This window comes from Filimonas effusa (genome assembly GCF_004118675.1).
GTDB lineage: Bacteria > Bacteroidota > Bacteroidia > Chitinophagales > Chitinophagaceae > Filimonas > Filimonas effusa.
Map to the genome: position 1 here is coordinate 461372 of NZ_SDHZ01000001.1, position 461373 is coordinate 922744.

General features: G+C 46.1%; 346 protein-coding genes, 2 tRNA genes and 1 pseudogene (2 of these 349 only partly in view). 215 read left to right on the top strand and 134 right to left on the bottom strand.

Annotation, left to right across the window (positions count from 1 at the left end):
• From hisD to ESB13_RS01690, 15 genes are all read left to right on the top strand, one after another.
• Window positions 1-17, top strand: partial view of a histidinol dehydrogenase gene (gene hisD, locus ESB13_RS01620; protein ID WP_129001292.1) — the end only. 1255 nt of this gene lie to the left of the window's left edge; only the last 17 of its 1272 coding nucleotides appear in the window; its start codon lies off the left edge, out of view; its stop codon occupies window positions 15-17.
• A gap of 32 nt (window positions 18-49) precedes the next feature.
• On the top strand, window positions 50-1096 hold the full coding sequence (hisC, locus tag ESB13_RS01625) for a histidinol-phosphate transaminase (RefSeq protein WP_129001293.1): 1047 nt from the start codon (window positions 50-52) through the stop codon (window positions 1094-1096).
• A gap of 30 nt (window positions 1097-1126) precedes the next feature.
• Complete coding sequence (gene hisB / locus ESB13_RS01630; protein WP_129001294.1) at window positions 1127-2275, top strand: bifunctional histidinol-phosphatase/imidazoleglycerol-phosphate dehydratase HisB; 1149 nt, start codon at window positions 1127-1129, stop codon at window positions 2273-2275.
• Window positions 2276-2491: 216 nt separating this feature from the next.
• Window positions 2492-3940, top strand: coding sequence for an anthranilate synthase component I family protein (locus ESB13_RS01635; RefSeq protein WP_129001295.1), 1449 nt, complete (start codon window positions 2492-2494; stop codon window positions 3938-3940).
• Between the two features lie 5 nt (window positions 3941-3945).
• Window positions 3946-4533: an anthranilate synthase component II gene (locus ESB13_RS01640; RefSeq protein ID WP_129001296.1), complete on the top strand. Its 588-nt coding sequence runs from the start codon at window positions 3946-3948 to the stop codon at window positions 4531-4533.
• 55 nt (window positions 4534-4588) lie between these two features.
• Entirely contained in the window at window positions 4589-5581 is a 993-nt protein-coding gene (gene trpD, locus ESB13_RS01645) for an anthranilate phosphoribosyltransferase (protein WP_129001297.1), read from the top strand.
• Between the two features lie 13 nt (window positions 5582-5594).
• Window positions 5595-6371 carry an indole-3-glycerol phosphate synthase TrpC gene (gene trpC, locus ESB13_RS01650; protein ID WP_129001298.1) on the top strand — a complete coding sequence of 259 codons (777 nt, stop codon included), beginning with the start codon at window positions 5595-5597 and terminating at the stop codon, window positions 6369-6371.
• Window positions 6372-6394: 23 nt separating this feature from the next.
• Window positions 6395-7093 carry a phosphoribosylanthranilate isomerase gene (locus ESB13_RS01655; protein WP_246022396.1) on the top strand — a complete coding sequence of 233 codons (699 nt, stop codon included), beginning with the start codon at window positions 6395-6397 and terminating at the stop codon, window positions 7091-7093.
• A 5-nt stretch (window positions 7094-7098) separates the two neighbouring features.
• Complete coding sequence (gene trpB, locus ESB13_RS01660) at window positions 7099-8295, top strand: tryptophan synthase subunit beta (RefSeq protein ID WP_129001299.1); 1197 nt, start codon at window positions 7099-7101, stop codon at window positions 8293-8295.
• Between the two features lie 22 nt (window positions 8296-8317).
• Window positions 8318-9088 carry a tryptophan synthase subunit alpha gene (trpA, locus tag ESB13_RS01665; RefSeq protein WP_129001300.1) on the top strand — a complete coding sequence of 257 codons (771 nt, stop codon included), beginning with the start codon at window positions 8318-8320 and terminating at the stop codon, window positions 9086-9088.
• 22 nt (window positions 9089-9110) lie between these two features.
• Window positions 9111-9701, top strand: coding sequence for an imidazole glycerol phosphate synthase subunit HisH (hisH, locus tag ESB13_RS01670; protein ID WP_129001301.1), 591 nt, complete (start codon window positions 9111-9113; stop codon window positions 9699-9701).
• 38 nt (window positions 9702-9739) lie between these two features.
• Window positions 9740-10459 carry a 1-(5-phosphoribosyl)-5-[(5-phosphoribosylamino)methylideneamino]imidazole-4-carboxamide isomerase gene (gene hisA / locus ESB13_RS01675; RefSeq protein ID WP_129001302.1) on the top strand — a complete coding sequence of 240 codons (720 nt, stop codon included), beginning with the start codon at window positions 9740-9742 and terminating at the stop codon, window positions 10457-10459.
• 41 nt (window positions 10460-10500) lie between these two features.
• A complete protein-coding gene (hisF, locus tag ESB13_RS01680; protein ID WP_129001303.1) occupies window positions 10501-11259 on the top strand; it encodes an imidazole glycerol phosphate synthase subunit HisF in 759 nt (252 codons plus the stop codon).
• A 14-nt stretch (window positions 11260-11273) separates the two neighbouring features.
• Window positions 11274-11888: a bifunctional phosphoribosyl-AMP cyclohydrolase/phosphoribosyl-ATP diphosphatase HisIE gene (gene hisIE / locus ESB13_RS01685; RefSeq protein ID WP_129001304.1), complete on the top strand. Its 615-nt coding sequence runs from the start codon at window positions 11274-11276 to the stop codon at window positions 11886-11888.
• Between the two features lie 109 nt (window positions 11889-11997).
• Window positions 11998-13098, top strand: coding sequence for a TlpA disulfide reductase family protein (locus ESB13_RS01690; protein WP_129001305.1), 1101 nt, complete (start codon window positions 11998-12000; stop codon window positions 13096-13098).
• Between the two features lie 79 nt (window positions 13099-13177).
• Here ESB13_RS01690 and ESB13_RS01695 read toward each other — a convergent pair whose 3' ends face one another.
• The 4 genes from ESB13_RS01695 to ESB13_RS01710 are packed head-to-tail and all read right to left on the bottom strand — an operon-like array spanning window position 13178 to window position 15311.
• Window positions 13178-13528: an ArsC family reductase gene (locus tag ESB13_RS01695; protein WP_129001306.1), complete on the bottom strand. Its 351-nt coding sequence runs from the start codon at window positions 13526-13528 to the stop codon at window positions 13178-13180.
• A gap of 17 nt (window positions 13529-13545) precedes the next feature.
• Window positions 13546-14067, bottom strand: coding sequence for a DUF2911 domain-containing protein (locus ESB13_RS01700; protein WP_129001307.1), 522 nt, complete (start codon window positions 14065-14067; stop codon window positions 13546-13548).
• A gap of 40 nt (window positions 14068-14107) precedes the next feature.
• Entirely contained in the window at window positions 14108-14833 is a 726-nt protein-coding gene (locus ESB13_RS01705; RefSeq protein WP_129001308.1) for a pyridoxine 5'-phosphate synthase, read from the bottom strand.
• Between the two features lie 22 nt (window positions 14834-14855).
• On the bottom strand, window positions 14856-15311 hold the full coding sequence (locus tag ESB13_RS01710) for a YhcH/YjgK/YiaL family protein (RefSeq protein WP_129001309.1): 456 nt from the start codon (window positions 15309-15311) through the stop codon (window positions 14856-14858).
• A 178-nt stretch (window positions 15312-15489) separates the two neighbouring features.
• Between ESB13_RS01710 and lepB the strand changes: the two genes are divergently transcribed.
• Window positions 15490-16986, top strand: a complete 1497-nt coding sequence (gene lepB / locus ESB13_RS01715) for a signal peptidase I (protein WP_129001310.1) — start codon at window positions 15490-15492, stop codon at window positions 16984-16986.
• A gap of 109 nt (window positions 16987-17095) precedes the next feature.
• On the top strand, window positions 17096-17578 hold the full coding sequence (locus tag ESB13_RS01720) for a cytidine deaminase (protein ID WP_129001311.1): 483 nt from the start codon (window positions 17096-17098) through the stop codon (window positions 17576-17578).
• On the opposite strand, the gene ESB13_RS01725 is transcribed toward ESB13_RS01720, so the two are convergent.
• Window positions 17575-18072, bottom strand: coding sequence for a methylated-DNA--[protein]-cysteine S-methyltransferase (locus ESB13_RS01725; protein ID WP_129001312.1), 498 nt, complete (start codon window positions 18070-18072; stop codon window positions 17575-17577). The genes ESB13_RS01720 and ESB13_RS01725 overlap by 4 nt on opposite strands.
• A gap of 93 nt (window positions 18073-18165) precedes the next feature.
• The gene (locus ESB13_RS01730) at window positions 18166-18498 is read right to left on the bottom strand and encodes a tRNA-binding protein (RefSeq protein WP_129001313.1); all 333 of its coding nucleotides are present in this window, start codon (window positions 18496-18498) and stop codon (window positions 18166-18168) included.
• A 41-nt stretch (window positions 18499-18539) separates the two neighbouring features.
• On the opposite strand from ESB13_RS01730, the gene ESB13_RS01735 reads away from it, so the two are divergent.
• Window positions 18540-18950 (top strand): OsmC family protein, encoded by a 411-nt coding sequence (locus tag ESB13_RS01735; RefSeq protein WP_129001314.1) that lies wholly within the window; start codon window positions 18540-18542, stop codon window positions 18948-18950.
• Between the two features lie 154 nt (window positions 18951-19104).
• Here ESB13_RS01735 and ESB13_RS01740 read toward each other — a convergent pair whose 3' ends face one another.
• A complete protein-coding gene (locus ESB13_RS01740; protein ID WP_129001315.1) occupies window positions 19105-19572 on the bottom strand; it encodes a Dps family protein in 468 nt (155 codons plus the stop codon).
• A 73-nt stretch (window positions 19573-19645) separates the two neighbouring features.
• Complete coding sequence (locus ESB13_RS01745) at window positions 19646-20515, bottom strand: transglutaminase-like domain-containing protein (RefSeq protein ID WP_129001316.1); 870 nt, start codon at window positions 20513-20515, stop codon at window positions 19646-19648.
• Window positions 20516-20829: 314 nt separating this feature from the next.
• Here ESB13_RS01745 and ESB13_RS01750 point away from each other — a divergent pair, with 314 nt between their 5' ends.
• Entirely contained in the window at window positions 20830-21393 is a 564-nt protein-coding gene (locus ESB13_RS01750; protein WP_129001317.1) for a hypothetical protein, read from the top strand.
• 100 nt (window positions 21394-21493) lie between these two features.
• Here ESB13_RS01750 and ESB13_RS01755 read toward each other — a convergent pair whose 3' ends face one another.
• Complete coding sequence (locus ESB13_RS01755) at window positions 21494-22138, bottom strand: J domain-containing protein (protein WP_129001318.1); 645 nt, start codon at window positions 22136-22138, stop codon at window positions 21494-21496.
• Window positions 22139-22197: 59 nt separating this feature from the next.
• On the opposite strand from ESB13_RS01755, the gene ESB13_RS01760 reads away from it, so the two are divergent.
• Together ESB13_RS01760 and ESB13_RS01765 are read left to right on the top strand one after the other, a co-directional pair.
• On the top strand, window positions 22198-22920 hold the full coding sequence (locus tag ESB13_RS01760) for an MbnP family protein (protein WP_129001319.1): 723 nt from the start codon (window positions 22198-22200) through the stop codon (window positions 22918-22920).
• Window position 22921: 1 nt separating this feature from the next.
• Window positions 22922-23995 carry a cytochrome-c peroxidase gene (locus ESB13_RS01765; protein ID WP_246022398.1) on the top strand — a complete coding sequence of 358 codons (1074 nt, stop codon included), beginning with the start codon at window positions 22922-22924 and terminating at the stop codon, window positions 23993-23995.
• Window positions 23996-24063: 68 nt separating this feature from the next.
• Here ESB13_RS01765 and ESB13_RS01770 read toward each other — a convergent pair whose 3' ends face one another.
• Together ESB13_RS01770 and ESB13_RS23895 are read right to left on the bottom strand one after the other, a co-directional pair.
• A complete protein-coding gene (locus ESB13_RS01770; protein ID WP_129001320.1) occupies window positions 24064-25035 on the bottom strand; it encodes an ROK family protein in 972 nt (323 codons plus the stop codon).
• 94 nt (window positions 25036-25129) lie between these two features.
• The gene (locus ESB13_RS23895) at window positions 25130-27034 is read right to left on the bottom strand and encodes an MFS transporter (RefSeq protein WP_220399531.1); all 1905 of its coding nucleotides are present in this window, start codon (window positions 27032-27034) and stop codon (window positions 25130-25132) included.
• Between the two features lie 122 nt (window positions 27035-27156).
• On the opposite strand from ESB13_RS23895, the gene ESB13_RS01780 reads away from it, so the two are divergent.
• From ESB13_RS01780 to ESB13_RS01805, 6 genes are all read left to right on the top strand, one after another.
• A complete protein-coding gene (locus ESB13_RS01780) occupies window positions 27157-28575 on the top strand; it encodes a glycogen synthase (protein WP_129001321.1) in 1419 nt (472 codons plus the stop codon).
• A gap of 9 nt (window positions 28576-28584) precedes the next feature.
• Window positions 28585-29871, top strand: a complete 1287-nt coding sequence (locus ESB13_RS01785; RefSeq protein ID WP_129001322.1) for a glucose-1-phosphate adenylyltransferase — start codon at window positions 28585-28587, stop codon at window positions 29869-29871.
• A 148-nt stretch (window positions 29872-30019) separates the two neighbouring features.
• Window positions 30020-30946, top strand: a complete 927-nt coding sequence (locus ESB13_RS01790) for an aspartate carbamoyltransferase catalytic subunit (RefSeq protein ID WP_129001323.1) — start codon at window positions 30020-30022, stop codon at window positions 30944-30946.
• Between the two features lie 214 nt (window positions 30947-31160).
• Complete coding sequence (gene coaD / locus ESB13_RS01795) at window positions 31161-31634, top strand: pantetheine-phosphate adenylyltransferase (RefSeq protein ID WP_129001324.1); 474 nt, start codon at window positions 31161-31163, stop codon at window positions 31632-31634.
• Window positions 31635-31638: 4 nt separating this feature from the next.
• Entirely contained in the window at window positions 31639-32070 is a 432-nt protein-coding gene (locus ESB13_RS01800; protein WP_129001325.1) for a hotdog fold thioesterase, read from the top strand.
• A gap of 11 nt (window positions 32071-32081) precedes the next feature.
• A complete protein-coding gene (locus ESB13_RS01805; protein ID WP_129001326.1) occupies window positions 32082-33920 on the top strand; it encodes a UbiD family decarboxylase in 1839 nt (612 codons plus the stop codon).
• 566 nt (window positions 33921-34486) lie between these two features.
• Here the strand turns inward: ESB13_RS01805 and ESB13_RS01810 are convergent.
• Entirely contained in the window at window positions 34487-34903 is a 417-nt protein-coding gene (locus ESB13_RS01810) for a nucleoside-diphosphate kinase (RefSeq protein ID WP_129001327.1), read from the bottom strand.
• 130 nt (window positions 34904-35033) lie between these two features.
• On the opposite strand from ESB13_RS01810, the gene ESB13_RS01815 reads away from it, so the two are divergent.
• The 3 genes from ESB13_RS01815 to ESB13_RS01825 all read left to right on the top strand — a co-directional run bounded on the left by ESB13_RS01815 (window position 35034) and on the right by ESB13_RS01825 (window position 39213).
• Window positions 35034-36041: a DHH family phosphoesterase gene (locus ESB13_RS01815; RefSeq protein WP_129001328.1), complete on the top strand. Its 1008-nt coding sequence runs from the start codon at window positions 35034-35036 to the stop codon at window positions 36039-36041.
• A 1-nt stretch (window position 36042) separates the two neighbouring features.
• On the top strand, window positions 36043-36975 hold the full coding sequence (locus tag ESB13_RS01820) for an FKBP-type peptidyl-prolyl cis-trans isomerase (protein WP_129001329.1): 933 nt from the start codon (window positions 36043-36045) through the stop codon (window positions 36973-36975).
• A gap of 273 nt (window positions 36976-37248) precedes the next feature.
• On the top strand, window positions 37249-39213 hold the full coding sequence (locus ESB13_RS01825; protein WP_129001330.1) for a M1 family metallopeptidase: 1965 nt from the start codon (window positions 37249-37251) through the stop codon (window positions 39211-39213).
• A gap of 113 nt (window positions 39214-39326) precedes the next feature.
• Here the strand turns inward: ESB13_RS01825 and folP are convergent, their stop codons facing one another.
• Window positions 39327-40178 carry a dihydropteroate synthase gene (gene folP, locus ESB13_RS01830; protein WP_246022403.1) on the bottom strand — a complete coding sequence of 284 codons (852 nt, stop codon included), beginning with the start codon at window positions 40176-40178 and terminating at the stop codon, window positions 39327-39329.
• A gap of 391 nt (window positions 40179-40569) precedes the next feature.
• On the opposite strand from folP, the gene ESB13_RS01835 reads away from it, so the two are divergent.
• The 5 genes from ESB13_RS01835 (at window position 40570) to ESB13_RS01855 (ending at window position 45583) form a co-directional block, all read left to right on the top strand.
• Window positions 40570-42075 (top strand): sialate O-acetylesterase, encoded by a 1506-nt coding sequence (locus ESB13_RS01835; protein WP_129001331.1) that lies wholly within the window; start codon window positions 40570-40572, stop codon window positions 42073-42075.
• A 137-nt stretch (window positions 42076-42212) separates the two neighbouring features.
• Complete coding sequence (locus ESB13_RS01840; protein ID WP_129001332.1) at window positions 42213-42755, top strand: DUF1599 domain-containing protein; 543 nt, start codon at window positions 42213-42215, stop codon at window positions 42753-42755.
• Between the two features lie 68 nt (window positions 42756-42823).
• Window positions 42824-43924, top strand: coding sequence for a BT_3928 family protein (locus ESB13_RS01845; RefSeq protein WP_129001333.1), 1101 nt, complete (start codon window positions 42824-42826; stop codon window positions 43922-43924).
• Between the two features lie 4 nt (window positions 43925-43928).
• Window positions 43929-44972 carry an ABC transporter permease gene (locus tag ESB13_RS01850; protein ID WP_129001334.1) on the top strand — a complete coding sequence of 348 codons (1044 nt, stop codon included), beginning with the start codon at window positions 43929-43931 and terminating at the stop codon, window positions 44970-44972.
• 143 nt (window positions 44973-45115) lie between these two features.
• Entirely contained in the window at window positions 45116-45583 is a 468-nt protein-coding gene (locus tag ESB13_RS01855; protein ID WP_129001335.1) for a CBS domain-containing protein, read from the top strand.
• A 39-nt stretch (window positions 45584-45622) separates the two neighbouring features.
• Here the strand turns inward: ESB13_RS01855 and ESB13_RS01860 are convergent, their stop codons facing one another.
• The 3 genes from ESB13_RS01860 to ESB13_RS01870 all read right to left on the bottom strand — a co-directional run bounded on the left by ESB13_RS01860 (window position 45623) and on the right by ESB13_RS01870 (window position 48078).
• Window positions 45623-45904, bottom strand: a complete 282-nt coding sequence (locus ESB13_RS01860; RefSeq protein ID WP_129001336.1) for a DUF721 domain-containing protein — start codon at window positions 45902-45904, stop codon at window positions 45623-45625.
• Between the two features lie 63 nt (window positions 45905-45967).
• Window positions 45968-47062, bottom strand: a complete 1095-nt coding sequence (gene recF / locus ESB13_RS01865; RefSeq protein ID WP_129001337.1) for a DNA replication/repair protein RecF — start codon at window positions 47060-47062, stop codon at window positions 45968-45970.
• A gap of 206 nt (window positions 47063-47268) precedes the next feature.
• Window positions 47269-48078 (bottom strand): SDR family NAD(P)-dependent oxidoreductase, encoded by an 810-nt coding sequence (locus ESB13_RS01870; RefSeq protein ID WP_164974065.1) that lies wholly within the window; start codon window positions 48076-48078, stop codon window positions 47269-47271.
• A 113-nt stretch (window positions 48079-48191) separates the two neighbouring features.
• Here ESB13_RS01870 and pdhA point away from each other — a divergent pair, with 113 nt between their 5' ends.
• From pdhA to ESB13_RS01910, 8 genes are all read left to right on the top strand, one after another.
• Window positions 48192-49193: a pyruvate dehydrogenase (acetyl-transferring) E1 component subunit alpha gene (gene pdhA, locus ESB13_RS01875; RefSeq protein WP_181955284.1), complete on the top strand. Its 1002-nt coding sequence runs from the start codon at window positions 48192-48194 to the stop codon at window positions 49191-49193.
• A 59-nt stretch (window positions 49194-49252) separates the two neighbouring features.
• The gene (locus ESB13_RS01880) at window positions 49253-49948 is read left to right on the top strand and encodes a tetratricopeptide repeat protein (protein WP_129001340.1); all 696 of its coding nucleotides are present in this window, start codon (window positions 49253-49255) and stop codon (window positions 49946-49948) included.
• Entirely contained in the window at window positions 49948-50430 is a 483-nt protein-coding gene (gene ribH / locus ESB13_RS01885) for a 6,7-dimethyl-8-ribityllumazine synthase (RefSeq protein ID WP_129001341.1), read from the top strand. The genes ESB13_RS01880 and ribH overlap by 1 nt, the downstream gene beginning before the upstream one ends.
• Before the next feature lie 143 nt (window positions 50431-50573).
• Window positions 50574-51005: a hypothetical protein gene (locus ESB13_RS01890; RefSeq protein WP_129001342.1), complete on the top strand. Its 432-nt coding sequence runs from the start codon at window positions 50574-50576 to the stop codon at window positions 51003-51005.
• Between the two features lie 72 nt (window positions 51006-51077).
• Window positions 51078-51497 carry a helix-turn-helix domain-containing protein gene (locus ESB13_RS01895; protein ID WP_129001343.1) on the top strand — a complete coding sequence of 140 codons (420 nt, stop codon included), beginning with the start codon at window positions 51078-51080 and terminating at the stop codon, window positions 51495-51497.
• Window positions 51498-51507: 10 nt separating this feature from the next.
• Window positions 51508-51936: a hypothetical protein gene (locus ESB13_RS01900; RefSeq protein WP_129001344.1), complete on the top strand. Its 429-nt coding sequence runs from the start codon at window positions 51508-51510 to the stop codon at window positions 51934-51936.
• Window positions 51937-52030: 94 nt separating this feature from the next.
• On the top strand, window positions 52031-52750 hold the full coding sequence (locus tag ESB13_RS01905; protein ID WP_129001345.1) for a (Fe-S)-binding protein: 720 nt from the start codon (window positions 52031-52033) through the stop codon (window positions 52748-52750).
• 28 nt (window positions 52751-52778) lie between these two features.
• Window positions 52779-53192, top strand: coding sequence for an EVE domain-containing protein (locus ESB13_RS01910; RefSeq protein WP_129001346.1), 414 nt, complete (start codon window positions 52779-52781; stop codon window positions 53190-53192).
• Between the two features lie 50 nt (window positions 53193-53242).
• Here ESB13_RS01910 and ESB13_RS01915 read toward each other — a convergent pair whose 3' ends face one another.
• Both ESB13_RS01915 and dnaE read right to left on the bottom strand, forming a co-directional pair.
• Window positions 53243-54295 (bottom strand): Gfo/Idh/MocA family oxidoreductase, encoded by a 1053-nt coding sequence (locus ESB13_RS01915; RefSeq protein ID WP_129001347.1) that lies wholly within the window; start codon window positions 54293-54295, stop codon window positions 53243-53245.
• An 11-nt stretch (window positions 54296-54306) separates the two neighbouring features.
• Window positions 54307-57975 (bottom strand): DNA polymerase III subunit alpha, encoded by a 3669-nt coding sequence (gene dnaE, locus ESB13_RS01920; RefSeq protein WP_129001348.1) that lies wholly within the window; start codon window positions 57973-57975, stop codon window positions 54307-54309.
• A 90-nt stretch (window positions 57976-58065) separates the two neighbouring features.
• Here dnaE and ESB13_RS01925 point away from each other — a divergent pair, with 90 nt between their 5' ends.
• Entirely contained in the window at window positions 58066-58773 is a 708-nt protein-coding gene (locus tag ESB13_RS01925; protein ID WP_129001349.1) for a C40 family peptidase, read from the top strand.
• A 12-nt stretch (window positions 58774-58785) separates the two neighbouring features.
• Here ESB13_RS01925 and ESB13_RS01930 read toward each other — a convergent pair whose 3' ends face one another.
• A complete protein-coding gene (locus ESB13_RS01930) occupies window positions 58786-60453 on the bottom strand; it encodes a M1 family metallopeptidase (protein ID WP_129001350.1) in 1668 nt (555 codons plus the stop codon).
• 170 nt (window positions 60454-60623) lie between these two features.
• Between ESB13_RS01930 and ESB13_RS01935 the strand changes: the two genes are divergently transcribed.
• From ESB13_RS01935 to ESB13_RS01960, 6 genes are all read left to right on the top strand, one after another.
• The gene (locus ESB13_RS01935; RefSeq protein WP_246022405.1) at window positions 60624-62141 is read left to right on the top strand and encodes an ABC transporter substrate-binding protein; all 1518 of its coding nucleotides are present in this window, start codon (window positions 60624-60626) and stop codon (window positions 62139-62141) included.
• 124 nt (window positions 62142-62265) lie between these two features.
• Window positions 62266-63162 (top strand): SDR family oxidoreductase, encoded by an 897-nt coding sequence (locus ESB13_RS01940; protein ID WP_129001352.1) that lies wholly within the window; start codon window positions 62266-62268, stop codon window positions 63160-63162.
• Window positions 63163-63296: 134 nt separating this feature from the next.
• On the top strand, window positions 63297-66818 hold the full coding sequence (locus tag ESB13_RS01945; RefSeq protein WP_220399532.1) for a SusC/RagA family TonB-linked outer membrane protein: 3522 nt from the start codon (window positions 63297-63299) through the stop codon (window positions 66816-66818).
• Window positions 66819-66829: 11 nt separating this feature from the next.
• Complete coding sequence (locus tag ESB13_RS01950; RefSeq protein ID WP_129001353.1) at window positions 66830-68296, top strand: SusD/RagB family nutrient-binding outer membrane lipoprotein; 1467 nt, start codon at window positions 66830-66832, stop codon at window positions 68294-68296.
• 25 nt (window positions 68297-68321) lie between these two features.
• On the top strand, window positions 68322-69587 hold the full coding sequence (locus ESB13_RS01955) for a DUF5689 domain-containing protein (protein WP_129001354.1): 1266 nt from the start codon (window positions 68322-68324) through the stop codon (window positions 69585-69587).
• Between the two features lie 77 nt (window positions 69588-69664).
• On the top strand, window positions 69665-71158 hold the full coding sequence (locus tag ESB13_RS01960) for a calcineurin-like phosphoesterase C-terminal domain-containing protein (RefSeq protein WP_129001355.1): 1494 nt from the start codon (window positions 69665-69667) through the stop codon (window positions 71156-71158).
• A 214-nt stretch (window positions 71159-71372) separates the two neighbouring features.
• Here the strand turns inward: ESB13_RS01960 and ESB13_RS01965 are convergent, their stop codons facing one another.
• On the bottom strand, window positions 71373-72518 hold the full coding sequence (locus ESB13_RS01965; protein ID WP_164974066.1) for a FecR family protein: 1146 nt from the start codon (window positions 72516-72518) through the stop codon (window positions 71373-71375).
• 185 nt (window positions 72519-72703) lie between these two features.
• Between ESB13_RS01965 and ESB13_RS01970 the strand changes: the two genes are divergently transcribed.
• Both ESB13_RS01970 and ESB13_RS01975 read left to right on the top strand, forming a co-directional pair.
• A complete protein-coding gene (locus ESB13_RS01970; protein WP_129001357.1) occupies window positions 72704-73237 on the top strand; it encodes an RNA polymerase sigma factor in 534 nt (177 codons plus the stop codon).
• Between the two features lie 136 nt (window positions 73238-73373).
• Complete coding sequence (locus tag ESB13_RS01975; RefSeq protein ID WP_129001358.1) at window positions 73374-74162, top strand: CHAD domain-containing protein; 789 nt, start codon at window positions 73374-73376, stop codon at window positions 74160-74162.
• Between the two features lie 96 nt (window positions 74163-74258).
• On the opposite strand, the gene ctlX is transcribed toward ESB13_RS01975, so the two are convergent.
• From ctlX to ESB13_RS01995, 4 genes are all read right to left on the bottom strand, one after another.
• Window positions 74259-75152 (bottom strand): citrulline utilization hydrolase CtlX, encoded by an 894-nt coding sequence (gene ctlX, locus ESB13_RS01980; RefSeq protein ID WP_246022407.1) that lies wholly within the window; start codon window positions 75150-75152, stop codon window positions 74259-74261.
• A 127-nt stretch (window positions 75153-75279) separates the two neighbouring features.
• A complete protein-coding gene (locus tag ESB13_RS01985; RefSeq protein WP_129001359.1) occupies window positions 75280-76797 on the bottom strand; it encodes an arginine deiminase family protein in 1518 nt (505 codons plus the stop codon).
• Between the two features lie 208 nt (window positions 76798-77005).
• A complete protein-coding gene (locus ESB13_RS01990; RefSeq protein WP_129001360.1) occupies window positions 77006-77191 on the bottom strand; it encodes a hypothetical protein in 186 nt (61 codons plus the stop codon).
• 107 nt (window positions 77192-77298) lie between these two features.
• Window positions 77299-79077, bottom strand: coding sequence for a chloride channel protein (locus ESB13_RS01995; protein ID WP_129001361.1), 1779 nt, complete (start codon window positions 79075-79077; stop codon window positions 77299-77301).
• Window positions 79078-79289: 212 nt separating this feature from the next.
• Here ESB13_RS01995 and ESB13_RS02000 point away from each other — a divergent pair, with 212 nt between their 5' ends.
• Window positions 79290-79871 (top strand): hypothetical protein, encoded by a 582-nt coding sequence (locus tag ESB13_RS02000; protein WP_129001362.1) that lies wholly within the window; start codon window positions 79290-79292, stop codon window positions 79869-79871.
• Between the two features lie 222 nt (window positions 79872-80093).
• Here the strand turns inward: ESB13_RS02000 and argS are convergent, their stop codons facing one another.
• Window positions 80094-81887 carry an arginine--tRNA ligase gene (gene argS, locus ESB13_RS02005; RefSeq protein WP_129001363.1) on the bottom strand — a complete coding sequence of 598 codons (1794 nt, stop codon included), beginning with the start codon at window positions 81885-81887 and terminating at the stop codon, window positions 80094-80096.
• Between the two features lie 49 nt (window positions 81888-81936).
• Between argS and ESB13_RS02010 the strand changes: the two genes are divergently transcribed.
• A complete protein-coding gene (locus tag ESB13_RS02010) occupies window positions 81937-82473 on the top strand; it encodes a GtrA family protein (protein ID WP_129001364.1) in 537 nt (178 codons plus the stop codon).
• A gap of 382 nt (window positions 82474-82855) precedes the next feature.
• On the opposite strand, the gene ESB13_RS02015 is transcribed toward ESB13_RS02010, so the two are convergent.
• Window positions 82856-84178, bottom strand: coding sequence for a PQQ-dependent sugar dehydrogenase (locus ESB13_RS02015; RefSeq protein WP_129001365.1), 1323 nt, complete (start codon window positions 84176-84178; stop codon window positions 82856-82858).
• A gap of 148 nt (window positions 84179-84326) precedes the next feature.
• On the opposite strand from ESB13_RS02015, the gene dnaK reads away from it, so the two are divergent.
• The gene (dnaK, locus tag ESB13_RS02020) at window positions 84327-86231 is read left to right on the top strand and encodes a molecular chaperone DnaK (protein ID WP_129001366.1); all 1905 of its coding nucleotides are present in this window, start codon (window positions 84327-84329) and stop codon (window positions 86229-86231) included.
• Between the two features lie 51 nt (window positions 86232-86282).
• Here the strand turns inward: dnaK and ESB13_RS02025 are convergent, their stop codons facing one another.
• The 6 genes from ESB13_RS02025 to ESB13_RS02050 form a co-directional block, all read right to left on the bottom strand.
• A complete protein-coding gene (locus ESB13_RS02025) occupies window positions 86283-86663 on the bottom strand; it encodes a hypothetical protein (protein WP_129001367.1) in 381 nt (126 codons plus the stop codon).
• A gap of 109 nt (window positions 86664-86772) precedes the next feature.
• Complete coding sequence (locus ESB13_RS02030) at window positions 86773-87585, bottom strand: 2,3,4,5-tetrahydropyridine-2,6-dicarboxylate N-succinyltransferase (protein WP_129001368.1); 813 nt, start codon at window positions 87583-87585, stop codon at window positions 86773-86775.
• Window positions 87586-87622: 37 nt separating this feature from the next.
• Window positions 87623-88366: a LytR/AlgR family response regulator transcription factor gene (locus ESB13_RS02035; RefSeq protein WP_129001369.1), complete on the bottom strand. Its 744-nt coding sequence runs from the start codon at window positions 88364-88366 to the stop codon at window positions 87623-87625.
• Window positions 88341-89420, bottom strand: coding sequence for a sensor histidine kinase (locus ESB13_RS02040; RefSeq protein ID WP_129001370.1), 1080 nt, complete (start codon window positions 89418-89420; stop codon window positions 88341-88343). Before ESB13_RS02040 ends, ESB13_RS02035 begins: the two co-directional genes overlap by 26 nt.
• Window positions 89421-89446: 26 nt before the next feature.
• Window positions 89447-89806: a DUF4288 domain-containing protein gene (locus tag ESB13_RS02045; RefSeq protein WP_129001371.1), complete on the bottom strand. Its 360-nt coding sequence runs from the start codon at window positions 89804-89806 to the stop codon at window positions 89447-89449.
• A 30-nt stretch (window positions 89807-89836) separates the two neighbouring features.
• Window positions 89837-90631, bottom strand: coding sequence for a LiaF transmembrane domain-containing protein (locus ESB13_RS02050; protein ID WP_129001372.1), 795 nt, complete (start codon window positions 90629-90631; stop codon window positions 89837-89839).
• A gap of 133 nt (window positions 90632-90764) precedes the next feature.
• On the opposite strand from ESB13_RS02050, the gene ESB13_RS02055 reads away from it, so the two are divergent.
• From ESB13_RS02055 to ESB13_RS02075, 5 genes are all read left to right on the top strand, one after another.
• A complete protein-coding gene (locus tag ESB13_RS02055; protein WP_129001373.1) occupies window positions 90765-91913 on the top strand; it encodes a glycosyltransferase family 4 protein in 1149 nt (382 codons plus the stop codon).
• Window positions 91910-92485 (top strand): L-threonylcarbamoyladenylate synthase, encoded by a 576-nt coding sequence (locus tag ESB13_RS02060; RefSeq protein WP_129001374.1) that lies wholly within the window; start codon window positions 91910-91912, stop codon window positions 92483-92485. The genes ESB13_RS02055 and ESB13_RS02060 overlap by 4 nt, the downstream gene beginning before the upstream one ends.
• Window positions 92486-92617: 132 nt before the next feature.
• Complete coding sequence (locus ESB13_RS02065) at window positions 92618-92836, top strand: hypothetical protein (RefSeq protein WP_129001375.1); 219 nt, start codon at window positions 92618-92620, stop codon at window positions 92834-92836.
• A 53-nt stretch (window positions 92837-92889) separates the two neighbouring features.
• Window positions 92890-94305: a CCA tRNA nucleotidyltransferase gene (locus tag ESB13_RS02070; RefSeq protein ID WP_129001376.1), complete on the top strand. Its 1416-nt coding sequence runs from the start codon at window positions 92890-92892 to the stop codon at window positions 94303-94305.
• 80 nt (window positions 94306-94385) lie between these two features.
• On the top strand, window positions 94386-94958 hold the full coding sequence (locus tag ESB13_RS02075; RefSeq protein WP_129001377.1) for an IS1096 element passenger TnpR family protein: 573 nt from the start codon (window positions 94386-94388) through the stop codon (window positions 94956-94958).
• Here the strand turns inward: ESB13_RS02075 and msrA are convergent.
• Entirely contained in the window at window positions 94955-95626 is a 672-nt protein-coding gene (gene msrA / locus ESB13_RS02080; protein ID WP_246022409.1) for a peptide-methionine (S)-S-oxide reductase MsrA, read from the bottom strand. The genes ESB13_RS02075 and msrA overlap by 4 nt on opposite strands.
• A gap of 138 nt (window positions 95627-95764) precedes the next feature.
• Between msrA and ESB13_RS02085 the strand changes: the two genes are divergently transcribed.
• From ESB13_RS02085 to ESB13_RS02150, 14 genes are all read left to right on the top strand, one after another.
• The gene (locus ESB13_RS02085) at window positions 95765-97867 is read left to right on the top strand and encodes an endonuclease MutS2 (protein WP_129001378.1); all 2103 of its coding nucleotides are present in this window, start codon (window positions 95765-95767) and stop codon (window positions 97865-97867) included.
• Between the two features lie 70 nt (window positions 97868-97937).
• The gene (locus ESB13_RS02090; RefSeq protein ID WP_129001379.1) at window positions 97938-98330 is read left to right on the top strand and encodes a response regulator; all 393 of its coding nucleotides are present in this window, start codon (window positions 97938-97940) and stop codon (window positions 98328-98330) included.
• A gap of 61 nt (window positions 98331-98391) precedes the next feature.
• Window positions 98392-101094, top strand: coding sequence for a 4-alpha-glucanotransferase (locus ESB13_RS02095; RefSeq protein WP_129001380.1), 2703 nt, complete (start codon window positions 98392-98394; stop codon window positions 101092-101094).
• Between the two features lie 33 nt (window positions 101095-101127).
• Window positions 101128-102141: a dipeptide epimerase gene (locus ESB13_RS02100; RefSeq protein ID WP_129001381.1), complete on the top strand. Its 1014-nt coding sequence runs from the start codon at window positions 101128-101130 to the stop codon at window positions 102139-102141.
• Window positions 102142-102256: 115 nt separating this feature from the next.
• Window positions 102257-105709, top strand: coding sequence for a response regulator (locus ESB13_RS02105; RefSeq protein ID WP_129001382.1), 3453 nt, complete (start codon window positions 102257-102259; stop codon window positions 105707-105709).
• Window position 105710: 1 nt separating this feature from the next.
• Complete coding sequence (locus tag ESB13_RS02110) at window positions 105711-106538, top strand: CheR family methyltransferase (RefSeq protein WP_129001383.1); 828 nt, start codon at window positions 105711-105713, stop codon at window positions 106536-106538.
• A gap of 12 nt (window positions 106539-106550) precedes the next feature.
• The gene (locus ESB13_RS02115) at window positions 106551-107126 is read left to right on the top strand and encodes a chemotaxis protein CheB (RefSeq protein WP_129001384.1); all 576 of its coding nucleotides are present in this window, start codon (window positions 106551-106553) and stop codon (window positions 107124-107126) included.
• Window positions 107127-107146: 20 nt separating this feature from the next.
• The gene (locus ESB13_RS02120; RefSeq protein ID WP_246022411.1) at window positions 107147-108244 is read left to right on the top strand and encodes a sensor histidine kinase; all 1098 of its coding nucleotides are present in this window, start codon (window positions 107147-107149) and stop codon (window positions 108242-108244) included.
• Between the two features lie 104 nt (window positions 108245-108348).
• Window positions 108349-108963, top strand: a complete 615-nt coding sequence (locus ESB13_RS02125) for an RNA polymerase sigma factor (RefSeq protein WP_129001385.1) — start codon at window positions 108349-108351, stop codon at window positions 108961-108963.
• 116 nt (window positions 108964-109079) lie between these two features.
• On the top strand, window positions 109080-110144 hold the full coding sequence (locus ESB13_RS02130) for a FecR family protein (RefSeq protein ID WP_164974067.1): 1065 nt from the start codon (window positions 109080-109082) through the stop codon (window positions 110142-110144).
• An 84-nt stretch (window positions 110145-110228) separates the two neighbouring features.
• A complete protein-coding gene (locus tag ESB13_RS02135) occupies window positions 110229-113339 on the top strand; it encodes a SusC/RagA family TonB-linked outer membrane protein (RefSeq protein WP_129001387.1) in 3111 nt (1036 codons plus the stop codon).
• Between the two features lie 43 nt (window positions 113340-113382).
• Window positions 113383-115116, top strand: a complete 1734-nt coding sequence (locus ESB13_RS02140; RefSeq protein WP_129001388.1) for a RagB/SusD family nutrient uptake outer membrane protein — start codon at window positions 113383-113385, stop codon at window positions 115114-115116.
• 120 nt (window positions 115117-115236) lie between these two features.
• Window positions 115237-116733 (top strand): calcineurin-like phosphoesterase C-terminal domain-containing protein, encoded by a 1497-nt coding sequence (locus ESB13_RS02145; RefSeq protein WP_129001389.1) that lies wholly within the window; start codon window positions 115237-115239, stop codon window positions 116731-116733.
• Between the two features lie 188 nt (window positions 116734-116921).
• On the top strand, window positions 116922-117797 hold the full coding sequence (locus tag ESB13_RS02150) for a PfkB family carbohydrate kinase (protein WP_129001390.1): 876 nt from the start codon (window positions 116922-116924) through the stop codon (window positions 117795-117797).
• 156 nt (window positions 117798-117953) lie between these two features.
• On the opposite strand, the gene ESB13_RS02155 is transcribed toward ESB13_RS02150, so the two are convergent.
• From ESB13_RS02155 to ESB13_RS02165, 3 genes are all read right to left on the bottom strand, one after another.
• Window positions 117954-118967, bottom strand: coding sequence for a cytochrome d ubiquinol oxidase subunit II (locus tag ESB13_RS02155; RefSeq protein ID WP_129001391.1), 1014 nt, complete (start codon window positions 118965-118967; stop codon window positions 117954-117956).
• Between the two features lie 4 nt (window positions 118968-118971).
• Window positions 118972-120309: a cytochrome ubiquinol oxidase subunit I gene (locus ESB13_RS02160; protein ID WP_129001392.1), complete on the bottom strand. Its 1338-nt coding sequence runs from the start codon at window positions 120307-120309 to the stop codon at window positions 118972-118974.
• Window positions 120310-120387: 78 nt separating this feature from the next.
• Complete coding sequence (locus ESB13_RS02165; RefSeq protein ID WP_129001393.1) at window positions 120388-121821, bottom strand: aminotransferase-like domain-containing protein; 1434 nt, start codon at window positions 121819-121821, stop codon at window positions 120388-120390.
• A 150-nt stretch (window positions 121822-121971) separates the two neighbouring features.
• Between ESB13_RS02165 and ESB13_RS02170 the strand changes: the two genes are divergently transcribed.
• From ESB13_RS02170 to ESB13_RS02215, 10 genes are all read left to right on the top strand, one after another.
• Entirely contained in the window at window positions 121972-122931 is a 960-nt protein-coding gene (locus ESB13_RS02170; protein WP_129001394.1) for an EamA family transporter, read from the top strand.
• Between the two features lie 78 nt (window positions 122932-123009).
• Window positions 123010-124113, top strand: a complete 1104-nt coding sequence (locus ESB13_RS02175; RefSeq protein ID WP_129001395.1) for a mechanosensitive ion channel family protein — start codon at window positions 123010-123012, stop codon at window positions 124111-124113.
• Window positions 124114-124141: 28 nt separating this feature from the next.
• Complete coding sequence (locus ESB13_RS02180; protein WP_129001396.1) at window positions 124142-124540, top strand: HYC_CC_PP family protein; 399 nt, start codon at window positions 124142-124144, stop codon at window positions 124538-124540.
• A gap of 163 nt (window positions 124541-124703) precedes the next feature.
• Window positions 124704-125027, top strand: coding sequence for a heavy-metal-associated domain-containing protein (locus tag ESB13_RS02185; protein WP_129001397.1), 324 nt, complete (start codon window positions 124704-124706; stop codon window positions 125025-125027).
• A 57-nt stretch (window positions 125028-125084) separates the two neighbouring features.
• Window positions 125085-126389, top strand: coding sequence for an efflux RND transporter permease subunit (locus ESB13_RS24150; protein ID WP_129001398.1), 1305 nt, complete (start codon window positions 125085-125087; stop codon window positions 126387-126389).
• 22 nt (window positions 126390-126411) lie between these two features.
• Window positions 126412-128340, top strand: a complete 1929-nt coding sequence (locus ESB13_RS24155; protein WP_129001399.1) for an efflux RND transporter permease subunit — start codon at window positions 126412-126414, stop codon at window positions 128338-128340.
• Window positions 128324-129601, top strand: a complete 1278-nt coding sequence (locus tag ESB13_RS02200; protein ID WP_220399533.1) for a TolC family protein — start codon at window positions 128324-128326, stop codon at window positions 129599-129601. The genes ESB13_RS24155 and ESB13_RS02200 overlap by 17 nt, the downstream gene beginning before the upstream one ends.
• Entirely contained in the window at window positions 129579-130784 is a 1206-nt protein-coding gene (locus ESB13_RS02205; protein ID WP_129001400.1) for an efflux RND transporter periplasmic adaptor subunit, read from the top strand. Before ESB13_RS02200 ends, ESB13_RS02205 begins: the two co-directional genes overlap by 23 nt.
• A 69-nt stretch (window positions 130785-130853) precedes the next feature.
• A complete protein-coding gene (locus ESB13_RS02210) occupies window positions 130854-132086 on the top strand; it encodes an efflux RND transporter periplasmic adaptor subunit (RefSeq protein WP_129001401.1) in 1233 nt (410 codons plus the stop codon).
• A gap of 16 nt (window positions 132087-132102) precedes the next feature.
• The gene (locus tag ESB13_RS02215; protein WP_129001402.1) at window positions 132103-132666 is read left to right on the top strand and encodes a DUF3347 domain-containing protein; all 564 of its coding nucleotides are present in this window, start codon (window positions 132103-132105) and stop codon (window positions 132664-132666) included.
• A gap of 78 nt (window positions 132667-132744) precedes the next feature.
• On the opposite strand, the gene ESB13_RS02220 is transcribed toward ESB13_RS02215, so the two are convergent.
• From ESB13_RS02220 to ESB13_RS02245, 6 genes are all read right to left on the bottom strand, one after another.
• The gene (locus ESB13_RS02220) at window positions 132745-133221 is read right to left on the bottom strand and encodes a DUF4920 domain-containing protein (RefSeq protein WP_129001403.1); all 477 of its coding nucleotides are present in this window, start codon (window positions 133219-133221) and stop codon (window positions 132745-132747) included.
• Between the two features lie 24 nt (window positions 133222-133245).
• Window positions 133246-134385, bottom strand: coding sequence for a cytochrome-c peroxidase (locus ESB13_RS02225; RefSeq protein WP_129001404.1), 1140 nt, complete (start codon window positions 134383-134385; stop codon window positions 133246-133248).
• 3 nt (window positions 134386-134388) lie between these two features.
• Window positions 134389-135924 (bottom strand): DUF6850 family outer membrane beta-barrel protein, encoded by a 1536-nt coding sequence (locus ESB13_RS02230; RefSeq protein ID WP_129001405.1) that lies wholly within the window; start codon window positions 135922-135924, stop codon window positions 134389-134391.
• Between the two features lie 19 nt (window positions 135925-135943).
• Window positions 135944-137290 carry a DUF4876 domain-containing protein gene (locus tag ESB13_RS02235; protein ID WP_164974068.1) on the bottom strand — a complete coding sequence of 449 codons (1347 nt, stop codon included), beginning with the start codon at window positions 137288-137290 and terminating at the stop codon, window positions 135944-135946.
• Between the two features lie 18 nt (window positions 137291-137308).
• Entirely contained in the window at window positions 137309-140038 is a 2730-nt protein-coding gene (locus tag ESB13_RS02240) for a TonB-dependent receptor (RefSeq protein WP_129001407.1), read from the bottom strand.
• 297 nt (window positions 140039-140335) lie between these two features.
• Complete coding sequence (locus tag ESB13_RS02245; RefSeq protein ID WP_129001408.1) at window positions 140336-141652, bottom strand: sensor histidine kinase; 1317 nt, start codon at window positions 141650-141652, stop codon at window positions 140336-140338.
• A gap of 268 nt (window positions 141653-141920) precedes the next feature.
• On the opposite strand from ESB13_RS02245, the gene ESB13_RS02250 reads away from it, so the two are divergent.
• Window positions 141921-142784 carry a sensor histidine kinase gene (locus tag ESB13_RS02250; protein WP_129001409.1) on the top strand — a complete coding sequence of 288 codons (864 nt, stop codon included), beginning with the start codon at window positions 141921-141923 and terminating at the stop codon, window positions 142782-142784.
• A 23-nt stretch (window positions 142785-142807) separates the two neighbouring features.
• On the opposite strand, the gene ESB13_RS02255 is transcribed toward ESB13_RS02250, so the two are convergent.
• The gene (locus ESB13_RS02255) at window positions 142808-143452 is read right to left on the bottom strand and encodes a response regulator transcription factor (protein WP_129001410.1); all 645 of its coding nucleotides are present in this window, start codon (window positions 143450-143452) and stop codon (window positions 142808-142810) included.
• A gap of 486 nt (window positions 143453-143938) precedes the next feature.
• Here ESB13_RS02255 and ESB13_RS02260 point away from each other — a divergent pair, with 486 nt between their 5' ends.
• The 6 genes from ESB13_RS02260 to ESB13_RS02285 all read left to right on the top strand — a co-directional run bounded on the left by ESB13_RS02260 (window position 143939) and on the right by ESB13_RS02285 (window position 154689).
• Window positions 143939-144592, top strand: a complete 654-nt coding sequence (locus ESB13_RS02260; RefSeq protein WP_129001411.1) for a LuxR C-terminal-related transcriptional regulator — start codon at window positions 143939-143941, stop codon at window positions 144590-144592.
• Window positions 144593-144690: 98 nt separating this feature from the next.
• The gene (locus ESB13_RS02265; protein ID WP_129001412.1) at window positions 144691-145371 is read left to right on the top strand and encodes a sensor histidine kinase; all 681 of its coding nucleotides are present in this window, start codon (window positions 144691-144693) and stop codon (window positions 145369-145371) included.
• Between the two features lie 81 nt (window positions 145372-145452).
• Entirely contained in the window at window positions 145453-152082 is a 6630-nt protein-coding gene (locus ESB13_RS02270) for an FG-GAP-like repeat-containing protein (protein WP_129001413.1), read from the top strand.
• Window positions 152083-152105: 23 nt separating this feature from the next.
• Window positions 152106-153122, top strand: coding sequence for a PorP/SprF family type IX secretion system membrane protein (locus ESB13_RS02275; protein WP_129001414.1), 1017 nt, complete (start codon window positions 152106-152108; stop codon window positions 153120-153122).
• A 49-nt stretch (window positions 153123-153171) separates the two neighbouring features.
• The gene (locus tag ESB13_RS02280) at window positions 153172-154227 is read left to right on the top strand and encodes a hypothetical protein (protein WP_129001415.1); all 1056 of its coding nucleotides are present in this window, start codon (window positions 153172-153174) and stop codon (window positions 154225-154227) included.
• A 93-nt stretch (window positions 154228-154320) separates the two neighbouring features.
• A complete protein-coding gene (locus ESB13_RS02285) occupies window positions 154321-154689 on the top strand; it encodes a hypothetical protein (RefSeq protein ID WP_129001416.1) in 369 nt (122 codons plus the stop codon).
• A gap of 47 nt (window positions 154690-154736) precedes the next feature.
• On the opposite strand, the gene ESB13_RS02290 is transcribed toward ESB13_RS02285, so the two are convergent.
• Window positions 154737-155117 carry a DUF6496 domain-containing protein gene (locus ESB13_RS02290; protein WP_129001417.1) on the bottom strand — a complete coding sequence of 127 codons (381 nt, stop codon included), beginning with the start codon at window positions 155115-155117 and terminating at the stop codon, window positions 154737-154739.
• A 178-nt stretch (window positions 155118-155295) separates the two neighbouring features.
• Here ESB13_RS02290 and ESB13_RS02295 point away from each other — a divergent pair, with 178 nt between their 5' ends.
• The 4 genes from ESB13_RS02295 (at window position 155296) to ESB13_RS02310 (ending at window position 158863) form a co-directional block, all read left to right on the top strand.
• Window positions 155296-155874, top strand: a complete 579-nt coding sequence (locus ESB13_RS02295; RefSeq protein WP_129001418.1) for a phosphatase PAP2 family protein — start codon at window positions 155296-155298, stop codon at window positions 155872-155874.
• Window positions 155871-157514 carry an ArnT family glycosyltransferase gene (locus ESB13_RS02300; RefSeq protein ID WP_129001419.1) on the top strand — a complete coding sequence of 548 codons (1644 nt, stop codon included), beginning with the start codon at window positions 155871-155873 and terminating at the stop codon, window positions 157512-157514. Before ESB13_RS02295 ends, ESB13_RS02300 begins: the two co-directional genes overlap by 4 nt.
• 302 nt (window positions 157515-157816) lie before the next feature.
• A complete protein-coding gene (locus ESB13_RS02305; RefSeq protein WP_129001420.1) occupies window positions 157817-158464 on the top strand; it encodes a response regulator transcription factor in 648 nt (215 codons plus the stop codon).
• Window positions 158465-158863: a LytTR family transcriptional regulator DNA-binding domain-containing protein gene (locus ESB13_RS02310; protein WP_129001421.1), complete on the top strand. Its 399-nt coding sequence runs from the start codon at window positions 158465-158467 to the stop codon at window positions 158861-158863. It abuts the gene before it with no gap.
• 6 nt (window positions 158864-158869) lie between these two features.
• Here the strand turns inward: ESB13_RS02310 and ESB13_RS02315 are convergent, their stop codons facing one another.
• Complete coding sequence (locus ESB13_RS02315; protein ID WP_129001422.1) at window positions 158870-159304, bottom strand: SET domain-containing protein; 435 nt, start codon at window positions 159302-159304, stop codon at window positions 158870-158872.
• Window positions 159305-159450: 146 nt separating this feature from the next.
• On the opposite strand from ESB13_RS02315, the gene ESB13_RS02320 reads away from it, so the two are divergent.
• Window positions 159451-160446 carry an EamA family transporter gene (locus tag ESB13_RS02320; protein WP_129001423.1) on the top strand — a complete coding sequence of 332 codons (996 nt, stop codon included), beginning with the start codon at window positions 159451-159453 and terminating at the stop codon, window positions 160444-160446.
• Here ESB13_RS02320 and pepE read toward each other — a convergent pair.
• Both pepE and ESB13_RS02330 read right to left on the bottom strand, forming a co-directional pair.
• The gene (gene pepE / locus ESB13_RS02325; RefSeq protein WP_129001424.1) at window positions 160439-161143 is read right to left on the bottom strand and encodes a dipeptidase PepE; all 705 of its coding nucleotides are present in this window, start codon (window positions 161141-161143) and stop codon (window positions 160439-160441) included. The two genes, ESB13_RS02320 and pepE, sit on opposite strands and share 8 nt — an antisense overlap.
• Window positions 161144-161200: 57 nt before the next feature.
• Window positions 161201-162169 (bottom strand): cation diffusion facilitator family transporter, encoded by a 969-nt coding sequence (locus ESB13_RS02330; protein WP_129001425.1) that lies wholly within the window; start codon window positions 162167-162169, stop codon window positions 161201-161203.
• Between the two features lie 301 nt (window positions 162170-162470).
• Here ESB13_RS02330 and ESB13_RS02335 point away from each other — a divergent pair, with 301 nt between their 5' ends.
• The 7 genes from ESB13_RS02335 (at window position 162471) to yiaA (ending at window position 171061) form a co-directional block, all read left to right on the top strand.
• Window positions 162471-164114, top strand: coding sequence for a DUF6377 domain-containing protein (locus ESB13_RS02335; protein ID WP_129001426.1), 1644 nt, complete (start codon window positions 162471-162473; stop codon window positions 164112-164114).
• 171 nt (window positions 164115-164285) lie between these two features.
• Window positions 164286-166499 (top strand): glycoside hydrolase family 3 C-terminal domain-containing protein, encoded by a 2214-nt coding sequence (locus tag ESB13_RS02340; protein WP_129001427.1) that lies wholly within the window; start codon window positions 164286-164288, stop codon window positions 166497-166499.
• 388 nt (window positions 166500-166887) lie between these two features.
• On the top strand, window positions 166888-168207 hold the full coding sequence (locus tag ESB13_RS02345) for a BamA/TamA family outer membrane protein (protein WP_129001428.1): 1320 nt from the start codon (window positions 166888-166890) through the stop codon (window positions 168205-168207).
• A gap of 51 nt (window positions 168208-168258) precedes the next feature.
• On the top strand, window positions 168259-169185 hold the full coding sequence (locus ESB13_RS02350) for a hypothetical protein (RefSeq protein ID WP_129001429.1): 927 nt from the start codon (window positions 168259-168261) through the stop codon (window positions 169183-169185).
• A 64-nt stretch (window positions 169186-169249) separates the two neighbouring features.
• Complete coding sequence (locus ESB13_RS02355; RefSeq protein ID WP_129001430.1) at window positions 169250-169918, top strand: NAD-dependent epimerase/dehydratase family protein; 669 nt, start codon at window positions 169250-169252, stop codon at window positions 169916-169918.
• A 48-nt stretch (window positions 169919-169966) separates the two neighbouring features.
• The gene (locus ESB13_RS02360; protein ID WP_129001431.1) at window positions 169967-170530 is read left to right on the top strand and encodes a Crp/Fnr family transcriptional regulator; all 564 of its coding nucleotides are present in this window, start codon (window positions 169967-169969) and stop codon (window positions 170528-170530) included.
• 81 nt (window positions 170531-170611) lie between these two features.
• Complete coding sequence (yiaA, locus tag ESB13_RS02365) at window positions 170612-171061, top strand: inner membrane protein YiaA (protein ID WP_181955285.1); 450 nt, start codon at window positions 170612-170614, stop codon at window positions 171059-171061.
• Window positions 171062-171084: 23 nt separating this feature from the next.
• Here yiaA and ESB13_RS02370 read toward each other — a convergent pair whose 3' ends face one another.
• On the bottom strand, window positions 171085-171936 hold the full coding sequence (locus ESB13_RS02370) for an NAD(P)-dependent oxidoreductase (protein WP_129001432.1): 852 nt from the start codon (window positions 171934-171936) through the stop codon (window positions 171085-171087).
• A gap of 169 nt (window positions 171937-172105) precedes the next feature.
• Here ESB13_RS02370 and ESB13_RS02375 point away from each other — a divergent pair, with 169 nt between their 5' ends.
• The 7 genes from ESB13_RS02375 (at window position 172106) to ESB13_RS02405 (ending at window position 179428) form a co-directional block, all read left to right on the top strand.
• A complete protein-coding gene (locus tag ESB13_RS02375; protein WP_129001433.1) occupies window positions 172106-173146 on the top strand; it encodes an SDR family oxidoreductase in 1041 nt (346 codons plus the stop codon).
• Between the two features lie 69 nt (window positions 173147-173215).
• Complete coding sequence (locus ESB13_RS02380; protein WP_129001434.1) at window positions 173216-173812, top strand: Crp/Fnr family transcriptional regulator; 597 nt, start codon at window positions 173216-173218, stop codon at window positions 173810-173812.
• Between the two features lie 148 nt (window positions 173813-173960).
• Complete coding sequence (gene ric / locus ESB13_RS02385) at window positions 173961-174710, top strand: iron-sulfur cluster repair di-iron protein (RefSeq protein ID WP_129001435.1); 750 nt, start codon at window positions 173961-173963, stop codon at window positions 174708-174710.
• 166 nt (window positions 174711-174876) lie between these two features.
• Entirely contained in the window at window positions 174877-176028 is a 1152-nt protein-coding gene (locus tag ESB13_RS02390) for a TlpA disulfide reductase family protein (protein ID WP_129001436.1), read from the top strand.
• A 25-nt stretch (window positions 176029-176053) separates the two neighbouring features.
• Complete coding sequence (locus tag ESB13_RS02395; protein WP_129001437.1) at window positions 176054-177187, top strand: acyltransferase family protein; 1134 nt, start codon at window positions 176054-176056, stop codon at window positions 177185-177187.
• A gap of 169 nt (window positions 177188-177356) precedes the next feature.
• Window positions 177357-178361, top strand: a complete 1005-nt coding sequence (locus tag ESB13_RS02400; RefSeq protein ID WP_129001438.1) for an SDR family oxidoreductase — start codon at window positions 177357-177359, stop codon at window positions 178359-178361.
• A 29-nt stretch (window positions 178362-178390) separates the two neighbouring features.
• On the top strand, window positions 178391-179428 hold the full coding sequence (locus ESB13_RS02405) for a Gfo/Idh/MocA family protein (RefSeq protein WP_129001439.1): 1038 nt from the start codon (window positions 178391-178393) through the stop codon (window positions 179426-179428).
• 20 nt (window positions 179429-179448) lie between these two features.
• Here ESB13_RS02405 and ESB13_RS02410 read toward each other — a convergent pair whose 3' ends face one another.
• Window positions 179449-182256: a sugar-binding domain-containing protein gene (locus ESB13_RS02410; RefSeq protein WP_129001440.1), complete on the bottom strand. Its 2808-nt coding sequence runs from the start codon at window positions 182254-182256 to the stop codon at window positions 179449-179451.
• Window positions 182257-182441: 185 nt separating this feature from the next.
• On the opposite strand from ESB13_RS02410, the gene ESB13_RS02415 reads away from it, so the two are divergent.
• The 9 genes from ESB13_RS02415 (at window position 182442) to ESB13_RS02455 (ending at window position 191196) form a co-directional block, all read left to right on the top strand.
• Window positions 182442-182816 carry a DUF2147 domain-containing protein gene (locus tag ESB13_RS02415; protein ID WP_129001441.1) on the top strand — a complete coding sequence of 125 codons (375 nt, stop codon included), beginning with the start codon at window positions 182442-182444 and terminating at the stop codon, window positions 182814-182816.
• Between the two features lie 16 nt (window positions 182817-182832).
• Complete coding sequence (locus ESB13_RS02420; RefSeq protein WP_129001442.1) at window positions 182833-184167, top strand: TolC family protein; 1335 nt, start codon at window positions 182833-182835, stop codon at window positions 184165-184167.
• Window positions 184154-185272 (top strand): efflux RND transporter periplasmic adaptor subunit, encoded by a 1119-nt coding sequence (locus tag ESB13_RS02425; RefSeq protein WP_164974069.1) that lies wholly within the window; start codon window positions 184154-184156, stop codon window positions 185270-185272. The genes ESB13_RS02420 and ESB13_RS02425 overlap by 14 nt, the downstream gene beginning before the upstream one ends.
• Before the next feature lie 5 nt (window positions 185273-185277).
• Window positions 185278-186519, top strand: coding sequence for an ABC transporter permease (locus ESB13_RS02430; protein WP_129001444.1), 1242 nt, complete (start codon window positions 185278-185280; stop codon window positions 186517-186519).
• A 23-nt stretch (window positions 186520-186542) separates the two neighbouring features.
• Window positions 186543-187223 (top strand): ABC transporter ATP-binding protein, encoded by a 681-nt coding sequence (locus ESB13_RS02435; protein ID WP_129001445.1) that lies wholly within the window; start codon window positions 186543-186545, stop codon window positions 187221-187223.
• Between the two features lie 44 nt (window positions 187224-187267).
• Window positions 187268-188146, top strand: a complete 879-nt coding sequence (locus tag ESB13_RS02440) for a DUF6268 family outer membrane beta-barrel protein (protein WP_129001446.1) — start codon at window positions 187268-187270, stop codon at window positions 188144-188146.
• A gap of 42 nt (window positions 188147-188188) precedes the next feature.
• Window positions 188189-189160 carry a sensor histidine kinase gene (locus ESB13_RS02445; RefSeq protein WP_129001447.1) on the top strand — a complete coding sequence of 324 codons (972 nt, stop codon included), beginning with the start codon at window positions 188189-188191 and terminating at the stop codon, window positions 189158-189160.
• The gene (locus ESB13_RS02450; RefSeq protein WP_129001448.1) at window positions 189157-189918 is read left to right on the top strand and encodes a LytR/AlgR family response regulator transcription factor; all 762 of its coding nucleotides are present in this window, start codon (window positions 189157-189159) and stop codon (window positions 189916-189918) included. Before ESB13_RS02445 ends, ESB13_RS02450 begins: the two co-directional genes overlap by 4 nt.
• Before the next feature lie 210 nt (window positions 189919-190128).
• The gene (locus tag ESB13_RS02455; RefSeq protein ID WP_129001449.1) at window positions 190129-191196 is read left to right on the top strand and encodes a 3-oxoacyl-ACP synthase III family protein; all 1068 of its coding nucleotides are present in this window, start codon (window positions 190129-190131) and stop codon (window positions 191194-191196) included.
• A 6-nt stretch (window positions 191197-191202) separates the two neighbouring features.
• Here the strand turns inward: ESB13_RS02455 and ESB13_RS02460 are convergent, their stop codons facing one another.
• Window positions 191203-191655, bottom strand: coding sequence for a cold-shock protein (locus ESB13_RS02460; protein ID WP_129001450.1), 453 nt, complete (start codon window positions 191653-191655; stop codon window positions 191203-191205).
• Window positions 191656-191932: 277 nt separating this feature from the next.
• Here ESB13_RS02460 and ESB13_RS02465 point away from each other — a divergent pair, with 277 nt between their 5' ends.
• Both ESB13_RS02465 and ESB13_RS02470 read left to right on the top strand, forming a co-directional pair.
• Window positions 191933-192607: a DUF6985 domain-containing protein gene (locus ESB13_RS02465; RefSeq protein WP_129001451.1), complete on the top strand. Its 675-nt coding sequence runs from the start codon at window positions 191933-191935 to the stop codon at window positions 192605-192607.
• A gap of 74 nt (window positions 192608-192681) precedes the next feature.
• Entirely contained in the window at window positions 192682-194394 is a 1713-nt protein-coding gene (locus ESB13_RS02470) for a UvrD-helicase domain-containing protein (RefSeq protein WP_129001452.1), read from the top strand.
• 1 nt (window position 194395) lies between these two features.
• Here ESB13_RS02470 and ESB13_RS02475 read toward each other — a convergent pair whose 3' ends face one another.
• Window positions 194396-194623, bottom strand: coding sequence for a hypothetical protein (locus tag ESB13_RS02475; RefSeq protein ID WP_129001453.1), 228 nt, complete (start codon window positions 194621-194623; stop codon window positions 194396-194398).
• A gap of 103 nt (window positions 194624-194726) precedes the next feature.
• The gene (locus ESB13_RS02480) at window positions 194727-195821 is read right to left on the bottom strand and encodes a pectate lyase family protein (protein ID WP_129001454.1); all 1095 of its coding nucleotides are present in this window, start codon (window positions 195819-195821) and stop codon (window positions 194727-194729) included.
• A gap of 246 nt (window positions 195822-196067) precedes the next feature.
• Here ESB13_RS02480 and ESB13_RS02485 point away from each other — a divergent pair, with 246 nt between their 5' ends.
• The 7 genes from ESB13_RS02485 to ESB13_RS02515 all read left to right on the top strand — a co-directional run bounded on the left by ESB13_RS02485 (window position 196068) and on the right by ESB13_RS02515 (window position 206461).
• The gene (locus tag ESB13_RS02485; RefSeq protein WP_164974070.1) at window positions 196068-196781 is read left to right on the top strand and encodes an SIMPL domain-containing protein; all 714 of its coding nucleotides are present in this window, start codon (window positions 196068-196070) and stop codon (window positions 196779-196781) included.
• A 59-nt stretch (window positions 196782-196840) separates the two neighbouring features.
• Window positions 196841-197242, top strand: a complete 402-nt coding sequence (locus ESB13_RS02490) for a hypothetical protein (protein ID WP_129001456.1) — start codon at window positions 196841-196843, stop codon at window positions 197240-197242.
• 94 nt (window positions 197243-197336) lie between these two features.
• Window positions 197337-197936: an RNA polymerase sigma factor gene (locus ESB13_RS02495; RefSeq protein WP_164974071.1), complete on the top strand. Its 600-nt coding sequence runs from the start codon at window positions 197337-197339 to the stop codon at window positions 197934-197936.
• A gap of 89 nt (window positions 197937-198025) precedes the next feature.
• Window positions 198026-199225 carry a FecR family protein gene (locus ESB13_RS02500; protein WP_129001458.1) on the top strand — a complete coding sequence of 400 codons (1200 nt, stop codon included), beginning with the start codon at window positions 198026-198028 and terminating at the stop codon, window positions 199223-199225.
• Between the two features lie 301 nt (window positions 199226-199526).
• Window positions 199527-202862 (top strand): SusC/RagA family TonB-linked outer membrane protein, encoded by a 3336-nt coding sequence (locus ESB13_RS02505; protein WP_164974072.1) that lies wholly within the window; start codon window positions 199527-199529, stop codon window positions 202860-202862.
• Window positions 202862-204265: a RagB/SusD family nutrient uptake outer membrane protein gene (locus ESB13_RS02510; RefSeq protein ID WP_129001460.1), complete on the top strand. Its 1404-nt coding sequence runs from the start codon at window positions 202862-202864 to the stop codon at window positions 204263-204265. Before ESB13_RS02505 ends, ESB13_RS02510 begins: the two co-directional genes overlap by 1 nt.
• Before the next feature lie 69 nt (window positions 204266-204334).
• Window positions 204335-206461, top strand: coding sequence for a TlpA family protein disulfide reductase (locus ESB13_RS02515; RefSeq protein ID WP_129001461.1), 2127 nt, complete (start codon window positions 204335-204337; stop codon window positions 206459-206461).
• Between the two features lie 528 nt (window positions 206462-206989).
• Here ESB13_RS02515 and ESB13_RS02520 read toward each other — a convergent pair.
• Window positions 206990-207205, bottom strand: coding sequence for a hypothetical protein (locus ESB13_RS02520; protein WP_129001462.1), 216 nt, complete (start codon window positions 207203-207205; stop codon window positions 206990-206992).
• A gap of 391 nt (window positions 207206-207596) precedes the next feature.
• Between ESB13_RS02520 and ESB13_RS02525 the strand changes: the two genes are divergently transcribed.
• The 3 genes from ESB13_RS02525 to ESB13_RS02535 all read left to right on the top strand — a co-directional run bounded on the left by ESB13_RS02525 (window position 207597) and on the right by ESB13_RS02535 (window position 211159).
• Window positions 207597-208694, top strand: a complete 1098-nt coding sequence (locus ESB13_RS02525; protein WP_129001463.1) for a slipin family protein — start codon at window positions 207597-207599, stop codon at window positions 208692-208694.
• A 287-nt stretch (window positions 208695-208981) separates the two neighbouring features.
• Window positions 208982-209743 (top strand): 4-hydroxy-tetrahydrodipicolinate reductase, encoded by a 762-nt coding sequence (locus ESB13_RS02530; RefSeq protein ID WP_129001464.1) that lies wholly within the window; start codon window positions 208982-208984, stop codon window positions 209741-209743.
• 168 nt (window positions 209744-209911) lie between these two features.
• Window positions 209912-211159 carry a PepSY-associated TM helix domain-containing protein gene (locus ESB13_RS02535; protein ID WP_129001465.1) on the top strand — a complete coding sequence of 416 codons (1248 nt, stop codon included), beginning with the start codon at window positions 209912-209914 and terminating at the stop codon, window positions 211157-211159.
• Between the two features lie 87 nt (window positions 211160-211246).
• On the opposite strand, the gene ESB13_RS02540 is transcribed toward ESB13_RS02535, so the two are convergent.
• The 5 genes from ESB13_RS02540 to ESB13_RS02570 form a co-directional block, all read right to left on the bottom strand.
• Window positions 211247-211465 (bottom strand): hypothetical protein, encoded by a 219-nt coding sequence (locus tag ESB13_RS02540; protein ID WP_129001466.1) that lies wholly within the window; start codon window positions 211463-211465, stop codon window positions 211247-211249.
• Between the two features lie 25 nt (window positions 211466-211490).
• On the bottom strand, window positions 211491-212483 hold the full coding sequence (locus ESB13_RS02545; protein WP_129001467.1) for a hypothetical protein: 993 nt from the start codon (window positions 212481-212483) through the stop codon (window positions 211491-211493).
• Window positions 212476-214482: a phospholipase D-like domain-containing protein gene (locus tag ESB13_RS02550; RefSeq protein ID WP_129001468.1), complete on the bottom strand. Its 2007-nt coding sequence runs from the start codon at window positions 214480-214482 to the stop codon at window positions 212476-212478. The genes ESB13_RS02545 and ESB13_RS02550 overlap by 8 nt, the downstream gene beginning before the upstream one ends.
• 582 nt (window positions 214483-215064) lie before the next feature.
• Window positions 215065-215730 carry a response regulator gene (locus tag ESB13_RS02565; RefSeq protein WP_129001471.1) on the bottom strand — a complete coding sequence of 222 codons (666 nt, stop codon included), beginning with the start codon at window positions 215728-215730 and terminating at the stop codon, window positions 215065-215067.
• Between the two features lie 6 nt (window positions 215731-215736).
• Entirely contained in the window at window positions 215737-217410 is a 1674-nt protein-coding gene (locus ESB13_RS02570) for a tetratricopeptide repeat-containing sensor histidine kinase (protein WP_129001472.1), read from the bottom strand.
• Window positions 217411-218056: 646 nt separating this feature from the next.
• On the opposite strand from ESB13_RS02570, the gene ESB13_RS02575 reads away from it, so the two are divergent.
• Window positions 218057-219142, top strand: a complete 1086-nt coding sequence (locus ESB13_RS02575; protein WP_129001473.1) for a hypothetical protein — start codon at window positions 218057-218059, stop codon at window positions 219140-219142.
• Window positions 219143-219349: 207 nt separating this feature from the next.
• Here the strand turns inward: ESB13_RS02575 and ESB13_RS02580 are convergent, their stop codons facing one another.
• Both ESB13_RS02580 and ESB13_RS02585 read right to left on the bottom strand, forming a co-directional pair.
• Complete coding sequence (locus ESB13_RS02580; RefSeq protein ID WP_129001474.1) at window positions 219350-220402, bottom strand: fatty acid desaturase; 1053 nt, start codon at window positions 220400-220402, stop codon at window positions 219350-219352.
• Window positions 220403-220566: 164 nt separating this feature from the next.
• On the bottom strand, window positions 220567-221286 hold the full coding sequence (locus ESB13_RS02585) for a transglutaminase-like domain-containing protein (RefSeq protein ID WP_246022415.1): 720 nt from the start codon (window positions 221284-221286) through the stop codon (window positions 220567-220569).
• 195 nt (window positions 221287-221481) lie between these two features.
• Here ESB13_RS02585 and ESB13_RS02590 point away from each other — a divergent pair, with 195 nt between their 5' ends.
• Both ESB13_RS02590 and ESB13_RS02595 read left to right on the top strand, forming a co-directional pair.
• Window positions 221482-222219: an SDR family oxidoreductase gene (locus tag ESB13_RS02590; RefSeq protein WP_129001476.1), complete on the top strand. Its 738-nt coding sequence runs from the start codon at window positions 221482-221484 to the stop codon at window positions 222217-222219.
• A 132-nt stretch (window positions 222220-222351) separates the two neighbouring features.
• On the top strand, window positions 222352-222927 hold the full coding sequence (locus ESB13_RS02595) for a Crp/Fnr family transcriptional regulator (protein ID WP_129001477.1): 576 nt from the start codon (window positions 222352-222354) through the stop codon (window positions 222925-222927).
• Between the two features lies 1 nt (window position 222928).
• Here ESB13_RS02595 and ESB13_RS02600 read toward each other — a convergent pair whose 3' ends face one another.
• The 5 genes from ESB13_RS02600 to ESB13_RS02620 all read right to left on the bottom strand — a co-directional run bounded on the left by ESB13_RS02600 (window position 222929) and on the right by ESB13_RS02620 (window position 226640).
• Window positions 222929-223453 carry a hypothetical protein gene (locus ESB13_RS02600; RefSeq protein WP_129001478.1) on the bottom strand — a complete coding sequence of 175 codons (525 nt, stop codon included), beginning with the start codon at window positions 223451-223453 and terminating at the stop codon, window positions 222929-222931.
• 202 nt (window positions 223454-223655) lie between these two features.
• Window positions 223656-224003, bottom strand: coding sequence for a hypothetical protein (locus tag ESB13_RS02605; RefSeq protein ID WP_129001479.1), 348 nt, complete (start codon window positions 224001-224003; stop codon window positions 223656-223658).
• Window positions 224004-224092: 89 nt separating this feature from the next.
• A complete protein-coding gene (gene metQ, locus ESB13_RS02610) occupies window positions 224093-224902 on the bottom strand; it encodes a methionine ABC transporter substrate-binding lipoprotein MetQ (RefSeq protein ID WP_129001480.1) in 810 nt (269 codons plus the stop codon).
• 60 nt (window positions 224903-224962) lie between these two features.
• Window positions 224963-225619 carry a methionine ABC transporter permease MetI gene (metI, locus tag ESB13_RS02615; RefSeq protein ID WP_129001481.1) on the bottom strand — a complete coding sequence of 219 codons (657 nt, stop codon included), beginning with the start codon at window positions 225617-225619 and terminating at the stop codon, window positions 224963-224965.
• Window positions 225612-226640, bottom strand: coding sequence for a methionine ABC transporter ATP-binding protein (locus ESB13_RS02620; RefSeq protein ID WP_129003222.1), 1029 nt, complete (start codon window positions 226638-226640; stop codon window positions 225612-225614). Before ESB13_RS02620 ends, metI begins: the two co-directional genes overlap by 8 nt.
• A 326-nt stretch (window positions 226641-226966) precedes the next feature.
• Here ESB13_RS02620 and ESB13_RS02625 point away from each other — a divergent pair, with 326 nt between their 5' ends.
• Window positions 226967-227410, top strand: a complete 444-nt coding sequence (locus tag ESB13_RS02625; RefSeq protein WP_129001482.1) for a hypothetical protein — start codon at window positions 226967-226969, stop codon at window positions 227408-227410.
• A gap of 128 nt (window positions 227411-227538) precedes the next feature.
• Here the strand turns inward: ESB13_RS02625 and ESB13_RS02630 are convergent, their stop codons facing one another.
• Entirely contained in the window at window positions 227539-228060 is a 522-nt protein-coding gene (locus ESB13_RS02630; protein WP_129001483.1) for a hypothetical protein, read from the bottom strand.
• Between the two features lie 163 nt (window positions 228061-228223).
• Between ESB13_RS02630 and ESB13_RS02635 the strand changes: the two genes are divergently transcribed.
• Together ESB13_RS02635 and ESB13_RS02640 are read left to right on the top strand one after the other, a co-directional pair.
• Complete coding sequence (locus tag ESB13_RS02635) at window positions 228224-229264, top strand: NAD(P)-dependent alcohol dehydrogenase (RefSeq protein ID WP_129001484.1); 1041 nt, start codon at window positions 228224-228226, stop codon at window positions 229262-229264.
• 206 nt (window positions 229265-229470) lie between these two features.
• A complete protein-coding gene (locus ESB13_RS02640) occupies window positions 229471-230865 on the top strand; it encodes a glycoside hydrolase family 28 protein (RefSeq protein ID WP_129001485.1) in 1395 nt (464 codons plus the stop codon).
• 95 nt (window positions 230866-230960) lie between these two features.
• Here ESB13_RS02640 and ESB13_RS02645 read toward each other — a convergent pair whose 3' ends face one another.
• From ESB13_RS02645 to ESB13_RS02655, 3 genes are all read right to left on the bottom strand, one after another.
• Window positions 230961-231485: a hypothetical protein gene (locus tag ESB13_RS02645; protein ID WP_220399534.1), complete on the bottom strand. Its 525-nt coding sequence runs from the start codon at window positions 231483-231485 to the stop codon at window positions 230961-230963.
• A 65-nt stretch (window positions 231486-231550) separates the two neighbouring features.
• A complete protein-coding gene (locus tag ESB13_RS02650; RefSeq protein WP_129001486.1) occupies window positions 231551-232411 on the bottom strand; it encodes a chromate resistance protein ChrB domain-containing protein in 861 nt (286 codons plus the stop codon).
• A 101-nt stretch (window positions 232412-232512) separates the two neighbouring features.
• Window positions 232513-232743 (bottom strand): hypothetical protein, encoded by a 231-nt coding sequence (locus ESB13_RS02655; protein WP_129001487.1) that lies wholly within the window; start codon window positions 232741-232743, stop codon window positions 232513-232515.
• A gap of 184 nt (window positions 232744-232927) precedes the next feature.
• Here ESB13_RS02655 and ESB13_RS02660 point away from each other — a divergent pair, with 184 nt between their 5' ends.
• Window positions 232928-235393: a glycosyl hydrolase 115 family protein gene (locus tag ESB13_RS02660; protein ID WP_220399535.1), complete on the top strand. Its 2466-nt coding sequence runs from the start codon at window positions 232928-232930 to the stop codon at window positions 235391-235393.
• A gap of 69 nt (window positions 235394-235462) precedes the next feature.
• Window positions 235463-236104, top strand: coding sequence for a DJ-1/PfpI family protein (locus ESB13_RS02665; protein ID WP_129001488.1), 642 nt, complete (start codon window positions 235463-235465; stop codon window positions 236102-236104).
• A gap of 74 nt (window positions 236105-236178) precedes the next feature.
• On the opposite strand, the gene ESB13_RS02670 is transcribed toward ESB13_RS02665, so the two are convergent.
• Window positions 236179-236252, bottom strand: a tRNA-Asp gene (locus ESB13_RS02670).
• 107 nt (window positions 236253-236359) lie between these two features.
• Window positions 236360-237259: a LysR family transcriptional regulator gene (locus tag ESB13_RS02675; protein ID WP_129001489.1), complete on the bottom strand. Its 900-nt coding sequence runs from the start codon at window positions 237257-237259 to the stop codon at window positions 236360-236362.
• A gap of 135 nt (window positions 237260-237394) precedes the next feature.
• On the opposite strand from ESB13_RS02675, the gene ESB13_RS02680 reads away from it, so the two are divergent.
• The 5 genes from ESB13_RS02680 to ESB13_RS02700 all read left to right on the top strand — a co-directional run bounded on the left by ESB13_RS02680 (window position 237395) and on the right by ESB13_RS02700 (window position 241261).
• Window positions 237395-238516, top strand: a complete 1122-nt coding sequence (locus ESB13_RS02680; RefSeq protein ID WP_129001490.1) for an alkene reductase — start codon at window positions 237395-237397, stop codon at window positions 238514-238516.
• A gap of 24 nt (window positions 238517-238540) precedes the next feature.
• Window positions 238541-239629 (top strand): alkene reductase, encoded by a 1089-nt coding sequence (locus tag ESB13_RS02685; RefSeq protein ID WP_129001491.1) that lies wholly within the window; start codon window positions 238541-238543, stop codon window positions 239627-239629.
• Window positions 239630-239740: 111 nt separating this feature from the next.
• Window positions 239741-240670 carry a glutamate--tRNA ligase family protein gene (locus ESB13_RS02690; protein WP_129001492.1) on the top strand — a complete coding sequence of 310 codons (930 nt, stop codon included), beginning with the start codon at window positions 239741-239743 and terminating at the stop codon, window positions 240668-240670.
• Between the two features lie 89 nt (window positions 240671-240759).
• A tRNA-Asp gene (locus ESB13_RS02695) sits at window positions 240760-240833 on the top strand.
• A gap of 167 nt (window positions 240834-241000) precedes the next feature.
• Window positions 241001-241261, top strand: a complete 261-nt coding sequence (locus tag ESB13_RS02700; RefSeq protein ID WP_164974073.1) for a hypothetical protein — start codon at window positions 241001-241003, stop codon at window positions 241259-241261.
• Window positions 241262-241597: 336 nt separating this feature from the next.
• Here the strand turns inward: ESB13_RS02700 and ESB13_RS23715 are convergent, their stop codons facing one another.
• The 3 genes from ESB13_RS23715 to ESB13_RS02710 are packed head-to-tail and all read right to left on the bottom strand — an operon-like array spanning window position 241598 to window position 243118.
• On the bottom strand, window positions 241598-241774 hold the full coding sequence (locus tag ESB13_RS23715) for a hypothetical protein (protein ID WP_164974074.1): 177 nt from the start codon (window positions 241772-241774) through the stop codon (window positions 241598-241600).
• 29 nt (window positions 241775-241803) lie between these two features.
• A complete protein-coding gene (locus ESB13_RS02705; RefSeq protein ID WP_129001494.1) occupies window positions 241804-242253 on the bottom strand; it encodes a DUF6934 family protein in 450 nt (149 codons plus the stop codon).
• Between the two features lie 25 nt (window positions 242254-242278).
• Complete coding sequence (locus ESB13_RS02710) at window positions 242279-243118, bottom strand: site-specific integrase (RefSeq protein WP_129001495.1); 840 nt, start codon at window positions 243116-243118, stop codon at window positions 242279-242281.
• A gap of 483 nt (window positions 243119-243601) precedes the next feature.
• Between ESB13_RS02710 and ESB13_RS02715 the strand changes: the two genes are divergently transcribed.
• Window positions 243602-244000 carry a response regulator gene (locus tag ESB13_RS02715; RefSeq protein WP_129001496.1) on the top strand — a complete coding sequence of 133 codons (399 nt, stop codon included), beginning with the start codon at window positions 243602-243604 and terminating at the stop codon, window positions 243998-244000.
• A 171-nt stretch (window positions 244001-244171) separates the two neighbouring features.
• Here ESB13_RS02715 and ESB13_RS02720 read toward each other — a convergent pair whose 3' ends face one another.
• On the bottom strand, window positions 244172-244990 hold the full coding sequence (locus ESB13_RS02720; RefSeq protein WP_129001497.1) for a hypothetical protein: 819 nt from the start codon (window positions 244988-244990) through the stop codon (window positions 244172-244174).
• Window positions 244991-245203: 213 nt separating this feature from the next.
• Here ESB13_RS02720 and ESB13_RS02725 point away from each other — a divergent pair, with 213 nt between their 5' ends.
• From ESB13_RS02725 to ESB13_RS02760, 8 genes are all read left to right on the top strand, one after another.
• Window positions 245204-245839: a hypothetical protein gene (locus ESB13_RS02725; RefSeq protein ID WP_129001498.1), complete on the top strand. Its 636-nt coding sequence runs from the start codon at window positions 245204-245206 to the stop codon at window positions 245837-245839.
• Window positions 245840-246345: 506 nt separating this feature from the next.
• Entirely contained in the window at window positions 246346-250353 is a 4008-nt protein-coding gene (locus ESB13_RS02730; RefSeq protein WP_164974075.1) for a hybrid sensor histidine kinase/response regulator, read from the top strand.
• A gap of 148 nt (window positions 250354-250501) precedes the next feature.
• Window positions 250502-251722, top strand: a complete 1221-nt coding sequence (locus ESB13_RS02735; RefSeq protein ID WP_129001500.1) for a fibronectin type III domain-containing protein — start codon at window positions 250502-250504, stop codon at window positions 251720-251722.
• A 144-nt stretch (window positions 251723-251866) separates the two neighbouring features.
• Entirely contained in the window at window positions 251867-255070 is a 3204-nt protein-coding gene (locus ESB13_RS02740) for a SusC/RagA family TonB-linked outer membrane protein (RefSeq protein WP_129001501.1), read from the top strand.
• A gap of 10 nt (window positions 255071-255080) precedes the next feature.
• Complete coding sequence (locus tag ESB13_RS02745; RefSeq protein WP_129001502.1) at window positions 255081-257003, top strand: RagB/SusD family nutrient uptake outer membrane protein; 1923 nt, start codon at window positions 255081-255083, stop codon at window positions 257001-257003.
• Window positions 257004-257027: 24 nt separating this feature from the next.
• The gene (locus tag ESB13_RS02750) at window positions 257028-258221 is read left to right on the top strand and encodes a DUF5000 domain-containing lipoprotein (RefSeq protein WP_129001503.1); all 1194 of its coding nucleotides are present in this window, start codon (window positions 257028-257030) and stop codon (window positions 258219-258221) included.
• Window positions 258222-258256: 35 nt separating this feature from the next.
• Window positions 258257-259489, top strand: a complete 1233-nt coding sequence (locus tag ESB13_RS02755; protein WP_164974076.1) for a DUF4998 domain-containing protein — start codon at window positions 258257-258259, stop codon at window positions 259487-259489.
• Window positions 259490-259755: 266 nt separating this feature from the next.
• Window positions 259756-262956, top strand: coding sequence for a glycoside hydrolase family 2 TIM barrel-domain containing protein (locus tag ESB13_RS02760; protein WP_220399536.1), 3201 nt, complete (start codon window positions 259756-259758; stop codon window positions 262954-262956).
• Between the two features lies 1 nt (window position 262957).
• Here the strand turns inward: ESB13_RS02760 and ESB13_RS02765 are convergent, their stop codons facing one another.
• Window positions 262958-263464, bottom strand: a complete 507-nt coding sequence (locus tag ESB13_RS02765) for an AAA family ATPase (RefSeq protein WP_129001505.1) — start codon at window positions 263462-263464, stop codon at window positions 262958-262960.
• Between the two features lie 27 nt (window positions 263465-263491).
• A complete protein-coding gene (locus ESB13_RS02770) occupies window positions 263492-265186 on the bottom strand; it encodes a GH39 family glycosyl hydrolase (protein WP_129001506.1) in 1695 nt (564 codons plus the stop codon).
• A gap of 137 nt (window positions 265187-265323) precedes the next feature.
• On the opposite strand from ESB13_RS02770, the gene ESB13_RS02775 reads away from it, so the two are divergent.
• Complete coding sequence (locus ESB13_RS02775; RefSeq protein ID WP_129001507.1) at window positions 265324-266307, top strand: aldo/keto reductase; 984 nt, start codon at window positions 265324-265326, stop codon at window positions 266305-266307.
• Between the two features lie 207 nt (window positions 266308-266514).
• On the opposite strand, the gene ESB13_RS02780 is transcribed toward ESB13_RS02775, so the two are convergent.
• Entirely contained in the window at window positions 266515-266895 is a 381-nt protein-coding gene (locus tag ESB13_RS02780; RefSeq protein ID WP_129001508.1) for a GreA/GreB family elongation factor, read from the bottom strand.
• A gap of 484 nt (window positions 266896-267379) precedes the next feature.
• On the opposite strand from ESB13_RS02780, the gene ESB13_RS02785 reads away from it, so the two are divergent.
• Window positions 267380-268246 (top strand): hypothetical protein, encoded by an 867-nt coding sequence (locus ESB13_RS02785; protein ID WP_129001509.1) that lies wholly within the window; start codon window positions 267380-267382, stop codon window positions 268244-268246.
• An 18-nt stretch (window positions 268247-268264) separates the two neighbouring features.
• Here the strand turns inward: ESB13_RS02785 and ESB13_RS02790 are convergent, their stop codons facing one another.
• Window positions 268265-269083 carry an AraC family transcriptional regulator gene (locus tag ESB13_RS02790; RefSeq protein ID WP_129001510.1) on the bottom strand — a complete coding sequence of 273 codons (819 nt, stop codon included), beginning with the start codon at window positions 269081-269083 and terminating at the stop codon, window positions 268265-268267.
• Window positions 269084-269155: 72 nt separating this feature from the next.
• Window positions 269156-270166 carry an SDR family NAD(P)-dependent oxidoreductase gene (locus ESB13_RS02795; RefSeq protein WP_129001511.1) on the bottom strand — a complete coding sequence of 337 codons (1011 nt, stop codon included), beginning with the start codon at window positions 270164-270166 and terminating at the stop codon, window positions 269156-269158.
• Between the two features lie 161 nt (window positions 270167-270327).
• On the opposite strand from ESB13_RS02795, the gene ESB13_RS02800 reads away from it, so the two are divergent.
• Both ESB13_RS02800 and ESB13_RS02805 read left to right on the top strand, forming a co-directional pair.
• Window positions 270328-271146 carry a helix-turn-helix domain-containing protein gene (locus ESB13_RS02800; RefSeq protein ID WP_129001512.1) on the top strand — a complete coding sequence of 273 codons (819 nt, stop codon included), beginning with the start codon at window positions 270328-270330 and terminating at the stop codon, window positions 271144-271146.
• Between the two features lie 268 nt (window positions 271147-271414).
• Window positions 271415-272593: an MFS transporter gene (locus ESB13_RS02805; RefSeq protein WP_129001513.1), complete on the top strand. Its 1179-nt coding sequence runs from the start codon at window positions 271415-271417 to the stop codon at window positions 272591-272593.
• A gap of 72 nt (window positions 272594-272665) precedes the next feature.
• Here the strand turns inward: ESB13_RS02805 and ESB13_RS02810 are convergent, their stop codons facing one another.
• From ESB13_RS02810 to ESB13_RS02825, 4 genes are all read right to left on the bottom strand, one after another.
• Window positions 272666-274324 carry an alpha-amylase family protein gene (locus ESB13_RS02810; protein ID WP_129001514.1) on the bottom strand — a complete coding sequence of 553 codons (1659 nt, stop codon included), beginning with the start codon at window positions 274322-274324 and terminating at the stop codon, window positions 272666-272668.
• Between the two features lie 98 nt (window positions 274325-274422).
• Window positions 274423-275079 (bottom strand): DUF6766 family protein, encoded by a 657-nt coding sequence (locus tag ESB13_RS02815; RefSeq protein WP_129001515.1) that lies wholly within the window; start codon window positions 275077-275079, stop codon window positions 274423-274425.
• Window positions 275080-275117: 38 nt separating this feature from the next.
• Window positions 275118-276338 carry a DUF2252 domain-containing protein gene (locus ESB13_RS02820; RefSeq protein WP_129001516.1) on the bottom strand — a complete coding sequence of 407 codons (1221 nt, stop codon included), beginning with the start codon at window positions 276336-276338 and terminating at the stop codon, window positions 275118-275120.
• A gap of 411 nt (window positions 276339-276749) precedes the next feature.
• Window positions 276750-277655 carry an SDR family NAD(P)-dependent oxidoreductase gene (locus tag ESB13_RS02825; RefSeq protein WP_129001517.1) on the bottom strand — a complete coding sequence of 302 codons (906 nt, stop codon included), beginning with the start codon at window positions 277653-277655 and terminating at the stop codon, window positions 276750-276752.
• 146 nt (window positions 277656-277801) lie between these two features.
• Between ESB13_RS02825 and ESB13_RS02830 the strand changes: the two genes are divergently transcribed.
• From ESB13_RS02830 to ESB13_RS02840, 3 genes are all read left to right on the top strand, one after another.
• Window positions 277802-278959: a zinc-dependent alcohol dehydrogenase gene (locus ESB13_RS02830; RefSeq protein WP_129001518.1), complete on the top strand. Its 1158-nt coding sequence runs from the start codon at window positions 277802-277804 to the stop codon at window positions 278957-278959.
• A 134-nt stretch (window positions 278960-279093) separates the two neighbouring features.
• On the top strand, window positions 279094-279417 hold the full coding sequence (locus ESB13_RS02835; protein WP_129001519.1) for a hypothetical protein: 324 nt from the start codon (window positions 279094-279096) through the stop codon (window positions 279415-279417).
• A complete protein-coding gene (locus tag ESB13_RS02840; protein ID WP_129001520.1) occupies window positions 279414-282527 on the top strand; it encodes a glycoside hydrolase family 2 TIM barrel-domain containing protein in 3114 nt (1037 codons plus the stop codon). The genes ESB13_RS02835 and ESB13_RS02840 overlap by 4 nt, the downstream gene beginning before the upstream one ends.
• 228 nt (window positions 282528-282755) lie before the next feature.
• Here ESB13_RS02840 and ESB13_RS02845 read toward each other — a convergent pair whose 3' ends face one another.
• Complete coding sequence (locus ESB13_RS02845) at window positions 282756-287084, bottom strand: T9SS type B sorting domain-containing protein (RefSeq protein WP_129001521.1); 4329 nt, start codon at window positions 287082-287084, stop codon at window positions 282756-282758.
• Window positions 287085-287119: 35 nt separating this feature from the next.
• On the bottom strand, window positions 287120-287611 hold the full coding sequence (locus tag ESB13_RS02850) for a DinB family protein (protein WP_129001522.1): 492 nt from the start codon (window positions 287609-287611) through the stop codon (window positions 287120-287122).
• Window positions 287612-288148: 537 nt separating this feature from the next.
• Here ESB13_RS02850 and ESB13_RS02855 point away from each other — a divergent pair.
• The 12 genes from ESB13_RS02855 (at window position 288149) to ESB13_RS02910 (ending at window position 312223) form a co-directional block, all read left to right on the top strand.
• Window positions 288149-288754, top strand: a complete 606-nt coding sequence (locus ESB13_RS02855; RefSeq protein ID WP_129001523.1) for an RNA polymerase sigma-70 factor — start codon at window positions 288149-288151, stop codon at window positions 288752-288754.
• A gap of 59 nt (window positions 288755-288813) precedes the next feature.
• A complete protein-coding gene (locus ESB13_RS02860; protein WP_129001524.1) occupies window positions 288814-290001 on the top strand; it encodes a FecR family protein in 1188 nt (395 codons plus the stop codon).
• A gap of 86 nt (window positions 290002-290087) precedes the next feature.
• The gene (locus tag ESB13_RS02865) at window positions 290088-293255 is read left to right on the top strand and encodes a SusC/RagA family TonB-linked outer membrane protein (RefSeq protein ID WP_129001525.1); all 3168 of its coding nucleotides are present in this window, start codon (window positions 290088-290090) and stop codon (window positions 293253-293255) included.
• 18 nt (window positions 293256-293273) lie between these two features.
• Window positions 293274-295241, top strand: a complete 1968-nt coding sequence (locus tag ESB13_RS02870; protein ID WP_129001526.1) for a RagB/SusD family nutrient uptake outer membrane protein — start codon at window positions 293274-293276, stop codon at window positions 295239-295241.
• Window positions 295242-295286: 45 nt separating this feature from the next.
• A complete protein-coding gene (locus tag ESB13_RS02875; protein WP_129001527.1) occupies window positions 295287-297206 on the top strand; it encodes a rhamnogalacturonan lyase in 1920 nt (639 codons plus the stop codon).
• 167 nt (window positions 297207-297373) lie between these two features.
• Window positions 297374-298729: a rhamnogalacturonan acetylesterase gene (locus tag ESB13_RS02880; protein WP_246022417.1), complete on the top strand. Its 1356-nt coding sequence runs from the start codon at window positions 297374-297376 to the stop codon at window positions 298727-298729.
• A gap of 53 nt (window positions 298730-298782) precedes the next feature.
• The gene (locus ESB13_RS02885; RefSeq protein WP_220399537.1) at window positions 298783-301554 is read left to right on the top strand and encodes a glycosyl hydrolase; all 2772 of its coding nucleotides are present in this window, start codon (window positions 298783-298785) and stop codon (window positions 301552-301554) included.
• Between the two features lie 64 nt (window positions 301555-301618).
• Window positions 301619-304483: a glycoside hydrolase family 2 TIM barrel-domain containing protein gene (locus tag ESB13_RS02890; RefSeq protein WP_129001529.1), complete on the top strand. Its 2865-nt coding sequence runs from the start codon at window positions 301619-301621 to the stop codon at window positions 304481-304483.
• Window positions 304484-304497: 14 nt separating this feature from the next.
• Window positions 304498-305265, top strand: a complete 768-nt coding sequence (locus ESB13_RS02895) for a rhamnogalacturonan acetylesterase (protein ID WP_129001530.1) — start codon at window positions 304498-304500, stop codon at window positions 305263-305265.
• Between the two features lie 36 nt (window positions 305266-305301).
• Window positions 305302-306429: a glycoside hydrolase family 88/105 protein gene (locus ESB13_RS02900; RefSeq protein ID WP_129001531.1), complete on the top strand. Its 1128-nt coding sequence runs from the start codon at window positions 305302-305304 to the stop codon at window positions 306427-306429.
• Between the two features lie 1051 nt (window positions 306430-307480).
• Entirely contained in the window at window positions 307481-310774 is a 3294-nt protein-coding gene (locus ESB13_RS02905) for a SusC/RagA family TonB-linked outer membrane protein (RefSeq protein WP_129001532.1), read from the top strand.
• A gap of 12 nt (window positions 310775-310786) precedes the next feature.
• Window positions 310787-312223, top strand: a complete 1437-nt coding sequence (locus tag ESB13_RS02910; RefSeq protein ID WP_129001533.1) for a SusD/RagB family nutrient-binding outer membrane lipoprotein — start codon at window positions 310787-310789, stop codon at window positions 312221-312223.
• A 79-nt stretch (window positions 312224-312302) separates the two neighbouring features.
• On the opposite strand, the gene ESB13_RS02915 is transcribed toward ESB13_RS02910, so the two are convergent.
• Complete coding sequence (locus ESB13_RS02915) at window positions 312303-313718, bottom strand: MDR family MFS transporter (protein WP_129001534.1); 1416 nt, start codon at window positions 313716-313718, stop codon at window positions 312303-312305.
• 196 nt (window positions 313719-313914) lie between these two features.
• Window positions 313915-314076, bottom strand: a pseudogene (locus ESB13_RS02920) (DUF3175 domain-containing protein); the annotation flags it as partial.
• 163 nt (window positions 314077-314239) lie between these two features.
• On the opposite strand from ESB13_RS02920, the gene ESB13_RS02925 reads away from it, so the two are divergent.
• Window positions 314240-315241 (top strand): SDR family oxidoreductase, encoded by a 1002-nt coding sequence (locus ESB13_RS02925; protein ID WP_129001535.1) that lies wholly within the window; start codon window positions 314240-314242, stop codon window positions 315239-315241.
• On the opposite strand, the gene ESB13_RS02930 is transcribed toward ESB13_RS02925, so the two are convergent.
• The 4 genes from ESB13_RS02930 to ESB13_RS02945 all read right to left on the bottom strand — a co-directional run bounded on the left by ESB13_RS02930 (window position 315195) and on the right by ESB13_RS02945 (window position 319298).
• The gene (locus ESB13_RS02930; RefSeq protein WP_129001536.1) at window positions 315195-316634 is read right to left on the bottom strand and encodes an alkaline phosphatase; all 1440 of its coding nucleotides are present in this window, start codon (window positions 316632-316634) and stop codon (window positions 315195-315197) included. The genes ESB13_RS02925 and ESB13_RS02930 overlap by 47 nt on opposite strands.
• A gap of 226 nt (window positions 316635-316860) precedes the next feature.
• On the bottom strand, window positions 316861-317595 hold the full coding sequence (locus ESB13_RS02935) for a YoaK family protein (protein WP_129001537.1): 735 nt from the start codon (window positions 317593-317595) through the stop codon (window positions 316861-316863).
• Window positions 317596-317604: 9 nt separating this feature from the next.
• Window positions 317605-318888 carry a cbb3-type cytochrome c oxidase subunit I gene (locus tag ESB13_RS02940; RefSeq protein WP_220399538.1) on the bottom strand — a complete coding sequence of 428 codons (1284 nt, stop codon included), beginning with the start codon at window positions 318886-318888 and terminating at the stop codon, window positions 317605-317607.
• An 8-nt stretch (window positions 318889-318896) separates the two neighbouring features.
• On the bottom strand, window positions 318897-319298 hold the full coding sequence (locus ESB13_RS02945; protein ID WP_164974077.1) for a c-type cytochrome: 402 nt from the start codon (window positions 319296-319298) through the stop codon (window positions 318897-318899).
• A gap of 585 nt (window positions 319299-319883) precedes the next feature.
• On the opposite strand from ESB13_RS02945, the gene pflB reads away from it, so the two are divergent.
• Entirely contained in the window at window positions 319884-322118 is a 2235-nt protein-coding gene (gene pflB, locus ESB13_RS02950) for a formate C-acetyltransferase (protein WP_129001538.1), read from the top strand.
• A 26-nt stretch (window positions 322119-322144) separates the two neighbouring features.
• Window positions 322145-324787: a bifunctional acetaldehyde-CoA/alcohol dehydrogenase gene (gene adhE / locus ESB13_RS02955; RefSeq protein ID WP_129001539.1), complete on the top strand. Its 2643-nt coding sequence runs from the start codon at window positions 322145-322147 to the stop codon at window positions 324785-324787.
• 166 nt (window positions 324788-324953) lie between these two features.
• Here the strand turns inward: adhE and ESB13_RS02960 are convergent, their stop codons facing one another.
• Complete coding sequence (locus tag ESB13_RS02960) at window positions 324954-325454, bottom strand: threonine/serine exporter family protein (RefSeq protein ID WP_129001540.1); 501 nt, start codon at window positions 325452-325454, stop codon at window positions 324954-324956.
• Between the two features lie 3 nt (window positions 325455-325457).
• Window positions 325458-326231: a threonine/serine exporter family protein gene (locus ESB13_RS02965; protein ID WP_129001541.1), complete on the bottom strand. Its 774-nt coding sequence runs from the start codon at window positions 326229-326231 to the stop codon at window positions 325458-325460.
• Between the two features lie 178 nt (window positions 326232-326409).
• On the opposite strand from ESB13_RS02965, the gene ESB13_RS02970 reads away from it, so the two are divergent.
• The 5 genes from ESB13_RS02970 (at window position 326410) to ESB13_RS02990 (ending at window position 332369) form a co-directional block, all read left to right on the top strand.
• Window positions 326410-327702 carry an L-lactate MFS transporter gene (locus ESB13_RS02970; protein WP_129001542.1) on the top strand — a complete coding sequence of 431 codons (1293 nt, stop codon included), beginning with the start codon at window positions 326410-326412 and terminating at the stop codon, window positions 327700-327702.
• Window positions 327703-328108: 406 nt separating this feature from the next.
• Window positions 328109-329053, top strand: a complete 945-nt coding sequence (locus ESB13_RS02975) for an acetyl-CoA carboxylase carboxyltransferase subunit alpha (RefSeq protein ID WP_246022420.1) — start codon at window positions 328109-328111, stop codon at window positions 329051-329053.
• A gap of 39 nt (window positions 329054-329092) precedes the next feature.
• Complete coding sequence (gene dapA, locus ESB13_RS02980) at window positions 329093-329974, top strand: 4-hydroxy-tetrahydrodipicolinate synthase (protein WP_129001544.1); 882 nt, start codon at window positions 329093-329095, stop codon at window positions 329972-329974.
• Window positions 329975-330024: 50 nt separating this feature from the next.
• Complete coding sequence (locus ESB13_RS02985; protein WP_129001545.1) at window positions 330025-331152, top strand: alpha/beta hydrolase-fold protein; 1128 nt, start codon at window positions 330025-330027, stop codon at window positions 331150-331152.
• Between the two features lie 41 nt (window positions 331153-331193).
• Complete coding sequence (locus ESB13_RS02990) at window positions 331194-332369, top strand: M28 family metallopeptidase (RefSeq protein ID WP_164974078.1); 1176 nt, start codon at window positions 331194-331196, stop codon at window positions 332367-332369.
• A gap of 137 nt (window positions 332370-332506) precedes the next feature.
• Here ESB13_RS02990 and ESB13_RS02995 read toward each other — a convergent pair whose 3' ends face one another.
• Window positions 332507-333424 (bottom strand): ribonuclease Z, encoded by a 918-nt coding sequence (locus ESB13_RS02995; protein WP_129001546.1) that lies wholly within the window; start codon window positions 333422-333424, stop codon window positions 332507-332509.
• A gap of 143 nt (window positions 333425-333567) precedes the next feature.
• On the opposite strand from ESB13_RS02995, the gene ESB13_RS03000 reads away from it, so the two are divergent.
• The 3 genes from ESB13_RS03000 (at window position 333568) to cmk (ending at window position 337931) form a co-directional block, all read left to right on the top strand.
• Window positions 333568-336264, top strand: coding sequence for an FtsK/SpoIIIE family DNA translocase (locus ESB13_RS03000; protein ID WP_129001547.1), 2697 nt, complete (start codon window positions 333568-333570; stop codon window positions 336262-336264).
• A 229-nt stretch (window positions 336265-336493) separates the two neighbouring features.
• Window positions 336494-337123 (top strand): LolA family protein, encoded by a 630-nt coding sequence (locus ESB13_RS03005; protein ID WP_129001548.1) that lies wholly within the window; start codon window positions 336494-336496, stop codon window positions 337121-337123.
• 118 nt (window positions 337124-337241) lie between these two features.
• Entirely contained in the window at window positions 337242-337931 is a 690-nt protein-coding gene (gene cmk, locus ESB13_RS03010) for a (d)CMP kinase (protein ID WP_129001549.1), read from the top strand.
• On the opposite strand, the gene ESB13_RS03015 is transcribed toward cmk, so the two are convergent.
• The 3 genes from ESB13_RS03015 to ESB13_RS03025 form a co-directional block, all read right to left on the bottom strand.
• Window positions 337915-339144 (bottom strand): 4-hydroxy-3-methylbut-2-enyl diphosphate reductase, encoded by a 1230-nt coding sequence (locus ESB13_RS03015; protein WP_129001550.1) that lies wholly within the window; start codon window positions 339142-339144, stop codon window positions 337915-337917. The genes cmk and ESB13_RS03015 overlap by 17 nt on opposite strands.
• 144 nt (window positions 339145-339288) lie before the next feature.
• Entirely contained in the window at window positions 339289-339939 is a 651-nt protein-coding gene (locus ESB13_RS03020; protein ID WP_129001551.1) for an NAD(P)-dependent oxidoreductase, read from the bottom strand.
• A gap of 58 nt (window positions 339940-339997) precedes the next feature.
• A complete protein-coding gene (locus tag ESB13_RS03025) occupies window positions 339998-340408 on the bottom strand; it encodes an Rrf2 family transcriptional regulator (RefSeq protein ID WP_129001552.1) in 411 nt (136 codons plus the stop codon).
• A gap of 96 nt (window positions 340409-340504) precedes the next feature.
• On the opposite strand from ESB13_RS03025, the gene ESB13_RS03030 reads away from it, so the two are divergent.
• Window positions 340505-342430 carry an ABC-F family ATP-binding cassette domain-containing protein gene (locus tag ESB13_RS03030; protein WP_129001553.1) on the top strand — a complete coding sequence of 642 codons (1926 nt, stop codon included), beginning with the start codon at window positions 340505-340507 and terminating at the stop codon, window positions 342428-342430.
• Between the two features lie 62 nt (window positions 342431-342492).
• Window positions 342493-344448, top strand: coding sequence for a 1,4-alpha-glucan branching protein GlgB (glgB, locus tag ESB13_RS03035; RefSeq protein WP_129001554.1), 1956 nt, complete (start codon window positions 342493-342495; stop codon window positions 344446-344448).
• Window positions 344449-344646: 198 nt separating this feature from the next.
• Here glgB and ESB13_RS03040 read toward each other — a convergent pair whose 3' ends face one another.
• From ESB13_RS03040 to ESB13_RS03050, 3 genes are all read right to left on the bottom strand, one after another.
• Window positions 344647-345936: a bifunctional folylpolyglutamate synthase/dihydrofolate synthase gene (locus ESB13_RS03040; protein WP_129001555.1), complete on the bottom strand. Its 1290-nt coding sequence runs from the start codon at window positions 345934-345936 to the stop codon at window positions 344647-344649.
• Window positions 345937-346077: 141 nt separating this feature from the next.
• Entirely contained in the window at window positions 346078-346926 is an 849-nt protein-coding gene (locus ESB13_RS03045) for a hypothetical protein (RefSeq protein ID WP_129001556.1), read from the bottom strand.
• A gap of 134 nt (window positions 346927-347060) precedes the next feature.
• A complete protein-coding gene (locus ESB13_RS03050; RefSeq protein ID WP_246022422.1) occupies window positions 347061-347813 on the bottom strand; it encodes a sulfite exporter TauE/SafE family protein in 753 nt (250 codons plus the stop codon).
• Between the two features lie 87 nt (window positions 347814-347900).
• Here ESB13_RS03050 and ESB13_RS03055 point away from each other — a divergent pair, with 87 nt between their 5' ends.
• On the top strand, window positions 347901-349646 hold the full coding sequence (locus ESB13_RS03055) for an ArnT family glycosyltransferase (protein ID WP_129001557.1): 1746 nt from the start codon (window positions 347901-347903) through the stop codon (window positions 349644-349646).
• A gap of 9 nt (window positions 349647-349655) precedes the next feature.
• On the opposite strand, the gene ESB13_RS03060 is transcribed toward ESB13_RS03055, so the two are convergent.
• From ESB13_RS03060 to ESB13_RS03070, 3 genes are all read right to left on the bottom strand, one after another.
• The gene (locus ESB13_RS03060) at window positions 349656-350948 is read right to left on the bottom strand and encodes a radical SAM protein (protein WP_246022424.1); all 1293 of its coding nucleotides are present in this window, start codon (window positions 350946-350948) and stop codon (window positions 349656-349658) included.
• Window positions 350949-351039: 91 nt separating this feature from the next.
• Complete coding sequence (locus tag ESB13_RS03065; RefSeq protein ID WP_129001559.1) at window positions 351040-351603, bottom strand: hypothetical protein; 564 nt, start codon at window positions 351601-351603, stop codon at window positions 351040-351042.
• Window positions 351585-352646 (bottom strand): arginase family protein, encoded by a 1062-nt coding sequence (locus ESB13_RS03070; protein WP_129001560.1) that lies wholly within the window; start codon window positions 352644-352646, stop codon window positions 351585-351587. Before ESB13_RS03070 ends, ESB13_RS03065 begins: the two co-directional genes overlap by 19 nt.
• A 203-nt stretch (window positions 352647-352849) precedes the next feature.
• Here ESB13_RS03070 and ESB13_RS03075 point away from each other — a divergent pair, with 203 nt between their 5' ends.
• The gene (locus tag ESB13_RS03075) at window positions 352850-353266 is read left to right on the top strand and encodes a cytochrome c maturation protein CcmE domain-containing protein (protein WP_129001561.1); all 417 of its coding nucleotides are present in this window, start codon (window positions 352850-352852) and stop codon (window positions 353264-353266) included.
• 47 nt (window positions 353267-353313) lie between these two features.
• Window positions 353314-355749 carry a cytochrome c biogenesis protein CcsA gene (ccsA, locus tag ESB13_RS03080; protein WP_129001562.1) on the top strand — a complete coding sequence of 812 codons (2436 nt, stop codon included), beginning with the start codon at window positions 353314-353316 and terminating at the stop codon, window positions 355747-355749.
• Window positions 355750-355764: 15 nt separating this feature from the next.
• Here ccsA and ESB13_RS03085 read toward each other — a convergent pair whose 3' ends face one another.
• Both ESB13_RS03085 and ESB13_RS03090 read right to left on the bottom strand, forming a co-directional pair.
• Window positions 355765-356007 (bottom strand): hypothetical protein, encoded by a 243-nt coding sequence (locus ESB13_RS03085; protein ID WP_129001563.1) that lies wholly within the window; start codon window positions 356005-356007, stop codon window positions 355765-355767.
• Complete coding sequence (locus ESB13_RS03090) at window positions 356004-356261, bottom strand: hypothetical protein (RefSeq protein ID WP_129001564.1); 258 nt, start codon at window positions 356259-356261, stop codon at window positions 356004-356006. Before ESB13_RS03090 ends, ESB13_RS03085 begins: the two co-directional genes overlap by 4 nt.
• 49 nt (window positions 356262-356310) lie before the next feature.
• Here ESB13_RS03090 and ESB13_RS03095 point away from each other — a divergent pair, with 49 nt between their 5' ends.
• From ESB13_RS03095 to ESB13_RS03130, 8 genes are all read left to right on the top strand, one after another.
• Window positions 356311-356943 (top strand): DUF4294 domain-containing protein, encoded by a 633-nt coding sequence (locus tag ESB13_RS03095; RefSeq protein ID WP_129001565.1) that lies wholly within the window; start codon window positions 356311-356313, stop codon window positions 356941-356943.
• Between the two features lie 32 nt (window positions 356944-356975).
• Window positions 356976-357722, top strand: a complete 747-nt coding sequence (gene bshB1, locus ESB13_RS03100; protein ID WP_246022425.1) for a bacillithiol biosynthesis deacetylase BshB1 — start codon at window positions 356976-356978, stop codon at window positions 357720-357722.
• 102 nt (window positions 357723-357824) lie between these two features.
• On the top strand, window positions 357825-358889 hold the full coding sequence (locus ESB13_RS03105; RefSeq protein ID WP_129001566.1) for a fatty acid desaturase family protein: 1065 nt from the start codon (window positions 357825-357827) through the stop codon (window positions 358887-358889).
• A 35-nt stretch (window positions 358890-358924) separates the two neighbouring features.
• On the top strand, window positions 358925-359803 hold the full coding sequence (locus ESB13_RS03110; protein ID WP_129001567.1) for a carbon-nitrogen hydrolase: 879 nt from the start codon (window positions 358925-358927) through the stop codon (window positions 359801-359803).
• 32 nt (window positions 359804-359835) lie between these two features.
• Window positions 359836-360873, top strand: coding sequence for an agmatine deiminase family protein (locus ESB13_RS03115; RefSeq protein WP_129001568.1), 1038 nt, complete (start codon window positions 359836-359838; stop codon window positions 360871-360873).
• A gap of 73 nt (window positions 360874-360946) precedes the next feature.
• Window positions 360947-361882: an RHS repeat domain-containing protein gene (locus ESB13_RS03120; RefSeq protein WP_129001569.1), complete on the top strand. Its 936-nt coding sequence runs from the start codon at window positions 360947-360949 to the stop codon at window positions 361880-361882.
• Between the two features lie 5 nt (window positions 361883-361887).
• Window positions 361888-362358 carry a DUF6843 domain-containing protein gene (locus ESB13_RS03125; protein WP_129001570.1) on the top strand — a complete coding sequence of 157 codons (471 nt, stop codon included), beginning with the start codon at window positions 361888-361890 and terminating at the stop codon, window positions 362356-362358.
• A gap of 876 nt (window positions 362359-363234) precedes the next feature.
• Window positions 363235-364389: an acyl-CoA dehydrogenase family protein gene (locus ESB13_RS03130; protein WP_129001571.1), complete on the top strand. Its 1155-nt coding sequence runs from the start codon at window positions 363235-363237 to the stop codon at window positions 364387-364389.
• Between the two features lie 146 nt (window positions 364390-364535).
• Here the strand turns inward: ESB13_RS03130 and ESB13_RS03135 are convergent, their stop codons facing one another.
• Entirely contained in the window at window positions 364536-365603 is a 1068-nt protein-coding gene (locus tag ESB13_RS03135) for an RICIN domain-containing protein (protein ID WP_129001572.1), read from the bottom strand.
• Between the two features lie 223 nt (window positions 365604-365826).
• On the opposite strand from ESB13_RS03135, the gene ESB13_RS03140 reads away from it, so the two are divergent.
• The 3 genes from ESB13_RS03140 to ESB13_RS03150 are packed head-to-tail and all read left to right on the top strand — an operon-like array spanning window position 365827 to window position 368377.
• The gene (locus ESB13_RS03140) at window positions 365827-367014 is read left to right on the top strand and encodes a hypothetical protein (RefSeq protein WP_129001573.1); all 1188 of its coding nucleotides are present in this window, start codon (window positions 365827-365829) and stop codon (window positions 367012-367014) included.
• 13 nt (window positions 367015-367027) lie between these two features.
• The gene (locus ESB13_RS03145) at window positions 367028-367702 is read left to right on the top strand and encodes a YggS family pyridoxal phosphate-dependent enzyme (protein WP_129001574.1); all 675 of its coding nucleotides are present in this window, start codon (window positions 367028-367030) and stop codon (window positions 367700-367702) included.
• Between the two features lie 54 nt (window positions 367703-367756).
• Entirely contained in the window at window positions 367757-368377 is a 621-nt protein-coding gene (locus tag ESB13_RS03150; protein WP_129001575.1) for an NUDIX hydrolase, read from the top strand.
• Window positions 368378-368622: 245 nt separating this feature from the next.
• Here ESB13_RS03150 and ESB13_RS03155 read toward each other — a convergent pair whose 3' ends face one another.
• The gene (locus ESB13_RS03155) at window positions 368623-370545 is read right to left on the bottom strand and encodes a S9 family peptidase (RefSeq protein WP_164974079.1); all 1923 of its coding nucleotides are present in this window, start codon (window positions 370543-370545) and stop codon (window positions 368623-368625) included.
• A gap of 172 nt (window positions 370546-370717) precedes the next feature.
• Here ESB13_RS03155 and ESB13_RS03160 point away from each other — a divergent pair, with 172 nt between their 5' ends.
• The 4 genes from ESB13_RS03160 (at window position 370718) to ESB13_RS03175 (ending at window position 377420) form a co-directional block, all read left to right on the top strand.
• Entirely contained in the window at window positions 370718-371341 is a 624-nt protein-coding gene (locus tag ESB13_RS03160) for a TetR/AcrR family transcriptional regulator (RefSeq protein ID WP_129001576.1), read from the top strand.
• 239 nt (window positions 371342-371580) lie between these two features.
• Complete coding sequence (locus ESB13_RS03165) at window positions 371581-372768, top strand: efflux RND transporter periplasmic adaptor subunit (protein WP_129001577.1); 1188 nt, start codon at window positions 371581-371583, stop codon at window positions 372766-372768.
• A 38-nt stretch (window positions 372769-372806) separates the two neighbouring features.
• Window positions 372807-375974, top strand: a complete 3168-nt coding sequence (locus ESB13_RS03170; RefSeq protein WP_129001578.1) for an efflux RND transporter permease subunit — start codon at window positions 372807-372809, stop codon at window positions 375972-375974.
• A 21-nt stretch (window positions 375975-375995) separates the two neighbouring features.
• A complete protein-coding gene (locus ESB13_RS03175; RefSeq protein ID WP_129001579.1) occupies window positions 375996-377420 on the top strand; it encodes an efflux transporter outer membrane subunit in 1425 nt (474 codons plus the stop codon).
• Window positions 377421-377731: 311 nt separating this feature from the next.
• Here the strand turns inward: ESB13_RS03175 and cysM are convergent, their stop codons facing one another.
• From cysM to ESB13_RS03195, 4 genes are all read right to left on the bottom strand, one after another.
• Entirely contained in the window at window positions 377732-378613 is an 882-nt protein-coding gene (cysM, locus tag ESB13_RS03180; RefSeq protein WP_129001580.1) for a cysteine synthase CysM, read from the bottom strand.
• Between the two features lie 110 nt (window positions 378614-378723).
• Window positions 378724-379095 carry a diacylglycerol kinase family protein gene (locus ESB13_RS03185; protein WP_129001581.1) on the bottom strand — a complete coding sequence of 124 codons (372 nt, stop codon included), beginning with the start codon at window positions 379093-379095 and terminating at the stop codon, window positions 378724-378726.
• A gap of 2 nt (window positions 379096-379097) precedes the next feature.
• Window positions 379098-379727: a response regulator gene (locus ESB13_RS03190; protein ID WP_246022426.1), complete on the bottom strand. Its 630-nt coding sequence runs from the start codon at window positions 379725-379727 to the stop codon at window positions 379098-379100.
• A gap of 8 nt (window positions 379728-379735) precedes the next feature.
• Window positions 379736-381787, bottom strand: coding sequence for a tetratricopeptide repeat-containing sensor histidine kinase (locus ESB13_RS03195; RefSeq protein ID WP_129001583.1), 2052 nt, complete (start codon window positions 381785-381787; stop codon window positions 379736-379738).
• A 612-nt stretch (window positions 381788-382399) separates the two neighbouring features.
• On the opposite strand from ESB13_RS03195, the gene ESB13_RS03200 reads away from it, so the two are divergent.
• The 5 genes from ESB13_RS03200 (at window position 382400) to ESB13_RS03220 (ending at window position 401913) form a co-directional block, all read left to right on the top strand.
• On the top strand, window positions 382400-393034 hold the full coding sequence (locus tag ESB13_RS03200) for an Ig-like domain-containing protein (protein WP_129001584.1): 10635 nt from the start codon (window positions 382400-382402) through the stop codon (window positions 393032-393034).
• Between the two features lie 100 nt (window positions 393035-393134).
• Window positions 393135-397784, top strand: coding sequence for a PKD domain-containing protein (locus ESB13_RS03205; RefSeq protein ID WP_164974080.1), 4650 nt, complete (start codon window positions 393135-393137; stop codon window positions 397782-397784).
• 26 nt (window positions 397785-397810) lie between these two features.
• Window positions 397811-398812 carry a PorP/SprF family type IX secretion system membrane protein gene (locus ESB13_RS03210; protein WP_129001586.1) on the top strand — a complete coding sequence of 334 codons (1002 nt, stop codon included), beginning with the start codon at window positions 397811-397813 and terminating at the stop codon, window positions 398810-398812.
• A 34-nt stretch (window positions 398813-398846) separates the two neighbouring features.
• Window positions 398847-400856, top strand: coding sequence for an OmpA family protein (locus ESB13_RS03215; RefSeq protein WP_246022427.1), 2010 nt, complete (start codon window positions 398847-398849; stop codon window positions 400854-400856).
• Between the two features lie 37 nt (window positions 400857-400893).
• Window positions 400894-401913, top strand: coding sequence for a PorP/SprF family type IX secretion system membrane protein (locus ESB13_RS03220; protein ID WP_129001587.1), 1020 nt, complete (start codon window positions 400894-400896; stop codon window positions 401911-401913).
• Window positions 401914-402004: 91 nt separating this feature from the next.
• Here the strand turns inward: ESB13_RS03220 and ESB13_RS03225 are convergent, their stop codons facing one another.
• On the bottom strand, window positions 402005-404050 hold the full coding sequence (locus ESB13_RS03225) for a tetratricopeptide repeat-containing sensor histidine kinase (RefSeq protein WP_129001588.1): 2046 nt from the start codon (window positions 404048-404050) through the stop codon (window positions 402005-402007).
• Between the two features lie 589 nt (window positions 404051-404639).
• Here ESB13_RS03225 and ESB13_RS03230 point away from each other — a divergent pair.
• From ESB13_RS03230 to ESB13_RS03250, 5 genes are all read left to right on the top strand, one after another.
• Entirely contained in the window at window positions 404640-417914 is a 13275-nt protein-coding gene (locus ESB13_RS03230) for a right-handed parallel beta-helix repeat-containing protein (protein WP_129001589.1), read from the top strand.
• 225 nt (window positions 417915-418139) lie between these two features.
• Complete coding sequence (locus tag ESB13_RS03235) at window positions 418140-422720, top strand: PKD domain-containing protein (RefSeq protein ID WP_164974081.1); 4581 nt, start codon at window positions 418140-418142, stop codon at window positions 422718-422720.
• A 34-nt stretch (window positions 422721-422754) separates the two neighbouring features.
• Window positions 422755-423777, top strand: coding sequence for a PorP/SprF family type IX secretion system membrane protein (locus ESB13_RS03240; protein WP_129001591.1), 1023 nt, complete (start codon window positions 422755-422757; stop codon window positions 423775-423777).
• Window positions 423778-423796: 19 nt separating this feature from the next.
• Window positions 423797-425824, top strand: a complete 2028-nt coding sequence (locus ESB13_RS03245; protein ID WP_246022428.1) for an OmpA family protein — start codon at window positions 423797-423799, stop codon at window positions 425822-425824.
• A gap of 41 nt (window positions 425825-425865) precedes the next feature.
• Window positions 425866-426885, top strand: a complete 1020-nt coding sequence (locus ESB13_RS03250) for a PorP/SprF family type IX secretion system membrane protein (RefSeq protein ID WP_246022429.1) — start codon at window positions 425866-425868, stop codon at window positions 426883-426885.
• A gap of 136 nt (window positions 426886-427021) precedes the next feature.
• Here the strand turns inward: ESB13_RS03250 and ESB13_RS03255 are convergent, their stop codons facing one another.
• From ESB13_RS03255 to ESB13_RS03295, 9 genes are all read right to left on the bottom strand, one after another.
• The gene (locus ESB13_RS03255; RefSeq protein ID WP_129001592.1) at window positions 427022-428188 is read right to left on the bottom strand and encodes an MFS transporter; all 1167 of its coding nucleotides are present in this window, start codon (window positions 428186-428188) and stop codon (window positions 427022-427024) included.
• 12 nt (window positions 428189-428200) lie between these two features.
• Complete coding sequence (locus ESB13_RS03260; RefSeq protein ID WP_129001593.1) at window positions 428201-429250, bottom strand: NAD(P)-dependent alcohol dehydrogenase; 1050 nt, start codon at window positions 429248-429250, stop codon at window positions 428201-428203.
• A gap of 27 nt (window positions 429251-429277) precedes the next feature.
• A complete protein-coding gene (locus ESB13_RS03265; protein ID WP_220399539.1) occupies window positions 429278-430411 on the bottom strand; it encodes an efflux RND transporter periplasmic adaptor subunit in 1134 nt (377 codons plus the stop codon).
• Window positions 430392-433679, bottom strand: coding sequence for an efflux RND transporter permease subunit (locus ESB13_RS03270; RefSeq protein WP_129001594.1), 3288 nt, complete (start codon window positions 433677-433679; stop codon window positions 430392-430394). Before ESB13_RS03270 ends, ESB13_RS03265 begins: the two co-directional genes overlap by 20 nt.
• A gap of 15 nt (window positions 433680-433694) precedes the next feature.
• The gene (locus ESB13_RS03275; protein ID WP_129001595.1) at window positions 433695-435092 is read right to left on the bottom strand and encodes a TolC family protein; all 1398 of its coding nucleotides are present in this window, start codon (window positions 435090-435092) and stop codon (window positions 433695-433697) included.
• A 137-nt stretch (window positions 435093-435229) separates the two neighbouring features.
• Window positions 435230-436144, bottom strand: coding sequence for a helix-turn-helix domain-containing protein (locus tag ESB13_RS03280; RefSeq protein ID WP_129001596.1), 915 nt, complete (start codon window positions 436142-436144; stop codon window positions 435230-435232).
• 18 nt (window positions 436145-436162) lie between these two features.
• A complete protein-coding gene (locus ESB13_RS03285; protein ID WP_129001597.1) occupies window positions 436163-437527 on the bottom strand; it encodes an acyl-CoA dehydrogenase family protein in 1365 nt (454 codons plus the stop codon).
• 67 nt (window positions 437528-437594) lie between these two features.
• Complete coding sequence (locus tag ESB13_RS03290) at window positions 437595-439211, bottom strand: acyl-CoA mutase large subunit family protein (RefSeq protein WP_129001598.1); 1617 nt, start codon at window positions 439209-439211, stop codon at window positions 437595-437597.
• Window positions 439212-439284: 73 nt separating this feature from the next.
• Window positions 439285-439788 (bottom strand): DUF7935 family protein, encoded by a 504-nt coding sequence (locus ESB13_RS03295; protein ID WP_129001599.1) that lies wholly within the window; start codon window positions 439786-439788, stop codon window positions 439285-439287.
• Between the two features lie 117 nt (window positions 439789-439905).
• On the opposite strand from ESB13_RS03295, the gene ESB13_RS03300 reads away from it, so the two are divergent.
• Window positions 439906-440244 (top strand): HesB/IscA family protein, encoded by a 339-nt coding sequence (locus ESB13_RS03300; RefSeq protein ID WP_129001600.1) that lies wholly within the window; start codon window positions 439906-439908, stop codon window positions 440242-440244.
• 54 nt (window positions 440245-440298) lie between these two features.
• On the opposite strand, the gene ESB13_RS03305 is transcribed toward ESB13_RS03300, so the two are convergent.
• From ESB13_RS03305 to ESB13_RS03340, 8 genes are all read right to left on the bottom strand, one after another.
• Window positions 440299-441246, bottom strand: a complete 948-nt coding sequence (locus ESB13_RS03305; protein WP_129001601.1) for a GlcNAc-transferase family protein — start codon at window positions 441244-441246, stop codon at window positions 440299-440301.
• A 9-nt stretch (window positions 441247-441255) separates the two neighbouring features.
• Window positions 441256-441735, bottom strand: a complete 480-nt coding sequence (locus ESB13_RS03310; protein ID WP_129001602.1) for a hypothetical protein — start codon at window positions 441733-441735, stop codon at window positions 441256-441258.
• 24 nt (window positions 441736-441759) lie between these two features.
• Window positions 441760-443973 (bottom strand): peptidase domain-containing ABC transporter, encoded by a 2214-nt coding sequence (locus tag ESB13_RS03315; RefSeq protein ID WP_129001603.1) that lies wholly within the window; start codon window positions 443971-443973, stop codon window positions 441760-441762.
• 2 nt (window positions 443974-443975) lie between these two features.
• A complete protein-coding gene (locus tag ESB13_RS03320) occupies window positions 443976-445346 on the bottom strand; it encodes a radical SAM protein (protein ID WP_129001604.1) in 1371 nt (456 codons plus the stop codon).
• A gap of 64 nt (window positions 445347-445410) precedes the next feature.
• Window positions 445411-445599 carry a hypothetical protein gene (locus ESB13_RS03325; RefSeq protein ID WP_129001605.1) on the bottom strand — a complete coding sequence of 63 codons (189 nt, stop codon included), beginning with the start codon at window positions 445597-445599 and terminating at the stop codon, window positions 445411-445413.
• 76 nt (window positions 445600-445675) lie between these two features.
• The gene (locus ESB13_RS03330) at window positions 445676-448054 is read right to left on the bottom strand and encodes an outer membrane beta-barrel protein (protein WP_129001606.1); all 2379 of its coding nucleotides are present in this window, start codon (window positions 448052-448054) and stop codon (window positions 445676-445678) included.
• A gap of 25 nt (window positions 448055-448079) precedes the next feature.
• Window positions 448080-449087 carry a prolyl hydroxylase family protein gene (locus tag ESB13_RS03335; protein WP_129001607.1) on the bottom strand — a complete coding sequence of 336 codons (1008 nt, stop codon included), beginning with the start codon at window positions 449085-449087 and terminating at the stop codon, window positions 448080-448082.
• Window positions 449088-449512: 425 nt separating this feature from the next.
• Window positions 449513-451093: a DUF6600 domain-containing protein gene (locus ESB13_RS03340; protein ID WP_129001608.1), complete on the bottom strand. Its 1581-nt coding sequence runs from the start codon at window positions 451091-451093 to the stop codon at window positions 449513-449515.
• A 191-nt stretch (window positions 451094-451284) separates the two neighbouring features.
• Between ESB13_RS03340 and ESB13_RS03345 the strand changes: the two genes are divergently transcribed.
• Window positions 451285-452172 (top strand): ROK family protein, encoded by an 888-nt coding sequence (locus ESB13_RS03345; protein WP_129001609.1) that lies wholly within the window; start codon window positions 451285-451287, stop codon window positions 452170-452172.
• Here the strand turns inward: ESB13_RS03345 and ESB13_RS03350 are convergent.
• The 4 genes from ESB13_RS03350 to ESB13_RS03365 all read right to left on the bottom strand — a co-directional run.
• Window positions 452169-454742, bottom strand: coding sequence for a BamA/TamA family outer membrane protein (locus ESB13_RS03350; RefSeq protein WP_129001610.1), 2574 nt, complete (start codon window positions 454740-454742; stop codon window positions 452169-452171). The genes ESB13_RS03345 and ESB13_RS03350 overlap by 4 nt on opposite strands.
• Window positions 454743-454763: 21 nt before the next feature.
• Window positions 454764-457148 (bottom strand): GAF domain-containing protein, encoded by a 2385-nt coding sequence (locus ESB13_RS03355; RefSeq protein WP_129001611.1) that lies wholly within the window; start codon window positions 457146-457148, stop codon window positions 454764-454766.
• A 34-nt stretch (window positions 457149-457182) separates the two neighbouring features.
• The gene (locus ESB13_RS03360; protein WP_129001612.1) at window positions 457183-460788 is read right to left on the bottom strand and encodes a BamA/TamA family outer membrane protein; all 3606 of its coding nucleotides are present in this window, start codon (window positions 460786-460788) and stop codon (window positions 457183-457185) included.
• Between the two features lie 99 nt (window positions 460789-460887).
• Window positions 460888-461373, bottom strand: the 3' portion of a protein-coding gene (locus tag ESB13_RS03365) for an SdiA-regulated family protein (protein ID WP_129001613.1). 363 nt of this gene lie beyond the right edge of the window; the window shows 486 of its 849 coding nt (coding positions 364-849); its start codon lies off the right edge, out of view; it ends in the stop codon at window positions 460888-460890.

Consider the following 461373-nt stretch of genomic DNA (forward strand, 5'->3'; position numbering starts at 1 on the left):
TAACCATCCGTTTATAATAAATTGATTCAGCAACCCGTAACGTTTATATATGTTCAACTTAGATGCGCTTACCCGCAACAACATAAAAACATTGGCGCCTTACTCCTCCGCAAGAGATGAATTCTCCGGCGAAGCAAAGGTATTCCTCGATGCTAATGAAAACAGCCTCGGCTCCCCACTGATGAAATGGTATAATAGATACCCCGATCCACACCAGGTAAAGCTGAAACAGGCCATCGCCAAAGTAAAATCGGCGCAAACAAACCAGATCTTCCTGGGCAATGGTAGCGATGAATGTATCGACCTGCTGTATCGCTGCTTCTGCGAACCCGGTAAAGACAATGTGATCATTTGCCCGCCTACCTACGGCATGTACGAGGTAAGCGCCAATATCAATAACGTCGAAGTCCGTAAAGCGCCGCTGCTCGACGATTTTCAGCTCGACCTGGTTCACCTCGAAAGCCTCGCCGATGCCAATACAAAACTCATCTGGATCTGCTCTCCCAATAATCCAACCGGCAACTCCCTGAATCGCACCGATATTGAAACCGTACTCAATAATTTCAACGGCCTGGTAGTGGTAGATGAAGCCTATATCAACTTCTCCCGCCAGCGCTCCTGGGTTGGGGAACTCGCAGAATATCCTAACCTGGTAGTATTGCAAACCTTCAGCAAAGCCTGGGGGCTTGCGGGCCTGCGCCTGGGCATGAGCTTCGCTTCCGATGCCATCATTGAAATAATGGATAGGGTGAAACCACCCTATAACATCAACCAGGTAACACAGGAACTCGCCTTGCAGGCCCTGGAAGAAGTAGGACAGGTGAACGATATGATCCGCCTGATCGTGGACATGCGCAACGCCCTGGCCGAAGTGCTGGTACAGATTCCCGGAGTGGAAAAAGTATATGAGTCCGATGCCAACTTCCTCCTTGTAAAGATCAGGGAAGCCAAAAAAGTGTATGAATACCTGCTCACCAAAGGTATCGTTGTACGCGACCGCAGCAACGTAAAGCTTTGCGACGACTGCCTCCGTATTACCATCGGTACTGAACAGGAAAACACGTTGCTGGTCGACGCACTCGGAAGTCTTTATTAACCTTATTTCAATTATTGTAGCTGATATATTATGAAAAGAGTATTGTTTATAGACAGGGACGGAACGATCATCAACGAAGCGCCGCCTACCTACCAGATCGATAGCTGGGATAAACTCGAATTTTATCCGGGGGTTTTCACTTACCTCTCACGCATTGCAGCAGAGCTGGACTATGAACTGGTAATGGTTAGCAATCAGGATGGACTTGGTACCGAAGGGTATCCCGAATCAAGCTTCCATCCCATCCAGGACTTTATCATGAAAAGCCTGGTCAATGAAGGCATCGAATTCAAAGCAGCCTTCTTCGATAAAACCTTCGCAAAGGATAATAGGCCTACCCGTAAACCCAATACAGGCATGTTAACCGCTTATATTGATAACCCGGAATACGACCTTGCTAATTCTTTCGTAATAGGCGACCGTATCACCGATGTTGTGCTGGCAAAGAACCTGGGTAGTAAAGCCATTTGGTTGAACAACGATCCGGAACTGGGTGCCGGTGAACTGGAAAAAATAGCGCCGCCCGAAGGTGGATGGAGTGCCTGCATTGCATTGGAATCTACTTCCTGGAAAGACATATATGAGTTCCTGAAACTCGGCCTGCGTAAAGTGACCCACGAACGTAATACGAACGAAACGAAGATCAGGGTAGAACTCAATCTTGATGGCAGCGGTAAGGCAAACATCGACACCGGCCTGGGTTTCTTCGATCATATGCTCGATCAGATCGCACGTCACGGTAAAATGGATCTCAACATTATCACCAAAGGCGATCTGCATATCGATGAACACCATACCATCGAAGATACCGGTCTGGCCCTCGGCGAAGCCTTTGCCCTGGCCCTGGCCGATAAAAGAGGGATGGAACGGTACGGCTTTGCCCTGCCTATGGACGAAGCGGAGGCCAAAGTGCTGATCGACTTCGGTGGCCGTAACTGGATCGTATGGGATGCGGAGTTTAAAAGGGAAAAGATAGGGGAGATGCCTACCGAAATGTTCTTCCACTTCTTTAAATCATTCAGCGACGCCGCTAAATGTAACCTCAATATTTCCTGCAAAGGCGACAATGAGCATCATAAAATAGAAGCCATTTTTAAAGCGTTTGCCAAGGCAATACGTATGGCGGTGAAACGCGATCCTTTGAGCAACCACCTTCCAAGTACCAAAGGTGTATTATAATGGCACTTTATAATTTTTTTTGTTCGTTTCGGTTTTCTGTCGCAAATTCGCAGTGTTATGAAAGTACAGTTAATAAACAAACATTGGTGGTGGCATACAAACTCCGGTCGGGGCTTGTAGCGGCATTGCCAATACTGAACAATATTCGAAGGCCTCGACTTTTATGTCGGGGCCTTTTTTTTATTTAACAAAGATTGCGCTAAGGAAACAATGGGTATGAAAAAAATAGAACTAATAACCCGCTCAAAAAAAATGCTGTCCGACGTTCATACGCCGGTAGGTATCTATCTCAGGATCAGGGACCGCTTCCGGGATACCATCTTGCTCGAAAGCGCAGATTATCATGCGGCAGATAACTGTTTCTCTATTATTGGCATCAACGCCATCGGCGGAATTGAAGTCTCCGATTTCAATTCGGTAGAGTTCAAATATCCCGGCCGCAAACCCGAGAAAACAGCTGTAAAGAACAAAGAAGCAGTGCCGCAGATGATCTGGGATTTTATGTCCGGATTCGACGTAAAAGAAGCGGATGAAGCGCCGGCAAAAGCAGCGCAGGGCCTCTTTGGTTATACCACTTTCGATGCGGTGCAGTTCTTCGATACCATTAGTTTCAACCAGCCAAAAACAGGTGATGACAAGTCCTCTACTTATTTGTTACCCCTTATGCGCTACCGCCTCTATCAATACGTGATCATCATAAACCATTTCAAAGACGAAATGTACCTCTGCGAAAACAGGGTAGATGGACTGGAAAGTGATCTGGGCCTGGTAGAATCGCTGATAAAAAGTAAAGACGTCCCAACTTATCCTTTCCAATCTCAGGGAGCAGAGTCCTCTAATATGACCGATGACGACTATACCAATATGGTACAGAAAGGCATCCAGAGCTGTCTGAGAGGTGATGTGTTCCAGATCGTATTGAGCCGCCGTTTTCAGCAATCATTTACCGGCGACGAATTCAACGTATATAGGGCGCTCCGTAACGTAAACCCATCTCCATACCTCTTCTTCTTCGACTACGGCGATTATAAACTCATTGGTTCCAGCCCCGAATCTCAATTGATCATCAGGGACGGTAAAGCAGTGGTGCACCCCATTGCAGGAACTTTCAAACGCACAGGCAATGCCGAACGCGATAAAGAACTGGCAGCGGCTTTACTCGAAGACGCAAAAGAAAATGCAGAACATACCATGCTGGTCGACCTCGCAAGGAATGACCTCAGCAGGCTTTGCGACCAGGTAGAAGTGAAACACTACCGCCAGGTGCAATACTATTCTCATGTTATTCACCTGGTAAGCGAAGTGAATGGAAGAGTACAGCCGGGTATGAATCCTTTCAACCTGTTGGCTACTACTTTCCCCGCAGGAACCCTCAGCGGCGCACCTAAATTCAAGGCCATGCAATTGATCGATCAGTACGAACCGACACAGCGTGGTTATTATGGTGGATGTATCGGTTTTATGGGCTTCGATGGTAGTTGCAATCATGCAATCATGATCCGTAGCTTCCTGAGCCGCAAAAATACACTGTATTACCAGGCCGGAGCCGGCGTGGTTGCCGCCTCCAAACCGGAAAGCGAACTCCAGGAAGTCAACAATAAACTCGGCGCTTTGAAAAAAGCAATCGAACTGGCCGATGAATTAAGCGCAAACAACTTATTCTAACGATTATGAAAGTATTGGTATTCGATAACTACGACTCTTTCACCTATAACCTGGTGCACCTGGTAGAAAAGATCCTGCACGAAAAGGTAGAAGTACACCGCAACGATAAGTTGCCACTCGAAAAAGTGAAAGATTATGATAAAATAATTCTTTCTCCCGGCCCCGGTATCCCTGAAGAAGCAGGATTACTGCTGCCGCTGATTAAAGAATACGCGGCAACAAAATCCATCCTCGGTGTTTGTCTTGGTCACCAGGCTATAGGACAGGCATTCGGTGGTACACTGGTGAATCTTTCTAATGTATATCACGGCATAGCTACACCCATTCAGTTACTGGATACACCCGCAGCAACAGCAGCGCCCAACGCGTTGTTCCGCGAGATGCCGCAGCAGTTCGAAGTAGGCAGGTATCATTCCTGGGTCATAGGTAAAGAAGGTTTCCCTGATACCCTTGAAATAACCGCGGAAGATGAAAATGGCTTCATCATGGCCCTTCGCCATAAAACATACGATGTGCAGGGTGTTCAATTTCATCCGGAAAGTGTGCTTACGCCAAAAGGAGAACAAATGATGCGTAATTGGCTTAGCCAGTAATAACAGCTAAAACAAAAAACGCAACAACTCCTTTTTAAAAATTAAAAAGATTCAAGTGAAAAAGATCTTACAATACCTCTTCGAACATAAAACTCTTTCAAGAGAACAGGCGAAAGAAATACTGACAAATATCTCCTCGGGCATGTACAGTGAATACGAGGTCACATCCTTTATCACAGTCTTCCTGATGCGCAGCATTACAGTCGAAGAATTGCAAGGCTTCAGGGAAGCGTTGCTCGACCTTTGCGTGAAAGTAGACCTCGGTGGTTATCCGCTGGTAGACATCGTAGGTACCGGCGGCGATGGTAAGAATACATTTAACGTGTCCACACTCGCCTGCTTCATTGTGGCGGGCGCCGGTCATAAAGTAGCCAAACATGGCAACTACGGCGCCACCAGCGTAAGCGGTGCATCAAATGTCATGGAACAGTTAGGGTACTCTTTTAAAAACGATGCCGCCAGGCTCCGGAAAGAAGTGGAAGAAGCAAATATCTGCTTCCTGCATGCCCCTGTATTCCACCCGGCATTGAAAGTGGTGGCACCCATTCGTAAGAATCTGGGATTGCGTACCTTCTTCAATATGCTCGGCCCTGTGGTAAACCCGGCGGCTCCCGAATACCAGCTGATAGGAGTGTACAGCCTGGAAATGGCAAGAATTTATAACTACCTGCTCCAGCAAACAGGCAAAGCTTTTACTATCATTCATAGCCTTGATGGTTACGACGAAATATCGCTTACCAACGATACCAAAGTCATCAATAACCAGGGCGAAGCCATCCTTACGCCGGAATACCTCGGCAAACGCCTGGTGTCGCCGCAGGACATCTATGGTGGTAATACTACAGAAGAAGCAGCCCGTATATTTAAGGCAGTGATCAAAGGCGAAGGCTCCTGGGCGCAAACAGCCGTAGTTCTTGCAAACGCCGCAATGGCGCTTAATTGTACCGGTAAATACGCTTCTTATAACGATGCATATGCCGCGGCAGTGGAAAGCCTCGAAAGCGGTAAAGCATACGCCAGCCTCCAGAAACTAATTTCATTGCAATAATAGCTCCTACCTCATGAATATTTTAGATACTATCGTCGCCAGGAAAAAAGAAGAGATCGCTGAACGTAAGGCTTTACGCACCGTAGCGGACCTGGAGAAAGAACCTTTCTTTGAAAGAACAACCCTGTCCCTTTCTCAGTCTCTTGTAAACCCCGAACGCACAGGTATTATCGCGGAGTTTAAAAGAAAGTCGCCTTCCAAAGGTATCATCAATGGCCAGGCTTCCGTAGAAGACGTAACCGCTACTTATGCCCGCCTGGGGGCTTCAGGGCTTTCTGTGCTTACCGATACTGATTTTTTCGGTGGCAGCAACGCCGATTTGTTGCTGGCCAGGCAACAACAGGTGCCCATTCTGCGTAAAGACTTTATGGTCGATGAATACCAGGTTGTGGAAGCCAAAGCAATTGGTGCAGATGTAATACTTTTGATCGCAGCTTGTCTCACACCCGAAAGGGTGCAGTCGCTGGCGGCATTTGCAAAAAGCCTGAAACTCGAAGTATTGCTCGAAATTCACGACGAATCCGAATTGGTGCATATTTGTAACGAAGTGGATATGGTCGGCGTGAACAACCGTAATCTTAAAACGTTTGAAGTAGATATCAATACTTCCCTCAGGCTGATCGGCAAAATGCCGGCACACAAACCAGCCGTGGCAGAAAGCGGTATCAGCGATCCGGAAACCATTAAAACGCTGAAACAAGCCGGCTTTAAAGGCTTCCTGATAGGGGAAAACTTTATGAAACAACCGGATCCTTCGATTGCCTTTGCTGATTTTGTGAAACATTTGTAAACCAGAACAAAACAAGCAGGGTTATGGAACACAGCGCTTATGACAGTCATTTACCCCCAAAACCGCTCGAAGCGGTGCGCGGTATCAGGGTTAAGGTTTGTGGTATGACCAGGGCCGACCAGGTACAGCAACTCGACGAATGGGGCGTGGAATTCGCAGGATTTATCTTCTATCCGCGCTCACCACGGTATGTATTGAACAGCATGACTGCCGCTGAAATTAAAAAGATCAAAGGCCATATCAACAAAGTAGGCGTTTTTGTAAACGCTCCCATGGAAGAAGTGCTGCGTATTGTCGACGAATGCGGGCTCTACCTCGTTCAGTTGCACGGTGATGAAAACCCGCGCTATTGCGAAAAGATCGCCGACTACGTTACTGTCATTAAAGCATTCAGGATTGCGGAAGACGATAACGTCGCCTGGAAAATAAAGAACTATTACGATGCCACCGATATGTTCCTCTTCGATACCGAAGGCGCAGGATACGGAGGCACCGGCAAAAAGTTTAACTGGGAGCTCATTAAAAACGAAAACATTCAAAAACCCTTTTTACTCAGCGGAGGAATAGAACCCGCCGACGCACGCCACCTGCTCGACTTCCAGCAGCAACCGGTGGCAAAAGACCTGTTCGCGGTCGACGTGAACAGCAAATTTGAAATAATGCCCGGACTGAAGGATATGTCTAAGATCAAGACCTTCCTCGACGAGCTTAAACCTTTTTAGATAAAATGGAACAAACAACTTACCAACGGCCCGATGAACACGGGTACTATGGCAGCTTCGGTGGAGCCTATATCCCCGAAATGCTGCACCCCAACGTGGAAGAACTGAAATCGCGTTACCTCGATATCATGTATGAGGAAAACTTTCAGAAAGAATTCCATGCCCTGCTGCGCGATTACGTTGGCAGGCCTACGCCGTTGTTCCTCGCCGAAAGGTTAAGCAAACAATACAATACCGCTATCTATCTTAAACGTGAAGACCTGAATCACACCGGTGCACACAAGATCAATAACGCGATTGGTCAGGTACTGTTGGCGCAGCGCCTTGGTAAAAAACGCATCATAGCCGAAACCGGTGCTGGTCAGCATGGCGTGGCAACCGCTACCGTTTGTGCCCTCAAAGGCATAGAATGTATCGTGTACATGGGCGAAAAAGATATAGAACGCCAGGCGCCCAACGTAGCCCGTATGCGTATGCTCGGCGCTACAGTCATCCCCGCAGTCAGTGGCAGCAAAACACTGAAGGATGCAACCAACGAAGCCATCCGCGACTGGATCAACAATCCTACCGATACACACTATGTGATTGGTTCGGTAGTTGGCCCACATCCTTACCCGGATATGGTTGCCCGCTTTCAGAGTGTCATCAGCGAAGAAATAAAAGCGCAGCTCAAAGTTACAACGGGTAAAGAATTGCCTTCACACGTCATCGCCTGCGTAGGTGGTGGTAGTAATGCCGCAGGAGCCTTCTATCATTTCCTCGACGAGCCTTCCGTACAGTTGGTGGCTGTAGAAGCAGCAGGCCATGGTGTTAACAGTGGTAGGAGTGCCGCTACCACCCAGCTTGGTAATCCCGGTGTTTTACACGGCAGCAAAAGCCTGGTGATGCAAACGGCAGACGGACAGGTGGTAGAGCCGCACAGCATATCAGCCGGCCTCGATTATCCCGGTATTGGCCCCATGCACGCCCACCTGTTTAAAAGCGGAAGAGGTACTTTCCTCAGTGCTACAGACGACGACGCGGTTGCCGCAGCATTTAATCTCTGCAAACTGGAAGGTATTATCCCGGCGCTGGAATCATCACACGCACTGGCCGCATTGAACCAGATGAAGCTCTCAGGTAAGGAAACCATCGTATTATGCCTGAGCGGCAGAGGCGATAAAGACCTTGCCACCTATATGAATAAAATGGACCGGATCTAAGTCAAAAAGTAAAACAAAAGGAATGAGTCGCATAGCTAAACTCTTCGGGAGCAAAAAACAAAATGTCTTAAACGTCTACTGTACCGCTGGTTTCCCGGAACTAAACAGTACGCTTGCCGTAATGAAAGCCCTGCAGCAACATGGTGCCGATATCGTTGAACTGGGGATGCCCTACAGCGATCCCCTGGCCGATGGCCCCGTGATACAGGATAGCAGCATGAAAGCCCTCGAAAATGGCATGTCCCTGTCGGTATTGTTCAGCCAGTTGAAAGATTGCCGCAAAGAGATAAGTCTGCCCATAGTACTCATGGGATATATGAACCCCGTGTTGCAATATGGCTTCGAAAAATTCTGCGCCGATGCAGCAGCGGCGGGCGTTGATGGACTGATTCTCCCCGACCTGCCACCTTATGAATTTGAAACGGAATATGGCGCCATCATCAATAAATATGGCCTCGACTTCATTTTCCTGGTAACACCTGAAACTTCCGAAGCCCGTATCAGGCAGCTCGATAACCTCACTTCAGGTTTTCTCTACGCCGTTTCTTCATCTTCCACCACCGGTAAAGACAAAGACCTGAAAGCGCAGGAAGGGTATTTCAGAAAATTACAGGAAATGGAACTGAAGAACCCGGTTTTAATAGGTTTCGGTATAAAAGATAAAGCTAGCTTTGAAGCGGCAGCAGGATATGCCAATGGCGCTATTATCGGATCAGCTTATATTAAAGCGCTTAACAACGCCGCAGATATCGATAAAGCCACCTCGGATTTCCTTGCATCAGTTTTGAAATAATACAGAATACGGATCATAACTCATGAATACGGTTATAGTAAAATACAACGCAGGAAATATTCAGTCGGTTCTATACGCCCTGGAACGCATAGGCGCCCAGGCATTGGTGACCGACGACCATGATCTTATCCGCAAGGCAGATAAAGTGATTTTCCCGGGTGTAGGGGAGGCCAGCAGCGCTATGCGCTACCTGCAGGAAAGATCCCTCGATACCCTCATTAAGAGCCTGGAACAGCCCGTTTTGGGCATTTGCCTGGGTATGCAGCTCATGTGCGCTTACTCCGAAGAAAATGATACGCCCTGCCTCGGCATCTTCGACGAAAAAGTAAGCCGTTTCAGGAGCGAAGACCCCACCATCAAAATCCCGCAGATCGGCTGGAACACCATAGCAGAGCTGAAAACACCGCTGTTTCAAGGGGTGCCCGAAGAAAGCTATTGCTACTTCGTACACAGCTACTGCGCGGCATCGGGGCCACATACCATCGCTACCACCGATTATATCAGGCCCTATAGCGCGGCCTTGCATAAAGGGAACTTTTATGGCGTTCAGTTTCACCCGGAGAAGAGTGCAGCAGCAGGCGAAACAATATTGAGTAATTTTATTAACCTCTGATAGAAACCCGATTATCCACTCCTTAACCTGGAAACAAAATGATCATCATTCCTGCCATAGACATCATCGATGGAAAATGTGTCAGACTTACTCAGGGCGACTACGCCCAGAAAAAGGTCTACAACGAAAACCCGCTTGAAATCGCCAAAGAGTTTGAAGCTGCAGGCCTCAAAAGACTCCACTTGGTCGATCTCGATGGCGCTAAAGCCGGCGCCGTCCAAAACTGGAAAGTCCTGGAAGATATCGCGGCCAACACCAACCTCATCATCGACTTCGGTGGAGGTATCAAAAAAGAAGAAGATCTGCACATCGTATTCGATGCCGGCGCTGCTATGGCTACCATAGGAAGCCTGGCTGTGAAGAATGAAGACATGTTCGCTGAATGGATCACCCGTTTTGGCGCAGAAAAGTTCTTGCTTGGTGCCGATGTAAAAGACGAAAAGATCGCAGTAGGAGGATGGCTTGAAACAACGGATGTCGACATCTTTAGCTTTATAGATAAATATGTAAAATATGGCATTGGCCAGCTTTTCTGTACCGATGTAAGTAAAGATGGTCTCTTACAGGGCCCTTCTCTCGACCTGTACGAAAAAGTTATACAGCGCTTCCCCGGCCTGCATTTCATTGCCAGCGGTGGTGTCGCCGGTATCGATGATCTTCACGCCCTCCATAAAATAGGATGCAGTGGTGTTATCATTGGTAAAGCCATTTATGAAGGACGTATATCGCTCGGTGAACTCAAATACTTTACACACTAAGTGTGGCTGTTGATTTGCTTTTTAATATAAAATTGTAAAGTGTGCTAGCAAAACGTATTATACCCTGCCTCGATATCAAAGACGGCAGAACTGTAAAGGGGGTCAACTTCGAAAGCCTGCGTGATGCCGGTGATCCCGTTGAACTGGGTGCCTTATATGCACAGCAGGGAGCCGACGAACTGGTATTCCTGGATATTACGGCAACCGTTGAAAAACGGAAGACTTTAAGCGAACTCGTGAACAGGATCTCCCATAAGATCAATATTCCCTTCACTGTAGGCGGAGGCATCAGCAGTGTCGATGATGTACAGGTGCTGCTGCAGAATGGAGCAGATAAGATTTCTGTGAATACTGCCGCCTTCCGCAATCCCCAACTGATAACAAACCTGGAAAAGGAATTCGGCAGCCAGTGTGTGGTACTCGCCATCGATACGCGCCTGGAAGACGATGGCGAATGGTATGTGTACCTGAACGGCGGTCGCGTGAAAACAGATACCAGGTGTGTCGATTGGGCAAAACAGGCAGTAGACCTCGGCGCCGGTGAAATATTGCTCACCTCCATGAACCACGATGGAACCAAACAGGGCTTCGCGCTCGATATTACCCGCACGCTGGCCGATAGTTTGCCCGTTCCCATCATCGCGTCGGGCGGCGGTGGAAATATGCAGCATTTCGAAACAGTGTTCTCCGAAGCTCATGCCGATGCAGCTCTTGCTGCCAGTATCTTCCACTTTAAGGAGATCGCAATCCCTGAATTGAAAACCTATCTGAAAGGCTGTAACATTCCTGTAAGATTATAAATTTGTACGTGTTTATGAAAATCGATTTTGATAAATATGCCGATGGCCTGGTGCCAGCTGTAATACAGGATGCCAGTTCCGGTAAAGTGCTTATGTTGGGCTTTATGAACAGCGAAGCCGTTCAACAGACAAAGGATACCGGTAAGGTTACTTTTTTCAGCCGTAGCAAACAAAGGTTATGGACAAAAGGAGAGGAGAGTGGTAATTTTCTGTTGTTACAGCAAATGGAAGTAGACTGCGATAACGATACGTTACTCATAAAAGCGCAGCCCGTAGGGCCCGTTTGTCACACCGGCGCCGATACCTGCTGGAACGAATCCAATCCTTCCCTCCATCCCGGCGATCATAGCTTCTTAGCACAGTTGGAGCAGATTATTCAGCAACGCCGCCAGGTTTCCCCCGAGGAATCTTACGTTGCCAGGTTATTCCAGAAAGGATTAAACAAAATAGCCCAGAAAGTAGGAGAGGAAGCAGTGGAAGTGGTGATCGAGGCTAAAGACAATAACGACGATTTGTTTAAAAATGAATCGGCAGACCTGCTGTTCCACTACCTGTTACTGTTAAATGCCAAAGGCTTTAGCCTTAGCGATATCATAGCCGTATTGCAGGAACGTCATGAAAAAAAGTAAAATAATGTAATGCGACCCTTACGCCCCGCAGGTTTCAGCTTTGCGGGGCGTTTTGTAATATCCCCCTTCCGTCTATTTTCCCTATTTTAGTTGCACAAGAGCCAATGATATGATCAATAAATACCTGAAATGCACAGCAGGCTACCTGTCACTATTTGCTTTCACCCAGGCCGCTGCCCAGCAGGGATTTACGATCTCGGGTCAGTTGAAAGACATTCCCGACCAAACCCTGGTTTACCTGGCAGGCGCCAATGAAAATGATACCCTCGCCAGCACCTATGTTAAAAATGGTGCTTTCAAACTCCAGGGACAGGCTCCTGATATCGATACCAGGTTGCTTGCTTTCCCGGCACTGAATAAAAGAACCATCCTCTTCATGGGTAATGAAAATATTGCCTTGTCAGGTTCTGTCAACGATCTGGCAAATATTACGGTTGCCGGGGCTATAGCCCACAACGATTATGAAGAGTTCCTATACTACCTCAAACCATTATCCGATTACGTCGCATTTTATAACAAACAAGTGCAGGAAGCTCGTAACGTCATGATCCGCGATTCCGCCATGCCTAAGCTCAATACTGCCTTTATGATCTGGCAAACCAGTATAGATCGCTTTATTGAAAGAAAGAATCAATCTCCCATGTCCGCCCTGTTGCTGGCATATAGCTTCGATACCGACCCCAACAAAGACTTGTCGCTCCTGGAACGTCGTTTCGCCATCTTGCAGGGTGCAGCGCTCGGCAACCGTTTTGCCACCGGCATCCGTCAGGTAATTGCTGAAGGAAAAATAGGAGCCGTTGGAACGCAGGCTATCAATTTTACCCAAAACGATGTGAACGGTAAACCCGTTTCTCTTTCCCAGTTTAAAGGTAAATATGTGCTGGTCGATTTCTGGGCCAGTTGGTGCGGCCCCTGCCGGGCCGAGAACCCTACAGTAGTCGCTGCCTTTAATCGTTTTAAAAACAAGAATTTTACTGTCCTCGGAGTTTCTCTTGACCAGAGCAAAGACGCCTGGCTCAATGCCATCAAAGCAGACAATCTTACCTGGCCGCAGGTCAGCGACCTGCAATCCTGGAATAACGCAGTAGCCAGAACCTACCGCATCTCCCAGATCCCTCAAAATATCCTCGTAGATCCCACAGGCAAAATAGTCGCTAAAAACCTTCGTGGAGAAGCCCTGCTCCGGAAACTGGATGAATTATTAAAGTAAAACAGCCATAAAAAAAGCCGGAGCAAAACGCTCCGGCTTTTCAGTTATATAAACAGGCTACCATGCCTGCCCTGGTCGGCTACCACTTGATTCCGCCATACTCCCCTTCATCAAAGCCCAGCGCAACAACCTTCCCGTCCAATTCAATCAGAGGACGTTTAATAACACTGGTTTTTGCCTCCATAAGAGCGATCGCGGCTTTTTCATTGGTCACCGCAGCTTGTTCCGCAGCATCAAGCTGACGCCAGGTAGTGCCTTTCTTGTTAACAAGCGCTTCCCAGCCCTTTTGTTGAGCCCATGATTTCAGGTGAGAGGCATCAATTCCTTTCTTCTTGTAATCATGAAACGCATAAGGAACATCGTTGGCCTTTAACCAGTCAAGCGCTTTCTTTACCGTATTACAATTGGGTATTCCGTAAACCGTATACATATTGATCTCCTCTGGTTCTATCCTTTTACAGTAAAGCTTACAGCATGATCGCCCCATAACAGGGTTACTTTGCCCTCTTTGTTAATGGTGTAAGTAAGTGTTTCGGTAAAGCCCGGTGCTTTGCCGCCTTTTACTTTTACTTGTAAAGCATCTTCACCTTTGTTCTTCTCATATTGAAAAGCGCCGAAGGTATCCCATACTTTGTTAAAGATCAATGTCCATTCGTCATTGTTTTCAATAACGAAGAACGCATACTTGCCGGCAGCCAGAGGCTGGCCTTCAACTTTTACGGCTTTGCTCACTTCAAATACAGTGGCTTTATTCGCACCCGCACGCCAGATCTTGCCAGGCAATGGCTCCAGGTCTTTACCTATCGTCCTGCCTTTTACCGATGGACGGCTGTATACGATCTTGACAGCTGTGCCTTTGCTGATAGTTGCGCTCACGCTGTCTAAGGGACTGGCGGGTTTTTTATTTTGAGCTACGGCAACGGTAGCCAGCATCACCAGGCAGGTGAGCATACATAGAACCTGTTTCATAGTTTTCATTCTTTTAGGTTAATTATTGATGAGTGTGATTCTACAAAAGCTGGCGCTTGTAAAGCTGAACCGCATTTTCATAACCCAGGTATAAAGCATCGCAAACCAATGCATGGCCTATCGATACCTCATCAAGCCAGGGTATGTTTTTCTTGAAAAACTGCAGGTTATAAAGGTCCAGGTCGTGACCCGCATTGATGCCTAGCTTCAGTTCCTTCGCCTTTTGTGCTGCAGCTATATAAGGTGCTATCGCCTTCTCCTTATTGCTTTCGAAACGGCGCGCATAACCTTCGGTATATAATTCTATGCGGTCAGTACCGGTTTTGGCAGCGCCTTCTACCATCTCTACTACAGGATCTACAAAGATGCTGACCCTGATACCCGCTTTCTTGAATAAAGCGATCTTCTCCGTAAGATAAGCCTGGTGTTCTATGGTATTCCAGCCATGATCGCTGGTAAGCTGTCCCAATGCATCAGGCACCAGCGTTACCTGCTCAGGTTTCACCTCTAATACCAGGTCTATGAACTTCTGCTCACTGCAATTGCCTTCAATATTGAACTCAGTGCCTATGATCTTCTTGATATCGCGCACATCCTTATAACGGATATGACGCTCATCAGGACGGGGATGTACGGTAACTCCATCAGCGCCGAAACGCTGGGCGTCTATTGCTGCCTTTACAACATCGGGATTATTTCCGCTACGGCTGTTTCGTAGCGTCGCAAATTTGTTGATATTGACTGACAGCTTGGTACTATGGCTCATATCGTGTGATTACGTTTTTGTGTTACCCGACTTTGACTTTTATGACGACTTTCTTTACAAAGGCAGGGCTGCTCACCTGGATATTGGGCATATGAAGATCCCCGGGATAAAAAATGGCAAACATACCTGCTCTTAATACGGAGAAAAAATCAGGCGTTTCACCAAATAACATAAAATCCTTGGCCGGATCATATTCTTTCGAAGGCGTTTGCGATGTTAAAAAACCATGCCCCATACGCTCTTCCCCTTTTACAATATATTGTATGTCGATGTGTTCCTTGTGAGCTTCCATCTGTTCCCCTGCAGGGTCAATACTGTCATATTCGTTCACAATCGCGAAAACAGTATCCCCGTCTATCTCATGTTTTCCTTTTGCAAGATCTTCCAGCGTATTGTTTTGTAAGAACTGAAAGGCTTTCTCAAAACGACTCCCGGCTGTATAATACAGAGGGGCATTAGCTAATGTATCTATTATCATGTCCTGTTAATTGTCTCCAAACCTACATTAATTTGATATACCACAGGCCTTTTACCCTCTTTTTGTAGGGGAAATGATAACCATTGACGCTGAAACGCAGGATTAGCAAAACTTTTCGGCCTTCAATTTGGCAGGACGGCGCAGAATGGTATTTTTGTCAGGCTTAATTAAAAAAAACATGGGTTGGATTATATTCATTGTCTACATTTTAGGTTGGCATATCGGTCTTTATGGCATGTTCAAAAAAGCGGGTATCGCACCTTGGAAAGCACTGATCCCCTTCTATAACACCTGGTTCATCGTTGAAAGAACAGGTATCAAAAAGGTTTGGTTCTGGTTACAGTTCTTACCTATAGCAGGCCAGTTTATCACCATATGGATCACGATTATCTGGGTAATGCACTTTGGTAAGTTTACTTTGCTGCAGCACGCACTGGCCGTTTTTGTGCCTTTTATATACCTCCCTTACCTCGGCTTCTCCGAAAATGAGAAATATGGCGGACCGGAAGTAGTAAAAAAATATAAAAAGTCCGGTGCCAGGGAATGGATCGACGCTGCGGTGTTTGCCATCGTTGCCGCTACCATCATCCGCACCTTCATTTTCGAAGCATATACCATCCCAACGGGTAGTATGGAGAAAACATTGCTTATCAATGATTTCCTTTTCGTAAATAAAATGAGCTACGGACCGCGTATCCCGCAAACGCCTATCAGTTTCCCTTTTGTGCATAACACCATGCCGGCTTCTCCAACTACACCTTCCTATACTACACTGGTGCAGTTGCCGTATAAGCGCCTTCCTGGCCCCGGATTTGTAAAAAGGAACGATGTGGTCGTGTTTAACTTCCCTGCCGGTGATACCATCATCAACCTGCCGGATTACGGTTCTGCAAAACCTTATTACGATGTCCTGCGCGAACGCTACCATGGCGACAGGGCCGCACTCGAAGCAGAATACCCGGTGATCGTTCACCCCATGGATAAAACAGATAACTACATCAAAAGATGTGTGGCTGTGGCTGGCGACGATATCTTTATCAAAGACGGCGTACTGTTCGTAAACAATCAGCCCGCCTTTATTCCACCGCATTCACAAATCGACTATAAGATCGTAACAAACGGCACGCCTGTAAGCGACGATTTTCTCAGAGATGAACTGGGCTTCGACGACACTGCCGAAGGGGATGTTATCAGAGGTAGCAGCGATACAACACAGTACCTGAATCTTACCCCGGAAGAAGCCGGTAAGATCAGGAAACTGCCTAACGTGAGATCTGTTACCCTTGAACCTTATTATGGTACCGGCGTATTCCCCTACGATAAGTTCCATACCTGGAACGTAGATAACTTTGGCCCGCTGCATATCCCTGCAAAAGGAGAAACAGTGACCCTTACTCCTGAGAACGTCGAGATTTACAGGAGGGTGATCAATACTTACGAACATAATACACTGGAAGAAAACAACGGCCAGTATATCATTAATGGTGTTGCTACTAATAAATATACCTTCAAATACAACTATTACTGGATGATGGGAGATAACCGCCACCGCAGCCAGGATAGCCGTTTCTGGGGTTTTGTTCCGGAAACACATATCGTAGGTAAAGCATCTCTTATATGGTTTAGTTGGAAGAATGGACCGCGTTGGAGCCGTCTCTTTAGAAGCATTAAATAGAAATAGCGGGGCTAAGCCCTTGTTTATAATTAAATAATGTACCTTTAAAAATCCTCATAGCAACCCGCTGTGGGGATTTTTTAGCGCAATAACCGCCGGAATATCACACATGAATAAGCAGCTTGTTTTTGAATTCGAAGAATACAATAGCATCAGTGAACTTAACACCGATGACGCGCAGTTGCTGCAACAGGCCCGCGAAGCTACGGGTACGGCATATGCACCCTATTCCAATTTCAGAGTGGCTGCCGCCGCCTTGCTCGAAAATGGTAAGGTGCTTACCGCTACCAACCAGGAAAATGCGAGCTATCCCGCAGGTATCTGTGCCGAACGCGCATTACTTGCTACAGTTGGCGCCCTTTTCCCGGGTATGCCTATCATAACAATGGCCATCAGTTACCATAACGTCAACAATGGGAGCAGTGATCAGCCTGTTTCTCCATGCGGTATCTGCCGCCAGACGCTCATGGAATATGAAGGCCGGACGCATAAACCTATTCGTATTGTTCTAAGCGGAATGGAAGGAAAAGTGTACCTGGTAAAAGAAGCCAATATGCTGCTCCCTCTGGGTTTTACAAGTAAAGATCTCTAAAATAAGGTCTGAACACCATGAGCGATCTTGTTCTCATGGTCCAATAGCCATTTTTTGCGCCAGAGACCACCGGCATACCCAACCAGCGAACGGTTGGAACCTACAACACGGTGGCAGGGAACAATAATGGCTATTTTGTTTTTGCCATTCGTGCTTGCCGCAGCCCTTATCACCTGCGGATCGCCCAGCTTTTTGGCGAGTTCCTGGTAACTGATGGTCTTACCAAATTTAATAGACAGCAGCTCACCCCATACCCGCTGCTGAAACTCAGTCCCTTCCTGGTGAACAGGAAGCGTGAATTGCCGCCGCGCTCCATGAAAAAATTCGATCAGCTCCTCCGTACACTGGTGAATAACGTCAGGTATTCCAGGCTCTCCATGAGTTACCTGGTCCTGATTGTCAATAAAGCTCACCTCTGAAATATACTGTTCTGTCCCGCCTATTTTTAACAGGCCAACAGGACTTTGATAATATGTATAATGCAGTTCGTTCATGGCTAACAGAATATGCCGGGAAACCCGGGAATAGTGTCGTATTTAAAATTACCCTATTTATTCCATTCTCCCAACCTTTCTAAAGTTCCATGCTTACCCTACTCTCAGCCCGTTCCCCGTTGCCTGCCCCGGTTGCAGCAGCACAACATTATTGTTTTCATCATACACGCCCAGCACAAGGCATTCACTGAAAAAATTCGCAATTTGTTTTGGTGGAAAATTAACCACCGCAATCACCTGCTGGCCCATTAATTGCTCCTTACTGTAATGGTGAGTGATTTGAGCGGAAGACTTTTTAATACCCAAAGCGCCGAAATCAATAGCCAGCTGGTAGGCCGGTTTCCGGGCATTCGGGAAATCGTCGACCGATATAATAGTACCCGTTCTCATTTCTACCTTCTCAAAATCGTCCCATGTAATAGCCATATAATGTTTTTACTTTCATTAAAAATAGAAAAATAGTACTTATGAAGCGACATGCAACCGCCATTTGGAATGGCTCAGGTAAAGATGGTCACGGCACCTTAACCACACAAAGCACCACCCTCAACAAAACACAATATTCTTTTAACTCCCGCTTTGCCGAAGGCGTCGGCACCAATCCCGAAGAGCTGATCGCAGCAGCGCATGCCGGTTGTTTTACCATGAAGCTGAGCTTTGTTTTAGGCGAAGCCGGATTCACCCCCGACACGCTTGAAACAACAGCGCACATCACGCTCGACAACGGCGCCATCACCACTTCACACCTGGTATTGAAAGCCAAAGTCCCCGGTATCTCCCGTGAACAGTTCGATGCCTGTGCAGCAGATGCAAAAGAAAATTGCCCCGTAAGTAAACTGCTGAATGCAGAAGTATCGCTCGAAGCAGTGCTGGAATAAAAGCTGAAATGATCCCCTGCCTGGAAGCTCCGGGCAAAAAAAAGGCTTTACTGGTTTTATCAACTTAGTAAAGCCTTCTTTTAAATTGTAAGATCTAATGCCCGCCGTAGACAGGCTGCTCATAATCTTGTTAAAAGCTGATGTGCAGTATCGTTTACACGAGGTAGCTGCGGATAAACCAGGCCCACTTCTCATGCTTTTCCATAAGCCCGGTCACAAAATCAGCATTACCCTTGTCATGATGCTCTTCCAGTTTATCAATATCATTACGAAGCAGGCGGATAAGTGTTTCATGATCGTCCAGCAGGTTCTGAAGCTGCTTTTTCTGATCATTGGTATATTCTCCTTCTTCAAGGCTGGTAACCTGGCTGAAGTCTTTTAAACGACCCTGGGCATAGTGTCCCAGCATACGTATACGTTCTGCCACTTCATCGAATACGTCGTCTAACTCATTGTATAAACGCTCATAAAATTCGTGCATGGCCAGAAAGTTTACACTTTCAATGTTCCAGTGATAATTACGGGTTTTGGTGTACAATACAAACTCGTCTGCCAGAATCCGGCCCAGGATCAGGGATGAACTCTGTTTTTGATCTTCTGTAAGTCCAATATTCGCTTTCATAAGAAAAAATAGGTTTAACGTGAAAATGATTCCTCATAAATCAGGTACAAACAACGCGCCGGAATATCGCCTGCTAATCAAGTAGCATGGAAATATTCATAAGCTCATCGTATTTATATTGCTGGTTAGGTGAGGTAAAACATTTGGCCAGCTCTTCCAGCAATTCCTGTATCACGCTTACATTATTGAGCGGCTCGAAAAAATACGGGGTAGGAGGTATGGAAATGCGCTTGAAATAGTTATCCAGGTCACTATGACTGAATGGATGACCTGTGCTCGCATCTACAAAAAAATGGATCTTCTCCATAGGATTGGCCTTATGAAGCCCCGCGTCGTAGTCATTATGAAAAAATGCCAGTACAAATTGGCGGGGAACGGCAATAGCCCTGACAGGTAATTCCAGCAATTGAGCCAGTATCAGGTATAAAATGCCATTGGAAATACTGTTGCCCTTTTTGCTTTGCAACACCCGGTGTATAAAATAGTCGTCGGGATTGGCATGATTTAATTCCGTTCCCTTCAGGTTGTAATAGTTGTAAAGAATGCTGGAAATAACATTCGCCTGCTCCAGCGGCGTTAAATAGCTGTTTAGCTCAAGCCATACATTGCGCCTGATCTTTTCAATCTCCAGCAGCACAGGCGTCGTCTGCAGATCCGGATACTGAAATTTGGAAACCAGCAGACAACCGAAAAGCAGATCGTGATAAGCACTGTTTTTCCATTCAGTAAAATCATTGATCAGGTCAGTATAATTAAGGCGATGAATCAGCATTTCTATCCGCTCCTGGATATCTTCACTGGGCGAATTCTCCCATAAATGCTCCAGGTTCGGAATAATACCCTTCCCATAGTCCACAATTCGTTGCGACACAGTGGTGAAGACTTCCTCATCGGGGTCGTCAATCAAGGTAAATAATGCTGATATCTCTTTAGTTTCCTGCATAAGCTGCTGACAATCTTCTGCTATTACAAACTAACTCATTTTTTTGTTATAATACTAATAGAATTTATACCACATTGTGAATAAGGGAAGCCGGAAGATGCTGAATGGAAGCGGATATACACAGATTATTGACTAAGGTTGGCGGATGTAAAATGGGTAGTTCCTGCAATACCGCCACATGCTATCCGCCATCTCACCATCTGTTGTCTTCATCTGTCCCCACTGTGTATATCCACGGCAGGAAAAATCATAATATACACATTAGTTCTTTTTACTATGCTTTTGGGTAATATTGAAAGCAAATCCCATCAACAATGAAAAACCAGTTAGTACTGGCGCTCCTGCTATGCGCCTGCGTGTCTGCACAGGCACAGTTCTATAAATCTATATTGCCCTCCCCGGGGTTCACAAATGCACTTCAGAAAATAGTGCTCGATTTCAGACTCGACTACAAGAACATCCAGGGGGAACTATTACTGCAACAAGGGGAGTCCGAAAGTTATTCCTCGCTGGTGAAACTTCCCGGCGCACAGGATTGTGTGATCTACCGGTTCCATTCCGACGACGATTCTACTTCCGGATGGCAGGCCGTCATGTACAGGGGAGATGATTATGACGAAGCTGTAAAAGCCTACAAAAACCTTTTCCGGATGGTTCGGAAAAGTCCCATGACCTGGATCGATCGCAGTGCTGTACACTTTATTGGTGAAATGGAAGAACCTACCGAAAACCTGCGCTTTGCTGTCAGCATTCTCTCCCTTGATGTTAACGACAAGCGCTACGATCGCTTCGTAGCAGAAATAGAATTATCAGGCGCCATGGGCGACTGGTCTGTTAAACTAAACCTGCATAACAAGCGAAGAGATACAGATGGTTAAGAGAAGTTTGTCCGGCCATCGGATCATAACAAAAGATCACAGCAATGTGGTCTTTTTTGTTTTCCGGTATCCCGGTAATTCTGGAAGCGGGCCTGGCACATTAACGGATACTGATTACAATTACAGCCAGCAATAGCAAGGCAAGAAGAATGGCTGCCGGTATCCTGTACCTGTCTATGATCCATTGTCTTTTCCTTGCTTTAAAACGTACTTTGATGGAGGTCTCGGTAGCCGCATGTACAGGCCGTATCGCCGATAACGACTCAACCGTCTCGATCGCTTGTTGATACGACAGCAAAGGCAGGCACGATAACAGTTGTTGTATGATGGCGCTGTTGGTGGCTATATCGTTTGCATGCTGTAATACCGAAAGATGATACGGCGATAACAGTTCTTTTATCTGCAAATGCAGCAGGTCGCGGTCATATAAGAACTGGTTCTGACGGCTTAGCTTTTTCTGCAACTCCAGGCTTTGGGTAAGTATCCAGTCAGGAGTGACCATCCCTGTACGGGCAGCCTTATGCAAACTATAGTAATGCTCGTAATGCCAGGCAGAGCGCCGGCCTTTGTCGGATAGGGTGTGATATGCTTCCTGTATCTCCCGGAAATGTACCGCCGCCAGCGGATCGGCATGGTTCCTGTCAGGATGATAGCGTAACGCCAGCTGACGGAACGCTTTTCTGATCTCCTGTATGGATGCTGCGGGACTTACATTTAATATCTGGTAGTAGTCTTTTGTTGCCATAACACATTCCGGAACTTATGGCGAAGATAGTGCCGTTAAGTTGATATCTTTAAACTCCCATGATATGGAATCCGCTAATAGGGAAGTATGGTAGCTGTATAATGGCCGCCCTGTTGTTTGCTGGTACGCTGCAGGCGCAAGCAAAGTCTTTTTTATTACAGTTCCGTCACAGGGTGGGAACGGCGCCGCTGGTAAAAGACAGTGTTTATGCCAATAGCTTCGCAGAACCTTTCTCGGTTCATAGTTTCAAATATTACATTTCGCATATCCAGGCGCTGGACGCTGCCGGTAAAAAACTGGAAGCATTATCAGGAAAAGTATTCCTTGTCGATCAGTCCGATACTGCCAGCACCAGGATCTCTCTCGCAGCGCTGCCGGCCGGAACGGTAAGTGTACGCTTTTTATTGGGAGTTGATAGCACCTATAATACGGCTGGTGTGCTTACAGGCACGCTGGACCCCTTGAATGGTATGTTCTGGACCTGGAACAGTGGTTATATCATGGCCAAACTGGAAGGGAGATCTCCGGCCTCCAAAGCGCCGGGGAACTATTATACCTATCATGTAGGAGGCTATAAACCCGGACAACAAACCGCCAGGTGGATCACATTGCCTGTAAACAACAGGCAAACGCTGTATGTCGCTGCCAATGTCTTGAAATGGTTCAATGGTAAACATGACATTATGATTGCTGCGCAGCCGGTATGCCATGCGCCCGGCAGTCTTGCCGTTTTATTGGCAGACAATTATGCGGAAATGTTCTCAGTAATAAACGAACCCTGACATGAGAGGAGCGGCAGTGATATTGGTATTGATAATGGCAACAGGAATGGCCAGTAGCTTCATTGCCCGCAATAAGCCGCGTTACGGAACCACACCTATGGCTATGCCCATTCCAAAAGGATGGCCGCAGCCCGTATATAACTTCAGGGAAAATCAGCCCACCAGGGAAGGATTTGAACTGGGACGCCGCCTTTTCTACGATGGCAGGCTCAGCAAAGACGGTAACTTCCCCTGCGCCGGTTGTCACCAGCAGTTTGCGGCATTTGCTACGTTCGACCATAGCTTAAGCCATGGTGTCGATAACCAGCTTACCACGCGTAACGCCCCGGCATTGTTTAACCTGGCATGGCAAAAGGAATTTATGCACGACGGAGGTGTCAACCACCTCGATCTGCAGCCGCTTGCTCCGCTCACCGCTTCCAATGAAATGGGAGAAACCATCAGCAACGTATTGCAGAAACTACGCGCCGATAAACAATATCGCCGCATGTTCAGGGCAGCCTTTGGCGATACGCTGATCAACACACAAAGAATGATGAAGGCGCTCAGCCAGTTTATGCTGATGATGGTGAGCGCTGACAGTAAATATGATAAAGTGAAAAGGGGAGAGGCTGCCTTTACCCTGGCTGAAAACCTCGGCCAGCAGATCTTTAACCGGAAATGTGCTTCCTGCCACCCGCCCCCGTTCTTTACCGACTTCTCCTATCGGAATATTGGCCTGGAACCAGATGGTACACTTGCCGACTCCGGGAGAATGCGTATCACGCTCGATAAAAGGGATGCTTATAAATTCAGGGTTCCTTCATTACGTAATGTGAAAGTCACAGCCCCCTATGGCCATGATGGGCGATTTTTTAGTCTGGCAGATGTATTCAGTCACTACCGGCAACAACATACAACGATGCCCGGCGTCGATAGCCTGGTGAAAAATGGCATCCCGCTTTCGAACTTTGAAATAGGGCAGTTAACTGCTTTCCTGTTCGCGCTTACCGACAGTACCTTGTTATCCGATAAACGTTTCGGGCTGCCGCCGGGAATGAAAGAGGCGCAGTTCCCCGATCCGCAGAACCACTAGCTTTGATAAAATGCCAACAGCTTTTATGCAGGTCCTGCTACATAAAAGCTGCCGACACGTAATATTGGCTATTTCAGCTCCCAGACCAATGCGCTCGCCCCAAGGATGGCGGCGTCCGATTCTCTTAGTTCGCTGAACAATACCTTCACCTTATTCTGGTAGATAGGCAGTAAATGTGCTTCCATTTGTTCTTTGGCAGGTAGCATGATAAGATCACCTGCTTTACAAAGACCACCAAACAGGATGATCGCTTCGGGAGAAGAGAACATCACAAAGTTGGCCAGTGCCTTTCCAAGTAAACCACCGGTAAACCGGTAAACCTCCTGGGCCAGCTCGTCGCCCTTTATGGCACAATCATAAACCAGGCGGCTGTCTATTTCCTCCGGTTTATAGTCGCGGAGAAGGCTGGGCCTGGCAGGATCTTTTTCAAGCAACTCCAGCGTGGTAAAACGTAAACCAGTGGCCGAAGCATATGTTTCCAGTGAACCTTCCGCTCCGGTAGAGTAGTGTTTGCGCCCCCCCGGGATGATGATGGTATGACCAAGTTCACCGGCAAAGCCGTCATGCCCGTACACCACCTGCCCGTTAATGACAATACCGCTGCCTACGCCGGTACCCAGCGTAATAACAATGAAGTCTTTCATGCCGCGGGCGGCGCCATAGGTCATTTCTCCAACGGCAGCAGCATTGGCGTCATTGGTGAGGGCCGCAGGTATACCAAATTTTTCAGAAATAAGATCAGCCAGGGGTACAATGCCCTTCCATAAAAGATTAGGTGCATATTCAATACTGCCCGTATAATAGTTGCCATTGGGTGCGCCTACGCCAATGCCTTTGATAGCGCCAATGCCGCCGGCTTCCTTGATCGCCGGCTGTAAGGCCGCATGCAGCTCTGTTACATAATCAGCTACATCGCTGTGCTGTCTGCTGGAAATAGCGCCTCTGTACAAAATATTTCCTCTGTGATCTACTACGCCAAACACCGTATTGGTGCCGCCTATGTCAATGCCAATCGCTAAGGGTTGAGAACCGGAATTCATGTTGTTATCTGTTTTGTATATTGAATTTTGATGGCCCCTCGGGCTTGCAGTGAAATGCTTTTACCTTCAGGTCCGTAATAATTGTCTTCGTTTACTAATGCCCGCTTTCAATCTGCTTGTCGAAATCCAGCCCCTGGGCTTTTAATACACCCCTGAACTTCAGCGCCAGGAAGGCAAGGAAGGCAAAAGAACCTGCGGCCACAACATACGAGTAATGCATGCCAATAGCCGGCATATCGCCAAGTACGCCCTGGAAAGGAGGTATAATGGCGCCACCCAGGATCATCATGATCAGGAAGGCCGATCCCTGGCTGGTATACTTCCCTAACCCGGCTACCGCCAGCGCAAATACACTTGCCCATATCACAGAACAGCATAACCCGCCCGCGATAAAGGCGTATACCGAAACAATGCCCTTCGAGAATATACCAATAAGCATCGCTGCCATCGCCAGTGTCGATACGGTGAGCAGCGTTTTAACCGGTTTGTCCTGGCAAAAGAAAAACGCTGCTATGATAACAGCTACACAAATCGCATAACCATAAAGGTCATTTACATCACTTCCGCTTAAATGATTCACATAAAGGATAATGGCAAAAGCCACAAAGGGAACGATAATGGTGGCAATGGTTTTCTTGATGCCCGAAAGATTGAATACACTGATGGCGCCGGTCCAGCGGCCAACCATCAGGCTGCCCCAGTAAAGGGAAATATATTTCGAAATGGCGCTTTCGCTGAGCCCGCTCTCCGTTAAATACCCCGGAGTTTTGAGCAGCGCCCCAAAATTGTTGTCGATAGTAACCTCTACACCTACATACACGAAAATGCCCAGCATACCATAAATAAGCTGCGGATACTTCATGGCGCCCCAGCCTTCACTGTTTTTCATAGCCAGGCTATTACTATAGAACAAAATGCCTACCACTATGGCCATCACTGCCAGTAACAACACCAGCTTCGGCACGGCGGTAACATAGCCCAGTATGATCACCAGTATAATAAAACCGGTGAGCAGTAACAGCGAACGCGACGCTTTGGGAGCCCGCTCAAAAGCCTCCTCGTTTTTACCGGAAGGCAGTTTCGATACGGCAAAGATCACCGCAACCAAGGCAAATACACCCGCTACTATCATATAAAGTGTTTTGATAGAGCTTACCGAAGTATTGTCAACGTCAGCATTAATGGTCCCGAATAAAAAGAAACTTACAATAATAGGCCCTACAGTAGTGCCAAACGAATTGACACTGCCGCCAAGGTTCAGTCGCTGCGCCCCGGTGGCCGGATCTCCAAGAAGAATGGCAAAAGGCTGGGCGCAGGTTTGCTGCAGCGAAAACCCAAGGGCGATAACAAATAAGGCAATAAGTATGAAACTGAAATTCCCGAAGGCTACCTGCTCACCCTTCAGTGCCGCTACGATCACTGGTACTTTTTCGTCCGGAAACGTTGCCGCAACTTTATCGCCGTTAGCTGCGGTTGGTTGAAAAGCACTGCTTATATTCGCAAGTATAACACTGTTCGTAAGATAAGTGTCGCCTGCTTCTCCTTTACGAATGATAAGACTATAACCGGTACTGTCTTTCTTTATCGTAACAGCTTTATCGGCAGTAATGATCTTCTGATTCGGATGTAAGCCTTGTATCAGTGCTGTCTTTTGTTCTATAGGTTGCAGGTTCTCATCACTTACGGCCGGGATCATCATCAGGGCGCCGGCTATCGAAATGCACAGCCCCACAATGATGCCCTTTTTATACCCCAGTTTATTCAGCAGGTCGCTGCCGCGGGCTTCTGATAATACATAGAGCAATAACGATCCAATAAAGTAAGCACCGTAAAACGCCGTGCCTATCAGTTGCGATTCAAATTGTGTGAGATTGAAAAACGATTTGCAGAACGGGATGAAAATACTGTTGGAAGCAGCAATAAATCCCCAGAAAAAGAAGACAAGCACCAGCGTGGCTAAAGCTCCGCCGTTTGTCTTTTGATTGGTTGATAGGCTCATGTCTGTTGTTGGTATGATAATTAGACCGTTAATGATGTTATAAAAATAACAGAAAAACTATTGTGAAAATTTTTTCCTGCCCCGGGGAAACTATATTCATTTGATGCTTAACTTGTATGCGTATGGAAATTATTCATGTCAGTGCCGAATGTTATCCTATGGCGAAGGCAGGTGGACTGGGAGATGTGGTAGGGGCTTTGCCAAAATATCAGTGCAAGCTGGGACATTTTAGTAAGGTGGTTATGCCCATGTATCGTACCCGTTTCTTATACCAGAACGAATGGGTCACCGATTTTAAAGGGCGCGCCCAAATGGGCAACTGGTGGTTCGATTATACCGTCATCAGGGAAAAACATGATAAGCTGGGATTCCCGTTATATGTAGTGGATATTAATGGCTTGCTCGATCGCGACAGGATCTATGGATACGCCGACGATACCGAACGCTTTACCGCCTTCCAGATCGCGGTGGTGGACTGGATCAATCACTGGCAGCATAAACCCGATGTCATTCACTGCCACGATTATCACGCCGGGCTCATTCCGTTCATCCTGAAAAATTCCTACTACTATAACCGTTTAGCAGATATCCCCACTGTGATGACCATCCACAACGCACAATACCAGGGCTGGATGGGATGGGATAAAGGAAATCTGCTGCCGGTATGGGACATCACAAAAGGAGGACTGCTGGAATGGGGTGGCGTTATCAACCCGCTGGCGGCTGGCATAAAAAATGCATGGAAGGTTACCACCGTAAGCTGGAGCTACCTCGAAGAACTTAGGTATAACTCAAACGGACTGGAAGCGCTGTTCGAATACGAGAAAGGAAAATGTGTGGGAGTGCTCAACGGTATCGATAACGAAGTATGGGACCCCATGAACGATCCCTTTATCGAGGTCCAGTACGATATCGACGACGTGGAAGAAGGCAAACGCGATAATAAAACCAGGATCTGCCGCGAATTCGGACTCGACCCGCAATATCCGCTGATCGCATTCATTGGAAGACTGGTAGGCGAAAAGGCGGCAGATATTTTGCCTGATGCAATTGTTAGTTCTTTGTATGGCCTCGAAGGAAAGGTGAACTTCCTGGTACTGGGTAGCGGTGAACCGCATATCGAATGGCAACTGAGCCAGATGAAACCCCATTTCCCAGGGAACTATAACGTCGAGATCGGGTATAACGAAGCATTAAGTCACCAGTTATATGCAGGAGCAGACTTTCTGCTGATGCCAAGCAGGGTAGAACCCTGCGGGCTCAACCAGATGTACTCCATGAGATACGGAACAGTGCCCATGGTGCGTAGCACCGGAGGGCTGAAAGATACAGTTACCGATATGGGCGATGAAGGCGGATGGGGTATTCGCTTTAATAACGCCACCGTAGGCGATGTGGTATATTCAGTTAACAGGGCATTGGAATTGTTTGGAAATACAGAAAGGCTTAATAACATGCGCCGGCATATGATGCAGATCGATCATAGCTGGGAGCATTCGGTACAGCAATATATAGACATTTATCAACGATTGAAATACTAATACCGTTCTATGTTTAACATCTCTACTTCGGTTCTGGCAGTGATATTAGGTGGTGGCGCAGGCACCAGGCTCTATCCTTTAACCGCCAGCCGCTCGAAACCCGCCGTCCCTATCGCCGGTAAATATCGCCTCGTCGATATCCCAATCAGCAATTGTATTAACTCTAACATCAGACGCATGTTCGTGTTAACACAGTTTAACTCGGCATCCCTTAACAAACACATCAAGAATACCTACAACTTCGGCGCATTCGGCTCCGGATTCGTAGATATCCTTGCCGCCGAACAAACCCCCGATAACCCCGGCTGGTTCCAGGGCACCGCCGACGCCGTAAGGCAGTCGATGCGACATATCTATAACTTCGAGTTCGAATATATCCTCATCCTGAGCGGAGACCAGCTTTACCAGATGGACTTCGCCGAAATGATCGAAGCCCACAGGGAAAAAGGCGCTGAAATTACCATCGCCACCATCCCGGTAGCAGAACGCGAAGCCTCCGACTTCGGTATCCTTAAAGTAGATGACGACCAGTTGATTACGTCTTTTATCGAAAAACCTAAAAAGGAATTATTGCCCGATTGGGCCAGTGATACTGGAGACGAAATGAAAAAAACGGGGAGAAATTACCTCGCTTCTATGGGTATCTACATCTTTAACAGGGATACCCTCTTCGAAATATTGAAAGAAACTTTCCCGGATTACCCCGACTTTGGAAAAGAAATTATGCCGCAATCCATCAACAAATACAAAGTAGTAAGCTACCAGTATGATGGCTATTGGACAGATATCGGAAACATCTACTCCTTCTTTGAAGCCAACATCGCTTTAACAGAAGACATTCCGCCATTTAACCTTTTCGATAATAACAATCGCATTTATACCCGCTCACGTATGCTCCCCCCGGCAAAGATCAGCGGTACCATGGTCGACAATACCATCGTCGCCGAAGGTTCTATCGTATTGGGCAGCAGCCTTAAAAATAGCGTGATCGGCCTGCGTTCCAGGGTAGGAGCGGGCACCACCATAGAAAATGCCTATGTCATGGGCAACGACTTCTATGAAACCCTCGAGATCATGGAACGCAACCGCCAGAAAAACAAACCCGAACTGGGCATCGGCGCACGTTGCTTTATCAAAAATGCACTGATCGATAAAAATGCCCGCATCGGCGACGACGTAAAGGTCATCGGAGGCCCGCATCTCGAAAATACCGATCACCCGCTCTATACCATCAAAGACGGTATCATAGTAGTGAAAAAAGGAGCCGTCCTTAATAACGGCTTCGAAATATCTTAGAATAATGGAAAGAGGCCCCGCCGTTACCGCGGGGCCTCTTTTTTTCCCCTCCCCGCACAGCGAACTGCTACATAAAAACACATAAATTCGGCCATCCGGCATCGGTCACCTGTCATCTATTCCTTTTTTACTTTATCTTCGCCCTTTAATGAAACTATCTACGCAACATCTGCTAGGCATTAAAGATCTTACAAGGGAAGATATCAGCCTCATTCTCTCTACAGCACAACAATTTAAAGACGTTTTACAAAGACCGGTGAAGAAAGTCCCTTCTCTCCGCGACATTACCGTAGTTAACTTGTTCTTCGAAAACTCTACGCGTACACGTATGTCTTTTGAACTGGCAGAGAAAAGACTTTCAGCCGATACTCTCAACTTTACAGCCAGTGCTTCCTCGGTAGCGAAAGGAGAAACTTTACTCGACACAGTGAACAATATCCTTAGCATGAAGGTCGATATGGTGGTGATGCGGCATAGCGCCAGCGGTGCCCCCCACTTCCTCGCTAAACATATTCCCGCCGCTATAGTAAATGCAGGTGACGGCATCAACGAACACCCTACCCAGGCACTGCTCGACGCCTTCTCCATGCAGGAAAGAACAGGAAAACTCGAAGGCCTGAAAGTGGCCATCATCGGCGATGTCATGCATAGCCGCGTAGCCCTCAGCAACATCTACCTGCTCACCAAAATGGGCGCCGAAGTAACCGTAGCCGGACCACCCACACTTATTCCCAAATACATGGCCGATGCTCTCAACGTGCGCGTAGAATATAATGTGAAAAAAGCGCTGCAATGGTGCGACGTCGCAAACGTTCTCCGTATTCAGCTCGAAAGACAAAGCCAGCCTTTGTTCTCTTCCCTGAGAGAATATAACCTCGCCTATGGCATCAACCGCAAAATGCTCGAAAGCCTCGGCAAGGAGATCGTGATCATGCACCCCGGCCCCATCAATAGAGGCGTAGAACTGGATAGCGATGTGGCCGACGGACCATCATCCATCATTCTGAACCAGGTAGAAAACGGCGTGGCTGTAAGAATGGCCGCATTATACCTGCTCGCCAACAGGGAAAATTAGAATGGGCGCTTCAAAGTAAATAGAAACTACTCCGGTAAATACAAACCGGCAGCAAACCAGGCCATTGGCAGCAACTCGCCGGTCAAATGCCTTGAATAGCTTACCCGGAAGCCTGCAAAAGAAACGGCTTCGTTCACAAAAAACAGGCTTCCGGGTAAAACAGTTCTTTCTTACTTTTGAACCCGCCTCCATCTAAAATCGAAAAATAGAATCTATGTCTCGCATTTGCTTGTTCCCCGGTACTTTCGACCCTATTACACTCGGACATGTAGATATCGTAAACCGCTCCGTTAGCCTGTTCGACAAACTCTTTATCGGTATCGGCAAAAACGCCAACAAACAACCGATGTTCAGCGATGAACAACGCTACGAATGGGTGAAAGAGATCTTTGCAGCCGACGCCCGCATCGAAGTCGTCATGTACGAAGGATTGACGGTCGACTGCTGCAGGAATATCGGGGCCAAGTATATTGTACGGGGTATCAGGTACGTGAGCGATTTCGAATACGAAAAAGTGATCGCCGATATGAACAGAAGCCTCGACGATTCTATCGAAACGGTATTCCTGACCTGCCTGCCCGAATACACATCCGTAGCTTCTACGCTCGTAAGAGATGTCATCAGGCATGGCGGCGATGCAAGCCCTTTCCTCCCCGAACCTGTTAAAAAAAGCATCTTTAAAAAATAAACATATGGCAATCTGGTTCAAAGAAGAGCTGTCCCTGGACGATTTTACCGCTCTCGGCAGAAATACTTTGGCCGAAGTGCTCGGTATGAGATTCTCCGAAATAGGACCCGATTACCTCAAACTAACCATGCCGGTGAACGATCGTACACGGCAGCCCTATGGCTTGTTACATGGCGGCGCCTCCGCCGCACTCGCCGAAACCGCAGGCAGCGTCGCCTCCGCTATGGTTATTGATCTCGGGAAGTTCAGTTGCGTAGGACTCGAAATCAACGCCAACCATATCCGCGGCGTTCGCGACGGCATAGTCACCGCCACCTGCCAGCCCCTGCACCTGGGAAAACAAACCCATGTATGGGATATTAAGATCCATGATGAACAACAGAGGCTCGTTTGCATAAGCCGCTTAACAGTGAGTATCCTGCCGCGCCTCTCCTAAATCTGTATACAATGAATTACTCCTCACTCGAAGAATGTCTGCTCGACCTCGAAAAGAACGGACTCCTTATACGCATTAAAGAAGAAGTGGACCCCTGGCTCGAAATGGCGGCAATACACCTGAGAGTATATGAGAAACAGGGGCCCGCGCTTTTCTTTGAAAATGTAAAAGGCTCCCGCTTTCGCGCAGCTTCCAATATCTTCGGTACGCTCGACAGGAGTAAATTCATTTTCCGTAAATCCCTCGACAAAGTACGCGCGCTGGTAGAACTGAAAAACGATCCGGCAAAAGCAATAAAAGCGCCGTTTAAACATATCGGCGCCGGTTTGTCTGCATTGAAAGCATTGCCACTGAAAGATCCTGCTCAAAAACCTGTACTGGCACAGAAGATCAGCATAAGCGACCTCCCCCTGATCCACCACTGGCCAAACGATGGCGGCGCTTTCGTTACCCTGCCGCAGGTCTATTCCGAAGACATCAATGCTCCGGGTATCATGAAAGCCAACCTCGGTATGTACCGTATCCAGCTAAACGGCAATGATTATAAACGGAACGAAGAAATAGGCTTGCACTACCAGGTGCACAGGGGCATAGGCGTACACCAGGCTGCCGCCGCTGAAAAAGGACTCCCGCTGAAGGTGAGCATCTTTGTAGGAGGCCCGCCCGCACATACCTTGTCGGCAGTGATGCCCTTACCCGAAGGAATGAGCGAACTTACCTTCGCAGGGATACTGGGTAACAGACGCTTCCGCTATACATATATTGATGGTTATTGCATCAGCACCGATGCCGACTTCGTCATTACCGGCGAAGTCTATCCCGGTGAAACCAAACCCGAAGGCCCGTTTGGCGATCATCTGGGGTATTATAGCCTTACACATCCTTTCCCCGTACTGCGCGTAAAACAGGTCTACGCCCGTAAAAATGCGATCTGGCCGTTTACGGTAGTAGGAAGACCGCCACAGGAAGATACCAGCTTTGGCGATCTTATCCATGAACTTACCGGCAGCGCTATCAAACACGAGATCCCCGGCCTCAAAGAAGTTCATGCCGTTGATGCCGCCGGCGTTCACCCATTGTTACTGGCCGTAGGCAGCGAACGTTATACACCCTACAAACACCCGGGCCGCCCTGCCGAATTGCTTACCATCGCCAACAGGGTGCTGGGAACCGGGCAGCTGAGCCTTGCAAAATATCTCTTTATCACCGCCGCCGATACCGGAACCGCCGTTTCAGCACATGACATACTGCCATTTATGTCGTATATCTTGGAAAGGATCGACCTCGAAAGGGATCTTCATTTCCAGACTCATACCACTATCGACACGCTCGATTATTCAGGCACCGGCCTCAATACAGGTAGTAAAGTGATCCTGGCCGCTTATGGCCCGGTGAAACGTCAACTGGCTACGCAGGTACCAGCCCCGTTAGCTGCACTGGATGACTTCCCCCATGCATGCCTGGTGATGCCCGGCGTAGTAGCATTGCAGGCGCCGCCGTTTACATCATATGAAAATGCTGAAAAGGAAATGGCCGGTTTGTCTGCCCGCTTGTCTCCCGTAAGAGAAGCGCTCACAACTGTTCCGCTCATCATCATCTGCGACAACGCAGGCTTCGTTGCCCATACGCTTAATAATTATCTCTGGGTAACCTATACGCGTAGTAACCCCTCTCACGACATCTATGGTGTAAACAGCTTCACCGAAAATAAACATTGGGGCTGCAAAGGCCCATTGATCATCGATGCCCGCATAAAACCACATCATGCACCTCCCTTGATTAAAAATGCTGCTGTAGAAGAAAAAGTCGATTCCCTGTTCCAAAAAGGAGGAAGCTTATACAACATATAGAAGCTTTCCAAATAAAAAAGTGACGCCAAATAACTGTTATTGTGGACCAAATTGGGAAAGTGGTTTCATAGTGGGAATTTTTGGGCAATGAAATCAACTGCCTTAAACGCCTCCCGGAAGCCGGAAAGCCATAAACCTGACAGAACTGACTGTTTAAACGTCATACTTGTCAGGTTTCTGACAGGTTTGATGTCCCTGTTTTAACATATCATTCAAAATGAGGCAATTAGGGCGATAAAAATCAATGCCTTATCCCATTTCCCTCTTATTATGCAATATAATGGCATGGTTTTTCGTATAATAATCATGTTTTTTAAGGGTTTAGGGTTGAAAAAGGGGCGATGGTTTTCCATTGCCCCTATATTTTTTCCCCCCTGCCTCACATGCCGGCAGATCGCAACCTCCCCCCGCATCTACGAAAAAGTACGCTTTATATACGGACGATGAACGAGCGATAAGCGAGCCATTGTTATACCGTCACCTGATCTGCCAGCCTGCCAGCTGGCCAGTAAAACAATAAAAAAAGCCGCGGCATGCCGCGGCTTTTTTTATTGGATCTATTGCTCTTAGAACCTCTCCAGTCCGGAGAAGAAAAAGCTTCCCTCGATAGCAGCGTTTTCGTCGCTGTCGCTACCGTGTACCGCGTTTTCTCCTACTGAAGAAGCAAAATTTTTACGGATAGTGCCCTCTTCCGCTTTAGCAGGGTCAGTAGCTCCGATCAGGGTCCTGAAATCAGCTACAGCATTGTCTTTTTCAAGAATCGCCGCAACAATAGGACCGCTGCTCATGAATGCAACCAGCTCACCGTAAAAAGGCCTTTCTTTGTGTACAGCATAAAATTCTCCCGCCTGTGCAGTGGTCAGACGGGTCCATTTCATTGCCTTGATAGAAAAACCAGCCTTGATGATCTGGTCTAAAATAGCGCCTGTATGCCCCTTCGCGGTAGCATCAGGTTTAATCATTGTGAATGTTTTGTTGCTCATATAGTATAAGATATATTAAATGCACGAGGCGCGCAAAGCTAATGAATTTTGGATATTACCCATCCCGTAGCCATTTACCTTAAATATATTTGAACGAATGCGTTTAAACCCTGAATTTTGCCGCCATCGTATGCAACATATTGAACTGTTTTACCCATTATTGGCTACGCCTCAAAAAGTGATCATAACCATGCATCAGAAACCTGATGGCGATGCCATGGGCTCCGCACTTGGTCTCTGTCACTTTTTACAGTCGCTCGGCCACCAGGCTACGGTAATTTCTCCCACCAACTGGGCCGATTTCCTTAACTGGATGCCAGGTGTCGGCAACGTGATCGATTACGACAGCCACCGCGAAAAAGCCACCGCTCTTGCTAAAGAAGCAGATCTCCTCTTCTGTCTCGACTTCAACATCCTGCACCGTACCAAACATATGGAACACTTGCTCACGCAACTGTCCTGTATCAAAATACTGATAGATCACCACCAGCAGCCACAGGAAGAAGCCTTTACCTACGGTATAAGCGATACCTCCAAAAGCTCTACCTGCGAAATGGTCTACGACTTTATCATCGGCTCAGGTTATGGCAGTAAACTCGATCTTAACATGGCTACCTGTTTATATACAGGCATCATGACCGATACCGGTTCGTTCCGCTTCCCTGCTACCACCGCCTCCGTACACCGTATCGTGGCGCATTTCAAGGACCTGGGACTTAACCATACCGTCATTCACGAAAATATCTATGATAGCTTCCTCGAAAACAGGCTCCGCTTTATGGGCCATTGCCTGCTCAACAGGCTCGAAGTATTGTACGAATACAATACCGCTATCATGTCTATCCCCAAAGCCGATCTCCTGCGTTTCGATATCCGCACCGGCGATACCGAAGGCCTCGTAAACTACCTGCTCTCCATCCAGGGCATCAGGTTTGGCGCCATCGTCATCGACCGCGATGAAGAAAGAAAATGGAGCTTCAGAAGCAAAGGCGGCTTCGACGTCAACCAGTTCGCCAGAAACCATTTTGAAGGAGGCGGACATAAAAACGCCGCCGGAGGACGCAGCAGCGACAACCTCGAATCAACAACACGAAAATTCAAACAAGTTTTACAACAATACGAAGCACAACTACAATAACATGAAGCATTTATTCTTAGTGGCAGCTGCTGCAGTTGCATTCGCCTCTTGCCAGGTGAAGTATGAAAAAACAAAATCAGGTCTTTTGTACAAGATCACAAAAGGCAAAGGCGGCGAAAAACTGAAAGCAGGTGAATTTATTAAATTCAATGCCAGGATCACAATGCCTGATAAAGACACCACCCTTAACGACACTTATGGTAAGATCCCCGGTTTCATCGTGGTCGATACCAGCGAAAGAGCAAAATTCTCTTTCATGGAACTATTACCGCAATGCTCAGTAGGCGATAGCATCACCTTTAACATGAGCATCGATACCCTGAAAAAACTCGGCGCCATCCCCGATTACAACAAGATCTTCACCAAAGGTGGCCAGATCCACGGTACCGTAAAGATCCTCGCCGTTTACAAATCTGAAGCAGAAGTAAATGCTGCCTACCAGAAAGAAATGGAACTGGAATCCGATAGAGAAGTGAAAAACCTCGAAGCCGACCTTAAGAAAAAAGGCCTCAAAGCCCAGAAAACAAAAAGCGGCGCTTTCGTAGTGATCGAAAATGCCGGCGACCAGGCTGCTAAAGCCGATTCCGGCAAACAAGTGTCTGTAATGTACAAAGGTTACCTGCACGACGACAATACCAAAGTGTTCGATACCAATATGGATTCTTCTAAAGGCCATACCGATCCATTGGTGCTGGTAGTAGGCGCCGGACGCGTGATCAAAGGTTGGGACGAAGCCTTACCTTATTTCGCAAAAGGCGGTAAAGGCAAAATCTTTATTCCCGCAATGCTCGCTTACGGACCCCAGGGCAACCAGGGTATTCCTCCGTTCTCAAGCCTCGTATTCGACGTAGAGATCAAAGACGTAACAGCTGCTCCTCCGCCACCTCCCGGTATGCCAATGATGCCAGGAATGCCCCAGGAACACGCACACTAAGAAGCTAAAACTTCCAGCATAACAGCAGGGACCGTATCCAGATACGGTCCCTTTTTATTGCTAAACATTATTAGGTCTTTAGTCTTGCCGGTTACCGCTTTATCTTATAACTGCTTAATCTATATGTCTGTTTGCGGACCAATAGTTCGCATTATTATCTGATGTGCCTTGTAAAATATCGGCTGCTCCTCTTTTTTTACTTTTTTTCACCTGATGTTTATCTTTTTTGAAGACGACTATGATATTTTTGTTACCAACCAATAATAAGTGCAAATGATCTCTTTTAAAAGATTGCTCCTGGCTGCAGGCGGCGCTATCGGTTTTTGCCTGCCCATTGCAGCCCAGGAAAAAGCCGCCTATGACCAACATGAAGCTTTTGCCCCCGTTTTCTATCCCGCCTATGGCGATGATGTCCGCGCTGCCGATGGCACTCCCGGACCGGGCTACTGGCAAAACAGGGCTGATTATACCATTAACGCTACCCTCGACGAAACAAAACACGAGATCACTGCCAGCACCACCATCACATATACGAACAATAGTCCCCAGGCATTGTCTTTCGTATGGCTGCAACTCGATCAGAATATCTATAACAGCACCGCCCGCGCCGTAGCAGCTACCGCTATCGCTGGTGGACGCTGGGGAATGCGCGACAAGTTCAATGGAGGCTATACGCTCACCTCCGTAGCAGTTATCCTGGAGGGCAAAACCTATCCGGCGCAATACACTGTTACCGATACAAGAATGAAAATTGCACTCCCCAAAGCACTGAAAGCACGTGGCGGATCTGTTCGTTTTTCTATCGCCTATAATTTCATCATCCCCGAATACGGCACAGACAGGATGGGACGTTTGCAAACCCGCAACGGCTGGATCTACGAGATCGCACAGTGGTTCCCCCGTATGTGTGTATACGATAACGTACAGGGCTGGAACACGCTGCCTTACCTGGGCCAGGGCGAATTCTATCTCGAATATGGCGATATCAACTATAACATCACAGCGCCTGCAAAACATATTGTCGTTGGCTCCGGCGAATTACTGAATCCTAAAGAGGTATTGACGGCAGAGCAACTGAAACGCTGGAAGCAGGCCTCCGAAAGCGATACAACTATTATGCTGCGCACTGTCGCGGAAGTGACCGATGCCGCCAGCAGGCCGGCCGGCAACACCATGCTAACCTGGAAATTCAGGTGTAATAATACGCGCGATGTTGCCTGGGCTTCCTCTCCCGCATTTGTATGGGATGCCGCGAAAATGAATATCCCCGGCGGCAAAACTGCATTGGCCATGTCGGCATATCCTGCTGAAGTGGCTTCCGACTCCGCATGGGGACGCTCTACAGAATATGTAAAAGGAGCAGTGGAATTCTATTCTAAATATTTATACCCCTACACTTATCCTGTTGCAGTCAACGTGGCAGGCATCGTAGGCGGCATGGAATATCCCGGCATTGTTTTTTGCCATAACGGAAGCAGGGGAGCAGGCCTGTGGGGCGTAACCTCTCACGAATTCGGCCACAACTGGTTCCCGATGATCGTTGGCTCTAACGAAAGAAAATTTGCCTGGATGGATGAAGGCTTCAATACTTTCATCAATGGCCTCGCCGATTCTGCATTCAATAACGGGGAATACTTATCCAAACGACCGTCAAGGGGAAGCACCACCGCCAGCTCTTTTACAGGCAACGAATCGGAAAGCCTGTTCACGATACCCGATGTAATTCAGGGACGTAACCTCGGTAATATGGCCTATGCCAAACCCGGTGCAGGCCTCGGGCTGCTGCGTAACCTGATCCTCGATGCACCCGTATTCGACAGCGCACTGCGATATTATGTGCACCAGTGGGCATTTAAACATCCTACACCATGGGACTTCTTTCATTGTATAGAAAACTACAGCGGCGAAACGCTCGACTGGTTCTGGCGCGGCTGGTTTATCGACAAATGGAAATTTGACCAGTCTGTCGACGGTGTGGCTTATGTAAACGGCGATCCTGCCAGGGGAAGCATGATAGCGATATCAAACCTCCAGCAGCTGCCCATGCCGGTGGTTATTGAGATCAGGGAAGCCAATGGCAACAAGTCGCGTATAAAACTGCCCGTAGAGATCTGGCAAACCGGCGGCTCATGGAAATTTATCTATCCTTCAACCAGCGTAGTGCAACAGGTGATCATCGATCCCGACGATAAAACGCCCGACATGGACCGGAGAAACAATACCTGGCCAAGACTATAAACAAAGAGGGGGATCATCATCGTGATTCCCCTCTTTGTTTCATACACCAGCATTATGGCAGAGCTCCCTGGTGTGCCCGGCCAGTTCTGTTTCTGTTCCTCATCAAATATCTTTTATGCCTGCATGCAGGCTTCCGTTAATTGAATAGCTTCCATAGCTTCCTTTACATCATGCACCCGCAATATGGAAGCGCCGTTCAGTAGTCCTATCGTATGTAACACGGTAGTGCCGTTAAGCGCCTCTTCCGCAGTAGTCCCAAGGGTTTTATAAATGGTGCCCTTGCGCGAAATGCCAAGCAGCACAGGAAGCTGCATTACCCGGAACAGGTCCATCTCTCTTAACATCTGCAGGTTATGCGCTGTTGTCTTGGCAAACCCAAAGCCCGGGTCGAGAATAACATCCCGTATGCCGGCCTGTTTGCAGAGAGCCACCTGCTTTATAAAGAAATCGAGTACCTCACGGGTAACATGCTGGTAGCTGGCTTGTTGCTGCATGGTCTCGGGCGTGCCTCTCATATGCATACATATAAAAGGTGTCTGCAGTTGAGCCGCAGTAGCTAACATATGGTCATCGGCTAGTCCGCCGCTGATGTCATTGATGATACAGGCCCCTGCTGCCACCGCCTGGCGGGCCACGCTGGAAAAATAAGTGTCGATGGAAATATAGGCGTCCGGAAAGGCACTGTGAATAGCCTCTGTTACAGGCAATATACGATCAGCTTCTTCAGAGGCGCTTAACTGCGGATTGCCGGGTTTGGTGCTCTGGCCGCCAAGGTCCAGGAATAACGCTCCCTGTTCAAGCATCCTGCCCGCTTGTTCTACCGCCGCATCGGCTCCCTGTTTGCGGCTGCCTGCATAAAACGAATCGGGCGTAGCATTGATAATGCCCATTACCGCGGGCCGCTGCAAATGCAATAACCTGCCACGGCAATTAAGACTATAAGAAGAAAATGTTGGCTGCATCATTTGTAAAGATACCTGCTCTCAACGAAACGCAGGAACTCCACCGCTTGCTTTCAGCTAAAAAATGACAGGCACAACCGCCGCGGCGAAGTTGTGAAAAAAGAGACAGCAGCACAAGGTCTCCTCTCTTCCGGGAAAAGTAACGGGAATGCACTGCCTCAGAGGCTTCGTCTGCTGTGTTCCGGAAAAAAGGGAAGAACTGCACGGGAAAACGGGTGTCGGCGCTGTTAATTTATACTATAGTATATCGGAATGTTGCTATCTTACCCTGCCTGTGTAAGATGTTACGCTTTTACCCGTAAACCCGGCACTGCTGAAAAGCTGATACATCCGTAACAGGTCTGCCTTTGCTGCTGCTAATACCATAAAATGTAAATACTATAAATAAAATCCAATGAGAATCATTGTTTGCTTGTTATGCCTGCTTTACGTGCGCTCAGCTAACGCAACGGTAAAGCCCAATAGTCTTTTCAGCGATAACGTGGTCTTACAGCGTAACATGCCCGTACCGGTATGGGGAACAGCATCCGAAGGCGAAAAGATCACAGTTACCATCGGTCAGCAGCGCCTCGAAACGGTGGCGCAGAATGGTAAGTGGTTGGTGAAACTGGCGCCTATGAAAGCAGGCGGACCTTTCACCATGATCATCAAAGGAGAGAACGAAGTGGTTATTAAAAACATCTTGATAGGAGAGGTCTGGATCTGCAGCGGACAGTCTAATATGGAACGCCAGCTCGGCCCCAGGGGCGGCCAGAAGCTTATCAACAATTGGGAGAACGAAAGAGACAGCGCATTGTATCCCGAAATAAGGGAATTCCATGTCCCAAGAAAAGGCTCAGACGTTCCGGTGGAAGATGCCGGCAGTAAATGGGTCGTTTGTTCACCCGCTACAGTTGCTGAGTTTTCAGCCGTTGGTTATTTTTTCGCCAGGGATTTATACAAACAACTGAAAGTACCCATCGGCATCCTGTTTTCATCAGTGGGTGGTACGCCCGCAGAACACTGGACCCCACAGGCTACACTACAATCCACTGCCGCTTTCAGCGAAGTACTGGCCGAACATCACCGCAAGATCGAACAGTATCCCGCCACCCTCGAAAAATATAGAACGGAAGAAGCCGGCCTGCTCGAAAAATATCGCGCCGATTCTGCAAAGGCAAGTCAGGCAAGCAACCCCTTGCCCCGTAAGCCCTCCCGTCCTTCAAACGCTGCCAATAGCGGCGCCGCCGGCGGTTTGTATAATGGTATGATCCATCCGTTGAAGCCATTTGCCATCAGGGGCGTCACCTGGTACCAGGGCGAATCGAACAGGGATAATCCTGATTTCTACCAAAGTCTCTTCCCCGCTATGATCAATGGCTGGAGAACAGAATGGAAACAGGGCGATTTCCCGTTCCTGTTCGTACAGGTAGCCCCCTATCATGCGATGCCGCCTACTATAAGAGAAGCGCAATTAATGGCATTGTCAAAAGCGTCTAATACTGCCATGGTAGTAACAACCGACTGCGGCGATTCCGCCGATATTCATCCTACCTGGAAACAGCCGGTAGGCGCCAGGCTCGCATTAGCTGCCAGGGCATTGGCGTATAACGAAAAACTCGAATATTCAGGACCTCTTTTTCAGTCCATGAAGCTGAAAGGCAACCAGGCTGTTCTCTCATTTTCACATGCTAAAAGCCTGGTCGCAAAAGACGGTGAACTGCAGGGTTTTACAATCGCAGGAAGCGATGGCCGGTTTGTGCCTGCTACCGCTGTCATCAAGGGAACAACCGTACTGGTTTCCGCTCCCGGCATTCCACAGCCTGCTGCTGTAAGATATGGATGGAGTAATGTGCCGCATGTTAACCTGTTCAATGAAGCAGGCCTGCCCGCATCGCCTTTCAGAACCGACAAGCCGTAAGACGTTTGATCCCGGAGTAGAAGATAGGAAGGGGTATTTCCGGTCAATATTGTTGTTTTATAGCGTCATCTCCCTGAAAAGGATGTAGCAGTGCTGCCGATAATCTCTTATTTTTGGTCGCTAAATGATAACCGGAAATGGCCGATACGAATGTGCAATACGACCAGATAGTAGCCTCCAGTAAAGATATTTTTGTGAAGAAGACCATCGACTACGGAACCTCCTGGCGCGTATTGCGTACCATTTCTGTGGTCGACCAGATCTTTATCAAGGCCCTCCGTATTCGCACCATCCAGGAAAAAAAAGAGCAGAAGATCGGCGATGATATTCCCTCCGAATTCAAGGGTATCCTTAATTACGGCGTCATCGGCCTCATCCAGCTGCACCTCGGAAATGCCGGTATCGAAGACCTGCCGGCCGATAAAGCCGCCGCGCTCTACGACGGACAGCTGCAATTGGCCAGAACCACCATGCTGGCCAAAAACCACGATTATGGTGAAGCATGGAGAAATATGAGCCAGGAAAGCTTTGCCGACCTTATCCTCGTTAAACTGCTACGCATAAGGCAGATCCTGGCTAACGACGGTAAAACCCTGATCAGTGAGGGCATAGATGCCAACTATATCGATATCATTAATTATGCAGTATTTGCCCTGATATTATTATCAGAGACGGAATAAACGGGTGTGAGCAACCCAGAGAAGACGAAAGGGAACATATAGCCAGGACCACAATTAAATTTGATACAATGAAAGCATTATTGCAGGTAGTTAGATGGTTTGTTGGATTATTATTTATTTTCTCCGGGTTGATAAAGGCCAACGATCCGCTCGGATTAAGTTACAAAATGCAGGAATTCTTCGAGGTATGGGGATGGCATGCATTCCACGATTATACCTTGTTCCTGTCCATAGTAATGAATGTGTTCGAAGTGCTCGCAGGCGTAGCCATCATTATAGGTTGGAAAACCCGCCTGTTCTCATGGCTCCTGTTGTTGCTCATCATCTTCTTCACCTTCCTCACAGGTTACGCACTGTTCTCTACTAAGATCAAGACCTGTGGCTGCTTTGGCGACTGTCTGCCGCTATTGCCGGTGCACTCGTTCCTGAAAGACCTGTTACTGCTGGTGCTCACACTCGTGCTCTTCAAAAACCACGAAAAAATAAAACCACTATGTTCGCCGGCTGCCTCCGCACTGGCCCTGGTTCTAACGGTTGGTTTCACCATCGCTGCACAATGGTATGTTTTAAGATATCTCCCGGTAGTGGACTGCCTGCCCTATAAAAAAGGCAATAACCTGCTGGAGAAAATGAAAGCCCCCGCAGGCGCAGTGCCCGATAGCTTCGCTATCACTTTTAAATACCGCAAGGCGGGCAAGGACGTAGAATTTTCCGTAGATAGCCTGCCGGAGGATATCGATACCTACGAATACGTGGACCGCTACGATAAACTCGTAAGAAAAGGGAATGCAGTGCCTCCTATCGAAGACTTTACCTTAATGACCGCATCAGGCGCAGATACCGCCCAGGCCTTGCTGAATCAGCCCGGAACCTGGGTGATGATCCTTGCGCAAAACTTCAAAGAGTGGCCCAAAGCAGATGCCGGTGTTAAACAGGTCATAAACGCTGCAAATGCACAAGGGGTGCCGGTAGTAGTGGCTACACCTGCTCCTGCGGATGCCGGCCGTTATCTTGCCGGCGCTAAACTTACTGTAGTAGGCTGCGATGCCACCGTGGTAAAAACAGCCGCAAGGGTAGTGCCTACGCTTTTCCTCATGAAAGGAGCCAATATCCTTGAAAAGAAAAGCTACCGCCAAGCAGGTACATTCATCAAGCAAATAAAACCCTGATAAGATGCAGCTGCTTTTCCGCAAACTGTTCTATGGCTTATTGGTGCTTGCGGGAGTAGTGATGCTCGTATTCTTTCTTTTTCAGGGATTCGGCGACCCTGCCAGGCTCGTCCTCGGACAAACCGGCGACAGCGCTACCATCCGTAATATCAGGAATGAACTGGCCCTCGATCAGCCACGCTGGAAACAGTTTGTCTTCTACCTGAATGATGTCTCCCCCGTGGGAATTCATTCCGCAGAAGACATAAAGTCTAAACAGCTCAAAGGAATATTCATAGGAACCAACCCGCAGGTAGGGGTGAAAATACCCTACCTGCGGCGCTCCTATCAAACCAAACGCAACGTCTCCGAGATGTTGTGGGAAGCTTTGCCCCAAACGATCGTATTGGCCTTGGTTGCTATGGTTATTGCCACCGTATTGGGTATTTTTCTCGGCATTCTCGCCGCCGTTAAACAGAACACCTGGTGGGACGGATCAGCTATTTTTGCAAGTGTGCTGGGTATTTCTGTGCCATCCTTCTTCATGGGTATTGTCCTCGCCTATATTTTCGGCTTTGTTTTATCTGATTATACCGGCCTCCAGATGACCGGAAGCCTGTTCGAAGTAGACCCTTTTAAAGGCACTCATCTGCAGCTGCGAAACGTGATCCTGCCGGCAATAACACTGGGGATCAGACCATTAGCCGTGATCGCCCAGCTTACCCGCAGCGCTATGCTCGATGTGCTCGACCAGGACTTTATCCGTACCGCCTATGCCAAAGGCCTCAACCGCAGGCAGGTGGTGTTCGGTCATGCCCTTCGCAATGCACTCAACCCTGTTATCACCGCCATCACCGGGTGGTTCGCCGAACTGCTTGCTGGTGCATTTTTTGTGGAATATATCTTCGGCTGGAATGGAATAGGCAAGCTTACCGTTGATGCACTCGAAAAGCTCGATTTCCCCGTTGTAATGGGCAGTGTATTGATGACAGCCACCTGTTTCATCATAGTGAATCTCCTGGCCGATCTGTTGTATGGTATTGTTGATCCGAGAGTAAAATTCCGTTAGCACAGGCGCCTTCTTTTCACCTCTTTGCCCACCCCCGCTGCATTCCCTGGTCTTTTAGGAATTTTTATTTTATAACCGGTTGACGCTGCTTGCCATCACACTGTGTGGATCTGGTGGGTAGTCCGACAAAAAATCAATGCCTTATGTGTAAAGTATCCGCCTTATTGGCTACACGTGGCCCACGCATCTACTTTATAGATGCCAATGCTACCGTGCTCGATGCTTTGAGTGCGTTAGAATGTGAGAACCAGAGTTACCTGGTGGTAGTGCATCAGGGAAAGTTCGTGGGCGTATTCTCCGAAAGAGACTATTCACGTAAAGTCATCCTCCAGGGCAAGTCGGCCATATCAACCTTGGTAAAGGAAGTGATGAGTACTGATCTTCCCATCGTGAGCAGCGATGATAAGGCCGAACATTGTATGATGTTGATGAACGCTTACAAAACGCGTTACCTGCCTGTCTTCGATGAATTTGAATTTAAAACGGTTATCACCATTAACGATCTGGTAAAAGAAGCCTTCGACGATGAAGAGCTGGCGCACGTGGTAAAAGGCGTGATCGGAAATGGATGGGGAGAAGATGCCTATATGGGCAGGTCAAGAATTTATTAGGATAGGTTTTGTATCCCTGCGGCAGTCTGTGAAATACTGCTAACTGATCACTACCTCCAGGATAACCTTTTCTCCCATAACTTCATTAACGCGATCTATGATCGCGTTTTTTTGATACAATAGCTCCTGCTTTAATGGGCCAACACTGGTTTTAATGAACAGTGTCTGGTTCACGATCTGTATCTTGTCGGTATACTTGGCAATTGTTTTACCCATCAGCTGCTCCCATACTTCTTCGATCTGGATAGCGCGAATGCCATTCTTCAACCTGCTTTTATTGATAAAAGCCTTTAACGCATCACCAAGGTGTAACTCTGCCATGCAACAAAGATATAGACCCCTGTGCAGATGTCTTATCTCCGCTTCATATTTAATTTACCGCCGTCACGCGTCGGCGCTAACGCCAATAAGATTGCCTTTTACCTGCAGTTGTTCAAAAGCAGCTTCCAGCCGCTCTTTGTGTGTATCCGTAATGAATACCTGGCCCTGCTCGTTGATACAAACTTTTTGCAGGAGATTATGCATCCTCGAAGCATCCAGTTTTTCAAATACATCATCGAGCAGCAGGATGGGAGGGAAGCCTTTATGATCTTTCAGGATAAGGAACTCTGCCAGTTTTATAGCAAAGAGCAGGCTCTTGCGCTGCCCCTGTGAAGCAAGTGTTTTAAATGGCTGGCCATTCATCGTTAGATTAAGATCGTCTTTGTGAATGCCTGCTCCGGTGCGTTGCAGGTAAAGATCCCGCTGTTTGTTCTGCTGCAACAGCGCCGCAAAGGAAGTCTGGTGCAGCTGACTGTCGTATTGCAGCATCACCTCATCATTTTTGCCGGCTATGGAAAAATATTGTTCCTGCACATAAGGGATAAAGGTGTCTATGAACTGCACCCGCTGCTGGTAAATGAAATTACCCCGCACAATAAGCTGTTCATCCAGTATTTCCAGCAGGGCGCTATCCAGTCGCTGCTGCTCCGCCGCTGCCTTCAGCAGGCTGTTCCGCTGTTGTAAGATCTTGTTGTATTCTATAAGCTGCTGAAGATAATCCGATGATAATTGCGATAACAGGGTATCTATAAACTTCCTGCGCTCTTCACTTCCCGCAGTGATCAGCACAGTATCATCCGGCGTGATCATCACACAAGGATAACGGCCTATATGATCCGAAAACTTTTTATACGCTTCATCGTTCACCTGGAATTCTTTCCGGTTGTTCTCCCGAACAATACAAACCAGTTTTTCCTCCTGCTCCTGCCTTACCATCCTGCCTTCCAGGCGCATGCCCTGCAGTCCATGATGTACGCTCTGCGCATCGGTACGCGAAAAATAACTGCGCGTAAAACACAGGTAATAAATAGCATCCAGCAGGTTGGTCTTGCCGCTGCCATTTAACCCGTAAATACCGGTGATGCGCTCAGGAAAACTGAACGACTCATATACATAGTTGCGGAATTGTGTTAGGACAATGTTTGTTAACTGTAACATGCTCAACCCGCAAGCTAGCTAAAAACTATAGATTTTGTCTCCGTTTCCTCCCAACAAAATATCATCCTAATGACACCGCTCACCTGTGCGCCTCCTCAGCTTCACGCTCCTCACCATGCGATGCCCCTTTTATTCCCGACCATCGACTTTCGACTCTCTGCTCTCCCCCCTTCAACTCCTCCACAATCACCACCATCTGCCGTCTGTCATCTGCCATCCATTTTCATCAGCGACTTCAAATAAATCACCCCCATTTTACCGGCAATGAATTTCTTGGGCAACAAAGCCATGAACCTGCTGCCAAGCCGGTTCGTGAACCCGGGTATGTAATTGTACTTGCGGTGGGCGAAAGCATAAATAGCTTCTCTGGCAGCCTGCTTAACAGGCATCAGCCAGCTTTTCAGTTCTCCAAACTGTTCTGCCGCCGTCATTTCAGTGGCAATGCCACCCGGAGCATATACGGTGATCGAAAAATCCTTGTTCTGTAATTCATGCGAAAGCGCATTGCCAAAGCTCAGGATGAACGCTTTTGATGCAGAATAAGCCGCCTGGTAAGGCGCAGGATAAATGGCTGCCATGCTTGAAACCAGCATTAATCCCCCTTCCCGGCCCGATTGTTCAAAATGGGCCACCAACCCGTTTGTCATACGTACTACACCTACTACATTCGTCTGTAATATCGCTTCAAACTGTTGCCACGATAAAGCGGTATGCCTGCCGAAATAAGTAACGCCTGCATTGAGAATAGCACCGTAGAGCGCATTGCTCGTAAGGCTTTCCTGTAACACCCGTTCTATATCCGCAGCATTGGATAGATCAGCTGCGATGGTCTTTACCTGGATACCGGCGCCTTGCTCCAGTTCGTGCTTTAACGCTGTTAATTTCTCTTCACGGCGGGCTACGATGATAAGGTTGGCCTGGTGGTTGAATGCCAACTGGCGCGAGATCTCCTGGCCCAGCCCCGACGAGGCCCCCGTAACCATTACCCATTTGTTTTTGAACTGCAAACGCTTCATACTTGCCGTAAAACTAAAACAATAACCTATTCGTCTCTGGTTTTGCGAATTGCTATTTAAATTACTGCCGTCGTTTTTGACCATTAACTCCTATATTTGCCCCTCAAATTTTAATGACTGTGGCTACAAAGTTTTCTAAAGAAACTTATTTATACTGGTATGAGCTCATGCAGCTTATCCGCCAGTTTGAGTTAAAAGCGGAAGAAATGTATAAAATGGCTGGTAAGATCCGTGGATTTTTCCACGCTTACATTGGCCAGGAAGCTATTGCAGCAGGTTGTATGACCGCTACCCGCCAGGAAGATCCGTTCATTACTGCTTATCGCGACCACGGTTTAGGCCTGGCAAAAGGTATGAGCCCTAATTCCTGTATGGCTGAGTTGTACGGTAAAGCTACCGGTTGTGCGAAAGGTAAAGGGGGAAGTATGCACTTCTTCAGCAAAGAACATTACTTCTTCGGTGGTCATGGTATCGTAGGTGCCCAGATCGGTACCGGCGGTGGCCTGGCTTTCGCTGAAAAATATAAAGGTACCGACAACGTCGTACTTTGTTTCTTTGGTGATGGCGCTGCCCGTCAGGGTATGCTGCATGAAACTTTCAACCTCGCCATGCTGTGGAAACTCCCCGTGCTGTTCATCTGTGAGAATAACAACTACGCAATGGGTACTTCTATCGAAAGAACCTCTAACGTAATTGATATCTATAAACTCGCCGACGCTTACGAAATGCCTTCTGATAAAGTGGACGGTATGACCCCCGAAACGGTTCACGAATCCATTGCACGCGCGGTGAAAAGAGCCAGAGAAGGCGGCGGACCTACTTTGCTGGAAATGAAAACGTACCGCTACAAAGGGCACTCTATTTCTGACCCCCAGAAATACCGCACCAAAGACGAAGTGGAAGAGTACAAAGGCAAAGACCCCATCAATTTAGTGCTCAATACCATTAAAAAGAATAAATTCGCAACCGACGAAGAAATCGCAGCTATCGACGCAAGGATCAATGAAGCAGTAGAAGCCAGCGTTAAATTCGCCGAAGAAAGCCCATGGCCCGATGATAGCGAAGTACTGAAAGATGTTTATATCGACCAGAACTATCCTTTCATCGTTGACTAAGTTTAAAAAAATAGCCGGAACCCCGGTTCCGGCTCTAAGTTATAAATAGTATACACATCATGTCTGATAAGCATGTACCTCAGGTAGAATCAAGCGATGCTTTGCTGCGCACCCAGGCTTTCTGGACCCGCTATCAAAAACCTATTACAGGTGTACTCGTTGCAGCTGTTGTAGTGGTAGGCGGTTATTTTGGCTACAAACAATTTGTGGTAAAACCCAAAGAAGAGAAAGCCAATGAAGCCATTTATCATGCCCAGGAATTCTTTGCAACCGATTCTTTACGCAAAGCCCTGGACGGCGACGGTTCCAGCAAAGGCTTCTTATATGTTATCAAAAACTACGGCGGCACCAAAGCAGCTAACCTGGCTAAGTATTATGCCGGCGTGAGCTATTTACGCCTCGCCGATTTCAATAACGCCGTGAAATATCTGAAGGACTTCAGCACCGACGCTCCCCAGATCCAGATGATGGCCTATGGCTGCCTCGGCGACGCTTACAGCGAACTGAAGGATAAACAGTCCGACGCTATCTCCGCTTACAAAAAAGCAGCAGGCACTTTTGAAGACGACGAAGCCAACGCTTCCGAATATCTTTTCCGCGCCGCCTTATTAAGCGAAGTCAACGGTAAAACTTCTGAAGCGCTTGAATTGTACAAGCAGCTCAAAGAAAAATACCCCAGAACGGACAAAGGTTTCCAGGCCGATAAATACATCTATCGCCTGAGCATTGAAAAAAACGATTTTAGTGTAAAATAATGGCAACTAAAGGAAATAATGCACTGCTCAAAGGCATCCCTACTACAAAGGATGCCTTTGTAGTTATTGTGACAACAGAATGGAACGCTTCTATCATGAGCAAATTGCTCTCAGGCGCCCGCAAGGTACTGAATGAAGCCGAAGTGGCTTTTAAAGTGATAACAGTACCCGGCGCTTTCGAACTGCCCTTTGCCATCCGCGCTTACGCCGAAGGTAACAGCAAATCCGCCGACGCTTTCATTGCCTTCGGCACCGTAATCCGCGGCGATACCCCGCACTTCGACTATGTATGTAAAGCCGTAACCGACGGCGTCCTCTCTCTCAACATGACACTCGACGTGCCCGTTGTCTTTGGCGTACTCACCGTCGAAAACGAACAGCAGGCCCTCGAAAGGGTAGGAGGCATCCACGGCCACAAAGGCGAAGAAGCCGCCATCACCGCCCTTAAAATGATCGCGCTGAACAGGAAACTACGCAAATAATACGCTGAAATCAGTTAAAATGTCTTTATACAGCTGCGCCCGGCAAACTAGTGCCGGGCGCAGCTGTATAATGCTTTCCTGAAATGTATTAATTATTTTTACTTATAAGTGAAAATAGTCGTAATTTAGCTCATCGTTACAGTGTGTTTACTAAGCTATACCATATTGAGAAACTATCAGGGCGTAAAGGTTCAATATACTCTTTTTACAAAGCTGATGAACACGCAAAACGAGTTAGTGCCTTTACCAATTTTATTGAACAAAACGGCAGCTATCAGGATCAGGTGATTAATATTTTGAAGATGCTAAGGTCTATGTCTTCTAAAACCGGCTTTTCGGATACGTTTTTTAGACTAAATGAAGGCAGGCCCGGCGATAATATTTGCGCTTTTAATGATGATCCTGATGCTTATTTAAGAGTGTATTGTATTAAAATCACTGAGAAGATCTTTATCATAGGAAATGGTGGACCTAAAACAACGAGGACCTGGAATGAAGATGAAAAATTGTCAAAAGCGGTACACGAATTAATGTCTGTCTCAGCGGTTCTGCAGCACAAGTTAAATACAGGATAATTAAGGATTTCTGATGATGAATTGGAATTGGAAGGAAGCCTTATTTTAATACCAACGTAAATTAATACTGAGATGAATACTGAAAATGACAAACAACGCATAAACGGCCTGCAAGATGGCTTGCTGAATGATCTGCTAGGTAAAATTTCAGAACAGGAGCAGCAGGCTAGTGACGATAGAATGCTGATGTCTTTGAAGATCTATAACAGGATGAAAGAGCTCGGTCTTAATCAAACGCAGTTTGCCGCAATGGCAGGTAAGCAAGTATCTGTTATTTCCAAATGGTTGAGCGGTACGCACAATTTTACCATGGAAACATTAACCTTGATCTCAGGAATGCTGAATATACGGCTATTGGATCTGGAGGAACAACCCATTCACCGGATGGAATTGACCATAAAAGGAGATGAACATCTTAAGCCGGAGTGTATAGATGAAATTATAAATTCGGTCGGTGGTATGGCCGTAGCTTCTCAAAGCTTCAGCCTTTAAATGACCAGGAATGACTACATTGGACAAGCAATACAGGATCATAGGAGCAAGAGCAATCGATTTTAAATTCAATAAAGATCAGTTTGCTGCTAATAGCGCTTTCGACTATGACGTGAAGCAATTTGTAAGAATTGCTAATCCGGCTGAACAAGGTAGTAACAGGATCGTTGCGATACTGTCGGAAGTAGGCATTCGTGAAAAAGATAATGAATTGATGATAGCGATGATCAAGGCCGAAACGCTTTTTGAAGTGCTCAATTTTGATGCGCTGTTTACGAAACCAGCAGAAACACCCGCAAAAGGATATATAATAAATCAGCGATTTTATGAATCGATAGCAAGGGTGTCAATGTCTGTTACCCGGGGAATATTATTGGAGAAACTTTCAGCAACACCATTGAAGGATACAGTGCTGCCCCTGGCTCCCTTTGAATATTGAATGCGATAGTCAATTATACTTTGTTGCTGATGTTCACGCAACATAATTGAACACAGTTCCTACAACCTATCTACTTTTGAATTTACTTTGCTCCATGAACGTACAGATTTTCATCCCCTGCTTTATAGATCAGCTTTATCCTGAGGTAGGCTTTAATATGGTAAAAGTGCTGGAAAAGGCAGGGTGCTCCGTACAATACAATGGCAATCAAACCTGCTGCGGCCAGCCGGCCTTTAACTCCGGTTTCTGGGGCGAAGCCAAAGAAGTTTGCACCAAATTCCTCAAAGACTTCGAAGGCGCCGACTATGTGGTAGCCCCCAGCGCCAGCTGCGTAGGCTTTGTGCGTAACTACTACCAGAAGTTATTCGATAATTCCTCCCTGCACAACCAAGTCCGCTCGCTCGGCGAAAGAACATTTGAGCTCTCCGAATTCCTGGTAAAAGTGCTGAATATAGATGACTTCGGAGCCCGGCTCGATGGCAAAGCCACTTATCACGATAGCTGCGCAGGACTGAGGGAATGCCGCATAAAAGAAGAACCACGCCGCTTACTGGATAAGGTAAAAGGCCTCGAGCTGGTTGAAATGAACGATGTGGAAACCTGTTGCGGCTTTGGCGGCACTTTCTCCGTGAAGTTCGAACCCATCAGTATTGGAATGGCCGATCAAAAGGTCGCCAACGCCGTGGCAACAGATGCCAGCTACCTGATCAGCACCGATATGAGCTGCCTGATGCACCTCGACGGCTATATTAAACACAACGGCACCAACCTGAAGGTGATGCACCTGGCCGATGTTTTGGCAAGCGGTTGGTAATTGATAACTTTAAAGAAACATACTTATTATGGCTTCCTACTGGTTGGTAAAATCAGAACCTTTTAAATATAGCTGGGACCAGTTTGTAAAAGATGGTCAGACTTTCTGGGATGGCGTGCGTAACTACCAGGCCCGTAATAACCTCCGCGCTATGAAAAAGGGCGACCAGGTTTTCTTTTATCATAGCAATGAAGGACTGGCCATCGTTGGCATCGCCAAAGTGGTAAAAGAAGCTTACCAGGACCCTACCACTGAAGATCCCAATTGGGTTGTTGTAGATCTGAAGCCGGTGAAGAAACTTCCCCGCCCCGTAACTCTCGCAGAAATGAAAGCCGATATACGACTGGAAAACTTATCGCTGATACGCCAGGGACGCCTGTCTGTTTGTGCCGTATCCCCCGAAGAATGGGGCGCGATAGAAGACCTTGCAGGCCTCGCGTAAAACATACCAGGACTCCATGAAAAAAAGTAATGAGGCTGGCTGGTACTGTTTTAATGTGCCATGAGTTGTGTACACGGTATAGTAGCTTTCGCTTCCTGGCTTTCTTTAGCCAGTTCAATCAACCGGATGGTATTGTAGCCATGTTCCGGGCGTTCACTTAAAGGAGCGCCGTTAACGATAGTGTCATACAGGTGCTGGTAGTATTTGCCGAAACCGCCCTGTAAAGAAGGATAGATCTCACGGATCTCTTTTCCGTTAACAGTGGTATGTAAAAGGCCATACAGTTCGGCAGGCTCACAGCCCCAGTCGGGAGCCGTAGGTAACTGCCCCGTTTTTAGAATAGCTTCCTGCGGGTCTTCCCCACTCTTGATAAAAGAGCCAAGTGTGCCGTGAATGCTATATCTCGGTCCGGGTTCACGAACCAGCATGCCTGCTTTCAGGATCACTTTGGTAAAGCCATAGTCGAGCCGCAGATCAAAATAATCATCGGTAACAGCATGAGGCCTTTGCCTGCGGATGTCGGCGGTAATATGCTGCGGAAGACCAAACAGGCATAGCGCCTGATCTATCAGGTGTGGCCCCAGGTCGTATAATATGCCGCTGCCGGGACTATCTGCTTCCCGCCAGGCCCCTGGCTTGGGATCAGGACGGTATCGGTCGTAATGGGCTTCGTATTCGTGTACACTGCCCAGCATACCTTCTTCGATCACCTTCTGTATGGTAAGGAAATCGGCTGTATAACGACGGTTCTGGAAAACGCTTAGTATTTTACCGGCAGCCTTGCCGGCTTGTATCAGCTGCTCCGCATCCTCTGAAGTGATCGTAAAGGGCTTCTCCAGCACCACATGTTTGCCGGCAGCCAATGCCTGTAAGGCGTATGGAAGATGGGTTTCATTGGGTGTTGTAATAACAACCAGGTCAATGTCGCTTTGTAACAAGTCCTCTATGCTGCGCACGATGGTAGCATCGGGGAACAGCTTTTTGGAATCTTCCCTGTTCCTTTCCAGCACAGCCACTACTTCATATGGAGGCAGCACCTTTAGAAAAGGCGCATGCATCACCTGCGCAGCCATACCAAAACCTACCAATCCTACTTTTAGCATACGTTGATATGTTAACCGGTTAAACCTACATGAACATCGATATCGGGGTTCTCCATGAGGAAGAACGCCATTTCATCGTTCATGGTAAAGCCCTTTTCAAAGGTATATAGCGTGATCTTGATATTCTCTTTGGGCTCGTGGATCATGAATCGCAGCGAAGAACTGCCGGGATAGGTCTTTACATTCTTCTCCACAAAGGTCACAAACTGCTCCGATACGGCAGCAGGATGCATACACAGCTCCAGCTGTTTGGTCAGGCTTTGTTTAATAGATTCCAGCAGCGAAAGACTGGCAATCTTAAATTCATACTGACCGGTATTGAACCTTTGTTTGAAGAAGCCGTTCACCAGCACGTTCTTACCTTTTTCAAGATAGTTCTGGTAACGGACATAATCGTCGCCAAACAACGCCAGCTCCGTTTTACCGCTGAAATCCTCTATGGCCAGTATCCCAAAGTTGCGCCCTGTTTTCGTAACACGATGCTGCGCATCTATTACCAGCCCCGCAATACGGAAGTTACGGCTGCCGGCAGATGCCTGCAGGGTTACGGAATCTTTTACTTCGTTGAAATCACTGAGCTGCATGATGCCATAATGCTTCAGTTCAAAACGGAAGTGATCGAGCGGGTGACCGCTGATAAAGATCCCGGTTACCTCTTTTTCATAATCCAGCTTTTCAATCAAACCCCATTCTTCACAAGGCATTATTTTTGGAGGCGGAATTTCCTGCATCACCGCATCTCCAAACAGGCTGTTATTGGTTTGCACCAGGTTGGCCTGGTACTGGTTTCCAAATTGAATGATCCGTTCCAGGTTGCTGCGGGTATCGTCTTTAGGGACAAAGAAGAACTGCCCCCTGTGCATATCAGCAAAACAGTCGAAGCTGCCGGAATACACAAGGCTTTCCATCGACTTCTTGTTGACCGCCCGCTGGTTGATACGTTTTACAAAATCAAAAATATCGGCATAAGGTCCGTTCTTGCGTTCATCTATCACACTTTCAATAGCGGCATCGCCCACGCCTTTCAGACCACCGAAACCAAAGCGGATCTCCCCTTTGCGGTTAGGGGCAAAACCTTTCTTGGATTCATTGATATCCGGACCAAGTACTTTAATGCCCATGCGCTTACACTCTTCCATGAAGAAGGTGATCTTTTCAATACTACCCGCATGGTTAAGTACGGCGGCCATATATTCGGCGGGGTAGTGTGCTTTCAGGTAGGCTGTCTGGTAAGCTACAAATGCATAACAGGTAGAATGCGATTTGTTGAAGGCGTATTGCGCAAACGCTTCCCAGTCGGTCCATACCTTGTCAAGCACTTCTTCAGGATGGCCTTTGGCTACGGCGCCTTTTACGAACTGGGCTTTCATTTTGTCCAGTACCGCCTTTTGCTTTTTACCCATCGCCTTACGCAGTACGTCGGCATCACCCTTGGAGAAGCCTGCCAGCTTTTGCGACAGCAACATCACCTGTTCCTGGTATACCGTGATACCATAGGTGTCGGAGAGATATTCTTCCATGTCTGCGAGGTCATAACTGATCTCTTCGCGGCCATGTTTACGGTCAATGAAGTTGGGGATGTACGCGATAGGACCCGGGCGGTACAAGGCGTTCATCGCAATAAGATCGGCAAACTTATCCGGCTTTAGTTCACGCAGGTACTTTTGCATACCCGGACTTTCAAACTGGAATGTAGCGTTGGTCTCTCCTTTCTGATACAGGTCGAAAGTTAAAGGATCGTCCAGCGGTACATCGTCTGGCGTTATATCGATATTGTGGTTCTGCTTAATGAGTTCGAGCGCCGTTTTGATGATGGAAAGGGTTTTCAAACCCAGGAAGTCCATCTTGATTACACCGGCGTCTTCAATGATGCTGCCTTCAAATTGGGTAACCCAGAGGTCGGAGTCTTTCGCAGTAGACACCGGCAGCAGGTCGGTGAGGTCACGCGGGGCGATGATGATACCCGCCGCGTGGATACCGGTGTTCCGTACAGAACCTTCGAGACGTTCTGCTTCCCGCAGCACCTCGGCGCGGAGATCGTTACCCTGGTATATTTCCCGCAGGCGGCGTACATTCTCCAGGTCATCCGGGCCGATACCTTCTTTTTCCTCCAGCGATTTAGGTCCTTCCTTGGCTGTCAGCGGCGCCTGCAGTACACGGCCCAGCTCGGTACCGGGTTTGTCGGGCACCATCTTCGCCAGGGCATTCGATTCAGGCAGTGGCAGGTCCATTGCACGCGCCACGTCCTTGATACTCATCTTGGCGGCCATAGTACCGTAGGTGATGATCTGGGCCACCTGGTTTTTGCCGTATTTGTCAACAACGTAGTTGATCACCCGCTGACGGCCTTCATCATCGAAGTCCGTATCGATATCGGGCATCGACTTACGATCCGGGTTAAGGAAACGTTCGAACAGCAGGTTGTACTTGATAGGGTCGATATTGGTGATGCCAATACAGTAAGCCACCGCACTGCCTGCCGCAGATCCACGGCCAGGACCAATGAATACACCCATATCGCGGCCGGCCTTGATAAAGTCCGATACAATAAGGAAGTAACCCGCAAATCCCATGGTTTTAATAGTGAACAGCTCAAAGTCGAGCCGCTCCCTTACATGCTCTTCTATTTCTCCATAACGCTGGCGGGCGCCTTCGTAGGTAAGATAATGCAGGTAGTTCCACTGGTTGATATTGGCATCGTCGCCGGTCTGGAATTCCTTTGGAATAGGGAAGGCCGGCAGCAGGATGTCTTTTTTCAGGTTCAGCACTTCAACCCGGTCAATGATCATATTGGTATTATCGATCGACTCGGGAATATCACTGAACAACTGTTTCATTTCGTCAGTGGTCTTGAAATAGAACTGGTCGTTCGGGAATTTGAAACGCCTGTTCTTCACCTGCGTATCGTCGTTCACGAAATCATCAAAACCGGGTGTGCTTTTCTTTTCACCGGTGTTGATACATAAAAGGATATCGTGCGCGTTATAATCTTCCCGGTCGGTATAATGACTGTCATTGGTAGCAATAACAGGTACATTGAATTTCTTTGCGAATTTGAGCAGGGTGGCATTGATGATCTCCTGTTCCTTGATCTCGTGCCGCTGTATTTCTATGATGAAATCTTCTCCAAACAGGTTGAGCCACCATTTGAACTCTTTCTCCGCTTCCGCTTCACCATGGTTCAGGATGGCCTGTGGAACAGAGGCGCCTATACAACAGGTGGTAGCGATAAGCCCCTCATGGTATTTTTCGATCAGCTTTTTATCGATACGGGGATATTTACCATATAAACCATCGATAAAACCCATGGAAGTGAGCTTCACGAGGTTCTGGTAGCCAACTTTGTTCTTGGCAAGTAATACCTGGTGCATCCTGTTATCCCTTACATCTTTAGAGAAGGTTTTACGGGTCATGTCTTCCACCACGTAAAATTCACAGCCTACAATGGGTTTTACCACCGGTTCGGTGATGTCTTTGCCGTTTTCGTCTTTACCTGTTACTTTGGTGTTTTTCCAGGCCTGGTTAACGAAATCGAATACGCCGAACATGTTGCCGTGGTCGGTGATAGCCAGGGCAGGCATATTATCCTTCATGGCCTTTTTATAAAGGGCGTCAATGGAGGCCGCCCCATCGAGCAGAGAATACTGGGTATGGACGTGTAAGTGAGAAAATTGGCACATATCTGCAAATTTCGGAATTATAATGGCCCCGCGTGCGGCATTTTTCCACATTAACTTTCCCGTTTCAAGTTTCGCATTTATTTTGCAACAATGTTATCGATTCGCTGGAAGCAAATATTGTATGGTACTGTAATGGTGATGGCTTTTGCCAGTTGCAAAAGCATCAAGGGGATAGGCGCCAAAGACCATTCTACCGCCAAAACAAGGAAAACCAATATCGGTCGCTCAGGCGACGTGAAATTCCTGGATGATATTTCCGTAAAACCCGGATCGGTGGTTACGTCTAAACACGCCAGCTCCGGCGGCTCCCGCAGGTCGCGGCCTGCAGCATCTGAAATGGTGGTGGCGCCCGGCGATGTGAATATTGAAAGAGCCGACTGGCTGCAACTCAAATATGCCATAGTGCTCGATGCTACCGTTGAAAAGCTGAAAAACCTGGAACTGCTCCGCTCAATTGATCATTGGTGGGGTACCCGCTATTGCCTCGGAGGAAATACCGAGAACTGTATCGACTGCTCCGGCTTTACTTTGGCGGTTATGCGCGATGTTTACGGGAAAGCTTTACCACGTACAGCCCAGGAACAATATGATAAAAGCGACAGGCTTGAAACGGAAGACCTGCAGGAAGGCGATCTTGTATTCTTCCATACTTCCGGAAGGGCTATCTCGCATGTAGGCATTTACCTGCTGAACAATAAATTCGTACATGCCGCTACCAGCAACGGCGTTATGGTCAGCGACCTGAACGATCCTTACTGGAAGCCCCGTTACCGCGGCGCCGGCAGGTTTGGCAGATAAAAGAAAAGGCGCCTATTTACGGGCGCCCTGTACTGTAATGTAATATTGCCGGTCAATCAGCTTCTTATCTATCAGCGGCTTCAGGCTTTTATCTACCTGGATCGTCTGCCACTGATCGGCAGGCGTTAACCTGATCACCAGTGTCCCTTTACGCAATACGATCGGCAGATTAAAACCGGGTATACAGTTGGTATAACGGTATCTCAGCTTGTTTTTATTCCAGGAATATTCCAGCACCGGGATCTGCGTGGTCCGCAGGTATTGATCAAACACTTTTGAAAGATCGATGCCCGATTGCCGGCTTATATATTGTTCTATCTCCTGTGTCGTAACGGTTTTATGATAGAAGGTTTTATTAAGCCCGCGCAGGATCTGGCGGAAAAGGCTGTCATTGTCTATTGAATGACGGATAGTATGTATAAGATTGCCGCCTTTGTAATACATGTCGCCACTGCCCTGATCGTTTACATCGTATGGGGCAATGATATTCCTGTCGTTTTTGATATTCTTACGGGTGCCGTAGTTGTAGTCGGTACCTGCTTCTTTGCCATAATAATATTCTGTAAAAAGGGTTTCACTGTAGTTGGTGAAGCTTTCATGGATCCACATATCTGCCAGGTCATTGGAAGTAATGTTGTTGGCGAACCACTCGTGACCGCTTTCATGTACCAGGATGAAATCCCATTTCTCTCCCCAGCCACTGCCGCTTAAGTCGCGACCCAGGTAACCATTGGCAAAATGATTACCATAAGCTACCGCGCTTTGGTGTTCCATACCCAGGTGAGGCGATTCTACCAGTTTATAACTGTCTTCATAAAAAGGGTAGGGACCAAACCAGTATTCAAACGCGCGTAACATTTGTTTGGCCTGTACAAACTGTTGCTGTGCTCTTGCCAGGTTGTATTGCAATACCCAGAAATCAAGGTCCAGCGTACCTTTTTCGCCGTGTAAGGTATCGGAGAAATGAACATACTTGCCTATATAAGGTACGATGTTGTAATTGTTGATGGGGTTTACCACCTGCCATTTCCAGGTTGTAAATCCATTGCCGCCGGTCTTTTCCGCGAGTCGTCCGTTGCTGATGGCAGTAAGGCTGTCGGCAACGATCATACTGAGAGAAGCGCCCTGGTCGGGCTCATCGGATTGATGGTCTTTACACGGGTACCATACCGAAGCGCCTAAACCCTGGCAGGCTACGCTCATCCAGGGGCTGCCTGTTGAATCTTTACGCCAGATCCAGCCGCCATCCCAGGGAGCATTTACTGCTTCCCGGGGTTTACCGTGGAAGTAAACGGTAACGCTGCCTTCCGAATGATTCGCCTGTTTGGGCACGTTCACATGCCAGGCGTTGCCTTCACGTGTAAACCGCAGCGAACGGCGGCTGTTGCCAAATAAAACACTGTCGATAAGCATAGGCTCCTGCAGGTCTATTTGCATAAAAGCAGGATAGCTGTCGCTGGTCACTTTATAGCGGATGGTATTGGAACCGCTGATGGTTTTACTGTTGAAATCGGGCTTTACGGTGATAGCATAATGAAGCACATTCCACCAGGCTCTTTCCGGTGTAATGCTGCCCCTGAGTGTATCGGCGTGTGTGAACCTGCTGCTTTCATGATGTTGTGCGCGCAGCTGTGTAAAAAAGCAGCAGCATAGGATACCTGAAAAAATGATTGGCTTCATGCTTTAAAAATAGGATATTCGGGATAATGAGAGGCAAAAGACGATATTCAAAATACTGCTTTCTAAGTTGTTTTAGCTGTTTTTTAGGATGCTGCCTTGTAATAGTCACTTGTATAACAGGCTGCAGTACAAAACAGGAGGAAGCAAAGCAGGTTTTCTTCTATAATGAAATGACGGGTATAACATCGCTGGACCCCGCTTTCGCGAAAAACCAGTCGCTGATATGGGCTGCGCACCAGTTGTATAATACGCTGATAGAAGTAGACAGTAACCTGAATATGGTACCGTCCCTGGCAAAAAGCTGGGAGGTGAGCGACGACAGGCTTAGCTATATTTTTCATTTGCGCAGTGATGTTTTCTTTCACGATAACGAAGTCTTCCCCGGTGGCAAAGGACGTAAAATGACTGCTGCAGACGTAGCTTATAGTTTACAGCGTATCACGGATAAAGGAACCGCCAGCAGTGGCGCCTGGATCTTTAACAACAGGATTGCCACCAATGGTTTTAGTGCAATCGACGATACTACTTTCCGGCTGCAGCTGATAAGGCCTTTTCATCCCATCCTGGGCATCTTAAGTATGCAGTATTGCAGCATCGTACCCCATGAGGTGGTAGAGCGCTATGGTAAAGATTTCCGCCGTCACCCCTGTGGTACCGGCCCGTTCCGCTTTAAGTTCTGGGTAGAGGGGCAGGCCCTGGTGCTCGAAAAGAACAGTCATTACTGGGAGAAGGATAGCGCCGGAAAGCCGTTGCCTTATCTTGATGCCATCAAGGTTAGTTTTTTTGATAACAAGGCTACCGAGTTTTTGCAGTTCCGCCAGGGTAAGCTCAGCTTTGTGAACGACATCGATCCCTCTTTTAAAGACGAAGTGCTTACCAAAAGCGGTGATTTACGCAAACAGTGGGAGGGAAAGATCCGGTTACACAAGCATGTATATTTAAATACCGAATACTTTGGCATACTCGCAGATGAGGCCAACCCGCTGCTCAAAGATTCACCGTTGCGTTTGAAAGCGGTGCGGCAGGCGATCAACTATGCCATCAACAGAAGGCAGCTGATGATGTACCTGCGTAATTCTATTGGTGTGCCGGCAGAAGCAGGCATGGTGCCGGCAGGTTTGCCCTCGCAAAATGAAAGGTTTGTAAAAGGCTATCAGTATAATCCGGCAAAAGCAAGACAACTGTTGCAGCAGGCAGGGTTTGATAAGCGGCCTATGCCGGTCATTAAATTACTGACGGTAGCCATTTATGCCGATATGGCCAGTTTTGCCGCCCGGCAGCTGGAAGAGGTAGGGATAAAGGTGCAGGTGGAGGTGGTGCAGAAAAGCCTGCTGCTGGAGCTTACTTCGCAATCCAATGCTGCTTTTTTCAGGGGCAGCTGGATGGCCGATTACCCGGATGCGGAGAACTATATGGCTATGTTCTATAGTAAGAACCCGGCTCCACCCAATTATACGCGTTACCAGAATCCCGCTTTTGATGTGCTTTACGAAAAGGCGCTGATGACAACAGATGATTCGGTGCGCTACGCCTTATACCGGCAAATGGACCAGCTGGTTATCGATGATGCGCCTATTGTGCCGCTTTTTTATGATATGGTTATTCACCTGGTGAACAACAATGTGATGAATATGCATGCCAATGCGCTTAACCTTCTGGAGTTGAAAACGGTATCCATCAAAAAATAAAGAACTTTGCGCCTCGGATATAAGCCGGTTTGCCTCTATAAACACGGCTGTCAACAGCAATCGGGTTTGTAATATAGGGGCAGGCCATCGGACGGGCCGCTAAATATAAAACAGTCATCTTGTTATGAAAATTCTGGTTACAGGTGCGAATGGTTTTTTGGGTCAGCATTTATGTCTTCATTTGGATGAAGCGTTTTCAGTAGCCGCTACCGGCCGCGGAGAAAGCCGTATTCCGCATGCGTTTTCGCAGCGTTTCTATCCGGTTGATCTTACCCACAGGGCAGCAGTAGCCAGCCTCGTAGCGCAGGTGCAGCCGGATGTTATTGTACATACGGCTGCCATGAGTAAACCTGATGAATGCAACCTGAACAGGGAGGCCTGCCTGCTTCATAATGTAGAAGCTACCCGTTTCCTGCTTGAGGCAGGTGAAGCATTAAGCACTCCTGCGCATTTTATTTATGTGTCAACAGACTTCGTTCATGGCGAAGGCGGACCGCACGATGAAATGGCGGAACCGGCGCCACTTAACTTTTATGGCGAAAGTAAACTCATGGCAGAGCGGCTGGTGGCTGCAACAGCCAGCTTTTATACCATTATGCGCCCTGTTTTCATTTACGGTCCTGTTTGGGAGGGAATGCGCCCGGGTTTTATTCAATGGGTGAAAAACAGCCTGGAGCAGGGAAAGGCTATCAAGGTGGTCAGCGATCAGCTGCGAACGCCTACGCATGTGAATGATATCTGCAAAGGACTGGAATCTATTATCAGGTTGAAAAAATATGGTATCTATAATCTTGGTGGTGGTGAAATAGTATCACCTTACCAGATGGCGGTGGCCGTTGCCGATGCCTTGCAACTTGATAAAGCGCTTATAGAACCAGTGACTGCCGATACTTTTAAAGAGCCTGTAAAAAGAGCTAAATTATCAGGGCTGCTTATTGATAAGGCAAGGGAACAGCTCAATTACGAACCCGTAAGCTTTGAAAGGGGGATCCTGCATAGCCTGGGCGTTTTGTCATTTTAAATTAATTAATTGTTACCGTTATATTACCATTTACTGCCAAACGGTTTTTATGATTGAATAAGCGCTTACAGCTTCACCCTTTTCAAACAGATTGTTTGTCTAGAGGCTGTAATCTTCAATTAAAACAACCGTATATGATTTCTTTTGGCAGGAAGATATTGTCGGGCATGCTTTACTGCATGATGGCTGCAATACTTCTGGTAAACCCTGTTTCACTTCACGCCCAGCAAAACGGTCAGCAAAAATGGGTAAATGTTCCCTCCGGGGAAGTCTCCATTGGAGCGTTATCTAAAATCATTAAAAGTGCTACCGGAACCGATCTGTTCTACAGCAAAGATGTATTGGACAGTAAAGAAAAGATCCGTTTAAAAGGCGGCCGGATTTCGCTCGACAATCTTTTAGAAGAAATCGCGAAAGAAAAAAAGCTGTCTTACACCTTTAAGAACGGTGTATATATTCTTCGTAAGAAAGAAGCGGCTGCCCCTGCAAAAAATGCAGCAGCCGACAATGTTTACAAGATCCCTGCTATCAGGGGTGAAGTAAAAGATTCTGCCGGCTATCCCCTGTCAGGCGTTGTGGTTGTTGCCAAAAAAGGCGGCCAGCGCGCTATCTCCAATGACGATGGTGTATTTACGCTTAACGGTATCGCTGTCAACGATATGTTACAATTCAACAGCGCAGGTTATGAGCGCCGTGAAATGAAGCCCGATGCCAGCGGCGAAATGAAAGTGCAGCTTTTCAGCACTATGAATGAGCTGGACGGTGTAGTGGTAACGGCCCTTGGTATTAAAAGGCAGGAAAGAGCGCTGGGTTATTCAGTAACGACAGTTTCAGGCGCAGAACTTACCAACGCTTTATCTAATAACTGGACGGATGCCCTTACCGGTAAAGTAGCGGGTTTGAATATCCTGAAATCAGGTGGCGGCCCCGCAGGTTCTTCTAAAATTATACTCAGAGGTGAAAACTCTTTCAATAGCCAGGACAATGCTGCATTAATAGTAGTAGATGGAGTGGTGATCAGCAATAGTAGCGGTAAAATGACCGGCACCGGCAGCGGTAACTATCTCGATGCCGATTCGCCGGTTGACTTTGGTTCTACCATGGCCGATTTGAACCCTGAAGATATTGAAAGCATCTCTGTTCTGAAAGGCCCCGGTGCTTCTGCATTGTACGGCGCACGTGGTGGTAACGGTGCTATCATCATCACTACCAAACAAGGTGCTTCCCGCCAGAAAGGATGGGGTGTGAATGTAAATTCCAATACCGCCTTAGCCAGTATCAACAGGTGGCCTGATTATCAATATGAATACGGTCAGGGTGACAGGGCTTCCGATGGCGACCTGTATTATTCCTACGGCGATAGTGAAGACGGTGCCAGAACTTACAGTTCCAGCTCTGCATGGGGACCTAAGTTCAACGGCCAGATGTACTACCAGTATGAGCCTGCCCGTTACCGCTTAACGGCTATTCCTGCAGGACAGGCAACAAGAACGCCCTGGGTTCCTTATAAGAATAACAGGAAAGACTTCTTTAAAACAGCAAAAACAACAACCAACTCTATTTCTTTATCCGGTGGTAATGCCAATACTTCTGTACGGCTTTCTTATACCAATGTTTACAATAGCTGGATAGTGCCTAACACAGGCTACAAAAGAAATACAGTTGCATTCCAGTTGACCCATAAGGTGAACGATAAATTGTCTATCACTTCCAAGATCAACTATAGCAACAGGAGCAGCGATAACCTGCCTTCTACGGGTTATAACAACCAGACCATCATGTACTTCATCAGGGGTATCACACCTAACATGGATCTGAACTGGTTTAAGGATTACTGGTTGCCCGGACAGGAAGGTATTGCCCAAAGAAGGCCTTTCTCTTTACAGTTGGATAACCCCTTCCTACAGGCATATGATATGTTGAATAAGTCGAGCCGTAACGGTGTGATCGGTAACGTAGCTGCTACTTACCGTTTCAACAGACATTTAAGCCTGATGGTAAGGTCGGCCGTGGATCTGATGGTGGAAGACCGTTCACAGCAAAAGCCTAAGAGCACACAAAAGTATGCCGATGGCATGTATCGTGAGCAGGACATCACTACCAGTGAGGTGAACAACGACTTCCTGCTGAAATATGATGTTGGCAATGACTCGAAAAACAAATCCGATTTCAGCTACAGTGTCTCTATCGGCGGTAGTGTCATGCGTAACAAATACCGCAGGCAGGAATACCGTGCAGAGAAACTGATCTATCCTAATGTATATACTTTAGCAAACAGTGCGCTGGCGCTGGAAGCAAGACCTTACCGTACCGATTTCGCTACGAACAGTTTATATGGTATGGCAACATTCGCCTATAAGAATTTAATATACCTGGACGTGACTGCCAGAAGGGACTGGACTTCTACACTGGTGAACCCGCTGATTAAAAATGTGGAGCCTTATTTCTATCCTTCTGTGAACGTAAGTGCTATCTTATCTGATGCCTGGAAAATGCCGGAAGCTATTTCCTTCTGGAAAGTCAGAGGTTCCGTTGCAGGTATCGGTAATGGTGGTACTACTCCTTACCTCACTTCTTATAGTTATTTACCTGTTACCACTTCTATCGGTGGCCTTACTAACCCTACTACCATTCCGGAACCTTTCCTGAAGCCATTACGTTCTGTAAGCACTGAATTCGGTACCGATATCCGTTTCTTCAAAAACAAACTGCAGTTCGATATCTCGGTTTACCAGAACAACACACGTGGCCAGATTGTACAGGCGCCTGTAGATGCGGCAAGCGGTTATGCAAGATTGATCATGAATGCCGGTGAAGTAAGAAACCGTGGTATAGAAATACAGGCCAGCAATGTTATGCTGAGTTCCAAAACCGGCCTGAACTGGAAGATGTTTGGTAACTACTCTCTGAACAGGAACAAGATCGTAGGTGTGCCTAACGGCTCCGAGCAGATCCTTGCCAATATGGTAGGCAGCAGGGTGGCAGTAAAAGCAATCAACGGCGGTTCTTTGGGCGATATGTATGGCTTGGGATACCTGCGTTCTCCTGATGGACAGATCGTTTACAGGAATGGTTTGCCTGTAAGAGGTGATTCCCTGGTATACGTAGGAAGCTCACAGGCGAAATGGAAGTTTGGTTTCGGTAACCAGTTCTCTTATGGCCGCTTTATGTTCAACTTCCTGTTCGACGGACAGTTTGGCGGTAAAGCTTATTCGCTTACCCATGCGGTACTTGCCGAAGAAGGTAAACTGAAGAAAACACTGCCCGGCCGTTACAACGGTATCATTGGCGACGGTGTGATGGAAACTTCGGATGGTAAATATGTAAAGAATACAGTGGTAGCTAACAATGTGGGCGACTACTATGCCGAGCATTTCAACAGGGATAACGTAGAAGCGAATATGTTCCGTACCGACTTTATTAAACTGAGGGAAGTACGTATCGATTATGCATTTGCTCCTAAACTGGTGAAGAAGCTAAGGCTGCAACGGGCAACGATCGGCTTGTATGGCCGCGACCTGTTCGTGATCACTGAATGGCCTTCCTTTGATCCTGAGTTTGGTTCACTGGATGATGGCGATATCAGGGCGGGTGCAGAAGTGGCGCAGTTCCCTTCTACCAGGTCAATGGGTGTTAGCTTAAATATCAGCTTCTAATTGAAACAATCATGAAAAAAGGAATAGTATATATATGGATCACTGCGCTGGCAATAGGTATTGCAGCCAGTTCCTGTACCAAAGATTTCGCGGATATCAATACCAATCCCAATGCTTCGCCGCATGCGCTTCCTGAAACCCTGCTTTCACCTGCCTTAGTGTCGCTGGTGAACAGCAACCTGAACAGGGCCATGCGTATCAGTAACGACCTTATGCAGGTAAGTGTTACTGTTTCCGAATCGAGGGAGTTTCACCGTTATGTGATCAGGCCTACGGAATCTGATTATATGTGGAGCAACTGGTATGTACAACTGACCAATATCCGTGATATCTATACCAGTGCAAGTCTTACCCAACAAACAGGTTATCAAACTTACCAGGGCATCAGCCTCATTCTCGATGCCTGGGTAACCTCCATGATCACCGATATGTATGGCGATGTTCCCTATACCGAATCGAACAGGGGTAAAGAAGGAATTATACAACCTAAGTTCGATTCGCAAAAGGATATTTATCTCGACCTGTTCAATAAACTGGATACTGCAAACGTATTGCTGGCAAAGAACGTAGACCTTCCCAATGCCACCACTGCCGATCCTTTATTCGCCGGTTCGGCCAACAAATGGCGCCGCTTCGGCAACTCTCTTTTCCTGCGATTGCTGATGAGAGCTTCGGGTAAAGCAGAATCAGGTGCTGTGGCTAAGATCCGCAAGATCGTGAATGAAGATGCCGGCAACTATCCCATCATGACGGGTAATGAGTTTTCTGCGGTACTGCCAATAGGCGCTGCTACGCCGCTGCAATCCGAGTTTGCATTGTATCGTGATCTTGACTTCAGTGGTGGTAAAGGTTATTCAGAGTTCTTCATCAACAACCTGAATGCATGGATCGATCCACGTTTGCCTAAGATTGCTACGGCGCTGGGCCTGGGTGGTGGTTACCTGGGTATTACCAGTGGTTATGGAACCGGCAATGCGCCTGAGATCATGTCTACTTACCTGAACACGCTGAAAACAGATCCGCACCTGGGTAACATCATGAACTATGCAGAGCTGCAGTTTATTCTCGCAGAAGCTGCGGTAAGAGGTTATATCACGGGCACGCCTAAAACCTATTACGATAATGGCGTAACGAATGCGATCACTTTCTGGCAGGCTACTGTACCCACAGGACATCTCGATAAAGAAGATGTAAAATGGAATGAAAATGTATCCCAGGATGAAAAGATCGAGCAGATTCTTTTACAGAAATATTATACGTTGTTCTTTACCGATTTCCAGTCCTGGTCGGAATACAGAAGAACCGGTCATCCTGTATTGCCTATAGGTCCGGGCGTACAGAACGGTGGTAAAATGCCTTCCCGTTTTGTATATCCTATCAATACCCAGGCAACCAACCCGGTTCACTATCGTGAGGCTGCTAATGCGATGGGTGGCGACAACATTAATGCTAAAGTTTGGTGGAATAAGCCTGATTAATCATTATCCAGAATTAAAATAGTATATGAAAAAGTACTTTTTATATATAGCAGCTGTCGTAAGCAGTTTTGCTTTTACTTCCTGTTTGAAGGAGGATCTCAACGAATCGATAGGGGAGCTGAATGCAATGGCCTCTGTTTATGTGGTACGTGCTGCTTATAACCAGGCCGATGTTTCCCTGGGTAAAGCAAGCCTGGCCGGCGCTTACCGCACGGCAGGTATCGTGATTGCCAACGGCAGTTCCGGGAACTTTCCTGAAGGACATATCATTATCCAGGACGAATGGAGAGGGTTGATGCGTGGTCTTACCCTCGTCTCCGATAAGGCTACTGCCGCCAGCCTGGCTGTAGGCGATTCCGTTGTAGTAGAACTGGAAGGCGCTACCCTGACACGTAACGGTGGTACTTCCCTGGCTGTAAGAGGTTTGGCAGCGTCTGCCATCAAAAAGATCTCTTCCGGTCACGAGGTGAAAATAAGGCCTATCAATATCACGGAGTTGTCGAAGAACTTCGAAAAGTATGAAAATACAGTCGTGAGCATTACTGCCGACGTAACGCCGTTCCCTGTGCAGCAGAAGTTTGCAGGAGAACATACGCTTACTGATGGTGGCGATACTACTATTCCTTTGTACACTGCTGCTGAAGCGGTGTTTGCCAACGAAACCATAGCGCCCAGCGCGGCGTTCGTGGGTATACCTGTAACAGGCGATGGCCGCAAGCAGTTGCGTTTAAGAAATCTTACCGATATGCAGTTTGCGAGCGGCCCTATTTATGCCGGTTATCCCGAAGACTTTGAAAATCCTGATGCAGCTCAGAAAGCATCTTATGCAGGTAAGGATGTTGCCTTACGTACCGGTACCTGGCGTTTAGAGCAGTGTTTGTTAGGTAATACAACAGGCCGTGACCGTATCGTTTCCGGTAAACAGTCTATCCGTTTCCAGCAGAACCTGGGAACCAGTAGTCCCTGTTATTTACAAATGAACTACGATGTGCCTAGTGGTGCTGCCAAGGTAACCTTCTGGTACGGCTGTTATTATACCGATGCTGCCAGCTCCTTTGTATTGGAAGCTTCCACTGATAAAGGCACTACCTGGAAGCAGGTGGGTAATGTGATCTCCGATCCGGAGAAAACAAGTGTGAGCATTGCCGCCAAACAGGCAGTTTTCATGATGGATATCGACGGCAGCGTACGTTTCAGGATTCGCAAACTTCCTTTAGGTACTACGGCTATCCCTACCATTGAAAACGGAAGATTGGGTATCGATGACTTTGCTATTTACCAGAATTACTAAATCAATAATTCTTTACAGTTCGTCGGATGTAAGGGTAGATTCCTCTTACATTCGACGAATTAAAATTTCTATCAAGCATGAGCGACAGAAGAAGTTTCCTCAAAAACCTCGGATTTGCAGGTTCTTTGATTGCAGTGCCTTCTACCTTACTGAAGGCTAACCCCTTTACCAAAAAGCAAAATATAGATCTCACCGGCTTAACCCTCAGGGGACGTGTGCAAAGCCAGGGCGCTGGTGTTGCAGGGGTTTGTGTTACAGACGGTATCAACATTACGCAAACAGACAAGAACGGCCAGTATGAGCTGAGCAGCAATGCTACTGCCGAATTTGTATATATATCGGTGCCGGCAGGTTATGCTTTCCCGGCAGAGAAGGGGATTGCTGCTTTTTATCAGCCTGTTCCCAAAGGCAAGAGTTCTTTCAAAGCCGACTTCAACCTCGATAAACTGAAAACGGACGATCAGCATCACCACTTCGTTGTATGGGCCGATCCTCAGATGAAATCAAAGAAGGATTGTGAAATATTGCTGAAAGAATCTGTGCCCGATTTGCAGGCTACTATCCACGCTTTACCCGGCGATGCGCTGATACACGGTATTGGATGTGGCGACCTGGTATGGGATGAATTTGAACTATTCGAAGACTACCGCAAGGCAGTAGAGCTTTCAGGTATTCCTTTTTATAATGTGATCGGCAACCACGATATGGACAATGAAGCCCGTACCGATGATGGTTCTGCCAATACTTTCAAGAAGCAATTCGGTCCTACTTATTATTCTTTCAACAGGGGATCTATCCACTATGTGGTACTGGATGATGTATTCTTCCTGGGCGCTGCCAAAAAGTACATCGGCTATATTACCGAAAACCAGATGCAGTGGCTGGAGCAGGATCTTTCATATGTAAAACCTGGTAGCACCATCGTGCTGAGTCTGCATATTCCAACATTTACAGGTTCCGCGCGCAGGAATGGCAAAGATGAAGAACCCGGCGGAATGGTGGCTAACAGGCAACAGCTTTACAAAATGCTGGCGCCTTATAAAGTACATATCATGAGTGGTCATACGCACTTTAATGATAACTGGGAAGAAGGCGACATCATGGAACATAACCATGGCACTGTTTGCGGCGCCTGGTGGACAGGTCCTATCTGCGGCGATGGTACGCCAAGCGGCTACGGTGTGTACGAGGTAAATGGAACTGATATTAAATGGTACTATAAGTCAACCGGTTCACCCCGCGAAAAGCAGTTGCGTATTTATAAAAAAGGGTACCTGAAAACGGCTCCTGATGAAGTATCTGTGAACGTATGGAACTACGATAGCAAATGGAAGGTGGAGTGGTATGAAGACGGCGTATTGAAAGGTGCTATGGACAGACGTGTAGCGCTGGATCCCTGGGCAGTAGAACTGTATGAAGGACCATTGTTACCTAAGAAACATAAGTTTGTAGAACCTACTTTAAATGACCATATGTTTTTTGCAAAACCGGCTGCCGGGGCTAAAGAGATCATGGTGAAGGCAACAGACAGGTTCGGAAATGTTTATACGGAAATAATGAAGTTAAGTTAGCAGGTTTTAGTATCCCCAATAGCCGGGAGGTCGTATCTTATGAGATGCGACCTTTTTTTATTTAAAGTGCCGTAATCCGATTGAAGAATATAATGGCAAGCTATAAAACTATAATCGCCACTACAACGATGGGATGCGGATATGGGAAAATATTGAGACCGCCATTAAGCGACTTGATTAAGCCGGGGCGGGGATATGTGATTGCTGTATTCGTCTATTTGAAATGTATTGTGTCGCCCTCAATTACTGCATAGATATTATCAGACAATTCGAGGTTTTCGAGGAAGGCTGACAAGGGCAGCTTTTTAGATAACATGCCGTTGAATACTTTGTTGGCCAATTCCGGGGTATGAAATATCACTTTCATTTTGAACCATCTTGACACGATATTGGTGAGGCTTTTTAGCGGAACGTCTTCGAAATAATAAATGCCCTGCATCCAGGACAGGGTAGTGGTAACGTCAAAGGTGGTAGTGGTAAAACGTTCACCGGTATAAGTGGTTTGCTGGCCAGGTTTCAGTATCAAGGTGCCGCCGGGAGCCGTAGCGGATACGCTACCTTCCACCAGTGCCGTTTTGATACCTGTAGTGTCGTAAGTATTAACGTTAAACTGGGTTCCGAGTACCCTTATATCTGTACGGGCTGTGTGTACAATAAAAGGTTGCTGTTTGTCGGGCGCCACTTTGAAAAAGGCTTCCCCGTCGACGTAAAGATCTCTTTGTTTTAGTCCTGCGAAGCTTTGCGGGAAGCGGAGGCGGGTATGTGCGTTGAGCCATACTTCGGAGCCATCGGGCAGGGTTACTTTATAGTTCATGGCGGCGGGAATGAACAATGTGTTCCATTGTCCCTGTTCCGTGCTGGCATCGGAGAGCGTTATGCTGCTGTCGGTTACCGTGATGCGGGTATTGCCGGCATTCATTTGTTTGCCTGCGGCGGCGGTAAGGTTTACCAGGCTGCCATCTTCGTAGCGCATGATGATACTGTCGCTGTTGAAGGACCAGGATCTGTTGTCAGCAAAAAAGCTGGCTGCGGTGGATTCCTGGCTGGAAGAGCGGATGGTGCGTACGGCTACGATAGCGGCCACACAAGCGGCAGCGGCGGTTGCGATGGCGGTGATACGGCGGATGCGGGTACGCGGACGGATAGCGGGTTGCAATTGTTCCCAGGCATTATTTGCGTCATTTTTAAAATGACCTGTTTGGGTTGCCTGCTGCATTTTGTCGCGCAGTTGATGCCATTCCTGCCGCACATGGTTGTCTGATGCTATTAACCGGCTGATGACCTGATCTTCTTCCTCCGAAATAGTGCCTGCCAGTTTTTCTACCAATAGTCTTCGAACCTCCACTTGATCCTCTTCCATGAACCTTTTTTTATAAGAGACAATGATACACATAAAATCAGGTGAATAGCATTTGTTAATAATGCAATTTTTCCCTGTAAAGGCTTGTTACAGCTGTTTTTGAGGGCTGGTAATAATTACATAACATTCAGAGATCGTATAAATCCCAAAATTTGCATCCGTAACTAAGCAATAACAGATACCCGATGCATGTAATAAGCGAAACTGAATTGCTGGAGAGATTTAAAAAAGGTGATGTACAGGCATTTGAAGCGGTCTTTAAATCGTGTTACCCTTTACTCAAGACGGAAGCATATTTATTGCTGGACGATGATGAGGAGGCGGAAGACCAGGTGCAGCAATTGTTCATCGATATCTGGAATAAATCGCTTTACAAAAATATAGATGTCTCTATCCGGGCTTATCTCTATCGTTCGATACGGCATAAATGCCTGAATTTTCTTGAAAAGAAACGGCGGCATGAGCGCATGGTGTTGGAATATGCACAAACAACGGAAGAGGTGGAGCCGGAAAAAAGACAGGATGAATTACCCGCCCATATGCACCAGGCTTTGCTGGAATTACCTCCCCAGCGGCTGGCTGCTTTCAACCTGGTTTATTTAGAAGAAAAAAGTTACAAGGCCGCTGCCATCGAGATGGGGATTTCAGTGAATTCGCTGAAAACACACCTCAAAATGGGGCTAAAGTTCCTGCGAAGCTCCCTGCAGCGTACCTGTTGATACCTCTATGATCTTCTCCAGACATTAGTTTTAGCTGTCATCTTTATTCCTTTGTTTCAGGGGGCGTTAATTTAATGTAAAGCCTTTATTAATTATTTTTAATTGGAATAAAGGCTTCTTAAATTAGAGCATATTTATGCCATCGCCGCTTCAGAAATATTTTGCCCAAAGGGTTAAGAATTTATTTAACCACTTGCATGACTTTGATGTTAGCGCGGAAGAAGGGGCGTTACATGATCTGCGGGTAGAGCTGAAAAAGCTGAGGGCGGTGATCAAATTTCTACAGCAGGTATACTCCAAACAAAAACTGAAAAAGCCTGCGCACCTGTTACGTACTATCTTTCAGCAGGCCGGTGAAATAAGGGAATACCAGTTGTTGCAGCAATGGCTGCGGAAATATCATCTGAAGGTATTGGAGGAAAGATATTTCCCTGCTGAAAGGCTGCATGAAATGAACGCCGATTTTCGTAAGCAGGCCCCGGCGTTTAAAAATGATCTTAAGGAGATCATCGAGCTTAGCGGCCGTTTTGTAGCACATACCAACGGCATTTTGGCTGAACAGTATTTTGCCGACTTACATGCCCAGCTACAGGAGAAGACTTCTGCCGACCTGCCTTCCAGGGAGTGGCATGATCTGCGTAAACTTATCAAACAATGGATGTACGCGCTTAATTGGGTGGTGCCGGAGGAAGTGGGTGCGAAAGAATCGGTATTGGCCTATTTCAATAAACTCCAGGAACAGATCGGGCAATGGCATGACCTGGAAATGGTGAAAGAAGCTTTCTCTCAAAAACAGATCTATTTGTCGCAGGATATGGAGGTGCAGAAAGACTTTGCATTGGCCTGGGAAAAACTCACACACTCATTAAAGTACCGGGAAAGGCAGGTAGTTGAAATGCTGGCTGCACAGCAGGTGGTATCATAATACGCCTGCCAGGCGGACGTAATAAAACAATAGCCATCCCTTGTTGTGACAAATGTGGGATGGCTATTGTTTTTAGCGGTATTGGCTTGCCTGTAATCAATATACTTCTGCCAGCATACAGCGGGCGCTGCCGCCGCCGTTGGTTTCAATTACATCGAGCGGGGTGTGCAATACCCGGTTATAATCTTCCAGTTGTTTCTTTTGAAGGGGGCTTAGGCTTTGCCATGCCTGGGTAGACATGATCAGCAGTTTTTCGTTGTCTTCGTTTTTGATCTGCAGCATATTGCCGGCAAAGTGCTGCATTTGATCCATGCTGATGGTTACAATGTCTTTCCCGGAGCGGCGTATGGTTTCCAGCACCCTTTCCCTTTCTTCGGGGTTGGTGATGGTGTCGGCGCAAATGACCACATATTTATCTGCCACGCACATCATTACATTGGTATGATAGATCTCGTGACCGGTAAGGTCGGTAGCGTGGAATACCACGGGCTGATAGCCGAGCGTCTCGCAGAATTGCTGTAACAGCGCTTCGTTGGTGCGCGGCGACAGGCAGGCATATGCTTTTTTGTTTTCGCGGTCGAGCACCATGCTGCCGGTTCCTTCCAGGAAAAGATGTTCCTGCTCGTATTTTGAGAGGTCAACAGTTTTGCTGGTATGGTACCATTGCTGTATTGCTTCCATTACTGTTGCCTTGCGTTCGAGGCGCCTGTTCAGGGCATACATGGGATACAGGCAAATGGTTCCGTTATGGAAAGAGATCCAGTTGTTGGGGAAGATGGAATCGGGTGTGTGCGGTAAAGGGGTATCGTTCACTACCGATACGCGAACGCCGTTGTGGCGGAGCAGTGTCACAAAAGCATCGAATTCCGCCAGTGCCAGTTCCTGGGTGCCGGACTCTTCTCCTTTTTTCTGGAAGGCATTGTTCACGGCCGTCTGGGCATTATAAGTGAACTGCACAGGCCTGATCATCAGGATATGTGAAGTGGGCATATCGTTGTTGTTATGTATGATCAAAGATTGTTGAGCGGTGCCGGTTTCGTTCCGATACCGGTTATGAACGAAACCGTTTCCATTTTGTTTGGCTGGGATAAAACTCTTTTATTTATCCCTTCTGGTTTTAGCTTAATTTATCGCGGAGCAGTGGCATGCTCATACAATGGGAGCCGCCCCTGGCCCTGGAGAGTTCTGCTGATGGCAATAGGATCAGCGTGTTTTCCAGGCTATGGGGTGAAATGCCTTTTTCGAAGCGGTCGAATGCCTCGCGGGTAGTGATGACATCGAAGCCGGCCTTGCGGAAGGCTTCAGATGTTTTATCGTTACGGTCGTAGCCTATCACGACCCCTTCTTTGAGCGCTACCACGTTACAGGAGTCGGTCCATTGTTCCCTGTCGTCGTGCGGAAAATCGTTGCCGCCGCTGTAGATGATCCGTACGTCCTGCGGCGCCACACCAAAATCTTCCACGCTTATCTGTATCAGCAGTGATTCTATACCCGTTGGGTTTGTGGGAACGCTATAGTCTTTGTTGCGCTGGTAGGGGTCTGAAGCTTTTTTATAGAACTGAAGGATCTCCGGTTCGGGCTCTTTATGCAAGTCTGTTTTATGCGCGAGCACGTTGAGGTACGACTGTTTGATGTTGTTTTCCGCCTCCATGATCCTTTCCGAATAGCGGCCATACATTACCCATACGTTTCTTCGCACCTGGGTAAAAATTGTATCGATATGCATTTGCGCACGCTTCTTCGGGATCTTCACTACGGAGATCTTTTCTATGCCCAGTTCTTCGCGGCTGAAGAGGGTGTGGATGATCTCATTCACGGCATTGGAGGAAGTACGTTCGCTGCAGCCTACAATGATATGGCGCTGGTGCACCATCATGATGTCACCGCCTTCGATGGTGATGATACGCTGGCGGCGTTCCTGTTCTTCATAGAGGAAGAAGTCACTTTCTTCAATGATCTCTATGATCTTTCCGGGTTGTTCGTGGAAGAAGTAATATAAGGCGAGGAACTTGGTGATCAATGATTCGCGTTTGCGTGCGGAGGTGGCCATGCGGCTCAAGAGAAGATGATCTTTGATCATGATGCCTATATCCCGGGTGAAGATGAAGTTGGGGATAGGAGGGAAGATGTATTGATCTTCTTCATTTCCGCTTTCTGTTGCCGGCAGGATGCCCGTGATCAGGATCTTTGCCAGTAAGCCAGCGTCCTGTATGGCTTCCAGTTTCTGTTGAATGGCAAAGCTTGACTCTTCGTAGGAACAAACTGCTGCTATCAGCCTAAGCTTTACGCGCTCATCTCCGACAATTTCTTCGAGCAGGTTCTGTGCTTCGAGCACTTTATCGGAGTTGAAGTATTCCTTTTTGCCGGGGATGAAGCAGTTGGCCTGCTTTTCATCGTCGGAGGAAAATGAATTTATGTATGTAATTTTCTCAGGATCAAGGAAATACAAGAGTAGCTTCACATAATGATTGTACTCTTTCTGCATACTTTTCAGGTGAACGATGTCGTCGTAAAGGTTATCCTGGAAAGTGCTGGGTATGATTTTCCCGATGCCGCCATCGGGGCTATGGATCAATAATTTACGAAGCGTACCTAATTCTGAATCTATAAAATAGGACGACTGATCTGCAGACATACGAATAGTTTGAAGTCAAGAAATAATTGGCTGAACTAACGACAAAACGCAGTGCTGTTGCGCTGATAAGAACCAGCGTATCAGTAATCCGGCAAACCTAAATCTGCTGATGAGATCAGATTCAGGAAGTACGCAAGGAGGAGAAAAGGACGGATATGTTTAGTATTAAACATACCGCAAGATAGTAGTTTTAGCTGCGGGCAGCAAACTAGCTATTTGATTTTTTGTGTTTTACGGTGTTTTCGGTAGCCGGCGGATGTGGAAACCCGGGGAAGTCCTCGTCTATTTTTTCATCCTTGTTATTGGCTACATCTTCCTTTGACATAGGGTATTTCTTATTATCGTTCTCCTTGTTTTGAGCTGGCTTGCGTGGGTATTGTTTTTTAGTACTCATAGGTTTCTTTTAAGGTGGTACACGAAATTTCATGCCGATCGGTCAATTGTGGGCATACCAGTGCTGTTGGCCAGGCATAACATTGTTTGAATTGTACGACTGTTTCGTTAGTTATAGCTCACATTCAGGATCTCCTGGCGGTAGCGGTCGAGGATGGCTGATTTGGTAATAAAGCCTGCCCATTCGCCTTCTTCCGTTACTACTGCGAGTGTATGGGTATTACTTTGTTCAAAAGCATATAAGGCTGTTTCTACATCATCGTTGATGCTGAGAAACCGGGGTTTGATCATGACGTCTGCTGCTCTTGTATGCAGGTTTCTATTGAGGTCGTCGATCATAAGTGATTTGATATCATTTAGATAGATGACGCCAGCTAATTTTTTATTTTCATTGATGACTGCGTATACATCTTTCTGATCGCGGCTAATCTGTTTCGCGATTTCGGGAAGGCTGGTGTTCAAGTTAAATTGGAGGTACGACCTGTCGATGATATGTGCCAATTCGAGGCGGCTTAACATGAATTTATCGCGATCGCTTGGATTGAGGCGGCTGCTAAGGGAGAGTTTTTTCATTTCCATAGACAGGGGTTCAAATGATTTCACCACAAAGAAACTGATGGCAGCAACGAGCATCAACGGGATAATCAAGGAATAGCCGCCGGTTATTTCGGCGCTAAGGAAGATGGCTGTAAGCGGGGCGAAAAATACACCACTGAGCATACCTGCCATACCTGCTACCACGAAATTAGCGGTTGGCACGTCTTCGTATCCCATGAGGACGAACAGACGGGCGATGACAAAACCCAGTACGCCACCTATAAAGAGGGCGGGGGCGAAGCTGCCGCCATTGCCGCCGCCTTGTACTGTAAAGGCGGTTGCAAAGACCTTGAAAAGGATAACACCTACCAGGAATAACAATAACGCCCAGTTGGAATTGAAATGATTTAACAGGAAGGAGTTGCTGTGCAGGCGATTGTTATCGGCAAGGAGTTTTATGATATGGTAGCCTTCGCCAAACAGGGGTGGAAAGCAGAAGATAAGCACTGCCAGCAGCAATGAGCCCCATAGCCAGCGTTGCATGGCGCCCCGCATATGTGCAAACCTGTGTTCCAGCCAGGTATAAACCCGTGTATAGTACAACGCGGTTAACCCGCAGAAGACACCAATGACCACATAGAATAAAGTATTGTTGTAGTTGAATGCATGTAAGTTGTTGAAAGAGAGCAAGATGTTGTCTCCCAGGATGATGCGTGCCAGCAGTGCGCCGGTTGCGGCGGAGATGATGAGGGGGATGAAGGTAGTGATGGTAATATCGATCATCAGCACCTCGAGGGCAAATAAGACACCTGCAATAGGGGCACTGAATGCCGATGCGATACCTGCAGCGATGCCACAGGCCAGCAGGACGGTCTTTTCGCGGTATGGCAGGTAAGAAAGTTTACCAAAATTGGATCCTATGGCGGCGCCGGTGGCTACCATGGGTGATTCCAGGCCGGCAGAGCCTCCGAGTCCCACGGTGATACTGCTGGTCACAATATGGGAATAAACCTGGCTAACGGGGAGGTTGGCGTTGTCTTTGGCTATGGCGTAAACGATCTTATCGTTGCCTTTGAGAAAATCCTTTTTGAAGAAGCGATGGATAAAGAAGGCACTTAATCCAATGCCGGCGATGGGCATCAATACCTGGTACCACATTACGTTACCTGGGGCTGTATGGGAGAAGAAGGTTTCTTCCAAATGAAAGACCAGGAGTTTGAGCGCTACTGCGGCCAGGCTGGCTGCGGCGCCGACAATAATACAGGCAAAAAGCAGGAACTGCCGTTCTGTTAGCTTCTCTTTAATATAGGTAATTCCTTTGCGGATGTACTTATGGAAAAAACGGATCATAGTGCAAGGTAAGGATAGAATGGCAGATGGTGGATAAGGAAGGGAGGTGGCAGATGAGGAATGGCAGGCAAATAAAGGTGGAGGGGCTTAAGGATGTATTTGGTACACAATGAGATATGCTTTTTCCGGCATGGTTTTGGTGCGGGTATGGACTGTTTTACACCATCAGCAGATCATTAACGGACTATGATTAACATTAAAAACAAAAAACCATGAAAAGAAAATTACTCACTCTTGCTGCTGTTCTTATTGCCGGTATTGGCGTTTCTCAAGCCCAGATCCAAAAAGGAAATGTACTTGTAGGAGGTAACTTGTCGAACCTGTCGTTGGGATTGAATAGTGGAAGTCCTTTTAGTTTTAATCTTACGCCTAAGGCTGCCTGGTTTGTAAGAGACAATATGGCTTTAGGTGCGTATGTCAATTTTGGACTTGAGACTTACAAGGGGAAAGGGGGCAGTGATGTTTCCTATGGTGTAGGTGCTTTGGGCCGTTACTATGCAAATGACGCGAGTATTAATTTATTAAAACATTCCCGTTTCTTCCTGGAGGCAAATGTTGGTATTGAAGGTGAGAACTATGTAGGCAGCGGCAGCACCAATGGCCTGGGTATTGGCTTTGGTCCTGGTATCGCTTATTTCATTACGCCTAACATTGGGTTGGAGACATTGCTGAAGTATAACGGTATCGTTGGTTTTGGCGACAGGGTTACCAGTCATGCGCTTAACCTGAATATTGGTTTCCAGATCTATCTTCCTTCCAGCCGTATTAAAAGCACCATCGACAGGGAGCGCTAGTATTCCCTGGTTGCAAGAAGTAACGTTATAAGGTTGCAGGAAGCAATGCTTTGGTTGTAAGAAGCACGTGTAGTTGGCAGCTCCCGGGCTTTGATGGAAGAAGCGGGTATTATAGCTGCGAAAGCACGGTTCCGGTTGTAAAAAGTATTGAGCAAGCTAAATAGCAAGCAAAAAGGAGGCTTCGGGCCTCCTTTTTTTATTGATCGGTTATTTGCTGTGTTACTACATTTGTTCCGGTACTTCTATTCCCAGCAGCTTCATGCTGCGTTTAATAACAATAGAGGTAAGCTGGGCCAGCTGAAGGCGTAATGTTTTCTTTTCTTCTGTTTCCGCATTACCAATGGAATGGGCTGCGTATAAGGAACTAAAGGTTTTGGATACATTGAAAACAAAGATCGCGATCTTGGACGGATCGTGTTCTGCAGCTGCTTCCTGGATCACAGAAGGGAATTGTTCGAGCTGTGTCGCCAGTTCTTTTTCCAGTGGCAGCATTGTGTGGCTGTCTTTATTATTTAAATCCCATTGACCGGTGCCTGTGATCTGTTCTTTTCTCAGGATGCTTTTGATACGTGCATAAGTATATTGGATGAAGGGGCCGGTGAAGCCATGGGAGTCGATACTTTCTTCGGGGTTGAAGATCATTTTCTTACGTGGATCGACCCGCAGTAGGAAGAACTTCAATGCGCTCAGGGCTATTGTTTCGTTCAGCTTTGCTTTTTCGTCGTCGCTGAAGTTTTGCACTTTACCCAGCTGTTCGGTTTCTTTAGCGGCAGTGCTGATCATTTCAGCTACCAGGTCGTCGGCATCTACTACGGTTCCTTCGCGGCTTTTCATTTTACCGGTAGGTAATTCCACCATGCCATAGCTGAGGTGGTAGATACCGTTGGCGGCAGGTAATCCGAGTTTTTGCGCTATCAGCTTCAGTACTTTAAAATGATAGTTTTGTTCATCGCCTACCACATAGATGCTTTCATCGCATTTGTACTCTTCATATTTTCTTACGGCGAGGCCAATGTCCTGGGTCATATACACGGCGGTGCCGTCTTTACGCTGTACGAGTTTTTGATCGAGGCCATCGGCGGTGAGGTCGATCCATACGCTGCCGTCTTCTTTTTTAAAGAAAACGCCTTTTTGGAGGCCTGACTCCACGAGGTCTTTACCGAGCAGGTAGGTTTCACTTTCGTAGTAGGTTTTATCGAAGTCGGAGCCTATTTGTTTATAGGTAGCGTCGAAGCCCTGGTAAACCCAGTTGTTCATGCGCTGCCAGAGTGCGATGACCTCAGGTTTGCCTGCTTCCCAGTCGACCAGCATTTGCTGTGCTGCCTTCATAATGGGCGCTTCTTTCTCTGCTTCTTCTTTTGCAAGTCCTTTTGCTAGCAGCGCTTCTACTTCTGCTTTATAGATATCGTTAAACTTAACGTAGTAGTCGCCTACAAAGTGGTCTCCTTTTTTGTTGGTGCTTTCGGGGGTAGCGCCGTTGGCGGTGAGCTGCCATGCGATCATGCTTTTGCAGATATGGATACCGCGGTCGTTGACGATACATGTTTTAACGACCTCGCTGCCTGCGGCGTTGAGGATAGATGCGATACTCCATCCCAGGAAATTGTTACGGAGGTGTCCGAGGTGGAGGGGTTTGTTGGTATTGGGAGAGGAGTACTCGACCATTACCTTGCGGTTATTGGGAGAGGCAACGCCAAAGCCTATATTGGTGTGTTGTTCGTGGAGGAACTGCAGCCAGTAGCTATCGGTGAGTTGGAGGTTGAGGAAGCCTTTGATAATATTAAAGCTATGGAAATGGCCGGGGTATTGTTTCACCAGTTCATTACCGATTGCGTTACCGAGGGCTTCGGGGGATTGTTTGAGTTGTTTGATAAATCCGAATAATACAATGGTGTAGTCGCCTGTAAATTCCGGTTTTGTGGCATTGATCAGGATAGATTCCGGGTTGGTTTCCTGTTGATATAACTGTTCAATTACTTTGGCCGTAGCCTCTTTTATTACTGCAACAACGCTCATACTATTCGTAATTTGGGTGGCAAAAATAATATTAACTTTGCCGCCATTCATGAAAAAGGTGCATCATTTACTGAAACGGTCTATTTTACAGTTGATAGATTCTTTTTATCCCTGGTTCCGGCGGCTGATGCCATTGGAGACGTTCCGGTATGCTGCCTGCGGGGGAGGCAATACTTTGCTGAACCTGGCCATTTACGTATTCTCGCTGCATTTTATCTTTGACAAGCAGGTGTTTCATGTCCCTTTTCTGCCATTGGCCTTTGAGCCGCATATTGCAGCTTACCTGCTGGCTTTTTTTGTCACTTTTCCTTCGGGTTTTTACCTGAGCATGTTCGTGGTATTTCCAGAATCGGCATTAAGGCGGCGTATTCAATTATTCCGCTACCTGCTGGTGGTGCTGGCCTGTATGGTGCTGAACTACGGCTTTCTGAAATTATTTGTGGATTATTTAGGCTGGTATCCTACTCCTTCGATGGTGCTTACCGTTGCGATGGTAGTTTCTTTCAGTTATCTCAGCCAGCGTCATTTCTCGTTCCAGAAAAAGAAAGAGGGCTTTGGGAAGGCTACCACTACCGAGGTGGATTAAGGAGCGGGGCCATTTTGCGTAAAACTGCATTTAAAGGAAAAAGTACCGCTGGGGGAGGGAGGCAAGTGCGATACGAGTGCGATGCAAGTGCGATGTAGGTGCGGTTATGGTATACTCGTGGTATAGTAATGGGATACCTTATGATATTCCGGCGGATTGTGCCAGTTGTAATGTAGGTGCGGTTATGGCATACTCGTGGTATAGTAATAGGATACCTTATGATATTCCGGCTGATTGTGCCAGTTGTAATGTAGGTGCGGTTATGGTATACTCGTGGTATAGTAATAGGATGCCTTATGATATTCCGGCGGATTGTGCCAGTTGTAATAAGAAGGGGGCTGAACGGGAAACCGGTTGGCCCCCTTCTGTTTTTATCAACGGACTATTTGCCGGCGGTTACGCTCCATATTGTGTTGGAGGCGTCATCGGCGACCAGCATGGTGCCGTTTTGTAGGATGGTGACGCCTACGGGGCGGCCGTACACTTCATTTTCTGCCGCATTGGCAATAAAACCTGTCAGGAAATCTTCGGGCTTGCCGCTGGGTTTGCCGCTTTTAAATGGAACATATACTATTTTATAACCTACCAGGGAGCTGCGGTTCCAGGAGCCATGCTGACCTATGAAGGCGCCATTATGGTATTTGGAGGGGAAGGCGTCTTTATCATAAAAGGCGAGGCCCAGGGAGGCGGTGTGTGCGCCCAGGGGCACATCGGGGACTATTGCTTTTGCAACAAGGTCTTGTCTTTCGTTATTCATCCTGGGGTCTTTGTTGGCGCCAAAGTAGGAGTAGGGCCATCCGTAGAAGCCGCCTTCCTGAACGGAGGTGAGGTAGTCGGGCACCAGTTCGTCGCCCAGTTCATCGCGTTCGTTTACGGCTGTCCATAAGGTAGAAGTGCCGGGGGCCCAGCCCATGCCAACCGGGTTGCGCAGGCCGGCGGCAAAGATGCGTTCGCCGGTTCCATCGGGGTTGATTTCCAGGATATTAGCCCTTCTTATTTCATTTTCCATTCCATGTTCCGCTACATTGGAGCCGGAGCCTACGGAGATATAGATCTTGGAGCCGTTGCCATTGGCGAGCAGGTTGCGTGTCCAGTGATTATTATAACCGCCTTTGGGGAGGTCGAGGATCTTTTTGGGTTTGCCTGTTATTTTATGTTTTTCAGGATCGTAGGGATATCTGAGCAGGGCATTGGTGTTGGCCACGTAGAAGAAATTGCCCAAAACAAGCATGCCGAAGGGCTGTTCGAGGTCGCTGAGGAACACTTCGCTGATATCGGGGATATTATCGCCGGTGGTATCGCGGAAGAGCAGTACGTTGTTGGCGCTGTTGCCGAGGTTCTGTGATTTGGCTTTACCTGTTAATTGGGCTCCTACTTTTTTGATGGCGCCGGCGTCGGTGCTGGCCTGGGAAACGAAGATATCGCCGTTGTTGGCCTGGTAGATCCAGCGTGGGTTATTGAGGTCTTTTGCGAATATATTAACGGTAAAACCTGAGGGCGCTACGGGTTTTTTATCGGCAGGCCATCCTATTACCTTACAAAATGCATTTTTAGACGGGGTGGCATATGGTTCCGGAAGTTTCACTTCTTCGGTTTTGGTTGTAACGGTATCGGCGGGGGTATTGGTTTTGTTCTTATCCCTGGGTTGAGATTGGCAGGCTATTAAAGTACTGACTGCCAGAAATGACATAAGGGTATATTTCATATTTGCTCTTTTAGGCTTATGTAACAAGCGTAATGCCATTAATAGGTTGATAATATGACATTTTTTCATCCCGCCGACCCATGGCATAATGATTGAGAAACCATACTTGTAAAATTTTGAATACTAACCATTAAAGGAGATCAAGTATATGGGAAAGATTATTGGAATTGACCTGGGTACCACAAACAGTTGCGTTGCCGTAATGGAAGGTAACGAGCCTGTGGTAATAGCCAACGATGAAGGTCGCCGTACCACCCCATCGGTGGTAGCGTTCCTGAAAAATGGCGAGCGTAAAGTAGGTGATCCTGCAAAGCGCCAGGCTATTACCAACCCGCAGAACACAATTATGAGTGTGAAGCGTTTTATGGGTCGTCGTTACGACGAGGTGACAGAAGAAATCAGCCATTGGAGCTATAAAGTGGCAAAAGGTGACAATAATACGGTTCGTGTTGATATAGATGGCAGGTTGTATACTCCACAGGAGATCTCTGCCATGGTGCTTCAGAAAATGAAGAAAACTGCTGAAGACTACCTGGGTCAGGAAGTAACTGAAGCGGTCATTACTGTACCCGCTTATTTTAATGATGCGCAGCGTCAGGCTACGAAGGAAGCGGGTGAAATTGCGGGTCTGAATGTTCGTCGTATTGTGAACGAGCCTACTGCAGCTGCCCTGGCCTATGGTTTGGATAAAGCGGGTAAAGAACAAAAGATCGCCGTATTCGACTTAGGTGGCGGTACATTCGATATTTCGATCCTAGACCTGGGTGACGGTGTATTTGAAGTAAAATCTACCAATGGTGATACTCACCTGGGTGGTGACGACTTCGATAAAGTGATCATGGACTGGCTGGCTGACGAGTTCAAAAAAGAAGAAAACGTAGACCTGCGTAAAGATCCTATGGCTTTACAGCGTTTGAAAGAAGCTGCTGAGAAGGCTAAGGTGGAGTTGTCTTCTTCTTCAGAAACAGAGATCAACCTGCCTTATGTAACTGCTATCGACGGCGTTCCGAAGCACCTGGTTAAGAAATTAAGCCGTGCCAAATTCGAGCAACTGGCCGATAACCTGTTCGAAAGGTGTTTACGTCCTTGTGAAGCTGCGTTGAAAGATGCGGGTTACAGCACTTCCCAGATCGATGAAGTGATCCTGGTGGGTGGTTCCAGCCGTATTCCTAAAGTACAGGAAATTGTAGAGAAGTTCTTTGGTAAGAAACCCAACAGGAGTGTAAACCCTGATGAGGTGGTAGCTATCGGAGCTGGTATACAAGGTGCGGTATTGACTGGTGAAGTAAAAGACGTGTTGCTGCTTGACGTTACTCCGTTAAGCCTGGGTATTGAAACAATGGGTGGTGTTATGACTACCATGATCCCCAGCAACACGACTATTCCTACCAAGAAATCGGAAGTATATTCTACTGCCAGCGACAACCAGCCTGGTGTACAGATCCATATCTTACAGGGCGAAAGGCCAATGGCCAGCCAGAACAAGAGCCTGGGTGTATTCAACCTGGATGGTATTCCACCGGCTCCACGTGGTGTTCCTCAGATTGAAGTGGTGTTCGACATCGATGCCAACGGTATCTTACATGTGAGCGCTAAAGATAAAGGAACTGGTAAAGAGCAGAAGATCCGTATTGAAGCTGGTAGCGGCTTAAGCAAGGAAGAGATTGAAAAAATGAAAGCTGAAGCGAAAGCCAACGAGGCTACCGATAAGGAAGCCCGTGACAAGGTTGAAAAACTGAACCAGGCTGACAGCATGATCTTCCAGACTGAAAAGCAACTGAAAGAGTTTGGTGATAAGGTTCCTGCTGATAAAAAGGCGCCTATTGAAGCTGCTTTAGGCAAGCTGAAGGAAGCGCACAAAACACAGGATCTGGCGCAGATAGAGCCTGCTTTGAACGAGCTGAATGCGGCATGGACTGCAGCCAGCGAAGAAATTTACAAAGCACAGCAAGAAGGCGGCGGGGCACAACCTGGCGCTGAAGCGAATGCGGGTAATGCAGGTGCCGGTGCAGGTGATACTGTAACCGATGCTGAGTTTGAAGAAGTGAAATAAGCTTCGCGCTTATATAATTGAAAAGCCCTGGCGATAGCCGGGGCTTTTTTGTTATGTGTTTCCAATTCCCACGCTCCTGGCCCAGAATTCCAACTTTTGCCCTTCATAAAATTCAAGGTAAAAATATCCATTGCCATCTTCTGAAGTCTCAATCAGTTCACCATTAAGTTCAAGCCTCCCTCTATATAGGCTATCAATCGTCAGTTGAGTTGTTTCTTCCACATTGAAAAAGTTGATTGCAGTTATGATGACGTCTGTAAACTTTAGCGATATAAGGCTATTGTCGGTGTTGTTGTTTAGTTGTAATGCCAATGTTTTACCAGTATAAACGATTTGCCCGCAAGTGTAATCGTTATGAAAATCGTAGTAGTGGTTGTTATAATGGTATTGGGCCAGGTCATTAATGAATTCTATTGAGGTGGCAGCTATCATTTTATCGGTGAGTTTATCAAACGTTATCGCTTCTGATTCGGTGTGTGTAATAAAAAAGAGAACGTATCATAAATGTGTACGTTCTCTTTTGATGCCTTATGAAAAGGGACTAGATGCTTACGTTGAAATCTCTTAATGCGTCGTTGAGACTTGTTTTGAGGTCGGTGCTTGCTTTTCGCTGGCCGATGATGAGGGCGCAGGGCACCTGGTATTCGCCGGCAGGGAATTTTTTAGCATAAGTACCGGGGATCACAACGCTGCGGGCAGGAACACGGCCTACGCTTTCTACGGGGGTATCGCCGGTAACGTCGATGATCTTGGTAGATTTGGTAAGTACTACGTTGGCGCCGAGTACGGCTTCTTTTTCAACGATGACACCTTCTACCACGATACAGCGGCTTCCTACGAATACGCCGTCTTCGATGATTACGGGAGATGCCTGTAAAGGTTCGAGAACGCCGCCGATACCTACGCCACCGCTCAGGTGAACGCATTTGCCTATCTGGGCGCAGCTACCTACAGTTGCCCATGTGTCGACCATAGTTCCTTCATCGACAAAAGCGCCGATGTTTACATAGCTGGGCATTAATACGGCGTTTTTGCCGATGTAGGCGCCGTAACGTGCCACTGCATGTGGTACCGCCCGTACACCTAAAGAGGCATAGTTCTTTTTGAGTTTCATTTTGTCGTAAAACTCAAAGGGTTCCAGTGCCCAGGTTTTCATTTGCTGGATGCTGAAATACATAAGGATGGCCTGTTTAATCCATTCGTTTACCACCCATCCGTTTTCTGTTGGAGAAGCTACACGAAGACGGCCTTTGTCCAGTTCTTCGATCACTGATTTTACTGCTTCTACGCATTCATTATCCTTCAGAAGTTCTCTGTCGGCCCACGCTTTCTCAATCGTTGGTTTTAAATCCATGACCTTATTTTTTGGTAAAAATACGCAAAAACCGATGTTACAATCCTAATACGGTTTTTAACTTACCATATCCTCCTTTACTAACGGGCAGGCGCATACCTGACTGGAGGATGACGAGGTGTCCGTCTTTTTCGTAGGGGTCGATACGTGTTATCTGCTGTACGTTGATGATATAGGAGCGATGGATTCTGACGAACTGCTGGGATCCGAGCAGTTGTTCGAAGTAGACCATTGTTTTGTTCTTGAGGAAGGCACCTTCGATGGTATGGATCTTTACGTAATCGTCGGCACCTTCGATATACAGGATATGAGGGATGGGGATGATCTTGATTTTGCTGCCTTCTTTTACAACCACCCTGTTCTGCTGGCCGGTAGCCTGTGCTATGGATTCGAGGAGGGGTTGTGTTTCCTGCGGGGTTGTTGTTTGCGTTCTGCCGGCGAGCCATTTTTGGATAGCCTTGTTGAAGCGGTCCTGGCTGAACGGTTTGAGCAGGTAATCGGTGGCATGCGTTTCAAAAGCTTTGATTGCGTATTCTTCGAATGCGGTGGTGAAGATGATGGCAGGTGGTGTATCTACCAGTTCCAGCATTTCGAAGCCGTTGATCTTGGGCATTTGTATATCGAGGAAGATGAGATCGGGGTTGTGCTGGGTGATGGCTTTGATGCCTTCGAAGCCATTGCCGCATTCTTCCACAACGGTGAATTCGGGCCATTGCTGGAGGTATTCTTTCAGGATACTGCGCGCCAGTGGTTCATCATCTATCAGTAATGTCTTTATCATGGAGTTGTGGAATAATAAGCGTGGTGGTGAAAATATCTTCTTCGCTGGTGGTATGTACCAGGTCGTTTCGTGCAAACAGGAGGAAGAGCCGTCGTGTTACCGATGACAGTCCGAATCCCATGCCTTTGCCGGCGACGGCTGTTTCGGGATCGAATGGGTTGCTCACTTTCAGTATGAGGTGGTGATCGGTATCCTGTGAGGCTTCAATTTTTATTTCAACGGTTTCGGTGGTATCGTAGAGGCCAAACTTGATGGCGTTTTCTACAACCGGTTGCAGGAGCAGTGTTGGTACAAATGACTGTCGTGCTTCATCGCTGCACCTGATGCTTGCCTGCAGGCGGTGGCCGAACCGTACCTTTTCGATATCGAGGTAGAGTTGCAGGTCGTCGAGTTCTTCGAGTAATGGCACCCATTGCTGGGCGTCTTTGCGCAGTGTACCGCGGAGGAAATCGGAGAGCTGCTGGATCATATGTCTTGCCTTTTCGGGTTCGTTGCGGGTAAGTGCGCTGATGGAGTTAAGGCTATTGAAGAGGAAATGCGGTTGCAGTTGCTGGCGCAGGCGGAAGAGTTCTGCATCGCGGGCGAGCTTTTCGGCGTCGGACTGGCGTCTGCTGGCGATGGACTGTTCTTTCTGGGTGTACCATAGCAATCCAAACATGGCAATACATCCTATGAGGAGGCAGTTGAAGGCATAGCGGATGCCTGATGAGTTGCGGACAAAGTTGGAATAAGCTTCGTTGCCGCAGCTTAAAGTTGTGAGCACTCCTTTGGTAATAAAGAGACAAACTGCGCCGAGGACCATACTTATCACTAATATATACCAGTATTTTTCTTCTCCGGGCAGGTAGAAGCGCATGTTGGTAATGATGAGCCTGCTACAGCAGGCCAGCAGCAGGTTGCTGAGAAGGCTGTCGGTGAGCGTAAGTGCCAGTCCGAATGCCGGTTGGTAGACCACGGCAGTTTGTATAATAAAGCTGGCGATCCACCAAACCAGGAGGTTACGATAGAATGTTTTATTAGAGAAGCCGTTTTCCTGGATGGCATTTCGTTTCATGTAGCGAATTTCTTAAAAAAGCCGGATTATATGGTATTTACAAATTCGCCTGCGTGACGATCGACGAGGTGCGCTGCTTTGAGGTTGGTGATATGGACGTAGTTGTCGGCGTCACAGTCTTCGACGATGCGGGAATAGAGTTCGGCGCCATCGTTGAGCCTGTCGACCTGGTACAATTCGGAAACGTTGATGAATTTCCATTGTACGAGGGCTTTTTCCTGGTTGAGGAAATTGTCTTGTTCATTCTGGCCCAGCGACTGTGCTTTATGGAGTGCATGCAGGCTATCTTCTGCTTCTATTAACCGCAGTTGTTCATCGAATTGGGGTGTATGCTTGCCATCACCACAAATAATACGGTAGACTATTTTGGCCATGTACCAGTTCATAGAATTGATTTTATGATGAGAGGATGATTGCTAATAGCTTTGGATGTCGATACCGCCGAATACGGAGGTACCTTTGAGGACAAGTACTTTATTGAGATCGGCGACGGTGCCTTGCAGGGGGCGTTTGTCTTCTACGCCGCCGAAAACGGCTGCTATTTCCGATTTCAGGTCCCAGTGGGGCGGTATGATGAGTTTAGTGCCGCCAAACAGCTGGGTGACTTCGAGGACCACGGTGCCTTGTATATCGGCCTGAGACAGGTTGATTTCGGCACCTCCCATGATGCAGGTCACTTCGCCGCCGGTGAAGTTTTTAGAAACTACTTTTTTTTTGACGGCGCCGAAAACGCTTACGGAGTCGATGGAGTCGCCGGGCGTTTCTTCCTGTGTTATATTGGAGCAGTCGTGCCTGAACTGTTGCTGCCATTCCTGGCGTTGGCGGAGGAACTGCCTGAGTTTGCGGTTTTTATGTGCATGTCTGGGGCGGAGGAGGAAGAACAGGCCGAGGACCATGATGATGATGGGGGCGGTATACTGGTCGATGTTGGCGCCGGGGAACCAGTTGTCTATGGACAGGAAGATACCCAGGCCAAAGGGGATGATCCAGGCGGGTTGGCGGAAGCGGCTTTTCAAGCCTGCTATCAGGCCAATCACGATCAGGATGGTTTGGAAGGTGAACAGCCAGTGTGGCAGTGGCGCTCCCATTTTATAGGCAAACAGCAGTCCGCCTGCTATGATGAGGAAGATACCTGTAAAGGCCCTGTCTTTGCCGGAGCTGCGGTGTCTGCGTTTCAGGAATTGTTCGTCGTTATATTCGTTGTTTGTCATCTTATTTATATTGATAGCACAAATCTAAAGCGTGGTTTTTGTGTGGGGAACAGCTTTTAGGCTTGTTGGGGGCAGGTGCCGGTCAACGGCGGGAAAATGCCGGTGAAAAAAAGCATCGGCTTATATTTGGCGCATGAAGATAGCTTTTGAGGCCAAGCGTGCCTATACGAATGGAACAGGTTTGGGTCATTACAGCCGTACCCTGCTGAGTTCGCTGGCAGTTAATTTTCCTGAGCATTCTTATTACCTGTGCACGCCGAGGCTTACCGATCGCTATAATGCTGCGGCATTCAGCAATATGCAGGTAGTGACGCCGCAGCGCTTTCCTTCGCGTTTATTTACATCGGCCTGGCGCAGCAGCTGGGTGAAGAAGGATCTGAAGCGGCTGGGTATTGATCTGTACCATGGGTTAAGCCATGAGATACCGATGGGGATACAGCATACGGGAATTAAAACGGTGGTAACGATACATGACCTGATATTTGAGCGTTATCCCGGCCAGTTCAATGCTATCGATGTAAAGATCTACCGTAAGAAATTCAGTTATGCCTGTGCGCATGCCGACAGGGTTATAGCGATCAGCCAGCAGACCAAGGATGATATTATGCATTACTATGGTACACCTGCTGAGAAGATAGATGTTTGTTACCAGAGTTGTAACCCGATGTTTGCGGGGCGGGTGAGCGAGGAGGAGAGGCGGGTGATCCGTGAGCGGTATCAATTACCGGAGCGGTATTATTTATATGTAGGGTCGGTGATAGAACGTAAGAACCTGCTGACCATTTGCAAGGCTGTAAAGGCGTTGCAAAACGATATACCGCTGGTGGTGATAGGAGACGGGGATGGTTATAAAAAGCAGGTGTTGCAGTATATAGCGGAAAACGGGCTGGGGGATAAGATCTTATTCTTATCGGACCGGGCGGAGACCAAGGGGCTGGCGTCGTTCCGTTCGGCGGAGGATTTCCCTGCTATTTACCAGCAGGCGATCTGTATGATCTATCCTTCGATCTTCGAGGGGTTTGGGATACCGGTGCTGGAGGCGTTGTTCAGCCAGATACCTGTTATTACTTCGAACCTATCGTGTTTACCGGAGGCTGGCGGGCCTGGCGCCTGGTATATCGATCCTTATGATGTGGGGCAGTTGGCGGAGGGGATGCGGTGTTTTGCTACGGATGCTGTTTTATGCCGAGAGCGTGCTGCGCAGGGAGTGGCGTATGCACAAAACTTTACTGCCGATAAATGCGCGGCGGCTGTAATGCAGGTGTATCTTCGTACTGTATGATAACCAATGATTTTTCTGAAGATGTCGAAAATTGCCTGTCTGTATTAGAGACCGGCGGATTGATATTATATCCTACCGATACTGTGTGGGGGATAGGTTGTGATGCCACCAATGCGGAAGCTGTTGACAAGGTGATCAACTTAAAGCAGCGTCCTGATTCCAAGAGCTTTGTGGTACTTGTTGCTTCTGAGAAGGAGGTGTTGCAGCATGTAGCGGCGCCGGATCTGGCTGTCTTCGATTATCTAAAGCATGTGGCCAAGCCTACTACCGTTATATATGAAAATGCGTTGGGGCTGGCGCCCAATGTTACTGCGGCAGACGGATCTGTAGCCATACGGATCTGCGGTGATGCATTCTGCCGTCATCTTATCAAGCGGTTTGGCAAGCCGTTACTGAGTACATCGGCCAATTTAAGCGGGATGCCGTCGGCGGCTATTTTTGCCCAGGTTGATCCGGCTATAAAAAGCGGTGTAGACTATATTGTACAATACCGGCAGTACGATGTAGTGCCTGCGCAGCCTTCTGCGATCGTGATGTGGAAAAACGGGAGCCTTCGTATTCTCCGACCTTAAAATTTTCCTTTTTTCATGAAATGTTAAGGTGAAATGCTTGCGGAGGAACGCTATTGGTAGTAATTTCAGAGAAGCCTTATGAAATATAAACCCTGTCGTTTCCCGTTTTTGTGAACATCAAACAGAGTGATCATGACGAAGGTAATTTTAGAAGTACCCGCAGAAAAAATGCGTTCCTTTATCCAGCTGGTATTGAGTCTGGGTATCGAAAAACATGCGATTAGTTCGCATGCCCGCAACAGCGACGGCGAAGCCCGCCTGTTAATTAAGCGTCGTCCTTTCCGGAAGCGTTTTCCCTCCTTTTTATTATTTGACTGGGAGTTTTTCAGTAATGAGCTGGAATATGAGTAGTAATAATTCGTTGTTGGGCGAAAAATTACGGCAAGGCAATTATCTTTACGGCAATGGAGATTCATTGTTCAGATAGAGAAGAGGTCATTTTCAAACATATTGCGGCCGCTGCGGCAGAACTAGGTGTACCTGTTTATTTAATCGGAGGATTTGTAAGAGATAAGATCATTGGCAGACCGACCAAAGACGCTGATATTGTGTGTCTTGGTGATGGCATAGCGCTGGCGCATGCGGTAGCGGCGCGTTTCAGTCCGCGGCCTGCGGTTGCTTATTTCAAGAATTTTGGAACTGCGCAGATCAAGCTACCTGATATAGAGATCGAGTTTGTTGGTGCGCGCAAGGAGAGTTACCGTGCTGACAGCCGCAAGCCTGAGGTGGAAGCGGGCAGTTTGAAAGATGACCAGGACAGGCGTGATTTTACCATCAATGCATTGGCTATCAGTTTAAACAGAGATGATTACGGACAGTTGCTCGACCCTTTCAACGGGCAGCTGGATATTCAGTATAAACTTATACAAACGCCGCTGGAGCCGGCGCGTACTTTCAGTGATGATCCTTTGCGGATGATGCGTGCGATCCGTTTTGCCACGCAGCTGGATTTTACGATTGACCAGAAGACCTTCCAGGCCATCCGGGAAAATGCGGGGCGGATCAAGATCGTTTCGCAGGAGCGGATCACCGACGAGCTTAACAAGATCATGTTAAGCAGGAAGCCGTCGACGGGCTGGGACCTGCTTTCGAAGAGCGGGTTGCTGGCGATCATTTTTCCCCAGATGATGGATTTGCATGGTGCGGAGTATATTGACGGCATCGGGCATAAAGATAATTTTTATCATACGTTGCAGGTGCTGGATAATATTGCGGTGCATACTGAGGATCTGTGGCTGCGGTGGGCGGCGTTACTGCATGATATAGGCAAACCTCCCACCAAGCGGTTTGAGGAGGGGCATGGCTGGACCTTTCATGGTCATGAGGTGGTTGGCGGCCGCATGGTGCCCAAGATCTTCAACCGTTTGAAGCTGCCTTTGAATGACAGGATGAAGCTGGTGCAGAAGCTGGTGGAGCTTCATTTGCGGCCCATCAGTTTAACGAAGGAGAATATTACCGACAGTGCTATCCGCCGGTTATTATTTGATGCTGGCGAGGACATAGAGGCACTGATGATGTTATGTGAAGCTGATATTACGAGTAAGAACAAGGCGAAGGTGCGGCGTTACCTGCAGAATTTTGAGCTGGTGCGTGAGCGGCTGGAGGAGGTGGAGGAGAAGGACCGGATCCGCAACTGGCAGCCGCCTATCAGCGGAGAGATGATCATGGAGACGTTTGGGCTGAAGCCGGGCAGGAATGTGGGCATTATCAAGGATGCGATACGGGAAGCGATACTGGACGGGGTCATTCCGAATGGTTATGAGGCTGCGCGGGAGTTCATGCTTCAGAAAGCGGCGGAATTAAATCTTCGTCCCGTGTAGGTTTGGGACATATATTTGTGTTTCATCTTTGAAGGTTAAGATTTTCCTTTATTTTAGCGCAATTAATTGTACAGAAACTAATGGCCGTATTAAAGTTCAGAGTGTATTTTGAAGAGGACGACGCGATCTACAGGGATATTGTTATAAAACATACCCAGTTTTTTTCCGATCTCCATCAGGCTATCCTGAAATCTTACGAGTTCGACAATAAACATGCTGCTACCTTTTACCGCAGCAACGATCATTGGGTAAGGGGTCGTGAGATAAGTGTGGAGCCGTATGACAAGGACTATAAAGTACCTCCCTTGCTGATGGCTGAAACTACTATTGGCAGTGAGATCCGTGATCCTAACCAGAAGTTTGTTTATACTTACGATTTTTTCAATAAGAACTGGGTGTTCCTGGTTGAGCTTATCAATGTAAGCAAGGAAGCCAGTTCGAAGATCACCTACCCGGCGGTAAGCCGTTCGGAAGGCATTGGTCCGCAGCAATATGGCACCCGCAGTTTACTGGGCAACAAGTTTGTTGAAGTAGAGGAGAAATATGACCTGGGCAAAGGTTCGGAAGGGTATGGTGAAGAGGGGGAAGATGGTGACGACGACGCTGATACCACTGATGATGGCAGCAGCGCCGACGACGACACACTGCTTTAATGTTTCAGTTTTTCTTTAAAGACTTTCTCGAATTTTTCCAGTTTAGGCATAATAACAAACCGGCAATACATTTGCTCGGGATTGTTATTGTAATAATTCTGGTGGTAGGCTTCGGCTGAGTAGAAGTTCTTGTAGGGTTCTACTGCCGTAACAACAGGATCTTTGAAGGCTCCGCTTTTATTGAGCTGGTCTTTGTAGTATTCTGCTTTTGCTTTCTGTTCGTTATCGAGGAAGAAGATGACGCTACGGTATTGTGGTCCTACGTCGTTCCCCTGTCGATTGAGGGTGGTAGGGTCGTGTGTTTTCCAGAATACTTCGAGGAGGTCGTCGTAGCTGATCTTCGAGGTATCGAAGACGATGCGGCATGCTTCGGCATGACCTGTGTTGCCGGTGCCTATTTCTTCGTAGGTGGGATTCACGACATGTCCGCCACTATAGCCGCTGGTAACTTTTACAACGCCTTCGAGGCGCTGGAATACGGCTTCTGTACACCAGAAGCAGCCGGTGCCGAATACGGCTGTATCTGTTTTAGCCTGGATGGCCTTTTTCTCGTCTGACATGTTTTTTGATTGACTACCTTTACGTTCTGCACAGGAGCTGAATGAGAGCAGGCTCATCATAGCGCCGGGGACAAGAAGCGTTCTAAATACACGTGTGCTCGGTTTCATAAACGCAAGTACATCACTATTTGTTGAGTGACCAAGTTAATTAACAAATCGCTAATTTATAGTTTTTACAAATAGCTCCTTCCGGCTGTGGCAGGAAACGCAAAAAAATGTTAACCTATGACCTAACTTTGCAGGCACATGAAACTTTATCCAGAATCGGCGATCACGCAATTGGAGTTTGACAAGGTGAAGGCCCTGTTAAATGCGCATTGTAAAACTGAATATGCGAAGAATAAGGCGATAGCGCTGCGGGTTCATAACCGCAAGGAATATATTCTTACGGAGCTGCAGCAGACACATGAGTACCGGCTGCTGTTGCAGATGGCGATGTATTTCCCGAACGACTATGTACTGAACATTTCGAAAGATATAAAGCTGCTGGGGATACCGGGCAGTACCTTAACGGGCGAGCAGTGGATGCTGGTGCGCAAGCTGGCGGAGAGTATAGAAAAGATCTTCCGTTGGTTTGATAATGACCGGAGGACGGGTTATCCTGCGTTAAGCAAGGTGATAGCGGAGAGTTACTATGAGAAGGTGATCATAGAGCTGATAGACGAGGTGCTTGATGAATACGGGAATGTTAAGGACACTGCTTCGGACGAGCTGCAGAAGATAAGGATGGGGCTTTACAAGAAGCGGAACGAGCTGCGCCGGATGTTTGACAAGGTGGTAAGCCGTTTGTCGAAAGCGGGTTATACGGCGGATATCGATGAAAGTTTCAGCAACGGGCGAAGGGTGGTGGCTGTATTTTCGGAGTATAAGCGGCAGGTGAAGGGGATTTTGCATGGGGAGAGTGACAGCCGTAAAACTGCGTTTGTAGAGCCTGAGGAAACGATACCGTTGAACAATGAGGTATTTGCGCTGGAGAATGATGAGCGTAAGGAGGTGATGCGGATACTGCGTGATCTTACTTCGCGGTTATCGGTTTACAGCAGTCTGCTGGCGGTGTACCATGACATCGTAGGTGAATTTGACTTTATAAGGGCCAAGGCGCGGCTTGGTATTGATATGAATGGTAATTATCCCAATGTGGTTGATAAGGCCCATATAGAGCTCAAGGATGCGTATCACCCGCTATTATACCTGTACAACCAGAAGTCGGGCAAGCCAACGATACCTGTAACCCTTACGCTGGATGAGCAGCACCGGTTGCTTATCATCAGCGGGCCCAATGCGGGTGGCAAGACGGTGACGATGAAAACGATTGGATTGAACCAACTGATGTTGCAGAGTGGTTTGCTGGTGCCAGTGCATCCTACATCACAGATGGGGATATTCCGGCAGTTGTTCATTCATATAGGGGATACGCAGAGCATCGAGTTTGAGCTGAGCACTTATTCGTCGCACCTGATGCATATGAAGTATTTCATAGAAAATGCGAATGGCAAGACGATGTTCTTTATCGATGAGCTTGGCAGCGGGAGTGATCCGAACCTGGGCGGGGCTTTTGCGGAGGTGATACTGGAGGAGCTGGCGCGGAGGCATTCGCTGGGTATTGTAACCACACACTATCTGAACCTGAAGGTGATGGCGACGCGGACGGCGGGTATTGTGAATGGTGCGATGGCGTTTGACGAGGTGCATTTGCAGCCATTGTACAAGCTGATGGTGGGCAAGCCGGGCAGTTCGTATACTTTTTCGATAGCGGAGCGTATTGGTTTGCCGCAGCAGCTAATCAGCCGTGCGCGCAAGCTGGTGGATGAAGATCATTTCAGGCTTGACAAGCTTTTGAACAGAACGGAACAGGATTTGCAGCAACTGGATAAAGAGAAGAAAGAGCTTCACAAGCTGCTCCGGGAAAATGAAAAGCTCAAAAAGGAGATGGAGCAGGTCATTCACAAAGAAAAGCATCTGCAACAAATAGCGTTGCTGAAACAGCAGAACAAGATCACTGAAGACCGGATAGAATACCTTAAGGATATGGAACGCAAGCTTCGTCAGATAGTGCTGGAGTGGCGGAAAGCTGAAGACAAGACTGTTGTGATGAAGCAGGTGCAGAACCTGTTATTCAAGAAAAAGGAGCAGATTGTAAACAGCAAGGTGGCGCAGAAGCTGGAATCGAAGTACCGTGAGGTAGCGGGAGATATTGTTGTGGGAGCGAAAGTGAAGCTAAAAAAGAACTACCAGGTAGGAGAGGTGAAGGAAGTGAGAGGCCGCAGAGCTATTGTGCAAATAGGAGTAATACCTATGAATGTGGATATTACAGATTTGACGGTTGTAGAAGAAAAGAAAACATCTTAGGTAAAATCTTATATATTTGAACCCTCTAGATGGATCAGATGTCTCTGTTCAGGTAGTAAAACAATGTAGAATGGCGAGCTTTAAATCTATACTTTTAATTGAGGATGATCCGATTACCATTATGGTATGCGAGCGGATCATTCGTATGACCGGTTTTGCAGAGCAACTGACATCGGTGACCAACGGCCAGGAGGCGATAGACTACCTCCAGGAGCTGGCCAAAACGGACCGCAACGCCATGCCCGACATTATTTTCCTGGATATTAATATGCCCGTTATGGATGGGTGGGAATTCCTGGAACAGTTTCATCATATACAACCACTTTTTACCACACAGCCAGCTGTTTATGTATTGTCTTCCACAGTAGACCCTGAAGATTATACCCGTGCAGAGTCGTATGGCATTGTGCGGCGTTTTGTTTCCAAGCCGCTTACACGCGAGGTTCTGGAGAGCATACAGTAGGGACGTGCAGAGGCTGGCACGTTAGTGGTAGAAGTTAGTTACATTTCAAATAAGAGGAGTAATGAAACTTACTATTCAGCTACGGTTTTACACCAGGTTTGGTCAAACGCTTTTTATCTCAGGAAATCATCCTTTACTGGGGAACAATAACCCTGAACAGGCCCTGCCGATGCATTATGGCGGGAAAGACTATTGGGAGATACAGTTGCATATAGCACCGCTGGAGGTCCCTGTTTCCGATATTGAATATCATTTTCTGCTTCGTGATGCAGATGGCACCTGGTATGAAGACTGGGGAGAAGGCCGCAAGCTTCGATTCCAGGAGTGGAAGACGGAGGATCTGCTGGTGACCGATACCTGGAACAATGCATCGTTTTACCTGAATGCTTTTTATACGGAGCCATTCCGGGAGGTGTTGCTGCAAAGCAAGCCTGGTGCGGTTGCTGCGAAAACCATCAAGAGCAGTCATTTGTTCCGTGTACGTTATCCGTTGTTGCCTAAGGGGCAGGTTTTGTGCCTGCTGGGCAGTAGTCTCATTATGGGCAGTTGGGATACGGCGCAGCCATTATTGATGCGCGAGCCGAAAGCGGACGGGTACTGGGAGCTACCGCTGTATCTGCTGAACGGCGATTTTCCCATTACGTATAAGTATGGCATTTATGATACGGCGGGCAAACGTTTTGTAAGATTTGAAGACGGTGAAAACCGGGTGTTATACGCCAGCGGCACTGCTGACAGCCTGGTGGTGGTGAATGATGGTTTTGCGCATTTGCCTGATACCAGCTGGAAAGGTGCGGGCGTAGCCATTCCCGTTTTCAGTTTACGCAGCAAGACCAGTATGGGTTGCGGCGATTTTACGGATCTGAAGCAGCTTACCAACTGGGCTGTGCGCACGGGGTTGCGGTTAATACAAATACTTCCTGTAAACGATACTACGGCTACCTACAAGTGGACCGATTGTTATCCATATGCGGCGATCTCTGCTTTTGCATTACATCCCGTTTACCTGAATTTATATGATGTTGCCGGCGACGAAAATGCTGCGGTTGTAAAGGCGGCTGCGAAAGAGAAGAAGCGGCTTGAGGCGCTGGATGTGCTGGATTATGAAGCGGTAATACAGCTGAAGATGGATCTGTCGAAACAGTTGTATGAGCTGCAGGGCAAGAAAACCGCCGCCAGCAGCGATTATAAGGCGTTTTTTGCGGCTAATGCGCACTGGCTGGTACCATATGCCCGTTTCAGTTATTTACGTGATAAATACGGCTCTGCTCATTTCAGCGGGTGGCCTGAGCATAGTGCTTATGATGAGCAGGAGCTGGAGGCGTTATCGAAGAAGCCGGCTGTAAAGAAGCAGCTGGGTTTCTATTATTTTCTGCAATATCATTTGCATAAGCAGCTAAGAGAGGCGGCTGCGTATGCGCATTCGAAGGGTATTATACTGAAAGGAGATATTGCAATAGGAATATACAGGGATAGTGTTGATGCGTGGCAGCAGCCATCGCAATACCATATGAACCTGCAGGCGGGCGCGCCGCCGGATGATTTTGCGGTAAAAGGCCAGAACTGGGGATTTCCTACCTATAACTGGGAGAAGATGCAGCAGGATGGTTTTGCGTGGTGGAAGCAAAGGCTGGCGCAGATGGGGCATTATTTCGATGCTTTCCGTATCGATCATATCCTGGGTTTTTTCAGGATATGGAGTATTCCGCAGCATGCCGTTGAGGGCATATTGGGGTATTTTGTTCCTGCGTTGCCGGTGTATGGTCATGAGTTTGAGGAGCGTGGTATCTGGTTTGATCATAAGCGTTATACGCGTCCCTATATTACGGCAGCCTTACTCGATACCTTGTTTGGAGAAGAGGCGCGTAAGGTTGCCAAAGCTTTTTTAGAGGAAGATGGTAAAGAAGGGCTGTACAAGCTGAAGCCGGCTTTTGCTACGCAGCGGCAGGTGGAGGCACATTTTGCGGGTGCGGATGCTACCGACATGCATGCGTTGAAGCTGCGGCAGGGGTTGTATGATCTTATCTCGAATGTGATATTGCTGGAGGTTGCGGGTATGGAAGGGCAGTTCCATTTCCGTTTTGACATGCAGGATACTTATTCGTTCCAGCAATTGGATATGGATACGCAGTGGAAGTTGAAGCAGCTTTACAACAATTACTTTTTTGAGCGGCAGGATGCGTTCTGGAAACGCGAAGCCATGCAGAAGCTGCCGGTGCTGAAGAAGGTAACGGATATGCTGATCTGTGGTGAGGACCTGGGGCTGGTACCTGCATCGGTGCCTGATGTGATGAAGCAATTGGGATTACTGAGCCTGGAGGTACAGCGGATGCCTAAAGATCCGCGGACGGCATTTTTCAGACCTTACCGGGCGCCTTATTTAAGCGTGGTGACGCCATCGACCCATGACATGAGCACCATCCGGGGGTGGTGGGAAGAAGACCGTGCCATCACGCAGCATTTTTATAACGAGGAGTTACAGCATACTGGCGAAGCGCCGCTGGTATGTGATGCGTGGATCAATAAAGAGATCGTTAACCAGCATTTACAGTCGCCTGCGATGTGGAGTATTTTCCAGTTACAAGACTTGCTGGGTATTGACGCGGCTATCCGGCGCAGGAATGCTGCGGAGGAGCGGATCAATATACCGGCTAATCCGCGGCATTACTGGCAGTACCGGATGCATCTTACACTTGAGAAGCTGTTAAAGGAGAGCGACTTCAATACAACGTTGCAAAACATGGTAAAAGCGGCGGGCCGGTAAGCATGATTTTAATTTTTTCATGATCTTCGTATCATGACTTTACATTATTGGACGCACGAACTGCCATTTCAGTATCCTTTTACCATTTCGAACGGGCGCACCAAAACGCATCAGCCTACGCTGGTGGTGGCTTTGCAGCTTGGGTCGTGGTTTGGGATAGGGGAGGCGCCGGCTATCACCTACTACAATATTACTGTTGAGAAGATGGTGGCGGACCTGGAGGCGAAGAAGCGGATGGTTGAGAAGTTTGCTTTTACCGAGCCAGCGCGTTACTGGCATTACCTGCATCATTTGTTTCCTGACAATCCATTCCTGGTTTGCGCCCTGGATATGGCGGGCTGGGACCTGGCGGGCAAGATGCGTGGCAAACCTTTGTATGAGCTATGGAATACGCCATGGGAACACACACCTTTTACCGACTATACTATAGGCATCGATACCATAGAAAAGATGGTTGCCAAAATGAAGGCTCATCCGTGGCCGGTTTACAAGATAAAGCTGGGGACCCCTGATGATATAGGGATTATGGAAGCTTTGCGCAGTTATACCGATGCGCCTTTCCGTGTTGATGCCAATGCTGGATGGACATTGGATGAGGCTTTGGACAAGCTACCCCGGCTTGCGGCATTGGGCGTTGAGTTTGTGGAGCAACCCCTGGCAAAGGATAATTGGGACGGCATGAAGATCTTGTTTGAACGTTCGCCTTTGCCATTGCTGGCTGATGAGAGTTGTGTGTTTGAGCAGGATGTATCGCGGTGTGACGGGCATTTTCACGGGATCAATATCAAACTTACCAAATGCAGTGGTATCACCCCTGCTATCAGGATGATACGGGAGGCGCGGTCGCTTGGGATGAAGGTGATGATGGGCAGTATGAATGAGTGTACCATTGGTTCGGCGGCCATTGCCAATTTTCTTCCGCAGCTGGATTATGCAGACCTGGACGGGCCGTTGTTATTAAGTGAAGACAGGGCTACGGGGTTAACGTACAGCAATGGGAATGTTACCTTATCGGGTAAACCGGGTCTTGGTATAGACCTGCAATAAAACCAGATTAATTATCGATTAAGCCGGGCGTTGTCCGGCTCCTTAAAATACGATAAAAGAACTGTAGCAGCAGTTATTTTATCGTATTATTACCATTGTTTTATCCTCATACATTATGAAATTATCACTCAACACCCGATTGGCGTTTGGTTTTACGGTTGCCATACTACTTGTTTTAATAGTGGGGGGCGTTTCTTTCCTGTCGTTCAGGAAGCAGATAACGGAGGGGGACCTGGTGAAACATACATATGAGGTGATTACCGAGGTTGACGACATACAAAAGCTTTTGATAGATATGGAGACGGGGCGTCGTGGTTACAGGGGGACTGCCGATACGAGTTTCCTGCGACCATACGAGGATGCGCTTCCGCGGCTCCGTCCTTCGGTGAACCAGTTGCATTTGCTGGTAAAGGATAACGATACCCAGCGGGAGAATGTGATACAGTTACAGGAGGGGATTGAAAGGCTGCTTAGTTTCTGGAGCGGGCTTGGGAAAACGGCTGCGTTTTATTCGAAGCAGGATATCATCAATGTCACCAACCAGGAAAAACACCTGATGGATAATGTGCGTGTGGTATTACGGAAGATGAGCAAGGATGAGGATGTTTTACTGAAGCGGCGGGAGGAGCGGAATGAGCGCTCTATTACTTATACCACCTGGACATTGTGTGTTGGTACTGTTTTGATCCTGGTCATTGTTATTTTCCTGATACTGGTTATCGTAAAAGAGTTCCGCAACCGGAAAAAGGCGGAGCTGGATTTGCAGAAGAGCTTTGAGGAGCTGGAAGCGCTGAATAGTTCGAATATGGCCCAGAACTGGCTTTTAAAAGGAGTTGGGGAACTTAATAAAGAGATGCAGGGAGTTGGCGAGTTATCGATGCTGGCTGATGCTATCATGAAAAGCCTGGTGACCTACCTGCAATTGCCTGCCGGCGGTCTGTTCATTTTTGATGGTAATGAAGGGAAGCTGAAGCTGGTAAGTTCTATGGGGCTTGCGGGTGATGTGAAGAAGTCGTATGCATTGGGTGAAGGTTTACCGGGGCGTGCGGGCCTGGGGCATGAGCTGCTGGAGATAAAAGATGTACCTGCCGGTTACTGGAGTTTAGAGTCTGCCAGTGGCAGTGGAGAAGCGGGTTTGCTGGTTTATGTACCGCTTTGGTTAAACGAAGAATTGAAAGGTGTTATAGAGCTGGCTGGGTTTAAGCCGCTTCATCCTGCGCAGCGGGATCTGTTATTGACGGTTGTTGATTCACTGGCTACAGCCATTAATGCGGCCCAGGCGCAGGAGCGGGTGCGGTTATTGCTCGAGCGTGTTCAGGAGCAGAAAGAAGAGCTGGAGCATCAGCAGGAGGAGTTGAGGCAAACGAACGAGGAGCTTACGCGACAGGCTGAGATATTACAGGCTTCGGAAGAAGAGCTGCGGGTACAGGAGGAGGAACTGCGCCAGATAAATACGGAGCTGGAAGAGCGGAATGAGGCTGTAGAGGTGGCGCGCCAGTCGCTTGTTCAGAAAGCGCGTGAGCTGGAGGTTACCAGCCGTTACAAGTCGGAGTTCCTTGCGAATATGTCGCATGAGCTGCGCACGCCTTTAAACAGTGTGCTTATACTGGCGAACATACTTTCGGAGAATAAAACCGGCAATCTTTCCGACAAACAAATAGAGTACGCTCATATTATACATAAATCGGGTTCGGACCTGCTTAAACTTATCAATGACATACTTGACCTGTCGAAGATAGAAGCGGGCAAGGTGGAGTTGAATTTCGAGGAAACAAGTCTGAAGCAGATAAAGAACGATATAGGTCAGTTGTTCAATGTTGTGGCAGAGGAAAAGGATATCGCGTTTGCGGTAAACGTAGATCTGTCGTTGCCTGAGACTGTTAATACGGATGTGCAAAGGCTGGAGCAGGTGATCAAGAATCTGTTGTCGAATGCATTCAAGTTCACGCCTGCGAAGGGCAAGGTTATACTTGATATTTATGCTGAAAGCGGCAAGCGGACGCTGCAGGACCGGAACCTGGATGTTTCGGAAGGGCTGATCGCTTTTGCTGTAAAAGATACGGGTATTGGCATTCCGGAGGAGAAGCAGCCTTTGATATTCGAGGCGTTCCAGCAGGCTGATGGTTCTACCAGCCGTAAGTATGGTGGTACGGGGCTTGGGCTTTCGATAAGCAAGGAGCTGGTGAAGATACTGGGTGGCGAAATGCATATAACCAGTGAAGAAGGCAAGGGTAGTACATTCACGGTGTACCTGCCGCTGAACAAGGTGGCGGCAGTTGCGCCAGCTGTAGTGGCGCGCCAGGATGAGGGCAAGCTGGACACAGCGGAAGTTGATGCCGCTTCTATTACGCCCCAGACCAAAGTTGCAGACGACCGTAACTATATCAATAAAGGAGAGAAGGTAATGCTGATCATTGAAGATGATCCGCAGTTTGCGCGTATCGTACAGGATTTTGCGCGCAGCAAGAAGTATAAGACCATTGTGGCTTTACAGGGTGATGAGGGTTTGTATTATGCCCGTACGTATAAGCCTGCGGCTATTATCCTGGATATGCAGCTTCCGGTGATAGATGGATGGAGTTTGCTGAAGATCTTTAAGAACGACAGTTTGCTGCAGCATATACCGGTGCATATAATATCTGCTGCTGACGAGTCGCGGCTGTCGTCGGACGGGGCTATCGCTTATTTGAATAAGCCTGTATCGAAGAACGATCTTGAGAACGCGTTTACGCTTATAGGTTCGCATATATTGGCCCAGATCAAAAAGGTACTGGTGCTTTCGGGTGATTATCTTAAAGATGATAACCTGCGGACGTTGATGCAGGAGCGTCAATTTGATGTGGAGCCTACCTATGCGCATACCGTTGAGGAGGCTGTTGCTGTTATGAAGGAGGTGCAGTTCGACTGTATCATAGCTGATATAGGTAAAGATGTGGAGCGTGGTGTTGAAGCGTTGCAGCGGTTAAGGAATGAAGCGCCTGTTGCGGATGTGCCGGTGATCATTTATTTAGACAGTGATATTTCGCCGGCAAATGAGCTGAAGTTAAAGCGGGTGTCGAATGTGATCATCCGTGAATCTTCTTTTGCGCGTGACCGTTTGATGGATGAGATGGAACTGTTTTTGTATAAGATACAGGAGGGTGGTCCGCGGCCTGCATCGCAGCAGCCGGTAGCTGTAACGGATAACAATATACTGATAAATAAGAAAGTGTTGCTTGTAGATGATGATATGCGTAATGTGTTTGCGTTAAGCACGGCATTGGAGCAGCAGCAGATGGATGTTATTACGGCTAGTGATGGCAAGGAGGCGTTGGAGCAGTTACAGCAGCACCCGGATATACAGCTGGTGCTGATGGATATTATGATGCCTGAGATGGATGGTTTTGAGGCTATCCGCCGTATCAGGAACCAGTTGAAGTTAACGCGTTTGCCTGTAATAGCGCTTACTGCGAAAGCGATGCAGGGAGATAAGGAGAAATGTATTGAAGCCGGTGCTTCTGATTATATTACAAAACCCGTTGATACCAACAGGTTGTTTTCGCTGATGCGTGTGTGGTTATCTCAATAGAATGAATCCGAAGACTGACATATCTGCCAATGAACTGGCTGAAATTGTATCCCTGATCAAGCATAATTACGGGTATGATTTCGGGGATTACGCCAGGGCGTCACTGAACCGTCGTATCATGCGGTTTATGGATACGGCCCGTATTAAGAATTTATATGATCTCAAGTATCATCTTACGAATGATAAGGATATTTTCTCGTGGTTTCTGCAAACGGTGACGGTGAACGTTACGGAGATGTTCCGGGATCCTGTTTTCTATAAAGCTTTACGGGAGAAGGTTTTGCCGAAGCTGGCCTCTTATCCTATCATTAAAATATGGCATGCGGGTTGTTCTACGGGGGAAGAAGTGTTCTCGATGTGTATATTGTTACATGAAGCCGGGTTGCTTGACAGGGCGCGTATCTATGCTACAGATCTGAATCCTGCCAATATAGAGAAGGCGAAAACGGGGATCATACCGGTGCGTTATATGAAAGATTATACGGCGAATTATATACAGTCGGGTGGTACGAGTGATTTTTCGATGTATTATACTGCCCGTTACGAGAATGCCATTATTGCGAAGGATCTACGGCGTAACGTGATTTTTTCGCAGCATAACCTGGTGAGCGACCAGGTGTTCAACGAGTTTCAACTGATCTGTTGCAGGAATGTATTGATCTATTTCAATAAGGAGCTGCAGAACCGTATATTTCATTTGTTCTATGATAGTCTGACGCCTATGGGTTATATGGCTATAGGAATGAAGGAGTCGCTTTTGTTTACTGATATGCGCCATAAATTTGAGACGGTTCAATCCGCTACCAAAATATACCGGCGAAAAACCTAATCGAGTCGAATAATGCCATCTGCTGTTGAAAAACTGGTGATCATAGGAGGGTCGGCGGGAAGTTTGCCTGTACTCCTTGATATTGTAGAGAGCCTTCCTGCAGGTTTTGAGGCTCCTGTTGTTATTGTGCTGCACCGTTTAAAGAATGTAAGCAGTGATATGGATAAGATACTTGCGGATTCGCAGGAGCATATGCATATAAGGGAGCCTGAGGACAAAGAGCCTATACGTGCGGGTCATATTTACCTGGCGCCGCAGAATTATCACCTGCTGCTGGAGGTTGAAAAAACGTTTAGCCTGGATTATTCGGAGCTGGTGCATTTCAGCCGTCCGTCGATAGATGTGAGTTTTGAAAGTGCTGCTCGGGTGTTTGGCAAGCATCTTACGGCGGTATTGCTAAGTGGGGCCAACCAGGACGGAGCTGCTGGTATTGAGGCAGTTGCGGCGGCTGGGGGGACAGCCATCGTACAGGACCCCAGTTCGACAGATTATCCGGCAATGCCAACAGCAGCCATCCAAAAAACTAATGATATCCTTATCTTGCAGCCCGTTGACATAGTAAACTATTTTAAAAAAGGGAATTCCTAAGTAAACATTAGTTCATTCCTATGATGACTGGCAAAACATTTACGATCTTATTGGTGGACGACAGGGAAGAGAACCTGATTGCATTGGAAGATATGCTGGAGGGGGACGGGCGCCGTTTTCTGAAAGCGTCTTCGGGCAATGAGGCTTTGAAAATCGTTCTTAAGAATGAAGACATAGGTTTGATCATGCTGGATGTGCAGATGCCGGGAATGGACGGCTTTGAGGTGGCATCGCTGTTAAAATCGAATCCTAAGACAAGAGATATCTCCATCATTTTTGTTACTGCCATTAACAAAGAGGAGCAATATGTGATGAAGGGGTTTGAGCATGGGGCTGTTGATTATTTACAGAAGCCGCTTGATTTGAATGTTACCAAAGCCAAGGTAAATGTGTTTGAGCAGCTTTATGTTTACCAGAAAGGGTTGAAGGATTCGCTGGAAGAGGTAGAGCGTATCAACAAACAACTGGAGCGTTTTGTGTTTATTGTATCGCATGATCTGAAGTCGCCTTTGTCGGCAATTATTGCGATGCTTTCGTTACTGGAAGACGACAAGAAGGTAGCCGGTGATGCCGAACTGCGTGAGAATATAGAAATGTTGTCGCAGGCTGCTTCTCATTTATCGAATATGATAGGTTCTATACTTGATTATTCGCGTAAGAGCATAGGCCAACAAAGCCTGGAGGAGGTTGATGTGCGGGAGCTGATATTACAAATTGCTTACCTGTTATTTCCTCCACGACATATAAGGGTAGAGGTTGTTACTGAAATGCCGGTATGCCAAACGCGTAAGTTAAAGCTACAGCAGGTTTTTCAGAATCTTATCAGCAATGCCATCAAGTATAATGATAAGGAACGCGGGCTTATTGAAGTTGGCGGTGAGGATATGGGTGAATACTATCGTTTTTTTGTAAAGGACAATGGCCCGGGTATAGAAGATGAGGATAGGGAAAAGATCTTCAAGTTATTTCATGTTACGGGCAACAAGTCGCACAATGACAGCAGTACCGGTATTGGTTTAAATATTTTAAAGATGCTGGTGGAAGAGCAGGGTGGCAAGATCTGGGTTGAATCGGAACCGGGTTGTGGCAGCACCTTCTTTTTCGAATGGTGCAAATAGGCTGTTTTTTCTAAAAATTACAATTTGATAAAATTGGCGCTTCTGCAAGATGCTAACTTTGCGGCTTAGTATTGTTATTTTTCCAACAAAGCTGCTAAAGTACTATGGCCGATATTTTGAATGAATCGGAAGCGGTCCGTATGTTGTCTACAGGTGATATTGCTGCATTTGATCATATCTATTTCAAATATCATCAGCAGGTGTATGCGAATATCTGCAAAATTACAGGTGACCCTAAAATGGCGGAAGACCTGTTGCAGGAGGTGTTTTTCGCGCTCTGGAAAAAACGTGACAGTTTGCATGTTGATAAGTCTGTTGCGAACTGGTTGTTTGTTGTGAGCTATAATAAGTCTGTAAGTTTTCTCAGGAAAAAAATAAAAGAGTCATTTCTTGTGCCGGCTACTGAAGGTGAGCTGGCGGATGTGAAGGAGGATAATGCCGGCATGCAGGTGGAGCAGGAGTTTGCTTCGCAGGCGGCTATTCTCGACCTTGCAGTAGACAGGCTTCCGGGGCGTAAGAAGGAGGTGTTTAAGCTTTGCCGGTATGAGGGCAGGACACCGGAGGAAGTGGCGTTGATGATGGGGATTTCGGTGCAATCGGTAAAAGATTACCTGAAGCAATCTACCCAGTTGATACGAAACTATGTACGTGATACGGCCAATATACAGGATGCTACGGTGTTGATTGGGATGCTGACTGTATTTATGAACCATAATTAAAACAGCTTTGGTTGTGTTGAAGCCCTGTTCATGCAGGGCTTTTTTGTTGGTAACAATTTGGTAATATGATCCGGCGTCCCGTTTTTTCAAGGCGGGCGTATTTATAGATGAATACCATGGAATCCATAGATCATTTAATAGAGAAATTCTGGTTGGGTGAGGCCACTGCGGAGGAGAAACAGCGGCTTATGCAGTTGCTGGAGGAGGCGGATGCTGATCTGAAGCTGCGGCTGGAAAAGCAATATCACATGCAAGACGTGCCGCAGTTATTAAGCAGCGACCGTGCTGATGCTGTGAGGGCTGCGCTGCATGCACAGATTGGTGTTGCGCCGGTAAAACATGCGAAAGTGTTTACTATGAGGCCTGTATTCCGGTGGGCAGTGGCGGCAATAGCAGTTGCCGTAGCGAGTGTATGGGTGTTTCGGTATCATCGTATGGATAAGGGAGCTGTTATCCCTGTTGCTGTTGTGCCGGCTTTGAAGCATGACGCTACGGCCTTTATGGCTTTTATACAAAATACAGGAGACGCGGTTAAGGAGATCGTGCTGGAAGACGGATCAATAGTGCGTTTGGAGCCTGGCAGCGGTATTTCATATCATAAGCCGTTTGACAGCACAGACAGGGGGATCGTGCTGAAAGGAAACGCTTTTTTTAAAGTTGCAAAGAATAAACTACATCCGTTTTCTGTGCGTAGTGAAGGGTATGTGACCACTGCGCTTGGTACTTCCTTCTTAGTTGCAACGGGGGTCAATATTGTGAAAGTGCAGCTTTTTGAAGGTAAGGTTGTTGTAAGATCTACAGCAGGGAGCCGGCATGCGATGGGTGAAATATATCTGAAGCCGGGGCAGGAGCTGGCTATCCAGCTGTCGACTGATAAACATAGTGTAATGGCTATACATAGTAATACACCTGTAAAGGTTGTGCCGGAAAAGGCGGTGGCCGGCGGGTTAACGGCAACGCATGATGCCTTTGTGAAAGAGCCGCTGGGGAAAGTGTTTGATGAACTGGCTGTGAGATATAAGATCGCTATTCATTATAAAGCGGAAGATGTGAAAGGGTTATCGTTTACAGGGGAGTTGACTCCTGCGGATAATTATCAGGCTGTGCTGGATATCATCTGTTCTATGAACGATCTGACATTTAAAGAGTGTGACCAGGTAGTTACTATTACGAAGAAGTAGTTCCCTCAATTATAGTGCAATGTTTTTTGATACGCCTGAGGCGTAAGGGGGGATTTTTTGCCCTGAATTCTAAACAATAAACTGATGAAAACAGTATGTTCTTCCTTTTTAAAAGAGAAAATTCTAAAAGTATTTTTATGCATTTCGGTGCTGTTGCCGGTAATGACCCTGCTGGCGCAGAAGACTACCATGAAAGGGACAGTGCTTGATGAGAATGGCACTGCCTTTCACAATGTAACGGTTGAAGCTATGGGACAAGGGTCCCAGGAAAAGAAGGCGACCATTACAGATGAAAAGGGGATGTTTGTTTTCAACCAGCTGACGGCCGGCAGGAAATATGATTTCCGCTTTAGTTATTCCGACTATGAGATACAGGTGATCAAAGCTTTCCTGATAGAGAAGGGAGATAATAACAGCGTGCTTGTTCGTATGAAGCCTGGGATAAAGGTGCTGGATGATGTAGTGGTAATGGGGTATGGCCCGGTACGGAAAAAAGACTTCACCGGTTCTGTTTCCCAACTTGGCAGTAAAGATGTGGCTGAGCGCCAGACAACGCAGGTAAGTTCATCGTTACAAGGCGCTTTATCGGGTGTTACTGTAACGAGGACAAGCTCTGCACCTGGTGCGGGCGCTACGGTGCGTGTAAGGGGTATTACCTCTATGAGGAATAATGATCCGCTGATCGTAGTAGATGGCGTGCCTGTGAACAGTATCAACGATGTAAGTCCTAATGATGTAGAAACCATTACGGTGCTGAAAGATGCTGCTTCTGCTTCTATTTATGGCGCCAGGGCTGCTTCGGGGGTGGTGCTGATCGCCACCAAAAGAGGCGCCGGAGCTGCGGTGAAGATCGACTATAACTATACCTATGCCAGGGATAAGGCCAGCGCTATGCCTGACTATGCTGATGCGGTCACCTATATGAAAATTGTAAATGAACGAGAGTGGAACCAGTCCGGCGCTGTTGCCGGTGTTAATGAGCATTCTATTTATGATGAAGCGCTTATCAATAATTATTGGAAACTGAACGCTGAGAACCCTGATCAGTATCCCAATACGGATTGGGCAAAGTTGATATTGCATAACAGTGCTCCCCGCCAGAGCCACCAGTTAAGTATTTCTACAGGAAAGACAAGAGTGAGCTTTGCGTATGATAAGGCTGACGGGCTTTATAAAGCGAACCTTGACTGGAATCGTTTTATGATACGGGTGAACAATAATATCAGCTTTAATAAATGGCTGGAAGCTATTGCGGATGTTCAATTGCGAAAGACCAATTCTATTACACCTGCCTATAGTCCTGCTTACCAGATGCGTTATGCGGCGCCTGTATATGCGGGACTGTACAGTGATGGCCGTTTGGCGGGTGGTAAGGATGGCACCAACCCTTATGGCGCTATGATGTATGGGGGTAGCGTGGATAATAACAGTTACCTGCTGAACGGCAAGTTTGGTTTGAACATCAAGCCTATAAAGGACCTGGTGATCAGTGGTGTGTTTGCGCCTATCTATACTTTTGTGAAGGAAAAGTCGTTTTCGAAGCGGGTGCCTTATTATGCGCAATGGGATGATGTAGCTACCAACGGTTACCTGGAAGGCACTGTAAATATGAACCTTGTTGAAAGCAGGAATGATAATCACTCTTATACGAGCCAGCTATTTGCGAATTACAATAAGCTATTTGGCGGGCATTCGCTAAGTATCATGGCGGGTTATGAAAACTATTATTATTACAATGAAACCCTGATGGCTTCCCGTGGCCAGTATACGATGCCTGACTATCCTTACCTGGTTGCGGGGCCCGGCGATATCAAGGATAATGATGGCGATGCTTATGAAAATGCCTACAGATCGATGTTTGGCAGGCTCATGTATAACTGGAAGTCGCGTTATTTCATACAACTGAATGTGCGCCGTGACGGATCGTCGCGTTTTCACCGGGATCATCGTTGGGGGACCTTTCCTTCCGTTTCTGCGGGTTGGATGCTTTCGCAGGAGAAATTCATAAAGGATGCGCTGCCGTTCGTTTCTTCGCTGAAGCTACGCGGGTCGTGGGGGCAGCTAGGTGATGAGCGGATCGGCAACTATACTTACCAGTCGTATATTTCATTCAATAGTCCTACGCTATATACAGGCAATACGCCTACCGCTGTGCAGGGCGCTTCGGCTTACCAGTATGCGATTAAGAACAACACCTGGGAAACCACTACCACTTCCAATATAGGTTTGGATGCCTCTTTTCTGAATGGCAGGTTAAGAGTATCTGGTGATTACTACCGCAAAGACACCAGGGATATGCTTATACAGGTGAATATACCGGTATTCATGGGGTATAGCGATCCTTACCAGAATGTAGGAGAGATGCATACCAAGGGCTGGGATGCAGACCTGGGATGGCAGGATGACCGGAGGGGGTTCCAGTACGGCATCAGCATAAATATTTCGGATTACAAGTCTGTTATGGGCTATATCAGGAATACCCAACAGGACAACAAAAGCAGCTGGACACTTATCAGGGAAGGCGACGAATATTTATCGTATTATGGTTACCTGAGCGACGGCATATACCAGAAAGGAGATGTTCCGGGTGCTGTAACTTCTTCGGTGGTGAGTGCTGGTGATATCCGTTACAAGGATGTTAGCGGACCTGATAAAACGCCGGATGGCATTATCAATGACTATGATCGTGTGCCGCTGGGTGGTTCGTTACCCAGGTTCAATTATGGTGGCAGGGTTACGATGCAATACAAAGGGTTTGATCTGCTGGTGGTGTTCCAGGGGGTAGGAAAGCAGAAGTCGGTTATCACCACCCAGATGAGCCAGCCTATCAGGGCTGACTGGTATAATGTACCTGGTATGATCGTAGGTAATTATTGGAGCAATTATAACAGTGATGAGCAGAACAGGGCTGCCGTTTATCCCAGGATCATGCGTGACGCCAATGCCAATAACTATGTGGCTTCTGATTTCTGGCTGTTCAATGGTTCTTATTTCAGGGTTAAGAACATTACACTTGGTTATAATTTTCCTTCGACACTTGTTAACAAGATGTATATGCGTAACCTGAGAGTTTTTATAAGTGCGCAGGACATATTTACCAGGAGTAAATATGCTAAGGGATGGGATCCTGAAGTAAGTGATACGGGTTATCCTATTACGAGATCGTTTTTGTTTGGCATTTCGGCAGGGCTTTAAGATGCGCCCGTTCTTTAACAGACAGTATAAAAAATATACAAACATGAATCTTAGTAAAATCGCTATATCGCTGGCGTTAGCAGTAGTTATTGCCGGCTGTACGAAGTTAGATCTTCAGCCGCTTTCGAAGGCTTCGACCGAGACCTGGTTTCAGAATGCGGAGCAGGTTGAGATGAGTTTGAATACCCTTTACCTGCACCAGTTCTGGCCTATGTTTAAAACAGACTGGGGCTCTACGGCCATCATGGCGCTGGATGAAGCCAGTGATGACTGGATGAACCGTACTACACTTACGGTATTTACCAACGGGACATTGAGCAGCAGTAATTCTACTTTTGTGCAAAGCACCTGGGAGTATACTTATAAGGCTATCAGCCGTTCCAATACCATTATCGAGAATATGGGCCGATCGAAGGGCAACCTTACTGAAGAGATGTATAACAGGTATCTTGCCGATGCACGTTTTGTGAGGGCCTGTATGTATTCGAGGCTGATCAGCCGGTTTGGAGATGTCATCTATTATGAACATGAGCCAACCCTTGAAGCATCGTACAAGATGCAAAGGACGGATAAGATGGAAGTGCTGAAGCATGTTTATGAAGATTTTGATTTTGCCATTGAACATCTGCCGTTATCGTATAGCGGCGGGCAGGTGCAGCGTGCCACAAAAGGCGCTGCATTGGGAATGAAGGCGCGGGTGGCTTTGTTCTTTGGGCAGTATGAAGTTGCGGAAGCAGCGGCCAAGGGCTGTATGGATCTTGGGGCTTATACCTTACATGCTGATTTCGGAGATCTTTTCCTAAGTACTACCAAGAATGCGGCGGAGGTGGTGTTTGGCATTCCAAGGGCTATAGAAAATAACTCTGCAATTCATCCCAATGGCGTGAAACCTTACCTGAGCCGTAATGTAGCGGCTCCATCCACTACCGCCCAACCATCGTGGGACCTGTTCCTTGCATTTCTTTGCAAGGATGGGAAGACGATAGATGTCTCTCCTTTATATAACCCACGGGAACCTTTTAAGAACCGAGATCCCAGGCTTAGCTATACGATCGTTGAGTTTAACACCAATTATTTTGGTTTTAACTATACGCCGCACCCTGATTCGGCGATGTGCTGGAATTATACCAAGAACCAGCTGGTTGCCAATAGCGACTCGAAAGCGGGTGATCAGTATGCTTCTTACAATGGCCTGATGCTGCGGAAAGGGATCGATAATGATTGGATTGATGATTACTATGCGAATAACGACAAGATCATCTTACGTTTTGCCGATGTACTGCTGATGTATGCTGAAGCCAAGATCGAGCAGAATGAAACAGACCAATCGGTATTGGATGCTATTAACAAAGTGCGTGCGAGGGCTTATAAGGTTGATTACCGTTCTGCGGGATATCCTGCCGTGACGGAAACTGCGCAGGCTGCTTTACGCAAAATACTCCGGATCGAGCGCAGGATGGAATTTGCTTTTGAGGGGATGCGTTATGATGATATTATTCGCTGGAAGATAGCGGAGGTAGTGATGAACAGGCCTAACTACGGGTTGCCGACTTCTGTAGCCAACTGTAAAAAGCTTGTAACGGATAAGCTATGGTTCTTTGGCGGCACACCTGCCATAGATGAGAACGGGTGTCCTGATCTTTCGAAGATGGCCAATATATCGCGCTACCGTGTACTGAGCCAGCGTGTGTTTGACGCCAGTAAGAACTACCTGTGGCCTATACCCGCTACTGAGCTGAATATTAATACCAATCTGAAGAATAATCCTAATTATTAACAGCGGCCTGCAGCGGCAGATGTTCTGCCGGCTGTGATTGCTGCATGTACGACAGCGGCTTATTTGCTGTGGCGTTAAAAGGTTTCGCATGGCTACTGGTTGTACCTTAAATGAAGTTATATGTTAAAAGTATTAGCAGCATTATTATGTTCTGTTTCTATACTGGTGTCTTCGGCATCGTGCAGTAAATCTATCAAGTCTGCATCCGGTAGCGGAGAAGACACCACGACTGTGCTAACATTTGCCGGTAAGATAACTGATGGAGCTAAAGGCGTTCCGGGTGTTGTAGTTACTGATGGCAAGAACTTTGCGCAAACCGGCAGTGACGGCAGTTATAGTTTACCTTACCGGCAGGCTGCCACGCATATTTATATTTCTTCGCCTGCCGGATACGAGGTGCCGGTAAGTAATAGCGTTCCGCTTTACTGGAAAGCTATTAAAGCTGTTGCAGACCGCAGGCAGGTAGATTTTTTGCTTCAGAAAATGGCAGCATCCGATAGTAAACATTATATGATTGCAGTAGGTGATCCGCAGGTGCGTAATAATGCGGAGCTGGCCAAGCTGAAGCCTATACTTGCCGAGATGAAGAATACTATCAAGGCCAGGAATATGAGTCCTGTGCATATTATGGTAGCGGGTGATGTTGTTTTCGATACTTACAACATGCATGACGGCAGCAAGAAGGAGTTCAGTGTGCTGGAGCTGCCTGTGTATTATGCGATAGGCAATCATGATCATATGAAAACCACTGTGGAGTCTGTGGCTAATGACCAGACTTCCGATTCCAATTATATCCGTCATTATGGTCCTACCTATTATTCTTTCAACCGTGGCAGTGTGCATTATATTGTGCTGGATAATATCCGCTATGAAGGCGGACCTGATACGAAGTATGATGTTTATTTTTCGCAGGAGCAGCTGGATTGGGTAAAGAAAGATCTTAGTTATGTGCCCAAGACCAAGGCGCTGGTGGTGATGTTTCATGCGCCTTCGATGACGCGTTTCAGCGCCACTTATGGCAATAGCGCTGATTTGCATAAGCTGTTATCGGGCTATGCTGCCGTGCAGCTGATAAGTGGCCACACGCATTACAATTCGGTGTATGCTACCAGTGCGGGGATGATAGAACACAATGTGGGTGCGGTGTGCGGGGGCTTCTGGGAGGGCCCTGTATGTTTGGATGGCACAAACCTGGGATATAAAATATTCGAGATCGATGGCGCTCATTTCAAATGGGAATATCATGATTACCTGGATGCTACGGCGCAATTCTCTGTTTTCAGGCCTGTTTCCTTCCGGGCGCCATTACTGCCATCGGCGCAGGAGCTGCTGGTGAATGTATGGGACTGGGAGCCTGCCTGGCAGGTGTTGTATTCTGAGGATAATGGTGTGACCTTTAAGAGTATGAGCCGTTATGACGAGCAGAACCGTGTATATGATGTAACTGCGTATGAATATTTTGGTGCGAAGGGGGAGAACAAGATACCGGGCCGCAGCTGGATAGGCGCCAATACTACGGATCATGTTTTTACTGTGATGCCTGCTGTGGGTACGCAGAAAGTGATCATTAAGGTTGTAAGCAGGTTTAAGACCTATACAAAAGAGGTGAGCCTTTAGTTTTCACCGTTTTCCCGGATAAATGGAAAGGGCGGCGTCATTGATCTGATGTCGTCCTTTGCTGTCATGAATAGTTGGAGGCAGGGGGAGGGGATATTGTGGTGAGGATCTGCAGTGACAAGACTGTTTTTGTGTGGAGGCGGCAGGATGATTAACTTTATGGTTTTGCGGATTTTAATAGTTTGTTCATGTACGAGATCTGTTGTATTGGTCATATTACACTTGATAAGGTAGTAACGCCTAAGCACGAGGCGCATATGGCGGGAGGGACGGCTTTTTATTTTTCTCATGCCATTGCGGGCATGCCAACTTCTTATATGCTGGTGACGGCGCTGGCGGAATCTGAAATGGCTGCTGTTGAAGCGCTGCGGGCCAAGGGAATAGCTGTGATGGCGTTACCCAGTAAGTATTCGGTATATTTTGAGAATATTTATCCTGAGCATCATGATCATCGTATACAGCGTGTGTTACAGCTTGCTGATCCTTTTTTGCCGGAGCAGCTGGCGGGTATAGCGGCAGCCATGTATCACCTGGGGCCTTTAACGGCGCATGATATGTCGATTGATCTTATTCGTTTCCTGGCTGGAAAAGGTAAGGTGTCGCTGGATGTTCAGGGTTATTTACGAGAGGTGAGGGAGCAGAAGGTGTTTGCGGTGGATTGGAAGGAGAAGCGGGAGGCATTACCTTATATTGGCATACTTAAGGCCAATGAGTCGGAAGCGGAGGTGCTTACGGGGCATAAAGATGTTGCTGAAGCGGCCCGGGTTTTAAACAGCTGGGGCGTTGAAGAGGTGGTGATCACCCTGGGGAGCATGGGCTCTGTTATTTACAGGGATGGCTTGTTTACAGAAATTCCTGCTTTTCTTTTTACGGATGAGATAGATGCTACGGGTTGTGGCGATACTTATATGGCGGGTTACCTGCTTCAGCGGGCTAAGGGAATGCCTGTAGAGAAGGCTGGCTTGTTTGCTGCTGCTATGGCTGGGATGAAGATTGGGGTGATGGGGCCGTTTGCGGGGAGTGAGGACGATGTTTGGCGCAGTTTGAATGAGAAAGGGATATAGGCGGCTTTACTTCGGCTTATAAACGGGTATATAAAGCGTACTTTTTCGCAGATGGATGTTTGCGTGGTATGGGATGTACTTTAGAGGCGGAGATGTGATAAATATTTGAGCGTTTTCAAAAATAAGGAAAATAGAAAAGCCTGTAGCGCATTAGTTCTACAGGCTTTTTTCTGTTTTTTTCTGAAAGCTATAAATGAGATAGAACAATGCAGGCAGTATCAATATACTGCCGAGGAGCAGTGCCCAGGCCAGGGTTTCTATTGTTTTCATGTGGCCGGCGTGTTCGGTAAGGGAAAGGTAAGTGCCGCCTTTGAGCAATACGATCCTGGGATAAAGTGTGTATGTAGTTGTAAGCAGGATCATGGATACCTGGAAGCCTGCGAGGACGCGGAGCACGCGGGTTTTGCCTTTTGACAGCCAGTACCAGAGCGATACCAGTGAGATGGTGGCGGCAGTAATAGCGGCGATGCCAACAGGGTTACCGAAGATCCAATCTGCGAGTGGAATGTTCTGTATATGAGCGGCTGCAAATACCAGGGCGCCGCTGATAACGGCGGCGATATTTGCGGAGCGTGCTTTGGCGATAAATCTTTTTTTATCGGTATCGTTATCCGTTTCGCCTATCAGATAGATAGCTGCCAGGAAGGCGCAGATAGCTGCGGTGAAGCAGCCGGTAGCTATAGAGAACCAGTGCAGCCAGCTAAAGATGTAGGCGTTGAGGAACCCTTTTGCATTGGTGTCGATGGTGCTGGCAACAGCGCTGCCGGCGATGATGCCAAGGAAGAGCGGCGTGATGAGGCTTGACCAGGTAAAGATGCGGTTATAGATGGTTTGCATATCATCGACAACGGCGTCGTAATGACGGAAGGTGAAGGCGGTGCCCCGTGCTATGATGCCCATCAGCATTACTGTAAGCGGGATGTGCAGGTGTACCGACATCGTTGAATAGATGGCGGGATATCCTACAAAGAGGATCACGATGGCGATGATGAGCCACATGTGATTGGCTTCCCAGATAGGTCCTATTGCCTTGTACATCGTTTTCCTGGTGCGGCTGCGGTTGGCTTCTGTGGTAAAAAGTTCCAGGATGCCTGCGCCAAAATCGGCGCCGCCCAGCAAGAGGTATAGGAGGATAGAAGCCCAGAGGTAAATATTTACGACGTATAACATAATATCAGTGATCGGTTAGAGGTGAGGTATTTGCCGGAAGGTCGTAGAGTTTGCCTACCATTTTTATCTGGCGATACAGCATGAATGTTACTATACATGCGAGAGAAAAATACACGGCTGTAAAGATGTAGAAGGAGTAGACAATGCCTGGCATGGGTGTAACGGCTTCGGAGGTGCGCATGATGCCGTGGATAATCCAGGGCTGGCGACCTACTTCGGTGACTGTCCATCCGGCTTCTACTGCGATAAAGCCCAGCGGGGTGGCGAAAACGAACAGGCGCAGGAGCCATTTGCTTTGCAGCCATTGTTTCTTTTTCCAGAAGGCTATGAAATATATTACTGCGATGCACAACATGATCATACCGAGGCCTACCATCACCTGGAAAGCATAGTGGGTGACTGCTACGGGCGGGTGGTTTTCGGGTGGAATACTATCGAGGCCTTTTACTTCGGCGTTAAAATTGCCATGCGCCATAAAGCTCAGGAGGCCTGGTATTTTGACGGCGTATTTAACGGTCTGTTCTTTTTCATCGGGGATGCCACCAATAACCAGCGGCGCTTTTTTTTCGGTATGGAAGTGGGCTTCCATGGCTGCCAGTTTAGCGGGCTGGCGTTTGGCTACATCTTTGGCTGAGATATCGCCGCTAAGCGGCTGTGCTATGGCTGCCAGTGCGCCGAAGACTGCGGCGATGGTGAAAGCCTTGCTGTGGAACAAGATATTTTTGCCGCGGATGATCATGAGCGCGTGGATACCTGCCACAGCAAAACCTGTGGCGGCGAAGGCGGCGACGCACATGTGTAAAGCCTGTGAGAACCATGCTTTATTGAACATGGCCCTGATGGGATCTATGTTCAGGTATTGGCCATTGATAAAGTTGAATCCGGCGGGGCTATTCATCCAGGCGTTTGCGGAGACAACCAGGATGCCGGAGGCGAGGCCGCTGATACCTACTATTACACCGGTGACCCAGTGAAACCATTTGTTGAATCTGTTCCATCCGTAGAGGAAGAAGCCGAGTGCGATGGCTTCGATAAAGAATGCTGTGCCTTCGAGAGAGAAGGGCATGCCGAAGATGGGGCCTGCGTGTTTCATGAATCCGGGCCAAAGCAATCCCAGTTCGAAAGATAATACAGTACCTGAAACTGCGCCTGTTGCAAAAAAGATGGCTACGCCTTTGCTCCATGCTTTCGTGATATTGCGGTAAACATCTTTGTTGGTTTTTAGCCAGTAGTAGTGAGCTACGGCCATAAAAAAAGGCATCACCATGCCTATACAAGAGAAAATAATATGAAAGCCGAGCGAAAGCGCCATCTGTGACCGAGCTGCTAAGAAATCGTCCATGCGATGATGAGTTTGTGTAAGCAAAAGTACGGGGAAAAGGTGGATAGATGGCGGGATGATAAGAGGGAGGATTGTTTATTATCGTGACTGGCTTTTGTTTATTTTTTGAGTGATGAGCCTGGCGAGGGTTTTCAGGCTTTTTTCTATAAGTGGGGTATAAGGCGCTCCGAAGCTGACGCGGATGTGGTGACGGAATTTACCATGGGCGCTGAAGAGTTGGCCGGGTGCGATGCTGATGCCGTAGGTGAGGGCTTCGTGGAAGAGTTCGAGGGCGTCGACTGCAGGATTTAATTCTACCCATAAAACAAAACCGCCTGCGGGGCGTGATATTTTGGTGTCGGAAGGAAAGAAGCTCGCTATAGCCTGCGTGTAACGCAGACATTGCGTGTGTAATGTTTTGCGGAGGTTACGCATGTGCAGGTCGTAGCGGCCGGTTTCAAAAAAGTGTGCAATGGCAGCCTGTGTTGGTGTTGCTGATGATACGGAGCTCATTAGTTTCAGGTGTAACACTTTGTCGAGATAGCGGCCGGGCAGGCACCAGCCTACACGGTAACCCGGGGCCAGGGCTTTGGAGATAGAAGAGCAGAGTAATACCCATCCACCGGTGTCGAAGCTTTTACATGTTACGGGTCTTGTTTTGCCGAAGTACATTTCGCCATAGATGTCATCTTCTATCAGCGGGATCTTTTTTTTGTGTAACAGTTCTACCAGTTGTTTTTTGCGTTCGGCGGGCATGTTGGCGCCGCTGGGGTTGCTGAAATTTGTTACAAACAGGCAGGCCTTTATGGCTACCGTTTTCATGGCTTTTTCGAGGTAGGTGATGTCGACACCTGTTTCGGGATCTACGGGTATTTCAACGGCTTTAAGTCCGAGGCTGTGTAATACGTTGGATATGCCGAAATAAACGGGGCTTTCGATGGCAACGCTATCGCCATGTTCCGTTACCGCTTTCAGGCAATAAACGAGGGCTTCCATGCAGCCCTGCGTAGTAACTATTTCTTCAGCTGTTAAGATGCCGCCCCAGCTGAATGCGTTTTTTGCGATATGTTCCCTCAGTTGCAGGTGACCTTGCAGGTCTTCGTATTCAAGACAACTGGAAGCGCTGCGCCGGATGGCTTCCATCATGGACTTATTCAATTTAGCTTCCGGGAGGAGATCAACAGAAGGTGTTGCCAGTGATAAACGCGTAACTCCCTCCTGCCGCATTTTCTGATACACCAATGTTGCTACAGATGCTACGCTTACCTGTTGTGGTTTGGTTGTTTTTTGCCTGCTTACTGTTCTGGGATATTGCGAGGGACTGAACCTGACATAGTAGCCTGATTTCGGGCGCGCTTCGATCAATCCTTTTGTTTCCAGCTCGCCATAGGCCTGGTAAGCTGTTGTAAGGCTAATGCCCTGTTCCTTACTTAAAGCGCGAACAGAGGGGAGTTTGTCGCCGGTTTTAAGCACCTGCTTTTCGATCTGCTGCTGCAGCTTTTCTGCTATTTGTAAGTAAAGGAATTCGTTCATGAGTGAGGGGTTATTGTTGTCATCTGTTATGGTCAAAATTAATAAATCTGCATCTGTTTTTGTTGATATGCGAGCGCTAATTTTGTTTTCCGGGATGACCATAGAACAATGACAGGATGGTTGATCAATCCGTATTGAAATCTGAAGACTATGAATCAAGGCAACAAAACCGCGTGGCTGGCTTTGCTGGCGTTATGTATCATATGGGGGACAACCTTCCTGGCTGCGCGTGTAGGTGTGAAGGCTTTTCCTCCTTTGCTTTTCATGGGTACAAGGCATATGACTGCCGGGTTGCTGTTATTGATCTGGGGCAGTATCAGGCGGCGTGGCGCTCCCACGGGGATAGAGTTTAAGCAGCAGTTGCTGCCTGCGATAATGCTGGTGGCTTTGGGCAACGGCATTGTTGCGATGGCTGTAAAGCATATTCCCAGCGGGCTGGCGGCATTACTGTGTGCTATGATGCCTGTGTATGTAACGGTTATCAGTCTTTTTAAAAAGAACAGGGAGCCTCTGAATGCTAAAATTGTGATGGGGTTGTTATTGGGTATGGGCGGACTGATGGTGATCTTTAAAGATAATCTTGCTGCGATAGCGAATCCGCAATACCTCGGCGGTATTGCGATATGTCTTGTTTCGTGTTTGTTTTTTGCGATGGGGTCTGTTTATACGAAGGGCAGGGTCACTACTACAGACGTATTTATTAAAGTAGGACTGCAGTTATTTATGGGAGGTATTGTATTGTTGCTGGGGAGTGCAGTGGTGGAAAAGTGGAGTGATGTGCATCGTGTGCCGGCGGCTACTGTGTGTGCTATTCTTTATCTTATTTTCTTCGGTTCCATACTGGCGTTCCTTTGTTTTGATCATGTGTTGTCGCATTTGCCTGTAGGGCTGGCTACCATTTATGCGTATGTTAATCCGCTGGTGGCGATCGTGCTGGGGTTTGTTGTATTGAGAGAACCTGTTACTGCTTATACATTGCTGGCTTTCAGCTTAACTATTACGGGCATTTTCCTCATCAATGCCGGTCACAGGCGTAAGGATAAGCCTGCGAAACGGCGGTTCAGCAATATTACGTTCAGGATCAATAGTCTGTTAAGAATCAGTGATTAGTCCCTTTTTCTGCTTTGCATTTGTTTAGGTATGTTATTTGTGGGCTACATACCATTTCAAACTCCCTAACAGATGTTTATGCTGGAACAATTGGAACGTACACTTGGAGATGTGCCTGATTTCGTATGGAACCTTGTTTTGTTTGGTATTGCTATTTTAATTGGGTTTGTTGTAAAGGTAATATTGGCGTGGATCTTAAAGCTTTATTCCAGGAAGAAGGATTTTACTATTGTAGGTTCTATTCTGAAGCGTCTTAGCGGTCCTGTTAATTCTTTCCTGCCTTTATTTGTGTTAAACCTGTTTTTGCCGCTTATGCGTTTAAGCAAGCTGGCGTATACGCGTTTGGATAAGGCGCTTGAGATATTCCTGATAGCCACATTTGCTGCGATGCTTATTGCTATAGTAAAAGTGTTTGAGGATAATGTTTACCGTCATTATGATCTTACCAAAGCTGATAACCTGCGTGAGCGGAAGGTACGTACGCAGCTGCAGTTCATCAGGAAGCTGGTGGTTACGATCATCGTTATGCTTACGGTGTGTGCGATATTACTAAGTTTTGAGGGGCTCCGTAAAATTGGTGCTGGTTTACTTACCGGTGTTGGTTTAGGAGGTATTATTATTGGTTTTGCGGCTCAGAAGTCGTTGGGAAACCTGCTGGCAGGTTTCCAGATTGCGTTTACCCAGCCTATACGGATAGATGATGTGCTGGTGGTAGAAGGAGAATGGGGAAGGGTAGAAGAAATTACACTTACTTATGTGGTGTTAAATATCTGGGATCAGCGCCGGCTGATATTACCCATCAACTATTTTATAGAAAAGCCGTTTCAGAACTGGACGCGTAGTCAATCTGCTATTTTGGGTACTGCGTTCATTTATCTCGATTATATGGCACCTGTGGCGGCGCTGCGCGACGAGCTGGGGCGTTTACTGAATGCCAATCCACTTTGGGACAAAAGGGCTATGGCATTACAAGTAACTGATATTAAGGAGCGTACTATGGAAATAAGGATGCTTATGAGCGCTTCGAATTCGGGCAATGCGTTTGATCTGCGTTGTTATGTGCGTGAGAATATAGTGAAGTTTGTCAAGGACAATTACCCGGAAAGTCTTCCCAAGACAAGGGCGATAGTAGATGCTTCCGAAAGTTCAACAAAAATTTTAGATATTCCTGCCGGAAAATAATCTAGCTTTGTAGCATTCTCTTCTTTTTATGAAGAAACTGCTGGTTTTCATATTGACTTTCCTTTATATGGGTGCTTCCACCGGAACTACCCTGCATCTCCATTATTGTATGGGGAAACTGGTGCAAGAGGAACAGTCGCATAAGGAAACCAGCAGGTGCTCCAAATGTGGCATGAAAAAAGGCCTTCAGGCAAAAAAGGGTTGCTGCAAAGACGAGCATAAGCTGGTGAAGATAGAGAAAGACCAGCAAGCTGCTTCCCAGATTTCCTTACCTGATTATTTTGTGGCGGTTTTGCCACCTTCCCTGATAGAAGCACCGGTAGCCTCTTTACCTTTTGCTACCGCTATTACTCCTGTGAGCCATGCGCCACCTCAGGATATGAAGCCGCTTCATTCCTATATTCTGTATTGTTCCCTTTTGATTTGATCTACTCCTCTCCGACACAGCAGTGTTTGGCCGTATAAGGCATTTTAGTGCTTTTATTGCTGGTCTATTTCCCTTGTTTACTACTGTTGTACTCCGATGCAGGCAGGCCGTAGCCTTTATTACTGCCATTATCCATTTTCGTCATTATTCTAAAGAACCATATATGCAAAAAGCAATCTTAATGCTTATGGCAGTGTTATTTGCTGCTGTAAGCCACGCTCAGTCTGTAAAAACAGAGACTATTAAAGTATCAGGTAACTGCAGTATGTGCAAAAAGCGCATTGAATCTGCCATCAAAGCTGATGTGAAGTCTGCCAGCTGGAGTGCAGATACCAAGAAGCTGGTAGTTACTTATGATACTACGGTGACCAATATCGACAAGATCCAGGAGAAGATCGCTGCTGTTGGTCATGATACGGAGAAGAAGAAAGCTGACGCGAAGGTTTATGACAAACTTCCCGGCTGCTGCCATTATCCCCGTAACTAATTACAGGCGTAAGCGCCCGGATGCAGGTTTGTATCCGGGTGCTTTAAAACTGCAAACATGGTACATCGAATTATTGAATGGTCGCTGCGTAACAGGTTTATTGTTTTAATGCTCGCAGCGGGTTTGTTTATATGGGGTATTTTCTGCGTACGCAGTAATCCCGTGGATGCGATTCCCGACTTGTCGGAGAACCAGGTAATAGTTTTTACAGAATGGATGGGCAGGGCGCCACAGTTAGTGGAAGACCAGATCACGTATCCGCTGGTGACTAATCTGCAAGGGCTGCCTAAGATTAAGTATGTGAGGGGTTCTTCGATGTTCGGGATGAGTTTCATTTATGTGATTTTTGAAGATAACACTGACATCTATTGGGCCAGGGAAAGAGTGCTGGAGCGTTTGAGTACGGTTTCACGAACGTTACCGCAGGGGGTAACTCCTCAATTAGGCCCTGATGGTACAGGTGTTGGGCATATACTATGGTATACGCTGGATGCGCCGGGGATGGACCTTGGCGAGCAAAGAGCTATACAGGACTGGTATGTACGCTTTGCTTTGCAGAATGTACCCGGCGTAAGTGAGATCGCTTCTTTTGGCGGGTTTCAGAAGCAATACCAGGTGACGCTTGATCCCGCAAAACTGTTGCATTATAAAGTTGCTGTTTCGGATGTGATCAATGCGGTTCGAAGTAATAACAATGAAGCCGGTGGTCGCAAGCTGGAACGGAGCGGGGTAGGCTATATCATTAAAACCTCGGGTTACCTGCAATCGCGGGAAGAGATAGCGAATATATCTGTGAAAAACCAGGCTGGTATTGCGGTTCGTGTTGGCGATATAGGTTCGGTACAAATGACGGGTGAAAGCCGGCTGGGTATTTTCGACCAGGACGGAAAAGGAGAAAGAGTGGGTGGTATTGTGGTGATGCGTTATGGTGAAAATGCTGCTGCTGTTATAGACAAGGTAAAAGAGAAGATGAAGGAGGTTGCCAAAGGGCTTCCCGATAAGGTTTCTTTCGATATTGTATATGACAGGGGAGAGTTGATCCGTGAATCGGTACAATCTATACGGCATACCCTTATTGAAGAGATGATTGTAGTATCGCTGGTGGTACTTGTTTTCCTATTCCACTGGCGTAGTGCATTGAGCATTCTTATTCAGATCCCTGTTACGATTGCGATCAGTTTTATACTGCTGAATGCTTTTGGTATTTCGTCGAACATCATGTCGCTTACTGGTATTGCGCTGGCGATAGGGGTTATTGTGGATAACGGTATCATCATGAGCGAGAATGCTTATAAACACCTGGCTGAAAAATATGCTGCCCGTCATAACAGCGGTACTGCAACGGGCCAGGATATCGGTTAACGGGTATGATAAACTAATTTTTATGTTTAAAAGATTATTTAAAAAGAAAGAGCCGTGGATTACCGAGGAAGAGCGTCTTGATGTTATTGCGAAATCGAGCAAACAGGTATCGAGAGGTGTTTTCTTTGCCACGGTTATTATCATAGCCTCTTTTCTACCTGTATTCATGCTTACAGGGCAGGAGGGCAAGCTGTTTCATCCGCTGGCGTTTACCAAAACCTTTATCATGGTGGTAGATGCTTTGCTGGTGATAACGCTGGCGCCGGTACTTATTTCCTTTTTTATGAAGGGGAAATTCAGGCCCGATCATGCCAACCCGGTAAACAGGATACTTGAAAGGGCATATGAGCCTGTTATCCGGGGCGTACTTAAATGGCGTAAGACCACGCTGGCTATCAATATACTGGCTTTGCTCATATCCATTCCATTGCTGAAAAGCCTGGGTACTGAATTCATGCCACCGCTGGATGAGCAAAGCATTTTATTCATGCCTGTAACCTTACCTGATATATCGAATGGCGAAGCCAAACGGATACTGCAGGTGCAGGATAAGATCATTGCTTCTGTTCCGGAAGTGGATAAGGTATTGGGTAAAGCAGGCCGGGCCAATACGGCTACGGATAATGCGCCTATCAGCATGATAGAAACCATTATTATGCTGAAGCCTAAGAGTCAATGGCGTGAAGGCATCACCAAAAAGGATATCATCGATGAGCTGGATGCCAAGTTACAGATACCGGGTGTGGTGAATGGCTGGACACAGCCTATCATTAACCGTATTAATATGCTGGCTACGGGTATCAGGACTGATGTAGGTGTGAAGGTGCATGGGCAAAACCTGGATACCATTGCTGCTGTATCTGAAAAGCTGAAGCTGGCGCTGGAAGGCACACCCGGGGTAAACGACCTATATGTTGAGCCCGTTACCGGCGGCAAGTATCTTTCAGTGAATATCAGGAGGGAAGAGCTGGCGCGGTATGGGCTTTCCGTTGATGATGTTAACCAGGTGGTGGAAGCTGCGTTGGGTGGTATGTCTGTAGGACAAACGATAGAAGGACGTCAGCGTTTTTCTATAGGTGTGCGACTGGCGCAGGATTACAGGAACAGTGTGGAGCGTATTAAGCGGATTCCGATACTATCACCTACACTTGGTGAGCTGCCATTATCGGCAGTGGCGGATATTGCCTTTGAGGATGGTCCTCCTATGATCACTTCCGATAATGCATTACTGCGCGGAGCGGTACTCTTCAATGTAAGGGACAGGGATCTGGGAAGTACGGTAAAGGAGGCGATGGATAAGCTGAATGCTGAAAAGGGGATATTACCTCAGGGGTATTTCCTGGAGTGGAGCGGGCAGTATGAAAACCTGATCCGTGGACAGCAAACGCTTATGTGGATAGCTCCTATTGTATTAGTGATTATTTTCTTCTCTCTCTACTTTGCATTTCACTCTATACGCGAAGCTGCATTGAGCCTGGTAACGGTTCCGTTTGCCCTGGTGGGTGGTGCTTATATGCTTTGGATCTGGGGCGCTCATTTATCTGTGGCAGTGGCAGTAGGTTTTATAGCCTTGTTTGGTATTGCAGTGGAAACCGGAATTGTAATGGTGATTTATCTTAACGATGCCATGCAGCAACTGGTTCGGCTGAAAGGTAATTCCCGCGAAACGATCAGCTCTGCCGATCTGAGAGAATATGTGATACATGGAGCTGCCAAGCGACTACGTCCCAAACTGATGACGGTATGTGTGTCTTTATTCGGACTGGTGCCGGTATTATGGGCTACAGGGGTTGGTACCGATGTCATGAAACCTATTGTATTACCGATGATAGGTGGGGTGCTTACCTCTTCAACGCATATACTGCTGGTGACCCCGCTTATTTTCCTTATGACTAAAGAATATGAATTGCGTAAATATGGTAAACTCGAGATCTATGATGCGCATCATTAAAACAAGCCTGGTATTACTGGTGGCGACGCAGTTACAGGCACAGAACGATACAACATGGCAGGGTTCGATGAATGAACCTGCTGCCTTGCCGTTAGACAGCATTTTACAGCGCATAGACAGGAATAACCTTTCGCTTCAGTCGTATGCATTAAAGGCCGAAGGTTTTAAATACAGTGCGGATGCCGCTACGGCGTGGATGGCTCCGATGGTAGGACTAGGAACGTTCATGACGCCTTATCCCGGTCAGGAGGTGATGGAAGGGCGTGATAAGGGCTCGCTGATGTTGCAGATAGAACAATCTATACCCAACAAAGCGAAACAGAATGCACGTAAGGCCTATATCGCATCGCAATCGGCAGGAACGCTGGCCGGCAGGGATATTACGCTGAACGATCTGAAAGCGCAGGCCAAAAGCCTTTATTATTCCTGGCTGGTGGCAAAGCAGCGTATTGGTGTATTGCAACAGAACCAGCGCATCATGGAAATGATGCAGAAGATAGAGGAGGTGCGTTATCCCTATAACCAATCGCAGTTGAGCGGCGTATACCGTGCTGGTGCCAAGGTAGAGGAGAATCGTAATATGATGAGAATGCAGGAGGGTGAAATTGCGCGTGCGCGTGCCTGGCTAAACAGCCTTATGAATCTTCCCGGGAATGCCATGTGGCAGATAGATACTGTATGGGTGCCGGACTTTATTCCTGCTTCTGATTATGATACTGCTCACCTGGCGATAGCGCGCAAAGATGTAAAGAAGATGGACCAGGATATTCAAACGATGGAGTTGAATATTGCGTCTATGCAAATGGAGAAGAAGCCGGATTTCAAGGTTCGTTTCGATCACATGTATCCTTTAGGCAAGATGATGCCACAGGCTTATAGTATTATGGGGATGGTAAGTATTCCTATTGTACCCTGGGCTTCCAAAATGTATAAGTCGGAAACCAGGGCTATGCAATACAATGTACAGGCCATGCAGAAGGAGCGTGCTTCGATGTTGCAGGAAACCCAAGGCATGTTGTATGGTATGCAATATGAAATTCAGTCGATGCAACAGCGTATTCATGCGTTGGAGGACAAAGTGATTCCTACGCTCCGTAAGTCGTTAGACGCTGCATTTGTGAACTACCAGGAGAATAAGCTGCAGTTGCCGGTGGTGATGGATGCCTGGGAGGCGCTTACTATGATGCAACTGAATGTATTGGATGAGAAACAGAAACGTTATCAAATGATAGTAGATTATGAGAAAGAACTTTATCGTTAGCAGCGCCGTCTGCCTGGTCATGCTGCTGTCTTTGATGGTTGTTGTATCTGTGTCCTGTAAGCAGCGTGCTGCAAAGCATGTGCATGCATCGCATACGAAGGATACGAATTACCTGTCCGGGGTATTATATACGGATGATGTGAGCAGGCAAATACTGTCCGATGTGCCGGCGATAAAACCGGATAGCGGCACCCGTATTCTTACAGCGAAAGTGCAGGGGAAGGTTTCTTTCGACAGCCGCAGTGATGCAGGTATTGCCAGCAGAATAGCGGGCAGAATAGAGCGTATGTATATCAGGTATAATTATCAGCCGGTACAGAAGGGGCAGTTGATACTGGAACTATATTCTCCCGACCTGGTAGCTGCTCAGCGGGAGCTGTTACTGGTGCATGAGTCAGGGGATAATGCTATGTTACTGTCGCAGGCAAAGCAGCGGTTATTGTTGCTGGGCATGCTGCCGGCACAGGTTGAAAAGGTATTGAAATCAGGCCAGCCTTATTACCGTTTGCCTGTATACAGCCAGGCTTCAGGTTATATTGTTGAAAAAAGTGTAACGTCTCCTGCACCGGGAGGTGGGATGAATAGTGCTGCCACGCAGGCTTCTGCAATGGGAGGAATGGGTGGTGGAGCGGCTACGGCTACTCCGGTAAAAAACACATCTGCCCAGGCGCCTCCATTGTTGTTGAAAGAAGGTCAGTATATAAATGCGGGACAAACATTGTTCACTGTTTATTCGAACAGCGGCCTGCTTGCGAATTTTGCTTTTCCCCCGGTGATCGCTCCTTATATCGCTGAAGGGCAGCGGCTGGTGTTTCATTCCACCGCCGGCGAAGGGAAGACGTTTACCGGCAAACTCGCGCTGGTGCAACCTGTTCTGGAGCAAGGAGAATCGTTTACACAGGTAAGGATCTATTTACCTGCGGGCGAATGGCGTCCCGGGCAATTGCTTACCGGGTACCTGCCTGTTGTTGCCAACAAGGGCTGGTGGTTGCCGGAGGCTTCCGTGTGGAGAACGGGTAATAAGAACATTGTATTCCGTAAGCAAGGTGATGTGTTTGTACCACAGCCGGTATCGGTTGGCATTGCTTTAAATGGAATGGTGCAGGTGCTGGATGGGATAGGTGACTGGGAGGTTGCGGTGCAGGCTTCTTACCTGGTGGATAGTGAGAGCCTGATACAGTAGGACGATAGATGGCAGAGGGAGTTGTTTTGGGGGCTGAGATTAAACGATCGATAACTAATTAAAAATATCATGATGAAACGAATATACGTTCTGGGGTATATAGTTGCGCTAGCAATGATATGGGCGTTTGCTGCCGGTTGCGGGCAGGGGAAGACGAAAGATGGTAAGAGGGATTCGATAGCCGCGGTGAAGCAGACTTATACCTGTCCTATGCATCCACAAGTGGTGCAGCAGCAGCCTGGAACCTGTCCTATCTGTGGTATGGACCTGGTGCCTTTTGATAAGAATAGCACCGATGCCACGTTAACATTAGGCAAGGAGCAAATATTGCTTGCGAATATTACAACAAAGCTGGTAGGAGATACAGTGTTTTCGACTGGTAAAGAATTAAATGGGAGATTGGTAGCAGATCCTTCCGGATCGGCTGCTATTGCCGCCCGTATGGCGGGCAGAATAGAAAATCTGTATGTAAAGGAAACAGGTGTACCGGTGCAGAAGGGACAGTTGCTTTACAGGATTTATTCAGAGCAGTTATTGTCGTTACAGCAGGAATACCTGCTGGCGTATGCACAGGCAAAGAACTTTCCTGACGACCGTCGTTTTCAGCAGATAGCACAGGCTGCCAGGCAAAAGCTGCTGTTATACGGGCAACCGGAGACCAAGCTGCAACAATTATTGCAGCAGCAGCGTACGGATGCTTACATTACTTATACGGCACCTGTAACGGGTATTGTAGCTACGTTACAGGTTACAGAAGGGCAGTATGTAGAAGAGGGAACCAACCTGATGCAACTTGAAGATTACAGTCATTTATGGGTGGAGGCTGATCTTTATCCCGGAGAGACTGCCGTTAAGGATGGTGCGACTGTAACGGTGAAAGTTGCCGGATGGGAAAATGAGCCGCAGCAAATGGTGGTGCGTTTTGTGAATCCCGTGATGCAGGACGGAACGCAGCTGGTTCAACTGAGGGGTACTATTGCCAACAAGAATAAACGCTGGCAGCCGGGGTTGCAAGCTACATTGTGGGTGCCTTCCGCGGCGACTGCTACCAGTGAAAAGGTGTTGTCGCTGCCGGTTGATGCTGTTATTCATGATGGGAATGGAACGCATATATGGGTGGAAACCGAAGCTGGGAAGTTTGAGCCGCGCAGTGTTGTAACCGGCGAAGAAAATGCTTCTTCCGTATCGATCAAAGAGGGCGTGCAGGAAGGCGACAGGGTGGTTGTTACCGGCGCTTACTTATTGTATAGTGAATATGTTTTAAAAAGAGGGAAACATCCTATTGCCACTCATCAACATTAATTAAAAATATTATCGTATGACTTATTCTGTATTTCGAATTATAACCGTAGCTGTATTGCCTTTACTAATGGCTGCATGCGGCAATTCTCCGGAAAAGAAAACTGCAAATGCAGATTCTGTAAAAGCTGGCATGGCGGAGCATCATCATGATTCTCTAGATCAGTCCGTTGCGACTTCAGTAGTTATTAAAGATGCTTCTCTGAATGCGCTATATGGTCAATACCAGGAACTGACCAAGGCGTTGATAAATGGTGATGAGCGGGGTGCAACAGTTGCTGCCAATGCCCTGGCAGCGGGGGCGCAGCAACTGAAAGAAACTGCTGTGGCTAAAGTTGCTTCAGAAATTACAACTGCCCCTGGCCTGGAAGCGAAACGTACTTTATTTGCCGGATTGAGTAGTGATATGATTGCAAAGGTGAAAAAGGCAGGTGTACAGCAGGGGACGTTGTATGTAGATTTTTGTCCTATGGCGTTGAGCGATAAAGGGGCGCATTGGCTAAGTGCTGAAAAAGAGGTAAAGAATCCTTATTTTGGTGAGGAGATGATGAATTGCGGAAATATAGAGGATAGTATTCACTAGGGCGATAGTCGTTAAACAGAATGGGCGGTATCTGTTTTGGATACCGCACATTCTGTTTATGTGTTGTTGAAGCTGTTCTTAGCTTATTACCAGGATGCCGGAAGCAGTAAAGCGGATTTCTTTTTTCGGCGCTTGAATGGCTTCTATTTCTGCTTTTGATTTTTTAGCGTCTTCTGCGTAGTGTCTTAATTCTTTTACGGAAGTTTCTTTGATGTAAGCTTCGCCGTCAAGTACAATTGTTTTTCCAATCATATCCAGTGGAACGAAGAAACCGTAGTCCTTCATTTTTACGAAAGCGGTTGTCGTATCATTTACCTGAAGTTTTACCCAGCAGCCTTTTTTAGGGCAAACGTCGAGTACTTTGGCAGTAACTTTGGTTTTGTGTTTGCTGGTATCGCCAAGTTGCGCCGGAAGTGTTGCGATGGGGATGGCTCCGTCTGCTGTGATGGTGGCGCCATATGTTGAGCCGGGTTTAGCGGGGCCGGCGGGTGGTTGTGCTTTTGCTACGCCAAAGAGGCAAGCCAGGACAACTAGTGTGATTATGTGTTTCATCATGTTTATTTGAATATTAAAATTAATCTATTTAGGCAATACCGGTATGCGCATCTTCCAAGGTTCGGCCGTGATGGCATTCAGGAATGCGATAATGTCGTCTTTCTCCTGTTTGGTTAGATCCAGCCGTTTTATGAGTGGAGAGGTGACAGGAAACAGGGTATCACTCATTTGTTCAGGCTTACGTTTGGGCTGGGGCATACCTGCACTATACATGTTGAGCACGCCTTCTATATTGTCGAACAGGCCGTTGTGCATCCAGGGGCGTGTTCGTATTACATCGCGCAGGGAAGGTGTCTTGAATTTTCCTACATCGCTGGCCTTGCGGGTTACGTTATAACGGCCAAGGTCTTCATATTTACGGCCATAATAGGTAAGGCCTATATTGTGAAAGTCGTTATCAGTGAAGAGTGGGCCGTTATGGCAATTCATACACCTGGCTTTTGTCCGGAATAAATGTAATCCTCTGACAGCTGCATCGGTAAGGCGGTTTTTATCGCCGGAAAGGAAATAGTCGAAATCGCTTTTCCTGCTTACTACGGTTTTTTGGAAAATGGCCAGTGCATGTGCTACCTTGTCTGCATCTACTGTTTCTGTGCCGTAGGCTGCTTTAAAGAGTGGGGCGTAGCCTTTTATTTCTTCCAGTTTTGAAGGGAGCAGGCTCATGTCGCCATGCATTTCTATTTCGCTGTTGATGGGGCCGAATGCCTGATCTTCGAGGCTGTTGCTACGACCATCCCAGAACAGGTTTTTGTAGAACCATACATTGAAAATAGTAGGGGTATTACGGGTGTTCACCTGTTGATCGTGGCCTACTGCTTTTTCGCGGCCATCGGTCCAGGAAAGATCGGGTACGTGACAGGTGGCGCAGGATATCTGGCCTGAGCCGCTGAGGCGTGGATCGAAGAATAAAAGTTTGCCCAGGTTGATGAGGGGTTGAAGGGAATCGGTGGCAATGGGGCTTGCAGGCAGCAAACCCAGTTCTTGCCAGTGTTGTACAGTAGTGTCAATGAAAGGGCGTGGCCATTCAGCCAACGGCTTCGAATAGAGCCTGCGCAATGAATCGGTATAGGTGTCGGCCGGAAGCCCGTTGTATTTCTGGAAACTGAGCGACGACAATAATATTACCGATGTAATGCCCGTTAAAATGCCAATCATCCGTTTCATACATCAAAAGTAAAGGTTAAAGCCTAGGTTGAAGTTCATTCTGTTGTTGGCCGGTAACATCGATGCCTGGTATACAGGTTCCGGTATGTTCAGTGGTTTATTGTATTTTATTTGTGCTGTGATACCCGCCGGCGTGGTTTTGAAAAGTTTGTAGCTTATGTATTGAACTGTAAAGCTCGCTTCTGCTATTTTGGATACCTGGTATTGGTAATCGGGGTAAACAACTCCCCTGGTAAAATAAGATACCTGTGTGTTGGGCACTATCAGTTCGCTGGTTACAGGAATACGTACAGAGGGGGCAAGGGTGAAGGACAGCCGGTCGTTATTGCCTGTTGTTGCGTATATACTGGCTTTTACGCCGGGTTGTATGGAGTTGTATTGCTGCTGATGACTACTGATGCCATCTTTCTTATACGTATTTTCATAAAACAGGGTCATACCTAATTCGGGGTTCCATTTCCGATGATTATGAATGAATACAAGATATTGAAGATTGGCATAAGTATGCTTATAGGTGTAAGTGCTTGCCGCCGCACGCACATTGAAGTCCCGTCCGTTTTGTGCGCCTGCTGTTATAAGCAGTTGTCGCCGGTACCTGCCGGAATGTTTCTGTAGTTGCAGGTGAAAGCGTGAAGATTCAAGTTGGTAGGTAGCTATCAAAGAGTCCCTGGAGGAGCCTGCTATTGGGATGGTGTTGTCTTCTTTATCTACATTGTACGTGCCAGATGCGCGTAAAGTAAAGCCGGAAAAGCGCGTGGCATAATGTAGTGATACGCCGGAATACCGGTTCTTTTTACCCAGGTAGAAACTGGCACTACGAATATTGCCAAATCCTTGTACAAGGTAATTCACGCGTTCCGGGTAAGTATCTGAGCCGTTTTTGTAGTTATCGTTCTGATATGCGACAGCTTGCGTTTCGTTGCCATACCCAAGCCTTGCCCCAATACCTGCAATGCTTTTTCCCCATTTGTAAGAGAGTTCGGGCTTTGCAATAAATGAGAACCTGGTAAGGCCGAGCCTGGGGTCAATAGAACGGGATGAGCGTTCGTAAGCATAATCTATAAAGCCGTTGATATAAAGCTTTTCTTTTAACAAGTTGTAACTTACGATACCACCCATATCATAGGTTTGTCGTAAGTAGGGGCCTGCTTTGGCAGAGGCCAAATAATAAGGCTGCTCGTAACTTTTACTGGCTTTTTGTGTCCATGCAAGACTATCTTCCCATATACGTGTAAACTTAAAGTATCCAGCCGTTTTAAAGCGGCCTGTAGCGCTGAATCCTTCTGTTTGTAGTTGTGCAGCGGTGCGTTGTTCGGCTTCCTGGCTGTGTCTGAAATGGCCTGTGGTAATATCTATATTTAACCCGCCTTTGCCTGCTCTTGAAAGGGGAGAACTGAGCAGTTGTGTACCGCTGCTTTGCACGAAATCCAGTTCTTTACGGCCTTGCTCGTAAAAATATATACTGTCAGCGGCACCGGGCTGTTGTGCCTGTATGCCTGCTGACAGTGATATAAAACTTAATAAGAATAGTATTCGCATGAACTAATAACAGGTTGAATTAGTCTGCAAAAGCCGTTTTGCTTGGATCGGCTTTTGTTAAACTTCCAAAATCATTGGTCGAATTATTTGTGTCCTGCAAAATTCTTCTGCCGTTGACTACAGATTTTGTTTTGCGGATAGAAGACTGAGAGCTGTAAGAGCCTCCGGGAACGTAGGTATATCCTGCATCACTGATAGCGGGGATTCTTTTAGCTGTACGCCTTGCTACAGGTGTTTGTTGCAGTTCTACGGCATCTTCCAGGTAAGTAGCCGGAACCTGAATGTATTTGGAGGTAGCAGTGGTAACTGTAGTTTCTTCCGGTGAAGGGAATGTAGGCCATTGTGCGGGTGCGCCACCAGGCCATTTAAATATTACAATAGCTTCTCTGCCCAGGTTATCGAGGATGAGATCGCGGCCGCTGCCACGTAAGATGGTTTCGATATTGGGAACGGCGGGATTGTCGACATCCGATGCCAGTTGGTTGTTGCCGGGATAGTTTCCTAAGTAAACCTCGAAATCTGCATTACTCAGGTCAACGGTAAGGCTTGGATCTTTTACCGTTACGCTTTCGCCTGTAGCTCCTACGTACGGAGCTTTGTGGTTCTGTGCGTTCTGTGCAATAATAATGCTGGCACCGGGCGCCACTTTGTAGGTTTTTCCGTTGCCTGGTATACGGAATACGCTGCGGCAGTAAACGTAATTGTCATTAGCCCTGGTATCGCTCATGCCTATCGATTTTGTCCAGTCGAATGAGCCTGTAGGTAAAAAATAAGGCTTGGTCATATCCTGAGACTCGCGGGCTGTGTTAATACCATATACCTGTCCGAAATAGAGACTGTCGGCATAAAGATCGTGGTCGGAGTTATTGTAGAGTTCGAGGAATTGATCGCGGAACATAGCGCCATTGCTGGTGTGTGAACCGGCATAGTATATTTGTTTAATGATCCATTCTTTTGCCAGTTGTCCATAGATCAATGTTACAGTCACTGTGCCGGATTGTGCTGTGATATCGATTTGTTCCACCGCGTTAAATACTACTTCGCTGGATGCATAGTTACCGGTAATGCTTGCATACTCTGTAGCTGTAAGTGTAAGTGTCGCCTGGATTTCATAACGTCCGGGTGATATGTTGCTTAAGCTGATCTTTCCCTGTGCATCAGCTGTAGTTTCGTTTTTAAGATTATTGGCGGTGTTGGTTATGATTACTTTTACTTTGTCCAGTGGAAATGCAGGTCCTGCTATACTTGCGTCAAGCACGATCTGACCATTAAATGTTACTGGCGCTACATCGGGGCCCAGGTCTTTTTTACAAGCTCCCAGCGTAAGTACCGCTGCTGCTATTATCCATAATTTGAGTCGCTGCATATTTGTCATTGTTTGTTATTAAAATTTGATGGAAAACTCTGCGCCGAGGCTTACAGGTGCGTTATAAATAACTGATGTATAAGAGCCGTTGATGAATCCTTCATATTTCGGCCGTAGGTTAAACACATTGTAGGCGTTGACTGAAAAACGCATGTTTTTCTTTATTTCTTTTGATATGCGAAGCGACAGGTTGCCATATATGAAGGGTTGGCTGGCGTCTGATGCATTCAGGTCAAGTGTTGCGAGGTGCCCATAGTCCGGATTGGATGGCTCGAAGGTTTTAATTTCGTGATAAGCCAAGTCCTGATCGAGGTAGGCGTAAGGGTATTGAATGATTCCGTCAGAAAAATTGCGCTTAGCCCAGAAGAAATCAGCAGAAATGTTTACAACAAAACCCAGTTTGGGAATATGTGTAATGCTGTTGAGTTTGCTCATGACAGACAGATTTTCTCTTTTCTGTGGATGATATAGTGCATACCATGCCTTTTTTCCAAGTGCGATATCGTTGTCGCTTGCTGATCGTATCTGTGGAGCATCTGTAAACGAGCGACTATACGAGCATGAAGTGTTGATGTCGAAGCTGGTTTGTATGGCCCTGATTTTTCTTATAGAAACTGTCCAGTCGGCGCCGTAATTCTGTGAGGTCAGTACGTTTTCAATGCGGGATTCGTATAGTCCCCCTCTTTTTTTGATCTCAGAAGTGGCGTAATAGGTAGGTTTTTGTCCCGGCCCGTTTGCAATCGTTTTGTATACCGGGGTAGAGAAGGGCCTGTAGTGCGTTACACCTGTAAAGCCATTGGTATTGTTTTTATAATACAGGAACAGCGCTGAACTAATACTCTTGCCATTGAACCTGATTCCCCCTTCCAACTGGCTCGATGCTGCCGGCCTGAGGTGGCTGTTATCGGGGGTATATTTTTCGGTATAGAATAATGCAAGACTTGTTCTTGTGTCGCCGGTATATTCATTTAGCAAGAGGATGTCATAGAAGGTTGGTCCCGGGTAACGGTGTGACATGGCTGGCGCTTTGCGTGAAATGCCATAGGCTATGTTTAGTTCCCAGCGATTGTTGAGTTTGTACCTTGTATTGATACGTGGTTGTATGTTTCCCCAGCCATTCTGAAGGTCGTAACGCAAGCCGGCCGTCGTGTAAAAGATTCTGCCCAGCAACGATAGCTTAAAGTTGTCCTGCAGGTAAAGGCCGTAAACAGGGACTTCCGGTACTGTATTGTATTCGTAGGGCCTATCATTTTTAGAGCTAAGGTTAGGCCAGCGTGGATTATTGGGATCTGCAATGATGCCTTTTCCTTTGTTTGCTGCCAGTGATATATTAGTACCCCAACTAAGTGCATGTAATATTTCTCCCGTATTAAACTTGCTGTTAAAGCTGAGGGTGCCACTTAGGTTTATCGGTTCTCCTTTGATATGTTCTACTGCATAATAACTTCCCGGGATATAGTATCCCTCGTAAATTCCTGTCGTATCCTTGATCGTCATAGGTTTTACAGCGCCATTGAGCCACCATTGACTATAGGTTTCCTGGTAGCCTCTGCTATACGAAAAACTGAGTTGGCCACTGGTTAACCATTTTCTGTTGAACTGCATCGATAAGCGTTCCGATATCCTGAATGTTCTTGATTTGGCGAACATGCTGCGTTCATCGCCTGCATCGGGATCTGCTTTGCCATTGTCCAATCTTGTATTATAGCCTAATGATAAAGTATGTTTAACTCCTTTTGCAAGAAAGTTGGTCCACATAAGTTCCGTACTTACACGGCTATATGATTTCAGATTATCTGAAGGATCGGCATTGCTGTTGAGGTAGTTGAGGCTTACGTTTAAAGCACCTGCTTTTTTGCTCAAAGTATATCCCTTGGATAGAGACATGTTGAATGATTCGGCGTTAACGCGTGTGCTGAACTGGTAGTTGGTTTTGCCGGCCTGACGGTTAATGATAATAGCGCCATCGGTTAATTCTCCATATTGCGCGGATGCTACACCCTGGACTACTTCTATGCTTTCTATATTATCGGCGGGAATTTCCCGGAGATCTATACCACCAAAAGTAACATCGGACATGCCGTATTTTCCTGAGATGCGGGAATTAGCCATTCCATTTTTGCCAACATTCGTGTTTTGCATATTGGCGTCATTGGAAATGCGGGTGCCATCCATTACAATTGCGATACCCATGGCATTATTCAGGGCATGGGCGTCGCTTGCTTCGCTACGCAGTGTGATATTTTGAGGGCTTTGCAGGTTAGGAGCTACCGTTGTTTTGCCGGGTAAGTTATTCAAGATGTCTGCCAGGCTGAATGCCTGGGCTTGTTCAATTGCTTCCCGGTTAAACAAAACGGATGAGTTGGAGGCTTCACCTCTTCTTAAGCCAGTAACCTGTACCTCGTCGAGCGTTAAGCTAAGGTCTTTCATCTGTAACGTTAGTGGACGTGTAAGTTGATTGGCGCTAAATGATTGAATGATTGTCTTTTTTCCAACAAAAGAAACCTGGATGGTAAGCGCCGTAGGGTTTTCGTAAAACGAAAAACTAAATTTACCTGAGGTGTCGGTAGAGGTGCTGTATTCTGTTTCTTCTACTCTAACTGTGGCAAACTCAATTGGCTTTTGGTTCTTGTCTACCACCTGTCCTGTGATCACAAGCGGCCTTTTGCCGGTTTGGGCAAAGGCATTCCGGGCATTGGAAAATGCAAACAGTGCCAGGAGTAAGAGATATGCAACAGGTTGAGACATTAGGATATGCGAGTAGTTAAGGCGCAAAATTGCCTTTATCTGATCCTGAGTGTTTTTAAAATCAGGAATTAGGTTTACGTAAAAGGGAAAAACCGCAGAAAACCTGCATAAAGTTGAGTTGTGTAGTATAACTACTACATAATAATCATAGTTCTACTACATGAAAAATGGGAAAGAGGCTGCTACCTTTGCTTCCGCTTTTATTACTTGTATTTTCAAACTTGTTTAATATTTGGTTTTTCACGGGTTTTCTTATAACCCAAGGGGAAGGGACCGTCATTCCTGGCGGTTCCGGTTTTATAGTTGCTCTGCGGGGAGCATCAATATAATAGTAGTTCCTTCCCCTTCATCGCTTTTAACGGACAGACTGCCTTGAATAACTCCTACTAATTCTTTTACCATGGCAAGGCCAAGGCCCTGACCACCGCTTTCCGTTATGAAATCACGTATTGTTTGGCGGCTGTTACACCAATCTACCAGGTCCGGTGGCATTCCTGTGCCTGTATCTTTCAAGCAGATCTCCAGTTTTCGTTCTGTTTGTATTGCCGAAAAGGATATTTGTCCGTTCACAGTATATTTTATTGCATTGTCCAGCAGGTTATGTACAATGACCGTCAATAGTTCCTTATTGGTGTACACCTGCATGCGTGGATATATATTATTGTAAACGTGATTGTTTTGTGACAGGGTCATTTCCCTGAAAATTGCAATTTTCTCGTTGACCAGTTCATACAAATTGAAATGGGTCATGACAATGCGGCTGTCTTCGAGGTATAAGCCGGCGTATTGTAACAGGTTGTTGGTAAAGTGGTACATCTGAAAAGAGGAGGCATAAATAGCGCGGATGCTTTCCTGCAGGTTTTCGGGGCGTAGTTTGCGGTTGCGGTACAGGCTTCTCCCGGTTAACATCAGGTATTTAAGCGGGCTTTTTATGTCGTGAGTGATTGCTGCGATCAGTTTTTTCTGCAGTCTGGTTTGTTGTCGTAGTCCATCGCGGGAGCTTTCCAGCGCTTTAATAGTATCATTCAGTTGTTTTGTTCTTTGATTCAGCGTGTGTATTGTATCGGTGAATGCGTTGAAGAAATGGTAATGTGCAAAAATTATGAAGGCGAAGTTTACCAGTAATATTATTGCTATGAGCCCGCTTTTTACAGGTGGACCGGGGAAAGCAGGTGTTGTATACAAGCTGATATGCCATACAGCGGGGGAGAGGTTGATGAGTGAATAAACCAGTCCCCATTTTTTCCCGAGTAAAAAAAAGCTGCATAATATTACCAGCAGCGTGAATTGGAGTGCTATAAGATGTAGATCCTGCTTAAACAGGAGTGCATTGCCCCAGATGATGAGCGTTTGGAATAGCAGTGACAAGTGTGCACAGCGGCGCCAATGAATACCGCTGACCAGCAAAATGAGCAGACCTGCGAACAGGAAGCTATCGAAACAGGTTCTCAAAGCAGCGCCCGGCTGCTGATGTTGCAGGAAGAATGAAGTAACGGCGGCAGGGGTGAAGCTGCTCAGCAGTAGTGCGCACAAGAGTATTTTAATGCGTACCTGTTCTACTGCATCGTTCCCGGCGCCAATAAGGCGGCGTATAGGTTTACAAAAAGATAACATGGGTGATTATAAGCTGGATCCCAATGTGAGGCACCGTAAGATTTTTTTCAGCGCAAAGTACGTAAACTACGCGCAGGGAAAGACCTTTTAAAGAGGGGGTAGTTGAATTGTATTTTTACGGCTGTGGTAGTAAATGTTTTTAGGATGTAGCATTATTACTACGGTGTTCCCCTTAAAGTAGTAATACTACTACACGAAGCATAAAGGTTTTTGATGACCTTTGCGCACATTTTTATTAAAACAATTGATAATACCTTAATCTTTTAAAATGCATATTCCTACGGCTTTAGTTCGTGCCAATAACAGCGTAGGGGGAAGCAGTATCTGGATTGCGGTGTTCATTTCTCTTGTTTTAATGGTGTGTCCGCTTGCCTATATCTATTACAGGCGGCAATGGAACCGGCGGGAAATGCAGATGGATGATCATACCGCAGCGTTGTTGAAAAGGATCAGTGAGTTCGAAAACTCGCAAAAAGTGATGCAGCAACAGGCCGAATTTCAGCAAAAGATCATAGCAGCTATTGTTCATGGCATCAAGAGCCCTTTAAAATACCTTACGCTTACAGGGAAACAGCTGTATAATATGAGCGAGGGGGAGAATACGTTACGTGACGTGTTACGCAGTATGTATACTTCTTCGCATCACATGTACACTTTTACGGATAATCTGCTGCAGTATGTAAAACTATATCTTCAGGACCATAAACCTGTTTTAAACAGCTTTAACCTGTATGAGCTGGTACAGGAAAAAGTACTGATGTTTACCGATATAGCTATTTCGAAAGGTGATGTTATCCATAATAAGGTACCTGCTACGTTAATGATCTATACCGACAGGCAATTATTATCGATAGTAGTGCATAATTTACTGGATAATGCGGTGAAATACACATCGCATGGTACCATTATCCTATCTGCTTTTGCCGTGGAAAAGCGGATCCATGTTGCAGTTCAGGACACTGGCATTGGCATGGATGAGGCCATTTTTTCGCGTCCTGCCGGCTTTAATTCCATGGAGCCGGGTTTAGGCCTGGTCATTACCCGGCAACTGCTTTCTATGATCAATGGCAGGATAGAAATAAAAAGCAGCCCCGAAGTTGGTACTACAGTTATCCTGATTTTTGAGGAATAGAATAGGGGCAGAGCCGTGTCATATTATATGATAGAATTGTCGTAAAGCCGTACTTTTTCCACCAGTTCTATGAGGTTGCCGATTTCCAGTTTTTCAAAGATTCTGTTCTTATAGGTGCTTACCGTGGAAATCTGCAGGTGTAAGGCGCGGGATATTTCTATCAGGCTCATACCTTGTACGAGGAAACGTGCTACTTCTATTTCCCGGTTCGATAAGGTATGCAGTGGATTTTCGGGCGGAGGGCGTTTGCCGCTGGCCATTACCATTTTTAAAAGCAGGTCCTTTACTTCCCGGCTCATATATTGCTCGTCGTGTAATACTGTTTCTATGGCTTTCCTGATCTGTTCTTCTGACGCCAGTTTGTGTAAATAACCATTGGCGCCGGCCTGTAAATACCGGATAGCGTAAAGTTGTTCGTCGTAAGCGGTAAAGATAAGAATGCGGATGCCGGGCTGTTTTAGTCTGGCTACATCCACCATCTGGATATTATTACCTCCGGGAATATTAATGTCAAGGATCAGTAGGTCAAAAACCTGCTCTCCCAGCATTTTGGCCACTTTATTGAAATTGTCAGCTTCTGAAATCTTTGCGCCTGGCAGCCATTCATTAATAAAAAGCATTGTGCCATGTCTAACAATCGCGTGGTCATCTGCTATCAGGATGTGCATGATGAAATTATTGCTGAGGGGTAAACATACAAATAATTTATATGCAACAAGGTAAGCTTACCCTGCTGTTGCCCTAAAAAAAGGGGTGTAATGCAAAATATTTGTTATTATAATTACAGTTAAAACATTGTCATTCCGAATTATGTCCCTATATTTATTCCAGCAAGTATAAAAGTACCCCCTTTAACAGGGGATGCTATCCCGGAAACCCCAATAATATTATCAAACCAAACCGTTAAACGATGTCGACTGTACGCCCCCGCACTGTATGTCCTGATGTCAGCAGGAAGGTGCCCGAATGTTTAAACCTTTTAAAACACTTCTCCCCAGAAAATCTTCTTCCGCCTCGTTGGCTCATTCCGATTTCTCTTTATTGAAGTTGTTTTTTATGAATTGTCAGCCTTAAGGCTTTACTTATCTGTGACCTTATGCAAACGGTTTTGCTGTTTAATTCGTGTTTAAACAACAAGACTGCCCCAGAATTTTGTGAAACAACCAATCAATGATCTTATGGTAACCATTGGAGTGATCGAAGATGACCCTAAAATAAGGGGGAATTTTCAGGACTACTTTAAATATGACAGCCAATACAAACTAAGCTTTTCCTACCACAGCCTGGAACACTTCCTTTCCGAAGGCCAGATGCACGTTGAAGAACCATATATTACTTTTCTTGACATTAGCTTGCCGGGTATTTCCGGTCTTGAAGCTATCCCCATTCTAAAAAAGTCAATGCCTAATACACAACTGGTGGTATTGAGTGGTAACAGCGATCCCGATGTAGTCTGGAATGCAATTACCAGGGGAGCAAAAGGATATTTACTGAAACCTTTTTCTTTAAGTAATATCAAAGCGAATATCCAGGTTGTAAAAAATGGTGGCGCTTTGCTTTCTCCCGAAATAGCACACATACTTATTGATCGTTTGGGTGACGAAAAACCTCAGAAAACCTACAGGCTCAAGTTTCTCACTAAAAGAGAGCAGGATGTGCTTGAACAGTTGCTGAAAGGCTTTACCTACAAAGAAATTGCCAATGTGCTGTCTTTATCGGTAACTACCATCAATGATCATATCAAGAACATTTACAAAAAGATGAACGTTAATTCCAAAGCGGAATTACTGACTGTTTTTCTCAGGTAAATGCAAGTTATAAACAGCTCTAAAAAGGAGTGGCGGCAGCCTGTTTTAGCTGCTGCTGCTCTGGAATTTTTGAAGTCAGATCAACCCAACGGTTAAGTATGAATGTGAAATTTCTCAACATACTTTCTCATGAGTTGCGCTCGCCCCTGACAACTATTCAAACAAGCTCTGAAATATTGGAGCAGCTGGCTAATGCCGATGCAGTAGATACTGATACTATGAAAAGGCATACCCAGCGTATTATGGATGAAGTTGCCGATATGGCGTTACTCCTGGAGAAAGTACTGCTGATGAGCAGGGCGCATAGCACCCGCTCAGGATTTAATCCTGTTATCTCGGACCCGGCATCATTAATAAAGGAACTGGCCGGCAGACCTTTCGTCAGAGGCAAACAATTTGAAAAAACAGCGTTTGAAATAAAAGGAACTCCGCGGCAGGCGCTGATCGATCCTTTTATGTTCTCTCATATTGTAAACGGCCTTGTTGACAATGCTTTCAAATACTCTGCGAGGGCCGAAAGTTTGGTGCCACGTGTCAGAGTGAGTTTTACCGACGCCTATTGGCGTGTAATGGTAATAGATAATGGCATAGGTATTAAGAAAGCCGATAAAAAGAATTTATTCCGTTCGTTTTCCAGAGGTTCAAATGTGGCAGACATACAGGGAACCGGATTAGGTCTTGAGATCATCCGGTATTTTGTACGTTGTCATAAAGGTGAGATAAGTCTTAGAAGTCTGGAAGGCAAAGGAACTGTTGTGATAGTAGATCTCCCTTATTAAAGGGTACCCTTAATTAAGGGAGATTGCGCCTGCAATAAAACTTCTTTTTTTGCAGGAATCACCACCAACCCGCTTAACCTTATGGTACAATTGACTGTGATAAAACCGAAACCAATAGGACGCTGGTTTATTGATGGGTTGCCTTTTTGTCTGCAATTACAGACGCGCGTTAGATTCGTGTGGCTGTTTTTATTGTTTTTGGCGCCCGTATTGGCCCAGGCCCAGCCTGTTATATCTTCCGTATCGCCCTTAAAGGGGAGCGTTGGAACAACTGTTACTATTACTGGTAATGGCTTTAACGCTGTTGCTGCTAATAATATTGTTTATTTCGGCGCTGTAAAGGCTGTCGTTAAAACAGCCAGTGCCACATCATTAACCGTTACCGTTCCCCAGGGTGCCAGTATGGCGCCTGTTAGTGTTAGTACAAATGGTCTTACCAGTTTAGGAAATCAGTTTTTTTCGCCAACATTTGCAACCTGCGCTTCTGTTACCAGTCCTGGCGAAACAACTGCCAATGATGGAATTTCTCCTTTTCAACAAGTGCCGGCGATTACAAACGTCTCCTCTGCATTGCAGCTCGACAACAAAGACCTAGACGGAGATGGGTTGCCCGATATTATTTCGTTTAACAGATCCGGGGTATCAATATTCCGGAACACCAGTACAGGTACCACACCAACTTTTGCAGCGCGGGAATTATTGGATCTGCCTGCCGGAACTAGCAGCCATAGCCATTATGGCGGTGTCGTTACTGATATTGATGGCGATGGCAAACCTGATATCGCTTTTGTTAACAATACAGCAGGAAGACTCCTTGTTTACAGGAACCAGAGCACTTCAGGTAACATAAGTTTTTCCGCTGCTACTGTGTTTACAGGGTTTAGTTCGCCTGTAGGCATTGCAGCGGGAGATTTTGATAGCGATGGAAAACCAGACCTGGCTGTAATTGGCAACAATACAGTAAAACCACTCCAGAATACGACTGCCGGTGTGGGCAATATCAGTTTTAATGCATCCCTGGCGGCTTTCTCTACCGGTAATGGCCCCTCAAATATTGTAACAGCGGACTTTGATGGTGATGGTAATACTGATATTGCAGTTAGCAACAGTACCAGTAATACCATTTCATTTTTTAGAAACAATACGGTTGGCAGCATCAGCTTTCAAGCCAGCCTGGTAAGTACTGGAAGCGGTCCGCAGGGACTGGCAGCAGGCGATTTGAATGGAGACGGCAAGACTGATCTTCTGGTAGTGAACAGTGTTGGTAATACGCTGTCTGTTTTAACCAACAACAGCAATGCAGGCAGTATAAGCATGTCGTCTGCTTCAATGGCTCCTTTGGGAGGAACGACTGTTGCAGGAATGGTTGCCTTAGGTGATCTTGATGGCGACGGAAAAATTGATGCCCTGGCAGGCTCTGATGGAAGTAATATCAGTGTCTTTAAAAATACAACCACAGGCAGCCTTATTACATTTAATAGTACTGCCGTAAATATTGCCACCGGTGGCTCGAATCAACCGATGGCTGTATGTATAGGTGATTTCAATAAAGACGGTCAGTTGGATCTGGCCGATGCCAATGCTGCAGCTCCCCAGCTTGATGTTTACAGAAATGCATTGGGGCAGGTTAGAATCGACAAGCTTTCCAGAACTACGGGTATTAAAGGGCAGGAAGTGACCATTACAGGTGCAAATCTGTCTTGTATCACAGGAGTGACAGTAGGAGGTGAGAATACGGTTTACAGAATAGACAACGATGTTAGTGTTGTTTTTACCGCCGGAAATGGTAATACAGGAGAAGTTGTTGTGTTTACAAACGGCGGTTCTTATGTAGGCCCCATTTTTACTTTTGTAACCAAACCGGAGAATCTGGACTATGTTACTGCTGCTGATACCACTATTAAATATGGAACAACTGGCTGGACCAGGAGTCCCAATCTCAACGACGGTGGTGGTGGAATTTCCTATTCAATTACCGGTGGCGCAACTACTGGTATATCTATTCTTACTACTACAGGTCAAATCAGCTGGAGTGATATTTTGCCCGTTGGAAATTATGTCATTGAAGTTACTGCAACAAACAGCGCGGGCAGTACAAAAGCAAATCTGACTTTGCATATTGTACCCGATAAGCCTAAAGATTTCTCTTATCTTAATGCTCCTTATTCATCCTATTTCGGCGAGGCTAAATCCAGTGATAAACCAGATATTAACTGGATGGGGCAGCAATGGACAAGTCCTAAGAAGCCATTCCGTATTACATCTCCCAATCCTTTACCGCTGGATGTTACTATTGATCCCAATACCGGTATTATCAGTTGGGGGCCTAATACTCCTGTGGATTCCTACGTTTTTACGGTAGTTGCAGAAAACGATGGAGGTTCCGTAACAACCAATGTTGGTGTTGAAGTAAAAGCAGAAGCACCAACTGGCGGAGAATACAATAATACACCCAGGATAATTAATTATGGTGAAGCCGGAACAGCTACTATAAGTAAAGTAAACTGGCATGGTGTTACAGGTGACTACGATATTATATCCACCGGTTTACCGCCGGAATTGGCTATCAATGCAACAACGGGGCTTATTACCTGGACCAGCACTAACCCGGTGCCGGTAGGTAACTATACTGTAGAGGTGCGTGCGAAGAATGTAGCCGGCCCCAGTGTTACAACAATCGTTTTCCAATTGACTGTTCTTGCCGGAAAGCCTTCCGATCTTTTATATACACCACAGCCTTTTGAAGCCTACTACGGTACTGAAGACAGCTGCAGTAAACCTACTGTAAACTGGCACGGCGATATCGGTCATTATGAGATGGATCCTGCAATAGCCGGTATTTCTATTACTGAATCAACTGGCCGTATTGTATGGACCGCCACACTTCCTGTAAACACATATACCTTTAATGTAAAGGCAGTAAACAAGGAAGGCGCCAGCGACAAGTTTGTGTTTGTGCTAAAGATTAAGCCCCAGGCTCCTACGGGATTGTCTTATAAAGATACAACCGTGCAGTATGGTCCTTCACATAAAAGGCCTGCTAATGCATTGCCGGACTGGCATGGTGAAGTCAAGACTATTGACTTGTATAGTGTTAGTCCTGCAATAGCCGGAATTACCATTAATTCTGCTACAGGTGAAATACTGGTACCTGCCAATACGCCGGTGGGAGTTTATACTATAACAGTAAAAGCGGGCAATGCGGGAGGTGACAACAATGCAACATTCAGATTAACAATACAGGCTAATGCACCTGTACTTTCTTATGCGTCTCCCTTGACCAAATCATATGGTGTAGCCGACAGTACAGCATTGCCTTCCGTGGATTGGGGTGGAGCTCCTGGCAGCTTTTTGTCGGTAGTGGCGTCGCCGGCTGTTACCGGCCTAAGCTTCAGTAACACGGGCAGTGGCCGCGTATTGTGGAATAATAGTTTGCCCGTTGGCAGCTATACTATTACCGTTACTGCTAAAAACAGCGGTGGTACTGCTACTGCCAGTTTTGTACTTAATATAGTACCCAGAGCACCTACTAATCTTGTGTATGCATCTCCGGTAACAGGTGCCTATGGTGTAGCTGCCGCGTCTGCTCCACCAACAGTAGCATGGAACGGTGGTACCAATAGAAGCTTTGAAGTGGTTGGCAGTTTGCCAACCGGCTTTACGCTGGATCCTGCAACCGGCGTAATATCATGGCCGGCTACACTTGCAATAGGGCCTTATTCTGTGACAGTACGGGCAAGGAATTCTGTGGATGTCAGCAACAACGCCACATTTACTGTAAACATAAAGGCTGGCGCGCCTTCAGGTTTCAAATATGATAATGATGGCGACGCTACTATGTATGGCAATACCGGCGCCAGTACGCCACCGCAGATCAACTGGAATGGTGGTGCAGGTACTTTCGCCTTGTACGATCCTTCCGGTACAATACCTGTAGCGTCAATAAAAGTGAATCCTGCAACCGGCGTCGTCAGCTGGCTTGGTGATCTGCCTGTTAAGCAATATCAATTCTTTGTAAAAGCAACAAGTTCAACAGGAGACGAGCTTACAGCTCCTTTTAAACTTACTGTTACGGCAGGACCTGCATCCGGGTTAAACTATAATCCGGACTATGCGAATGTTGTTTATGGTAATGCAGGCGCTTCGCAAAAGCCGGCGATTACCTGGTATGGCGAGAACGGTACCTTCAGCATTACTGAACCCAGCCCTAAACCAGACGGTATTACGGTTGATAATACAGAAAACAATGAAGGCATTATTCGTTGGAGTGATGATGTGCCCGTAGGTTCTTATATTATAAAGGTTTGGGCCAGCAACAGTAAGGGTGGAACCACAGCCTTGTTCACTCTTAATGTGGCAGCAGGCGCTCCTACCGATCTGGTATATAGCAAGGTGCTGGAAACAGAAGATGCAGGAACTGCCGGAACTTCGGTGAAACCCACTGTTAGATGGCATGGCGAAACCGGCAGTTTTGAAATAGTGAACAGGGCATCGGTTCCTACAGGTATTACTATTGACAATGACGGATACATCTTATGGGATGCTTCTGTACTTGCCGGAACCTATCCTGTTCAGGTAAGGGCTACTAATACCAAAGGCAGCAGTAATATAGTAACGGTTACTATTAAACTAACGATAGCCAAACCTACTATAAGCTATACGCCTAATTTCAAAGACATTAAATTCGGCGAAGCTGCTACTTCTGTAAAACCTTCTATCAACTGGCATGGAGAAGTAGGTGATATAGGTATCGCAAACAGTGATGATATTCCTGCCGGCATTAGTATTGACACGGATGGTACACTGCATTTTCCTGCTACAATACCTGTTGGAACCGAAGTGTCTATTTATGTAACAGTATCCAACTCGGCAGGACAAAACTCCGCTACTTACAAGATAAAAGTGGGAGTTCCTCCATCTAATCTGGTTTACTCAACAATACGTTATAGTGTCATTCGTGGTACGGCTGGTAAATCGGTGATACCTACAGTTAACTGGAATGGTCTGAAAGGCAGCTTTAAAATAAGTGGTGAGCCAGCAGGTGTTACTGTTGATCCTCTCCCTGATGGCGCCCCTGCAGGGCATGGCGGACAGCTTACCTGGTCTTCGGCGGTAGCTCCCGGTAAATACGTGATCATTGCGTATGCTGAAAATACATTAGGTAAGAGTAATGAAGTGACTATCGACCTGGAGGTGCTTGAATTGCCTACCGCCAAAATATCAGGCGGCAGTACTATCTGCGCGGGCATAAGTCAAACGCTTAAGGTAGAACTTACGGGTATAGCGCCCTGGTCTATCACTTATACTGATGGAACTACGCCGGTTACCATAAACGGTATTACTGCTTCACCATACGACTTAACTGTGAGCCCGACTGTCACTACAACTTACGAGTTGACAGAAGTAAGTGATGCTGCTACTGAAAATACAGCATTGAATGAAACCGATAAGAAAACGACAGTTACGGTTAATTCGGCGGTAACTGCCCTTATTAACAATGGTGATCCTATCAGCACCTGTAACGGAGCAAGCCTGGTGTTACAGGCCAGCGGTGCGGGAACCGGCGGATCTTATCTATGGTCTAACGGGCAAACAACCCAGTCGATTACCGTAACGGCCGATGGTGATTATACAGTTACGGCTACCGATAGCAAAGGATGTTTTGGTAACTCGGCGGTAGCTAAGGTGGCGTTGAATACTATTCCGGCACCTGTTCTAACAAAACCTTCCACAACACTTATCTGTGAAGGCAGCACGCTTTCGTTAACAGCTTCGGGAGCGAGTACTTACCAATGGTATCGTAACGATGTGGCTATTAATGACGCTACCGCAGCAGTTTATAAAGCAGCTCAGGAAGGTACTTATTCAGTAAAAGGGCTTAGTGCAGCTGGTTGTTTGGGTACTGCGGCCGATAAGGCAACGCTTACGTTCGCTAAAACGCCGGTGGCCGCCTTCTCTTTTGATACTTATTGTAAAGATCTTCCGGTAAACTTCAATAACACTTCTACTGATGTTGCCGGTGATGCTGAATATACCTGGCATTTTGGCGATGGCGCTCAAAGTGCACAAAAGAATCCGGTTCATACATACACTACAGCGGGTACGGTAATGATCATCCTGGAGGCTAAATCCAAATCCTGTCCGGAACTGAAAACTACAGCTCCGAAAACAGTGACGATAGAAACTCCGGAAGAAGCAGTGAAGTATGAACCCATGAATGCATTGAAGAACCGTGCCTCTGTACTTAATGGCCGCTCCTTTGGTGAAAAATATGCGTGGACGCCTGCTACTGCATTAAGCAACAGTACTGTCAGCAATCCATCTGTAACGCCACAGGAAGAGCAGCTGTATAAACTCAGCATAACCACCAAAGCGGGTTGTGTAACGGTGGATACGCAACTGGTACGCATATTCAGCAAGGCTGAGATCTTTGTTCCTAAAGGCTTTACACCCAATGGCGATGGAATCAATGATCGTCTCTATCCCATAGCAGTAGGCATCAACCAGTTGCATTACTTCAAGGTGTTCAACCGCTGGGGTATTCTTATGTATGAAACACAGCAGGCCGGATCGGCCAGCTCTGGTGGAGGATGGGATGGCACTTTGAAAGGTAAAAAGCAGCCTATGGATGCTTATACCTGGATTGCAGAAGGACTTGATATAGATGGACAATTGGTTAAAATAAGCGGCAGTACCGTGTTAATGCGTTAATAAATGATTATTAATCTAGTGCAATGAGAAACTACCTGAACAGAATACTATTGGTATTAGGGATGGCTATGGGTATGGGAGCGGTAAAGGCACAGGATCCTAACTTTTCTCAATACTTTAGCTCACCGCTAACCATCAATCCGGCTAATACCGGTTTCTTTTACGGCAACCAACGGATCGTTGCCAACTACCGCCGGCAGTGGTGGGGGGCAGGTGATCCCTTTACTACTGCAACCGTATCTTTTGATATGAAAGGCGACGGTTTTACCGGTAATGAATTTGATACCTGGGGTCTTGGTGTTTCTGCTTTAACCGATAAATCGGCTGCTGGCATGCTGGTAAGCAACTATGCAGGTTTGTCGTTTGCCTATCATAAAGCATTGGATGAAAATGGCTACTCTTCATTAGGACTTGGTTTTCAGGCTTCTTATGTGACCCGTAAGGTTGACCTTACACATATTAGCTTTAACAGCCAGTTTACCAGCGGTGGCTTCGACCTAAACCTACCAACTGGCGAAAGCTATCTTGCCGGAACTGCCAACCATATGGATGTTAGTACAGGCCTCTTATATAAATATGACGATGAAACCACAGCTTATTATTTAGGTGCAGGATACATGCACGTCACACAACCGAAAGAATCCATTCTTAATTCGCCCGATACAAAAGTTCCTGCCAGGCTAACATTGGCAGGAGGTGTTTCTTTATCTGTTGGATATGATAGTAAGTTGTTTCTGAGCGGCTTATACCAAAACCAGGCTAATGCCAGTACTTATGCGGCTGGTGGCGCCTTCCAGTTTGGTCTTCCAGTGCAAACTGCTGATGTTTGTTTATACTTGGGAGGCTGGTATAGTAATGCCAGTATTTCTCCTTATCTTGGAATGCAATACAATACGTTCCAGTTAGGAGTTACTTACGATGTGGTTACTTCAGCTATCAAAACTGCCAATCCCAAAAACGGCAGCTTTGAATTATCGCTCGTCTACACCTTTTTCCAAAAGGATGCTAATGAGGGTAAGAAAATAGTGCCACAGTTCTAAGCAGCTGGTTCGTATTCAAAATTCAATTATTCTAAAACAAAAAACGGGTATGGTCAATCTGGACTTTAACGAAAATGAAGAACTGAATTTACAGGACGAAGAGAACCCTGTAAAGGACGAAAAAGAGAAAAACCGGGTAGCAGTGTTTATGATTGTATGCGTAGCATTGCTGCTGTTATTGCTTTCTGTAGGCGGTTGGATTGTTTACGATAAAATCCAAACAAAAAGCGAGTGGGCTTCCCTGCAGGTTCAGTTCGATTCTTCCCGTAATATATTGAAAGAAGAGTATAACAGGGTGCTGCAAAAGATGGACTCCCTTAATAGTTCCAATGTAGACCTTCAGCATGAATTGAACAGCAAAAAACAACAGATCGACAAATTAAACGCCGATCTTGAAAAAATAGTGAGTGAAAAGAATTCAGATCTTAACGAAGCCCGCGCTAAAATCCAGGAATTGAATGCCCGGATCAAAGAACTGCTGAGCGAAATCGAAAACCTGAAAGCACAGAACAGGGAGTTGATGGCTGGCGCCGGTGGTGAAGGTGGTGGTACAGGCTACAAAATAGTAAGTGGCGACTCTATCCTCGTTAATACACGGCCCATGAAACTGTCAGGAGGTGATGCGTCTCCTATTCCTCATGGTCATTCTGCTTCAGGTCGCCTGCAGGTGGGTGGCATCAATATTTACCCGGTGCAGGGTAATGGCGAAGAGAAATCTGCTGCACTCTCAAAATTTACTTCATCCCTGAAAGTGGTTTTTGAATTAACGAAAGATTCTTCCCTTATTTCTGGCAACAAAGAGCTCTTCCTGGTGCTGTCTGCTCCCAACGGCAATACTATTTCAGGCGCAGCTGATGGTAAAGCCGATGGTAAAGCGCAGCCCGCCAGCGGATCATTTCAAACCAATGATGGCGTTCAAAAGGTATATACTGTTAAACTTACTCCCTATTACGATAAAGCTAATGGCAGTAAAGTAGAATATACCTGGAAACAAAATACAAGATTCAACCCCGGAGAATACAAAGCTGAAGTATTCTTTAATGGTAATAAGATTGGAGAAGGCAAACAAAATCTCAAGAGAGGCACAAAGCCTTTCCCGTTCTAAGTTGAGATTTCTTCCCTTCGTTGTTTTATAGGCCTGGCAGGATTCAGCAACTGCCAGGTATTTTTCCCGGCAGGCAATATTAGTTCCGATTGTATGGCTACACTTAAAGATCAGGTACAGGCATTGAATTTTTTGATCCTTAACGGAGAAGCGATCCGGGCCATGGAACTTTATTATGCCGATGACGTTGAAAAAAAAGAAAACGAAGAGCTGCCAATGAGAGGTAAGCAGAACTGTATCGACATAGAGATCAGCAACCAGCAGAAGCTGAAAGAGGTACATGCAAAACTGCTTAACCAGGCGCTCGATCCGGAAAAAAATGTTGTATTCAGCGAATGGGAATATATCTATACTTATAAAGACAACCGCAAATTCCTGCTTCGCACTGTGTCCGTCCAGCAGTGGCAAAACGGGTTAGTGGTAAGAGAAAAATATTACTACAAGAACTTTTCCCAGGTCTGATGGTATTGCTCAGGTCCCGGGGGAGGTTCTTGTAATTTAAATTAGACTTAACGCTTCGACGTAGTTTTTCTGGCTGTTTTCTTCGCTACCTTCTTCCTGGCTGTCTTCTTTGCTGCTTTCTTAGGCGCACTTTTTCTGGATACCTTTTTAACCGTTTTCTTTGCCGCTTTTTTAACGCCGGTTCTTGTAGTACTTGTTTTACGCGCAACTTTTTTAGCTGTCTTTTTCCTTGCAACTTTCTTGGCTGCCTTCTTGGGTGGTGCCGGTGTTTTGGCCCCTTCTTTACGCGCTTCAGACAAGCCTATCGCAATTGCCTGTTTAGGATTGGTGACTTTTTTGTTGCTGTTGCCGCTTTTTAATTTGCCTTGTTTCATTTCTTTCATGGCTCTCGCCACTTTCTTCTGGCTTTTTTCAGAATACTTTGCCATAAAATGATATTTTACAATGAGTTAATAAGAGGAATATCTTCCTGCTTAATCCGATGCAAATTTGCTGCCACCACTTATGGGGAAAACATACCGCTTCTTTTCATGTACACATAACTTTCGCTTAATGTCTATTTAACACAATGCTGCTAAGTTGTCGTCCAAAAACTGTAGAACAATTATGTTACAATGGTGGGAATCCCTGGATAAGGCCGCATTTACTGCTGTCAACGGAACCTGGAGTGTCAGTTGGTTAGATGGGCTGATGTTATTAATGAGAAATCCGCTTACATGGATTCCTTTGTATGCTTTCATGTTGATCTGGTCCTTTGTTAAGATCAAGCCATTGTTCTGGTGGTTTCTTGTACTTACCATATTAACCTTTTCCATCACGGATTTTGGAAGCAGCAGCTTATTAAAACCTTTCTTTGGCCGGCTACGGCCTTGTTACGATCCGGATCTTCAGGATACCATCCGCAGCCTGGTTAGTTGCGGTGGTCGCTATTCGCTTCCTTCTTCGCATGCGGCCAATCATTTCGGACTGGCTATGTTCTGGTTTCGCGCAGTGCTTTTAGTCACCGGTAAAAAATGGAACTGGGTATGGATCTGGGCATTCATCATAGGATATGCGCAGGTGTATGTAGGGAAACATTTTCCTTTCGATATCCTCGCAGGTGCCACGTTGGGTATGTTGGCCGGATGGGGCGTTTCGGCATTGTTTGGCTATTTTAGCGCCCGTAATTCTCCCGTTCTATCATGAAGATAACTGCGCAACGCTTCTGGCAATTACTCGTTTTAGTGGCTGTATTATTGAATGCCACAGGTCTGCTGAGCGAAATCCTGGAACCAGATGGTGCCCTCTACGCCACCATCTCCAAAAGAATGGTACTTACAGGCGACTGGGTAAACCTTTATGGCAATGGTTCCGACTGGCTCGACAAACCACACATGCCCTTTTGGTTAGCGGCAATAGGTATGAAATGTTTTGGTATAACAGCCTTTGGCTATAAACTGCCTGCATTCTTATGCTTCCTGGCGGGATTATGGTATACCTGGAAACTGGCAGCCTTATTATACGATGAGCAAACGGCATGGTTAACAGCTGTTATTTACAGTACCGCACTGCATACTTTGCTTGCTAACTTCGACGTAAGGGCAGAACCCTATCTTACTGCATTTATTATTGCGGCTACCTATTATCTATATCGCCATGTTAGGGAACAGCGAGGCCTGCACCTGCTTTTGGCTGCATTCTTCTCTGCACTGGCGATCATGACAAAAGGTATTTTTGTATTACTGTCAATAGGAGGAGGCTTTGTTATATGGTGGATGCTTTCTGCACAATGGAAGGAATTTATCCGCCTGCGCTGGTGGATCTTTTTACTGCTTACTTTATTGCTCATAACACCCGAACTCTATTGTTTATATGTTCAGTTCGACATGCACCCCGAAAAACTGGTGTTCGAAAGAACAGGGGTTTCCGGTATCCACTTTTTCTTCTGGGATAGCCAGTTCGGCCGTTTTTTCAATAGCGGCCCTATTAAAGGACAAGGCGATCCGTCTTTCTTCTTGCATACAACCCTCTGGGCCTTTTTACCGTGGTCGGTATTTTTATATCTAGCAGTTGTGAAACTATGCCGTACAAAAGAACCTGCTAATCGTCATCGGTGGATCATATGGGGCGCTGCGGCCTTAAGCTTTTTATTATTCTCTCTATCCAGCTTCCAGTTGCCGCACTATATCGTGATCCTGTTCCCGCATTTTGCCATGATCACGGCAGCTTACCTGCTGCAGGTAAAAAAACAATCTACTATCAAAGCATTAGGTATTATACAATACATTCTGATGGGCATCCTCGTGGTATTGTTTACAGTACTGGTCTTATATCCCTCTTTGGTGCACCGGCCGGTATTATTGCTGTTGCCCGTTGCAGCCGTAGCATGCCTTTTCTTCAGGAAAAGAGGTGTAATGAACCTCGCAGGCAGGGGATTGGTATTTGCTGCTTTATTATTTGTTTTCATGAACCTGTTTTTTTACCCCGCACTTTTGCATTATCAGGCCGGAATGGAGGCGGGAAAATGGATGAAAGAAAAACAACCCGGAGCCAGGCCGGTTATGTTGCAGTCGGTACTCTATAGTTTTGAATTTTATGCTCCTGGCCTGGTAGAATATGCGCGGTCTGAAGATGACCTGGAACGGCTTGCCGGTAAATATCATACGCTGGTGGTTTTGGTTTCGGCAAAATTATGGCCTCAATTAAGGGATAGTATGCCGGAGGTACGTCCTTTGCAACAGCTTAATCAGTTTCATATCAGCCAATTAACCGGAGCGTTTTTAAACCCCGAAAAAAGGCCGGATGTCCTCGAAAAATTCATTTTAGTGCGAATTCAGAAGAATTAAACCTGATCTTTTGGTTTTTTCTATAGCCTTTCCGGTCATTATTTCCGGATGTTATATTTATAACGTCCTTTAAATCAATGATATCTTATTAAGATATTTTCAAATTGCCTTACTTAAGGTAATATAAAGATGAAATAACGTTTTAAGTTTGGCCGGTGAAACTTAGTACGCTCATCGCCCCTGGAGCAAACAAGAAAATACCAGCTTCCAGGCTTTGGTAATCCTGCGCCACTCATTCACTACTCTTTTTCGTCCCCTTTTTAAACTGCTATTGTTCTATAACTAATATTTCCGGGTTTCTTATGACCTATATAGGTATTATTGAAAAAGAAGAAGGTGCACTTTGTCATATTAAAACCAGCGCGCTGAATACGGAGGGGGTTAGCATGGCATTCACATGTTCTTCGTTCCGGGGGTATCATGCGCTGCCTGAAATAAGCCGAAAGGCCGATATCATTATTGTTGGGCCAACCACAGATCTCGAGGGCTTAAATACGCTGGTCAGAATAAATAAAGAACAACCAAAGGCTGAGTTGATACTGGTTTTAACCGGCTCAAATGAGCAACTCGTGCTTAAGGCCATAAAAGCAGGCGTAGTAGGGTTTCTTAATGATGGATTCACTCAGCCTTTGTTTCATGCTTGTATAACTCATGTTAAGGCAGGTCAGAGCTTTCTTACTGCCGATCTGCAACGAAGGTTATTTAACCTGCTTCACATTGAACACATGCATTGTGAAGACAGGGCAAAACCAAATCTGCTTACCGAAAGAGAAGCCGATATTGTAAGGCTTATCCTGAAAGGATATACCAATAAAGAAATAGGAGAGTGCCTGTTTATTTCACATCACACCGTTAATGAGCATCTGAAACGCGTATTCCGTAAACTGAATGTAAACTCCAGGGTAAAACTAATTAATAAGGTAGTAGCTGACTTTAATTTGAAAGAATAAATGGAAAACGACACTGTACAAAAGGAATATTTACTGAAAGGAGAGAATAAAAAGGAACTGCTGGACGTGGAACCTGAAAAGGTTATTTGCCTTCATGCCGCTGATAACTATGCCCGCATTTTTTATATCGATGAAGAAGATCGTATCTGCTCGGTTTTATTCAGAAGCTCATTGAAAAAGCAGGAAGAACTGCTTTCCCGGTATCCCTTCTTTTTCCGTTGTCATAAACGATACCTGGTGAATGTAATTCACGTACACGAAGTTGCAGGTAACGGAGTAAACCTGAAATTAAGACTGCAATGCATGAAAGGACTGATTCCGGTAAGCAGAACACTGCACCAGCAAACGCTGGCATTGCTGGAACAGTATACCGATTGCCTTGGATTCGCTGAAGGATAAGGGATACTACTTATCCCTTTTTTCTTTTTCTTCCAGTTTCTTGTTGAATCGTACAACCTGCCAGTACTCTTTTCCATAGCTAACGAAGATCTCGCTGCCGGCAGGAATATCTTTTTTAGCTTCCAGGAATACGCGAACGCCTTCTTCTACATATTCAGCATTGTTAACTACGCCCTTTATTTTTACCAGTCCGCCTGCATCATTTGCATAACGGGCCAATGATTCGGGGTGACCGCTGGCATCTATTACGTGATTACGCTTCACGTAAAAAATATACCCGTTGGTGCCGTTTTTATGATCAACCTCCTTCCAGGTGGTTATTGTTCCTGTGTATTCAAGTATGCGGGTACCTTTGGTAATAAGCTTTTTGGTAAATAAACCCTTTCCTGCACCAGGAAGGGTAGAACGCTTAACTACAAGCTGCTTTTCTAATAATGACATAAGCGGCAAGTTACGTATTGGCTTTGTAATACTATAACCTCGCAGGCATTTTCCTGAAAATATACTTCCCTGACAATGATAAGAATCATATTGCCGGAGCCCCCGGAATCTTTGAACTTCGCTTTGTTTTAATGGACCTTTGTCATATGAAATCTTCGATGTATTATCTTGCTGCCCTCACTTCTTTTGTTATCTGGGGCTTTTTTAGTCTGGTGCTTAAACCGCTTGCCGCTTACGCTTCACTTGATATCCTTTTCTATCGTGTGTTCCTGTGCGCTGCACTAATGCTTGTTATAAGTTTGTTTTTCCGCCGTAAAGCACTAACTGATGCAAAAGCACAGTTTAGGGATATGTCTGCGGGTAAAAAATGGGAAGTGGCAGGCCTTACGCTCGGTGGTGCACTGTTCCTCTTTGCCAACTGGTTCTTTTTTATCTACGTAATGAACCATATCAGCGTTAACGCTTCCTCTTTTGCTTTTCTCGTTTGTCCCATTATGACAACCGTGCTTGCCTTTTTTCTGCTGCGCGAACGTCTTACCAAATGGCAATGGGTGGCAGTTGTATTCAGCGTATTCAGCTGCGTGATCCTTTCTTTTAACCATGTGAAAGATATGCTCTATGGCCTTGTAGTGGCTTTTACCTATGCGCTTTACCTGGTAAGCCAGCGAAAGAATACCGGCATCGATACTTTCCTGGTACTTACAGTTCAGATAGTATTTTGTGCATTGCTTGCCTTGCCCTTCTATCCGGCTTATCGCGAAGCGGTGCCTGTAGAATGGTCGTTTTATGCGTTTATACTTGTGATTGCAGTAGTATTTACCATTATTCCTTTATTCCTTAATCTTTGGGCGCTTCAGGGAATAACCTCCTCTGCCATTGGTATCCTGCTATATGTGAATCCTCTTGTGAATTTTTTACTCGCGGTAGCCTATTATCACGAAGAAGTAAATGCGCAGCAGCTTTGGGCCTATGCTATCGTATTGTTGTCTGTGATAATCTTTAACGAACAATATCTGTTCCGGAGAAGCCGTAATAAGATCTCTCCTGTTACAGCAGCGGTTCCGCCGGAACAAAAGAACACGACCGTGCCCACCGCCGCTGTCAGGCAACAACGTTCCCGGCCCGCAGAGCCTGTTAGCTGAGTGCTATCGGATGCCAGGGCGACAGCTCATAAGGTGCTTTGTCGTGCTCAAATATCCTTGCACTGCGTGTGCCTTCCAGCGTTATCTCGCTGCCTTTTACCCGTATCCAGCTGCCTTCGCGCAAGCCTACCACAGGTGTTTGCTGCTGGGTATGAAACTCCCTGATCCGGGTTTCCCTGGTTTCTCCCATATGGGGCAAGTCGGGTATAGGATCAAGATAATGCGGGTTCAGATTGAACGGCACAAGCCCCATGGTCTCAAAACTGGGGGGATAAACGATAGGCATATCATTGGTCGTTTGCATATTGCAGCCGCCGATATTACTGCCCGCACTGGTGCCCAGGTAAGGCTTCCCGTTTTCAACTTCATGGCGCAAAACGTCCATCAGTGCCAGCTCGTGTAACTGTTTTACCAGCAGGAAGGTGTTGCCGCCACCGGTAAAAAAAGCTTCCCCGTTTTGCAGCGCCTCAGCAGGTGAAGGAAAACGATGCAACCCCGTCACCTTTATATGCAGCGGCGCAAAAGCAGCCGCAGCTCTTTCTGTATAATCATCATGACTGATCCCTCCGGGGCGTGCATATGGAATAAAGAGCACTTCCCTGACCCCGCCAAACAACTCTTTCATCACCGGCAAAAGATAAGAGAGATATTCTTCCCCATGCAAAGTAGACGTACTTGCCAACACTATATTTTTCATACCTGCAAGGTAAGAATAGATAGCAGATGGTGGACGGGAGTGCCTTTTTTGTGTATGCTAACACCGCTCCAGCCCGCAATGTTCATCACTTGTCTCCACCTGTAGGGTAGCATGCTGAATTCCCTGCGACTGTAACAGCGCAATAGCCTCCCGCCTTACTCTTGCTGCCTCCTGCATACCCGACGTATCCGCTACTACAAGGTGGCCGCTAAAGATAATATAACTGCCGTCCATCGTCCACAAATGCAGATCATGTACAGCTATTACATCCGGTATCTGCAATAATGCTTCTTCAACCTGTCCGGGATGTATATTTTTGGGTGTAGCCTGCATGAATATCCTGAAGCTGCTTCTGAGGTTACGAACAGCATTGTATAGTATGAATACGGCCACGGCTAACGATAATAACGGGTCTATCCAATACCACTGCGTATAATGCATGATAATACTGCCCGCCAGCACAGCAACCCAACCCAATACATCTTCCAGCAGGTGAAGCATCACGGCTTTCTGATTCAGTGAATCACTTCCTTTGGATAATTTCAAAGCAGCTGCTCCATTAAATATAAGTCCTAATATCGCAAGCCACATCATGCCTCCCGTACTTACAGGTTCAGGATGCCAGAAACGGGGAATGGCTTCACTAATGATAAAAACAGAACCGGCAACAAGTATCACCGAGGTGATTGTAGCGGCAAAGGGAGAAAAACGCCGGTTGCCATAAGTGTATGAAGGCGTCCGCCCTTTCAGCGAATGTTTTTCAAGCCACATCGCTACAGCAATGGCAATACTGTCTCCCAGATCATGTACCGCGTCCGATAAAATAGCTACCGAATTAGTGGCTAGCCCCCCTATAAATTCAATAATGGTAAATGATAAGTTTAATAGTAATGCCAGCGTGAGGTTCTTAACCACCGGATGTACATGTGGCCCCTCATGATGATGATCGTGCCCGTGCCCGTTTCCCTCATGTGAATGAGTATGGCTACAGGTTGCTGAATGTGTATGCGGGTGACTATGGTTCATTGCCTGCCGTTATTTATAATTGTACAAAGTTCGGTACGAAAAGCGCTCCATTCTTGTCCGCATAAAAGTAATGGTTGGATAAATCACGGTTTTTCCGCAACGCGAAACAAATTCGTAACCGCTCCAATGCCGCTTTCGACCTGCTTTAAAGCCGTATTAAAGCCGCATTGGAGCTGCCCTGAAGCCGATTTAGCGTGTTCGGTGCGCCGCTCCCTTACCGCTTTTTATCCCTCCTATAGACCGCTCCCGGCGGGCAGCTATTACCTAACTTGGTTATATTTGATCCTTAAACAATTGCCTGGTGTTCAAAAGAAGTTTGCTTGGTGTCGTTCCGGGAATAATGCTATCGCTTATGGGGTATGCCACTCCTGCCGATTCGGTAATGGCGGTCCTGGATAAAACTGTGGCCGAAAAAGCAAAATTCGCAGCCTGGAAAGAACAACAGATTGCCGCTCTCCGCAGTTCGGCCATTCGTTTGACGCCTTATGACTACAACAAAGCTATGTACGATGCCTTCCGCAAATTCAGGCTCGATTCGGCCTTGTTTTATGTACGCACGAACTTCGAAACCGTACAACATTCCGGTAATAAAGAACAACTTCAGGAAGCCGCTCTCCAACTGGCGTCTATCTACTCATTCGTTGGCCGCTATCTCGAAGCAGAAGACCTGCTGAATTCTGTAAACGTCCACCAGCTGCCTGCAGGCCTTGTGCCTGTTTACTACGAAGCACGCCTGCGTTTCTTTGAGCATTATAGTACCAGCAGCAAGGGACACGCAGGTGGATACCGCAGCCGCGCTGCTACCTACCGCGATTCTCTTATTGCAGTCATCGACACTGCATCATCGTCCTGCAAGCTCCTGCTTGCCGAACGCGATATAGAGCTCGGACACCCGCAGATAGCAGAACAAAACCTGCTCCGTTTACTGCCCTTACTCGCCGAAGAGCATAGCGAATACGCCATGGCCGCCTACCTGCTCGCCAAGATCTACGGAAAACAGAAAAACCAGGAGCTCGAAAAACTATACTACGCCCGCTCTGCCATTGCCGATCTGCGCAATGCCGTGAAAGACCAGGCCTCGATCCTCAACCTCGCCCTCATCTGTTATGCCAATGGCGACATCGACAGGGCCTACCTCTATACCCGCTCAGTAATAGAAGATGCCCTATTCAGTAAACTGCAGTTCCGGACCATTCAGCTATCCGAATTCTTTTCCATCATCAATGCCGCCTACCAGGAACGCGAAGCTGCCCGCAAAAGCCAGCTCCAGGTTGCCCTTTGGGCCATTAGCCTGCTGTCCTGCTTCTTAATCCTGGCAGTTGTCTATGTCTATAAACAAATGAAAAAGCTCTCCCGCATGCGCGAAGAGTTGTATGAGGGAAGCCGGAAACTTACAGCACTCAACACGGAAATAGTACATGCTAACGAACAGCTCCGCGAACGCAACGCCCAGCTCTCCGAGGCCAACCACGTAAAAGAAGAATATATCGCTCATTTCTTCGACCTCTGTTCCTCCTACATCAATAAACTCGAAAACTACCGCAAAACACTCCAGCAAAAAGCTACCTCCAGGAAAATGGACGAACTGCTCGACCTCCTTCGCTCCACATCCCTGGTCGATGACGAACTCGACGAACTTTACCGGAATTTCGACTCCATCTTCCTCCATCTTTACCCCGGTTTTGTACAGGATTTTAATCGCCTTCTCCTGCCCGAGGAACAGGTGGTGCTGCGCAGCGGCGAGCTCCTCAACACCGAATTACGCATTTTCGCACTCATCAGGCTGGGCATTTCCGACAGCGTAAAAATTGCCGCTTTCCTCCGCTATTCCCTCAGCACTATTTACAATTACCGCACCCGTACGCGCAATAAAGCCGCTGTCTCCAGGGATGAATTTGAAAGCAGTATCATGAAAATTGGGATGCAATTCACGGCAAATACCTGATTTTCTACTACCGGCACACTACTTTTTTGCTAAATGAAATAATTGTAACTTGTTTGTTTTCAATTCATTAATATTTTAGTGCGCTACTTTTTTTTATATGAACAGTTTACGGGTTCTCCTGTTTTATAGTTTCACCTCCTGCTCCGGATTTCTTTAAACCATTTATAGATCATGATGAAACACGTTACGATTGCCGCCTTCTTGCTTCTTGGCATAACAGGACTAAAAGCACAGCAAAAGCTGCCTGTTTACCTCGACGATAGCAAGCCCATCTCCGAACGCGTTGAAGACGCGCTTTCCAAAATGACCGTAGAAGAAAAAATAGCTATGTGTCACGCCCAATCCAAATTCAGTTCCAAAGGCGTTCCCCGGTTAGGTATCCCCGAAGTCTGGACCACCGACGGCCCCCATGGCATCCGCCCCGAAGTATTATGGGACGAATGGTCACAGGCCGGCTGGACGAACGACTCGTGTACAGCTTTCCCGGCCTTAACTTGCCTGGCAGCAACCTGGAACAGGGATATCTCTCTCCTCTACGGTAATTCAATAGGCGAGGAAGCGCGCTACCGGAATAAAACAGTATTACTTGGCCCCGGCGTTAACATCTACAGGTCGCCATTGAACGGCCGTAATTTCGAATACATGGGTGAAGACCCTTTCCTTTCCGGTCAGATGGTCGTGCCCTACATCAAAGGTGTACAGCAAAATGGTGTGGCCACCTGCGTAAAACACTTCGCCCTCAACAACCAGGAAACCAATCGTATGGACGTGAACGTCGTTGTCGACGACCGCGCGCTTTATGAGATCTATCTCCCTGCCTTCAAAGCCGCCGTACAGGAAGGTGGCACCTGGTCTATAATGGGAGCTTACAACCAGTACAAAGGCCAGCACTGCTGCCACAACCAATACCTGCTGAACGATATCCTCCGCAAAGAATGGGGATTCCAGGGAGTAGTGGTCTCCGACTGGGGTGGGGTTCACGATACAAAGCAGTCTATCTTCAATGGCCTCGATCTCGAATTCGGGACCGGTACCGATGGGCTTGCTAAAGGAAAAAAGAACGCTTACGAATATTATTACCTCGCTTCTCCTTACCTCGATCTCATTAGATCCGGCGAAGTGTCAACAAAAGAACTCGACGAAAAAGTAAGAAGGATCCTGCGTTTATGCTTTCTTACCAGCATGAATAAAAACAGGCCTTTCGGCTCCTTCGCCACAGAAGAACATGCCAAAGCAGCCCGTGACATTGCGGAAGAAGGCATCGTATTGCTGAAAAACGAAAGAAACGTACTGCCTATAAACCTGGCAACAGCTAAAAAGATAGTTATAGTGGGCGAGAACGCCGTGAAAATGATGACGGTGGGCGGTGGTAGCTCCTCGCTGAAAGTAAAAAAAGAGGTCTCTCCCCTCGATGGTTTAAAAAACAGGATCGGCTCACAGGCACAGATCGTATATGCCCGTGGTTATGTGGGTGATGCCTCCGGATCTTATAATGGCGTAGTGTCTGGTCAGAATTTAGCCGATACCCGCTCTCCGGAAGTATTACTGCAGGAAGCCTGCGATGCAGCTAAAGACGCCGATATCGTTATCTTCTTCGGCGGCTTAAACAAAAGTAACCACCAGGACGCCGAAGGCTCCGACCGTAAAGGACTGGAACTGCCTTACAATCAGGATAAGCTGATAAGCGCACTTGCCAAAGTGAATAAGAACCTGGTAGTGGTAAACATCTCCGGTAACGCTGTAGCCATGCCCTGGGTGAAAGAAGTACCCGCTATCATGCAAGGCTGGTTCCTGGGTTCCGAAGCTGGCAATGCCCTCGCCGATGTGCTGGTAGGTGATGCCAATCCCTCAGGTAAACTGCCTTTCACTTTCCCCGTTAAACTCGAAGACAATGGAGCCCATGCCCTCAACGCCTTCCCCGGCGGCAAGGAAGTAACTTATAAAGAAGGCATCTTCGTGGGGTACCGCTGGCACGAAAAAGAAAACAAAGCGCCGCTGTTCAGCTTCGGACATGGACTAAGCTACACCACCTTCACCTATGGAAAGGTTACTGCCGATAGATCGGAAATGAATGCCGGCGATAAAATAACTTTTACCGTATCCGTAAAGAATACCGGCAAACGCGATGGTGCCGAAGTGGTTCAGTTATACATCCGCGATGTAAAATCTTCTGTTCCCCGCCCGGTGAAAGAACTGAAGGGATTCCAGAAGCTACAGCTGAAAGCAGGGGAAGAAAAACAAGCGAGCTTTACCATCGATGCCGCAGCGCTTAGTTTCTTCGACGCCGGTAAACACGAGTGGGTAGCTGAACCAGGAGCTTTTGAAGCCATCATTGGCGCTTCCGCTGCCGATGTAAAAACAAAAGTTCCATTTACCCTGAAATAATCCCTCCCTATTTGTTCAGGGTTTGACTCAAGAAGTCCGGGCCTTGAGCTATAGAAGCCCAACCCGGTAAAGGCGGGGAGGGGTAAGTGCGATGCAAGTGCGATACAAGTGCGATGTAAGTGCGATACAACTGCGGTTATGGTATGCTCATGGTAGTATTGTCGGCTTATCTATTTTCTGCTATTGTATCATGGGGATATACTTAATAAAAAGGAGGCCGTATCATAAGTGCGATACGGCCTCCTTTTATTCGGGTACCTGATGGAGCCGGGTTCGCGTTTAAGCAATTCTCAGCGGCTATTTTTATTTATGACCCACCCCCTTTTTTACCATCTGCCATTTACCTGCCACTCTCATTGGTTTGAAATTTGTTTGGTATGCTATAACTATGAAAACAACGCTTATCCGTACCATCTTATCAGTGCTGCTGCTCACGCTTTGCTATTGTCAAAGCCGGGCACAGATCCCCGTACCCGCCGATACCACTAAAAATGCACCCGCAGCCCGCAGTGAACAAAGGCAGAGACTGCATCCCGATAGTGTAGCACAGCAATACGATGTCGGCAACCTTGCCAGCGCCATCTTCCATCCCGGCAGGAAAAGAGACAGTGTCTCCCGCAAATCTTCCGGTATCATAGTTATTCCCAATGTGGCCGCCAACCCCAGCATCGGCGCGCAGATAGGCATCAAAGCTGTAGCTGGACGGAAACTGGGAAAAGACCCTAATACGCTGTTGTCTGTAGCTGCAACCTCGGCCTCGATAACCACCAAGGGCATCATCTATTTTTATATCAGCCATAACGTCTACACCAACAGTAATAAATGGAATTTCCAGGGAAGCCTGGTTGCTGCCAAAACTGTTACCCCCGACTTTGGTCTGGGCATCGGCAAAGCACCCGCCGGCTCCGAAACCGATCAGATCCTCGCCAACGCCGATAGAAAACCACGCGCTCTGCATGGCCAGTTCTACAACTTCCGCGAAAAAGTGTATAAAGAAGTAAAGAAAAACCTTCTCGTAGGCGCCGGCGTCTCCTTCGATATCCGCCGCAAGCTCGACGAAAGGAACGCAGCGGGCACATTAACCCCCTACAACATTTACAGCGATAAATATGGCTTCGAAAGAGATCATTATATGGCGAATGGCCTTTTATTCAATGTGCAGTACACCACCCGCGATAACCAGAACCGCGCCTATAAAGGAATGTACCTCGATGCAGGTATCCGTATAAACCAGGAATGGATGGGTAGCACACGTAATGCCCTCCAGTTTACCGCTGATCTGAGAAAATACATCAGCCTTTCAGCCTACAATCCTGAACACGTGATTGCCTTATGGAACTGGGGTTCCTATCTTATCAGCGGCAGGGTTCCTTATCTCGAATTACCTGGTACCGCCAAAGATCCCGGCTCTAGAAGCGGCAGGGGATATACCATTGGTTATTTTAAAGGAGAAAACTATAACTATTCCGAGATTGAATACCGCTTCCCCATTCTCCGCAACAAATTCATCAGCGGCGTCACCTTCTTTCATCTGCAAACAGCTGATGATGACGCGGGTGCAAAACTCTTCCAGGTATGGCAGCCGGGGGGTGGGGCAGGGTTAAGGGTACTTTTCAACAAACATACACGTACCAACCTTTGCCTCGATTATGCGTTTGGGAAATACGGTGCGAAGGGCTTTTTCCTGGGTTTGAACGAAGCCTTTTGATTTTGAAAAATTACGGGTAAATTTATAGCACCTATTTAAAACCACGGTACTATGAATTACCTTCAGCTCTATGAAGCCCTTACAGGTCTCTTGCCTAAACGTATCAAAATAACCCTGATCAATTACAACACCGGTCAGGAAATTGGAATATTTAAAATAGACGCCTCAAATCTCCCCGAAGTTTTTGATAAACCATTGGTGATAGATATCGGCAACAAGCGCTGGCGCGTAATGCAGGCAGCGCCTAAAACCGCTGCCGACTACCTCTTCAGTAAAAAACTTATCCTGAAAGTGCAGGACGAATTACTGCCCGCCAATCTCCTGCCTTTCCAGGCTCCAACCACCGCCGCCGATAAGCCAGCTATCCTACCCCGCGAACCTGTTGATGCTGTTGCTAAAATAGCGTTCGATTCTAAATCAGTATTCGCGGGTGCGTCCTATAACGCTGCTATTCCATCAGTTACAGGTGAAATAGCCAAAGGCGGTTCTCAATCGCCGGATCCCTATATCCTGACAATCGAAGAAACCGACTGGCGCCAGGTAGAACTGGCTGCAGAAGACTGCCTCTCCGTAGTGACCATAGATCTTCATTCAGTACAACAATTGCTTTCAGAACAGCCCGATGCGCTTACCGGCTACCGGCAGCAACACACCCGCAGCCGGCAACTCACGCAAACACTTCTGATTCCCTGGAACAGCTTCCTCGACCAGCTCCATAAACCTGTTATCGGTCCATTGTATTTGCGCAGGTCGGGATGGGTGGAAAACGGCTTTACAATTGCTTCGGAACACCATACCTACTACGGGATCTCTACCAATGATCATATCCGGGTCCTGTGCCTGCCTGCAATGCCTGTAATGGACGATGAGCTCATGAACATAATGGAACACTTTAAATTGTTGCTGGTCGACTGGTGCGGCGCCTATTGTTTTGGCGGCATCACAAATCCATTTGAACCACAGAACAATGTGAAATGAACTTTATAGCAAAGCATACCGTTAATAAATACCGGAACTTTGTACTTAAAATAAAATCTGGAAAATGAATATCAGAGCAATAATAACCGGTGCAACAGGTATGGTAGGTGAAGGGGTATTGATGGAATGTTTGCAAAACCCAGATGTGGAATCCGTCCTCATCATCAACCGGAAAGCTTCGGGCTTTTCCCATCCAAAATTGCACGAAATAGTACATCGCGACTTCTTCGACCTGGAACCAATTGCAGCACAGCTCTCCGGTTATAACGCCTGTTATTTCTGCCTCGGAATTTCTTCCTTGGGCATCAGCCAGGAAGAATATAAACGCACCACGTTCGACCTGACAATGAATTTTGCCCGCCTGCTGGCAAAGTATAACCCCGACATGACATTTTGTTATGTATCGGGCGCTGGCACCGATAGCTCTGAAAAAGGACGTATTGCCTGGGCGCGCATAAAAGGTGCTACCGAAAACGCATTGGCAGAACTGTTCCCCGCTGCATATATGTTCCGCCCGGGATTCATGAAACCAACAGAGGGACAAAAAAATATCAAAAGCTTTTTCCGCTGGATCGCCTGGATGTACCCCTTAGGCCGTAAACTCTTTCCCGGCGGCTTCTGTACACTGAAAGAAGTAGGCCTGGCCATGATCAATGTGGTAAATAAAGGCTATCCCCGCCGCATCATAGAAGTAAAAGATATCGTAGCCCTTGCAGAAGGAAAAATCAGGTAACATATTGTATTTTGCCGCTTCATCTTAACAGAGCAACCTGTATTGGGCATGAAGCAATTATTTGAACACCTGCAGTTTTTTTACCAGCTCACAAAAGAAGCGCAACAGGCGCTGGAAGCTTCTTTTGAACATATTGTACTTCCGAAGAACGAATTCCTGGTAACAGAAGGAAAAATATGCAGGCGTATGTACTTCCTGCAGCAGGGATGCCTGCGCGGTTGCTATAATCTCGATGGCAAGGAAATTACACACTGGTTTGGATTCGAAAACGACTTCGTTACCTCTTTCCATAGCTTCATTACACAGGAACCCGCTGTCGAAAACATCCAGCTCATGGAAGGATCGGTTTTATGGGCTATCTCTAAAGAAGCGCTCACGGCGTTGTTCAATAAGCATCACGATATAGAACGGCTCGTTCGCATAGCCTATGAAAAATACTATATCCGCCTCGAAGAACGTTATGTGAACGCCCAGTTTAAAACCGCTACGGAACGTTACGAAAATCTCCTGCTCGAAAGACCGCATATCATAGAACGCGCACCGTTAGGGTATATCGCCTCTTACCTGGGGATCTCTCAGGAAACGCTCAGCCGTATCAGGGCCAGGCTTTAACATTTACCAGCCTAATTTTTGACAATAGTCAAAAATTAGCTTATCACGCCGCAATAGATTTGTTTTCATAAAGATGAATATATGGAAACAAAGATCAGACAACAGCCTTCCGCAGCCTTTATAGCAGCTTCCTGGATCGCCCTGCTCGCCGGCGTAGTGGCTTATAACATCGGCCTTTGGAATGCCGATATGGAACTCAACGAAAAAGGTTACTACTTTACCATATTGCTGTTTGGATTGTTCGCAGCAATCTCTGTACAAAAAGCAGTTCGTGACCAACTGGAAGGTATACCCGTTACTAACCTATACTATGGCCTGGCCTGGTTCTCTACACTGGTGGCTGTTCTGTTGCTTGTAGTGGGGCTATGGAATGCAACGCTTACCAGGAGCGAAAAAGGATTCTATGCCATGTCTTTTACGCTTAGCCTCTTCGCGGCAATCGCTGTTCAAAAGAATACCCGCGATATGAAAAATACCGAAAAGGAAGAACCCCGGAACCCCGCAGACTACAACAACCAGGGAAGGCTTTAAGCCTCCCTGGTGCTAAACAAATGCTAACCCTGCGCAGCCAGGTGATTGATAATACCGATAACATCCTGCTCTCCATAACCGGCATCATGAGCCGACTGGTAAGTGGCAACAAGCACCTCCGATAAAGGATAGTTCGCGCCCGCAGCAGTGGCCAGTAAAACATCTTTCAGCATAAGGTCCAGTGCAAATGCCGGTTTGTAATTGCCTTCCACCAGCAGGGGAGTCTTTACCCGCGTAGCGCCACTGCCACTTGCACTTTCATTAATGATCTCTAAAATATCCTTCCGCTCTATCCCCAGCTTGCCCGAAAACAGAACCGTCTCTGCCAGCCCTTGATATAATATGGAAATAAAGTAGTTCACCGATAGCTTTGCTGCAAGGCCCTTCCCGTTTTCACCAAGATGTTTGATCAGCTTACCCATCTTCTCCAGGTAGGGATACGCCCGCTTAACGGCGTCAGCAGAGCCGCCTGCCATGATCGTTAAACTGCCTTCAGTGGCAGGTTTGGTGCTGCCCGCAACGGGAGCGTCTATCAGCGAAGCGCCTTTAGCCTTTAATGCTTCCGCTATAGATAATGACAACGTTGGAGAAATAGTGCTCATGTCTACAAACAACTTGCCGCCTATCTCTTCTTTTACGATTTCATCATATACCGCCTTCACTGCCGCATCATTGGTCAGCATCGTGAAAACAATTGTACTATCCTGCACCAGCGCGCTTATACTGCTGCAAACAGTTGTTGTGGAAGCAAAACCTTTAGCCCTTTCTGCTGTTCTGTTATAGACCGATAAACTAAATCCAGCCCGCTCCAGGTTCATCGCCATAGGATGGCCCATGCTGCCAAGTCCTATAAATCCAAGCCTTTCTGTGCTCATAATATCGCTGTATTTTTATTGTTGTTTAAAACTCATATAAAGTTAAGCCTGCTTTTTTGTAAGCGTATAAAATTAGCAAATGAGCTGTACAACAAACCGCATTTGAACGTCATGACAAAACAGTTTAACCTTTCTCTATACATCTTTGTTATAGCCAAACAATCATAGTATGACAACTCAGAATAAAGACACACAGGTATTGGTAACAGGAGGTTCAGGTTTCGTCGGCAGCCATTGTATCCTGCAATTGCTGGCGCAGGGCTATCGTGTTAAAACTACCATCCGAAATCTTTCTAAGGCCGGTGCCGTTCGCGATATGCTCCGGGAAGGAGGCGCTACGGCACCCGACGCGCTTGCCTTTGCCGAAGCCGATCTTATGAACGATAAAGGCTGGAACGAGGCGGTGGCTGGATGCGACTATGTACTGCACGTAGCTTCTCCGTTTCCTGCCACCGTCCCGGCAGATGAAGATGAATTGATTATTCCCGCCACACGGGGAACGCTCAGCGTGTTGCGCGCCGCCCGCGATGCAGGTGTAAAAAGGGTTGTGGTGACCTCTTCCTTTGCCGCCGTTGGCTACAGCATCGATGCGGAGGATCATGTGTTTACAGAAGACGACTGGACTAATCCCAATGCAAACATCGCCCCTTATATAAAATCAAAGACCCTGGCAGAACGGGCCGCATGGAATTTTATCCGGCAGGAGGGAGGAAGCACAGCGTTAACAGTCATCAACCCCGTAGGTATCTTTGGGCCTGTACTGGGAAAAGATTACTCTACTTCTATTCAAATGGTTCAGGCGCTCATGAGCGGCAAAATGCCAGGCACCCCAAACCTTTCTTTTGGCGTGGTTGATGTGCGTGATGTCGCAGATCTGCACATCAAAGCAATGCTGCATCCCGATGCTAAAGACCAGCGTTTCCTGGCGGTAGCCGATGGCGGTGAAATGACCTTTCCCGAAATAGGAAGCATCTTGCATGAGTACAGCGCCAGCCTGGCAAAAAAAGTACCCCTGAATGTCTTGCCCAACTGGGTAGTAAAACTGGCATCTCTGTTCAAACCCGAACTGAAACAAATGGTCCCTTTCCTCGGTAAGAAGAAACTGATCTCTAACAACAAAGCAAAAACCTGCTTAGGCTGGCAACCCAGATCTAAAAAAGAAATGATCATTGATACGGCAGAAAGCCTCATTAAATTCAACCTGGTATAACTGAATGATACAGGCTGTAATAGCTTCGCAGCTTCTGTTTCTCCCCTTCAAATTCCGTATCTTGCCGTCATGTTAACACTCGACCAGTTAATAGCATGGGGAGGCCAGTTGCGCTCTTATCCTAAAGGAAAGATCATCTTTTTCGAAGGCGAAGAAGCGCAGTATTTCTATATGGTATCCTCAGGCAAGGTCAAAATGTTTAACAGCAACGACGAAGGAAAAGACTTTATCCAGGGCATCTTTTATGAAGGAGATAGTTTTGGCGAACCTCCTTTGTTTACCGAAGACAAACGTTACCCCGCTTCTGCTATTGCCGATGCCGATGCCGTGATAATACGACTGTCCAGGCAACAGTTCTTCGATAAGCTTCCCCAGCATTACGAAGCCCACCTGCAAATAACACAGGCGCTGGCCAACAGGCTGCGTTTCAAAACAATGGTATCGCACGAAATAGCGATTCATTCACCGGAACATCGCCTCCTTACCATGCTCCGTTACTACAAAAGCACCTATGGCCCCGAATCCGGCCCGTTCGAAATGAATCTCACACGCCAGGAACTCGCCGATCTCACCGGCTTGAGGGTAGAAACGGTGATCCGCGCAGTAAAAGAACTTGAACGCAAAGGGAAACTTAGCATCGAGAACCATAAGATCGTAATTCAGTAATTTTCCTCTTTTCGAAAAGCGATCGCTGCATGCTATGATTCAGATCATACAGCCTCATCGTATTGCATGGTAATCTTGCATAGTGAACAGGACGCAGCCACGCTGCAACACCCCTGGAACAGTTTACTAATATTAAATCGTATTGACTATGCAATGGCAAGCATCTGCTGCAGTATGGAGTGAAATTACCGTAGGACAAATAGTCGCCCAGGATATCCGCAAAGCGGAAATATTGAAATCAATGGGTATAGATTTCTGCTGCGGCGGCAAGAAAAAACTGAAAGACGTATGCGCTGAAAAAGAATTGGATCTCGAACAGGTAAAAGCAGCGCTTTCCGTAGCTCCCGCTACCGGGGGAGCCGATAAAAACGACTATGTGAATTGGAGCGCTTCTTTCCTGGTAGATTACATCTACAATCAGCACCACCTGTACTATTACAACAACCTTCCTCTCATCAACGAACTGTTGAATAAAGTGGCCGGTAAACATGGAGATCGTAACCCTGAACTGTTAAGGTTACACCGTTACTTCGGACAGCTGCAGCAGGAGTTGAATGAGCACTTCCTGAAAGAAGAACAGGTGCTGTTTCCTGCCATCAAACAACTGAGCGCAGCAGCCGGCAAAGGCAGCGTCGCCCAGGGTGCCATAAGCCTCAACGCCCCCATTGGCGTTATGGAAGCCGATCACGAAATGGCAGGCGAACTGCTCGAATCAATGGCATCCATTACCAACAACTTTACACCACCTCCCGGCGCCTGCAATAGCTATGCATTGTTATTCGCCAAACTCAAAGATCTTCGCGACGACCTGCACATGCATGTTCATCTCGAAAACAATATTCTCTTCCCCAAAGCCTTAGCCCTCCAGGAGCAAACGCTTGTTTCAGCCCATTTATAAGTTCGTGCCTGAATGATCGGCACATTCAAACGCCCCCTGACAGATCTGTTCTTTAAAAGAGAGCAGCCTGTCAGGTTTTTTATGTGCCATCCATCAACTGCTCCCATTCCCCACTCAACCATTTCCCCCCTGATCACTCTGCCATCTATTTCTTATATTTATCCCTATGAAAAAATCAATGCCATTTGAAAAGCTCCTGGTGCTTGCATTGTCTTTATGCCCGCTGCTAACCAGCGCGCAACAAAGCTTCAGCGTTAGAGGAAAAATAGATCAGTTGAAGGATGGTAATAAGGTCTTTCTTATATACCAGGTAGATGATAAGCAGATTGTCGATTCCGCAATTGTCCGGCAAAGTAATTTTGAATTTAAGGGAACATTACAATATCCTGTACGGTCAGTGCTTTGTCTTCACAAAAATCCATACCTGGCAAAACCCGGGAAAAGTGAAAAATACGACTTCTTTAAGTTTTACCTCGAGCCTGCTGCAATAGAACTAACTGCAGTAGATTCGCTTAAGCATATACGTATTGCAGGCTCCCCCGTCAATAGTCAGGATAGTGTCTTGAAAATGATGCTGCAGGAAAATGAAGCCAGATCCAAAGCCTTGAATGATGAATACGATGCCCTGCCAAAAGAAAAACAAAAAGATACGGCCGTCTTCAACTCCTTTGTAAAACGGGAACAGCAGATCTTTCAGGAGTCCTTTCAAATTCATCTGGCCTTTGCGCAAAAATATCCTGAATCTTACCTCGCACTCTTGTCCCTAACTAACATTGCTTCCCAGCCTGGTATGGCCGACGATGCAGAGAAAGCTTTTCAAAAGCTTCCCGGAAAATGGAAGAACGCTCCCTTGGGTAAAACCATTCCTATACGCCTGGCGGCAGAAAGAAATACAGGTATAGGAAAAACGGCCCCGGGCTTTGAACAAAAAACTGCCACAGGCACCACTGTGAAATTATCCGACTATAAAGGCAAATATGTCTTGATCGACTTTTGGGCAAGCTGGTGCGGCCCTTGCAGGCAGGAGAACCCCAACCTCGTAAAAGCATACAACACCTACCACTCGAAAGGATTGGAGATCCTCGGTATTTCCCTCGATGCAGCGGGTCAGCGCGACGCATGGCTTAATGCAATCGAAAAAGACCAGCTCTTATGGACACAGGTAACAGATCTCAAAGGATGGGATAACGATGCTGCTCTGATTTATGGCATACGTTCCATCCCCGCAAATTATCTGGTAGACCCTTCAGGAAAGATTGTCGCAAAAGATCTTCGTGGAGAAGCCCTGAATCGAATGCTCTCGGAATTGTTTAAATAGTCTGTTCAACCTAAACTTTTTTCGGATGGAAGCTAATATGTTGTCAACAAAACCGCACTATCCTGTCCTCGATGCATTGCGCGGAGTCGCCGCCATTACCGTGCTGGCTTTTCACATTTTTGAAATGCATGCCACCAGCCATCACGATCAGATCATTAATCACGGTTACCTCGCAGTAGATTTCTTCTTCCTGCTCTCGGGTTATGTGATCGGTTACGCTTACGACGACCGATGGCACCAGATGTCTATCGGCCAGTTCTTCCGCCGCAGGATAGAACGGCTGCAGCCTATGGTGATAATAGGAATGCTCATAGGCGGTGCTTTATATTATTTCCACGATTCTCCCGCATTCCCAAACATCCATGCAGTTCCCGTCTGGAAAATGTTGCTGGTTATGCTTGTCGGCTGCACACTGCTCCCGCTGCCCCCGTCTGCCGATATTCGGGGCTGGGGCGAAATGCATCCGCTGAATGGCCCCGGATGGTCGCTATTCTTCGAATACATAGCCAACATCCTTTATGGCCTGTTTGCAAGAAAATTATCTAAAAAAATATTGGCAATCGTAGTTGGACTGGCTGCCGCTATGCTCATTCATTATGCCGTTACAAGCAAAAACGGTGATATGGTAGGCGGCTGGACTTTCAACGAAACGCAGCTGAAAGTTGGCTTCACCAGGATGCTCTTTCCTTTTTTTGGAGGCTTGCTTTTATGCCGCACCGCAAAGCTCATAAAAGTGAAACACGCTTTCTGGCTATGTAGCCTCTTGTTGCTCGCTATCCTGGCAATGCCACGTATTGGCAGCAAGCAACAGCTATGGATGAACGGCCTTTATGAATCGCTGGCTATTGTGCTTGTCTTCCCGCTCATCGTTTATCTGGGGGCAAGCGCCGATGCAGCAACAGGTCGTTTCTCTTCCCGTATCACGAAATTCCTGGGCGATATATCATACCCCTTGTATATCACGCATTATCCTCTTATTTATACTTATGCAGCATGGTGGAGCAGGCAGCCAAAAGGCACACCGGCAAAGGAAGCATTGCCCGCCGCACTTTTATGCTTCTTCTCTGCGCTCATCATCGCATATGCTTGCCTTAAACTTTACGATGAACCGGTAAGGCGTTGGCTGAAACGCAAAGCGTTGAAAACAGTTACCGCTTAAAAGGGACTAAAGTATTTTGCATAGCAGTATCCTGAATGCAGTTGAACTCCGGTCCGGTAAAAAAGGCCGGAGTTCATTTTATTGTCCCTACTGTGTACCGGCATCCCCATAGTGCACAGCTTAACGGGTGGCATAGTTTCTTTATGTTTCTTACTAAAATGTATTGCTCATGATCAGGAAAGTAGGGGACAGGGAAGATACTCTCATCGGTAAAGTTGTAGTTATCACAGGCGCGTCCAGCGGGGCAGGCCGTTGTATTGCATTGCAGCTTGCAGAACGGAAAGCGCATCTGGTATTGGCAGCCCGTAATCTGGCGGTTTTAGAGGAATTGGCACTCCTGTGCCGTGATTTCGGTGCAGAGGTCCTGGTAATAGAAACAGATGTAACTGATTATAACGCAATGCAATCACTGGCGCTGAAAGCCTTTGAATGGAAACAGTGTATCGATGTATGGATAAATAACGCCGGTGTACTGGCTGCAGGTTCCTTTGAAGAAATGCCTTGGGAAAGCCATGAAAAAGTGGTACATACCAACCTGTTGGGGTATATGAGCGCTGCGCATGTTGTCCTCCCTTATTTTAAAAAGCAGAAGGCAGGAATGCTTATCAATAACATCTCTGTCGGAGGGTTTATTCCAGTGCCTTTCGCAGGTGCTTACACGGCAGCAAAGTTTGCATTGAGAGGCTTTTTTGAGTCGCTGAAAGGCGAGCTGGCAGGCTGGCATGATATTCATATTGTGGATCTTTTTGCTGCGTTTCTTGACACACCCGGGATACAGCATGCTGCCAATTACACCGGCAAGGTCCTGAAACCTGCCCCGCCGGTGTCTCATCCCCGCGTAATTGCCAGGGCAGTGGAAGCAGCCATTCGTCATCCCCGGATCCCCGCCCGCTATCCCGGTACAGGTGCATTGCTGTTTAAAGTTGCCTACTCAGTTATGCCTCATTTGCTCACAAGGTTCACAGCCGCAATAATGAAAACCTATTTCGCCAATGCACCGCCCGCAGTCAATACGAATGGAAATCTTTTCGATACGGTCCACTTCTCCATGGCAGTTAATGCTGGTGCAGATGCCACCCGGCAAAAGCCAAAACAATGGGTGCGATCGGGTCTTCTTTATACAGGAATAGCCTTAAGCCTGTACCTGCTTTTGGGAAAGCGTAAACTGGCATAACCATCACGTTAATCATTAAATCCTGTTCTATGGTAACTGAACAAAAAAAATTGGGTGTTGCAGTAGTGGGCCTGGGAAAATATTGCCGCGAAGAATTGATGCCGGCATTACAACAAACGCAAAGCTGCTTTCTCGCAGGCATTGTTACCGGCCATGACGATAAAAAACAGGAGATCCAACGGCAATACGCGCTTGAAGAAAAAAATTGCTATACCTATGATACCTTTGATGATATAGCTGATAACCCCGGAATAGATATTGTTTATGTCGCCTTGCCCAATGCCATGCACGCCGAATATGTGATAAGAGCGGCTAAAGCAGGTAAACACGTTATTTGCGAGAAACCACTCGCACGTAATCTCAACGAATGTTATAATATGGCCAGCGCTGTTGAAGAAGCCGGCGTGCGCTGCTCCATGGGATATCGCCTTCATTTCGATCCTTATCACCAGGAATTGATGCGCTTGGGCCAGCAGCAGGTCTTTGGCGCAATAAAGGAGATGACGCTCCTTAATAGTATGAAAATAACGGACCCGGCCGCATGGCGGTTAAATAAAGATCTCGCCGGCGGAGGCCCCCTCATGAACAATGGTATTTACTGCGTACAGGCTGCAATGTATATCTCAGGACAGTTACCGGTTGCCATATTAGCCGAATATCTGCCCGCAACAGATAAAAGGTCGCTTCGCGGGGTAGAAGAAGGTATCCGCTGGCAAATGGATTTCGACTCAGGAATGACAGCAGCCTGCGAAACCGGCTTCTCAAAAAACCAAAACCTCATCCAGGTTCAGGCAGAAACCGGTTGGTTTGAACTCGCTCCGGCATTTGAATACAGGGGACTTAAAGGCGCATTCTCCGGAGGCTTAATTCACTTCCCTGAAGTCAACCAGCAGGCCAGGCAAATGGATGATTTTGCCGAATGCATTATCTACAACAAACCCAGCCGTGCACCTTTGAATATGGGTATCCGCGATATGAAGATCGTCGAGGCTATTTATGAATCCGCTGAGTCGGGCAAGCGTATTCAACTAAACCTCTCCGAATATGCTTTCCTGCCTGAGATCTGATAGTAGCAGATCAATCTGCTTCAAAGCTTCCTCTCAGGTAAACCCCCGTTATATTCAAATACAGGATCGAAATCTGCCGATTGCATATACGACAATATCGATCGGTATAGCTGGTTAGCCGCTGCATACTGTAATAATTTAGGCAGCTCTGCCATACATACCAGCAATTTGCCGCCGCCTGCACGGAACTCGAAAATAAGCCCCAGCTTATGATTGCGCTGTAAATTATCTATCACCTGAACCAATGGTTTAAAAGAAGATGGCGTTTGATCTAATATCAGCGGGCGACTTCCTTTTACAATGGAAAACCATTGCCAGTTAGTATGAAAATCAGTTGGAAACAACTTGAATAAAGGGTGCTCCGGGTTCATCAATAATCCCAGCGTACCCGGCGATACCGGTTTCCTGGAAGATTCACTGATGCTTTTGAACATTTCCCAGTTCCAGAACTCAGGTGGAAACAGTCCGGGCAGGCTGTTGTCCTTTACATCCGCTGCTTCCGGGAATAGCAATACCTTCCCGCCCTTTGCCAGTAACGCTTTCGCTTTATCGTCATACTTCGATGTTACTAGTATGTCACCCGCCTTAACGGCTTCCTGTACCTCTGGATACACCCATATAGGATAACTGTTGGTGTATCCGTGATCCTTCATGAATAGGTTCAGTTGTAATCTTGTAGCCGTTGCTATTTTTTCAAATGGAATAGTAATAACCCCGGCTGTGGTAAGTCCTCCTTTGGGCAGGCTGGCCGGTTGTAATACACCCTGGGCAATCACATCCGCACCCTGCCTCATCTCCCAGTTTACAGGTCCGGGAAAGTGTTTATTACTGTAATTGGCTACGCGCACCTTCGCATGAAACTGTTCGCCGTTGGTCCATACATATTTGGGAAATTCCGCCAGCAATGTCACATCATTGCATGATTGCAGCCACTCCTTTGAACTGATGACGTTTTTGCTATCCATGAATGCGTCCAGGATGCCTACCAATGCAGTTCCTTGTCCCGGGAAGTCCTGCAGATCAAGTAATTGAAATCCTCCAAATCCTTCCGTCCGTAATGCCGCTTCCATTTCCGCTTTGTAACAAAGGGCCGCCCAGGCGCCGGACGCCTTCTGAAAGTCTCCTGCCTGCGCTATCATACCGGCCTTTTGTAGTCTGTTGCGGAAAATCTCGAGATTCCACGGCTTTAATACACCTGTATATTTCGTGACTTCACTGTAATCGGGATATACCTGGTATTGTCCTGTCTCATGGCTGATAATAGGTACTTTTAACTGCGATACCGCGTATCGAAAGTTGAGCATGGTCGATGGCTGCCTGGTATTTAGTAACCCGCCTTCCCTCGAATCCGGGAAAGCATGTGTAAGCCTGGTATGTGTTAGTATGGTATCTCCGGCCGAAGGCGTACGTGCTCCTACAAAAAAGTCGGAACCAACGGAAGGCGGGTAATACCCGATATTCACATTCGATCCCAGTGTATACAAAGGCCGGCTATCGTATTGTTTCAAGGCTGCTATATTGCGCTCCGCTCGTTTATGACCACCCCATATTTCATTCCCATGCGAGAATAGCACAAAAGAAGCATGATTGGCGTAATATTTCAGCATCCCCCTGCCTTCCTGTTTCAGCTTTTCTGCAACAGTATCACTGTCCAGCCCACCCCAGAACGGCAGCTCCACCTGGAGATACATCCCGGTACGGTCTGCTGCAGTAAAAGCAGCTTCCGGTGGACAATAGGAATGAAAACGATAGTGGTTGATGCCATATGATTTAGCGATATTGAACACGCGCAGCCAGCCTTCAACATCCATAGGAGGATGACCGGTAAGCGGAAATACACATGCATCATGTTTACCCCGGAGAAAACAGGTATTCCCATTAATGTTGAATTGGGTGCCCCTGGCTTCAAACCGGCGCATGCCAAAGCTGGCAGACAAGGCATCTTCCGTTTTACCGGTTTTAACGATGGCTGTCAACTCATATAACGGTTGCCGGTATTCATCCCATAAACTGCAGTCTTCCGCCAGCGAATGATTGATGACAATCACTGAATCCTGGGTTGTCAGCGGAATATATACGGGCAGCAATTGCCTGATAGTATCATGCTCCTGTTTTTTAATTAGCAGCTTTACCATTGCCTGTTGCTTGCTGCCGGTGTTTGCCAGCCGCATCCTTATTTGTACGCTTTGTTTGGCTATATCGGGGTATACCTGCAGGTCTTTAATATATTGCTGCGCAGAAGCTTCCAGGAACAGCTGGCCTATAATGCCGTTCCAGTTGGTCTGTGTATCGTCGGAGTAAATATGCACATTGCCATAAGGAGTTAATTTCAGGCTGTTGTCAACTCTTATCGTTATAAAGTGCTCGCCCGGGGTAAGCTGGCTGCTGATATCAAACTCCTGCGGCGATTGTAACAAACACGAACTGCCTGCGGCTTTCCCGTCAATCCACACCATTGTGCTTTTGGTGCGCTCCAATAACAACCTGCTGTGTTTTTGGCGGAATGATTTGGGTATGATAACTTTTTTGCGATACCAGGCGGCACCCTCATAAAGGTATAAACGGTTAAGATGCATGGTGCTGGTATCCTTATTCAGCCTGCCCTTATGGCCTTCATCCATGGTGCCCGGCAACGATATCCGGTCAGGCAGGTCTTTTAAAAACCATCGCTCCTGTATGCCTTTATTGGCAGCGTCAATGGCAAACTGCCATTCTCCTTTCAGGTCTATTCGCTGGCGATAATCACTGGCAGCAGCACTGGCAAAAGGCTCCTGCGCACAAACTGAAAAGCTGGTAAGAACAAGCAACGCAAAACTGAGGTATTTCATAATGCTGAAAGTTAACGTAAACCTGCCGCCGTAGTACCCCCTGTATTAAACGGCCTAAAAAAATACCATAAACTGCTAAAAGAGTATGATGTTCAATTCAACCGCATTTATGTTCAGTACACCCTGATTCTCTCTGTAGATCATAGGATTGTATCGCATTTTTGACCTGTTAAAAACAAGCAACTATGCGTTATATGATCTCCGCTTTTATCCTTGCACTGCTCTGTTCATTGGCAGCTTTCGCCAGGCCCGATAATGATCCAATCCTGGGAAAATGGACAAATGCCTCGGGTAACCGTGTCATCGAATTTGTGAAAAACGGAGATGGCTTCGATGCCATTATCCGTAAAGCCGAAGATAGCTCCCTCATCGGTAAAAAGCAAATCTCTGGCTTGCATAAAAAGAACAGTACAACATACTCCGATGGTACGCTCTACCTGGTTAACCAGGGTAAAACAGCAGCATGTTCTGTCGTAATGAGTAGTCCCGATCTTATTCAACTAACAGGTAAAATGGGGCTTTTTGCAAAATCACAGCAATGGAAAAGACTGAAAAGCTGAACTGAAACAATATCGGATGAATAAATATCTCTTGGCAATAAGCTTGCTGCTGCTGGGGCCTGTAGCAAAAGCACAAATTCACTTTAGCGCTCTGACCGATGTAATGGCTTATGCCGATAAGCATGCCGTAACGATCAGGACTTCGGAGATGGATCAGCAAATTGCACGATCCAAGCAAAAAGAAGCCAGTGCTTTTCTTTATCCTGCACTCAATGCCAACGCGGGGTTTAACGACAATCTTACGTTGCAGCCTACACTTGTTCCGGAACAGTTGTTTAATCCCGCAGCGCCCGATGGCAGCTTTAAGGAAATGACATTTGGTAAACAATACCTTTATTCAACAGGCTTACAGGCACAATGGAACCTCGTCGATTTTCAGAAGCTTTTTGCCCGCAAAACAGCTTCCATACAATATGCTGCCGGCCTCGCTAATACTGCCAGGGTTCGCTTCAATACATACAATCAGCTGGCGTCTACCTATTATGCTATTTTGCTTACGCGTTATTCCCTCGGATTGTATGAACGGAACCTGGCTGCTACAAAAGAAATGCTGCTGGGCGCAGAAGATAAATATGCAAGAGGTGTGATTAGTGAAGCCGATCGTAACCTGGTGGCGATAGAGCACCTGCAGAACGAGAAAAATGTCAACGGCAGCAGGCAGGACCTGGAATTGCTGGTGAAACAGTTGCAGGGGCAACTGAATACCAGCGACACTATAAGTACAGATGCAGATACGCTTCAGGCGCCTATACTTCAGGCCCCCGGCCAAATCGCACAATGGCCCATCCATCCTGATGTTCGCTGGCAACAGTTGGAAGTTGAGTTGGCAAAATCGGCATTGAACGAAACAAGGTCGTTGAACTATCCTTCCCTGGGTATAACTTATCAGTATAATCATAATTGGGCAACCAATTCATTCATGGACTTTTCATCGGCGAACCATCTGCCGCAGCAATATATTGGCCTGCGTTTAAATGTTCCTCTTTTTACTGGCTTCTCAACAAAGCAGAAAATAGTGCAGTCCGGCCTGCTGCTACAACAACAGCAGTTACAGTTGCAGGCGTTGCAGCATTCTAAGGCAAAAGAAGATGAGATCCTCGTGCTGCAATATGAACAGGCGCAGATGCAATGGAAAAAGGATAAGGATATTCTGGAGCTTCAGGAAAAGAACGACTATCATATTGCCAGGCAATACCAGGAGGGTATCATCAGCATAGACACCCGGATGGACAAATACCGCAACCTGCTGGCGGCACAAAATACTTATTTGCAAAGCTTATCCAACCTTACACTTGCACAGTACAAAATTTACATCAGACAGATAAATGATCCTTCCAATGAAAAAAAATAGCCTTTTCAGTTTTATGCGTTCGGGCTTAGTACTGCTGTTGTTATGGGGTATGTTACTTCAGGTCACTTCTTGTAAAAATGTGGAAACGGTATCTCCGGTACGTAAAGACCTGGAACTGGCTGTCTTTGCCAACGGATTTGTTGAACGGGATGAAGAATATACCGTTTCTGCCAATGCCGCTGGCGTTCTCCATGGTCTTGTGGTCGGAGAAGGTGATTCGGTAAATACAGCGACGATACTGGCCACTGTTGATGATGACGCGCAATTGAGCGAATTAAAGCAATCTCAGCTGATTTATGAAGATGCCAGGAAGAATGCAGGAAATAATTCAACGCAACTGGCTCAGCTGCAACAACAGTTGGCACAGGCTACCGCTCAGCTGGGATTAGACGAAGCAAATTACCTGCGTTACAAAGATCTTAATGCAACCAGCTCTGTATCCCGCCTCGACTTCGATAAAGTAGAACTGCAATACAGGAACTCATTGCATAATCTCGAAATAGTACAGCAGAAGTACGATGAAACAAAAGCTGCTCTTCGCCTGAACGCTAACACCAGCTTGTATCAGCTGAATACCCGTAAGGCTGTATTGAACGATTACCGCATCAAAGCCGGTAATGCCGGCACTGTCATCAGTATCTATAAAAGAAATGGTGAAATGCTGCGCTCCGGTGATGCGGTTGCTAAAATTGGCAGCGGCGGTTATCTGCTCAAACTTTATGTTTCAGAAGATGATATCGTAAAAGTACGGCTGCAGCAACAGGTGGCCGTTCATCTTAATACTTACCCCGATAGTGCCTTTACTGCCGCCGTAACAAAGATTTATCCCGGGTTCGATAACAGCCAGCAGTCTTATATCGTGGAGGCCCGCTTTAAATCGTTACCGGAACAATTGTTCTCCGGCACCCAACTGCAGGCAAATATCAAAGTGGAGAAGAGAACGAATGTACTGGTGGTGCCTTCCCGCTATTTGCTGAAAAATAGTACGGTTCAACTAAAAGACGGTACATCCAAAGCCGTTACCACAGGTGCAAAAGACGATCAGTGGACCGAGATCATAACAGGTTTGTCCGAAGCTGATCTTATTAGGATGCCCCAAAATTAAAATACATGAATACTGATTATAAAATTGCCTGGGTACACCTTACCTCTAGATTCAGACAGCTTATGGTGGCCACGCTTAGTGTAACATTCGGTATTTCCATGTACATCTTCATGAACAGCTTTATGTCGGGTGTTAACGATACGCAAACCGATATCACATTTACTTCCATGGCGCATATTCGCATTTATAACGAACTGCCTTCTGCACCACCTCTCCCCATATCAGCGAAGTCTGCCGGCAATAGTACCATTCAGATCCTGAACAATGCCCGTAACATCAGGTATTCCGAAGGTATTAAGAATGTAGATCCTATAGTGGCTGCCGCAACACGGCTTCCGGAGGTGCAAAGTATAACCACGCAGCTTAATCAGAATGTGTTCATCCGTAATGGCGTTACAAAAGTAAGCGCCGCTCTGTCGGGTATCGATGTGCCGAATGAAGATGCAGTCTTTCATATGTCTGAATATATGACCGAAGGGAACCTGTACGAACTCGACAGGAGAACGGATGCCATAGTGCTTGGCGTTGGCCTCGCAAGGAATATCGGCGTTAAAACCGGTGATAATATTTCGCTTACCACCGCTGGTGGCGTAACACGCAATTATAAACTCGTTGGCTTATTCCAGACGGGGTCCATGGGCACCGACCGCAGCAAAGCCTTGATCTCCATTCATGCAGCACGCCAACTTCTTTCCCAGAACAGGAGTTATGCAACTGATATCCTCGTCAACATCAGGGACTACAACAAAGCAAAGCTGCTCGCAAAAAAGTTGGAGCCTTTAACCAGCTTTAAAGTAGAACCCTGGCAGGAAGGCAATAGTCAGCTCGATTCAGCCAATACGCTCCGCGATATCACGGCTATGGCAGTATCCCTCACCATTCTCATCGTAGCAGGCTTTGGTATCTATAATATTATGAACATGACGGTGAACGAAAAGATCAGGGAAATTGCCATCTTGAAAGCTATGGGCTTCAATGGCAGGGATATAGTGACGATTTTCCTGACACAGTCGGTTGTTATAGGCGTAATTGGCGGGCTGCTGGGACTTATACTTGGATTCGCTATTTCAAAACTGGTAAGCAAAATACCCTTTAAGATCGCTTCTCTCTCTACGCTGCCAATCAACTTTAACTCCAATGACTATATCATGGCTTTTTTGTTTGGCATCATCGTCACATTTCTGGCAGGGTACTTCCCGGCAGCCAAAGCATCGAGGGTCGATCCGGTAGATATTATCAGGGGATAGATAAATGACCAAATTATTTTGTTATGAATGTACTCTCAGCGAAAAATATCACGAAGTACTTTAATACGCCGGAACCCTTTAAAGTATTGAAAGATGTCTCCTTTGAAGTGGAGAAGGGCGAATTCGTTTCCGTTGTCGGTAAGTCCGGCTCTGGCAAATCAACCCTGCTTTACCTGCTTTCAACAATGGATACCGATTACGAGGGCGAAATTGTGATCAATGGTTCTACTGTTACTAATAAAAGCCAGAACGCCCTTGCAGCTTTTCGCAACGAACATATCGGTTTTGTTTTCCAGTTTCACTACCTGCTTCCGGAGTTTACACTCCTCGATAATGTGATGTTACCAGCCCTTAAACTCGCACGTAGATCAAAAACCGAAATTGAAGCCCGCTCCCTCGAACTGTTGGATATGCTTGGCCTCAAAGGACATGAACGTAAAAAGGCCTCGAACCTTTCTGGTGGACAACAGCAACGTGTAGCTATCGCCCGCGCTCTTATAAATGACCCCACGATCATCATGGGTGATGAGCCTACGGGCAACCTCGACTCCAGGAATACGAAGATTGTGTTCGACATCTTTCGCGACCTGGCAAGAGAAAAAGGACAAACCATCATTATTGTAACACACGACGATGAATTTGCAGCCAACAGCGACCGGATCATAGAGTTGATGGATGGAGAAGTAGTTAGCGCAACTAAATAGCAGAGGTGTATGAACTTTTAACCCAAATAAACTAATAACTGGTTATGTACAAACTACTCATAACATTATTCCTATCTGCGCTGCTGCCCGTAGCAGGTATGCGGGCGCAGCAGCTTCCTGTCTTTAGCATCGACTATAACAGCAGCACTCTCAAAAATGATTCGGTCAAAGGCGCTCTGAAAGGCCTGCAGGCTTCGCTGAACATACCGCTTATCCATTCGTCAGGGAACACCTTCGGAACCAGGATCCAGTATCAGTCAGCCCGCTTTAGCGGGTTAACCAGCAGGTTGAATGAACAGTTGAGCGGTTTGGATCTTCATGTCTTCCTGCAAAGAAAATGGGACGAAAAACATCAGCTCTATCTTTTTGCACAGGTAGGGGCTTATTCCGATTTTAAGGACCTGGATACAAAGGATTTCAGATTCCTGCTGGGGGCACGCTACCTGGTAAAACATTCCGATAAATTATCTACAGGGTGGGGACTGGCATACGCCCGCCAGTTTTTTGGACACCAGATCAATCCTTTCATAGCCATCAATTATGCATTTACGCCCAGGTTGAAACTAAGTGGTTTGCTGCCTATTCGCCCCGTATTGACTTATGAAATTAATGATCGCATTTCCTGGGTGAATGAAATAAATGGTAATGTAGAAAGCTACCGCCTTTCCGCTTCCGTACATAATAATGCCTTTATTCAGTATTCGGGATGGAAGGTGAAAAGCACTTGTCGTTACCTGGTGGGCAAACACCACCGCTTTTCAGCTGGTCTCGGGTTTAGCCGTCAAAGCACGGCGTTCTTTAACGACGATGCGCAAAATAACTGGAAGATCTTTACCATCAATCTCTCTCAGAAGAATGCGCCCGTAGAAACATTGAAAACAAAAGGACTGCTGTTTTCGTTGGGATACGACTTTGTGTTGTAGTAAACCAGGGTTTGGTAAATTTGCAGATATTCTTAAATAATAGTGAAAGCCGGAAATAATCATATTCTTCCAATCGCACTCGCAGTATTGCTGCCGGGGCTCAACTTCTTTTCCAATGCCGAACTGGAGTTGCCAATAGCCGTACTCCTTAAGAGATGGTGCTACGCAGCCGCTTCTCTCTACATACTATGGCACGTAATATGGCTGGTGTCGGCATATACAAGTAAGAAAACCCGTTGGTTCCTGCTTCCCGCCGCTATCCTGCTGTCTGCTTTTTTATTGTACCAGTTGCTTTCATTGCCGGTTTTCTTTCCTCATGTTGCCGTACGGCCGCTTTCCTTTAAAGTCTTGTCTGCCTGCCTGGTGATTCTTATTATCCAATATTCGCTGAAAGCAAGCGCTAGCATAGGCCATCTGCAGGTTGAAAAAGAACAGTTGCTGGCTGAGAAATATAAAATGCAGTTGCAGGAATTACGAACCAGGGTCGATCCGCATTTTCTTTTTAATACGCTTAATACGCTTCGTAGCATGATCCGTAAAGGAAATCCCGAATCTGAAAGATTCGTGATGAACTTGTCCGGGTTTTATCGCCAGACGCTCAGGTATAACGAAGCTGCCGTCGTATTGTTAAAAGATGAAATAGATGTGCTCAATGCTTATCTCTTTCTGATCAAAACCCGTAACGAAGGTGCCGTGCAAACTTCTATTAATATACAGGTAGGATGGCTGCAATATGCGCTGCCGGCGCTCAGCCTCCAGGTGGTCACAGAAAACTGTTTTAAACACAATCGTCAGTCTGCTGCCGATCCGCTGCAAATCGAGATCTTTACTACACAAGAGGGTTGTATCACAGTGAGAAATACCTTGCTGCCTAAATTCTCTATGGTCGAAAAATCGGGTTATGGCCTCAAAAATATCTTAACCATGTATGAATTGCTTGGCGTAAAGGATGGCTTAACTGTTAATCAGACAAACCAATACTTCGAGGTAACATTAAAACTCATAAAGCCGTGAATATACTGGTTGTAGAAGACGAAAGCCACACCGCTGACCTTCTCAAAGAGGTCATAGAACAGCAGGGTGATTTTATAGTTGTCAATATCCTCGACTCTATCGTAGCCACAGTAGCATATCTTATCAGGCATCATGACGAAATTGATCTTATCTTCCTCGATATCCAGTTGTCAGACGGATTAAGTTTTGAGATCTTTAAATACGTGGATGTTCATATTCCCGTGATCTTTTGTACGGCATATGATGAATACACATTGCAGGCAATTAAGAACAACGGTATAGATTATATCCTTAAACCCTTTGAAGAGGAAGAGGTTTGTCAGGCTTTGAAGAAATATAGAAACCTGCTGAATGCCGTCCATAAAACCACCATTTTATCTCCCTTATTCCCGCCGTCGGCTGGTATAACCTGGCAGGAAAGCTTTCTCGTGCAACAACGTGAAAAGACGATAGTCGTAGAAACAACTGCCGTTGCGGCTTTTGCTATCGAACATGAAATGCTTTATCTCTATACTTTTAAAGGAGAAAAGTATCCGTTGTTTAAAAAAATGGATTACCTCGAATCTGCGGTTAATCCCGCTTTATTCTTTCGTATCAACCGGCAAATGCTCGTAAATAAAGAGGCCATTACATCTATGGAGCCATGGTTTAACCGCAAGATGATCTTGAATTTAAAGGTGATGCTCCAGGAAAAAGCTATTGTCAGCCGTCTCAAAGTCTCTCTGCTGAAAGAATGGCTGGAGAAAGGAGTAGGATAGACGCCATGAAAACATCATGTTAAAGTAATCTGCCCGCCTGCTTTAACTGTTTTATTATCATTTAAAATCAGCATATTTGTATACGTTTACAAATAATGAATGCCAGACGGGATAGTCTGATGCGTTGTGATCTGATTATTCAAACCATCTCCTTCCTTACAGCCTTTCAGTTTATTGCGTTTTATTCCAAATCCACCACCTGTAGTTATCATGAAGTGTTCAGTTATAACAGGATCCGGCAGTTATTTGCCCGCTGTCTTAAAACCTAATAGCGATTTCCTGCACCAGCAGTTTTTCGCCGAAGATCATTCGCCCGTAAAAAATAACGGCCAGGTGGTTATCGATAAATTCCAGGCCATTACAGGTATCAGGGAACGAAGATATGCCGCTGATAGCGATAATACCTCCGACCTTGCAATCATTGCCGGCGAAAAAGCGATCAATGATAGTGGAATTGACAGGGAAAGCCTCGATCTCTTAATTGTAGCGCACAACTTCGGCGATGTCTCAGCCAACCTGACCCAGGCCGATACAGTACCTGCCCTCGCCAGCCGCGTAAAAGCAGGACTTGGGATAAAAAATCCCGCCTGTATCGCCTTCGATACGCTGTTCGGCTGCCCCGGCTGGTTAATGGCCATTATGCAGGTGGAAGCTTTTTTTAAAGCAGGTATGGCCGGTAAAGCGCTTGTAATAGGTGCCGAAACGCTGTCACGTGTTTACGACCCTTTCGACAGGGATAGCATGATCTTCAGCGATGGGGCAGGAGCGGTGATCATGGAAGCAAAAGAAGGGAATGCAGCCGGTATCGTCGCCTGTCATGCGGTAAGCCATTGTGGAGAAGAATTGCACTACCTGGCCATGAGCCCCTCTAATAATCCCGATGAAGCGCAGGAGGTAAAACATCTGAAAATGAAAGGGCGGAAAGTATATGAATATGCCTTGAAACACGTTCCGGGTGCCATGAAAACCTGTATGGATAAAAGCGGCATACCGGTTTCTGAGGTGAAAAAGATCTTTATTCATCAGGCTAATGAAAAAATGGACGATGCCATACTAGCCGCTTTTTATAAGCTTTATGGCCTCGAAGCCCCTGAGAATATTATGCCTATGTGTATCCAAAAGCTGGGCAATAGCTCTGTGGCAACTATCCCCACACTTTACGATCTTGTGAAAAAGAACCATTATCCCCAGCATAAACTGGAAGCTGGGGATGTGATACTTTTCGCATCCGTAGGCGCCGGCATGAATATTAACGCCGTCTGCTACAGATGCGCTTAGTAAGCTCTATTTAAATGCCGTTACATTCAAGGCCACGGGACCCTGTGGCCCTTTGCCTGTCTCAAATAAAACCTTGTCATTTTCTTTGACAGGGAACGACAACTCATTAATGTGCACAAACACACGCTCCTGGGTTTCAAGATCATTGATGAATCCAAATCCCTTCTGGTGGTTGAAATAACTGATAACGCCGGTCCTTGGTCCCTCAGCAGGCCTGTCTTCCGACTTTGGAATGCTGATCTGGATATCCTCGGCAGCAAAAACCTTTTTCTTTGATGGGTCTGTAGGCACATCCGTAAGGTTGCCGTCTTCGTCAAGGTAAACCATCATATCATCAAGGCTTTTCTTGTTATCCTTGTTGTTTTTGCGCTCTTTCATCTTCTCCTGCTTGTCTTGCTGCTTCTTAAGACGCTGTTTCTCTTTTTCTCTTTTACTAAATGTCTCCTGGGATTTTGCCATATTTTGTTTTTGGTGAATCCTGCAATGCAGGAATTATTGTTTGATTTATTGGATAGCCCTTAAAATTTGCTGCCGGGGTTGCCATATCCAGCTTCATTAGCAATAATGAAGAATACGCTGAATTAACCTGGAAACTTGTTCTGCGAAATAGAATGGCCTGCTCCGGAAGTAAAAAGTATATAAAGATACGAATAATTATTTTAAGCGCAACTTCCGGGGAACCGCCCTCCTGCTCCGTTTTCCCTACTTTTAGGTTGCTGCTTAATATTTTTACAAAATGGAGATCGGAAACAACAGGATACCCGGCATCCGGGTAGAAAATATCGGAACAAAACAAAAGCCGAGGAATGTCATCAAAGGCGTTGTCTCATTGTCCTGCTGGAATGACCACTTTTTGTACGAAGAAGCCGACAGGTTGATGAAAACAAAAGTGGTTACAGACGGCCTCATCGCACTATGGATAGATAGTGAAACGGGAATAGATGATAAATTTAACTTATCCGATGAACAGGTGAATACCTATTCCTTTTTGGTCGAAAACCAGCTGAAGCTCAGGCAGTCCATGCTCGATGAGTTGAAAAAGCAATTCCCGCGCCTGCTTTCCGGCGAATATGCCTCCTGGGAACAGGATGCCCCCTTTTTTTCCAGGCTTCCCGATCTGACGCCGGAATTTGATTTCAAAAGCTATATAGGGCCTGCCTCTATAACCATCTGCAAGGATGTAAAGGACGGCGCAGCATATGTTATCTGGAATTTCAGGTGCCTGTGGGATACCGAACATAGCCTGGATTTTATTACACACAACGAAAGGGTGATAGAAATTGCACCCGAAGCAGATCCCTGGACGATCTACAGGGATAATGGTACTTATGAACAAAAGAACAAAGCATATAAAGATAAAATAAGCACCCTCACCTTTCCCAAACAAAAAAAATGGTGGCAATTCTGGTAAACAAACCGTGCAGCCACATCTGGCCGGAATGATTTTTAAATGGGGTGGCACACCTTATTATTTACTTTTGCCGCATGCTCACTAAGGAACAAGAAGCAGTAGTACGGAGTTCAGGAAATATAAAGATCAATGCAGTAGCAGGTTCGGGCAAAACAACCACATTGCTGGCTTACGCAGGCGCTCGCCCCGGCCAGCGCATCCTCTATCTGGCGTTCAATAAAGCCGTAAAGCTGGAAGCTGAAAAGAAATTTGCCGATAAAGGATATACTCATGTAAGGGTAGAAACGGCCCATTCCCTGGCCTATTCCTATATCATCCCCGGTTCACCATATACCCTGAAAAAAGAAGGGTATAAGATCCCGGAAATCGCATCCATCCTTGAGCTCACGCAATATACCGGTAAACATACCGGGTACATCATAGCTACCCATATAAATGCCTGGACAGCCTGGTTCTGTAATAGCGATAAGCAGAAACTGCAGGAGCTCGACTATGCTGCCACCATAACCGAGCCCGAAGCGCACGAGTTCGTTACCCGGCATATAAACGTGATCCTGCATCAGTCACGTCTCTTCCTTGATAAAATGAACCGCGCTGCCATTCCCATTACACACGACTTCTACCTGAAGAAATTCCAGTTGAGTAAACCCATCCTGCCTTTCGATACTATCCTTTTCGATGAGGGCCAGGATGCTTCAGAAGCCATGCTGCACGTGTTCCTTTCACAATCCGCTATAAAAGTGATCGTAGGCGACCAGCACCAGCAGATCTATGGCTGGCGTTATGCTGTAAACTCCCTGGAGAAGGTCGATTATCCCACTTTTCAGCTTAGCACCAGCTTTCGCTTTAGCCAGGATATCGCCGACCTTGCCGCCAGTGTTATTGCCTGGAAAAAACGGATCCGTAAACCTGCCCGTATCTCTATAACAGGTGCAGGAAAACCACTTAACAAAGTGGGAACCAGGGCTGTATTGGCAAGAACAAATGCCGGCCTGCTGGTTAAGGCCATTGAAATGCTCATCGAAAAAAAGGAGATCAGGTCTGTTTATTTCGAAGGCCGTATCGAGAACTATACTTATGCCGCCGATGGCGCCTCCATCTACGATGTTTTAAACCTCTATACCGGCGAAAAAGACCGTATTCGCGACCCGCTTATCGCCGCTATGGCTTCCATGGACGAACTGGAAGAATACATCGATAACACCGGCGATGCACAGCTGAGTATGCTGGTCGATCTTGTAATGGAATATGGCCGCAAGATCCCGGGATACATAAAAAAACTGAAAGAAGGTCATCTCGAACACAACGACAAGCACAAGGCCGATATGATCTTCTCCACCGTGCACCGTTGTAAAGGAATTGAGTATGATGAAGTTACACTGGCTGCCGATTTTATTACTGAAGATAAACTGTCAGCATTTATGGCACGCCACGACGACATAGACCTTGACAAGCTCTCCGAGGAAATAAATCTGTTGTATGTTGCCGTCACCCGTACAAAAGGCAACATCAATATTCCCGAAGAACTCCTCAAGCGTAAAGAAGAGGAAGTTGTTGATGAGCAGCAATTGCCAAAACGTACTTTTATCAACACTGCGGCCAGAAGCCGTACTTATCAGGCAGTTGCTATGCCAGGCGCAAAACAACAAAGGCCCTGGAAAAACAGTGAAGATCTCAGGCTGCTTCAGATGTTCGATCAGGGCAAGCCTGTCATCGAATTGGCTAAATTCTTTGCACGCACTCCTGTCGACATCATAAAACGGGTCAAATACCTGCGGGGTGGTTAAACTACTGGTTTCCGCCCGCCTTTTTCCTGTTATAGAGGAAGAACCCGATTTGAATAAGCGCAACAACTGCCGTTATCCCGGTAATCGCTAACGCCACGATCATGATGGCATATCTGAGTGTAGAAAAATGAGAGCTGGATCCTCTTAGCAAAGAACTGTATATAACATACATAGCACAAAACGATACTGCCAGGCGCCACAAGGGTGACTTAGTGATCTTGGATTTCATCTGCGAATATTAAAGCGGAAAATTACCTGAATCTCCGCTCAATCTCAGTCCCATTGGTCCCAATTATAACGCCGGTTACCGGCACCTGCTTGTGAACCAACAATTACAAATTGGTACAACTATTACCCGTCAGGGTAGCGCCTGCGCCTGTAGAGCCGGTTACCGCTGCTTTTACGGCCGAGTTATCAAGCGTATTTAGGGTATAGGGTGGCGCGAAGGCATTGACCCCGTTTCCTGCCGTATTCCCCGTAACGCTGATGAATATATTGTTCTTCTCCTGCACAGCTGTAGAATTGTTGCTCATCAGGTCTATCGGGCGTTTTACATTCTCGAACACGTTGGCCTCTACCAGTATATCCGCTTCAAAGCCCGCCTGCACGCAGCTCGAACTAACTGTACTGTTGAAATAACTGTTTACAACATGTACTTTCCCAAAACGTACCCTTGGCATCCGCGCTACACAGCCGGGAGCCCACCAGCAACGGATAAAACTGATCCGTAAATGCCCCCTGTCGCCGGTGGCATCGTCACTGGAACCTATAAGGTTCGAAAAACGATGATCATTGGAACCGCCGCTGCCGCCCGCACGCGGAGCTTTCAGATAACTGAATTTGCAATAAGTGGCGGTAATATAGTCCGACATATTCTTGAAGTCTAAATTGCCGTCAACACCATCCTGGAACTCACAGTGATCCAGCCATACATTGCTGCAGTTGTCTATGGTCATATTATCCTGGCCATCCACATCATAAGCACCGGCTCCCTCAAATACAAGGTTGCGTATAATGATGTTGCTGCACCTTTTCATATAAATGATGCCCGAATTATTTTGTGTCTGGTCTTCTGACACCAATCTCGCGCCGGGCACACCGAACAGTGTTTTGCCACTTTGATCCTGGAAGCTGATTCGCCCGCCCGATGGAATGGTAATACTTCCACTCACCTGTATCACTTTTACACTTTTGTTCTCGATAGCGGCCTTTAGTGTTGCATAGGTCGACACCACTGTCGCAGTAGCCGATCCACCACCGGTAGTGCCGCCGTTTTGTGATGCCCATCCCGGGGCTGTACACACAGTGGCGGCAGGAGGGGCCTCCGGCCCTGTAGACGAATTGTTCTCTGCCTTCTTTGCACAGCTTAAACATATAAATGCCAATGATATGGCAGCCAGCGGAATGGTAACAAATTGAAGTCTCATATATGACAAGCGGTTAATGGTGGTTACACCAGTTTGATATAACGCCTTAGCATTATAAAAGCAATCATTATCATAACAAATTTGAGTGAACTCCCCGTATCTGTTGTCTTTTTTTGCGCAATCGTTCCCGCTTGCCAGGTACCTGAAACGGTGGTTGTTGCCCAAAACGCTTTAACATTGTATTAACCGGTAGAACTTATGGACATAACCCCGGCTGGCATCTCATTCCTCTTAAAAATATTTCCTATGCGTAACGCACTATCACTCCTCGTAGTTACTACCGGCCTTTTCATGGCTTGTAGTACCCCTTCCAAAGAAAAGCAGATTGAGGTCACCGGTGAAGCTACCATGAAGGTGGTCCCCGACATGGTTGAGTTCTCATTAAGTGCTGCTAATGTTAAACCGGCTATGAAAGATGCCGTTGCCGAAACCCAGGCTGCCGTAAATGAAATCCTCGCCGTCTGCAAAAAATACGTGCAAAGTGAATCCGACATAAAAGTCAGTGCCATCTCCACCAATAAGTCGTACGACTACCGTGGCGGCCGCGACCTTTTTAACGGCTACGAAGCCTCCCAGGTGCTCGACGTTACACTGAAAGATATTACCCGTATGGAGCGCTTTACAGAAGAACTGCTGGCTACAAAGATCTCCCGTATCAACAATATCCGTTATAACCACACGAAGTCAGACAGCATTATGAGAGAAGTGAACCTCCTGGCATTGGAAGATGCCCGCAAAACCGCAGGCAAAATGTGCGATAAAATGGACGTCTCTGTCGGCAAAGTGCTCTATCTCTCCAATTACAACCGTAGCAATGCATTCGATCGCGGTGTAAGTTATGCCGGCTCCGATTATAATCTCCAGCTCTATAACAAGGGTTTTGGTGGCGCCGGTTTCAAAATGACAGCCGAGATCCTCGAATTCAGAGGCAGCGCCTACGCGTCCTTTGCTATAAATTAAAATATTTCTCCTGCGCAACGGTTTATGAAAGGCAGTCGTCATTTTATATAAAAACAACCATGAAATACTTACTGCTCTGTATAACAATAACGCTGGCCGCTGCCTGTGCCAAATCTTCCGGTTCTGCTGCCAATGATTCTCTGGTAGGAGCCTGGCGGATGATAAGATATACGGGCGGAATTGCCGGCGTCGACTTAACATTAAAACCGGAAAACAGGAATACCCTGATTACCTTTTCTCAGGATAGCTTGTATCGTGTCTTCAACAACAATACTTTAATCTTCGAATGCCGGTACACAGAAACCACCGAAGCACAGGATGGAGAAACGATCAAAGTGTTGAACATAAAAAGACCTGAATTCCTCTTGAAAAACCGGATGACGCTTCATAACGACACCTTGTATTTGGTGCCACTCGAAATAAAGGATGCTTTCAATAGCTACTATATCAGGGAGGAATAAATAAACACATTACAGCCGTCACCGGTTGACCGTAATACCGGCGGCGGCTTTCTTTCTGCCGAACATTGTACCTTTGCTGCTAAAACTGGCCATTTTGCAGCGGGTTTCTTCCGAATACAACGAACTGGAATTGTTGAAGTTGATAGCAGACGGCGACGAAAATGCCTTCAGGGAGTTCTTCGTCCGTTACCGCGAAAAGCTTTATTCCTTCGTCTTCCGTATCACTAAATCCGCACACGCTACCGAAGAGCTTGTCCAGGATATCTTCCTGAAATGCTGGACAAACAGGCAGGCCTTTAGCGCAGTCTCCAATCCCGATGGCTACCTTTTCTTTATGGCCAGGAATAAAAGCATCGATTATCTGCGCAAACTCGCTAATGAGTCTGCCATGCTCGAAAAGGTCTGGAAAAATATCGCAGCCTCCCGCAATAGCACCGAAGAACACATCAACATGCAGGAAGTACGCGGCATCATCGATTCCGCCCTGGAACAGTTGACGCCACAAAGACGTACCGTTTTCCATCTTAGCCGTTATGAAGGACTTACCCACCGCCAGATAGCAGAACGCCTGCAGCTCTCCGAAGGTACCATCCGTAATATTATCTCCGAAGTGCTGCAACACGTCCGAACCCGCCTGAAACAACACGACATCACACTGGCGATTGCTTTTTCTATAGTTTTCAATGTGTTATAACTATTTTGCTTTTTTTTCGGTTATTTCATGACATATCCTTTCCCCGTACGTCTTTATTGGTATGGAGGGCATGATAAAGCTTTAATTAAATGGAATTGAACCCCATAGATCAGGAACGTATCGGATATCTTTTAAAGCAGTACGCTGCCGGCAATTGCGCGCGTCCGGAATTGGATGAGCTGATGTCCTTTATACGTAATGCCGGTAAGGATGAACCCTTCCATCAGGCATTATCCGACGAATGGAAGGCAATAACGATACGTACACCGCTGCTGCCGGTAGCCTGGGAACAAATGTTCGATGAAATTATTACAACAGAACCCGCGTCTGAACAACTGCCCGACATGAAACGCAGAGCGGTAAACATATTTCGCTGGACTGCTGCCGCTGCGGTATTGCTCCTCTTAGCAACAGGGGCCATGTTATGGATCAGGAACGGTGAGCTGGCTGCTCCGGCTAAAACCCCGGTTGCTGTTAATGATGTAGCGCCCGGACACGAAGGCGCGATCCTTACGCTCGCCAATGGCAGCGTGGTAATATTGGATACCGCAGCTAACGGTAATATTGCTACCCAGGCTAATGTGAATGTCTCCAAACAAAACGGACAACTGGTATATCACGACAATGCAGCAACATCTGCTGCTGAAACAATGATGAATACGCTTGCAACTCCTCGTGGCCGTCAGTATCAATTGGTCTTGCCCGATGGTACCAGGGCTTGGCTTAATGCGGCTTCATCTATTCAATACCCCGCAGCATTCAGCGCAAAAGAACGCCGTGTGGCAATAACAGGTGAGGTTTATTTTGAAGTGGCTGCAAAAGCAGGCAGCCCGTTTGTCGTTAACGCCGCACAGCAGGAGCTCACCGTCCTGGGAACGCATTTTAATATCAACGCATATAACAATGAAAATGCTATCCGCACAACGCTGCTGCAGGGTAGCGTGCGTATTCAGTCCCAAGACCATAATGGTAATAGCCTGCTGTTAGCGCCTGGCCAGCAATCGGTATTAAATGCAACAGGACTGAAAATGATAGACGTAGAAGCAGAGCAGTTTGTAGCATGGACAAAAGGACAGTTTTGGTTTCATCATGCCTCTGTAAAAGAAGTAATGCAACAGCTGGAACGCTGGTACAATATAGAGGTCGTGTACCAGGGAACTATACCCGCACACGACTTTGGAGGTAAGCTGGAACGTAGCCTGCCGCTATCAGGAATATTACAGTTCCTCGAAAAAAGTGGTATTCACTATAAACTGCAGGAACGTACACTTACCATTATGCCCGATTGATAAAATCCCTGATCAACATAAACAAACCACCAAAACAACTGAAATGATAAAAACTTAAGCCCTGCTCAACAGGGGACATAAAAAACCGGCAACCGACGGCAATCGGAAACCGGTACATGTTATGGCTGCCTGTTATGTTACCAACGCGAATCAGTATCACATTGTTGACTTCCAAAACTACTACAAAAGTATGCGATTTTACTTTTATGGAGTAGCGTGTAACCGCTTTGCTCCAAAACCATTACCCGTTGTACACGAGGATCACTCATCCCGGGTACTTCGGAGAAAACTGCTTATGATTATGAAGCTTACGTCTTTATTATTACTTGTGGCCTGTCTTAACGTCTGCGCAAAAGGCATTGGCCAAAAGGTAAGTTTTACCGGCAGGAATGTGCCGGTAGAGCAGGTGTTTAGTGCCATCGAAAAACAAACAGGTTACGTCGTTTTCTTTGACTACGCAAGCCTCGGCGGTGTAAAAAATGTGACCGTTTCAGTAAAAGATGCCGGCATCACCGAACTGCTGCGCGCCTGCTTTAAAGATGAATCCATCGACTTTAGTATCCAGGGCAGGAATATTCTTATCAGCAGGAAACAACAGGCAGAAGGCTTTGTGCCGCCACCGCCGCCCGTTGATCTCAAAGGTAAGGTGATCGATTCTTTAGGTAATCCTCTGCCAGGTGCCACCATCATGTTCAAAGGTTCTAAAAAGGGCATCCAGGCCGATGAAAAAGGCGAATTCACGCTCAAGGGTATAGGAGAGGAGACGCCCCTGGTGATCTCCTACACGGGCTTTGAAACACGCGAATTGAAAACGCCAAAAAATACGGCAACTACCTTCTATGTGATCCTGAAAGCCAGCAGCAACCCGCTCGACGAAACGGTAGTGCAGGCCTACGGTACTGTCTCCAAACGTTATAACGTTGGCTCCATCGCTAAAATAGGACGCGAAGAGATCCAGTCACAACCCGTAATGAATCCGCTGGCAGCGCTCGAAGGACGTGTGCCAGGCCTCCTCGTTACCACGCAGAGCGGGATCCCCGGCGCTATGATGAAGGTGCAGGTAAGAGGACAGAATACAATAGGTTCTTCTCCAATGTCTCCAACGGCACGCACCCCGGACAATCCGTTGTTTATCATCGACGGTGTTCCCTTTGCTCCCCAGAACAATGCCTTCGATCTGTTACAGAACATCACCTATAACAACGGTAATTACGGCGGCGGCTTAAGCCCTTTCGGTAATATCAACCCCGCCGATATCGAGAGTATCGAGGTGCTGAAAGACGCCGATGCTACAGCCATTTATGGTGCAAGAGGTGCCAATGGTGTCATCATCATCTCTACCCGTAAAGCCAATGTGGGTAAGGTAACCATGAACGGTAATATCTCCTCCGGCTTTAGCCGTGTATCCCGTACTATGCCCATGATGAACACGGAACAATACCTGCAAATGCGCCGCCAGGCCTTTGCAAACGACAAGGCAACACCCGGTCTCAATACCTGGGATTCTTATGCTCCGGATCTGCTGCTGTTCGATCAGAATAAACATACCGACTTTATGAAGGATCTTTTTGGCGGAACCGCAACAACACTGTCTGCAAGCCTCTTCCTGTCCGGAGGTAGCCCTACCAACTCTTTTTCTCTTAGCGCAGGCTATGATAAAGAATCTAATTACTTCCCCGGAACTTTTCTGCACGATCGTATGTCTATTAACTCCGGATTGCATCATAGCTCCTCCGACAGGCGTTTCTCTGCCGACTTTACCACAGGTTACTCTTACAGCCGTAATGCATTGCCGGGCAACCCCAGCATCACTTCTGCATTCACGCTTACTCCCAATTTTCCCGATCTGCTCAATCCAGATGGATCATTGATCTGGGACTATAAGGGAACCGCATACAGCTCTATTATCTCAGGCTTTACAAACCCATATGCTTACCTGAAACAGAAAAGCGATGTAGGTTCGCAAAACCTGCTGACCAACCTCGCCCTTAGCTATCGCCTGCTTCCCGGGCTTACGTTAAGATCCAATATGGGATACAACCTGTTTACAAGCAACGAGTACAGGATCTATCCAATTGCTTCTCAGGATCCTTTTTCTTATTATCTCCGTGGTGTAGCCAACAAAGCCAACTCAAGTAGCTATAGCTGGAACATTGAACCACAGCTTAACTACGTTCGCAAAATAGGCCAGGGTAAACTCGACGTGATGGCCGGTTTAACCTTCCTGAAAATGGCAGGCGGAAGCACAGTGCTTTCCGGTACCAATTACCTGAACGATCAGTTCCTCAACAACATCACCGCAGCAGGTACGATAACAGTATCCGATAGCTATTCCCCGTATAAATACCATGCAGTATTTGGCCGTGTCAACTATATCCACGCCAATAAATATATCCTGAACCTTACAGGTAGGGCCGACGGCTCAAGCCGTTTTATAGAGGGGCGCCGCTGGGCGCAGTTCGGTGCCGTAGGCGCCGGATGGATCTTTACCGAAGAAAACTTCGCGCAGCCACTGCGGTCTGTGCTGAGCTTTGGTAAACTCAGGGGCAGCTATGGCTCTACCGGTAACGACAATGTAGCAGACTATATGTACTATTCCAATTGGAAAGTAATAAGTAACATCAATAACTACTTCGGTAGCCCGGGATACACTCCCACAAACCTGAATAACCCCGACTATAGCTGGAGTATTACCAAAAAGCTGGAGTTTGGTCTCGATGCAGGTTTCCTGAACGATAAAATTCTGCTGGGTGTAAGCTGGTTCCGCAACCGTAGCAGCAACCAGTTGGTGCAGTACGCACTGCCTACACAAACAGGTTTTAACAACGTTACCCGCAACTTTCAGGCAATGATCGAAAACAGCGGATGGGAATTTGTTCTTACTGCAACACCGTTGAAGGGTAAGAACCTTACTATGAAATCTTCCCTGAACCTCTCTGTTCCCAAAAATAAACTGGTAGCGTTCCCGGGTTTAGAATCTTCTTCCTACGGTAACATCTTTGTAGTAGGACAAAGTGTGAGCCTGGTTCGCGGTTACAGTTTTGCCGGTATCAATGAAACAACAGGTATCGCGGAGTTCAATACAAAGGCTGGCGGAAAAACCATGCAGCCTGTTGCTATTAACGGCGATAACAAGTTTATCCTGGGCAACTCCGATCCACGTTTCTTTGGCGGCCTGCGTAATACGCTTACCTGGAAAAAATTGCAGGTAGATATCTTCCTCGAATTCAGAAAACAATGGGGGCCTAACTTCTTTAACTCTCTCGACGGCACACCCGGAGGTATCAGGAACATGCCGGTTGAACTGCTCGATAGCTGGACTAAACCGGGTGATAAAACAAGGTATCAGAAACTAACGCAAACATATGTGGGAGCCGGGCAAACCATGAGCTATCTTAAAATGTCCGACTTCTCATACAGCGATGCCTCTTATATCCGCTTTAAAACCCTCGGTCTTAGTTATACCCTCGATGGCGAATGGCTGAAGAAAATTAAGATGGGCTCCTGCCGCATTTATATGAATGCTCAAAACCTGTTTGTAATAACAAAGTACAGGGGACACGACCCGGAAACGCTGTCTTTCTACTCCATTCCACCGTTAAAAACAATTTCCTGTGGTTTACAATTCAACTTTTAATGATGAACTATCCTAATAAATTTATATACCATAGATCAGCATGGGCATTGTTGCTGCTGCTGGTAATGTCTTCCTGTAAAAAGTTTACAGAGATCCCGACTTCTCCAACTTCATTATCACCGGAACAGGTCTTTGCCGATAGTGCCGATGCTAATGCTGCCATAACAGGTATCTATATTAATATGATTGGTACCTCCAGCAGAATATTGACGATAGGAAATGAGGCTTCCGGTACCTATGCCGGCCTTGCTGCTGATGACTATGATGCCAATACCAGTTATACTTATTACAAGGAGTTTGCAACCAATACGGTAAGTGCAAATAACTCAAACAATAACTCATATCTCTGGTCTTATGCGTATAAGTTTATTTACCAGGCCAATGCGGTAATAGAAGGCGCTAGCGCCAGCAATGGCATAAGCGCTGCTTTTAAAAATAAGATCATAGCCGAAGCGGAGTTTATCCGTGCTTTCTTTCACCTTAACCTGATGAACTTATACGGACCGGTGCCTTTATGCACCGTTACCGACTACAGGGTAACCTCCATCTTGCCAAGGGCCGATACGGGTGCTATTTACCGACAGATAGTAACAGACCTCGAAGATGCCTATACGCGTCTGCAAAACGATCCCCTTCAGTCCAACAAAGTAAGGATTGGCCGCGACGCGGTGAAAGCGCTGCTGGCAAGGGTATATCTTTATCGCAAACAATGGAGCCTGGCTGAAGCCGCTGCTACAGAGCTCATTAATGGTAACTATAGAATGGTAGCGCTCGATAGTGTTTTTCTTACCAATAGCCGTGAAGCCATTTGGCAGGTGCCTTCTACAGCCCCAGGCGACGAAACGGTGCAAAGTGTGGCGCTTATCCCTTACTCTGCTACCAATATACCTACCATGTTTGCTACAACTTTTCTGCTGCAATCATTTGAGCAGGACGATAAACGGAAAACAAGCTGGTTGAAAGCGAACGTGGCGGCAGGTACCAGCTACTACTATCCTTTCAAATACAAACAGCAGACCTCAGGAACGGCAACTACGGTATCTAATCCCCGTGAAGCGCATACGCCCTTACGGTTGGCGGAAATGTACCTCATAAGGTCCGAAGCAAAGTTGATGCAGGCCAATAATACGGGCGCGCTGAACGATCTCAACGAAGTGCGTAAAAGAGCCGGTTTGGAAAATACTGCCGCCAGCTCAGATGCCGATATTATGAAAGCCATCATGCACGAACGTAGAGTGGAATTGTTTGGTGAGTGGGGCCATCGCTTCTTCGACCTGAAACGCACAGGTACCATCGATGCGGTGCTTGGCGCAGAGAAAACCGGTTGGAGATCTTCCTATGCCTTGTTCCCGATTCCTTACAATGAAACACTGCTGAATCCTTTCCTAACGCCTAATCCCTGATAACAACAGCTACATCCGGATAACAGTATTGCTCATCTGAAGAAGAGCATGATTCATTAAAAATAGAAAATGGTGAAGATGAATTCTTTCACGCATGCCAACCGCCTCATGGCGGCTGGTATGCTGGTGTTTTGCCTGCACGGTAAAGCACAACAGCCTGCACAACAACCCGTGCAGCAGGCACAACAATCACAGCAGGTGCAACAATCTCTGCAACAGGCACAGGCGCCCCAATTACCGCCGGTTTTTAGCTGGGATAAGCCTGTTCTTTATCACGGCGATACCCTGCATGTCGTTTACAGGCCCCGTGGCCCCGTTAACACTCCTGTGAAAGGCTTCGCCTATCTGTATAAGAATTTCGAATGGAAAGGTTACGACCTCTCGTTAACGAAAACGGATACCGGGTGGATAGGCGAAAAACAGATCCCCGAAGGCGCCGCACTTATCTGCTTCCGCTTCTACGTTGCCGATACCATCGACAAGGGTAACAGGTGGCCTTATGTATTGCTCATTCATGATAAGAACAAACGTATGACACCCGGCGCATACACCGAATATGCATTGATGCGCCGCAGGGATATAAAAGGATATATGTCCGATCTGGTCCGCCCCGAATCATTGATCGAACCAAGAGTAGCTGTTGCGTTATACGTGGCAAAGGAATGGGGCGACCTCACCGTAAGAAGGAATATGTTCTATCGCATCTGCATGTCTGTGAAAGAATATTTTCCGCCGGAAAAAGGTGACTCCATCATCCGTAAGGGCGCAGCTGAAATAGCAGCGCTGCCCGATATAAAAGAACAGGAACTTCTTACCATTCAGCGTATCTATAGCCGTATTCTGAATAACAATGATGCTGCCGACTCCATAATGAAAATTATCCTGGCGAAATATCCCAACGGCATCGCATTCCGGCAAAAGCAACTGGGCGATGTCTACCGTATCATGGATAAGGAAAAGCATCTTGCCGCATGGGATAAATTCCTGGAAACCTATCCCGCTTCAAAATATAACTGGAACGAGTTTACCGATCCGGTATGGGGTGAGAATTCATTTTTTGCCAATAGCTTCACCTTTCAGGGCAATACAGCATTTATGCAACACAACCTGGCCGAAGTAAAAAGGCTGGGTACGCTGGCGCCATTGGAATTGCTTCCTTACCTGTACATGCATTATGTGATGTTTCCTTTCCACCAGGTACAGCCCATGATCACCGATGCCGAAGCCTACGATATCGCAAAAGTGTATATGGATCGTATGCTGAAACTTCTGAATGATCCCAATCCCGAAGTGTCCAAACGCGGCATCTATGCGCCTTCCGAATGGCCTCGTCCCTTCATGGTAAAAGATTATGAGGTGTTCGCACATCATGTGAAACTGCTTTTCGAAAACAGGGAATATGCCGCCGCCTCGAAATTGGCTGCGCAGGTATTTGACATTATCCGCTACAGCGATGTTGTCTTTAACGATGTTTATGTAAAGCTCCTGCTACGCGAAAAGAAAAATAAGGAAGCATTGGAATACATCCATGGTGCAATTTATGCAAATGCCTTTACCGCCGAAATGATAAAGACCCTGAAAGCTGATTATCTCAGGAATGGAAAGGATGAAAAAAACTTCCCTGCTTATGTGATATCCCTGAAATCAAAAGAAAGCATAGAGAAAGAACAGCAGGCCATCCGTAAAGCAATGGTTACTGTTCCGGCACCTGCCTTCAGCTTGTCTGATAAAAACGACAATAAAGTATCATTGGCCGGATTGAAAGGCAAGATTGTAGTGCTCGATTTCTGGGCTACCTGGTGCCATCCTTGTAAAGCAGCCATGCCAGGCATGCAAATGGCAGTGGATCACTTCAAAAATGACAAGGATATCGCTTTCTATTTTATCTCTACACTCGAACAGAATCCCCGTTATAAAATAATGGCCGACTCTTTTGTTACGGCTAAAAAATATGACTTTACCGTACTATTCGATAATAAAACGGATAGCTCAGACAGAAACGACCAGGCCTTCGAAGAATATAGGAAAGTGCTGCACTTCAACGGTATCCCCGAAAAAGTGATCATCGATAAAAATGGCATCATTCGCTGGTGGTCAAGTGGTGGATCTGAAAATCATATTGCGCTTGCCGAAGAGATCAAATATGTTGTCGAACTCCTGAAGAACGAGCCGGAGAGTAAAGCGACGGCAAAATAAGTGGTGCCCAAACGACTGGAACGAGTACAAAGAACCTGCTAACAAAAGCCGTATTACCGGTAGCGCCGGGAAGCTCCTTCCCGGCGCTGGCACCGCAGGCATACAAAGCCCGTCTCTTCACTGCGCCGCCGCCGCTTGTTTACTAAAGAGTGATGATGTTCAGCCTGATGCTCCCGTCAGGGCTATTGTTTCATTTGTCTTTGCGTGAATAAAAAACACTTTATAGATTTTTATCTGTAACAAAGAATTGTAAAAATATTTTAACAGAAAGTTTGGATATTAAAGAATTCAATTATCTTTGCCTCAGCAAAATAAAAAGAAATGGTACGTCTACATTTAAATATAAATAGGCAAGTAAGCTTTGGTCCTCTTGGACTTGGCGGCTGCGGGGTTAGTAGCGTATATAAGTAGAGCATATAAACTCATTATATAGGAACCCCGCGCTACTGCGGGGTTTTTTATTACCTGCCTTATAAGATAATCCCACACTGTAATACTTCATATCTGCATCGGCTGAATGGCAATGGATCAGCTGTATGTGAAGCCATGTATTGCATTCAACTCATTACTGCCGGTAGTTGACGCTGCCTGCAAAAAAGCTTCCTTAACGGGAAGATGGCATGTATGCTGTAACAGCGGCGAAGCCAGGGCTTCTGTATAGCCCGGCAGTGCAACAGGTATGCCTGCTTGTATACTGTTGTCTGTTGCAGGTATGGGCCACCAGGACGTGTGTTGAAGGTTCAATTCCTTCTATGGTTAAGTGCCATATAGCTCAAATGGTTAGAGCAACCATCCATTCATGTGGGTTCGAATCCCATGTCTCATCCTGTGAGATTGGCGGAATTGGTAACGCAAAGCACTTAGGATGCTTGAATCAGGGAAGCCGGTATCGCTTCTTTAAAATAGATACCACGAAAGACAGCTTTGTTTTCCCGGCTTTGTAATCGACTGCCGGGGGGCAAGGTCAGCAAAGCAACTGGTATAACACCAGCAGACGCCTGTCGGTTTTATCTGCTGTTATTGCTAAACATAAATGAACAATAACCACGTTAATGCCAAAGAAGGTCTCCGTGATCTTACTGGTGGGAAAACAAACGCTGTCTTTTTAATTTGTTCACAACTAAAACAATATAAAATGAAAAGGGTAAGAGTAAATGCCCTCCAGGTAGCGCTGGTGTTTAAAAGAGGTCGCTACCTGCGTATGCTTACAGAGGGTGTTTATTGGCTTGGTTTTTCCGAAAAGCTGATGGTATATAATACAACAGAACAATTTATACCTGGTTACGAACTGAATGTTCTGTTACAGGATAAGCAGCTGGCCGATGCACTGCATGTGGTTGAAGTAAGCAATACCGAACTGGTGCTTCTGTACGAAAACGGGCTCTTCAAAAAAGTGCTCACAGCAGGCAGGTATGCCTTCTGGAAACATCCCGTACAATATCAGTTTGTTAGGGCCGATCTGTCTGAAATCGAGATCACTGAAAATATTAACCGTGCTATCCTGCTCGATAAGCTGGTGGCGCCTTATGTTCGCACCGTTACGGTAGAAAGTTATGAACTGGCGCTCCTGTATATCGATGGTAAGTATGTGCGTGTTCTTGAGCCTGGTGTTTATTACTGGTGGAAGAATAACATTGCTATTACACTGCAGCGTGCCGATATGAGACTGCTTCAATTGGAGATCAATGGACAGGAGATGCTCACGCGCGATAAGGCTGCACTCCGTATAAATGCATATGCGCAATACAGGGTAACCGATATCGAAAAAGCAATGCAGAACAAAGAGTACGAAAAACAAATCTACGTCTTGTTTCAGCTTGCATTAAGGGCATATACAGGTACACTTACGTTCGATGAGTTGCTGGAAAGAAAGGATGCTATTGCTCCTTTTGTACTTGACAACTTAAAGGCAAAAACAGAAGCAATGGGCTTAACTGTTTATGACTTCGGTATCAGGGATATTATCCTGCCTGGCGATGTAAAAGACATCATGAACCAGGTGCTGGTAGCCGAAAAAAGAGCGCAGGCAAATGGCATCACAAGGCGGGAGGAAACTGCAAGTACACGTAGCTTGCTGAATACAGCAAAGCTGATGGAAGAAAACCAGATGCTGTGGAAGCTGAAAGAAATGGAGTACGTTGAAAAGATCGCTGAAAAGATCAGTACGATCAGTGTCAACGGCAACGGACAATTACTCGATCAGTTGAAACAAGTGTTTATTTCCAATAAATAGAAGAGGAGGGTAACCTCCTCTTTTTATTTTTAACATTTGTTACTGATATTATTTTATTCTTTGTATTAAAGTGAATTTTATTCGGTGAACCACTCTTTGTTTTCAGTGAGTCTGAAAAGTTCAATTCCCACATTAATGTATGTTGCTTGCACCAACCATCACAAATATGAATTTTGTGTAAAAAAAACGAAACTTATTGTCTTACACTAGCTTACCTGCATCGTCGTAAATCGCTCAAATGGCCGCTGCTATTGCATTCTTGCGCATGGAACCCTATCTTAGCATATATGAAGAAAATAAGAGCAGGCCTGCTTGGCTTTGGTAAAACAGGTAGTTTGGTAGCTAGAGAGCTATTGAACGATGCCCGCTTTAACCTGAGCTGGGTGATCAGGAGATCAGGACATGAAAAGGGCAAATTCGCTAGTAAGTTGTTAGACTTTAACTACGATAGCGCCCGCGTGTATGCTGCCAGTCAGATCAGCGACAGTTTTCATGACGATCACCCTGTAGACGTAATTATTGATTTCTCAGGTCCTTCAGGTGTATCCCTTTACAGGAAGCCTGTACAGAATGGAGTGAAGATTGTATCCGCCATCTCAAAGTATGAGCCCGCACAGATCAGTCAGATCCGCGAGTATGCAAATCATACAGCTATAGTACATTCTCCCAACATTACTGTTGGTGCAAACTTCCTGATAGTGGCCTCCCGCTTACTGCAAAAGATTGCACCCCATGCCGATGTGGAAATAGTGGAGTCTCATTTCAAAGACAAACCCGAAGTATCAGGAACTGCACTGAAAATGGCCGATGCATTAGGTGTTGAAGGAGAAAGGGTACATTCCCTCAGGGCCGGAGGTATTGTAGGTAAACATGAAGTTGTTTTTGGTTTGCCCAACCAAACCATACGCCTCATTCACGAAAGTATTCACCGCTCCGCATTCGGACAAGGCGCCATCTTCGCAGCACTATGGCTGCAGGATAAAAGCCGTGGCTTATTCTCCATGGAAAATATCTTCGCTAACATCCTCGGCGGTCAATCTTTCTACTAAATAATGCCGGACTGCACTTAAGTAGTCCGGCTTTACCGCCAGCGCCCTTCCAAACTCCATCGGAAATTTCCCGATTTCGGCAGCAATCCCGCTGCACTTCCCTGACATTTGTAGTTCGTTTCCTGTTGGATTGCATTTTTCATTGAACAAGAAAACTCGTATCACGGTATGGCTGCTGTGGCTAAAAAGAAAAAATCAAACCGTTCCCTGTTCTATCGTATATCGGCATGGCTGCATCTGTGGCTGGGGTTGATAACCGGTATTATCGTTATCATCGTTTGCCTTACCGGCTGTATCTGGTGTTTCAATGAAGAGATCACTTCCATCCTTGAACCTGAAACACGCGTCGCAAAGCAGGAAAAACCGGTCCTGCCGCCTTCCCGCCTGATGGCGATCGCTGCTTCCGAACTCAAAGATTATCGTGTCACAAATTATAGCGTTTACCAGGGCAAAGTTTTCGAAGTCTATGCCCAGCCGCTAAACGTCAAAAGCAATGCAGGTAACGCCAGGCTTTATATCGATCCCTACACCGGTCAGGTAATTAAAAAACGCATTTACGAAAAAGGAGAGGTGCCTTTCTTCCGCTGGATCCTCAACGGCCACCGTTTCCTCTGGTTCCCATGGAAATTAGGCCGCCCTATAGTGAATTATAGCATCCTCATCTTTGTAATTACACTCATCACCGGCATTGTGTTATGGTGGCCGCGAAAATGGACGAAAGCAACCCGTGAACAGGCTTTTAAGGTCAAATGGACAGCAAGTCTCAAACGTGTCAACTACGACCTGCACAATGTCTTTGGCTTTTATTCCCTGCTCATACTCCTGGTCATTTCGCTGACAGGAATGGTATGGGGCATCGAATGGTTCAGTAAAGGAACCTATTGGCTGACAACAGGTGGACAAACCTTACCGCCTTACTCGACCGTATCCTCCGATACAACAAGGCCGGGTAAAGGTTATCTCCCCGAACAGGCGGCAGACATTGTATGGAACAAAGTTGTATCCGCCCACCCGGGAGCAACCGGCTTTTATATGTCATTACCCGATACGGCTGAGCGCAAGTCTTCATTCTTCGTATCTGTTTATCCCAAACGTGGCGTGTTCTATAATTTCAAACGATATACCTTCGATCAGTACAATGTAAAGGAACTGAAGCCCGAGAAAGAAGGCGTCTACGATATGTCATACGAAACAGCCTCCGTAGGCACAAAGCTCCGCCGTCTTAACTACGACATTCATGTCGGAGCTATCCTGGGCCTGCCCGGCAAATTCCTGGCCTTCTTTGCCAGTCTTATCGGCGCCTCTTTACCCATTACCGGCTTCATTATCTGGTGGGGCAAAAAGAAAAAGAAGAAAGGCGGCAAACACCAGCGCAAAACAGTGCTCTCCCAACACAAAACTCACGCATCAGCCTAAATAACAATCACCGTTATAGAACAAAAAGTCTTCCCGCCTGACGCAGGAAGACTTTTTAATAAGCAGGGGATAGGGTTGTTTAAGAAATTAATCGTATTTATCTTTTACATATTTCGAAATATAGGTGCTCAAACCCTTCCCCGCAGCAGCTAACTGTTTCATCTTTTCAACATGGCGCATACCTGCCCCCTCGTAACTATAAGTATACGTTCTGTCTCCTCCGGAGAATTTAACAACGATGTAAGCATTACCTGTTTCGTATCCCAGGACGCCTGAGTTTCCGCTTAAATTCTTATACCGTTTCATAATAGGCTCATTGGCTTGCGAATTACTATAACTTCTCTACTCCAAGAAAGTTAAGGATGATTTTCTCTGCTTCGTCTTTCGAACTGGCATAAGGATGTAATTCAAAACGCTTTACTTTGGAGGCCTCCAGCCACTCTGTCCAGAATAATTGAATGATCTCCATATCTGTAGGCAGCACAGTGGCAGTACCGCCTTTCGATAAAGAACGATCATATAATTCCATTACTAACACCTCAAGGTTCTTTAGGTTTTCATTGGCCACAGGTTTTATCTGGAATTTTTTACTTTTCCTTAAAAAGTCCCGCATATTAGTTACCCCCGACGATAGATAAGCTTTTCTAAACCGGTCAATGGTGTTTTTGCTTAAGTCAACACCTTGCCCGAATATCCCTGCTTCAATATACCCGTCTGTCGCTAAGATCAGTACATTCCGATAGGTATTAATGAAAACATTCGATTCATACCTCACAGCCGCTTCAGGCGCAAGCACACGTTTGTTGTCTATTCCCTGGTTAAAATAACTCCAGATATCTGCACCAAAGTTCTCCTTTGCCGCAAGCCCGTTCATTTTCTGGAATTCAGCTCTCATGTCGCCAATGTCTTTCCTTAATGTTTCTTTTACTCCATTTCTCTCCGCTATATAGGCGATCCGCTCATTTTGATTTTTGAACCTTCCGAAATCAATAAAAAGCTTATCCGTATTTACCGCATATTGAGTGATCAGGCCTTTGTTGATAAAGTCAACGAGTAATTTATCTTTTTGATTTTCCGATCTTTTGCAGCGAAGGATCGAAGGGTAAAGATTTTGAGTGACAATGGAAAGAATATCCCCGTCGTTAAGTGGTCTTTTATAAAGAGTTGGATTGACCCGATTTGACAAATCAGAAGAAAAAATAAGATTGAAATGTACCGTATTGTAGGTTTTGCCGGCAGCTGCCACGTGCATAGCAGGTTCTGTCATCTGGCATTGCAGAAAGGAAAGCAGTAACAGCGATCCTGCGAAAATGAGTTTATGCATCTTGGTTGATTTTTACACGTTTGTCAATGACATTGCTGGCAAGTTTTTCGTCTTGCCACTCTGTTGCAACCTGGGCAGCCTGGCTTGCCTTAAGACTCGCCTTCGATACGGCATATTCCTGGAACAGCAGATCATTCCATCCCTCCAGGAATATATTGATGCGGTCTTTTAATGCGTCAAGGGAAATACGGATATTATCCGACTGCACACGTGTTGTATAAATCGCCGCAATTCTGTCTATTGTTGCAGACGCCTGAATAAGTTGTTGTTTTCTCTTTTGAAGATCCTGGTTTAATGATTGCGGAAGGTTCGATAGCTCAAGATCTATATGTTTTATTTCCGCTTTTAATTGTATTGAATGCTTTTCCAATACGGCGACCTCTTCTTTTAATATAGCTATCTTCTCCAGGTTGCTGTTAAGCTCTTCTTGTAGATGTTTGACGGCAAGCCTGTTCGATAGGGTAATGTTATCCGGGTTGCGCTCTTCAAAAATGCTTATGAACTTCTTGAATACAACCTTGAACAGAAATAAGCCGGCAGCGCCAAATACAAATACAAGATAAAAATGGGGATCAGCAAAAACCATTTGAAACTTCCAGGGCACGTTAACGGTACCGCGGGAGTAATTTATCTCGTAAATAGTTTGAGTTACTTGATACGCAATAACGGCATCTGCAAAAAGGATCAGCACCGTAAGCGCGGCCTTACCCAGCTTCGACCATCTGGAGCGGGCATATTGGTCAATAACAGATAAGATGATGAGGAGGAGAGGGAAGGCGAGAATGAACATTGGCGTCGTGCCTCCTCTTTCAAAAGCCTTATGTAAGGCCTTGGAATCAAAGATCTGGGTAGCAGCCACAGGTATGTTTTGCAACTGCTGCTCGGCTGCGTCCTGGGCGCTGAAGAGTAAGATGTAAGCACCCGATGAATAGAAAAGAAAGATGTAAAAAACTAAGACGATTCCAAATAACATTGTGGGAATGAATTCGAACCATTTGAACTTGGGCCTTAGGATAGCACCCTCTTTCTCTTTTATCTGTTTGTCTAATTGATAATTCTTTTCTTCTAAAACAGGGATCTTGTCCTGCCTGATCTTCTCGATACTTTTGCTGGTAACTTCCAATTCCGTTTCCTGGTTCGTTCGCGATACCTCTAGGTTGGTTTTGCCGATTACATGCGCCCGCTCAAGGAAGTCAATTTGTATCTCGCTGTTCCTGGTTATATTGTCCTGGCTCTTGATTCGCTGCTCTTCAATCTTTGCAACCAGCCGGGTTTTCTTGTCTTCAACAACATCGATGTCATTGATGAAAACATAATACAGGGTATCAAAAGCCTTGTATAACACCTGGTGATCGCCATTATTAGCATTGCATCGCGAGAAACCATGTTCCCGCAGCAACTTCCGGTCAAAATTCCTGATCTCCGCAGCGATCATCGTATCCAGCACCTGCTCAAATTCCATCCCGGCCTTTGCGGAAACATCTACGGGAATACCCTTCGGTAGCTCTGCTCTGGAAACAGCTATAGTAGGCTTACTTACAGGTTCTCCATTTTGTTCAAGAATTCGGTTTTTAATCTCATGGAAATTCTCAATGAGCGAACGGATGGTCTCACTATGGTTGGTGCTGATAATACTCTCATGATTATTCTTTTTTGCATTGACACTCCAGTTGTAGGAACCATGAAGAGCGATCCGTTGGTCAATAACGCAGAACTTTTGGTTCATAATGCCATAACCACTGTTCTTTATCTTGTAAACAAAAGCTCCTTTTGATACAAGTAAACCGAAGTCCAGCTTCTCATTCTCCTGGTTATCCGCAATAATAACTTCCACGCGAACCCCCTCCGCTAGCTTTCCCAACAGAATATTAAAAAGATCTTCATCTGTAAACCACGCAGTAGCCAGTAGTATTTCAAATGTAGCCTTGTACAATTCGCTTTGTATACAGGCATAGATCTCCTTATTGTCATTAATGACTTTTTGATCAATTGTTTCCATTATGATGTAGGTATTAAGTTATCGCTCCCATCTGCAAACCGTTTTGCCATTCTCTTCGGCACTTTCTTTTTTAATCCTTACAATTTTGTGCTTGCAGTTATTCAATCCCGGGCAGTTCTCCCTGTAATGGTATTTCTTGGCAGTAGAACTTTGGCAGATATAAACATACGTGGGCGCTTCATTACATATAGATCCATTTAGCAGCATAACTGCAAGTAAGAGTGCTTTCATTCAGGGCGCATATTATTGGTTGGTACATAGGTATTAGCCTCTGCTCCTCTAAGAGATTGCAGAGGGGCTGTCATTATCTGGTATGACAGCCAGGTGAACAAAACTTACATCCGTCGACCTTATCATATTTTGCCCGCGCAGCAGCTACTGCCGGATAGCAGGATGTAAATATTCCCAGGTGGTCCCTGTTGTTTACCGAAGGAAGGAATTGGCAGTCTTCATTATGCACTTCGTGATAACCGTCTGGCTGCGCTCGGTTTGATACATAGTAGCTCTTTGACATTGTTGTTGCTTTTGATGTATCAAAAATAGATAGGAGAACAAACTGTTTCTTACGGGAAACCGTAATCGCTAAATAACCCCCATGTCCTTGCAATACGCTATGAGCTGTTCGTTCTTCGACATCTCTAAAGAACTCTTGATAACATTAAGGCGTTTCTCTATACTGCTTAAACTCGATGGGTGGATTTTCTTTTGCTGTAAATGAAGAGGAATGTCTTTCTGAGGTGTGCCATCTGCAAGTGCTTGTATAACTGCGATATCGAAATCGTTGAAGTTAAAACAGTTTTCGCTTTCAGCTTTTTGCCTCAGATGTCTTGGATAATAGATCTGGTTTTTCGATATGCTTTCTATCGCCTGTTTTAGCTCCTTGGCGTCATTTCTGGCCTTACGCACATAACCGTCTATCTCAAGCTCATCGAATAAACGCTTGATGACAGCGCCGCCGCTTTCAGCCGAAAATACCAGTATGCGCAGGTCTTGCTGAACCTGCCTCGCCGCCGTAATCAACTCGGCGCCACCCGGTATCTTTTGTTTATTATGGTCCGGTTCAAAATACAGATCTGTGATTAAAAGATCGTACGACTCATCATTCTTTTTACTTCTCTCTATCCTTGCCAAAGCGTCGTCGCAGTAATATACGTAATCGGGACTGCCTATTCCCAGCTCTTCAAGTGTCCTTTGTAAAGAGAGGTTGGCGCTCTCATGATCTTCAGCTATCAGTACTTTTTGTATCATTTTAATTTATCCTATTGGGAAAGAAATCAGGATTTTAAGCCCTGTCGTTGTCTTATTGTCAAAACTAATCTTCCCCCGGATAGTCGTTATACGGGAAACCGTATTATTAAGTCCGTTCCCGTAACGAAATTCGGCCGGCAAACCAATGCCGTCATCTGTATATTGAATTTGTACCTGGTTCTCCTGTTGTCCAAACTTGATAACCACGTTGCCGGCGGAACTATGTTTTTTCATATTAACCATAAGCTCTTGTAATATGCATTTCACTTCCTGCCTCACATTTAAACTAACTCTTTCCCAAAGCTCCTCGCGGCTCCCAACAACCAGTACTCTCCTGCTGCCATTGGCAAATGATTCAAGTAGCTTATTTAATTCGTCATGAAAAATGGCATGAGCGCTATCCTGCTTTTCATACGATATGTCACGTGACCGCTCATACATATCTTCAATTTTATCCAGTAAGAGATTTTTTTCTACGTGATCCTGGTGTTCGATCTCTGTCATGATGCGGTAAAGCCCGTTGGCAACAATGTCATGAACTTTTTGGGAGGTCTTCAGCCTGCTTTCACGGACGGTGTTTTCTGCCTTGAGCAGTACCTGCTGCTTTCGCTTGCGAAACCATACTATCAGGAACACAATTGTTAATGACAACAGCAATCCTGCAAAAATGAAGATCAAACGCTGACGGATCATCTCGGACTGCTTTTCCGCGTTCTCCTTTTGTAGCTGCAGGTTCTCAGCCTTGTGTTTCTCCGCCTCATAACGGATAAGCGCAAACTGGTTCTTGGCCGCATTTCGTTTTTGCTGTAGACTGTCATTTAATTGAAGATAACGTTCAAAATATGCCTGGGTTGCTTGCACCGGCGATAGCTTGATAAGCTTCTGTAGCGCTTCTAGTTGATCATCCGGACTCTCAAGCTTTTGGGCTATTGCATACATCATTTTCGAGTAGAACAAAGCCGAGTCAGGATGTGGAAGAAAATGATAGTCTGCCAAATGGGCATAGCTCGCATTTTGCCCCCATTCGTCCTTTACCCGCTTTTCAATCTGAAGGGCGCTTGAAAACGGTGGAACCGCATTGTAGCTGGAATCCTTCAGCCACTTTGTTTTGGCAAGATTCGATAGTATACGTGCATATTCTTTGGTGTCGGGCGTCGCTACATTTAATAAAGAATCATAAAGCGACAGGGCCTGCGTATACTGCTGTAGGTTTTGAAACGCAACCGCTTTATTATTAAGTATGCGCCACTTGAATTTGGCCTCCGGGCTAAATCGCAATGCGAGATCATAATACCTGATGGCTGTTTCATAATTACCCAGGCGTGAACTGGTTAATCCCAGCTCATTATAGTTGGCCGAAAGACAGTAGTGATCCCCTGCTTTCTTTTCGTCGAGGTGTTTTAATGAAAGCAGCAGGTTTTCCTGGCTTCCAAAATAGTCGCCCGCATCCGATTGTATGGAGGCCATATAACTATAGGAAACAGCTACCTGTGAACTGTCTTTGGAGTTGCCTGCTACATCATTGAAATAATAAAAGGCAGAGTCCTTGTTACCATAGTAAAAAAGCGATTCCGCTTTCTTGTAATTCGGCTCTTTCTTCGCAAGATGGGGTGCAGGATGCCGGTCGCAGGCGCAAACATAAAAAGCAAGGGCCGTTAAATAAAGATTGCGGGTTTTCAAAATAGCAATTTGACATAAAAATAGAAAAAGAATAATTTTATTATGATAAAAAATAAGGCAAGATTACTCTTGCCTTACCATTTACAATTAAGGATTCGCTGGAGGAGGTGGAGGTGGTGCTGGCGGAACATGATCCGTTTCACCGCCTGTATCACCGTCATTGGTGGTTTGTGCTGTATTATGACTGCCAGACTGCGAGCCCGTGAGATTTGGACATACCAATCCCAGGAACATATAGAAGAATATGTATATCATTTTAATTTAATCTTTGAGGTTTAAGAAGTAAGTATGCGCACCGCGGGCCATTGCTGGCTGCAGTTGAAGTGAAATAAGAAGCGCTTCTTATGTTCTTGGGAAGTGGAGTGCCGATGGCGGAAGCTTATAAATGCTTCCCAAAACGTCTATTTGCTCCCGTCATCGTTACTCTTATGAAATCAGATGCTGTACAGTAAAACCAGTTAGCTAATATGGCTTCATTTGATTTCTAACTCAAAGATAGAACGGTATAAGTCGTTGATAAACAATTGTTCCGATCATTCCGGTCTTTCCTGGAATTCCGGCGGTAATTCCGGGAAATCCTCTGGAAGAGCCAGAATGCTTGGAATAAATTCCGATAATTCCTTTTAGTATAGTTAATATTTAAATTATGTCTTATAGAGATTGCGTCAGAAACGAGTACTATAGAAAAAGGAAAGCCAATCAGCTTTCCGTAAAAATGATAGAACTAAAACGTTCAGGTATCAGAGAAGAATGCTTGGCGCTTTTAGAGCAGCGATGTGAAAACGGCGATGAAAATATATTATGGGCAATATTTGGTCCGGCAGATAAAGGTTCCTCTCTTAAAGAGATGATTTATAAGTATGATATAGATAGATTTCGACCTTTGGTGAAATTCTTGAGAGAAAATACAGGGATCAGAGATTTGGAGGATATTGACTTTTTAGCATGGCTGATTGATTTTCAGCCGAGGCCTTATAAGATAGACGTAGATTATCTGGCATTGGATCGGAAAAGGGAATCTGAAGTAATGGCTGCTCAGGAGGAAAATGTAAATGCCCGCGGCAGAGATAATATTCCGAAAGGTTTGCCCGTTGCGATTATAGAGCCTGTGGAAGAACCTGATTTGCCTGAGGGAGGGGGAATATCTGCTGGAGAAGCGCCGGTTAGACCAGGAAAAGATAGTACTGGTGAAGGCGTTAAAGTCGGAGTAACGCTAACTTCGAAACTTGAAAATCAGGAGGAAGGTATCGGGAAAGATTTCTTTACAGAAAGCAAAGCGCGTTTTAGAAGGTTGACAGCCTGGTTCTATGCTAGTAAAGCTATAAGACCTGCAATGCTAATGATAATTGCCTCTATGATTGCTTACTTTTTGTCCATAGACGAACCTCGGGAACAATCATGTATGTACTGGAAAGACGATCATTTTCAATCTGCTCCATGTTATCTGAACATACCAGGAGCATCTCTTATAGCATTGGATGCTCAAAAAGCAAATAATTTCCGGAAAATCACCGACTGGCGCACCATTACTCCTAAAGACATAGGCGTGGTTTTTTATGGGAAAAGTGTAGATACTGGTGTAAATATTGAATTATTTACCTGCTATGGCATACATCCTGTCAATCCCAATATAAAGCTGAAACCAGTGACAAAATATATCTATGGTAGATACATAGAGCCTAAAATCAAATTACTTCAGGATTCAAGTAAAAGCCTTACGTTGAATCAATAACTCTGCTCCATCAAAACCCTGCCGGTAAAATCCGCACAAATGCACCTGACAGCAAAATTTGCGGCAAACTTCTTGTCTTGTAATTGGGACGCCCGTTTCTTCCGGGGGCCAGGCCCCCGGAAACTTCTTCTCCTCCCATCTACGAAAAACTACGCTTTATATACGGGCCTTAAAGCCGGAGTAAACCTGCCCATAACCACCACACATTTACACTTCGCCGCCTGTCCTTCGCCTCCCCGCCACAAAAGGGGTATGATACCGCTCTAAAAACTGCTTGCGCGAATCCTTATAACTGCTCACGCCGCCAATCAATTTAAGCACCCGTATATAATACCACGCCAGATCTAACTGGTAAGGCAGAAATCCCGAACGCGCACTGGAAGGATACAGATGATGATTATTATGCCATTCACCCGCTACATATCCCGGCCATAACTGGTTAATAGAATTATCATGACGATTATAATCTATCCCATCCCGCTGCTTATCTTTCTCTCCCTTGGCATGACCTTCATAATTAAACGTCCTTACACCCACTGCCCAGAAAAAGGCGCCCCCGAATAAAGCACAGGCCAGCCCATGACCGCCCAGCAGGTAAAACACGCCATACCAGAATCCCCAGTTCAGCACCCAATGAAGAATGGTCTGCGATGGCCTTGCAACAGATCCCCATTTCTGATACTGCCTGAAGTCATTGCTCCGCACACCGGTATGTTTCATTAACCCCAATACCCTGTTATAATCCTTCTCATCCAGGCTCCTCGATATAGGCTGATGATTAACATCTGCCAGGAAACAATAAAGAAAACCGCCTGAAGCGTTATAAGGATCGCCCGGCTGATCCGATTTTGCATGATGTACATGATGCGAAATAACATAGATCTCTTCCGGTATGATCTTCAGCGATAAATTACGCGTCACAAAACGCCAGAAACGATTGCTGAACACATAAGCCCGGTGGGTGCAATAACGATGATGCCAGATCGTTCCATGTGTCCCCATCAGTACCATGCTGTAAAGAAAACCCGCCAGCAGAAAAAGCCAACTGAAATGAAATACCACGAAGAACACAAAAAAAGGCAGCAACGCCACCACCTTAAACCAGCTGAAAAATGATAACCAGTTTTTCCGGTTACTAAAAACGTTTAATCGCGAAACAAACTCCCCCAATAACTTACGTTTCGAAGGAACAGAAAGCGCGCCAGAAGTATCCGTCCACCCATAAGATGGCCTTTCCAGCACATGATCTAAAAAAGACATGAAGAAAAATTGAAATGATGAATTTGGTTATGTTATCAGACAACAAAGACTAATGCGAAACTATGGAAGACATAGTGGTTTATACAGAATCCTTCGCGATGTGACCCTAACAAGATAGACTATTTTCCCGGTCTGCCAGCTTGCAGCCTTTTCTTAATGCGCTTTTAACATATTTCCTTCACACTCACCTCCATTTTGTTAAGAAATACACTCCCAAAATGACTGGCAAAAGCCACATCTGCCGCATCCCGCCCATAAGCCATAATAATACGGCCGCCCACAGGCTTTTCCATCAAAGCATCAAACGTATACCACCGCCCGCCCACATAAGCCTCAAACCAGGCGTGCAGATCCATTGGCTTTAAATCATGCAGGTAACCTACCACCATCCGGGCCGGTATGTCCAGGTTTCGGCAAAGCGCAATAGAAGCATGTGTATAATCACGGCATACACCCGTTTTACTTTGCAGGACATCCAATGCGCTGGTAGAACTGTTGGTAGTACCATATTCCCGTGAAAAATGAGCATAAACCCATTGCCGGATAGCCTCAACCTGCGCATAACCAGGTGATACGCCCTCGACTATCCGGCTCGCCAGCTCCGTAACCTTGTCCGATTCACAATACCTGCTGGGAAGGAGAAACTGTAACACATGATCCGGCAGCGCCTCTACAGGAGTATACACGGCACTCATGTCTACATCGATGCAAGCATCGCATTCCGCAACAACACTGGTCTCCAGCGTAAAATTACCCGCAGGGATTATAATACGTTGACATATATTACCATACCCGTCTACATACTCGTTGATAGGCACCTGCGGCGTAGTCCAAAAAGCCTCCTGCCTGATAAACTGCCCCGGCCCGCTCTTGGAACGTAACATGAATATACTGGTAACCGGGGCATCCGCGTACATCTCAAAATAGGACGAAGCTTGTAACAACATAGCCAAATATACCTTTATCCAACCGCAACGCCGGCATTATCTCAATGAACATCCCATTGCAATTGTTACCAAATGACAACTGGCGCTATCTGTTACTGCGCCAACTTTACATGAAATCTAAAAAGCGAAAAAATGAAAACCGTACTAATTACAGGAGCTACCAGGGGAATAGGAAAGGAAATTGCCAGGCAATTGGCGGAAAAAGGCCTGTTTGTATATATCGGCAGCCGCAATATCGAAAAAGGCATAGAAGTAGAAAACCAATTCAAAAACCAGGGAGTCTCTAATATTAAAGCCATTGAAATAGACGTCACCAACCCCGGCACCATCCTGTCTGCCAAAGAGCAGATCGAAGCGGAACAGGGAAAGCTGGACATCCTCATCAATAATGCCGGTATTCTCGGTGGCGTTCCGCAAAAAGCGTCCGATACGCCGGTAGATGCCATCCGCGAAGTCTTCGATACCAATTTCTTTGGAGTCATCAGTGTAACCCAAACCTTCCTCGATCTCCTCCGGAAATCAGATTCCCCCCGCATCAGTAATATTACATCCGGGCTGGGTTCCCTCACTCTCCACAGCGATCCCGGTTGGCCTTATTACGATGTAAAAGGCACCAGTTACGTTCCATCTAAAACAGCACTAAATGCCTATACGGTTGTACTGGCTTACGAACTAAAGGATACGCCGTTTAAAGTAAATGCAATAGATCCGGGTTACACCGCTACGGATTTCAACAACCACTCAGGCCATCTGTCCCCCGAAAATGCTGCCGCTTTTATCATTAAACATACGCTGACGTCAGAAGACGCGCCCACAGGCAAATTCTTCAGCAACGATATAAAAGACGAAAGCGAACAAAGCCCCTGGTAGTAAGAAGTAATAGCCTGTCCGGAGATACTGTGTGCCGGTATCGTTTCTAAGTAACTGGTATCGGCATACAGTAATATTGTATGAAAACAGCCTTATCTTTAAATATCTGGCCCCATGATAAAATAGAAACGAATGAATAGTGAACCACTCATCAACTACCTTTTACAGTTCGGCTCCCTGAATCAGCAACAGATCGATTTAATCAACGCCTCACTAACGGTCAGAAATTACAAAGCCGATGCTTATTTTCTCAAAGCCGGCCAGGTGTCCAGGGAAATCGGGTTTATAATAAAAGGAGTGGTAAGGGTTTGTTATTATGATAATGAAGGAAATGAGATCACCCGCTACTTTATTGATGAAAATAATTTTCTGGTAGATATTGAAAGCTATAACGCAGGCATCCCTTCTATAGGTTATGTGCAGGCTGTTACCGATTGCGAAATGCTTATCCTATCCAAACAGGCAATGGAAAACCTGTCCAATACAATTATTGTGTGGGATTCTATCGTACATAAAATGATAGCAAAAGGACTTTCAGAAAAAGTAGCCCGTATCAGTCTTATGTTTCCGAAAGATGCTACGGAACGTTACCTGTTTTTCCTGGAGAAGTTTCCGAACCTTGCCAACAGGGTGCCGTTGCAGTACATCGCTTCCTATATAGGTATCACCAAACACTCACTGAGTCGTATCCGTAAAAGTATTCGCTAAATCAGGCCTGATCTTCGTCTGTTAGTGCTTCACTGGGCCAATACTTTTCATGCCAGTGTGCTTCCAGGAATGCGGCAACCTCTTTAGGTTTGCCCGTACCCAGCAGCAAGTGTTTCTTACCCTCGAATTCAATACTGATCCCATACCTTCCCGAAGCAGTGTAAGCCTTACCTTTATGGCCAATTCTTATGCCCCATCCGCCATAATCTTCCATAGCATTATATTGTACTACTGAAATAGATTTCACCCGCTCCTTTCGGATAACTTTATCTTTTCGCCTGAAGGGAGTGAACCTGAAATGAATCGTCTCGTCAGTAATGGTAACATGCAAGATCATTCTGATAAGCAGTACTACTACAATATAAACAACTACAATAGGAATAGCCAGTGCGGTGTAAAGCTGAACCTCATATAAATAGGCATATACCCCTTGTGCTACCAGCGCTAATAAAATGATGGCAAGAATAATATAGATCCACTTTTGTCTGAATTGCTGTTTTTCTGAGAATAAGTTACTGTTAGGCATAGCTATGAAATTGGGTTGTTAGGTAAAGTCTTGTTTATACCACCATTCTGCCCCGCAATACCCCGGAAAACCACTCTGTCAGTATTTCGAAAACATCATTTTATAAACAAGAAACCTATCTCCCTTGCCTATCTCAAGCCCGGTGTTCGACAGTGAGTAGATCGTTAGCGTATCATTGGAGCTACTGCCTGTTAAGATAAGCTTATTTTCTAAATATTTTATACTTGTTCCATGCTGTAATACCGCTGAATTTATAAACAACGGTATCCTTGGCTCTGAAAAACAAACTTTCCGCAAAACCCGATGCGATAGCGTCATCGTGTCCCTTAAATAAGTTCTTCCACTTACCAGTAAATACATCCTTACTGTCAAGCGAGCTGGATTCGTATTTCCAGTTGCCTAAAATAGAGTTACCGTAATCGGAGCTATCTTTTTTACAGGCAGCAAAAAAACAGATAAGCAATCCGGTTAAAAATAAAGAAGTATATCTCATTCCAACAATCTCCCCCTCCTCGGGCATCGGCATAACAGCCCCTCCCTTCGAAACCATGTTAACCCTCGTCTACGACAAAAATGGCCATACTTTACCTGAAGCGGTTCCTCTGTTTTATCAAACCAATAAATGAGTGCAAATCAATCTTACCACCCCTTTACAGCGCCCCCTTTAAACGCCTTCTCCGCAGCCTTCACCACTTCATCCGACTGGTAAGCCTTAACAAAATTCTTCACCTTATCCGCCTCTTTATTATCCTCCCTCGCTACAATCACATTCACATAAGGCGATTCCTTATCCTCCTTTAAAATCCCATTCACATCAGGATCAAGTCCCGCCTGTGCGGCGAAATTGTTGTTGATAATGGCAATAACAACCTCCTTGTCATCAACAACCCTTGGCAACTGCGGCGCCTCTATCTCCAATAACTTAAGCTGCTTCGGATTCTCCACTATATCCGTGACCTTGGGCAGAAGTCCTACACCACCCTTCAGCTTAAGTAACCCGTATTTCTGCAACAGCAATAGAGAACGGCCTCCATTCGTTGGATCATTGGGAATAGCCACGGTACTGCCATTAGCCAACTCCGAAATATTCTTGATCTTCTTGGAATAAGCCACTATCGGGTAAACAAAAGTATTGCCCACTACAGCCAGCTTATACCCCCTTTGCTTCGATTGAGCCTCTAAATAGGGCACATGCTGAAAAGCATTGACATCCAGTTCTCCATTATTCAATGCCTCATTAGGCACCACATAGTCGTTAAACGCTACCAGTTCCACCTCTAGCCCATATTTCTCTTTCGCCACCTGTTTGGCAGCTTCAGCAATCTCCCTTTCAGGACCGGAAGTAATGCCTACCTTAATATAATTCGGATCATTCTTTTTAGATGCGCCGCCACAAGCCTGAAGCAACCATAATCCCGCTGCCAGCACTAAAAATCTCCCTTTGTTCATTTGAATAATTGTTTAATAATTTATTGCTCTTATAAATACCGGCAACTGGTTTGGGTTGCCTTATCTATGATCAAAATATTTCGAAAGCCTGTCACCTGCAAATTGTATGGTAAACACTAATGCCACCAACAGTATCAATACCGCGTTCATAATAACAAAGTCATAACCAATATACCCATACTGGTATCCGATCTGTCCCAGCCCACCGGCACCCACAGCGCCACCCATCGCCGAATAACCAACCAATGTGATCAATGTTATCGTCGCATTATTAATGAGCGAAGGCAATGCCTCTGGTAGTAAAACCTTCCTGATGATCTGCATAGGACTAGCCCCTAATGCCCTTGCTGTTTCAATCAATCCCCCCGGGATCTCGAGTAAACTATTCTCCACCAGCCGCGCAATAAACGGAGCGGCTCCAATGCTCAACGGTACCAGCGCCGCTGCCATACCAATGGAAGTTCCCACCAATGCCCTGGTAAACGGAATCATCCATACGATAAGAATGAGAAAAGGAATAGACCGGAACACATTCACCAGCACCGACAATATCCGGTTATAAAGCCTGTTGTCAAGCAGTTGCCCTTTACGCGTGAGAAACAAAACGATCCCCGTCGGTAATCCAAGCAAAAACCCAAAGAACCCCGAAACGAAAGTCATAAATACCGTTTCCCAGGTGCCTTTTAATAGTAAAGAAATCGTGGTATCGTTAAGCATAACCCTTGATAGAATGTTGAATATTGTTTACAGATAAATAGGAGAGGGTGCCGGCATTTTCATCCGCATTACCCTGCAGGTGCAACAGTAACTTCCCAAAGCTCGACCCTTCTATATCTTCCAGGTCAGCCCTTAACAGCTTATGTCTTACCTTATGATCCTGGTACAATACAAACAGCAGCTCCTCCAGGACTATGTTCCCCGTAAGTTCCACCTCAACCAGGGGCAATAACCCCGTCGCAGCATCTTCTTTAAGATGATTGGCTAGCGATTGCGGGATGGTCATTACATCCGGCGTCAAAAACTGTTTGATAATTGGATGTTCCTTATCCGAGATAACATCCTGCAAAGTCCCTTTGGCAACAAGCTGACCCTTATCGATAACGGCTACATGATGACTGATAGCCTTGATAACCTTCATCTCATGTGTGATAAGCAGAATGGTAATATTCAGCCTTCTGTTAATATCCTGTAATAGCTGTAGTATCGATTGAGTTGTTGCCGGATCGAGCGCACTGGTAGCCTCATCACACAACAACACATGCGGATCATTCGCCAAAGCCCTGGCGATGGCAACCCGTTGCTTTTGTCCACCCGATAAACTCCTCGGATACTCAAGCGCTTTATCTTCCAGCCCTACAATCTTCAGCAGCTCATTCACCTTCTCCGTAATCTTTTCCTTAGCCACACCGTCAAGTTCCAGGGGCAATGCCACATTCTCGAACACCGTCCTCGACGACAGTAAATTGAAATGTTGAAAGATCATTCCTATCTTCTTCCTTTCACTGGCTAATTGCCGTGAGTTCAGGCCCGTCAAGTCGGTTCCATTTACAAACACCTGCCCTTGGTCTGGCCTTTCAAGAAGGTTTACACATCGTATAAGCGTACTTTTACCCGCCCCGGAAAACCCGATAATCCCCAAAATATCGCCCTGGTCTACCTTAAGACTAACAGCATCCAGCGCCTTGAACGACTGCTTTTTCCTATGAAAAGTCTTGGAAATATTTCTGATCTCTATCATTGTCATTACTCCTTAATAAATATCAAACTGCACCCGCACAGCGTTATGTCATAACACTATGACTATATGCATGCTCTTCAGAAGAAAACCATGTAGGGTGAAACTCATAGCCAATCCTCTTCTAAAACGAGCTTTTTTTGCAGAAGGCAGCGCAAAGGTAAGGATAATGTCTACAAAGTTGGTGTAGTAATGGTCGTTGTGCTGCTTAATAGCGCAATGGATCGGTTTGACGCAGAGTGTTGCCAATTATGGTTTCCCATAATGAAAATTCTTCTGCTAGAAGGAAATTTGATCGGTAATTAATTTGTGAATTAAAATCAACTTGTATGAATCTTCTACCCGGCGAAGAAGTTCTTGTAGGCTTACATGGCAATAAAACAATCCTTACTAGCAGGCGGCTTCAGACGCTTGAAAAAGGTTGGGGAAGCCGCTCCCTGGCTGTAGTATTTCTCGAAAACATTTCACTGATAGAAGTGAAAAAAACTCACAATGTCATATTGCTCTGCTTGGCGGTTGTTGGCATAGCCGCTGGAATTATAGAGCTGAACAATAGTCAATCCTCTTTATCAATGGGGATATTGTTTACTGGGATAATACTTATGCTTTTCTGGTGGTTCTCCGGAAGAAATATTGTTAAGGTATCATCAAAAGGAATAGGTACTTTAAGTATTGATGTGGTTGACATCTCAGATGCTGAGGTTGATTCTTTTATTGAAGATATCCAGTCGGCACAGGAAAACCGGCTTAAGCCACAGTTACACGCAGACTAATGCTCTATACTGGTTTATGGCAGGTCTATGGGGTTGAAAAGAAAAGCCCATAATCATACTAAAAATACGCTAAAAAAGAGAGAAAAAAAGGCCTGCCCAACGGAGGCCTTTTTTATATATCAATTCCGCTACTTAAATCGTATATTATAAGTCGCCCCAATCCCTACATGCTGCAAATTGCCTCCGTTATTATCACTCCGGAGTATTCCGTTATAAAACCCGAAAATATTCCAGTCGTAATTATGATATCCCACTTCCGGCCTTATATAAAACCCGCCTTTCGCATCGGAAACCCCGGTAATAAAACTATACCCCAGGTCAGAACCAATAAAAAAGCCCTTAGCCGAAGGATAATACCTCACAAAAGCGCCTAACGGAATAGTTCCGAAATCACTAACCCCTTCCTTTCCAAAAAAATGATTATACCCGGTCGTAATACCAGCGCCTATATGATTCGTGGTCATGATCTGCCCTTTCAGATCCGCTCCCAGCACAAAGCTGCTGAAATCAGAAAGGTTGCCGATCGGAGCGCCTGCATTAGCCCCTATCTTAAGCCACGAATTCCTGCTCGTAATTTCTCCGTCCGTAGTTTGTGCAAACAAGCTCACTGAGCCCGCCAATGCAGCCAGAATTAAGATGTACTTTTTCATATGTTACTCATTTACACCCTCCTAATACAAACTGCATACCAGTATCGCAATCCACCACAGAACAAAATTCCACCAGCTATCCCTGTTTTGACTTCTCTTTCCGGTGATTTGGATAACTCCCGCAAAGATTATCCCCCGAACTTTACCCCTCAAACAATATCACATGATACAGGCAAAAGGATATGCAGCACAAGCCGTAAACGAACAATTGGCTCCCTGGAATTTCGAAAGAAGAGAGATCGGCCCCCACGACGTTCAGGTCGAAATTCTCTACTGTGGCGTCTGCCACTCCGATCTCCATGCTATCAGGAACCACTGGTTCCCCGGCATCTTCCCCCTGATCCCCGGCCACGAAATCGTAGGACGCATTACAGCAGTAGGCCCGCACGTCAAAAAGTTTAAGACAGGAGACCGCGCAGGCATAGGTACCATCGTCGACTCCTGCCGCCAATGTTACGACTGCCAGTCAGGCCACGAACAGTTCTGCTCGGTATCACCCGTTCAAACCTATAACAACCTCGACAAAGCCGGCCAGCCCACCTACGGCGGTTATTCCAATACAATCGTGGTTAACGAAGACTTCACCCATCACATCTCCCCGGATCTCAACCTGGCCGCAGTGGCCCCGTTATTATGCGCCGGCATCACCACCTGGTCGCCACTGCGCAAATGGAATGTAGGCAAAGGTCACAGGCTGGCAGTTGTAGGCCTCGGCGGACTGGGTCATATGGCCGTTAAGTTCGGAGTAGCCCTTGGCGCCGAAGTAACTGTTGTCAGTACCTCGCCAAACAAAGAAATAGCAGCCAGAGAACTCGGCGCTCACCACTTTGTCGTCTCTAAAAACGAAGAACACATGCAGTCCGCCGCCCGCTCCTTCGACTTTGTATTAGACAGCGTCTCAGCCGATCATGACATCAACCCGTACCTCGCCCTCTTACGAACCAACGGCACCTATATCAATGTAGGGCTGCCTCCTAAACCCTGGGAAGTCTCATCCTTCTCCGTGGTAGTGGGTAATAAGGCCATCACAGGCTCCGGCGTAGGCGGATTGCAGGAAACCCAGGAGATGCTCGATTTTTGTGCAGAAAACAACATCGTAGCCGATGTCGAGCTCATCGATATTAAAAATATCAACGAAGCATTCGAACGAATGGAAAAAGGCGATATCCGTTACCGCTTCGTGATCGATATGTCAACTTTGTAATTTATCATTTCCCCCCAATATCCCCGGTCATTTCAGGCATTTTAATAATTTTACCCCGCTTGGCACTTAAAGTCCATGCAGTACGTATTATGCCATATGGGATCCAGCTGTAAAAACAGGAACTTCCGGTCGCGCATATGTAAAATAGGATTAACTGTACCGTTGCAGGTAATAACGTTACTTGCAACGGTAGTATTAAAAGCTATATGAATAAAAATGTCTTCAAAATCGTATTGGCAGCGCTTTGTCTCCTGTCGATAAACGTCATAATCGCATCCGTAGCAAATAAGCTGTCCCGCGAAGTACCCGTAACAGAAATAACCATAAAGGCCCCGTTCGATATGCCGCGCATTAAAATGCCCGATTTCAGCAGGTCCCCTAAGTTCAATATTACAAAATATGGTGCAGTACATAACGATAAACAAAAGACCTCCGAAGCAATCGCCAAAGCGATCGATGCCGCGAATAAAGCCGGCGGCGGAATAGTGGTTATCCCGGCAGGAGAGTGGCTTACAGGTAAACTGCATCTCAAAAGCAACGTTAACCTCTATCTCGCCAAAAACGCCGTACTGCTGTTCTCCGATGATCCCGCCGATTACCTGCCTGCCGTTCACACCACATGGGAGGGACTGGAATGCTATAACTATTCACCTTTGATCTATGCTTACCAATGCCACAACATCGCCATCTCCGGCGAAGGAGAACTCAAAGCAAAACTCGATGGCTGGAAAGACTGGATGAAAAGACCACCCGCACACATGGCAAGCATAAAACGTTTGTACAACCTGGCCTGGGAATGTACTCCGGTAAAAGAACGGCAAATGGTGAACGATACCGCACACCTGCGTCCTCACTTCCTCCAGTTTAACCGCTGCGAAAACATCTCCGTAACAGGCATCACCATTACAAACAGCCCTTTCTGGACCATTCATCCTTATCTCTGCCGCAACGTAGTCTTAAGAAATCTCAACATCTATGCCCATAGCCATAACAACGATGGCGTCGATCCCGAGATGAGCCAGAATGTGCTGGTAGAAAACTGCATTTTCGACCAGGGCGACGATGCAATAGCCATAAAGTCTGGAAGAAATCCCGAAGGCTGGCGTTTAAAAACGCCTTCAAAGAATATCGTGATCCGCAATTGCACCGTAAAGAACGGACACCAGCTCCTGGCCGTAGGCAGCGAATTATCAGGAGGCATCGAAAATGTTTGGGTCGATAGCTGTACTGTTGTCGATGGCGCCAAACTCTACCACCTGCTTTTTATAAAAACAAATGAACGCATGGGCGGCTACGTGAAAAATATCCACTTCACGAATATTGCAGCCGGCAAAATAGACGAAGGTATCCTGGGTATTGAAACAGATGTGCTGTACCAATGGCGCACGCTGGTGCCTACCTACGAACGCCGCCTTACACCTATCAGCGATATCTATCTCGATAACGTGAGCGCCAGCGAAGTCAAATTCGTTTCAAGAATATTAGGCGAACAGGAACTGCCTGTCGAAAAAGTACACCTGAAAAATATTACTGCTAAAAAAATAACAGATAGGGAATATATTCACAAAAACTCAAACCAGGTAACCATTCAGCCCAAATGATAACCACGCGTAGCGACAAAAACGGTAACGCGTGTTCTCCCGGGTATGGCTGCAGGTCATTTTATTGATGTATTCGCTCTGATTACAAAACTCATTTAAAACGCAATCCCAAATTGAAAGCCGATTGCTACAGTAGAAGGCTGATTGTTGCCGAACCTGGCAGGTACTGGAAGCGCAATAAAATAGTTGTAGTCTTTCGATCTTTTAATGATCTTATTGAGTACCGGTGTTACGCCATATCTGCCCGACGTTTCAAAGGCTAATCGGTTAGCCAGCGTAAAACCATGTCCCAGGGAAACCAGTAAGCCCGGATGAAACAGTAGGTTATTCATTTTGCTCGTCCCTTCTGCCGCGCGGATGAAGGGAACGATCTCGAATGTGAAACCTGTCTTCTGGCTTTTCCAGATATTGATGCCCACAGGTAAACCTCCTACATAAGCTCCGTCAAAATTTGTATGCGCTCCGCCATTGCCAAAGGTCACAATCGGATGCATGATACCGGCATAACCAGTGATCTTCGGGTAAATCGTAGTGTTGGTTTGGGCACTGGTAAACTTAAATGGAATGCTGTACATAACAATTGACAGCACAATAGCTTTGTGAATGGCAGTTACTTTCATGTCGTGTTTGCTAAATGAATAAACTGCAATGCTATCCCGTTTCCATATCCTGAAATAGAATAGAATTAACTATTGGAATCCTTTTTACCTTTTAATAGCTTTTTTTTGAATTCAGAAGGCGTTTCTCCCATTTGTTGCTTAAAAATGCGGGTAAAATGACTTTGATCCGAAAATCCGGTAAGGTAGGCTACCTCCGTGAGAGAATAACTGGATGTCTTAAGAAGTGTAATAGAACGTTCAATCCGCAATTTCCGTATATAGTCACCATACGATAGGTTGTCGAAGTATTTGGAGAACTCCCTGGAAACATACGATGGATTCACATCGAGGTCTTTCGACAAATCCTTTAACGTAAGGCTGAAGTTGGTATCGATTTGATCCTGGATAAGCGATCTTAATTCCATTACCCAGTCAGGTGTTTTTGGGTTGTCTTTGTTACGAATGTACCTGTTGAATATTTCTAACAGCATTTGCTCTGCCGGGCCCGCCTGGGTATGTTTCAGATGGTGCAGGTGTTTAGCCCACGTATAAAGACCGTCATATATGGTCATGCCCATGTCCAGCAAATGATGATCGTCCCTGATATTATCGGCAAGCCCGGCGAAAATAGCTTCCAGGCCGGCAGCCTGGGGGGCAAAATCATGCCGGTCAGTGTCAGCTCCTCTTATAATAGCCGCCATCCGGTTAAGGGCCGGATCATTTAAACGATGCTTTTTTAGAAAGTAGTCGAACGTACACTTGCCTTCATAATGAGTATATTCCACTCCCGGGATGTCGAACGGAGTGGCCTTTAATTGCTCCGCTTGTGGTAGTACCTCCTGAAATGGCACATAAATGATTTCTGCTTCAGGATCTATAAAACGTTTTATAAGCCACGGGCAGGCTATCCTGTCTATCTTCGGACGTTCACGGGTGATCCACTTCATTGTTACTGTTTTGCTGTCTGTACACGCCTAAAATAATGAATCTGTTACATTGTTTTAAGGAATGTTTTCTGCTCCATCGCCTTTACGCTGCCTCCATATGATCACGCCATCTGCGTTATTCGGTCGGCGTCCGGCCGCACAGTAACACGTGCATTCCAGTCTGTTAATATGGTGATCGTTTGCCCCGGGCTTCCTGTTCCCCAAATGGTTACTTTTTCATTCTGCTGTAATATCATGTGGTTCGGGAAAAGCGATGGTAATTTGATCGCCGAAAAACAGGGGCTTGCAAATAACGCAAGCAGCATCGCTACAACAGCTGCTCTATACATCATATTGGCAATTTACAAGAGAATTATGACTGATACGAAAGACAAGTTTTCGGTCAAACTTTCAAACTTTAGGTCAATCATTTCTCCGGCAAAATCCATTCATTATTTCGTACTTTAAGATCAAACTTTTCCAGGTAGTATATGTCAGATACAAAGTAAATATCTTCATACCCGATTCAACAACGATATGCTTAAGTCCAGAATGATGCAATACAGTCCAGCTTTGCCCTCCTCATTTGTAAATGTCTTTCGTCGTGTAGCAATAGCACTTTGCTTTTGGCTGCCCACACTAACGCTTCCGGCGCAGTCGTTTTCGTTCTCTAAAGGAAAACCGGTGACAATAGTGTATAGCCCCGATGCGCCTGAACTCGATGCTATCGTTGCGCATCTGCTGGCAAAAGACCTGCAGGCCGCTATGAACATTCATGCTGCCATTACAGCCGGCCCCGTAAAAGCCAAAGGCGACCTTATTGTTATCGGTACAGCAGCATCCCGGTTAGTTCAAAGCTATCTCCCCCAAAAAACACCCGTTCTGCAAAAGCTGGAAGGGAAATGGGAATGTTACGCCTGGAACATCGCAACCAACCCTTCCGATCCCGCCTCAAAACTTTTTGTCATAGCCGGAAGCGATACAAGGGGCACAGCCTACGGCGTCTTTGCGCTTTCCGAAAAGCTCGGCGTCTCTCCATGGTCATGGTGGGCCGATGTGCCGGTACAGCCTAAACAAAAGCTTACGATTACCGAAACCGGGTATTGCTCAACTCCCCCTGCTGTAAAATATCGCGGCATCTTCCTTAACGATGAAGACTGGGGACTAACACCCTGGAGTACCTTCACCTACGAACCCGGCATTCCACTCAGGGGAAATGCAAAAGGTTCGATAGGCCCTGAAACCTATGCCCGCATCTTCGAACTTTTACTTCGCCTGCGCGCCAACAGTATCTGGCCTGCAATGCACGAATCCACAACAGCATTTTACCTTACACCTGGTAATAAGGAGGTCGCAGATAAATATAATATCGTTGTAGGTACCTCACATTGTGAACCCCTTATGAGAAATAGCGCTGTTGAATGGGATCTTACGCAGAAAGGAGATTACAACTATAAAACCAATAAAGAAGGAATGCTTTCCTATTGGGAAGAAAGGCTGAAAGAACTTAAGAATTCGGAAAATATGTTCACCATAGGCCTGCGCGGTAAACACGATGGCAAAATGCAGGGCGTGAATACACCCGAAGAAAATAAAACTGTTTTGGCACAGGTCCTCCACGATCAACGCCTGCTTCTCCAAAAGTATATCGATAAAGATCTCACAAAAATACCCCAGGTCTTTATCCCCTATAAAGAAGTGTTGGATGCTTACAACGATGGTTTGGAAGTGCCCGGTGAAGTAACGCTCATCTGGTGCGACGATAACTACGGTTATCTTTCGCATTTCCCAAATGAAAAAGAACAGGCGCGTAGCGGCGGCAACGGCATTTACTATCATGCCTCTTACTGGGGAAGGCCACACGACTATCTATGGCTAGGCACTGCAAACCCGGCATTGATCTATCACCAGATGCAACTGGCTTATGAGAAAAAAGCCCGCGAAATATGGATCCTAAATGTCGGTGATATCAAGCCGCTCGAATACCAGGTCGAACTATTTATGAACATGGCATGGGATATAGAAAAAGTGCGTTCACAAACCCCCGCAGGTCATCTCCGCCAATGGCTTTCACGGGAATTCGGAGCAGTGCATGCCAAAAAACTGTTGCCCGTAATGCAGGAATACTATCGTCTGGCATATGTCCGTAAGCCCGAGTTCATGGGTAATACAAGAACCGAAGAAAAAGATCCGGCTTATTCCGTTATCAGTGATTTGCCCTGGAATGAAATGGAAATTGAAAACAGGTTGAGTGCCTATGATACTTTATCTCAAACTGTACAGCAAATAGCAACGGAAATACCGTCAGCAAGTCTGCCTGCTTTCTTCGAACTGATTCAATACCCCGTACAGGCGGCAACACAAATGAACCGTAAACTCCTGTATGCCCAGTTGGCCCGCCACGGCAAAGCAAATTGGCAACAGTCCGATCGTGCTTACGATAGCATCATCTCCCTTACAAATAAATATGCTTCCCTGCTAAATGGTAAATGGGGGCGGATGATGGACTGCCAGCCCAGGAAATTACCCGTTTTCGAAAAAGTACAGCAAACAACAGCAGCATCCCCGCTGCCTGCATATAATAAACCAGCCTGTTTGCTAAACGGAACAGACTTTATCTCCATATCCAAAGAACAGTTCAAAAATAAACCAATTGGCTTGGGGTACCAGGGTAAAGCATTGGCATTAAAGAAAGCAACAAAAGTATCCTGTAACCTAAAAGCAATTGCTGCCGATTCAGTGCTGGTTGAATTGAGGCTTTTACCCAATCATCCTGTTGCGGGAGACGAACTGCGTTTTAAAGTAGAACTGAACGGTGCTGCTTCAAGCGCAATATCATATAAAACACACGACAGGAGCGAGGAATGGAAAGAGAATGTACTGCGTAATCAGGCCATCCGCTCAATAGTGCTGCCTGTAAGTCGCATAAAAGAAAATCTGTTGACAATAGAGGCCTTGGATGAAGGTGTGGTGATCGATCAGGTGCTTATTTACCACCGTTGATTATCTTGCGGCTTAAACCAGTTGATTGTTTACATGGCCTCAGAACTGCCTCAATAAAAACATCCAAAAATGAACGACAGCGCCAGGGAACATAGAAACCCGATCACACATTATTCAAAACCCATAGAGGTTGGTATTTTTATTTTTGACGAAGTGGAAGTGCTGGATTTTGCTGGCCCTTTTGAGGTGCTTTCGCTTGCTGCTGAAAATGGTGCGAAGTGCTTTCATGTATGTACCATTGCGGTGAATAACGCCAGGGTAGTAGCAAGAAATGGACTTCAGGTGCTGCCTGATTATTCTTTTGACGATGAAAAACACATGGATATTCTCATTGTCCCCGGAGGCCATGGGGCACAGCGGGAACGTAAAAACAGCGCTGTCATTGAATGGATAAAAAAGGTCGATAAAACTACCACGATCACTGCCTCCGTTTGTACCGGGGCATTGATACTTGCAGAAACGAAGCTGCTGGATAATAAAAAGGCGACAACACACTGGATGTATTTCAATCAGGTAGAAGAAGAATATCCCGCCATTGAAATGATCAGGAATACCAAATATGTAGAAGATGGAAAGATCATAACATCCGCTGGCATCTCCGCCGGGATCGATATGTCATTTTTTATAGTGCAGAAATTGCTCGGCAAAAATGTAGCGGTAGAAACTGCAAAGAGAATGGAGTATGATATTACTTTCTCTGCAGATGTCTAGTGCCTCATAAGGCAGCTCCTAAGATCATTCAATAAGTTATAAAACGCAAAACCCGCGACTAGCGCGGGTTTTAGCGGACTGGACGGGACTCGAACCCGCGACCTCCGCCGTGACAGGGCGGCATTCTAACCAACTGAACTACCAATCCTTTTTCCTTTAACGGGTGGCAAATATAGCGCTATTCATTTCATTCCACCAAATTAATCTCGCATATTTTTTGCCGCTGAATAACTATGTATTGTCGTCTTGGTTTATTCACAAAGGTTGCTTCTCAAATATCTCCTTGATCATCGCTATCTCCCGTTCGTACATCGTTCTTTTGCGCGTCCCGAAATGTAATGTGTTCTCGATAATATTATCTCCCTCCCAGGCCAGCTTCAGTCTGCCCGAACGTATCTCTTCACGGCATAAGAAATCAGGTATGACCGAAAAGCCTTCGCCGCCGCTAAGACATCGAACGATGGAGCTGATATTGGGAACAATATAGTTGGGCTTGAAATCTACATGCCGCTTGAAATGCTGCTGCCAGAACTTCTTCATATGTTCCATATCGGCCGCGGTGCTATACCATACCTGCTGCTTTAGCCATTGTTCCGCCTCCTCCATTTTGCCGTTCTTAAGCAAAGTGTTGAATCCCTTCAGGTTGGTCTTCGATCCGCTTACCAATATGATCCGCTCTTTAGAAAACGCTTTAAACTCCAGGTTCTTTTGCGTGCCTCGCTGTGGTGTGATGATTAGATCCAGCAGCCCCTTGTCCAGGTCGCTGATCATTTGCGGATATTCTCCGAATTTGATGATCACGTTAAATGGTAGTGAAGAAATATGCCGCTCCAAGGTAAACTGGAAAGTCTCGAAACACATCCCTATGCTTATCGTAGCCCGGTCTATCATCGTGCTTTTATGAAACAGTTGTTCTGCCATCTCCAGCCGGCTGAGCGACTCCAGTACAAAATTATATAACACTTTACCCCGTTCGGTAGGAACCATCTTCTTCGCCGACCGGTCAAAAAGCTTATACCCTGTATACGCCTCCAGCGAACTCAGGTGCAAACTCACACCAGGCTGCGAAATATAAAGCGACTGCGCCGCACCGGTTAACGTTTCCTGCTCATAGATGGCTTTAAAAGTTCTCAGCCATTCCAGGTTCATTAGCATGATCTATCATTTTTCTGATGCAAATCTATAAATTAAGCTATTAGGATAATAAGGAAAGGCGCAGGAAATTTGTATCCGGAAACAAAAAATAAGACAAATAGGATCCGGAAATTATCTAATCAAAACACAGGAAATATGTTATTTACACCATATACGCTAGGTCATCTTTCCCTGCCCAACAGGATCGTAATGCCGCCCATGACCCGTTCCCGCGCCGCAGCAGGAGAAGTGGCAACGCCGCTGATGGCGGAATATTATGCCCAACGCGCCTCCGCAGGCCTGTTGATCTCCGAAGGAACCCAGATCAGCCGCCAGGGCCAGGGTTATGCCTGGACACCCGGTATGTTTGCGCCGGAGCAGATCAAAGGCTGGCAGCAGGTAACGGAGGCGGTACACCGCAATGGCGGCCGCATTTTCGCCCAACTCTGGCATGTAGGCCGCGTTTCCCACACCTCCTTACAGCCCAATGGCGACGCCCCCGTTTCTCCTTCCGCTATCCTTGCCGAGGGAGTGAAAGTTTTTGTCGATCCTCACGGTAATGGCCCGCAAGCCGGTGCCGGCGAAATGATCCAGCATTCGATGCCCCGCGAACTCACTATCCCGGAAATCAAGGCTATTGTCGAAGAGTATGCTCAGGCAGCCAGGAACGCCATTGCCGCCGGCTTCGATGGTGTAGAGTTGCATGGCGCCAATGGTTATCTCATAGAGCAGTTTATCGACTCTCAAACCAATCGTCGCACTGATGAATATGGTGGTTCCCTCGAAAACCGCTTACGCTTTCTGAAAGAAGTGACCGCCGCTGTAGCTGATGCTATTGGGAAAGAAAGGGTAGGGGTGCGCCAGGCGCCGTTAACAACCCTTATGGGCGCAATAGACGATCATCCCGAAGAAACCTATATCGCCGCCGCCCGCATTCTGGACGAGATTGGCATCGCCTATATCCACATAGCAGAAGCCGATTGGGATAATGCCCCGGTAATGCCTGTAGCCTTCAAAGAAGCCTATCGCAAAGCCTTCTCAGGTACATTGATCTATGCCGGCAAATACACGCTCGAAAGGGCAGAAGAAGCCCTGCAAAACAACTGGGCCGATCTTATTGCCTTTGGCCGTCCTTTTATCGCCAATCCCGATCTGCCTTACCGCTTACAGCATAACCTGCCGCTGAACACCCCGGATCGCACAAGCTTCTTTGGCGGAGGTGCCAATGGTTACACCGATTATCCAACCTATCTCCCCAAAGAAAAAGCCACAGTTTAAGCACAACTATTAAAATAACAACACATGAAATTGTTTCAACCATATAGCAGCAATGCATTACAGTTAAAGAACAGGATCGTGATGGCGCCTATGACCCGTGCCCGCAACCCTGATGGTATTCCCAATGAAATGAATGCGCGCTACTACCAGCAAAGAGCCGCTGCAGGACTGATAGTAACAGAAGGCACAGCCATCTCCGACACTGCTAAAGGTGTATTGCATATCCCTGGCCTGTACACCTCGCAGCAAGTGGAAGGCTGGAAGTTGGTCACCCGCGCCGTTCACGAGCAAGGCAGTGTGATCTTCACCCAGCTCTGGCATGTGGGTCGTGTGTCTCATACCTCTATTCAGCCCAATGGCGCGGCGCCCGTAGGCGCTTCGGATATCCCTGCCGCCACATCCTACGCCTGGGGTTACGATGAATCAGGAAAAGAAAGTTTTGTGAACTGTTCTATCCCCAGAGCGCTAACCACCCCCGAAGTAAGACAAGTGGTGCACGACTTCGCCAATGCCGCCAGGAATGCCATCGCCGCCGGCTTCGACGGCGTAGAACTGCACGGCGCCAACGGCTATTTAATAGAACAGTTCCTGAATCCCTTTGTAAACAACCGTACCGATGAATACGGTGGAACTATTGAAAATCGCGCCCGCTTCCTGCTCGAAGCTATCGATGCCTGCATTGCAGAAATAGGAGCTGCTAAAACCGCTGTTCGCCTCACGCCTTATGGCGGCATGCACGAAATGCCGCATTACGAAGAGCTCGAAGCAACCTATGCCTACCTGGCCAAAGAGTTGCAAAAACGCAACATCGCTTTCATTCACCTGATGGATCAAAAATCCCGCGGCAGCTTCGCACTGCCAGAAGACTTCCTAACCCGCTTTCGCAACAACTACAATGGCGTTATCATCCTTGCCGGCGGCCTGGATAAACCAAGATCAGAACAGCTCATCAACGAAGGCCTGATAGACCTTGCCGGCTTCGGCGAGCCCTTTATCGCGAACCCCGACCTGGTAGCCCGCTTGCAAAACGACTGGCCTCTAACCCCACCCGATCGTAATCTACACTACGGTGGTGCTGAATATGGTTATACCAGCTATAGCGTCTACCAATAGCAATAAACCGGAAGTCATTCCATGGGTCGTGGTTATCCATGGAATGACTTTCACTCATGAATACCGAATACGTTATTTTTAACGCGGAAACTTTATACAGGCATCGTATTCATGGATCTGCAACAACTGTCATTCCGCAAAACAAGGATAGCGCCAACCCCCAGTGGATATCTTCACATGGGTAACATCCTGTCCTTTGCTTTAACAGCCTGGCTGGCACAGCAAACAGGCGCTGCCATTCTTCTCCGCATCGATGATCTCGACAGGCAACGCATGCAACGCTCTTATGTAGAAGATATCTTCGAAACCCTGCAATTTCTAAACATACCCTGGCACGAAGGCCCGCGAAACTATGAGGAGTTTGAAAAAAGCTGGTCGCAACTACACCGCCTATCCCTCTACAATGAACTATTGCAGCAGCTAGTGGCAACAGGACAGGTCTTTGCCTGTAATTGCTCACGTGCTCAACTGAGCCGGACATCAGCCGATAGCGGTTATAACGGCACGTGTAACGATGCGCAGCTACCATTAACCGAAGGTGCTGTCAACTGGCGCCTGCGAACAACAACTGATGCTGCTATAACAATAAACACATTACACGGCAGGGTAGAAGCCCCGTTACCCACCACCATGAAAGACATCGTGATCCGCAAGAAAGACGGCTATCCCGCCTATCAACTATCGTCAGTAGCAGATGATAGGTATTACGAAGTAGACCTCATTGTAAGGGGCGCCGACCTATGGCCTTCAACGCTGGCACAAACCTGCCTGGCAGCCGGGATAGCTGATAAAGCCTTTACAAAAGTCAATTTCCATCATCACGGCCTGCTCATGCGGGCGGGGGAGGAGAAGTTGTCCAAGTCTGCCGGAGCCACCTCTATCCAGTACCTGCGAAAGCAGGGCAACAGCGCTGCGGAAGTATGTAAAATGATAGCCCGGGCAGCAGGAATCCCTGGCGAGCCCGGAACCTGGCAATCCCTTGCCGAGGCGTTTTGGATGGAAGAACAGAGAATCAATCCGTTAGCTCAAAAAAATATTTGAAAAAAGTTTTGCTGAATAAAATGAAATCCCCCTATATTTGCACTCCCAAAGCGAAAGAGCGGTAACGCAAAAGTCGCCAAAAGGAAAAAGGATTGGTAGTTCAGTTGGTTAGAATGCCGCCCTGTCACGGCGGAGGTCGCGGGTTCGAGTCCCGTCCAGTCCGCAAATTTTCACTGTAAGCCGCTGAAATTCAGCGGCTTCTTTATTTTTAGTCTGTTTTTTGGTCTATAATAATTTGTTTCGACCTCAAAATTTACTCATCTTACTCATACCCTCACCACAACAACAAAAGGCAACACAGCACAGGAAAAACCTGTCCACGTTTTTTCCTTGGGAGAAGATCAATACTCTGAGTTTGAACCGATCAAAGCCATGTTTGAAATGGGTAAGATCAAAAAGATGAAGCAGTTAGACAAGCTAGCCCCAACAAAGCTATCCAAACTGCTAGGCATCAACTATGGCAGATATATTGAGAAACTATACAATCCCGAACTGTTTGTAATGCGGGAACTTAGAGATATGGCCCGCCTCCTCGATGTAGATTTAAAAATCATTGGAGATATTGTGATAGAGGAAACAAAAAAATCTTAGTTCGCTGTAAAGAGAACAAGCATTGCTTACACTCAGTCACGTTATCTATAAGCAGCACAATTACTTTCCTTTCCTGATACAGCAAAGTTCTAAACAGTCAAACGCAAAACAAGTTCTGCGCCTTCGCTTCGCTGCGGCTTGCCTCCGGTTTGAATAAAAATTTCTCCAACCTCATACTATTAGGCATTTGCCTGCGGCGAACAACATTTGAGGTAGTAAATTTTTATCCAAAATCTTGTTATTGCCTTTGCCTGTTGTTAGGCCGGGTTGCTAACAGGAAAAGGAAGAGGAGCAGTAGGGGTATTGTATTAAAAAACCGGGCTAACCCGGTTTTGATTATTTTGTAGCTACATCTTTTTTACCAATACCACCGGGTAGGCCATACTTCTCTATAAAAGCAATTGCCTCCTGGTGTTTCTTCGCAAATACGGGATCACTACTATAGTCGCGAAGTACTATCGTTGAAGCAGACTGTCCCTTCTCTGCCTTTTTTTTATCCTTAGTTGTACCCATATGATAGGATTTACGTTAACAAATCTAACTCAATATTTACATTCAAGCAAATAGGCTATATACTCAGTGTTCGCCTGAAAAGGCTCCCATTGCCCGTTCCTGAACCCTTTAAGTGTATATGACAATTCTATTTCCCGCAATATCCTGGAAATTCCCATACGATACAGCCTATTCCGGGCAGTTGTGTTACCTGCGAAGAAGATAGCTGCATTAGGACGGCGTTTCATGAATGCAGCGGCTATATTAGCCACGGTTGCCAACACTTTATCCCGGTCATTGTTATTCGTATTAATAAAGCTGTCTATCTGGTCTTCTTCTTCATTTTTGTCCCCTAACACAAGGTTATAAGCCTCCGTATTCAAATGACGAAGCCGGATAAATTGTACTACTTTAGCAATCCGGCCTTTAGGGCCATCACTCCAAAAACCATACGACAGGTAACGCCTCTCTTCGGTGAACTCGTATTTGTCTAGTTCCATATTATCCTGTTTAATTACTAACTAACTAGCTGGCTTTCAACTCCCCTCTCTGCATCCATATCTCACCAATTTTGCGGCCTGCTTCTTCAGGCGATATTTTGATATAACGGTAGAAGTTTTTCAGGCTTTTATGGCCACTGATCTTCATAATTAATTCTACTGGTGTACCCTCCAAAAACTCATTGGTGCAAAATGATCTCCGGCAAGTGTGAGAAGTGATCCAGGCATATTTAGGTTGATTAACTACTATATCTTTATTGCCGCGCTTGTAAGAAAAACGGATAAGCTGATAGAGGCCCGCCCTTTTACCCAGCTCCTTAATAGCACTATTAAAAACAGCATTACTTAATACCGGAATTCCCTGCATGAACGAGCGCATAAAAATAGAATAGGCTTCATCCCTTAGAGGGATCACTACCCAATGGTCTGATTTCATTTGCTTCTTATAAAGGGTTCTGTTACGAATGTCATTAGGTGCAATGCTGGTATAGTCTGAAAATCGAAGCCCTGTAAAGCAGCCGAATACAAATAAGTCACGGCAGGTCGCAAGGTGAGTATCATTGGATAAATCAAGGTTATAAATAGCCCTGATTTCGTCCATTGTCAAATAAATAGCATCTGTTAACTCTTCGGATTGTTTGAAATCTTCCAGATCAATAGGAGGGATTATCTTCCGGCGCATACGGTTACGCAGAAATACCCGTAACTGGCGGATAGTCTTAGCAAGGGTGTTTACTTTCAACCCCACTACAGGAGGCTTTCTTCTCATATGCACATACTCATAGGTTAGAAAATGGAGGTAGTCTTCGTAAAAAGCCACGTCAAAGCTATCAAAGTTTAGTTGAACCTCCCCTACACTTTTCATAAGCCCGTAGGTGACTTTGCATTTGCCTGAATACAGACACCGTTTCCTTTGTTACCTGGTTCTGCCTTGATTTTATATACTCTTCCAACTGGTGATGAAAATCGAGATTGAGAGCTGGTTTTACAACTATAGGCTTATCTCTTAATCCATCCATATTTAAGTTAGGCTTATAGTGCTGTTTTACGAATGAAAACCGGATCGGCAGCATAAATAAGGCTGATGCCGTCGCAGCGGGCTTTCTTTGCCTCTCGCTGCCATATGATCAACGTTTCAAAATTTACCTCTTATTTAGAAACGAGCAAAAGGCTGGGTAGCCTTTATTTCGCTCGAAGGCAATCACTCCCCCTTGGCAAAAATCATCCAGGCTATGGTTTCTAAAAGCTTTTTGCCTCTTCAAAGTGTGCAGGGTGTTCCTGGAACCATAACGCATCCTCATCATTCGGCACGCTTTTTAGCATCACTATCCAAACGTTTAATGCAATTATGAAAACAAAGACTACTCCCCGCAAAGTATTGATCATTGATGACGAAGGCGATCTGTGCCTGCTTTTAAACATACTGCTCGGTGGAAAGGGGATGGATGTAGAACATGTCCAAAGTATTGCTAAAGCTGAGGAATATCTTCTACAGGAAAAGCCTTCTTTAATACTATTAGACAACCGCCTGCCCGATGGTTTTGGCATCGATTTTCTAACTTTCGTAAAAAAAGAATACCCTTCAGTAAAAGTGATCATGATCTCTGGCGTCGATGCCGCCGCTCAGGATGTTGCCTTGGAGAATGGTGCAGATGCTTTTCTCAGAAAACCATTTACAAAAGCCCAGTTGAACCAAGCAGTTACGGAATTGTTGGATAGAGAAGAACCTGTTACTTCGCCATCTTAAACGCGCTTGGTCGCTACATCTTACAGGAAGACACGTATCGGAGTAGAGAGAACGTACCATCGGAAGTATGACTTGCTTATCTGCTTTGCAGGTCTGCTTGAAATGTTGTGCGCTTTTGCGGGCTTTGCTCGTTAATTGATAAATCTTTCTGGGAGCAGTTGCAAATCTGTTTTATTCGTCAGCCGGTTGAACACCAGGTTTGTAAGTGAAGTATAGTATATAGGCTGTTTGATGCTTTAAATTACTACATTTCCATTTAATCGTATTGTTAACGATCTGGGGCTGCTCTACATCAAAACTTTTGCATTTTAAAATGATGCGTTCTATGTTTTCTTCATTCAGCTTTTTGAAGAAAAAGTACGGTTTTCTGATTAGCCAGGCATTTTGCAATTCACGAGTTGGATTAATTACAATACTTGTAGTTCCTGATGGTTTCAAGGAAAAGAAAATGAAGAAATTTCGATCATCATTAAGCTTGCTAGGCATCGTCCACTCATATTTAAGCAAAAATGGGACATGCGCCTGTATCTTTTTTAGAGGCTCCCAATAAACAACTAGCCGCCCTTTCCTTAAAATTCTGAAGCTTTTTATCTTGACGGTATGATATCTGACAATGCTGTTGATATCATTATTAAATGCGGCAATACTAAAGAATGTATTGTATAGCTGTTCTGGTTTAGGGGGTGAAGCAAATAAATAGGTTTTCCTGATTTCATTTCTGGATGTGCCGTCTTCGTCAATGCTAATATTATGGCTGGCATCTGTTATAATACAGCCTTCATGCGGTTTTATTCCAAAAAGACTAAAAACGTATGGTATTCGATGCTTTTTATACAATTCAAAACATACGATTAATAGAACTATAATACCTGCTACTACTATTAAGGTTATCAGACTGCTATTTACCGCCTTGTAAAGCTCAGCAGAAAGCTGATAAAGGCCATAAAGAGCCAAAAGAAAGGAAGTATAAAAAGCTACTTTCTTTTTCATATCATGATAGTCTCTAAATATACAAATAATTCAATCAAGTCAGTCTCCCATTATCCTTTCGTTAAATAGCAATCTCTTACACGCCGCGTCAGCATTTTAAGGCAGCGTTTTTCTCCCATTCACCCCTTTTTTCCCCAATTTGGCAATCCTTCTATGCAGTAGCATCGCATTTGTAATCAATAAAGCACTATAATAGCACCGTAAATTAAAAGCATGGCCAAACAAAACGGCCCCTTCATCCGGGAAAAGACCATCGGAAACCTCTCTCTGTATAAGAGGGGCGGCCGCGGCTATGCACGCATGAAAAGCAACCTCACCGCCGAACGCTGGCAGTCCGATTCCGCCTTCGCCGGCAGCCGTAAATGCGCTGCTACCCTGGCACAGTCTGCCACCGTCGCTGCCACCTATTACCGTCACATCCCGTTGCAGAAGCGCTGTTACAGCTTTTATCGCAAACTCGTAGGCATCGCCCAGGAAATGCGCTGCGCAGGATTCCAGGTGCACCACGTCAATAAAGTGCTCGACTTCGCCGTATGCAAATACCTCAGGAAACTGGAAGCGAACGACCCCGGTAGAAAACCGGTCCGGTCTTCTTTCTCCGTAACAAAACCGCTCGCAACGCCCGTTGCCCAGCCTGCTGTTACCACTGAAAGCCGCTGTCCGTCCCTGGCTGCCACACCTGTAGTTAACCAGCATGTTAACAAAGAACAGAACACAGGAGTTCCTATTCGCGGTAGGCCTCCTGTAACCACACTACCCAACTCATCGGTCCCCCACATAAAAGGTCATGTCAATGGCAGGGCGCTTCATGCCCCTGCCAGTCGTTTTGGAGCCTCAAATGGGAAATGACAGCCCAATTGCTCCCGATTTCAGCTGATAAATGCAGCACCGCCTCCAACGCTTCCCTAAAAATGGCGTCAGTAACCCATCTACGAAGAACTACGCTTTATATAGCTTCCATCAGTATACGATAAAGCTTCCTTCACTATACCCTGTTGCCAGTGCTCTGCAGGGTAAACCCCTGCCTGATGCTGCCCACCCGGTTTATTGAGAACCTATGAAAATAAATAGCAATAGATGCAGAGCTTAAGCCTCCTTCCCGAAGAAAGAACGCAGTTGGGTTATTTAACGGTTAGTTTCCCTTAAAATCCAACTACTATTTTTCAGGTAAATACGCTTAATTGCAAATACCAAAACTCGCAATTAAGACTTATTCATCAATGGCAAGACCTGTAATTGACTCAAAACTGCTTGGGCAACTGTGCCTCTTATTCTGTGCTGCGTTTATTTTGCCGGCATCATCCGCTTTCTGTCAGCCCGGGAAACCTGTCAGGTACATCGGTATAGAAAAGGGCTTGTCCCATAATTCTGTCACCGCTATCTACCAGGATAAGTTCGGATTGGTATGGGTTGGAACTTATGATGGACTCAACAGGTACGACGGGCATAGCTTTAAAATATTCCGCCATCGCCTGAACGATACCGGTTCTATTATCAACAACAGGGTCACCGCTATTGCAGAAGACAGCGAAAACAGGATCTGGGTGGCAACCAAAAAAGGCCTTAGTGTCTGGTCCGGTATTACCCAACGCTTTATGCCCGTATATTACCAGCCGCACAACGCTTCAAACACGAAGCTCCCCGTTGATATGATGATCAATGAGATCCTGGCCGATGGCCGCGGAAATATATTGATAGGCGCCAGTAAAAAAGGGCTGTTGCTGTATGAAAAGCAGTCTCACCACATCGTCCAGGTCCCGCTTGTAACAGGAAAGAAGAACGAACGATACGATTTCCAGGTGCAGGGCATCCGGAAAGACGGTAATAATAATATCTGGATCGTTATTGCAGGCAGCGGCCTTTGCCGCCTCAACTACAAGACAAAAAACATCATCCCGGTCAATAACTTCATCACCTCCTGCTCGGTCATGGAAGTAGATAAGAACAACAACATCTGGATGGCCTGGGGATGTCATATCTATGAATACCGCACGGCAACCGATACCTGTATCTATCATGGCAGAACTTCTGCTATTCGTGAAGATGTACTTTGTTTGATGCCCGGAAAAGATGGCCGCCTTTGGGTAGGTACCGATGGCTCCGGTATCCACACCTTTAAATTCAACGTCGCCGGTAACCTTGAACCCGCTGAAAAATGCGCTTTTATGGATCAGCTGAACAGCAACGCCGTCTCTACGTTATACGAAGACCGCCAGGGCAATACCTGGATAGGAACGCTTCGCGGCGGTATCAACTTCATCGGCGCGGGAAAACGCTCGTTTGCATCGCTCACGCGTGAAACCGATAATCTCAATAGTCTTATCGGCAACTATATCTCCGCCTTTGAACAGGATAATGAAGGCCGTCTCTGGATCGGCACCGATGGCAGCGGCATCAGCATCTGGAACAGGAAGAAAAACAGCTTGTCCCACTTTACGCATGAAAACAGTACGCTTGCCAGTAATCTTATCACCAACATTCATAAAACCTCCGATGGCAATATATGGGTTGCCACCTACGGAAACGGTATCGACCTGTTCGATAAAAGATCAGGCAGGTTTATCAACTACCAGCTCATCAACCACGAAGCCGCAACCCGCGATATGAATGTCTGGACGCTCTATGAAGACAGGTTCCATACGCTTTGGGCAGGCACGGTTACCGGCAGCTTATATACGTTTAACAAAAGCACCAACAGCTTCGAGGTGTTCGATAAAAAACTGCAGGATATTCTTTGTATGGGCGAAGACAGGGAAGGCAATCTCTGGGCAGGCAACTTCGAGTCGTTGGTGCAGGTCGATCGCCTGAATAAAAAGCATCAGTATTTCGATACGGAAAATCCTGTCCGCGTTATTCATGAAGATAAACAAGGCACGCTATGGGTTGGAACGGAAGGCAGCGGCCTCCTCAGCTTTAATAAAAGCAGCAGGAAATTCACCGCTTTTACCGATGAAGACGGATTAGCCAACAACGCTGTCATCAATATGCTCGAAGACAGGTCCGGTTATCTTTGGCTAAGCACGTTTAATGGCTTGTCGCGACTGAACCCCAATACCCACCACTTTAAAAACTTCTTTGAGTCCGATGGCCTGCTCTCTAACCAGTTTATTTATAATGCAGCCTTCCCGGCGCCATCAGGTGAATTGTTCTTTGGCGGACTGAAGGGCGTGAATTTCTTCTATCCCGATAGTGTTACCATGAACTACCGGGAGCTCATTCCGCTGATCACCGATATAAGGTTTGGAAACGCTTCCATCGCCACAGATTCTTCCGCAATGAAGGGGCATGTGATGTATACTATGGAAGAACTTACCCTGCCCTATAAAAAAGCGGTGCTGTCCATCGACTTTACCGCACCCGAGTTTAACTATACCGACCAGGTATCTTACGCTTATTACCTCGAAGGAAAGGATAAAGAATGGATCTATTCCGGTAAATCACGCACCGCTACTTACAGCGATCTGCCCGAAGGGCATTACAAACTGCATATAAGATCTACAAACGCCGGTGGTATCTGGGACAACAAAGAGCGTGTCATCGCTATCACCGTTTTGCCGCCCTGGTTCCGGTCGTGGTGGATGTACCTGCTGTATTTGGGTGCGGCAGCAGGAGTTATCATAGTCTGTCTGCGCTACAACAATAAGCAACTGCAACTGTCTTACGAAGTGCAGCTGGCTAACGTTAAAGCGGAACGTGAAAGCGAAATGAACCGGAAGAAACAGGAGTTCTTTACCCATGTGGCGCACGAATTCCGGACGCCTATAACATTAATCATCAACCCTATCAAAGCGTTGCTCGATACGCCCGGCGCCGCTAAGGAAACTGATCTCAAAATTGTGTATCATAACAGTAAGCGGCTGTTAAGTCTTGTTGATCAGCTGCTGCTTTTTAAAAAGGCAGAAAATGGAGGAGATGATCTGCGTGTCGTAAAGTTAAACCTGGCCGAAGTTTGCCGCGAGGTCTTCCTTTGCTTTACCCAACAGGCAGCATACCAGGGCCTGCATTATACTTTCGAAGCCGATAACGGTAATATCGGCGTCTGGGGCGATCGTGAAAAAATAGAGATAGCTGTTTTTAATCTCCTGTCAAACGCCCTCAAATTCACACCCGCCGGGGGTGCCGTAAAACTAAAGCTGGAAGAAACCGATAATACTGCCGCTATTTTCGTAGAAGATACAGGCTGTGGTATCCCCGAAAAAACAGGGATGCAGGTCTTCGAACGTTTTAACCAGGTGAAAGAAGGAGAGAGCGCTTCTAAAACCGGCTTCGGTATAGGTCTTTTCCTTGTACGCAATTTCATAGAATCGCACAAAGGCCAGGTCAGTTATACGTCGAAGCCGGGAGAAGGTACCAGTTTCTGTATGATGCTGAAAAAAGGGAATGCCCATTTTTCACCGGAACAGCTGGTGAACATGGTGGTAGGTAAATCTCCGATCCTCGAAGAGTTGAATGTAACCACAGTAAAATTGAATGCCGGGGAACCGCCCATTGAAATGGAATCCTTAGCCAATACCAACAGCGCCGCTACATTGATTTCAGAGAATAATACCATCCTGCTGGTCGATGATAACGAAGACATAAGACTCTACCTGAAACAGATCTTCCAGGATAACTTCCGGGTCATAGAAGCCCATAACGGCAGGGAAGGCTTAAGGCTCGCGAAATTACACCTGCCCGATATCATTATCAGCGATGTGGTAATGGATGAAATGACCGGGCTCGAATTTTGTGCCGCCGTCAAAGAAGAACCGTCGCTGCAGCATATCCAGCTTATCCTCCTCACGGCAAGCACCTCGGCGGAAAATAAACTGAAAGGCCTTGAATGCGGCGCCGACGACTATATCACCAAACCCTTTGAACGCGATATCCTTATCGCCAGGGTCACCAGCCTCCTGAAGAATCGCAACAACCTCCAGAAGTATTTTTACAACGAGGTAACGCTCCGTAAAAGTGATTTCACGGTTTCAGAAGAATATAAAAACTTCATGGAGAACTGCATTTATACGGTAGAGAAACACCTCGACCGCGACGACTTCAACATTAAGCTTTTTGCCAAAGAAATGGGCATGAGTCACTCCAGCCTGTACAAAAAAGTGAAACAGGTTTCCGGCCAGTCTATCAACTCCTTTGTTCGTTTTATCAGGTTGCGTAAAGCAGCCGAACTATTGATCTCAACAAGCGATAATGTTAATGAAGTGGCATTCCAGGTTGGTATCTCCGATAGTAAATACTTCCGTATCCAGTTCGCCAAACAGTTTGGAATGAATCCGTCCGATTACAAAAAGAAATATCATACATCCTTTAGTAAAAATTACGCACTCCCCGAGAGCATGGTGAGAACACAGGTGGGAGAAGAGGTCTGAAAGAAGCTTAATCCGTCTTTCTTACGAATCTGACCTCATTATTTTATCATTTGTCCCCCACGGGAAGGAAAAACAGCTAGGTATTTTGCACTCATAGGGTACTCAGTCTTACGCGATGCTTGCCGGAATGTTAAAACACAAACTGGTTATGAGAAAATATTTAGTCCTGTTTGCCGGCCCCATCGGCCTGGTAGTTTCTGTTGTAATGGCCTGCAGTAAGGGCGGCAATATTACAGCAACGGCTCCCTCCGTTCCGGAAGTGGTAGCGCCTCAACTTACGGCTGATAGTATAGCGGCTGTTACCATCAACACCGCAAGTTTTTACGGTACAATAACAGGCAGTGGTAACGCCCAGGTGTCCGAAAGGGGTGTTTACTGGGGAAAGACGGCTAACCCCGCAACCAATAAAACACCCGCTACCAGTTATAAAACCAATGGCAGTTTTGTGGTTGATTTAAAAGACCTGGAACCAAACACAACTTATTTCGTCAGGGCGTTTGCTACCAACAGCGCCGGCACATCATACGCGCCCGATAAACAGTTTACTACGGGCACAGTACCACAGCCCGAACTGTTTACCGACACTTTATTTGCAACAGGCGCCTATACCGCTTTTGTTGCCGGTAAAATGCTGAATGCAAAAGGTGTTAATTTCAAAGAGATCGGTATTTGTATCGGCAAAGATCCCGGTCCATCTGTTGCCGGCACGCATGTAAAGGCGGCTTCTGCCAATGAGCAAAACCTGTTCCTGCGCATCAACGACCTGGAGCCCGCTACCTCTTATTATATCAGGACTTACGCGACCGATGTATACGGCACCACCACTTATGGCGCCAACGTAAAACTGGCAACCATCGCCAAGGGAAATGTTTCTTATACACTGGCGCAGAATGCAAACCCTTCCGACGAAGAAAAAGCAGCCTATGTCCGTATTAAAAAGGCGTTTGATGAGGCAGTAGACTACTATAATAAATATACCTCCATCACCAAGTCGCTTTATGTTACCTATAATACCGGCGTAGCTACTGCCGATGCATCTATCTCCGGCAGCATAAGGGTGGGGCCGCAGCAGGGATACCAGCGCACAGGCACAGCCTTACACGAAATGGCACATGCAGTAGGAGTAGGTCAGCATTCGTTCTGGACAGGCAACCTTATTGCAGGTGGTATTTACCAGGGCATCTACGCCAATAAAATGCTTCGCTTCATGACCCGCAACCCTTCCGAAGCTTTGAAAGGCGACAACTTGCACTTCTGGCCCTATGGCATCAACGGCGCCTCCGAAGATACCGGCGACGAAATGTTATACATCACCAATGTCCTCATTATGCAGGGCATGAAAAAAGACGGATTACCCAGTTCCAATTAAACAGGGAATAATAGCACGCTTGCATAGAAGCCTGTGAGGCAATGTGCATCGCGCTTGAACACGGATACTGTAGCTATATGAAATAACTGCTGTCATAAAAACACCTGGTGGAACTAAAATTCAATTTCAAAACAACACTGTATTATGGAAAAAAAACAATGGCCGAAAGGGGGGAAGACTTACATCCTTCTCTTGCTTTTTCTTTTTGCCCTTTGCTCAGGCATGAGCGCTGTTGCTCAGTCCGAAATCACCGTCTCTGGTAAGGTAAGAGGCGATTCTTCTGCGCTCGAAGGCGTAACTGTTGCATTAAAAGGAAATACAACAAAAACGATTCTTACCGGGCCGGGAGGAACCTACTCTATTAAAGTGCCCGGCAACGGAAGCCTGGTGTTCTCCTTTATAGGTTACGTTACCCAGGAACAACGTATCGAAGGAAATAACAATATCGATATTAAAATGGTGGCCGATGCAAAGGCGCTGGAAGATGTAGTGGTGAGTGTTGGTTTTGGCACCCAGAAGAAAATAAGTATGGTTAGCTCTATTACAAGTGTTAGCCCTAAAGAGTTGAAAGGTCCCACCAGTAACCTTACCAACATGCTCGCCGGCCGTATTTCCGGTATGGTGGCTTTCCAGCGAAGCGGTGAGCCGGGAGCCGATAACGCCTCTTTCTTTATACGTGGCCTTGGTTCCTTCGGCTCAGGAAAGGTTGATCCGCTGATCCTTGTCGATGGTATTGAATCTTCCAATACCGACCTGGCACGCCTCCAGCCCGATGATATCGCTTCTTTCTCCGTTTTGAAAGATGCTACCGCAGCAGCCGTTTATGGCGCAAGGGGCGCGAATGGGGTGCTTATCATCACTACTAAATCAGGTGTAGTGGGTAATACCAGCCTTAACGCCCGTGTAGAAAACTCTATCTCTTCCAACACCAGGAACTTTAAGCTCACCGATAACATTACTTATATGGAAGCAGCCAATGAAGCGGCGCTTACAAGAAATTCTCCCGGTGGCTTAACTTACTCTCAAACTAAAATTAATCGTACCAAACAAGGCGACAACCCTTTGCTCTATCCCGATAATAACTGGATTGATCTGCTTATCAAAGACTACACCGCCAACCAGCGTTATAATTTTGGTTTAACAGGTGGTGGCCCTAAAGCAAGATATTACCTTGCCGGTACCTACAATGTCGATAACGGTCTGTTGAAGAAGAACCAGCTCAATGGCTTTAATAATAACATTAAGCTGCTCAACTATTCCATCCGCTCCAATATCGATCTCAGGTTTACAAGCACCACTACTGCCGCTGTCAGGCTCTATGGCCAGTTCGATGATTACAACGGCCCTATCGGCGACAGACAGGATGATGGCAGGATGACCAGCGGCGGACAAAAAATTTTCAACCAGGCTATCTGGTCTAACCCTGTCATGTTCCCCGCTGTTTACCCGCAGGAGTATCTCCCTTTTATTAATCACCCGCTTTTTGGCAATAAAATAATTCCCGGTACTATTGGCTCTCTTTATACCAACCCATACGCCAGTATGATGTCGGGGTATGCACAAAGCAATGCATCTACATTGCAGGCACAGGTAGAAGTGAAGCAGGATCTGGGGGGCATTACCCCGGGGTTGTCTGCCAGGGTAATGGGATATACAAAACGGTATGCTTATTTCGATATGTCGAGAAGGTATAACCCGTTTTTCTATAGCCCCGTTACTTACGATGATAAAAACATTTCAGGCCTGCTTGCTTTGAATGATGGTAGTACAGGTTCTGTTGGTACTACCGGTACCGAATTCCTTAGCTACGACGAAGGCTTTAAAATGGTGAACTCTACTTTTTACACCGAAGCCGCTGTTAACTATGCGCACGTTTTCAATACAAAACATGAAGTGTCTGGTATGGTTATCGGTATCGTTCGTAACTACCTGAACGGAAACGCCGGCTCTCTTGATGCCAGCCTTCCCGCAAGGAACCTCGGCCTCTCCGGAAGGTTCACTTATGGATACGATACGCGTTACATGGCTGAATTCGACTTCGGTTATAACGGTTCTGAAAAGTTTGATGCCAGCAAACGCTTTGGCTTCTTCCCTTCTATAGGCCTGGCATGGAACATTTCGCATGAAGCGTTTTTTGCGCCGCTCACAAAGGTTGTCAATAACCTTAAACTAAGAGGCACCTACGGTATCGTGGGTAACGATCAGATAGGACGCGCTATCGACCGGTTTTTCTATTTGTCGAGCGCCAATATGAATGTGGAAGACAATCGTTACAACTTTGGCCTCGATTATGGCTTCCGTCGTAATAATATCGCCGTTACCCGTTATGCCAACTCCGATATTACATGGGAAAAATCCAGGCAGTTGAATATTGGTATGGATCTTTCTTTATACAATTCTTTAACCCTGACAGTTGATGCCTATAGAAATAACCGCTCCCAGATACTCATGAACCGGTCTTATATCCCTACCACTATGGGTTTACAGGCGCCTGTTTCTGCCAACGTGGGAAAAGCCAGAAGCTCGGGCGTGGATATCATGCTTAATTACAATAAGACCGTTACCCGTGACTTATGGGTTGAGGCCAGGGCGAATATGACTTATGCCACAAGTAAAATACTGGTCTATGATGAACCTACCTACGGCAGCAAGTTGTCACACTTATACCATGTGGGTAACTCTAACGCACAGGCTTACGGCCTCATTGCAGAACGTTTGTTCTACGATGAAAAAGAAGTAAGCAATTCACCTGTTCAGTCTTATGGCGAGGTGATGGCTGGTGACATCAAATATCACGACGTGGATGGCGACGGACAAATCACCAATAATGATATCGTTCCTATTGGTTATCCTACCACCCCTGAAATCATCTATGGTTTTGGCTTTTCTCTTGGTTATAAAGGATTCGACCTTAGTACCTTCTTCCAGGGGTCGGGCAGATCTTCTTTCTTTATCGATCCGCAGAACATATCTCCATTCGTACGTAATGGAGGAGCACAGAACGGTTTACTTTCCGTTGTATCCGAAGACCATTGGAGCGAAGACAACAGGAATAGCTACGCTTTCTGGCCACGTATGAGTAACTATTTTGTTGCTAACAACAATCAGAAGTCTACCTGGTGGATGAGAGATGGCACGTTCCTGCGTCTGAAAACAGTGGAAGTTGGTTATAGCTTCTCCGCTTCTTTACTTAAAAAAATAGGCTTTAAGTCCGCAAGAGCTTATGTGAATGGCAGTAACCTTTTCGTATGGAGCCGCTTTAAAATGTGGGATCCTGAAATGGGAGGCAATGGTCTTGGTTATCCCGTTCAACGTGTGTTTAACATGGGTTTGAATTTCAACCTTTAAAAGTAAGAAAATGTGTAAGTATATATATATAGGTTTAGTCACGCTTTGTTCTATACTTTTTCTTCCCTCTTGTAAAAAGTATCTTGATATTGTTCCGGATAATTCGCCTACGCTTGATTACGCGTTTACCTTGCGTAACGAGGCACAGAAGTTTTTGTTTACCTGTTACTCTTATCTGCCACCGTCCGAGAACCCGCAATCCAACATCGGTTTCCTGGGGGGCGATGAAATCTGGTTCCCGGTAGAGTACAGGGAATTCGATCAGTACATATGGAACTGGGAAATAGGAAGAGGTAACCAGAATTCCAATACCCCTTATGTAAACTATTGGGATGGTAATTATTACGGCATCAATGCATTTCTCGCTATCAGACAATGTAATATTTTTCTTGAAAACGTAGGAGACCTGAAAAAGGTGCCCGACCTTACAATGCCCGAGCGGCAACGCTGGCTGGCAGAAGCTAAATTCCTGAAAGCCTATTATCATTTCCTCCTTCTTCGCATGTATGGCGCTATTCCTATCGTTGACGTGAATATTCCTGTTTCTGCTTCTCCCGAACAGGTGAAGGTTTCCAGGGTGCCATTCGATAGTTGCGTAAACTATATTGCTAAACTGCTCGATGAATCCGCTATCGATCTTCCTCCTTTTGTCACCGACAGGAATAACGAACTGGGACGTATCACGGTTCCTATAGCAAAAGCAATAAAAGCCCGCTTGCTTGTTACCGCAGCAAGCCCGCTCTTTAACGGTAACAGCGACTTCGGTTCTGTAAAGAATAGTGATGGTACATTGTTGTTCAGCCAGTCGTTCAGCCAGGAAAAATGGGAAAAAGCTGCACAGGCCTGTAAAGAAGCGATTGAGGTAGCTGAAGAAAATGGCGCAGCGTTGTATGTTTTCCCACAAACCTCCTTTAAGCTGTCTCAGCAAACGAAAACCCAGATGAGCATTAGACAAGCCGTTTGTGAAAGATGGAATACTGAAAAAATATGGGGTAATTCAGGACGAAGGGCCAACCGCCTGCAGTCGATATGTATGGCACGACTGAACAGCGATGTTGCCTCCAATACCAGTATGCGCGGCCAGTTCAGCGCTACGCTTAAAATGGCGGAACTCTTTTATACAAAAAATGGCCTGCCCTTATCCGACGATAAAACGCTTAATTATAACAACCGTTATAACCTGCGTACCGCTGTCGATAGCGAACGCTATCTGATAGAGCCTGGCTACAACACTGCAAGACTCAACTTCGACCGTGAACCACGCTTTTATGCCGATCTGGGCTTTGACGGCGGTACCTGGTACCTCTATAGCAGTCCTACCCAATCCGACTCCGGCACTTATGTACTCAAGGGGAAAGCCAACCAGTATAGCGGAACCGATATCGGCGGCGGTATAAACGTAACAGGCTATTTTATTAAAAAACTTGTTGACTGGAACTACTCTTTCAGCAGTAGCGGTGTTACGGTCAGGGAGTATGAGTGGCCGGAAGTAAGACTTGCCGATCTGTACTTACTTTATGCCGAAGCTATTAATGAAGCTTCCGGGAATACCAGTGATGCTTGTTCATGGCTTAATAAAGTAAGGGACAGGGCAGGGATCCCAACCGTGCAGGATGCATGGACAAAGTATTCCAATACGCCGGGCAAGTACACTACCAAAGAAGGCCTGAGAGACATCATCAAAAGAGAAAGGGCGATAGAGCTTGCTTTTGAAGGTAGCAGGTTCTGGGATCTCCGCCGCTGGAAAGATGCTGCTTACGAATTGAACCAGCCTGTAAAGGGATGGACTGTTACCGGTACCAACGATGCTTCTTACTATCTTGTAAGAACGCTCTTCCAGCAGCGTTTCGTTGCACCGCGCGACTACCTGTGGCCAATCCGCCTGAGCAATCTTTCTGTTAACCCCAATCTTGTTCAAAACCCGGGTTGGTAATCAACCTGATTAAAATCAGAAGTTATGAAGCAGTACTTTAAAATAATGCTGATGGCTTTAGGTACCGGTTGCCTCGCCTATTCATGCGGGAAACTGGACCTGAACAAGCCGCTCTCTACAAGCCATGGTACACCTGGCGTGGTAACCAATGTGAAGGTTAAGAACGACAGTGCTAAAGCTATTCTTACCTATTCACTGCCGCAGGTGCAGGATATTGCTTATGTAAAAGCCGTATATAGCCTCGCCAGCGGCACTACCCGCGAAGTAAAGGCCAGTGTTTATGATAATCAACTTACGCTGGATGGCTTTGGCGATACGCTGGAACACGTCGTTAAGTTATATGTTGTAAACAAGGCGGAAGTGGCTTCCGAGCCGGTAACTGTAACGGTGAAACCGCTTGAGAATCCTATCTGGGGTGTTTTTCGTGCCATGAAAGTGCTGCCCGATTTCAATGGCATCCGTATCACTTCCAAAAATCCTTCGCGGTATAACCTGGCTATCGAGGTGCTCAAAGATTCTATGGGGCAATGGTTCCCTGTAGATGGTATTTACACGGCTACCGATTCCATTAGCAGCCCTATCAGGGGGCTCGATACCATGCCTAAAAAACTGGCCGTATTCATACGCGATCGTTTCATGAATCATACCGATACGCTGTTCACGACCTTGAAGCCGTTTTATGAAACAGCGATCGCTAAAAATACCCACAGGGAGTTTACCTTACCAGGTGATTCACCATCGGCCTGGGCATCTAATAAGGTTTCCAATCTTTGGGACGGTTATACCGAGTTATGGCCTTATGTCAATATCACTAAAGACGAAGGTAAACCATCTGTGATCACTTTCGATTTAGGTGTGTCTGCCCAGCTTAGCCGCATTGTTATCTGGGATTATCCTGAATATCTGAACTCTGGCAGGGCCTACTATTATGGTGGCAACCCCAGGAAGTTTGAAGTATGGGCCAGCCCCAATCCGCCTCTCGACGGTAGCTGGAACAACTGGACGCTTATGGCTACCTGCGAAGAAGTGAAGCCGTCAGGACTGCCTTACGGACAACTTACCAGTGAAGACCGTAACCTGGGTTTTGCAGGATTCAACTGGGACCTGCGCGCGGATGTTTCTAAAATGCGCTATATCAGGATCAAGGTAAACCAGAACTGGGCGGGCTCTTATTATATGGCTTTGGCGGAGGTGCAACTCTATGGCGATCCCCGTTAAGCCGGTCCCTGTTTCATCTCAATAAATAAATGATTATGAATTATAATAAACCATTTTCTGTAAAGCTGTTTTGGGTGGCAGTCGTTGCATTGCTGGGCGGCGCCTGCTCTAAGATCGATGAATACAAAGAAAAATATACCCCCAATGGCGAAACTACCTACACTGGTAAAGTAGATAGTATCCGGATCTACTCCGGTCATAACAGGATTAAATTCAGCGCGCTGCTGAGTCCTGATCCCAGGGTTACTTCTTATAGAGTGTACTGGGGAGGCAGAGCTGACTCGGCAACCTTCACTGTTTCTCATAACGAACCAGGGGGACGTATCGAACAGATCGTAACGAAACTGCCGGAAAGTGAACAATCGTTTGAGTTTGTTACTTTTGATGCATCGGGCAACAAGTCTATTTCCTCGTACAAAAACGGAACCGTATACGGCAGCCGTTACCAGGAGTCACTACTCAACCGTACCCTCTTCGGCAGCACCCTGGATACCAGCCTTCAAACCAGGCTGCAACTCGCTGTGATGGATGCGGCAACGGGTGTATTCGATACGGAGATACGGTACCAGAAAAGCTCCGGTGACAGTGCGGTGATTCATATTCCCCTGGCCGTAACCGATACGCTTCTTAAAGATCATAAGTATGGTTCGGAAGTCATCTTCCGTACCTGGTATCATCCTGATTCCACCTGTATCGATACCTTCTCCACCGCCTTCGCTAAGTTCCAGCCTGTAAGCGGCCCTACCTGGATCGATCGTACTTCCAGGTATGTGAAAAACTATGGTAACCAGTTCCAGCGCTCATCCTGGGATGGCAGCCGCTGGGGTATCCTGGCCGACTGGACCACTTCTGCCGATGTGAAGAATTCCTCTGCGGGTTACGGTGGATACGAGTTGCGCAGTAGTGTTGGTGTATTGTCCATGGAAGGAGGCTGGGGATTGCCTGCAGTAAACAATGGCAAAATATACCAGGTTATCAACCTGCCGTCTGCCGGTAAATGGAAATTTACCGTTCCCGTCGACGACCAGGGAACGGTAGGTACCAAGTATATTGCAGTTAATTACGGTAATTCACTGCCAGACTTTGCCAACATCACTACTGCCAGCTACTATGTGAACTTCTCGAACATGGGCGCCAAAGCACAACCTTCTATTGAGTTTACTACCACAGGACCACAAACTGTTTGTATCGGCTTCGTAGCTAGTTTGCCAAATACCGGCTCTTACTTCAAAGTAAAACGTGTTACATTGAGCTGGTTGCTTGAATAAGCATCTCAACAGAAAGAGCGCCTATGCGATAAGTAATGCTTTTATATTTTAAATTACAGGTGCGGAGCTGTTCAGCAGCTCCCGCCTTTTTTATCTGGGTATTTTGGACGGCAGTAAATAACCGGCCCGTTTGTATCCGCCTATTGAATCCGGTGTAGAGTAATGTCTTCGCATTGCAATGAAGCTGTTCGTTGAAAATGCTGAAAACAGTGGGTCGTATCCATAGTTATGCGGAATAGTTTCTCGGTTGGTTTAAAATGTTTTCTATGAATGTAATTAACAGGCGTCTTTTATGCGCATCGGTCATCATGGTTCTTGGTAAGCTCGCCGGCGCCCAGTCAAGTCCAACACTAACTTCCGGCGGAAACGCTGAAGGCAGGCTGTACGATACTACTGCGCCGCAACCCGGCATTCCCTGGCTCGACGAAAGAATAACGGAACAAAACCGGCTGCCTATGCACGCTTCTTTTTATTCATATGAAAATGAAAAACTGGCCATACAAAACGACTGGAAATTATCCCATAACTACCAAAGCCTCGATGGTAGCTGGAAGTTCAAATATGCCGATAGACCTGCCGACCTTCCCGCCGGTTTTGAAAAGCCTGCGTTCGATGATAGCCAGTGGTCTTTTATGCAGGTTCCCGCCAACTGGGAACTGAATGGCTTCGGCTTTCCAATTTATTGTACATCAGGCTTCGAATTTGCCTACCTCATGCGTCATGTTGAACCGCCTGCCGTTCCCATGAGCTTTAACCCCGTTGGTATATATAGAAAAGTAGTGACGATAAACGACGATTGGAACGATAAGCAGGTTGTGCTGCATATTGGAGCCGCCAAGTCGAACCTCTCCGTCTGGGTAAATGGCAGGTATGTGGGATATGGCGAAGACAGCAAGCTTCCTTCTGAATTTGATATTACTCCTTTTCTCAAAACAGGCTCCAATCTTATTACCCTGAAGGTAATGCGTTGGTGCGACGCCAATTATATAGAGGACCAGGATATGTGGCGTTTAAGTGGCATTACCCGCAGTTGTTATCTGCAGGCGCGTAATGCTACACATCTTTATGATGTTGAGCTGATGCCTGAACTTGACGCTAACTGTACAAATGGCCTGCTCAGGACAACGCTGACGCTTAACCGGCAACCATCGGAACGCACTACGGCGGAAGTATTGCTCCTGGCAAATAACAAGCTGGTAGCCTCCCGCACAGCAGCTTTTGACACTGCGCTGCTGAAACTGGATCTTCCCGTAACAGCGCCGGCATTATGGAGCGCCGAAACGCCTGATCTTTACCAGGTAGTGATCAGGCTTAAAAATGCCGAAGGCAAGCTGCTTGAAAGCACCAGCCAGCAAGTGGGTTTCCGGAAAATAGAAATCAAAAACGGGCTTATGCTGGTGAATGGCAAACCCATTCTTATAAAAGGCGTGAACAGGCACGAAACCGATCCTAAAACAGGTCATGTTATTTCCCGCGACGCTATGATCAAAGATATTATGCTGATGAAACAGTTTAATATAAATGCAGTTCGTACAAGCCATTATCCTAATAGCGAAATGTGGCTGGACTTATGTGATCAATATGGCTTGTATGTTGTTGGTGAAGCCAATATAGAATCACATGGTATGGGGTATAACATTACTGCTACCATGGCAAACCGTCCTTCGTGGGTGAATGCTCATTTGCAGAGAGTGCAGCGTATGATGGAGCGCGATAAAAATCATGCTTCTATTATCACCTGGAGTATGGGCAATGAGGCAGGTAATGGTTATAACTTCTATAGCTGTTATCTCTGGATGAAACAGCGCGACAGCAGCCGCCCGGTGCAATATGAAAGGGCTGTAGCCGATTACAGGAAATTCATCTGGGAATGGGATTCGGATATCATCAACCCCATGTATCCCACCCCGGCCGGTATGATAGAATATGCGCAAAACAACCCGCATCCGCAAAGACCCTTCATTATGTGTGAATATGCACACGCCATGGGAAATTCGCTTGGTAATTTTACCGATTACTGGCAGGCGATACGCAGTAATAAGCACATTTTTCAAGGTGGCTTTATCTGGGATTTTGTTGATCAGTGTTTCCAGCGTGTAAATGAAAAGGGAGATACGGTGTATACCTATGGCGGAGACTATGAACCAAAGGAAGCCATTACCGATTGGAACTATGCTGCTAAAGGCATCTTCTACGCCAACCGCACGCCTTACCCGCATGCCTGGGAAATGAAAAAGGTTTACCAGGATATTCATGCAAAGCTGGTGGGCAACGACTCTGTAAATATTTATAATGAAAAATACTTTACAGATCTATCCAATGTTACAATGAATTGGGAACTGGTTGTTGATGGCAGGAAGATCCGGTCAGGTACCCTTGAAAACATAAACGTGCTGCCGCAACATTCACGGAACTTTTTCCTTTCCGCCAGTACAAAAACAACAGGTGAAGCTTTTCTGAACCTCGTATTCCGCACTAAGCAGGCCCGGCCGCTGGTGCCAGCCGGCCATATACTTGCCACTGAACAACTGGCGCTAAATGAGCCTTATAAAAACCATATTGCTGTTAAAGCGGAAGGCCATTTACAGAAAAGACAGGATGAGAATGAATTGTCTATTACCGGAACCAAAGCCACTATTGTTTTCGATAAAAAAACAGGTTTACTGCGTCAGTACCGTTGGGGTGGTGTCAATTTTATAGATTCCAGTTATCCATTCAAACCTTGCTTCTGGCGTGCTCCCAATGATAACGACTTTGGCGCCGGTACACCGGAGAAACTATTGCCATGGAAGAAAGCAACAGAACAACAGGATCTGGTAGCTTTCAGGGATTCTGTTGCAGATGGCCTTGCCTTTGTGTTTGCTACCTATCATTTGCCGGGAATGTACCAGGGCAGGCTGGAACTCGAATACTGCTTTAATGCGGCTGGAAAGCTGATGGTATCCCAGAAACTGGTAACAGTAAAAGATTCGTCGGATAAAGTCCCGGTTCTGCCGCGTTTTGGCATGCAATGGATCATGCCGGCCGGATTTAACAATATAACCTATTATGGAAAAGGCCCCTGGGAAAACTACCAGGACAGGGCTTTCAGTGCGCACGTAGGCCTGTATAAACAAACGGTTGATGAACAGTTCTTCCCTTATGTAGTGCCGCAGGAAACCGGTAATAAAACCGGTATAAGATGGTTTGAAATAGCTAATGGCGAACGTATCGGTTTAAAAATTACATCCGACTCCCTGTTAAGCATGAGCGCCTTACACTACTTTGACGAAGATCTCGACGATGGCCTTTCCCGCCATCAGCGCCACGCAACAGACCTCGTTAAAAGACCACAGACGCAATTGCACATCGACTGGAAACAAATGGGAGTAGGAGGTATCGATAGCTGGCGTTCTATGCCCCTGAGCCAATACTTGCTTCCCTATAAAAACTATAGTTTTTCATTTATGATCGAACCGGTTCGGTAGCTTACAGTTGCTTCAGAACCTGTTCTTTTCTGTCCTGAAGAGCGCCACTGATTTCAATGGTTTTTACATCGAAGTCATCCAGCCATTCATAAAGTATGTCGTTGACCTTTGTCCGGAGCGCAGGAAAATCTGATTGTACACACGCTATTATGTCCGGCGTTTCTATAGGTACAAACACCAGGAGGTCTATTCCCGCGATGATCTGTTGAGCGGTGTTAAATAAGGATTGAATGTTCTGAGTGTCGTCAATCGCATGAATGTAAGCCAATATATCGATGGGACATCTGTCGAATATAGCATCGGTTCCGGCCTTCGATATCTGTTTTGCAGAATATTGAAATTGTTTTATAAAGTCATCCGTATTAGGCTCGTCTGAAAATGCATATCCGGATTCTTCCAGTGCGTAATATGGCTCCATATAGAGGGTATAGGAGGGGAGCGCCGCTGCTAACGCTTCCGCCAATGTTGTTTTCCCTACCCTGTGCGCTCCTGCTATTGCAATTTTCATATTACCTTGTTTGATTGCGAATTGATCTTACTGCCAATCTAATGTAACCAACGCCACCGCCTGTCTTTCCAGTAAAAGCTGCAGTTCAAGTTTGCCGGAATTTGTTTTCAGCTTCTTCCTGTCAACGCGTCTTAGTTTGCCCGATTCTTCCAGTGTTTTGATCTGTTTTGTTGTAGGTTGCTGTGGCGACCCCATACCTTTCCAGACCTCATAAGAGTTACTATGGGTTTTGTCGATCAAATAAATGGACACTGCTACGTTGCCGGCGGGAATATGCTCCAGCTTCAGATCCACTTTTTCAGCAGGTCCGGCAATTTCATCGTCATGATAATTCCAGATCATCACGGCGGCAGATAGGGTATCTTTTGAAGCCAATGCTCCGATGTCGGATTGTGTTTTATGCATACTTGACTGCAGCACTTCTTCCAGGGGATACATCCGGTTACTCAGGGCGTTTACTCTTTTGCCCTTCATCATACCAAACATTCTGAAGACATTCAGTACCGGTTTGTCTACGCCGTTGGTTGCCAGGTCGCGAAAGCCATAGAACCAGGGTTGGTTCTCAAACTCAAAGGACCAGGATACAGCGCCTGTAAAATTAGCTCCTGTAAGATCTTCAAGCTGATACTTCCGCGCAAATGAGGCTGCTGTATAACTCGAGTACATTGTTCCGTTACGGTAGGCATTTTCAGGGTTGGTGACCATGCCGCAGGCGGCACAGCCTTCAGGATCGGATTCGCCGATAATGACAGGAAGGTTTTGAGTCTCGGGATAAGACATTACAATCTCAAACCCGGCCTTTATATCCCGTAACTGTGTTGCCATGTTCATCCGTACTGCACCATTGACAACTTTAGGCGAGCCCTTGGCATGAAACAGGATGGCCTCCATAGGTGCACCGCGGTTGCCGGTGGCATAGTTGGTACCTGAAATACAATGCTGAATAAAGTTCCTGGTCCATTCGGTGCCGGTTTTTCCACTTGTGGCGGCAACATTTATTCCGCCGATCCTGGCTGCAGGCAGGGCTTTTTTCAGGCCATCGGCAGCATAGTCATAAAGCTTGAAGAAATCTTCCTGTGTTCCTTTCCAATAATACCCGTTGGGTTCGTTCCATACTTCCCAATACCAGCTTTCCACTTCCTCTTTTCCATAACGCTCCACACAATGTTTACCCCATTCATATATAAGATCGCGCCATTTGTTATAATCTTTTGGAGGATACGCCCAGCCGGTAATGATATCGCTGTAACGGTCGCCGGGCTTCCAGTAATGCCTGTAAGGAGAGGGGTTTGTAGAAAGTGCTTCCGGCATAAAGCCTATCTGGACCAGCGGCTTCATACTCCTGTGAATGTAGGTGTCGAATATACTGTCTACAATAGACCAGTTGTAAACGGGATGACCATCAGGTGTTTCTGTGTAAATGTTGGTGGAGCCCCATTTAAGCGCTGCTTCTCCATTGCCGCTTACCAAAAGGCTATGGGTGCGTACATATACAGGAACGGGACTTAACTCCGCAATTTCTGATAACAACTTTCTCCCATCCTTCATGTAAGTATAGTTGGGCTCATCGTATCCAAACCAGGCCCATACGGGTTTCATTAGGGCAAGCTCCTGTTTAAGGTCTACATTTATAACGGGAGACTGCGCATAGGAAGTGTTGATAGAACACAAAGCAATCAGCAGGCAAACACCCGGGAGCTTTTTCAAGAATATTGAAGTCATATGGCTGGTTTGAAGAATGTTGTATTATTCCTGTTAACAAGGTAGTATAAATGTAAACAGTTTTTCCCGCCGTTCTATATTTTTGTGAATGGTGTTTTGGCGCCATTATTATCCAACAACAGATTTATTCAATTACAATGAAATACAGAAGTTTTAAGGGCGATAAGATTGCTGAAATTGGTTTAGGTACCTGGCAACTGGGTAGTGCAGACTGGGGTGTTGTTGATGAGGATAAGTGTATGAGCATTCTTCAGACCTATGCAGAAGAAGGAGGCAACTTCATAGATACGGCCGATGTGTATGGTATGGGAACCAGTGAAAGGATGATAAAGAAATTCCTGCAGCAGACAAGCAAACATATGTATGTGGCTACAAAACTCGGCCGCCGGCATGATGCCTCTAATGGATGGCCCGGGAATTTCACTTATGACGCTATAAGAAGGCATGTAGAAGACTCTCTTACAAACCTGGGCCTGGATCAGTTATACCTGGAACAGCTTCATTGCATACCTACAGAAGAACTGCGCCGGGGAAAAGTGTTCGATCATCTTCGCCGTCTTCAGCAGGAGGGGCTTATCAAATATTTTGGCGTTAGTGTAGAAACGGCGGAAGAGGCGCTGATTTGCCTGGAACATAAGGATGTAGCTTCGCTGCAGATCATATTCAACCTTTTTCGCCAGCATCTGGCCGACGAATTCTTTGCCAAAGCCAGGAAGCAGGAAACTGCTCTTATAGCCCGTGTACCATTGGCCAGTGGCCTGTTGAGCGGGAAGTTTACAACTGCAACAGTTTTTGATAAAAATGATCACCGCAACTACAATGCTAACGGCGATGTATTTAATGTGGGAGAAACATTCAGCGGTATTGAATTCCAGGAAGGAGTGAAGCTGGCTGAGGAAATTAAAGGTATTCTTCCCGAAGGTATACTGGCCCGGCAAAGTATAAAATGGATCCTGCAGCATGACGCCATTACAACAGTCATTCCCGGAGCCACCAGTACAAGCCAGGTACAAAGCAATGTAAAAGCGTCCGCTTTGCCCGATTTTGATTCTCAAACCATGGGTGAGCTTAAAGCACTGTATAATAATAAAATTATCGGTAAAATCAGAGGCGGCTTTTAGCAGCCGGTATATCCCATACAATAAAATTAAGAGGATGACTTATAAATAAAACTAGCCGCCGAGAGCCGCTTAAACGGGGAGCTTCTCTGCCAGGGAACCGAATGGGAAGAGGCCGTATCGCACTTATGATACGGCCTCTTTGTTATATATGCACATCGCCGGTATGCGGTCGGTAGTAATGAAGCTTTGCACCTTTATAAACATAACTTAATTTGCAACGTCCAATATCCTGAATCTTTTAAGACCGCCCGGTACTTGCCATTGTACTTCTTCTCCTTTACGAAAGCCGATGAGGGCAGCGCCTATGGGCGTAAGGATAGAGACTTTATTCCTTTGCATGTTGGCATCGGCCGGCATCACAAGAGTGAATTCAACTACCTTGTTGGTCGTTAGATCCAGTACAGATACGCGGGAGCCTAATCGTATGGCGTGTGAAGGAAAGGCTGCTTTGTTAACGACAATAGCTCTTTTTAATTCACTGCTGAGCGTCATTTCATCTTCTCTTTCTGCGCCAGCGTTGATGTAACCTTTTAAGACCTGGTAGTCTTCCTCCATAACAATAACGGGGTTTTTAATTTGTACACTCATGATCTATATAATTTAATGTATTTATAAAAATGATAGCGTAACCTGTTGGAAAACCTTTGACTCCGGGCTGTGTGTAAGTGAAAAGCTGACTGCCTGATGTGTGGCAAAACATCAAAGGCTGGTACTGTAAATAGAATGTAAACCCGGAATGATCCGATCCCCGGACCTTAGCTTATGACGGCCGGGGAAATAGTGTTAAAGTCTTTAAAGCTGGAAAAGAAGTAGACTTTACCGTAAGAAGGGAGCTGCCTATGCATACCATTATTACCTGTGATACCACAGGGAACAAATGAATGATATGTATGAGCGCTATTCATGAAAAAACAATTGAGATCACAAGTTACACGATTCTTTACAACATATAAGTTAAAATCTGCAATGCTGCATAGTGATAGCCTGTAAACAGGCAAAGAGGTTATTCACCGTTTTTGTTCTAAATTGGAAGCTACAACTTTGTTTTATCTCAAAGATTAAACACCACAAGATGAAAAGGGGCGCTTTCCTGTTTCTGCTGTTTTCTGTACTTTTCTCCGTTTCATATGCGCAGGAAAAGCGGGCTTTTCAAGCATCGGAAATGTGCTTAGGCCCTGAGTATGCCATTCCTGTTGGTGATTTTAGAAAGAACAACAGTGCTTATGGTTTTACTGAGGCTGGATATAATTACGGTATCGGAGGAGCTGTAAAATATCTGCATCGACTAAATAAGCTTTATGGCGTGTTGTTACAGACAGGTTTTATAAGCTATCATGCCAGCAAGTCCTCCCTGGCTGTTGCCGGTGGTAATATGCATTTCACATCCATTCCTGTAAAGCTGGGAGTTAATGCGCGCTATAGGTCATTTTTTGCTGAACCCCAGTTTGGGTTTACTTATTTCACGGGCAATAACACCGTCTACCAGAATGGCTCAACAACATATGGCCTCACCATTGGTTCTTATATCAACAACCGCATTGTGCTCTCTGGAAATTACGAAAGATGGAATAAAGGCGGTTTCGCTGCCAGTCATATTGGAGTAAGGGTAGCATATCGGTTTTTCCCTGGAAGATTTAATTTGGCGGATAGCCTTAAAAATGCGAGAGTAACCCCAACGACTGAGCATCCTGTACGATATGATAAGGACAGTGAATATTGGCGGAAACATAAAACCTTTAAAACATTGGGATGGGTTTCAATAGGAGTTGGAGTTCCTCTCACATTACTAGGGTTTGTCACTGCGATTGCAAGCACTGAATCAGACAGTATTCATCCGTCTGCTTATCAGTGGATGCTGGGATCAGGCATTACACTTTCTGCGTCAGGTATCCCGTTTTTTATATTTTCTCATAAATACAAGAAGATGGCAAGGAAATAATTGAGATGCTGCTTGCTTTTATGAATGTGGAAGTGATGCCAGTAGTTCGGTGGGAGCATATCCAAACTGTTTCTTAAAAGCAAAAGAAAAATGCGATAAGTTTTCAAATCCTACTTCATAACAAACGTCGATAGGTTTTTTCTTTTTTTCAACGAACTGGTAATGCGCCAGGTCCAGGCGTTTCCTGGTGAGCCATCGCTGCGGTGTTGCGGCAAATGCTTTCCTGAAATCTCTTTTGAAAGTTGTTAAGCTCCTCCCGGTAAGATACCCAAACTTTTCCAGCGGCATGTTAAACATGAAATTCTTTTCCATGTAGTCTGCCAGATCAATCTTGCCGGGTTCCTCAAAATTAGCGAGTATATTGTCTATGCTTGCGTCTATAGAACGAAGTATGGTGACTGCTTCCGTGATCTTTAGGCTTGCGATGTCTTTGGGTAGGTCTTTCATTTCGAAATACGGGATCAGCGATGCCAGGCAACTTTCGAGTAAAGGATGATCCGCATAGTGTCTTATGGTTTGTACATCTGCTGTTATGGGTTTTACATCAAGCCTGGAATAGAAATTCCTGAGCCATTCGGTAGTGAGGTGCATCACCACTGTTTTATGCGGCAGTCCGTTTGTGGGATAGTTGATGATAGTGGCCAGCTGATTTCTTGGTATTAAGAAGATATCCCCTTTTTTGAAAAGATAGGTTCCCTCTGCCCGGACAATTTTTGTTTCACCTGAAATAAACCAGATAAGCATATGATGCTCGAACAAGATGTCGGATTTAAAGAACTTGTCCTGGTAACACGACAGTTTGATGTTTTCGGTAATATATTTGGCCTGGTATTCCATATTAGTATCTCGTTTGCCTGGTAGCAGTTACAAAATTAGGATAAATTACCCCTTGCGTACAGGGGCATATGCTTAGCTGACCGTGAATTGTATGCCGGTCATCTCTTCGGTTAACGTCCAGAGCCTTTTTGCGCTTTGTTCGTCCAGTGCATACTGCTGTACGCCACTTTGATGCTGTTGGGTATGGCTGGTATCCGGGGGGAGCAGTTCTGCTATATCGCAGTCTTCGCAATAGACGCCTCCGATATTGCTGAGTTGCGAACTGGTTGCAGCCCATACGGTGGTGGCGGCTCCCTGTGGAATAGTCTTCAGCGTAGCCAGCACTTCGGGGCGGATCTTTCCTTCTTCATTCAGAAATCCCAGCTTTTGAAACAGCTCTACGGAGGCTTCGCGGGCGAGTTCTGTTCCTGCTATGGAACCCGGATGTACGGAATAAGCTCTTACATGAAAGGCCTTTGCACGGTTGTCGAGTTCCAGGGCAAAGAGGTTGCTGGCTGTTTTTGATTGTCCATAGGCTTTTAATGTTTCGTAACTGCGAAGTCTGAAATTAGGATCATCGAAATCAAAAGATGACATCTGGTGTCCAAGAGATGAAACGTTGACCACCCTGGCGCCATTTGCCTGCCTGAGCGCCGGCCATAGTTTTGCCGTAAGGTGAAATTGACCGATATAGTTGGTGGCCAGCTGCGATTCAATACCCCGTTCATCCAGGCGCAGCGGCACCCACATAATGCCTGCATTATTGATTAGCAGATGCAGGGGGCGTTTGGATGAGAGGAAGCTGCCTGCAAAGCGGTCTATAGAGGCAGGATCCATCATGTCCATTTCCGCTATCTCCACTCCGGCGATGCCTTGCAGGTTTTTCTCTGCCTTTGCGAGATCTCTTGCCGGAACGATCACTGTGGCGCCGGCAATTGCAAGTGTTTTGGTGGTTTCCAGGCCAATACCTGTATTGCCGCCGGTGACAATGGCCACTTTACCAGTGAGGTCAATCCCTTTTATCACCTCTGTTGTAGTGGAATGGGCGTTAAAACCCGTGCCTATCGGGTGCTGAAGCGCGCCCTGGTAGTTGTTCTGTATCATTTTAGTTTGTTTTTTGCTGTTACAAAACTAGGAGGCTGTTTGCTGGCTCAGTTTGTTCAAAAGGCCGAATATGCTTTGTTTAAAAGACCTGAATTTGCCTGCTCTATTGCCGGGAAAATGAAAAAGCGTCGCCCGTAACATTGTTTTTGCTAAATTTCAGCATGCAGCACAGGGAATTTGAGTCCCCCGAAGAACTACAGGACACCATTAAATGTTTCTGGTATAATAGCAGGGACTTCGGGCAAATACAATCGAGTTTTGAAATAATGCCTGATGGCTATGCCGAGATCATCTTTTATTTCGGAAGCCCTTGCTGCATTACATCCCAAGAGGTGTTTCGGCCATTACCCTCGCCGTTTATGATGGGCCTTCTTAACCAGCCTGTTCATTTGAATGCGGAAGGTGTGTTGCAGATCATCGGCGTCAGATGTTATCCATGGACTGTGTTTGATTTGCTTGGATTGCCATCGGGTAAGCATGGCGTACACGTATTTGAGCATCCCGTAGCGCAGCTTCAGCCGGCGTTAAGCCAACACCTGCAGGCGGGCAGGGTAGAGGAGGCTATTGCATTGGTAAAGCAGTATTTCCTGGATGCGCGTTCTCATGTAGCCATCGATAGTATGTTATTCAAAGCGGGAGTGGCGATGCAGAAAGCAAACGGCAATTTGCCGGTAAGCCAGGTGGCTGCTGCGGCTCACGCAACAGTGCGCACACTGGAACGTAAGTTCCGTCGGTCTTCGGGTTTTACTGTTAAAGATGTTTCGGGGCTCATGCGTTTTGAACAGGCAAGAAATCATCTGTGGCTGTACCCGGATGCGAACCTTGCCGGGTTGGCAATGGAATTGGGTTATACCGATCAGTCTCACCTGAGCAGGGAATTCAAACGTTATAGCGGCACTACTCCAGCCGCATTTGCACGCAAAGCTCAAAAGAGGAAACAGGCTGTTAGCGACGATTTTGTCGCATTTGTACAAGCCTGATGCAGAGATCTTCTGCAATTTTGCTTCTCAATCATATCATTCACCATGTGAATCATTTCCCGCACAGCCGTTGCAGCGCCGGTGGTATTATAAGCCTGTTTGCAAACGCCATACCCGGTGTTGCTGCCAGCTACTTCTGATCAGGTAACCAGCTGCTGGATTCCCGAAGAAGACGGAGTTGTAGTATGCATCATTGAAGTATGTTCTTTATAGGACGGGGGATAGGCGTATGCCGGTGAGTGAAGATTTCAAACAATAGCATATGAACATGAAGTCGAAGAAAACTGCATTATGGATTATTTTAGGAATTGTGCTGATGAATGCTGTAGGTATGTCGGTCGTGCTGCCGCTGCTCCCTTTTTTGGTAGGTAAGTACCTGCCTGCCCAGCGGGTAGTTGTAGGGATGAGTGCGCTTATGTCGGTGTTTGCGGTATGTACATTTTTTGCAGCGCCTGTTTTGGGTGCGTTAAGTGACAGGTATGGCCGGAAAAGTGTGCTTATTATAAGCCTGCTAGGCTCTGTAGCAGGTTATATTTTATTTGGTGCCGGAGGCGCATTATGGATCCTTTTCCTTGGCCGTATTATAGATGGTCTTACTGCTGGCAATATCAGCACTTTATTCGCTTATATCTCCGATACTACGGAGCCTGAGGAGCGCACCAGATGGTTTGCCTATATTGGTTCGGTAATGGGGATGGGGATGCTGGCCGGCCCCGCATTGGGTGGGTTGTTAGGCAGCATCTCCTTATCCCTGCCATTTTTTGTTACGGCCGGCATCATCTTTCTTTCTGCTTTAGCGGTGTATTTTCTGCTGCCTGAATCACTGCCTCCGGGGAAACGAACCAGGCAACTGTCGTTGCAAAGCTTCAACACGTTTTCGCATATCAAGGAGATCTTTCGTTTAAAAGAAGTGGGCATGCTGCTTACAACTGGTGTACTGTTTTATACCGGCCTGGAGATCTTCCAGTTTAATTTTACAGTATTCCTCAAAGATGTTTTTAAATGGGGGCCTGCGTTCATTGGGGGCATCCTCACGCTGGCAGGTGCATGTGATATTTTTTCACGCGCCCTGCTACTGCCGTTTATGCTGAAACATTTCAGTGAAAGAAGGATTGGGATGATAGGGCTGTTGATACTTGCAACAGGACTTATATCAGTGCTTTTGAGTATTATGCTGTTGTCTGTAGTGTTTGTAGCGTTGGCTGTAGTATTGATCCTGACGGGTGAGGGGCTGTTCGATCCAACGTTTAACAGCAACCTCTCAAAATCTGTTGATGTTAGTAAACAAGGGAAATTGCATGGCGTAAACCAAAGTTTACAGTCATGTACCAGGGTAGTTGTTCCCCTGGGGGCAGCTGTTATCTATTATTATAGCCCGGCCTTGTTATATGCTATAGCAGGGGGGATAATATTAGTTACGTTTGTGCTGTATACAAGATGTGCCTGAAGCCGGTTTTAGCGAACTGGTCATAGCGCTATAAGTAGTCTTCCCCATGAAGGCTTAAGGTTTGTAGGTTTATCACTTATCAATAGCCACCCATTTATATCCATAACCTTTTAGCTCAATCTCGTATCTGCCTGCTGCGTGTTTTAACTCAGGATCTGCAATGCTCCCCGCGTTATTTAAGTTGATCACGGCATGGGAGGGCTTAGGGCTGAAATTATGCAGTGTGATAAGTTTATTCTCATATTGAATGGCAACAATACTGCTATCTCCTGCATCCAGCAACTGCCATTTGCCTGTTCCCGTTTCGGGATGCGATCTCCTCAGTTGCGCCAGTTTTCTTACCTCGTTCAGTAAGGAGTTGGCGGTTGTGTCCTGGTGTGCCACATTTACTTTTTTGTAGCCATATTCACCTTTGGAAATAACCGGCCTGAAAGTTTTTTTTGCACTTGTAAAGCCTGCGTTTTCTGTGGCTGACCATTGCATGGGAGTTCTTACTGATAAACGTTCTTTCAGATGTAAATCGTCTCCCATTCCAATTTCGTCGCCCGACCGTATCACTGGTGTGCCAGGCAGCGCCATCAGGAAACTATAAGCCATCGCCAGGTGTGCCGGGTCATTGCTTAGCATGGGCGCCAGCCGCCGCCTGATGCCCCTGTCATATAGCTGCATATCCTTTTCGGGGCCCATTACCTTGCTTACCTCTTCACGCTGCTCTTTTGTTAAACGGCCAAGGTCTATTTCATCATGGTTACGCAGAAAATGAACAAACTGCGTATTGGCCGGATGCGTTTTGGTTTCCAGCAATGCTTTTTTCAGCAGACTTGTTTTGCCTGTTGCCAAGGCATAAAAAAGATACTGATTAACATAAAAGTTGAACATCATATGCAAGCCCTGCCCGTTTTTACCAAAGTATTTGATATTTTCTTCCGGGGCAACATTGGCTTCACCCAGGAGCACTGCATCCTTAACTGATTTATGAAAGTCATACAGCATCTTAAAGTCCTGGGGAGGTTTATCCTCACCGGGTATCGCCTTTTCAAGCATAAACGGAACTGCGTCCAGTCTAAATCCCTTTAATCCTTTCTGTAGCCAGAAGCTGATGATCTTTTTGCTTTCTGCCCGTACTTCGGGGTTTTGAAAGTTCAAGTCCGGCTCAAACCTGTAGAAACGGTGATAATAATAGGCTTTCGCAGATGGCGTGTAACTCCATATCTCCTGTTGCACACCCGGGAATGCCATGCCTTTGTTGTAGTTAGAAGGACGCTCTTTTGTCCACGAATACCATTTGCGATACCTGGAGGTGCTGTCTGTGGCTGATTCAACGAACCATGGATGTTTGTTTGAGCTATGGTTCAATACCATATCCATTATCACTTTTATATCCCGCTGCTGTGCCTGTTGCAGGAAGGCGGCGAAGTCGGAAAAATTACCGCAACTGCTGTCAATTGTATAATAATCGGAAATATCATATCCATCATCTTCCTTGGGCGAAGGCTGAAAAGGAGCCAGCCATATTACATCAACGCCCAATGATCTAATATAATCAAGCTGCTGTGCCAGTCCTTTAAAATCCCCTTTCCCATCTCCGTCACTGTCCTTGTAGGTATGTACATCCAGATTATAGATGATGCTTTTCTTAAACCATAACGGATCGTCTGCCTGTTGCGCCTGTGATTCAGGGGGGAGGATGGTATAGAACAGGAATATTATTAGTAACTGGCCTCTTTTCATGTCAACTTTAGTTTGCTTCAATCAATTGCAAGAAGTGTTCCCTGGCAGCATTTGCTAAACCTGCCGATGGCAGGGTGCCTGGCTGCCGCCGGCTATCTTTAGCCTGCCCCGGTTTCGCTGTCTGCCGCGTCTACGGGCTTGGACTGCGGAGAGCCTTGCTGCCGGAGGAAAATGCTGAATACTACAAGTGAGAACACTGATAAGAATTCACTTTGCCAGTTTTGCAGCGATTCGAACCAGAAATTAGGGTTCGAAATATATTGAAGCGCTCCTTCCGTTGGCAGGTTTTTATCCATTTGTTCTTCATTATATCCTTTTAAGCTTCCATAGAAATGCAGGGCGAACGAAAGGAAGAACAAAGTGAAGAAACAAATGGACAAAGAGTTTTTATAAAGCTTCAGGATAAAACCTCCTTTTTTTACCGGCCAGGGAGCCGATTCCCGGTTAGGGTCGGGTTCCCGGTCTACCTCTTCTTCTTCGAACGATTTTGACTCGGAAGATCCTTTCTGTCTTAATTTGACTGCCAGAATAACAAATAGTCCCATCTGAAGAAATTCACTTTCCCAGTTTTCAAAAGTGGCCTGGATAAAATGCCCTGTGTGCAGATAGGCTGCCATAGAAAGTCCAGGCTTATGATTTTCTTCGCGCTCCTGGTTATATTGCTTCCAGCCTGTTAATGACTGACCTGCCAATGAAAAAAGAAACAGGACAGCAAAAACAATTGTAAGGGCGTTATTACTAAAGAGGCGTTTCATTGATAGTGATTTTTATAAAGAATATCTGGACAAAGGCTTTAGGAATGAAGGTCCGTTGGTGGAAATGCGTTCTCCGAGTATGCTTTCTGAAAAGCCATATACCTGTCTGCCATCACTGTACATTCCTTCATGCAGTAATTCAGTAAAGGTTCCTGCCAATGATCTGAGTTGCCCAATTCAATCAGTTCGTCGGCTATGGCAGATCCCTGCCTGCCGGAACTGCGCAGCTGGGCGGAGGCAGTTAGCATGGCCATATCATCGATAACCTGGTACATATCCCTGTAGCGGTCTTTCACGAACTTAAAATTGAAATTGTCTTTTTCGGGGTGCATTTCCTGGATAATGTATGATTCGCCTTTAAAAACAGTAGTGCTTAACAGGGCAGGAGAGACGTTCTGCATTCTTTTCTGGATGGCCACAACCCTTTCCGCTTCAGTATTCCATTGCGGCTGGGCGCTATTTAAATATGGCGTAAGGCCAGACGGTACCGCCTGCTTCATGTCCAGCAATAAATACTTACCTTCTGAGCGTTCGCTTTTTAGCAGGAATGCATAACGTTTTACGCCCATGCTGCCGGTGCCCGCTATACGGAACACCACGTCTTCCGCACTATAATGGTAAGGACCTTCATCGCTTGTTTTTATCCACTCGTTCATATGCGCTTTCAGTTCCTTTTTAAGGTCTTTATCCAGTTTTTTATGGCGGACATCGTCAAGTAAAATTGCTAACCGGTCTTTTTTGCGGATGGTACGTTTGCTTAGAACGTCGCGGTATTTCCGGTTTCTTACAGCTTGTAAAAAATCGCATACAATTCCATTGGCTGTTTTTGTTTCGAGGTGTTTGGCTTTGCCGTTAGCGAGCGTACAGGCATAGTTTTTCATAAACAACTGCGCCATGCGGATCGCTTTTTCTTCGTCAATATCCATTGATTTAAATGCTATGAATATGCTGGTTAGCGTACGTGCAACTTCCCAGAGCGCAGGTGCCAGTACCGCCTCGTCAAAATCGTTAAGATCGAAATAGACCAGCCTGTTATCTCCTTTATAGCTGCCGAAGTTTTCAAGATGCAGGTCGCCGGAAATCCATGAAAGGGGAGAAGACGGGAATCCGGTTTCTTTATGAAGGTCATCATAAAACAGGAAACAGGTGCCCCGGTAAAACCGGAACATATTTTCCAGCATTAGCTGGTACTTCAGGCCAACCATATCGGGGAGCCTGTTGCTGTTAAATTGTTGAATGGCTGCAATAAATTCGTCCATTGGTTGTTTCTCATGTATTTTTAAAAACAGTCTCTATCTCTATGCCAAATTCAATCAGTTTATCCAAATCTGCCTGAATAGCCGCTGGTTCCCTGGTTTACAATAGGTTTGGGTGGCAAATACTCCTACTTCGCAGCTGCACCGTTTATAATTGGAGGAATGATATTTTATAAATCGTATTAAACGATATGATATGGTAGTTCCGTTGATTGCACTAGTGGTTGTTGTTATTGTGGTAATTGGCTTCCTCATTACCCAGGCAAAGAATAAAGACAAAGGGAACCGGCCGGGGGCCTAGATCGTGGCAAACAGCATTGAAACGATCGTGGCTTGTTATCCATTCAGCCGGAATGGCCAGCTGCCGTATCTGTTTTTGAACGGCAGGCTGGCATGTTGCGTATATTCCTGTTTCTAACTTTTATAGTCGCCACTGAAGGTGCCTGTTTGTTCCGAGATCTTTTCCCGTTCAACGGCAGAAGCCTCGTGGCCGGGTTCTGTTCGTCCATCCGTTTTATCAGATGGTTCCATGTTCTTGCGCATATTGGCTGCATTTGCCGCATCGGGCATCATGTTGGCCATCAGAACGTGCATTTTTGTTTTGCCGCCGGAGATCACTTTGCTTTCTCCGCTCATTAAGGCTTCATAACCATCAAGGGCCACTTCTTCCGGTGTTTGCAGCGCTTCTTCCCGGTAGGTTTTAGTGTGTTCGGCATGGGCTTTATGGAAAAAGTCAGTATCTGCCGCACCGGGTAATAATACGGTGATGGTAACACCTGTATCCTTTACCTCATTACTTAAAGCGGCGCTGAAAGATAAAACAAACGCTTTTGTTGCGGCGTATACAGACAATAGCGGCATAGGCGCCTTACCCGCTTCTGAACCAAGCTGAAGGATCCTGCCTTCGCCTCTTGCTATCATATCTGTCAGGAATAGCCTGGTGAGTGCAACAAGGGAGCTGATGTTTAGCTGGATAATATCGAGGCTGCGTTGCAGCTCTATCTCTGCGAATTTGCCCCATTCCCCTTGTCCTGCGTCATTGACCAATACATCTATTGTCACCCCCATTTCAGCTACTTTATCATAGATCTCCTGCGGTGCTTGTGGGTTGAAGAGGTCTTTGGCCAGGGGTGTTACTTCAATACCGAATTCCATTTTCAGATTGTCGGCTATTTGCTGAAGCCGCCCTTCATTACGAGCCACGAGTATAAGGTTGTAGCTGTCCTTTGCGAGAAGGCGGGATAATTCGAATCCAAAGCCGCTGGTGGCGCCTGTGATCAAAGCATATTTATTACGTGTTACCAGGTTTACTTCTTTCATAATTTTTATTTTTTGTTGATTCTGTCTCTAAGCTGCAAAAAACTGTTCCCGGTAGTTTTACGCGGTTCCTGGAAGGCAGGGAACGATGTTTTATGAAAAACTGTGTCAGCCTGATCAGGCATTGAACCATCACATAACCAGAAAATATGAAAGCAGCAGTATTTCACAAGCCGGGTGACATCCGTGTCGAAAATGTCGAGGATCCGCGTATAGAAAAAGAGGATGATCTTATCCTGAAAGTAACATCCACCGCTATTTGCGGAAGTGACCTGCATATTTACGATGGCTTTTTTCCCCAACCTAAGCCGGAGGTGCTGGGGCATGAGTTCATGGGTATCGTAGAAGAAGTGGGTAAAGGAGTAACCAACATCAAAAAAGGCGATCGCATTGTGGTGCCTTTCCCTATAGCCTGTGGTCATTGTTATTTCTGTAATCATGGACTGGCTCCCGCCTGTGAGAATTCGAACCCCGATCACTACGGACCTGAAGGTGATGTTGCGAGCGGCAAGGGTGGTGGTCTTTATGGTTATACCGAACTATATGGTGGTTACAACGGCGGACAGGCTGAGTATGTTCGTGTACCCTACGCCAACTTTAACCCTCGTGTAGTCCCTGACAACCTTACCGATGAGCAGGTGTTGTTTCTTACAGATATTTTTCCAACGGGCTGGACGGCTGTTGACTGGGGTGAAGTTAAAGGAGGTGAGACGGTTGCCATATTTGGTAGTGGTCCTGTGGGGTTAATGGCGCAAAAAGCCGCCTGGCTGAAAGGTGCGGCCAGGGTGATTGCTATCGATCCGCTTAATTACAGGCTGGAGCGCGCCAAAAGGGTAAACAATGTAGAAACCATCAATTCAGAAGAGCTGGATCCTGTAGAAGTGATCAGGGAGATGACCGGAGGAAGAGGAGCGGATGTTTGCATTGATGCTGTGGGTGTGGAAGCCAACCGCAGCTTTGGTGAAAAGCTAAAAGCCACCCTCAACCTTGAAAAAGGTACTATTAAAGTTATGGAGAATTGTATCAAGGCTGTACGGAGGGGTGGCATTGTTTCGGTAGTAGGTGTTTATGGAACGCCCTATGATAATTTTCCTGTTCACAGGATCTTTGACAAAGGCCTGACCATGCGTTTTGGGCAGGCGCCTGTTCAGAAATATATCGATGAGCTGTTCAGCCTGGTACAAACAGGAAAAGTGGTGCTTGATGATATCATTTCACACAGGCTGCCTTTGGCGGAAGCTTCGCATGCCTACGAGATCTTTAAGCATAAGGAAGACGATTGTGTAAAGGTTGTGTTAAAGCCCTAAGCGGCTTTTCCTATAAACAGATTGAATTTATGCTGTAAAAAACAGTGGAAGGATGTTATAGCTTGTACCCAATAGCATAACAAGCCATAGCTTGGCAGGGCGGCCCCGGTATCGGTGGCCGCCTATTTTTTGCTATGTTTATAATAGCTGTGCTCTATCCGATTGAAAATTCCCCCGTTTTATACCAATTTACCCCCTTTATCGACCCCCTATATCTGCATAATTTTACCCGGGGAGACGCTACCATGTTTCTTCCGACGATTGCGATAGATGCCGATGTGAAAAAATGGTTTGCCCTGATACTACCCGCTGCTTATTTTTTCTGGCAAAGGCTCACTAGCATGCCATCTTTATGGGGAACGCTGAAATGTTTAACAGCGCGTGGCACTATCTCCGATATAGAAGGTTTAATGTCTTTAAGTCGAAATATATTCTGGAACGCTAAAACATCTGAATGAAAAGGACGATCTTACTTTTATCATTTACACTGACAGGGCTTATGCATGCTTTGGCCCAGGACAAGCCGGAATGGGAAAACCCGGAAATCTTTGCTGTGAACAAGGAAAAGCCAAGGGCAACCTCCCTTCCTTATCCCTCTGCAGCGCTGGCTGCTTCAAACGCTTACCAGTTATCTCCCTACTACCAGTCGCTCAACGGCCGATGGAACTTTCATTGGCTGCCCAGGGTAGGTGATGTACCTGCGGGCTTCTATGAAGAGGGGTTTAATACTGTTAACTGGACCACTATGCCTGTTCCCGGCAACTGGGAATTCAATGGTTTTGGTATTCCCATGTATGTAAATACGGGCTTTGGTTTCCCTGTCAGACCTCCGTTTATCAATAGGGACGATTCTCCAACGGGGCTTTACAGGACCGGGTTCGATATTCCGCAAAGCTGGGATGGCAGGAAGGTGTTCCTGCATTTCGAAGGCGGCACCAGTTCGATGTATGTGTGGGTAAATGGTAAGAAAGTTGGTTATACGGAAAACGCCAAGAGTCCTGCCGAGTTCGATATCACGCCCTATATCCGCGCCGGTAAGAACCTGCTGGCCTGTGAGGTTCACAAGTTCAGCGACGGTACCTACCTCGAAGACCAGGATATGTGGCGTTTAGGCGGTATTAACAGGAATGTGTACCTGTATAGTACGGCATCTACCCGTATCCTGGATTTCTTTGCGCATCCTGATCTTGATGCCAGCTATAAGAACGGACTTTTCAGCTCCGATGTAAAAATCCAGAATTATGGCAGCAGTGCTGTAACCCAAACAGTAGAACTGACGATCGTTGATAAGGCAGGAAAAAAAGTTTTCACACAAAGCAAAAAGGCTACCATAGCACCTAATACGATTGATTCATTATGGTTCCAGGGAACGGTAGCATCGCCGCTGCAGTGGACTGCCGAAACGCCTGAACTGTACAATCTGCTTATTGTTTTAAAAGACAAAGACAATAAAGTTATAGAAGCTACCTCGCACCGTATTGGCTTCCGTAAGGTAGAGATCAAAGACGGGCAGGTATTTATCAACGGTAAAAAGGTATATTTTAAAGGTGTTAACCTGCATGAATTCAATACCAATACCGGTCAGGTAGTAGATTCAGTTGTGATGCTGCGTAATATCCAGCTGTTTAAAGAACTTAACATTAATGCAGTCCGCACTTCGCATTATCCCCAGCAGCCGCTCTGGTATAAACTCTGTGATGAGTATGGCATTTATCTCGTTGATGAAACCAACCTTGAATCGCATGGCCTCGGTTATGGCCCGGATAATGTTTCCAATTTCCCCGAATGGCAGGAAGCGCATCTGGATCGAATAAAACGGTTGATAGAAAGAGATAAAAACCATGCATCCGTTATTTTCTGGTCACTTGGTAACGAGGCGAGCAATGGTAAGGCATTCTTTACCATGTACGATTGGGCAAAGGCAAGAGATAAAAGCCGGCCGGTGCAATATGAACAGGCTTATCAGCGGGACAGGAATACAGATATCATCTGTCATATGTATCCTTCCTGGGAAAGTATGGTGCGCGATGCCGCCAAAGACCTGAAGCGTCCTTATATCATGTGTGAATATGCTCATGCGATGGGGAACAGTATGGGGAATTTCCAGGATTACTGGGATCTTATGCGTACCAGCAAGAATATGCAGGGTGGTTTTATCTGGGAATGGTATAACCATGGCTATAAGACAAAAGATGAGCAAGGCCGTGAATACTGGGCTTACGGAGGCGATCTGCGCGGGTATAATAAGCTGAATGCAGGCAACTTTTGCATGGATGGGATCATTTCTCCGGATCAGCAATATTTACCGCATACGCATATTGTGAAAAAGGTTTACCAGAACATACTTTTTGAAGCAAAAGACCTGAACAGCGGAACTATTACTGTTGTCAATGACTTTAAGTTTATCCCGCTTACTTCGAAGGAATACACTTACAGGTGGGTATTGTTGAAAAACGGGGATAGTATTGCTGCCGGCAAGTTTGATGTTACTGTTGCTGCGAATTCACGCCAGGATGTGAAGCTTGATCTGCCTAAACTCAATGCAGAGCCTGGCGCTGAGTATTATCTGCAGGTATATGCCAACAGAAGTACTGCCACCAAATTCCTGCCTGCGGGTTTTGAAAGTGCCAAAGCGGAATTTGCCCTGGCTGCAAACAACTATTTTGCGAAAGCAGTTACACCCGGCGCTGCACAAACGGATGTGGAGAAAAAGGAAAATGATAATACGGTAACATTAACAGCTAATGGTATTTCCTATGAATTCGCGAAAGGCGGCCGTGGCTTAACTTCTATAAAAGGAGCTGGCAGGTGGTTGTTTGCGCATATGCCCAAAGTGAACTTTTGGCGCGCGCCAACGGATAACGACTTTGGTGAGCAGGCACAATATCGTCTTCGTCTTTGGGAAGCTGCTTCTGTTAACCAGAAGACAAGCTTCAAAAGTATCGTTGATAACGGATCAGGTGTAACCCTGACCTACGAAGTAAAACCGTTGGGTATTGAAGCTGTGGTAGAAGTTGCCTATACCGTTAACAAAGATGGCAGTCTTACTGTAACGCCTCATTACAAAGCGCTGACAGATGAGCTTCCTGAGCTCATGCGTTTTGGCATGAACATGGAGCTTTCTGACCAGTATCATAACTTTACCTGGTATGGGCGTGGTCCGTGGGAAAACTATGCAGACCGTAACCAGGATGCGTTTATGGGAACCTGGAAAGGGAAGGTAGAGGACCAGGCGTTTGCTTATTACCGTCCGCAGGAAACAGGAAATAAAACCGATGTGCGCTGGTTGACGCTCACCGATAACGAAGGTAAAGGTATACGTATCACCGGTGCGCAACCTTTATCGGTAAGCGCTACCAATTACCGTACGGAAGACTGGGATCCGGGTACTACTAAAAAGCAGCAACATGCATCTGACATACTATCTGCTGAGAGAGTAATACTTAATGTAGATCTGTTCCAGCGTGGTGTAGGCGGTCTTAACTCATGGGGCGCCAGGCCATTGGATAAATACAGGTTCAGTGCCAAAGCGTATCAATATAGCTATACCATCAGTTTGATCAGGTAGATAAATAAGAAGTAGCAGAACGAGGCCGTATCATAAGTACGATACGGCCTCGTTTTATTCGGGTACCTGATGGAGCCGGGTTCGCGTTTAAGCAATTCTCAGCGGCTATTTTTATTTATGACCCACCCTCTTTCTTATCCAGGCTTCGTGAAGAAGTTCATTTGGCTGGTTATCGGCTCGGGCTTTTATGCTACAGCCTGCTGTTCCGTTATGTTTTGCTGAACTGTTTTAGCGCATTAATATAAATGTGCCCTTGTGTGTTTGCGGCGGCTGGCCTTCCAGCGTGTACCGGCACATCCATACATAAGTGCCGCCATCCTGCGGCACACCTTTGATCTTGCCATTCCATCCTTCTCCCGGCGCAGTAGTTTCAAAAATACAGGTACCCCACCGGCTATATATACTGAAATAGAATTGTTCAATATTTCCGAATAAAAGCGGGCGTATGATGTCGTTCTTCCCATCACCATTAGGCGTAAAAGCGGTTGGAACGTATAGTCCTGTCATACATTGCCGGCTTGCTATAGTAATGAAGGCTTTGCCTTCACAATTATTGTTATCTGTTACCTGAAGCCAATAAGTTCCGGGTTTGTCAACTGTAATACTTGCTGCATTGGAGTTATTGTTCCATAAATATGATCTGAAGGATCCCTTGGCTGTTAACTGAAGTTTCCCGTATTGGCAGATAGATGTATCCGCAGGCAGAAACGCTTTGGGTACCGGTACGGTTGATGTTATATTGACGGTGTCGGATCCTTTACAGCCTTTGTTGTCTGTGACCTTTACCCAATAGGTGCCGGTAGCTGAGAAAGGAGTTGTGTTACCTGTAGCTCCGTTACTCCACTGATAAAAAGGATACCCGGGCGCTACTGAAAGCATTCGTGTTGTGCCCGCACATAACACAGGTGCATTGATCTTTGGAGAGGGATTGACATATAATTCTTTGAGCGCGAAACTATCTTTTGAATGGCAGCCGTTGTTATAGGTGGCGTCGACGCTATAAATGCCGGTGGTTTTTACAGTTATTACAGGTGTTCTTTTGCCGTTATTCCATAGAAAGGTATCGAATCCCGTTCCGGCAGAAACGATAATGCTGTCACCTTCACAGATGCTGACGTCTCCACCCAGGTTTATTGGCGGCGAATGAAGTACGTTTACAAGTACCGAGTCCGTTAAGGTGCAGTTATCCTGTGTAACGGCATTAATATAGTAGCGTGTTGAGACATCGGGCTTTACATAGATCTTGCTGTTGTTGCCCAGGGTAGTGGTTTTGGTAAACCAGGTATAATTATTATAGCCGGCAGTGCTCTGCAGTAATACGCTATCGAGGTTACATTTTGTGGTGTCTTGTGTTGTGCTAAAAAAGCTGCTTGCTGCTATTACTTTTATCGTGTCTGAGCCTGCCCTTCCACAATTGTCTGTTACATCGATATAATATGTGCCTGGTGCCGTTACTTTTAAAATAGAATCTCCTGTCGTGCCATTCCATTGATAAGAATTGTACCCCGTACCTGCATTCACTGATACCTCTTTTCCGGGACAAATTATTTTGTCGTCGCCAAGTGTTACGTCTCCGGCTGAAATAAGTATGGATGCATCCAGGGATTGATGATCTACAAGGCAGTTGCCTTCTATTGTAACGGCAATATTGCTGACGCCGGTTTTCAATGGCTTTAAACGAATGGTATCTCCATTAATACTTATGGGGTGGAGGATATCGGAATTGTATTCCCATGTGGCAATCGCGTCGCAATTCACTGCATCTTTCAGGTAGCAGATGAGGGTATCTGTTAAGGAGCAGACTTTTCCTTTTTGCAGCATGTTTACTGTGCCGCAGCTTTTTGTTTCATTACAGAATAACCTGGCATCGGCCGGTTCGTTGTTGTAGAGCACCTGTGCATCGATATAGCGATAAGCTGTATCCAATATATTATTGAGGCTTTCCGGCAAATAAGTCATTGAAAAAGGGACTACGGCTGTATTGATGGTTATGTCGCTACATTCTCCGGTAGGCGAAGAGGTGATATGGCCTGCACTATCGCATTTTATAACAAATCCATTATAAAACTCGTAGACATATTTTGTAGGAGTATGTACTGTTCCGGTTATAACATAACCTGTTCCCTGCTGATGAATATTATGTGGCCGGTAATTTTTTATGGAAGGGTATTTTCTGCTCCATTCAATCTTGCCTGTTGTATCCAGCCGTGTAATGACGAAAGATGTATCGTTGGCTTTAATATTACGCTGGCATAATACAAACTTGCTGTCAGCGGTTTGTACAACTGACGGAGGGGTATCGTCGGTGTAATACGCCGATCCGGGATACGAGTTGTTTTCGGTATCGAATTGTATGGTGTGTCCGATATCGCCGTGCATATCAAAACTGGCCATTGTGATTCTGGTTTCTGTTCTGCCGGGAGTTGCAGCCTGATAGCGATAACAAAAGAGATATATAGAATCTTGCGTTCCAAAAATTCTGTTTATGCGAAGTGTAGTCTGTGCCGCTTCTCCATAATTACGGCTCCAGATAAGGTTTCCGGTTTTTAGGTCTAATCGTTCCAGGCCAATTACCTGTTGGTTATAATAATATGATTCGTGAGCCAGAAATATATCATTGTTTGTACAAAAGGCAGACTTGTAAAGAGGGTTGGTCAATTTATGTACCATACATTTCTGCCATACAAAGTTGGCTTCTTTATCTAACTTCAGAATGATGCTTTTGCCCCCTCCCCAATAGTTTTTGAATAGTACCAGGAAGCCATTGTCGGGAGTGGAGATTACATCATTAACGTTCAGGCCTTCCAAATGAGAATTTATTATCCTCGACCATAGAGGTATGCCAAGGTTATCGAGTTTGACCATAACAGTTTTGCTGCTGCTGCCATGGTTTATTGTATAATCGAGGTTGGCAAAGGCCAAAAGGTTCCCGTCTGCCATTTTAAAGGTTCTCATAAACCTCATCTGACTGGCTATCCGGTTATAGTTTTTCGACCAGAGAATATCGCCATTGATATCCAGCTTGATAGCAACGGCATTGAAGTTTCCTGAATTTCCTGTAAGTATTTTGCCCCCGTCGGCAGTAGTTGTCACATCTCGCAGCACCATGTTTCTACGTGTCACATATTCTATACGTGAACTCTTGTTGCAACCTGGTGGAAGTGGCGAAGTATCTGTACAAGCCAGTGTGTCACATATATCACTTGCTATTAAAGAGAAATTTTGTTTTGCCGGCAGCACTATTTCGTTCAGTGGGGAAGTGTACGGTGTAATATGTTGCCATTGAAAGATTTTCCAGGTAAATGAGGTAGTGTCATCGTGCATGCTACCGGCAAACAATTGGCAGGAAGCTTGCCCGGTAGTGCAGTACATGTCTCCTTTTGTAAGTTCCAATATATCATTTCTATACCAGGGCCAGGGTTGATAAAGTGCAGCCACAAATCCTCCATCCGCTGTTAAATCCACGCTTTTAAGACTTTTGTTTTCATAAGCCGCCAACGTCAGGCTGTTTTCAATAACTCCATATTTATTGATATAAGCTACACGTGGATCGGTTTTTACGAGCGGGTCGTAGTATGAAACGGAGAATACCAGAAAGCCCTGATCTTTTGTGCGTAGCAGTTTCATATAATCGTAGCCATAAAAATGTCTGGCTAATTCTGAGGTTCCCTGCATATCCGTTACTGCTACGATGATTATTCTTGTTGCATAAGTGCCAAATTTTCTATTGCTTAATGTTAAGCCAAAAGATATTTTCTGTTCATGCATATCCAGCCCTGCGATCTCTTCGTCATAATCTTCGCTGTACCACTTTCTGCCTACATATGGGTTTCTCGATTCAATAATACTGCCGTCTGATGGCCGTAATGATACTATCAGAGCGCTTTTCATAGTGGCAGTATAAAAGCCATAAACATAAATAGTGTCATTTGTAAACTGAATTCCCGTAAAGCTTTCCTCGTTGCCGTTATCGAATTCCTGCTGCCATTTGATTGTACCATCGATACCCATTCTGAAGACTACCGGGTTACTTTTGTCGCTGCTGTCGTTTATATTAAAACTGCCAATCAGATCTCCGTCCGGAAGTTGTGTAAGTGCTTTAGGGCGATCGGTTCCATTGCCTTTAGTACCCATTTGCCTGCTCCATAACAGGTTGCCAGCACTACTCATATGCACTAGCCACGCTTTGCCGGAAGTATAACCGTACGAATGGGTGGTGCCGTACAATATGTAGCTGCCGTCATGTAATTCCTGTGCGCCGCTGAATTCATCTGCATCTGCTCCTCCGAGAGAATATGACCATTCAACGGCCCCAGCTTCAGAAAATTTAGCTACCCAGGCGTCATAGGAGGCATTGGAGGATGTAAGCACTCTTCCGGCAACCAAATTGCCTTTGTCGGACGTAGCCAGTGTACGTAGCGGTTCCAGGGGGCCGGCACCAGTATATTTATTCCTGAACGATCGGGCACATTGGCTTTGAGCAAGGATGGCGGAGTTAAAGGACAATGCAACAACTAAAAGCAGAATAATGGGGTTATAGGGGATATAAGGTCGCATGTGGCTAAATTGGCGCAAATATAAGCAGGGTTTGTTTACAGGGATTTGATATTGTTTCCTGGTTCCTGCCTTATGATTTTTTTGATTAAAGAGATTTGTCCGAGATGATAATGCCCATGCTCTATAGTGCCTTGTAAATTCCTGAAGTATGTTCCGTATTTCCCGTCGAGGAAATCTGCTGTCAGTTTGTCATCTGGCAGTTGTTCAATGAGTTGCGCAAATAGTGCTGCCTCCTTCCATACCCGTTGTAGTAGTAATTCCCAATCGGCTTGGCTTTGAATGACAGGAATATCATAACTGTACTTGTCATGCGCCTCAAAAGGTTGTTCCTGCAACACCTTTAATACTGCGTTTATGTAATAATTGATATGAAATACAAGTGCGGCGATGCTATTGAGCGTGTAAACAGAGGTGGTGGCTTCCTGCCATGTTACGTCTGCGAGGGTTTGCCGGAGGTGAACACCGGCATAATTACCTCCGAAATGAAAGTCTCTTACGAGTTTGGCGAGTTGATTGGCTATTGTCATATTTATACCTGTTATAGTAATTTTTTGATCTTTAAAATGCCGGTATGTGAAGTTGTAGAGCCGGCAATGCTTACAGGTTACTCCGGTAAGATTACGGTATTGCCGGCGCTTCAAAGGTTATTTATCTGGCTGATAAAGGCAAATTATGGCCTGATTGTTATGTAAAGCCTGGTGATGTTAAAAAAATATCTGTTTCATTTTCGCAGGCTTTCCGGAAATAAAATTGCGGGGGGTATTCTTGTATTGAGAAAAAAAATCTATTCAACTATCTCTTTTTCTGGCAATTACGATTTGGTGTATCCCTTTCTTCTTCCTAACTTACTGGTGTAAGGCTGGTGGTGCCGATATCCTGAAGGGATACGGTACAGGATAGATGGTACAAAAAACCACCTACCTTAGCTTCGTAAAATCTGCTTTGTCATATGAAATTTAACTACTCAATGCTCAGGGTACACCAAATGCCCCCGCCGGTCTTCTCGTGATAAGAGGTGTCACATCATGTGTACTATCCCTGTTAATTAAGTACAACCCCTTCACATGAGTTCTAAGCTAATGGTCAACAATATTGATGAATTACCGCCCGAAGACCTGGAGTTGGATGAAGCTGCATTTGAAGCTTTGTTCAAGTCGTATTATCAACGGCTCTGTATTTATTGTAAGATCAAATATGGTTTTGATCTGCCGGTTGCGGAGGATGCTGTTAATACTGCCTTTGTAAGGCTGTGGCAGGTAAGGCATACCATAAATATGAACAATTCCTGTACGGCTTATTTATACAGGATTGTGGACAATCTGTGCCTGAACACGCTGAAGCGGCAGAAGGTAAAGCAGAAATACGAGCTGCAGCTGTTGAAGCTGCCGGTGGAGCAGGACCCGCAACTGTCGTTTGACAGTGTTGATCTGCGGGAACTGCGTGCTGCTATCGATGTTGCCATTGCTGAGCTGCCCGGCCATATGAAGGCTATATTTGAACTCAGCCGTTATGAAGGTTTAAAGTACAGCGAGATCTCCGCGAAGCTGGGCATATCGGTAAAGACGGTTGAAACACAAATGAGCAGGGCGCTCGCGAAACTAAAAGAGAAGCTCTCCGGTTATATGATCTCCCTGATTCTTCTGATCATCAATTATTTTCTTGTTAAATAACTTTTTTTTTGAACTGTTGTAAGGGTAACCTTTTTGCAAGTTGTATTAAATAGTAAGACATGGAAAGCAGGCGTCAATATGATGAATTACTCACGAGGTTTTTGGCTAACGGGCTAACCAGGGAGGAAGAGGAAACAGTTCAACACTGGCTCTCCGGAGATCCGGAAAACCAGCGTTATTTCCATGAATTCATGCAAACCTGGCGCCTGACGGGAGCGAAAAATACGATTGACTATGTGCTGAATGAAATGGATACTTCGGATAAATGGAAGCAGTTCAAAGAAACGGTAATAGAGGAAAAACAACTGCCTGATACCACTGAAGTATTATTTCATCCTGTTTACGAAGAAAGCGAAGCATTTAGTGAAACGCCGGTCCGCCAGTTAAGGTGGCGGAAGGGGCTGGTTAGGGTAGCGGCTGCAGCTGCTATTGTTTTTGCGATAGTGGTGATTGGCAGATTGCTGGTAAATGAAGAAAGGCCTGTACGTGTTGTTCAGCAAAGAGTAAAGGCAACTACTGCTCCTGTTATACAAACGCTGTCAAATACTTCCGGTAAAGAAAAAGAGATCACACTGCCTGATGGTTCTGTGGTGATATTGTCCGATAAAAGTGAACTAAACTACCGGGAGCCTTTTCTAGAGCGCAGAGAGGTAGTGTTAAGTGGCAGGGCGCACTTCAACATAACAAAAGACAGCAGGAGACCATTTAAAGTAATAAGCGGTGACGTTGCTACTACTGTTCTTGGTACTGAGTTCCTGGTAACAGCATTCGAAAAGTCGGATAAGATCTTTGTAAGATTATATACGGGTAAGGTTGTGGTGAATGCGGTGGAGAAAAACAACAAGTGGATGAAGAAAGGCGCTTACCTGGCGCCGGGGCAGGAGTTTATTTATAGTTATACCAAGGGTGCGCGGGTGCGGTCGTTCCGGAAAGTAGCGCCGGTGGTAAAGAGTGATGATAGTATAGATATCGTACCTGATAATCCAATGATCCCCAAAAATGCGAAGGTGCCATGGTTCATGTTCAATAACCAGTTGCTGGGTGAAGTGCTGGATCAGCTGGCTGGTATTTATGGTGTTCAGATCATGTATGATGAAAAGGATGTAAGGAACAAATACTTTGTAGGAAAATTCAATAAAACAGATTCACTGGATATAATACTAAAATATATAACCGAGGTAAACGGACTCAGGTTTACCCGGACCAACGATGCCTATCATATCGAAAAGCAATCCCGCATGCAATAGCCTTTCTGCTATGATACTACATATATGAGTACATTTCCCCCGAGGGAGGTGTAAGAAATTTTTTTCCAAACAAAATTGTAAGCTATATGAAAATTAAGCTACTTAATTTCAGGGGCAGCGCTTTGTCTATACTGTTCCTGATGTTAATGTTATCCCCGCTGCTCCTGCATGCACAGGAGAAAAAGAACGCTGTTACAGGTGTTGTTTATAATTCAAAAAAAGAGCCGGTAGGCGGCGTATCTGTTGTAGCCCGCAATACCAAAACCAATTTTTCGGCAGGTACTGCTACGGATTCACTCGGTCATTTTGTTTTTCATAACCTGCAGTTAGGCGGCTCTTATAATTTTGCCTTTTCAGCTGTTGGTTTCCAGCCTCAGAACCTTACCGGTTATACGCTGAAAACGGATGCTTCCTTATCACTGGTAGTGGAGCTTAAAGAAGATGCGGTAACGCTCGATGAAGTTGTTGTGGTTGGTTATGGTGTTAAAAAGCGTTCCGATGTTACCAGTTCTATCGTGAGCATCAAGGCTGAGGATATTCGTTCGAGGCCGGTACAAAATGCTTTGCAGGCTTTACAGGGTAAAGCTTCGGGTGTTGATATCACCTCTAATGAACGTCCAGGTGAAATGGGCGCAGTACTCATCAGGGGCGTTCGTTCGCTGGCGGCAACCAATGATCCCTTATATGTAGTAGATGGTATTCCCTTAAACTTTGGTGGAATGAATGCCATTAACCCCAATGATGTGGAATCTATCGACATCCTTAAGGATGCCTCCGCCACTGCCATTTATGGTTCCCGTGGTGCCAATGGTGTGGTACTGGTAACTACAAAAAAGGGTAAGAACGGCAGTATTACACTAGATTATCTTGGAACACTTACCATGGAGCAAATTTACGACAGGGCTAAAATGATGAACTCTGGCCAGTACATTGAATTCCGTCGTGATGCTTACCGTCGTGCAAGATATCTTGATCCAACTGTTGCAGCCGGTAATACTTATCCCGATATACCTACAATAACAGATGATGAGCGTATTTTTGGTCAGAATGCCTATGCCTGGAATAATGTAAAAAAAGGATGGGCAAACGGCACCTGGGATGGCAGCCTGGTACCTACTACCGACTGGGGTGATATGGTTACCCGTAATGCCCTGACCCAGGATCATACTATTAGTGTAAGTGGGGGTACTCAGAAGATCAAGGCTTATGCTTCGTTCGGTTACCTGAACCAGGATGGTACACAGCTGGGACAGGACTTTACGCGTTATTCAGCTAAATTCAATATAGAGATCAACCCGGTAAAATGGTTTAGTATGGGTAGTAGTGTTAGTGCTACCTATGGCATACAAAACTACGGTTTCGCGTCTTCAAGTCCGAGCGGGGCAGGTTCCCTGTACGCAGCGGCAAGAGGTATGCTCCCTTATACTGTTCCTTTCGATAGCACCGGCAAGCGTATTAATTTGCCAAGCGGTGATATCAATATCCTCAATCCTATCGGAGAGGATAAGTACAATGAGAATCTTCGTAAAACACTTCGTACGCTGGGGGCTTTCCATATTAGCTTTACGCCGTTTCAGGGCTTTAACTACAGGTTGAGCTTTGGTCCGGATTTTTCGAATTATACCAATGGTAAATGGATGGATGCCATGTCGATCAACAGGGGTGGTGGTGAACAAGGTTCTACGAACTATGCACAACTAAACCAGACGTCGAGCATAGCCTGGACGCTTGATCACCTGATCACCTACAATAAGTCAATTGGAGCCGATCATTCATTCGGCGCTACTTTTTTGTATAGTTCTACCAAGGTGCGTTCCGAAAATTCAACAATGACTGCCACCAAACTTCCCTGGAACAGTCAGAAATGGTATTCACTCAGTTCTGTAAGTACCCTTGATGGCTTTTCTTCAGGATTAAGTGAGAATTCCCTGCTTTCGTATATGGGACGGTTAAACTATACTTACAAGAGCAAGTATTTCTTCGATGTATATTCCCGTTGGGATGGTGCTTCGCAATTGGCGCCTGGAAACAAATGGGATATGTTCCCGGCTGCTTCTTTTGCATGGCGTATGGATAAGGAGCAGTTTCTTCAGCATATCAACTGGTTAAGTTTACTGAAGCTTCGTTTAGGTGTGGGAACAGTGGGTAATGCTGCAATTGGTCCTTACAGCACCCGTGGTGGCGTTCAAACACTATATTATACCTGGGGAGCCAATGTTGAGGCGGGCTATGTGTCTTCAGATCCGTCTTCTGCCAGTCCGGTTACCATGCCTAATCCCCAACTGGGATGGGAGCGTACTACTCAAACAAACCTTGGTATTGAATTCGGTATACTTAATGGCAGGATCAATGGTACATTAGACCTGTATACTTCCAGAACCAAAGATCTGTTGTTGCTGCGTTCTATTCCTACTTTAACGGGTTATCCCAGGTCTTACGATAATATTGGTGTTACTGCCAACAAGGGATTTGATCTTTCTTTAACCACTATCAATATTCAGAAAAAGGATTTTAACTGGACTTCTACCCTTAACTTCTCTGCTACAAAAGACAGGATCGTTGAACTGGCAAGTGGAAAGCTTGATGATGTGAGCAACGTTTGGTTCATTGGTAAAAGGCTTAATGTTTATTACGATTATGAGAAGCTAGGCATCTGGCAGGATACTAAGGAAGACCAGGAGGAAATGGCTAAGTATAATGCCAATATCTCCAGCAAGTCGAGCTGGTTCCGTCCCGGAAGAATTAAAATAAAAGACCAGAATGGCGATTATAAAATTGATGCGAATAACGACCGTACCATTGTAGGTCACAAGCAGCCTAACTGGAATGGCGGTCTTATCAATGAGTTCAATTATAAGAACTGGGGATTAACCATCTTTATTTTCTCTCGTTGGGGGTATAAAATAGAAGCGGGTTCTGAGGCGTTACAGGGACGTTTTTCTCAAAGGTTGCTGGACTATTGGACACCAACCAATCCAACCAACGATTATCCTGCTCCCAGCTATGCGAATGCTGCGGGTGACCCCTACAGGTCTTCTATGAACTATCAGAACGGATCTTTCATCAAGATAAGGAATATATCACTGTCTTACAGGCTGCCTTCAGCTTTGGCTACCAAACTTAAGATGAAAAACGGCCGAGTGTATGTACAGGCAATGAACCCTGGCCTTATTTATTCCGGAGTCAGCTGGATGGATCCGGATGGTGGTTCTTTAAACCGTGGTGTTGTAATTGGCGTGAATGCCGGATTCTAAAACGATTAAATTTTACGTATGAAAAGGTTTAATAAACTTATTTATATTGCTGCTTTCGGAGCATTGCTTTCTATGCCTTCCTGCAGTAAAAAGTTTCTTGATGAAGAGCTCATCACTGCAAGAAGTACCCAGGATTTTGAGACACAAGACGGACTTGACGGGCTGGTAACGGGCATGTATCAATCTTTACGCTTTCATTTTAATTATGAGTGGGCGTATTCTACTACTAACTATGGTACTGATGAATTTGCTGTTGGTGGCGACAGGACCATGCAGATGTGGAATTCATATGATGCGAATCTGAATTCGCTGACGGGGGATGTGGCTACGGTTTGGGACAATATGTATGGCGCTATCAACTCCGCGAATATTGTTATCAGGAACGTGCCGGTATATTACAAGGATGAAACGAACAAGAATACAAGGCTGGGAGAAGGCTATTTTATGCGTGCCTTCAACTATTTCAAACTGGTGAAACAGTATGGTGGTGTGCCTTTAAAATTGCAGCCTTCTGAATCTGTTGAGTATGAATTCAGCAGGAATACAGAAAAAGAGGTTTATGCGCAGATCTTCAATGATTTTCGTGAAGCGTATAAGCTATTGCCTGGTAGTGTATCGCAAAGGGGACGTTTAACCAAATGGGCGGCTGCGCATTTCCTGGCGAAAGCACATTTGTTCCGTGCCAGTGAATTGTATAACGGCTGGAATGGTGATACACGCGAAGCTGATCTTGACAGTGCGATTTTATATGGTAATGCTGTGATCAACAGTGGTGTGCACTCTTTGGCAGCGAATTATAAGGATCTGTGGAACTACACCGGCCCTGATGCGGCCAATGAGGCGTTGCCGGAAATTATTCTTTCTGCTCAGTTCTCCAATAATACGGCTACCCAGGGCAGGTATGGTAATCAAACACATCTTTTCTATCTGTCTATTTACCAGAACCTTGCAGGTATGGTGAGAGACCTTGCCGGCGGCAGAGAGTTTCAGCGTTTACGCACCACAGATTATTCCATTGATATTTACGACAGGGTAAATGATTCCAGGTTCTGGAAAAGCTTTAAAACAACTTATCTCTGTAACAATCCTTCCGGTGCTCCTAAATGGACGAAGGATAATGCGCCAAGCAGCTCTTTGATCGATAAGGTACGTTTTACCGGTGGGCAGGAGTCGATCCGTTACATTGTAAATGATGCGGGTGACGCCCGTTATACTTCCTCGAATATAACTTTCCGTGCGCCTCATATGTTTGTGCGTTATTTCCAGGGAGAGCAACAGAATCTCATTGGTACGCATGGGAACTATACTACTTCGCGTTTTGTAGGACTTTCCAAGTTTGCCGATGGTTCAAGGGATGTGGTTGCTTCGCAATTTGGCAGGCGGGATGGTATATTGGCACGGTTGGCTGAAACCTATCTTATTGTAGCGGAAGCATATGGCCGTAAAGGGCAATATGCAGATGCGCTTCCTTATATCAATGCGGTACGTGACCGCGCTGCTTATAAATCGGGAGAGGACCGTTCTGCTTATGTAGATGGTGGTGTTGCCTATAAAACCAATACTGCTGCCAATACTGCCACGTATGTTTCCTATTCTGAAAAGAACAGCTATTACGAATCGAATAATATTACAGAAACAACGGCCAGTACGCTGAGCAATATGCATCTGAATGCCGTAACAGATATTTTTGAGTCGCCTCGTGAGTTTTATACTAAAATGGGGACAGCCAGTGAGAAAGATAAGTTTGTTGCATTTATTTTGAACGAACGATCCCGTGAGCTGATGGGTGAGTTGATGCGCTGGGAAGACCTTGCAAGAACTAAAACGCTTGTAAAACGTTGCAATTTGTTCAATGACGAGGCCAGGCCCCAGGAAGGGCAGCATTATCTGCGGCCTATTCCTCAGGCATTCCTGGATATTATCAAGAAAAACGGCAAACCGCTGACGGCTGCAGAAAAAGCTGCGATGCAGAATCCAGGCTGGTAATTGTTTTCGGTTTTGTGTGTATTATCTTGAGGCAAAAATTGCGATATGAAAAAGAAATGCCTGTTGGGAATTCAGCTACTACTGGCTATTCTATCCTGCGACCTGCGTGCGCAGCAGCAAGCTGCCATATTAAAAACGGTGGCTCCTGAAAAAGCGGTAACGATGCAGTTTGACAAAAAAGCTGCGGGTACACCTATACAAATGGAGCGGCTTAACAGGGGGCTTGTTGCGGTACGTACCGGGCCTGACAGTGTTTATCTTAGCTGGCGGCTGTTCGGTAATGATGTGGCAGGCATGGCTTTTAATATTTATCGCGATGGCGTTAAGATCAACAATGCGCCTGTAACAGGCGCTACAAATTATATAGATCCTACATCCTTAAACGGCAATTATTCATTGAGGCCCATTATAAACGGACACGAGCATGGAGAAGAAAAGCCCGTGTCCGTGTGGCCTCAAAACTACCTGGATATACCCCTGGACAAACCAGCGGGTGGGGTAACGCCTGACGGGGTTACCTATACCTATACTGCCAATGACTGCAGTGTAGGCGACCTGGATGGCGACGGGGAGTATGAGATCATTCTCAAGTGGGATCCTACGAATGCAAAAGACAATTCGCAAAGGGGGTATACGGGTGCTGTTTACCTTGATGCGTATAAGTTTAACGGAACCAGGCTGTGGCGTATTAACCTGGGGCCGAATATCAGGGCGGGTGCGCATTATACGCAGTTCATGGTGTATGATCTTGACGGCGATGGAAAGGCTGAACTGGCCTGCAAAACGGCAGACGGAACTGTTGATGGTGCGGGAAAAGTTATTGGAGATGCCGGTGCCGATTACAGGAACAAGAGTGGTTATATTATTTCTGGCCCTGAATTCCTGACGGTATTCAATGGGCTTACGGGCGTTGCAATGGCAACTGTTCCTTATCTGCCTGCCAGAGGCAGTGCGGATGCCTGGGGAGATGCCTATGGAAACCGCGTGGACAGGTTTATAGCAGCAGTGGCTTATCTTGATGGCGCCAGGCCCAGCCTTATTATGGGAAGGGGATATTACACCAGGCTTGTGAGAGCTGCCTGGGACTGGCGGGAAGGGAAGCTTAGGCTTCGCTGGATCTTTGACAGTGACAGTACAGGTAATGATGCCTACCGGGGCGATGGTAACCACCAGATGACCGTTGGTGATGTTGATGGAGATGGTAGACAGGAAGTAATAAACGGGTCGAGTGCCATTGATGATAATGGCAAAGGATTATGGACGAATGAAATGGGACATGGTGATGCGTTACATATGAGTGATATGGATCCTGAACGTCCGGGATTGGAGATATGGCAGAGTTATGAAGGGCCCAGGGGGAATGGTGGAGTAGGTGCCGCACTGGTTGACGCCAGAACCGGCAATCGTATTTTCACGATGCCTGAGCCTAAAATAGATGTGGGAAGGGCTTTGGCTGCCGATATCGATCCGCGTTATAAAGGATATGAGATGTGGGCAGCGGTGGGTAATCTTTATACTGCCAAGGGTGTTGAGATAGGTGCTGCCAAACCTTCCATGAATTTTGCTATCTGGTGGGATGGCGATCTGTTGCGGGAATTGCTGGACGGCACTACTGTTTACAAGTGGGATTATGAAAACAGCAGGCAGGTACCTTTACTGGAAACAACGGGTACGGCATCGAATAACTGGACGAAGAAAACGCCCGCACTCAGCGCCGATATATTAGGCGACTGGAGAGAGGAAGTGATATTCAGAACATCGGATAACCAGCATCTCCGTATCTATACTACTACTATACCTACGCAGCATCGTATATACACACTTATGCATGATCCGCAATACCGGGTTGCCATTGCGTGGCAGAACGCTGCTTACAATCAGCCCCCGCATCCCGGATTTTACCTGGGTATGGATATGGGGCCTATCCCGGTACCGAATATTACCTATGCGGGCGTTCAAAAATGAAATGTTCGTTCGAAAGGCTGAAGCGTTTTTACGTATGTTTTAAGTGCTGTTGTGTTTGTTTGCCATGTTTTCGGGGGGAGTATAAACACAGGAAAAAATACATGCTAAAAAACATGTACATGAAACCCTGAAAGTTATTTATATTGATCACCTTATTTAGCCTGGATATGATACTAACGATTGATACTTCTTATTTAACGGGCCTGGCCCGCCGTTGTTTGCTGATGCCTGTTTTGTGTGTTTCGGCAGCGGTTGCTGCGCAGCCGGGTCTGAAATTCGATTTCGGCAAAGGGGAAGCCGCCCCGGGATATATACATGTAAAAGAGAATGACCGCTATAATGATACATTGAGATATGGTTTTGAATTTGGCAGCAGTGTGCGTTATGGTTATAACGGGGGCAATGATCCCATGAGGGATGGATTTGTTACCAGTGACCAGCCTTTTTATTTCTCAGTAAAGCTGCCGGAGGGGAATTACGATATAAAGTTATTGTTCGGTGATAAGCAAAAGCCTACCATTGCGACGGTTAAAGCTGAGTGCAGGCGGCTGATGGCTGAGAAGATCGTTGCAGAGAAAGGTAAATTCGTTACCCAGGTTATAACGGTGCATGTGAAAGACAGCGTGATCCGGCCGGATGGCAGAGTAGTTCGGCTAAAGCCGCGCGAAATTCAATACCTGCATTGGGATGATAAACTAACGCTGGAATTTGGTAATAAGGCTGCTAGTCTTTGTGCTATAGAAATAATTCCGAATACGAAGGCTACCACTATTTTCCTGGCAGGGAACTCGACGGTGGTAGATCAGCCTGAAGAGCCCTGGGCGGCGTGGGGACAGATGGCTCCTGCCTTTTTCCGTCCTGAGCTGGCAGCGATCGCTAATTATGCTGAATCGGGAGAAACGCTGAAAGCTTTTCAGCGTGAGAAAAGGCTGGAAAAGATATGGTCTATGGCAAAGCCCGGCGACTATCTTTTTATTGAGTTCACGCATAATGATCAGAAGCCGGGTGGCAATCATCTTGATCCTTTTACTTCTTATAAAGACACGTTGAAAAGCTGGATTGCGCAAGCCAGGGGGAGGGGATTGAAGCCTGTACTTGTTACTTCCATGCACCGGCGAAATTTTGATTCTTCGGGTCGTGTTGTAAATACATTACTGGAATATCCAGATGCCATGCGTTCGGCTGCAAAAGAAGAAGGTGTGCCACTGATTGATCTGAATGCCATGAGTAAAACACTTTACGAGGCGTGGGGGCCGGAGCGTTCTATAAAAGCCTTTGTGCATTTTCCGGCTAACACATTTCCCGGTCAGAAACAGGAGCTGAAAGACAATACCCATTTCAGCACTTATGGCGCTTATGAACTCGCAAAATGCGTGGTGCTTGGTATCAGGAAGATACCGGAACTGGCAGTGCTGCTTAAAAGTGGTATACCGGAATTTGATCCTGCCCGTCCTGATGCTTATGAAGCTTTTGATTTGCCTGCAAGTGCTTTTTCCGGAGTGGTGAAGCCTGACGGGAACTAGCCTGTAACCTGTTGCTGATAATACACTGGTAATAATGATCGAATAGAATGCCGATGAAAAAAATAATTACAGTACTGGCTTTGAGTGCATTTCAGTTTACAGTTACTGCGCAGTCGCACTGGCCTGCAGTTTCGAATACTGCGCGTCCGTGGACAAGGTGGTGGTGGATGGGCAGTGCCGTTGATAGTGTTAATATTAACGCAACCATCGGGCAATACAGTGATGCGGGGCTGGGCGGCGTTGAAATAGTGCCTATTTACGGTGCGAAAGGGTATGAGAGCAGGTATCTTAAGTATTTGTCGCCTCAATGGGTGAACAGGGTGGATAATGCTGTTGAAGCGGCGGGCAAGCATCATATGGGAGTAGATATTGCTTTAGGTACCGGATGGCCTATAGGTGGTCCGCAGGTTTCCGAAAAAAATGCCGCGACAAGAATTCATATTCAGAAGTATTCATTAAATAAGGGAGAACAACTGCTGCAAAAGGTTGTGTTCACAGATTCCACGAAAAAGGGAGATGGTGTGCTTTCTGCTGATGGTGTGGGATTGATGGCTTTAATGGCATATGGTGCGGATGGTGCAGTGAAGGACCTGACTGGAAAAGTGCAACCTGATGGTACCCTTAGCTGGGTGGCCGAAGAAGGCAACTGGCAGTTGCTGGCGGCGTTTAATGCGAAAACAAGGCAGAAGGTAAAACGTGCTGCTCCGGGTGGAGAGGGGTATACGCTGGATCATTTTTCTTCTGCTGCACTTAAGGAGTATCTTACCATTACCGGGAAGGCATATGGTGACAGGTCGCATGGGCTAAGATCTTTTTATAACGATAGTTATGAAGTTTATGGCGCCAACTGGACTCCGGATCTTTTTACTGAATTTGAAAAGAGAAGGGGGTATAAGCTTCAGCCTTATTTGAGGGAGCTTACGGGCAATATAATTTCCGATTCTGTTGCAAGAATAAAGAGCGACTACAGAGAAACGATAGCGGCATTAATGCTTGAAAACTTTGCGCGACCGTTTGCGCAATGGGCGCATGGATTAAATATGCAGTCGATCAACCAATCGCACGGATCACCCGGTAACCTGCTTGATCTTTATGCTGCGGTTGATATTGCTGAAACAGAAACTTTCGGTTCCAGTTATTTCCCGATAAAGGGACTGAGGAGGGATAGTGCTGATGTGCGGAATGTAGACCCTGATCCTGCGATGCTGAAGTTTGCTTCTTCTGCTGCGCATGCGATGGGGCATCGTTTTGCTTCGAGTGAAACTTTTACCTGGCTTACCGAACATTTCAAGACATCGTGGAGCCAGTGTAAACCTGAGGCGGAACAGTTGTTCCTGGCTGGGATCAATCATGTATTCTTTCATGGTACAACTTATTCTCCTGCGGATGCCGCATGGCCGGGCTGGATCTTTTATGCCTCTGTGAATTTCGTTCCTGCGAATAGCCTCTGGCCTCATTTAAAGGGCATGTCGGAATATATTACCCGGTGCCAGAGTGTACTTCAGAAAGGCGTACCGGATAATGAACTGGCTATTTACTGGCCTGTATATGATGTATGGCATGATCCGAAAGGGCTGGATAAGGCGTTAAAGGTTCATGATGTTGATGACTGGCTGCATCCTTCTCCATTTTATAAGGATGTACAGCGTTTGCAAAAAGAAGGCTATTCCTTTGATTTTGTTTCGGACCGGATGTTACAGCAGGCGAAGATAAAATCGGGGCAGCTCCAGGTGACTGATACGGGTGCTGTTTATAAGGTGCTTCTTGTGCCTGCCTGCGGTAAAATGCCTTTAGAAACGCTGAAGGCCATCATGAAGCTGGCGAAGCAAGGTCTTAGAGTTGTAATTGCGGATGTGCCGGCAGATGTGCCGGGGGTGCATCAGCTGGCGTTGAGACGGCAGGCTTTTAATGCTTTAAAAGCGCATTTTCCTGCGGAGGGTAGTGCTGTGCATGTTGGTATGGGTTCTCTTTTTCTTTCGCGTGATATATTGAAGCCGTTGCCCACACTGGGTTTGGAAGGAGAGCCACTGGCTAAAATGAAATTGGGTTTTATAAGAAGAAAGGATGGTAATAATTATTATTACTATATCGTGAATCATACGGCACGTGATATCGATACTGTATTACCGATCAATGTGTCTGCCGATAAGGTATTGCTGTTAGATCCTCAATCGGGGAGGGAAGGCAGTGCGCGTGTGGAGCGGAGTGGAACGAAGACCCTGGTTAAGCTGCAGCTGAAAAGCGGTGAATCTGTGATACTGCTTACAACAAAAGAAAATGATAAACAGGCTGCATGGAAATATGTAACTGCCAACGGGAAAGATATTGCTTTATCCGGAAGCTGGGAGGTTCGTTTTACGGCTGGAGGTCCTGTACTGCCGAAGCCTGTAACGATAGAGAAATTAAGCAGCTGGACGGAGTGGGGGGATAGTACCCTGGTGAATTTTTCAGGGACAGCAGTATATACCACCCATGTGCAACTCAGTAAAAAAGCTGGTTGTGATTACCTGTTACAACTGGGCAGGTTATGTGAATCGGCAAGGGTGTGGGTGAATGGGAAAGATGCTGGTTTTATATGGAGCATTCCATTTGAAAGGAGAATAGGAGATCTTTTAAAGGACGGTTCGAATGAAATTAAAATAGAGGTGGTGAACCTGATGGCCAATCGTATCAGGTATATGGACAGGAATAAGATCCCCTGGCGTAATTATCACGAGATCAATTTTGTGAATATTAACTATAAAGACTTTAATGCGGCATCCTGGGCTCCACAACCTTCCGGGCTGCTGGGACCTGTTTTGATAAAAGAGATGACTGCACACTAATGCGGATAACAGCCGGTGGCACAAACACAGCGCCGGGATCCAGGTTATTTTAAAATGATGTTCTATGAATGGTAAAATTATATTCAGATCATTCCTGTGCCTGATAGCCTATGCCGGCGGCCTGTTGGGATTGCAGGCCCAGGTAAAGCAGGTGCAATATCTTTCCGGCACCGGTTACCAGGAAACAGTTTCGTGGGACTTCTTTTGTACCGGTGGCCGCCAGAGCGGTTACTGGACAAAGATTGAGGTGCCGTCCTGCTGGGAGCAGCAAGGCTTTGGTTCGTATAATTATGGCCGTGATTATAAAACCAATGGCAAGAATTCCCGTTTCAATGATGAAAAGGGGTTATATAAACATCATTTCGCGGTGCCTTCCAGCTGGAAGGACAAGGAGGTATTTATTGTTTTTGAAGGCAGTATGACCGATACTGAAGTGAAGATCAACGGCCGTTCGGCGGGTGCTGTTCACCAGGGCGCGTTCTACCGTTTCAAATATAATATTACTGACAAGCTGTTAACGGGAAAGGCAAACCTGCTGGAGGTTACGGTAAGCAAGATGAGCAGTGAGCCTTCGGTAAACAATGCGGAAAGGTTAGCGGACTACTGGGTATTTGGCGGCATTTTCCGGCCGGTATATTTAGAAGCTGTTCCCAGGCAGCATATAGATCATGTAGCTATAGATGCAAAAGCAAACGGCAGTTTTGCGATGCAGGCCTTTATAAAGAATGCCAACAAGAAGCTGAATCTTCTAACAGAGATCGTTGACAGCAAGGGGGCTGTTGTAAGCAGCAACCAGCAAGTAGTGAATGCGGGAGATTCAGTTGTTACCATCAATACAACACTAGCGGGCGTCAAAACGTGGACAGCGGAGACCCCTGCACTTTATTCGGCAGTCGTTTCTCTGAAGGATGGCACACAAACTTTATACAAAGCCACTGAAAAATTCGGTTTCCGCACTATTGAAATAAGACATGGCGACGGCGTGTATATCAATGGCGTTAAGGTTAAGTTCAAGGGTACCAACCGGCATTGCTGGTGGCCTGAATCGGCACGTACACTTAATGAGAAGATACAGTTACAGGATGCTTTGTTGCTGAAAGAGATGAACATGAATGCGGTACGTTGCTCTCATTATCCGCCTGACAAGCGTTTTCTCGAGTTCTGTGATTCGCTGGGTATTTATGTGTTGAATGAACTTGCGGGCTGGCAAAAGGCTTATAGTACAAAAGCAGGCCGTCTGCTGGTAAGAGAGCTGGTGGTAAGAGATGTAAACCATCCTTCTATCATATTCTGGGATAATGGCAATGAAGGCGGCACCAATAAAGAACTAGATCCTGAATTTCCGAAATGGGATCTTTCGAAAAGACCTGTGATCCATCCGCATCACAGGCCGGGTAATGATTTTAATGGTATTGACTGTAATCACTATGAAGATTATTACAGCACGAAGAAGATCCTTGAAGATTCACTGATATATATGCCTACCGAGTTCCTGCATGCGCAGGATGACGGTGGGGCAGGTGCAGCCATGGAGGATTTCTGGGAGCTGCATTGGGGGGCAAAGAAAAGCGCCGGTGGTTTTATATGGGCGATGGTAGATGAGGGCGTTGTGCGCACCGATATGGGCAATGTTATAGATGCCAACGGGCTGAATGCTAATGATGGCATTTTGGGACCTCACAGGGAAAAGGAGGGCAGTTTTTATGCTTTACGTGAGATCTATTCTCCTGTAAAGATCAGGATGGGCCAGCTGCCTAAAGACTTCAACGGTAGTATTGTATTGGAGAACCGTTATCATTTCACCAATTTGAACCAGTGTACTTTTAAGTGGGCATTGGTTAATTACAGGCAAGCCTACAGCAATCTCGCAGGTTTCACCGTGATGGAGAAAGGGAAGGCAGCTGCTCCTGCCATTGCGCCAGGAAACAGTGGTACGCTGCATCTGGGGCTACCTGCCGGCTTTTTGAAATATGATGCGTTAATGCTAACGGCAACCGATCCGTTTGGCAAGGAGATCTATAAATGGACCTGGAAGATCGCTGATAATGCGAAGCTGCTGACAGGCATGTTCAATGCTTCGTCGGGCAGTAGTTCGGGTGAAGCGCTCGATAGCGTGTACGTGCTGAAGGGTGGGGAAAACACGGTATGGCTGAGTAAGAAAACCGGTTTGCTCACTGGTACGCGTAATGCTGCGATGGATAATCTTTCTTTCAGAAACGGGCCGGTGCTGGCGCAGGGTAATGCTGTTGTAGTATCCTCCCGCCTGTATAAGGATGGCAATAACAGTGTTGTTGAATTTACTTACGAAGGCAACCTGAAATATACACGCTGGACAATGCAGGAGGATGGATGGCTTAGTCTTGAGTATGAGTATACGCTGGATGGATCGTATCCTTTTGCGGGTGTTAATTTCAATTATCCTGAAAACTTTATACTTGGAGTGAAATGGCTTGGTAAAGGTCCTTACAGGCAATGGAAGAACAGGATGGCAGGTACCCCGGTAAACGTTTGGGAGAAACTTTATAACAACACGCAAACAGGCTATTGGCCTATGGTGTATCCTGAATTCAAAGGTTATTATGGTGATGTTACCTGGATGGAGTTTAATACAGTGGAAGGTAAATTTTATGTAGCCAGCCGCGATACGGGTTTGTTTGTACGGTTATTTGATTTTTATGCACTTTCCAGTGGTGTTAAGCCACATCCTGAATTACCTGGTGGTAATATTTCTTTCCTGGATTGTATTCCGCCGATAGGGACAAAGCTGGCGTTGAACATCAACTATAATACGGCAGCTCTGGGGCCGCAAAGCGAGCCTGCTAAACTGGATAAGCCTGTTAAGCGTACGTTGTTGTTCTATTTCGGGCTTCCCAAAACTACAGAAGCGAAAGAGCAGTACAGCAGGCCTGACGTGGATAATGTTTTTTAATCTAAAATGATTATATGAATAAGATAAAATATTTGCTGATCGCAGCGTTGTCGCTGTCGTTGGTCAGTTTTTCGTGGCATAAGCCTACGCTTTATATTATTGGAGATTCTACCGTGAGGAACGGCGATGGTACAGGCAGTAATAGTCAATGGGGGTGGGGCAGTATCATAGGTAATTGGTTTGATACGGGAAAGATATCGATCTCCAACCAGGCTATTGGCGGCAGAAGTTCGCGTACATTTTTAACTGAGGGCAGGTGGGATCGTGTTGTTGGTACTTTACAAAAGGGTGATTTCCTGATCATGCAGTTCGGGCATAATGATGCCAGTCCGTTAGACGACACGGCCAGGGCGCGTGGAACGTTAAAAGGCGTAGAGAATGACAGCGTAGAGATCTACAATCCTATCCGCAAGCAAAAAGAGATCGTGCATAGTTATGGGTGGTATATCCGCAAGTTTACAACGGAAGCCCAAGCCAAAGGAGCCACTGTTGTTATTTGTTCGCCTATACCACGCAATAATTTCAAAGATGGTAAAGTGACCAGGTCGGAGTATGCTGACTGGGCTGAAGCAACAGCGCGGCAAACGGGTGCTTTCTATATTCAGCTGAATGAGCTGGTAGCTGTACAATATGAAAAGATGGATACTGCTGCGGTGCATGCATTTTTCCCGGCAGATCATACACATACCAATAAGGAAGGCGCTTCATTGAATGCTGCCAAGGTTGTGGAGGGTATTAAGCAGCAGCCGTTACTTGGTTTAAATGCGTACCTGATCCGCTAATTGAAAGAGCCTATTTTATAACGAAAATGTTTTCCGATGAAAAGATTTATTGCCGTTGCTTTGGCTGGTGCGGTGCTGGCATCAGGATGCAGCACAAGCAGGAAACTGCCTGCCAGGGACGAGGTGCTGACTGTTATGCGTAAGACTAATCAGTATTTCATGGATAAATGGCCTGATGCCGGTAAAAGCATTGTGACCAATAAAGAGCGTCCCAGTCATATTTGGACAAGGGCTGTTTATTATGAGGGGCTGATGGCGCTTTACGCTATTGATAAGCAAACCGCTTATTATGATTATGCGGTTCAATGGGGGCAAAAACATGACTGGGATATGCCTGGCGGTATAGCGACCCGCAATGCAGATAATCATTGTTGTGGGCAAACCTATCTTGATTTGTATGCTATCGATAAGAATGAAGCGTATATTAAAAACATCAAAGCTTCCATGGATGCTATGGTGAAGAGCGATAAGAACGACGACTGGTGGTGGATTGATGCTCTTCAGATGGCGATGCCTGTATTTACGAAACTGGGGGTTGTTTATAATGATACCTCTTATTTCCATAAGATGTATGAGATGTATGCTTTTACGAAGCATCAGCATGGTGGTAAAGGGCTTTATAATGCAGCTGACCATCTCTGGTGGCGTGACAAGGATTTTGTACCTCCTTACAAGGAGCCCAATGGGGAAGACTGCTACTGGAGCCGTGGCAATGGCTGGGTAGTAGCCGCACTGGCGCGTACACTAGAGCAACTTCCCAAGTCGGATTCCCATTACGGAGAATATCTGGAGGATTTTAAGGATATGTGTGCTGCGTTGCTTCCCATTCAGCGTGCTGACGGTTATTGGAATGCGAGCCTGCATGACGCCAATAATTATGGCGGTAAAGAAACATCGGGTACTGCGCTTTTTGTATATGGTATGGCCTGGGGTATCAACAAAGGGATACTTGACAAGAAAATTTATCTTCCTGTAGTTCTCAAAGCGTGGAATGTAATGGTGAAAGAAAGTGTACATGCCGATGGTAAGCTGGGTTATGTGCAGTCGACAGGTAAAGAGCCTAAAGACGGCCAGCCTGTGGGATATGATAAGATCCCTGACTTTGAAGATTTTGGTCTTGGTTGTTTCCTGCTTGCCGGATCGGAGGTATGGAAGCTTAGATAGGATACTTAAACGGATAGCTTTACATCATCTGCTATTGTATTGAGAAAGAGGCGTTTCATGTTATTCATGAGGCGCCTTTTTTTTGTTTGTATTGAAGTTGCGGGTCGCTGGTTGTGAGTGGGTTTTTCTGGCTTGCTTTTCCTGCAACTATGTGCGTTGATTCCATGATGTTCTTTTTTCTCCTGTTTTGATGGTCCGGATGGTTTGCGCCATTTTGAAGTATGAGAAATATGACAATGAATGCCCGGTTTTTAGATAAAAGGGCTGGATTTTCGGGATTGGATGGGAACTATACGTTTTATTTTTACATAGAGAAAAATACCTGTTTAATGGGGTTGTATTGTGTTTGGAGCAAATGTGTTTGAATGACAGCTGTTTGTGTTTTTGGGAAAGATATTTTTAAAAAGCGGGTTTCTTTGCAAGAAAAGAGACGGGTGTTTTTTAATAAAAAAATATTAAATTTACTGAAACCACTATGACTGCTTAGGAATATGACAATTACTAACTAACTGCTTGCCTGGATAAGTTTGTATTCCTTTATTTTCTTCTGTTGCCCTTGGGAGACTGTTAATGAGAAAAACTAATATCATGAGAAAACAAAATCTTCCCGTTACGGGATTAATCATGTTGTTCACTTAACATCTTATTCTGATATTTCTTTAGCTCCGGCAGGTCGCCTGAGATACAATGAGGAAAGCTATTGGCTTTTGCATGTACTGCTATAGTCATGCCCTGATGATAGCACCCGCGTATCCGGGGGGATTTGTTATGCGCCTGCTTATGATGTGTTTGCGGCACTGTTGGTGACCGCACGGGCCTCCTATTGCCTGCTTTTTTAAAAAACAACTCCCATTTCCTTCATTTTAAAAAACTGTATCATGAGAGATCGCTCCCTTTTGATGTCGGGTTTGTTGTTGTTATACGCCTGATAATTGTTCCCATTGTTTGTTAGTGCACTGCTTCCCGCAGCTGCAACAGGCGGCTTCATGCCTAACCTGCAGACCATTCTATGCCCTTATGAAAGCCTATTCTTTTCATAAAAAATAATATCATGAGAAACCTATTTTGTTTTTTAACGGGATTGTTGTTGCTATGCTTTGTTAGTGCGACAGCGCAAACCCGTTCTCTATCCGGAAAAATAACTGACAATAATGGTGTGCCTATCGATGGTGCAAGTATTCTTATCAAGGGTACTTCGCGCGGAAAAAGTGCTGATAGTTCAGGTAATTTCACTATTACTGTAAAGTCAGGTGATATACTGGTGTTTAGCGCTACCAATTATGCTTCCAAGGAAATTAAAGTAAGTTCGCAGGCTAGTCTTTATGTATCATTACTCCCCGAGGATAATGTGATAGAAGAGGTTGTAGTAACAGCTTTGGGTATCAGGAGGACGCGTAATTCTTTACCTTATTCGGCTCAAACCGTTGGCGGTGATGAGATCTCCAAGGTTCGTTCTTCGAGTTTTATTACGGGTATGTCGGGAAGGGCTTCTGGTATTGAGATCAAGCAAAACAATACACTTGGGGGGTCGGCCAATGTTGTGATCAGGGGCAACAAATCGTTGATCGGTAATAACCAGGCATTGTTTGTGGTTGATGGCGTGCCTGTTGATAATAGCAATACCAATACTACCGATCAGAAAAGGGGGCGTGGTGGTTATGATTATGGGAATGCGGCTGCGGACATCAATCCTGATGATATTGAGTCTGTCAACATTTTAAAAGGAGCTGCTGCCAGCGCCTTGTATGGTTCAAGGGCGGCGAATGGCGTTGTAATGATCACTACTAAAAAAGGCCGGAAGGGTACTCTTGGTGTTACAGTAAATGCGGGGCTTACTGTAAGTTCTATCGAGAAGTCTACTTTCCCCAAATACCAGGATCGTTATGGTGCGGGTTATGGTTACGGGTATGATGAAGATGTAGATCCGAAGGGATGGTTCTTTAATTTTGATGTGAACGGCGATGGCGTTCCGGACCTGGTAACGCCTACTACGGAAGATGCTTCATGGGGGTACCAGTTTAATCCTACGTTACAGGTGTATCAATGGGATGCTTTTGATCCGAGCTCGCCGAACTATGGAAAGGCCACTCCCTGGATAGCGGCGAAAAACAGTCCTTCTGCTTTTTTTGAGAAGCCGCTTTCGTATAATACAAGTGTTTATCTGGATGGGGGCAGTGACCGGGGGACCTTTAAATTAGGTTATACCAGGTCGGATGAGAAGGGTGTATTGCCTAACAGCAGTATTGTTAAAGACCTCGTTAATTTTGGCGGCAGTTATAATGTTGCTGACAACCTGATTGCGGGCGCCACTATCAATTTTTCAAAGATTGCGGGTCTTGGCAGATATGGCACAGGTTATAGCGGTGATCATGCGACTAACCTTATGACCGGTTTCAGGGAGTGGTGGCAGACGAATGTGGATGTTAAGGAGTTGAAAGCGGCCTATGACCGTACGGGGAAGAACGTTACCTGGAATCCTGCAGATCCATCGGATCCTATTGGAGGGGTGGTCCCGGCTTATTGGAATAACCCTTACTGGGTTCGTTACAGAAATTTTGAAACGGATGGGCGTTCCAGGTATTTCGGTAATGCGCATCTTACTTATAAAATAACACCCTGGCTTGATGTAATGGGCCGGGTAAGCCTTGATTCCTATGATGAGATGCAGGAGGAGCGGGTAGCCGTAACGAGCCTGGAGGTGCCTTATTATTCCAAATTCCTGCGTTCTTTCAGGGAGTATAATTACGACCTGCTTATTAATGTGAACAGGGATCTTAGCCCGGATATGAACTTAAAGGCTACTGTTGGTTCGAACATACGCAGAACGAAGATCAATTCTACTTTCGCTTCTACCAATGGGGGCTTGTCTGTCCCGGATATTTATGCGTTAACGAATACCAGGAATCCTATGGTTGCGCCGCCTGAAATACAAAGTACGGTGGGCGTTGATGGTTATTTTGCTACTGCTACGTTAGGCTACAGGGATTATCTGTTCCTTGATGCATCGGGAAGGATGGACAAGTCTTCGACCTTACCGAAAAACGATAATACTTATTTTTATTACTCTGGCTCTGCGGGTTTCGTATTCTCGAAGCTTATCGCTAATGCGCCCTGGTTGTCGTATGGTAAATTCAGGACCAACTATGCGCAGGTGGGTAATAGTCCTGATCCTCATGTGTTGATCGACTATTATGCTATCATACCCAGTTTCAATGGCGAGGGGCTTGCGGCCCCGGGCAATAACAACTCGATAAGTGCGCTGATCCCGGAGCTGGTGCTTAAGAATAATCCCACACTTAAACCAGAGAAGACAAAGGCTTTTGAAACCGGTGTTGAGATGTCGTTCTTTAACAGCCGTTTAGGGTTTGATGTAACTTATTACAATTCCAAAACCACTAACCAGATTGTGCCTGCCCCGGTATCGAGAGCAACCGGGTTCGATGGTAAATATATCAATGTAGGGGAGGTGGATAATCATGGATGGGAGTTGTCGTTGTATGGCACACCTGTTAAGTCGCGCGATTTTTCCTGGAGCCTGAACCTCAACTGGACGAAAAATACGAGCAAGGTTGCTGCTTTGGGTGATGGGATCCAGAACTTCCAGATTGGTTCTTACAATGCTGGTGTTACTATCAATGCAGCGCTTAATGAGCCTTATGGAACGATCAGAGGAGAGGGGTTTGTTTACAAGAACGGGCAAAAGCTGGTAAATGCTGATGGTTACTATGTTAAGTCTGGCAACACCAATGATGTTATAGGCAATATTGCTCCTGACTGGCTGGCGGGTATCACCAATACCTTCAAGTACAAGAATCTTTCACTAAGCTTTTTGATAGATGTTCGAAAGGGGGGGGATGTATTTTCACTTGACATGTATTACGGCCTGGCTACGGGTTTGTATCCTGAAACGGCTGGTGTTAATGAGTTAGGTGTTCCTATCAGGAATGATGTTACCAATGACAGTAAAAGCGGGGGGATCATTAATCCGGGTATCACTGATGCGGGAACGCCCAATACCGTAAGAGCTGATATCAGTACTGCCAATGGTTATGGTACGCTGGGTTACGTTGTGAATCCTGCGGCTGCATTTGTGTATGATGCCAGCTATGTTAAGCTGAGAGATCTTACGCTTACTTATTCTTTGCCTGAAAGTGTGGTGTCGAAGATGAAGCCATTTAAAGGGCTGGATATTTCTCTCTTTGGCCGGAATCTGTGGCTTATTCATAAGAATCTTCCTTATGCCGATCCTGAAGAAGGGGTGAGTTCGGGTAACCTGCAAGGTTACCAGGTAGGGGCTTATCCTATGGTAAGGGCAGTGGGTGCTAATTTAAAATTCAGGTTCTAAAATTGAAATTGTATGAAAAAGAATATAATCATCATAGTGTTATTGGGAATGCTGTCGTCCTGTACAAAAAATATAGACGAGCTTAATGAGCAAACGAAGAAGCCGACAGCGGTGCCGCCGTCGGCTTTGTTTTCGAATGCCGAGAAAAACCTGACAGATATTTTAACCTCTCCCAGTGTGAACTATAATATTTTCAGGTTGAATGTGCAGCATTGGGCTGAGACCACTTACCAGGATGAAAGCCGTTACAACCTGGCCGGAAGGAATATACCGCAGTCGTTCTGGAATAGCCTGTACCGAGATGTGCTAAATAGTCTTGCGGAGGCCAAGAAAGCCATACCGTTGCAGGATCCGCAGTTTACCACTGCGGGGCAAAGGCGCAATCAGCTGGCGATGGCAGATATCCTGCAGGTGTATGCGTGGTCTGTGCTGGTGAATACATTTGGCGATATACCTTATAAGCAGGCACTTGATATAGACAAATATCCTTTACCTGTTTATGATGATGCCAAGACCACATATTATGATCTGCTGACCCGTCTTGATACCTCTATTGCGGCATTGGATGAGGGTGAGGCTGCTTTTTCCTCGAGCGATCTGCTTTATGGCAGTGATATTGTTCAGTGGAAAGCATTTGCCAATTCGCTGAAGCTGCGGATGGGGATTATTATAGCTGACAGTGATCCGGCCAAAGCTGCCGAGGTGATAGCAGCTGCGGCTCCGGAAGCTATTTTGTCTTCATCGGATAATGCTGTTTTTCAATATGAGAAAGCGCCGCCAAATACTAATCCTGTGTGGGTGGAGCTTATTCAAAGCGGCAGGCATGATTTTGTGATAGGCCAGACCTTTGCCGATAGTCTGTTGGCGTATGACGATCCGCGTATTCCGTTATTTTTTACAAGAGATGCTGCGGGTGGTTATTCGGGGGGTGTTATAGGAGGAAATCCGACCAATAAATGGGGTACATATTCCAAGCCTGCAGATGCGATACAGCAGCCTGCTTTCGAGTCGGTATTGATAGACAATATGGAGGTTGAGTTTATACTGGCGGAGGCGGCTGCCCGCGGTATACAAGTAGGAGGTACGGCAGTATCGCATTATAATGCCGGTGTTACCGCTTCTATTCTATATTGGGGTGGTACTGCGTCGCAGGCCAGTTCTTATCTTGCCGGGAAAGGCAGTTATGCCAATCAGCATGGTACTTACAGAGAAAAGATCGGTTTCCAGAAATGGATTGCTTTGTATAACAGGGGGTATGATGCGTGGACGGAGGTGCGGCGGCTTGATTATCCTGTGCTGCCTGCTCCCAACCGTGCTGTATCCGATTTCCCGGTGCGTTATACCTATCCGGCGCAAGAACAAACACTGAACACTGCCAATTATAAGAATGGCTCTACAGCCATTGGTGGAGACCTGGTTACAACGAAGTTGTTCTGGGATCTCTATTGATGTTGAGATGGTGATCTATGTAACACCTGCTCCGAGATGGCGCTTAATGGAAGGCGTTCCGCGGGAACGCCTTCTTATTTTATCCAAGCGCTTCTTTGTCGGGCAGATCGCGGTATATTTTCTGAGGAAGTTTCATTGCGGGGATGAGGGCTGCGAGGATAAGTACGGCAGTAAATATGAACCCGTCCTGCAAAGCAAAATGTTCTGCCAGCGCCTGGGGGTATTCTTTTGCGGTATAATGGTCGTAGATATAGCTATGGATGGAGCCGCTTATTGCGATGCCTACTGATCCGCCAAGCTGCAGCATGAGGCTGTTCAGCGAGGTGGCTGTTGCTGTCTGGGATTTATCGACTGCGTTGAGCATTGCGGTAGAGACAGGCGCTATCAGGAAGCTGAGGCCCAGTCCGCGTATCACCATTGCCAGAACGATGAACCAGATAGCGGCGCCGGCATCGATGCGTGCAAACAGGAAGAAAGAGGCGGATAGCAGGCATATACCTACCAGGGAAATATTCCTGATCATTCCCTTGTCGGCCAGTTTGCCGGCCAGTGGCCTTGTAACAAGCATTACGAGGGCATTAGGAAGCAGCAGGAGTGCGCTTTGGATTTCGGTATAACCCAATAATCCCTGTAACAGGAAGGGCAGGAAGAACATGCCGCCAAACAGTGCGAGGGAGCGGATGGCTACGATGATGAAGGCCCTGTTGAAGCCTACATTCCGGAATACCGACAGGTCGAGTAGTGCATTTTTGCGTTTGGAGGAACGGATAAATAGCCAGAAGAACACCAATGTGAGGATGATGCCCCCGGCGAACTGCCATGATGTGAAGCCGTACCTGGAGCCTGCTGTGGTAAGTGTACATTGCAGTGCGAGAATAGAGCTTGCAAACAGGAGATATCCTTTGACATCGAGCGGGGAATCGACGACGGGTTGTTTCCTGAGGAAGCCCAGGTAGCGGCTATTGAGGATAATAGCAATGAATCCGATGGGGACGTTTACGTAGAAGATGGATTCCCAGCCAAGGTATTGGGTTAATACGCCTCCCAGTGTAGGTCCCAAGGCGGGCCCCATGACGTTACCTATGCCCCACCATCCAATAGCACTGCCGCGTTCTTCGGGCGGATAATTTTCGGACAAGATGCCGAGGGAGGTTGGTGTAATGGCGCCACCTCCTATTGCCTGTACGATGCGGGATGCCACCAAGAGCGGCAGGCCTGGTGAGAGGCTGCATAGCAGTGACCCGATAGTGAACAGGATGATACTTCCCATGTACAGGCGGTAGTAGCCGAAGCGGTTTTTCAACCAGGCAGTGAGGGGGATGAATAAAAGAAAGGTGATCATGTAAGAGGTGACCACCAGTGAGACGTCGTCTACTTCTACGTTGAATTGTTTTTGGATAACCGGCAGGGATACGTTGACGATACTGCTGTCTATGGCGGCCATAGAGGTACCGATCATAAGGGTTATCAATACTTGTGTTTTGTTCCTGAGCATATTTTCGCCATTTCTTAAATACTGTGCTTTGCTAATTTACCTAACGGTACGTTATCGTGAAAACCGGGTATAGGATTTTATCCCGTTATCGGGAGGAATTATGGCTGGTTCCGATTGTTTTCAACGAAGTAGAGCAGCAGGCTGTTACCTGCCAGCAACAATTGTGCTAGCCATGTTTTTTGATCTCATCGCTTCATTATTGTTTTTCCTTTTTATGAAAGACGGTTCTAAGTTCGTCTTTTGCTTTTTCGAGGATCTTCTTCTGGTATTGTGACAGGTTATCTGCTGTGCGGCTGATGTAAAAAATAAGCATAGACATGGCAGACTGGAAAGGAGTGCCTTTGCGGCGGTGGCTTTCGTTGTTGCTGTCATGGCCGTGGTTTTATTTATAAAGAATAAAATCGTTCCCGATGGGGGTGACGTGTTGGTTGCCGGGTTGTTACGCGGCGGTATGATATTTTAGCCGTTACCGGGGCGCTACAAGCGCGGTGTAACTAAAGTATCAACGTTAAAATAAAAGTATGAACGAGGAAAAATTGTGCAGCCGCAGGCAGGTGCTTGGCGGTATTGGAGTTGGTTTGGCTTCCTTAATAGTGTCGCAGGCTATGGCAGCGCCGGGTGAGGTGAAGTTTAGCACTGCTCCGGGGTTAGAGGATCCGTTGCGTAAATACCCCAAACCTCCTTTCAAGGAGCAGCAGCAGCCGTGGCCCGGGCTGGCGGGTAAGATGGATCCTAAGCCGGATCATGGAGAGAAGAGTTATAAGGGATCGAACAGGCTATTGGGCAGAAAGGCGTTGATCACCGGTGGAGATTCGGGTATGGGGCGTGCGGCGGCGATAGCCTATGCGCGTGAAGGGGCTGATGTGGCTATCAACTATTTGCCGGCTGAAGAGGCTGATGCGCAGGAAGTGATTGCGCTTATCAAGGCTGCCGGCCGCAAAGCTGTGGCTATACCGGGTGATTTAAGGGAAGAATCTTTTTGCTGCCGGCTGGTTGAGGAGGCTGTAAAACAGCTTGGCGGATTAGATATACTGGTGAACAATGCTGCGAGGCAGCAAACCAGGGCATCGATAATGGATTTGTCGAGTGAAGATTTTGATGCTACTATGAAGACGAATATTTACGCGCCTTTCTGGACTATTAAAGCTGCATTACCTTATTTGAAACCTGGTTCTGCTATCATTGCCACTTCGAGTGTTCAGGCATACAACCCTTCTGGTGAGCTATACGATTATGCGCAAACCAAGGCTGCCACCACCAATTATGTGAAGTCACTTGCCCAGCAGCTTGCTTCCAAGGGCATACGGGTAAATGGTGTTGCGCCTGGTCCGATATGGACACCCTTACAAGTAAGTGGTGGCGCTACCATGGAGAAGCTGAAGAAGTTTGGAGAAGAAACACCCATGGGACGTCCTGGTCAGCCTGCTGAGCTGGCTTCCATATATGTACAACTTGCGGCCAGTGATGCCAGCTATGCTACGGGGCAGATCTATGGCGCTTCGGGAGGGCATGGGCAGCCGTAGGCATTACACCTGTTGCGTTGAGCATGAGGTTGTGCAGGTCGGTATTCTTTACGAACGGCGGCAGCAGTTCTCTGCCGGGGCCGAATGCGGCAAGTTCTACGTAGTCTGCCGAGTGGTTGTTGCCTGCCCAGCTGATGCAAGTGTAGTTTTTCTGGATCTGCGCCAGTTCGTGATAAGGCAGTTTATAGGGATTGTATAATCCTTCTTCGTTAAGATTTGTGTAATGGCTGAGGATGGAGGCTGCTTCATCTTTCGTTATTGCGATACCCTGTGCTGCTTCCAATCGTTCTATGACCTGTGCGGCGGAGAAGTTTCTTGTGATGCCTGATAGCACCCATTCGTTGGTGTATTTCACGTGCTGCATGGTGTCGAACCCTGCGTTGGCTTTGTCGTCGTAAAACAGGCCTGGGTTGGAGTTGCCATGATCTGTAGTGATGATCACCAGCGTATCTTCCGAGGCTTCTGCAAAGTCGATGGCTACTTTAATGGCATCGTCGAAGGCGATCTGGTCGTAGAGCAGCGCTGCGGCGTCGTTGGCGTGCGCTGCCCAGTCGACTTTACCGCCTTCTACCTGTAATACGAAGCCGTTTTTATTTTGTTTGAGTTTGGCGATGGCTTCGCGTGTAAGTTCTGCCAGGGTAGGCGTTCCGGCCTGCAGTGTGCTATCCTGGATCCTATCTAAGGCGTAGGGTAAACCATCGTCGGCGAATGCGCCGATGAGCGGTTTTTGGGTGCCTGCAGCCTGTATAAGTTCCTGTCGTGTTTTGACAACGGTATATCCCTGCTGTATGAACTGGCTATAGACGTCTTTATGATCTTTTCTTTTGGCGCCGTCGAAATACTGCTGGCCGCCGCCGAGCATGACATCGAATTTCAGCGGCAGGTATAATAATGCTATTTCGGACTGGTCGCCGCGGCTTTTGCTGGTGATGCTGAAGCCAGCGGGTGTTGCGTGTGTGATGGGTACACTGGTAACGCAGCCTACTGCTTTCCCGGCAGCTTTGAACTTCTGAAGGATGGGCGTATGTTCTGTGCCATCGGCGGAGACGTTAAGGGCGCCGTTTTTGACTCTTACACCGCCTCCCCATGCCGAACTGGCGGCAGCAGAATCGGTAACGAGTGAGCTGGCAGATGCGGTATCCATTAAAGCCCTGCTGACCAGGTTCTGCTCATATAATTTCAACCAATTACTTTGTCTTCCTTCTTTCTGCCGGAGCAGGAGGCTTGCCATATTAAGCGTGCCTGTACTCATGCCATCACTTACCATGAATATGATGTTCTTTGCTGTATTCCCGGCTTGTTTGCCGGCTGCAAATAACGAACTGCCTCCCGGAATCAATGTACTTCCTACGGCTGTCAGTGATGTAGCTCTGAAGAAATCCCTTCTTTTCATGTGTTCAATTTAAGATCAAACGGCAAGATGCGGATAATATGAGCGTTTGGGCGGGAGGGGATATTATTTTGGTGTTAAGAATGGGATGATAAAGGAGCAGGGGATGCCGGATGATTGATAGTAAATGTTGGATGGCGGGGGGACTTAGGCGTAGTGGATGGTGGAGTGATGATGGGACGGATGATGTAGGGTGGCAGGAAGTGTTGGGGTTATTTTGCAGCAGCTTTTAGTTTGAGTTTTTGTGCAGGTAGTAAGATTTGGCTTTCAGGTATTTCATGCGGAAGTAGTCGTAAAAGATGGTAAAGACGAGGATGGCGGCGGGGAGGAAAAATGTTTTGTAATGCAGGATCTGAAAGAGGTAGCCGCCGATGATGCCACCGGACAAGAAGCAGGTGATGATAAGGATCCTCAACAGCAGGCGGCGTTTGTTTTCTTTACTCCATTGTTTTCGATTGAGGATGGCTGCGGAGAGGTCGATACCCAGGTCGGTGAACATACCGGTGAGGTGGGTTGTTCGTACAACCGAGCCTGAGATCATTGTTACGAGGGCGTTCTGCAGGCCCATGGCAAACAGTAGGCTTCCTGCAAATAAGCCTGTGGCGGCGCTGGATCCATCGTAAAAATGACCCAGGCTGCCAACGGTAATCAAGATAGAGATCTCAATGATCAATGGTAAGGTGTATGCGTAGGGTTTATCTCTTCCTACCATGCCTATATAAAGGCTTGACAGGAATGCGCCGGAGAGAAACAGCAAAAGCCATAGTGCTACTGTTCGTGCGGCCTGATAATAGCCCTCGGACAAGTTAACTGCCAGCAGGGCTGCGTGTCCTGTTACATTCGTTGTTAGTACGGAGAAGGCAATAAACCCGGCAGCGTTCACCATTCCTGCCGTTAAGCATAACAGGATCGCTAACCTGATGTTATGAATGAAATTCCTTTTCTTACCAATGTGCCGGAACATGGTGCAAATTTAGTTAATCTGCCTGTTGCGGTTAGAATGTTTCAGATAAATGACGCAGATAATGCCCAATGCGATCATTACTCCGAAGCCTGCTGCTGTAAAGACTTCGAGGTAGGGGCGTACTGCTGCCATAACATCGGCGAAGTTGTTTTCGGGATGGTCAACTGAAAGGAAGCCTTTCACCAAGCCTGCCAGGATCAGAGCCACCCAGAATACCGCGAGGCTGATGGTGTTGATCCTTATGGCGGTTAAGAGCCATTTACGGACGCGATCGGAAAGCGTGTCGACATCGATGATATAACCGAGGGCTGCGAGCAGCAGCATGGTGTTGATGCCTATGGTGGTACCCATAGCGTGTGCTACAGTAATATGCGTGCCGTGTGTGTAGCGGTTGATTGCGGGGATACTCATGAGCAGCGCCAGCAACAGGTTGGCAAAGACCCAAAGTTCGGCAGCGCCAATGAAGCGGTAGACTACCAGGTGGCAGAATTTCTTTGCTTCGGACAATGTATTTCTGAAGTTGCGGATGATGAGGAGGATGATCACCCATTCAGTCATGCTTACGGCATAGGCCACTCCGCGCATCCAGTTGTTGTTGGGGACGTTGTAGACGTGGTGTCCCCAGTTGAACATGAGGTTGAACAGGCCAAGGAAGAACAGGAACCAAGCTTTTTTCGTTTGGGCGACAGCCGGGTTACCGCTGATGGCTACCAGCAGGAAAACGGATAAGCCGTTGATCATTTGATTCCAGGCGCCTACCATAGAGCCATTGGCTTTCCACTGTACTGTTACTTCTCTCAGGAAGGATTCCCTGAACCAGGGAATATGCCAAAGGTTTTGTTCGAGGAAGGTGATGAGGAAGAACAGGATGCCTGATGTCCACATCCAGAAATATACCGGAGCGTCTTTGGGGATGCGTTTAAGAGATGCTGCCATGAACAGGAGCCATGCTGCGAGCAGGGGGATGTTGAGCCATGCCGGGAATTCCCAGTATTCGCGGCCTCCGTAGTTATGAAAGCAGTAGTTGATGAAGATGACCACGATGGTAATCATCCATAGAGCCATAAAGGGTTTGCTTTGCCGGCCGCTGAAATAACCAACGCAGCAAGCGGCTCCTGTAATGATCCAGAACAATGCGGCGGACGCGTGTACGGGGCGCAGTTCATGGAAAGGTAGAATAGAATTAAAGCCTGCGGGGAATAAGTAGCCTAACGAAGCAATCACTCCTGCTAAAATGGCCACCAGCAGCATTACTAATGCAAACCGGGTAAATAACCGTTGTAAATCCATCATAAAAAGTTCTAGAAAATATAAGTTCCTGTCCAGTGTACTGATTCTTTTGCTACCTGGCTTTTACCGCTTTTATCGACCCAACGCAGAAAGGATACGAGTGCATCCATTTCGGTTTCTGTAAGGTGCAGGTTGGGCATATTGGCTGTGCCGTACTTCATAAAGGTTTTGAGGTAGGCATCAGTTCCTTTATTGGCGTCTGAGGCGATATTGGTAAGATCGGGGCCCATATAGCCGCCGAGGCCATATAGCTGGTGACAGGTGTGGCAATTTTTCTGCTGCCAGATCTGCCATCCTGCGATGACGGTGGCTGAGGGGCTGACAGGTTGTTTTTCCGACCCACTGTAGATATAGACAAAAGAGGAGTAGATAAAGAACAAGACAATCAGTGTGAGCCAAACTTTGAGCTTCATTTACAGGGATTTCGGTCAAAATTACGCCGGGTATTCCGTTCCAATTATGACTTACGTCATGAATAGAATAGTGGAATGGTAGAATAATAGACGGGAGGGATAAGGAGTGGCTTTTGCAGTGGAATTGGGAGGTTATTTGGTGTGATGTGGGATACAGGCGGCTTGTGGGCGGCTTATAAGCAGCTATATAAAGCGTAGTATGATGCAGATGGTTTGTGTGTTCCGGTGATCCTATAAATGGCGGCGTGTTTTGCGGGGATTTTGGGTGGGATCAAAAGTATTGTTTTTAGAGTATGTTTTTGGTGCTGAAGCGGTGGGTAGACCGGAGGGTATGTTGTATCCCCTCATTTGAGTTATGTTCACAAAAATATAATGGCACCGGTTTTGTGGGCGGCGGCTGGAGCTATTTCCGGGTGAACGGGTAGGGTAAGTCAACACTGTAAAGACTTTGAAGAAATAAAGTAATGGAAATCATCTTTTTCAATGATCTCGATTATCCCCCAAGCCCGGCCTTCATGATAATTGTCATATGAGGTAAGCCATATCAGGGCTACATTTGTCTCGTAATCTTAATACATAACAATTATGGAAACAGATGCTATGATAGTTCCTTTCAAATCCGGTGAATGGAATTCTGCGATCAATGTGTACGACTTTGTGATTAACAACGTTACCCCGTACACAGGAGACGAATCTTTTTTAGCTGCACCAACAGAGAAAACTACCCGAGTATGGGAAGAAGTAAAAAGAGTGTTGTTGCAGGAGAGGGCCAATAACGGTGTGCTTGCTGTTGATACTGAAACAATTTCCAATATAACCGCTTTCCGCCCTGGTTACATCAAGCAGGAGGATGAAGTGATCGTTGGTTTACAAACCGACCAACTGCTGAAAAGGGGTATCAAACCTTTCGGTGGTATTAAACTGGTAGAATCTGCTGCTGCAGAGCGTGGCCTTAAAGTGGCTGACAGGGTAATTGATATTTTCAATTATGCCAAAAACCACAATGAAGGTGTATTCAGCGCTTATGATCCTGAAGTGCGCAGTTTCCGTTCCAAACACCTGTTGACTGGTTTGCCTGACAACTATGCGCGTGGCCGTATCATTGGTGATTTCAGGAGGCTGGCTTTATATGGTGTTGATCGCCTGATCAAAGCCAAAAAAGCTGACTTTGCTGCTATTGGTGGTGAAATGACCGAGCACAAAGTTCGTTTGCGTGAAGAAGTAAACGCCCAGATCGCTGCGTTAAAAGACATCGTTATTATGGCCAAAGAATATGGCTGCGATGTTTCCCGTCCTGCTCAAACTGCTGCTGAAGCTGTTCAGTGGGTGTACTTCGCTTACCTTGCTGCTGTTAAAGAGCAAGATGGTGCTGCGATGTCACTTGGTAACGTTTCTTCTTTCCTTGACATTTTCATTGAAAGGGATCTTCAGGCTGGTGTAATCACTGAAGCTGAAGCCCAGGAAATGATCGACCAGTTTGTAATGAAGCTGCGCCTGGTTCGTCACTTACGTCCTGGTTCTTATGACGAGATCTTCGGTGGTGATCCTACATGGGTAACTGAGAGCATTGGTGGTACTTTCCATGATGGCCGTACCAAAGTAACCAAAACCTCTTTCCGTTTCCTTCAGACCCTGTACAACTTAGGTGCTTCTCCTGAGCCAAACCTTACCGTTTTATGGTCTGACAAACTGCCTAAGAATTTCAAAAAATTCTGTGCGCAAGTATCCGTAGATACCTCTTCCATCCAATACGAAAATGACGATCTGATGCGCGGTACACGTGGATCTGACGACTATGGTATTGCCTGTTGCGTATCTTATCAGCCCATCGGTAAATCTATCCAACACTTTGGTGCAAGGGCCAACCTGCCTAAGGCGTTACTGGTAGCTTTAAACCAAGGCAGGGAAGAGCATGACGGTGTTAAACTGATCAACAATATTCCTGCTATTGCTGATGGTCCTTTGGATTATGACAAAGTACTGGAAGTGTTTAAATTAACACTGAGTGAACTGGCCCGTGTTTATGCGAAAGCCATGTTCATCATCCACTACATGCACGATAAATACTACTACGAAAGAGCGCAAATGGCATTCGTGGATACTGATCCTCATATTGACATTGCCTATGGTGCTGCCGGTATCTCTATCATTGCCGACTCACTGTCTGCCATCAAATATGCTAAAGTAACTCCAGTTCGTAACGATATTGGTTTGACTGTAGACTTCAACATTGAAGGTGCTTATCCTCAATATGGTAACGATGACGACCGTGTAGATAACATCGCTAAAGAAATCACTAAATTCTTCATCGGTGAATTACGCAAACACGCCACTTACAAAAATTCAACTCCTACTTTATCCCTGTTGACCATTACCTCTAACGTAATGTATGGTTCCAACACAGGTGCTACACCTGACGGACGTAAAGCAGGTGAACCATTCGCTCCTGGTGCAAACCCAATGCACGGACGTGATTGCAGTGGCGCTATCGCTTCATTGAACTCAGTATGTAAACTGGATTATAACGACGCTCAGGACGGTGTCTCCAATACTTTCTCTATGATCCCCAAATCGCTGGGTGATACAAAAGCAGAGCAAGTGGTGAATCTGGTAAATACCTTAACCGGCTACTTTAAACAAGGCGCTCATCACCTTAACGTGAACGTGTTGAACAGGGAGACTTTGATCGATGCTTACGAACATCCTGAAAACTATCCTCAGTTAACTATTCGTGTATCTGGTTACGCGGTGAACTTTGTAAGATTGTCACGTGCACACCAATTAGAGGTGATCACCAGGACCTTCCATGAAAGTATGTAGTCGCAGATACCAATAACTTTTTTGTTATGGAAACAAACTCAGATAAATTAAGCAAAAAAATCGAGAAGGTCAGAGAAGCGCAGGTTGCGTACTCTACATTTACTCAGGAACAAGTAGATGAGATCTTTCGTCAGTCGGCTATTGCTGCAAACAATGCCCGCATACACCTCGCTAAACTTGCCGTAGAGGAAACCGGCATGGGTGTAGTGGAAGATAAAGTGATCAAAAACCACTTCGCATCGGAGTACATTTACAATCAGTACAAAAATGAGAAGACATGTGGTGTTATTGAATCTGATGAGGCGTTTGGTATTACGAAGATTGCGGAACCCATTGGTGTTATCGCAGCGGTTGTACCTACTACCAACCCGACTTCAACAGCTATCTTTAAAGCCCTGATCGCTTTAAAAACACGGAATGGTATTATCTTTTCTCCGCACCCACGTGCGAAGAACGCTACTATCGCTGCTGCCAAGATTGTACTGGATGCTGCTGTGAAAGCAGGAGCGCCGAAGGACATCATCGGCTGGATAGAAGAGCCTTCCGTAGAAGCCTCTCAACTGTTGATGGCATCAGCTGACCTGATCCTGGCCACAGGTGGGCCTGGTATGGTGAAAGCTGCGTACTCTTCCGGTAAACCTGCCATTGGGGTAGGCGCGGGTAATACGCCAGCCATCATCGACGAAACTGCTCACCTGAAAATGGCAGTGAACTCGGTATTACTTTCCAAAACTTTCGACAACGGTATGATCTGCGCTTCTGAACAAAGTGTGATTGTAGTAGAGAAAGTTTATGAAGAAGTAAAACAGGAATTTTTAAACAGGGGAGCTTACATTCTGAAGAAGAATGAAGTAAGCAAAGTGGGTGCCCTGTTACTGATCAACGGTGTGCTTAACGCCAACATCGTAGGTCAGTCCGCTTACAAAATTGCAGCGCTTGCAGGTATTACTGTACCTGAAGAAACAAAAGTGTTGATTGGCGAGGTGACTTCAGTAGAACTCGACGAGCCATTCTCTCACGAAAAGCTGTCAACAGTTCTGGCTATGTATAAAGCCAAGAATTTTGATGAGGCGCTGGAAAAAGCTACCAGGCTGGTAAAACTGGGCGGCTTTGGTCATACATCCGTGCTGTACACCGATACTGCCATTTCTCAGGACAGGATTGACAAGTTTGGTGCAGCAATGAAGACCGGTCGTACCATTATCAACATGCCTTCTTCCCAGGGAGCGATAGGTGATATCTTCAACTTCAAGTTATCTCCTTCTTTAACACTGGGTTGTGGTAGCTGGGGCGGTAACTCCGTTTCTGAAAACGTAGGTGTGAAACATTTATTAAACATCAAGAGCGTGGCCAGCAGAAGAGAAAATATGCTCTGGTTCAGAGTACCTGAGAAAGTATACTTTAAATATGGTTGTTTACCGGTAGCATTGCGTGAGCTGAAGCAACTGGGTAAGAAGAAAGTGTTTATCGTTACCGATAAGGTGCTGTTTGGTATGGGCTTTACAGACCATGTAACCAAGATACTGGACGAGCTGGGTATTGCTTATACTGTTTACTTCGATGTAGATCCTGATCCAACTTTGGCTGCGGCACGTAAAGGTGCTGCGGAGATGGCAAGATTTCAACCGGATACAATCATTGCCCTTGGTGGCGGCTCTCCGATGGATGCAGCTAAAATCATGTGGGTATTGTATGAACATCCTGAAGAAAGGTTCGAAGATCTTGCTATGCGCTTCATGGATATCCGTAAAAGAGTGTATCCTTTCCCAACAATGGGATTGAAAGCCGACTTCGTAGCTATTCCTACCTCTGCAGGTACCGGTTCGGAAGTAACACCTTTCGCGGTTATCACCGACGAAAAAACAGATATCAAGTATCCTTTGGCTGATTACGAGTTAACTCCTGATATGGCCATCGTTGATGCGGAACTGATGATGAATATGCCTAAGGGTTTAACTTCAGCATCTGGTATCGACGCATTAACGCACGCCCTGGAAGCTTATGTATCTGTTCTTGCTTCTGAGTTTACCAATGGTTTGTGTCTGGAAGCTATCAGGCTGATCTTCAAATACCTGCCGCTGGCTTACAGCGAAGGCCGCACTAACGTGAAGGCAAGGGAAAAAATGGCACATGCATCCAGCATCGCTGGTATGGCTTTCGCCAATGCTTTCCTGGGTATTTGTCACTCCCTGGCTCACAAATTAGGAGCTAAGCATGGTGTACCTCACGGTGTAGCAAATGGTATGCTTATTTCAGAGGTAGTTCGCTTCAATGCTGTGGAAAACCCACGCAAACAGGCAGCTTTCCCTCAGTATAAATATCCTAATGCACGCTGGAGATATGCTCAAATTGCCGATCACCTGAAACTGGGCGGTAAAGATGAAGCTGAAAAAGTTGAAAGACTGATCGCAGCTATCGAAGAGCTTAAAGCTAAAGTGGGTATTCCTAAGTCAATCAAAGAATTCGGTGTTCCTGAAGCAAGCTTCTATGCGACACTTGATTCTATGTCGGAACAGGCTTTTGATGACCAATGTACTGGTGCGAACCCCCGTTATCCTCTTATCAGTGAATTAAAGAAAATTTACATCACTGCTTATGAAGGAGGCGAGAAGGCAGCTCCTGCAGCGCAAGCCGCACCTGCTGATAAAAAAGCGCCGGTATTAAGCTAAGGCTTGTTATTAAGGCTCCATTTTCGTTCCATTCCTATAACCTAATCAAAGCGAATCCTTTTGGATCTCGCTTTGATTTTTTTAGGGGGGTAGTTGTTTTAACCAGCTGTTTCCTGCCAACGTTTGCCGGAAGCCGGGATTGGGGAAGCTCGTTAGTTGAAATTTCTCAGTGCTCTTCTTTTTTGTATGTTTTTTTGAAGCGTAATTCTTTGGCGGATTGTTTTCTTGTAATGAGCATAGGGAGTTCTACGCCGGCGGCGAGACTCATGAGGATGAACATGACTTTGAGGCCGTGTGTAACGGTTTCCGAGATAAGTGCAGGGTTGGCGTCACCGCTGGCGATGTAGATGAGGCCCTGCATCATTTTATAGGCCAGCACTCCGGGAACCATTGGTATTATGGCGGGGATGGCAAAGGTGGGAGGGGGCGCATGCCGTTTGTGTGCAAACGGGATACTGAGAATTCCTATGATAGAGGAACCGCAGAAAGTGGCAATAATAATATTGATGTGGAAGTAGTCGATCAGGATCACTTTTGTGATGCCGCCTACGGCACCTAATATAAATACCGGCAATAACGTTCGGGAGGGAACGTTGAAGAGGATGGCGAAGCCCGTTGCGGCGAGACCAAACCAGAGGCATTTTTCTAGTAGAATTACTGCATCCATAATTTAAAACCGGTAGATTGCTATTGAGGTGAATAAACCCAGAGCGATCGTGAATGAGATGATAAACCCATGCAATCCTCTGATCAAGCCGTTCTGTAAGTTACCTTCTATCATGTCGGAAAATGCATTAATGAGCGGAATGCCCGGAATAAGGAACAGGATAGAGGTTACCAGTGCGATTTCGTGGTTGATGTTTTGATCGAAATGCACCAGTGCTCCTGTTATGAGGGAGGAGGTAAGTGCCGCGAAATAGACGCAGAGGTAAAAGTTAAAGCGAAGCCTCATTGCTTCCTGGCGCACAAAGAGTCCTATGAATGTGCCGAGGAATACGAATGCCATATCTATAGGTTGTCCGCTCAGCAGCCGGCAGAATGATGCGCCTGCGAGAGCGGTAAATGCCAAGACCAATAAACGGGGATAGTGGGTGCCTGATTTCAGTTTTTCAACTGCTTCGTGGAGTTCGTATATGGTCCATTTATTTTCGACCACTTCCCAGCTGATGCGGCTGATTTCAGATACCGTTGTAAAATTAATATGATGGGGTTGTGTGCGTTTAAAGCTATTGAATACGCAATGTCCATCGGGATTGTATACACTTATAATGATCGTTCGTTGCGATATCAATAGATCGGCAGTATATCCAAAACCATTCGATACCCTATCGATGGTATTTCTGACCCTGCCTGCGCTGGCTCCTGAGACCATGAGCAGCATTGACATCTCCAATAATGTTGCGCCAAGCTCTTTGGCGTCTTTACTCATAGGGAAATTACTCATACAATGACGCCTGAAATGTTTAGCAGCTATTAATTAAAGATATGTTGGTTTTGTTGATATTCCTGCTCATAAATTGCGCTTTTTTTTTCTGAATTTAATCATGTTTCACCCTGATAAACATCATTGCCTAGTCTTGCAAATCGGTCTACTTTTCAGTGTTTTTTAATAATAACTATTTATGAAGCAAGTTAAGAACAGGTGGCTCATTGCGGCCTCCGCTGTTGGCATTCACCTTTCAATAGGGTCGGTTTATGCATGGAGTGTTTATACAAATCCTTTGATGGAAAAGATGGGTTGGGAAATAAAGCCTGTGCAGTTCACTTTTAGCCTGGCTATTTTTTTTCTGGGTATGTCGGCTGCTTTTCTGGGTCGCTGGGCTGAGAAGATCGGGCCTCAAAAGTCTGGATTACTGGCGGCGCTTTGCTTTGGTTTAGGTATTGCGGGTTCTGGTTTGGCAGTATATGCCCATTCGTTGCCTCTTTTATATCTTTCATATGGTGTAGTTGGTGGTATAGGTCTTGGCCTTGGTTATATTACCCCTGTTAGTTCGCTGGTAAAATGGTTTCCTGACAAGAGGGGTTTGGCTACAGGTATGGCTATCATGGGATTTGGTTTTGCTGCATTGGTGAGCAGTCCTATTATAGTGTCGCTGATTGCCTCCGTTGGTATTTCTACTACGTTCTTTATCATGGGCGGCAGTTATTTTATTATCATATTTGCTTCTTCCCGTTATATAGCGCCTCCTCCTGCGGGATGGGCGCCGGCTGGCATGGATACGACTGCAGTTGCCAAAAAGCCTGTGCGGGAAGATCTTGCGCAGTGTACTGCCAAGGAAGCGATCCGTACCAAACGTTTCTGGTATCTGTGGACTATGTTCTTCATTAATATCAGTTGTGGTATTGCGATCATTTCGGCTGCATCGCCATTGGCGCAGGAGTCTGCCGGAATGTCGGCTGTAGCTGCTGCTGCGATGGTGGGCTTTATGGGTATTTTTAACGGAGGCGGTCGTATCGGCTGGTCTACTGCTTCTGATTTCCTGGGTCGTTCCAATACATTTTTAGTGTTTCTGAGTCTTGAGATACTGGCGTTTGTGCTGGTACCCAGTGCTACCAATGCGATTGCTTTTCAGATACTTATATTTCTGATCATTTCCTGCTATGGCGGTGGATTCTCTACAGTAACTGCATTTATCGGTGACCTGTTTGGTACAAAAGAGCTGGGCGCTATTGTAGGTTATATTCTTACTGCGTGGGCTGCTGCTGGTATGGCGGGTCCACTTTTCGCGGCTGCGACGCGGAAGAGCGGTTTAGCCGTGACCATGTACAGCTTTGCGGGTTTGCTGGTAGTGGCGCTTATTATTGCCTTTTTACTGAAAGCGGAGATCAAGAAGATCCGTGCTCAGAAAGAAAGGGAGCTTGCGCTTAAAAAGGCCTGGTCTGAGGAAATTCCGGCACTTATGGAAGAACACTAGACGAAAAGTTATAATAATCGGGTCTCAGTGTTTGAAAAACGCAACACCAATTTATCAAACAATGCGACAATATGCGCGAAGTATTATCCTAAACAGGTACGCGGCCACTGGTTGGCAGGCTATCCTGCTGCGTAAGAACCAGTTGCGTAGTTGCTTCCGGAAACACAGGAGAAGTTTCTCCTATATCTGGTGGAGGAAAATGAAAGCTGTGTTACCCTCTTTTCCACCCCTTAAAATGGGTGGAAAAGAGGGCTTTTTTGAATAAAATTCCCTTTCAGGGGCCCGATATTGGGGCCGGTGGATAAGGAAAAATGATAATTACATTTTGTAAATTCTTTTCAAACTGTAATTTTACCGCCCAACAGCAGATAATAGTATTATGCCTCAATACCCCAATAGACAGTTTTTGGAATTTGAACAGCCTATCAAGACCTTATATGAAGAGATTGATAAGTTGAAGCAAACGGCAGAAAAGAGCAAGATTGACATGTCGGACAGCATTAAGAAGCTGGAAGACGCGATAGAAGGCAAACGCAGAGAGATCACTTCTACTCTTACCCCCTGGCAGCGTGTTCAGCTAAGCCGTCATCCGGACAGGCCTTACACGATGAAGCATATCACCAATATGACGACGGAGTTCCTGGAGTTGTTTGGTGACAGGAATGTGAAGGATGACAAGGCGATGGTAGGCGGTTTTGCCAAACTTGACGGAGAGACAGTCATGTTCATAGGTCAGCAGAAAGGTATTAATACGAAGATGCGCCAGGCGCGTAATTTTGGTATGGCCAATCCTGAGGGTTACCGTAAGGCGCTTCGTCTTATGAAACTGGCCGAGAAATTCAACAAGCCTATTGTTACGCTTATAGATACTCCGGGTGCTTTTCCGGGTCTGGAAGCTGAAGAGCGCGGGCAGGGTGAAGCCATTGCCCGTAACATTTACGAGATGATACGGCTGAAGGTGCCTGTTATTTGTGTGATCATTGGCGAAGGTGCCAGTGGTGGTGCTCTTGGCATTGGTGTAGGCGACAGGGTAATGATGATGGAGAATTCCTGGTATACGGTAATTTCTCCCGAGAACTGCAGCGCTATTTTATGGCGTAGCTGGGAAAAGAAAGAAGTAGCTGCGGAGCAGCTTAAATTAACCGCTCTTGATATGAAAGGCTTTGGCCTGGTAGATGAGATCATTCCGGAACCTGCGGGTGGCGCCCACTGGGATTATGCCGAGTCATCTGCTGTTTTAAAATCCTATATCCTCAAAGCACTGCAGGAAGTCAAACAGGAGGCGCCTGAAAAGCGCGTGAATGAACGGATCGAGAAATTCGGAAGGATGGGTTTCTTTGACGTCCAGTAGCAGGAAATAGTATTTTATATTTTAATATTCAACATTTTTATGTCTTTAAGACAGCAGCTGAAAGGCACGGGCGTAGCATTAGTGACGCCTTTTAACGATCGCTTTGAAGTAGATTATAACGCATTAGGTGGTATTATTGACCACGTTATTAACGGTGGTGTAGAATATGTAGTAACGCTGGGTACTACCGGTGAAACGCCTACTCTTGATAAACAGGAAAAGATCGATATTGCTAATTTCACTTTTGAGAAAGTGGGTGGCAGGGTGCCTGTTGTAGTGGGTATTGGTGGTAACAATACCCGTGAGATCATCAAAGAGCTAGAATGCTTTCCGCTTGATAAGGCTATTGCTGTTCTGAGTGCTTCGCCTTATTACAGCAAACCTTCGCAGGAGGGTATTTTTCAGCATTATAAGGCTATTGGTGAAGCTTCGCCCAAGCCTATACTGTTATATAATGTTCCGGGCCGTACCGGTCGTAATATGACTGCTGAAACGACTATCCGTCTTTCTCATGAAAAGAATATCGGCGGTATTAAAGAAGCGGCGGACGATATGATGCAGTGCATGCAGCTACTGCGTGATGCCCCGGAAGATTTTTTGGTGGTAAGCGGTGACGACGGGCTGGCGCTTGGTCAGGTCGCTTATGGTATGGATGGTGTTATCAGCGTTATAGCCAATACATTCCCTAAACATTTTTCTGATATGATACGCCTGGGGCTTAAAAATGAGTTTCCTGCGGCGAGAGCTATCAATAACAGGCTGGTAGAGGCCTATAACCTGCTTTTTGCTGAGAATAATCCAGCCGGCGTTAAGGCGTTTATGGCTCAGCAATCATTGCTAGAGAATAAACTGCGCCTGCCGGTTACGCCTGTTTCTGATGCTTTATACCAGAAGATAGCGGGTTACCTTAAGACCGTTTGATCCTGTTTTTTCTCATCTTATTGAAAGGGATAAATCATTATTTTCATTCCATGAATAAATGCTTTATCCTTTTTTGTTTTCTCCTGTTTTGCATAACCGGCCAGCTACGGGCACAATATACATTGAGGCTGGTGGTAACCAGTGTTGCTACCAAAAAGCTGGATGATATTTATGTAACCGGGAGTTTTAACGACTGGAAACCCGGTGAGTACAATTATAAGCTGAAGCCGCTTGGGCCAACCAGGAAGGCGATCGTATTACGTGATCTTCCTGCCGGGAAATACGAGTTCAAGTTTACAAGAGGCAGTTTAGATAATGTTGAAACTACAGCCAAAGGCGAGGAGATAGTCAATCGTTCTGTTGAGGTGAATGGTGATCTGTCTCTTGATCTTACCATTCCGGGCTGGAAAGATGATTACCCGGATAAACCTATTCCCAATACTGCCACAGCGCAGGTTCAGCTTTTAGATACTGCTTTCCAGATGCCTCAGTTGGGCAGGCAAAGGAGGATATGGTTATATCTTCCGAAGTCGTATAGTACGTTGAAGGGTAAGTTGTATCCTGTATTATACATGCAGGATGGGCAGAACCTATTTAATCTGCAGACCACTACTGCAGCTGGAGTAGAGTGGCGTGTTGATGAGCAGCTCGATTCGTTACAGTTGAAGGGAGGCAAGGAATGTATTATAGTTGCTATTGCCAGTGATAGTTCATCAAGGGATAAGGAGTATGATCCTTCTGCGGAAGGCAAGGAGTATGTTAGCTTTCTGGCTACAACGCTCAAGCCGTTTATAGACAAGCAATTCCGCACTGTTAAGGATGCGGCGCATACATGGATTGCGGGGAGCGACAGGGGGGGTATTATCAGTCTTTATGCTGTGATGCAGTATCCTGGTGTATTTGGTGCGGCTGGTGTGCTTTCTCCTGCATTGGATAAATCTCCAACGTTCATAAACCAGGTCGAGGATATTAAATGGGGGGCCCAGTTGCCGCGCTTTTACATTTATGCGGGTGGAAAAGAAGGTTTTCAGATGATCCGTGATATGGATAAGCTGATTGCCATTATTCAGCGTAAGAGGAGCTATGATGTGCGGCGCAGTTATTTTCCACTGGGGCAACGCAATGAAACTTACTGGGGGAGAGAGTTTATTGATTTCTATAAATGGCTTAACCCATGAGCATATGGGAGTAATTTATGGCCTAAACATCAGATAACGATATGAAAAGACTTGTTTGCCTGCTGCTGGTTACAGCGGTATTGGGTACAGTTAGCGCCCAGGATATAGATACTGTTTTCGCGCGAAAAATGGTGGATACTTTAACCAGCCGTTGTTTTGAAGGGCGTGGTTATACCCATGACGGAATGAATAAGGCAGCATGTTTTATCCAGGACCGTTTTAAGGAAATGGGGTTGCAGCCTTTGGCCGGTAAACAATACCAGCAGTCATTCAGTTATCCCGTGAATACTTTTCCCGGCAGGGCAAGTTTGTTTATAAACGGCGTTCAGCTGGTGGCGGGGCGTGACTTTATACCTTCGCCGGAGAGTGCAGGCGTAAAGGGGGCGGGTAAATTAGTTCAGAAAGATGCTACTCATTTTATAGATCTGCAAAATCGTATCGTTGTTGATGTGCAGAAGAAGCTGACCTGGTCTGTGGCGCCGCAGGCAGCTGATTATACCGTGATACAGGTTGACAGTGTCAGTTTCTCCAAAGTTGGTAAGCCTGAGACCATTGAAATAGATCTTGAGAATAAGCTGGTATCCAGGTTCAAGGCGGCTAATGTATGCGCTATGGTAAAGGGAAGTGTGTATCCCGATTCGGTTATATTACTTACGGCGCATTATGATCATTTAGGTGGATTGGGGACGGAGGCTTATTTTCCCGGCGCCAATGATAATGCAAGCGGTGTAGCGCTGCTGTTATCTCTTGCGCAGTATTACAGTAAACATCCGCAGCCTTATTCGATAGGATTTATTTGTTTTGCCGGTGAGGAAGCGGGATTGTTGGGGTCCAATTATTATACGCAGCACCCTTTACTGCCGTTAAAGCAGATCCGTTTCCTGTTAAATATGGATATGGTTGGAACTGGTGAAGATGGGATAACCGTTGTGAATGCTACTGAGTTCCCGGATGCTTTTGCCAGCTTACAGCAACTGAATAAGGACAAAAAATACCTGGCTGATGTTAAATCCAGAGGAAAAGCAGCCAATAGTGATCATTATCCTTTCAGTGAAAAGGGCGTGCCTGCGTTTTTTATGTACACGTTAGGCGGGATAAGGGCTTATCATGATGTGTTTGACGTAGCTTCTACGTTACCTATGCAGGAGTTTTCAGATCTGGGCGGGCTTATAAAAGACTTTTTTGCTTACCTGCAGAGCGGTGCAGCAGCTAATTAGTTGACCGGGTAGTGTTGAGAGCTGGGGATTGCGTTTTGCCTGAAGATGGTGCGGTTGCCGATTATTGGCCGTAGTGCTTTTACAGGTACGCCGGGATGTTCTGTTTGTTAACGAGAGGCAGGCGTTTGCCGGTATTGCTATTGTTTATCCTGATTTATCAGGTAGGTAACACCTTCCAGTGCCAGTTGGGTTTGGGGGAAGAGGTCGGTTGTTTCTGTGAGGAATTCGCCGAGGTCTTCGTACTTACTGCTGAAATGGCCTATGAGTAATTGGCGTGCTTCGGCCTGCAGGGCTATTTGTGCGGCCTGGTGGGTGGTAGAATGGTAACGTAATGCGGCGCGCTCGTGTAATGTTTTGAGATACGTTGTTTCGTGGTAAAGCATGCTTACGTGTTTTACCTTTTCTGCAATAGCGGGATTAAAAATGGTATCGGCGCAATAGGCATAACTTCTTCCGGGGATATTAGGGATGGTAACCCATTCGTTCTTAACTATTTCGCCGGTACGGCTTTCGTAGTCGTCGCCATTTTTAAGGCGTTCGTAATAAACGGAGGGTACCTGGCAGGCTACTGCTTTTTCCCTGTCTATTTTCCTTGGTTTTTTCTTTTCCCTGATGATGAAGCCCCAGCAGTCGATCCGGTGATATACGCGGAAACATTCTACAGAGAACTTTTCATTACTTACGAGAGTAGCATCATTGCCGAGGGGGTGAAAGTGCAGTTTGAAGGGCAGTTTTGTGTCGGCCACGTCGAGTTGTAGCTGCAGGATCTGCTGAAGCGGGGCTGGTGCATATAAGTGCAGGTCATTTTCGCGGCCCATCAATCCCATGGAGGTAACCAATCCGGGTAGTCCGAAGTAGTGATCGCCGTGGAGGTGAGAGATGAAGATATGGTTGATGCGGCTGCGTCGTATTTTATACCTGCTGAGCTGCATTTGGGTGCCTTCGCCGCAGTCGATGAGGAATAATTGTTCATTCAATGTAACAATCTGGGCTGTGGGGTGCCTGTCGTAAGCCGGAATGGCGGAATTATTGCCCAAAATAGTTACACCGAACATTGAACTATTAATTAATAAACTGATTTTTAATAATGAACAATATTAAATGAAAAAACAATGCCGACAATTGATTGGGGTGGTTTTGTCCACACTGCATACGAAACTTACACTAATCCCGTTATATTTGCCTGTTAACGTTATACATGGCCAATAGACTGAAAAAGAAAACGCCACCACCGCCTGACCCGGAGCAATTGCAGCCGGAGAAAGAAGCGGAGGTGACTGTAAAAGAAATTGTGAAAGATGAACGTACGTCTAAAATAGCTGGTGCCATTAACCTGCTGTTAGCTGTATTTCTGTTCATTGCTTTTACCTCTTATCTCTTTACCTGGCAGGAGGACCAGGATAAGGTCCAGCAGTTTGGTGTAAAAATATTCAGCACTTCAGATCTTAAGGTAAGCAACCTTTTGGGGGTGCTGGGGGCTTATACTGCCCATCTTTTCATTTACAAGGGTTTTGGGCTTGCGGCCTTTTTATTCTGCACTTTTTTCTTTGTTCTTGGTGTAAACCTGCTTTTCGGGAAGAAGGTGTTTAGTCTGGCCCGTAATGTAAAATACATGCTTACGGGTTTACTGGTGGTGAGTGTGACATTTGCGTTTTTCACCAGTGGCAACGAGTTTTCCTGGGGCGGCGCTGTAGGTGAGCTGGTTGAATCGTGGATTGTGAAATGGATAGGTAAACTTGGTACAGGGATACTTTTAGCGACAACTGCTTTTGCTTATGTGATATGGCGATTTAATCCCACATTCCGTTTACCGGAGCGGAAGCCCAAGCCTGTGGCGGCGGCGGTGCCGGCGAGCGCCGTGCCTTTGGGGGGTGCTCCTGAAGCGACCGAGGAGGAGCCTGCGGGTGAATTGGGCTATAGAGAAGTGCAGGAGCCTGAGGAGGTTCCTACTCCGAACAAACTGAAGAAAAACGGTAAGAGCGGGGTAGTAGTGATCATGCCGCAGCAGTCTGCAGAAGCAGCTGATCCGATGACTGCGTTGGGAGTGGTGGAGAAGGATATAGCGGAAGCGGCAGAGGAAGAGGGCATGAAGCTATTCATCAATAACGGTGTTTCTGCTGAAGAAGCTGCTGGTGGAACGGAAGAGGAAGATATAGAACTGGAACTGGATGAGCCTGTTGAGGAGGCGTGGGCAGAGGAGGAGGAGGGTGTTTTGGATGAGGAGGAAGCGCCTTTCGAGGAAGAAGCAATTGAAGAAGAAGAAATTGAGGTGGTGTTGCCTGACAGAACGTCATTGAATACGAAGCGGGCGGGTAACCTGGATATGGAGCTTGAAATTAATGAAGGTGCTGAGGAAGAAGAGGAGGAGATGCCTATCCGCCATTCGGTTGCGGAGGTTTACGAGCCTACACTGGATCTGAGAGATTATAAATATCCTTCGCTGGATTTGCTGGAAGCGCATGGTACGGATAAGATCGTTCATGATCCATCGGAACTGGAGGCCAATAAGAACCAGATCATATCGACGCTGAAGAACTATGATATTTCTATACAGCGGATCAGCGCTACTATCGGGCCCACGGTTACTTTGTATGAGATAGTACCAGCTCCGGGTGTGCGGATCAGCAGGATCAAGAACCTGGAGGATGATATAGCGTTGAGCCTTGCTGCGCTGGGGATTCGTATCATAGCTCCCATACCGGGTAAGGGTACTATTGGTATAGAGGTGCCGAACGTGCGTAAGAGCATTGTAAGCATGCGTACGTTATTGTCATCGGACAAGTTTCAGAATACGCAGTTCTCTTTGCCGGTAGCGATAGGTAAGAAAATTGATAACGAGAACTTTATTGTTGACCTGGCATCTATGCCTCACCTGCTGATGGCGGGTGCTACTGGTCAGGGTAAATCTGTTGGTATCAATACGCTACTGGTATCATTGCTATATAAGAAACATCCTTCGCAGCTGAAGTTTGTGCTTGTTGATCCTAAGAAGGTGGAGTTAAGTCTTTACAGGGTTATCGAGAAACACTTTCTGGCGAAGTTACCTGGTGAAGAGGAATCTATTATTACGGATACCAAGAAAGTTGTTTATACGCTCAATGCGCTTTGTATTGAAATGGACAACCGCTATGACCTGTTGAAGGAAGCGGGTTGCCGTAACATCAAGGAGTATAATGAGAAGTTTGTTAAGCGCAGGCTTAATCCGCAGAAGGGGCATCAGTATCTTCCGTTCATTGTGCTGGTAGTGGATGAGTTTGCCGATCTTATCATGACGGCGGGTAAGGAGGTGGAGATGCCTATTGCGAGGCTGGCGCAGCTGGCGCGTGCGATTGGTATTCACCTGATCATTGCTACGCAGCGTCCTTCTGTCAATATCATTACGGGTACCATTAAAGCCAACTTCCCGGCGCGGATGGCGTTCAAGGTGTCATCCAAGATCGATAGCCGTACCATTCTTGATGCGGGTGGTGCGGAGCAATTGATTGGTAAAGGTGATATGCTGGTAAGTTATAATGGTGAGATCACGCGTTTACAGTGTGCTTTTGTAGATACACCTGAGGTAGAGCGTGTTTGTGAGTTTATTGGTGATCAGCGGGGTTATCCGCAAGCGTTCCTGCTGCCGGAATATGTTGATGAAAAAGATACAGACGGCAAAGATTTCGATCTATCGAACCGCGATCCTTTATTTGAAGATGCTGCCCGGCTGGTGGTTCAAAACCAGATGGGAAGTACTTCTCTTATCCAGCGCCGTATGAAGCTGGGATATAACCGTGCCGGAAGGCTGATGGATCAGCTGGAAGCGGCTGGTATTGTTGGTCCTAACCTTGGCAGTAAGGCCAGGGAAGTAAATGTTAAGACCGACAGTGATCTTGAAGAAATTCTGGCGATGCTTTAATCATTGATACACCTATAGAAATCAACAATCTGCCTAATTAATGTGTTGCGGTGCGTGGAAAGCCGGTAATATGCCTGCCGCAATTTTGGAGCTATGTATGCGGGCTTTAGGCGTCCAGCAGGCATCGCTTCAGGTTATTTTAACATTCCTGTGCTAAACACTACAGCTCAAAGCAGGTCTTATTTGGCACATGCTTTGACTTACGTTAACAAACTAGAAATTCGAATAAATGAAAAAGTTTTACATTTTAGTGTTACTGTTGGCCGGTTTAGTTGGTGTAACCCGTGCTCAGAATGACCCCAATGCAAAGAAGATCCTTGATAATGTGAGCGGTAAGCTAAAGACATATAAAGGTGTAACTGCCAATTTTACTTATACTACAACTGACAAAAAGAACGTAAAAAGAGGCTCTGTAGCTGGTCAGATCAATATTAAAGGACAGAAATATTATATCAAGCAGGGCAGCACAGAGATCTTTTGTGATGGTGCAAAGACCTGGAATTTCAATGGCGATTCTGAGGTAACTGTTTCTGCGGTTGATAATGATTCCAAGACCTTATCACCTCAAAAGCTTTTATCTGACTTTTATGATAAGGATTTTACCTACAAGCTGATCTCTTCCGCGGGTCAATATCACCAGATACAACTGGTTCCTATCGATAAGCGGAAGAACTTCAAGCAGGTAACTGTTTTCATTGACAAGGCTAAAAACATGATCACACGTGCTATTGTGATAGACAAGAGTGATAACAGTATTGAGTTTAAACTGTCGAATGTAAATACTGCCGCTTCTTTACCTGACAGCAAGTTTACTTTTGATGCCCGCAAACATCCTGGTGTAGAGGTGATCAACCAGTAACAGTTAGAAATGATGATTTGAAACATATTAAGTGAAACGGGAAAAAGTCGCTCAATTGAGCGACTTTTTTTATGTCCGGGCTTGCTGTTACCCTAAAATTGATGCAATTTGCAGTTGAATGAGGAAGATAATTATCACTATAGACGGTTTTTCATCCTGTGGGAAAAGTACATTGGCCCGTGAGCTGGCAAGTGAACTCAACTATGTGTTCATAGACAGCGGCGCGATGTACAGGGCTATAACTTTGTATTTTCTACGTCATCATATCAACTGGGAGAAAACAAAGGCGGTAGAGAAGGCGTTGTCTGAGATCAATCTTGAATTTCAGCCTTCGGGAGAGCCGGGTAAAAGTGATATGTATCTTAACGATGAGAATGTGGAGTTGCTTATCAGGGATATGCTGGTGAGTGAGAACGTAAGTGCTATTGCGGCTATAAAAGAGGTGCGTGAGTTTGCTGTTGAACAGCAGCAGAAGATGGGTAAAAGGAAGGGGCTGGTGATGGATGGAAGGGATATTGGAACAACTGTATTTCCGCGTGCGGAACTTAAGATATTTGTAACTGCCGATCCGGCGGTGCGAGTAGAGCGCAGGTTTAAAGAGCTTTATGAAAAGAATCCCAAGATCACTATCGAGGAGGTGAAGAGCAACCTTGAAATGCGTGATTACATTGACAGTAACAGGGAGGTGAGTCCGCTTCGAAAGGCCGACGATGCTGTTGTTTTAGACAATACGAATCTTACCCGTAAGGAGCAGTTTGAAAAGGCCCTGGAATGGGCCAATAATAAGATAGCTAGTTTACAAAGTTAGCTTCAACGGCTGCTACTGTTTTATCGGCATCGAAGAAGTTCACCAGTTTATTGATGACCTGTTCTACTACTGCATCGGGGCAACTGGCGCCACTGGTGATCAATATGCGGACTGGTGTGCTTTGTGGCAGGAACTGTTTTACGAGTGTTGTTTCTTTTGTTTGCCAGTTACAGTGCAACAATTCTTCGCGGCTGATGATCTTTTCGGGACTATCGATAAAATAAGTTGGTAAACGCTGCTCACACAGTTCAACGAGGTGTGAGGTGTTGGAGGAGTTGTAACCGCCTACTACAATAGCCAGGTCGGCAGGGGTTTCGAGCATGCCTGCAACAGCGGACTGGTTGTCGTTGGTGGCATAACACAAAGTGTCGCGTGTATCGGCAAAGCGTTCTCCTATGGTTGTATCATCTAACTGGTAGTGTGACCTGATCTCCTGTTTCAGGAAGTCGGCTATTGCCTGGGTATCGGTTGCCAGTTGTGTGGTTTGGTTGACAACACCGATGCGCCGGAGGTCTTTTTCTGCCTGGAATCCTTTGCTGTAGCGGCCTTTGAACTGTTCATAGAAATCAGCCGGGGCTTTTTCGCCGGTGATATATTTTGCGAGTTCCTTTGCTTCCGCCATATCGTTGATGATGATGGTGGGCGTGTGTGATGATGCGTGAGAAAAGGTAGCCCTTGTTTCTTCGTGTTTGGGTTTTCCGTGTACTACAATGCTATATCCTTTTTGAGCTATCTGCTCACTACGGTTCCAGACCTTTTCTACAAACGGGCAGGTGGTATTGTATTTATGAGTTGGGATGCCTTTACTTTCGAGTAAGGCTTCGATTTCAAGCGTAGTGCCGAAGGCGGGGATGATGACCACGTCGTTTGGAGTAATGTCGTCGAACGGTATCAACTGACGGCCATAGGTATCCTGTAAAAACTGAACGCCTCTTTCCTGGAGATCGGCATTCACCTGGGGGTTATGGATCATTTCGGAGAGGAGGAAAATGCGTTTACCGGGGTTGGCGTCTATGGTGTTAAAAGCAATTTCAATCGCGTTCTCTACGCCATAGCAGAAGCCGAAGTGGCGGGCGAGATAGATCTGAACCGGGCCGAAATCGAGCAACGTAGGGGTAAAGTCCTTTTTCAACTTATCCTGTTGTTTACGATGCTGTTTGATGGCGCTGATGAGACCGCTGCGATAGATATTTGGAACGTTGAATTGCTTCATAAGCGCAAATGTACAATAGTAGTGGCGATTTTAGACTTGGCCAGGTAAACCTGTTCGTTTGCGCTTTGCTGTTATTCCGGGGGCTGGCAATGGCCCGGAAACAGCGGGGGGACTGCTTCCGGTGTTGCCTGCGGTGGGGTTTTATTAGTAAGCTGCTGTGAATCTTTTTTTCAGGAATTGTTTGTTTTCGACTTCGTCGATGACTGCTACGGCGAGGTCTTCGCCTGATAATATGCTTTTGCCATGAGCATCGAAAACGGGTTCGTCGGTGCCGAGGCGGTATTTACCGGTGCGGCCGGTGGTGATGCCCTGGTGCATTTCGATAGCGGGGCTGAAGAAAGTCCAATCCAGTTCCTGGTTGTTTTTGAGGATATTCAGGTAGTCTCTTGCAGCGGTAGCGCCGGGTTTGAAGGCTTCGGGGAAATGGGGGCCATCGACCAGCTGTGCGCCGTTGATATATAAGCTGCCTGCTCCGCCGATGACGATAAGACGTTTAACACCGGATTTAACAGTAGCTGCTTCAATATCTTTACAACCCGCCAGGAAATCGGCGTAGAGATTTGGGTTGGTCCATCCGGCGTTGTAGGCGCTTAATACGAGGTCGTGGCCTTTGAGCAGGCCGGCTAAATCATCGACGTTGTTCACATCGCCTTTAACGATATTCAGATGCTGATCTGTTACCGTTAATTTGGACGGGTCGCGCACGATGGCAGTTACTTCATGTCCTCTTTGTAACGCTTCTTTAAGCAGGTTGGCACCTACAAATCCTGTGGCGCCGATTAGTGCAATCTTCATTTGATACTATTTAGTGATTAATTGTAAGGTGATTTGTTACAGTTTAAGTTAAAAAAAATCAGGAGAACTTTCCTGAGAAGGCTGCCAGGCTGGTTTGGTTTAATTCATTCACCAGTGCAGCTTCTGCAGCTGCAAAGAGAGATCCGATGTGCTGATTAATCTGCCGTCCAACGGGGCAATAAGGGTTAGGTTCATTTTTATTGGAGCCCAACAGCGCTGCAGGTTTAACTGCCATATAAATTTCTGATAACAGGATATCGCGAGCTGGGCGGGCCAAAGTACTGCCGCCATTTTTTCCTTCTTTACTGTCTATAAAACCATATTTTTTAAGGTTACTGATCTCTTTGCGAACGATGGCGGGGTTGATATTGATGCTGCCTGCGATATAATCGGATGACAGTAACTCGTTGCCAGCCCGCTCGAGCAGTGTAAGGATGTGGATGGAAACCTGGAAGCGGGCATTGTTCATTCTGTAATATTTTCTGTTACAGTACAAAGCTAAGGAGCTTCCTCCAGCTGGAAAAGTTAAAAATCCCTTCCTCCTTTAAAACCCTATTTTTGCGCCATGCATTATGTTTCAGCTGAAGGGCTTACAAAGAGTTATGGTGTTAATCCTTTATTCAGGAATATTTCTTTCCATATCAATGAAGGTGATAAGATTGCGTTGATAGCCCGTAACGGGGTAGGTAAATCGACCTTACTGCGAATTTTAACCGGCCAGGAGACACCTGATTCGGGTAAACTGTTCATACATAAGGATGTTACTGTTGCGTTATTTGAGCAGGATCCCAAGTTTGATGAAAACAGGACTGTACTTGAGAATATATTTCATGTGAACCACCCGGTACTAAACGTGATCAGGGAGTATGAAGCGGCAGCCGAGGCGGAGGATGGTGAGGCGATGGCGGAGTTATTCGGAAAAATGGATGATCTGAATGCCTGGGAGTTTGAGGTGAAGGTAAAGCAGATCCTCAGCAAGCTGAATGTACATCATTTGCAGCAGAAGGTATCGGACCTGAGTGGTGGGCAGCGTAAGCGGGTGGCATTGGCGAAAACGCTGATAGATATAGGGTTTGAGCATAAGCATACGTTGCTTATGATGGATGAACCTACCAACCATCTTGATGTGGAGATGATAGAGTGGCTTGAAAACTATCTGAACCAGGAGAATGTTACGTTGCTGCTGGTAACGCACGACCGTTATTTTCTCGATGCGGTGAGTGAAGAGATCTGGGAGCTGGAACGGGAGAATCTTTATGTTTATACAGGTGATTACGAGACTTATATGGAGCGTAAGGCTGCGCGTATTGAGAGTGAGCAGGCCAGTATTGACAAGGCTAAGAACGAATACCGTAAAGAGCTGGAGTGGATGCGTAAGCAGCCTAAGGCGCGTACTACCAAGAGTAAGAGCCGCCAGGATAGTTTTTACGATGTAGAGGCCAGGGCCAAACAGAAGATCGAAGATGCGCAGGTGCAGCTACAAGTGAAGATGAGCCGTTTGGGAGGTAAGGTTATTGAAGCCAAGAAAGTTTACAAGAGCTATGGTGATCTGGCCATTTTAAAGGGTTTTGATCATACCTTCTCGAAAGGGGAAAGAGTTGGGGTGATAGGTAAGAACGGTGTTGGTAAGAGTACCTTTCTGAATATATTGCAGCAATTGGAGCCTGCGGACAGTGGTAAGATAAATGTGGGTGATACTATTGTGTTCGGTAACTTTTCGCAGCAGGGACTTGTAATAAAAGAAAACGTGCGTGTTATAGAATACGTGAAGAATATTGCAGAAAATTTTCCCCTTGCCAATGGCGGCAGTTTAAGTGCTGCGCAGTTCCTGGAGTTATTCCTGTTCACTCCTGACAAGCAATATACTTATGTGAATTCGCTGAGTGGTGGAGAGAAGAAAAGGCTGCAATTGTTGTCTGTTTTGTTTCAAAACCCGAATTTCCTCATACTGGATGAGCCTACCAATGACCTGGATTTGCCTACACTGGCGGTGCTGGAGAATTTCCTGAGTGAGTATAAGGGGTGTGTGCTTATTGTTAGTCATGACCGTTACTTTATGGACAGGCTTGTTGATCACCTGTTTGTTTTTGAGGGGGATGGCGTTGTAAGAGATTTTCCGGGCAACTATAGCAATTACCGGATCTGGCTTAAGGAAAATGACAAGAAGGAGAACAAGTGGCAGGTGCTGGAGGCGCATAAGAGCCAGGGGAAATCGCTTGAAGATGCTTCGGGCAAGCCTGTTAGTATAATGCCGGAAGCTGTGCCTGGTGCGGCAAAGAAGAAAGCAAGCTTTAAAGAAAAGCGTGAGTTTGAGTTGCTGGAAAAGGAGATGCCTGCATTGGAAACTGAAAAGGAGCAACTCACTGCGCAGATGGGAGCAGCGGGTTTATCGTTTGAGCAATTGAATCAATTAAGTGCCCGTATTGGTGAGATTACAGCGTTGTTGGAAGAGAAAGAATTGCGTTGGCTGGAATTAAGTGAATTAATGTAGTGATTTTCTTCTTTTACCGGTTTGTTAGGCCTAATTTTAGCATGTACCTGAACACCTTAATTATGAAAATGGCCGGCAATCAGAAATATGAAGAGCTGCACTTTGTAGACAGCACTAAAGCAGTCTGGAACTATTCTTTGTTTAGCGATGAAGACATCCGGAATTTTCAAAATGGCACTCACTATCGTTTATATCGTGTTTTTGGCAATAAGCAGCTGGAGGTGCTTGGTACCAACGGAACCTATTTCGCTGTATGGGCGCCTAATGCTACCAAGGTAACCGTTATCGGCAACTTCAACCATTGGGATAAAGATGCGCATCCTCTTTTTGTGCGGTTAGATAAGTCGGGGATCTGGGAAGGGTTTATTCCACATGTTAATCGCGGAGAGTCGTACAAATATCATATTCACGGATATAATGGTGTGCAGGTTGACAAGGGGGATCCTTTTGCTCATTTCTGGGAAAAGCGTCCACTTACTGCTTCTATTGCATGGCAACCTGAATACCAGTGGCAGGATCACAGCTGGATAAAAGAAAGGGAGAAGCATAATGCGCTTGATGCTCCTTTTTCTGTTTATGAGGTGCATTTAGCCAGTTGGATGCGTCCGGATAAATACAATGAAGAGCGTTATAACAGCTATGCGCAGATAACGGAGCTGCTGGTTCCTTATGTGAAAGAGATGGGTTTTACCCATGTTGAGTTTATGCCATTGATGGAGCATCCGTTCGATGGCAGCTGGGGGTACCAGGGTACTGGTTTTTTTGCTGCTACTTCCCGTTTTGGCAGTCCTGAAGATTGTATGGCCATGATTGATGCGTTGCACCGGGCTGGCATTGGTGTTATACTTGACTGGGTGCCTTCTCATTATCCTTATGATGCGCATGGTTTGTTTATGTTTGATGGTACGCATACTTATGAGTATGCGGATATGCGCAAGGGGTTTCATCCTGACTGGAATTCTTATGTATTCAACTATGAGCGGGGAGAGGTGAAGAGCTTTTTGATCAGCAGCGCGTGCTATTGGTGTGAGCAGTTTCATGCTGATGGTTTACGGGTTGATGCTGTGTCGTCTATGCTCCGGTTAGATTATAGCCGTTCTGAAGGGCAGTGGGAGCCTAACCGGTATGGGGGTAATGGTAATATAGAAGCCATTGCTTTTATCAAAGACTTAAATGAAACATTATACCGTGATTTTCCTGATGTGCAGGTTATTGCGGAAGAGGCCACTGACTGGCCGGGCATCAGCAAGCCTACGTTTGCGGGAGGTCTTGGGTTTGGGATGAAGTGGATGATGGGCTGGATGCATGATACGATCAATTATTTCAAGCGTGATCCGTATGTTCGTCCTCATTACCAGGATCAGCTGAGCTTTAGTATGATGTATTTCTACAACGAGAACTTCATGCTGCCGTTGAGTCATGATGAGGTGGTACATGGTAAAAGCCCGATGATCTATAAGATGCCGGGTGATGACTGGCAGAAGTTTGCCAACCTGCGTTTATTGTATAGTTATATGTTCACGCATCCGGGGGGCAAGCTGCTGTTCATGGGTAATGAATTTGCGGCTACCAGTGAATGGAATTACAAGACCGAGCTGCAGTGGGAACTGTTACAGTATGTAAGCCATAGCGGCATGAAAAACTGTGTGCAGAAGCTGAATGAGCTTTACCGGAATGAACCGGCGTTGTATGAACTGCAATTTGTGCCTGGTGGTTTTGAGTGGGTGGACCTGGATCATCGTGATGCTGCTGTTGTCGCCTACAAGAGAAAGGGACATATGAAAGATGATGATGTATTGGTGATATTGAACATGACGCCTGTTGTGCGTTGGGACTGGACCCTTTATGTGAAGGGCAAGGAGCAGTGGAAGGAGATCTTCAATAGTAATGATGCTTCGTTCTGGGGTACGGGGGATGTTTACAACCCGGATATCGAGGTGACGCTGGTGGATGAGGAAACCGATACTTACCAGTTAAAGGTGCATTTGCCCGCGTTGGGGGCGATTGTTTTGAAATGATATCACAAACCTTTCAATAGAGCAGCCTGCCTGAGGCAATTCCGTATCTGCTTTCCTGCGAGCATTTTGCTCAGGCTTATCAGGGTTTAGTTTCTGTATTATCCTTGTACGATAGCAAACAAGCGTATCTGGCTTGGGAGCCTCCGTGTATATGTTGGAGGTGATCCCTCCTTACGTGATGCGTACCTCCGAGTTTTTTTATGTATTAACTTCTGCTACGAGGAAGATACTGCCGCATACAACAATAAGATCTTCTTTGTGGGTTTTTGTTTTCGCTTCCTGTAAAGCAGTATTTACGTTGGGGTAGGTATGCCCTTTCAGCTCATATTCTGCGGCCTGCGCGGATAGTTCTGCTGCGTTGAGCGCGCGGGGGATCTGTGCCTGGGTGAAGTAATAATGTGCTGTTGGAGGAAGCAGGGATAAGACTTTGCGGATGTCTTTGTCTTTCACCATTCCTATTACGAGATGCAGTTCGTTATAGGTACAGAGTTCCAATTGCCGTAACATTTGTTGTACGCCGTCTTCGTTATGGCATACTTCCAGGATCACATCGGGGTGTTCTGCTATTAGTTCCCAGCGGCCGTGCAAGCCGGTGAGTTTTTTTACATGCATTAATGCGTGTTGCAGATGAAGATCGGTTATGTGCCATCCTTGTTGCCGCAAGTGATCTACTGCGGTTAGAACAGATAAGATATTTTTAGTTTGATAGATGCCTGGGAGGTCGAGCGTAAAAGTTTTACGTTCGTCGTTCGATAAATGCGCTACTGTGAGTTGTAAATGGTGGCGCTGGTAGTGCCAATCGCTTACATAATACTTATGCGGTGCGAAGGTGACAGGCGCTTCGAGTTTGGCTGCGTGTTGTTCGAATACGGGCTGTGTTTCGGGGATTATTTCGCCTATGATAACGGGGATATGCGGTTTTATAATACCTGCTTTTTCCGAAGCTATCAGTGGTAAGGTGTCACCCAGCAACTGCATGTGATCGTAGCCTATGTTAGTGATGATACTTAGTTCCGGGGTTATAACGTTGGTGCTGTCGAGGCGGCCACCGAGTCCGGTTTCTATGATAGCAATATCCACCTGTTCTTTTGCGAACCATTCAAATGCCATTGCTACGGTGATTTCGAAGAAGGAAGGTTCGATCTTTTCTATGGTGGGGATAATGCGTTGCGTGAAATCGATGACGAACTGTTCGCTGCATAATTGTCCATTGATCCTGATACGTTCCCTGAAATCCTTAAGATGGGGTGAGGTGTAAAGGCCGGTTTTGTAACCGGCGGTTTGTAAAATTGCTGCCAGGGAATGGCTTACCGAGCCTTTTCCGTTGGTACCTGCAATATGAATTGTTTTCAGTTTCTTATGCGGGTTGCCCAGTGCCTCGCAAAGGGCGAGTGTATTGTTAAGGTCTTTTTTAAAAGCTGATGCTCCCAGTTTGCTGAACATAGGGAGTTTTTCGAAAAGGTATTCGAGCGTTTGTTCGTAATTCATATCGTTGAATTACGCAAATTTAGCGGGCGGAGGTGATTGTTTGTGTTTTTAAGCCTGTTATTGTTTCTACTTTGCTTTGAGGTGCTAATTCAAATGTTTGAAGTCTGCTTATACTAGTGATCACCCGGCCTTGTTTGGGGCTTAGCCTTTTAGTTTGAAGTCGAAGACGATGGTTCCTGCCTGCTGATCGGCGGAGCCTTCGTTGAATTTCAACTGCAATGCTTTTTTGCGTGCGATATTGCGGATGTTGGCGTTGGTTGTGGTGGTGCCTTTGGGGTTGATGTTGGCGCTTGTAACCACCCCTGATCTATTGACTATAACGTCTACCGCTACTTTAGCATTTTCGTTGAAGTCGTCTTCGAAAGAGGGGAAGCGTGTGAACCTGCGGCCTTGTAAGCCGCTTCTGATGGCGACGCCGCTTTTACCTGTGCCGCCATTGCCCGTATAGCTATCTGAATTGGGATTGCCGTTGGGTTTACCCTGATCGCCGTGGCCGCCTGCTATGCCCTGGTTGCGTACGCCATTGTAGCTGTCGGCATTGTTGCCTCCTGTTCCCTGGGCGGTGCCGCCTCCGTATAAAGCTTTTGGCTTGGGTGGTTTGGGAGTTGCTACGGCTGGTTTATTATTGTTTTTAGCGGGTGCTTTTACTGTTGTGGTACGTGTTGCTTTGGGCTTTTCTACTGGTTTTGGGGAAGCATTTACAGGGGTAGCATCGGCAACATTGTTATCTTCCTCCATTTTAGTATCGCTGGTTTCGTCGGCCTGCGACGGGGGTACTGGTGTTGCTTCGGACTGGGGATTGGCTTCCAGGGCGGGATCGCCGGGTACCTGGGGAGGGATATCGCCCAGACCTTCATCGCTGTTGCCCAGGTTTACTTCGATACCTTCATCTATAACAGGAGGTTGTACCTGTGGTAAGGTCCAGCTAACGAAAAACAGCATTAATGCCATCAGGCCACAGATACCTATGGTGATGCCCAATGCTTTCATATTTTTCTGTGTTTCAAAATTTGCTTCCATACCTGTTACTGTACAAAATGAATGGTATTCAAACCCTTAATGAATAAAAATTATTCACAAGTTAGAAATCTATTCGTTAAAAAGGAGATAATGTGACAAAATCTTTAGTACAGGTCGCAGGCGAAACGAATGATGGTACCTATTACCACCAGCAGGAAGAAGATGCGGATAAAGCGGTTTCCTTTCAGCAGTGCGAGTCGGGTTCCAATAAAGGAGCCGGTGATATTACAAGCTGCCATGGGTAAGGCATACTGGTAGAGGATATGGCCTGTGGAGCTGAAATAAAGGATAGATGCCAGGTTGGTGGCGAGGTTGACAATTTTGGCGTGGGCGCTTGCGTGCAGGAAATCCTGTCCGAGGATGGCTATGAATACGAGGATGAGAAAGCTGCCGGTGCCGGGGCCGATGAAGCCGTCGTAAAAGCCTATGATGAGTCCGAGTAAAGCGCCGTACCATAAGCGGTGTGCGGGAATTTTATCGTTGTGTTCCTGTTGTCCGAATTTTTTATTAGCGTAGGTATAAATGGCTACGCCTATGAGGAGCAGGAGGATAACAGGTTTGAGTATGTGGTTGCTGAGGGAGCTGGCCATACGTGATCCGCCGAGGGCTGCGAGGAAAGCTACGGTGGCAATAGAGAACAAGAGTTTATAATTGAGCTGTACCCTGCGTGAATATTGCCAGGCTGCAATGCTGGTGCCTGCAAATGAAGGGATTTTGGTGGTGCCTAATAGGGTGGCTACCTGGTAATCGGGCAGGATGATAAGGATGGCGGGTGTTTGAATTAATCCGCCTCCGCCTACGATGGCATCGATAAAGCCGGCTGCAAATGAAGCCAGGCACAAGAATATGAATGTCAAAATAAAAAGATTGAAATACGTCCCGAAGATATAAGAACTGTATGGCTTTGTTCGTTTAAATTCTACATTTGAAATCAATAAACGGGCATGAGTGATCTCTTCAGCATCAAATTAACTGCCTGGATCAGGCGAAACACCGGTGTACTGCTAATTGTATTCTTTATCTTATATGCTCTTTCTGTATTCATCAATATGGGTATTTACCAGTTAATGGCGGAGGAGCCCCGGCGAGGAACTGTTTCTTTCGAGATGTATTTCTATGACAGTTTTGTGCATCCCACACTCATGGGGGTTGCCTATTATAATAAGCCGCCTTTGTTCAACTGGTTGCTGATAGGCCTGTTTAAAGTGCTGCATAGTTATAGTGAGTGGGTGGTGCGGCTGCCTTCGCTGCTATCGATGATCGCTATTGGTATTTTGTTGTATCGTTTTACTGTTGAGCTGATGGGGCGTAAAGTTGCTGTTTATGCTACGCTTATCATGCTTACGTTTGTTGATGTTTATTTTTATGCTACTTATAACGGCGGGGAGATCGATCTTTTTTATGCTTTGCTGGTGATATGCCAGTTGTTTCCGCTGATCAATTACTATATGGGTAAAACCAATGCTTACAATGCCTTAGTGCTTTCGTACGGGTTTATGGCGCTGGGTTGTTTGACGAAGGGGCTGCCTTCTTTGCTTTTCCAGGGGGCGACTTTGTTTTTGCTGGCGTTGTACCAGCGTTCTCCGAAAATATTGTTCAGCATGGCTCATGCTGCGGGACTGGCTACGGCTGCAGTTGTGATAGGTTGTTACCTTTATGCGTTCAGCCGGCAGGATCATATAGGTATTTTGCTTGCTACGCAAATTGATGAAGCGGCGGATAAAAGTGCAGCCGGGGCGCGGCAGGAGCGGTTATGGTCTGAGACGCTGCAATACCCGTTATTGCTTATAAAGGGGATGCTGCCCTGGTCGTTATCGTTGCTGCTGCTGGTTAAAATGCCGTTTTCGCATTTGAAGAATAAAGGATTGGGTTTTATCGTTGCGCTGATAGGTATCAATATTCCTGTGTATTGGTTTACGGGTATTCCCAAGCTTCGTTATATCTATCCCCTGATGCCGTTTTTTGCTATCGTGTTTGCCTGGATCATTTACCGATTTGAGACCGGGAAGCGGAGGTATGAGAAGCCTGTATTGGCGGGAGTGATCGTTATCATGATCACAGGAGTAGCCGGGCAACTGGCTTTGACGGGATATATGCAGCAGTGGTGGGGATTGGTGCCGGGTTTAGCGCTGGGGGTTATTACCTTGCTGGTATGGCGTAACAGGCTGGCGTTGCGAAATTTTAAAGCTATTGTTGTATTACTGGCGGTGGTATTGGTAACGGGCAGGTTCTTTTTTTCGATGGTGATCGTACCTTATGCGGATGTTAATGCGGCAGTTGATCACAGGCATATCATGGAGCAGATAGATTCTATTACAGGCGGGAAGGGGTGTTGGTATTATGCGGCAGAGACAACAAGGGAGCTGAGACCTTTACCCGGCGGATATGAAGGAGATACCATACCTGTTGCGCCGGCTGTTCCTTACCAACTGCCTTATTATTATAATAAACAGTTTGCGCGGCCGCTTGTACATAGCAGTTCAGCTACAGCGGGTGATTTTTACCTGGCAAAGAGCGTTGCGCTACCCGATGATATTGCGGTTGCCATTGAACAGCGTTTTGAGCATGTGCAAGGGGATGATGATTATGTACTTTTTCGTGTAGCGGATAATAAAACTGCCGGTAGTATTGGTGATACTACCGGCAGAGATGCGTTGCCGGTTGAGAACGCCGGGGAAATGCCTTACTAAGCTTTGCAGCTAGTGGGCGAAGTCCAGTGCGTAGTTGCCTTTGATACGTTCTATAGGTGGGTTAAAGTAACCGAATTTAACGTTAGGGAATTCTTCGCGGATCAATTCCATCATTTGTTTAATGCCCAGGCATTCACCGGGTTCGGTAACGCCTATTTGTGCCAGGTACCAGTCGGGGTCGATGTTGAAATTGCGCCACTGGATCATGGTAAGGTCTGTTTCCTTTATGAGTTTGCGTAATGCTTCATATTCTTCGACGGTGTCGGTCATGCCTGGGAATACGAAGTAGTTGATGCTGGCCCATCCTCCGAAGCTGCGTACTACTTTGAGGCTTTCGATGATATCTTCGAACTGGTAGTTATTGGGGCGGTAATAGGGCGTATAAATATGTTTCTGTGCCGAGTTGGTGCTGACCCTGATGCTGTCGAGGCCTGCTTCGCACAGGGCTTTTACCGCTGCGGGGTTGGAGCCGTTGGTGTTTATGTTTATACTGCCTTTGGGTGTATGCTTACGCATTTCGATAATAGAATCGCGGATGGTGGGCCACATGAGCAATGGTTCACCTTCGCAGCCTTGTCCGAAGCTTACGATAGGGTAGGGAGCGTTCATGAGGTGTGGCACTGTGAATTCTACTATTTCTTCAGGGGAGGGTTTAAATGTAAGCCTGTCCTGTGTGGATACGATTGTTTCTTCTTCGGGCTGGAAGGAGATACAGCCGAGGCAGTTGGCGTTGCAGGCGGGTGAAGCCGGAACGGGGCATTCCCAGCGTCCGAGTGCAAAGTTGCGTGCGGCGGGGCATTGATACGTTTGGCAGCAGTTGTCCATGAGGTGTTTTACCAGCCTGTTATGCGGGTAGGCCTCCAGCAGTTGTCTGGTGCCGGCGTTTACTTTATCCTGGTCGTATCCGGCGCATTCCTGCCTGATGTCCTGTTCGATGCGCACGGCGGTAACGTAGAATGTATCGTTGTACCAGGCGGCGGCGGTATAGCAGAAGAGGGGGAGTGTGGGGGCATCGGGCGCTGTTTCATAAGCGGCCAGGAAGAGGCCGGTATGAGCGGGTGGGATAAAGGCTGCTACGGCCCATCCTTTTTCGCAAAGCCTCATTTCTCCTGTTTTCACGTCGATGCCGATACCTCTGCGGCCTGGCAGTTCATATAAGTTACCTCCTTCGGGCAGGGGGATCCAGTCTTCAACCGGCACAGGGTAGGCATCCCATCCTGCGCGTCCTACGGCGTAGAGGCTCGTATCTTCAAAAATATTACCGGCTCCGTCGGAGTACAATAAAAAAGGCGATTCTATCATTATCATTCTTTCTAAACAAATAAAGCGTCACGGGAGTGTTAACGCTTAAACGGCAAAGGTCGTAAAAAAGGGGATAGGTTCAGCAAGCGGGTCAGAGGATGTTGCTGGTGTAGTGTGCGCAGAAGTCGTTAAACTCCTTGACTGTTGTTTTATCGGTTCCGGGTGCTATTTCTCTCTGGAATAGCTTATTGTTTTTGTAATCGATGGTGAGGAGGTCGTCTTTCAGGACCACATTGGTTATTTCGTCCCATTTTACGGTGCGTTTGGGGAAGGTGTTGAAGCTGACACCATATTCGCTGAATCCTATTTCCGGGGGGAGGTTGGCGGGTTTTTCGAGCAGGGCCATGGCCAAAAAGAAGAAGGCGATAATCATCAGGGGCATCGGGGCTGCCAGCCAGCCAAAGAAGCATACATAGAGGGCCAGGCGGTAGCTGGTATAGTCGTATTTTTTACCTATAAAGCGGAGGCGTGCGAGGATCCAGAAGCTGAATGTCAGGAAGATAATCACGGCAAAGACTATACGCGTTGGCTGGTCGATGGGGTCGAAGAGGTGCATTGCAAATGCTGCTATGGATAAAAACAGCATGAGCTGGGTAATATATCCGAAGAGGTTAACCTTGTTTTTCCTTAATGTGATCAGGAAGTCGTACTCCATTGTTGTTTGCTTTTAATCATCAGGTTACACAGGCGCCATAAGAGGTGAGCGCCTACATTGGCATCCCATTCCTGTTCACCTACGCCTATTTCTACCAGGTCAAAGCTAATCAACTGGCGGCCGCTTTCAATAATACGTTTGAATAAATATAATAAGGGCTCTATATCAAAGCCTCCTGGTACCGGAGTGCCGGCATGGGGGCAGAGTTTAGGATCGAGGCCGTCGATATCGAAGCTGATATGTACTTTTTGCGGCAGCTGGGCTATAATATCGTTGGTAATGCTTTTCCAGGTATCGCCTTCATAGATACGTTCTTTGATGTTCCTATCGAGGAAGCAGGCGATACGTGCGGGATTGTTTGCTACGTACTGGTGTTCTGTTTCGGAATAATCGCGGACGCCGAGCTGTACCAGTTTTGTGAGGTGGGGGATCTCGGACAGGGCGTTATGCATTACAGACGCGTGTGAATATTTGAAGTTACCGTATGAGGTACGGAGGTTGGAGTGTGCATCGATCTGCAGGATACCGAAATCGCCATGTTGTTCTGCGAGGGCTTTCCACAGGCCGAGGGGGGTACTATGGTCGCCGCCTATGAGGGCTACCAGTTTATTGCGTTGCAGGAGCTCGCGGGTTTGTTCGTAGACCCAGTCGTTGAGCAAAAGGCTGCCTTCGTTGATATCGCGCAGGCTTTTACACATGAACTTGTTTTTTTCTACGGCTTCTCCTTTGGAGATATAATCGATGTAGAGTTCGGCTTCTTTGCGGAGGTAATCGCTTTTGAGGAGGATCTTTTTATTGACCTCGCGCATGTAAAAGCCTTCTTTCCATCCGTTGGGAATATCGGCGTCGAAGAGGTCGACCTGTAAACTTGCTTTGAAGATATGTTCAGCGCAGCGTGCGGTTCCGGCGGTACAGCTAACGGTCACTTCCCAGGGGACGGGTAATAGAACAAGTGCTGCTTCTTCTTCTGTAAAAGGAAGGCCGAAGATGTTGTTGTGCGGATTGCCTGCTAGGTTGGGGTCAAACCCCGATAGATCTGCCATGACGGATTTTTGTCAAACGGGCTGCAAGGTAGGTGAAAAATATATTCCCGGGGATGTAAAAAGCATTAAAAATCGTGAATTCCTCCCCGGGGTCTTAAAGCTCCTGGTGTTATTGCCCCAGTTTTAACAATTGCTGCTTAGAAATGGCGTTGGGAAACAATGGTTTTGGACTAATTTCGCGTCAGAAATAGATAAATGTTAAGATGAAGAAGACCCACATTGTAGCATTGGTATTTATCGCAGTAGCTATAGCTGTGTTAATCAGCTATTTAGGAGATACGTCCACTTATGATACCGTAGCCTCTGCCAAGCAGAAACCAGGTAAGTTTGTTCACCTGATCGCCAAGATAGACAAATCGCAGCCTATTGAGTACGATCCTATCAAAAATCCGAATTACCTGGCTTTTACGGCTATCGATACATTAGGGAATTCTATCAGGGTGGTGTATCATAATACCAAGCCTACCGATATGGAAAAGAGCGAGCGGATTGTTTTAAAAGGGAAAGTTGCGGGTAATTTGTTTGAATGCCGCGACATTTTGCTGAAATGTCCTTCGAAATACAAAGATGATGTGAATGCCACAGAGAAGAATCTGACGGCAGCAACGAGCATCCAGTAGCAAATTTCCCGCTGCGAGCGGCAGCGTTTCCAAATACCGACCCCAGAATGAACTATACAGGTGAACACTTATTACCCGGTCAACTCGGGCATTTTCTTGCAGTATTATCTCTCGTGGCCTCTATTGTGGCTACCGTTGCCTATTTCAAAACCAACAAGGCGTCATTAGCCGATGAGAAGCAGAGCTGGCTTCGCGTGGCGCGTTTTGCTTTCGTGGCCGAGACCATTGGCGTATTCGGCATGTTTGCTACCATTTATTATATTGTAGCGAACCATTATAATGAATATTATTTTGCCTGGAACCACTCTTCCCGTACCCTGCAATCGGAGTACCTGCTGAGCTGTATCTGGGAGGACCAGTCGGGCAGTTTCCTGTTATGGGATATCTGGCATTGTGTGCTGGGATGGTTCTTTATTTTCCGTAACAAGAAATGGGAGGCTCCTGTTCTTACAGTGATCAACTTTGCCCAGTTTTGTATTGCTACCATGTTACTGGGCATTTATGTATTTAACCTGAAGATCGGCAATAATCCTTTTATATTGTTCCGCGAGCAGATGCCTGATCTGCCGTTGTTCACGAACCCTGATTACCTGAGCCTGCCGCGTGTGTATGAGGGCAATGATCTGAACACGTTGTTGCAGAACTACTGGATGGTGATACATCCGCCTATCTTATTCCTTGGTTTTGCTTCCACTATTATACCATTTGCTTTTGCGTATGCGGGTATGGTTAATAAGGATCATACGTGGACTACGCCGGCGTTGTCGTGGACGAGTTTTTCCGCCGCGGTGCTTGGTACGGGTATTATGATGGGAGCTGCCTGGGCTTATGAGAGCCTTTCATTCGGTGGCTACTGGGCATGGGACCCTGTGGAAAATGCGTCTCTTGTACCCTGGCTGGTGCTGGTGGCTGGTTTGCATACCAATCTTATTTATAAACACAGCGGTTATTCATTAAAGACCACTTACCTGTTTTATATACTGGCTTTTGTGCTGGTGCTGTATTCGAGTTTCCTTACCAAGAGCGGTGTGCTGGGCGATACGTCGGTACATGCTTTTACTGATTCGGGTACCGGCTTCCAGCTGGGTGCGTTTGTGCTGGTGTTTTTAGTGCCGGGGCTTTTCCTGTTTTTCAGGAACAGCAAACATATGCCTGTGATCAAAAAGGAGGAGAGCACTTATAGCCGTGAGTTCTGGATGTTTATTGGTTCGCTGGTGTTGTTCCTTGGCAGTCTAGTTATTATCATCAAGACGTCGGTGCCTTTGTTCAACAAGATCTTTGGTACGCAGATAGCGCCACCGGAGGATCCGGAGTTTGCGCATAACCAGATACAGGTATTTGTGGCTTTCATTATTGGTTTACTTACCGCGGTGACACAATACCTTAAGTATAAGGATACGCCCAAGGCGTTACTGGGACGCAAGATACTGGTGCCTACGCTGGTGTCGCTGGTGATAAGTCTTTGTATCAGTTTCTTTGGAGAGATCCATTATGATAAAAAAGGTCCGGGATTCCTGTTTGCGATCCATATGGCGCTATTTGCGTCGGTATATGCCGTAGTGGCCAATGCGGCTTATATATGGCTTGGATTAAAGGGCAAGCTGAAGGCTGCGGGCGCTTCCGTGGCGCATTTCGGTTTTGGGCTGATACTGGTTGGTATTCTCATTTCTTCGAGTAAAAAGACCATCCTAAGCTGGAACACTACCGGTGTAACTACGCTGCAATCGGATGGTAAGGAGAACCCGGCTGAGAACATCACCTTGTTCAAAGGCGTGAGAACGGATATGGGTAAATATCATGTTACCTATGTCAAGGATACGGTTAATCCGCGTGACAGGAAGAAATATTTTGAGCTTGAATTTGAGCATAAGAAGCGCAAGGAGAAGTTCTTTCTTTATCCTGATGTGCTGAAGAACAATAAGGGGATGGAAGGTTATTCTCCTAACCCTGATGCGCGTCATTACTGGCATAAAGACATCTTTGTTTATATTTCTTCATGGGTTGAAGGCAGCAGCCAGGATACCTCTTCCTTTAAGCCAACAGAGGTTAAGGTAGGCGATACACTGTTCTATGCAAATGGTCTTATTGTATTGAACAAGGCTGAGGTAAATCCTGAGAAGGGAATACCCGGAGTAGCAGCTGATGAAACAGGGATGGTGCTTAATATGACGGTGATTGCGAAGGATGGCCGTATGTATCCTGCCACACCTGGTATTGCGCTGAAGGGAAATGAAATGCGTTCTTTGCCTGATACTGTTGTATCGCAGGGGCTGATCCTTAAGTTCAACAAGGTTATCGATGCAGCAAAAGGCAGACTTGAGATAGGAGTGAAGGAAGACAAGACCATGAGCGATCTACTTACGCTGAAGGTTTATGAATTTCCGTTCATCAATATATTATGGATAGGCGTGATTGTAATGGTAACAGGTTTTGTGATGAGCATGGTACAGCGCATGCGCAAGCCAAAGATGGCGGCTGTTTAAGTTAATTCACCAGGTCTACCGTTGCCTTCTGCGCAACTTATTTTTATCCCGTGCTGTACGAATGGAGTCGGCACGGGATTTTGCTATAGAAAGCGTAGTGCTGTCGCAGTCTTTTTCGAGTTGTGTTATCACATCTTCGACCTTACGTTCCATTTCGACACGGGCTTTCAGGCGCGCCAGACGCGGTGCTTCTTTGTCTTCCTGTTTACAGGCCTGCATCATGAGGCTTGTAAGAATCAGTATCGATACAGTTTTCATAACCGGGTAGTGTCTTTTGGAAGTTTAAGTAATGAATCTACCAGTAAAGGAACGCGGTAGCGTTGTATAGAGTCGCAGCGCCGAGTGATGGCGGCGTAGGCGGAATCGATGCGCGCTGAAGCTTCATTGTCCAGTTGTTTCTGGAATTCAATTAATTGCTCTTCCTGATCTGCGGGGGGCACGGCGGGTGTGCAACCTATGGCGATCAGGTTTATGAAAACTATAACATTTAACAGAATGCTTTTGAATTGCATTGCGATTGTATAACCGGTTGAATGTTTATATTTACGGTCGATAAGTACAATGACCAGGTATAAAAATACAACTCTGGCTGGTATCATTACCATCCTGGTTGTGGCGATCTACCATCCCGTATCCGCCACTGCTCAGAATGGTCAAGGACCTTATGACACAATCCGTGTTTATGGCTGCATTGAAGCCAACGGTGATACTATTCCCTGTTCTTATCTGCCTCCTGTATTTGTTTACACGCATTTAAAGGGTAAATGGAAGAAGTACCATGCTGAATGGACGAGGTTACGTAATGCGGTATATGTAACGTATCCTTATGCTGCTGCGGCTTCGAAGGTGATGAACGATATCAATATGCGGCTGGAGGGTGTTACGGAGAAGTCGAAGCGGAAGGCGATCATCCGTTCGCGGGAGAAGGAGCTGAAGAAGGAGTTTTCGGACAAGCTTACCAAGTTATCGGTATACCAGGGGAAGGTGCTGATGAAGCTTATCAACCGGCAAACGGGCAACAACTGTTACGAGATCATAGAAGAATATAAAGGCAGTTTTACTGCAACCGTGTACCAGACGGTTGCGATCGTATTTGGCTCTAACCTCAAGCAGAGCTATGATCCTTCCGGCAAGGATCGTGATATTGAAAGTATTGTACATGATGTTGAACGTATGTACGGTATCAGAAGATAAGATTACTTTTGCTGCTCAATTTCAGAACAGCAATGATAAAAACAGACATACTGGCTTTTGGTGTGCATCCTGATGATGTTGAGTTAGGATGTTCGGGCACCATTATAGCGGCCGTGGCAGAAGGAAAGAAAGTGGCGATCGTTGATCTTACGCAGGGAGAATTAGGAACACGCGGTACGATAGAGACGCGTAAAACAGAAGCTGCTGCTGCTGCTGCCATCATGGGTGTTGCTGCCCGTGAGAACCTGCAGATGGCTGATGGTTTCTTCCAGATCAATGAAGAAAATATCCGTAAAGTCATTGTTTCCATTCGTAAATACCGGCCTGAGATCATACTCTGCAATGCGTTGGAGGACCGTCATCCTGACCATGGAAGGAGTTCGAAGCTGGTAGAGGAAGCGGCGTTCCTTTCCGGGTTGCGCAAGATAGCAACTACACTTGACGGGGTTGAACAGGAGGCATGGCGTCCCAAATACGTTTTCCACTATATACAGGACCGGTATCTGAAGCCTGATTTTGTCGTGGATATTTCTGCCCATATGGAGCAGAAGATCCGGGCGGTGCAGGCTTATACCACGCAGTTTTTTTCGGCGCAGGCTGCTGAAAATGAAGATACTGAGCCTCAGACCTATATTTCCACGCCGGATTTCATTCATACCGTTACCGGCAGGGCATTATTGTTGGGTAAGAGAATAGGCGTGAAATATGCCGAAGGATATATATCGAAGAAAATGCTGGGGATCAGCAGTTTCGATGCATTTGTTCAGGAAACGACGTGATGTTAATATTATGTTTTTCAATGCTTTTTAACCTGATTTCAACGGGTTAAACCGCCAGTTATCCTGATATTTGCACCTTCAAAAGTCATTTAGTTAAGTATTATGCAGACTCCAAAATTCGCAGTCGTAAGACCTTCTTTTCATGTTGAGCTGAAAAACAGGATCAACGAGTATTTTGCCACTACGGGCAAAAGCACTACCGGTGGCTCCAGATTGTTTTCGAAAGCGCTTTTCCTGATATTGGCGCTTGCGTACATTTACATTCAGCTGGTTTTCTTTACACCTGTGTTATGGGTGTCGTTATTGCTTTGCGTGTTAATGGGGCTGGCAGTAGCTTCTATCGGGTTTAATGTGATGCATGACGGCGGACATGGCAGTTTCAGCACTTCGCCGGCCGTCAACAAAGTTGCCGCTATCACTGCCGAAGTATTAGGTGCCAGTCATTTTATGTGGAATATGAAGCATAATGTGATCCACCATGCCTACACGAATATCGATGGTATCGATGATGATATTGACGCCAAACCTTTCCTGCGGATGGCTTCGACCCAGAAATATTACAAGATGCACCGTTTTCAGCATGTGTATTTTGTGGCGTTGTATGCTATCTTTCATTTGTACTGGGTGTTGTTCAGCGACTACAAGAAATACTTCTCCGGTAAGATCGGCGATATGGCCATCAAGAAGATGAAGCCTATGGACCATGTTATTTTCTGGGGTTTTAAACTGGTGCATTATGCGTTGTTCTTTATCATTCCTATTGCGGTATTAGGTTTCAAGAGCTGGATCATTGGTTTCTCTATCGTTACCGTGGTTACGGGCTTTACCTTAAGTATCGTATTCCAATTGGCGCATACGGTAGAACATGCTGAATTTCCTGTGCCTGCTGAAGATGGTAAACTGCAGGATGAGTGGGCTGTTCACCAGTTGAAGACCACTGCCAACTTTGCTACCGGCAATAAGCTGATATCCTGGTATGTAGGCGGATTGAATTTCCAGGTAGAACACCATTTATTCCCCAAGATCTCCCATATTCATTATCCTGAGATCAATAAGATCGTTAAGCAGGCATGTAAGGAGTATAACGTGGTTTATATCGAGTATCCGAAGATGTACCATGCTGTAATATCGCATGTGTCGTTCCTGCGCCAGATGGGCAGGGCTTAATTTCATATTTTAAAAAGGAATTGTAGTTACAAGATATGTCAAAGGTTAAAATAGGATTGGTGCAAACGACCTGCACCGCGAACAAGCAGGAGAACCTGGATAAGGCTATCGCCAAAGTTCGTGAAGCTGCTGCCAAAGGCGCGCAGATTGTATGTTTACAAGAGTTGTTTACTTCTCTTTATTTCTGTGATGTGGAAGATTATGATAACTTCCTGCTGGCAGAAACCATTCCCGGTCCTTCTACTGATGCGTTGAGTGCGGTAGCGGCAGAATTGAATGTCGTGATCATTGCATCCCTGTTCGAGAAAAGAGCGCAGGGACTATACCATAATACAACGGCCATTCTGGATGCAGATGGTACTTACCTTGGTAAATACCGTAAGATGCATATTCCTGATGACCCGGCTTATTACGAGAAGTTTTACTTCACACCGGGTGACTTAGGTTACAAGGTATTCAAAACCAAATTTGCAACGATAGGTGTGCTGATCTGCTGGGATCAATGGTATCCTGAAGCGTCGCGTATTACGGCGCTTATGGGTGCTGAGATCCTGTTTTATCCTACAGCGATCGGCTGGGCTACTTCGCAGGATGAAGCTACCAATACGGAGCAATACAATGCGTGGCAGACCATACAGCGCAGTCATGCTGTTGCCAACGGCGTACATGTTGTAAGTGTGAACAGGGTAGGAGAAGAGCAAAACGGCGCCATGCAATTCTGGGGCGGTTCTTTTGTAGCCAATCCGTTTGGTTCTATCGTTTACCAGGCTTCTCATACGGAAGAAGAAGTGGTGGTGCAGGAAATAGATACTGCGTTAAGCGATCGTTACCGCACACACTGGCCGTTCCTGCGCGACAGGCGGATAGACTCTTACCAGCCGATCACCAAACGTTATATCGACGAACAGGGATAGTAATTCAACACAAACTCATATTATTTAGCAGCATGTATCCAAAGGATTCTGGTTATTATTTCCCGGCAGAGTTTGCTCCGCATACGGCGACCTGGTTAAGCTGGCCTCATAAGGAAGCAAGCTGGCCGGGCAAGCTTCAAAGCATTTATAACAGTTACAGTCTTTTTATAAAGTATCTCGCGCTAAGCGAGAAGGTGTGCATCAATGTTGGCACTGCTGCGATGCAGCAGGAAGCCACTGCTTATATGCAGGCTGCCGGCGTTAACATGGCGCAGGTGCAATTTTTCCTGCATCCTACGAATGATGCGTGGTGCCGTGATCATGGTCCTGCGTTTCTTATCAATCCGGGAGCTGACCAGCCTAAGATGATCGTTGACTGGGGGTATAATGCATGGGGTGGTAAATATCCTCCGTATGATCTCGATGATGTTATTCCTACGCTTATAGGCAAGGCATTGAACCTGCCTGTGGCGCATCCGGGTATTGTAATGGAGGGCGGTTCCGTTGAGTTTAATGGCAAGGGAACCATACTTACTTCGCGTGCCTGCCTGTTAAATGAAAACAGGAACCCGCATCTGAACCAGCAGCAGATCGAGGAGTATCTTTACCGTTATTATGGCGCTGACCAGGTGCTTTGGGTAACTGAAGGCATTGTTGGTGATGATACCGACGGGCATATAGATGATACGGTGCGTTTCGTGAGCGAGGATACGGTGCTTACCGTAGTAGAGCATTCTAAAAAGGATGAGAACTACGCGTTGCTGCAGCAGAACCTGAAGGAGCTTTCCACCATGCGGGTATTAAGTGGCAAACAGCTCAATATCATAGAGCTGCCGATGCCTGATGCTGTGGTATATGAAGACCAGCGTTTACCGGCGTCTTATGCCAATTTCTATATCAGCAATAAGCATGTGATCGTGCCTACTTACCGGTGTGACCAGGATGATAAGGCTTTGCAACTGATCAGCGATTGTTTCCCGGGCAGGGAGACGGTTGGGATTGATTCTACAGATATCATCTGGGGGTTGGGTAGTTTTCACTGTTTGAGTCAGCAAGAGCCTGCAGTGTAGGTGCGTTTGATTTATATTATCAGGGGCCGATCTTTTAGGATCGGCCTTTTTTGTATGGGACCGGTAAAAACGATTGTCATGGATTGACAATAAGATGGCTGGGATATCGTCTAATTCTTTGAGTATTGGCGATCCCCGAAACAGGCTTGCATTCAATGGCAAGGAGGAACAACGGATGGAGTTTTCTGATGGAAGTGGGTTGGAGTGGCTGGATTATGGAGCGAGGATGTATGATGCGCAGATTGGGAGGTGGTTTGTGGGGGATCCGTTGGGGGATAAGATGAGGAGATTTTCGTCGTATACTTACACTTTCGACAATCCTTTACTTAACATCGACGTGGACGGCTTATATCCCTGGTCTATTAATATCCGTTCGTTTATTGCCACGTCAACAACAGGGGGCGGATTATTTTATGGTGATGGGCGTGTGGCATCTTTTACAGGTACCTCCCGAGTTTATTCATCTTTTATAGTTGACCCTTCTGCTAAATCAGTAACGCAACCTATAACAAAAAGCGACCCTACTATATTTTTCGGAATCCCTGGACGGTTGCCCCCTAAAGTTGACGTAGGAAAACCTAAAGGCTCAAATGATAATATTAGCTTTTCTGAAAACACAGCTTCTTTTGATTTTAGTCATTCAGGAAAAGACCCGATAACACCACAATGGGCAACACCTGCATTAGATTTGCATGCCGGACTTTCATTTACAGAGGATTTGGATAAAGGGATTTTAAATGTTACAGGCTCTTTTACAGGCGACAAGTTCCCAAGTACAGAAGCTTTTATTACAGACCAATCGGGCAAAACAAAATTATTCTTGGGTGCTAAAATGGAACAAGGCGGAATTGCTGATTTGTATGGTGACAATAAGAAGCCATTATTTAAAGTAAATATGCAAATAATATTTGACAGCAAAGGAAACTTTACAGGTGTTCAGCAAGGCGATAAAACATATTCAGTGGATGATTGGAATAAGAAAGTACAATCGGATTTTAATAAAAAATGAAAGCAATGAGAGCAGTAATATCTTTTTTTATACTATCGTTGATGTTAAGTAGTTGCGGCAATAGTGGTGAGCAAGAAATTATTGTTGTGCCAAAGAATTTTAAGGGGTACATCATAATTATTTTCAATCAAAAAAGCGGAATGTCAATTAAATATGAGGGCAAAAAAAGAGTGTATGAGATACCACCAAATGGCATTTTAAAAACACAGTTTGCAGGCAATTATGGTTGGCGAGAATTTGCAGAATATTACTATGAAAAAATAATCCCCGAAAATAAATTATCCTCTTATGCTGAAATAAAAAAAGTGCCAACTGATACGATTGTTGGCTTTATGGGAGCAACAGGTACAGTAAAAAAGAGCACTGAAAGCGAAGAACGGTTAGAATTTATCGAGTTTTACATCGGTACAAAATCGGATATAGAGCAAGCACAAAAGCAAGCTGCGAAATTAGATATAGTAAAGATCACTGAATAAATTTCTTAGAAAAAGAGAATAGTTTCGATTTTTCGGACGTGTTGTTTTGTGTTTCTGCTTTGCAGCGCAAAGAATGTGCGAAAAAAACGAATGGCAGTCATCAATTTAATTTTTTAGTGTGCAGTTTCGCTGCTTTTTCTTTTTCGTCCATTTTTAGGGCTGCAAACAGCACATTTTAAAAATGAGTGTGTAAAGGAAAAATGGTATTATCCAGGGTTGTGGATGGGGCTTTTATGGATAGATATATAATTGTCTGGAGGTTTCTCCAAGGCTTTTGAAGAAATAGGAGTGGGCAGGCTGCTGGGGGATGTTTTCGGTGGAGGCTCCAAGGCGGCTTTTGCTCGGCTCCAAAACGGCTATATAAAGCGTTCTTTTTTGTAGATGGGCGTTTTTGGGGAAGGGGGCAGCCGTAGGAGGCTACCGGTTGTATGGGGGGCGTAAAAATAGGGCTTTTAGGTGGGCAGGGGGCGCCGGAGATGGAGTGGCGGCCTAGTTGGTGAGGGGCGTAATATTGGGGCCTTATGGGCAAAAAAAAGCCACTGTCGGAACAGTGGCACTCAGGGGGTTCGAGGAGCTAAAACTCTTAATAACGCTCTTCGTGGTTACAGCAGAGAAAATAGGGAATATATATACCTGGTTCTTCGTTATCTCATGAATATCTGAGTGCAAGTAAGCAAGAAAAACCAGTACTGGCAAGGGTTACGGCCCGATTTAAGCCGGGTTTACGGGCTATTTAATACTCCTTTAAACCGCAAGGCAGGGGTTAAGGATTTTTAAAGCGCCAACATTGGTTTGTGCATGGTTAGTTATGCAACTAACAAATGTTAGGTGTATTGCCGGAATCCTTATTTTTGTATCAAACAAACAACGATTGTCATGGATTTTCAATTGAATGAAGAGCATTTGATGATTCAGAAAGCTGCCCGTGATTTTGCACAAAACGATTGCCTGCCGGGCGTAATAGAGCGTGATGAATTACAACAGTTCCCTAAACAACAGATCCTTAAACTTGCCGAGCTTGGCTTCATGGGTATGATGGTGGATCCTGCCTATGGCGGCGCGGGAATGGATACTATGAGCTATGTTCTGGCCATGGAAGAAATCAGTAAAGTAGACGCCAGTGTCAGTGTTTGTATGAGCGTCAATAATAGTCTTGTCTGCTGGGGACTTGAAACGTTTGCTTCGGAAAGCCAGAAACAACAATATCTTACTCCTCTTGCCCAGGGAAAAAAGGATGGTGAACTCTATATTGGCGCTTTTTTGCTGAGTGAACCTGAAGCGGGCAGCGACGCCACTTCTCAAAGGACCACTGCTGAAGATATGGGCGATTACTATTTACTGAATGGTACCAAGAACTGGATCACCAATGGTTCTTCGGCGAGTGTTTACCTGGTGATAGCACAAACCGATGCTGCAAAAGGTTCTCATGGTATCAATGCGTTTATCGTTGAAAAGAACTGGCCGGGGGTTACTGTTGCGGCTAAAGAAAATAAGATGGGGATCAGGGGGAGTGATACCCATACTATCCTTTTCACCGACGTAAAGGTGCCGAAGGAGAACAGGATCGGTGAAGATGGGTTTGGGTTCAAGTTTGCGATGAAAACGCTTGCCGGCGGCAGGATTGGTATTGCTTCGCAGGCGCTTGGTATTGCCAGCGGCGCTTATGAACGTTCTGTGGCTTACTCCAAGGAACGCAAGGCTTTTGGTAAAGAGATCATGCAGCACCAGGCTATCCAGTTTAAACTTGCTGATATGGCTACGCGTATTGAAGCTGCGCGGCTGTTATGTTTAAAAGCTGCCTGGGAGAAAGATCAGCACCTGGATTATACGCTTAGCTCTTCGATGGCCAAAGTATTTGCTTCTGAAACGGCTATGTGGACTGCTACTGAAGCGGTTCAGATTCATGGTGGTTACGGGTTTGTGAAAGAATATCATGTAGAGCGGCTGATGCGTGATGCGAAGATCACGCAGATTTATGAAGGTACGAGCGAGGTGCAGCGTATCGTGATAAGCCGTTCTATACTCAAATAGCCTATAGGATAGGAATAAAAAGGGGCTGACCATTGCTTTGGGCCAGCCCCTTTTTATTCGGGTACCTGATAGAAACCAAGTATCGTTTAGGTGATTCTCAAAGCCTTCATTTTACTTTTGGGTCAGCCCCTTTTTATTGTTTTTTATCACATACCGTCTGAGCGCATGGCCCAGATCAGTTTTACGTGGCGCCATGCGTTTTCGTTGGACCATTCATTGTCGTAATTCAAGCCGTACGGCCAGATATGTCCGCCGCCGGTGTTGATGACTGCTCCGGGGCCATCGAAGGTTACAAGGGTGTTTACTGCGTTGGTACCTACGAACAGGCCTCCTGAAATATTTGATGTAAAGCCGGAGGAAAGACCTACGCCATAGGTATGTGCAATTTCGTGCATGGCGGTGCGCACGGCCTGGTAGCTGGCATTAGGGCCAAACCGGATGTTGCCGTTGGTACTGCCATCGGCAGTAGCTACGCCGGTATTGTACTGCACGGTGAGGGTGCGTGCGGGCCAGTTTGCAACGGTATTGTAACGGGCGACGGCATCGTTCATGGCGTTGGTGATGCGCGTTTGCACGTCGGCAGGAACGCCGGTGCTGGTTAATGTCCATGCCAGCTGGCCATTGGCAGTGGGAGCGGTAAGTACCCATTGCTGGCTTTCGCTGCCGGTGTAGGTTGACTGTACAATGTCTGCACCATTGGCGGTTGATGCGCTCGTAACCGTAAGGTCTTTGCCGCTGTTGCGGTTTACGATGCGGTAGAAGCCGCTGCCCAGGCTGATGAGTTGCCATTGCTGGTGGTTGCCGCCGGAATAATCCCATAGGTCTACGTCTGCACCATCGGTGGTGGCAGATTGGTAAACTTCGAGCGCGCGGGAGCTTTGGACGCCAATAACGGAGTAGTAGCCGCCGGACAACTGGTTCAATGTCCATCGCTGATTGGTGCCGCCGTTGGCACCCCATTGGATGATGTTAGCGCCATTTGCTGTAGAGGCGCCGGATACTTCCAGCGGTTTACCACTATAGCGGTTAAGAATTACAAAAGTGCCATTGCCGGGAGAGAGCGGTGTTTCTGTGGCAGGTACCAAAGCCAGGCCAGGAACGGGTAAGCCGGATGTGTCGGCAGGTTGGGTTTCTTTTTTACAACTGGCAAAGCTAAGCGTCAGCAGAAGCAGTAGTGCGCCTGAATGGCGGAACCGAAGTGATCTGTTTTCCATATTAAGGTTTTTTTTTGACGGTGTAAAATAGCCGTGAAGTGAATTGCCAGTTAGGGGCTAATTCGTTTAATAAGGGGGTGTTTTTGGTAACGTGAACAGGGGGTAAATCCACTTATTGGCATTGAGGTGTTGGTTGGCGGGTTTGGCTGTAATGTTTGAGGGAAGGGATGGATGGGGATGGCTACGGCGGTTTATTGATAGGCTATTTCTTATCTTGCACCCCGTGAAAAACTGGTGTATTCTTATATTAACGATATTGTGTTTTACTTCTAAAGGGAATGATAGTTTGCCTGTAAGCCAGGTGCTACAACGTATTCGCAGCTTTCAGACACAATCCTATGCGCATTTCCCGGCCGGTATGTTTCCTTCGTACAGGGAATATCATGGCAGGCGGGAGGTGTTCAAGGATGATGACAATATCTTCTTTACCGGGCTTATTGTCGTTACCTTAAAAGAGTTGAAACCTCTGCTTTCTGAAAGCGATCGGTTGGTTGTGGACAGTATTTGCCATGATGCGGCCCCGTTATATTCTTTGTTTCAGAATAACAAAGGGAGAGGGACGTATAACTTCTGGAGAACGAATCCGCGTGTTGTATTTCCGAATGGGGGGTGGCTGAACCTGATGGATAATAGCCAGTCGTTACCGGATGATATGGATGATACGGTTATATTGTTGCGTGCGCAGGATGCGCCGGACTCTGTTGTCCGGAAGGTTTACCAGCAGATGCAGCTTCATTTGAATGCGGGAAGTAAACGTAAAAAGAATATCCGTGCGGATTATAAGGATATAGCGGCGTATTCTACCTGGTTTGGCAAGCGTATGCCTACGGACCTGGATGTATGTGTGTTATCGAATGTATTACATTTCCTGTATTTACGGAATGTACCTACCGGCAAAGCGGACTCTGCTTCGCTAAAGCTGATATGTACTGCTATCGATAATGGTGATATCAGGATCAGGCCCAGTTATATATCGCCACACTATGCACGTACGCCATTGATTTTATATCATATTGCACGGCTGATGACTGCTGCGAAGATTGAAATGCTGGAACAGCGTAAGGCGGTATTGATTGCGGAAGCGCGCCACCAGCTTGCAATAGCCCGTGATCCGATGGATAAGGTGATACTGGGAACCGCACTTTTAAAATGGGGCGTGATGCCGCCTGCGGTGCATGTGAATACGAAGGGCGAATGGTTTGAAGCACTTGAAACTACTGACTTTGCCTTCTTTGTAGCCAATATGACTTCTATTTTACCAGATCCTTTCCGGCAGGCTACCGGCAAACTGGGGCTAGGCAAGTTTTATTATTATGCACCTGCTTATAACAACCTGCTGTTTCTTGAATACTTACTTTTGTGCCGGCGTCATATGCAAGCAGGCAGGAGCGCCGAATTATCTTTGAAGTAAAGCAGTTTTTTATATGGCTATCAATGAAGCAGTGTACCGGCAACTTTCCGGTGAATTGCAACCGAAAGATGTAACCCTGGTTGCTGTCAGCAAAATAAAACCAGCCTCCGATATCAAAGCATTATACGATTTGGGTCAGCGTGATTTTGGTGAGAACTATGTGCAGGAAGTGATGGATAAGCAAGCGCAACTGCCTGGTGATATCCGCTGGCATTTTATCGGGCATCTGCAATCGAACAAGGTGAAGTTTATTGCTCCTTTCGTTCACCTGATACATGGGGTCGACAGCGAAAAGCTGCTTGCCGAGATCAATAAGCAAGGTAAGAAGCTGAACCGGGTGATCTCCTGCCTGCTGCAGGTGCATATAGCCCAGGAAGAAACCAAGTTTGGGCTGGACGCTTCGGAGCTGGATGCACTGATAAAAGCAGTTACTACCGATGCTCATCAGTGGAGTCATATTCGTATAGAAGGGCTGATGGGCATGGCTTCTTTCAGCGATGACCAGGCGAAGGTGCGTGCCGAGTTCCAGCAACTGCATAGTCTTTACCAATTATACACACCTGCAACTACTCCGCAGGTAAACTTTTCTGTATTATCCATGGGAATGAGCGGTGATTACCAGATGGCTATCGAGGAGGGAAGTACGATGGTAAGAATAGGTAGTTTATTGTTTGGGGCGAGGGGATAGGAGACGAAGTGATTGTTCTATTTTTTGACAGAGATACCTGAATAAAAGAACATTATGAATGAATTGCTGAACCTGGTGAAGCGGGTGAAATCGATAGCGGATATCGGGCTCTTGTATAGTAAAGATCCTTATGACAGGGACCGGTACCAGGAGTTGCATGAGATAGCGCTTGCACTTACGAGCCAGGTGGTGAATACCCCATTAGAAGAAGTGAAGGCTTTTTACGGACCTGTGACGGATTATCCTACTCCTAAGGTGGATATCCGCGGGATGCTTTTAAATGATAAGAACGAGGTATTGCTGGCGCGGGAATCGGCTGATGGGAAATGGAGCCTGCCGGGCGGCTGGGGTGATATAGGACTTACTCCATCGGAGGTAATTGTGAAGGAGTTTGTTGAAGAGACGGGGCTTGATGTATCGGTAAACAGGTTACTGGCGGTTTTTGATAAGAAGATGCACCCGCATCCCTATCAGCCGTATTATGTATACAAGTTTGTTTTTCTCTGCGAACTAAAAGGGGATCTGCAGTTCAATAAAGGGTTTGATATGCTCGATGCGGCTTTCTTTCCCATAGATCAACTGCCTGAATTATCGCTTGACCGGATACTGCCATCGCAGGTGGAGGTGCTGCATCATAATGCTATTAACGAGGTGCTTATTCCGATCGTAGACTAGGGCTTCCCCAAAAAGATGTTTTTTGCGGGCGGAATTTTAAAAAGTGCATTTTGGGGGAAAATGTGCTGCATTTGGGGGACTCCAGGTCCGAAGCAAGTCCGAGGTAAGTGCGATGTTAGTCCAATTCAGGTCCGATTACGAGATACTTCTGGTATATCTTGCCACCCTATCGGTGGTATTAAGTTTTATAACAGCAAAAGGGGCTGACCAAAAGTAATGGTCAGCCCCTTTTGCTGTTATGGATGTTACAATGTTTCTTTCAGCCATTTGAAGAATTCACGTTGCCATACGAGTGAATTCTGAATGCCGAGTACCCAATGGTTTTCATCGGGGAAATAGAGGAACCTGCTTTTGATGCCTTTCAGCTGTGCTGCCTGGAATGCCTGCTGGCCCTGTTCTATAGATACACGATAGTCTTTACCTCCCTGGATGATCATGATAGGCGTATTCCATTTATCGACGAGGTTGGATGGGCTTTGGCTAAAGGAGCGTTGTGCTACATTGTTGTCTTTTTCCCAATAAGCGCCGCCTTTCTCCCAGTTTTCGAAGAACATTTCATCGGTAGTGCCATACATGCTTCTGAAGTCGAATACGCCGTCGTGTGCGATGAATGTTTTGAAGCGGCCTTCGTGCAGACCTTCCAATGCAAATACGGAGAAGCCGCCGAAGCTGGCGCCTACGCATCCGAGTCTTGATCTATCGACATAAGTTTCTTTGCTTACATCGTCTATAGCGCTCAGGTAATCTTTAAGGACCTGTCCGCCCCAGTCTTTGCTGATAGATTCGTTCCATTCTGTACCATGACCGGGCATACCGCGGCGGTTAGGCGCCACTACGATATAACCCTGTGATGCCATGAGCTGGAAGTTCCAACGGAAAGAATAGAATTGCGTAAGTGCTGACTGCGGGCCGCCCTGGCAGTATAACAGGGTGGGGTATTTCTTTTTAGCGTCGAAGCCCGGCGGGTAAACTACCCATACGAGCATTTGCTTGCCATCGGTTGTTTTTACAAAGCGACGTTCTGTTTTACAAGCGCCCAGTTTGGCGTAGGCTGCGTCGTTTACGTGTGTTATCTGGGCCATGTTACCGTTGCTGATATCTACGGTAAACAATTCCGTTGCATGGTTGATATCGGTACGGCTTACGATGAGCGTGTTGCCTGACTGGCCTACGATACCACTGATATCGAAATCGCCTTTGGTGATTTGTTTGATATCGGGCATTTTCATAGTCATTCCGGGATTGTCTACCACGAAGAGTTGCAGCGTTCCGTTGATAGGTGCGGTGAAGAAGATATTCCTGTTATCATCGCTCCAGCGGAAGCTTTCCACGTGAATTTCATCGTTAAAGCGGGTGAGGTTGGTTACGCTTTTATTGTTCATTACGACGAGGTCCTGCTTGTCGCTTTCATAACCATCGCGTTTCATTTGCAGCCATGCGAGGGTGCCGTTCTTATTGAATGCGGGGTTCACGTCGTAACCTTTGTTGGCTTCGGTAAGGTTTATGGTTGTGCCGGTAGCCAGATCATATTCATATAGATCGGTATTGGTGCTGATGGCATAATCGGTACCGAACTTTTTCTTGGATACGTATACCACCTTTTTGCTGTCGGGGCTCCAGATGAAGTCTTCATCGCCGCCGAAAGGTTTCTGGGGGCAATCGTATGCTTCGCCGGGCATGAGGTCTTTGGCCGTGCCTGGTTTCCCGTTTTCGACGGGGGCCAGGAATACGTGGTCGAATTTGCCATCTTCCCAGGTATCCCAATGGCGGTAGTTGAGTGATTCGTACACCTGAACGTTAGAACGGCTTAGTTCCGGGTAATGATCGGCTCCGGAGACCTTTTTTATTTTAACGGCCTGGCTGCTGAGCTGGTACTGACCATCGGGCGAGCGCCTGTCGTTTTCGATGAGGGATTCAGGATCTGCCACTTCTGTTGCATTTCCTCCGGTTATGGCCACCTTATAGGTTTTGCGGGTGCTTTTATTATTAGCAACATCGGGTACGCTTACACTGTATAGGACGAATTTTTTATCTTTCGATAAGCCCAGTGCGCTTACACGTCCGAGTTTCAAAAAGGCTTCGGGTGTCAGGTTTTCCTGCGATATAGCGGGGAGGGCAAGCAGCATCCATCCGGTAAATGCCAATAACTTAATCCTGTTCCTGTTCATAATCATCTGTTTAGTCGGTTGGCAAGGTACTTAAAAAGCGGTTTTGTCCGCCATAGCGGGGATAGGGAATGCGGGTGTTTTGGGGGTAAAGTGATAAGCGGCAAAAAAAATAATTGGTGGGAATTGAAAAGATGTTATTTTTGCTAACGGTGTTAAGTAAAATGATAGCGTAATGGGAATCGCTGAAAGAAAGCTCAGGCAGAAAGAAGAAGTGAGGTGTCAGATTATAGACGCTGCCTGGAAAATAGTTCAGGAGGAGGGCTGGCAGGCTCTTTCGATGCGGAAGATTGCAGATCGCATCGAGTATTCTGCGCCTATCATTTACGGGCATTTTGAAAATAAGGAAGCCTTGCTGCAGGAGTTTACCAGGCAGGGCTACCGTGAGCTGTATCAATGGGTGATAAAAGCCAAAGAGGCTAAAACAGACCCTGCTGAGCAGCTTGAAGCCATTTGGATGGCGTATTGGGATTTCGCCTTTGCCAACCCTGCTTATTACCAGTTAATGTTTGGGGTTGAAATTGGTTGTTGTGAAATGAAGAACGGCATTCCTGAAGCAAAAGCTGGAATGGACATGGTGGGTGAAATCCTGAATGAGCTTATCGCCTCCAGTAAACATCCTGACGCAGACCCTTGCCTGAAATATTATCATCTCTGGTCGGTAGTACACGGTTTAATCTCCATTAACCTGACCCGTAAATTTAACGGGGCACCGCAGGCCACAGAAGAATATGAAGATCTTAATAAAGCCATCCTCCAGGACGCCATTGGCGGAATCATCAGTCGTATAAAAGGATAGGCTGTTTTTTTTGCAACCTAAGTTAACACTGTTAGAAACTATCACAGGCATAATCAAAACGTAAAACCACAACAACATGTACAAGACTACTAAGCATTCTGCTGCATAACAGCTTTTTTTAAAGTATAATATTTAACGGTGTTAATAAAAATAAGAATGTTATTGACATGGCATTTTATTGCCTGAACCGGACAGTTAAACGCTATTTATTGCTTTCGTAAACTCACAAATCAAATAATATGAACTCCCGTATCTATTACAATAGTCTGCTACGGCAGGCCAGGCCACTTATTGCCTTTACTATACTGGCTATAGGGCTTTACAGCTGCACTACTTCGGCAGGCAGCGAATCGATAGGCGCGCCACCGCCACAGGAGCTGCCTGTTCTTACACTTACCAATACAGCAGCAGTCACTTACCAGGAATTTTCTGCAACCATAGAAGGTACTGTGAATGTAGAGCTGCGTCCGCAGGTAGATGGTTATCTTGAAAAGATCTATGTGGATGAAGGAGCTTATGTAACCAAGGGGCAACTGCTTTTCAAGATCAATGACCGGAGTTATGCGTCGCAGTTCACCACTGCGGAAGCTACTGCTCATGCGGCACAGGCGAATATGGAGAAAGCTGCGATAGAGTTGAACCGCATTCGTCCACTGGTACAAAACAACGTAGTAAGTGATGTGCAATTGAAAGCAGCACAGGCTTCGTATGAAGCAGCAAAAGCCAGTTTCGAGCAGGCACAATCGGCTACCAACAATGCCGGCATCAGCCTGGGATATACTCTTATCAAAGCACCCGTAAGCGGTTATATAGGCCGTATTCCCTTCAAGGCCGGAAGTCTTGTGGGCAGAGGGGAAGCGTTGCCATTAACGGTTCTTTCGGAAGTGAATAATGTGTATGCTTATTTCTCTATGAGCGAAAGTGATTTCCTGCAATTTACCAGTCATACAACCGGTAAAACTGTTGACGAGAAGATCAAAGGGCTGCCACCCGTTGAGCTGATGCTCGCCGACAAATCGATTTACACTGAAAAAGGAAAAGTGGAGATGGTGCAGGGGCAGTTCGATAAGAGCATGGGCACCATCAGCTTCAGGGCTGTGTTTGCGAATGCGAATGGCATCCTGCGTTCCGGCAATACCGGTAAGGTGCGTATACCGCATACCAATGCAGCCGTACTGGCCGTGCCGCAACAGGCCACTTATGAATTGCAGGATAAAGTATATGTTTTCACTGTTGCCGATTCCAACAAAGTAGTCAGCAAACCCATTGGTATTGCAGGTACTTCGGGTGTGTATTACCTGGTAGATAAGGGGCTGAATGCAGGGGAGACGATCGTGTTCACGGGGCTTGACCGTTTAAGGGATGGTGCTGTGATAAGGCCGTTGCCACTTTCAGCTGATAGTCTGCGTAAGGCAATGCCTTTATAAGCATAGCCGTCGCAACATTCACTAATAACAACTACACAATGCTTAAAAAATTTATAGAACGACCGGTTCTTTCAACGGTCATATCCATACTATTGCTCTTACTTGGCCTATTGTCCGTGTTTTCGTTACCTATTACGTTGTTCCCGGATATAGCGCCGCCGAGTGTGCTTGTATCGGCGAGTTATCCTGGTGCGAATGCCGAGGTGGTGGCGCGTTCTGTAGCTACGCCGCTTGAAGAGGCGATCAATGGTGTGGAGAACATGACCTATATGACATCGAACTCCAGTAATGACGGGAGTATGTCGCTTACGGTTTATTTCAAACAGGGAACCGATCCTGATATTGCTGCTGTAAACGTGCAGAACCGGGTATCGAAGGCAACGAGCCAGATACCGCAGGAGGTAATACAGGCTGGTATTTCGACACAGAAACAGCAGAACAGTATCATCATGTTCATTGGTTTATATGCCAAGGACAGTGTGAACTATGATGAAACATTCCTTCAGAACTATATCAAGATAAACCTGATACCGAAGTTGCAGCGTATTCCCGGTGTAGGCCAGGCGCAGCCCTTTGGTACCAAGGATTATTCGATGCGGATATGGTTACAGCCAGAGCGTTTAACGGCTTATAACCTATCGCCGCTGGACGTAACGAATGCTATCAGGGATCAGAGCCTGGAGGCTGCCCCGGGACGATTTGGACAAAGCAGCAAACAAGTATTTGAATACGTATTGAAGTATAAGGGTAAGCTAAATACCAATGAACAATATGAAAACATCATCATCAAGTCGAATACCGATGGTTCTGCGATTCGTTTGAAAGATGTGGCTCGGGTTGAGTTCGGTTCCTATACCTATTCTTCGGACAGTAAGATGAACGGGTTCCCGGCATCGGGTGTGGCTATTTTCCAGACGGCGGGTTCCAATGCCAATGATATCCTTACAGAGGCGGAACATTTGCTGGACAAATTCAATAAAGATCTTCCGAAGGGTATTGAATCGAGTGTGATGTATAACTCCAAGGAGTTCCTGGATGATTCCATCAGCCAGGTGGAGCATACGCTGGTAGAAGCGTTTATCCTGGTGTTCATCGTGGTGTTCATATTCCTGCAGGATTTGCGTTCCACACTTATCCCTGCCATTGCGGTTCCGGTGGCTATCGTGGGTACGTTCTTCTTCCTTAATTTATTTGGTTTTACCATCAACCTGCTTACGTTGTTTGCGCTGGTGCTGGCCATCGGGATTGTGGTGGATGATGCTATCGTGGTGGTGGAGGCTGTGCATGCGAAGATGGAACATACACATATGCCTGCACGGGAGGCTACGATAACATCGATGAACGAGATATCGGGAGCCATCATATCGATTACCCTGGTCATGGCTGCGGTGTTTATACCGGTAGGTTTCATGCAAGGGCCTGCGGGTGTATTTTACCGGCAGTTTGCGTTTACACTGGCTATCGCGATCCTTATTTCTGCGGTGAATGCCTTGACGCTGAGTCCTGCGTTATGTGCGTTATTCCTGAAACCACCTAAGGGGGCTCCGGGCGCACATGGCGGTAAGAAGTCTGGTTTCGGCAGCCGATTCTTCAATGCTTTCAATGCTTCTTTCCATACTGTTACGGAGAAATATATCAGCAGCCTGAAATTCCTTTTCCGTCACAAATGGGTGGGAATAAGTGGGCTTGTGCTGGTTACCGCCGTGACATTGTTCATGGTACGTAAAACGCCTACCGGTTTTATTCCTACAGAAGATCAGGGCTTTCTGCTGTATGCGGTGAATACACCTCCGGGCAGTTCACTCGACAGGACACATAATACGATCGCTAAGATCGACAGCATACTGAAGGCGCAGCCGATGGCGGACAAACGTTATAACGTAGAAGGTCTGAACTTCATCTCCAATGCGAATGCCTCTCCTTATGGCGCTGGATTCGTGCGTATGAAACCTTATGCGGAGAGAGGTGACATGAAAGATCTTGGTATGATCACGAACGCCATGACGCAGAAGATTGCCACCGAGGTAAAAGACGGCAGCGCCTTCTTCTTTACTTTCCCTACCATACAGGGTTTTGGTAACGTGGCAGGTTTTGAGTTCATGTTACAGGACCAGGCGAATGGTTCGCTCGACAAACTTAGTGCTACTACCAATGAATTCCTGGGAGCATTGATGCAACGCAAAGAGATCGCTTATGCTTTCACCACATTTGCCTCGGGCAACCCGCAATACGAGATAGAGGTTGACGATAACAAAACCAGGCAACTGAATGTATCGGTAAGCGATCTGCTGCAAACGTTGCAGATCTATTATGGCAGTAGCTTTGTCAGCGATTTTAACCGCTTTGGTAAATACTACAGGGTAATGGCCCAGGCCGATATACCTTATCGCGCCGAGCCGGCTTCATTAAATAATATTTATGTAAAGAATACGCTGGAGCAAATGGTGCCTGTTAACCAACTGGTAACGCTTAAGAAGGTGTATGGGCCGGAAACTGTTACCCGTAACAACCTCTATAATGCCGTTACCATTAACGGAACGCCCAAGCCTGGTTACAGTACCGGCGACGCTATCAAGGCGATTGAAGAAACTGCCGCCAAGGTGTTGCCAAGAGGATATGGTTATGAGTGGACAGGTATGACGAGAGAGGAGAAGCAGGCTGGTTCACAGATCATCTTCATATTTATACTGAGCCTGGTGTTTGTTTACTTCCTTTTATCGGCGCAGTATGAGAGTTATATACTGCCGCTGGCAATAGTATTGTCTATACCTGTGGGTGTGTTTGGTGTATTTGCCTTCATTCGGATGCTGGGTGTAGAAAACAATATCTATGTGCAGGTATGTCTTGTGATGCTGGTAGGGTTGCTGGCTAAGAATGCCATACTTATCGTAGAGTATGCGGTGCAACGCCGGGCTGCGGGAATGGAGCTGGTAGCGGCAGCGCTTGAAGCATCGCGCCTGCGGTTAAGGCCTATCCTGATGACATCATTTGCCTTTATCATGGGGCTGCTGCCTTTATTAAGGGCGCAGGGCGCTTCGGCGCTGGGTAACCGTTCCATTGGTGCGGGGGCAGTAGGCGGTATGTTAACCGGTGTAATACTGGGTGTATTCATTGTACCGGTATTGTTTATCATATTCCAGCATCTGCATGAGAGGTTTGGAAGAAAGAAAACCGTTGTACCTGCTGAGCAAACTCCATCTCATTAATTGATTTACTAAAGAACGTTTATGTTTATAAAACCATCTTATATCATTATGCTGGCAATTGCAGGATCGGCCTATTGGTCGGCCTGCGCGCCGGGCAGCCGTGGCTACCGGCAGCCTGAACTGAACCTGCCGGCTTCTTTTGATAGCAGCAGGCAGGCCGATACCAATAGTATTGCGGCTATTCCCTGGAAAACCTTTTTTCCTGATACAGCACTTCAGCAACTGATAAGTAAGGGCATCACTCACAATTTTGATCTGCAGCTGGCGGTAGCGCGTGTAGAGGAATCGCGGCAGCAATTGCAGCAAGCTAAAGCGAATTATCTCCCGGTTCTTAATATACAAGGCACCGGGCAATATAACAGGCCTTCAGACAATAGTCTGAATGGCCTGAGCATCGGTAATTTCCTTGGACAACGCCACCTGGAGGATTATAATCTTGCTGTTGGGCTTTCCTGGGAGGCTGATATCTGGGGTAAAATAAAGTTACAGAAACAGGCTGCTTTGGCTACCTATCTCCAGACGGGAGAAGCTGCAAGGGCTGTACAGACAAGACTGATCGTATCTATTGCAGAAGGGTATTATAACCTGCTAATGCTGGAAGAGCAGCTTGCCATAGCCCGCAAAAACCTGGCGCTGGCGGATACCATTTTCCGCATTACACGTTTACAGCGTGATGCAGGTGAAGTAACCACATTGGCGGTACAACAGGCGACTGTTCAGCAGCAAACAACTGCTCTGCTGCTACCGCAGCTGGAGCAACAGAAAGCGATACAACAGAACGCGCTGAAGTTGCTTACGGGAGAGTTGCCGGGAGCGTTAACACATGCTTTTAGTTTTAATGAATCGCCGGTATTAAATACTGCTATCAATACAGGCATTCCGGCAGCTGTGGTGCAGTTGCGTCCCGATGTGCGTGCGGCTGAACTGGCGTTAAAGGCTGCGAACTCCAGGGTTGGGGTTGCACAGGCGTCTTTCTATCCTTCCTTTATTATTACTGCATCCGGCGGTTTAAATGCTTTTAAAGCTTCTAATTGGTTTGAGATACCGGGTTCTTTATTTGGTGTGGTGGGAGGCGCTATCACGCAACCATTACTTCAGAAACGGCAGTTGAAAACACAGCTGGAAATAGCTAAGGTAAACAGGCAGCAGTCTGAGATCAGTTTCAAACAATCTGTTTACACGGCTATGTCTGATGTCGCCGATGCTTTTGTGCGAGTTAACAAGTTACAAGAGCAGCAGGTACTAACGCAAGCCAAGACTGATACGTTGCAGCATGCAATCTTTAATGCGCAATTGCTTTTCAGAAGCGGTATGGCCAACTATCTTGAAGTGATAACTGCGCAGTCGAATGTATTACAAAGTGAACTGGCGCTGGCGGATATCAAAAGGCAGCAGCTGAGCGCTATTGCCCAACTATACAGGGCGCTGGGCGGAGGTGTTAATTAGTTTTTTACTGCTATTGGTGTGGGGCTGCCCTTTATTGGGGGCAGCCTTTTTTTATGCGCCATACATGGAGAGGCTGTGTAAGTGCTTACAGTTGTGGGTGCCGTTGTGCCTATGAAACTGATGACAGCATGTTACACGTAAGTAAAAAGGCTGCATGAGTGACAATATGGCTTATTTTTTTGCTAAATAAGCGTTCACTTTCGGAACACTTTTCCTTCACTGCTCGTTCACTCCTCCTATACTCTGCTCATTTTTTTAGTTTTTTTAGCAAAGCGGACAATATGGCATAGGGGGCTATCTGCCTGCCTGATTTAATCAAATAAATCCGACGACAGGTATCTGTCGCCTCTATCGCAGATGATACATACGATGACGCCTGATGTTAGTTCGGCGGCCAGTTGTAAGGAGGCGTGTACGGCGCCGCCGCTGCTCATGCCGCAGAAAATACCTTCTTCCCTGGCCAGGCGTTTGGTCATGGTACGTGCTTCTTTTTCTTCAATTTCCATTACCCTGTCGATTTGCGACCTGTCGAATATCTTAGGCAGGTAGGCTTCGGGCCATTTGCGGATGCCGGGTATGCGGGAGCCGTCAGTAGGCTGGCATCCGGCAATTTGTATGGCGGAGTTTTGTTCTTTCAGGAATTTAGATACGCCCATAATGGTTCCGGTGGTGCCCATGGCGGATACAAAATGAGTAACCTGGCCTGCGGTGTCGCGCCAGATCTCCGGTCCGGTCGTATTGTAGTGCATGAGGTAGTTATCCGGGTTTCCAAACTGGTTAAGCATAACGTAGTTGCCCTTTGTGAGTTGCGCGTTGGCATAGTCAATTGAGCCTTCCATTGACTGCTCCTTAGGTGTTAAAATGACTTTAGCGCCGAATGCTTCCATGGTTAATACCCTTTCGCGGGTGGAGTCTTCGGGCATTACGAGTTCAATGGGGACTTTAAAGAGGGAAGCGATCATGGCGAGCGCTATTCCGGTGTTGCCGCTGGTAGCTTCTATCAGTGTGGTTCCGGGTTTTATTTCACCGCGGTCCAATGCTCCTTTAATCATGCCATAGGCTGCCCGGTCTTTCACACTGCCGCCTGGATTATTGCCTTCCAGTTTGGCATAAATAGTTACATCCTTATTGCTGTTCACATTTTTCAGCTCTGCCAGCGGAGTATTCCCCACCAGGTCCAGAATTCCGGCCATAGCCAATTGGTTTGTTTAAAATGAATAGTATGCTGCAAAGGTAGGGTTTAACGGCAGGAGACTGTGTTTTATATGTTAAATCGGGGGAGCCTTTAATGCCGGATCATTGTTTAAAGCAGTAACCTGGGCAGAAATATAAGGCAGCCTGTAATAAGTGCTACCACGGCTGCTATAAGCACCATTCCGGCTGCCATATCTTTGATTTGTTTTACACGTGGATGTTGTTCGGGAGTTACGTGGTCCATGATCTTTTCGATACAGGTGTTGGCTATTTCTGCTATCCATACCAGGCAGAAGCAGAAAAGCAGTGCAATCCATTCCAGTTTGCTTAATCTGAAATACCAGCCTGCGAGGCAGGCCAGTATCGTGGCGGCAAGATGAATCCAGGCGTTGTGTTCGGAGCCCAGGAATGACTTGAGGCCCTGAATGGCATACCTAAAGCTTCTGAGCCTGGCCAGCCAGGAAAACGGTTGATGTTTCATGGTTATACCAATCCGGATTCAATGGCTACTCTTACCAGGCCGGCGGTATTTTTTACTTTCAGTTTTTGCAGCAGGCTGGTTCTGTGGAATTCTATGGTAGAAAGGCTCAGAAAAAGCTCATTGGCTATTTCCTGGTTGGTGTATTCTTTTACAACGAGTGCCAGTACTTCTTTCTCGCGTTTGGTGAGCGTTGTTTTTTTGGCTTTGTCTTTATTCCTGATCATATCGTCGAGCAGGGCGGCTTCGAGGGCAGGAGAGAGGAAGCGTTTTCCTTTGGACACTGCTTCGATTGCATTTACGATGGTTTCGTCGTCTGCGTTTTTAGGAAGATAGCCCAGGCAGCCGACATGAAGCATTTTCTTTATCTGGTAAACAGTGTCTGTACTGCTGAATACAAGTATGTTGATTTTAGATTTAGGTTTCAGGATAGTGGCGGCAATATCATATCCGTTTGCATCGGGTAACTGCATATCGAGTATCAGCACATCGGCTGGTACTGTGGCAATATTAGCCATGAGTTCGGCGGCAGTGTTATAAACGGCTGTTACGGTGATATGTTGTTGTTTAGACAACATTGTTTTCAGTCCGTTTGAAACTACCGGGTGGTCGTCTGTAATAATAACGTTGATCATATAGGGCATTACGTTTTTAAGTAAAGCATATCTTTTCCTGTCAGATGCAATTCCATGTTTATGCTGGTGCCATGGTTGGCGGCACTTGCAATATCACACTTTCCTCCCATTTTCCTAATCCTTTCCTGAATTGTTGTAATTCCCATGCCAGATTTGCTGCGGGTATCCGGTTGCCGGATGCCAATACCATTGTCTTCAACAGTGATACTGAGGCAGTCGCCGATAAAGGCAAGCTGCACCAATGCTTCTGTTGCTTTTGCATGTTTTAACACATTATGCAGCAATTCCTGAATAATGCGATATAATGCCAGTTCCAGGGTAGGTCTGAAGCGGGGAATTTTTCCTACTGTTTCGTAATGAATATCGAGGGCATCTGCTCTTCTGACGCGGTCGCAGAAGATGCCTGTAGCTATTTCCAGTCCTTCATGCTGTAAAATTTCGGGCATCAGGTTATGAGCAGTTTTGCGCAGGTCGCCATAGGCGTTTTCGAGGAGCAGTAAAATGTCTTTGAACTCGCCATTAACGGTATCTATGTGGTTGGCTTTGAGTGCTGCGCCCAGTTGCATTCTGATGGCGCCAAGTAATCCGCCTATGCCGTCATGCAATTCATTAGCCAGCCGGTTACGTTCTTTTTCTTCTCCTTCTATCATGGCATGTAATAAGGCCATTTCTTTTTCCTGCTGCATACGCAGGGCGTTTATTTTTTGTTTATGAATGGCCTGGCGGCGCAACAGAATGCCTGTCAGTATTACAAGCAGGGTTGCTGCGAGGGTGCCAAGGATCCAGAGGCGCTGTGTTTTTATTTTATTGTCCCTGCTGCTGATAGCGAGTTCTTTTTGTGCCAGTTCCTTATTCCATTCCGCCACTTTGAATTTCATTTCCATGGCACTTATGGCCTGTATATTCCGTTCAATAGTAATGCTGTCGCGCAGTTGGGCATACGCTTTCTGGTGTTCCCAGGCGAGTTTGTAATCGCCTATGGCGCTGTAGGCATCTGCCAGTAATTCATGGCCTTCGTATTGGCTTGAAATGGGTTGGGTTTGTGCTATTTTAAGTGCCGGGAGTACGGCTGTTACTACTTCTTTGTATTTTTTCTGCAGCATATAAGCTTCGCCCAGGTTGTAAGATGCTGTAATGAACAGACCTGTATCCTTTCCTTCGCCTTCAATTTTCCGAAGTGCTTTCTGCGAGTAATAAATGGCGCTGTCGGCTGATTTCTGGGTAAGAAAGGTATGGGCGATATTGGTATAGGTAGCAGTAACGAAGGAGGAGAATATTGACATTTCCGGCAGTTTAGCCAGTTCGATAAAGCGGCGATAGTGGAACCTGGCGGAGTCGAAACGGTGCAGCAGGTAGTTGACATGTCCTTTGCTAAGGATGATCTTACCGAGGGTTTTGTTATTTGTCTGCGGTAATTGTTCTGCTTTGCTCAGATAATTGATGGCGGTGGCGAGGTATTTATCATCGGGTTTGGCCTGGTCTGGTTCTTCGTTCAGGTTTACCCAAAAGAGGATGAGTTGTGAATAGGTGTTGGCTAGTATGTCGGGGTTATCTACTTTTTTTTCTTCGATCTGGTCCAGTGCTTTGTAATAGTAGTGTGCTGCCGAATCTTTTTTGCCCAGGAACATGTACCGGTAGGCAATTGCATTGTAGATATTGGCAACAACGGTGTAACCTGCCTTATTGTTTTCGGCATAGGGTATTGCCGCCTGAAGGGCAATAATGGCTTTTTCGTGCTGATTATGGATATGATACAACACGCCCAGGTCGGTGAGGCTTTTCAGTATTCCCCTGTTGTATTTGAGCGCAAAGCTGCTTTTCAGGGCGAGGTAGAACTTATGGATAGCGCTGTCGGGGTAGTTCTCCTGCAGCACTCTGGCTTTTTTCATTTCCTGCTGAATAGCGTTGGTATCGCGGAGTAGTTGCTGTTCTGAAAAAACGGGGCCTCCCTCGAATGCGTTGTTTTGTGCGAGGAGTAATTGCGGACCTGGTATTGACAGTGATAGCAATGACAGAACCAAGGCAGCCTTTAAATTTTTAAGGAAGCTTCCTGCTCTCATAAGCGTTGCGTGTGGGGTAAAATTACGTTTTCGTGTACGAATTATAGCTGATTATATACATGTTGTGATGAATATTTGCTTCCTTTCATATTTACAATGGGTTGGCTTTGAGTTTAAAAACTGGTATTTACCCTAGTGTTTTAATGTTTTTTCAAGCCTAACTTTGGAAGCGTAAATGAAAACTGTCAGTCATTAACATATGTACTAAACAGGCATATTAGTTTTTGGCTTTCAATTTAAGCCCTATTTAGCAAATAGAAATATATAGATCAAGCTTGAGAAAGTTTGAATTTTCAACTAACTGCGACCTGCAAGTGTAAAGACTTGTTCCGTGTAAATCACCTCAACTTTTAGAAAACACACATGTATTCCTGGTTCCGGTGTATGCTGTTTATACTGCTGCCGCCGACCTGGGGATGGTGGGGTGTTGTGTTGAATCGTACTTGATAACGCGCTGCAAAACTAACGTGAAGCTTATTCCGATTACTGTCGGGAAACTCCACAGTTGATAATAAAAAACTATGGTGTACTTATAGGCATATAAGGCGCCCCGGAACTGTATTGTCCTGAGTAAAATATTTGGAAACTGATTAACCAAAACACAACATTCGCATGGGAAAGATTTACCTGGAATCTTCTTTTGGGTCACTACGTAAGTTATTTATAGCGATATTGCTCTTGGGGTTTGCCGGTGAAAAAGCGCTGGCTCAAACCCCTTTATATTTTAAAAACGGCGGGACAGCTACGACGAGTACGATTCCATTGAATCAGACGAGTCAGAAGACCCAGTTGTTGTATGCGCCAGCCGATTTTAGTACTACGCCTATTTCGGGTTATCTTACCAAGATATATTTCCGTGGTACAGTTGCTGAAGCCATAGGTACATATAGTGATCTCAAAATCAGTTTTCTTCAAACGGCTGATCTTTCTTTTCCATCGACGTCCTTTTATACGGGTCTTACCCCGGCGCTATCGCGCACGACATTTACGGTGCAAGGCAGTGCCACGGCTGGCGGGTGGTTTGTTATACCATTAGAGACACCATATCTGTACGATAATACCAAAAGCCTGATTGTTGAAATCCAGTATACGGCTGTAAGCGGCGGGATAAGTACGAATAATAATACGAGTACAGGTAATAAAAGGTGTTCAGGAACTTCATTAACCAATACCACAGGTACTACCGGTACTGCGTGGAATGATTTTGGGATGGATGTATTACCTGCTGCAGCATGTACTTCTGCGCCGGTGCCCGGTACAGTATCTTATACGTCTGTAGTAGGTTGTGCTGGCAGGCCACTTCAGTTTGTACTGCAGGATCACGGTTATGGGGCGGGCATTAGTTTTCAATGGCAATCGGCTACTTCGCTTTCCGGGCCTTACACGAATGTGGGCGGCGCATTGTCTTCTTCTTTATTTGAAACTACCGCTCCGAGCGGTACATCGTATTTCCGTTGTGCCGTAACCTGTGGCGGAAATACTTCCTATTCTGATGTAGTAACGGTTATAAGCAGAGAGGCTTTGCCTTCCGGCACATATACTATTGATAAAAATACGCCTACTGCAGGAACCAATTTTAATTCGTTCAAAGATGTGGCAACCGTATTATCCTGTGCCGGAATCACCGGTTCGGTTGTGTTTGATGTAGTGCCGGGTTCTGGTCCCTATGAGGAGCAGTTTACGCTTCCACAGATAACGGGCGCTTCTGCTACGAGTACGATAACATTTAATGGGAATGATAATATTCTTCGATATAATGGCGTTACGGCGGCAAGACATGTTATAGAATTGGATGGGGCTGACTATATTACTTTCAGGAAGTTTAATATCGTTACGCAGAATGCGACCTATGGATGGGGGATACATCTGACAAATGAAGCTAATTATAATACAATTGATAGTTGTACAATAGATGTCTCAACTACCACCAGTACTACAGCTGCCAATAGTGCAGGTATTACGGTATCGGGTTCTTCCAGTTCCGTAACTACTGCAAGCAGCGCCAGCAATAATACCATTACCAATAATACGATTATAGGAGGTTATACCGGCATCATATTATATGGAACAGCAACTTCCCAGAACGCGGTTAATAATATTATCAGGAATAACAAGGTGATGGATTTTTATGGAGTGGGTATTGAAATTGCCAATAACAATGGGGCGCTCATTGAAAACAATGATATTTCCAGGGCTGCAAGAGGGGCTGTTTACAGCGGGTTTGAAGGTGTAACTATGGGAACCGGGAATATTAATTGTGTAGTGAATGCCAACCGTATACATGATACGCACACCATTGCCAGCTCGCAGTCGGGTTCTGCATATGGTGTTTACAGCACTGCGTGTGACGCTCCTGCCGGATCGGAAAATAAAGTGACCAACAATCTGATTTATAATTTCAATAGTTCAACAGGTATCATATATGGTATCTATAACAGCAGTTCCGACGGTGTATTTTACTATCATAACACCATAGTGCTGGATAATGCCTCCTCAACAGCGGGTGCTACCCGGGGTATATACCAGACTACAGCTGCAAGCCGGATTGCTATAAAAAACAACGTTGTTGATATTCGTCGCGGCGGTACAGGTATCAAACATGCCATATTTATGGGTACCGCTACCACTACCTATGAGAGTGACTACAATAACTTTTACATTAATGCTCCTGCAGGTACCAATTATGCAGGTTGTGTTGGCACTACGAATTATGCAAGCCTAGCGAATTGGAAAACCGGTAGTGGTAAAGATGCCAATTCAATAGAAATAGCGCTCAATTATCAGAACGCGGCATTGGGAGATTATATGCCTGTATTACCGTTGGCTGCTGATAACAAGGGCACCCCGCTGGGTGTTACCCTTGATATACTGGGCGCCAACAGGAGTGCATCTACACCGGATATAGGCGCTTATGAATTTGTTGTTACGCCATGTACGAATCCTCCTGATGCAGGGACGTTGTCTACTGATTTTAATCCTATTTGCAGCGGAAAAACATTCACGCTGGTGCGTGATGGCGGCAGTGCAGGTACGGGGCAAACCTATCAATGGGAGTCGTCGGCTGATAACGCTACCTGGAGTGCTGTACCGGGTGCTACCGGATTAAGTTTAAGCAGGTCGCAAACCCAGACCACCTGGTACCGGCTTGTGGTAACCTGTGGCGTGGCTGTGCCTACTCCTGCCATAGAGATTGTTACTCCAACAGGTATGCAGGGTAACTTTACCATAGACAAGACCAGGCCTACCAGCTCTTCTAATTTCAAATCGTTTAATGACGCCTATTCTGCTATACAGTGTGGCATAAGCGGCGCTGTGGTGTTTGATGTTGCTGCAGGTTCAGGTCCTTATGAGGAGCAGCTGGTTATGCAGGAAATTCCTGGCAGCTCAGCCAATAATACAGTTACTTTCAATGGTAACGGTAATACAATCAGCTTTATTTCCGTGAACAGCAATGAAAGAGCGGTTATCAAGCTGAATGGTACAGATCACGTTATATTCGACAACCTTATCATTTCTACCCAGGGTACCACTACCAGCCAGTACGGTTGGGGTATACAGCTGCTGAACAGTGCAGATTCAAATATTATCCGGAATTGTACGATTTTAAGCAGCACTGAATCGACCTCTTCTTCTAACTACGCGGGTATTGTAATAGGAGGCAGTGCAAGCTCCGCAACAGCAACGGGTGATCCCAATTGTGATAATAATATCATCGATAAAAACACGATTGTAGGCGGATACTATGGTTTGACGATGGTAGCCAGCGGCGCCAGTGCGTTCAACTCATGGAATAAAATAACAAGGAACGATATCAAAGACTTTTACTATTATGGTATTTATGTAAATGGATCATTTGAAGCGCTGATAGATAGCAATACGATTTCCAGGCCTTCAAGAACAAGTGTTTCTACTTTCAATGGTGTTTATTTAACCAGTCCAAGCGCCAAGGCTGTTATCTCGCGTAATACCATCACCAACCCGTTTGGCGGTAATCCTACGAGTACAAGTGTTACCAACGGTATTTATTTTAGCGGTGCAGATGCACTGGCAGGGCGTGAAAACGTTGTAGTCAATAACCTCATATATAATCTTACCGGTAAGGGAAGCGTAAATGCTATTTACAACTCGAGTTCGGATCTGGCATTGTATTATCATAATACGATTCATATAGATGGCGCTACCGATGTAACGGCTTCTTTTGCGAGAGCATTTTACCAGACTACCGAGGCGCTCGATATCCAGTTTAAAAACAACATGATCACTTTCTCCCGTAATACCATAGGAGAAAAACATGCTATTTATTTAAACACACCTACCAGTACTATACAGTCGGATCGAAACAATATTTATTTCTATCCGAATTCGGGCGCGGGAGCTACCTATATGGGGTTCCGTGTAAATAATGTTTCTACACTGGCAGAGTGGAAAGCGCTTGGTTTTGATGCTAATTCTACGTCTAATGATCCCTTATATATAGATATTACTACTGGTAATTTTGAGCCTTCCAATGCTTCTATCAATAATCATGGATTACCTGTGGTGCCTCCTGTAACAGTAGATCTGAGGGGTACTGCCAGAGATGCGGCGACCCCTGATGCCGGTGCATTTGAATTTAGTCCGCCTGTTTGCATTACGCCGCCGACAGCGGGTACTATTGTGATGTCGGATAATCCAGCATGTGAAAACTCGCTGGTAACATTAAGCCTGAATGGTAATTCAACAGGAGAAGGGCAGACCTATCAATGGCAAACTTCATCTTCTCTCAATGGAACTTATACTGCTATAAGCAACGTGTTAACGAATCCTGCTTTTACTATTACTGCAACGGAGACAGCTTATTTCAGGGCAGCAATAACCTGTAGCGGGAATACGGCTTATACCACGCCGATTCAACTGATAGTAACGCCGGCTTTCCCTGGCGGAACCTATACCATTGATGCTAATGAGCCTGCTTCTGCTACCAACTTTACAAGTTTTGCAGCGGTGCGTGAGGCTTTGTTGTGTGGTATTTCCGATGCAGTAGTGTTTAATGTGGCTGCGGGCGGTGCTCCTTATAATGAGCAGATCAGGTTTGACAGTATCCCAGGTACATCGGCTACCAATACTATTACATTCAATGGCAATGGCAATACTATCCGGTTCAGCTCGTCCAATTCGAACCAGCGTGCTGTTATTACGCTTAGCCAGACGGACTATATAACCTTTAATAATTTTGTTATTGATGCTACGGGCACAGGAACCTACGGATGGGGTGTGTTTCTTACCAGGGATGCAGATAATAACACGTTCAGAAACTGTTCTATCTTACTTCCTACCAACTCCACGTCATCAAACTTTGCGGGTGTTGTCATCAGTTCTTCTGTGACCGGTGCCACTGTTTCCGGTGCTACGCTATGCGATAATAACCTTTTTGAGAACAATACTATTACCGGCGGCTATTATGGTATGACCATGATGGGGCTTGAAGCTTTGCCTTCGAGCAACAACAGGTTTATCAGGAACAAGCTGATGGATGTCTATTTTTATGGCATATATGTAGGCCAGACTGCAGATGCGCTGATACAAGGCAACCAGATTTCGCGTGCCACAAGGGCTACGACAAGTGATTTTTACGGTATATACAGTACCGGCATAAGCGCAAACCTTCAGATTACAGGTAACAGGATATTTAATCCTTTTGGCGGCAATGCTACCGCTACCAACATTACTTATCCCATTTATATTACAGCTAATGATGCTGAGGCGGGTACACCAACCAGGATTACCAATAACCTTATCTATAATCTGAATGGTGCAGGAACTACTTACGGAATCTATAATTCTTCTTCAAATAATGTTAAGTATTATCATAATACAATTTCGTTGGATAATACGTCTAACACGCTGACTTCTGCTTCGTACGGACTTTACCAAACGGGTGCTGCTGATGGGCTTGATGTAAAGAATAATATCATATCCATCACGCGGGGCGGATCGGGCGCCAACTATGGTTTATATTTCCTTACGGCAACTACGGAATTTGCTTCTGATTATAATAATGTATTCGTTAATGGAGCCGGAACAGGCGCCAATAACTTTGGCTATCATGGGGGCGTGAGAGCCAGCCTTGCAGACTGGCAGACGTATAGTAGTGGTGCCAAGGATATGAATAGTCAAACTGTGGACCCGGTATTTGCCGGCCCGGGTGCGGGTAATTTTGTGCCGCAGCAGGTTGCTATCAATGACCGGGGCACTCCTGTTGGCGTAACCAATGATATTGAACTACAGGCACGCAGCACCACTACGCCAGACCCTGGTGCTTATGAGTATGATGTTTCGGTATGTACCTCTCCGCCCACAGCTGGTGTTGCAACTGTTACACCGCCATCCGGCATTTGTCTTGGAGAAAGCGTAGTGCTAAACTTAACTGGTAACAGTTCGGGTGGGTCGCAACGTTATATCTGGCAAAAAGGAGCTTCGGCTACTGCAACGGCATGGACTGTAATAAGCGATTCGTTGTACAATCCTGGTTTTGAATATAAACTAGAAACGCCTGAATCATTCTTCCGTTGTATTGTAGTGTGCTCTGGCATATCGGATACTTCAGATATCGGGCAGGTGGTACTAAATCCATTAATGCTTGCGGGTGACTACACTATTGATCCGGCTGTTCCGCAAAGCGCAACCAATTTTCAAAGCTTTACAGCTGCTGTAGATGCATTGAAATGTGGTGTGGCTGGTCATATCCGTTTTCATGTAACGCCTGGTACTTATACTGAACAGGTAAGGCTTACCAAGATGCCGAATATGTCTGCAAACAGTACCGTAACCTTTATGAGTCAGAATGGTGATCCTGCCTCAGTAATATTGACCTATGCCAATTCAACAACTACCAACAATTATGTTGTTCAGTTCGATAATTCAAGCTATTTCATACTGAAAGGTATTACTGTTACTGCTTCAACCGCTACTTACAGTCATGCTGTAGAATTTACGGGAGAGGCGTCGAATGACAGCCTGGTGAATTGTACTATTAACCTGCCTGCTGTAACGAGTACAGCTACCGGTGTTGCTGCTGTTTATGGCGCTAGCCTTTCAGGCAACCACCTGGTAATAAAAGGTAATACTATTACCAACGGTTCCTCTGGTATTTACCTGTCGGGGATGACAACTGTGTCGCCTGATTCCTGTGTAGTAGACAGTAATATTATAAAAGGCGTTTACTATTACAGCGTCTATCTGGCGAATATTACCAATGTTCATGTAAACAAGAATGTTATTACCAAGGGAGGGATTCTGAATACCACGACTTATGGTATTTATGCAACCAATTGTGATTCTGCCTACCAGATCAATAATAATGACGTAGAGATATATACTAGTGGAACCACTGTGTACGGTATTTATTTAACCGGTTGTCAAACCAGCCAACAGGCGCGGGCCAGTATTACAAACAATAAGATAATAGCAGGTGATGATAATACCGGTAACCAGTATGGTTTGTATATGACAACAACTACGCTGGCCGATATAAGGAACAACGTTATATCGGTGAATACCAAAGGGGCCACGTCCTATGGTATTTATCAGAACTCAGGATCCACAGGAGGCTTCCTGTATCACAATAACACGGTGCAAAGTAAAGCTACTTCCACCACCAATAATGTGGCTGTTCATATAGGTCAGACAAGCAGTAGTTCTGCAGGACCTACCTATTTTCATAATAATATTTTCAGCCATCTGGGTGGAGGTACAGCGTTTAGTATCGCAAGTTATGCTGTCGCTTATTCTGATTACAATATGTTGTATTCCAGCGGATCGACACTTATAGCTAATGGAGCTAACCTTTATCCTGCATTACAGGCATGGCGGGATGCCTCTTTAGCTGATTATAATTCTATTGTATATGAACCGGCTTTAACCGGGGCTGCGCTTACGCCGGATGTCGCGAATCCGAATGTATGGGCTATTCATGGACGCGGTGTGCAAATTGAGGGTAATGATGCCGATATAAATGGAAATCCAAGGCCTACTACGTTAGCTGCCGGTGTGCCAGACCTGGGTGCATATGAATTTGTACCTACTGCTGTTCCGGTACTGTTAACGGCTACACCAGCAACGCCGGCTCCGAATACCACGCAGACGTTTATGCTGGGCACAGATACTGTAACCAGCATAAAATGGGGTGCAACGGTGCCTGCTACTGTAGAAGGCAGGAGGTATTCAGGTGTAATGCCGCCGAACCTTGCTGCCGGCCAGCCCTACATGTATTTCTATACAGATTTTGACTTTACAGGAGCAACTCCTGCTGCTCACACTGTAGAGCAGGTATATCTTGATTCATGGAGAGGTTTGATAGAAACCGAGGAAGAGATAAACCTGGGCAGGACTAATACTTCGAATGTATGGGAAACAGGAGCAAACAGTACTGTGCAGGTATTGCGAAATATCATTACAGAAGCTAACCTGGGCGTCCTGGATAAGTTTACAGGTTTAACTGATGGTCCGGCAATTGTACCGCCTGTTACTATAAACCCGTCAGATTCTTCGAACACGGGAACTAAATTCTGGGTTGGCTATGGTCACTACCAGGATTTTGCTACTGCAAATGCTCAGGAGATGGTGCTGTATCTTGCCGCTGCTTCTAGTCCGGCTACGGTTACGGTGCGTATAAATGGCACCAGCTGGGTGAAGCAATATACTGTAGCAGCCAACAGTGTAATCGTGAGTGATTTCATACCCAAATTTGGATTGAATGATGCGCGTTTGATGAAGGAAGGGCTTTCTGAGAGAGGGATCAGTATTGAAAGTGATATGCCGATTACTGCATATGCGCACATTTATGGAAATACAAGCTCAGGCGCCACCATGTTAATGCCTGTTGGTACCTATGGCTACGAGTATTATGCGCTTACTTCCAAACAGCATTATGCTACAGTAAATACCTATTCATGGTTTTATGTAGTAGCTGCCTATGACAGTACTGTAGTTGAGATCACACCATCTCAACCTACCCTGAATGGGCGTGCGGCTGGTCAGACCTATACTGTTAATCTTAAAAAAGGACAGGTGTACCAGGTGCTGGGGGCGATGTCTAATGATGCATTCGGATATGATCTTACCGGAAGCCGTATAAAGTCTGTTGCGAATAGTGCCGGTAAATGTTATCCTGTGGCGGTATTTTCCGGAAGCAGCCGTACTAATATCGGTTGTGGCGATGCACAGCCAGTGAACAACGGTGATAACATTATTCAGCAGAACTTTCCGTATAAGGCGTGGGGCCGGAGATACCTCACTGCGGCTACGTCACATGCCGATGCTGCTGATCAACTGAATGGCAACCTGTTTAAGGTTGTTGTGAAGGACCCCACCACCGTGGTGAAAAGGAATGGAACGGTGCTTACCAACCTGATCGATAATTTCTACTACCAGATAGAGACGAACGGAGCTGATTATATAGAGGCTGACAAGCCAATAATGGTTGCGCAGTTCATGCCTTCGGCGGCGTCTACCAACGGCTGTGGCTATACTGGTAACGGTGATCCTGAAATGATTTACCTCAGTCCTATAGAGCAGGGTATAAAATCGGTTCGCTTATATCGTAATACCAGGTATAATATTACTGTTCAGTATCTGACGCTGATTATACCTGCCAACGGTGTGAACTCACTGACTGTAGACGGGAATAACACTTTCGATTATGTATATGATCATCCGAACCTGGCAGGATATAAGGTGGTAGTGAAACGTTGGACTGCAACGGCTGCACAAACGGTTGTGCAAAGTGATTCTGCGTTCACCGCAATTACTTATGGCCTGGGAAGTGCGGAAAGCTATGGTTACAATGCGGGTACACTGGTGCTTGATCTGAATACTGTTTCCGGTATAAGGAACGTGCACAGCCCGTCAACAAGCAATAGTGAATTTACCTGCGCAGGTACGCCGTTCAAATTCAACTTCCTTTCTTCTGTTGAGCCAACATCTATTGAATGGCAGTTGAATACCGTTGCGGGATTGCTGCCTAATAATACCAATGTCATACAGGCTAATCCTGTAGCAACAGGGACTGTTATTATCAACGGGGTAACTTACTACCAGTATTCGTTACCAACGGAATACAATATAGATGTGCCTGGTGTTTATAAAGCCAATGTGTTTATCACGCATCCGTCACTTGAAGGCTGTTCAAGACTAGAGACAGCGCTTCCTATTACGGTATTTGAAACGCCTAAGCCAGATTTCTCGGTTACAGGTAATTGCCTGGGCGGGCCGGTGCAGTTTGCAGGCAGCGTTGATGTAGCCAGCAGCGACGATAGTTATTCGTGGAGATGGGATTTCAAAGATGGTGGCGCTACTGCCGCAACTCAGAATGCTTCACATACATTCTCGGCAACGGGTACTTATAATGTTGATCTCAGTATTATAACCAAAAACGGTTGTATTGCAGACACCACTAAAGCAGTGACTATCGGAGCTGCGCCTGCGGTAGTGCTTGTTGAAGATTCGCTGGCTGTTTGCAGTGGCAGCACTGCGACATTCAGTGTGCAGTCTCCTGTAGCGAATACGACGTACAATTGGTATGATGCTGCTACAGGTGGAACATTAGTGCATACCGGTAACAGCTGGACCACACCAGGTATTACAGGACCAGCCAATTATTGGGTTGAATCGGTTCAGAATGGTTGTATCAGTGACAACAGGGCAGATGCCAAAGCTGTTATACTTCCTGAATTAGTCATGAACACACCGGTTGTAGATTCAGCCGGCGCCAATCTGCTGATCTTCAGATGGGATGCTGTTCCTCAGGCTACAGGATATGAGGTGTCTACGAATGGTGGAAGTACCTGGGTTATACCTTCTTCAGGCGCAACAGGTACGACTCATACTGTAACTGCGCTGGTTGTTAATCAAACTGTAACGCTACAGGTAAGGGCGCTGGGCGGTTGTTTACCTGCTGTTTCGCAGGCTGTTTCAGGAACAACTGTTTCGGACCAGATCTTTATTCCCAATGCATTTACGCCCAATAACAGGGGAGATGTTGAGAACGAAAAACTGAAGGTATACAGTAATGTCATCAGGCAGTTAAACTTCATGATATTCAACCAATGGGGACAGAAGGTATTTGAAACGAGAGATCAGGCTGTAGGATGGGATGGTAATTTCAAAGGAAAGCCACAGCCTTCGGGAGTATATATCTACGTTGCGGATATCATTTTAACCGATGGCCGGCGTGTTCAAAGAAAAGGAGTCATCAACCTGATCCGATAAAAACAATCAACAGGATGAAGCTGCATGCAGCTTCATCCTGTTTGAATAACGCTATGATTTGTATTTGTGGAAAGCCCGAGTATTTATGTTAATGAAAGTTATGACGAGATGGAAAATGATGGTTGCTGTTCTATTGATTGGAGCATGTTCGACTATGGAATCTTCTGCGCAAAGTATCTCTAACCGGGGGAAGGATTTTTGGGTCAGCTATCCTTTTAACTGGTTTTTCGAGAATAGCAATTCGCAGGAGATGGTACTGTATTTCAGTGCAGAAGAAGATGCTGTTGTTACGCTGACGTCTCATCTTGAAAGCGGCGCTACATGGGAGCGTATTTATAATGTAGCAGCCGGAACTGTTGTGAGTTCTGATGAAATACCCAAAGGCGGTCTTAATGACAGCCGTTTATATGATTATGCTTATCCTGCAGGTAACGGCGGTCAGGGGCTTATAAAAAAGGCTATTCATGTTCATAGCACCACGCCTATTGTTGCTTATGCGCACTATATGGGAAACGCCACTTCCGGTGCTGCCATGTTGCTGCCAGTGGAATCATGGGGACAATCTTATGTTACGCTTAATAATAAAAACTATTTTGGCACCCAGCCGAGTAATACCTATTTCTATATTTCGGCAGCTCATGATAATACTGTTGTAGAGATAACACCAAAGACATCGTCCCGGAATGAGAGGGATTTCAATGGTGGTGCCTCCAGGGCTGCCGGCGTGCCTTTTACAATTACGCTGAATAAGGGACAGAGCTACCAATTTATTGGCAGGAATATGGCTGATGATCTTACAGGCAGCAGAGTAAAAAGTATTGCCAACAGCAGCGGTGTATGTTATCCTGTTGCTGTTTATGCGGGAACCAGCCGTACAACATTGGGTTGCACGGGTAATGGAGGCAGCGGTGATTTTATTATGCAACAGTGTTTTCCTACACAGGCCTGGGGATCAACCTTTTTAACTGTACCGGCCAGTAATGATGCCGGCGCCAATGTTTTAATGACGAATATTTACCGGGTGCTGGTAAAAGATCCTGCTACTGTGGTGAAAAGAAATGGGGTAACCCTCTCCTCGTCGACCCTTGTAAATGGCGATTATTACCAGTTTAATTCAGGAACTCCTGACTTTATAGAGGCAGATAAGCCAATTATGGTGGCGCAGTATTTTCCTTCAACGGGAGCCTGCCCTAATTCTTCGGGTAACGGTGATCCTGAAATGATTTACCTCAGTCCGCGTGAACAAGCTATTAACAGAACAGGATTTTACAGGAACAGGCTGGAGGCTATTACCACCAACTATCTAACGCTTGTTATACCAAACAAGGGCACGGGCTTATCTTCACTGAAGATTGACGGCGTTAATGTTAGCAGCCTGGCATTACCGGCGACGAACCTCTATATCGCACCGCATCCCCAGAATAACGACTATTCAATAGTTGTGAGAAGATGGGTGTCGGCCAGGGCGCAATGTATTGTTGAAAGCGACTCTTCTTTTACGGCTATTACTTATGGCTTAGGCAATGTTGAAAGTTACGGCTATAATGCAGGAACCTATATTAATAATCTTAGTGCGATTAGTGCTATTCATAATACATTGGATCCTGCCAATGCTATGCATGAGTTTACCTGTATCAATTCTCCCGTAAAGATATCGGCCCTGCTGCGTTATCAGCCTACCCGCCTGGAGTGGCGTTTAAGTCCCCTGGCCAGTATCATGAACCCTGCTGCCGATATCGTCAATAATACCCCTGTAGCTGACGGTACTGTGGTTGTTAAAGGAGAAGTACGTTATAAATATACTTTAAGTGGAGACTATTTATTTAATACGCCCGGGGTGCATGAGTTCTCTATTTTCGCAACACACTCCAGTGTTGAAACCTGTGACAATACCGAAGAAGTAAAGTTGTCTATCGAGGTTAAGGCAAAGCCGGAAGTTGATTTTATAGTAAATCACCCTACCGGTTGTTCTTTGGATACGGTATACTTAACCGGTCCTGATAATTCGACTGAAAACTATAGAATAAGAGATTGGAGCTGGACGTTTCCTGCAGGCGCCTCCGCGACAGGTAAGGATACGCTTCATGTTTTTGGAGCAGGAGCAGACCAGCCTATCAAGTTGTCTGTAGTAACCACTGACGGATGCACCTCTGATACAACCAAGCCGATAACTATTTATGCTCCTCCTGTGGTAAGCGTTAGTATGTCTCCAGCAGATGTATGCGGTGGGGCAGATGTTAGTTTTACACCTGCGGTTACTTACCAGGGAACGTCGGCTGTAACAGGCAGCTATTGGGATTTTGGAAATGGTACCATACTGACGCCGTCTAATAGCGATGCGCAAACTGTTAAGTACGAGACTGGTGGTTCCTATACTATACGATATGCGGCAAAGATCTCTGAAACCTGTGTCAGTGATACACTTGATAAGCCTGTTTCTATTTACAATAAGCCCGAGGTGGATATCACTTATCCTGCCGGTTGTTTGCCGGCTGATGGTGTGGTTGACTTTGTGAATAATACAAGCGTATCCGACGCGCAAACAATTACCAGTCATCAATGGAATTTCGGAGATGGCAATGCCACTGCTGCGAATCCCAATACGTCGACACAGGCAAGTCCTTCGCACACCTATACAGCATATGGTAATTATTATGTTACCTATAGTGCGCAAACAGATAAAGGCTGCAGGGTAGATACTATCATCAAGGCAGTTTTTAATCTGACGCCAGTGCTCAGCTATGGCAGTTTTTCTGCGGTATGTGCCGATGTTGCTCCATTTTCGGTGGCTACTGCTTCGGTGACTAATGGAGTGCCAGGTAGTTTTGAATATAGTGGCGCCGGAACCAGCAGTGACGGTACTTTCAATCCTGCTACGGCGGGCCCCGGAACGCATACTATAACGGCAACGTTTACTTCTGATGCCAAATGTGTTGTTATTATAACATCTTCTGTTACCGTAAATGCAGTGCCGGTTACCAGTTTTACCATACCAGTAAACGGCTGCTTACCTTCCAACGGCGAAGTTACTTTTGATAATACTTCAACTATCAGTCCAGCGGAAACATTAACCTGGTCGTGGAATTTTGGGGACGCCAATGCTACTGCCGGCAATGAAAATACGTCTTCCTTGTTTGAGCCTTCACATAAGTACAAGGACGGAACTTATACGATTAGCCTTACGGCAACTTCTGCTTCCGGCTGTGCGAAAGAAACAAGCGTAACTGCTCAGCTTAACGTAACGCCAATAGTTGACTATCCTGCTCTTACTGCAGTTTGTGAAAGTGCGGTTCCTTATTCCATAGCCATTGCAACTGTTAACGGTGCTGTTGTATCGGGAGGGTCTTACAGTGGTAAGGGATTAAGTGTGAATGGCATGTTTGATCCTGCAGCTGCCGGTGCCGGCATACATGAAGTGACTTATTCCTATACAACTGCCGGCGGGTGTAAAGAGGATGCCTCAAGTAGTATAGAAGTATATGCGCGTCCTACTGCTGTCTTTACGATAGATAAGGATCCCTGCAGCGGAGAAGCAATACATGTAGTGCCTGGAGCGCAAACCGGTACTCAAACCTGGAGCTGGAAGATTGGTGGCAATGCTGTTGGTACTTACGCCAATAACAATGCATTTGACATACCTGCGCTTTCGGCGGCGGGAACTTATAAGGTGGAGGTTGCTACAACTAACCCGCTTGGCTGTACTAATGAGGCGAGTGAAAATATTATTGTTCACCCGCTGCCGACAGCAGATTTTAATGTGCCGGTGAAAATATGCGTTCCCGGTTCTGCTACATTTACCAATACGAGCTCAGTAGGGGATAATGCTGCACTGAGTTATGAATGGACTTTCAGTGATGCTCCTTCGACTATTATAAGAGACAAAGATCCTGTTCGCAGCTATACGAGTACCACGAGCCATAGCGCAATACTTAAAGTAACTTCTGCCTATGGATGTCAGGCGAGCAGTTCCGCTAAAACAGTCAGCGACTTTTACCCGGCTCCTACAGCTGATTTCATGATTAATCCTTCCGAAATCTGCCAGGGTGCAGATATCGCTTTTGCCGATGCCAGCACACCCAGTGGTTCAGTGACTGCCTGGAACTGGCAATTCAGCGATGGCGTCACCAGCAATAGCCAATCGCCGGTAAGGAAATTTGACAACGCAGGTACATACAGTGTAAGTCTTACTACCGGGAATGCAGCGGGTTGTTATTCTGTGCCCGTGTCAAAATCTGTTACTGTTCATTTGCAGCCTCAGATAGATGCAGGCAGGTCATTTGTTGCCCTGTTGGGAACCAGTGTGCAGTTTGAGGCTACAGCCAATTCCTCTTTGCTTTCGTTCTCCTGGTCGCCGGCAGTTGGTCTTTCCAATCCTAATACGTTAAGGCCTTCCCTTATTGTAAACACTGATGCTACTTATGTGCTAACTGCGGTGGGTGAATATAATTGTGCGGCCAAAGATTCGCTAACCGTAAAGGTGCTTAGAACTGTTGTCGTTCCCAATGCGTTTTCTCCCAACAACGATCGTGTGAACGACCGGTGGGAGATACCCAACCTGTCTGACTATCCCAATAGCGTGGTTAGCGTTTTCAATCGTTACGGGCAAAAGGTATTTGAATCAAGAGGCTATGCCACTTCGTGGGATGGGCGGAGTAGCGGGAAGGAATTGCCAATGGGAACGTATTACTATATAATAAACCTGGGTGACGGCTCTAAAGCAATGACGGGAGCGGTGACCATAATACGATAATATTTATGATGTATAAAACTTCTGCAATGAGAAATAAATACAAACTGATGCTGTTGGTGCTGGTATTATGTGCTGCCAGGTTGAATGCCCAGGTAGATCCGCATTTTTCCGGTTATTACATTTACCCTTCGTGGTTAAACCCGGCGCTTACGGGTACTTTTGATGGCAGTTACCGGGTGGCTGCTATTTACCGGAATCAGTGGGCCAGTATTAGCGCTCCATTTGAGACGATAGGCGTAAACGGAGAGTTTACGACCGAAAAGAATCTCAATGTCGGCGTTAGCTTGCTGCGCCAGACTGCCGGTGATGGCGGTTATTCGTATACTACAGGTTATGGTTCTGTTTCGTATACCGGGTTAAAGTTTGGTAAGGAAGGCATGCACCGTGTTCATTTTGGTTTGCAGGCTGGGTTTATACAACGGCGTTTTGACCGGAGTAAACTTTCGTTTGGCAGCCAGTGGAATGCGGTAACCGGCTACAATCCTAATCTTACGCCTAATGAAGAGTTAAGCAGAACTTCTGCTGCAGCATTTGATGCCGGAGCCGGCGTTATGTATTTTGATGCTACTCCCGGCAAAAAGCTGAACCTGTTTGGTGGCTTTGCTGCATCACATCTCTCACAGCCTGATGATAAGTTCAGTGCTACCGGTACAGAAAAGGTTCCTGTTCGTTATACTATTCATGCGGGAGCCCGTATTGCAGTTTCAAACGAGTTCAGCATAACGCCTAATGTGCTATACCTGCGGCAGCGCAGTGCCGAAGAAAAAATGATAGGAGCTTATGGTCAATATATCATCAGTGATGAAACTAACCTGATGGGCGGTATCAACTACAGGTTTAAAGACGCGTTCTCTCCTTTCGTAGGGTTTACCTATAAGAATATTATGTTCGGCGCTGCTTATGATGTAAACAATTCTGATCTTGGTAAAATCGTAAATGGCGCTAACAGCTTTGAGTTCTCTATCACCATTATAGGCCTGAAGAAAACTAAGACTCCGGAAGTAGAGTTTGTATGTCCCAGATTGTAAACATTGATCTTTTTCTACGGTAAATAAAATTGTAATGCAATTGATACATCATCCTAAATCAGTTATACTAAGCGTTGCGGTTGCTGCCTGCATCCTGTCAGGAACAATGGCATCTGCACAGCTGGCTGCCGATTACCGGAAAGCAGCCGATAATTATTTCAAACGTGGAGATTATTCTTCTGCCATATCGTACTATGAAAAGTACCTTAACGGCGGAAAGGCGAAGCAGGCGGAGTTTGATCCTTACACATCAAAGATGGCGGGTAAGCAGGTGCCGCCTTCGGATAAACTCCAGGCAGTATACCAGCTGGCGGAAAGCTGGCGTTTGCTGAAAAATTATACCAATGCTGCTCCTTTATATGCCCAGATAGCAGATGATTATAACACCTACCCATTGGGCAGGTATCATTATGCCACTTCGTTACGTGCATTGGGAAAATATTCCGAGGCTGAAAAAGCGCTGAAGGATTTCCTGGCAACTTACACAACAGAAGACCAGTATAAGAAGGCAGCACAGCGGGAAATCCTTAACCTGCAGTTTATACAGGAACAGTTAGGGAGAGGCGCTGCTGCTTATGTAGTGCAACCTGTCAGCGGGGGAAGAACCGGCGCCAGTTATGCGCCGGTTCAGCTGACTCCGGATACTTTGTTGTTTACTGCCACCTGGCCGGATAGCAGCGCTCCTGCAAATAAAGTGCATGTAAACCGGTTGTATAAAGCTGTATTTTCCGAAGGGGCTATTGCTGGTGTGACCAGGGCTAATGAAATTCCTTCAGGCCAGATGCATGAAGGTGTAGCTTCGGTCAGTGCCGATGGTAATACGTTGTATCTTACCCGCTGGTCCGTTAATAAGGATAAAAAGTCGGCTTCTATTTATATCAGTAAAAAGAGTACTGATGGGGTGAAGTGGAGTAATCCTTCGTTGCTGGATACCATTGTAAATACTCCTGGATCCAATACCCAGCAGCCATTCCTGACGCCTGACGGCAAACACCTGCTTTATGCAAGTGACAGACCTGGTGGGCTGGGTGGTTACGATCTGTGGATGGCTGAACTGGATGTGCAGGGGAAACCTGTAAGTACAGTGAACCTGGGAAATGTTATCAATACCAGCTTTAATGAACAGGCTCCCTACTATCATGCGGCTTCTTCAACCCTTGTGTTTGCAACTGACGGCAGAACAGGTATGGGCGGATACGATCTGTTTTATTCCAAAGGAGCTATTGGTTACTGGGGACAGCCTGAGAATTTTGGCTACCCGGTTAACTCAGTTAAAGACGATATGTATTTCGTAAGTTATGGCAAGGGTAAGAAGATACTCGAAAGTGTACTATTGAGTTCTGACCGGGCCGATGTTTGCTGCCTGGAACTATTTCACCTGGCTAAAAAGGATCCGCTGAAACAAGTAATAGGACAGGTTGTAGCCTGTGATACTAAAACTCCGCTTCCGGGAGTGGCGATTACAGTGGTTGATATTGCCAGCGGTAAGCAAGTTTACAGCGGTGCAACGGATGCGGACGGCATTTATTCTTTTACGATAGAATCTGCTACGCCACTTAGCAGTGTGGCAACGCTTAAGGGATATTATACCACTTCCCAATCCATGCAACTTCCTGACGCGGCAGATGAACTGGATAGCCTTGTAAGCACTCCTGTTTGTATGCAGAAAGAAGTGGTTGTAACAGAGAATATCACAGTGCTAAGGAATGTATACTATGAATTTGCCAAAGCTGATATAAGGCCGGAGTCGTTTGCATCGCTTGATGATGTTGTTGATTTCCTGAAAAAGAATACTGACGTAAAAGCGGAGATAGGCGGCCATACGGATAATAAAGGCTCTGATGAACTGAATCTCAGGCTTTCAGAGGCGCGTGCGGTTAATGTGGTGAATTACCTGGTAAGTAAGGGGATTGAAAAGAACCGTTTAATAGCCAAAGGTTATGGAGCTACTCAACCTATAGCGCCTAATGTTAATGAAGATGGTTCTGATAATCCTGAAGGACGCGAAAAGAACAGACGTACTGAAATGAAAATACTGAAGTAGCCTGTTGTTTAATAATTGATCTTAAAATACAACGTGTATGATCCGCAGGTTAATAGCAGGGGTGGTTATAGTGTGTACAGGGCTTACGGGTTATGCTCAGCAAAAGCCGCATTATACACAGTATATATTGAACCAGTATGTGCTGAATCCTGCCCTTACGGGTATTGAAAACTATACTGATGTGAAGTTAAGTCACCGGCAGCAATGGGCTGGTTTGAATGATGCGCCCGTTACGAGTTATTTTACGATCCATGGCGCTTTGAATAAAAAGGATTACCGTACCACTGCCACCTCATTCCAGGTGGATGGTACCAATCCCCGGGGTAATGATTACTGGGCCGATTATACGGCAGCGGCGCCCCATCATGGCATCGGCTTACAGGTGATCAATGATAAGACAGGGCCACTGCGTTATTTCTCGGCTTATGCTACTTATGCTTATCATCTTGGAATAGGACCGCGCACCAGCCTGTCGGCGGGTTTCGGTGCTGGTATTTTTAATGCCAGCCTTGACGCCAATAAGCTGAATTTCGGCAATACGCAGGTGGATCCTGCTGTTTACAATAATGGCGTTGTTAACTCCATCAAGCCCGATCTCATGGCTGGCTTGTATCTCTACGGTGCAGATTATTTCCTCGGCGTATCGGTGCAGCAGCTGATGGGGCAATCCGTTTATTTCTCTTCTAACAAAGTAGGAGGTGGTAATAAAATGACGCCGCATATTTTTGTTACAGCCGGTTACCGTTTTTTGTTGGATGAAGACTGGAATCTGATACCTTCTGTCATGTTGAAATCCGTAAGTCCGTTACCGTTACAGCCTGAGGGAAATGTAAAGTTGCAGTATCGCGACTTTCTCTGGGCAGGTGGCGGCTATCGAAAGGATGATGGCTGGAATATAATGGCCGGCGTGAACATCAGTGGCGCTTTTAATATCGGTTATTCCTATGACCGTACCACTTCTGCATTGAATACTGTTAGCAACGGCAGTCATGAAGTGGTGCTGGGAATATTACTGGGAAACAAATACGGCGACTGGTGCCCCAGAAATGTCTGGTGATCGGAAATACAGATATTTAGACAAACAGGTTTACCCGTCAGGCAGTTTGTATTTGCCTGGCGGGTAAACCTGTTTGCATAGTGATGGGGATTCAGATGTCTGCCAGGTGAAGTTCTATGTTGATACTTGTGCCGTGCTCCATTGCACTGGAGATGTCGAATTTTCCACCCATTCTTCTGATCCGTTCCTGTATTGTTTTAATGCCCATTCCACTTTGCGTAGTGTTGGTATGTGCGGCTGGCATGCCAATGCCATTATCTTCAACTGTAATGCTCAGGCAATCTCCTATAAAGGCTAACTGAACCAGTGCTTCACTGGCGCGTGCATGTTTGATGATATTATGAAGCAGTTCCTGTATAATCCTGTATAACGTTAATTCCAGGTTAGGCCTGAAACGAGGTATTAGTCCCACCGTATCATAATGTACATCTAGCGTATCTGTTTTCCGGATGCTATCGCAAAACGAGCTTGTGGCTATATCGAGTCCTTCCTGTTGCAATACCTCCGGCATCAGGTTGTGAGCTGTTTTGCGTAGCTCGTCATAGGCGTTTTCGAGCAGCAGCAAAATATGTTTGAATTCTCCGGATTGTGTATTTACCTGGTGCGTTTTAAGCGCTGCGCCCAGTTGCATCCGAATAGCTCCGAGTAAGCCGCCTATGCCATCATGAAGTTCGTTAGCCAGCCTGTTCCTCTCTTTTTCTTCTCCGTCTATCATTGCCTGAAGTAAGGCTATGTCTTTCTCCTGTTGCATTTGCAACGCATCCAGCTTTTGTTTATGGATGGCTTGCCTGCGTAATAAAACACCGGTTAGTATTATCAGCAGCGTTGTGGCCAGGGTTCCCCCGATCCATAACTTTTGCGATTTAATCTTATTGTCTTTACTTGTGAGCGCCAGTTCTTTTTCGGTCAGTATTTTGTTGCGTTCCGCCATCTGGTATTTCATTTCCATCTGGCTGATGGTTTGTATACTTTTATGAACGGAAATGCTATCACGTATATCAGAGTTGGCTTTCTGGTGTTCCCAGGCAAGTTTGTAATTTCCTATGCCGCTATATGCTTCGGACAGAATTTCATGCCCGGCGCTTTGTGTTGAAGGGCCTTGTGTTTCCGCCGCCAGGAGGGCCGGTAATGCAGCATCTATGGCAGCCTGGTATTTGTGTTGCATATTATAGGCTTCACCAAGGTTGTAACGGGAGCTTATGTAAAGGTTTGAATCTAGGCCTCCGTCTTCTTTAAACTTTTGCAGTGCTTTATGAGAGTATAAAATAGCGCTGTCCGGCATTTTCTGTATCAGAAACATACGGGCTATGTTGGTGTAAGTGGCTGTTACAGATGAAGAAAGAACTGCCATGTCGGGATGTTTAGCCAATGCTATAAACCGGTGATAGTGGAAACGTGCAGAATCGAACCGGTGCATCAGGTAGTGAATGTGTCCTTTACTTAGTATTATTTTACCTAGGGTAATATTATTTTTCACCTCCAGTTGTTCCGCTTTATTTAAATAGGCGTTGGCAGTAGCCACATACTTGTCATCCGGCCGTTGTTCTTCAGGATCTTCATTTAAATTCAACCAGAACAAGATCAGCTGGGAGTAAACATTTACCAGTATATCCGGGTCTTTGATATGAGATGCGTCTATTTCATCCAATGCCCTGTAGTAGTACCAGGCGGCAGAATCATTGCGTTCAAGAAAGAGGTAGCGGTAAGCGATAGCGCTATATATATTAACAGCTGTGTTTCTGCCACTTATTGTATTGTCGCAGTAGTAGAGTGCAGCCTGTAAGGCTGCAATGGCTTTTGCGTTTTGATTGTGGATATGGTAAAACACACCCAGGTCGGTAAGACTTTTTAAGATACCCCTGTTATAGTTTAAAGAAAGGCTGCTTTTGAGAGAGAGGTAGAGTTTCCGGATAGCGCTGTCGGGCGCGCTTTCGAGCAGTGATCTGGCAGATTTCAGCTCCTTCTGAATAGCGTTTGAATCGCGTAATAGCTGGTGTTCCGGAAAAATAGGGCCGTTCTCTAAAGTGGCTGTTTGTGCAAAAGTTCGGGTGCTGCAATAAATTACAAGAAAAAACAGCGTTGCGAACCTGGCAAATCCGGAGCAGGCTATACAGCGGTATTTCATAGTTACTCTCATGCGTTAGTTTATTCGTTAGTTTCCTCTAAGTTAAAAAAACTAGTACTTACCCTAGTATTTTTAATTCATTCCAATGTTAATTTTGGAAACAGAGAGATGAAAATAAATCTCATTAGCCTGATCGTTCCTTACAATCAGGTGAGACCAGAACTGCAATTTTAAAAATATTTGTGAGAAGTGTTGTTGACCATGATTTATTTTTTTTAATCTTATTGTTACGCTGCGTGCCCGAAACTGGCAAGACTAACCGATTATGAACTGAAAAGAACCTGGCATCCGTAACGTTTTAATTTGTACCCCGCTACTTCAAAAAAATGAATTGTTAATTACTTCGTTTTATTAGCTAACAATATTCTGTGAAACCGAACAGCCGTTAAGAAGATAAAATATTGTAAATCATTGATGTGGATGAATGCCTTCTGCAAAGAAAGGTGTTTGTTGTTTGCTGTGATGTTGAGCTGCTGAGCTTGGCAAAAGGCGTTTTGCGCCAATTGCTGTGGCCGCTTATGTTTTTGTGTTTAGTGTTTTATAATTCTTTTTTGTTTTTTATAATTATAAAGTGTTGGAATTCACCAAAACTTAGCTTTTCATGAGAAAACTTTACCTGTTCTTTTACATGTTTTTATTTTTGTTTTTCCTGGTGCTGTTATTGCCGGCGTCATCCTCTTTTGCGCAAACCAGTATCAGTATTGGCACGGGAACTACGGGCAATTCCGGTACTACTTATCCTTGCCCATTGCAGGATTATTTTGAAGGTAGTCGTATGCAATATCTTTACAGGGCTACGGAGTTGACTGCCGCGGGTATGACTGCCGGCAGTATTTCCAATGTTAAATTCAATGTAACTGCGCTTAATGGCGCCACCAAGATTGAAAATTATTCAATCAGGATCGGTAGTACACTTGCTTCGTCTTTAACCGATACCAATTGGGTCGCAGTAACAGGCCCGGTGTATGGTCCTATTGACTATACACCTGTTGTAGGGTTAAATACATTTATTTTTTCTGCACCGTTTATGTGGGACGGTTCCAGTAATATTATTATAGAGGTTTGTAACGGGTCTCCCAACGCTCCTTCGGTTACAACCTTTTCTAATAACCCTACTGTGCCCTGGACTACAGGTTTGTCCTTTAACGGGTCGCATACCTTTCGGGTAGACGGAACGGTGGGGCCATTTTGTGATACAACGGCTACAATAAATAATGGGACGCAAACAACGCGTCCCAATATTATTTTTACCTGGCAGGCATTTGGAGGCTGTACTATTCCACCTGTAGGAGGAACTGCTGTCAGGCTGCCTTTAGGAAACGTTTGCGAGAATACCCAGGTAGCGTTAACGCTTAGTGGTAACAGTTTAGGTGGAGCGCAAACTTACCAGTGGCAGAAGTCGGCTACATCGGGAGCCGGGTTTACGGATGTGGGAAGCCCCGGTACTGTACCTGGTACTACAGTGACTGCTACCATTGGTACTTCCTATTACAGGTGTGCTGTATCCTGTGGCGGCAGTACGGCGTATTCGGCAGAGGTTACGGTTGTGGGTATCCCTGCATTGCCAACAGGTAATTATACGATCAATTCCGGCAGCCCAACCGGCGGCAATAATTTCAACAGCTTTAACGCCGCAATAGCAGCTATGTCCTGCGGTATAACCGGACCCGTTACGTTTGATGTAACTACCGTGGGGGCTGTTTATAATGAACAGGTTATCATTCCAGAAATATTAGGTGTTTCTGCTACAAATACAATTACTTTTAAGGGCAATGGCAATACGCTTGAGTTTGTTGCAACTGCTTCGGGACAACGTGCCACGCTTAAGCTCGACGGGGCAGATTATATTACTTTTGATAGTCTTAATATTGTTGCTGCTGCGACCACTTCTTCCCAATACGGCTATGGCGTGCAGCTTATCAATAATGCAGATAATAATACTTTCAACAGGTGTAAGATCACTTCTCATCCCAGCTTTACCTCAACCAGCTTTGCCGGCATAGTAGTAAACTCTATCGCTACGGGGGCAACTACATCAGGTGCTACGTTATGTGATAATAATACTTTCAGTAATAATATTATTTCCGGTGGCTACTACGGTATTACACTTGTGGGTGGTTCATCGGATGCTATTGCTGGAAACAAAATTACCGGCAATACCATCCAGGATTTTGAATATTACGGTATTTACTCGACTTACTCCAATGGAACACTTATACAAGGTAATCATATTGCGCGACCGAATCGTATTGCCACCAATGCGTTTAATGCTGTTTATCTTGGTTCAGGTGTGGTGGGAGTTAACGTGCTGGCGAACAGGATATACGATCCTATGGGGGGCAATAATAGTTCTACGGATATTATGTATGGTATCAGATTCGACGGCGCCGGCGGCACTTCTGCGGCCCCGAATACTGTAGCTAACAATATTCTCTATGACTTTAATGGGGCGGGTGCCATTTATGGCCTTTATACTACCGCCTCGCCTTACACCCGCTTTTATCATAATACTGTTTCTCTTGATAATGCCAATAATAATTCGTCGGGGCTAACAAGAGGATTTCATGAGGGGACCTCAGCTACAGGTGTTGAGCTTAAAAACAATATCATTACAATTTCAAGAGGCGGTGGAGGTACTAACTATGCTATATATATACCTACGGGTAGTACCCTGGTTTCTGACTATAATAATCTTTATATAGTTGCCGGTGGAAGTAATGCCATTGGATACAGGGGATCTGCTCTGACTGGTTTGTCGGATTGGCAGAATGAAACCGGTTTGGATAAACTATCGGTATCTATAAATCCTCAGTATACGGCTCCGGGATCAGGTAATTTTCTGCCGGGAGCTGCTCCCGCATGGGACAATCTTGGTGATCCTGTGGGTATAGCTAACGATATAAACGGGGCTTTAAGAAGTACTTCTGTTCCTGATCTTGGTGCATATGAAAATGCTATTAGTGTATGTACCACGCCGCCTGTAGCGGGAGATGTGTTGGGAAGTTCAACTATCTGTAAAAACCAGGCGTTTTCAATTTCACTAAGGAATGGTACGGCCGGATCGGGGCAAACCTATCAATGGCAGTCTTCCGCTGATAATATTACTTTCACCAATATACCAGGTGCAACAAGTGTGAAGTATGCGACTACACCTCCGTTGGATGATAGCTTGTTCTATCGTTGTGTGGTGACTTGTAATGGTATGTCATCGGTTTCGGATACCCTTAAGGTGAATTTCTTCCTTTGTTATTGTAGTTCTGTTCCAACATATACCGCAGATACGGAAATTTTTAATGTTACGCTGAACGGAGCTTCTAACAGCTCTACCTGTGATGTCGTAGCACCGGGACAGGGCTCTATTCTTGCCAGGTATTCCAATTTTTATCCCAACGGTCCTCTTACAACCTTAGTGCAGGGCTCAACAGTTCCTTTTAGTGTGCTGCACGAAGACTGCACGCCTAATATTTACTATAATGCGGCATGTGCTATCTGGATAGACTTTAACAGGGATGGGGATTTTGAGGATGCGGGAGAAAAGGTTTTTGTAGAGAATGCAACAGTGCTGGGACCTCGTTTGATTAATGGTAATATATCAATACCGCTTGGTGCGGTGCCAGGTGTTACGGGTATGCGCATTATACTGGCGGAAGGTTATTCTGGTGCTGATCTGAAGCCTTGTATGAGTTATGCTTATGGCGAAACAGAAGATTACTTTGTTACTATAAAGGCGGCTGAACCTTGTGTTGGTATTCCAACGGCGGGAGCTGCAACTAGTTCCAAAAACTTTGTGTGCCCTGGTGAAACATTCGACCTGACAATCACCGGTACTCCGATTGCAACCGGCCTTACCTATCAATGGCAACAATCTTCAGATAATGCTACCTGGACTAACATTTCCGGGGCAAATTCGACACAGCTTCAATTAACCCAGCAGGTGACTACTTACTACAGGTATATCATCACTTGTGTTAACGGCGGTGCTTCTACCAACGCCCCATCTGTACTGATTTCCTCTCCGGGAATAGTGTCAGGGAATTACTCTATTAATAATGCTGTGCCGACCGGTGGTACTAATTTCCGCTCGTTTAACGATGCCTACGATTTTATCAAGTGTGGCATCAATGGCAGTGTTACGTTTAATGTTGAGCCAGGCAGCGGGCCTTATAATGAACAGCTGATCATGAAGCCAATACCGGGCGCTTCTGCTGTCAATACAGTTACATTTAATGGTAATGGAGCCACTATCAGTTACCGTTCTATCAATAATACGGAGAGGGCTGTTATTAAACTTGACGGGGCCGATCATATTATTTTCGATAGCCTGGTAATTTCCGCTTCCGGGTCTTCTTCTGCCGAATATGGATTTGGTGTGCAGTTAATTAATAATGCAGATTCAAATATTGTAAGAAAATGTATTGTAAATATTAATACCAGCTCTACTTCAAGCAACTATGCAGGTATTGTGATCAGTGCTTCGGCTTCTTCGGCAACGTCCAGCGGAACTGCATCGGCGTGTGATGGCAACTTGTTTGAAGGTAATACTATCACAGGTGGCTATTATGGCTTTACCATGGTAGGCGGCTCAGGAACTGGTATGGTTTCGAACCGGTTTATTAATAATACTATTAAGGAGTTCTATTATTATGGCATTTACCTGGCTTATCCGACAGCCAGTCTTATACAGGGAAACTCCATCAGCAGGCCCGGACGTTCCACGATTTCCTCTTTCTACGGTATTTATCTTACAAGTGGTGGCACTAAAGATACTATTACCGGAAATCGCTTATTCAATACGATGGGTAGCAGCAAAACGTCAACGAGCAGCCAGTACGGTATTTATGTTGATGGATGTGATGCCACGACAGCTGACCCTGTAATTGTATCCAATAACCTTCTATATAATTTTAACGGTTTAGGTGAAATAAGAGGACTTTATAACTATAGCTCTGATAATATTCACTACTTGCATAATACCATTTCTTTTGATAACATTGCGAATATTTCAAATACAGCAACTGCTGGTTTTTATCAGAACATTTCTGCAACAGGCCTTCGTTTTAAAAATAATATTGTTACTGTGCTTCGTGGCGGTGGTGGCGATAATTATGCTGTTAACCTGCTTATAGCCGGTTCAGCCATTGATATTGATTATAATAATTATCTCCTGGCCGATTCTGCGACCAGTTTTGTAGGCATACTGGGAACTACGAAATATAAGAATCTTATTGACTGGAAGAATGGAACTGTACATGATGATCATGCTGTTTCATTTAATCCGGAGTACCTGGATCCGAATGGAGGTGATTACAGACCTATGAGTAATTTACTCGATAATATGGGTACGCCTGTTAATGTCAGCGTTGATATTAATAAAGATGCCCGGAGTACTACTACGCCTGATATAGGGGCTTATGAGTACCTGGCAGTGGCTTGTCCTAATCCGCCTGTTCCTGGTACTGTGGTATCGTCATTGAACCCTGCCTGTCTTAATGTGCCATTTACATTGGGAATAGAAGGAGGGGTGACAGGCTATGGTCAAACCTACCAGTGGCAGTCTTCATTGAATAATACTGATTGGAATAATATACCAGGAGCAACTGGCAGGTCTTTAACTACTACACAAGGACAGTCTACTTATTATCGTGTAATTTATACTTGTGGGGCTGGTGTGCCGTCTGCTTCTTTCCTGCTTACGACTCCAAGCCTAGTATCGGGTAATTTCACTATTGATAAGTCATTGCCAAGCGGTAACCGCAACTTCCAGTCCTTCAACGAAGCTTATAACGCTTTGAGGTGTGGTATCAACGGGCCGGTTGTGTTTGATGTGAATGGAACCGGTGTCGTATATACGGAACAATTGACGATGGGGCATATTGAAGGAACTTCTACGGTAAATACTATCACCTTTAACGGAAATGGCGCTACTATCCGCAATGCTTCGATCAACAGCGAAGAAAGAGCTGTTATAAAACTGAATGGCGCCAAACACATCATATTTGACAGTCTTATCCTTGATGCTAGAAGTGGTGATTATGGATATGGGGTTCAGTTGATGAATAATACCGATTCGAATGTTGTGAGGAGGTGTATTATTAATATTTCTCAAACAGCTACAACCGATGCACATGCCGGTATTGTAGTCAGCGGATCTGCTTCTGATGCTGTTGCTACAGGGTTGGTATTAACTGATGATAATATATTTGAGTATAACAGGATTAATGGCGGTTACTATGGTATAACGCTGGTTGCTTCATTCACGAATGGGGCTAATGGCAGAAATATCATCAGGGGAAATACCATCAGAGATTTTTATTCTACGGGTATTTATGTGGCGGGAAGCTATGGTACTATTATAGACAGCAATAGTATCAGCCGTCCTAACCGGGCCGATGTGGGTGAGTTCAGGGGCATATTATTTACCACTCAAAAGAATGCCGGGTGTTTTGTTACCAGGAACCGTATTTCAAATCCTTACGGATCTGCTGAAACCAGCACTACGGACTTTTATGGTATCAATTTCAATAACTCTGATGGATCAACGGGTAACCCGGCGTATAACGAAAATACGGTGAGTAATAACCTGATCTATGGCATCAACGGACAAGGAGCCTCTTATGGTATTATGAATACCAGCTCTGACTATACTTATTACTTCCATAATACAATTGTTCTTGATAACCTGGCTAACACTTCATCAAAAGATAGCAGAGGCTTCTACCAGACCACTGCGGCAGCAGGTTTGTATTTTATGAATAACCTGGTGTCGGTAACAACAGGTGGTACTGGTTCTAAGTATTGTGTTTACCTGAATAACCTGATACCTCTGGGAATGGATTATAATAACTATTATATGAACGCAGTGGGAGGCAGCAGTTATGTGGGGTATTATAGCAGCAGCCGCAGCAGGCTTGCGGACTGGGTTCAGGCTACAGGTGTGGATGTTGCATCTGTATCGACTATCCCTGCGTTTGTGAATCCTTCCGGAGGTGATTATACACCAGGAAATGCCGGATTAAACAATAAAGGTATTTTCGCCGGTATAACCAATGATATCGTCAATAAGCTCAGAGATACCAATACTCCTGATATTGGTGCTTATGAGTTTACGCCTCCGCCATGTACTGTGCCACCGGTAAACGGACATGTGCTGATATCTCCGCTCAGCCTGTGTCAGAACAAGCCGCTATACTTAAGTATGGATATCAGCGCTTACGGAGAAGGGCAGACCTTCCAGTGGCAAACAGCTACTCAGGAGGCAGGACCATACAAGAACCTGGGAAATCCGATGAAGGTGGCGGATACTACTATTAGTTCAGATACAACACTTTATTTCAGAGTGGTTGCATCCTGTGGCACTTCATCCGTGTTCAGCGATACCATACATGTGGTGGTGAATCCTGCGCTGAGGGGTGGCACTTATAGTATTGATAAGAATACGCCTACCAACTATATTCCCGGACAGGCAGGCGGTAACTTTAATTCTTTTGCTGCTGCGAAAAATGCCATGGGATGTGGTATTACCGGCGGGCCTGTTGTCTTTAATGTGGCTCCGAACTCCGGGCCTTACAATGAAAAGTTATTACTGGATAGTATACCGGGTGTATCTGCTATAAATACTATTACGTTCAACGGCAACGGAAATACTATTACAGCTAATAGCACCACGTCTTCCGATAGGGCGGTCATAACGCTAAGGGGAGCTGATCATATCACTTTTGACAGTCTGGTGATCAATACCGGAACCGGAACTTATGGTTATGGTGTGCAGTTGCTTAATAATGCAGATTCCAATACATTCCGCAGGAACACTATTGTAAGCTCGCTTACCGCCACCAATACGAACTATGCAGGTATTGTGGTGAATGCTACAGATGCAGGGCCTACAACAACGGGTAATACTTTGTGTGATGGTAACCTGTTTGAACGGAATACGATTTCAGGCGGCGCATTTGGCATTACCCTGGTGGGTAATACAACGGCAGCAGGATTTATTGGTAATAACAGGGTTATTGATAATACGATTTCCGATTTCTATACCAGCGGTTTATATCTTGCGGGAACCGTTAATACTATTGTTGATGGCAACAATTTTACCAGGTTAAACCGTGCTAACAGCGCTGCTTCTGCACATGGTATTTATCTTACCAGCGCACCAAGCAACAGGCTGAAGATCAACGGAAACAGGTTCTCGCATTTTACAAAGGATATGCCTGCCGATAACATCGCCTGCTACGCAGTATATCATAATGCTGTAGATGCTGGTACGGGTAACGAAGATACCGTAAGCAATAACCTGATCTATGGATTTGAAGGCGCTGGTGCATTGTACGGATTCTATAACGACAATGCCAATAATGTTCGTTACTATCACAATACGATTGCTTTTGATAATACGGTTAGCACTACTGCTGCTGTTACGGCAGGTTTCTATCAAACGGGAACAGCTTCCGGTATTGCGTTCAAAAACAATATCGTAACAATCACGAGGGGAGGAGCCGGTAATAAATTTGGTATTTACCGGTCTGCAACTGCCAGTGAAATAGAGTCTTCGAACAATGATCTGTATATATTGGGAGCCAACAGCTATGCAGGTTATGCCAATGGGGCCAGCCGTAAGACGATAGCAGAGCTTGCGTTTGTGACCGGACAGGATTTGCAGACGGTATCCCAGAATCCTTTGTACACCGATTCGGCAGTGGGAGACTTTAAGCCCCAGCTTGCGCTTATCGATAACCTGGGTACGCGCGAAGGCATTACTGTGGATTTCAACAAAACTTCCCGCAGTACTACTACGCCGGATATAGGTGCTTACGAGTTTACGCCGTTGCCATGTGCCTCTCCGCTTATAGCAGGCACTGCAGCAGTAACGCCAGCCTCCGGATTGTGTCTTGAAATGCCTATTCAGTTAAATATTACAGGGCATTCTCCGCTTGGATCGATAACATTCCAGTGGGAGGCTTCTGCTGATGGTGCTGCAGGCTGGAAAGCCATCAGTGATGTCAGGTATTTCCCAACATTTGATACGGTGACTGCTGTTAACTCCTATTATCGCGCCAGGGTAGAATGTGGCGGTACGGTAGTGTACACTAATGTGGTTAATGTTTCGCTGAACAATATTCTGCCCGCTGGTACTTATACTATCGATAACAGTACGCCACAGACATATGTTCCTGGTGTGGCGGGCGGTAACTTCACATCTTTTAACGCAGCTGTTACGGGCATGTTATGTGGAATAGGAGGTAAGGTTGTGTTTGATGTTCGGCCAGGCACTAACGGTGTTTATAATGAACAAGTGAATATTCCTTATATCCCGGGTACATCTGCCGATGCTACGGTTACTTTCCGGAGTGAAAATGCAAACCCGGCTTCCGTTAATCTGAGTTATGCTGCTACTACGGCTGATAACTATACATTGAAGCTGGATAGTGTTAAGAACTTTATCTTCAGGGACCTTACTATCTCTGCTACCAATGCAGCCGCAGGCCGTGCTATTGTGTTTACACGTGGGTCGTCATCCGATAGCCTGCTTAATAATGTGATAGCATTGCCGGTTGTGTCTGCGTCGTCGCAGGCGGCAGTAGGTGTACTGGTAGAGACCGATAAAGGAAGCGGGCTGGTAATCAAAGGGAATAAAATTCACAACGGATTAAACGGTGTGTCTTTCTCGGGAAGCTCCAATACTTCACTTAGTGGTTTGCGTCATGTAATTGACGGCAATGAAATAGAAGGTACTTACTCGCATGCGGTCAGGGCAGCATTCGTAAACAGGATTACGATTACCAATAACACGATAGCTTTAACCGGTACGCATGTTTCAAATACTGCTGGTATTTATACGAACTATGCCGATTCTCTTTCTAGAATAACAGGTAACGTAATTAATATCAATGGTGCTACCGGCAATGCTGTTCATGGCATCTATATCTTCAATACGCGTGCGATCGCTGAGAGTGACTCTGCGATTGTTGCAGGTAACAGGGTTGTTGCCGGGGCTAATAATACAGATTCTGTTTATGGTGTTACTATTACGGCATCTAAAGGTGTTCAGGTCGTAAACAACGTCGTTGCACTGAATAGTGCCGGTGAAATTGCTTATGGTCTTTATAGCCTGGCAAACAATGGTGCCATTAATTTCTATAACAACACCATTAATATCCTCTCTGCTTCTTCTAAAGGGTATGCAGGATATTTTTCTCAAACTGCCACCGCTTCGTTGAATGTGCGCAATAATATCTTCTCTAATAAAGGCGGAGGTAAAGCCTTGTTTGTAAATAATCCAGGGCTGTTCACCGCCGACTATAATATGTTGTACTCAACTGGTGCTGTACTTGTGCAGGTTGCCACCGGTACGACACTTGAATTTGGAACACTGGCTGAATGGAAAAATGTCTGGAACTGGGATGCCTCTTCTATAGGCTTTGAGCCTGCTTTTGCAGACAATGCGACATTGAAGCCCGATTTGAATAATCCGGATGTATGGGCTATGCATGGCCGTGGTACCCAGATTGCCGGAAATAGCTATGATTTCGATAATCAGCCGCGGGTGGAAAACAGGGTGAACGGGGTGCCGGATCTGGGAGCATACGAGTTTTACCCGGTAGCTCAGCCTTCAGTATTACTGGCAACACCGGCAACGCCTGCACCTGATATTACCCAGGTATTCAGTTACGGTACTGATACGGTTATGAGAATAAAGTGGGGAGCAACAGTACCTTCTGGTGTTGCTGTACGCAGGTTCTCTGGTGTGGCGCCGTCCGGCCTTCCGCCAGCAACCGACTCTATGTTCTTCTATACTCAGGTGGAAGTACAGGGTACCAATGACCATATATTCGATGCCAAATTATACTATGTAGATTCCTGGCAGGGATCTATCCCCAACCAGAATAAACTTGGTTTAGGCAGAACGACTGCAGCCAATGCATGGGTAGTGGGTGCTACAAGCCGTATTGATGTAAGGAAGAAGGAAATTGGCCAGGATGCCATGCTTTACATGGATAAGTTTACGGGGCTCGTGAATCCTTTTGCCCAGCCGGAAGAAGAGGATAGCAGTTCTAACAGGGGTAAAGATTTCTGGATTGGCTATCAGCGGACGAATGGGTTCCTGTATACGACACCAGGAAGTACTTATGGTGGTGACCAGGTCATGAATATCTACATGGGAGCTGGTGATGTGCCTGCAAATGTAACTATAAGCATAGAAGGTAATTCGGGTACTGCATGGACAAGAAACTATTTTGTTCCAGCCAATACAGCATTGACAAGTGACGAAATGCCCAAAACAGGAACAGAAGATGCGAGATTGTTTATGGAAGGTATGTACGCGAAAAAAGGCATTCATATAACCAGCGATGTTCCTATTGTGGTGTATGCGCATATTTATGAAAGTACAAACTCTGGCGCAACCATGTTAATGCCAACATCGGTTTGGGGATATGAATACTATACACTAAGCTCAAGGCAAAACTATACACCAGATTCTTATGCAGCATTCCATATTGTTGCCCAACATGATAGCACCTGGGTGGAAATCAATCCGTCCAAGCCAACCTTTAATGGATGGCTGCCTAACGGGGGAACCCGTGCTAACGGCAGCTACCTGGTGAAACTGAATAAGGGAGATGCTTACCAGGTGTTGGGCGCCAATATAGGCGGAGACGAAGGGCAGGATCTGTCTGGCAGTTATGTGAAATCTGTAGGTAATGCACAGGGTGAATGTTTCCCGATAGGTGTATTTGCGGGTAGTACCAGAACAGCTATTGGTTGCGGTACCAGTCCGGGTGGTAGTGGCGATCTTATTATTCAGCAGGTATTCCCTTACCAGGCCTGGGGTACCAAGTATGCCACTGCGCCTACAAGCATGATTGCAGGACCTTCTGCCGCAACATTGATGACCAATGTGTACAGGGTGATGGTAAAAGATCCTACAACCATAGTGAAACGAAATAATACTGCACTGCCGCTTTCAAGCCTGATTAATAACAAATACTACCAGTTTGAAAGCAGCGCCGGTGACTACATTGAATCTGATAAACCGATATTGGTTGCACAGTTTATGTCTTCTGAAGGCCAGTGCGGCGTAGCAGGGTATACAGATCCGGAGATGTTCTATCTCAGTCCTGTACAGCAGGCTATTAAGAGAACGCAGTTCTACAGAAATAATCTGGATGATATTGATAACAACTTTATCACCCTGGTTATTCCAACAGAAGGGCTTAATACGCTTCGTATCGATAATGTAAGTTATCTCACTTATCCGGCGGCAGAGCGTTATGTATACAGCCATCCCAACCTGCCCGGCTATTCTGTGGTTACTAAAAAATGGGCGGCTGGTTCCGGATCCAGTACAGTAGAAAGTGAAATGCCGTTCACGGGCGTTGTATATGGATTAGGCAGCGTAGAAAGCTATGGTTATAATATTGGAACATTGGTGAAAAACCTGAATAACCTCAGCAGTGTAAATACTACGTTCAATACCGGGGCAAACCCAACTGATTATACTTGTAAGGGTAGTCCGTTCAAAGTAAAAATCATGCTGCCGATACCGCCTACCTCCATTAAGTGGGAATTGAGCAAGGTGCCTAATCTTTCGCCGAATAACGATACGACAATAACAAATCCGGTGGCGACTGATACTGTAGAGGTGGACGGGGTGACCTATTATGGTTATACACTTCCGAAAGACCTGTTGCTGGATACGGTAGGTATTATTCATATCCCGGTTCAGTATACGTCGCCACTTATTGAAAAATGCTCCAATACAGCAACGGGGGTTGTGGTGGTGCAAATTTTACCGGCTCCTGTAACGGATTTCTCTATAGCCTTCCCAGGCGGCGGAGCAGAAGCCTGTGTGGGTACATCAGGAACATTTACCGGTGATATTGTTACGGAAAATGGTATAGCCCTGAATCAATGGAACTGGACCTTCCCTGTTGATCATAAGGTTTCAGGCAGAACCCAGTCCTATATTTTTGCCGATGCCGGCACGCATGCCGTGAAGCTGGAAGGTATAACGGCGGATGGTTGTGTATCGGATACTGCCAAGAATGTTGTTATACATCCAAGGCCTGTAGTTGTAATTACACGCGACAGTCTGCCTACCTGTACCGGAACGGCTGTAACCTTTACTATTGATAATCCGGAAGCAGGAGCTACCTATAATTGGTACGATGCGCCAACGGGAGGAACACTGAAAGGTAGTGGTGTAAGCTTTACGCCTGATGTGAATACGGTACTGCCTGCGACTTTCTATGCAGAAGGAGTATCAGGCGCATCATGTGCCAGTGTTGTACGGAAAAAGGTAACGGTGTATCATGTAGATATGCTGGCTAAACCAATAGTCGCAGCTACGGCTACGCCATTTGTAATCACATTCACCTGGACCGCTGTAACCGGTGCAACCGCTTATGAAGTGTCTCTCGATGGTGGCGTAACCTTTATAACGCCAAGTTCCGGATCAACAGGCTTAACGCATGTGATTGAAGGACTGGCGCCGTTTACTGAAAAATCGCTGATTGTAAGAGCAACAGGCGTGGCGACTTGTCAGTCTGTAAATTCCGATGAGTTGAAGGCTAAAACTGTGAGTGATGAAGTGTTTGCGGCCAATGCTTTCACGCCTAATGGAGATAACAAGAACGATGAGTTTAAAGTATATGGATATACTATTAAAGAAATGAAGTTCGTAGTGTTTAACCAATGGGGTGAAAAGGTAGCTGAAACTGTTAACCCGTCTATGGATGCCAATGGTGCTCACATAGTTTGGGATGGCAGGTATAAGGGCCAGTTTGTTTCATCGGGTGTTTACATGTATGTAGCTCAGATAACCTTACAGAATGGTAATAAGATAACCAAAAAAGGATCTATTAACCTCATCAGATAAGTTCAGTTCTGTTGTATAAAACATAAAAGGAATTCCGGACTTCCATCTTATACATGGAGTCCGGAATTATCCCTGATATAGTGTTGTTGTTAATACCATATACTGTTTATGAAATTCACAATTATTTTTTTTACAGCTGTATTCTGCTTTTGTGTTGCAGGGAAAACTCAAAACGTTACCAATAGAGGTATGGAGTTTTGGGTAGGTTATGGCCATCATCAATACATGGAAAAAAATTGTGATGGTACGGGCAACGAACCCAATGATATGAATATGGTGTTGTATTTAAGTGCTGAAGAAGCTGCTGATGTGGTGGTGACTATAGATAGTAGTTCCTTGTTTCCCGGCAGCTGGTACAGGAAAACCTTTCATATTCCGGCCAACACCGTTATCAGTACCCAGGTTATTCCAAAGGGGATTTTGGATGCGCTAAATGCGGTTGATGCTAACTACGATGCACGTCTTATTGCCAATCCTCCGCCAGTTGGGACTGGTGGCGAGCAGGCATTCAATAAAAAAGGAATTCATATTGTAAGTCTTAATAATCCTATTGTGGCTTATGCACATATATATGGGAATGTAGCTTCCGGCGCAACCATGCTTATGCCGGTGACTGCCTGGGGATATAATTATACTGCAATGAATTCTCAGCAATATGACGCACCGAAATCTTATTCCTGGATGTATGTTATTGCCAAAGAAAATAACACCAAAGTGGAAATTATTCCTTCTGTGCTTACCAGGCTAGGTAAGCAGCCTAATGTGCCTTTCACTGTTGAACTTGAAAAAGGGCATATTTATCAATTGGTGGGAGATGCTGATTGTAGTACGGGTAATGGTGTTGAACTTACGGGTACAACCGTCAGGTCTATAGCCGGAAGGGATGGGGAATGTCATGCTGTTGCAGTATTCTGCGGTTCCGGGCGCACTATGGGCGAGATTACAGAATGTGGCGTAGGTGGCGGACGCGATAATGATATCCAGCAATTGTTCCCGGAACAGGCCTGGGGAAAAAGGTATTTTACTGCTCCCTTTTCAACTTCCGGTAGCGCATCTCAATTTCAAACCAGCGTATATAAAATTCTTGTCAGAGACCCTGCTACTGTTGTAATGAAGAATGGTGTTCAAATTCCTACTTCTACACTTATTAAAAATAAATTCTATCGCTTTAAAAGCAACACTGCCGATGTTATTACTGCCGATAAGCCTATTATGGTGGGGCAGTTTATGGGGCCTTCGAGTTCCGGCTGTATTACGGGAGGCGATGGTGATCCCGAGATGGTGTATCTAAGTCCTGTAGAGCAATCCATTAAACAGATTGGCTTTTTTAGAAATACCTTACAGAATATAAATCGGAACTTTGTTACGCTTATAGTGCCGGATGCAGGCATGCAAACGCTGAAGATAGATGGCTCCTCTATATTTTCTCATACCTATGCGCATAGCGCTCCGGGATACACAGTAGTTGTAAAATCATGGCCTGCTGCTCAAGCCCAATGTATTGTTAAGTGTGATGAGCCGTTTACAGGGATTACTTATGGACTGGGGGGGGCAGAGAGTTATGCTTATAATGCAGGCACCTATGTTAATAACCTCAACGGCCTGGCGGATATGCATAATGTTGCTGACGAATCTAATGGCGGTAGTAATAGTCATGCTTTTACCTGTAATGGGTCTGAAGTGGAGTTGTCTATCCTGGTGCGTTACCAGTTAACCAAAATGGTTTGGAAAATAGGTGATCTTGGTACAAAGATTTTTCCCAATCTCGATGTTACAATAGATCCTGCGTCGGCGGTGTATAAAGGTACAGTCACCAAGCTGGGTGTTACCTATCATAAATATACCTTGCCGCAAAACTATACTTTTACGCAGGCTGGATTGCATTATGTGAGAGTATTGTGTACCAGTCCTTCCTTAACTGAAAACTGCAACAATACGGAAGAGTTTTATCTGGGCTTTGAAGTAAAGCCTACACCTGTTGCAGATTTTACCTATACCAATCCTACCAACTGCATACGCGATATTACTTCCTTCACCGGGCCTGCTGCTACGGACCTTTCCAATGTGCAGAAGTGGGAGTGGACATTCCCCGGCCCAGGCGGTTCTACTGTTACAGAATCCGGAAAAGATGTCAACCACAGTCTTGATGTCGGGGCTAATACTGTAAAACTAAAAGTTGTTTCTGAAGAGGGTTGTGTAGCCAGTGTTTCCAAGCAAATAAACCTGCTGGCGCCACCTGTAGCTACTTTAACTGCCAATCCTACGGCTATTTGTGAAGGAGCTTCCGCTGTATTTACACCGGCTGCCTCCTATGGCGGATCCGCTCCTGTTAACCGTTATTACTGGAAACTGGCAGATGGAACGGAGAAGCTACTGACAACACCTGATCCGCAAACTTCCGTATTCAACGATGCGGCAAATCCTATAGTAAGAATGGCGGCAGGGGTTAGCGAAAAGTGTATGAGCGATACTGTTGACAAAGCGATTACCGTATACAGTAAACCGAAGGTCGTTATTACTTACCCGGAAGGTTGTTTGCCTGCAAATGGGCAGGTTGTGTTTACTAATACGACAAGTGTGCCGGATGCGCAGACACTGGTGAGTCACTCCTGGGATTTTGGTGATGCGGCAGCTACGCCTTCCAATCCAAATACATCAACAGAGGTAAGTCCCTCTCACCTGTATACCTCTTTTGGTAATTATAATATTACCTATAGCGTAACAACTTCACAGGGATGTGTGGAGAATACTGTGATCAAAGCTTCATTTAATGTTTCTCCGATAGTTGATTTTCCGGCAACATTTGCATCGGTATGTGAAAATGTTGCGGCTTATTCTATGGCGGTAGCAACAGTTACAAACGGTGTGTCCGGAGCTTTTGCCTATTCCGGTCCAGGTGTGAGCAGTAATGGAATGTTTGATCCTGCAATTGCCGGTGCCGGTACGCACCAGGTTGTTGCTACATTTACTTCTTCAGGTAATTGTGTTGTGTCTAAAACTGCTACGGTCATCGTAAATGCGAGTCCTGTTGTTGGGTTTGCTATTCCTGCCGGAGGATGTTTGCCTTCAGATGGTCAGGTTACTTTCGACAATACTTCATCGATAAGTACGAATGAAGCCCTTTCGTGGTCGTGGAATTTTGGCGACGCTTATGCATCGCCAGGTAATGAAAATACTTCTGCTGCATTTGAGCCGGTTCATAAGTTTGCTGATGGAACTTATAATATATCTCTTACTGCAACGGCAGCTTCGGGTTGTACCGCTACTAAAACTACTGCTACAGTATTGAGCGTTACGCCAGTGGTGGATTATCCTTCTTTGGCTGCCGTTTGTGAAAATGTGGCCGCCTTTAGTATTGCTACTGCTACTGTTAATGGCAGCGTTGTGTCAGGAGGAGCTTATTCAGGAGCAGGTGTTGATGCCAGTGGTAGTTTTAATCCTGCATCTGCAGGAGCTGGCACACATACTGTAACCTATACCTATACTACAGCAGGGGGCTGTCAGGGACAGGATAATAGCAGTATTACAGTATATGCCCGTCCACAGGTTGATTTCGCCGTCACAGCCAGTGTTTGCAGGGGAGAAACGATCAGGATTACCCCTGGTTCACCTGCGGGAGTTGCTGCCTGGAACTGGAAATTCGGTAATACCAATACCAGCTCTGCTAATAACAATAATGCATTTAATGCGCCGGCACCAACTACTGCAGGGCCTTATTCAATTGAGGCAGTAACGGTTAACTCGCAGGGATGTCTTAGTGTTCCGCTTACCAAGACGGTAGAAGTACACCCGCTTCCGGTACCATCCTTTACCAAGCCAACGAAAATATGTTTCCCTGGCGCGGCGGTCTTTACCAATACTTCTGCAGTAGCCGATAATTCAACTTTAACCTATCGCTGGGATTTCGGTGATGCTTCTACTACGGGAATTACCGAAACTAATCCCGCACATGAATATAAAACTATAGGAAGTTACCAGGTGAAACTTGCTGCTAAGTCTTCGTTCGGTTGCGAGTATACAAGTGTGACTCAAACTGTGAATGATTTTCATCAAAGGCCATCGGCCAACTTTACGATGTCGGCGAGTGAAATATGCCAGGGAGAGACTGTTACTTTTTCTGATGCCACTACTCCGGCCGGCTCGGCTGTTGCGTGGAGCTGGAAAGTGAATGGCAAAGACGATGGCACCGGAAGTCCGTTTGTGAAAAACTGGAAAGATGCAGGTAACCAGGTTATAGCGCTTACTGTAACCAATGCAATAGGTTGTACAGCGGAAAGTGCTGCAAAAAGCCTGACGGTGCATTTGCAGCCGGAAATAGATGCCGGAAGATCTTTTGTTGTTCCTGAAGGCACCAGGATTCAATTTGAAGCTATTGCGAATGCACAGTTGCTTACATTGAGCTGGAGCCCGGCGGCACATCTTTCCGACGCTTCCGTTTTGCGTCCTTTCCTTACGGTTACTGCGGATGAAACATACACCATTACTGCAACGGGCGACAACAACTGTACTGCTTCGGATTACCTGACGGTAAAAATGCTGAAAGAGGTACGTGTGCCCAATGCGTTTACGCCTAATAACGACAGGGTTAATGATCGCTGGGAAATTCCGAACCTGTCGGAATACCCTGGTTCTGTTGTGCAGATCTTTAACCGTTATGGCCAGAAAGTATTTGAATCAAAAGGGTACAGTACGCCCTGGGATGGAAGATCGAATGGTAAAGAGTTGCCTATGGGTACCTACTATTATATCATTAGCCTGGGTGATGGAACGGCTCCTATGAATGGTGCTGTTACCATAATCAGGTAAATATTTTTTAATTGACGAATTTAAAACTGACACAATGAGAAAACAGTGCAGCATCAGAGTAAGGGTGGTGGGAGGATGTCTTCTCCTGGCTTCTTTGCTGGTTTCTTCGGCAGAATTGCATGCCCAGGTCGATCCTCATTTTACACAATACTATGTGTATCCATCCTGGCTCAACCCTGCGTTAACAGGTATCTTTGATGGTAAGTACAGGGCTTCCGCTATTTACAGAAATCAATGGAGTAACATATCCAGCCCTTTTTCTACTATGGGCGCATCCCTGGAGCTTACAACCGAAAAGAACCTTAACGTGGGGCTTAGTGTACTGAACCAGGTAGCAGGTGATGGTGGTTATAATTATACGACTGCTTATGGCAGTGTGGCCTATACAGGTATCCGCTTTGGTGCCAATGAAACGCATAGAGTGGTACTCGGGTTACAGGCAGGCATGATTCAGCGTAAATTCAATCCCTCCAAGCTGGTATTCTTCGATCAGTGGAATCCTGTTACAGGAGGCATGATTCCTACCCAGGAAATGATCTCTGATCCTTCAGCTACTGCGTTTGATGCGGGAGCGGGAGCATTATATTATGATGCGACGCCAGGTAAGAAGGCTAATGTTTTTGCCGGCTTCTCCGCATCCCATATCAATCAGGCCGATAACAGGTTTGCAGCCGTTATTAATGAAAAAATGCCTGTTCGTTATACCATTCATGGAGGCGTGAAACTTTGGTTGAATGAGCAGCTTTCACTTACGCCTCATTTGCTTTACCTGCGCCAGGCAAAATCAGAGGAAAAGGTAATAGGGGCTTATGCACAGTTACGCGCAACTACGGCTACTGATCTGTTGCTGGGCCTTAATTGCCGTTTGAAAGACGCCTTTACGCCTTATGTAGGCGTAACCCATAACAATATGGTGTTTAGTGCCAGTTATGATGTTAATACATCTGATCTTGGTAAAATGGTAAAAGGTACCAATAGCTTTGAAGTTACACTCACATTCTTTGGCAGGAAAAAAACAAAAACCCCGGAAGTGGAATTTGTTTGTCCAAGGCTATAAATAAAAACTTTTGTTCAATATGTACCATCTTTTACAAATACAACCGGTTTCCGGAAAATTTCAAATGCGTGTATTGTCCGCTGTATTTATATGTTTGTTTGGGGCTGTAACGACACATGCGCAGTTCAGTGCCGATTACAGAAGGGCGGCAGATAATTACTTTAAAAAAGGGGATTATTCGTCTGCTGTCAGTTACTATGAAAAATACCTGAATATTTCGCGCGATAAAAAAACGTCAGCATTTGATCCTTATTCCGTATCAGCAAATAAGAAGTCTGAGCCGGTTCCCGATAAGCAACTGGCGATATACCAGCTTGCCGAGAGCTGGCGTTTACTGAAGAACTATACCAATGCAGCGCCACTGTATCAGCAGTTACTTGCAGCGGATAGTACTTTTCCTTTGGCTGGTTTTCACTACGGTACCTGCCTTAGAACGTTAGGGCGTTATGCCGATGCAGAAGAAGCCTTTCAGCAATTTCTGACGCATCATTCCGATGGCGGATATACGGTCGCCGCACAAAGGGAGATCAAGAATCTGCAATACATCAGGCAGCAATTGCAGAAGGATATCAGTTCCTTTACGGTTAACGCGCTTGCAGCAGGGCGAACAGGTGCCAGTTATGCGCCGGTTGCTATAGGGGAAGAAGCTATTCTGTTTACGGCTACCTGGCCTGATAGCAATGCTGCTGCCAATAAAATACATTTAAACCGTTTGTACCAGGCAGGCTTTTCGGCTTCCGCCATAAGTAATGTGGCTAAGGCAGGAATGCCATCCGGAGCGCTTCATGAAGGCGCAGCAACAGTAAGTGCCGATGGTAATACTATTTATCTTACAAAATGGCAGGTAATCGGAGACCGGAAAAATGCGGCAATCTATATCAGCAATAAAATAGCATCCACGGATAGCTACAAATGGTCCGATCCTGTTATACTGGACTCTGTTGTGAATTTGCCGGGATATAATGCCCAGCAACCATTTATTACAGCCGATGGCAAAACGCTTTTTTATGCAAGCGATAAACCCGGAGGCCTGGGCGGATACGATTTGTGGTCCGCTGTCCTTAATGAGCAGGGCAAACCTGTAAGTACACAAAACCTTGGCGCAATTATTAATACGCCTTATAATGAGCAGGCTCCTTATTATCATGAGCCGTCTGCAACCTTTGTTTTTGCTTCTGATGGCAGAACGGGCATGGGAGGGTATGATCTGTTCTTTGCAAAAGGCAGAACGGGAGAGTGGAGCCAGCCGGAGAATTTTGGTTACCCGGTTAATTCAATGAAAGACGATATGTACTTCCTGAGTTTTAGCAAGGGCCGCAGGGTTCTTGAAAATGCCTTGTTTAGTTCAGATAGGGCAGATGTGTGCTGCCTGGAGCTTTTTCATCTTACAAAAAAGGCACCGCCTAAGCAGGTGATAGGCCAGGTGGTTTCATGTGATAGCAAAACGCCGCTTGCCGGTGTTGCTGTTGATGTAATAGATACCATAACCGGTACTAAAATGTATTCCGGCATAACTGATGCTGATGGCCGTTATTCATTTGCCATTAACCAGGCGACGCCTTTAAATAGTGTGGCTGCTTTAAAGGGATATTATACTGCTGCCCGGCCACTGCAATGGTCCGATGAGGCGGATGCCGACAGTGTTTTAAGTATTCCCATCTGTATGGAGAAAGAAGTGCTGGTCGTTGATGAAATACAGGTGTTGAATAATGTATACTACGAGTTTGCAAAGGCTGATATAAAACCGGAATCTTATCCTTCTCTGGACGACGTAGTGGCTTTACTTAATAAACGTCCTGAGGTAAGAGTGGAAATAGGAGGGCATACCGATGACAAAGGTTCCGATGAACTTAACATGAGGCTTTCCCAGGCAAGGGCCGATAATGTTGTTGCTTACCTGGTAAGCAAAGGTATTAACCAGAACCGCCTTGTGGCTAAAGGATACGGTGCTACGATGCCAATTGCGCCGAATAAAAAGCCTGATGGTTCTGATAATCCCGAAGGCCGTGAAAAGAACAGGCGTACTGAAATGAAAGTATTGCAATAAACTATTGCAAATGATAATATTAACCAAAACTGATAGATCGCATGACCACCAGGATAATAGTGGGGATGATAGGTGCAATGGTTGTAACCTTTTGTCATGCCCAGCAGAAACCGCATTATACACAGTATATATTGAACCAGTATGTGCTTAATCCTGCCCTTACGGGTATAGAGAACTATACTGATGTGAAGGTAAGTCACCGGCAGCAATGGGCTGGTTTGAATGATGCGCCCGTTACGAGTTATTTTACGATCCATGGCGCTTTGAATAAAAAGGATTACCGTACCACTGCCACTTCATTCCAGGTAGATGGTACCAATCCCCGGGGTAACGATTACTGGGCCGATTATACGGCAGCGGCGCCCCATCATGGCATCGGTTTGCAGGTGATTAATGATAAGACAGGGCCGCTGCGTTATTTCTCGGCTTATGCTACTTATGCTTATCATCTTGGAATAGGACCGCGCACCAGCCTGTCGGCGGGTTTTGGTGCTGGTATCTTTAATGCCAGCCTTGATGCCAATAAGCTGAATTTTGGCAATACGCAGGTGGATCCCGCTGTTTACAATAATGGTGTTGTTAATTCCATAAAGCCCGATCTTATGGCTGGGCTGTATCTCTATGGTGCAGATTATTTCCTCGGCGTATCGGTGCAGCAGCTGATGGGGCAATCCGTTTATTTCTCTTCTAACAAAGTAGGAGGTGGTAATAAAATGACGCCGCATATTTTTGTTACAGCCGGTTACCGTTTTTTGTTGGATGAAGACTGGAATCTGATACCTTCAGTCATGTTGAAATCCGTAAGTCCGTTACCGTTACAGCCAGAGGGAAATGTAAAGTTGCAGTACCGCGACTTTCTCTGGGCAGGTGGCGGCTATCGAAAGGATGATGGCTGGAATATAATGGCCGGCGTGAACATCAGTGGCGCCTTTAATATCGGTTATTCCTATGACCGTACCACTTCTGCATTGAATACTGTTAGCAACGGCAGTCATGAAGTGGTGCTGGGAATATTATTGGGAAATAAATACGGCGACTGGTGCCCCAGGAATGTCTGGTAATTTAATTGCTGCCCCGTTATCCTTTTATTGAAAGAGAGGCTGTTCCATTGGGTGGCAGCCTCTCTTCGTTGCTAGGGGTGCATGATTTTTTAAATTACAGGCTGCGGCAAAATCAGGGCATTCAGTTTAATACCGGTTAAGCCAATGTTTTCACGCTTTCCTTTTTTTTCTTGATCAGTAATGCTACACAAAACAGTAAGCCGCCGAACGCAAGCCCTGCACCTACCCATTCAGGAGAAGTGTAGCCAAGACCGGCAGCAATAGGCAGACCTCCCAGGTAAGCACCTATCGCATTGCCTATATTAAAACTGGCCTGACTAACAGAGGCCGCCAGCATTTCGGCCCCGGAAGCTGCTTTAATCATGAGCATTTGTACCGGTGCTGCTAATGCAAATGAAATAGCACCGGTAATAAATGTCATTGCTATGGCCGGAATCTTTAAGTGACTTACGGCAGAGACGATCAAAAGCGATATTACCATTGCCAGCAAAAGAAAGGTGGTGGCGTTGGCGGGAGAAAGACGGTCGGCGAGGCGGCCGCCAATAAGGTTGCCAACTGCCATGCCTACCCCGGCCAGCATTAAAATAAAGGTTAAGGCATTATCACTAAAGCCGGCAACCTTTGTCATTAAGGGGGCAATATAGCTGAACCACGCAAATAGTCCGCCTGTGCCTATAGCTGTAATACCTACTATCAGCCAGGGCTCTGTTTTTTTGAATATAGCCAGGCTGCTTTTAAGATTATTATTCTTTGAAGCGGGCAGGTCAGGCATCCAGCTGTTTAATGCCCATATAGTCAAAAGTCCTATCACTGAAATAGCGATAAAGGTAATACGCCAGCTAAAATGGTGGCCGACAAAGGTTCCTATAGGTACACCTATAATATTGGCAAACGTAAGTCCTGCAAACATCATTGATACTGCACGCGCTTCTCTGCCCGTTGTCGCCAGCCTGCTGGCTACAACAGCGCCTACGCCAAAAAAAGCACCATGCGGCAGTCCGGAAAACAACCTTGCTACAAATAGTAACCTGAAATCGGGGGCCAATGCCGATAAGCCATTGAAAACAGTAAATAGTAACATCAGGCCCATCAGTATCTTTTTAGGAGGATACTTGCCTGCTATTCCTACCAGTAATGGCGCACCTAATACAACTCCCAATGCATATGCCGATATCAGGTGGCCGGCTTTAGGTATTGAAATGCCGAGGGCCGTAGACAAGTCTGGTAATATACCCATCATTACAAATTCCGTCATGCCAATGCCAAACCCGCCTATCGTCAGCGAAAACAAACTACGCTTCATCCCCTCTTATAATTATTTTTTTAGTGACGCAATATCAATTACAAAACGATATTTTACATCGCTTTTAAGTACACGGTCGTATGCCTCGTTGATATAGTTGATATCAATAAGCTCAATGTCCGAAACAATAGCATGTTCTGCACAGAAGTCCAGCATTTCCTGGGTTTCTGCTATGCCGCCAATCATAGACCCCATTATCTTTTTACGCTGATGTATCAGGTGAAAAGCAGGCACTTTTGCTGGCTCAGGAGGTATGCCAACGATGATCATAGTTCCGTTGGTTTTTAACAGCTCTATGTAAGTCGTGTATTCGTGAGGAGCGGATACTGTATTCAGGATAACATCAAACTTCCCTTTCAGGCTTTTCATTGTTTCAGCATTGGAGGTCAGCTCGAAATGGTGTGCGCCGAGCTTTTTTGCGTCAGCCTCTTTCGAAGGTGAGCCGCTGAGCATGGTGACCTCTGCGCCGAAAGCTGCTGCAAACTTCACTGCCATATGGCCTAAACCGCCCAGGCCCAATACCGCTACTTTGTCTCCTTTTTTTACACCTACATAACGTAAGGGCGAATAGGTGGTAATACCAGCACACAGTAGGGGGGCTACACCCGGCAGTGATAATTTGTCCGAAACTTTTAAGGTATAGTTTTCATCAACAACGATCTGCGTGGAATAGCCACCATAGGTAGGCGCCTGCGTATCGCGTTCTTTGCTGTTGTAGGTGCCTGTCATGCCTTCTTCGCAATACTGTTCAAGTCCTTCTTTACAGTTGTCGCATACCCGGCAGGAGTCTACGAAACAACCGATACCGGCCAGATCTCCTACTTTGAATTTGGTTACATGGTTGCCCACTGCTGTTATTCGTCCAACAATTTCATGTCCGGGTACCATCGGAAATACAGATCCTCCCCATTCATTGCGTACCTGGTGAATATCAGAGTGACATACGCCACAATACAAAATTTCTATCTGTACATCATGAGGGCCAGGAGTCCTTCTTTCAAAATTAAAAGGCACCAGCGGTGTAGTTGCACTTTGTGCTGCATATGCTTTTGTTGCTGTCATACTTCTATCATTTTTCCGGATAATAAACTATTGTTTTTGCATCGCTTCAACGGGCATTCCATCCCTGATCTCTTCACTGGCATTCTCTACCAGTATATCCCCGGGGCTGAGCGCTCCGAATACTTCAGCCTCTTTGCCGGCTTCGCGCCCTTTTTCAACCTTCACCCATTGTGCTTTTCCCTCAGTCACTTTTATGACAAATATTCCTTCTGTCGTATTTAATACCGCGCCTTTGGGTACCACCAGTACACTGTCTTGCGAAGGCATAGGTATATTTACTTCGGCTACCATGCCAGGCAACAGTTTCTTGTTGTTGTTCTGAACGTCGGCTTCAATGCGTTCGGCTCTCAGCCTGGCATCCAGGGCGCCGGATAAGCGCTTTACAGTGCCTGAAAACTGCTCATTCGGCAGGGCTTTCACGGTGAACTGTAATTGGTTCCTGTTGCTCAGGTAGCCGGTATAGGCTTCCGGTACCGATACTACAAGACGTAAATGCTTCTGTTCCTGTAGTGTGAACAGGGGGTATTCCGATCCTTTGCCTGATGGGCCTACATAAGCGCCTGTATTTACATTCCTGGTGGTAATAACCCCTGCAAATGGTGCCCGTATTTCAAGATAACCACGGATAATGGTTACTTCTTTATTCGCTGCTCTTGCTGCTTCCAGCTGCGCTTCGTCGGCCCGCATCCGCGCTGCCGCCTGGTCCAGGTCGTTGGGCGAAATGGTGCCCGGTGTCTGGCTCGTTTTATACAGGCGGTCGTAATTAGCCTTGCTGGCCATATAAATAGCCTCCTGCGACTTTAACCGTGATTCCGAGGCCGCTATCCGGGAATTCAGTTCCGGCGCTTCCAGCGTTGCCAGCAACTGGCCTGTTGCTACTTCAGAACCCACGTCAACGTATATTTTTTTTACAAAACTATTCTCTTTCGCATATAAATCCACCTGCTGAAAAGCAATAAGCTCTCCGGGAGCAGAAAATTTGGACGACAGCTTGCCTTTGGTAAGAACAAAAGTTGCTGTTTCCATAGCGCTGCTACCCGGAATTTCTTTCTTTTCACCTGCCTTGCTTTCGTGTGAGCCACAGGAGGATAACAGCATCATGCCCATTGTTATACCTGACAGGGCAAACATCAGGATATGGTTATTTTGTTGACTGTTCATATAAATCAGGTATATAATGTTTGCTTTCTTTGTCTTCAGGGTCCAATGATACCGATACGGTGCCAGCGCTTTTCTGCATCCAGGCAAATAATAACGGTAATATAAATAATGCCGCAAATGTGGAGGCTACCAGGCCGCCTATTACAGCTCTTCCCAATGGCGATGACTGGTCGCCCGCCTCGCCTAAGCCGCTGGCCATAGGTATCATGCCTACAACCATAGCTACAGCAGTCATTACAATAGGTCGTAAACGAAGCGCCGAGGCTTCCCTTGCCGATAGCAACGCATCTCCGTTATGTTTCCTTAACTGCTCCGCATTGGTAATAAGCAGTACTGCATTTGATATGGATACACCTACCGACATGATCATACCCATGTATGATTGCAGGTTTAGGGTGGAACCCATTATAACCAATAAGCCAAGTGAGCCAAACAGCACAGCGGGGACTGTTCCTAATACGACCGCTGAAACCTTGAATGATTGGAAATTGGCTGCCAGCATAAGAAATATCACCACAATAGCTACAATTAAACCATTCTGAAGACTGCTGAGTGTATCGGTAAGCGTATTGCTTAAACCTATTGTTTCCACGTTTAACCCCCGTGGTAATTTACCTAGTGCTTCTATTGCTTTTTCTACATCGCGTGTGGCAGCTCCCAGGTCTTTATTATTCAGGTTTGCTGTAACTGTTAAGGTAGGCATTGCGCCAAGGTTGTCGGCTTCACCATAGGTGATACCAGGTTTAATGGTGGCAACATCTCCCAAAACGGGTCGGGATGCATTTTTTAGCAAGGGTATCTCCGAAATCTCCAACTCACTGTTCATCTTGTTTTCAGGAACCTGTACTTGTACACTGTAACTATAACCGGCTTTTTCATCAACCCATACATTCTTCTCGGTAAAACGTGAGGATGAGGTTGAGGCTATGATAGAACGGGATACGTCGCTCATATCTACACCCAGTTGCGCCGCACGTGTCCGGTCTACCTCTATGTTAAGCGTAGGGTATTTGGTGGACTGGCCTACCTGTACATCCCGTAAATAACTGATCTCTTTGAGCTTTTTTACCAGGCGTAGGGCATAATCTTCACTTTGTTTTTTATCTCTTCCCGAAAAACGGATTTCTACAGGCGTTGGTGATCCCTGGCTTAGTATTTTGTCGGTAAGCTCTATAGGTTCAAACGATAGCTGCATTTCAGGTGCAACCCGCTTAGCCTCCTGCCTTATTTTATTTTTTAATTCGTCGAGGTTGGTCTTGTATTCTTCACTTAATGCCACCTGTACAACTGCCTCATGCGGTCCGGCCATCCACAGGAAAATGGGACTGATGGAAAATAGTTGAGGGTGCATACCTACATAGGCCGAAGTAATGGAAACGTTTTCCGGCCCCACCAGTTTTTCAATGGCGTTAACCAGGGTAATGGTTTTTGTTTCGGTACGTTCCATCCGGGTTCCTTCCGGTTCACGCAACCTCACCTGGAATTGGCTTCCGTTAACCTTAGGTAATACATCCCTGCCTATATGGGTAAGCAGGTACCAGGTGCCCGCACAAATAACCAGCAGGTAAATAATTACGATTGGTTTACGGTAAGGCATCATTCTGCCTATAAATGCCAGGTAACGTAATCTTATCCGCTCAAAAGCGCTTACTTTTCCATCCCTGTTGCTGTCTTCCCGCTCCAGTAATACCTTTTTCTGGTCCCAGGTATCTCCTTCACTGGAAGTGCTTAATCCTGAAGCTTCCAGTTCCTCTGCGTCACTAAATTCCTCTCCGCTTTGCTTTTTGTGATGTTTCACTTTCATGATCCAATTGGCCATCACGGGAACAAATGTTTGTGCCAGGAAATAAGAAATGATCATACTAAAACCTATTGCCAGCGCCAGGGGAAGGAACAGGGAACCGGGTATGCCGCCCATTGTGAATGCGGGGGCAAATACTGCCAGTATACAAAACAATATCAGCAGCTTGGGAAATGCAATTTCCTTACAGGCATCCCATATAGCCAGTGCCTTGGGTTTCCCCATATCAAGATGCTGGTGTATGTTTTCTATCGTTACGGTACTCTCGTCTACCAATATGCCTATCGCCAATGCCAGACCGCTTAAGGTCATGATATTGATCGTCTGGCCAGACAAACTCAGGAATAGTACCGATGAAATAATAGATGTAGGAATGGTAAGAATAACGATCAATGCTCCGCGTGCATCGCCCAAGAACAGCAATACCATTAAGCCGGTTAAAATAGCTCCTATAGCACCTTCCGTAAGCAGGCTTTTAACAGAATTTATGACGTAGGTCGACTGGTCAAATTCATAACTCAGTTTTACGTCTTCCGGCAACAGTGATTGCATTTTGGGCAATGCTTTCTTTAAATTCTGTACCACCTCCCAGGTAGATGCATCAGCGCTTTTGGCAATGCTGAGATAAACGGAGCGTTTGCCGTTTACCAGGGCATAGCCCGATGCTACGTCCGCGCCGTCTTCTACCGTAGCAACATCACGCAGGTAAAGGTTTTGAACACCGCCCTTGAATATCGGTATGTTTTCAAAGTCTTTTACATTTCTGATGGTAGTATTTACAGGAGTGATATAGTTCTTATCATCAATGCGTACGTTGCCTGATGGTGCCGTTTGGTTGTTTAGTCGCATGGCTTCTACCAGCTGGTCGGGTGTCATGTTATGGGCACGTAACAGCGCAGGGTCTGCTTTTATAACTATCGTCCTGACATTACCGCCAAAAGGAGGGGAGGATACCAGCCCCGGAATAGAGGTAAATGAGCTTCTTACATACACATTCGCCATATCCAGCAACTCGTTGTTACTGCGCTTTTCACTGCTGAGTACCAGCTGACCTACCGGTAAGGTGGAGGCGTCGAAACGGATGATGAAAGGAGGATTCGATCCCGGTGGAAAGGCGGCCTGTATACGGTTTGAAAAGGCGCTGACCTCCGCAGCCGCCTGAGCCATATTGGTGCCGGGATAAAAGTTGATCTTCATGAGGGTTAAGCCTTGTATGTTCTTTGTTTCAATAGACTTAACCCCATTTACAAAAAGAAAGATATTAATGTATTGTTTGGCGAAAAATGCTTCCATCTGCACCGGCGTATAACCGCCAAACGGATGCGATACATAAATCACCGGCATATCAAGCTTGGGGAATATGTCTACCTTGATACTGGTGACAGCTTTAATGCCGAAGAAGAATAGCCCCGCAACTAATACCAGGATGGTAATAGGTTTTCGTAATGCGAATCGTATCAGGTTCATGTTTGCTTGCTTCTGTTAAAATTCTTGAAGGAACAGATCGAAATTGCCACTGGCAGCGGCTTTGAGCAGCAGGGCCTGCCATACATTGGTATAGGCAATATCGCGGTCTGTCTCCGAACGGTTGACGATATACAATGCCTGCGTTACCTCCACAATGTTACTTAGCCCGTTTTTATATAAGACGTCTTTTTGTACATAAGCATCAGACGCCGACTTTACCTGTATGGGCGCCTCCCTGTAGTTGTCAAGGGCGTTCTTCATTCTGTTGTCGGCTAGCACCAATTGAGCTTTCAGTTGCTGGTCGGCTAAATTGTACTCTTCTTTTAAGGCTTCCGATACAAAATGCTGTGCGCTTACCTGGTGTTTTACCCGCAGGGGAGTAGTAAGGTTCCATATCATGCCCAGCCCCAGCAAATAGTTGCCCCGCATGCTCTGAACACCATCCCAGTAGTTGCTGCTGTAATTCTCCAGGTTCTGGTTTAGCTGCCCATAATTCCAGTCAAAGCCGGAGCCTCTGCCCTGTACCAGTCCAAATACCGAGAAGGTGGGTAATGATGATGTACGGTAATACTTGGCCTGTTGGTTACTGAGTGTTATACGGCTCTGGTAGTACTTCAATATCGGGTGCTCCTGTATCGCTACACTATCGTAGGCCGATGAGGGTATCCGCGTTATAAAAACAGTGTCCAGACTAAAGGGTTGCGCAGGTACACCCATTAGCCGGGCCAGGATGTTCGATTGCTCTTGCTCCGCATCCCTGGCTTTTGTGAGCGCAATTCTTGCACTCGACAACTCTGCATTGGCCTGGGATGAATCAACGCCGGCGATCAATCCGTTAAGAGCACGCTGTACTACTACCTCCCGTAAAGAGGTAGCCCGCTCCAGGTTGTTTTGCCACGAACGTAACAGGCGCTGTGCTGCCAGTAAATTCAGGTAAGCTCCTGCAACCTTAACCTCGTGCTGAAAACGCTCCTGTACAAGATCGCTTTCATCTCTTGTTAACACCGATTGGGCTACTCTTATCTTTTCGCGCGCCTTGCCAAAAGAAAAGAAATCCCAGCTTACGTTGGCAAGGTATAACGCGCCAAACGCCGCATTCCAGTTCTGGTGTGTTAATGCTGGTCCTGATGCTGCTGTATTTAACCCACGATAGCCATACGCCGGCCCGTTCAATCCATTAACTGTTCCATAATCCTGCTGTGCCGATAAATTAAAGTCGGGCAGGTAGTCGTTTACAGATTGCCTTACCGAAGCTTTGGATGCATTGACGTATGCTTCCTTTGCCCGGATTGTTCCATAGTTGGTAAGGGCGGTCTGTATCGCCTGCTTTAGGGTAAGCAACTGCTGTGCATGCACACGGCTGCTAAACACCCCGCCCGCTACACACAGGATGAGTGCTGATTTTTTTAACATGCTTTCTTTCTGCTTTAATGTTTGCTCTTCTTACGGCAAGTCACCCGGAATGTCCGCGGCAGGAGGGTGTGAGAATGTAAAAATAGGAAGGACGAAAGAATTAGTAATTGTAATATTCAAACAATTCATTGTATTTTTCAAACAGCGTTCGCGCGAAATGCACCGGGCGTTATGTGTGCATGCTTCTTAAAGAAATTGTTAAAGTAAGCGGGGTATTCAAATCCCAGGCTATAGGCTATTTCAGCAATACTCCAGCTGGCATGTTTTAAAAGCGCACGTGCCTCCACTGTTATTCGTTCTGCTATGTGTTCTGTGGTGGTTTTACCGGTCACTTCCTTTACGGCCCGGTTTAAATGGTTAACATGAACAGAAAGGCTTAGCGCAAAATCCTGGGCCGTTTTAAGCTGAAGGGCATGTTCCGGTGAGTCTATCGGAAACTGTCGTTCCAGCAGCTCCAGGAACTGGGCTGTTAAACGGGCAGGCGCATTGATATGCTTTATAGGATTACGGGCAGCCTGCATTTTCATGGCTTCATGAATGACCATATACAGGCAATGACGGATAAGATCGTATTTATGTGAATAGTCGGACTCCATTTCTGCCATCATCATGCAGAATAACAGCTCTACACGCTGCTGCTGTCGGCTGGTCAGGAAAAACAACGGGTCCTGGCCGCTGATGACCAATGGCGACTCATGTATAATATCCCGGTGATGATAATTATCAAGAAATACCGCATCAAAAAGACAGCAATAGCCTGTTTGTTGCTCCGAAACCGCTTCCCAGGAATAACTGAGCTCCGGCGGCGAAAATAACAGGGCAGGTTTGTCAACCTCTACGGTGCGGTCCTCAAAATGAAGCCGTCCTATTCCCGTGATAAAGCTGACTTTAAAAAAATCGCGTCGCTTGAAAGGAGAGTATCGCTGGCAGATACCCTGGCGCGGGTAAACGTTGAAGTGTCCCGAGATCTTGCCATAGGCGTTTACGGCCATGGCAGGCGGCTTCATATCTATTCTCTTATAATACTCATCAAGGGTTTCTACTGCTACCATAATGCGAAGTTATGAAAATCAAACAAAAGCGCTAAATCCGGTAATAGCTCTGCCCACGATAAGGGAATTGATCTCTTTAGTACCTTCATAAGAGTAAATAGCTTCCGCGTCCGCAACAAAGCGTGCTACATTGTATTGCAGTAATATGCCGTTGCCTCCCATTACTTCACGGGCACGGCTTACTATATCTCTCGTTCTTAAGGTGCAGAATACTTTGGCCAGTGAAGCATGCTCATCCGTTAACCTCCCTTCGTCCTGTAATTGCGATAAACGGAATACCATTGTTTGCATGGCAGTTAAATTACTCAGCATTTCAACCAGGTGGTTTTGTATCAGCTGAAAAGCTGCTATCGGTTTGCCAAACTGCTTCCGTTGCGTAGTATATGCCAGTGCGTTTTCGTAGGCGCCGCGGGCGCAGCCTACTGCTTCCCAGGCAACTCCGGCTCGTGTCATCCGCAGTACTTCGGCTGTATCCTTAAAACTGTTGGCTTTGGCAAGCCTGTCTGTTTCCGCTACCTGGCAATTGGTCAGCGTAATAAGACCATTCTGTACAATACGTAAAGCCATCTTGTCTTCCATCTTTATAGCCTGGAAGCCGGGATTGTCTTTTTTTACAAGAAAGCCTTTTACATTGTTATCATCTACATCCCTTGCCCATATTATTATTACATCGGCAAATGTGGCGTTGCCTATCCATTTCTTCTGACCATTTAATACCCAGCCTTCCGGTGTTCTTTTGGCTGTGGTTGTTAAGCCGCCGGCGGCTCCTGAGCCAACCTCCGGTTCGGTCAATCCGAATGCGCCAATGCAGGTCATTTGCTGCATGGCAGGCAGCCATTGCTGCTTTTGTTCTTCACTGCCCAGCATATAAATGCTGCCCATGGCTAGTCCGCTTTGCACGCCGAAAAAAGTGGCTATAGACGCATCTATACGCGCCATTTCCATGGCCAGCACCCCTTCCATTATATTGGGTAAACCGGGGCAGCCATATCCCTGGTAAGTAACGCCGCAAATATTAAGAGCCGCCAGCTTCGGAATTAATTCATAGGGAAACTCGGCACGCAGCCAGTATTCATTAACGATAGGTTGCACTTCTGTTTCCAGGAAAGCACGCACCTTTAATTGTAACGCGCGCTGTTCCGGAGTCAGCAGTTCTGCCAGGTCGTAAAAATCTCCGTCTACAGGTGGCGGAACTTTTTTCTTATGCCCGCCGCTACCGCTTAATAGTTTCATCACTCCCTGTAATTGGGTGTCATCGAGCTTGCTGACATTCTGAACTACTGCATTCAAATCAACTTTTGCTGCCAGTTTTTCCAATGCTTCCATATCTATCTGCTGGTATAACTGCAGCCCCTTTCTTATTTTCTGAAATAGATTAGCCATAGTTTAGGTGTATATGAATGATTAATTGTATCAACGAACTACACAAGAATCTCTCCACAATCTTCCGCTATTTCTTTCCTTCTATTCCCTCTCCAAATACGCCTCTCAGCGTATCGGCAATTTCTCCCAGCGTACAGTAATGTTCTACGGCATGTAATACATGCGGCATCAGGTTGGTGTCGTTTACTGCAGCGGTCCGGATCTGTTCAAGGCATTGTACTACCGCCTGCTGGTCGCGGCGGGCGCGTAGTTGCTGCAGGCGTTCTGACTGTACGTTACGTATACTGTCGTCTACTCTGAATACCGGTGTGTCCTGTGTTTCGGGTATCACAAATTTGTTGACGCCAACGATCAGTTTGCTGCCATCTTCTACCTGGCGCTGGTATTCATACGCGCTCCGGGCTATAGCTTCCTGCATGAAGCCTTGCTCTATCGCACTAACGCTTCCCCCCATATTATCAATGGTACGGATAAGCTCCCATGCTTTTTGTTCTACCTCATTAGTCAGGCTTTCCACAAAATAGCTGCCCGCCAGTGGATCTACCGTGTCTGTAACGCCGCTTTCATAACCTACAATCTGCTGTGTCCGCAGCGCAATACGGGCCGCTTCTTCGGTGGGCAGACTCAATGCTTCATCATAACCATTGGTATGTAAGCTTTGCGTGCCCCCCAATACCGCGGCAAGTGTTTGAATGGTTACCCGGCTTATATTATTCAGCGGCTGCTGGGCCGTTAAGGTGCTGCCGCCTGTTTGACTGTGAAAGCGTAACATCATTGCTCTGGGATCCGTGGCGCCCAGGTCTTTCATTATGCGGGCCCACATACGTCTTGCTGCCCGGAATTTGGCTATTTCCTCGAATAAGTGATTATGAGCATTAAAGAAAAAAGAAAGCCTTTGTCCAAATACGTTGATATCCATTCCTTTAGCTATTGCAGCTTCGACATATGCTTTACCGTTGGCCAGTGTAAAAGCCAGCTCTTGCACGGCTGTACTTCCTGCTTCGCGTATATGGTATCCCGAAATGGAGATGGTATTCCATTTTGGAACTTCCGTGCGGCACCAGTCAAAAATGTCTGTGATAATCCGCATCGATGGCCGGGGCGGGTAAATATAGGTGCCACGCGCAGCATATTCCTTAAGGATGTCGTTTTGTATAGTACCTGTAATTTTCTGAAGGTCGGCTCCTTGTTTTTTGGCTAATGCTACATAAAGTGCCAGTAGAATAAAACCGGTGGCATTGATTGTCATTGAGGTACTTACGTCCTGTAGCCGGATGCCATGAAACAGGCGCTCCATATCCTCCAGGCTGTCTATGGCTACACCCACCTTGCCTACCTCACCTTCGGCCAGCTTGTGATCGCTATCGTATCCTATTTGGGTAGGTAGGTCAAAGGCGACGCTTAAGCCCATTACGCCCTGTGATAACAGGTAATGATAACGCTTGTTGCTTTCTTCGGCAGTAGAAAAGCCGGCGTATTGGCGCATCGTCCATAACTTACCACGGTACATATCGGCTTGTATTCCCCTGGTGTAAGGCCATACCCCAGGTAGGGCAGTAGCTGATTGATCCTGCATTCCGGAACGTGAAGCAGGATCAATCGTTAAATCAGAATTGGAAATACTGGTGTATAACTCTTTGATTTCTATACCGCTATCGGTATAAATTTTCTTTTTTTCAGGCACGGCAATCGTATTATGTTGTTAGTTATTTTTTATAGGCTGGAATAGTCCGACACTGGCAAAAACACAGGAATACTTACAAAAGCTGCTTCGCTTCGTAAGATAGTGCCTCGCTTACCACTTCGTGTAAGGAGCCTTTTTTATCGGCCATCAGGTATTCCAGTAATAGCTTATTTAAATCCAGTCCTGTGGCGTTAATGGGTAAAGCGCTGGCGAACTGGTTAATAACAAGTAAATTCTGTTCTTTCAGGTTTTTAACGGCTTTCCATGCCTCTGGACTGACATAAATCTGCTGGCTGATATTGTATTCAAACTCTTCCCTGATATTGCGGGTTAGTATCGCCTGCATGTCGGCAGCGCTGATGCCCGATACATTTACCCTGGTAATAAGATTGGGTAATGCAATTCTGTCTACCAGCACGGTTAGCCTTTCATAGGCTTGAAGTTGTAATTGTTGTCCTCCCTGTACTTTAACCCTTTCCTCCAGTTTAGCCTTTCGCTGCAGGTAAATCAGGTAAGCTAATACTGCGGCAATCATACAGGCTATCAGAACTGTTAACACTACGGTCGTATCTAACATCTAATTCTTTTTTAACAAAAATAGGGAGAATGAAAGGTTTTCCGTAATCCGAAAACGAGGCGGTATAGGCTGTTTCCTATTTCTTCTTAATTTTGCAGATACGGAAAAATTATAGGTATGGAAACTACAATGCAGATCCCTGTGTCTTTTACTGCCGGTGCTGTACAGGAAATCAAAAGTCTGATGCAGGCTGAGGCCGACAACCAATACCTTCGTGTAGGGGTAAAAGGTGGTGGTTGTAGTGGTTTAAGCTATGTACTGGGCTTCGATGAGAAAATGGAAGGTGATGAAGTGTTTGATTTCGAAGGTATTCCTGTAATAATGAATCCTGGCCACCAGATGTATCTCTTCGGAATGCAAATAGACTGGCAGGATGGCTTGAATGCAAGAGGCTTTACTTTTAATAATCCCAATGCTTCCAAAACTTGTGGTTGCGGAACATCATTCTCTGCTTAGAAGACGTTTTTTACAGTATAGTGAAAAAAAGTGACTGATTTTCATTCTCCCGGTCTAAATATTACATCTGGCGTATCTGGGTTTAAGGGGAGCCCCGGTAGCCGTGTTCAAGTGTAGTAGCTGTTTTTGAAAATCTACCTCCACATATCGCTCGTATTCTGCCAGCGATCTTTCTGTGCCCGGTCCGTATTGATATTCCTTTCCATATTTTCCGGTCAATAAATTTCTGACCACTTCAAAAGAGCTTTGATCTTTAAGACGCCATAGCGTGTGATCATCCCAATGGTTATTAACGCCTTTTCTTTCGTATTGATGCCAGATCACCGTTTGATGCGGGTGGAATAAGTCATAGCCATGTGTATATGCCCTTACAGCGATACTGATTTCCTCGCCTATGTAATAAATATCGGGATCGTGTGGCACTTCTGTACAGAAAATTCCGACAGTGAAACAAAAGCCGGCAGAATAGAATCTTGCCGGAATGGGAGCCGATAAATGTTGCCAGTCTGTAAGCCTTTTGGCAATAAATGTCGGTATGCCTGCTGATGTAAAACCTTCAATCTGCATATAGGATGGAGCAACGGGCGTTTCGGTTGAAAACGGAATGTCAGGCTCAAAAGCAGGAGGGTAGCCTGTTAATAGCGGCTTTCTGATCCCGGTGCTTTGTAAGCTGGCAAGCATTAACGTAAGTTTATGGTCCCAGTCTTTGGCGAACCGCATATGCGAGTCGATCTGAAGGGTCAGGTCTTCTCCATTATAGTGTTGTTGTATTAAATTTCTTGCCCAGCATACACCTTTTGAATCAGCGTAAAAGACATCAATTATAGTAAATCTGTTGTCTTTTCTGAATATATCAACGTTGTCGAATTTATCATCAGGATGATATTGACGGCAGATGCAGATGCGCAGCTGCTCAGGAGTGCGTGCGTTTTGCAACATACTGTTGATGGTTGGCAGCAGCTGCGGGTCTCTGTAAGCGGCTATTTGCACGAAAATTAGCATAAAATTGATTTATTCCTTCTTTCTGATTTTTTGACTAATCAGCGAAAAAAAACGACAGGGCTTTCCGGGCAGTTTTAATACGCCTTTCTGAAATAGGAATTGCTTGTCATCGGTATTTAAAAGTCCTTTGCCGGCAAATGTCCATAACTTGATTCCATCACTTTTTACCGGCAGATAAATGATGCCCTTGTACGCTTCTGATCCTATAATAACAGATGCCCCGGTAGAATGCCTGGGCGCCTGTTGTGCGGTTGCTGCTACTGCTTGTGGATAGTCTGCTATATCGAGTTGCAGGACGAAGCTTTTTGAATCTTTTGTGATCTGGTAGCTTTTTATTGTTACAGGAATTTCTGAATTGACTTCGATCTCAATCCCGCCAATTACTGTAAATGAGAGCAGCAGGAACAAGATGACTATTATATTCCCGTTTCTTATAATCCAGCTGGGTGGACGGGAAGAAAGAGGATATTTAATAGAATTATCAGGCATATTTGTTCTTTTTATTAAAATGGGCTAGACTGCCAGTTCAAGTTGATTCCTGACAAGATGATAATAAATGCCTTGTTGGGCGATCAGTGAATTGTGGTTCCCTATTTCTTTTACTTCTCCCTGGTCTAAAACAATGATCTGGTCAGCATTTTTAACTGTGCTGAGCCTATGAGCAATGATGATAACTGTTTTTTCATTAAAGAAACCAGAAAGGTTATTCATGATCGAATTCTCGTTTGTTGCGTCGAGATTACTTGTTGCTTCATCAAAGAAGAGATAGGCTGGATTTTTATAGACTGCCCTGGCTATTAGTATTCGCTGCTTTTGACCTCCGCTTATACCGTTCCCGTCGGCACCGATCCTGGTCAGTTCTTTTGACGGAAGGCCCTCGATAAACGATTCCAGGTTGGCAACTTTCAGTGAATATTTTAACCTGCTATAGTCAGGTTGTTGCTCGCTCAGGTGTATATTATCTGCCACAGTAGAATTAAAAATATACCCATCCTGCATTACTACACCGCAGTTAGCCCGCCATTCCGGTGACCGGATATCCTGTAGATTATGGTCATCTATAAATATGTTGCCGGAAGTAGGAGGGTAGAATTTTAAAAGTAGTTTAAGTAAGGTGGTTTTTCCGCTTCCACTTGTGCCAACAATTGCCGTAGTCTTTCCTTCTGGTATATCAATCGTTATATCTTTCAATATGTAGGGGGATTCAGGTCCTTCGTACTGATAAAAAAGGTTCTTTATGCTGATAACTCCCCGCGGTATTCCGGATTGCTCCCTGGGGAGATGGGCGTCTTCATCCGGTTTCTGATGTATTTCTGTCAACCGTTCTAAACTTAACGAAGCATCTTGTGAAGTTTTTATAAGTTCAATGATCTGGTCCATTGAGCCGTTGGTTTGACCCAGAACATAGGATATGCCAAGCAGGGAACCAACGGTTATCTGCCCGTTGATAACAGCATATATAGCTATACTCGTAATAATAATCGTTTGTATTCTGTTGATGAGACGGTAGCCCGCGTGTTGTTTTTGTTCAAGCGCAAGACTTCGGTTGCATATTTCAAAATAGTCTTTCTGAATTTTAGCCCATTCATTTAATTTCTTTGATTCTCCATAGTTTAGTCTTATTTCTCTCATGCCCAGTATTATATCATAGATCGTCTCAAGATTTGCGCGCCTGTTGTTGAAGTTGATATGGTCTATATGACGACGTTTTTTTTGAAAAAACATAACCCATGCTATACCTACTACACATAAAATAAAATAACAGAAGAAGATCAGCATGTCGTAGTAAAAGAAAAGAATAGAAAATACAAGCAGGTTGATAAAGGAAAATGTAGAATTTAGTAACGTACCTGTAAGAAATCTTTCTATCCTGCCATAGTCGTCCAGCCTTTGTGAAAAGTCTCCCATTTTTTTGCTGTCAAAAAAACTTACCGGCAGAGAGAATAGCTTTCTGATGAAATCAGAAATAATATGAAAGTTGATGCGGGAATTAATGTGCAGCAATAACCAGTCTCTTATAATTTCAAAACAGAAATTACCGGCAAAAAAAAGGGCCTGGGATAAGATGATTAAAAAAATAATAGACCTGTTTTTGCTGGCTACTCCCTCATCCACCATTAATTGTGTCAATACCGGGAAAGACAGGGCAATAAAACTACTGGCAAAAATTCCCAATAGTATCTGTAGGATATACTTCTTGAATGAGAAGATATAGTTTTTTAGAAGGGAATAATACGTTTGAGATAGTGGCTTTTCTTCTTCGCGGTTCAGAAACGCTTCTGTTGGCTCTAGCAACAGAACAAATCCTTTTTCTTCTGTTTTCCAACACCTCGCAAAGTCTTCCTGGTTGATGTAAGTTAAGCCCAGGGCGGGATCGCCTATCAGGTATTTATATGTTTTGCTTCCATCGGATTGCTTCTTTCGTTGTTCTTCTTGTATCTCGTATAATACTACAAAATGGTCGTGGTTCCAATGTAAAATACAAGGAAGTGGGCAGCTGTTATATAATGCCTTCTCCGTGACCTTTACAGCTAAGGAGTTAAATCCTGTTTTTTCTGAAAGGTGTTTTAAGTTTAACAGGCTTATGCCATCCTTTGTAAGAATAACCTGTTCATTTAAAAAGCTAAGCGAGAATTTTTTTCCATAATAGGCTGAAATCATCTTTACACATGCCAGCCCGCAGTCAACTGAATCGTACGCCCTGAAAATCTTATATTTTCGTTTCATTGCTAATGTTGATTCAGTAGTTCTTTAATGTCAGTTTTGTTAAAGAGGTAATTTAGAACCAGCCGTTCCGAAATATTATATCTGTACGAAGGACACGCAATTTCTCCTTCCATCCATTTTAAGGGGCAGTATCCTCCGCAAACAGGAAGCATATTGCAACGAAAGCACTCCTCACGTTCCGTTTCAAGTGTAGAATACCATTTTCGAAGAGGTACATCGTTGTTGAATGTTTCTTCATCAAATAATAAGTTGCCAATTTTGTTTTCCTGCTCTAATAAATGCTTTGTGTAGGCAAAATTATAGCAGGGAAACACATTGCCGAATATGTCCAGGGCTATGTGGTCTTTTAATACTGCCATGCAGGCGTCGTATTTTCTTTCAGGTAATACACTGTCAACTGAAAAGCCAGCTTTTAAGGTGTGTAAGAGAAGGTCTATTTCAACCTGGGCGTATTCTTCCTTGCTAAACCCATTTGAATCTTTGAATTTATTGTTGACATAATTTTCGACGGGCCTGAAGTTGATCTGGATTTTATCGTGCAGTTTGTTTTCGGCCAATAGGTCTATAAAACCAGGGATGTAACTTCCGTTTGTTTTATCAATATTGATGCGGATCCCTATGGGCCTTTCGTATACAGGATAGGTGGGAGATGCGCAAATGCCCAGAATGTTTTTTAATATAATATCAAATGTGCCAAGCTGTCCTTCTTTTGTGAATCTTCTGTTGTCATGAAATTCTTTTGGCCCGTCTATGGTTATTTGAAAATCTATGATTTTTAGCTCATGAAACAGCTCGTTGAAGATGGATGGCTTAAGGCTTAAACCATTTGTAATCATCTTGCTTAAATATGCCACATTAAACTCCTGGCAAATCTTTATGATCTCTTTAGACATAAGTCTTAGATCGCTTAACGACATGAGTGGTTCTCCGCCATGCCAGGTAACAAAAACGAATTTGAATTTTCCTGTTTTAAGCTTGTTGGTGATATAAGTGAAGATTCTTTGTTTTACATCTTGCGGAATATTCTTTTTAGAATGTTGCTGTCCGCAATAGCTGCAACCTAACTGGCAGTTGGCGGAGGTGTGAATAACCATTCCAAGCGTATTAATGTTGTTGGCCTCATTCTCCTGTATGACGAACTGAAATTCTTTTTCATTTTCCGGAACCACCATCGATGACGCTATGAAATAGGCCATTGTGCTTTCGTCAAAATTCTCTAATCTCGAATGTACCAGGTCCTGGTAGGCCGCTTCTTTTATGACAATGTTCTTTCCGCTTCTCGTAGAAAGTATAAGTCTTTTTTTGTCCTCCTGCCCGGCATCTTCATTGATGATGTCTGACGCCGTGATATAATTGGAACACTTGTATTTCATAAGAGCTTATTTTCTTTTAAATAGTTGAAAGCCACCTTTTAAGACAGCTTTCAACTGGTTCAAGCTAACCTACTGGACGTTTGGTTGGAGGCGGTTTAATACTGCCTAAATTGTCGCAACCTGAGCAAGCGGCAACTGCACCACCGCGAACCATCATAGCCTGATTGGCTTCCATAATCTCGATATCAGAAACATTACTCCTGTTGGAGGTTTCAATGATACCAACCAGATTTTTTAATTTTTCGTTTTTCATCTGGAAAATATTGAAGTTTTAAAAGAATTGGCTAAAGTTTATCGTTATTAAGCCATTGTTGAACGGTATCTTTCAGTTATTTGATTCTTGCTTTTTCAGCTTCATTAGCGCTCTCCCTTTCGTTGTCAATTTTTATATAACGATTACCAAAACGATATATGAAATTTATTTCCAGTCGCCTGTTGTCGTAATAATTTCGATAAACCTGTTGTACGTTATTAACGGTATACCAGAATTTAGGAGCAGATGTTTTTAGTATATCCGTTATATACATTCCCAGCTCAAATCTTTTGCTCGCGGGGGCATAACTAAGTCCAAAATCAAGACTTAAACTATTTTCTCTTCTCCGGTAATTATAAATGCCCGGGAGCGTCTCTTGTATATTGAGAGATGCTTTTATTTGTTGTGATTTTCCAAAGTAAATGCTGTTATAGGATGATATGTCTCCTGACCAGCCTGATTCCTCCCTGAAGGATGGGTTTATAGAGCCATATTTCTGGTAAGAAAGATCTATTTGTAAAATACTTTCCAGCCAGTCTGCAGCATTAATATATTTGTATATGTTAATTCCTGATGTGTAGTAATCGAGATAGTTTTCTACATATTGCCTTTGCGAATTCAAAGAGTCTTTGTTTAACAAAACAATCCTGCCAAACCCATTTTCCTTTTTGCTGTAATAAATCTTGAAGTTCCAGTTGTTGTAGAGCGAATACCCGATTTCAACGGAATGACTAAATGCAGGACGTAGAAATGGATTGCCTTCAGCATAAGAGTATTTGTTGATATACCATTTAAAGGGGTCTAGGTAATCAAATTGCGGTCGGTCTATCCGTTTCCCATAACTGAGAAAAATGCTGTTTTGATTTTTGAACTGATAGGAAGAGAAAAAGGTTGGAAATAAGTTGGTGTAATTGTTATTATTGGTCTGAGGGGCTGCGTAAGAGGTTCCCCGGGTTTGGGTGAACTCTGTTCGGAGCCCTAATTTAAAGGAAAAATCCTTGACCTGCTTGCTAATGCTTGCGTAGATGGCCTGGATGCGTTCCTTGTAAACAAAGGTGTTGCTTAGGGAAGAGTCTATATGATAGGTTTCCCCAATCGCGTTGTAAAAACTGCTCCCGGATTTGTTGTTGATGAAGGATGCCTTGATACCTGCCGACCAGCGAAATCCATAAGTAACTCCTTCCTGGTCAATTTTCCCTGTATAAATATTGTTGTTTTGAAATCCTGTAGATTGATAGAATTCTTTTGGACTTACTGCCTGGTAGCTTTGAGCCTGAGAGCTAAAAGGCCTTTTGTTGTCGGAAGTATTACGCAGTAAGGATACTTCAATTCTTGTGTGATTATTGGTGTTGTACGTGCGGTCGAAATATAGGCTCAGGTTGTGCTGGTTGCCCTTTTCTGTGGTAATGCCATCTGTGAAAATTGAGCTATCTTTCTTTTGATTGTCTGATATGAAATCCATCCGGTTTTCCAGGTCTTTCGTTCGTTCATTGCTGATGAAATCTCCTATGTATTGCAGTCCTGCATTGGTTCCTTTTTTTATACTATAGTCGGCTATGATATTGCTACTTAAACAGCTATTGGATTGTTTCCTTGGATTGTAATTGTAGGTGCCTGAGGCAGGATAACTATAGGTGGATTTAGTGATGTTTTTGTAGGGTAAATAATAACCTCCCAAATTCGAGTAAATGTTAAATGATTTTGCCCTGTAATTGAGATAGACTGATTGGTTCAGTCCCGGATAGCTGGTTTGATGAAAATCGGATCTTATTCCGCCTTTTATCCCAGGCTGAATGTTCTTTTTTGTAATAATATTTATAACACCAACATTACCTGCTGCATCATATAATGATGAAGGAATTGGTATTATTTCAATGCTTTTTATCTGCTCTGGAGGAATGGTGTTCAGATAATTCATGAGTTCTTTCCCTGAAAGAAATACTTCTATGTTATTGATGAATACTTTTACCCCGTCCCTTGCCGGCATCGATAAGGATCCGTCTTTAATCATAGTGCCAGGACTTAAAGCAAGAAGGTCTGTTGTTTTTTTCCCCTGGAGATTGATGAGGTTTTCAGGATTGAAAATATAACGGTCTGCATATCTTTCTAGTAACCGGCCATTGCTGGATACAACTACATCTTTTAACTGCCGCACTAGTTGAATGAGCTGCAGGCTTACCGTCGTGTCCTTCTGTAGGTTTATTTCCATTGATTCCTTTTGATAGTTGACCAGGGAGCATTCGAGTGAGTATTGGCCCTTTGAAATATCTTTTATATCGAAAAAACCAAGACTGTCGGTAATCGCTGAATAAGTATTATTCTTGTTGGTTAATATGATAGTGGCATACGAAAGTTTTTTTTGACTTGAATCAGTAATTATTCCGGATACTGACACCTGGCAAATCGCTGGTGTGAGTATAAAAACTGGTAACAATGATATAAGTAGCTTTAACATCAGGAATACTTCTGTATTAATTATTCTATCTGACCTCAAAAGACTCCAGGGTGTACATGTTGCCCGAAGTAACCGGTAATACGCAGTGAACTGATTCTGCGATCCTGAAGAGGTTATTGTCGAGATTCGGAAAAACCAGGCAGGTGCCTCTTTCTGGTTTTACAGTATAGTTTATTTCAGGGAAGAATATTTCTCCGCCTGCTATGTTGTCGTTAAGGAATACTATAATGGTATTGACGCGATTGTCGCCGTCTGAAGCCTTGTGGTGCTGTCTGAATTCTTCTCCGGTCTGGTATCTGATACATACAGGATGCTCTGTGAGTTTTGACTCAGTTGAGGCAATTTGTCTTTGTTTGTCTAGTATTTCTTCTATCTTTTTGTAGGAAATAAGTGCTGCTGTAGAGCTCGTACATACATTTGAATAACCTATCCATTCATTGTCATTCCTGTCTAGTTTGAATACTTTGCTTTTCTCAAATAGCTGTTCCGATTCACAGAAGTTAATAACATCTTCGCATTCTTTTGGGCTGAACAGGTTGGGGATGATGTTGATGCTTTCTTTGTATTCTTTTGCGGCGTTCTGTTCACTGATAATATCTGATTGATAATCTTCGTCACATGTATTCTTGTTGTAGAAATCTATAAATATACCCAGGTAGCTTCTTGTGCCTTCTATTAGTGTTGTGTTCTTTTGGTATACCGAGCAGGCATTTGTTTCATATAAGATCATTTCCTGGTCGTTGTGGTCCAGGATAAGCGAAAAGTTCATGTCTTCCGGTTCCATTAAAAGAAAGTAGGGTGGAACCATTTCTTTTGCCTTGCTTAATGATACTTTGGCTATAAAAGTCGATATGCCAAGTACAAGTAATATCTCCTGAAGATCGGTTGCAGGAATAGTCTTGCTGTCTTTAAATCTTTCAAAGAACAGCTTTCTTATTTTGGTTTTTGAAACTTTAATCCCAAGTTCATGGCAAAGGATTATCACGTTAGCTATGGTAGGCTCACGGAGTGTTTCGCTAAAGTATCTGAACATACTTAGATATAGGTTTAGTTAGCTTAATAGACAGCCTTTCCTGAATCAATCAGGCATACCAGCTTGCATAAAGCCTTCGTCTACATTTTAAACCATTATGTGAATTCGGAGTAACTTGATGGTTACGGACTTGAAAAGCTAATAGTGTGATCCGGTTTAAGCATAGAATATTTTTAAGAAAACGTATAATAATGTTAGCGTCTATTGAGGTGTAATCTGGCTACTGACTATAGTGGACAGATATCTTTAATTCTCTTAAAGCGTTATAAAGGTAAATGAATGGTACTTTATTAAAATATGATAGAAGTCAGGTTTTGGTGATTTTTTTTATAACCGGTAGTTGCTTTTTATTTAGTAATTGATATGAAACGTATTAATAATAGAGGCCGGTTGAATGACCGGCCTCTATTATTAATTTTTATTATCTAATTTCTTTGTCTTTGTGAATGCTGCTGCGAACCTCCTCCACTCGGAAACTGCCGTTGAGGCCGTTGCTGGTACGAAGGCTGCTGAGAGCCACTGGGAGCCTGACGCTGTGGCATCATTTGTTGTGGCGATTGTTGTTGCCGCATGGGCCTGGACTCCATCCGTTGTGGCTGTGATTGTGAGGATGGAGATGCCTGAGGCGATTGTCGTTGTGGTCTCGATGGCATTTGCTGAGGTTGCGACTGCTGTGCGGGTTGCCGCATAGGCCTGGTCGCAGGTCTGCTTGATGGCATCTGTTGCGGCTGCGAAGATGGAGCAGGTATTCGTTGTGGTTGTACAGGCTGCTGTGCTGGCCTGCCCGAAGGCATCTGTTGCGGCTGTGATGGCTGGGCAGGTTGTTGCTGCGACGGTTGCAATGGTTGCTGCGTTGGCCTTGGCCTGCCCGAAGGCATCTGTTGCGGCTGTGATGGCTGGGCAGGTTGTTGTTGCGATGGCTGAACAGGCTGTTGCTGTGTAGGCCTTGGCCTGCTTGAAGGCATCTGTTGCGGTTGCGACGGCTGGGCAGGCTGTTGTTGTGACGGCTGTTGCGGTTGCTGTGTAGGTCTTGGCCTGCCTGATGGCATCTGTTGTGGCTGTGATGACTGACCAGGCTGCGAAGGTTGCAACGGCTGTTGTTGTGTTGGCCTTCCCGGTTGTGCCGGCTGGTTTGTTCCCCGTCCGCCCTGTGGATTCAATGGCTGCGATGTTGGACGCCCGTTGTTATTGCCGGGCTGTACAGCATCACCAGGTTTCACCCTGCCACCTTCTTTTACTACAGGCCTGTATAAATTAATTCTGTTACCATTGCTCGTAGTCATGCCGGGACGATTGGCGTTCTCTATACGCATAGGGGTTACCCTGTGGCCGCTTACGCGCTCTACTTCCGTCCTGTTAGGTCCGCTGATATAGGTAGAGTTGCGGTAACGGCCTGTATTGTTGATAATGGTAGTGTTATTGATGATAGTTGTATTCCGCGACCTGTCAATATAGTAATTGTTTACCTGGTGACTGGTAATATGCTGCCTTGGTACAAACACCCAGTTGTTGGCAGGTATACCTACACTAACGCCTATGTTCATTCCAGGGCCTAATGGCGCCCATCCATAGCAGTCAGCACCATTGCGCCAGCTTACCCAGGCAGGAGCCCACTCGTAACCAGGTACCCACATCCAGCCATAACCCGGAGCTTGGGCCCAGCGGCCATAGTGAAAAGGAGCCCAACCCCAGTTATAATCACTCACCCAGGTCCAGCCATAAGTAGAATATACCCAGTGCCCGCCCGTTTGATATGGTATAAAACCGGGCTGGTTGCTGATCCATACACGACCATAGGAAGGGTAGTCCATCCAGGTGCCATAAGGACTTAACTCATTATAAAAAGTATTGTAATCAACCGCCCCATTATTACCATAGTATTCGTCGGATGACCCCGATGCATAATACGAATTGGAGCAGGAAGCCATAACCGTGATCACGGTTATGCAAGCCATCAGCAGTTGTGCGCCGCGCTTTATATTAAAAGATGTGTCACGCTGTTTCATATCCTGAATTTTAACTGTTTTCGACCGGCGAAAGGCAGGTCTTTATCTACTAATGGTGCAAGCTTGATACCATAAACATACAGATGTTCGCCAAACGTTTGTTAACACACGGCGAACGCCATATTTCCATCGCTGAAACCCGATCTTTGGCTGAAATCAGGTACTATTGCACCGAATTTTAAGAAATCCATATGAATAAGATGATGTCAGATCAGCAGATTTTAGGCATTGATATTGGCGGCTCTCATATTACCGCCGGCTTTATCGATTTAAGCAGCGGCGAAATTATAGATAATAAGGTTATCAGGAAACATGTCGATTGCCATGCGCCCGCAAATGAAATCCTCAACGGCTGGTGCAGCGCGATCAAAGAGTTATGGAATCAGGCTGGTGTCCAACGCGCCAGGTTGGGGTTCGCAATGCCGGGCCCATTCGATTATGAAAACGGCATCTCCCTCATCATCGGCGTCGCCAAATATGAGGCTTTATATAAAATGAATATAAGGGAGGAATTGGCAAACCGCCTTCACATCCCCGCCTCTGACATCCGCTTCCGTAACGATGCAGAAGCTTTCCTGGAAGGTGAATTGTTGTTTGGTGCCGCAAAAGGTTTTAACCATGCTATCGGCATTACGCTGGGAACGGGCCTCGGCACCGCTGTCAGCCACAATGGCGTTACTGTCCACCCTGCGCTCGGCATGCACCCTTATAAAGGCGAATACATCGAAGATTATGTTTCTACAAGAGGATTGATAAGAGCCTACCGCGAAGTATCCGGACAAGATGCGCCTAACGCAAAATTCATCGCCGACCGTTACGATACCGATGAACTGGCCCGTAAAGCCTTCGACTCCTTCAGCAACCACCTGATCTGGTTCCTCGACTTCTTCATCCGTCGCGAACAACCCGAAGTATTAATAGTTGGGGGAAATATTGCAAATTCCTGGCACTTATACAGCGATAAGCTCGAAAAAGCGCTTGCTTCAACAGTAAAGAAAGTACCGGTGATTAAAATGGCTGCCCTGGGCGAACCCGCAGCATTAATAGGCGGCGCAGCATGTTTTGCTGTTAATCACTAAAAACGGAAACCTGCCATGATATAAGGTAAAGTACCTTCCCGGGAAAAGCCTGCCGTAGCCTGTATGATGAACAGCTGTGCGGGAATCAGGTAAAAGCCCCCGCCATAACCATCATGCCACCGGCTGGAACTTTCGCCCGGTAACCATACACGGCCTATATCGTTAAAGCCTATCAAACCTACACTGCCCGGAAATAGGTACGATGCAAAGTCAAATAGCTTCAGCCTTACTTCCAGGTTGTGATAAAGCAGGGTTTTGCCGGTAAACCGCGCAGTATGAAACCCGCGTAATAATTGCGCGCCACCCAGCTGCATCATCTGGAAATAAGCAGGTTTGCCGATGGTGGTGCCTAGCCCCACCCGGTTGGCTAATACCAGCGTAGAATCGCCTATAAGAGGCGTGTAAAAGCTGAAATCGGTCAATAACCTGCCAAAGGTCTTGTGCCCGCCATTCATCTGCCGCATGCCCGTCAATTCGGTCTGCCAGTGCACACCCCGGTAGGGCATTGTGAGATTGTTCCTGGTATCTATATCCCAGCCGCCTGCTATGCCCGCATAAAAGCGATCGGCAAATACCTGCTGCTCAGGATAAGCTGCATTGTAAGCGCCAAGGAAACGATGTGTGTTGTTGGAGAACTTGCTGGTATAGTATTGCGCTGCCAGCCCGGCATTCACCTGTAAATGCTTGCCCAAAGGCCAGTACAATCTTACATCTCCATTGATCAGGTCATAACGGCTGCGGTAATATTCGATCTCCTTATCTTCTGTCCTTGGAAACGATGAGTTGTTGCCTAATCCAAAAAAGTTGCTAAGGTTCTGCGGCCCCCGCGATAGTATGTTTACCCGCAGGTCGTTTTTGCCTATCAGCTTCTTATAATCTGCCGTATACTGTAATAAAAATGCTTTGCGGCCGGTGAAATAGCTGGCCATTAACTGGTGCTGCTGCGCATAAGGAACCTTACGAAACCCCTGTTGTTCATACAACAACTCTGTTCTTACTAATAAGCCCTGGTCAGGGTTGTATTGTGCCATAAACAAAGGCCCCAGCCGGTCAAATACAAAACTGCGTTTATTATAAGCGTTTACAAGACTGTCTTTTTCTGTGCGTATCCTTGCTGCTGACCGGGGTGGTAGCTGGTTGGGCTGATCCGACCGGTCATAAATATAAATTCGCCCGCGTTGTGCTACCTCGTTGCCTACCGAAAAGCTATCCGGCCCGTCGCCGCCAATAAGCCTTACGCGAATAGGGGAGCGGTGATCTCCGCTGATACGGAAGCGATCTGTTCCGTCAAGACCATACAGTCTTATCTCTTTCGTTGTTTTTGGGGTAAATTCTTTTTTATAGATCCGCTGATCCAGGCTGCCATCCTTCTTAACCTTATAAATGCTTACAGTAATATGCCCCTTCTTTTGCTTCTTTATCTCAAAATACTCTTGCTTGTCCGAACCGGGAATATCGGCATACTTCGAAATAAAAGCATAATATTTCATCGCATCTCCCGCCAGTGATTCCCGTCGTGCTATCATTGTTTTTATAACATGCTCGCCATTTAATTTGAAAATGGTATCAGGCATCAGCGATACCGCCTGCCTGATTAAACTATCGGTAAGTGTTGATTGAATAAAAGCAATTTGCTTTTTCCAGTCTTTAGCGTCCAGTTCGTTTAGAAAATAACGATCGAAGAAACGTGCCTGTATATTAAAACCGTTGATATCCCTGATCTTGTCATGATATCCCTGGAACTTCGACATCAGCCATTGGTGCGATACCAGCCAGGGGAATACGCCGGTAGTATTATAATATACCTGGTCGCGGTCTCTGGGAACAGGCGTATAGGTAACGGCTTTTTTATCCTTCCTGCGTTCCCAGCGCCATTGGTCTTCATGACGGTCCCAGTCGCCCAGCAACATATCCAGCAGCCTTGCACGTAATACGATCTCTTGGTCTACCCGCACATCGTTATCTTCTTCCAGCTTACGTTGTGTTTTCTCCGTGTTGTCTGTCCGGTCGGCATCAAGCGGCTCTCTTTCTTCAAAAAGAAATACAGCATTGGCAAAATCAGCCCTGTAGGCGCCAAGCGCACTGTCATCGGGAACATATACAATTTGTGGATTGGCATGTGGTATGCCTAATGCCGCTGCAAGTGGTGGTACCGTAACCGAACTGTAAGGATGGGCTGTTACCACCTGGTCCTGTAAAATATCCTTTACTATCGTAGGGCGCAGCTGCTCCGGCAACCCCCTTTCGGGGTATTTCTGTATCGTACGCAATACCCATTCTTTGCCATTGGCATCCGCCAGCCGCAACGATTTGGTTTGCATGCCACCACCACGTTGCAATATCTTTAACCCGCCCTTTTCCTGCTGCAGGTAAAATACTTTCATCTTTACCGGCGCAGCCCATAGCTTCCGGTAGCTTTCACCAAATAAAAAACGATGTACGCCGGTAACGCTGTCATAACCCGGTGCTATAGCCACAGTAATACTGTCAGGAACAACCCGGGCCTGCTGCCCCGCTGCTTGTAACGATAACAGTAAAACCAGGCTTGTAATAAATCTGGTTAGCCTCATGCACTTGTATTTCAGGTTTCTCTATTGTAGTATAGCGCTGTCCAGTACCTTCACTCTTAAAGCCTTCAAACCGCTAAGCCCCTGTAATTCCTCCAGCTCCACTTTTTCAGTCTCCTGGTGTAATATGCCTGCCTTTTGTAAAGCGTTTATTGCCTCCAGGTAGTCTTCTATTTCCGAATGCCCCGAGTATACTATCGCAATCATTCCGGGCTGCGTTAGCCGTTGTGATGTGTTCTTTACATAAGCCTTGTCTATCCGCTTCTTGGCCATCTGGTAACGGATATTATAACTCCCTTGCACGTCAAATCGCTTCTCATCCGTCCGGAAGCTGATATCTATCGTGTTGCCATGTACAAATATCAATTGTGTCGTTTCCAGCTGTTTGGCCATTTGTGGCAATAATGCCTTTGTTTGCTGGGTTAAATGCGCCATCACTGCCAGTTGCCGGTGCCGCATCTTTTTCAGGTGATCCGGCGCCAGTTGCGCCTGGGGGGCTATAGACGCCCCTACATAAATATCATATTCCACGCCATCTGTCCTGAATTTCTCAAAATAACACGGAAACTGCTTCTGTAACTCCTCATTAAATAAATCAAGTGTTTCTCCTACTGTCCTGTTTATCAATTGCATAGAAGATTCTAACTCCCTTCTCTGCTGAAAGGTAACACCATCATTTTCATCAAGCGCCTGCATATAACGTTCTACAACAGGCGCCGCTTCTGCATGCTCTGCCGCTATCTGCCGTAATATGCCCGGTATTTCACGGTGTAGAAAGTCCTCCGCTTTCATTGCCTGGTAAGGCGACATTTTCCGCTCTATCTTATGTATCCACTCCTTACAAGCCTTTATGATATCTTCATTTACCACACAGCTGGAGTCTTTGTAGGGATGCAATGCCTTCATCGTTTCATTCAGTACCTGCACATGCATCTCCAGGTCTGTCTGTAAAGCCTTGTTGCGCTCTTCCGTAGAGTTGCGGATATCAACTGCCCCATAAAGCGGGTACACATCTTCAAAAACAATAGCCGGTAACGGCGGGTTCTTTTCCCGTTCTTCTTTGCGCAGGTATTGCCATGCCGCTTCGTTGAACTTCCATTGTACCGCCGGTTGTAAAGGCGTGAACTTATCATTGATAACACGCGTAATATCTTCCTGCAGGTCATCGATCGCCTGCTGCAAAAACTGCGATAGCACCGGGGTGGCGCCTTGCAGCAACGATAGCTTCTTTTCATTAATGCCGTTCTCCCGGTCCGAAAAGATCTCCAATACGCCCGTCAGTTTCCCCTGGTGGTATAAAGGCGTAATAACGAAAGACGATATCCCATTGGCCGATAGCATCTTCAATGCAGGCGATAGGCCCTGGTGTAAAGGCGTGATGGAACGGATGAAAAACAGCCGCGGCGATTTAATATAATCTTCCACAAACTGCTGGTACATTTCCTCGCTTAGCCCGTATTTATTTGCCAGGTCAAGCAGTACACTCCGCAAGCCGGTTCCTCTGTGAAACACCAGCTTATTATTGATCCGCAACAAAGGCTGCATGCCAAAACGAATGGTGGGATCTTTTACGATGCTCTTTAACGCCAGTTCTATCGTGGCAAAACGCTCTGCGCTTTTATGGAGGGTATGCTCAAACAGCATTTCCTTTAAAGTGTCTACTGAATGTTCCGGTGTAACGTCTGTTAAAGTAATAACAGAAAATCCTTCAAAATGAAAGCGATCCAGCGGCAACACCTTAGAGATGATCTCCAGCTGTATTTCTTCACTGAAATCTCTGGATATCTGCTCCTGGAAAGCTTCAAAGCTTATTTCCGGAAGTTCCCCGTCCACCTTTATATCAATAAAACGATCGTCGAATTCCAGCTTGTAATAACGTAACAGCCCCGTTTCCTCATCTACGGTACGGTATACCATCTCGTTTTCCCCAACTACCAAACCATATAGCTTCGATAGTATCATCAGGTATACATGCAATTTTTTATCCTTTTCCTTTTCTGCACTGTTTTTTTCAATGAGATTAGGCTTCAGGGTCGGCATACCGCCACACTCTGTACAGGTGAGCTCATAAAAAGCATCGGTGCCATAAAAAATAACCGGCTTCATAGGCGACGATAACGCCCACAGATATTCTTTTTCCGACGAAAGGGTAGGTGTCAGTATCGTATATATCAGCTCCAGTAAAGGAAGATAATTGCTTACCGATGCCTCCTCAACAGGCTGGTCCAGGTCAGGATAGGCCGCAAAAGCGTCCAGTACCTGCCGGTAAACAATTGCTTTATAAGTGCTCTCTTCAGCTATTTTTTGTTGTAAAAAACGGATAAATGGTTGAAACGACAGACTGGCATGTAAAACCTTGGGTTTATCATGCTCTATCGCACTATTTAGATCTATTAATGATGTTTGCATTGCTTTTCTCCTTATTTGCCACTATTCTTTTTCATCAAAAACGGAATCCCATCGAAATATAAGGGTACCAGCCCTCAACGGAATTTCCCATTACAAAACTAAACGCAACGAGCGAAACCGGCGCAAAATAAATGCCACCGCCCTGGCCATTATGCCACTTGCCCGAATCCATGCCCCGTTCCCATACCCGGCCAATGTCCCAGAACCCGGTAAGCCCAAGCTGCCCCGGTAATATATAACTGGCCACATCTGCCAGCTTCACTCTTAGCTCAAGGTTATTGTACACACTGTGCTGCCCGGCAAAACGGTACTGGCGATACCCCCGCAGATTGCCCTGCCCACCCACGAAAGCCGACTGGTAAAACGCCGTTTTACCCACACTTATCGTACCACCGGTACGGTTGGCCAGCACTATGCTCGCTTTGGCATCCAGGTTCTTGTAAAGCGCCACTTCAGGGATTAGCTGCGCATACGATTCGGCTGCCTTGTTTACGCCTTTGTATCCCACCATCCTTATCCGTATATAGCTGCCCCATTGCGGAACTACCTTGTTATTGCGGTTGTCACTGGTAAATTCAACAACGCCTCCTATATGTAGTTTACTTTGATCGATAGTGGCACTGTCATACGAACCTATCTGCGAAACGTTATTGATAAAACGTCCTGCATTATCGTCTTTATCAAAAGCATAATACTGTAACGATGGACCTATGCTTATCGCAGCGGATTTGTTCCCGCGCCAGCGCAGCGAAGGATCAAATTCATATGTGCTGAAACGTGTCCGGTAATACCGCACAAAATCACCGGTTTTGTTAAACTGGGTTTCATTGCCGCGGCCATAAAAGTTGATAGTGTTATTGGGCGCCCTTACAATAGCGTTTAATACCAGGTCGGCCTTCCCGACTGTATGTATCCATTCCCCCTGGTACTTGACCGAAAAGGCGGTGGTAGAAAAAGAATGACCTATCAGTATCTCCTGCGCACTGGCATAAGGATATTTCCGGAATCCTTCCTGGTGTACAAAACGGGCGCCGGCGCCTAATATAAAACCATCGTCCCGGTTTAAGCCTATCAACGCCAGCGGCATCACCGTATTATATAGGTTCACAGGTGTAAAAGCTGTATGCAAACTGTCGCTGGATAACCGCGATTGTATCCGGTTCAACACACCACTGTAAGTTGCCGTACCGGGGCGGTCATATACTTTTACAGGCTTTACAGCAGCTGCTACATGATACGCCTTGGTATTGTGCCCGCCAATGATCCGCAAACGGATAGGGGAGGTCTCGTTGTCGATCCATACACTGTCGGCTCCGTTACGCAGGTATATCCGCACTTCACGGGTATAAGCCTTCTCGTACTCCTTATCCATCAGTGTCTCCTTTATCTCGCCTTCTTTGTTGATCCTGGAAATATGTATCCGCATATTGCCGTCCTTGCTGCCCGTGATCTTTACCAGCTCATTTTTATCACTGGTTTGTATATCTGCTATCTTTTGGGTGAACAGGTAATACGCATCCAGCGCGGCAGGCAAACGGTCGCGGCGCTGCCGCATTTTGCGCATCAGCGTTTCATGCCTTAACTGGTAAGCAGGTGCCGGCAGACGCTGTAACGCTGCTTCCAATACTGAATCTGTAAGCGCTTCCTGGAACTCCTTCGCCTCTTTATGCCATTCCTTACGGCTGAACTGAAACTCAGGATAAGCATTTACAAAACGTGTCTTGAACAATAGCCACCTGATATGACTCATCTCCGCGTCAAAATTGCGCAGGGTGGGAAGTATATAGGCTTGTGAGGCAATAAAAGGAAACAAACCCTGCGTTACATGAAAAACCTGGTCTCTGTCTCTGGGTACACCAAGATAGGCCTTGTCCTTACCTTTCCCCTGGTCGGCCCAGCGCCACTGGTCTTCATGCCTGTCCCAGTCGCCCAAAAAAGCATCCAGCATCCGCGCACGCAGGAAAGCCTTTCCTTTGATATGATTTTCATTGTCCTTGATCAGGTTCTTTTTCATCTTTTCCGAATTATCGGAATTGCCCAGCGGCTCCCGCTCTTCCAGTACAACCACCAGGTTTTTGAACTTCTGCTCGTAATGCCCCAGGTTTTTATCTGGTGCCACAACGCCTATTACAGGATTGGCATGTGGTACTCTTACAGCATCGGCAATAGGAGGTACCACCAAAGCTCCGAATGGATGCTGTGCACTCGTTACATCATCCAGCCAGTCGCGCGCAAACGCGTTCTGTAATTGTTCCGGTAACAAGGCATCAGTGCTTTTCTCTACACTGCGTAATACCCACTCTTTTCCTGTCGGATCTGCAAGCCGTAACGAGGTCGATTGCATCCCGCCACCAAGCCGCAGGGGAGTAAGCCCGCCGCTCACCTCAGAGATCTTGATTACAGGCAAGGTCACAGGTGCGGCCCACTCTTTCCGGTAATTTTCACCAAAAAAGAAGCGGTGAAACCTGCCCGGCTTATCATAATCAGGATGTATGCTTATGGTAACGCTGTCAAGATAACGCGTGGTATCGGCAGCCAGCGCCGCGGCCTCTTTCTTTTTATAAGGAATATCATATCTGAACGCCTCCCTGATCGTATCCTTATCATAGATGTAATAGGTGAACCGGAGATGATTCCCCCGCAACAGATCTGCAGTAACATATCCCTGCATCGCATCGGCAAACAGTGAATACTTGCCTTTACGCGCATTGGTACGTTTGGCGCCCGCACCGCTTACAACCTGTATCTGCTTGCCTTTAATGAATTGCAGCCCATGTTCATGCCCCGCCACATGTACCATGTTGGGATGCTCCGCAAACACTCCATCCACCCGCTTTATCATATCCTGGTACCAGGGATGCTTTAGATCCTCGGGGTTCGTAAGCGTACTTCTTAGAAAAGGATATAAAGAACCTATCACCGGCAGGGGAATGTAAAGGTGCTTATTGGCCGCCGTAAGCGGGAACAAATGATCTTTCCACGTAAATACACCCCCATGCACACCATAACTTTGGAAAGGATGATGGCCGGCAAGTAATACAATTTTGTTACGGTTATTATAGGCGAGCTCTTCCAGCCGCGCTAAAACATCTTTCTTGCTCTGGCATTCACATTCCCCGTCAGGATTGTTTTTGCGGAAAGGAAACAACCACCATTCACTATCATATGCAATAATGACTAGGCTGTCGGTTAATGGAATCTCTACCGGATCAGGACAACCGTTGGCAGGAATAAGCTTCAACAGCGAATCTCCCTGCGATTCAAGGAACTGCCACTGGCTTTTGATCTTAGCTAGCCCTAAAGGCCCCATCCTGTCCCAGTCATGATTGCCAGGTAAAAAATAAACAGGAGCTCCCTTAGCCCGCATAGGCTCGTATTGCGATCGTAAGATCTGCTGCGTAGCCGCTTCTTCGGCGCTCCCCGGCAAACCCATCCCACGGGGATAAATATTATCTCCCAGGAATAATACAACGGTTTTGCCGCCGGCTATATGCCCCGCCGCATGCTGTAAGGCCTTCTGTTGCTCCGTATTCATTTCTCCCGCATCACCAATCAGCACCACACGGTACAGTAAACTATCCTGTCCCTTCACATAAATACCTCCCAGCAATAAAAGGAATAGGGGTAAAAATCGCTTCATTTAATTATTTATAAAATATTACAGTTCTTATTCCTCCACTGTTTCAATTATCTTCTCATACTGCCGCCTATGCAATGGCTTCTCCGGTTGCTGCCAACTCTACTTCCGCTTAAACAACAAAATATTCCCCTTCACCAGGTCGTCCCCCTCATTCGAAATGTACATATTGCCCGCATTGTCAAAGGCTATACCCTCAGGTTGGTTAAATATATTGCCGCTAAGCGGATAGGTCTCCTTTACCTTGAAATTGCTATCCGTGATCACCAGCAGCTTGTTTACAGCCGATACAATATACCAGTCCCGCGTGATCGGATGACGCGCCAGCGCCGACGGACGGAAACTCTTTTTCTTCTTGATGGATTTAATGCCCGACACATCTATCGTAAAGGTCCCTGTCATACGTATCGTATCGGCAAGCTTTAAAATATAACCGGTAACAGCCTCCCGGGCGTCATCGGCATCACAGTTTTTACACAGCAGATACAGTTGATCGGTAGCCTCATCGCCATAAAGCCCCTCATATTCACCTGCCGGCACAAGATCCCTCCATTCCTGTACATCTACCGCATCGTCACCGTAAGCAGC

Bases quoted from the DNA above. Each gene is read 5' to 3' on its own strand.
- ESB13_RS02760 (WP_220399536.1), top strand. From the start codon at position 259,756: ATGAATGTAATTAACAGGCGTCTTTTATGCGCATCGGTCATCATGGTT.
- ESB13_RS01990 (WP_129001360.1), bottom strand. From the start codon at position 77,191: ATGAGTACTAAAAAACAATACCCACGCAAGCCAGCTCAAAACAAGGAG.
- ESB13_RS02110 (WP_129001383.1), top strand. From the start codon at position 105,711: ATGAATCCGAAGACTGACATATCTGCCAATGAACTGGCTGAAATTGTA.
- ESB13_RS02185 (WP_129001397.1), top strand. From the start codon at position 124,704: ATGCAAAAAGCAATCTTAATGCTTATGGCAGTGTTATTTGCTGCTGTA.
- ESB13_RS02845 (WP_129001521.1), bottom strand. From the start codon at position 287,084: ATGCGACCTTATATCCCCTATAACCCCATTATTCTGCTTTTAGTTGTT.
- ESB13_RS02865 (WP_129001525.1), top strand. From the start codon at position 290,088: ATGAAAATTAAGCTACTTAATTTCAGGGGCAGCGCTTTGTCTATACTG.
- ESB13_RS02425 (WP_164974069.1), top strand. From the start codon at position 184,154: ATGAAAAAAAATAGCCTTTTCAGTTTTATGCGTTCGGGCTTAGTACTG.
- ESB13_RS01905 (WP_129001345.1), top strand. From the start codon at position 52,031: ATGAACGTACAGATTTTCATCCCCTGCTTTATAGATCAGCTTTATCCT.
- ESB13_RS02645 (WP_220399534.1), bottom strand. From the start codon at position 231,485: ATGAAAGTAACTGCCATTCACAAAGCTATTGTGCTGTCAATTGTTATG.
- ESB13_RS03205 (WP_164974080.1), top strand. From the start codon at position 393,135: ATGACGAGATGGAAAATGATGGTTGCTGTTCTATTGATTGGAGCATGT.
- ESB13_RS03275 (WP_129001595.1), bottom strand. From the start codon at position 435,092: ATGTTAAAAAAATCAGCACTCATCCTGTGTGTAGCGGGCGGGGTGTTT.
- ESB13_RS01950 (WP_129001353.1), top strand. From the start codon at position 66,830: ATGAAAAAAGGAATAGTATATATATGGATCACTGCGCTGGCAATAGGT.
- ESB13_RS03070 (WP_129001560.1), bottom strand. From the start codon at position 352,646: ATGGCAGATCTATCGGGGTTTGACCCCAACCTAGCAGGCAATCCGCAC.
- ESB13_RS02240 (WP_129001407.1), bottom strand. From the start codon at position 140,038: ATGTCTCAACCTGTTGCATATCTCTTACTCCTGGCACTGTTTGCATTT.
- ESB13_RS02530 (WP_129001464.1), top strand. From the start codon at position 208,982: ATGAAGAAAATAAGAGCAGGCCTGCTTGGCTTTGGTAAAACAGGTAGT.
- ESB13_RS03170 (WP_129001578.1), top strand. From the start codon at position 372,807: ATGCTTAAAAAATTTATAGAACGACCGGTTCTTTCAACGGTCATATCC.
- ESB13_RS01695 (WP_129001306.1), bottom strand. From the start codon at position 13,528: ATGTATACGGTTTACGGAATACCCAATTGTAATACGGTAAAGAAAGCG.
- ESB13_RS02600 (WP_129001478.1), bottom strand. From the start codon at position 223,453: ATGCCTAACAGTAACTTATTCTCAGAAAAACAGCAATTCAGACAAAAG.
- ESB13_RS02545 (WP_129001467.1), bottom strand. From the start codon at position 212,483: ATGCATAAACTCATTTTCGCAGGATCGCTGTTACTGCTTTCCTTTCTG.
- ESB13_RS02820 (WP_129001516.1), bottom strand. From the start codon at position 276,338: ATGGACGAATTTATTGCAGCCATTCAACAATTTAACAGCAACAGGCTC.
- ESB13_RS02100 (WP_129001381.1), top strand. From the start codon at position 101,128: ATGACTTTACATTATTGGACGCACGAACTGCCATTTCAGTATCCTTTT.
- ESB13_RS02800 (WP_129001512.1), top strand. From the start codon at position 270,328: ATGCAGCACAGGGAATTTGAGTCCCCCGAAGAACTACAGGACACCATT.
- ESB13_RS02010 (WP_129001364.1), top strand. From the start codon at position 81,937: ATGAAAAAGGTGCATCATTTACTGAAACGGTCTATTTTACAGTTGATA.
- ESB13_RS02770 (WP_129001506.1), bottom strand. From the start codon at position 265,186: ATGACTTCAATATTCTTGAAAAAGCTCCCGGGTGTTTGCCTGCTGATT.
- trpC (WP_129001298.1), top strand. From the start codon at position 5,595: ATGAATATTTTAGATACTATCGTCGCCAGGAAAAAAGAAGAGATCGCT.
- ESB13_RS01880 (WP_129001340.1), top strand. From the start codon at position 49,253: ATGTCTGATAAGCATGTACCTCAGGTAGAATCAAGCGATGCTTTGCTG.
- ESB13_RS03055 (WP_129001557.1), top strand. From the start codon at position 347,901: ATGAGTGATCTCTTCAGCATCAAATTAACTGCCTGGATCAGGCGAAAC.
- ESB13_RS01935 (WP_246022405.1), top strand. From the start codon at position 60,624: ATGACGGGTATAACATCGCTGGACCCCGCTTTCGCGAAAAACCAGTCG.
- ESB13_RS02650 (WP_129001486.1), bottom strand. From the start codon at position 232,411: ATGAAGTGGATCACCCGTGAACGTCCGAAGATAGACAGGATAGCCTGC.
- ESB13_RS03015 (WP_129001550.1), bottom strand. From the start codon at position 339,144: ATGAAGCAATTCAACGTTCCAAATATCTATCGCAGCGGTCTCATCAGC.
- argS (WP_129001363.1), bottom strand. From the start codon at position 81,887: ATGAGCGTTGTTGCAGTAATAAAAGAGGCTACGGCCAAAGTAATTGAA.
- ctlX (WP_246022407.1), bottom strand. From the start codon at position 75,152: ATGCCCACTTCACATATCCTGATGATCAGGCCTGTGCAGTTCACTTAT.
- ESB13_RS02515 (WP_129001461.1), top strand. From the start codon at position 204,335: ATGGTGAAGATGAATTCTTTCACGCATGCCAACCGCCTCATGGCGGCT.
- ESB13_RS03305 (WP_129001601.1), bottom strand. From the start codon at position 441,246: ATGCTAATTTTCGTGCAAATAGCCGCTTACAGAGACCCGCAGCTGCTG.
- dnaE (WP_129001348.1), bottom strand. From the start codon at position 57,975: ATGTGCCAATTTTCTCACTTACACGTCCATACCCAGTATTCTCTGCTC.
- ESB13_RS02315 (WP_129001422.1), bottom strand. From the start codon at position 159,304: ATGTCATTATTAGAAAAGCAGCTTGTAGTTAAGCGTTCTACCCTTCCT.
- ribH (WP_129001341.1), top strand. From the start codon at position 49,948: ATGGCAACTAAAGGAAATAATGCACTGCTCAAAGGCATCCCTACTACA.
- ESB13_RS03350 (WP_129001610.1), bottom strand. From the start codon at position 454,742: ATGAGGCTAACCAGATTTATTACAAGCCTGGTTTTACTGTTATCGTTA.
- hisIE (WP_129001304.1), top strand. From the start codon at position 11,274: ATGAAAATCGATTTTGATAAATATGCCGATGGCCTGGTGCCAGCTGTA.
- ESB13_RS03340 (WP_129001608.1), bottom strand. From the start codon at position 451,093: ATGAAACAGCGTGACACATCTTTTAATATAAAGCGCGGCGCACAACTG.
- ESB13_RS01815 (WP_129001328.1), top strand. From the start codon at position 35,034: ATGCAACATATTGAACTGTTTTACCCATTATTGGCTACGCCTCAAAAA.
- ESB13_RS02160 (WP_129001392.1), bottom strand. From the start codon at position 120,309: ATGGACGATTTCTTAGCAGCTCGGTCACAGATGGCGCTTTCGCTCGGC.
- ESB13_RS01940 (WP_129001352.1), top strand. From the start codon at position 62,266: ATGAAAATTCTGGTTACAGGTGCGAATGGTTTTTTGGGTCAGCATTTA.
- ESB13_RS03265 (WP_220399539.1), bottom strand. From the start codon at position 430,411: ATGAACAGTCAACAAAATAACCATATCCTGATGTTTGCCCTGTCAGGT.
- ESB13_RS03000 (WP_129001547.1), top strand. From the start codon at position 333,568: ATGGCCAATAGACTGAAAAAGAAAACGCCACCACCGCCTGACCCGGAG.
- ESB13_RS03005 (WP_129001548.1), top strand. From the start codon at position 336,494: ATGAAAAAGTTTTACATTTTAGTGTTACTGTTGGCCGGTTTAGTTGGT.
- ESB13_RS02855 (WP_129001523.1), top strand. From the start codon at position 288,149: ATGAGTTCTAAGCTAATGGTCAACAATATTGATGAATTACCGCCCGAA.
- ESB13_RS03085 (WP_129001563.1), bottom strand. From the start codon at position 356,007: ATGAAAACTGTATCGATACTGATTCTTACAAGCCTCATGATGCAGGCC.
- ESB13_RS02885 (WP_220399537.1), top strand. From the start codon at position 298,783: ATGAAAAAAATAATTACAGTACTGGCTTTGAGTGCATTTCAGTTTACA.
- ESB13_RS01850 (WP_129001334.1), top strand. From the start codon at position 43,929: ATGCAGCTGCTTTTCCGCAAACTGTTCTATGGCTTATTGGTGCTTGCG.
- ESB13_RS02415 (WP_129001441.1), top strand. From the start codon at position 182,442: ATGCGTTATATGATCTCCGCTTTTATCCTTGCACTGCTCTGTTCATTG.
- ESB13_RS02815 (WP_129001515.1), bottom strand. From the start codon at position 275,079: ATGAAACGCCTCTTTAGTAATAACGCCCTTACAATTGTTTTTGCTGTC.
- ESB13_RS03040 (WP_129001555.1), bottom strand. From the start codon at position 345,936: ATGAATTACGAACAAACGCTCGAATACCTTTTCGAAAAACTCCCTATG.
- ESB13_RS02750 (WP_129001503.1), top strand. From the start codon at position 257,028: ATGAAGCAGTACTTTAAAATAATGCTGATGGCTTTAGGTACCGGTTGC.
- ESB13_RS03245 (WP_246022428.1), top strand. From the start codon at position 423,797: ATGTACCATCTTTTACAAATACAACCGGTTTCCGGAAAATTTCAAATG.
- ESB13_RS01690 (WP_129001305.1), top strand. From the start codon at position 11,998: ATGATCAATAAATACCTGAAATGCACAGCAGGCTACCTGTCACTATTT.
- ESB13_RS02355 (WP_129001430.1), top strand. From the start codon at position 169,250: ATGAATATCAGAGCAATAATAACCGGTGCAACAGGTATGGTAGGTGAA.
- ESB13_RS02780 (WP_129001508.1), bottom strand. From the start codon at position 266,895: ATGAGTGTACAAATTAAAAACCCCGTTATTGTTATGGAGGAAGACTAC.
- ESB13_RS01805 (WP_129001326.1), top strand. From the start codon at position 32,082: ATGAATTACTCCTCACTCGAAGAATGTCTGCTCGACCTCGAAAAGAAC.
- adhE (WP_129001539.1), top strand. From the start codon at position 322,145: ATGGAAACAAACTCAGATAAATTAAGCAAAAAAATCGAGAAGGTCAGA.
- ESB13_RS03250 (WP_246022429.1), top strand. From the start codon at position 425,866: ATGACCACCAGGATAATAGTGGGGATGATAGGTGCAATGGTTGTAACC.
- ESB13_RS02460 (WP_129001450.1), bottom strand. From the start codon at position 191,655: ATGGCAAAATCCCAGGAGACATTTAGTAAAAGAGAAAAAGAGAAACAG.
- ESB13_RS03320 (WP_129001604.1), bottom strand. From the start codon at position 445,346: ATGAAATACAAGTGTTCCAATTATATCACGGCGTCAGACATCATCAAT.
- glgB (WP_129001554.1), top strand. From the start codon at position 342,493: ATGAAAATGGCCGGCAATCAGAAATATGAAGAGCTGCACTTTGTAGAC.
- ESB13_RS02120 (WP_246022411.1), top strand. From the start codon at position 107,147: ATGATGACTGGCAAAACATTTACGATCTTATTGGTGGACGACAGGGAA.
- metQ (WP_129001480.1), bottom strand. From the start codon at position 224,902: ATGAACAAAGGGAGATTTTTAGTGCTGGCAGCGGGATTATGGTTGCTT.
- ESB13_RS02805 (WP_129001513.1), top strand. From the start codon at position 271,415: ATGAAGTCGAAGAAAACTGCATTATGGATTATTTTAGGAATTGTGCTG.
- ESB13_RS24155 (WP_129001399.1), top strand. From the start codon at position 126,412: ATGTTTAAAAGATTATTTAAAAAGAAAGAGCCGTGGATTACCGAGGAA.
- ESB13_RS23895 (WP_220399531.1), bottom strand. From the start codon at position 27,034: ATGAGCCTATCAACCAATCAAAAGACAAACGGCGGAGCTTTAGCCACG.
- ESB13_RS02660 (WP_220399535.1), top strand. From the start codon at position 232,928: ATGCTTAAGTCCAGAATGATGCAATACAGTCCAGCTTTGCCCTCCTCA.
- ESB13_RS03160 (WP_129001576.1), top strand. From the start codon at position 370,718: ATGGGAATCGCTGAAAGAAAGCTCAGGCAGAAAGAAGAAGTGAGGTGT.
- ESB13_RS02880 (WP_246022417.1), top strand. From the start codon at position 297,374: ATGATACTAACGATTGATACTTCTTATTTAACGGGCCTGGCCCGCCGT.
- ESB13_RS02215 (WP_129001402.1), top strand. From the start codon at position 132,103: ATGACTTATTCTGTATTTCGAATTATAACCGTAGCTGTATTGCCTTTA.
- ESB13_RS02245 (WP_129001408.1), bottom strand. From the start codon at position 141,652: ATGTTATCTTTTTGTAAACCTATACGCCGCCTTATTGGCGCCGGGAAC.
- ESB13_RS02350 (WP_129001429.1), top strand. From the start codon at position 168,259: ATGAATTACCTTCAGCTCTATGAAGCCCTTACAGGTCTCTTGCCTAAA.
- ESB13_RS02180 (WP_129001396.1), top strand. From the start codon at position 124,142: ATGAAGAAACTGCTGGTTTTCATATTGACTTTCCTTTATATGGGTGCT.
- ESB13_RS03185 (WP_129001581.1), bottom strand. From the start codon at position 379,095: ATGAAACATCAACCGTTTTCCTGGCTGGCCAGGCTCAGAAGCTTTAGG.
- ESB13_RS03090 (WP_129001564.1), bottom strand. From the start codon at position 356,261: ATGCAATTCAAAAGCATTCTGTTAAATGTTATAGTTTTCATAAACCTG.
- ESB13_RS02710 (WP_129001495.1), bottom strand. From the start codon at position 243,118: ATGAAAAGTGTAGGGGAGGTTCAACTAAACTTTGATAGCTTTGACGTG.
- ESB13_RS02895 (WP_129001530.1), top strand. From the start codon at position 304,498: ATGAATAAGATAAAATATTTGCTGATCGCAGCGTTGTCGCTGTCGTTG.
- ESB13_RS02735 (WP_129001500.1), top strand. From the start codon at position 250,502: ATGAGAAAATATTTAGTCCTGTTTGCCGGCCCCATCGGCCTGGTAGTT.
- ESB13_RS02105 (WP_129001382.1), top strand. From the start codon at position 102,257: ATGAAATTATCACTCAACACCCGATTGGCGTTTGGTTTTACGGTTGCC.
- ESB13_RS03335 (WP_129001607.1), bottom strand. From the start codon at position 449,087: ATGTTCAGATACTTTAGCGAAACACTCCGTGAGCCTACCATAGCTAAC.
- ESB13_RS02070 (WP_129001376.1), top strand. From the start codon at position 92,890: ATGGAGATTCATTGTTCAGATAGAGAAGAGGTCATTTTCAAACATATT.
- ESB13_RS02665 (WP_129001488.1), top strand. From the start codon at position 235,463: ATGAACGACAGCGCCAGGGAACATAGAAACCCGATCACACATTATTCA.
- ESB13_RS02055 (WP_129001373.1), top strand. From the start codon at position 90,765: ATGAAGATAGCTTTTGAGGCCAAGCGTGCCTATACGAATGGAACAGGT.
- ESB13_RS01640 (WP_129001296.1), top strand. From the start codon at position 3,946: ATGAAAGTATTGGTATTCGATAACTACGACTCTTTCACCTATAACCTG.
- ESB13_RS02265 (WP_129001412.1), top strand. From the start codon at position 144,691: ATGAATGTGAAATTTCTCAACATACTTTCTCATGAGTTGCGCTCGCCC.
- ESB13_RS03190 (WP_246022426.1), bottom strand. From the start codon at position 379,727: ATGATCAACGTTATTATTACAGACGACCACCCGGTAGTTTCAAACGGA.
- ESB13_RS03105 (WP_129001566.1), top strand. From the start codon at position 357,825: ATGCAGACTCCAAAATTCGCAGTCGTAAGACCTTCTTTTCATGTTGAG.
- ESB13_RS02510 (WP_129001460.1), top strand. From the start codon at position 202,862: ATGATGAACTATCCTAATAAATTTATATACCATAGATCAGCATGGGCA.
- ESB13_RS02390 (WP_129001436.1), top strand. From the start codon at position 174,877: ATGAAAAAATCAATGCCATTTGAAAAGCTCCTGGTGCTTGCATTGTCT.
- hisB (WP_129001294.1), top strand. From the start codon at position 1,127: ATGAAAAGAGTATTGTTTATAGACAGGGACGGAACGATCATCAACGAA.
- ESB13_RS03225 (WP_129001588.1), bottom strand. From the start codon at position 404,050: ATGAGAGTAACTATGAAATACCGCTGTATAGCCTGCTCCGGATTTGCC.
- ESB13_RS02455 (WP_129001449.1), top strand. From the start codon at position 190,129: ATGAAGTGTTCAGTTATAACAGGATCCGGCAGTTATTTGCCCGCTGTC.
- ESB13_RS02115 (WP_129001384.1), top strand. From the start codon at position 106,551: ATGCCATCTGCTGTTGAAAAACTGGTGATCATAGGAGGGTCGGCGGGA.
- ESB13_RS02715 (WP_129001496.1), top strand. From the start codon at position 243,602: ATGAAAACAAAGACTACTCCCCGCAAAGTATTGATCATTGATGACGAA.
- ESB13_RS02030 (WP_129001368.1), bottom strand. From the start codon at position 87,585: ATGGATTTAAAACCAACGATTGAGAAAGCGTGGGCCGACAGAGAACTT.
- ESB13_RS02140 (WP_129001388.1), top strand. From the start codon at position 113,383: ATGAATCTTAGTAAAATCGCTATATCGCTGGCGTTAGCAGTAGTTATT.
- ESB13_RS02850 (WP_129001522.1), bottom strand. From the start codon at position 287,611: ATGACAATAGCCAATCAACTCGCCAAACTCGTAAGAGACTTTCATTTC.
- ESB13_RS02130 (WP_164974067.1), top strand. From the start codon at position 109,080: ATGGAATCCATAGATCATTTAATAGAGAAATTCTGGTTGGGTGAGGCC.
- ESB13_RS03155 (WP_164974079.1), bottom strand. From the start codon at position 370,545: ATGAACAGGAACAGGATTAAGTTATTGGCATTTACCGGATGGATGCTG.
- ESB13_RS02295 (WP_129001418.1), top strand. From the start codon at position 155,296: ATGTTACAATGGTGGGAATCCCTGGATAAGGCCGCATTTACTGCTGTC.
- ESB13_RS02230 (WP_129001405.1), bottom strand. From the start codon at position 135,924: ATGCGAATACTATTCTTATTAAGTTTTATATCACTGTCAGCAGGCATA.
- ESB13_RS02705 (WP_129001494.1), bottom strand. From the start codon at position 242,253: ATGGAACTAGACAAATACGAGTTCACCGAAGAGAGGCGTTACCTGTCG.
- ESB13_RS01985 (WP_129001359.1), bottom strand. From the start codon at position 76,797: ATGTCTGCAGATCAGTCGTCCTATTTTATAGATTCAGAATTAGGTACG.
- ESB13_RS02675 (WP_129001489.1), bottom strand. From the start codon at position 237,259: ATGCTAATGAACCTGGAATGGCTGAGAACTTTTAAAGCCATCTATGAG.
- ESB13_RS02580 (WP_129001474.1), bottom strand. From the start codon at position 220,402: ATGTCTTTTTTAGATCATGTGCTGGAAAGGCCATCTTATGGGTGGACG.
- ESB13_RS02990 (WP_164974078.1), top strand. From the start codon at position 331,194: ATGAAAAGACTTGTTTGCCTGCTGCTGGTTACAGCGGTATTGGGTACA.
- ESB13_RS02210 (WP_129001401.1), top strand. From the start codon at position 130,854: ATGATGAAACGAATATACGTTCTGGGGTATATAGTTGCGCTAGCAATG.
- ESB13_RS02145 (WP_129001389.1), top strand. From the start codon at position 115,237: ATGTTAAAAGTATTAGCAGCATTATTATGTTCTGTTTCTATACTGGTG.
- ESB13_RS02380 (WP_129001434.1), top strand. From the start codon at position 173,216: ATGTTAACACTCGACCAGTTAATAGCATGGGGAGGCCAGTTGCGCTCT.
- ESB13_RS03260 (WP_129001593.1), bottom strand. From the start codon at position 429,250: ATGACAGCAACAAAAGCATATGCAGCACAAAGTGCAACTACACCGCTG.
- ESB13_RS03115 (WP_129001568.1), top strand. From the start codon at position 359,836: ATGTATCCAAAGGATTCTGGTTATTATTTCCCGGCAGAGTTTGCTCCG.
- ESB13_RS02835 (WP_129001519.1), top strand. From the start codon at position 279,094: ATGTTTATAATAGCTGTGCTCTATCCGATTGAAAATTCCCCCGTTTTA.
- ESB13_RS02250 (WP_129001409.1), top strand. From the start codon at position 141,921: ATGCATATTCCTACGGCTTTAGTTCGTGCCAATAACAGCGTAGGGGGA.
- ESB13_RS02640 (WP_129001485.1), top strand. From the start codon at position 229,471: ATGAATAAAAATGTCTTCAAAATCGTATTGGCAGCGCTTTGTCTCCTG.
- pdhA (WP_181955284.1), top strand. From the start codon at position 48,192: ATGACTGTGGCTACAAAGTTTTCTAAAGAAACTTATTTATACTGGTAT.
- ESB13_RS02775 (WP_129001507.1), top strand. From the start codon at position 265,324: ATGAAATACAGAAGTTTTAAGGGCGATAAGATTGCTGAAATTGGTTTA.
- ESB13_RS01705 (WP_129001308.1), bottom strand. From the start codon at position 14,833: ATGAGCCATAGTACCAAGCTGTCAGTCAATATCAACAAATTTGCGACG.
- ESB13_RS02655 (WP_129001487.1), bottom strand. From the start codon at position 232,743: ATGATGTATAGAGCAGCTGTTGTAGCGATGCTGCTTGCGTTATTTGCA.
- ESB13_RS03270 (WP_129001594.1), bottom strand. From the start codon at position 433,679: ATGAACCTGATACGATTCGCATTACGAAAACCTATTACCATCCTGGTA.
- ESB13_RS02585 (WP_246022415.1), bottom strand. From the start codon at position 221,286: ATGTTACGTTCCAAGAGCGGGCCGGGGCAGTTTATCAGGCAGGAGGCT.
- ESB13_RS01925 (WP_129001349.1), top strand. From the start codon at position 58,066: ATGTTATCGATTCGCTGGAAGCAAATATTGTATGGTACTGTAATGGTG.
- ESB13_RS02310 (WP_129001421.1), top strand. From the start codon at position 158,465: ATGGAAAACGACACTGTACAAAAGGAATATTTACTGAAAGGAGAGAAT.
- ESB13_RS02485 (WP_164974070.1), top strand. From the start codon at position 196,068: ATGCGTAACGCACTATCACTCCTCGTAGTTACTACCGGCCTTTTCATG.
- ESB13_RS02995 (WP_129001546.1), bottom strand. From the start codon at position 333,424: ATGTTCGGTGTAACTATTTTGGGCAATAATTCCGCCATTCCGGCTTAC.
- ESB13_RS01840 (WP_129001332.1), top strand. From the start codon at position 42,213: ATGGCCGATACGAATGTGCAATACGACCAGATAGTAGCCTCCAGTAAA.
- ESB13_RS03300 (WP_129001600.1), top strand. From the start codon at position 439,906: ATGGAAACTACAATGCAGATCCCTGTGTCTTTTACTGCCGGTGCTGTA.
- ESB13_RS02785 (WP_129001509.1), top strand. From the start codon at position 267,380: ATGAAAAGGGGCGCTTTCCTGTTTCTGCTGTTTTCTGTACTTTTCTCC.
- ESB13_RS02440 (WP_129001446.1), top strand. From the start codon at position 187,268: ATGTACAAACTACTCATAACATTATTCCTATCTGCGCTGCTGCCCGTA.
- ric (WP_129001435.1), top strand. From the start codon at position 173,961: ATGCAATGGCAAGCATCTGCTGCAGTATGGAGTGAAATTACCGTAGGA.
- ESB13_RS03220 (WP_129001587.1), top strand. From the start codon at position 400,894: ATGATCCGCAGGTTAATAGCAGGGGTGGTTATAGTGTGTACAGGGCTT.
- ESB13_RS02595 (WP_129001477.1), top strand. From the start codon at position 222,352: ATGAATAGTGAACCACTCATCAACTACCTTTTACAGTTCGGCTCCCTG.
- ESB13_RS02900 (WP_129001531.1), top strand. From the start codon at position 305,302: ATGAAAAGATTTATTGCCGTTGCTTTGGCTGGTGCGGTGCTGGCATCA.
- ESB13_RS02825 (WP_129001517.1), bottom strand. From the start codon at position 277,655: ATGAAAGAAGTAAACCTGGTAACACGTAATAAATATGCTTTGATCACA.
- ESB13_RS01860 (WP_129001336.1), bottom strand. From the start codon at position 45,904: ATGGCAGAGTTACACCTTGGTGATGCGTTAAAGGCTTTTATCAATAAA.
- ESB13_RS02470 (WP_129001452.1), top strand. From the start codon at position 192,682: ATGCTCACTAAGGAACAAGAAGCAGTAGTACGGAGTTCAGGAAATATA.
- ESB13_RS02480 (WP_129001454.1), bottom strand. From the start codon at position 195,821: ATGAGACTTCAATTTGTTACCATTCCGCTGGCTGCCATATCATTGGCA.
- ESB13_RS01915 (WP_129001347.1), bottom strand. From the start codon at position 54,295: ATGCTAAAAGTAGGATTGGTAGGTTTTGGTATGGCTGCGCAGGTGATG.
- ESB13_RS01835 (WP_129001331.1), top strand. From the start codon at position 40,570: ATGAGAATCATTGTTTGCTTGTTATGCCTGCTTTACGTGCGCTCAGCT.
- ESB13_RS03285 (WP_129001597.1), bottom strand. From the start codon at position 437,527: ATGGCTAATCTATTTCAGAAAATAAGAAAGGGGCTGCAGTTATACCAG.
- ESB13_RS02290 (WP_129001417.1), bottom strand. From the start codon at position 155,117: ATGGCAAAGTATTCTGAAAAAAGCCAGAAGAAAGTGGCGAGAGCCATG.
- ESB13_RS03125 (WP_129001570.1), top strand. From the start codon at position 361,888: ATGAGAGCAGTAATATCTTTTTTTATACTATCGTTGATGTTAAGTAGT.
- ESB13_RS02590 (WP_129001476.1), top strand. From the start codon at position 221,482: ATGAAAACCGTACTAATTACAGGAGCTACCAGGGGAATAGGAAAGGAA.
- ESB13_RS02905 (WP_129001532.1), top strand. From the start codon at position 307,481: ATGAGAAACCTATTTTGTTTTTTAACGGGATTGTTGTTGCTATGCTTT.
- ESB13_RS01930 (WP_129001350.1), bottom strand. From the start codon at position 60,453: ATGAAGCCAATCATTTTTTCAGGTATCCTATGCTGCTGCTTTTTTACA.
- ESB13_RS02810 (WP_129001514.1), bottom strand. From the start codon at position 274,324: ATGAAAAGAGGCCAGTTACTAATAATATTCCTGTTCTATACCATCCTC.
- ESB13_RS24150 (WP_129001398.1), top strand. From the start codon at position 125,085: ATGGTACATCGAATTATTGAATGGTCGCTGCGTAACAGGTTTATTGTT.
- ESB13_RS01655 (WP_246022396.1), top strand. From the start codon at position 6,395: ATGGAACACAGCGCTTATGACAGTCATTTACCCCCAAAACCGCTCGAA.
- ESB13_RS02340 (WP_129001427.1), top strand. From the start codon at position 164,286: ATGATGAAACACGTTACGATTGCCGCCTTCTTGCTTCTTGGCATAACA.
- ESB13_RS02135 (WP_129001387.1), top strand. From the start codon at position 110,229: ATGAAAACAGTATGTTCTTCCTTTTTAAAAGAGAAAATTCTAAAAGTA.
- ESB13_RS02720 (WP_129001497.1), bottom strand. From the start codon at position 244,990: ATGAAAAAGAAAGTAGCTTTTTATACTTCCTTTCTTTTGGCTCTTTAT.
- ESB13_RS03325 (WP_129001605.1), bottom strand. From the start codon at position 445,599: ATGAAAAACGAAAAATTAAAAAATCTGGTTGGTATCATTGAAACCTCC.
- ESB13_RS02740 (WP_129001501.1), top strand. From the start codon at position 251,867: ATGGAAAAAAAACAATGGCCGAAAGGGGGGAAGACTTACATCCTTCTC.
- ESB13_RS01910 (WP_129001346.1), top strand. From the start codon at position 52,779: ATGGCTTCCTACTGGTTGGTAAAATCAGAACCTTTTAAATATAGCTGG.
- bshB1 (WP_246022425.1), top strand. From the start codon at position 356,976: ATGATAAAAACAGACATACTGGCTTTTGGTGTGCATCCTGATGATGTT.
- ESB13_RS02165 (WP_129001393.1), bottom strand. From the start codon at position 121,821: ATGAACGAATTCCTTTACTTACAAATAGCAGAAAAGCTGCAGCAGCAG.
- ESB13_RS02945 (WP_164974077.1), bottom strand. From the start codon at position 319,298: ATGAAGCTCAAAGTTTGGCTCACACTGATTGTCTTGTTCTTTATCTAC.
- pepE (WP_129001424.1), bottom strand. From the start codon at position 161,143: ATGAAAAATATAGTGTTGGCAAGTACGTCTACTTTGCATGGGGAAGAA.
- ESB13_RS03315 (WP_129001603.1), bottom strand. From the start codon at position 443,973: ATGAAACGAAAATATAAGATTTTCAGGGCGTACGATTCAGTTGACTGC.
- ccsA (WP_129001562.1), top strand. From the start codon at position 353,314: ATGAACTATACAGGTGAACACTTATTACCCGGTCAACTCGGGCATTTT.
- ESB13_RS02375 (WP_129001433.1), top strand. From the start codon at position 172,106: ATGACAACTCAGAATAAAGACACACAGGTATTGGTAACAGGAGGTTCA.
- ESB13_RS03195 (WP_129001583.1), bottom strand. From the start codon at position 381,787: ATGAGAGCAGGAAGCTTCCTTAAAAATTTAAAGGCTGCCTTGGTTCTG.
- ESB13_RS02525 (WP_129001463.1), top strand. From the start codon at position 207,597: ATGAAAAGGGTAAGAGTAAATGCCCTCCAGGTAGCGCTGGTGTTTAAA.
- ESB13_RS01820 (WP_129001329.1), top strand. From the start codon at position 36,043: ATGAAGCATTTATTCTTAGTGGCAGCTGCTGCAGTTGCATTCGCCTCT.
- ESB13_RS01800 (WP_129001325.1), top strand. From the start codon at position 31,639: ATGGCAATCTGGTTCAAAGAAGAGCTGTCCCTGGACGATTTTACCGCT.
- ESB13_RS01955 (WP_129001354.1), top strand. From the start codon at position 68,322: ATGAAAAAGTACTTTTTATATATAGCAGCTGTCGTAAGCAGTTTTGCT.
- ESB13_RS03230 (WP_129001589.1), top strand. From the start codon at position 404,640: ATGAGAAAACTTTACCTGTTCTTTTACATGTTTTTATTTTTGTTTTTC.
- ESB13_RS02075 (WP_129001377.1), top strand. From the start codon at position 94,386: ATGGCCGTATTAAAGTTCAGAGTGTATTTTGAAGAGGACGACGCGATC.
- ESB13_RS01995 (WP_129001361.1), bottom strand. From the start codon at position 79,077: ATGATCCGTTTTTTCCATAAGTACATCCGCAAAGGAATTACCTATATT.
- pflB (WP_129001538.1), top strand. From the start codon at position 319,884: ATGGAAACAGATGCTATGATAGTTCCTTTCAAATCCGGTGAATGGAAT.
- ESB13_RS01945 (WP_220399532.1), top strand. From the start codon at position 63,297: ATGATTTCTTTTGGCAGGAAGATATTGTCGGGCATGCTTTACTGCATG.
- ESB13_RS03075 (WP_129001561.1), top strand. From the start codon at position 352,850: ATGAAGAAGACCCACATTGTAGCATTGGTATTTATCGCAGTAGCTATA.
- ESB13_RS02475 (WP_129001453.1), bottom strand. From the start codon at position 194,623: ATGAAATCCAAGATCACTAAGTCACCCTTGTGGCGCCTGGCAGTATCG.
- ESB13_RS03255 (WP_129001592.1), bottom strand. From the start codon at position 428,188: ATGAAGCGTAGTTTGTTTTCGCTGACGATAGGCGGGTTTGGCATTGGC.
- ESB13_RS02875 (WP_129001527.1), top strand. From the start codon at position 295,287: ATGAAAAAGAAATGCCTGTTGGGAATTCAGCTACTACTGGCTATTCTA.
- ESB13_RS02635 (WP_129001484.1), top strand. From the start codon at position 228,224: ATGATACAGGCAAAAGGATATGCAGCACAAGCCGTAAACGAACAATTG.
- ESB13_RS03200 (WP_129001584.1), top strand. From the start codon at position 382,400: ATGGGAAAGATTTACCTGGAATCTTCTTTTGGGTCACTACGTAAGTTA.
- ESB13_RS01855 (WP_129001335.1), top strand. From the start codon at position 45,116: ATGTGTAAAGTATCCGCCTTATTGGCTACACGTGGCCCACGCATCTAC.
- ESB13_RS01755 (WP_129001318.1), bottom strand. From the start codon at position 22,138: ATGGCAACAAAAGACTACTACCAGATATTAAATGTAAGTCCCGCAGCA.
- ESB13_RS02220 (WP_129001403.1), bottom strand. From the start codon at position 133,221: ATGATGAAACACATAATCACACTAGTTGTCCTGGCTTGCCTCTTTGGC.
- ESB13_RS02970 (WP_129001542.1), top strand. From the start codon at position 326,410: ATGAAGCAAGTTAAGAACAGGTGGCTCATTGCGGCCTCCGCTGTTGGC.
- ESB13_RS02235 (WP_164974068.1), bottom strand. From the start codon at position 137,290: ATGCAGCGACTCAAATTATGGATAATAGCAGCAGCGGTACTTACGCTG.
- ESB13_RS01745 (WP_129001316.1), bottom strand. From the start codon at position 20,515: ATGCAGGAAACTAAAGAGATATCAGCATTATTTACCTTGATTGACGAC.
- ESB13_RS01735 (WP_129001314.1), top strand. From the start codon at position 18,540: ATGAAGCGACATGCAACCGCCATTTGGAATGGCTCAGGTAAAGATGGT.
- ESB13_RS02540 (WP_129001466.1), bottom strand. From the start codon at position 211,465: ATGAAACGGTATAAGAATTTAAGCGGAAACTCAGGCGTCCTGGGATAC.
- ESB13_RS02420 (WP_129001442.1), top strand. From the start codon at position 182,833: ATGAATAAATATCTCTTGGCAATAAGCTTGCTGCTGCTGGGGCCTGTA.
- ESB13_RS02170 (WP_129001394.1), top strand. From the start codon at position 121,972: ATGAATCAAGGCAACAAAACCGCGTGGCTGGCTTTGCTGGCGTTATGT.
- lepB (WP_129001310.1), top strand. From the start codon at position 15,490: ATGGGTTGGATTATATTCATTGTCTACATTTTAGGTTGGCATATCGGT.
- ESB13_RS02890 (WP_129001529.1), top strand. From the start codon at position 301,619: ATGAATGGTAAAATTATATTCAGATCATTCCTGTGCCTGATAGCCTAT.
- ESB13_RS02625 (WP_129001482.1), top strand. From the start codon at position 226,967: ATGAATCTTCTACCCGGCGAAGAAGTTCTTGTAGGCTTACATGGCAAT.
- ESB13_RS01975 (WP_129001358.1), top strand. From the start codon at position 73,374: ATGCCATCGCCGCTTCAGAAATATTTTGCCCAAAGGGTTAAGAATTTA.
- ESB13_RS02025 (WP_129001367.1), bottom strand. From the start codon at position 86,663: ATGATAGCTGCCACCTCAATAGAATTCATTAATGACCTGGCCCAATAC.
- ESB13_RS01825 (WP_129001330.1), top strand. From the start codon at position 37,249: ATGATCTCTTTTAAAAGATTGCTCCTGGCTGCAGGCGGCGCTATCGGT.
- ESB13_RS02790 (WP_129001510.1), bottom strand. From the start codon at position 269,083: ATGGAATACCAGGCCAAATATATTACCGAAAACATCAAACTGTCGTGT.
- ESB13_RS02000 (WP_129001362.1), top strand. From the start codon at position 79,290: ATGAAAAGAAAATTACTCACTCTTGCTGCTGTTCTTATTGCCGGTATT.
- ESB13_RS02255 (WP_129001410.1), bottom strand. From the start codon at position 143,452: ATGCACATCCTGATAGCAGATGACCACGCGATTGTTAGACATGGCACA.
- ESB13_RS23715 (WP_164974074.1), bottom strand. From the start codon at position 241,774: ATGGGTACAACTAAGGATAAAAAAAAGGCAGAGAAGGGACAGTCTGCT.
- ESB13_RS02535 (WP_129001465.1), top strand. From the start codon at position 209,912: ATGGCTGCTGTGGCTAAAAAGAAAAAATCAAACCGTTCCCTGTTCTAT.
- ESB13_RS02690 (WP_129001492.1), top strand. From the start codon at position 239,741: ATGGATCTGCAACAACTGTCATTCCGCAAAACAAGGATAGCGCCAACC.
- ESB13_RS03175 (WP_129001579.1), top strand. From the start codon at position 375,996: ATGTTTATAAAACCATCTTATATCATTATGCTGGCAATTGCAGGATCG.
- ESB13_RS02870 (WP_129001526.1), top strand. From the start codon at position 293,274: ATGAAAAGGTTTAATAAACTTATTTATATTGCTGCTTTCGGAGCATTG.
- ESB13_RS02400 (WP_129001438.1), top strand. From the start codon at position 177,357: ATGATCAGGAAAGTAGGGGACAGGGAAGATACTCTCATCGGTAAAGTT.
- ESB13_RS02830 (WP_129001518.1), top strand. From the start codon at position 277,802: ATGAAAGCAGCAGTATTTCACAAGCCGGGTGACATCCGTGTCGAAAAT.
- ESB13_RS02605 (WP_129001479.1), bottom strand. From the start codon at position 224,003: ATGGTTTCGAAGGGAGGGGCTGTTATGCCGATGCCCGAGGAGGGGGAG.
- ESB13_RS02745 (WP_129001502.1), top strand. From the start codon at position 255,081: ATGTGTAAGTATATATATATAGGTTTAGTCACGCTTTGTTCTATACTT.
- ESB13_RS03130 (WP_129001571.1), top strand. From the start codon at position 363,235: ATGGATTTTCAATTGAATGAAGAGCATTTGATGATTCAGAAAGCTGCC.
- ESB13_RS02300 (WP_129001419.1), top strand. From the start codon at position 155,871: ATGAAGATAACTGCGCAACGCTTCTGGCAATTACTCGTTTTAGTGGCT.
- ESB13_RS02155 (WP_129001391.1), bottom strand. From the start codon at position 118,967: ATGTTATACGTCGTAAATATTTACCTCTGGGCTTCTATCCTCCTATAC.
- ESB13_RS02205 (WP_129001400.1), top strand. From the start codon at position 129,579: ATGAGAAAGAACTTTATCGTTAGCAGCGCCGTCTGCCTGGTCATGCTG.
- ESB13_RS03135 (WP_129001572.1), bottom strand. From the start codon at position 365,603: ATGGAAAACAGATCACTTCGGTTCCGCCATTCAGGCGCACTACTGCTT.
- ESB13_RS02015 (WP_129001365.1), bottom strand. From the start codon at position 84,178: ATGAAATATACCCTTATGTCATTTCTGGCAGTCAGTACTTTAATAGCC.
- ESB13_RS01810 (WP_129001327.1), bottom strand. From the start codon at position 34,903: ATGAGCAACAAAACATTCACAATGATTAAACCTGATGCTACCGCGAAG.
- trpB (WP_129001299.1), top strand. From the start codon at position 7,099: ATGGAACAAACAACTTACCAACGGCCCGATGAACACGGGTACTATGGC.
- ESB13_RS01700 (WP_129001307.1), bottom strand. From the start codon at position 14,067: ATGAAACAGGTTCTATGTATGCTCACCTGCCTGGTGATGCTGGCTACC.
- ESB13_RS02930 (WP_129001536.1), bottom strand. From the start codon at position 316,634: ATGAAAAGAAGGGATTTCTTCAGAGCTACATCACTGACAGCCGTAGGA.
- ESB13_RS02370 (WP_129001432.1), bottom strand. From the start codon at position 171,936: ATGAGCACAGAAAGGCTTGGATTTATAGGACTTGGCAGCATGGGCCAT.
- ESB13_RS02755 (WP_164974076.1), top strand. From the start codon at position 258,257: ATGAATTATAATAAACCATTTTCTGTAAAGCTGTTTTGGGTGGCAGTC.
- ESB13_RS03060 (WP_246022424.1), bottom strand. From the start codon at position 350,948: ATGATAGAATCGCCTTTTTTATTGTACTCCGACGGAGCCGGTAATATT.
- ESB13_RS02045 (WP_129001371.1), bottom strand. From the start codon at position 89,806: ATGAACTGGTACATGGCCAAAATAGTCTACCGTATTATTTGTGGTGAT.
- ESB13_RS02360 (WP_129001431.1), top strand. From the start codon at position 169,967: ATGAAGCAATTATTTGAACACCTGCAGTTTTTTTACCAGCTCACAAAA.
- msrA (WP_246022409.1), bottom strand. From the start codon at position 95,626: ATGAAACCGAGCACACGTGTATTTAGAACGCTTCTTGTCCCCGGCGCT.
- ESB13_RS02060 (WP_129001374.1), top strand. From the start codon at position 91,910: ATGATAACCAATGATTTTTCTGAAGATGTCGAAAATTGCCTGTCTGTA.
- ESB13_RS01740 (WP_129001315.1), bottom strand. From the start codon at position 19,572: ATGAAAGCGAATATTGGACTTACAGAAGATCAAAAACAGAGTTCATCC.
- ESB13_RS03030 (WP_129001553.1), top strand. From the start codon at position 340,505: ATGCATTATGTTTCAGCTGAAGGGCTTACAAAGAGTTATGGTGTTAAT.
- ESB13_RS03110 (WP_129001567.1), top strand. From the start codon at position 358,925: ATGTCAAAGGTTAAAATAGGATTGGTGCAAACGACCTGCACCGCGAAC.
- ESB13_RS03330 (WP_129001606.1), bottom strand. From the start codon at position 448,054: ATGTTAAAGCTACTTATATCATTGTTACCAGTTTTTATACTCACACCA.
- ESB13_RS01845 (WP_129001333.1), top strand. From the start codon at position 42,824: ATGAAAGCATTATTGCAGGTAGTTAGATGGTTTGTTGGATTATTATTT.
- ESB13_RS01635 (WP_129001295.1), top strand. From the start codon at position 2,492: ATGAAAAAAATAGAACTAATAACCCGCTCAAAAAAAATGCTGTCCGAC.
- ESB13_RS03045 (WP_129001556.1), bottom strand. From the start codon at position 346,926: ATGAAAGCATTGGGCATCACCATAGGTATCTGTGGCCTGATGGCATTA.
- ESB13_RS02175 (WP_129001395.1), top strand. From the start codon at position 123,010: ATGCTGGAACAATTGGAACGTACACTTGGAGATGTGCCTGATTTCGTA.
- ESB13_RS01720 (WP_129001311.1), top strand. From the start codon at position 17,096: ATGAATAAGCAGCTTGTTTTTGAATTCGAAGAATACAATAGCATCAGT.
- ESB13_RS02765 (WP_129001505.1), bottom strand. From the start codon at position 263,464: ATGAAAATTGCAATAGCAGGAGCGCACAGGGTAGGGAAAACAACATTG.
- ESB13_RS01960 (WP_129001355.1), top strand. From the start codon at position 69,665: ATGAGCGACAGAAGAAGTTTCCTCAAAAACCTCGGATTTGCAGGTTCT.
- recF (WP_129001337.1), bottom strand. From the start codon at position 47,062: ATGTTACAGTTAACAAACATTGTCCTAACACAATTCCGCAACTATGTA.
- ESB13_RS02965 (WP_129001541.1), bottom strand. From the start codon at position 326,231: ATGAGTAATTTCCCTATGAGTAAAGACGCCAAAGAGCTTGGCGCAACA.
- ESB13_RS02305 (WP_129001420.1), top strand. From the start codon at position 157,817: ATGACCTATATAGGTATTATTGAAAAAGAAGAAGGTGCACTTTGTCAT.
- ESB13_RS02395 (WP_129001437.1), top strand. From the start codon at position 176,054: ATGGAAGCTAATATGTTGTCAACAAAACCGCACTATCCTGTCCTCGAT.
- ESB13_RS03295 (WP_129001599.1), bottom strand. From the start codon at position 439,788: ATGTTAGATACGACCGTAGTGTTAACAGTTCTGATAGCCTGTATGATT.
- ESB13_RS03310 (WP_129001602.1), bottom strand. From the start codon at position 441,735: ATGCCTGATAATTCTATTAAATATCCTCTTTCTTCCCGTCCACCCAGC.
- ESB13_RS02200 (WP_220399533.1), top strand. From the start codon at position 128,324: ATGATGCGCATCATTAAAACAAGCCTGGTATTACTGGTGGCGACGCAG.
- ESB13_RS02225 (WP_129001404.1), bottom strand. From the start codon at position 134,385: ATGAAACGGATGATTGGCATTTTAACGGGCATTACATCGGTAATATTA.
- dnaK (WP_129001366.1), top strand. From the start codon at position 84,327: ATGGGAAAGATTATTGGAATTGACCTGGGTACCACAAACAGTTGCGTT.
- ESB13_RS02935 (WP_129001537.1), bottom strand. From the start codon at position 317,595: ATGTTCCGGCACATTGGTAAGAAAAGGAATTTCATTCATAACATCAGG.
- coaD (WP_129001324.1), top strand. From the start codon at position 31,161: ATGTCTCGCATTTGCTTGTTCCCCGGTACTTTCGACCCTATTACACTC.
- ESB13_RS02035 (WP_129001369.1), bottom strand. From the start codon at position 88,366: ATGATAAAGACATTACTGATAGATGATGAACCACTGGCGCGCAGTATC.
- ESB13_RS02330 (WP_129001425.1), bottom strand. From the start codon at position 162,169: ATGAACCATAGTCACCCGCATACACATTCAGCAACCTGTAGCCATACT.
- ESB13_RS01900 (WP_129001344.1), top strand. From the start codon at position 51,508: ATGACTACATTGGACAAGCAATACAGGATCATAGGAGCAAGAGCAATC.
- ESB13_RS01770 (WP_129001320.1), bottom strand. From the start codon at position 25,035: ATGAATTCCGGTTCTCAACCCTTAGCGATTGGCATTGACATAGGCGGC.
- ESB13_RS03065 (WP_129001559.1), bottom strand. From the start codon at position 351,603: ATGGAGTACGACTTCCTGATCACATTAAGGAAAAACAAGGTTAACCTC.
- ESB13_RS02910 (WP_129001533.1), top strand. From the start codon at position 310,787: ATGAAAAAGAATATAATCATCATAGTGTTATTGGGAATGCTGTCGTCC.
- ESB13_RS02985 (WP_129001545.1), top strand. From the start codon at position 330,025: ATGAATAAATGCTTTATCCTTTTTTGTTTTCTCCTGTTTTGCATAACC.
- ESB13_RS02065 (WP_129001375.1), top strand. From the start codon at position 92,618: ATGACGAAGGTAATTTTAGAAGTACCCGCAGAAAAAATGCGTTCCTTT.
- ESB13_RS02680 (WP_129001490.1), top strand. From the start codon at position 237,395: ATGTTATTTACACCATATACGCTAGGTCATCTTTCCCTGCCCAACAGG.
- metI (WP_129001481.1), bottom strand. From the start codon at position 225,619: ATGCTTAACGATACCACGATTTCTTTACTATTAAAAGGCACCTGGGAA.
- trpA (WP_129001300.1), top strand. From the start codon at position 8,318: ATGAGTCGCATAGCTAAACTCTTCGGGAGCAAAAAACAAAATGTCTTA.
- ESB13_RS02050 (WP_129001372.1), bottom strand. From the start codon at position 90,631: ATGACAAACAACGAATATAACGACGAACAATTCCTGAAACGCAGACAC.
- ESB13_RS02270 (WP_129001413.1), top strand. From the start codon at position 145,453: ATGGTACAATTGACTGTGATAAAACCGAAACCAATAGGACGCTGGTTT.
- cmk (WP_129001549.1), top strand. From the start codon at position 337,242: ATGAGGAAGATAATTATCACTATAGACGGTTTTTCATCCTGTGGGAAA.
- ESB13_RS02490 (WP_129001456.1), top strand. From the start codon at position 196,841: ATGAAATACTTACTGCTCTGTATAACAATAACGCTGGCCGCTGCCTGT.
- ESB13_RS01790 (WP_129001323.1), top strand. From the start codon at position 30,020: ATGAAACTATCTACGCAACATCTGCTAGGCATTAAAGATCTTACAAGG.
- ESB13_RS02085 (WP_129001378.1), top strand. From the start codon at position 95,765: ATGAAACTTTATCCAGAATCGGCGATCACGCAATTGGAGTTTGACAAG.
- ESB13_RS01750 (WP_129001317.1), top strand. From the start codon at position 20,830: ATGAAAAACCAGTTAGTACTGGCGCTCCTGCTATGCGCCTGCGTGTCT.
- ESB13_RS02040 (WP_129001370.1), bottom strand. From the start codon at position 89,420: ATGAAACGAAATGCCATCCAGGAAAACGGCTTCTCTAATAAAACATTC.
- ESB13_RS03280 (WP_129001596.1), bottom strand. From the start codon at position 436,144: ATGGTAGCAGTAGAAACCCTTGATGAGTATTATAAGAGAATAGATATG.
- ESB13_RS02435 (WP_129001445.1), top strand. From the start codon at position 186,543: ATGAATGTACTCTCAGCGAAAAATATCACGAAGTACTTTAATACGCCG.
- ESB13_RS02275 (WP_129001414.1), top strand. From the start codon at position 152,106: ATGAGAAACTACCTGAACAGAATACTATTGGTATTAGGGATGGCTATG.
- ESB13_RS02125 (WP_129001385.1), top strand. From the start codon at position 108,349: ATGGCCGATATTTTGAATGAATCGGAAGCGGTCCGTATGTTGTCTACA.
- ESB13_RS02285 (WP_129001416.1), top strand. From the start codon at position 154,321: ATGGCTACACTTAAAGATCAGGTACAGGCATTGAATTTTTTGATCCTT.
- ESB13_RS01785 (WP_129001322.1), top strand. From the start codon at position 28,585: ATGTTTAACATCTCTACTTCGGTTCTGGCAGTGATATTAGGTGGTGGC.
- ESB13_RS03355 (WP_129001611.1), bottom strand. From the start codon at position 457,148: ATGCAAACATCATTAATAGATCTAAATAGTGCGATAGAGCATGATAAA.
- yiaA (WP_181955285.1), top strand. From the start codon at position 170,612: ATGGAAACAAAGATCAGACAACAGCCTTCCGCAGCCTTTATAGCAGCT.
- ESB13_RS02410 (WP_129001440.1), bottom strand. From the start codon at position 182,256: ATGAAATACCTCAGTTTTGCGTTGCTTGTTCTTACCAGCTTTTCAGTT.
- ESB13_RS03345 (WP_129001609.1), top strand. From the start codon at position 451,285: ATGAATAAGATGATGTCAGATCAGCAGATTTTAGGCATTGATATTGGC.
- ESB13_RS01895 (WP_129001343.1), top strand. From the start codon at position 51,078: ATGAATACTGAAAATGACAAACAACGCATAAACGGCCTGCAAGATGGC.
- ESB13_RS02860 (WP_129001524.1), top strand. From the start codon at position 288,814: ATGGAAAGCAGGCGTCAATATGATGAATTACTCACGAGGTTTTTGGCT.
- hisA (WP_129001302.1), top strand. From the start codon at position 9,740: ATGATCATCATTCCTGCCATAGACATCATCGATGGAAAATGTGTCAGA.
- ESB13_RS03095 (WP_129001565.1), top strand. From the start codon at position 356,311: ATGACCAGGTATAAAAATACAACTCTGGCTGGTATCATTACCATCCTG.
- ESB13_RS03210 (WP_129001586.1), top strand. From the start codon at position 397,811: ATGAGAAATAAATACAAACTGATGCTGTTGGTGCTGGTATTATGTGCT.
- ESB13_RS02405 (WP_129001439.1), top strand. From the start codon at position 178,391: ATGGTAACTGAACAAAAAAAATTGGGTGTTGCAGTAGTGGGCCTGGGA.
- ESB13_RS02280 (WP_129001415.1), top strand. From the start codon at position 153,172: ATGGTCAATCTGGACTTTAACGAAAATGAAGAACTGAATTTACAGGAC.
- ESB13_RS03360 (WP_129001612.1), bottom strand. From the start codon at position 460,788: ATGAAGCGATTTTTACCCCTATTCCTTTTATTGCTGGGAGGTATTTAT.
- ESB13_RS02465 (WP_129001451.1), top strand. From the start codon at position 191,933: ATGGAGATCGGAAACAACAGGATACCCGGCATCCGGGTAGAAAATATC.
- ESB13_RS03020 (WP_129001551.1), bottom strand. From the start codon at position 339,939: ATGAAGATTGCACTAATCGGCGCCACAGGATTTGTAGGTGCCAACCTG.
- ESB13_RS01725 (WP_129001312.1), bottom strand. From the start codon at position 18,072: ATGAACGAACTGCATTATACATATTATCAAAGTCCTGTTGGCCTGTTA.
- ESB13_RS03240 (WP_129001591.1), top strand. From the start codon at position 422,755: ATGAGAAAACAGTGCAGCATCAGAGTAAGGGTGGTGGGAGGATGTCTT.
- hisC (WP_129001293.1), top strand. From the start codon at position 50: ATGTTCAACTTAGATGCGCTTACCCGCAACAACATAAAAACATTGGCG.
- ESB13_RS02620 (WP_129003222.1), bottom strand. From the start codon at position 226,640: ATGATAGAGATCAGAAATATTTCCAAGACTTTTCATAGGAAAAAGCAG.
- ESB13_RS02915 (WP_129001534.1), bottom strand. From the start codon at position 313,718: ATGCTCAGGAACAAAACACAAGTATTGATAACCCTTATGATCGGTACC.
- ESB13_RS01965 (WP_164974066.1), bottom strand. From the start codon at position 72,518: ATGGAAGAGGATCAAGTGGAGGTTCGAAGACTATTGGTAGAAAAACTG.
- ESB13_RS03150 (WP_129001575.1), top strand. From the start codon at position 367,757: ATGAATGAATTGCTGAACCTGGTGAAGCGGGTGAAATCGATAGCGGAT.
- ESB13_RS03145 (WP_129001574.1), top strand. From the start codon at position 367,028: ATGGCTATCAATGAAGCAGTGTACCGGCAACTTTCCGGTGAATTGCAA.
- ESB13_RS03215 (WP_246022427.1), top strand. From the start codon at position 398,847: ATGCAATTGATACATCATCCTAAATCAGTTATACTAAGCGTTGCGGTT.
- ESB13_RS02725 (WP_129001498.1), top strand. From the start codon at position 245,204: ATGGCCAAACAAAACGGCCCCTTCATCCGGGAAAAGACCATCGGAAAC.
- ESB13_RS02840 (WP_129001520.1), top strand. From the start codon at position 279,414: ATGAAAAGGACGATCTTACTTTTATCATTTACACTGACAGGGCTTATG.
- ESB13_RS01765 (WP_246022398.1), top strand. From the start codon at position 22,922: ATGAGAGGAGCGGCAGTGATATTGGTATTGATAATGGCAACAGGAATG.
- ESB13_RS03025 (WP_129001552.1), bottom strand. From the start codon at position 340,408: ATGAACAATGCCCGCTTCCAGGTTTCCATCCACATCCTTACACTGCTC.
- ESB13_RS01760 (WP_129001319.1), top strand. From the start codon at position 22,198: ATGATATGGAATCCGCTAATAGGGAAGTATGGTAGCTGTATAATGGCC.
- ESB13_RS02550 (WP_129001468.1), bottom strand. From the start codon at position 214,482: ATGGAAACAATTGATCAAAAAGTCATTAATGACAATAAGGAGATCTAT.
- ESB13_RS02795 (WP_129001511.1), bottom strand. From the start codon at position 270,166: ATGATACAGAACAACTACCAGGGCGCGCTTCAGCACCCGATAGGCACG.
- cysM (WP_129001580.1), bottom strand. From the start codon at position 378,613: ATGGCCGGAATTCTGGACCTGGTGGGGAATACTCCGCTGGCAGAGCTG.
- ESB13_RS02575 (WP_129001473.1), top strand. From the start codon at position 218,057: ATGTCTTATAGAGATTGCGTCAGAAACGAGTACTATAGAAAAAGGAAA.
- ESB13_RS02345 (WP_129001428.1), top strand. From the start codon at position 166,888: ATGAAAACAACGCTTATCCGTACCATCTTATCAGTGCTGCTGCTCACG.
- hisH (WP_129001301.1), top strand. From the start codon at position 9,111: ATGAATACGGTTATAGTAAAATACAACGCAGGAAATATTCAGTCGGTT.
- folP (WP_246022403.1), bottom strand. From the start codon at position 40,178: ATGATGCAGCCAACATTTTCTTCTTATAGTCTTAATTGCCGTGGCAGG.
- ESB13_RS02925 (WP_129001535.1), top strand. From the start codon at position 314,240: ATGAACGAGGAAAAATTGTGCAGCCGCAGGCAGGTGCTTGGCGGTATT.
- ESB13_RS02500 (WP_129001458.1), top strand. From the start codon at position 198,026: ATGGAATTGAACCCCATAGATCAGGAACGTATCGGATATCTTTTAAAG.
- ESB13_RS02505 (WP_164974072.1), top strand. From the start codon at position 199,527: ATGAAGCTTACGTCTTTATTATTACTTGTGGCCTGTCTTAACGTCTGC.
- dapA (WP_129001544.1), top strand. From the start codon at position 329,093: ATGTCTTTAAGACAGCAGCTGAAAGGCACGGGCGTAGCATTAGTGACG.
- ESB13_RS02565 (WP_129001471.1), bottom strand. From the start codon at position 215,730: ATGATACAAAAAGTACTGATAGCTGAAGATCATGAGAGCGCCAACCTC.
- ESB13_RS01870 (WP_164974065.1), bottom strand. From the start codon at position 48,078: ATGAAGCGTTTGCAGTTCAAAAACAAATGGGTAATGGTTACGGGGGCC.
- ESB13_RS03165 (WP_129001577.1), top strand. From the start codon at position 371,581: ATGAACTCCCGTATCTATTACAATAGTCTGCTACGGCAGGCCAGGCCA.
- ESB13_RS02940 (WP_220399538.1), bottom strand. From the start codon at position 318,888: ATGATGGATTTACAACGGTTATTTACCCGGTTTGCATTAGTAATGCTG.
- ESB13_RS02430 (WP_129001444.1), top strand. From the start codon at position 185,278: ATGAATACTGATTATAAAATTGCCTGGGTACACCTTACCTCTAGATTC.
- ESB13_RS01780 (WP_129001321.1), top strand. From the start codon at position 27,157: ATGGAAATTATTCATGTCAGTGCCGAATGTTATCCTATGGCGAAGGCA.
- ESB13_RS01970 (WP_129001357.1), top strand. From the start codon at position 72,704: ATGCATGTAATAAGCGAAACTGAATTGCTGGAGAGATTTAAAAAAGGT.
- ESB13_RS02320 (WP_129001423.1), top strand. From the start codon at position 159,451: ATGAAATCTTCGATGTATTATCTTGCTGCCCTCACTTCTTTTGTTATC.
- ESB13_RS01730 (WP_129001313.1), bottom strand. From the start codon at position 18,498: ATGGCTATTACATGGGACGATTTTGAGAAGGTAGAAATGAGAACGGGT.
- ESB13_RS03235 (WP_164974081.1), top strand. From the start codon at position 418,140: ATGGAAAAAAATTGTGATGGTACGGGCAACGAACCCAATGATATGAAT.
- ESB13_RS02630 (WP_129001483.1), bottom strand. From the start codon at position 228,060: ATGAAAAAGTACATCTTAATTCTGGCTGCATTGGCGGGCTCAGTGAGC.
- ESB13_RS01710 (WP_129001309.1), bottom strand. From the start codon at position 15,311: ATGATAATAGATACATTAGCTAATGCCCCTCTGTATTATACAGCCGGG.
- ESB13_RS02150 (WP_129001390.1), top strand. From the start codon at position 116,922: ATGTACGAGATCTGTTGTATTGGTCATATTACACTTGATAAGGTAGTA.
- ESB13_RS02090 (WP_129001379.1), top strand. From the start codon at position 97,938: ATGGCGAGCTTTAAATCTATACTTTTAATTGAGGATGATCCGATTACC.
- ESB13_RS02685 (WP_129001491.1), top strand. From the start codon at position 238,541: ATGAAATTGTTTCAACCATATAGCAGCAATGCATTACAGTTAAAGAAC.
- ESB13_RS02960 (WP_129001540.1), bottom strand. From the start codon at position 325,454: ATGGATGCAGTAATTCTACTAGAAAAATGCCTCTGGTTTGGTCTCGCC.
- ESB13_RS02095 (WP_129001380.1), top strand. From the start codon at position 98,392: ATGAAACTTACTATTCAGCTACGGTTTTACACCAGGTTTGGTCAAACG.